This is a genomic window from Pannonibacter phragmitetus, from assembly GCF_050510895.1.
Classification (GTDB): Bacteria; Pseudomonadota; Alphaproteobacteria; order Rhizobiales; family Stappiaceae; genus Pannonibacter; species Pannonibacter phragmitetus_B.
The window spans coordinates 385,001-846,373 of sequence record NZ_JBNINT010000001.1 but is presented as its reverse complement, the minus strand read 5'-3'; the positions used below and the strand labels follow the sequence as shown (position 1 = coordinate 846,373).

The 461,373-nt window shown below is 62.3% G+C and carries 379 protein-coding genes, 2 tRNA genes, 2 rRNA genes and 54 pseudogenes (2 of these 437 only partly in view); 217 read left to right on the top strand and 220 right to left on the bottom strand.

The genetic code is table 11. From position 1 onward, the window contains the following. The 4 genes and pseudogenes from pgsA to ACQB61_RS03955 all read left to right on the top strand — a co-directional run. Positions 1-47 carry the 3' portion of a CDP-diacylglycerol--glycerol-3-phosphate 3-phosphatidyltransferase gene (pgsA, locus tag ACQB61_RS03970; protein ID WP_430511580.1) on the top strand. 526 nt of this gene lie to the left of the window's left edge, so only the last 47 of its 573 coding nucleotides appear in the window; its start codon lies off the left edge, out of view; its stop codon occupies positions 45-47. 56 nt (positions 48-103) lie between these two features. Beyond that, complete coding sequence (gene moaD / locus ACQB61_RS03965) at positions 104-355, top strand: molybdopterin converting factor subunit 1 (protein ID WP_430511579.1); 252 nt, start codon at positions 104-106, stop codon at positions 353-355. A gap of 2 nt (positions 356-357) precedes the next feature. Continuing rightward, positions 358-836, top strand: a pseudogene (locus ACQB61_RS03960) (molybdenum cofactor biosynthesis protein MoaE). A gap of 136 nt (positions 837-972) precedes the next feature. Further along, positions 973-2,235, top strand: coding sequence for a multidrug effflux MFS transporter (locus ACQB61_RS03955; RefSeq protein WP_430511578.1), 1,263 nt, complete (start codon positions 973-975; stop codon positions 2,233-2,235). 83 nt (positions 2,236-2,318) lie between these two features. On the opposite strand, the gene ACQB61_RS03950 is transcribed toward ACQB61_RS03955, so the two are convergent. Then, complete coding sequence (locus ACQB61_RS03950) at positions 2,319-3,218, bottom strand: branched-chain amino acid aminotransferase (protein ID WP_430511577.1); 900 nt, start codon at positions 3,216-3,218, stop codon at positions 2,319-2,321. A 313-nt stretch (positions 3,219-3,531) separates the two neighbouring features. Here ACQB61_RS03950 and ACQB61_RS03945 point away from each other — a divergent pair, with 313 nt between their 5' ends. The 3 genes and pseudogenes from ACQB61_RS03945 to ACQB61_RS03935 all read left to right on the top strand — a co-directional run bounded on the left by ACQB61_RS03945 (position 3,532) and on the right by ACQB61_RS03935 (position 6,223). Beyond that, positions 3,532-4,074, top strand: a complete 543-nt coding sequence (locus ACQB61_RS03945; RefSeq protein WP_430511576.1) for a MarR family winged helix-turn-helix transcriptional regulator — start codon at positions 3,532-3,534, stop codon at positions 4,072-4,074. Positions 4,075-4,078: 4 nt separating this feature from the next. Further along, positions 4,079-4,774, top strand: a complete 696-nt coding sequence (locus ACQB61_RS03940) for a response regulator (RefSeq protein WP_430511575.1) — start codon at positions 4,079-4,081, stop codon at positions 4,772-4,774. Positions 4,775-4,931: 157 nt separating this feature from the next. Beyond that, positions 4,932-6,223: pseudogene (locus tag ACQB61_RS03935) on the top strand (ATP-binding protein). Between the two features lie 3 nt (positions 6,224-6,226). Here ACQB61_RS03935 and ACQB61_RS03930 read toward each other — a convergent pair. From ACQB61_RS03930 to ACQB61_RS03910, 5 genes are all read right to left on the bottom strand, one after another. Beyond that, on the bottom strand, positions 6,227-6,583 hold the full coding sequence (locus ACQB61_RS03930) for a tRNA-binding protein (protein WP_430511574.1): 357 nt from the start codon (positions 6,581-6,583) through the stop codon (positions 6,227-6,229). A gap of 87 nt (positions 6,584-6,670) precedes the next feature. Beyond that, positions 6,671-7,426 (bottom strand): TetR/AcrR family transcriptional regulator, encoded by a 756-nt coding sequence (locus ACQB61_RS03925; RefSeq protein ID WP_430511573.1) that lies wholly within the window; start codon positions 7,424-7,426, stop codon positions 6,671-6,673. A 102-nt stretch (positions 7,427-7,528) separates the two neighbouring features. Next, a complete protein-coding gene (gene proC / locus ACQB61_RS03920) occupies positions 7,529-8,350 on the bottom strand; it encodes a pyrroline-5-carboxylate reductase (protein ID WP_430511572.1) in 822 nt (273 codons plus the stop codon). Continuing rightward, the gene (locus tag ACQB61_RS03915; RefSeq protein ID WP_019963954.1) at positions 8,347-8,847 is read right to left on the bottom strand and encodes a YbjN domain-containing protein; all 501 of its coding nucleotides are present in this window, start codon (positions 8,845-8,847) and stop codon (positions 8,347-8,349) included. Before ACQB61_RS03915 ends, proC begins: the two co-directional genes overlap by 4 nt. Before the next feature lie 314 nt (positions 8,848-9,161). Next, on the bottom strand, positions 9,162-9,452 hold the full coding sequence (locus ACQB61_RS03910; RefSeq protein WP_430511571.1) for an accessory factor UbiK family protein: 291 nt from the start codon (positions 9,450-9,452) through the stop codon (positions 9,162-9,164). 179 nt (positions 9,453-9,631) lie between these two features. On the opposite strand from ACQB61_RS03910, the gene lgt reads away from it, so the two are divergent. The 9 genes and pseudogenes from lgt to ACQB61_RS03865 all read left to right on the top strand — a co-directional run bounded on the left by lgt (position 9,632) and on the right by ACQB61_RS03865 (position 18,367). Beyond that, entirely contained in the window at positions 9,632-10,453 is an 822-nt protein-coding gene (gene lgt, locus ACQB61_RS03905; protein WP_430511570.1) for a prolipoprotein diacylglyceryl transferase, read from the top strand. Continuing rightward, positions 10,450-11,596, top strand: a pseudogene (locus ACQB61_RS03900) (class I SAM-dependent methyltransferase). The gene lgt and the pseudogene ACQB61_RS03900 overlap by 4 nt, the downstream one beginning before the upstream one ends. Continuing rightward, positions 11,593-12,366 carry a peptidoglycan editing factor PgeF gene (gene pgeF, locus ACQB61_RS03895; protein WP_430511569.1) on the top strand — a complete coding sequence of 258 codons (774 nt, stop codon included), beginning with the start codon at positions 11,593-11,595 and terminating at the stop codon, positions 12,364-12,366. The pseudogene ACQB61_RS03900 and the gene pgeF overlap by 4 nt, the downstream one beginning before the upstream one ends. 5 nt (positions 12,367-12,371) lie before the next feature. Next, positions 12,372-13,529: a M24 family metallopeptidase gene (locus ACQB61_RS03890; protein ID WP_430511568.1), complete on the top strand. Its 1,158-nt coding sequence runs from the start codon at positions 12,372-12,374 to the stop codon at positions 13,527-13,529. Between the two features lie 74 nt (positions 13,530-13,603). Continuing rightward, positions 13,604-14,122, top strand: coding sequence for a hypothetical protein (locus ACQB61_RS03885; RefSeq protein ID WP_430511567.1), 519 nt, complete (start codon positions 13,604-13,606; stop codon positions 14,120-14,122). A 245-nt stretch (positions 14,123-14,367) separates the two neighbouring features. Next, positions 14,368-15,299: pseudogene (locus ACQB61_RS03880) on the top strand (ribose-phosphate pyrophosphokinase). Between the two features lie 226 nt (positions 15,300-15,525). Then, on the top strand, positions 15,526-16,752 hold the full coding sequence (cml, locus tag ACQB61_RS03875) for a CmlA/FloR family chloramphenicol efflux MFS transporter (RefSeq protein WP_430511566.1): 1,227 nt from the start codon (positions 15,526-15,528) through the stop codon (positions 16,750-16,752). 153 nt (positions 16,753-16,905) lie between these two features. Continuing rightward, entirely contained in the window at positions 16,906-17,598 is a 693-nt protein-coding gene (locus ACQB61_RS03870; RefSeq protein ID WP_430511565.1) for an MOSC domain-containing protein, read from the top strand. A 163-nt stretch (positions 17,599-17,761) separates the two neighbouring features. Continuing rightward, positions 17,762-18,367 (top strand): 50S ribosomal protein L25/general stress protein Ctc, encoded by a 606-nt coding sequence (locus ACQB61_RS03865; protein ID WP_430511564.1) that lies wholly within the window; start codon positions 17,762-17,764, stop codon positions 18,365-18,367. A 56-nt stretch (positions 18,368-18,423) separates the two neighbouring features. On the opposite strand, the gene ACQB61_RS03860 is transcribed toward ACQB61_RS03865, so the two are convergent. Continuing rightward, positions 18,424-18,999 (bottom strand): LysR substrate-binding domain-containing protein, encoded by a 576-nt coding sequence (locus tag ACQB61_RS03860; RefSeq protein WP_430511563.1) that lies wholly within the window; start codon positions 18,997-18,999, stop codon positions 18,424-18,426. Continuing rightward, entirely contained in the window at positions 18,912-19,358 is a 447-nt protein-coding gene (locus tag ACQB61_RS03855) for a LysR family transcriptional regulator (protein WP_430514282.1), read from the bottom strand. Before ACQB61_RS03855 ends, ACQB61_RS03860 begins: the two co-directional genes overlap by 88 nt. A gap of 99 nt (positions 19,359-19,457) precedes the next feature. Here ACQB61_RS03855 and ACQB61_RS03850 point away from each other — a divergent pair, with 99 nt between their 5' ends. The 5 genes from ACQB61_RS03850 to ACQB61_RS03830 all read left to right on the top strand — a co-directional run bounded on the left by ACQB61_RS03850 (position 19,458) and on the right by ACQB61_RS03830 (position 22,718). Continuing rightward, complete coding sequence (locus ACQB61_RS03850) at positions 19,458-19,661, top strand: YdcH family protein (protein WP_430511562.1); 204 nt, start codon at positions 19,458-19,460, stop codon at positions 19,659-19,661. Beyond that, positions 19,658-19,870 (top strand): hypothetical protein, encoded by a 213-nt coding sequence (locus ACQB61_RS03845; RefSeq protein WP_430511561.1) that lies wholly within the window; start codon positions 19,658-19,660, stop codon positions 19,868-19,870. Before ACQB61_RS03850 ends, ACQB61_RS03845 begins: the two co-directional genes overlap by 4 nt. Positions 19,871-20,040: 170 nt before the next feature. Then, positions 20,041-20,814 (top strand): aminoacyl-tRNA hydrolase, encoded by a 774-nt coding sequence (pth, locus tag ACQB61_RS03840; RefSeq protein ID WP_430511560.1) that lies wholly within the window; start codon positions 20,041-20,043, stop codon positions 20,812-20,814. An 89-nt stretch (positions 20,815-20,903) separates the two neighbouring features. Then, positions 20,904-22,004 (top strand): redox-regulated ATPase YchF, encoded by a 1,101-nt coding sequence (gene ychF, locus ACQB61_RS03835; protein ID WP_430511559.1) that lies wholly within the window; start codon positions 20,904-20,906, stop codon positions 22,002-22,004. Positions 22,005-22,031: 27 nt separating this feature from the next. Next, entirely contained in the window at positions 22,032-22,718 is a 687-nt protein-coding gene (locus tag ACQB61_RS03830; RefSeq protein ID WP_430511558.1) for a fumarylacetoacetate hydrolase family protein, read from the top strand. 4 nt (positions 22,719-22,722) lie between these two features. Here the strand turns inward: ACQB61_RS03830 and ACQB61_RS03825 are convergent, their stop codons facing one another. Beyond that, positions 22,723-23,775, bottom strand: a complete 1,053-nt coding sequence (locus tag ACQB61_RS03825) for a methyl-accepting chemotaxis protein (protein ID WP_430511557.1) — start codon at positions 23,773-23,775, stop codon at positions 22,723-22,725. Between the two features lie 383 nt (positions 23,776-24,158). On the opposite strand from ACQB61_RS03825, the gene mbfA reads away from it, so the two are divergent. The 4 genes from mbfA (at position 24,159) to ACQB61_RS03805 (ending at position 26,771) form a co-directional block, all read left to right on the top strand. Beyond that, a complete protein-coding gene (gene mbfA, locus ACQB61_RS03820; protein WP_430511556.1) occupies positions 24,159-25,142 on the top strand; it encodes an iron exporter MbfA in 984 nt (327 codons plus the stop codon). 166 nt (positions 25,143-25,308) lie between these two features. After that, a complete protein-coding gene (locus ACQB61_RS03815; RefSeq protein ID WP_430511555.1) occupies positions 25,309-25,674 on the top strand; it encodes a hypothetical protein in 366 nt (121 codons plus the stop codon). 147 nt (positions 25,675-25,821) lie between these two features. Then, complete coding sequence (locus tag ACQB61_RS03810; RefSeq protein ID WP_430511554.1) at positions 25,822-26,289, top strand: MaoC family dehydratase; 468 nt, start codon at positions 25,822-25,824, stop codon at positions 26,287-26,289. Beyond that, complete coding sequence (locus tag ACQB61_RS03805; protein WP_430511553.1) at positions 26,286-26,771, top strand: MaoC family dehydratase; 486 nt, start codon at positions 26,286-26,288, stop codon at positions 26,769-26,771. The genes ACQB61_RS03810 and ACQB61_RS03805 overlap by 4 nt, the downstream gene beginning before the upstream one ends. Here ACQB61_RS03805 and ACQB61_RS03800 read toward each other — a convergent pair. From ACQB61_RS03800 to ACQB61_RS03745, 12 genes and pseudogenes are all read right to left on the bottom strand, one after another. Beyond that, positions 26,741-27,268 (bottom strand): N-acetyltransferase family protein, encoded by a 528-nt coding sequence (locus tag ACQB61_RS03800; RefSeq protein WP_430511552.1) that lies wholly within the window; start codon positions 27,266-27,268, stop codon positions 26,741-26,743. The genes ACQB61_RS03805 and ACQB61_RS03800 overlap by 31 nt on opposite strands. A 9-nt stretch (positions 27,269-27,277) precedes the next feature. Next, complete coding sequence (gene bluB / locus ACQB61_RS03795; protein ID WP_430511551.1) at positions 27,278-27,931, bottom strand: 5,6-dimethylbenzimidazole synthase; 654 nt, start codon at positions 27,929-27,931, stop codon at positions 27,278-27,280. 2 nt (positions 27,932-27,933) lie between these two features. After that, entirely contained in the window at positions 27,934-28,482 is a 549-nt protein-coding gene (locus tag ACQB61_RS03790; protein WP_334253168.1) for an adenine phosphoribosyltransferase, read from the bottom strand. Positions 28,483-28,631: 149 nt separating this feature from the next. After that, positions 28,632-29,513 carry an S-methyl-5'-thioadenosine phosphorylase gene (locus tag ACQB61_RS03785; RefSeq protein WP_430511550.1) on the bottom strand — a complete coding sequence of 294 codons (882 nt, stop codon included), beginning with the start codon at positions 29,511-29,513 and terminating at the stop codon, positions 28,632-28,634. A gap of 140 nt (positions 29,514-29,653) precedes the next feature. Beyond that, positions 29,654-30,508, bottom strand: a complete 855-nt coding sequence (locus ACQB61_RS03780; RefSeq protein ID WP_430511549.1) for a cytochrome c1 — start codon at positions 30,506-30,508, stop codon at positions 29,654-29,656. A gap of 24 nt (positions 30,509-30,532) precedes the next feature. Then, a complete protein-coding gene (locus ACQB61_RS03775) occupies positions 30,533-31,792 on the bottom strand; it encodes a cytochrome b (protein WP_430511548.1) in 1,260 nt (419 codons plus the stop codon). Positions 31,793-31,815: 23 nt separating this feature from the next. Further along, positions 31,816-32,376 (bottom strand): ubiquinol-cytochrome c reductase iron-sulfur subunit, encoded by a 561-nt coding sequence (gene petA, locus ACQB61_RS03770; RefSeq protein WP_430511547.1) that lies wholly within the window; start codon positions 32,374-32,376, stop codon positions 31,816-31,818. 283 nt (positions 32,377-32,659) lie between these two features. Beyond that, positions 32,660-34,499: pseudogene (locus ACQB61_RS03765) on the bottom strand (ABC transporter ATP-binding protein). Positions 34,500-34,502: 3 nt separating this feature from the next. Then, the gene (locus ACQB61_RS03760; RefSeq protein ID WP_430511546.1) at positions 34,503-34,937 is read right to left on the bottom strand and encodes a hypothetical protein; all 435 of its coding nucleotides are present in this window, start codon (positions 34,935-34,937) and stop codon (positions 34,503-34,505) included. Between the two features lie 494 nt (positions 34,938-35,431). After that, positions 35,432-36,775, bottom strand: a complete 1,344-nt coding sequence (locus tag ACQB61_RS03755; RefSeq protein ID WP_430511545.1) for a methyl-accepting chemotaxis protein — start codon at positions 36,773-36,775, stop codon at positions 35,432-35,434. A 104-nt stretch (positions 36,776-36,879) separates the two neighbouring features. Beyond that, positions 36,880-37,284 (bottom strand): DUF2177 family protein, encoded by a 405-nt coding sequence (locus tag ACQB61_RS03750; RefSeq protein WP_430511544.1) that lies wholly within the window; start codon positions 37,282-37,284, stop codon positions 36,880-36,882. 65 nt (positions 37,285-37,349) lie between these two features. Continuing rightward, positions 37,350-39,211, bottom strand: a pseudogene (locus ACQB61_RS03745) (ABC transporter ATP-binding protein). A gap of 162 nt (positions 39,212-39,373) precedes the next feature. On the opposite strand from ACQB61_RS03745, the gene ACQB61_RS03740 reads away from it, so the two are divergent. Both ACQB61_RS03740 and hemF read left to right on the top strand, forming a co-directional pair. Continuing rightward, the gene (locus ACQB61_RS03740) at positions 39,374-39,844 is read left to right on the top strand and encodes a tRNA (cytidine(34)-2'-O)-methyltransferase (protein ID WP_430514281.1); all 471 of its coding nucleotides are present in this window, start codon (positions 39,374-39,376) and stop codon (positions 39,842-39,844) included. A gap of 118 nt (positions 39,845-39,962) precedes the next feature. Next, positions 39,963-40,889, top strand: coding sequence for an oxygen-dependent coproporphyrinogen oxidase (gene hemF / locus ACQB61_RS03735; protein ID WP_430511543.1), 927 nt, complete (start codon positions 39,963-39,965; stop codon positions 40,887-40,889). 4 nt (positions 40,890-40,893) lie between these two features. On the opposite strand, the gene ACQB61_RS03730 is transcribed toward hemF, so the two are convergent. From ACQB61_RS03730 to ACQB61_RS03715, 4 genes are read right to left on the bottom strand one after another with little or no spacing between them, the layout of a single operon-like run. Continuing rightward, positions 40,894-42,135: a CCA tRNA nucleotidyltransferase gene (locus ACQB61_RS03730; RefSeq protein ID WP_430511542.1), complete on the bottom strand. Its 1,242-nt coding sequence runs from the start codon at positions 42,133-42,135 to the stop codon at positions 40,894-40,896. A gap of 38 nt (positions 42,136-42,173) precedes the next feature. Next, positions 42,174-42,434, bottom strand: a complete 261-nt coding sequence (locus tag ACQB61_RS03725; protein ID WP_430511541.1) for a DUF6111 family protein — start codon at positions 42,432-42,434, stop codon at positions 42,174-42,176. Further along, complete coding sequence (locus ACQB61_RS03720) at positions 42,434-43,120, bottom strand: CoA pyrophosphatase (RefSeq protein WP_430514280.1); 687 nt, start codon at positions 43,118-43,120, stop codon at positions 42,434-42,436. Before ACQB61_RS03720 ends, ACQB61_RS03725 begins: the two co-directional genes overlap by 1 nt. 5 nt (positions 43,121-43,125) lie before the next feature. Then, positions 43,126-43,755 (bottom strand): DUF1285 domain-containing protein, encoded by a 630-nt coding sequence (locus ACQB61_RS03715; RefSeq protein ID WP_430511540.1) that lies wholly within the window; start codon positions 43,753-43,755, stop codon positions 43,126-43,128. Between the two features lie 274 nt (positions 43,756-44,029). Here ACQB61_RS03715 and ACQB61_RS03710 point away from each other — a divergent pair, with 274 nt between their 5' ends. Genes ACQB61_RS03710 through ACQB61_RS03690 form a run of 5 tightly spaced genes read left to right on the top strand, consistent with a single transcriptional unit; the run spans position 44,030 to position 50,941 of the window. Further along, positions 44,030-45,040 (top strand): AAA family ATPase, encoded by a 1,011-nt coding sequence (locus ACQB61_RS03710; RefSeq protein WP_430514279.1) that lies wholly within the window; start codon positions 44,030-44,032, stop codon positions 45,038-45,040. A 15-nt stretch (positions 45,041-45,055) separates the two neighbouring features. After that, positions 45,056-45,997 carry a DUF58 domain-containing protein gene (locus tag ACQB61_RS03705; protein WP_430511539.1) on the top strand — a complete coding sequence of 314 codons (942 nt, stop codon included), beginning with the start codon at positions 45,056-45,058 and terminating at the stop codon, positions 45,995-45,997. Between the two features lie 3 nt (positions 45,998-46,000). After that, a complete protein-coding gene (locus tag ACQB61_RS03700; RefSeq protein ID WP_430511538.1) occupies positions 46,001-46,678 on the top strand; it encodes a BatA domain-containing protein in 678 nt (225 codons plus the stop codon). A gap of 32 nt (positions 46,679-46,710) precedes the next feature. Continuing rightward, positions 46,711-48,852 (top strand): DUF4159 domain-containing protein, encoded by a 2,142-nt coding sequence (locus tag ACQB61_RS03695; protein ID WP_430511537.1) that lies wholly within the window; start codon positions 46,711-46,713, stop codon positions 48,850-48,852. A gap of 13 nt (positions 48,853-48,865) precedes the next feature. Further along, positions 48,866-50,941, top strand: coding sequence for a hypothetical protein (locus ACQB61_RS03690; protein ID WP_430511536.1), 2,076 nt, complete (start codon positions 48,866-48,868; stop codon positions 50,939-50,941). A 107-nt stretch (positions 50,942-51,048) separates the two neighbouring features. Here the strand turns inward: ACQB61_RS03690 and ACQB61_RS03685 are convergent, their stop codons facing one another. The 3 genes from ACQB61_RS03685 to ACQB61_RS03675 all read right to left on the bottom strand — a co-directional run bounded on the left by ACQB61_RS03685 (position 51,049) and on the right by ACQB61_RS03675 (position 52,696). Beyond that, on the bottom strand, positions 51,049-51,354 hold the full coding sequence (locus ACQB61_RS03685) for a Fis family transcriptional regulator (RefSeq protein WP_430511535.1): 306 nt from the start codon (positions 51,352-51,354) through the stop codon (positions 51,049-51,051). 96 nt (positions 51,355-51,450) lie between these two features. Further along, positions 51,451-51,945, bottom strand: coding sequence for a GNAT family N-acetyltransferase (locus ACQB61_RS03680; RefSeq protein ID WP_430511534.1), 495 nt, complete (start codon positions 51,943-51,945; stop codon positions 51,451-51,453). A 268-nt stretch (positions 51,946-52,213) separates the two neighbouring features. Beyond that, on the bottom strand, positions 52,214-52,696 hold the full coding sequence (locus ACQB61_RS03675; RefSeq protein WP_430511533.1) for an NUDIX domain-containing protein: 483 nt from the start codon (positions 52,694-52,696) through the stop codon (positions 52,214-52,216). A 478-nt stretch (positions 52,697-53,174) separates the two neighbouring features. Between ACQB61_RS03675 and ACQB61_RS03670 the strand changes: the two are divergent. Beyond that, positions 53,175-54,100 (top strand): annotated as a pseudogene (locus tag ACQB61_RS03670) (metallophosphoesterase family protein). A gap of 21 nt (positions 54,101-54,121) precedes the next feature. On the opposite strand, the gene ACQB61_RS03665 reads toward ACQB61_RS03670, so the two are convergent. After that, entirely contained in the window at positions 54,122-54,715 is a 594-nt protein-coding gene (locus ACQB61_RS03665; RefSeq protein ID WP_430511532.1) for a hypothetical protein, read from the bottom strand. Between the two features lie 197 nt (positions 54,716-54,912). On the opposite strand from ACQB61_RS03665, the gene mtnA reads away from it, so the two are divergent. Then, the gene (mtnA, locus tag ACQB61_RS03660) at positions 54,913-56,013 is read left to right on the top strand and encodes an S-methyl-5-thioribose-1-phosphate isomerase (RefSeq protein ID WP_430511531.1); all 1,101 of its coding nucleotides are present in this window, start codon (positions 54,913-54,915) and stop codon (positions 56,011-56,013) included. Between the two features lie 8 nt (positions 56,014-56,021). Here mtnA and ACQB61_RS03655 read toward each other — a convergent pair whose 3' ends face one another. Further along, positions 56,022-56,645, bottom strand: a complete 624-nt coding sequence (locus tag ACQB61_RS03655; protein WP_430511530.1) for a GNAT family N-acetyltransferase — start codon at positions 56,643-56,645, stop codon at positions 56,022-56,024. Between the two features lie 187 nt (positions 56,646-56,832). Between ACQB61_RS03655 and ACQB61_RS03650 the strand changes: the two genes are divergently transcribed. Further along, positions 56,833-57,075, top strand: a complete 243-nt coding sequence (locus ACQB61_RS03650; protein ID WP_430511529.1) for a hypothetical protein — start codon at positions 56,833-56,835, stop codon at positions 57,073-57,075. 79 nt (positions 57,076-57,154) lie between these two features. On the opposite strand, the gene flhA is transcribed toward ACQB61_RS03650, so the two are convergent. The 10 genes from flhA to ACQB61_RS03600 all read right to left on the bottom strand — a co-directional run bounded on the left by flhA (position 57,155) and on the right by ACQB61_RS03600 (position 68,322). Then, positions 57,155-59,311 (bottom strand): flagellar biosynthesis protein FlhA, encoded by a 2,157-nt coding sequence (gene flhA / locus ACQB61_RS03645; RefSeq protein ID WP_430511528.1) that lies wholly within the window; start codon positions 59,309-59,311, stop codon positions 57,155-57,157. Positions 59,312-59,339: 28 nt separating this feature from the next. Next, on the bottom strand, positions 59,340-60,695 hold the full coding sequence (locus tag ACQB61_RS03640) for a sigma-54 interaction domain-containing protein (RefSeq protein ID WP_430511527.1): 1,356 nt from the start codon (positions 60,693-60,695) through the stop codon (positions 59,340-59,342). Between the two features lie 19 nt (positions 60,696-60,714). Continuing rightward, positions 60,715-61,053 (bottom strand): flagellar motor switch protein FliN, encoded by a 339-nt coding sequence (gene fliN / locus ACQB61_RS03635; RefSeq protein ID WP_430511526.1) that lies wholly within the window; start codon positions 61,051-61,053, stop codon positions 60,715-60,717. Then, on the bottom strand, positions 61,050-61,754 hold the full coding sequence (locus ACQB61_RS03630; RefSeq protein ID WP_430511525.1) for a FliH/SctL family protein: 705 nt from the start codon (positions 61,752-61,754) through the stop codon (positions 61,050-61,052). Before ACQB61_RS03630 ends, fliN begins: the two co-directional genes overlap by 4 nt. Positions 61,755-61,780: 26 nt before the next feature. Continuing rightward, a complete protein-coding gene (gene fliG / locus ACQB61_RS03625; protein ID WP_430514278.1) occupies positions 61,781-62,815 on the bottom strand; it encodes a flagellar motor switch protein FliG in 1,035 nt (344 codons plus the stop codon). A gap of 18 nt (positions 62,816-62,833) precedes the next feature. After that, positions 62,834-64,450, bottom strand: a complete 1,617-nt coding sequence (gene fliF, locus ACQB61_RS03620) for a flagellar basal-body MS-ring/collar protein FliF (RefSeq protein ID WP_430511524.1) — start codon at positions 64,448-64,450, stop codon at positions 62,834-62,836. 455 nt (positions 64,451-64,905) lie between these two features. Beyond that, positions 64,906-65,181, bottom strand: a complete 276-nt coding sequence (locus ACQB61_RS03615) for a DUF1153 domain-containing protein (protein WP_019963894.1) — start codon at positions 65,179-65,181, stop codon at positions 64,906-64,908. Between the two features lie 292 nt (positions 65,182-65,473). Beyond that, complete coding sequence (locus ACQB61_RS03610; protein ID WP_430511523.1) at positions 65,474-66,136, bottom strand: flagellar hook assembly protein FlgD; 663 nt, start codon at positions 66,134-66,136, stop codon at positions 65,474-65,476. Between the two features lie 54 nt (positions 66,137-66,190). Continuing rightward, complete coding sequence (locus tag ACQB61_RS03605) at positions 66,191-67,255, bottom strand: flagellar hook-length control protein FliK (protein WP_430511522.1); 1,065 nt, start codon at positions 67,253-67,255, stop codon at positions 66,191-66,193. Then, positions 67,222-68,322: a hypothetical protein gene (locus tag ACQB61_RS03600; protein ID WP_430511521.1), complete on the bottom strand. Its 1,101-nt coding sequence runs from the start codon at positions 68,320-68,322 to the stop codon at positions 67,222-67,224. The genes ACQB61_RS03605 and ACQB61_RS03600 overlap by 34 nt, the downstream gene beginning before the upstream one ends. A gap of 387 nt (positions 68,323-68,709) precedes the next feature. Here ACQB61_RS03600 and mnmA point away from each other — a divergent pair. Further along, positions 68,710-69,893 (top strand): annotated as a pseudogene (mnmA, locus tag ACQB61_RS03595) (tRNA 2-thiouridine(34) synthase MnmA). Between the two features lie 370 nt (positions 69,894-70,263). Then, positions 70,264-70,340: transfer RNA gene (locus ACQB61_RS03590), tRNA-Met, on the top strand. A 471-nt stretch (positions 70,341-70,811) separates the two neighbouring features. Here the strand turns inward: ACQB61_RS03590 and ACQB61_RS03585 are convergent. The 7 genes and pseudogenes from ACQB61_RS03585 to ACQB61_RS03555 form a co-directional block, all read right to left on the bottom strand. Next, on the bottom strand, positions 70,812-70,961 hold the full coding sequence (locus ACQB61_RS03585) for an integrase core domain-containing protein (RefSeq protein WP_430511520.1): 150 nt from the start codon (positions 70,959-70,961) through the stop codon (positions 70,812-70,814). A gap of 41 nt (positions 70,962-71,002) precedes the next feature. After that, positions 71,003-71,298: pseudogene (locus ACQB61_RS03580) on the bottom strand (transposase); the annotation flags it as partial. A gap of 275 nt (positions 71,299-71,573) precedes the next feature. Beyond that, positions 71,574-71,918 (bottom strand): ketopantoate reductase family protein, encoded by a 345-nt coding sequence (locus tag ACQB61_RS03575; protein WP_430511519.1) that lies wholly within the window; start codon positions 71,916-71,918, stop codon positions 71,574-71,576. After that, on the bottom strand, positions 71,915-72,475 hold the full coding sequence (locus ACQB61_RS03570; RefSeq protein WP_430511518.1) for a ketopantoate reductase family protein: 561 nt from the start codon (positions 72,473-72,475) through the stop codon (positions 71,915-71,917). Before ACQB61_RS03570 ends, ACQB61_RS03575 begins: the two co-directional genes overlap by 4 nt. Before the next feature lie 63 nt (positions 72,476-72,538). After that, a pseudogene (locus ACQB61_RS03565) lies at positions 72,539-73,892 on the bottom strand (TRAP transporter large permease). Continuing rightward, positions 73,885-74,406 (bottom strand): TRAP transporter small permease, encoded by a 522-nt coding sequence (locus ACQB61_RS03560; protein WP_430511517.1) that lies wholly within the window; start codon positions 74,404-74,406, stop codon positions 73,885-73,887. Before ACQB61_RS03560 ends, ACQB61_RS03565 begins: the two are co-directional and overlap by 8 nt. Next, positions 74,406-75,404 (bottom strand): TRAP transporter substrate-binding protein, encoded by a 999-nt coding sequence (locus ACQB61_RS03555; RefSeq protein ID WP_430511516.1) that lies wholly within the window; start codon positions 75,402-75,404, stop codon positions 74,406-74,408. The genes ACQB61_RS03560 and ACQB61_RS03555 overlap by 1 nt, the downstream gene beginning before the upstream one ends. 319 nt (positions 75,405-75,723) lie before the next feature. Between ACQB61_RS03555 and ACQB61_RS03550 the strand changes: the two genes are divergently transcribed. Further along, on the top strand, positions 75,724-76,437 hold the full coding sequence (locus ACQB61_RS03550) for an IclR family transcriptional regulator (protein WP_430511515.1): 714 nt from the start codon (positions 75,724-75,726) through the stop codon (positions 76,435-76,437). 41 nt (positions 76,438-76,478) lie between these two features. Here the strand turns inward: ACQB61_RS03550 and ACQB61_RS03545 are convergent, their stop codons facing one another. The 9 genes from ACQB61_RS03545 to ACQB61_RS03505 all read right to left on the bottom strand — a co-directional run bounded on the left by ACQB61_RS03545 (position 76,479) and on the right by ACQB61_RS03505 (position 85,688). Next, positions 76,479-77,204, bottom strand: a complete 726-nt coding sequence (locus tag ACQB61_RS03545; protein ID WP_430511514.1) for a LuxR C-terminal-related transcriptional regulator — start codon at positions 77,202-77,204, stop codon at positions 76,479-76,481. 185 nt (positions 77,205-77,389) lie between these two features. Further along, positions 77,390-78,811, bottom strand: coding sequence for an amidase family protein (locus ACQB61_RS03540; protein ID WP_430511513.1), 1,422 nt, complete (start codon positions 78,809-78,811; stop codon positions 77,390-77,392). 233 nt (positions 78,812-79,044) lie between these two features. Further along, a complete protein-coding gene (locus ACQB61_RS03535) occupies positions 79,045-80,052 on the bottom strand; it encodes a carbon-nitrogen hydrolase family protein (RefSeq protein WP_430511512.1) in 1,008 nt (335 codons plus the stop codon). Further along, positions 80,049-81,062: a branched-chain amino acid ABC transporter permease gene (locus ACQB61_RS03530; protein WP_430511511.1), complete on the bottom strand. Its 1,014-nt coding sequence runs from the start codon at positions 81,060-81,062 to the stop codon at positions 80,049-80,051. Before ACQB61_RS03530 ends, ACQB61_RS03535 begins: the two co-directional genes overlap by 4 nt. Further along, positions 81,059-81,919, bottom strand: a complete 861-nt coding sequence (locus tag ACQB61_RS03525; RefSeq protein ID WP_006938358.1) for a branched-chain amino acid ABC transporter permease — start codon at positions 81,917-81,919, stop codon at positions 81,059-81,061. The genes ACQB61_RS03530 and ACQB61_RS03525 overlap by 4 nt, the downstream gene beginning before the upstream one ends. Further along, positions 81,912-82,487, bottom strand: a complete 576-nt coding sequence (locus ACQB61_RS03520) for an ABC transporter ATP-binding protein (RefSeq protein WP_430514277.1) — start codon at positions 82,485-82,487, stop codon at positions 81,912-81,914. Before ACQB61_RS03520 ends, ACQB61_RS03525 begins: the two co-directional genes overlap by 8 nt. A gap of 117 nt (positions 82,488-82,604) precedes the next feature. Beyond that, a complete protein-coding gene (locus ACQB61_RS03515; RefSeq protein ID WP_430511510.1) occupies positions 82,605-83,351 on the bottom strand; it encodes an ABC transporter ATP-binding protein in 747 nt (248 codons plus the stop codon). A 23-nt stretch (positions 83,352-83,374) separates the two neighbouring features. Further along, positions 83,375-84,676 (bottom strand): ABC transporter substrate-binding protein, encoded by a 1,302-nt coding sequence (locus ACQB61_RS03510; RefSeq protein WP_430511509.1) that lies wholly within the window; start codon positions 84,674-84,676, stop codon positions 83,375-83,377. A 121-nt stretch (positions 84,677-84,797) separates the two neighbouring features. Beyond that, the gene (locus ACQB61_RS03505; RefSeq protein ID WP_430511508.1) at positions 84,798-85,688 is read right to left on the bottom strand and encodes a helix-turn-helix domain-containing protein; all 891 of its coding nucleotides are present in this window, start codon (positions 85,686-85,688) and stop codon (positions 84,798-84,800) included. A gap of 115 nt (positions 85,689-85,803) precedes the next feature. Between ACQB61_RS03505 and ACQB61_RS03500 the strand changes: the two genes are divergently transcribed. Together ACQB61_RS03500 and ACQB61_RS03495 are read left to right on the top strand one after the other, a co-directional pair. Continuing rightward, positions 85,804-87,306, top strand: a complete 1,503-nt coding sequence (locus tag ACQB61_RS03500; RefSeq protein ID WP_430511507.1) for an aldehyde dehydrogenase — start codon at positions 85,804-85,806, stop codon at positions 87,304-87,306. Between the two features lie 68 nt (positions 87,307-87,374). Then, positions 87,375-88,846, top strand: a pseudogene (locus ACQB61_RS03495) (aldehyde dehydrogenase). 137 nt (positions 88,847-88,983) lie between these two features. Here ACQB61_RS03495 and ACQB61_RS03490 read toward each other — a convergent pair. The 5 genes from ACQB61_RS03490 to ACQB61_RS03470 form a co-directional block, all read right to left on the bottom strand. Next, complete coding sequence (locus ACQB61_RS03490) at positions 88,984-89,670, bottom strand: DsbA family protein (RefSeq protein ID WP_430511506.1); 687 nt, start codon at positions 89,668-89,670, stop codon at positions 88,984-88,986. 32 nt (positions 89,671-89,702) lie between these two features. Beyond that, positions 89,703-91,424: a thiamine pyrophosphate-requiring protein gene (locus ACQB61_RS03485; protein ID WP_430511505.1), complete on the bottom strand. Its 1,722-nt coding sequence runs from the start codon at positions 91,422-91,424 to the stop codon at positions 89,703-89,705. Positions 91,425-92,070: 646 nt separating this feature from the next. Then, the gene (locus ACQB61_RS03480; protein WP_334250936.1) at positions 92,071-92,406 is read right to left on the bottom strand and encodes a zinc ribbon domain-containing protein YjdM; all 336 of its coding nucleotides are present in this window, start codon (positions 92,404-92,406) and stop codon (positions 92,071-92,073) included. A gap of 87 nt (positions 92,407-92,493) precedes the next feature. Then, positions 92,494-93,606 (bottom strand): hypothetical protein, encoded by a 1,113-nt coding sequence (locus tag ACQB61_RS03475; protein WP_430511504.1) that lies wholly within the window; start codon positions 93,604-93,606, stop codon positions 92,494-92,496. Continuing rightward, the gene (locus ACQB61_RS03470; RefSeq protein ID WP_430511503.1) at positions 93,534-94,097 is read right to left on the bottom strand and encodes a hypothetical protein; all 564 of its coding nucleotides are present in this window, start codon (positions 94,095-94,097) and stop codon (positions 93,534-93,536) included. The genes ACQB61_RS03475 and ACQB61_RS03470 overlap by 73 nt, the downstream gene beginning before the upstream one ends. Before the next feature lie 130 nt (positions 94,098-94,227). Here ACQB61_RS03470 and ACQB61_RS03465 point away from each other — a divergent pair, with 130 nt between their 5' ends. Beyond that, on the top strand, positions 94,228-95,169 hold the full coding sequence (locus ACQB61_RS03465) for a lysylphosphatidylglycerol synthase transmembrane domain-containing protein (RefSeq protein ID WP_430511502.1): 942 nt from the start codon (positions 94,228-94,230) through the stop codon (positions 95,167-95,169). Between the two features lie 14 nt (positions 95,170-95,183). On the opposite strand, the gene ACQB61_RS03460 is transcribed toward ACQB61_RS03465, so the two are convergent. The 10 genes and pseudogenes from ACQB61_RS03460 to ACQB61_RS03415 all read right to left on the bottom strand — a co-directional run bounded on the left by ACQB61_RS03460 (position 95,184) and on the right by ACQB61_RS03415 (position 108,040). Beyond that, positions 95,184-95,936 carry an FkbM family methyltransferase gene (locus ACQB61_RS03460; protein ID WP_430511501.1) on the bottom strand — a complete coding sequence of 251 codons (753 nt, stop codon included), beginning with the start codon at positions 95,934-95,936 and terminating at the stop codon, positions 95,184-95,186. Further along, positions 95,933-96,628 carry a CDP-alcohol phosphatidyltransferase family protein gene (locus ACQB61_RS03455; protein WP_430511500.1) on the bottom strand — a complete coding sequence of 232 codons (696 nt, stop codon included), beginning with the start codon at positions 96,626-96,628 and terminating at the stop codon, positions 95,933-95,935. Before ACQB61_RS03455 ends, ACQB61_RS03460 begins: the two co-directional genes overlap by 4 nt. A gap of 238 nt (positions 96,629-96,866) precedes the next feature. After that, positions 96,867-98,625: pseudogene (locus ACQB61_RS03450) on the bottom strand (M14 family metallopeptidase). A 4-nt stretch (positions 98,626-98,629) separates the two neighbouring features. Then, the gene (locus ACQB61_RS03445; RefSeq protein ID WP_019963881.1) at positions 98,630-99,478 is read right to left on the bottom strand and encodes an ABC transporter permease; all 849 of its coding nucleotides are present in this window, start codon (positions 99,476-99,478) and stop codon (positions 98,630-98,632) included. A gap of 5 nt (positions 99,479-99,483) precedes the next feature. Then, complete coding sequence (locus tag ACQB61_RS03440; RefSeq protein ID WP_430511499.1) at positions 99,484-100,407, bottom strand: ABC transporter permease; 924 nt, start codon at positions 100,405-100,407, stop codon at positions 99,484-99,486. A gap of 65 nt (positions 100,408-100,472) precedes the next feature. After that, a complete protein-coding gene (locus tag ACQB61_RS03435) occupies positions 100,473-102,008 on the bottom strand; it encodes an ABC transporter substrate-binding protein (protein WP_430511498.1) in 1,536 nt (511 codons plus the stop codon). A gap of 43 nt (positions 102,009-102,051) precedes the next feature. Beyond that, positions 102,052-103,893, bottom strand: a complete 1,842-nt coding sequence (locus ACQB61_RS03430) for a dipeptide ABC transporter ATP-binding protein (RefSeq protein ID WP_430511497.1) — start codon at positions 103,891-103,893, stop codon at positions 102,052-102,054. Further along, positions 103,890-105,637, bottom strand: a pseudogene (locus ACQB61_RS03425) (acetyl/propionyl/methylcrotonyl-CoA carboxylase subunit alpha). The gene ACQB61_RS03430 and the pseudogene ACQB61_RS03425 overlap by 4 nt, the downstream one beginning before the upstream one ends. Further along, a complete protein-coding gene (locus tag ACQB61_RS03420; RefSeq protein WP_430511496.1) occupies positions 105,634-107,247 on the bottom strand; it encodes a 5-oxoprolinase/urea amidolyase family protein in 1,614 nt (537 codons plus the stop codon). The pseudogene ACQB61_RS03425 and the gene ACQB61_RS03420 overlap by 4 nt, the downstream one beginning before the upstream one ends. A 19-nt stretch (positions 107,248-107,266) precedes the next feature. Then, a complete protein-coding gene (locus tag ACQB61_RS03415; protein WP_430511495.1) occupies positions 107,267-108,040 on the bottom strand; it encodes a LamB/YcsF family protein in 774 nt (257 codons plus the stop codon). Between the two features lie 331 nt (positions 108,041-108,371). Here ACQB61_RS03415 and ACQB61_RS03410 point away from each other — a divergent pair, with 331 nt between their 5' ends. The 6 genes and pseudogenes from ACQB61_RS03410 to ACQB61_RS03385 all read left to right on the top strand — a co-directional run bounded on the left by ACQB61_RS03410 (position 108,372) and on the right by ACQB61_RS03385 (position 119,866). Beyond that, positions 108,372-109,082: a GntR family transcriptional regulator gene (locus ACQB61_RS03410; RefSeq protein ID WP_430511494.1), complete on the top strand. Its 711-nt coding sequence runs from the start codon at positions 108,372-108,374 to the stop codon at positions 109,080-109,082. Between the two features lie 462 nt (positions 109,083-109,544). Beyond that, positions 109,545-115,163 carry a GLUG motif-containing protein gene (locus ACQB61_RS03405; RefSeq protein ID WP_430511493.1) on the top strand — a complete coding sequence of 1,873 codons (5,619 nt, stop codon included), beginning with the start codon at positions 109,545-109,547 and terminating at the stop codon, positions 115,161-115,163. Continuing rightward, positions 115,160-116,623 (top strand): MBG domain-containing protein, encoded by a 1,464-nt coding sequence (locus ACQB61_RS03400; RefSeq protein WP_430511492.1) that lies wholly within the window; start codon positions 115,160-115,162, stop codon positions 116,621-116,623. The genes ACQB61_RS03405 and ACQB61_RS03400 overlap by 4 nt, the downstream gene beginning before the upstream one ends. Then, a pseudogene (locus tag ACQB61_RS03395) lies at positions 116,623-118,355 on the top strand (ShlB/FhaC/HecB family hemolysin secretion/activation protein). The gene ACQB61_RS03400 and the pseudogene ACQB61_RS03395 overlap by 1 nt, the downstream one beginning before the upstream one ends. 88 nt (positions 118,356-118,443) lie before the next feature. After that, complete coding sequence (locus tag ACQB61_RS03390) at positions 118,444-118,866, top strand: LysR family transcriptional regulator (RefSeq protein ID WP_430511491.1); 423 nt, start codon at positions 118,444-118,446, stop codon at positions 118,864-118,866. A gap of 10 nt (positions 118,867-118,876) precedes the next feature. Continuing rightward, positions 118,877-119,866: a LysR family transcriptional regulator gene (locus ACQB61_RS03385; RefSeq protein WP_430511490.1), complete on the top strand. Its 990-nt coding sequence runs from the start codon at positions 118,877-118,879 to the stop codon at positions 119,864-119,866. A gap of 12 nt (positions 119,867-119,878) precedes the next feature. Here ACQB61_RS03385 and ACQB61_RS03380 read toward each other — a convergent pair whose 3' ends face one another. From ACQB61_RS03380 to ACQB61_RS03355, 6 genes are all read right to left on the bottom strand, one after another. After that, positions 119,879-121,135: a TRAP transporter large permease gene (locus tag ACQB61_RS03380; protein ID WP_430511489.1), complete on the bottom strand. Its 1,257-nt coding sequence runs from the start codon at positions 121,133-121,135 to the stop codon at positions 119,879-119,881. Between the two features lie 45 nt (positions 121,136-121,180). Beyond that, positions 121,181-121,669, bottom strand: a complete 489-nt coding sequence (locus ACQB61_RS03375) for a TRAP transporter small permease (protein ID WP_430511488.1) — start codon at positions 121,667-121,669, stop codon at positions 121,181-121,183. A gap of 97 nt (positions 121,670-121,766) precedes the next feature. Then, on the bottom strand, positions 121,767-122,732 hold the full coding sequence (locus ACQB61_RS03370) for a TRAP transporter substrate-binding protein (RefSeq protein WP_430511487.1): 966 nt from the start codon (positions 122,730-122,732) through the stop codon (positions 121,767-121,769). An 89-nt stretch (positions 122,733-122,821) separates the two neighbouring features. Further along, positions 122,822-123,574 carry an SDR family NAD(P)-dependent oxidoreductase gene (locus tag ACQB61_RS03365; RefSeq protein WP_430511486.1) on the bottom strand — a complete coding sequence of 251 codons (753 nt, stop codon included), beginning with the start codon at positions 123,572-123,574 and terminating at the stop codon, positions 122,822-122,824. Between the two features lie 35 nt (positions 123,575-123,609). Next, positions 123,610-124,653 carry a transketolase family protein gene (locus ACQB61_RS03360; protein WP_430511485.1) on the bottom strand — a complete coding sequence of 348 codons (1,044 nt, stop codon included), beginning with the start codon at positions 124,651-124,653 and terminating at the stop codon, positions 123,610-123,612. Beyond that, positions 124,650-125,504, bottom strand: a complete 855-nt coding sequence (locus ACQB61_RS03355; RefSeq protein WP_430511484.1) for a transketolase — start codon at positions 125,502-125,504, stop codon at positions 124,650-124,652. Before ACQB61_RS03355 ends, ACQB61_RS03360 begins: the two co-directional genes overlap by 4 nt. Positions 125,505-125,721: 217 nt before the next feature. Between ACQB61_RS03355 and ACQB61_RS03350 the strand changes: the two are divergent. The 4 genes and pseudogenes from ACQB61_RS03350 (at position 125,722) to ACQB61_RS03335 (ending at position 129,372) form a co-directional block, all read left to right on the top strand. Then, a pseudogene (locus ACQB61_RS03350) lies at positions 125,722-126,500 on the top strand (enoyl-CoA hydratase/isomerase family protein). Next, positions 126,449-127,071 (top strand): annotated as a pseudogene (locus tag ACQB61_RS03345) (3-hydroxyacyl-CoA dehydrogenase family protein); the annotation flags it as partial. The pseudogenes ACQB61_RS03350 and ACQB61_RS03345, both read left to right, overlap by 52 nt. 96 nt (positions 127,072-127,167) lie before the next feature. Then, positions 127,168-127,893: a 3-hydroxyacyl-CoA dehydrogenase family protein gene (locus ACQB61_RS03340; protein ID WP_430514276.1), complete on the top strand. Its 726-nt coding sequence runs from the start codon at positions 127,168-127,170 to the stop codon at positions 127,891-127,893. A gap of 267 nt (positions 127,894-128,160) precedes the next feature. Next, positions 128,161-129,372 (top strand): alanine racemase, encoded by a 1,212-nt coding sequence (locus ACQB61_RS03335; protein ID WP_430511483.1) that lies wholly within the window; start codon positions 128,161-128,163, stop codon positions 129,370-129,372. A 66-nt stretch (positions 129,373-129,438) separates the two neighbouring features. On the opposite strand, the gene ACQB61_RS03330 is transcribed toward ACQB61_RS03335, so the two are convergent. Beyond that, entirely contained in the window at positions 129,439-129,960 is a 522-nt protein-coding gene (locus ACQB61_RS03330) for a MarR family winged helix-turn-helix transcriptional regulator (RefSeq protein WP_430514275.1), read from the bottom strand. 186 nt (positions 129,961-130,146) lie between these two features. Here ACQB61_RS03330 and ACQB61_RS03325 point away from each other — a divergent pair, with 186 nt between their 5' ends. Continuing rightward, positions 130,147-131,706 carry an MDR family MFS transporter gene (locus ACQB61_RS03325; RefSeq protein WP_430511482.1) on the top strand — a complete coding sequence of 520 codons (1,560 nt, stop codon included), beginning with the start codon at positions 130,147-130,149 and terminating at the stop codon, positions 131,704-131,706. 75 nt (positions 131,707-131,781) lie between these two features. On the opposite strand, the gene ACQB61_RS03320 is transcribed toward ACQB61_RS03325, so the two are convergent. From ACQB61_RS03320 to ACQB61_RS03305, 4 genes are all read right to left on the bottom strand, one after another. Continuing rightward, positions 131,782-134,967, bottom strand: a complete 3,186-nt coding sequence (locus ACQB61_RS03320; protein WP_430511481.1) for an efflux RND transporter permease subunit — start codon at positions 134,965-134,967, stop codon at positions 131,782-131,784. A gap of 158 nt (positions 134,968-135,125) precedes the next feature. After that, entirely contained in the window at positions 135,126-136,313 is a 1,188-nt protein-coding gene (locus tag ACQB61_RS03315) for an efflux RND transporter periplasmic adaptor subunit (protein ID WP_430511480.1), read from the bottom strand. Between the two features lie 220 nt (positions 136,314-136,533). After that, entirely contained in the window at positions 136,534-137,100 is a 567-nt protein-coding gene (locus ACQB61_RS03310) for a LysR family transcriptional regulator substrate-binding protein (RefSeq protein ID WP_430511479.1), read from the bottom strand. A gap of 20 nt (positions 137,101-137,120) precedes the next feature. After that, the gene (locus tag ACQB61_RS03305) at positions 137,121-137,444 is read right to left on the bottom strand and encodes a LysR family transcriptional regulator (protein ID WP_430511478.1); all 324 of its coding nucleotides are present in this window, start codon (positions 137,442-137,444) and stop codon (positions 137,121-137,123) included. Between the two features lie 276 nt (positions 137,445-137,720). On the opposite strand from ACQB61_RS03305, the gene ACQB61_RS03300 reads away from it, so the two are divergent. From ACQB61_RS03300 to ACQB61_RS03275, 6 genes and pseudogenes are all read left to right on the top strand, one after another. Next, positions 137,721-139,004 (top strand): TRAP transporter large permease, encoded by a 1,284-nt coding sequence (locus ACQB61_RS03300; RefSeq protein WP_430511477.1) that lies wholly within the window; start codon positions 137,721-137,723, stop codon positions 139,002-139,004. Positions 139,005-139,030: 26 nt separating this feature from the next. Further along, complete coding sequence (locus ACQB61_RS03295; protein ID WP_430511476.1) at positions 139,031-140,002, top strand: TRAP transporter substrate-binding protein; 972 nt, start codon at positions 139,031-139,033, stop codon at positions 140,000-140,002. 28 nt (positions 140,003-140,030) lie between these two features. Further along, positions 140,031-140,570, top strand: coding sequence for a TRAP transporter small permease (locus ACQB61_RS03290; protein WP_430511475.1), 540 nt, complete (start codon positions 140,031-140,033; stop codon positions 140,568-140,570). After that, positions 140,567-141,766 carry a M20 aminoacylase family protein gene (locus ACQB61_RS03285; protein ID WP_430511474.1) on the top strand — a complete coding sequence of 400 codons (1,200 nt, stop codon included), beginning with the start codon at positions 140,567-140,569 and terminating at the stop codon, positions 141,764-141,766. Before ACQB61_RS03290 ends, ACQB61_RS03285 begins: the two co-directional genes overlap by 4 nt. Then, positions 141,753-142,481: pseudogene (locus ACQB61_RS03280) on the top strand (MmgE/PrpD family protein); the annotation flags it as partial. The gene ACQB61_RS03285 and the pseudogene ACQB61_RS03280, both read left to right, overlap by 14 nt. Next, the gene (locus ACQB61_RS03275) at positions 142,457-143,107 is read left to right on the top strand and encodes a hypothetical protein (RefSeq protein WP_430514274.1); all 651 of its coding nucleotides are present in this window, start codon (positions 142,457-142,459) and stop codon (positions 143,105-143,107) included. The pseudogene ACQB61_RS03280 and the gene ACQB61_RS03275, both read left to right, overlap by 25 nt. Positions 143,108-143,212: 105 nt before the next feature. On the opposite strand, the gene ACQB61_RS03270 is transcribed toward ACQB61_RS03275, so the two are convergent. Genes ACQB61_RS03270 through ACQB61_RS03260 form a run of 3 tightly spaced genes read right to left on the bottom strand, consistent with a single transcriptional unit; the run spans position 143,213 to position 145,974 of the window. Then, the gene (locus ACQB61_RS03270; RefSeq protein ID WP_430511473.1) at positions 143,213-144,406 is read right to left on the bottom strand and encodes an NAD(P)/FAD-dependent oxidoreductase; all 1,194 of its coding nucleotides are present in this window, start codon (positions 144,404-144,406) and stop codon (positions 143,213-143,215) included. Positions 144,407-144,426: 20 nt separating this feature from the next. After that, entirely contained in the window at positions 144,427-144,750 is a 324-nt protein-coding gene (locus tag ACQB61_RS03265) for a 2Fe-2S iron-sulfur cluster-binding protein (RefSeq protein ID WP_334250962.1), read from the bottom strand. A gap of 48 nt (positions 144,751-144,798) precedes the next feature. Then, a complete protein-coding gene (locus ACQB61_RS03260; RefSeq protein WP_430511472.1) occupies positions 144,799-145,974 on the bottom strand; it encodes a cytochrome P450 in 1,176 nt (391 codons plus the stop codon). 102 nt (positions 145,975-146,076) lie between these two features. Here ACQB61_RS03260 and ACQB61_RS03255 point away from each other — a divergent pair, with 102 nt between their 5' ends. Then, complete coding sequence (locus ACQB61_RS03255; protein WP_430511471.1) at positions 146,077-146,949, top strand: LysR family transcriptional regulator; 873 nt, start codon at positions 146,077-146,079, stop codon at positions 146,947-146,949. A 97-nt stretch (positions 146,950-147,046) separates the two neighbouring features. Here ACQB61_RS03255 and ACQB61_RS03250 read toward each other — a convergent pair whose 3' ends face one another. Together ACQB61_RS03250 and ACQB61_RS03245 are read right to left on the bottom strand one after the other, a co-directional pair. Further along, on the bottom strand, positions 147,047-149,161 hold the full coding sequence (locus ACQB61_RS03250) for an ATP-binding protein (RefSeq protein ID WP_430511470.1): 2,115 nt from the start codon (positions 149,159-149,161) through the stop codon (positions 147,047-147,049). Beyond that, positions 149,158-149,937, bottom strand: a complete 780-nt coding sequence (locus ACQB61_RS03245; protein WP_430511469.1) for a response regulator transcription factor — start codon at positions 149,935-149,937, stop codon at positions 149,158-149,160. Before ACQB61_RS03245 ends, ACQB61_RS03250 begins: the two co-directional genes overlap by 4 nt. Positions 149,938-150,153: 216 nt before the next feature. On the opposite strand from ACQB61_RS03245, the pseudogene ACQB61_RS03240 reads away from it, so the two are divergent. The 5 genes and pseudogenes from ACQB61_RS03240 (at position 150,154) to ACQB61_RS03220 (ending at position 156,599) form a co-directional block, all read left to right on the top strand. Next, positions 150,154-151,186 (top strand): annotated as a pseudogene (locus ACQB61_RS03240) (ABC transporter substrate-binding protein). Between the two features lie 163 nt (positions 151,187-151,349). Further along, entirely contained in the window at positions 151,350-152,381 is a 1,032-nt protein-coding gene (locus ACQB61_RS03235; RefSeq protein ID WP_430511468.1) for an ABC transporter substrate-binding protein, read from the top strand. An 89-nt stretch (positions 152,382-152,470) separates the two neighbouring features. After that, positions 152,471-154,701: pseudogene (locus tag ACQB61_RS03230) on the top strand (ABC transporter permease). Next, a pseudogene (locus tag ACQB61_RS03225) lies at positions 154,698-155,764 on the top strand (ABC transporter ATP-binding protein). The pseudogenes ACQB61_RS03230 and ACQB61_RS03225 overlap by 4 nt, the downstream one beginning before the upstream one ends. A gap of 31 nt (positions 155,765-155,795) precedes the next feature. Further along, on the top strand, positions 155,796-156,599 hold the full coding sequence (locus ACQB61_RS03220) for an inositol monophosphatase family protein (RefSeq protein WP_430511467.1): 804 nt from the start codon (positions 155,796-155,798) through the stop codon (positions 156,597-156,599). 255 nt (positions 156,600-156,854) lie between these two features. Here ACQB61_RS03220 and uxuA read toward each other — a convergent pair whose 3' ends face one another. The 3 genes from uxuA to ACQB61_RS03205 all read right to left on the bottom strand — a co-directional run bounded on the left by uxuA (position 156,855) and on the right by ACQB61_RS03205 (position 160,089). Next, the gene (uxuA, locus tag ACQB61_RS03215; protein WP_430511466.1) at positions 156,855-158,015 is read right to left on the bottom strand and encodes a mannonate dehydratase; all 1,161 of its coding nucleotides are present in this window, start codon (positions 158,013-158,015) and stop codon (positions 156,855-156,857) included. A 159-nt stretch (positions 158,016-158,174) separates the two neighbouring features. Then, positions 158,175-158,924 (bottom strand): FCD domain-containing protein, encoded by a 750-nt coding sequence (locus ACQB61_RS03210; RefSeq protein ID WP_430511465.1) that lies wholly within the window; start codon positions 158,922-158,924, stop codon positions 158,175-158,177. 184 nt (positions 158,925-159,108) lie between these two features. Next, complete coding sequence (locus ACQB61_RS03205) at positions 159,109-160,089, bottom strand: TRAP transporter substrate-binding protein (protein ID WP_430511464.1); 981 nt, start codon at positions 160,087-160,089, stop codon at positions 159,109-159,111. A gap of 471 nt (positions 160,090-160,560) precedes the next feature. Here ACQB61_RS03205 and ACQB61_RS03200 point away from each other — a divergent pair, with 471 nt between their 5' ends. The 4 genes from ACQB61_RS03200 (at position 160,561) to ACQB61_RS03185 (ending at position 166,284) form a co-directional block, all read left to right on the top strand. Beyond that, positions 160,561-161,094 (top strand): TRAP transporter small permease, encoded by a 534-nt coding sequence (locus ACQB61_RS03200; protein WP_430511463.1) that lies wholly within the window; start codon positions 160,561-160,563, stop codon positions 161,092-161,094. A gap of 6 nt (positions 161,095-161,100) precedes the next feature. Further along, positions 161,101-162,414 carry a TRAP transporter large permease gene (locus tag ACQB61_RS03195; RefSeq protein ID WP_430511462.1) on the top strand — a complete coding sequence of 438 codons (1,314 nt, stop codon included), beginning with the start codon at positions 161,101-161,103 and terminating at the stop codon, positions 162,412-162,414. A 15-nt stretch (positions 162,415-162,429) separates the two neighbouring features. Next, positions 162,430-164,838 carry a TIM-barrel domain-containing protein gene (locus ACQB61_RS03190; protein WP_430511461.1) on the top strand — a complete coding sequence of 803 codons (2,409 nt, stop codon included), beginning with the start codon at positions 162,430-162,432 and terminating at the stop codon, positions 164,836-164,838. 315 nt (positions 164,839-165,153) lie between these two features. Next, on the top strand, positions 165,154-166,284 hold the full coding sequence (locus ACQB61_RS03185) for a helix-turn-helix transcriptional regulator (RefSeq protein WP_430511460.1): 1,131 nt from the start codon (positions 165,154-165,156) through the stop codon (positions 166,282-166,284). A 142-nt stretch (positions 166,285-166,426) separates the two neighbouring features. Here the strand turns inward: ACQB61_RS03185 and ACQB61_RS03180 are convergent, their stop codons facing one another. The 5 genes and pseudogenes from ACQB61_RS03180 to ACQB61_RS03160 form a co-directional block, all read right to left on the bottom strand. After that, positions 166,427-169,909 (bottom strand): OmpA family protein, encoded by a 3,483-nt coding sequence (locus tag ACQB61_RS03180; protein ID WP_430511459.1) that lies wholly within the window; start codon positions 169,907-169,909, stop codon positions 166,427-166,429. Beyond that, complete coding sequence (locus ACQB61_RS03175; RefSeq protein ID WP_430511458.1) at positions 169,851-171,308, bottom strand: hypothetical protein; 1,458 nt, start codon at positions 171,306-171,308, stop codon at positions 169,851-169,853. Before ACQB61_RS03175 ends, ACQB61_RS03180 begins: the two co-directional genes overlap by 59 nt. Before the next feature lie 68 nt (positions 171,309-171,376). Next, positions 171,377-173,185 carry a C1 family peptidase gene (locus ACQB61_RS03170; RefSeq protein ID WP_430511457.1) on the bottom strand — a complete coding sequence of 603 codons (1,809 nt, stop codon included), beginning with the start codon at positions 173,183-173,185 and terminating at the stop codon, positions 171,377-171,379. Between the two features lie 368 nt (positions 173,186-173,553). Then, positions 173,554-174,719 (bottom strand): annotated as a pseudogene (locus ACQB61_RS03165) (DUF1501 domain-containing protein). Positions 174,720-174,723: 4 nt separating this feature from the next. Then, positions 174,724-176,250 (bottom strand): DUF1800 domain-containing protein, encoded by a 1,527-nt coding sequence (locus tag ACQB61_RS03160; protein WP_430511456.1) that lies wholly within the window; start codon positions 176,248-176,250, stop codon positions 174,724-174,726. Between the two features lie 301 nt (positions 176,251-176,551). Here ACQB61_RS03160 and ACQB61_RS03155 point away from each other — a divergent pair. From ACQB61_RS03155 to ACQB61_RS03145, 3 genes and pseudogenes are all read left to right on the top strand, one after another. Then, positions 176,552-177,572, top strand: a pseudogene (locus ACQB61_RS03155) (ABC transporter substrate-binding protein). A 35-nt stretch (positions 177,573-177,607) separates the two neighbouring features. Beyond that, on the top strand, positions 177,608-178,627 hold the full coding sequence (locus ACQB61_RS03150) for a FecCD family ABC transporter permease (protein ID WP_430514273.1): 1,020 nt from the start codon (positions 177,608-177,610) through the stop codon (positions 178,625-178,627). After that, positions 178,624-179,385 (top strand): ABC transporter ATP-binding protein, encoded by a 762-nt coding sequence (locus ACQB61_RS03145; protein WP_430511455.1) that lies wholly within the window; start codon positions 178,624-178,626, stop codon positions 179,383-179,385. The genes ACQB61_RS03150 and ACQB61_RS03145 overlap by 4 nt, the downstream gene beginning before the upstream one ends. 141 nt (positions 179,386-179,526) lie before the next feature. On the opposite strand, the gene ACQB61_RS03140 is transcribed toward ACQB61_RS03145, so the two are convergent. Then, positions 179,527-179,859 (bottom strand): hypothetical protein, encoded by a 333-nt coding sequence (locus tag ACQB61_RS03140; protein WP_430511454.1) that lies wholly within the window; start codon positions 179,857-179,859, stop codon positions 179,527-179,529. A gap of 336 nt (positions 179,860-180,195) precedes the next feature. Between ACQB61_RS03140 and ACQB61_RS03135 the strand changes: the two genes are divergently transcribed. Beyond that, positions 180,196-181,173, top strand: a complete 978-nt coding sequence (locus ACQB61_RS03135; protein WP_430511453.1) for a helix-turn-helix transcriptional regulator — start codon at positions 180,196-180,198, stop codon at positions 181,171-181,173. Between the two features lie 284 nt (positions 181,174-181,457). Here ACQB61_RS03135 and ACQB61_RS03130 read toward each other — a convergent pair whose 3' ends face one another. The 18 genes and pseudogenes from ACQB61_RS03130 to ACQB61_RS03045 form a co-directional block, all read right to left on the bottom strand. Beyond that, positions 181,458-181,886, bottom strand: a complete 429-nt coding sequence (locus ACQB61_RS03130) for an SMI1/KNR4 family protein (protein ID WP_430511452.1) — start codon at positions 181,884-181,886, stop codon at positions 181,458-181,460. Between the two features lie 102 nt (positions 181,887-181,988). After that, on the bottom strand, positions 181,989-182,384 hold the full coding sequence (locus ACQB61_RS03125) for a hypothetical protein (protein WP_430511451.1): 396 nt from the start codon (positions 182,382-182,384) through the stop codon (positions 181,989-181,991). Next, on the bottom strand, positions 182,384-182,902 hold the full coding sequence (locus tag ACQB61_RS03120) for an HNH endonuclease (RefSeq protein WP_430511450.1): 519 nt from the start codon (positions 182,900-182,902) through the stop codon (positions 182,384-182,386). Before ACQB61_RS03120 ends, ACQB61_RS03125 begins: the two co-directional genes overlap by 1 nt. Before the next feature lie 408 nt (positions 182,903-183,310). After that, entirely contained in the window at positions 183,311-183,712 is a 402-nt protein-coding gene (locus ACQB61_RS03115; RefSeq protein WP_430511449.1) for a hypothetical protein, read from the bottom strand. Positions 183,713-183,715: 3 nt separating this feature from the next. After that, entirely contained in the window at positions 183,716-185,596 is a 1,881-nt protein-coding gene (locus tag ACQB61_RS03110) for a DUF637 domain-containing protein (RefSeq protein ID WP_430511448.1), read from the bottom strand. Between the two features lie 356 nt (positions 185,597-185,952). After that, entirely contained in the window at positions 185,953-186,183 is a 231-nt protein-coding gene (locus tag ACQB61_RS03105; RefSeq protein ID WP_430511447.1) for a hypothetical protein, read from the bottom strand. A 52-nt stretch (positions 186,184-186,235) separates the two neighbouring features. Continuing rightward, positions 186,236-192,538, bottom strand: a complete 6,303-nt coding sequence (locus ACQB61_RS03100; RefSeq protein WP_430511446.1) for a DUF637 domain-containing protein — start codon at positions 192,536-192,538, stop codon at positions 186,236-186,238. A 61-nt stretch (positions 192,539-192,599) separates the two neighbouring features. Next, complete coding sequence (locus ACQB61_RS03095) at positions 192,600-194,111, bottom strand: ShlB/FhaC/HecB family hemolysin secretion/activation protein (protein WP_430511445.1); 1,512 nt, start codon at positions 194,109-194,111, stop codon at positions 192,600-192,602. Further along, on the bottom strand, positions 194,087-194,362 hold the full coding sequence (locus tag ACQB61_RS03090; protein ID WP_430511444.1) for a hypothetical protein: 276 nt from the start codon (positions 194,360-194,362) through the stop codon (positions 194,087-194,089). The genes ACQB61_RS03095 and ACQB61_RS03090 overlap by 25 nt, the downstream gene beginning before the upstream one ends. Further along, positions 194,362-195,048, bottom strand: a complete 687-nt coding sequence (locus ACQB61_RS03085; RefSeq protein WP_430511443.1) for an invasion associated locus B family protein — start codon at positions 195,046-195,048, stop codon at positions 194,362-194,364. The genes ACQB61_RS03090 and ACQB61_RS03085 overlap by 1 nt, the downstream gene beginning before the upstream one ends. A gap of 273 nt (positions 195,049-195,321) precedes the next feature. Beyond that, a complete protein-coding gene (locus ACQB61_RS03080; RefSeq protein ID WP_430511442.1) occupies positions 195,322-196,389 on the bottom strand; it encodes a Gfo/Idh/MocA family protein in 1,068 nt (355 codons plus the stop codon). A 10-nt stretch (positions 196,390-196,399) separates the two neighbouring features. After that, positions 196,400-197,418, bottom strand: a pseudogene (locus tag ACQB61_RS03075) (Gfo/Idh/MocA family protein); the annotation flags it as partial. Between the two features lie 27 nt (positions 197,419-197,445). Then, positions 197,446-198,735, bottom strand: a complete 1,290-nt coding sequence (locus ACQB61_RS03070) for a Gfo/Idh/MocA family protein (RefSeq protein WP_430511441.1) — start codon at positions 198,733-198,735, stop codon at positions 197,446-197,448. 103 nt (positions 198,736-198,838) lie between these two features. Beyond that, positions 198,839-199,927, bottom strand: coding sequence for an ABC transporter ATP-binding protein (locus ACQB61_RS03065; protein ID WP_430511440.1), 1,089 nt, complete (start codon positions 199,925-199,927; stop codon positions 198,839-198,841). A gap of 26 nt (positions 199,928-199,953) precedes the next feature. Continuing rightward, positions 199,954-200,742 carry a carbohydrate ABC transporter permease gene (locus tag ACQB61_RS03060; RefSeq protein ID WP_430514272.1) on the bottom strand — a complete coding sequence of 263 codons (789 nt, stop codon included), beginning with the start codon at positions 200,740-200,742 and terminating at the stop codon, positions 199,954-199,956. 109 nt (positions 200,743-200,851) lie between these two features. Continuing rightward, positions 200,852-201,745, bottom strand: a complete 894-nt coding sequence (locus ACQB61_RS03055) for a carbohydrate ABC transporter permease (protein ID WP_430511439.1) — start codon at positions 201,743-201,745, stop codon at positions 200,852-200,854. Positions 201,746-201,818: 73 nt separating this feature from the next. Next, positions 201,819-203,099 (bottom strand): ABC transporter substrate-binding protein, encoded by a 1,281-nt coding sequence (locus tag ACQB61_RS03050; RefSeq protein ID WP_430511438.1) that lies wholly within the window; start codon positions 203,097-203,099, stop codon positions 201,819-201,821. Positions 203,100-203,192: 93 nt separating this feature from the next. Further along, a complete protein-coding gene (locus tag ACQB61_RS03045) occupies positions 203,193-204,311 on the bottom strand; it encodes a glycoside hydrolase family 88/105 protein (protein WP_430511437.1) in 1,119 nt (372 codons plus the stop codon). A gap of 215 nt (positions 204,312-204,526) precedes the next feature. Between ACQB61_RS03045 and kdgR the strand changes: the two genes are divergently transcribed. Beyond that, on the top strand, positions 204,527-205,348 hold the full coding sequence (gene kdgR / locus ACQB61_RS03040) for a DNA-binding transcriptional regulator KdgR (protein ID WP_430511436.1): 822 nt from the start codon (positions 204,527-204,529) through the stop codon (positions 205,346-205,348). 7 nt (positions 205,349-205,355) lie between these two features. On the opposite strand, the gene ACQB61_RS03035 is transcribed toward kdgR, so the two are convergent. The 7 genes from ACQB61_RS03035 to ACQB61_RS03005 form a co-directional block, all read right to left on the bottom strand. Continuing rightward, the gene (locus ACQB61_RS03035) at positions 205,356-206,747 is read right to left on the bottom strand and encodes an FGGY-family carbohydrate kinase (protein WP_430511435.1); all 1,392 of its coding nucleotides are present in this window, start codon (positions 206,745-206,747) and stop codon (positions 205,356-205,358) included. Positions 206,748-206,753: 6 nt separating this feature from the next. Then, a complete protein-coding gene (rhaM, locus tag ACQB61_RS03030) occupies positions 206,754-207,068 on the bottom strand; it encodes an L-rhamnose mutarotase (protein WP_430511434.1) in 315 nt (104 codons plus the stop codon). 1 nt (position 207,069) lies between these two features. After that, on the bottom strand, positions 207,070-208,110 hold the full coding sequence (locus ACQB61_RS03025; protein WP_430511433.1) for an ABC transporter permease: 1,041 nt from the start codon (positions 208,108-208,110) through the stop codon (positions 207,070-207,072). Beyond that, complete coding sequence (locus tag ACQB61_RS03020; RefSeq protein WP_430511432.1) at positions 208,107-209,090, bottom strand: ABC transporter permease; 984 nt, start codon at positions 209,088-209,090, stop codon at positions 208,107-208,109. The genes ACQB61_RS03025 and ACQB61_RS03020 overlap by 4 nt, the downstream gene beginning before the upstream one ends. Beyond that, positions 209,087-210,643, bottom strand: a complete 1,557-nt coding sequence (locus ACQB61_RS03015; RefSeq protein WP_430511431.1) for a sugar ABC transporter ATP-binding protein — start codon at positions 210,641-210,643, stop codon at positions 209,087-209,089. The genes ACQB61_RS03020 and ACQB61_RS03015 overlap by 4 nt, the downstream gene beginning before the upstream one ends. 130 nt (positions 210,644-210,773) lie before the next feature. Then, on the bottom strand, positions 210,774-211,766 hold the full coding sequence (gene rhaS / locus ACQB61_RS03010; protein WP_430511430.1) for a rhamnose ABC transporter substrate-binding protein: 993 nt from the start codon (positions 211,764-211,766) through the stop codon (positions 210,774-210,776). Positions 211,767-211,826: 60 nt separating this feature from the next. Further along, on the bottom strand, positions 211,827-212,633 hold the full coding sequence (locus ACQB61_RS03005; protein ID WP_019965538.1) for a DeoR/GlpR family DNA-binding transcription regulator: 807 nt from the start codon (positions 212,631-212,633) through the stop codon (positions 211,827-211,829). Between the two features lie 188 nt (positions 212,634-212,821). Here ACQB61_RS03005 and ACQB61_RS03000 point away from each other — a divergent pair, with 188 nt between their 5' ends. The 9 genes and pseudogenes from ACQB61_RS03000 to ACQB61_RS02960 all read left to right on the top strand — a co-directional run bounded on the left by ACQB61_RS03000 (position 212,822) and on the right by ACQB61_RS02960 (position 224,028). After that, positions 212,822-214,924, top strand: coding sequence for a bifunctional rhamnulose-1-phosphate aldolase/short-chain dehydrogenase (locus ACQB61_RS03000; RefSeq protein ID WP_430511429.1), 2,103 nt, complete (start codon positions 212,822-212,824; stop codon positions 214,922-214,924). Positions 214,925-214,936: 12 nt separating this feature from the next. Beyond that, positions 214,937-216,225 (top strand): annotated as a pseudogene (gene rhaI, locus ACQB61_RS02995) (L-rhamnose catabolism isomerase). 233 nt (positions 216,226-216,458) lie between these two features. Next, entirely contained in the window at positions 216,459-217,238 is a 780-nt protein-coding gene (locus ACQB61_RS02990) for an ABC transporter ATP-binding protein (RefSeq protein ID WP_430511428.1), read from the top strand. Between the two features lie 32 nt (positions 217,239-217,270). Next, a pseudogene (locus ACQB61_RS02985) lies at positions 217,271-218,043 on the top strand (transporter substrate-binding domain-containing protein). Between the two features lie 153 nt (positions 218,044-218,196). Next, positions 218,197-218,922: an ABC transporter permease gene (locus ACQB61_RS02980; protein ID WP_334251003.1), complete on the top strand. Its 726-nt coding sequence runs from the start codon at positions 218,197-218,199 to the stop codon at positions 218,920-218,922. Between the two features lie 9 nt (positions 218,923-218,931). Then, positions 218,932-219,620: pseudogene (locus ACQB61_RS02975) on the top strand (ABC transporter permease). A 42-nt stretch (positions 219,621-219,662) separates the two neighbouring features. Then, the gene (locus ACQB61_RS02970; RefSeq protein WP_430511427.1) at positions 219,663-220,583 is read left to right on the top strand and encodes a homocysteine S-methyltransferase family protein; all 921 of its coding nucleotides are present in this window, start codon (positions 219,663-219,665) and stop codon (positions 220,581-220,583) included. Between the two features lie 233 nt (positions 220,584-220,816). After that, on the top strand, positions 220,817-221,821 hold the full coding sequence (locus ACQB61_RS02965; RefSeq protein ID WP_430511426.1) for a TAXI family TRAP transporter solute-binding subunit: 1,005 nt from the start codon (positions 220,817-220,819) through the stop codon (positions 221,819-221,821). Positions 221,822-221,991: 170 nt separating this feature from the next. Continuing rightward, a complete protein-coding gene (locus tag ACQB61_RS02960; protein WP_430511425.1) occupies positions 221,992-224,028 on the top strand; it encodes a TRAP transporter permease in 2,037 nt (678 codons plus the stop codon). Positions 224,029-224,098: 70 nt separating this feature from the next. Here the strand turns inward: ACQB61_RS02960 and ACQB61_RS02955 are convergent, their stop codons facing one another. Beyond that, positions 224,099-224,629 carry an invasion associated locus B family protein gene (locus ACQB61_RS02955; RefSeq protein WP_019965547.1) on the bottom strand — a complete coding sequence of 177 codons (531 nt, stop codon included), beginning with the start codon at positions 224,627-224,629 and terminating at the stop codon, positions 224,099-224,101. Between the two features lie 174 nt (positions 224,630-224,803). Then, a pseudogene (locus tag ACQB61_RS02950) lies at positions 224,804-227,090 on the bottom strand (heavy metal translocating P-type ATPase). 280 nt (positions 227,091-227,370) lie between these two features. Here ACQB61_RS02950 and ACQB61_RS02945 point away from each other — a divergent pair. From ACQB61_RS02945 to ACQB61_RS02920, 6 genes are read left to right on the top strand one after another with little or no spacing between them, the layout of a single operon-like run. Continuing rightward, the gene (locus ACQB61_RS02945; protein ID WP_430511424.1) at positions 227,371-228,390 is read left to right on the top strand and encodes a BMP family protein; all 1,020 of its coding nucleotides are present in this window, start codon (positions 227,371-227,373) and stop codon (positions 228,388-228,390) included. Beyond that, on the top strand, positions 228,387-229,235 hold the full coding sequence (locus ACQB61_RS02940) for an ATP-binding cassette domain-containing protein (RefSeq protein ID WP_430511423.1): 849 nt from the start codon (positions 228,387-228,389) through the stop codon (positions 229,233-229,235). The genes ACQB61_RS02945 and ACQB61_RS02940 overlap by 4 nt, the downstream gene beginning before the upstream one ends. Next, entirely contained in the window at positions 229,232-229,927 is a 696-nt protein-coding gene (locus ACQB61_RS02935) for an ATP-binding cassette domain-containing protein (RefSeq protein WP_430511422.1), read from the top strand. Before ACQB61_RS02940 ends, ACQB61_RS02935 begins: the two co-directional genes overlap by 4 nt. Further along, positions 229,917-230,966, top strand: a complete 1,050-nt coding sequence (locus tag ACQB61_RS02930) for an ABC transporter permease (RefSeq protein WP_430511421.1) — start codon at positions 229,917-229,919, stop codon at positions 230,964-230,966. Before ACQB61_RS02935 ends, ACQB61_RS02930 begins: the two co-directional genes overlap by 11 nt. Further along, positions 230,963-231,910: an ABC transporter permease gene (locus tag ACQB61_RS02925; protein WP_430511420.1), complete on the top strand. Its 948-nt coding sequence runs from the start codon at positions 230,963-230,965 to the stop codon at positions 231,908-231,910. The genes ACQB61_RS02930 and ACQB61_RS02925 overlap by 4 nt, the downstream gene beginning before the upstream one ends. Next, the gene (locus ACQB61_RS02920) at positions 231,907-233,196 is read left to right on the top strand and encodes an amidohydrolase family protein (protein WP_430514271.1); all 1,290 of its coding nucleotides are present in this window, start codon (positions 231,907-231,909) and stop codon (positions 233,194-233,196) included. Before ACQB61_RS02925 ends, ACQB61_RS02920 begins: the two co-directional genes overlap by 4 nt. Before the next feature lie 58 nt (positions 233,197-233,254). On the opposite strand, the gene ACQB61_RS02915 is transcribed toward ACQB61_RS02920, so the two are convergent. The 9 genes and pseudogenes from ACQB61_RS02915 to chvE form a co-directional block, all read right to left on the bottom strand. Next, the gene (locus ACQB61_RS02915; RefSeq protein WP_019965555.1) at positions 233,255-233,578 is read right to left on the bottom strand and encodes a type II toxin-antitoxin system PemK/MazF family toxin; all 324 of its coding nucleotides are present in this window, start codon (positions 233,576-233,578) and stop codon (positions 233,255-233,257) included. Continuing rightward, positions 233,575-233,787, bottom strand: a complete 213-nt coding sequence (locus tag ACQB61_RS02910; protein ID WP_430511419.1) for an antitoxin MazE family protein — start codon at positions 233,785-233,787, stop codon at positions 233,575-233,577. Before ACQB61_RS02910 ends, ACQB61_RS02915 begins: the two co-directional genes overlap by 4 nt. Positions 233,788-234,004: 217 nt before the next feature. After that, the gene (locus tag ACQB61_RS02905) at positions 234,005-235,510 is read right to left on the bottom strand and encodes an aldehyde dehydrogenase (NADP(+)) (protein WP_430511418.1); all 1,506 of its coding nucleotides are present in this window, start codon (positions 235,508-235,510) and stop codon (positions 234,005-234,007) included. Between the two features lie 13 nt (positions 235,511-235,523). Further along, complete coding sequence (locus ACQB61_RS02900) at positions 235,524-236,441, bottom strand: Gfo/Idh/MocA family protein (RefSeq protein ID WP_430511417.1); 918 nt, start codon at positions 236,439-236,441, stop codon at positions 235,524-235,526. Then, positions 236,441-238,183, bottom strand: a complete 1,743-nt coding sequence (gene araD, locus ACQB61_RS02895) for an L-arabinonate dehydratase (protein ID WP_430511416.1) — start codon at positions 238,181-238,183, stop codon at positions 236,441-236,443. Before araD ends, ACQB61_RS02900 begins: the two co-directional genes overlap by 1 nt. Positions 238,184-238,190: 7 nt before the next feature. After that, entirely contained in the window at positions 238,191-239,183 is a 993-nt protein-coding gene (araD1, locus tag ACQB61_RS02890; protein ID WP_430511415.1) for an AraD1 family protein, read from the bottom strand. Positions 239,184-239,190: 7 nt separating this feature from the next. Next, positions 239,191-240,386: pseudogene (gene mmsB, locus ACQB61_RS02885) on the bottom strand (multiple monosaccharide ABC transporter permease). Beyond that, complete coding sequence (gene mmsA, locus ACQB61_RS02880; RefSeq protein WP_430511414.1) at positions 240,386-241,921, bottom strand: multiple monosaccharide ABC transporter ATP-binding protein; 1,536 nt, start codon at positions 241,919-241,921, stop codon at positions 240,386-240,388. Before mmsA ends, mmsB begins: the two are co-directional and overlap by 1 nt. 96 nt (positions 241,922-242,017) lie before the next feature. Continuing rightward, positions 242,018-243,103 carry a multiple monosaccharide ABC transporter substrate-binding protein gene (chvE, locus tag ACQB61_RS02875; RefSeq protein WP_430511413.1) on the bottom strand — a complete coding sequence of 362 codons (1,086 nt, stop codon included), beginning with the start codon at positions 243,101-243,103 and terminating at the stop codon, positions 242,018-242,020. A gap of 155 nt (positions 243,104-243,258) precedes the next feature. Here chvE and ACQB61_RS02870 point away from each other — a divergent pair, with 155 nt between their 5' ends. The 16 genes and pseudogenes from ACQB61_RS02870 (at position 243,259) to ACQB61_RS02795 (ending at position 258,978) form a co-directional block, all read left to right on the top strand. Then, positions 243,259-244,209 carry a LysR family transcriptional regulator gene (locus ACQB61_RS02870; RefSeq protein WP_430511412.1) on the top strand — a complete coding sequence of 317 codons (951 nt, stop codon included), beginning with the start codon at positions 243,259-243,261 and terminating at the stop codon, positions 244,207-244,209. A 213-nt stretch (positions 244,210-244,422) separates the two neighbouring features. Continuing rightward, positions 244,423-244,971: a GntR family transcriptional regulator gene (locus tag ACQB61_RS02865; RefSeq protein WP_430511411.1), complete on the top strand. Its 549-nt coding sequence runs from the start codon at positions 244,423-244,425 to the stop codon at positions 244,969-244,971. Further along, positions 244,908-245,276, top strand: a complete 369-nt coding sequence (locus tag ACQB61_RS02860; RefSeq protein WP_430511410.1) for a GntR family transcriptional regulator — start codon at positions 244,908-244,910, stop codon at positions 245,274-245,276. Before ACQB61_RS02865 ends, ACQB61_RS02860 begins: the two co-directional genes overlap by 64 nt. A gap of 59 nt (positions 245,277-245,335) precedes the next feature. Then, a complete protein-coding gene (locus ACQB61_RS02855; protein WP_430511409.1) occupies positions 245,336-246,571 on the top strand; it encodes an ABC transporter substrate-binding protein in 1,236 nt (411 codons plus the stop codon). 74 nt (positions 246,572-246,645) lie between these two features. Beyond that, positions 246,646-247,518, top strand: a complete 873-nt coding sequence (locus ACQB61_RS02850; protein WP_430511408.1) for a branched-chain amino acid ABC transporter permease — start codon at positions 246,646-246,648, stop codon at positions 247,516-247,518. Between the two features lie 4 nt (positions 247,519-247,522). Further along, entirely contained in the window at positions 247,523-248,515 is a 993-nt protein-coding gene (locus ACQB61_RS02845; protein WP_430511407.1) for a branched-chain amino acid ABC transporter permease, read from the top strand. Further along, positions 248,508-249,272: an ABC transporter ATP-binding protein gene (locus ACQB61_RS02840; RefSeq protein ID WP_430511406.1), complete on the top strand. Its 765-nt coding sequence runs from the start codon at positions 248,508-248,510 to the stop codon at positions 249,270-249,272. Before ACQB61_RS02845 ends, ACQB61_RS02840 begins: the two co-directional genes overlap by 8 nt. Beyond that, entirely contained in the window at positions 249,265-249,969 is a 705-nt protein-coding gene (locus ACQB61_RS02835) for an ABC transporter ATP-binding protein (protein WP_430511405.1), read from the top strand. The genes ACQB61_RS02840 and ACQB61_RS02835 overlap by 8 nt, the downstream gene beginning before the upstream one ends. Then, the gene (locus ACQB61_RS02830; RefSeq protein ID WP_430514270.1) at positions 249,969-251,258 is read left to right on the top strand and encodes a 3-isopropylmalate dehydratase large subunit; all 1,290 of its coding nucleotides are present in this window, start codon (positions 249,969-249,971) and stop codon (positions 251,256-251,258) included. Before ACQB61_RS02835 ends, ACQB61_RS02830 begins: the two co-directional genes overlap by 1 nt. Next, the gene (locus tag ACQB61_RS02825; protein WP_430511404.1) at positions 251,255-251,782 is read left to right on the top strand and encodes a 3-isopropylmalate dehydratase; all 528 of its coding nucleotides are present in this window, start codon (positions 251,255-251,257) and stop codon (positions 251,780-251,782) included. The genes ACQB61_RS02830 and ACQB61_RS02825 overlap by 4 nt, the downstream gene beginning before the upstream one ends. Beyond that, positions 251,782-252,648, top strand: coding sequence for an isocitrate lyase/PEP mutase family protein (locus ACQB61_RS02820; protein WP_430514269.1), 867 nt, complete (start codon positions 251,782-251,784; stop codon positions 252,646-252,648). Before ACQB61_RS02825 ends, ACQB61_RS02820 begins: the two co-directional genes overlap by 1 nt. Beyond that, positions 252,649-254,168 (top strand): annotated as a pseudogene (locus ACQB61_RS02815) (hydantoinase B/oxoprolinase family protein); the annotation flags it as partial. Positions 254,169-254,380: 212 nt separating this feature from the next. Further along, complete coding sequence (locus tag ACQB61_RS02810) at positions 254,381-256,432, top strand: hydantoinase/oxoprolinase family protein (RefSeq protein ID WP_430511403.1); 2,052 nt, start codon at positions 254,381-254,383, stop codon at positions 256,430-256,432. A gap of 3 nt (positions 256,433-256,435) precedes the next feature. Then, positions 256,436-257,050, top strand: a complete 615-nt coding sequence (locus tag ACQB61_RS02805) for a cysteine hydrolase (RefSeq protein WP_430511402.1) — start codon at positions 256,436-256,438, stop codon at positions 257,048-257,050. Between the two features lie 10 nt (positions 257,051-257,060). Next, entirely contained in the window at positions 257,061-258,488 is a 1,428-nt protein-coding gene (locus ACQB61_RS02800) for an FAD-dependent oxidoreductase (RefSeq protein ID WP_430511401.1), read from the top strand. A 136-nt stretch (positions 258,489-258,624) separates the two neighbouring features. Continuing rightward, positions 258,625-258,978 carry a cupin domain-containing protein gene (locus ACQB61_RS02795; RefSeq protein WP_430511400.1) on the top strand — a complete coding sequence of 118 codons (354 nt, stop codon included), beginning with the start codon at positions 258,625-258,627 and terminating at the stop codon, positions 258,976-258,978. A gap of 119 nt (positions 258,979-259,097) precedes the next feature. Here ACQB61_RS02795 and argE read toward each other — a convergent pair whose 3' ends face one another. Then, positions 259,098-260,249, bottom strand: coding sequence for an acetylornithine deacetylase (argE, locus tag ACQB61_RS02790; RefSeq protein WP_430511399.1), 1,152 nt, complete (start codon positions 260,247-260,249; stop codon positions 259,098-259,100). 270 nt (positions 260,250-260,519) lie between these two features. Here argE and ACQB61_RS02785 point away from each other — a divergent pair, with 270 nt between their 5' ends. From ACQB61_RS02785 to ACQB61_RS02775, 3 genes and pseudogenes are all read left to right on the top strand, one after another. Next, positions 260,520-260,762, top strand: a complete 243-nt coding sequence (locus ACQB61_RS02785; RefSeq protein WP_430511398.1) for an aldehyde dehydrogenase family protein — start codon at positions 260,520-260,522, stop codon at positions 260,760-260,762. A gap of 6 nt (positions 260,763-260,768) precedes the next feature. Next, positions 260,769-261,803: a tartrate dehydrogenase gene (locus ACQB61_RS02780; protein ID WP_430511397.1), complete on the top strand. Its 1,035-nt coding sequence runs from the start codon at positions 260,769-260,771 to the stop codon at positions 261,801-261,803. Between the two features lie 9 nt (positions 261,804-261,812). Next, a pseudogene (locus tag ACQB61_RS02775) lies at positions 261,813-263,286 on the top strand (NAD-dependent succinate-semialdehyde dehydrogenase). Between the two features lie 211 nt (positions 263,287-263,497). Here the strand turns inward: ACQB61_RS02775 and ACQB61_RS02770 are convergent. After that, positions 263,498-264,774, bottom strand: a pseudogene (locus tag ACQB61_RS02770) (NAD(P)/FAD-dependent oxidoreductase). A gap of 39 nt (positions 264,775-264,813) precedes the next feature. Continuing rightward, positions 264,814-265,479 (bottom strand): haloacid dehalogenase type II, encoded by a 666-nt coding sequence (locus ACQB61_RS02765; RefSeq protein ID WP_430511396.1) that lies wholly within the window; start codon positions 265,477-265,479, stop codon positions 264,814-264,816. A gap of 348 nt (positions 265,480-265,827) precedes the next feature. On the opposite strand from ACQB61_RS02765, the gene ACQB61_RS02760 reads away from it, so the two are divergent. The 8 genes and pseudogenes from ACQB61_RS02760 to ACQB61_RS02725 all read left to right on the top strand — a co-directional run bounded on the left by ACQB61_RS02760 (position 265,828) and on the right by ACQB61_RS02725 (position 275,177). Then, positions 265,828-266,685 carry a GNAT family N-acetyltransferase gene (locus tag ACQB61_RS02760; protein ID WP_430511395.1) on the top strand — a complete coding sequence of 286 codons (858 nt, stop codon included), beginning with the start codon at positions 265,828-265,830 and terminating at the stop codon, positions 266,683-266,685. A gap of 49 nt (positions 266,686-266,734) precedes the next feature. Beyond that, positions 266,735-268,110: pseudogene (locus ACQB61_RS02755) on the top strand (aspartate aminotransferase family protein). 4 nt (positions 268,111-268,114) lie between these two features. Continuing rightward, positions 268,115-269,029, top strand: a complete 915-nt coding sequence (locus ACQB61_RS02750) for a 2-hydroxyacid dehydrogenase (RefSeq protein ID WP_430511394.1) — start codon at positions 268,115-268,117, stop codon at positions 269,027-269,029. Between the two features lie 228 nt (positions 269,030-269,257). Then, complete coding sequence (locus ACQB61_RS02745) at positions 269,258-269,974, top strand: HAD-IA family hydrolase (RefSeq protein ID WP_430511393.1); 717 nt, start codon at positions 269,258-269,260, stop codon at positions 269,972-269,974. Positions 269,975-270,043: 69 nt separating this feature from the next. Next, the gene (locus tag ACQB61_RS02740) at positions 270,044-271,657 is read left to right on the top strand and encodes an ABC transporter substrate-binding protein (protein ID WP_430511392.1); all 1,614 of its coding nucleotides are present in this window, start codon (positions 270,044-270,046) and stop codon (positions 271,655-271,657) included. 73 nt (positions 271,658-271,730) lie between these two features. Next, a pseudogene (locus ACQB61_RS02735) lies at positions 271,731-272,683 on the top strand (ABC transporter permease). Continuing rightward, positions 272,680-273,519: an ABC transporter permease gene (locus tag ACQB61_RS02730; RefSeq protein WP_430511391.1), complete on the top strand. Its 840-nt coding sequence runs from the start codon at positions 272,680-272,682 to the stop codon at positions 273,517-273,519. The pseudogene ACQB61_RS02735 and the gene ACQB61_RS02730 overlap by 4 nt, the downstream one beginning before the upstream one ends. Further along, entirely contained in the window at positions 273,519-275,177 is a 1,659-nt protein-coding gene (locus ACQB61_RS02725; protein ID WP_430511390.1) for an ABC transporter ATP-binding protein, read from the top strand. The genes ACQB61_RS02730 and ACQB61_RS02725 overlap by 1 nt, the downstream gene beginning before the upstream one ends. Before the next feature lie 230 nt (positions 275,178-275,407). On the opposite strand, the gene ACQB61_RS02720 is transcribed toward ACQB61_RS02725, so the two are convergent. Then, a complete protein-coding gene (locus ACQB61_RS02720) occupies positions 275,408-275,884 on the bottom strand; it encodes an Lrp/AsnC family transcriptional regulator (protein ID WP_430511389.1) in 477 nt (158 codons plus the stop codon). 209 nt (positions 275,885-276,093) lie between these two features. On the opposite strand from ACQB61_RS02720, the gene ACQB61_RS02715 reads away from it, so the two are divergent. Beyond that, positions 276,094-277,410, top strand: a complete 1,317-nt coding sequence (locus ACQB61_RS02715) for an NAD(P)/FAD-dependent oxidoreductase (protein ID WP_430511388.1) — start codon at positions 276,094-276,096, stop codon at positions 277,408-277,410. Between the two features lie 38 nt (positions 277,411-277,448). Here the strand turns inward: ACQB61_RS02715 and ACQB61_RS02710 are convergent, their stop codons facing one another. Beyond that, complete coding sequence (locus tag ACQB61_RS02710; RefSeq protein WP_430511387.1) at positions 277,449-278,312, bottom strand: GNAT family N-acetyltransferase; 864 nt, start codon at positions 278,310-278,312, stop codon at positions 277,449-277,451. Between the two features lie 73 nt (positions 278,313-278,385). After that, positions 278,386-279,429 carry a LacI family DNA-binding transcriptional regulator gene (locus tag ACQB61_RS02705; protein ID WP_430511386.1) on the bottom strand — a complete coding sequence of 348 codons (1,044 nt, stop codon included), beginning with the start codon at positions 279,427-279,429 and terminating at the stop codon, positions 278,386-278,388. Between the two features lie 125 nt (positions 279,430-279,554). Between ACQB61_RS02705 and ACQB61_RS02700 the strand changes: the two genes are divergently transcribed. From ACQB61_RS02700 to ACQB61_RS02690, 3 genes are read left to right on the top strand one after another with little or no spacing between them, the layout of a single operon-like run. After that, the gene (locus ACQB61_RS02700) at positions 279,555-280,046 is read left to right on the top strand and encodes a TRAP transporter small permease (RefSeq protein ID WP_430511385.1); all 492 of its coding nucleotides are present in this window, start codon (positions 279,555-279,557) and stop codon (positions 280,044-280,046) included. Next, positions 280,043-281,323 (top strand): TRAP transporter large permease subunit, encoded by a 1,281-nt coding sequence (locus tag ACQB61_RS02695; RefSeq protein WP_430511384.1) that lies wholly within the window; start codon positions 280,043-280,045, stop codon positions 281,321-281,323. The genes ACQB61_RS02700 and ACQB61_RS02695 overlap by 4 nt, the downstream gene beginning before the upstream one ends. Positions 281,324-281,367: 44 nt before the next feature. Beyond that, on the top strand, positions 281,368-282,345 hold the full coding sequence (locus ACQB61_RS02690) for a DctP family TRAP transporter solute-binding subunit (protein WP_430511383.1): 978 nt from the start codon (positions 281,368-281,370) through the stop codon (positions 282,343-282,345). A gap of 112 nt (positions 282,346-282,457) precedes the next feature. Here ACQB61_RS02690 and ACQB61_RS02685 read toward each other — a convergent pair. From ACQB61_RS02685 to ACQB61_RS02665, 5 genes and pseudogenes are all read right to left on the bottom strand, one after another. Next, positions 282,458-283,473, bottom strand: a pseudogene (locus tag ACQB61_RS02685) (LacI family DNA-binding transcriptional regulator). Between the two features lie 66 nt (positions 283,474-283,539). Further along, positions 283,540-283,878, bottom strand: a complete 339-nt coding sequence (locus ACQB61_RS02680; RefSeq protein ID WP_055454226.1) for a hypothetical protein — start codon at positions 283,876-283,878, stop codon at positions 283,540-283,542. Continuing rightward, entirely contained in the window at positions 283,875-284,762 is an 888-nt protein-coding gene (locus ACQB61_RS02675; RefSeq protein WP_430511382.1) for an NAD(P)-dependent oxidoreductase, read from the bottom strand. The genes ACQB61_RS02680 and ACQB61_RS02675 overlap by 4 nt, the downstream gene beginning before the upstream one ends. After that, positions 284,759-285,265 carry a gluconokinase gene (locus ACQB61_RS02670; protein WP_334251059.1) on the bottom strand — a complete coding sequence of 169 codons (507 nt, stop codon included), beginning with the start codon at positions 285,263-285,265 and terminating at the stop codon, positions 284,759-284,761. Before ACQB61_RS02670 ends, ACQB61_RS02675 begins: the two co-directional genes overlap by 4 nt. Further along, the gene (locus ACQB61_RS02665) at positions 285,265-286,020 is read right to left on the bottom strand and encodes an SDR family oxidoreductase (protein ID WP_019965592.1); all 756 of its coding nucleotides are present in this window, start codon (positions 286,018-286,020) and stop codon (positions 285,265-285,267) included. Before ACQB61_RS02665 ends, ACQB61_RS02670 begins: the two co-directional genes overlap by 1 nt. A 100-nt stretch (positions 286,021-286,120) precedes the next feature. Between ACQB61_RS02665 and ACQB61_RS02660 the strand changes: the two genes are divergently transcribed. The 4 genes and pseudogenes from ACQB61_RS02660 to gndA all read left to right on the top strand — a co-directional run bounded on the left by ACQB61_RS02660 (position 286,121) and on the right by gndA (position 290,583). Then, the gene (locus ACQB61_RS02660) at positions 286,121-287,068 is read left to right on the top strand and encodes a 2-hydroxyacid dehydrogenase (protein ID WP_430511381.1); all 948 of its coding nucleotides are present in this window, start codon (positions 286,121-286,123) and stop codon (positions 287,066-287,068) included. A gap of 11 nt (positions 287,069-287,079) precedes the next feature. Next, positions 287,080-288,111: an L-idonate 5-dehydrogenase gene (locus ACQB61_RS02655; protein ID WP_430511380.1), complete on the top strand. Its 1,032-nt coding sequence runs from the start codon at positions 287,080-287,082 to the stop codon at positions 288,109-288,111. 179 nt (positions 288,112-288,290) lie between these two features. Further along, positions 288,291-289,181: an SMP-30/gluconolactonase/LRE family protein gene (locus ACQB61_RS02650; RefSeq protein WP_430511379.1), complete on the top strand. Its 891-nt coding sequence runs from the start codon at positions 288,291-288,293 to the stop codon at positions 289,179-289,181. Beyond that, positions 289,178-290,583: pseudogene (gene gndA / locus ACQB61_RS02645) on the top strand (NADP-dependent phosphogluconate dehydrogenase). The gene ACQB61_RS02650 and the pseudogene gndA overlap by 4 nt, the downstream one beginning before the upstream one ends. A 272-nt stretch (positions 290,584-290,855) precedes the next feature. Here gndA and ACQB61_RS02640 read toward each other — a convergent pair. Together ACQB61_RS02640 and ACQB61_RS02635 are read right to left on the bottom strand one after the other, a co-directional pair. Beyond that, on the bottom strand, positions 290,856-291,218 hold the full coding sequence (locus tag ACQB61_RS02640; protein ID WP_430514268.1) for a substrate-binding domain-containing protein: 363 nt from the start codon (positions 291,216-291,218) through the stop codon (positions 290,856-290,858). A gap of 116 nt (positions 291,219-291,334) precedes the next feature. Next, positions 291,335-291,868: pseudogene (locus ACQB61_RS02635) on the bottom strand (LacI family DNA-binding transcriptional regulator); the annotation flags it as partial. 203 nt (positions 291,869-292,071) lie between these two features. On the opposite strand from ACQB61_RS02635, the gene ACQB61_RS02630 reads away from it, so the two are divergent. The 11 genes and pseudogenes from ACQB61_RS02630 (at position 292,072) to ACQB61_RS02580 (ending at position 303,686) form a co-directional block, all read left to right on the top strand. Beyond that, positions 292,072-293,565 carry a sugar ABC transporter ATP-binding protein gene (locus ACQB61_RS02630; RefSeq protein ID WP_430511378.1) on the top strand — a complete coding sequence of 498 codons (1,494 nt, stop codon included), beginning with the start codon at positions 292,072-292,074 and terminating at the stop codon, positions 293,563-293,565. 8 nt (positions 293,566-293,573) lie between these two features. Next, positions 293,574-294,596, top strand: a complete 1,023-nt coding sequence (locus tag ACQB61_RS02625) for an ABC transporter permease (protein WP_430511377.1) — start codon at positions 293,574-293,576, stop codon at positions 294,594-294,596. 39 nt (positions 294,597-294,635) lie between these two features. After that, positions 294,636-295,724, top strand: a complete 1,089-nt coding sequence (locus ACQB61_RS02620) for a substrate-binding domain-containing protein (RefSeq protein ID WP_430514267.1) — start codon at positions 294,636-294,638, stop codon at positions 295,722-295,724. A gap of 160 nt (positions 295,725-295,884) precedes the next feature. Next, entirely contained in the window at positions 295,885-296,070 is a 186-nt protein-coding gene (locus ACQB61_RS02615) for a hypothetical protein (RefSeq protein WP_430511376.1), read from the top strand. Beyond that, the gene (locus tag ACQB61_RS02610) at positions 296,046-297,404 is read left to right on the top strand and encodes an ABC transporter substrate-binding protein (protein ID WP_430511375.1); all 1,359 of its coding nucleotides are present in this window, start codon (positions 296,046-296,048) and stop codon (positions 297,402-297,404) included. Before ACQB61_RS02615 ends, ACQB61_RS02610 begins: the two co-directional genes overlap by 25 nt. Beyond that, positions 297,404-298,372 (top strand): ABC transporter permease, encoded by a 969-nt coding sequence (locus ACQB61_RS02605; protein WP_430511374.1) that lies wholly within the window; start codon positions 297,404-297,406, stop codon positions 298,370-298,372. The genes ACQB61_RS02610 and ACQB61_RS02605 overlap by 1 nt, the downstream gene beginning before the upstream one ends. 70 nt (positions 298,373-298,442) lie before the next feature. Beyond that, a complete protein-coding gene (locus ACQB61_RS02600) occupies positions 298,443-298,754 on the top strand; it encodes a hypothetical protein (RefSeq protein ID WP_430511373.1) in 312 nt (103 codons plus the stop codon). Then, on the top strand, positions 298,733-299,185 hold the full coding sequence (locus ACQB61_RS02595; protein ID WP_430511372.1) for an ABC transporter permease subunit: 453 nt from the start codon (positions 298,733-298,735) through the stop codon (positions 299,183-299,185). The genes ACQB61_RS02600 and ACQB61_RS02595 overlap by 22 nt, the downstream gene beginning before the upstream one ends. Further along, a complete protein-coding gene (locus ACQB61_RS02590; RefSeq protein WP_430511371.1) occupies positions 299,182-300,591 on the top strand; it encodes an ABC transporter ATP-binding protein in 1,410 nt (469 codons plus the stop codon). Before ACQB61_RS02595 ends, ACQB61_RS02590 begins: the two co-directional genes overlap by 4 nt. Before the next feature lie 217 nt (positions 300,592-300,808). Beyond that, positions 300,809-302,238: pseudogene (locus ACQB61_RS02585) on the top strand (alanine/glycine:cation symporter family protein). A 74-nt stretch (positions 302,239-302,312) separates the two neighbouring features. Further along, positions 302,313-303,686, top strand: coding sequence for an aspartate ammonia-lyase (locus tag ACQB61_RS02580; RefSeq protein WP_430511370.1), 1,374 nt, complete (start codon positions 302,313-302,315; stop codon positions 303,684-303,686). A 106-nt stretch (positions 303,687-303,792) separates the two neighbouring features. Here the strand turns inward: ACQB61_RS02580 and ACQB61_RS02575 are convergent, their stop codons facing one another. Genes ACQB61_RS02575 through ACQB61_RS02565 form a run of 3 tightly spaced genes read right to left on the bottom strand, consistent with a single transcriptional unit; the run spans position 303,793 to position 305,560 of the window. Then, a complete protein-coding gene (locus ACQB61_RS02575; RefSeq protein ID WP_430511369.1) occupies positions 303,793-304,857 on the bottom strand; it encodes a hypothetical protein in 1,065 nt (354 codons plus the stop codon). Positions 304,858-304,865: 8 nt separating this feature from the next. Further along, positions 304,866-305,207, bottom strand: a complete 342-nt coding sequence (locus ACQB61_RS02570) for a hypothetical protein (protein WP_430511368.1) — start codon at positions 305,205-305,207, stop codon at positions 304,866-304,868. After that, the gene (locus tag ACQB61_RS02565; RefSeq protein WP_430511367.1) at positions 305,204-305,560 is read right to left on the bottom strand and encodes a hypothetical protein; all 357 of its coding nucleotides are present in this window, start codon (positions 305,558-305,560) and stop codon (positions 305,204-305,206) included. The genes ACQB61_RS02570 and ACQB61_RS02565 overlap by 4 nt, the downstream gene beginning before the upstream one ends. Before the next feature lie 183 nt (positions 305,561-305,743). Between ACQB61_RS02565 and ACQB61_RS02560 the strand changes: the two genes are divergently transcribed. Next, a complete protein-coding gene (locus ACQB61_RS02560) occupies positions 305,744-306,616 on the top strand; it encodes a hypothetical protein (protein ID WP_430511366.1) in 873 nt (290 codons plus the stop codon). Between the two features lie 5 nt (positions 306,617-306,621). Here the strand turns inward: ACQB61_RS02560 and ACQB61_RS02555 are convergent, their stop codons facing one another. The 4 genes from ACQB61_RS02555 to ACQB61_RS02540 form a co-directional block, all read right to left on the bottom strand. Continuing rightward, a complete protein-coding gene (locus tag ACQB61_RS02555; protein ID WP_430511365.1) occupies positions 306,622-307,227 on the bottom strand; it encodes a hypothetical protein in 606 nt (201 codons plus the stop codon). 8 nt (positions 307,228-307,235) lie between these two features. After that, positions 307,236-307,865, bottom strand: coding sequence for a hypothetical protein (locus ACQB61_RS02550; RefSeq protein ID WP_430511364.1), 630 nt, complete (start codon positions 307,863-307,865; stop codon positions 307,236-307,238). Between the two features lie 125 nt (positions 307,866-307,990). Continuing rightward, positions 307,991-308,836, bottom strand: a complete 846-nt coding sequence (locus ACQB61_RS02545; RefSeq protein ID WP_430511363.1) for an asparaginase domain-containing protein — start codon at positions 308,834-308,836, stop codon at positions 307,991-307,993. After that, positions 308,836-309,564: an aspartate/glutamate racemase family protein gene (locus ACQB61_RS02540; protein WP_430511362.1), complete on the bottom strand. Its 729-nt coding sequence runs from the start codon at positions 309,562-309,564 to the stop codon at positions 308,836-308,838. Before ACQB61_RS02540 ends, ACQB61_RS02545 begins: the two co-directional genes overlap by 1 nt. A gap of 107 nt (positions 309,565-309,671) precedes the next feature. On the opposite strand from ACQB61_RS02540, the gene ACQB61_RS02535 reads away from it, so the two are divergent. Further along, entirely contained in the window at positions 309,672-310,478 is an 807-nt protein-coding gene (locus tag ACQB61_RS02535) for a helix-turn-helix domain-containing protein (RefSeq protein WP_430511361.1), read from the top strand. A 22-nt stretch (positions 310,479-310,500) separates the two neighbouring features. Here ACQB61_RS02535 and ACQB61_RS02530 read toward each other — a convergent pair. From ACQB61_RS02530 to ACQB61_RS02500, 7 genes and pseudogenes are all read right to left on the bottom strand, one after another. Next, a pseudogene (locus ACQB61_RS02530) lies at positions 310,501-311,264 on the bottom strand (hydroxypyruvate isomerase family protein). Then, positions 311,264-311,911: an aldolase gene (locus ACQB61_RS02525; RefSeq protein ID WP_430511360.1), complete on the bottom strand. Its 648-nt coding sequence runs from the start codon at positions 311,909-311,911 to the stop codon at positions 311,264-311,266. The pseudogene ACQB61_RS02530 and the gene ACQB61_RS02525 overlap by 1 nt, the downstream one beginning before the upstream one ends. After that, complete coding sequence (gene otnK / locus ACQB61_RS02520) at positions 311,908-313,161, bottom strand: 3-oxo-tetronate kinase (RefSeq protein WP_430511359.1); 1,254 nt, start codon at positions 313,159-313,161, stop codon at positions 311,908-311,910. Before otnK ends, ACQB61_RS02525 begins: the two co-directional genes overlap by 4 nt. Further along, positions 313,161-314,057 (bottom strand): L-threonate dehydrogenase, encoded by an 897-nt coding sequence (gene ltnD, locus ACQB61_RS02515; protein WP_430511358.1) that lies wholly within the window; start codon positions 314,055-314,057, stop codon positions 313,161-313,163. Before ltnD ends, otnK begins: the two co-directional genes overlap by 1 nt. A 2-nt stretch (positions 314,058-314,059) precedes the next feature. Beyond that, on the bottom strand, positions 314,060-315,340 hold the full coding sequence (locus ACQB61_RS02510; protein ID WP_430511357.1) for a TRAP transporter large permease: 1,281 nt from the start codon (positions 315,338-315,340) through the stop codon (positions 314,060-314,062). Next, complete coding sequence (locus ACQB61_RS02505; protein WP_430511356.1) at positions 315,337-315,846, bottom strand: TRAP transporter small permease; 510 nt, start codon at positions 315,844-315,846, stop codon at positions 315,337-315,339. The genes ACQB61_RS02510 and ACQB61_RS02505 overlap by 4 nt, the downstream gene beginning before the upstream one ends. A 110-nt stretch (positions 315,847-315,956) precedes the next feature. Continuing rightward, complete coding sequence (locus ACQB61_RS02500) at positions 315,957-316,931, bottom strand: TRAP transporter substrate-binding protein (RefSeq protein ID WP_430511355.1); 975 nt, start codon at positions 316,929-316,931, stop codon at positions 315,957-315,959. Positions 316,932-317,252: 321 nt separating this feature from the next. On the opposite strand from ACQB61_RS02500, the gene ACQB61_RS02495 reads away from it, so the two are divergent. Next, complete coding sequence (locus ACQB61_RS02495) at positions 317,253-318,251, top strand: LacI family DNA-binding transcriptional regulator (RefSeq protein WP_430511354.1); 999 nt, start codon at positions 317,253-317,255, stop codon at positions 318,249-318,251. A gap of 376 nt (positions 318,252-318,627) precedes the next feature. Here ACQB61_RS02495 and ACQB61_RS02490 read toward each other — a convergent pair whose 3' ends face one another. Further along, positions 318,628-320,061 carry an NAD(P)(+) transhydrogenase (Re/Si-specific) subunit beta gene (locus ACQB61_RS02490; RefSeq protein WP_430511353.1) on the bottom strand — a complete coding sequence of 478 codons (1,434 nt, stop codon included), beginning with the start codon at positions 320,059-320,061 and terminating at the stop codon, positions 318,628-318,630. 18 nt (positions 320,062-320,079) lie between these two features. Next, positions 320,080-321,654 carry a Re/Si-specific NAD(P)(+) transhydrogenase subunit alpha gene (locus ACQB61_RS02485; RefSeq protein ID WP_430511352.1) on the bottom strand — a complete coding sequence of 525 codons (1,575 nt, stop codon included), beginning with the start codon at positions 321,652-321,654 and terminating at the stop codon, positions 320,080-320,082. A gap of 548 nt (positions 321,655-322,202) precedes the next feature. Here ACQB61_RS02485 and ACQB61_RS02480 point away from each other — a divergent pair. After that, positions 322,203-323,378 (top strand): muconate/chloromuconate family cycloisomerase, encoded by a 1,176-nt coding sequence (locus tag ACQB61_RS02480; RefSeq protein WP_430511351.1) that lies wholly within the window; start codon positions 322,203-322,205, stop codon positions 323,376-323,378. Positions 323,379-323,484: 106 nt separating this feature from the next. Here ACQB61_RS02480 and ACQB61_RS02475 read toward each other — a convergent pair whose 3' ends face one another. From ACQB61_RS02475 to ACQB61_RS02460, 4 genes are all read right to left on the bottom strand, one after another. Further along, positions 323,485-323,652 carry a hypothetical protein gene (locus ACQB61_RS02475; protein ID WP_430511350.1) on the bottom strand — a complete coding sequence of 56 codons (168 nt, stop codon included), beginning with the start codon at positions 323,650-323,652 and terminating at the stop codon, positions 323,485-323,487. Positions 323,653-323,657: 5 nt separating this feature from the next. Beyond that, positions 323,658-324,056 carry a LysR family substrate-binding domain-containing protein gene (locus ACQB61_RS02470; RefSeq protein WP_430511349.1) on the bottom strand — a complete coding sequence of 133 codons (399 nt, stop codon included), beginning with the start codon at positions 324,054-324,056 and terminating at the stop codon, positions 323,658-323,660. Then, positions 323,990-324,370, bottom strand: coding sequence for a LysR family transcriptional regulator (locus ACQB61_RS02465; RefSeq protein ID WP_430511348.1), 381 nt, complete (start codon positions 324,368-324,370; stop codon positions 323,990-323,992). Before ACQB61_RS02465 ends, ACQB61_RS02470 begins: the two co-directional genes overlap by 67 nt. A 169-nt stretch (positions 324,371-324,539) precedes the next feature. Then, positions 324,540-325,415, bottom strand: coding sequence for a dioxygenase (locus tag ACQB61_RS02460; protein WP_430511347.1), 876 nt, complete (start codon positions 325,413-325,415; stop codon positions 324,540-324,542). A 251-nt stretch (positions 325,416-325,666) separates the two neighbouring features. Here ACQB61_RS02460 and ACQB61_RS02455 point away from each other — a divergent pair, with 251 nt between their 5' ends. Both ACQB61_RS02455 and ACQB61_RS02450 read left to right on the top strand, forming a co-directional pair. Continuing rightward, the gene (locus ACQB61_RS02455) at positions 325,667-326,053 is read left to right on the top strand and encodes a hypothetical protein (RefSeq protein WP_430511346.1); all 387 of its coding nucleotides are present in this window, start codon (positions 325,667-325,669) and stop codon (positions 326,051-326,053) included. Beyond that, a pseudogene (locus tag ACQB61_RS02450) lies at positions 326,043-326,881 on the top strand (alpha/beta fold hydrolase). Before ACQB61_RS02455 ends, ACQB61_RS02450 begins: the two are co-directional and overlap by 11 nt. 3 nt (positions 326,882-326,884) lie before the next feature. Here the strand turns inward: ACQB61_RS02450 and ACQB61_RS02445 are convergent. After that, positions 326,885-327,643: an IclR family transcriptional regulator domain-containing protein gene (locus ACQB61_RS02445; RefSeq protein WP_430511345.1), complete on the bottom strand. Its 759-nt coding sequence runs from the start codon at positions 327,641-327,643 to the stop codon at positions 326,885-326,887. A 112-nt stretch (positions 327,644-327,755) separates the two neighbouring features. Between ACQB61_RS02445 and ACQB61_RS02440 the strand changes: the two are divergent. The 8 genes and pseudogenes from ACQB61_RS02440 to ubiV all read left to right on the top strand — a co-directional run bounded on the left by ACQB61_RS02440 (position 327,756) and on the right by ubiV (position 334,263). Then, positions 327,756-328,477, top strand: a pseudogene (locus ACQB61_RS02440) (3-oxoacid CoA-transferase subunit A). Then, positions 328,474-329,145: a 3-oxoacid CoA-transferase subunit B gene (locus ACQB61_RS02435; RefSeq protein WP_430511344.1), complete on the top strand. Its 672-nt coding sequence runs from the start codon at positions 328,474-328,476 to the stop codon at positions 329,143-329,145. The pseudogene ACQB61_RS02440 and the gene ACQB61_RS02435 overlap by 4 nt, the downstream one beginning before the upstream one ends. Positions 329,146-329,147: 2 nt before the next feature. Then, entirely contained in the window at positions 329,148-330,350 is a 1,203-nt protein-coding gene (gene pcaF, locus ACQB61_RS02430) for a 3-oxoadipyl-CoA thiolase (protein WP_430511343.1), read from the top strand. A gap of 110 nt (positions 330,351-330,460) precedes the next feature. Then, on the top strand, positions 330,461-330,940 hold the full coding sequence (locus tag ACQB61_RS02425; RefSeq protein ID WP_430511342.1) for a hypothetical protein: 480 nt from the start codon (positions 330,461-330,463) through the stop codon (positions 330,938-330,940). 81 nt (positions 330,941-331,021) lie between these two features. After that, positions 331,022-331,672 (top strand): LysE family translocator, encoded by a 651-nt coding sequence (locus ACQB61_RS02420; protein WP_430511341.1) that lies wholly within the window; start codon positions 331,022-331,024, stop codon positions 331,670-331,672. A gap of 186 nt (positions 331,673-331,858) precedes the next feature. Next, positions 331,859-332,374 carry a ubiquinone anaerobic biosynthesis accessory factor UbiT gene (gene ubiT, locus ACQB61_RS02415; RefSeq protein WP_430511340.1) on the top strand — a complete coding sequence of 172 codons (516 nt, stop codon included), beginning with the start codon at positions 331,859-331,861 and terminating at the stop codon, positions 332,372-332,374. Beyond that, positions 332,374-333,350: pseudogene (gene ubiU / locus ACQB61_RS02410) on the top strand (ubiquinone anaerobic biosynthesis protein UbiU). The gene ubiT and the pseudogene ubiU overlap by 1 nt, the downstream one beginning before the upstream one ends. Before the next feature lie 4 nt (positions 333,351-333,354). After that, complete coding sequence (gene ubiV / locus ACQB61_RS02405) at positions 333,355-334,263, top strand: ubiquinone anaerobic biosynthesis protein UbiV (RefSeq protein ID WP_430511339.1); 909 nt, start codon at positions 333,355-333,357, stop codon at positions 334,261-334,263. 113 nt (positions 334,264-334,376) lie between these two features. Here ubiV and ACQB61_RS02400 read toward each other — a convergent pair whose 3' ends face one another. The 10 genes and pseudogenes from ACQB61_RS02400 to ACQB61_RS02355 all read right to left on the bottom strand — a co-directional run bounded on the left by ACQB61_RS02400 (position 334,377) and on the right by ACQB61_RS02355 (position 347,827). Continuing rightward, positions 334,377-335,300, bottom strand: coding sequence for a hypothetical protein (locus ACQB61_RS02400; RefSeq protein WP_430511338.1), 924 nt, complete (start codon positions 335,298-335,300; stop codon positions 334,377-334,379). A 164-nt stretch (positions 335,301-335,464) separates the two neighbouring features. After that, positions 335,465-336,996 (bottom strand): annotated as a pseudogene (gene cysG / locus ACQB61_RS02395) (siroheme synthase CysG). Further along, positions 336,971-339,679 carry a molybdopterin-dependent oxidoreductase gene (locus tag ACQB61_RS02390; protein ID WP_430511337.1) on the bottom strand — a complete coding sequence of 903 codons (2,709 nt, stop codon included), beginning with the start codon at positions 339,677-339,679 and terminating at the stop codon, positions 336,971-336,973. Before ACQB61_RS02390 ends, cysG begins: the two are co-directional and overlap by 26 nt. Continuing rightward, positions 339,672-340,034 carry a nitrite reductase small subunit NirD gene (gene nirD, locus ACQB61_RS02385; protein WP_430514266.1) on the bottom strand — a complete coding sequence of 121 codons (363 nt, stop codon included), beginning with the start codon at positions 340,032-340,034 and terminating at the stop codon, positions 339,672-339,674. Before nirD ends, ACQB61_RS02390 begins: the two co-directional genes overlap by 8 nt. Before the next feature lie 5 nt (positions 340,035-340,039). Further along, entirely contained in the window at positions 340,040-342,505 is a 2,466-nt protein-coding gene (gene nirB, locus ACQB61_RS02380) for a nitrite reductase large subunit NirB (RefSeq protein WP_430511336.1), read from the bottom strand. A 5-nt stretch (positions 342,506-342,510) separates the two neighbouring features. After that, on the bottom strand, positions 342,511-343,311 hold the full coding sequence (locus ACQB61_RS02375; protein WP_430511335.1) for an ABC transporter ATP-binding protein: 801 nt from the start codon (positions 343,309-343,311) through the stop codon (positions 342,511-342,513). Positions 343,312-343,325: 14 nt separating this feature from the next. Further along, positions 343,326-344,222: a nitrate ABC transporter permease gene (ntrB, locus tag ACQB61_RS02370; RefSeq protein ID WP_430511334.1), complete on the bottom strand. Its 897-nt coding sequence runs from the start codon at positions 344,220-344,222 to the stop codon at positions 343,326-343,328. Between the two features lie 70 nt (positions 344,223-344,292). Beyond that, positions 344,293-345,585 carry an ABC transporter substrate-binding protein gene (locus tag ACQB61_RS02365; RefSeq protein ID WP_430511333.1) on the bottom strand — a complete coding sequence of 431 codons (1,293 nt, stop codon included), beginning with the start codon at positions 345,583-345,585 and terminating at the stop codon, positions 344,293-344,295. A gap of 351 nt (positions 345,586-345,936) precedes the next feature. Continuing rightward, positions 345,937-347,208: a CmpA/NrtA family ABC transporter substrate-binding protein gene (locus tag ACQB61_RS02360; protein ID WP_430511332.1), complete on the bottom strand. Its 1,272-nt coding sequence runs from the start codon at positions 347,206-347,208 to the stop codon at positions 345,937-345,939. Between the two features lie 34 nt (positions 347,209-347,242). Then, positions 347,243-347,827, bottom strand: a complete 585-nt coding sequence (locus ACQB61_RS02355) for an ANTAR domain-containing response regulator (protein ID WP_430514265.1) — start codon at positions 347,825-347,827, stop codon at positions 347,243-347,245. Between the two features lie 247 nt (positions 347,828-348,074). Here ACQB61_RS02355 and mbhE point away from each other — a divergent pair, with 247 nt between their 5' ends. The 13 genes and pseudogenes from mbhE to ACQB61_RS02290 all read left to right on the top strand — a co-directional run bounded on the left by mbhE (position 348,075) and on the right by ACQB61_RS02290 (position 357,423). Beyond that, a complete protein-coding gene (mbhE, locus tag ACQB61_RS02350; protein ID WP_430511331.1) occupies positions 348,075-350,402 on the top strand; it encodes a hydrogen gas-evolving membrane-bound hydrogenase subunit E in 2,328 nt (775 codons plus the stop codon). 5 nt (positions 350,403-350,407) lie between these two features. Continuing rightward, entirely contained in the window at positions 350,408-350,812 is a 405-nt protein-coding gene (locus ACQB61_RS02345; protein ID WP_430511330.1) for an MnhB domain-containing protein, read from the top strand. After that, positions 350,809-351,195: an NADH-quinone oxidoreductase subunit K gene (locus tag ACQB61_RS02340; RefSeq protein WP_430511329.1), complete on the top strand. Its 387-nt coding sequence runs from the start codon at positions 350,809-350,811 to the stop codon at positions 351,193-351,195. Before ACQB61_RS02345 ends, ACQB61_RS02340 begins: the two co-directional genes overlap by 4 nt. After that, positions 351,188-352,692 (top strand): annotated as a pseudogene (locus ACQB61_RS02335) (proton-conducting transporter membrane subunit). The gene ACQB61_RS02340 and the pseudogene ACQB61_RS02335 overlap by 8 nt, the downstream one beginning before the upstream one ends. Then, on the top strand, positions 352,689-353,024 hold the full coding sequence (locus tag ACQB61_RS02330) for a Na+/H+ antiporter subunit E (RefSeq protein ID WP_430511328.1): 336 nt from the start codon (positions 352,689-352,691) through the stop codon (positions 353,022-353,024). Before ACQB61_RS02335 ends, ACQB61_RS02330 begins: the two are co-directional and overlap by 4 nt. Next, positions 353,021-353,311 carry a monovalent cation/H+ antiporter complex subunit F gene (locus ACQB61_RS02325; RefSeq protein ID WP_430511327.1) on the top strand — a complete coding sequence of 97 codons (291 nt, stop codon included), beginning with the start codon at positions 353,021-353,023 and terminating at the stop codon, positions 353,309-353,311. Before ACQB61_RS02330 ends, ACQB61_RS02325 begins: the two co-directional genes overlap by 4 nt. Then, positions 353,311-353,763 carry a monovalent cation/H(+) antiporter subunit G gene (mnhG, locus tag ACQB61_RS02320; RefSeq protein ID WP_430511326.1) on the top strand — a complete coding sequence of 151 codons (453 nt, stop codon included), beginning with the start codon at positions 353,311-353,313 and terminating at the stop codon, positions 353,761-353,763. The genes ACQB61_RS02325 and mnhG overlap by 1 nt, the downstream gene beginning before the upstream one ends. 116 nt (positions 353,764-353,879) lie before the next feature. Next, entirely contained in the window at positions 353,880-354,584 is a 705-nt protein-coding gene (locus tag ACQB61_RS02315) for a hypothetical protein (protein ID WP_430511325.1), read from the top strand. Positions 354,585-354,627: 43 nt separating this feature from the next. Further along, positions 354,628-355,470 (top strand): hypothetical protein, encoded by an 843-nt coding sequence (locus ACQB61_RS02310; protein ID WP_430511324.1) that lies wholly within the window; start codon positions 354,628-354,630, stop codon positions 355,468-355,470. Positions 355,471-355,514: 44 nt separating this feature from the next. Further along, entirely contained in the window at positions 355,515-356,075 is a 561-nt protein-coding gene (locus tag ACQB61_RS02305) for a sensor histidine kinase (protein WP_430511323.1), read from the top strand. Beyond that, positions 356,072-356,797, top strand: a complete 726-nt coding sequence (locus tag ACQB61_RS02300) for a sigma-54-dependent transcriptional regulator (protein ID WP_430511322.1) — start codon at positions 356,072-356,074, stop codon at positions 356,795-356,797. Before ACQB61_RS02305 ends, ACQB61_RS02300 begins: the two co-directional genes overlap by 4 nt. Next, positions 356,731-356,919, top strand: a pseudogene (locus tag ACQB61_RS02295) (sigma 54-interacting transcriptional regulator); the annotation flags it as partial. The gene ACQB61_RS02300 and the pseudogene ACQB61_RS02295, both read left to right, overlap by 67 nt. Then, positions 356,905-357,423, top strand: a complete 519-nt coding sequence (locus ACQB61_RS02290) for a helix-turn-helix domain-containing protein (protein WP_430514264.1) — start codon at positions 356,905-356,907, stop codon at positions 357,421-357,423. The pseudogene ACQB61_RS02295 and the gene ACQB61_RS02290, both read left to right, overlap by 15 nt. A 78-nt stretch (positions 357,424-357,501) precedes the next feature. Here ACQB61_RS02290 and ACQB61_RS02285 read toward each other — a convergent pair whose 3' ends face one another. The 11 genes and pseudogenes from ACQB61_RS02285 to ACQB61_RS02235 form a co-directional block, all read right to left on the bottom strand. Beyond that, positions 357,502-359,211: an extracellular solute-binding protein gene (locus ACQB61_RS02285; RefSeq protein WP_430511321.1), complete on the bottom strand. Its 1,710-nt coding sequence runs from the start codon at positions 359,209-359,211 to the stop codon at positions 357,502-357,504. A gap of 80 nt (positions 359,212-359,291) precedes the next feature. Continuing rightward, positions 359,292-359,576: a DUF2160 domain-containing protein gene (locus tag ACQB61_RS02280; RefSeq protein ID WP_430511320.1), complete on the bottom strand. Its 285-nt coding sequence runs from the start codon at positions 359,574-359,576 to the stop codon at positions 359,292-359,294. Positions 359,577-359,578: 2 nt separating this feature from the next. Then, complete coding sequence (locus ACQB61_RS02275) at positions 359,579-360,415, bottom strand: carbohydrate ABC transporter permease (RefSeq protein WP_430514263.1); 837 nt, start codon at positions 360,413-360,415, stop codon at positions 359,579-359,581. Between the two features lie 73 nt (positions 360,416-360,488). Then, the gene (locus tag ACQB61_RS02270) at positions 360,489-361,358 is read right to left on the bottom strand and encodes a carbohydrate ABC transporter permease (protein WP_430511319.1); all 870 of its coding nucleotides are present in this window, start codon (positions 361,356-361,358) and stop codon (positions 360,489-360,491) included. Between the two features lie 3 nt (positions 361,359-361,361). Further along, entirely contained in the window at positions 361,362-362,432 is a 1,071-nt protein-coding gene (locus ACQB61_RS02265; RefSeq protein WP_430511318.1) for an ABC transporter ATP-binding protein, read from the bottom strand. 13 nt (positions 362,433-362,445) lie between these two features. Next, a pseudogene (locus ACQB61_RS02260) lies at positions 362,446-363,527 on the bottom strand (ABC transporter ATP-binding protein). A 79-nt stretch (positions 363,528-363,606) separates the two neighbouring features. Further along, a complete protein-coding gene (locus tag ACQB61_RS02255) occupies positions 363,607-364,086 on the bottom strand; it encodes a thiamine pyrophosphate-dependent enzyme (protein ID WP_430511317.1) in 480 nt (159 codons plus the stop codon). Between the two features lie 344 nt (positions 364,087-364,430). Beyond that, a pseudogene (locus tag ACQB61_RS02250) lies at positions 364,431-364,784 on the bottom strand (thiamine pyrophosphate-binding protein); the annotation flags it as partial. 53 nt (positions 364,785-364,837) lie between these two features. After that, the gene (locus tag ACQB61_RS02245) at positions 364,838-365,371 is read right to left on the bottom strand and encodes a thiamine pyrophosphate-binding protein (RefSeq protein ID WP_430511316.1); all 534 of its coding nucleotides are present in this window, start codon (positions 365,369-365,371) and stop codon (positions 364,838-364,840) included. A gap of 44 nt (positions 365,372-365,415) precedes the next feature. After that, the gene (locus ACQB61_RS02240) at positions 365,416-366,135 is read right to left on the bottom strand and encodes an FGGY-family carbohydrate kinase (RefSeq protein ID WP_430514262.1); all 720 of its coding nucleotides are present in this window, start codon (positions 366,133-366,135) and stop codon (positions 365,416-365,418) included. A 96-nt stretch (positions 366,136-366,231) separates the two neighbouring features. Then, positions 366,232-366,861: pseudogene (locus ACQB61_RS02235) on the bottom strand (FGGY family carbohydrate kinase); the annotation flags it as partial. Between the two features lie 267 nt (positions 366,862-367,128). Between ACQB61_RS02235 and ACQB61_RS02230 the strand changes: the two are divergent. Then, positions 367,129-368,847 (top strand): glycerol-3-phosphate dehydrogenase/oxidase, encoded by a 1,719-nt coding sequence (locus tag ACQB61_RS02230; RefSeq protein ID WP_430511315.1) that lies wholly within the window; start codon positions 367,129-367,131, stop codon positions 368,845-368,847. A gap of 13 nt (positions 368,848-368,860) precedes the next feature. Next, the gene (locus ACQB61_RS02225; protein ID WP_430511314.1) at positions 368,861-369,631 is read left to right on the top strand and encodes a GntR family transcriptional regulator; all 771 of its coding nucleotides are present in this window, start codon (positions 368,861-368,863) and stop codon (positions 369,629-369,631) included. 12 nt (positions 369,632-369,643) lie between these two features. Here ACQB61_RS02225 and ACQB61_RS02220 read toward each other — a convergent pair. From ACQB61_RS02220 to ACQB61_RS02210, 3 genes and pseudogenes are all read right to left on the bottom strand, one after another. Then, positions 369,644-370,320, bottom strand: a pseudogene (locus ACQB61_RS02220) (DUF1028 domain-containing protein). A 36-nt stretch (positions 370,321-370,356) separates the two neighbouring features. Further along, positions 370,357-370,770 (bottom strand): RidA family protein, encoded by a 414-nt coding sequence (locus ACQB61_RS02215; RefSeq protein ID WP_430511313.1) that lies wholly within the window; start codon positions 370,768-370,770, stop codon positions 370,357-370,359. A 38-nt stretch (positions 370,771-370,808) separates the two neighbouring features. Then, complete coding sequence (locus tag ACQB61_RS02210) at positions 370,809-372,059, bottom strand: flavin-containing monooxygenase (protein ID WP_430511312.1); 1,251 nt, start codon at positions 372,057-372,059, stop codon at positions 370,809-370,811. A 151-nt stretch (positions 372,060-372,210) separates the two neighbouring features. Here ACQB61_RS02210 and ACQB61_RS02205 point away from each other — a divergent pair, with 151 nt between their 5' ends. Then, positions 372,211-373,167, top strand: coding sequence for a LysR family transcriptional regulator (locus ACQB61_RS02205; RefSeq protein WP_430511311.1), 957 nt, complete (start codon positions 372,211-372,213; stop codon positions 373,165-373,167). A 12-nt stretch (positions 373,168-373,179) separates the two neighbouring features. Here the strand turns inward: ACQB61_RS02205 and ACQB61_RS02200 are convergent, their stop codons facing one another. Then, positions 373,180-374,121 carry a LysR family transcriptional regulator gene (locus ACQB61_RS02200; protein ID WP_430511310.1) on the bottom strand — a complete coding sequence of 314 codons (942 nt, stop codon included), beginning with the start codon at positions 374,119-374,121 and terminating at the stop codon, positions 373,180-373,182. A 159-nt stretch (positions 374,122-374,280) separates the two neighbouring features. Between ACQB61_RS02200 and ACQB61_RS02195 the strand changes: the two genes are divergently transcribed. The 15 genes and pseudogenes from ACQB61_RS02195 (at position 374,281) to ACQB61_RS02125 (ending at position 391,708) form a co-directional block, all read left to right on the top strand. Next, a complete protein-coding gene (locus tag ACQB61_RS02195) occupies positions 374,281-375,417 on the top strand; it encodes an iron-containing alcohol dehydrogenase (RefSeq protein WP_430511309.1) in 1,137 nt (378 codons plus the stop codon). Between the two features lie 27 nt (positions 375,418-375,444). After that, positions 375,445-376,958 (top strand): annotated as a pseudogene (locus tag ACQB61_RS02190) (aldehyde dehydrogenase (NADP(+))). A 56-nt stretch (positions 376,959-377,014) separates the two neighbouring features. After that, entirely contained in the window at positions 377,015-377,995 is a 981-nt protein-coding gene (gene dctP / locus ACQB61_RS02185) for a TRAP transporter substrate-binding protein DctP (protein ID WP_430511308.1), read from the top strand. Between the two features lie 82 nt (positions 377,996-378,077). After that, positions 378,078-378,479 (top strand): TRAP transporter small permease, encoded by a 402-nt coding sequence (locus tag ACQB61_RS02180; protein ID WP_430511307.1) that lies wholly within the window; start codon positions 378,078-378,080, stop codon positions 378,477-378,479. Continuing rightward, the gene (locus tag ACQB61_RS02175; protein WP_430511306.1) at positions 378,476-379,753 is read left to right on the top strand and encodes a TRAP transporter large permease; all 1,278 of its coding nucleotides are present in this window, start codon (positions 378,476-378,478) and stop codon (positions 379,751-379,753) included. Before ACQB61_RS02180 ends, ACQB61_RS02175 begins: the two co-directional genes overlap by 4 nt. A 72-nt stretch (positions 379,754-379,825) precedes the next feature. Further along, a complete protein-coding gene (gene dld / locus ACQB61_RS02170; protein WP_430511305.1) occupies positions 379,826-381,511 on the top strand; it encodes a D-lactate dehydrogenase in 1,686 nt (561 codons plus the stop codon). 177 nt (positions 381,512-381,688) lie between these two features. Then, positions 381,689-382,681, top strand: coding sequence for an ornithine cyclodeaminase family protein (locus ACQB61_RS02165; RefSeq protein ID WP_430514261.1), 993 nt, complete (start codon positions 381,689-381,691; stop codon positions 382,679-382,681). Positions 382,682-382,725: 44 nt separating this feature from the next. Next, positions 382,726-383,693, top strand: a pseudogene (locus ACQB61_RS02160) (threonine ammonia-lyase). Positions 383,694-383,847: 154 nt separating this feature from the next. Beyond that, complete coding sequence (locus ACQB61_RS02155) at positions 383,848-385,362, top strand: dihydrolipoyl dehydrogenase family protein (RefSeq protein WP_430511304.1); 1,515 nt, start codon at positions 383,848-383,850, stop codon at positions 385,360-385,362. Then, the gene (locus ACQB61_RS02150; protein ID WP_430511303.1) at positions 385,359-385,886 is read left to right on the top strand and encodes a CDP-alcohol phosphatidyltransferase family protein; all 528 of its coding nucleotides are present in this window, start codon (positions 385,359-385,361) and stop codon (positions 385,884-385,886) included. The genes ACQB61_RS02155 and ACQB61_RS02150 overlap by 4 nt, the downstream gene beginning before the upstream one ends. Positions 385,887-386,090: 204 nt before the next feature. Next, positions 386,091-386,849: a TVP38/TMEM64 family protein gene (locus ACQB61_RS02145; protein WP_430511302.1), complete on the top strand. Its 759-nt coding sequence runs from the start codon at positions 386,091-386,093 to the stop codon at positions 386,847-386,849. A 91-nt stretch (positions 386,850-386,940) separates the two neighbouring features. Continuing rightward, positions 386,941-388,170 (top strand): ABC transporter substrate-binding protein, encoded by a 1,230-nt coding sequence (locus ACQB61_RS02140; protein ID WP_430511301.1) that lies wholly within the window; start codon positions 386,941-386,943, stop codon positions 388,168-388,170. 31 nt (positions 388,171-388,201) lie between these two features. Further along, positions 388,202-389,899, top strand: a complete 1,698-nt coding sequence (locus tag ACQB61_RS02135) for an ABC transporter permease (protein ID WP_430511300.1) — start codon at positions 388,202-388,204, stop codon at positions 389,897-389,899. A 2-nt stretch (positions 389,900-389,901) separates the two neighbouring features. Next, the gene (locus ACQB61_RS02130; protein ID WP_430511299.1) at positions 389,902-390,573 is read left to right on the top strand and encodes an ATP-binding cassette domain-containing protein; all 672 of its coding nucleotides are present in this window, start codon (positions 389,902-389,904) and stop codon (positions 390,571-390,573) included. Next, on the top strand, positions 390,566-391,708 hold the full coding sequence (locus tag ACQB61_RS02125) for an FAD-dependent oxidoreductase (RefSeq protein WP_430511298.1): 1,143 nt from the start codon (positions 390,566-390,568) through the stop codon (positions 391,706-391,708). Before ACQB61_RS02130 ends, ACQB61_RS02125 begins: the two co-directional genes overlap by 8 nt. A 67-nt stretch (positions 391,709-391,775) precedes the next feature. On the opposite strand, the gene ACQB61_RS02120 is transcribed toward ACQB61_RS02125, so the two are convergent. From ACQB61_RS02120 to mog, 3 genes are all read right to left on the bottom strand, one after another. After that, positions 391,776-392,387 carry a UbiX family flavin prenyltransferase gene (locus ACQB61_RS02120; protein WP_430511297.1) on the bottom strand — a complete coding sequence of 204 codons (612 nt, stop codon included), beginning with the start codon at positions 392,385-392,387 and terminating at the stop codon, positions 391,776-391,778. Next, the gene (locus tag ACQB61_RS02115; RefSeq protein WP_430511296.1) at positions 392,384-393,889 is read right to left on the bottom strand and encodes a UbiD family decarboxylase; all 1,506 of its coding nucleotides are present in this window, start codon (positions 393,887-393,889) and stop codon (positions 392,384-392,386) included. Before ACQB61_RS02115 ends, ACQB61_RS02120 begins: the two co-directional genes overlap by 4 nt. 94 nt (positions 393,890-393,983) lie before the next feature. Continuing rightward, positions 393,984-394,517, bottom strand: coding sequence for a molybdopterin adenylyltransferase (gene mog / locus ACQB61_RS02110; RefSeq protein ID WP_430511295.1), 534 nt, complete (start codon positions 394,515-394,517; stop codon positions 393,984-393,986). Between the two features lie 193 nt (positions 394,518-394,710). Here mog and ACQB61_RS02105 point away from each other — a divergent pair, with 193 nt between their 5' ends. From ACQB61_RS02105 to ACQB61_RS02080, 6 genes are all read left to right on the top strand, one after another. Then, positions 394,711-395,193, top strand: a complete 483-nt coding sequence (locus ACQB61_RS02105; protein ID WP_430511294.1) for a c-type cytochrome — start codon at positions 394,711-394,713, stop codon at positions 395,191-395,193. A 12-nt stretch (positions 395,194-395,205) separates the two neighbouring features. Further along, the gene (locus ACQB61_RS02100; RefSeq protein WP_430511293.1) at positions 395,206-396,564 is read left to right on the top strand and encodes a cbb3-type cytochrome c oxidase subunit I; all 1,359 of its coding nucleotides are present in this window, start codon (positions 395,206-395,208) and stop codon (positions 396,562-396,564) included. A 101-nt stretch (positions 396,565-396,665) separates the two neighbouring features. Further along, positions 396,666-397,472, top strand: coding sequence for a CbbQ/NirQ/NorQ/GpvN family protein (locus tag ACQB61_RS02095; RefSeq protein WP_430511292.1), 807 nt, complete (start codon positions 396,666-396,668; stop codon positions 397,470-397,472). Between the two features lie 3 nt (positions 397,473-397,475). Beyond that, positions 397,476-399,383 (top strand): nitric oxide reductase activation protein NorD, encoded by a 1,908-nt coding sequence (locus tag ACQB61_RS02090; RefSeq protein WP_430511291.1) that lies wholly within the window; start codon positions 397,476-397,478, stop codon positions 399,381-399,383. A gap of 117 nt (positions 399,384-399,500) precedes the next feature. Further along, a complete protein-coding gene (locus tag ACQB61_RS02085) occupies positions 399,501-399,734 on the top strand; it encodes a DUF1858 domain-containing protein (protein WP_430511290.1) in 234 nt (77 codons plus the stop codon). Next, positions 399,731-400,111, top strand: coding sequence for a DUF6522 family protein (locus tag ACQB61_RS02080; RefSeq protein WP_430511289.1), 381 nt, complete (start codon positions 399,731-399,733; stop codon positions 400,109-400,111). The genes ACQB61_RS02085 and ACQB61_RS02080 overlap by 4 nt, the downstream gene beginning before the upstream one ends. Here the strand turns inward: ACQB61_RS02080 and ACQB61_RS02075 are convergent. Then, positions 400,054-400,311 carry a DUF2249 domain-containing protein gene (locus ACQB61_RS02075; protein WP_430511288.1) on the bottom strand — a complete coding sequence of 86 codons (258 nt, stop codon included), beginning with the start codon at positions 400,309-400,311 and terminating at the stop codon, positions 400,054-400,056. The genes ACQB61_RS02080 and ACQB61_RS02075 overlap by 58 nt on opposite strands. A gap of 179 nt (positions 400,312-400,490) precedes the next feature. After that, positions 400,491-401,195: a Crp/Fnr family transcriptional regulator gene (locus ACQB61_RS02070; RefSeq protein WP_430511287.1), complete on the bottom strand. Its 705-nt coding sequence runs from the start codon at positions 401,193-401,195 to the stop codon at positions 400,491-400,493. Positions 401,196-401,370: 175 nt separating this feature from the next. On the opposite strand from ACQB61_RS02070, the gene nirK reads away from it, so the two are divergent. The 9 genes and pseudogenes from nirK (at position 401,371) to ACQB61_RS02025 (ending at position 408,182) form a co-directional block, all read left to right on the top strand. After that, complete coding sequence (gene nirK, locus ACQB61_RS02065; protein ID WP_430511286.1) at positions 401,371-402,501, top strand: copper-containing nitrite reductase; 1,131 nt, start codon at positions 401,371-401,373, stop codon at positions 402,499-402,501. A 79-nt stretch (positions 402,502-402,580) separates the two neighbouring features. Further along, entirely contained in the window at positions 402,581-403,414 is an 834-nt protein-coding gene (locus tag ACQB61_RS02060; RefSeq protein ID WP_430511285.1) for an SUMF1/EgtB/PvdO family nonheme iron enzyme, read from the top strand. Further along, positions 403,399-403,791, top strand: coding sequence for a hypothetical protein (locus ACQB61_RS02055; RefSeq protein ID WP_430511284.1), 393 nt, complete (start codon positions 403,399-403,401; stop codon positions 403,789-403,791). The genes ACQB61_RS02060 and ACQB61_RS02055 overlap by 16 nt, the downstream gene beginning before the upstream one ends. A 106-nt stretch (positions 403,792-403,897) precedes the next feature. Continuing rightward, the gene (locus ACQB61_RS02050; protein ID WP_430511283.1) at positions 403,898-404,272 is read left to right on the top strand and encodes a metal-sulfur cluster assembly factor; all 375 of its coding nucleotides are present in this window, start codon (positions 403,898-403,900) and stop codon (positions 404,270-404,272) included. After that, positions 404,239-405,372 carry a hypothetical protein gene (locus ACQB61_RS02045; protein ID WP_430511282.1) on the top strand — a complete coding sequence of 378 codons (1,134 nt, stop codon included), beginning with the start codon at positions 404,239-404,241 and terminating at the stop codon, positions 405,370-405,372. The genes ACQB61_RS02050 and ACQB61_RS02045 overlap by 34 nt, the downstream gene beginning before the upstream one ends. 79 nt (positions 405,373-405,451) lie before the next feature. Continuing rightward, positions 405,452-405,883, top strand: a complete 432-nt coding sequence (locus tag ACQB61_RS02040; RefSeq protein WP_430511281.1) for a pseudoazurin — start codon at positions 405,452-405,454, stop codon at positions 405,881-405,883. 62 nt (positions 405,884-405,945) lie between these two features. Next, on the top strand, positions 405,946-407,109 hold the full coding sequence (locus tag ACQB61_RS02035) for an NnrS family protein (RefSeq protein WP_430511280.1): 1,164 nt from the start codon (positions 405,946-405,948) through the stop codon (positions 407,107-407,109). A gap of 12 nt (positions 407,110-407,121) precedes the next feature. Further along, complete coding sequence (locus tag ACQB61_RS02030) at positions 407,122-407,532, top strand: hypothetical protein (protein WP_430511279.1); 411 nt, start codon at positions 407,122-407,124, stop codon at positions 407,530-407,532. 93 nt (positions 407,533-407,625) lie between these two features. Next, a pseudogene (locus ACQB61_RS02025) lies at positions 407,626-408,182 on the top strand (RBBP9/YdeN family alpha/beta hydrolase). Between the two features lie 9 nt (positions 408,183-408,191). On the opposite strand, the gene ACQB61_RS02020 reads toward ACQB61_RS02025, so the two are convergent. Then, on the bottom strand, positions 408,192-409,574 hold the full coding sequence (locus ACQB61_RS02020; RefSeq protein ID WP_430511278.1) for a PLP-dependent aminotransferase family protein: 1,383 nt from the start codon (positions 409,572-409,574) through the stop codon (positions 408,192-408,194). 111 nt (positions 409,575-409,685) lie between these two features. Here ACQB61_RS02020 and ACQB61_RS02015 point away from each other — a divergent pair, with 111 nt between their 5' ends. Next, on the top strand, positions 409,686-410,606 hold the full coding sequence (locus ACQB61_RS02015) for a LysR substrate-binding domain-containing protein (RefSeq protein WP_430511277.1): 921 nt from the start codon (positions 409,686-409,688) through the stop codon (positions 410,604-410,606). Between the two features lie 47 nt (positions 410,607-410,653). Here the strand turns inward: ACQB61_RS02015 and ACQB61_RS02010 are convergent, their stop codons facing one another. Beyond that, positions 410,654-411,148 (bottom strand): cupin domain-containing protein, encoded by a 495-nt coding sequence (locus tag ACQB61_RS02010; RefSeq protein ID WP_430511276.1) that lies wholly within the window; start codon positions 411,146-411,148, stop codon positions 410,654-410,656. Positions 411,149-411,386: 238 nt separating this feature from the next. Here ACQB61_RS02010 and ACQB61_RS02005 point away from each other — a divergent pair, with 238 nt between their 5' ends. Beyond that, positions 411,387-412,373 (top strand): alpha/beta hydrolase family protein, encoded by a 987-nt coding sequence (locus ACQB61_RS02005; RefSeq protein ID WP_430511275.1) that lies wholly within the window; start codon positions 411,387-411,389, stop codon positions 412,371-412,373. Here ACQB61_RS02005 and ACQB61_RS02000 read toward each other — a convergent pair. Beyond that, the gene (locus ACQB61_RS02000) at positions 412,278-413,360 is read right to left on the bottom strand and encodes an ABC transporter ATP-binding protein (RefSeq protein WP_430511274.1); all 1,083 of its coding nucleotides are present in this window, start codon (positions 413,358-413,360) and stop codon (positions 412,278-412,280) included. The genes ACQB61_RS02005 and ACQB61_RS02000 overlap by 96 nt on opposite strands. Positions 413,361-413,509: 149 nt before the next feature. Here ACQB61_RS02000 and ACQB61_RS01995 point away from each other — a divergent pair, with 149 nt between their 5' ends. The 16 genes from ACQB61_RS01995 to ACQB61_RS01920 all read left to right on the top strand — a co-directional run bounded on the left by ACQB61_RS01995 (position 413,510) and on the right by ACQB61_RS01920 (position 436,370). Further along, a complete protein-coding gene (locus ACQB61_RS01995; RefSeq protein ID WP_430511273.1) occupies positions 413,510-414,196 on the top strand; it encodes a GntR family transcriptional regulator in 687 nt (228 codons plus the stop codon). A 151-nt stretch (positions 414,197-414,347) separates the two neighbouring features. After that, positions 414,348-415,133 carry an alpha/beta hydrolase gene (locus ACQB61_RS01990; protein WP_430514260.1) on the top strand — a complete coding sequence of 262 codons (786 nt, stop codon included), beginning with the start codon at positions 414,348-414,350 and terminating at the stop codon, positions 415,131-415,133. A gap of 45 nt (positions 415,134-415,178) precedes the next feature. Next, positions 415,179-416,405, top strand: a complete 1,227-nt coding sequence (locus ACQB61_RS01985) for an ABC transporter substrate-binding protein (RefSeq protein WP_430511272.1) — start codon at positions 415,179-415,181, stop codon at positions 416,403-416,405. A gap of 135 nt (positions 416,406-416,540) precedes the next feature. Further along, positions 416,541-417,479 (top strand): carbohydrate ABC transporter permease, encoded by a 939-nt coding sequence (locus ACQB61_RS01980; RefSeq protein WP_430511271.1) that lies wholly within the window; start codon positions 416,541-416,543, stop codon positions 417,477-417,479. Beyond that, on the top strand, positions 417,479-418,312 hold the full coding sequence (locus ACQB61_RS01975) for a carbohydrate ABC transporter permease (RefSeq protein ID WP_430511270.1): 834 nt from the start codon (positions 417,479-417,481) through the stop codon (positions 418,310-418,312). The genes ACQB61_RS01980 and ACQB61_RS01975 overlap by 1 nt, the downstream gene beginning before the upstream one ends. Before the next feature lie 26 nt (positions 418,313-418,338). Beyond that, on the top strand, positions 418,339-419,226 hold the full coding sequence (locus tag ACQB61_RS01970) for a sugar phosphate isomerase/epimerase family protein (RefSeq protein WP_430511269.1): 888 nt from the start codon (positions 418,339-418,341) through the stop codon (positions 419,224-419,226). Continuing rightward, positions 419,226-420,185, top strand: a complete 960-nt coding sequence (locus ACQB61_RS01965) for a Gfo/Idh/MocA family protein (protein ID WP_430511268.1) — start codon at positions 419,226-419,228, stop codon at positions 420,183-420,185. The genes ACQB61_RS01970 and ACQB61_RS01965 overlap by 1 nt, the downstream gene beginning before the upstream one ends. 527 nt (positions 420,186-420,712) lie before the next feature. Beyond that, positions 420,713-421,765: a hypothetical protein gene (locus tag ACQB61_RS01960; RefSeq protein ID WP_430511267.1), complete on the top strand. Its 1,053-nt coding sequence runs from the start codon at positions 420,713-420,715 to the stop codon at positions 421,763-421,765. Between the two features lie 244 nt (positions 421,766-422,009). Then, positions 422,010-423,476, top strand: a complete 1,467-nt coding sequence (locus ACQB61_RS01955; protein ID WP_430511266.1) for a hypothetical protein — start codon at positions 422,010-422,012, stop codon at positions 423,474-423,476. A gap of 17 nt (positions 423,477-423,493) precedes the next feature. After that, positions 423,494-427,168, top strand: coding sequence for a DUF6603 domain-containing protein (locus ACQB61_RS01950; protein ID WP_430511265.1), 3,675 nt, complete (start codon positions 423,494-423,496; stop codon positions 427,166-427,168). Then, the gene (locus tag ACQB61_RS01945; protein ID WP_430511264.1) at positions 427,165-427,830 is read left to right on the top strand and encodes a hypothetical protein; all 666 of its coding nucleotides are present in this window, start codon (positions 427,165-427,167) and stop codon (positions 427,828-427,830) included. Before ACQB61_RS01950 ends, ACQB61_RS01945 begins: the two co-directional genes overlap by 4 nt. 37 nt (positions 427,831-427,867) lie before the next feature. After that, a complete protein-coding gene (locus ACQB61_RS01940) occupies positions 427,868-429,379 on the top strand; it encodes a hypothetical protein (protein WP_430511263.1) in 1,512 nt (503 codons plus the stop codon). 42 nt (positions 429,380-429,421) lie between these two features. Beyond that, entirely contained in the window at positions 429,422-430,249 is an 828-nt protein-coding gene (locus ACQB61_RS01935) for a hypothetical protein (RefSeq protein WP_430511262.1), read from the top strand. Between the two features lie 4 nt (positions 430,250-430,253). Further along, on the top strand, positions 430,254-432,350 hold the full coding sequence (locus tag ACQB61_RS01930) for a hypothetical protein (protein WP_430511261.1): 2,097 nt from the start codon (positions 430,254-430,256) through the stop codon (positions 432,348-432,350). Next, on the top strand, positions 432,304-432,708 hold the full coding sequence (locus ACQB61_RS01925) for a hypothetical protein (RefSeq protein ID WP_430511260.1): 405 nt from the start codon (positions 432,304-432,306) through the stop codon (positions 432,706-432,708). The genes ACQB61_RS01930 and ACQB61_RS01925 overlap by 47 nt, the downstream gene beginning before the upstream one ends. Next, positions 432,675-436,370, top strand: coding sequence for a kelch repeat-containing protein (locus ACQB61_RS01920; protein ID WP_430511259.1), 3,696 nt, complete (start codon positions 432,675-432,677; stop codon positions 436,368-436,370). The genes ACQB61_RS01925 and ACQB61_RS01920 overlap by 34 nt, the downstream gene beginning before the upstream one ends. Positions 436,371-436,582: 212 nt before the next feature. Here the strand turns inward: ACQB61_RS01920 and ACQB61_RS01915 are convergent, their stop codons facing one another. From ACQB61_RS01915 to ACQB61_RS01860, 12 genes and pseudogenes are all read right to left on the bottom strand, one after another. Further along, entirely contained in the window at positions 436,583-437,173 is a 591-nt protein-coding gene (locus tag ACQB61_RS01915) for an exopolysaccharide biosynthesis protein (RefSeq protein WP_430511258.1), read from the bottom strand. A gap of 246 nt (positions 437,174-437,419) precedes the next feature. Then, positions 437,420-438,385: an SMP-30/gluconolactonase/LRE family protein gene (locus ACQB61_RS01910; RefSeq protein WP_430511257.1), complete on the bottom strand. Its 966-nt coding sequence runs from the start codon at positions 438,383-438,385 to the stop codon at positions 437,420-437,422. 4 nt (positions 438,386-438,389) lie between these two features. Next, positions 438,390-439,682 carry a TRAP transporter large permease gene (locus ACQB61_RS01905; protein WP_430511256.1) on the bottom strand — a complete coding sequence of 431 codons (1,293 nt, stop codon included), beginning with the start codon at positions 439,680-439,682 and terminating at the stop codon, positions 438,390-438,392. After that, a complete protein-coding gene (locus ACQB61_RS01900; protein WP_430511255.1) occupies positions 439,682-440,200 on the bottom strand; it encodes a TRAP transporter small permease in 519 nt (172 codons plus the stop codon). The genes ACQB61_RS01905 and ACQB61_RS01900 overlap by 1 nt, the downstream gene beginning before the upstream one ends. Before the next feature lies 1 nt (position 440,201). After that, positions 440,202-441,176, bottom strand: a complete 975-nt coding sequence (gene dctP, locus ACQB61_RS01895) for a TRAP transporter substrate-binding protein DctP (protein WP_430511254.1) — start codon at positions 441,174-441,176, stop codon at positions 440,202-440,204. Between the two features lie 59 nt (positions 441,177-441,235). Further along, the gene (locus ACQB61_RS01890; protein WP_430511253.1) at positions 441,236-442,171 is read right to left on the bottom strand and encodes a tripartite tricarboxylate transporter substrate binding protein; all 936 of its coding nucleotides are present in this window, start codon (positions 442,169-442,171) and stop codon (positions 441,236-441,238) included. 130 nt (positions 442,172-442,301) lie between these two features. Then, positions 442,302-443,219 (bottom strand): annotated as a pseudogene (locus ACQB61_RS01885) (amidohydrolase family protein); the annotation flags it as partial. Next, positions 443,182-444,629, bottom strand: a pseudogene (locus ACQB61_RS01880) (tripartite tricarboxylate transporter permease). The pseudogenes ACQB61_RS01885 and ACQB61_RS01880, both read right to left, overlap by 38 nt. A gap of 105 nt (positions 444,630-444,734) precedes the next feature. Next, positions 444,735-445,196 carry a tripartite tricarboxylate transporter TctB family protein gene (locus ACQB61_RS01875; RefSeq protein WP_430511252.1) on the bottom strand — a complete coding sequence of 154 codons (462 nt, stop codon included), beginning with the start codon at positions 445,194-445,196 and terminating at the stop codon, positions 444,735-444,737. A 63-nt stretch (positions 445,197-445,259) separates the two neighbouring features. Beyond that, entirely contained in the window at positions 445,260-446,219 is a 960-nt protein-coding gene (locus ACQB61_RS01870; protein WP_430511251.1) for a Bug family tripartite tricarboxylate transporter substrate binding protein, read from the bottom strand. Between the two features lie 24 nt (positions 446,220-446,243). After that, a complete protein-coding gene (locus ACQB61_RS01865) occupies positions 446,244-446,924 on the bottom strand; it encodes an RraA family protein (protein ID WP_430511250.1) in 681 nt (226 codons plus the stop codon). A gap of 10 nt (positions 446,925-446,934) precedes the next feature. Next, positions 446,935-447,936, bottom strand: a complete 1,002-nt coding sequence (locus tag ACQB61_RS01860) for a hydroxyacid dehydrogenase (protein ID WP_430511249.1) — start codon at positions 447,934-447,936, stop codon at positions 446,935-446,937. A gap of 187 nt (positions 447,937-448,123) precedes the next feature. On the opposite strand from ACQB61_RS01860, the gene ACQB61_RS01855 reads away from it, so the two are divergent. The 3 genes from ACQB61_RS01855 (at position 448,124) to ACQB61_RS01845 (ending at position 453,518) form a co-directional block, all read left to right on the top strand. Then, on the top strand, positions 448,124-449,020 hold the full coding sequence (locus ACQB61_RS01855) for a LysR substrate-binding domain-containing protein (RefSeq protein ID WP_430511248.1): 897 nt from the start codon (positions 448,124-448,126) through the stop codon (positions 449,018-449,020). Positions 449,021-449,307: 287 nt separating this feature from the next. Further along, positions 449,308-450,447, top strand: a complete 1,140-nt coding sequence (locus ACQB61_RS01850) for an exonuclease SbcCD subunit D (RefSeq protein WP_430511247.1) — start codon at positions 449,308-449,310, stop codon at positions 450,445-450,447. After that, positions 450,444-453,518 carry an AAA family ATPase gene (locus ACQB61_RS01845; RefSeq protein WP_430511246.1) on the top strand — a complete coding sequence of 1,025 codons (3,075 nt, stop codon included), beginning with the start codon at positions 450,444-450,446 and terminating at the stop codon, positions 453,516-453,518. Before ACQB61_RS01850 ends, ACQB61_RS01845 begins: the two co-directional genes overlap by 4 nt. Positions 453,519-453,610: 92 nt before the next feature. Here the strand turns inward: ACQB61_RS01845 and ACQB61_RS01840 are convergent. From ACQB61_RS01840 to gstA, 5 genes and pseudogenes are all read right to left on the bottom strand, one after another. Continuing rightward, positions 453,611-455,597: pseudogene (locus ACQB61_RS01840) on the bottom strand (tyramine oxidase). A gap of 168 nt (positions 455,598-455,765) precedes the next feature. Beyond that, the gene (locus tag ACQB61_RS01835; protein WP_430511245.1) at positions 455,766-456,500 is read right to left on the bottom strand and encodes a helix-turn-helix domain-containing protein; all 735 of its coding nucleotides are present in this window, start codon (positions 456,498-456,500) and stop codon (positions 455,766-455,768) included. 315 nt (positions 456,501-456,815) lie between these two features. Further along, a complete protein-coding gene (locus ACQB61_RS01830) occupies positions 456,816-457,031 on the bottom strand; it encodes a tautomerase family protein (RefSeq protein WP_430511244.1) in 216 nt (71 codons plus the stop codon). Between the two features lie 45 nt (positions 457,032-457,076). Beyond that, complete coding sequence (locus ACQB61_RS01825; protein ID WP_430511243.1) at positions 457,077-457,454, bottom strand: nuclear transport factor 2 family protein; 378 nt, start codon at positions 457,452-457,454, stop codon at positions 457,077-457,079. Continuing rightward, positions 457,451-458,077: a glutathione transferase GstA gene (gene gstA / locus ACQB61_RS01820; protein WP_430511242.1), complete on the bottom strand. Its 627-nt coding sequence runs from the start codon at positions 458,075-458,077 to the stop codon at positions 457,451-457,453. The genes ACQB61_RS01825 and gstA overlap by 4 nt, the downstream gene beginning before the upstream one ends. Before the next feature lie 138 nt (positions 458,078-458,215). Between gstA and ACQB61_RS01815 the strand changes: the two genes are divergently transcribed. After that, on the top strand, positions 458,216-458,581 hold the full coding sequence (locus tag ACQB61_RS01815) for a winged helix-turn-helix transcriptional regulator (protein WP_430511241.1): 366 nt from the start codon (positions 458,216-458,218) through the stop codon (positions 458,579-458,581). A 64-nt stretch (positions 458,582-458,645) separates the two neighbouring features. Next, a complete protein-coding gene (locus ACQB61_RS01810; protein WP_430511240.1) occupies positions 458,646-459,308 on the top strand; it encodes a helix-turn-helix domain-containing protein in 663 nt (220 codons plus the stop codon). Here the strand turns inward: ACQB61_RS01810 and ACQB61_RS01805 are convergent. The 4 genes from ACQB61_RS01805 to ACQB61_RS01790 form a co-directional block, all read right to left on the bottom strand. Further along, on the bottom strand, positions 459,260-459,655 hold the full coding sequence (locus ACQB61_RS01805) for a VOC family protein (protein ID WP_430511239.1): 396 nt from the start codon (positions 459,653-459,655) through the stop codon (positions 459,260-459,262). The two genes, ACQB61_RS01810 and ACQB61_RS01805, sit on opposite strands and share 49 nt — an antisense overlap. A 330-nt stretch (positions 459,656-459,985) precedes the next feature. Continuing rightward, positions 459,986-460,062 (bottom strand) — tRNA-Met (locus tag ACQB61_RS01800). 67 nt (positions 460,063-460,129) lie between these two features. After that, positions 460,130-460,243, bottom strand: a 5S ribosomal RNA gene (gene rrf / locus ACQB61_RS01795). A gap of 212 nt (positions 460,244-460,455) precedes the next feature. Next, positions 460,456-461,373: ribosomal RNA gene (locus ACQB61_RS01790) — 23S ribosomal RNA — on the bottom strand; it runs 1,804 nt beyond the window's last position.

Sequence of the window (461,373 nt, the reverse complement as noted above, 5' to 3'; positions counted from 1 at the left end):
GCTACGACTATTTCCGGGCTGGCATCGGCCATCTGATCGAGGAGTAATCCTCCCCGCATTCAGACCACCGGCCATGTGCCGGTCAACGGACAAGGAGAGGCACATGATCATCCGTTACTTTGCCTGGGTGCGCGAGCGGACCGGCGTGGAGCAGGAAGAGATCACCCTGCCGGACAGCGTGACCACAGTGGGCGGCCTGATCAACTGGCTGCAGACCATCGACGATGCCCATGGCCATGCCTTTGCCGAGCCGGAACTGATCCGTGCTGCCATCGACCAGACTCACGCCGAACACGACGCTCCGATTTCTGGTGCGCGCGAGATTGCCTTCTTCCCGCCCATGACCGGTGGCTGAAAATGAGCCCGGTTCTGCGCGTCATCGTCCAGCCCGGTCCCTTCGATGCGGAGGCCGAAGCCCGGCAACTCTCCGAAGGCCGCGCCGATGTTGGCGCGATCGTCAGCTTCACAGGTCTTTGCCGTGATGAGGACGGGCGGCTGGAAGCGCTGGTACTGGAGCACTTTCCCGGCATGGCGGAGAAAGAGCTGGAGCGCATCGCCCGCGAGGCGCTGGCGCGCTGGCCGCTGACCGGTCTCACCGTCATTCACCGCCATGGCCGCATTGTGCCTGGCGAACAGATCGTGCTCGTCACCGCCGCCTCGCGCCACAGGCGGGCCGCGTTTGAAGCAGCTGATTTTCTGATGGATTTCCTCAAATCCAGAGCCCCTTCTGGAAGAAGGAAGTCCTGCGCGAAGGCGGATCAGGCGGCTGGGTTGCCGCCAAGGCCGAGGATGAAGCCGCCCTTAACCGCTGGCAAGACAGCCTCCCAGAAACGTGAAGCTTCCCGTTTCCCGAGGGGTTGACCGATCGGTCAATTTGGACCACTGATAGGCAACACTGATTATTTTTGCATGCCGGAACGCAGGCTGCTGGCCGCGCCTCTGGCTATTGCGCACAATACCTAAGGTTTGTCTATGTCCGATCTTGCCCGGAACACTGGCGCGAGCCAGACGCCCCATCCTGGGCTGTCCTTCGCTGAATTCGTCACCATGGTTGCCGCGCTGATGGCGCTGAATGCGCTGGCGATGGACATCATGCTGCCCGCCCTGCCCGACATCGGCAACGCGCTCGGCATTGCCAACGAGAATGACCGCCAGCAGATTCTGATCTTCTATCTGATCGGCTTCGGCGGCGCGCAGCTCGTCTTCGGGCCGCTGTCAGATTCCTTCGGCCGCAGGACCATTCTCATCGGTGGTCTCGCGCTCTACGCCGCAGCCAGCGTGTTTGCCCTGTTCAGCACCAATCTTGACCAGCTTCTGATCGCCCGCGTGCTGCAGGGCATAGGCTGCGCCGGAACCCGTGTCATCGCGGTCTCCATCGTCCGTGACTGCTACTCCGGCCGCCGCATGGGGCAGGTCATGTCGCTGGTGATGATGATCTTCATGGCCGTGCCTATCGTCGCGCCTTCCATCGGCCAGTTGATTCTTCTGGTTGCCGAGTGGCACTGGATCTTCAGCATGCTCATGGGCGCCGGTGTCCTGATGCTGGTCTGGACAGCTTTCCGCCTGCCGGAAACACTGCCCGAAGACGCCCGCCAAAGGTTTTCACCCGGCTCCATCTGCCTGGCCTATCTCAAGGTGGCAACGACACGCATCAGCGTCGGCTACACCATGGCGACAACCTTTGTCTTTGGCGGCCTTTTTGCCTTCATTTCCATGGCGCAGCAGATCTATGTCGATATCTTCGATCTCGGCGTGTGGTTTCCTGTCGTGTTTGCAGCCGTCGCCATCACCATGGCCGTGGCGTCGTTCCTGAACTCGCGGCTGGTGACGATCATCGGCATGCGCCGCCTGTCGCATGGTGCGGTGCTGGTTTTCACCGGCATGGGCCTGCTGCAGGTCACCCTGGCGCTGGCTGGTGTTGAGAACCTTGCTATCTTCACCGTGTGCATGGCCATCAACATGGCCAGCTTCGGCTTCATGGGCGCCAATTTCAACGCCATGTCCATGGAGCCGCTGGGCGCCATCGCCGGAACAGCCTCCTCCGCCATTGGCTTCACCACCACACTGGGCGGTGCCATCCTCGGCTTCATCATCGGCCAGAACTTCGATGGGACCCTGCTGCCGATGGCGCTGGCCTGTGCCGTTTATGGCGTCATTGCCATCGGCTGGGTGCTGATGGCCGAGAAGGGCAAGCTCTTCCACGCTCAGCACCAGCCGGGCGCCAAGCCGCACTGAAGCAAAGGCCTCGTGCCGGAATGAAAAAGGGCGGCTGCATCCGGTGCAGCCGCCCTTATCTTATTCGCGAACTGGAGCCAGCGTCACTCGGCAGCCTTGAGGCTGGCCGGGTCAGCACGCACCAGCGCGTCATAGTCGAGCATCAGCGTCTTTGTGATCTCGCCGACGGTGAAGCTGTGCGGCCCGATCTCCGAGACCGGCGTCACTTCAGCCGCGGTGCCGGTGAGGAAGCACTGCTCGAAGCCGTCCAGCTCTTCGGGCATGATCACCCGCTCGATCACCTCAAAGCCGCGTGCCTTGGCAAGATCAATCACCGTGCGGCGGGTGATGCCATTGAGGAAGCAGTCCGGCTTCGGCGTGTGGATCTTGCCATCCTTGACGAAGAAGACATTGGCACCGGTCGCCTCAGCCACCTGGCCACGCCAGTCGAGCATCAGCGCATCGGCGTACCCCTTGCGCTCGGCTTCGTGCTTGGACAGGGTGCAGATCATGTAAAGGCCGGCCGCCTTGGACTTGAAGGGCGCAGTGGCCGGATCCGGGCGGCGGTACTTCGCCATGTCGAGGCGGATGCCCTTCAGCCGCTCTTCCGGCTTGAAGTAGCTCGGCCATTCCCAGGCCGCGATGGCCAGATGAATGGTGTTGTGCTGGGCCGAAACGCCCATCATTTCGCTGCCGCGCCAGGCGATCGGGCGCAGATAGGCGTCAACCAGGTTCATGCGCTTCAGCAGCTCTTCCTTGGCTGCATTGATGACTTCGGCGGAATAGGGAATCTCGAAGCCAAGCACTTCAGCCGAGGCATGCAGGCGCTCGGTGTGCTCTGCGCTCTTGAAGATCCGGCCGTTATAGGCCCTCTCACCTTCGAATACAGCGCTGGCATAGTGCAGGCCGTGCGTCAGCACGTGCACCTTGGCATCGGCCCAGGGAATGAACTTCCCATCGAACCAGATTTCACCATCGCGTTGATCAAAGGGAATGCCAGCCATTGTTCTTGTCTCCCGCGCCTTGTCGCCCGGCGCAATCTGCTTCTGTTTGTCCGACTGAAGGGAACCCTGTTTCCGGCCTCTGGCCCAGCTCAGGGTTTTGCATGCACCCGTAACAATCGGTATCTTGTTTTGACGAGACGGCGGGCCCGGATTCTCTTAAGGGATTGAGGGCCATGTACGATCCGGACAAACACCCGGCACGGGGGCGCATGCGACCGAACATTTCGTCAAGGTGCCGCTACAGGTAACAATCGATCAGAAATAAGTCAATATGGCTGACATAAATTTCAAGACAGCACCTGCAGCGCCCCAGATGGCCCAAGACAGCACCTCCGTTTCAGGCAGCGGGACCAGCGGATCGACGCCCTATGACCTGATCGAACTGCTCTTCTTTGCCTACCGGGACTTCACCGCAGACCCGGATCAGCTGCTCTCCGGGCTCGAGTTTGGCCGTGCCCACCACCGGGTTCTGCACTTTGTCGACAGAAATCCGGGCATCCGCGTATCGGACCTGCTCGCCATTCTGCGGATCACGAAGCAAAGCCTTGGCCGCGTGCTGAAACAGCTGGTGGATGAAGGCTTCATCGACCAGCGTCCCGGCGAAACGGACCGGCGCCAGCGGCTTCTGCACACCACCGAAAAGGGGCACAAACTCTCCCGCAAACTGGATGCCCTGCAGTCCGTGCGGATCAATGCGGCTGTGGAAGCCCTTCCCGGACAGGATGCGGCTATCGTCCGCCAGTTCCTGTTCCAGATGATTGACCCGGAGCGGCGGCCCGAAGTGGCTCGCATGCTCTCCAACATTCCCCAGACCGGCAGCGGCCCAGCGCCCCAGCTTGCCGATACGGAGGCTTGACGCAATGACACGGGTGCCGGACGACAACGCCATCCATATCCTGCTTGTTGACGATGACAGCCGCATCCGCGATCTGCTGGGCCGGGTGCTGCAGGAGAACGGCTACCGGGTGACAACCGCCGCCAATGCGGCCGAGGCAAGGCGCTGCCTGTCTGGCCTTGCCTTTGACCTCTTGATCCTCGACATCATGATGCCAGGCGAGAACGGGCTGGAACTTGCCACGTCGCTGCGGGCGGACAGCCCGGTGCCTATCCTGATGCTGACGGCCCGTGCCGAGGCAGAAGACCGGATCGCAGGGCTTGAGGCCGGCGTGGACGACTATTTGCCCAAGCCCTTCGACCCGCGCGAACTGATGCTGCGCATTGCCGCGATCCTGCGGCGGGGCGCGACCCGCAGGACAGACCGCCAGCCGGAAATCCGCTTCGGCCCCTTCGTCTTCGTGACGGAACGTGGTGAGCTGCGCCGGGGCGACAGCCAGATCCGCCTGACCGACCGCGAGCGCCAGATCCTGACCATATTTGCCGAGCAGCCCGGCGCCACGGTGCCGCGCCACAAGATCGTCGGTGATGACAGCGGCCTTGGTGAGCGCACTGTGGATGTGCAGATCAACCGGCTGCGCCGCAAGATAGAGGATGATCCGGCAAACCCGATCTACCTCCAGACCGTGCGCGGCATCGGCTACAGGCTGGCCTGTGACTGAAGCGCCCGCCCGCCTCCGCAGCCGCCTGCGCAGCCTTTTCGCAGGCCTTGGTGTATTTCTGGCCCCGGCTGCGAGATTGGCGGGAAAGCTATTGCATCCGCTGCTAGTCCCCTTCGCCTTCATCTATGACAAGGTGGCCGGGCGGATCTACCGTCACATGCCCAAAGGGCTTTTCTCCCGTGCGCTGCTCATCATCGTCACGCCCATGGTGCTGCTGCAGTCCGTGCTTGCCTTCGTGATCATGGAACAGCACTACCAGCAGGTCACCTTCCGCCTGTCGCAGGCGGTGGTGCGTGAGATCGCGGCGCTGGTCTATACGCTGGAGAACTACCCCCAGGATCCGGATTACCGGCTGATCGAGGAAATGGGCAGCCGGACGCTGGATATGTCCGTCTCCATCCTGCCCCCGAGCCCTTGCCTCCTCGCCGGCCAAGGGCCTTCTTCGATCTGGTTGCCGAGAATCTCAGCCGTGAGATTTCCCAACGCATCGGCAAGCCCTACTGGATCGATACCATTGGCCGGTCCCGCTTTGTCGAGATCCGAATTCAGCTCAAGGACAAGGTGCTGCGCGTGGTGGCACGCCACAGCCAGACCTATGCATCCAATTCCCATATCTTTCTGGTCTGGATGGTTGGCAGTTCGCTGGTGCTGATCTCAATCGCGATGCTGTTCCTGCGCAATCAGATCCGGCCCATCGAGCGGCTGGCGAACGCGGCGGAAGGCTTCGGCAAGGGCCGGCCAGTGGATGACTTCCGCCCCAGCGGCGCACGCGAAGTGCGGCGGGCTGCTCAGGCTTTCATTGAAATGCGCCGGCGCATCGAACGGCAGATCGACCAGCGCACCACGATGCTGGCCGGCGTCAGCCATGATCTGCGCACGATCCTCACCCGCTTCCGGCTACAGCTCGCCCTTATCCCTGAAACACCAGAGACAGAAGGCCTCAAGCGCGACGTGGACGAGATGAGCAACATGCTGGAGGACTATCTCGCCTTCACGCGTGGCGACAATGGCGAGGCAGTGGAGACAGCAGATATCACCCTGATGCTGGAAGAACTGGAGGAAGCGGCAGAAATCTCGGGAGCGACGGTTTCGTCCAGCTTCACCGGCGAGCCGGAAGTGGAGATGCGGCGCAACGCGGTGAAACGCAGCCTTACCAACCTTGTGATGAATGCAGCAAGGCACGGCACGCGCGTGGACATTCAGGGCCGCCATCTGGACGGCTGGCTGACAGTCGTCATCGACGACGATGGCCCAGGCATTCCGGAAGAAGAGCGGGAAAACGTCTTCCGCCCCTTCTACCGGCTGGACGAAGCCCGCAATCAGGACGCTTCCGGCAGCGGGCTTGGTCTTGCCATCGCCCGCGACATAGCGCGCAGCCACGGCGGCGATATCCAGCTTGAGGAAAGCCCGCTCGGCGGCCTCAGAGCCCGCTTCCGCATTCCGGGATAAACCTCAGAACAGCCGCCCGCCCAGCGGGGTATCGTGATCGGGGGCAATCAGCACGACTTCCCCCTCTGCATCCGGCACGCCGAGCGTCAGGACCTCGGAACGGATGGGGCCGATCTGGCGCGCAGGGAAGTTGACGACTGCCAGCACCCGGCGGCCGACGAGGCCCTCAGGCGTATAGTGCTTCGTGATCTGGGCCGAGCTCTTCTTCACCCCGATGTCCGGGCCAAAGTCGATCATCAGCTTGATTGCAGGTTTGCGCGCTTCGGGAAAGGGCGCAGCCTCGATGATCTGCCCGACGCGGATATCCACCTTCAGGAAATCGTCAAAGCTGATCGGTTGCGCAGGTGCGCTCGGGGTCATGGCTGGTCTCCGGAAAATCCATGCGAAGGGATCTTCAAAGTGCCGCGACCGGCGCAACCGCGCAAGCATTTATGGTGACTGATAACGTCAGACAGGCTGAGTTGCAGCCTCTCCCGCATCGTCAGAGCCGACAGTGCTGCGCCGGTGTTTGCGGCGGGACATGGCCTTGCCTGCGAGCTTGATCAGACCACAGGCAACGGGTCGCGTCACCCGCTCCACGGCTCCAAGCCGACGCAACCAGTCCTCGCCCCGGTCCAATTCCCTGTCGAGGGCCGCCATGGTCCGCGGCAGACTTTCGTCCTCTTCCTCCAGGAAGGTTTCAAGCACACGGGCAAAAGAAACCGCCAGGCCCTGCTGCACCAGACGGCCCTTTATTCCGGAGATGGAAATCCCGGCAGCGGCGAGCATCCAGCCCTGCGAGCGAACGGCAATACCGTTCAGGCAAATGGCCAATGCAGGATCGCGCATGGCGTCCTTGCGAAGTTGGATGAGCGCCGGTTTGTGAGGGGCCAGCGCATCAAGCCGGGTCATGAGCACATCGAACAGCCGGTCGCGCGGCGGCTGGTCAAACATGCTGTCATCGCGGTCATCCAGAACGGCCGCATCCACCTGTCCGGCAAAAGCAGCCAGAAGCTCGCTCTTGCCGGAAACAGCTTGCCGCAGCGCGGACGGCTTCAGCCCGGCGGCGGCTGCGATATCGGTCAGGGAAATTTCAGCGTAAGAACGGGTGGCCAGCAGTCCCAGAAAAGCCTCGACGGCCATCGTGCGCTCGTCGGGGCGCGCGCTGGCTTTGCGGCCTGCCTTCCGGGTTTTGCCTGCGGTGCCTTCTGATTCCGGTGCCATGTCCGCCTCCTTCTTGGATGCCTTGGCAGGATGTGTTCCCCTTATAGGTAGGCACATCCTGTCCGCATGGAAGAGGCAAAGGCAAGCGATGCGGCAACCCAATCAGGAACCGGCGAGTTCCCGGGCACGGCGGGCAGCGGCTTCCACGGCTGCATCCATCAACGGCTGCAGGCCGTCTTCTGCCATCAGCACGGAGAGGGCAGCAGCGGTCGTGCCATTGGGGGAAGTGACGTTCTGCCGCAAGGTTGCGGGCGTATCGTCAGACTGGTGCATCAGTTCCCCTGCCCCGCTCACCGTTGCTTCGGCAAGGCGGGCGGCAAGATCAGCCGGGAGACCGGCGCGGCGTCCGGCTTCCGCCAGGCACTCGGCCAGCAGGAATACATAGGCAGGTCCCGAGCCGGAGACGGCGGTCACAAGATCAATCTGCTCTTCCGACGTCAGCCACTCGACGGCACCAATGGCCGACAGAAGCCGACCGGCTGTCTCGCGCTGTGCTGCCGTGACGCGGGCGTTGGGGTAGAGTGCGGTGATGCCCCGGCCCACCATCGCAGGCGTGTTCGGCATGGCGCGGATCACGGCGATATCGCCGAAGGCAGCCTCAAAGGTGCGCACCGGCGTGCCGGCAGCAACCGACAGCACCAGCGTATCGTCAGCCACCGCAGGCTTCAGCCCCGGCAGCACATCGCCCATGATCTGCGGCTTGACGGCCAACAGCACCATGCCTGCCTTGACGCCTTCCGGCACCTTTGGCGCGTGCGCAATACCGTGGCTGTCCAGCTGGGCCACGAGAGCAGCAGACGGCGCCGGATCAACGACCAGAAGGCTTGCGGCATCAACGCCGCGCGCCATCCAGCCACCGATCATGGCGCCGCCCATCTTGCCCGCGCCCACAACGGCAAACGGGCGTTCAGCTGAAAAACTCATGCTTCTCCTGCGGTTTCAAACAGGGCGCACTCCAGCGCTTCTTGCGCCGTCTTGCCAGCCCAGACAACAAACTGGAAGGACTGATAATAACGCTCGCAGGCTTCCAGCGCATTGGCCAGCAGCCCTTCAATCTGCGCGCCGGACGCTTCCGCACCGCCTGCCAGCAGCAGGGACTGGCGGAACATGATGACGTTCTCTTTGCTCCAGAGATCGAAGTGGCCCATCCACATCTGCTCATTGACGAGCGAGAGCAGGCGCATCACCTCGGTCTTGCGCGGCTCAGTCACCTTCAGATCGAAGGCGCAAGCCAGGTGCAGAGCCTCCAGCTCCTCCATCCAGGAGAAGGAGACGTGATAGTCGCACCAGTATCCGCCTATGGAAATGGTGATCTCGTCATCGTCCGAACGCTCGAAAGCCCACTCATTGAGCGCAGCCACGTGTTCGATCAGATCGACGGGATTGTCGGGGCGTTCAAAGTCGATTTCGATGAGGCTCATGGCGATCCTCCCCGTTTGCGGGAGCCGGATAAGGGGCGGATTTCCGCAAATCCAGCGTCTTCCCCTGAACAGAGGCCGCGTCAGAACCGCTACCAGCGGCAGGGCCATAAGAGAGCCCATTTCGAGACGCGTGCGAATCCCTGTTTGGAATCAGTATATAATTTTCCTTCGCAAATGCAGCAGGAAACCCGCCCGGCCTTTTAATCAATTCCTGTGGACGATTGTTTCCTGCGCTCAGGCGCATGCTGCATCACGGCATCGTGACGGTGGCTGCCTGACCGAGCCGCTCCTCGCACAGGCCTCCGCCGATGCGATCAGCCTTCGGATTTGCTCTTGCGCGCGGGCTTTGCCTCGGTCTCGGCCAGCTTTGCTTCAAGCGCAGCAATGCGGGCTTCCAGAATCTCGATCTGGTCCAGCGCACGGACAGCCATGTCACGGGCGACGTCAAAGTCCTCACGCTTCACCAGGTCCATATCGGCCAGGAAACGCTCGGCCTGAGCGCGGAAAGCGGTCTCAACCTCGCGGCGGGCCCCCTGCGCCACACCGGCGGCGTCAGTCATGAGCTTGGCGAAATCGTCGAAAATCCTGTTCGGGCCCTGGGTCATGACGCACTCCTGAAGATCTTGTCAGCCTGCCCTGCACAGATGCTGCAAGCCGTGTCACACAGGTATTGACCTTTTGCTCCAAGTTCAAGGCGGCAATGCAGCGCCTTGACGCATCGGGGGAATGCGCAAGGTCTGATGCCGCTGGCAAATCGCCCCGGATCAACAGCACTGGACCCTGCATGCCCGTTTTCGCCCTGCCCTTCCCGGCCGTTGACCCGGTCATCTTCGAGGTCGGCCCTTTCGCCCTGCGCTGGTATGCGCTGTCCTATATCGTGGGCATCCTGCTGGCCTGGCGCTACATGCGCCTGACGGTGCAGAAGGACAGGCTGTGGCAGTCCGTTCCCCGGCCCGGCCTTGTTGATATCGATGACTTTGTCACCTGGGGCACCATCGGCATCATCGTGGGCGGGCGGCTTGGTTATGTACTGGTCTATGATCCGAAGACCTATCTGGCCAACCCAATGGAAATCTTCGCTGTGTGGAACGGCGGCATGTCCTTCCATGGCGGCTTCGCTGGCACCGTGCTTGCCATGGTGCTCTTCGCCCGCTCCCGTGGCATTCCGCTGCTGACGCTGTTTGATCTCGCTGGCGTCGCCGCACCCATAGGGCTTTTCTTCGGGCGGCTCGCTAACTTCATCAATGACGAGTTGTGGGGCCGTCCCACGGATGTGCCCTGGGCGGTGGAGTTCCCCTCCGGCGGCTACGTTCCGCGCCATCCGAGCCAGCTTTACGAAGCCGCGCTTGAGGGCATCCTGCTGTTCCTCGTCCTGCGGCTCCTGTCCCACCGCTTCGGGCTGCTGCAGAAGCCGGGCTTCCTTGCTGGAGCCTTTGCTGCCGGATATGGCATAACCCGTTCCATCGCCGAGGAATTCCGCATGCCCGACGCTCAGATCGGTTTCCTGCCGGGCGGCTTTACCATGGGCATGATGCTCTCTGGACCGATGATCATCGCCGGCATTGCCCTGATGGTCTGGAGCTGGCGCAAGGCGAAGGCCGCATGAGCGCAGGTGCCGCGTCCGCATCGCCGCTGAAAGAAAAGCTCATCCGCCAGATTGCTGCGGAAGGGCCGATGACGGTGGCCGCCTACATGAGCGCCTGCCTGACCGATCCGCAGCATGGCTATTACACCACAGCCGCAGAGCCCTTTGGTGCGAAGGGCGACTTCATCACGGCGCCCGAAGTAAGCCAGATGTTCGGCGAACTTATCGGCGCTTTCGTTCTTTCAGCCTGGGAGGCGATGGGTGCGCCGCAGACCGTGCGGCTGGTGGAGACGGGGCCAGGACGTGGCACGTTGATGTCGGATCTGTTGCGCATGGCCAAGCTGCGCCCTGCCTTCCTGCGCGCAGCAAGCCTGCATCTTGTCGAAATCAGCCCCCGGCTGAAGGCGCGGCAGGCCGAAGCGCTGGCAGATGCGCCCCTTGCGCCCCAATGGCACGCCAGTCTGCGAGAGGTACCGGAAGGGCCGCAAATCCTCATCGCCAACGAGTTTTTCGACGCCCTGCCCATCCACCAGTATGTGAAGACCCCGGATGGCTGGCGCGAGCGGATGGTGGGTCTGAATGAAGCCGGAGACCTTGCCTTCGGCACCGGTCCCGGCCGCCTGCCTCTCGCCGCTGTTCCCCAGACCGCCGCAGATGCCCTGCTTGGCGCCATCCTCGAAACCTCACCGCTTTCTGCTGCCATTACGCAAGAAGCTGCTGCCAGAATCGCAGCGCATGGCGGGACAGCCCTGTTCATCGACTACGGATACCTGCGCTCCGCCCCCGGCGATACACTGCAAGCGCTGCGCCGCCACGCCTATCAGAACGTGCTGGCCGAACCCGGCCTCGCTGACTTGACGGCGCATGTGGATTTCGAGGTGCTGGCAGCCGCCGCCCGTCGCGGCGGGGCAGACGTTGCCTCCCCTGACACAAGGCGAATTCCTGCTGCGCCTGGGACTGCTGGAACGGGCCGGGCAACTGGGTGCGGGCAAGGATGCCGCCACGCAGGAACGCATCCGCAGCGAGGTGGAGCGGCTGGCTGCACCTCAGGAAATGGGTGACCTTTTCAAGGTGCTGTGCATTGCGCAACCAGGCCTTGTTCCTGCCCCGTTTGACAGTGAGGCTCTTCCGCCGCACGCTGATAGAAATTCCGGAGACGCTTGATGATTACCGCTGACCTTCTGACCCTTCCCGGCGTCATACGCCACGGGTTCTTTACCCGGCAGGGCGGCGTTTCAACCGGCATCTATGGCAGCCTCAACATTGGCCTTGGCTCCAGCGACGACCGCGCACATGTGCTGGAAAACCGGGCCCGCGTCGCCGCCATGCTGGACGTCGCGCCAGAACAGCTCACCTCGCCCTATCAGGTGCATTCGCCCGATGTCATCACCGTCAGCAAGCCATTTGGCGAAGGTGATGACCGCACGGCAGATGCACTGGTCACGGCCACGCCGGGCCTTGCCATTGGGGTATCCACCGCCGACTGTGGCCCGGTACTCTTTGCCGATCCTCAGGCCCGCGTCATCGGCGCGGCGCATGCTGGCTGGCGCGGCGCGCTGACGGGCGTGCTCGACAACACGCTGGCCGCCATGGAACGGCTGGGCGCGAAGCGGGAGAACATCACCGCCGTGCTCGGCCCCTGCATTTCGGCGGCAGCCTATGAAGTTGGGCCCGAGTTCCGCGAGCGCTTCGAGGCCGAGGCTCCCGGCTGTGGCCGCTTCTTCGGCACGTCGGGGCGCGAAAACCACTTCATGTTCGATCTTCAAGCCTTCATCATCGCCCGTCTGCAGGCGGCAGGCGCAGGCCGGGCGGAAAGCCTGGGGCTGTGCACCTATGCCGATGAGGCCCGCTTCTTTTCTTACCGGCGCACCACGCACCGTAAGGAGCCCGACTATGGCCGCCAGATTTCTGCACTGGTGCTGACAGGAGACTAACCCCGATGGCGCTGCATTTCACGGATGCGGAATTCGAGAGCCGGTTCGAGCGGCTCAAGATGCGAATGAGCGAGGAAAAGCTGGATGCGATGCTCCTGTTCGCGCAGGAAAGCTCCTACTGGCTGACGGGCTATGACACCTTCGGCTTCTGTTTCTTCCAGTGCCTCGTGGTCACGGCAGACGGGCGCAAGGTACTGCTGACGCGCTCTGCCGACGAACGGCAGGCGAAACACACGTCCAACATCACAGACATTCGCATCTGGGTGGACCGGGGCGGCGCCAGCCCGGTGGGGCAGCTGAAGGACATGCTGTTTGACATGGACCTTCTCGGCGCCCGGATCGGCATTGAATATGACACTCACGGACTGACTGCAAAGCTTGGCCGTGAACTGGACGAGGCCCTGCGCAGCTTTGCCGAACTTTCGGACGCGTCACACATCATTCCGCGCCTGAGAGCCATAAAAAGCGCCGAAGAACTGGTTTACGTGCGTGAGGCGGCCAGGCTGGCCGATGCCGCCTATCTGGCAGGTCTGGATGAAATCCGCCCCGGCGCGGATGAGGGGCGCATTCTGGCGGCGATGCACAACGCCATCTTCGAAGGCGGTGGTGACTATCCGGGAAATGAGTTCATCATCGGCTCTGGCCGCGATGCCTTGCTGTGCCGCTACAAATCCGGCCGCCGCCAGCTTTCGGCGCAGGACCAGATCACGCTGGAGCTGGCCGGCACCTACCGCCACTATCACGTGGCGCTGATGCGGACAGTCGCCGTCGGGGGCGCAACTCCCCGGCACAGGGCAATGCATGAGGCCTGTGCCCAGGCCCTCTCCGCCGTTGAAAACAAGCTGCAGACCGGCTGCACTTTTGGCGAGATCTTTGATGCTCATGCATCTGCCATGGATGCGCGCAACATGCTGCCGCACCGGCTCAATGCCTGTGGCTATTCGCTCGGCGCCCGTTTTACACCGAGCTGGATGGACTGGCCGATGGCCTTTAGCGGCAATGATGCTGTGGTCGAGCCAAACATGGTCATCTTCATGCACATGATTCTGGCCGATTCGGGCACGGAAACTGCCATGTCCCTGGGCCGGACCTATTTGACTGGCGTGGATGGACCTGTTTCTCTTTCGGAACTGCCTCTCGACCTTCCGGTCAAGGCAAGCTAAACCTGTCGGCACACAGGATTTCCGGCGCTCAGGCGACTGCGGCCGCCGCCACCAGAAACGGTATTCGGGAACAGATGACGATACTCATGTCCTCCACGGCCAAGAGGCTTTGCGCCGCGACTCTCCTTCTCGCCGTTGCAGCCTGCAACCAGACAGCCCCGACTCCAAGAACTGTCACCCCGTCCGTCCCGGGCAACCAGACGCTGACGCCGGCACCCAAGGTCCCGGCAGATCAGGCAACCTTTGCGTTTGAGCCCTTCACTGGCGCTCCGGGCAATACGGCAGACGAACTGGCGCAGGAGATCGGCACACGGGCGGGCATTGAACGGTTGAAGCTCGTGCGCCGCGTCGACGCCAAGCCGACCTACCGGGTAAAAGGATACCTGACCGCCACCGGCACGCCTGCTGGCGGTTCGGTCTTCTTCGTCTTTGACGTTTTCGATGCCAATGGCGTGCGGCTGACCCGGATCTCGGGCACAGAGGCGATTGGCGGCGTGAGCGGGGATCCCTGGATGTCGGTCAGCACCTCGTCGCTGCAGCAAATTGCGTCACGCGCAGTGCTGGAACTGAAGGCCTGGGTGAACACGTATTGAGCCCTTGCGGGGTCAATTGCACGTCTAAGTATTCACCTTAGGTGCAGCGCAGCAAAAAAGCGCTGCCACAGCCTTTTGTGGTGTTGTCGGAAGGCAGCGGGGTTGTTACAACGCCGCCGCCTGAGACAAGCAAAGCTCAGGGTGCTGCGCACCGGCGGTGCGTGACATGGACGCGTAACTGAAGACGTGAGGCAGGGGCCCTCCGGGTCCGGCGTTGCCGCGTCGCACAAAAGGACCAGTCGCCCATGAAAATTGTCGCGGGCAACTCCAATCGCGCGCTTGCCGAAGAAATTTCCAAATATCTGGATGTTCCTCTGGCTGCCTGCCAGGTGCGGCGTTTCGCTGACCAGGAGATTTTCGTCGAGCTTCAGGAAAACGTCCGTGGTGAGGATGTCTTCGTGGTTCAGTCCACAAGCTACCCCGCCAACGACCACCTGATGGAACTGCTGATCATCATTGATGCCCTGCGCCGTTCCTCGGCCCGCCGCATCACCGCAGTGATCCCCTACTTCGGCTATGCCCGCCAGGATCGCCGCGCTTCGGGCCGTACGCCGATTTCCGCCAAGCTGGTGGCCAACCTGATCACGGAAGCTGGCGCAGACCGCATCCTGACCCTCGACCTGCACGCCGGTCAGATTCAGGGCTTCTTCGACATCCCGACCGATAACCTGTTTGCAGCGCCGGTCATGACCCGCGACATCAAGGAGCGTTACGCCACGGATAACGTGATGGTCGTATCGCCGGACGTCGGCGGCGTGGTGCGCGCCCGTGCGCTGGCAAAGCGCATTGATGCGCCGCTCGCCATCGTCGACAAGCGCCGTGACCGTCCGGGTGAGTCGGAAGTCATGAATATCATCGGCACCGTCGATGGCATGGACTGCATCCTTGTGGACGACATCGTCGACAGCGGCGGCACCCTGTGCAACGCGGCCGAGGCCCTTCTGAACAAAGGCGCCAAGTCGGTGACGGCCTACATCACCCATGGCGTTCTGTCCGGCGGCGCAGTTGCCCGCGTCTCGGCTTCAAGCTCAAGGAACTGGTGATCACCAATTCCATCGAGCCGACCGCAGCCATCAAGGCCGCCGCCAACATCCGCGCCATCTCCATCGCCCCTCTGATGGGCGAAGCGATCAACCGCACTGCGCTGGAAGAATCGGTTTCGAGCCTGTTCAACTAAGCGCCCGCTAACCTTGCAGATCCGGGGCCCTCAGTGAGTGCTCCGGAATGCTACCGGGAAGATAGCAGTCCCGTTTTGCAGGAACCCTGGAATGAGAAGTGCCAAGTCGGCAACCTTCGAAGCCGCAATAGCCCTTGTCGTTATTGCGGCGTTCTGTAAGTCCAGCCAGATCTGATTGCCGAGCTGCAGACGCCGCGCGATTCCTCCAATCGAGCGGTAGCTTCTCATGTCTTCCAAACAGCCCAGATGGGCCTATTCACTGCCGGCAGCACTGCTGCTGATGGCGCCCTTTGACATGCTCTCCTCTCTGGCGATGGATATCTATCTTCCTGTCGTGCCAGCAATGCCCCGGATACTAGGCACATCGTCATCGGTCATTCAGCTCACTCTCACCCTTTACATGGTCCTGCTCGGTGCCGGGCAGGTCATCTTCGGGCCTGTCTCCGACAGAATCGGAAGACGCCCGGTTTTGCTCGCAGGTGCATCTGCCTTCTTCATCGCCTCCATCGGCGCGGCCTTTTCAACGGCGGCAGGCCCATTCCTGAGCTTTCGTCTTTTGCAGGCCGCCGGTGCATCGGCGATGCTGGTTGCAACCTTCGCCACTGTGCGGGACGTCTATGCCAACCGTCCCGAAGGCGCCGTCATCTACGGCTCCCTCAGTTCGATGCTTGCCTTCGTTCCGGCCCTTGGGCCGATCGCGGGCACATTGCTCAATGGCCTGTTTGGCTGGCAGGCCATCTTCCTGGCCTTGGCAGCTCTAACCATGCCTCCGTTTCTTCATGCCTGGCACAGATGGCATGAAACAGGCCCACAGGCACAGGCACAGGCACAGGCACAGGCACAGGCACAGGCAAGACCGAGCATCCTCTCTGTCCTTTCCAGCCTTAAATTCCGGGTCTACACGCTGGCTTTCTCGGCTGCGATGGGGACATTCTTCGTTTTCTTCTCAACGTCACCACGCATACTCATTGGCAGAGCGGGTTATTCAGAAGCCGAGTTCAGCGCCGCTTTCGCAAGCGTTGCCTTTGTGATGATCGCAACAACCCGATTCTCCAGAGTGATCACCGTCAGATGGGGAATTGCGGGTTGCACCGCCCGCGGTATGGGGCTCCTAGCCTTGAGTGCTTGCCTTCTGCTTCTGGGCGAAGTCACCGGGCCTCCCTCAGTCATCACCTTCATCCTGCCGATGTGGACCGCCGCCGCTGGAATCGTGTTTACGGTTTCGGTCACCGCCAACGGAGCGCTGGCAGAGTTCGATGACATGGCCGGGTCAGCTGTTGCGGTGTATTTTTGCGTCCAGAGCCTCATCGTCAGCATCATTGGAACGCTTGCGGTCCTGCTATTTGACGGACAAACGGCGTGGCCGCTGGTCTGCTACATGCTGGGTATGACAACTCTGGTGTTCTGCGGACTGAGGCAGCTCAGAGTGCATGAACAGGGCCGGGGTGCATGAAAGAGCGCTGACACTGCCACGCCACTCGGCCGGCAGCGGACAATTCACGCAAACAAAGGAAGGCATCCGGCTGCGGATGCCTTTTTTGTCTGGACAAACGCCGCAATCCGAAGAACGGTCACCCCTCAATAAATCACACGGAACAGTCTTCATATGACCCGGCATCTGGAAGCAACCATTCTTGGCGTTTTCACCGGCAAGGCCAGAGACCGCTGGGAGGGCAAGGCCCCCAGTGCCATCGCAAAGCAGGCAAGGCAGGAAAGCCTTTGGCTGTCGAAGACCGGCCTTTCCGGCGACGAACAGGCAGACACGGCCGTTCATGGCGGGCTTGAAAAGGCACTGCATCACTATGCCGCCGATCACATGCCCCATTGGGCCAGTGCATGGCCGGAGCAGGCGGAGTTCTTCCAGCCCGGCTGCTTTGGCGAGAACATCTCAAGCCAGGGACTGACAGAAGCAGATCTGTGCCTTGGTGACATCCTGAAGATGGACGGCGCCACGGTGCAGATCTGTCAGGGCCGCCAGCCCTGCTGGAAGCTGAACATGCACACCGGCCTGACCGGCATGGCGCCTGCTTTCCAGAAGACCGGCTTTACCGGCTGGTACTACCGGGTTCTGGAAGAGGGCAGCGTATCGGCAGGCGGCAGCATCCGCCTGATCGAGCGGCAGCATCCGGACTGGACGCTCAGCCGGCTGATCTCCGCCCGTTTCAATCCGCGCCTTGATCCGGCGGAAGCGGCAGAGCTTTCACGCATGGAGGTGCTGGCCGAAGGCTGGCGCAATGCCTTCGCCCGCAAGGTGGATCCGGCCTTCGTGGAAAACACGGACCGGCGTCTGAAAGGCTGAAAACGCCCGCAATCCGGGGCACATTGCTTGCGCTTTACCGGCCTTTCGGCTATAGACCCGCTCGCGTCCGCACCCCTGGAGGCGGCGCAGGGGCCGATCCCGTCACTCTGACCAATGGGTCAGGGAGGCGCCGGTCCATTTTTACATCCGAAGGAGTACTGTCATGGCTGCCAGCTACGAGCTGACTGCATCTGTGCGGAACCGGGTGGGCAAGGGGGCCGCTCGTGCATTGCGTCGCGAAGGTCTCATCCCCGCCGTCATCTATGGTGACAAGAAGGCCGCGCTGCCGATTTCCATTCCGCTCAAGGAAACCACTCTGGCCCTGCACAAGGGCGGCTTCCTGACGCACATCGCCATCATCGATGTGGACGGCGAGAAGCATCAGGTCATCGCCAAGGACTACCAGCGTCATCCGGTCCGCGACGAGCTGACCCACGTTGATTTCCTGCGCGTGTCCGGCAACACCACCCTCGTGGTCAACGTTCCGGTTCACTTCCTGAACCAGGAAACCTGCCCGGGCATCAAGCGCGGCGGCGTGCTGAACATCGTCCGTCACACGGTTGAAATGACCGTTCCGGCGAACGCCATTCCGGAGTTCCTGGAGCTGGACCTGGCGAACGCCAAGCTCGGCGAGTCGCTCCACATCTCCGCCATCAACGTTCCGGCCAACTGCCATCCGACGATCACCGACCGCGATTTCACCGTCGCAACGATCGCCGCTCCGGCTGGCCTGAAGGACGAAGAAGAAGAAGGTTCGGCTGAAGCCTGATTTCGGGCTCGCCGGATTTTTCCGCGAAAAGGGGCGCATCGCGTCCCTTTTTGCATTCAAGCCTGCGGCAGGCTGACGCCCTCAAAGCCGGACCGGGCAATACCTTCGCGCGCCAGCTTCGCCAGCCGCTGAAAATGAGCCTGGCGCGGCGAGCCTTCCCGCCATGCAAGTACGATCTGCCGCTGCATGGGCCAGCCAGACAACTCCTTCAACGCCACCTGCCGCTCACGGGCGAACTCGGAAGCCACATAGGCCGCAGGAAACAGCGACAGCCCCATGCCGATGGAGATCATCTGGCGCAAGGCATCGAGGCTGGTGCCCTCATAGTCCTCGCTCATCACTGCGCCCGAGGCGACACAAAGCGCCTGCACCTGATCATAGAGCCGGTGCCCGCGCCCGAGCGTCAGCATGCGCTCGCCTTGCAGGTCTGAAACTGACAAGACCGGCCGGGATGCCAGCGCATGGCGCTGGGGAAGACCCAGATAGATCCGTTCCAGACAAAGATCCTCGCTGACAAGGCGGCTTTCCCGGACAGGCTGCGGTGTCAGGATGCAATCCACCGTCCCCTCCCTTGCGGCGGTCTCCAGAAGCGAGGGCCGCTCCTCCCGGATGTAAAGCTGCAGACCTGGCACCTGTTCCTGGAGCAGCTCAATAACACCGGGCAGCAGATACGGCCCCGCCGTGGGGCGGCACCGAGCCGGATCAGACCTCCCAGCCCCTGGTCAGCAGCCTGTGCTTCCCGGACGAACTCGTCCAGCGTTTCCAGCACAGTCCTCGCGTAAGGAAGCAGCGCATGACCGGCAGGGGTTGGCTGGACCACAGCGCTGCCCCGGTCAATCAGCACCACACCCAGCCGGTCCTCCAGCAGCTTCAGCTGCGCCGACAAGGTGGGCTGTGAAACATGGCAGGCCCGTGCCGCACGGCCAAAGTGGCCATGCTCGGCAACGGCGACGAGATACTCAAGCTGACGGTGCGACGGGCGGTAAGGCATGCAATAGATAATATCTATCATACTCATACAGTCTATGTATTTTTATGATCGAGCGAAGCACTCCATATGACAGACGCTGGGTAATGAAAGGAGGAAAACATGCACCGGAAACTGGTTGCCTTGCGCGTTCGTCATGCCATTCTCGATGCCAAGATCGAGCGGGAGGCCCGCCGCCCTCATACCGATACGATCCGCCTCACAGCCCTCAAGAAACTGCGCCTGCGCCTCAAGGAGCAGATCACACAGGTGGAACGGGAATTCTTCCGCAAGGAAACGCGGGGGAACGGCATGGTGCGCGCATGAGCACCGGTTCACCAACCTTCTGGTTCGCCATGCGCGGCTTCGGGACAAAGAGCTCCGCGAACCGCCGCAGTGAGAGACTGACCGAACTGGACCGCCGCATGTCCGAGTTCCTGACGGAGAAGCAGGGCTCGGGCGGCAGCGAACTGCTGCCACATGTGGCCGCCGAACAGGCCCGCATCCGCACAGCCCTCACGGAAGAGAAGACCTGAGGCGGCAGCGGCCGTGCTTCCCCGGGCACGGACTGAAACCACAGCGGCATACGGACGCAGCAGTCGGATGGGCCGTCTCGACAGGGGCGGCCCATTGCTGTAAGCGGACGAAGACACCGCGCGGCCCAATGGCTGGCGCATTTTCCCGTTCGCGCAGCTACGGACATGCCATGCAGATCATCGCAGGCCTCGGCAACCCGGGCGGACAATATGCCCGCAACCGGCACAACATCGGCTTCATGGCTCTGGACGAGATCCACCGCCGCCATTCTGGCTTTTCCCCATGGCGTGCCCGCTTTCAGGGCGAGGTGAGCGAAGGCAGCATCGGCGGTGAGAAGATCATGCTGCTGAAGCCCATGACCTACATGAACGAATCCGGCCGTTCCGTCGGTGAGGCCATGCGCTTCTACAAGCTGGAGCCGGCGGATATTCTCGTCATCTATGACGAGCTGGACCTGCCGCCCGCCAAATTCCGCATGAAGACCGGCGGCGGCCATGGCGGCCACAACGGCTTGCGCTCCATCACTGCCCACATCGGCGATGCCTACCGCCGCCTCAGGCTCGGCATCGGCCATCCGGGCGACAAGAAGCTCGTCTCCAACTACGTGCTGGGTGACTTCGCCAAGGCTGACGGCGAGTGGCTGGAGCTTCTGTTTGAGGGCATTGCCGGTCATGCGGAACTGCTGGCCAAACGCCAGGACAGCACCTTTGCCAACAAGCTGACCTTGCAACTGGAGCCGGAAAAGGCGCAGCGCCCGGAAAAGCGCAAGGCAACGGAAGCCGGTGAGGACGCTGCCGCGGGCAAACCGGCGCCGCGCCCTGCGCCCAAAGGCCAGAGCCACATCCGCCAGGCCCGCCAGCCGAAGGCCCCTGCCCTGCCCACCTCCGGCCCCATGGCAGAGATGCTGAAGAAGCTTCTAGGCAAGAGTGGCGGGCAGGACTGACCTGCCTCCGTCTTCGCAATGCTTGACCTTGCCCGCCCCCTCGGGCAAGAAGCGGCTCAAATCTTCGATCAAACCGAAAGCGATCTCCCATGGGTTTCCAGTGCGGCATCGTCGGCCTGCCCAACGTCGGCAAGTCCACGCTCTTCAACGCGCTCACACGCACGGCTGCGGCTCAGGCCGCCAACTATCCGTTCTGCACCATCGAGCCGAACACCGGCGAAGTGGCCGTGCCGGACCCGCGCATGACGGCGATTGCCAAGGTCGCTGGCAGCAAGGAAATCATTCCGACGCGCATCACCTTCGTGGATATCGCTGGTCTCGTCCGCGGCGCATCGAAGGGCGAAGGCCTCGGCAACCAGTTCCTGGCCAACATCCGCGAGGTGGACGCCATCGTCCACGTGCTGCGCTGCTTCGTTGATGACGACATCACCCACGTGGAAGGCAAGATCGACCCGATCTCCGACGCCGAAACCGTCGAGACCGAGCTGATGGTCTCCGACATGGAAAGCCTTGAGCGCCGCCTTGCCCCCATGAAGAAGAAGGCGCAGGTTGGCGACAAGGAAGCCAAGGCCATCGCCCCGATCATGGAAGCTGCCCTCGCCCTGCTGCAGGACGGCAAGCCGGTGCGCACGCTGAAGCTGGCCGATGCCGAGGAAGAGAAGATCCTGCAAGGCCTCAACCTGCTCACCTCCAAGCCCGTTCTCTACGTGTGCAACGTTGAAGAAGGCTCGGCCGGCACCGGCAACGAGCTGTCCGCCAAGGTTGCCGAAATGGCGAAGGCACAAGGCGCCGGTTCCGTGGTCATCTCTGCGGCCATCGAGGCGGAAATCTCCCAGCTCGACAATGAAGAGCAGAAGGAATTCCTCGACACGCTTGGCCTTGAAGAGCCGGGCCTCGACCGCCTCATCCGCGCTGGTTATGACCTCCTGGGCCTGATCACCTATTTCACCGCAGGCCCGAAGGAAACCCGCGCCTGGACCATCACCCGCGGCACCAAGGCCCCGCAGGCGGCCGGCGTCATCCACTCGGACTTCGAACGCGGCTTCATCCGCGCCCAGACCATCGCCTTTGACGACTACGTCAATCTGGGTGGTGAAGTCGGCGCCAAGGAAGCGGGCAAGGCGCGTGACGAAGGCAAGGAGTACATCGTCAAGGACGGCGATGTGATGCTGTTCAAGTTCAACACCTGAGGCCAGCCGCAGAAAGAGCAGCGCATCATGACAAGCTTTGTGATCGACGTTCCGAAGATCCCCGCCCTGCCTGTGGCAGGCACTGATGCGCTGTTTCCGGTGCGCCGGGTCTATTGCATCGGCCGCAACTATGCGGCCCATGCTGTGGAGATGGGGCACGATCCCAACAAGGAGCCGCCGTTCTTCTTCCAGAAGAACCCGGACAATCTCGACGCCTCCGGCCGCTTCCCCTATCCGGGCAAGACGGCAGATGTCCATCATGAGGTGGAGCTGGCAGTGGTGCTGAAGTCCGGCGGCAGCGGCATTGCGGTGGCGGACGCGCTGTCTCATGTCTACGGCTATGCGGTAGCCCTCGACATGACCCGCCGCGACCTTCAGGCAGTGGCCAAGGACATGGGCCGCCCCTGGGACACGGCCAAGGCCTTCGAGCATTCTGCGCCCATCGCCCCCGTGATCCCGGCAAGCGTCTGCGGCCACCCGCAGGCTGGGGCGATCACGCTCACCGTCAACGGCACGCTTCGGCAAAGCGGCGATCTCAACCAGATGATCTGGAAGATCCCGGAAATGATCGCCTATCTGTCGGAGTATTTCACGCTGGCTGCTGGTGACGTGATCCTGACCGGCACGCCTTCCGGCGTTGGCCCCGTAGTGCGCGGAGACAGGCTGGAGGCCAGCGTCGAGGGATTTGCACCGTTCACTGTCGAAGTCGTGTGATCAATCACGGCCTTTGCCGGATGACGCCGTACCAGCCCAGCCCCGCATAGGTCTCGTAGCCCGGCGTCTTGTGGAAGGCGACGGTCGCACCATCCCGGTCCACATAGAAGCCCAGGTCACGGCCACCGGTCTGCAGCTGGATTTGCTCGCTCAGCACGCCCTTGCCATCAGATGAGGCCAGCACGCGGCCATTGCCGCTGACCAACATCACCCGCGAGCGCTCCCGCTCCTGCGGGGTCAGACGCACACCTTCAACGATTGCCTTTGCCTGCGGCTCCCAATCGAAGTGAATGGCAAGCATACCGAGTGGGCGGCCATTGCTGCGCCCGCCCTCCCGCACGCTGGCAAGATAGGTCGCCGTCTGGGCATTGCCGAGAAGCGGCTCGCGGGTGATCTCGTCCGCTACATAGTCATCGCCGGACCGCAGACCCTTGCCCTTGCTGAACCAGCCACGGGAGGAGATATCCGAGCCAATAACCCTGTAGCGGTCAGGGCGCCCATTGGCGATGACACGGCCATTCAGATCACACAGCCACAGATCCATATAGACAGTGTAAGCGCCGAGGATGACGCCCAGACGCTCGCAGGCATAGGCAACAGCCTCCGGCGCGGGCTTTTCCGCGCAACCAGCCACAGCGGAATCCGTCGCCCACCAGCGCACGTCGCAGGTGCGTTCATAAAGATTGCGGTCGATCAGCTCGATGGCATTCAGTGCAAGATCCGTCAGGCGCGAGCCCTGCGCCTGCAGCGCCATCTGCCGCGTCAGCGTTTCCAGCGCTTCGATTTCACCGGCCAACTCCTTGGCCAGCGCGCCGGAAATGCCCTCGACGGCGGTGGAAATCTCGCGCACTTCTTGCGCTACCACCAGAAAGCCGCGGCCCTGATCACCCGCGCGGGCGCTCTCGATCATGGCATTGAGCGCCAGCATCCGCAGCCTCCCCGTTACATCCCGGATCTGACCAACCTTCGTTGTGGTCAGCTCCCGCACCTCTGAGGTCCGCTCTACGATATCGGACAGCGCCGGAGCACGCTCCGTATCGGCAATCAACTGATCCATTTAAATATCTACCTGCCGCACAGCCCCAGAGAGCCTGAAGTCAGGAATACATTACTGTTAAAAATAACTAACAAATCGGAAACCGGGAGAAACTCTAGAATAATTCAATCAACGGAAGCGGATACTTGCAACTTTTTGCCGAACGTCAAGCCAGAAGCAAAACAAATAGGCATTTCAGGATCCGGTGTTTTTTACTGCGAACAGAAAGACAGGCCGCACGGATACTTCTGTTCAAAAAACAGGCAGCCATTTGGCCAGCACGCCCCTCCCGGCCCAAATGCCACGCCCGGACGGGGTTACCTCCGCGCTTTCCCTTATGGTCAGTGCGGGCGGAAGGCGGTTAGACTGCCGCCCTGATCCCCGTTCAGGAAAGCGAGAGCAACATGCTGTCCAGATTGATGAATTCCGGCCGGCGTGACTTTTCCAGCCTATCGGAAAAGGAAATCCTCGCTCTCGCAATCTCGTCTGAAGAGGACGACAGCCGGATCTATCAGGCTTATGCCGACGGGCTGCGGGATGATTTTCCCGCCTCTGCATCCGTGTTCGATGCCATGGCGGAAGAGGAAAATGGGCACAGGCAGCAATTGATTGCTCTGTTCCAGGACCGCTTTGGCGACAGCATACCGTTGATCCGGCGCGAGCATGTGCGCGGATATTACGCCCGCAAGCCGGACTGGCTGGTCCGCCCGCTTGGCCTTGAAAAGGTGCGGGCGATGGCGGAGCAGATGGAGGATCAGGCGGCCCGCTTCTATGAGGAGGCTGCAAAGCGCACCAGCGACGCGGCCACCCGCAAGCTCCTTGGCGACCTCGCCATGGCCGAACGCGGCCACGAAAGCCGAGCCGGGGCGCTCAGCGAGGCGCTGACCCCCGCAGATGTTCGGGCTGAGGAAGACAAGACAGCCCACAGGCAGTTCATTCTCACCTATGTTCAGCCGGGCCTCGCCGGGCTGATGGATGGTTCCGTTTCGACACTTGCCCCAATCTTTGCAGCCGCATTTGCGACGCAGGACACCTGGCAGACCTTTCTCGTTGGCCTGTCCGCCTCCGTGGGCGCAGGCATCTCCATGGGCTTCACAGAAGCTGCCCATGACGACGGAGTGCTGTCCGGCCGCGGGTCTCCACTGAAGCGCGGCCTTGCCTCTGGAATTATGACAACGGTTGGCGGACTTGGCCACGCCCTGCCCTATCTCATTCCGGATTTCTGGTCTGCGACCAGCCTGGCTGTTGCCGTCGTCTTCGTTGAACTGTGGGCTATCGCCTGGATTCAGAACCGCTACATGGACACGCCCTTCTGGCGCGCGGCCCTGCAGGTGGTTCTCGGGGGATCGCTCGTGTTTGCGGCTGGTGTACTTATCGGCAACGCCTGATTTCAGCAGGGACGCCAGCCCTTCAAGATTGCAATATTTCAATACACATTGATTATCGATTCCAAGACGCCACCTTTACACGCTGACACGGCGGTGTTCTTGCTTTCGGCTAGAACTGCTGGAGTGCGAAGAGTCGCAACTTGCCTGCTGTTCTGTGGGGAGCATGATGAAAAGCTTCAATTTTTTTGCAGCGGCCCTGGCCGCAACCCTGTCTGCAACCGCACCGCTGATGGCGGCAGGGACCGGGCAGGAAGGATATTTCCAGATCTACAACAACACGGACAGCAACACGGTCGTTGGTTTTTACACCAATGGCGGTGACGGCTGGAGTGACAACTGGCTGAGCAATCGTCTGGCACCAGGCGACAATGTGCGTGCCACTTTCCACTCCAACTCCGGCCCCTGCGATCAGACATTCCAGGTGGGCTGGCTTGGAACGGACGGCAGCGAAGTGCTGGATGACCCTGTCTCCATCGACATTTGCGAAGCCTCGAACGTCTATCTGGACGACAACGAGATGTATTACGACTGAGACCCTCGTGCCGGAGAGGACTGTGCCGGCATAATGCAGGATCTCAGCGCAGGCAAGCAGGCTCCGCCAAAAGGAGCGTTTGCCTGAAGTGGAATGAGCCCCATCAACCACTGGCGCGGGCGGTCATGGCGAGATAAAACAAACGCTATGACCGCCCACCGCTACTTCGAAGATTTCTCGCCCGGCGAGATCATTCCCCTCGGCACGAAGACCGTCACGAAGGACGAAATCATCGCCTTCGCGGCTGAGTTCGACCCTCAACCTTTCCATCTGGATGAGGAGGCAGGCAAGGCCTCGCTGCTTGGCGGCCTCGCGGCATCGGGCTGGCACACCGCATCCATGTTCATGCGCATGCTCGTCGACGGGCTGCTCGCTCATTCGGCAGGGCAAGGCGCACCGGGCGTCGATACGCTCACATGGCGCAGGCCAGTCTATCCGGGCGATATACTGACAGCACAGGCCAAGGTGCTGAACAGCCGCCCCCTGCGCTCACGCCCCGGCCTTGGGCTCGTTACCTTCGCATTTTCAGTCTCCAACCAGAACGGAGACACGGTGATGGTGCTTGAAAACCCCATTCTCTTCACCTGCCGTGAAACACCGGAGGCGGGCGCATGAGAACCTGGTTTGACGAGATGGAGCTTGGCGAGCGCGTCGAGCTTGGCTCCCACCACTTCACGGCAGAAGACATCGTCCGCTTTGCCGCCGCGTTCGACCCGCAGCCCTTCCATCTGACGGAAGAAGGCGCAGCGGCCACGCACTTCGGCCGCCTGTGCGCTTCCGGCTGGCATACCGCTTCCGCCTTCATGCGGCGGCTGATCCTGACCATGCAGGAACTGGACGCCGCCACGATCGCACGCGGGGAAACTCCGGTGGAGCGAGGCCCCTCGCCAGGCTTTGAGAACCTCAAATGGATCAAGCCCGTCTTCGCTGGCGACACCATCAGCTATGCCAGCGTCGTCATCGCCAAGGATGATATCCCGCAGCGTCCGGACTGGGGCGTTCTGCGCGGCCGCAATGAGGGCGTAAACCAGAACGGCGAATTGGTGTTCAGCTTTGAAAGTAAGGTCTATCTGCGCCGCAGGCCGCAGCAGGCCTGACCCTTACATTGCCGCAGCCTAAAGGCTGCGGCCCAGCACCACTTCGTCATGCAGCGGAATGCCGTACTCCCCGTCAGCGGGATTTCCGGCTTCAACTCGCGCTCGTCATCAATGACGCCCTGCACAATCCGCTCCAGCCGGAAGCCGCGCCGCTGGTAGAAGCGGAAAGCATCCAGATTGTCGTTTGACGTGCGGACCATGAGGCGGGAGATGCCATGACCTCTGGCATCCTTGACCACTGCGTCCAAAAGCTGCGTACCCGTCCCGGCCCAGCGGCTGAGAGAATCGAGCGTCAAGATTTCCCACTCCACCTCACGGCGGATGACCGTGACCGCCCCGGCAAGCTGGCCGTCATCATCAGCCAGAAAGCCCGGCAACGCCGAAGCATCAACCATGACGCCATCCAGCAGGATTTCGACACCCGCCCACCGCTCTTCCAGCAACTGGGCAAGGGCAGGACGGTCCTTATCCTCAATCGGCCTGATGATGACTGCCAATAGAACCTCCTAACGTGTCAGAATACGTGCCTGCAGCGGCGTGCGGGCCTGCCAGCCCTCCCGCTCCAGTTCCGGCACCAGATGCTCCTCCTCGGGAAATCCGAGGCAGAGATAGCCGATCAGTTCCCAGTCGGAAGGCACGTCCAGCGTTGTCTTCACGGCCTCCGGATCGATGATCGACACCCAGCCGAGCCCGACGCCATGCATGCGCGCTGCAAGCCACAGGCACTGGACCATGCCAACGGCGGAAAAGGCAAGTGTCTGCGGCATCGTTGCACGGCCGAGCCCATGGCCCTGCTCCGGGTCCAGATCGCAGAAGACTGCCAGCTGAACCGGCGCCTCCCGCAAGCCAGCCAGCTTGAGCCTTGCATAAAGCTCCGCCTTTTCCCCGTCATAGGCAGCAAGCGCGCGGTTGTTTTCCTGCTCGAACAGCCTCGTGACCGCATCCCGCCGGGCCTGGCTCTCCACTCTGACGATCCGCCAGGGCTGGCTGTTGCCAACGGACGGCGCAAGATCGGCCAGCGCCAGAACTTCATCCAGCAGGCCCTCCGGCAGACTGTCCTTACGGAAGCGGCGCACATCGCGCCGCCAGCGCAGGAGATCGGCAAAGGCAGCCCTGAAGGCAGGGGAAAAATCCGGTCCGTGCCCGTGCTGCCCCGCCATAGTCAGTGCCCCGGGAAAGACAGCAGCGTGCGCACCGGCACGCCCATGGCTTCCAGCCGCTGACGCCCGCCCAGATCCGGCAGGTCAACGATGAAACAGGCAGCGACAATCTCAGCCCCCTGCCCGCGGAGCAGCTTGCAGGCAGCTTCTGCCGTGCCTCCCGTGGCGATCAGGTCATCGACCACGATCACCTTGTCACCGGGGTTGATGGCATCGCTGTGCATTTCGATCTCGTCGAGGCCATATTCCAGCGAATAGGCCACGCTTACCGTCTGCCAGGGCAGCTTGCCCTTCTTGCGGATCGGCACAAAGCCGGCAGACAGCTGATGCGCCACGGCGCCGCCCAGAATGAAGCCGCGCGCCTCAATGCCGGCAATCTGCTCAACCTTGGAACCAGCCCAGGGCTGAACCAGCGCATCCACCGCCCGGCGGAAGGCGCGGGCATTGCCCAAAAGCGTGGTGATGTCGCGGAACAGAATACCGGGCTTGGGATAATCCGGGATCGTGCGGATGGCCTGCAGCAGCTCGTCGGAAACGCTGGGAATGTCCATATCGTCCTCTTGGGGCGTCATAACTGGAGAGGCCATGAAGGCCGAAGGCAGAGCCCCGGCAGCAGGGCCTTTGCCAGATCTTATATCAAGGTGAATTGGCCTCGGGCAAAGGCATAACCAGCTTGCCCACGGCCAATCCGCCGCAGCCGTCAGCCCCTGTCGAAAAGCACCCGGCCCGCAACGGCATCCAGTTTGGCCAGCAAGGCCGGGTCGCGCCGGTCTGGTGCTGTCATGATCGCATAATCAAGTGCTGTGTCCGAGCCGACGGGGCAAGGTTCGTGCTCACGCGGGAGGTCACGGGCAAGGCGTGCCACAAGTTGCTGGGCGTGGTGGGCATTGTCATGCAGCACCTTGATGATCTGCTGGATATCAACCTCGCCATGCTCCGGGTGCCAGCTGTCATAGTCGGTCACCATGGCCACCGTCGCGTAGCAGATCTCTGCCTCGCGGGCGAGTTTGGCTTCCGGCATGTTGGTCATGCCGATCACATCGCAGCCCCAGGATCTGTAGAGGTGGCTCTCGGCGAGCGACGAGAACTGAGGCCCCTCCATGGCCAGATAGGTACCACCACGCCGGTACAGCAGGTTCTCAGCCCGAGCTGCCGCTTCAACATGATCAACCAGACGGGGGCTGACGGGATAGGCCATGGACACATGTGCCACGCAGCCCGTGCCGAAGAAGCTCTTTTCCCGCGCAAAGGTGCGGTCGATGAACTGCTCCACCAGCACGAACGTGCCCGGCGCAAACTCCTCCTTCAGCGACCCGCAAGCGGAAACAGAGACGAGGTCAGTCACCCCGCAGCGCTTCATGACATCAACATTGGCGCGGTAGTTGATCTGGGAAGGAGAATGCAGATGGCCGCGGCCGTGACGTGGCAGAAACACCACCTTGAGGCCATTGATCTGGCCAATGCGCACTGCATCGGAGGGCTCGCCCCAAGGGCTGCCGACGCCGACCCACTCTGCCCCCTCGAGGCCCGGCAGATCATAGATCCCCGACCCGCCAATCACGCCCAGAACCGCCTCAGCCATCACCACCCCCAAAATCAGACCCGTGTGATTAGGTCCGGTTTGCCGGTGCTTGTCAAACCGCGAAAGGTCGCCGGAAAATGCAAAGGGCCACCCCATCGGGCGGCCCTTCAGAACTCAGACCAAACGGCTGAGTACTTCTCTTAGTGCTCGACGTTCCGCCACAGCTTCTTCTTGGTGAAGTAGAGCAGCGAGGCGAAGACGATCAGGAAGATGATGACCCGGAAGCCCATCTTCTTGCGGTCTTCCAGATGCGGCTCGGCAGCCCACATCAGGAACGCAGAAACGTCACGGGCATACTGATCAACCGTCATCGGCGTGCCGTCGGTGTATTCCACCTGCTCGTCAGAGATCGGCTGAGCCATGCCGATGGCAGTGCCGCTCAGGAACGCCGGGTTGTAGTGCTTGCCTTCGGGGACCACCACACCTTCCGGGACTTCTTCACCATAGCTGACGAGAAGCGCATGGATATAGTCCGGGCCCTGCTCGTTGTACTGGGTGAAGGCGTCAAAGATGAACCAGGGGAAGCCCCGGTGCGCCGCACGGGCCTTGGCGATCAGCGAGAAGTCCGGCGGATAAGCACCGCCGTTCGACGCACGGGCAGCCTGCTCGTTCGGGAACGGAGAGGGGAACTTGTCAGCCAGAATGGCGGGACGCTCGAACATGTCGCCGTCGTCATTCGGGCCGTCCTGAACCGTATACTCAGACGCGATTGCCTTGGCCTGGTCTTCGGTGAAGCCCGGGCCGCCCGGCTGTGCAAGGTTGCGGAAGGACACGAGCTTCAGGCCGTGGCACGAGGAGCAAACCTCGCGGTAGACCTTGAAGCCGCGCTGCAGCTGTGCCTTGTCAAAGGTGCCGAAAGGACCTGCAAAGGACCACTGCTCACGCGGGATGTGCGGTGCCTCACCCGCTGCGAAAGCGGGAGAAGCAAGGGCCACTGCGACGGTCGCAGCCAGTGATACGCCAAGGGCGCGGACGGTCTTGATCATGGTGCTCATTTCAAAAACTCCTGACCCTTTCCGTCACTTCGTCTGGGGCGCTGCAGCAGCAGCGGCCGGCTTGCCGGCACCAAGAACTGCTTCGGAGATCGAGGCAGGCAGCGGCAGCGGCTTTTCCAGGAAGCCAAGCAGCGGCAGGATCACCAGGAAGTGGGCGAAGTAGTAGACGGTGCAGATGCGCGACAGGATCACGTACACACCTTCAGCCGGCATCGCACCGAGGTAGCCAAGAGCCACCGCGTTGATCGCGAAGATCCAGAAGAACTGCTTGAACAGCGGGCGGTAGACACCCGAGCGGACCTTGGACGTGTCGAGCCAGGGCAGGACGAAGAGAACTGCAATGGCGCCGAACATGGCCACAACGCCGCCGAGCTTGTCCGGCACGGCGCGCAGGATCGCGTAGAACGGCAGGAAGTACCATTCCGGAACGATGTGCGCAGGCGTCACCAGCGGATTCGCCTCGATGTAGTTGTCGGGGTGACCCATGTAGTTCGGCACATAGAACACGAACCACGAGAAGAGGATCATGAACACGACAATCGCGAAGGCGTCCTTGACCGTGTAGTACGGATGGAACGGAACCGTGTCCTGACCGGACTTCGGCTGCACACCAGTCGGGTTGTTGTTGCCCGTGGTGTGGAAGGCCCACACGTGAAGGATGACAACACCGAAGATCATGAACGGCAGCAGGTAGTGCAGCGAGAAGAAGCGGTTCAGCGTCGGGTTATCGACGGCAAATCCACCCCACAGCCAGGTGCGGATCGCTTCACCCACCAGCGGGATCGCCGAGAACAGGTTGGTGATCACGGTCGCGCCCCAGAAGGACATCTGCCCCCACGGCAGCACGTAGCCCATGAAGGCGGTGCCCATCATGATGAGGAAGATGATCACACCCAGGATCCACGAGATTTCGCGCGGGGCCTTGTAGGAGCCGTAATAGAGTCCGCGGAAGATGTGGATGTAGACGGCGATGAAGAACATCGACGCGCCATTGGAATGCAGGTAGCGGATCAGCCAGCCGAAGTTCACATCACGCATGATGTGCTCAACGCTGAAGAAGGCTGCCGTGGTGCTGGGGGTGTAGTGCATCACCAGCACGATGCCGGTGATGATCTGCGAGATCAGCATGAAGAAGAGAATACCGCCGAAGGTCCACCAGTAATTGAGGTTCTTCGGGGTCGGGAAATCGACGAAAGAGCCGCGAACGAGCGAGATGACCGGCAGACGGCTCTCAAGCCACTTCGCCGCCGCGCTCTGCGGAACGTAATTGGAATGTCCAGCCATGGCTGTCTCCTGGGGTCTACCGGTCAACCGATCTTGATCTTGGCGTCTTCAACAAACGCAAAAGGCGGTACGAGGAGGTTCTCCGGAGCAGGCCCCCGGCGGATACGCCCTGCGGTGTCATAGTGCGAACCATGGCACGGGCAGAACCAGCCATCGAAGTCGCCTGCATTGCCCAGCGGCACGCAACCCAGATGGGTGCAGATGCCGACCATGACGAGCCAGGCTTCCTTGCCCTCGGCGGCGCGGTTCGCGTCGGAGGCATCGGCGGAATCGGACAGGTTGAGGTTACGCGCCAGTTTATCCGGCAGTTCGGACAGCGGCACAGCCTTGGCCTCTTCGATCTCCTTTTCCGTACGCTGACGGATGAAGACCGGCTTGCCGCGCCACTTAACAGTGATGGACTGCCCCACCTCGACGGCGGAGACATCCACCTCGATAGATGCCAGAGCAAGAGCCGAAGCGTCCGGGTTCATCTGGTCGATGAAGGGCCAGGCGACAGCGCCCGCGCCCACAACGCCCATGGCGCCGGTCGCAATGTAGAGGAAATCACGGCGGGTCGGTTCCGCCGAATCCGTATGAGCCAAGGTCGCGTCCTCTCGAAACCTGTTTAACGTATACCGAATGCCCACAGGCAGACAGCCTCGCCCTCCCCTCCGGAACGGTCGGCTGCCCGGCGCGGGCATTAACGGCAAACGGGTGCGGCAATCGCCCGCACCACACCAAGCGGTGGTCTTTTTGCACCGTTCTGCCGCATTGTCCAGATGACCTTGGGCCAGAACGCTAAATGTCGCACCGCTTGGGATGCCGTCATCACCTTTTTGATGCCCTGAAAAGGCCCCAATTGAAAGCCGGATCGCTTGATCTGGATCAAACTTCTGCAGCTGACTGCAAGAATCCGCCAGACTGATGCGACCACAGCTGTGCATAGAGGCCGCCCTGGGTCAGCAGTTCTTCATGACGCCCCTCTTCGATGATTCGGCCCTTGTCCATGACAATGAGTCTGTCCATGGCCGCGATGGTCGACAGGCGGTGGGCGATGGCAATCACCGTCTTGCCTTCCATCAAGTCGAAGAGGCTGTCCTGAATGGCTGCCTCCACCTCGCTGTCGAGCGCCGATGTGGCCTCGTCCAGCAGCAGGATGGGAGCATTTTTCAGCAGAACCCGCGCGATGGCAATCCGCTGGCGCTGTCCACCGGACAGTTTCACGCCGCGTTCACCCACCTGGGCCTGAAGACCGCTGCGCCCGTCCCTGTCCTCAAGTCCCTGAACGAACTCAAGTGCATGAGCCTTGCGCAAGGCCTCGATCACCTCTGCTTCCGGAGCCTCCGGCTTGCCGTAGGCGACGTTCTCATAGATGGACCGGTGCAGCAGCGATGTATCCTGCGTAACAACACCGATATGAGCGCGCAGATCATCCTGCCGGACACGGGCGATATCCTGCCCGTCGATGCGGATCGAACCGCTCTCAAGGTCATAGAACCGCAGCAGAAGGTTCACGAGAGTGGATTTTCCCGCGCCGGAACGGCCGATGAGTCCGATCTTTTCGCCCGGACGGATCGTCAGATCCAGCGAATCGATGACACCCTTGACCTTGCCATAGTGGAAAGAGGCCTTGTCGAAGACGATCTCGCCTTTGGTGACAGTCAGTGGCGCAGCATCCGGCGCGTCCTGCACCTCACGCTCACGCGCAATGGTGCCGATGCCATCCTGCACCGTGCCGACGTTTTCGAACAGACCCGCAACCTCCCACAGAATCCACTGGGACATGCCCTGGATGCGCAGGACAAGCGACACCGCCACCGCCACATCACCGGTGGTGACCACCTCATGCTGCCACAGGAAGATGGACAGGCCAGCCGTTGAGAACAGCAGTAGAGTATTCAGCGTGTTCAGCGAAATGTTGAGCAGGGTTACATATCGCATCTGCCCAAAGACGGTCTTCATAAAGCCCATCATCGAGTTTCGGGCATACTCTTCCTCACGCTTTGCATGGGAGAAGAGTTTGACCGTTGCGATGTTGGTATAGGCATCCACAACATGGCCGGTCATCACAGAGCGGGCATCCGCCTGCTTCTGTGAAATTGCCTTGAGGCGGGGGATGAAGACCCGCAGCACGGCGATATAGGCAAATGTCCAGACCACCAGCGGAATGGCCAGATAGAGGTTGGCGTCACCAATGACGATCAACGCGCTGGTCAGATAGACAAGCACATAGACCATCATGTCGACGATTCTGTGTCACGACTTCGCGCACCGCCAGTGCCGTCTGCATCATCTTGTTGGCGATGCGGCCGGCAAAGTCGTTGTGATAGAAAGTCATGCTCTGGCGCAGCAGGTAGCGGTGCACGCGCCAGCGCACGGACATGGGATAGGTGCCGATCACGCCCTGATGGAACAGCAGCTCCCACATGGCCTGCGTCAACGGCAGGCACAGCAGGACCACGCCGGCCATAAGCGAGAGCTTCACCCAGTTGTCGGTCCAGAACGTCGCCCGGTCGGCCTCTCCCAGCCAGTTGACCAGATCGCCTAGGAAAGCGAAGACCGTGACCTGGAAGATCGCGATCATCGCACCCAGAACGCCGACACCGGCCAGCAACGGCCAAAGGGGCTTGGTATAGTACCAGCAGAAGGCCGCAAATCCCTTTGGCGGCACATCGAGCTTAAAGTCCGCAAAGGGATCTATCAGACGTTCAAATCTGGAAAACATTGTTCAACTCCAGAGATTTACACCCTCACCCGCAGAGCGGGCCGCATTGCGCGGCTGCCTGATTTTCAGGCGCTGCCAATAGGGACGGCGGCCACCAAAGGCCAGCGAAAAGACAAAGCTGACCAGCGCACCTGCAAGCACCAGCGTGCCGAGGAACAGCTCGATCAGATGCGTGCGGTACTGAGCCGCGCTCTGAACCACGTTGCCAATCCGCACAGCCTCCAGCGACCACAGGTCGGCAAGGAGCACCGGCAGGAAAATAAGCACAGAGGCACCTGCCGTTGCAGCAGCAAAGATGGCCAAAGCGGCCCCGCCAAGGGCAAGGCGCTGGCGCCAGGACAGCGTCATACGCGGCAAGGACGAGGCAAAGTCATCCGGACGCGGCAGGTCCGGCGGATAAGGCAGATCGAAAGGATCCAAAGGATAACGAACAGACATGGTTCTGCTCCAGACGGAATCGGACTGATGAGGCACGGCTGGCGGAACGCGCAAATGAAAGACGCGCAGCACCGGAAGGTTCCGGTTACGCTTGGAGCCAGTCGCTATTCAGCTGGAATGTTTGAAACGCCGTCTCAGGCTGCCGGGCGGCAGGAGAGGGAAAACGGGCCCACGAGAGCAAGGGCTACGGTCATATGGACACGTGACGTATTGGTCATGAATACCCCTCCTCTGTTAGCTCGGTTGACGGCAAAGACAGCGCGGCAGAACGCGCCTGACTTTCCTAAACTGTTTGCTTGAAATCGCAAGACCTCAAGCGCAATCCGGTCACGCATTACATTCTAACTGTTGCTATGAGGCAACAATGCAACCAGACCTTGATGGACGTCAGACCAGCCGCCCAAACCGGTCTTCAGGCATGCACCATGTGCCTGAAGACAAAAAACGCGGCGGAATCGATCCGCCGCGTGTCATCGTCCCACAGATTGCGTGTCTCAGGCAGCGCGGATGCTGGTGAGGAACTGGCTCACCTGCGTCTGCAGGCTGCTGGAAAGCTTGGTCAGTTCACCTGCAGCGCGGTGCATCTCGTCCGTGGCCGAGGTGCTCGCCTGCATTGCTTCAGCAAGCCGGTTCATGTTGCCCCCCACGCGCTCGGTGCTGGCATTGGCCACATGGACCGAGCGGGAAATCTCGCCGGTTGCCTGCATCTGGCTCTGAACCGAACCATGCACGGCCTCAGAGATCTGACTGATCTGCTCGATAGTCGCCGTGATGGAACGGATCGCCCCGACCGCCTGCTCTGCCACAAACTGCACGGAGGCAACCTGCGCGGTGATTTCTTCCGTCGCCTTGGTGGTCTGCCCGGCCAGCGCCTTCACTTCATTTGCCACCACGGCAAAGCCGCGGCCCGCTTCGCCCGCACGCGCCGCCTCGATGGTGGCGTTCAGGGCGAGAAGATTGGTCTGGTTGGCGATCTGGCTGATGAGCTCGACGACTTCGCCGATCTGGCGCCCCGTCTCGGACAGACGGCCGACGATTTCATCGGTCTGGCGCGCTTCGAGCACGGCTGCGCTCGCGATCTGTGATGCATTTTCCACATCGGTGCCGATGGTGGAGATGGAGACAGCGAGTTCTTCTGCCGACTGGGACATGACACGCACCGACTGTCCGGCCTCTGCCGTTGCGGTGGAGACTTCATCCACGGCGCGGGACGAGTTGCCCACGGCCTGCCGCAGGTCCATGGCATTGCCGCCAACTGCGTTTGCCGTGCTTGTCAGGACCTCGACCACGCTGATGACCGAGCGTTCGAAATCGGTCGCAACATCGCGCATTAGTTCCCGGCGTTCCTGTTCAATCTGCGCCTGCTGGGCCGCCTGGAGTTCGACTTCCTCCTTGGCGCGGGCTGCCAGCTTTTCGCGAAACTGAACAACGGAGCGTGCGATAGCACCGATTTCATCGGACCTGTGGGCGCCTGCAATGCTGACATCCAGCTGGCCTTCCGACAAGAGATCAAGGCCATCCTGCAGCCGGTTGAGCGGCCGAGCAACCCCGAGTGCCAGCACCACGGCAAGCGCCAGGAAGGCAATGCCGATGGGCGAGCAGACCAGAACGATCTGCAGCATCTGATCAATGATCAGACCATCAAGAAGACTGGAGGCCTGCGGGCCAAGAAAAGCCTGCGCCTGCGACGGGTCACCCAGAGCCGAAGTCAACGCCTGGCGGAAGACGTAGAACGCATAGCCCGTTCCGGCCACCATGATCAGGGCCGACGATACAACCAGGACAAGAAAGCGGCCAAGGATCGAAAGGCGGATGCCCGTACCTACATTATCGTGCATGTCCATTCCCGATGGTCAGAAGAAACGTTCTTCGGTCCGATACCATGGGGAATAGTACTAGGGAGCGAGCGTAAAGATTTTCTTCACGCAATCAGATAAATCGCTCAGGACAACAGCTTATACGTGATGGCATATCCTCCTGCGGCCGACACGGCACTCAGGAGTGTACCCCAGGCAATGTCTACCAGAACCACCTCGAGCGGCCAGTTTCTAAGGGTCGCATAGTTAGTCATGTCATAGGTTGCATACGCAATAAAACCTAGCACCGCCCCACAGATCACTGCGCTCCAGATGCTTTCAGATTTCAATGCAGGCAATACAGCGAAGAAAACAAGACCACCGACGTAAAGAAGATAGAAAACCGCTGCAGCGCCAAGATTGGGCTTGTCCATCATCAGATGCCCGATGCGGTCGAAATAGAAGCGCGTTGCCACTTTTCCAAGCCACACCGCATCGATCGCAAGAAACACAGCAGCAGTGGCAAGGTAGGCGGTGATAATCTGACCCATTGGGAAGTCCCCTTTCTGGGATATCCTACGTGGCTTGCCGTCTGCCGGATCACGCAAGGAGGCGGTCACTCCCCTTCAACAGCCATCACATCTCCAGCAGGCAAAAACCCGCCGGACTGGCGCTCCCAGAGATCCGCATAGAGCCCGCCGCGCGCCAGAAGCGCCTCATGAGTGCCCTCCTCGACGATCTTTCCCCCGTCCATGACCATCAGCCGGTCCATGGCAGCAATCGTGGAAAGCCGGTGGGCAATGGCCAGAACCGTCTTGCCCTGCATCAGCGGTATCAGATTGTCCTGAATGGCAGCCTCGATCTCTGAATCCAGAGCAGAAGTCGCCTCATCCAGAACCAGAATGGGCGCGTTCTTCAAAAGCACGCGCGCGATGGCGATACGCTGGCGCTGGCCGCCCGACAGTTTCACGCCCCGCTCACCCACCTGCGCCTCGAAGCCGGAGCGGCCCTTGCTGTCTTTCAGGTTCTGGATGAACTCCAGCGCATGGGCCTGCCGCGCAGCCTCCTCAAGCATGGCCATGGTGGCATCCGGCCGGCCATAGGCAATGTTCTCGCGGATGGAACGATGCAGCAGCGAGGTGTCCTGCGCCACCATGCCGATCTGCGCCCTGAGCGAAGCCTGCGATATCTGACGGATATCCTGACCATCCACCAGAATGCGGCCACTCTCCACATCATGGAAGCGCAGCAGCAGGCTGGCCAGTGTCGACTTGCCCGCTCCCGAGGGGCCAACGATGCCGATCTTCTCTCCACCCTTCACCGCAAAGTTCAAATCATCGATCACGCCACCGCGCTTGCCATAGTGGAAGGTGACCTTGTCAAAAACGATAGCGCCCGAGCTGACCATAAGCGCCGGAGCGCCTGGCAGGTCCGTGACGGCAACGGGCCGTGTCAGCATCTCCACGCTATCCTGAAGCGTTCCGAAAGAGCGGAACAGGGAGTTGAGCTGACCAAGCATCCGGCCCAGCAGAAGATTGAGCCGCAAGGCAAGGCCCAGTGACACGGCCACATCACCCGCCGTCAGTATGCCATCCTGCCACAGCACCAGCGAAAACCAGCCGATGCTGACCATCATGACACTGCTCAGCAATGACATCAGCGAACGCACTTCGGTCAGATGGCGTGTGAAGTGCTTCAGAACCGTGAGGTAGCTCTCGAAAATTGCGCGCGCGCCCGCCTGCTCACTCTCCAGCGAGCTGAAGAGCTTTACTGTCTGTATGTTGCTGTAGGTATCGACCAGCCGTCCCGTCGCACCGGAGGCAGCATGTGCCGATGCCTTGGAGCTGTTGCGGATACGCGGCACGTAGTAGCGGGCAATCAGCGAAAAGACCGCCAGCCAGACCAGAATGGCGGCCCCAAGGCGCCAGTTCAGTTCCCCCAGCAGCAGCAAGGTGGCCAGCGCATAGACCGCGATGTACCAGACCACTTGCAGCAGCGTGACCATGAACTCGCCAGCCGCCTGCCCCGCCTGCCAGACCTTGGACGAAATGCGGCCCGCGAACTCGTCGTGGAAGAACGCGATGCTCTGGTCCATGATCTGCTGGTGCGCCTGCCAGCGCGCACGGGCATAGAAACCGGGCACAACGGTCTGCTCTTCAACACCGGCAGTGAAGAAGGTCAGCAGTGTGCGCAGCACAAGAACAACGGCAACCATACCTGCGAAAAGCGGCCAGTTCTGTGTGAACAGCTCGTCCTTGGGGGTGGTTTGCAGCAGATCGACGATAATACCGATGAAACTGTAGAGCCCCGCTTCCACCAGAGCTGTCGCTCCCCCAGCACCAGCATGGCCACGAAGGGCCAGGGCGACTGACGCACGAGAAACCACAGATAAGCCCCCGCGGTGGCCGGTAGTTTTCCGGCAGGCGCAGAAACGAAGGGATCGATCCAGCCTTCAAGGCAGCGTAAAATTCTGTTCAAGGACTTCGTCCGGTTTGGAGGGGCACCCTGGCAGGGTTTTAGCAGCCACACCGGGAATGGCCAGCCGCAAGGGGCTTAAATTGCTGTAACGGCTTGCCGCAGGCTTCAATGGATGCGCTCCAAGCGCTGGACAAACGGCAGAAAACCGGGCACTGCGTGGCCATGCCAGATCTTGCCCTCTACCAGCCGGATATCCCGCAAAACACCGGAACGATGATCCGCATGGCCGCCTGCCTGGATGTGCGCGTGCATCTGATCGAGCCGGCCGGCTTTCCGCTATCCGACAGTGCCCTCAAGCGCGCCGGAATGGACTATCTGGAGCGGGCCGCCCTCATCCGCCACCTCGACTGGAGCGCCTTCGAGGCCGCACGCAAGGCTGCCGGGCGGCGGCTTGTTCTGCTGACAACGAAAAGCACCCTGCCCTACACGGACTTTGCCTTCCGGCCGGACGACATGCTTCTGCTTGGCCGCGAAAGCGCGGGCGTGCCTGACGCCGTGCACGACGGTGCCGATGCGCGGATCACCATCCCCATGGCGGCAGGCATGCGCTCTTTGAATGTGGCGGTCTCGGCCTCCATGGTGCTGGGCGAGGCCCTGCGCCAGACCGGAACCTTTCCAACCTCATCCCGTTGACCTCCGGCAGAACAGATCACCGCTTTGCAAATTGCGGCTGGGGCTTGATAAGAAGAACCCAAACAAGCTGCCCCCCGAACGGCGGAGCGGCGGCACAAGAGATGACGAAGGAGCGCCCATGACCAAGGCAGCCGAGCCCACACGCGGCGGACCCGTGCCCGCGGATATCGAAACCAAGAAGACGGTTGCCCCGGAATGGTTCGCCAGCCTGCGCGACCGGATCTGTCAGGCTTTTGAGGATCTGGAGGACGAGATCGGTGCCAAGGGCGGACCGCTGGCCGACCAGCCGGCAGGCCGGTTTGTCCGCACTCCCTGGGAGCGCACCGACAGCAGCGGCGCCAGGGGTGGCGGCGGCGTCATGTCGATGATGCATGGCCGGGTGTTCGAGAAGGTGGGCGTGCATGTTTCCACTGTCCACGGTGAGTTTTCGCCCGAATTCCGGGGGCAGATCCCCGGAGCTTCTGAAGACCCGCGTTTCTGGGCATCGGGCATCAGCCTGATTGCCCACCCGCAGAACCCGCATGTTCCGGCGGTTCACATGAACACGCGCATGGTGGTGACGACGCGCCAGTGGTTCGGCGGCGGCGCCGACCTGACGCCAGTGCTGGATGCCCGCCGCACGCAGACGGACGCTGATTCCATCGCCTTCCACAAGGCCATGGAAGAGGCCTGCGCCCCGCACAAGAACGCGGACTACCCGCGCTACAAGGATTGGTGCGACGAGTATTTCTTCCTCAAGCACCGCAACGAGCCGCGCGGCATCGGTGGCATCTTCTACGACTATCTGCATTCCGGAGACTGGGACGCAGACTTTGCCTTCACCAAGGATGTGGGCCTTGCCTTCCTTGGCATTTATCCGGAACTGGTGCGTGCCAATTTCGAAAAGCCCTGGTCAGAGGCAGAACGCGAGGAGCAGCTGATCCGGCGCGGACGGTATGTGGAGTATAATCTGCTCTACGACCGCGGCACGATTTTCGGCCTCAAGACCGGCGGCAACGTCGCCTCCATTCTCTCTTCCATGCCGCCCGTGGTGAAGTGGCCCTGAGGCTTCACTCGCCCGAAAGAGAAGCAAGAAGCTCCTCGCGGGCTGCCCGGTAGTCCGAGGCGGCCCAGAGGCTGCGGAGGCGTTCCATGGCAGCGCCCAGCGCCGGGCCTTTCGCAACGCCTGCGGTGATGAGGTCATGACCTGTCACTGGAAAGGCCGGGATTTTCCAGCTTCGGCACAACCCGTGCAAGCCCATGAAATCCGCTTCATTTCGCGCAGCAGAGCGAGTGCGGGCATGGGCAAGGATGAGGGCATCGAGCGCGGTCTCCCTTCCCCAGGCAAGCATTTTCTCTTTCAGCACGGCGGCAGGTTCGGCAGCACGCAGTAGCGCTGCCGAACCCTCCAGAGCGCGGAAAATCGCGTCGCGCTCCTGGTTGGACAGCCGCCAGCGGCGGGCAATGCGGCCGGCATCTTCGGGCACAAACCCGGCAAGACAGGCGAGTGCAAGAATGGGCGAACCTGCTTCCGGCACCTCTTCTGTGAGCGACTTAAGCGCGGCAAGGCTGGCAAGGCGGCCCACACCGCCCGTCAAAAGCGGCAGGATGCCCGTCCCCTCCATGACGGCGATCACTGGCGGGCAGGTTCTGACGGCGAGGATTTTCTTCATCTCCGCACCGATCCGCTCCGCCGAAAGCTGCAAGAGCCCATCCCGCAAGCGCACCGAAGCGGACAGCCCCTCGTCATCTGTGGGCCCTGCGCCATAGGTGGCATGGAAGCGGAAGAAGCGCAGGATGCGCAGATAGTCCTCGCGAATGCGGTCTTCCGCCCGGCCGATGAACCGCACGCGGCGTGCAAGACAATCCTCCAGCCCGCCGAGCGGGTCATGGATCGTGCCGTCAGCGCCGCAATAAAGCGCATTCATGGTGAAGTCGCGCCGGGCCGCGTCATGTGCCCAGTCCCGTCCAAAACGCACCACCGCGTGGCGGCCGAAGGTCTCCACATCCTCACGCAGTGTGGTCACCTCAAAGGGCTCGCCGGAACTGATCACCGTCACTGTGCCATGATCAATGCCGGTTGGAACAGCCTTCAGTCCGGAAGCCTCCGCACGCTCCATCACCTGCTGCGGCAAGGCTGTGGTGCACATGTCCACGTCATGGATCGGCTCGCCCAGCAAGGCATTGCGCACCGCTCCGCCCACGGCCCGCACCTCGTCGCCGTCCTTTTGCAAGGCCGCGAAGACGCGCTGGATTGCAGCACCGCGCAGCCAGGGCACGGCAGTTTCGGGCAGCTTGCGTGGCAAGGTCATGATGTCAGTCGCTTTCGGCGTCCGCGTTTGAAGCCCTACTACTCATAGCGCCCTGGCGTCAGTACACCATTGTGGAATTCCGCAGGCCGGTAGGTCTGCCCCTCGTGCTTGTCATCATAGCTGGCCATCACGACGAAGCTCACGATCACCAGCCCGCCGCCCGTGATGAACAGCCAGAAGATGTGCCCCCGATTCCAGGCTTCGGACTTTTCAGCCTTCTTCGAGAACCACAGCCACAAGGCATAGGCCAGGAAAGGCAGCAGGAAAATTCCAACTTGTGTGAGTGTCACGCGCAGCATCAGGCATAGACCGTTTCATAAAGCGAGCGCACGATTCCGGCCGTAACACCCCAGATATACCGGCTCTCATAAGGCATGGCATAGAAATAGCGCGGGCGGCCCTGCCATTCCCGGCTTTGACGCTGATGGTTTTCAGGCCGCATCAAAAATCCGAGCGGCACATCGAAGATATCCGCCACTTCGCCCGGATTGGCCGTCAGCGGCGGCAGTTCATGCACAAGACCCACAACCGGCGTAATCCGGTAGCCCGATCCTGTGAGATAGGGTGACAGCCGGGCAAAGGGCTCAACAGCCGATGGATCCAGCCCGATTTCCTCCTGCGCCTCGCGAAGGGCTGCAGCTTCCGGGCTTCCGTCTTCCGGATCGATCTTCCCGCCGGGAAAGGCGATCTGCCCGCCATGCGCTGTGAGATGCGGCGTGCGCAGCGTGAAAAGCACCGAGGCTTCGCCCGGCTCCAGCCCTTGAAGCAGCGGCTTGGCAAGAACAGGAATCAGCACAGCTGCTTCGCGCGGGTCTCCTTCCCACTTGGCATAGGGACCCAAATCGGGGTTGAGAACGTGGTCGCCCGTATCACGCTCACCGGCGAAGGGCAAGCGCCGCAGCGCGCGGGAGCGGAATCCTTCGAATGAAAACAGATCATCTGCTGCGCCTGGCGTCCGTCCGGTCCGGGACCCGATTGCGTCCATCACGCTCATGATTGGTCTGCGCCTCCCCGTTCAGTCCCGCCCAGTGCCCCCTCCGGCAGATGGAAGAACGCGCCGCCGCTCCACACACCCGGCGTCCCGTCTTTTTCCTCGATCAGCTCCGCAAGATCATAGAGCAGCGGACGTGTTAGCCGCGCTTCCAGACGCCCTCGCACCAGAACATAGGGCACAAGACCATCATTTTCTTCATCCAGGCGGAACCGCAGCGGATTTTCCGGCCCCGCAGCCACCACATCGCCAACATTTGTCCGGAACGTGAGCGTCCGTGAGTCGCCTTGCCCCAGGCTGTGCATCTCGACAGCAAGGAACGGGGCATCTGCGACGCGGATGCGAACCTTTTCCACAGGGGTCACAAGATAGTGACACCCGTCATCATCCCGGCGCAGCACTGAGGCAAACAGTTTGACCAGCGCCTCACGGCCGATTGGAGAGCCCATGTAGGACCAGGAGCCATCTTCGTGGATAGCCATGTCGATGTCACCGCAGAATGGCGGATTCCAGCGCTCTACCGGCGGCTTTTTTCCATCTCCCCCGCCGGCACGGGCAATAAGAGCTGCCAGAGCATCAGTGGGCCGGGCAGCGCCTGAAGAAGTGGAAAGCCGGGTTTCGTCTGTCATCAGTCGGGCCGCTGCATCCGCCTTGCTGTTTCTGCCATGGTTCCGCCACCGGGACACTGTGTGATCCACATTGATCTGGAGCATCGTAGGCCTGTGCACAACCCGGCGCACGGAAAAAGGCTTATACCAACCCGGATAAACTGTCAGAGTGCACGAATGCAGCAGAGATCTGCCTGCCGCATCAGGCCACCGCAAGGATGGCCAGCGTATGAAAGACGGAACGCCGCCCTTTGCCATCGGGCAAGGACACGGACAACGGCTTGAAGAGGTTTCCATGAGCGCAATCACCAGCACGCCCGCCAGCCCCGCCAACATTGTCGAGCAGGCCGAAAAGGCCGTCGCCCGGATTGGTGCGGCACGTGCCGATGTGGCCCGGGTGATCTTCGGGCAGGAAGCCGTGGTCGACCGGGCTCTGGTTACGATCCTCGCTGGCGGTCATGGGTTGCTGGTCGGTGTGCCCGGCCTTGCCAAGACCAAGCTGGTGGAAACGCTGGGAACGGTGCTGGGTCTCAACGCCCGGCGTATCCAGTTTACGCCCGACCTGATGCCCTCCGACATTCTCGGTGCGGAAGTGATGGAGCAGGCTGCCGATGGCACACGCGGCTTCCGCTTCATCCCCGGTCCAGTGTTTGCTCAGCTGTTGATGGCCGACGAAATCAACCGCGCCAGCCCGCGCACCCAGTCGGCGCTGCTGCAAGCGATGCAGGAATATCATGTCACTGTCGCCGGGCAGCCGCATGACCTGCCCCGGCCCTTCCACGTGCTCGCCACCCAGAACCCGCTGGAGCAGGAAGGCACCTATCCGCTTCCGGAAGCCCAGCTTGACCGCTTCCTGATGCAGATTGACGTGCATTATCCGACGCTGGAAGCCGAGCGCCGCATCCTGCTGGAGACGACCGGCTCCGCCGAGGCCAAGCCCACCGCCGTGCTGAACGGGGAAGAGCTGATCGCCCTGCAGGCGCTGGTGCGCCAGATGCCGGTGGGCGAAAGCGTTGTCGATGCCATCCTGCAGCTGGTCCGCTCGGCCCGCCCGGCAGAACAGGGCGAAGGCGACGAGCTGTCCCGGCTGATCGCCTGGGGTCCCGGCCCGCGCGCCAGCCAGGCGCTGATGCTGACCGTGCGCGCCCGCGCCCTAATCGAGGGCCGTCTTGCGCCTTCCATTGACGATGTACTGGCACTGGCCGAACCGGTGCTGCAGCACCGCATGGCACTGACCTTTGCCGCCCGCGCCGATGGTCACACGGTGCGTGAGGTGATTTCCCGCCTCAAGACTCGTATCGGCTGAGCCGGGAGGACCTGAATGGCAGGCACCAGCACGGCACCGGCAGCAGACACAACGCAGACAAGCGGCCTTGGTCCGGGCATGCTCGCTTCTGCCCGAACGGTGGCCGAAGCCTTGCCCGAACTGCTGGTGGAAGCACGTCAGGTGGGCAATACGGTCGCGACCGGCTGGCATGGACGCCGCCGGGCCGGGCCGGGAGAAACCTTCTGGCAGTTCCGCCCCTTTTCCATGGGCGAGCCTGCGCGCCGCATCGACTGGCGCCGCTCTGCCCGTGACGAGCATCTTTATGTACGCGAGCGCGAATGGGAGGCCGCCCACACGATCTGGCTCTGGGCCGACCTGTCGCCTTCCATGAATTTCGGCTCGAAGCTTGCACCGGTGGTCAAGCGTGACCGGGCGCTGGTGCTGCTTCTGGCGCTGGCCAGCATGCTCTCCGGCAGCGGTGAACGTGTCGGCCTGCCGGGCCTGACCCGCCCCCTCACCAGCCGCGATGCGCCGGAACGGCTTGCCGCAGCCCTTGCCCACGCTCCCCGAACCGAGGCCCTGCCGGATACAACATCTGTCCGCCGGTTTTCGGATGTGGTGCTGATCGCCGATTTCCTTGATCCCATCGCCACGATTACCGAATGGGTGGGGCGTGTGGCTTCAACCGGCGCACGCGGCCATCTGGTGCAGATCCTCGATCCCATCGAGGAGAGTTTTCCCTTTGACGGGCGGGTCGAATTCCGCGACCCAGAAGGCGGTTTGCGGTTGACGACGGGCCGGGCAGAAGGCTGGCGCGAGGCCTATCAGGCACGGCTCACCGCCCGCAAGGCGCAGCTGCGCGAGATCGCCGGGCGCGCCGGGTGGAGCCATATTCTTCATCACACCGACAGGCCCGCCACCGAGCCGCTGCTGGCGCTGCATGGCCGCCTGTCCGGCCAACCCGGCGCCTTGGCCTCCGGCATGGGAGGGCTATGATCCATGTTCGGCCTGCCTATCGGCTTTGCCTCACCGCTGATCCTTTCCGCCCTTGCCTTGCTGCCGGTGATCTGGTGGCTGCTGCGGCTCACTCCGCCACGCCCGCGTGAGGTCACTTTCCCGCCCACCCGGCTGTTGCTGGAAATCGAAAAGCATGAGGAAACCCCGCAGAAAAGCCCGTGGTGGCTGACCGCACTGCGCCTGCTGCTTGCTGCCCTGCTGATCTTCGCCCTGGCCGGTCCCGTCTGGCGTCCGGCGGAACGGCTGACGCTTGAGGGCGGGCCGCTGCTGCTGGTCATCGACAATGGCTGGACCTCGGCTTCAGACTGGGACCGGCAGGTCGCGACGGCACAACAAATCCTGGAAACAGCCACGGACACGGGCACGCCGGTCATGCTGCTGGCCACCGCCGAAGGCCCCAACCAGCCGCTTATCCCCTCGACAGCTGCTGCCGCTGGTGAGCGGCTGCGGGCGCTGGAACCCCGCGCCTACAGCCACCAGCGCGCCGAACTGATTACAGTCCTGCGCAAGGCATTGCAGGAAACGCCTGTGGAGCAGGCCGTCTGGATCTCCGACGGGCTTGAAGATGATGTACCGGGTTCCTTCCAGCGCGATCTCGGGTCGATGCTGGGCAACAAGCCCCTTACGGTCTACACCGGCCTTGAGCCCCCCTGGGCCTAGCAGGCCTCACCAGCAACGCCGATGCGCTGACCGTGACCGTAATCCGCAAACCCGGTGAAGGGCCGGCAACCTTGCGCGTGCGCGCCGCCGACATGCGGGGCCTGACGATTGGCGAGACGGATGCCGTCTTTGCGGATGGCGCCACGGAGACAACGGCTTCCTTCTCCCTGCCGAGCGAGCTGCGCAACGATATTGCCCGGCTGGAAATCAGCGGCGAACGCGCCTCGGGCGCGGTCAAGCTGCTGGATGACAGCTGGCGGCGGCGCACAGTTGCGCTGATTTCCGGCGCGGGCGCAGACCAGTCGCAGCCGCTGCTCTCACCACTCTACTACCTCCAGCGCGCCCTCGCGCCCTTTGCCGACCTGAAGACGCCACGCACGGCAGACCTCAGCGAAGCCGTTCCGGAGCTGCTGGCAGAAGGCGTGTCGGTGGTGATGCTGGCCGATGTGGGCCGCCTGCCGGACAATGCCACCGCCGAGCTCGGCCGCTGGGTGGAAGGTGGCGGGCTGCTGGTGCGCTTTGCAGGCCCACGCACCGCAGGCGGCACTGATGATCTGATGCCCGTGCGCCTGCGAGCCGGAGACAGGACGCTGGGCGGCAGCCTTTCCTGGGAAGAACCGCAAAAGCTCGCGCCCTTCCCGCAACAGTCGCCCTTTGCCGGACTGACCATTCCGCAAGAGGTGGAAGTGACACGGCAGGTGCTTGCCGAGCCCACGGCCGATCTGCCGGACCACAGCTGGGCCATCCTCAGCGACGGCACGCCTCTCGTCACAGCTCAATCGCGGGGAACCGGTGCCATCGTCCTGTTCCACGTCACCGCTGACACAGCCTGGTCAAATCTGCCGCTGTCCGGCGTCTATGTCGAGATGCTGCGGCGGATCGTAGCCCTGTCCAATCCGGCAGCCGCCGCCCCATCTGCGGAGGCAGAAGACACCGTTGCCGCACTTGAAGCCGACACGTCCGTGCGCAACGTCCTGCCGCCTCTGCGCCTCCTGGATGGCTATGGGGTTCTCTCCAGCCCACGTGCCGATGTGGCCCCGATTGCCGTGGCAGACTTTGCCCGCACAAAAGCCAGCCGCGCCACGCCTCCGGGCCTCTATGGCGCGGATGATGGTTTCCGGGCACTCAATCTTCTGGATCAAGGGGCCAAGCTCGTGCCGCTCGACATGTCGCTCTCTGGCTCAAACGCAGAACTCCGCCCCTATGCGGAGAGCGAGCCCGCAGACATCCGGGCGCCGCTGTTCCTCGCCGCCTTTAGCCTGATGGCATTGGATGCGCTGATTGTATTGCTGCTCGCCGGACTGATCAGCCGCCTACGGTTGCGCCGGATGGTACGCACGGCAGGCGCACTGCTGCTGGCCTCAGGTCTTGTTCTCGCGCTCACCGGCCTCGCCTCGCCTCTCAAGGCGCAGGAAAGCGCTGATGACGTAAAGGCGCTGGAAGCGACGCTGGAAACACGGCTCGCATATGTGGTGACCGGCAATGCCGAAATTGATGCTGCGTCTGCTGCGGGACTGGAAGGTCTGTCGCGCTATCTTGCCGACCGTACCGCGCTGGAGCCCGGCACGCCGATGGCCGTTGATATCGCAAGGGATGAGCTTTCCTTCTACGCCCTGCTCTACTGGCCGATTGATCCCTCAGCCGCCAAGCCTGATGAGCGCACGATGGCGCGGATCGACAGTTTCATGCGCAATGGCGGCAGCATTCTGTTTGACACGCGCGACAATCTGGTGAGTTCCGCCAATGGCTTCGGCACGACACCAGCAACAGCCAAGCTCCGCGAGATCCTTGATGGCCTCGACGTGCCGCCGCTGGAGCCCGTGCCCTTCGACCACGTGCTGACCAAGACTTTCTTCCTGCTGGAGAGCTTCCCCGGCCGCTATGCCACTAGCCCGCTGTGGGTGGAGGCAAGCGAAGACGGCCCGGCAGATGACGGGCGACCGGTGCGTGCAGGTGACGGCGTGTCGCCCATCCTCATCACCGGCAATGACATGGCTGCTGCCTGGGCCGTTGATACCAACGGCACATATCTCTACCCAACAGTGCCCGATGATCCGATGCAGCGCGAGTATGCCTTCCGCGCGGGGGTCAACATCGTGATGTACAGCCTCACCGGCAACTACAAAGCCGATCAGGTGCATGTTCCGGCATTGCTGGAACGGCTGGGACAGTGAGGGGAACGCGGCGATGAACTGGTCCCTTTCCTTCGCTCCCTTCCTGCCCTGGGCGGTGCTGGCTGCGGCTGCCGTTCTGGTACTTGTCTTCCTTGCTGCCGGGCTCCTCATGCGCGTGCGCGGCACATGGCTGCGGGCGCTGGCGCTGGCGCTGGCCCTTGCCGCCCTCACCAATCCGGCGCTGGACCGGGAAGACCGCGAACCGCTCTCAAGCGTAGTCGCTCTTGTCGTGGACAAGAGCCAAAGCCAGTCTCTGGAAGACCGTGCAACTGTCACTGATGACGCAGCAAAAGCCCTGGAAGACCGTCTTGCCGCCCTGCGCGGCTTCGAGGTGCGCCGCATCGAAGTGAACCCCAGCACGCAGGATGATGGCACAGCGCTGTTCAGTGCGCTTTCCGGCGGGCTTTCCGATGTGCCGCCGGACCGGGTGGCCGGGGCGATCATGCTCACCGACGGTCAGGTTCATGACATTCCCGCCAGCGCCGATGCGCTCGGCTTCAAGGCGCCGCTGCATGCGCTGGTAACCGGACGCCCGGACGAGGGCGACCGGCGGCTGGCGCTGGTCCGCGCCCCGCGTTTCGGCCTTGTCGGATCGGAACAGACCGTCCGCGTCGAAGTGCGCGATGCTGGTACATTGGAAGGCGCCGGGCAACCGGTGACCATCCGCGTCCGCCGGGACGGCCAGCCGATCACGGAGCAGCGGGTGCAGCCTGGCCAGCCTGCGGATATCGCCGTGCAGATCGCTCATGGCGGGCAGAACATCTTTGAATTCGAGACGGACACGCTTCCCGGAGAGCTGACGCCCATAAACAACCGCCTGGTGGTGACGGTGGATGGCATCCGCGAGAACCTGCGCGTGCTTCTGGTCTCCGGCTCCCCGCATGCAGGAGAGCGCACCTGGCGCAATCTCCTGAAATCCGACGCCTCTGTGGATCTCGTCCATTTCACCATCCTGCGCCCGCCGGAAAAGCAGGACGGCACGCCGGTAAATGAGCTGTCGCTGATCGCCTTCCCGGTGCGTGAGCTGTTTTCCGAGAAGATCGACGAGTTCGACCTGATCATCTTCGACCGCTATGTGAACCGCGGCGTTCTGCCGATGCTTTATTTCGACAACATCGCCCGCTATGTGCAGGCGGGCGGTGCCCTGCTGATTGCAGGCGGCCCGGATTATGCGGAAGCGGCAACCATCTACCGCACGCCCATGGCCCCGGTTCTGCCGGCCAGGCCCACGGGCAATGTCATTGAAGGCCCGTTCTATCCGGAGGTTTCAGAGCTCGGCAGCCGTCACCCGGTCACCCGCGGCCTGCCCGGCGCAAACGCCGAGCCGCCTCAATGGAGCCGCTGGTTCCGTGCCGTCGAGACGGAAGTCGATGCGGGCGAGCAGCTCATGACCGGCCCCAGCGACCTGCCGCTGCTGGTCCTCAGCCGCCAGGGCGAGGGCCGCGTGGCAACGCTGCTGTCGGATCACGTCTGGCTCTGGGCGCGCGGCTATGAAGGTGGCGGCCCCTATGTGCCGCTGCTGCGCCGCCTCGGCCACTGGCTGATGAAGGAGCCGGATCTTGAGGAAGAGGCGCTGCGTCTCTCCCTGCGCGGCCCGATGCTGCGGATCGAGCGGCAGACGCTGGGTGACAGTGCTGCCCCTGCCACCCTGACAGACCCATCCGGTGTCCAGCGCCAGCTCGAGCTCTCCGAGGAGGAGCCGGGCTTGTGGACAGCAGGCCTGCGCGTGACAGAGCTTGGCCTCTATACTGTTACGGACGGCGAACGCACGGCGCTGATCCATGTCGGCCCGCAGAACCCGCGCGAGTTTGCCGATGTCATCTCCACCACAGCAAAGCTCGCCCCGATTGCCTCCCAGACAGGCGGCGCAGCGGTGCGGCTGGCGGATGCGGGCGGCGAAGTGAACCTGCCCCGCATCGTGCCGATGAACCGGGCAGACGGCTTTTCCGGCAGCGGCTGGATGGGACTGAAGACATCTGAGGCGAGCGTGCTGAAGGGCATCGACCGCTACCCGGTCTTCAACGGCCTCCTCGGCCTCGCCCTTCTCCTCGGCGCCCTGTCCCTCGCGTGGTACCGCGAGGGAAGGTAAGGGCTTGATACCAAGGCTTCAGATGCTGACGCATCACGCCTTGAAATTGCTCAGGCGCCGCACAGGCTTGCCCAACTCTCGATGAGCTTCACTCATCGAGAGTTGGCTTAAGTCAGGCTGAAGCTCAGCTTGCGGCCGACGGCAGTTGCGGCCTTCAGCAGCGTGTCGAGCTGCACCCTGTCATTCGACGGATCAAGGATACGCTCCAGCTGCGAGGCACTGGTGCGCATCCGGCGCGCCATCTCGGACTTGGTAATCTTCTGCGTCTTCATGGCGTGCAGAAGCTGGAGTGCCAGCGAGCGCTTGATCGCAACCGCCGTCACCTCTTCTGGCTGGCCATTGTCCTCAAGCAGGCTGTCGAGGCTTGCCTCTGTCTGCAATTCATAAGCTGCAACACCGTCAGATACCGTCATGATCTGAACTTTCCGGTTCAGCCAGCCGCAGCGGCAAAGGCGCGCGCGCTGTCTGTCTATCAAGATGAAATGACAAGCCCTACGCCGGGCCAGCGCTTACCGGCCGCCGCGAACCGCGCCGGAGGGCATGGGTGCGTCTGTCAGGCAGGCGACCAGCACGCGTGCCGGATCGACCGGTCCGGGCAAGGTGATCTGTCCGAAGGGCACCGGGACAAAACCAAGCGGGCCGTAATAGGGAGGATCGCCCACCAGAAGAACAGCCGTTTCACCCAGACGCCGGGCTTCCTCCAGCGCCGTGCGCAACAGCAGCTTGCCAAGACCCCGGTTCTTGTATTCGGGAGCCACAGTGAGCGGACCAAGCAGCATGGCGGGTGTCTCGCCAATGCGGATCGGCGTCAGCCGCACGGACCCTGCAATGGACCCATCAGCGGTGCCAACATAGCTGAGCCCGGCGGCATGGGGCACGCCCTCGCGAATGCGGAACGCCGTACGGGCGAAACGCCCCGGACCAAAGGCTTCAGCTTGCAGGGCTTCAACAGCGGCCTCGTCGGAGGGCGCTTCAAGACGGACGAACCAGTTCTCAGTCTTCATGGCAGATGACATCTCAGCAGTATGGTCTGGCGTTCTTGCGCCCTGCCCTGAAGATGCCAATGGACGAACCGGTCAGCAGCCAGAAACAAGACGCGCGCGTGCGATCGGGAGAAAGTCCCGTGCGCTCCGTCGTCGTCGCTGTTCGTGGCTCGAAATCATCGTGAGTCGTCCTGTGTCCGGCGCAACTATCGCCGGAGTGAATCGCGAGTATCATGAAGCTGGCGCAATGGTCCAGCAGTTTTTGCGCGGTCTGCCGGAAGCAGCGGGCTCACCAGTAGGCGCTGGGATGCAGCCGCCCGGAAATCTCGTCCACCCGCCGCTGTGTCGCGCCGGTTATGTCCACCGGAAGCGCATCGGGCGAAAAGAACCGGGCTTCCTGAATTTCCTTGTTGGGAACCGGAGACGACATGCCCGGCTGCCATTCGGGAATCTCGAACAGGGCTACATGATCACGGCTGGAGCCCTCGCGGTTGTGATAGATCCCAAGCAGGTGCGGCTCAGCCTGGGCCACGATCCCGGTCTCCTCGAAGACCTCACGAACAGCTGCCTGCTGCAGCGTTTCGCCAACATCCACACTTCCGCCCGGCAGATACCAGCCGGACATGTAGGTGTGCTTGACCAGCAGCACATAGCCATTGGCATCGCGGATGACCACGCGGACGCCGAGCGTATGAGCACTGCGCAGAAGATTGGCGGAATGAATGACGCGGCGCAGCAGAGCTGGCGGTAAAATACGCAGAACCTTGTACATGCGCGGCAGTATGCTGAACATTGTGGTCAGGGCAAGCCCTTCCCCAAAAACGCGGTAAAAACCTGTTCACCTGTCATGCAGCAAACGCAGGGCAGCCCGCCACTTCCATGAGTTGTGCACCTGCGAAGACTGGCTATATTCACATCATTCCGATGAAGAAATAAGCAGCAACTTGCGCAATGTCTGTGCGAGGCTCCCTTCGGAAAACCAGACGAGACACCCATGTTTACCGCCCTGTTCGCGCGCCGCACTCGCAACCGCCGCTTCGCATGGAAGCCTGCCGTTGACATGAGCAACCCGCGCATCCGCGCAGCTCTGACCACTTTCGCTGCCAACTGATCCTGGCACTTTGGACACTGCGCGGCCAGTCCTCTCTCAGCGGCACGGACACAGCGCAGACCAAAAGCGAAACCGCCTAAAGCGCCCTTCTGGGGCGCTTTTTGCTTGACGGGTCAAGGCGCACGAGGGAAGGAAAGGCATGTTCCGCCTTGCCCATCTTTCCGATCCGCATCTCGGCCCGCTGCCGGCGCCCGAACTGCTGCAGCTCCTGTCCAAGCGTATCCTTGGCTATGTGAACTGGCGGCGGAACCGGAAAAAAGCCATGGGCGGCGACTATCTGGCAGGCCTTGTCGATGACATGCTGGCAGGAGCACCGGATCACATTGCCCTGACGGGTGATCTCGTCAACATTGCCCTTCCCCTGGAAATCGAAGCTGCAAAAGTCTGGCTGGATGCGGTCGCGCCGCCAGAACTGATGTCTCTGGTCCCGGGCAATCACGATGCCTATGTGCCGGGCGCACTGAAGTCCGCCTTCAAGGCCTGGCGCCCTTATATGACCGGCGATCGTCCTGCTGCACCAGACGACAGCAGCAGCATCAAGGCCCATTTCCCTATCTGCGCCGCCGCGGGCAATTGGCCCTCATTGGAGTGTCAACCGCACGCGCCAGCGCTCCCGGCCTCGCAACCGGCCGCATCGGCGTGCCACAGTCACGCCGTCTTCAGAACATGCTGGAGGAAACGGGCAAGGAAGGCCTCTTCCGGGTGGTGATGATCCACCATCCGCCTTTCAAGGGGGCAACCCGCTGGCACAAACGGCTGGAGGATGCCTCGCGCCTGCGCGCCGCCGTCAAACGCAGCGGGGCAGAACTCGTGCTGCATGGACACACCCATATCGACAGCCTGACTGCCATTGAAGGTCCGAACGGTCCGGTGCCGGTCATCGGCGTTCCTTCGGCCAGCCACGCTCCCGGCGGCCGCCATCCTGGTGCCCGCTACAATCTCTTCAATATCACCCAGGAAAGCGGCAGCTGGCGCTGCCTCATGCAGGAACGCGGTTTTCTGCGCGCTGGAGAAGAAATCAGCACCATTGCAGAGCGGGAAATCGCGATTCCGTCAGGAAGCTAGAACGAGACTGTTTCTGCAGCCTCACAGCATCGGATAGGCAAACCAGGCAAAGGCTATAAGGCCTGCGGCTCCAGCCAGAGATCCGACGAGGAAAGACAGGGCAACTGGCGCCCAGACGGATGCACCGGCAGGGCGGGATGAGTTGCCCGAGATTGCCGCCTTCATGCGCTTGTCGAGCCAGTCACCTTCCAGCGCCCGTTCCCGCTCAATGATGCGCTCGGCGATATACTCCGTCACGCAATCCGCCATGTCATCAATGTCGGCAGTCTCCAGAATGACAAGACGTCCGAGACGGGTGTCTTTCAGGAAGCGGTAGGTCTTCAGGTCACCGGCAACAACGATGTGGCTGGTCACATCGATCCAGAGGCGCGGTGTAGAGCCGGGAATGATCTGGAAGGAAAACTGGTCGTCATCCTCCGGCACTTCCTTGAAGACATCCTGCAGCTCCTCGGCCAGCATCTTCAGCCGGACACGCTCGGTGTCCTGCAGATCAATGACCACATCGGCCCGCTCGGCTTCACCCAGACGCACCTTGCGCAGGGTTTCCCGCAGGCTGCGAACCTTGGAATGGGGCACCACGGTCGCGGCCGGTCTTGTGGTCTTCTGATCTGCCATGTGTTGTCCCGAGTCGTTTGCTGCTTTTGCCTTAAGCGGACTTTTACGGATCAGCGTCCTACTGGAAACCGGGGCAACCGGCTGGAAACCGCTCTTCCACTGGCAATGTCGCAGCTGTGGTTAACAAGTATTAATATATTCAGGTCCGCACGGCCAGACGCCGCGCTGCAAAAAACCGGAACAGCAGGATTTCACCCATGAAAGTCAATGGCATCCCCTACCGGACCATCTGGCGGAGCGAATCCGGCAAGAGTGTAACCATTCTGGACCAGACCCTGTTTCCGCACGCGTTTGAAACGCGGGAACTCACCACCGTGACCGAGGCCGCAGAAGCGATTCGCACCATGCGCGTGCGCGGTGCTCCCCTCATCGGTGCAACGGCGGCCTATGGCATGTGGCTGGCAATGCTGGCTGACCCCGGCGATGCATCACTCGACAGCGCGGCTTCCATGCTGGTTGATACGCGGCCAACCGCAATCAACCTCGCCTGGGCGATTGATATCGTGCGCAGGGCCCTCATCCATCTTGCACCGGAACTACGGGCAGAGAAGGCTTTGCAGCTGGCCGGACGGATCTGCGACGAGGATGTCGCCACGAACATGGCCATCGGCCTGCATGGGCTGGATCTCATCAAGGCAGTGCTCGCCCAAAAGAGCTTCGGCGAACCGGTGAACATCCTCACCCATTGCAATGCCGGCTGGCTGGCGACGGTGGACTGGGGCACAGCAACCGCCCCGATCTATATGGCCCATGATGCGGGCATTCCCGTCCATGTCTGGGTGGACGAAACCCGTCCGCGCAATCAGGGGGCCTTTCTCACCGCCTGGGAGCTGGGCAAGCATGGCGTCCCGCACACCGTCATCTGCGACAATGCGGGCGGGCATCTGATGCAGCACGGCGCCGTAGACATGGTCATCGTCGGCAGCGACCGGACCACCGCAAACGGGGATGTCTGCAACAAGATCGGCACTTATCTGAAGGCGCTGGCAGCAAAGGACTGCAACGTGCCCTTCTACGTCGCCCTGCCCTCCTCGACGCTGGACTTTTCCATCAGCAACGGCCTGACGGGCATTCCGATCGAAGAACGGGACGGAAGAGAAGTGTCGACCATTGCCGGGCGCGCGCTTGACGGCACAATCCGCCGCGTTTCCATCGTGGCGGAAGGCTCCGAAGTCGCAAATCCAGCCTTTGATGTCACGCCTGCGCGCCTTGTGACGGGGCTGATCACCGAGCGCGGTGTAATCGAAGCCTCACGCCCGGCCCTCGCCGCCACGTTCTCCGACAAGATCAGGCACTGACGCCGGGATCAGCCCGCAGGCCGCCCCAGCATCGGCACGTGCGGCGCTGCCGTTTCCGGGAGATGGCCAGAGAGGCGCGGATCATCAATCACCTCCACCGCCCGCTTATAGGGCCGGAAGCCGCTCGCCTGATAAAAGCCAAGTGCCACCGGGCTATCACCGGTGCAGGTGTGTACGAAGAAGCGCTTCGTTTGCGGACGCGACCAGACGCGCCAGAGCGCTTGCTGCATCAGCCAGCGGCCAAGCCCGTGCCCCGTAGCCTCCCGCACGAGCCCGAAGTAGACCAGTTCCACGTTCAGAGGATCAGCAAAATCCAGCTCCAGCAGTCCGGCATCGACGCCATCCTTGCGGACAATGTAGATCTCGCTCGAGGATTTCGAGAGCGTTGCAGCCAGCTCATCGCGTGGCATCAGCAGCCGGGAGAACCACAGCCACTCTTCGCCCACCTTTCGGAAAAGCTCGAGGAAGCGGTCGGTATCCGCTCCCTGAAAACGCTCGAGACTCACACCATCCGGAGACTTTCGAGGCGCTTCGAGCGCGTCAGGGGCGGCGGTCATTTCAAGATAGGTGGTGACCACTGCAACCTTTGTCTCGGGCAGGTCCGTATAGCCATTCATATTCAGTAGTGTCATCGCGCATTCCTTCCAGCTGGCCCGACCATAATAGATTCGCAAAGGGATCTGCGTTGGGCTGTGGGAAGAGTTTTCATCGCTGGGTCTGCAGCTGCTTTAATTGAGAAAGCCGGCAATCGGAACCGGTCCGAAGTGCATTCTGCAGCATGTTAACCAATCATTAACCCTATGCGCCAAAACTGGTCATATGGCGAAGATTGGAAACAACCCAAACCGCAATGCGGATAAGCCTTCCCTGAAGGATTACAATGACGCGTGGAGTGCTGTGCGCAGACGCAGTGTTCAGAAAACGATCGAACTGAACAATCAGCTGTCAAATGCCGTTTTCTCGACCAGTGCCAATCTGGTTCAACAGCAAACATCCAACGCCTTGCAAGGCAACAACGTCAGCTTTGCATCAGCCATGTCACGGCTGAACATTCTCGTCTGACAAAAGAAGCGGGAAGAAGGTCAAGCAGGCCGGGCTTGCTGGCCCTGCCTGCCGTTCCTCTGCAGGCACGACGGCCTGGTCATATTGATCCGACTGTTTTCAGTTTCGCCCGGGGGTGAACCTCGTTCTGGCTCATTACAGTCGTATGGGCCCGGAAGCGTTCAACGATGGAACGGACAAAGGGCCTTGTCTGCGGCGATGTCAACAGAACTGGCACCTCTCCCTGGGTCGCTGCGTGCTCAAAGGCGTCACGGACAAGGGTCACGAACTCCTGCAGCTTCGAGGGCTGCATGGCGAGCTGGCGGTCATCACCTTCTCCGACAATTGCCTCCAGGAACGACTGTTCCCAACGCGGGGTGAGCGCAATCAGGGGCAGATAGCCGCCGGGCGCAACATTGGCCGCACAGAGCTGACGTGCCAGGCGGCTGCGCACATGTTCGGCAATCGTATTGGTGTTGCGGGTGAAGCCAACCGCCTCCGCAATACCTTCCAGGATGGTGCCAAGATCGCGCACGGAAACGCGCTCGCCAAGCAGGGTCTGCAATACGCGCTGCACACCCGACACGTTGATCTGCGAGGGGATGAGATCGTCCACCAGCTTGGCCTGATCGCCCTTGAGCTCCTTCAGAAGCTTCTGCACGTCTGCATATGTCAGCAACTCGGCGACATTGCCCTTGATTGTCTCTGTCAGATGGGTGGAAAGCACGGTCGCCGGATCCACAACGGTGTAGCCGCGCAGCGAAGCATCCTCGCGGTAGGCAGCCTCAACCCAGGTAGCAGGCAGGCCGAAGGTCGGCTCGATCGTGTGCGTGCCGGGCAGCTTCACCTGACCGCCGGCTGGATCCATGACCATGTAGCGGTTCGGATAGAGCGAGCCTTTGCCCGCATCCACTTCCTTGACCTTGATGACATAGTCATTAGCCCCGAGCTGAATGTTGTCGAGGATGCGCACGGGCGGCATGATGATGCCCATGTCCGACGCAATCTGACGTCGCAGGGCCTTGATCTGCTCCGTCAGCTGATCCGCGCCGCCACTTTCCCGGCCATTGATCAGGGGCAGCAGGGCGTAGCCCAGCTCGATACGCAGCTCATCCATCTTGAGGGCATCGGTGATCGGCGGCTCAGGAGCGGGCTTGGGCGCTTCCTCGATCACCTTCTTGGCAATCTCCTCGGCTGCCTTCTGCTGCTTCGTATTTCCGGTCTTGAAGGCCAGCCAGCCAGCCAGCCCGGCCAGCGCGACGAACGGAATCATCGGCATACCCGGCAGGAAGGCCAGTGTCAGCATGACAGCCGACGACATGCCCAGTGCCTTCGGATAGCCAGTAAACTGGGCGACCATGGCCTTGTCGGCCGATCCGGCCACACCTGCCTTGGAGACCAGAATACCGGCAGCAGTCGACACGATCAGCGCCGGAATCTGCGAAACCAGGCCGTCACCCACGGTCAGCAGGGTGTAGTTCTGCGCGGCCTCTGCAAAGGTCAGCCCCATCTGCGCCACGCCGATGATGATCCCGGCAAGAACGTTGATGAAAGTGATCAGCAGACCGGCAATCGCGTCACCACGCACGAACTTGGACGCACCGTCCATGGCACCGAAGAACGTGGACTCTTCTTCGAGCGTCTTGCGGCGGCGGCGAGCCTCGCCTTCATCGATCAGGCCAGCCGACAGGTCGGCGTCAATCGCCATCTGCTTGCCGGGCATGGCATCCAGAGTGAAACGGGCAGCCACTTCCGCGATACGTCCAGAACCCTTGGTGATGACGATGAAGTTCACGATCACCAGAATGGCAAAGACGATGATACCGATGACGAAATTGCCACCCATCACGAAGTTGCCGAAGGACTGAATCACATGTCCAGCCGCAGCGGTTCCCTCATGGCCGTTGGCAAGGATCAGGCGCGTCGAGGCAAGGTTCAGCGCCAGACGCAGCATTGTGGCGATGAGCAGAACCGTCGGAAAGGACGAGAACTCAAGCGGCTGCTGGATAAACAGGCCAGTCATCAGGATCATCACCGAGAAGATGATCGAGATGGCCAGGAACATGTCCAGCAGCATCGAGGGCATCGGCACGATGAGCAGGACGAGGATGACCATCACGCCAATGGCGAGGCCCAGATCCCCCTGCCTCAGCGCGCGCCAGATATCGCCTATGCTTGGCATCGGGACGCCAGTCCCCGGTCCGCGCCCTCCGGGCGGCGGCGGAGCGCCGGTGCCATTTGCTGATGCTTCACTCATGCAGCGTCCTCAAAAATCAGCAAGCGCTTCAGACCCGCGCCTCGCCCGGACCAGGCACATGGATGCCCTCGTCCGTGTACTGGTTCAGCTTGTTGCGCAGGGTACGGATCGAAATGCCGAGGATCTTGGCCGCGTGGGTGCGGTTCCCAAGGCAGTGATCCAGCGTATCCAGAATGAGATCACGCTCCACGTCCGCGACTGTCCGCCCGACGAGAGAGCGGTTGACGGCTTCAGCCGCCTGAGTTGCCCGCTCCACCGGCCCGCGCCCAGCGGAAGCCAGCGGTGTCCCGTCTGGCATACGGATCGCATCAACCCCGATCTCCGGCCCGATGGCGAGCAGCACGGCGCGGTGGATGGTGTTCTCCAGCTCGCGCACATTGCCCGGCCAGGGGCTGGTTGTCAGTGCACGGCGTGCATCCGGGCTGATGGGCCGCACAGGCGCACCATTCACCTGCGCATAATGGCGGGCAAAATAGTCGGCGAGCTCCAGAATATCGGCCGGACGCTGGCGCAGGGGCGGCAGCTTCAGGTTCACCACATTGAGACGGAAGAGCAGATCCTCACGGAAAGTCCCCTGCCGCACGCTTTCTGCCAGATCCCGGTTCGACGTGGCAATGATACGGATATCCACCGGCACCGGCCGTGTGCCGCCCACCCGGTCGATCACCCGCTCCTGAATGGCGCGCAGAAGCTTGGCCTGCAAGCGCACATCCATTTCGGAAATCTCGTCCAGCAGCAGCGTGCCGCCATCAGCTTCCTCGAACTTGCCGACCCGGCGTGCCACCGCACCGGTGAAGGCGCCTTTCTCGTGACCGAAGAGCTCGGATTCCAGCAAGTGCTCGGGGATTGCCGCACAGTTGATGGAGATGAAGGGCTTGCCTGAGCGCGAGGAACTGCGGTGCACGTGGCGGGCGATGACTTCCTTGCCCGTGCCGGATTCACCGGTGATCAGGATCGAGGCGTCAGACGGCGCCACCTGTTCAGCCAGCTTCACCACCGCGGCCATGGCCTCGTCGCGGTAGATCAGGTCGCCGCGCTCTTCCGAAACGGCGGACAGAACCGCCGCGATCATATCCGGATCAGGCGGCAGCGGGATGTATTCCTTGGCACCGGCCCGGATGGCCGCCACAGCCGCGCGGGCATCCGTATCTGTGCCGCAGGCAACGATCGGCACGTGAATGCGCTCGTCCGTCAGCCGCGCAATCAGCGAGCCGATGTCCAGCTTCACCTCGACCATCAGAAGATCGGCGCCACGGCCAGAGCGCAACACCTTCAGCGCCCCCTCGATGTCATCCGCATGGGTGACCTGAGCGCCGCGCTGCATCGCGATTTTCGAGGCTGTCGTAAGCTGGCCGCCAAGCGTTCCAACAATCAGCAAGCGCATCTTCGTCTCCTGCCCGCTCTCAGCGGTCGGTCTTAATAATCTCGGTCATGGTCACGCCCAGCTTGTTCTCGACCACCACGACTTCCCCGCGGGCGACCAGCCGGTCATTTACATAGATATCGATGGCCTCACCGACCTTGCGGTCCAGCTCCAGCACCGTTCCCGATGCCAGCTTCAACAATTCAGCCACGTGCATCTTGGAATGACCAAGCACGGCCGAGATACGCACTGGCACATCGAAAACAGCTTCCAGGTCGGCGGCCGAGGAAGCGTGGCCGATATCGCCCCGGTCTTCCCGGCGCCGGCCAGGGCTCTCAAGTTCGTCCAGCGGAATGCCGCCATCACCTGTGTCGCTCATGCCTCAGTCTCCCCGGTTGCAGCCGTCTCACGGGCCTGAGGCCGCGCGCGGGCAGCAGCCTTGGCCTGGAAATAGGCGCGAATGATCTCGTCAATCTGTTTCTCAATGGCCTTCCGGTCCCGCAGGATACCGCCATCAGCCCACTCAATCCGGCAGTCGCCACGTTCAACCTCGGGCTCTCCGAGAATGACAAGGCGTCCCACAAAGCCCTTTTCCTCGATCAGTGGAGCCAGGCGCTTCTTCAGCGTCTCAACGTCCTTGGCTGCCACGCGGATGACCAGATGCGGCGCCTTGCGCAAAGGACCAAGGCATTCGGACACCAGCGCCACAATTTCTCCCAGCGGACTGCGTGCGATCAGATGCGCGCAAAGCCGCCGCGCGACCAGAAAGGCGAGTGAAATCGCGTCCCGCTCGACCTCTTCGCGGAAGCCGTCGATCTCATCGAAAACCTGTTGAGCCACACTCACAAGACGGGCCGCTTCATCGGCGAGACGGCGCTCCTCGCTGGCGCGCGCTTCTTCCATGCCTTCCGCCCGGCCCTTGCTCCGCGCATCCGCAACGGCGGCCGCCAGCAGGGCTTCGTGCTGGGCAACCGGCATCATCGGCACAACCGGTTCCTGCGGGACCTCCTCTGCCGGAGCGTCAGGAGCCGCAAAGTCCGTGCTGAACAGGAATTTCGACGGTGTCGTGAAGCGTGACATGCTTCCGCTCTAGACCTCGCTTGTCATCAGTAGATGATCTCGTCGTCGCTCTTCGACTTCGCGATCATGATTTCGCCGCGCGCAGCCAGATCCTTGGCTGTAGCAACCATGGCGGACTGGGCTTCGTCCACATCGCGCAGGCGCACCGGACCAAGGGCTTCCATATCGTCCCTGAGCATTTTTGCCGCACGCGAGGACATATTGCCGAAGAAGAAGTCGCGCACCTGATCCGTCGAGCCCTTCAGCGCGATGGTCAGGCGGTCCTTCTCCACGTTGCGCAGCAGGGTCTGGCAGCTGGCCGCATCGAGCTTCATCAGGTCGTCGAAGGTGAACATCAGGTTCTTGATGCGCTCCGCCGATTCACGGTTCTCTTCTTCAAGTGCCGCCAGGAAACGGGCTTCCGTCTGCCGGTCAAAATTGTTGAAGATATCGGCCATCATCTCATGGCTGTCGCGGCGGCTGGTGTTGGTCAGGTTCGACATGAACTCCTTGCGAAGCGTCAGCTCGACCTTTTCCAGAACCTCTTTCTGAACTGCCTCCATGCGCAGCATGCGATTGATCACTTCAAGCGCCAGATCTTCCGGCAGGATTGCCAGCACCCGTGCAGCATGGTCCGAATTGATCTTGGACAGCACCACGGCAACAGTCTGCGGATATTCGTTCTTCAGGTAGTTGGCGAGAACGTTCTCCTGCACGTTGGAGAGCTTCTCCCACATGTTGCGGCCTGCAGGACCACGGATTTCCTCCATGATCACGGAAACCTTGTCCTGCGGCAGGAAGGCTGCAAGCAGGCGCTCCGTTGCATCCACGTTGCCCATCAGCGAGCCGCGCGAACTGAGGCGGCGCACGAAATCGGCGAAAAGATCCTGCAACATGTTCGGCGTGACAGGGCCCAGCTTGGCCATGGCAGAAGAGATCTGGCGCACCTCGATCTCATCAAGGCGGGCCCAGATCTGCCGCCCATGGACTTCGCCGAGGGCCAGCATCAGAACTGCAGCACGCTCGGCCCCCTTGAGCTCGCGCTCGACGCCATCGTCACTGACTGTCAGCTGGTTCTGCATTTGACTCTGCGCCATGGGTTACGCTGCCTCTTCCAGCCAGCCGCGCACGATCGTGACGGCCTCCGACGGATAATCCTCGATCATTGCGCCCACCTTGGCGATGGACGAGGCCTGCATGGCGCCTTCGCGCTTTGCCTCCTCAAGCCATTCGATGACCACACCGTCGTCTTCTTCTTCCTGCTGCTGAGGCAGCTCGCTCTCGGCAACCAGTGTACCATCCGGCGCGATCACCAGCTCCTGCGGCTGCTTTTCATCCGGCGTCACGATGCGGCGCAGAAGCGGACGCACCACAAAGAGCAGCAGCAGCAGCGCGATCAGCATCAGCACACCAAGCTCGGCAAAGCGCATGATGTCATCGCGGGTGAAGTCGAACAGACCCGGCTCGGTTGCCTCAAAGTCGTTTTCCGGCGCCTGGGCAAAGCGCAGATTGACAACCTCGACCACATCACCGCGAGCGGCATCAAAACCAACAGCCGACCGCACCAGAACGGCGATCCGGTCGAGCACTTCCTGGGTGCGAGGCTCATACTGGAGCACCCCATCCGCATTCGGCGTGTAGACGCCATCCACCAGCACAGCCACAGACAGACGCTTCACGCTGCCCGCCTCGACCACTTCGGTCCGGGTTGCCTTGGAAATCTCGTAATTGACGATTTCCTCATTGAGGTTGGAGGCTTCGACGTCGCCCGTGCCGGCTGCGCCCTGATCCGCATTCGGCAGCTGATTGCCAACGGTGACCTGGTCCTGCCCTGCACCACGGGTGCTGGCCTCTTCCTTGGTCTGGGTTGAGCGGACGACCTGCCCTTCCGGATCAAAGCGCTCTTGTGTCTCGGTCACCCGGTTATGGTCGATCTGAGCTGCGACCCGCACCCGGGCGCGCCCAGGCCCAACCACGCTGTTGAGGATTTCCTCGACCTGGTTGCGCAGTCGCGTCTCAACTTCCGCCGTCCGTTCCTGCAACTGCGTGGACAACATGGCTTCAGCATTGTCATCCGAACTGGAAGCAAGCAGACGCCCCGCGTCATCCACGATCGACACGCGTTCCGGAGTGAGACCATCAACCGCTGCTGCCACGAGGTGCTGGATGGCGCGGATTTCGCCAGCACCGAGCGAGCCGCGGACCTTGACCGCAATAGAGGCTGAGGGCGGCCGGGAATCACGCTGGAACAACTGGCGTTCGGGAATCACAAGATGAACGCGGGCAGAGACGATCCGGTCGATGGAGCGGATCGTGCGGGCCAGTTCGCCCTCCATCGCACGCAGATGATTGATGTTCTGCACGAAGCTGGTGGCGCCCAGGGTGTCGGTCCGGTCAAAGATCTCGTAGCCGATGGAGCCACCGGTCGGAAGGCCATCTTCGGCAAGGCGCATACGCACACGGGCGATCTGCTCTTGCGGAATGAGAATGGTCGAGCCTTCACGCCTCAGCTCATAAGGGATCGCCTGCTGCTCCAGTGACGTGACGATTGCAGAGGAATCCTCCAGCGACAGGTCCGAGTAGAGCTGTGCCATCTGCGGGGCAGTAACCCGCAGAATGATGAAGGCGAACACACCAATGAGGATCGCCGCAACCGCCCCCATTGCGGCCACGCGCGCTGCGCCCAGTGTTCTGATGAATTCGATCAATCCGTTCACGTTTGCCCGCTCGCGTTCGTTGGCCCTACCCGGCAGTCGAGGGAATCACGGCCCACTCCGACCTGCACCCCATTGTCCGATAGGCAAAATTTGCCCGCTAGAAGGTAAACAAGTTATTAACGAGTATTGACGCCAGCCGGAAAACCGGCAGATTTCAGCCATCAATCCTTACCAGCGCCGCTTGCAAATAGCGAAATTCTGCCGGTTTTCGTTAATCAGTGGGTAACTTTTGACGAGACAAGCGCGTCTGGCATGCCCCGGCCGACTCCGCTTCTAGCGGCGAGGCGCTGCATTGCGCCACCGGGAATCAGCACCTGAGCGGGTTGACCACAGATGGTTGCAACATCACCTCCCCCTGCCTGAGCAAGCGCAAAAGCAGAAAGGCCGGCCTCTTTCGAGGCCGGCCGGTTTTTGGAGGTACAGACCCTGCGTGCGGCAAGCCGCGCGCCGAACCGTCAGTTTCGATACTGCTGGATACGGGTCGCTCTCAGACCCGCCAGCCCATGGCGCTCAATCGAGCTCTGCCATGACAGAAACTCTTCGACCGTCAGCGTGTAACGCTGGCAAGCCTCTTCCAGAGAAAGGAGACCGCCGCGGACTGCTGCCACGACTTCCGCCTTACGCCGGATGACCCACCGCTTTGTACTAGGCGGCGGCAGATCGGCGATGGTGAGTGGGCTTCCATCAGGCCCAATCACATATTTCACACGCGAACGAATTTGCTCGGTCATTTTACTCTCACACAAACCATGACCAGGTCTTGAAGAGAGAATAGACAGCGGAGTTTAAAATTTACCTAAGCGCCTAGTTACATTGTATTAACTATGAAATTGCGATTTCCTGTGACCGTTCTTAAGAAAGCATTTCAAAATAGATCGCCTTTGTTTAGCCAAATTGAGAAATTGTTTACCTTACAGAAACCTCCGGCTGCCAACCAGGCCAGGAGGCGGCAAGCTGGCCATATAAAAAAGAGGCGCGGAAGTGACCTCCCGCGCCTTCTGGCGATTTGATTCTCTGACGGACTCAGCTTGCCCGCGAAACGGAAGTCACCGAACTCACCGGAATGGACACACCGCCGATCTCCAGGTAGGGCGTCCCGCTCGACAGGTCGACACGGTCAACCTTACCGGAGATCTGTGTAACTGGTGTCACCTTGTTGCCTGCAGCATTGCTCAGCTGGAAAGAGATAGAATAGGCCCCGTCAGGGACAGCTATCCCGTTCGATGACTTTCCGTCCCAGACAAACGTGTTGTCACCTCTCGAGAAGTCCACCTTGCCCTCGTAAACCTTGGCACCGGCAGAGTTCCGAATCTCGACAAGACCCGTGGCCGCCTCGGAAACATTGGCCTTCCAAGTGGCTTCGCCATTTTCCAGAACCGTGCTGGCGCCGGAAGCAGTAACCTGCGAGCCAAGGTAGTTCACATAGGACGAGGCCTGGCCAGCCTGCATCATGGCAATCAGATTCTCGAGATACTCATTGCTTTTGATTGCCTGCTCAACGCTGGAATACTGCACCAGCTGCTGAGTGTATTGCGAGGCATCCAGAGGCTCAAGCGGATCCTGATTCTGGATCTGCGTGGTCAGCAGCGTCAGGAACAGGTCATAGCTGCCGAGCAAGGTCTGCTTGCTGGCAGCGCTCGAGCTCTGGGCTGTGTTCGCTGCGGTGTTCGCGGAAACTGTTGCCATTCTCTTCACTCCTGACACCGGCGGCCTGCAGCCAAGCCGGAGTTTGCACGCATACTAAATTCGGATATCGACGCCGCTGCGTCCGCTTTGGCGGTAAAGCTGCACGACGCGCTCACTGATGCCGCGCTCTGCGGCTTGCCCATCCTGTCCCTGCGGCTGGCCCTGATGGCCGGACTGTCCGGAACCGTTGCCCTGCCCGTCACCAGAGAAGGCAAACTGGCGGCTGCTGCCCTCATCACGCAGCGAAAACTGCAGCCCGCCCTGCTCGGCCTTCAGGCCGATCTGCTCCAGCGCACGCTCAAGCCCCTTGTGGTCGCGCATGAACATGTCGAGCGTCTCGGACTTGTCGACGATCAGATGAGCCTCGACTTCACCGCCAGCCTTGACCTTCATATGGACCTCAATCCGGCCCAGCTCGGGCGGGTCAAGCCGCATCTGGAAGCGGCTCTGTCCGGCGCGGGATTGCAGCTGGATCTGTCCGGCAATCTGGCTGGCTGCCGCCTGGGCCTGCGCCTGGGTGGGCACCTGCCCGGACACAGACGCCTGCGCCGTGCCGATGCTTGTGGCCGATTGGCCGTCAGCCCGGCCAAAGCCGGTAAAGTCCATCCGTCCGGCACGGGCGTCCAGCGCCACGACCGGATCTGATCCCTTGTCAGCCTCAGCCCCGTCCGGCGCAGCCGCGTTTGCAGCAGACTGGCCAGTATTGACGGTGGCAGAGGCGCCAGCCAGATCAGCCGCCTGCGTACCCTTCGCGGCCACAGACTGTGCCACCGGCTTTTCAGACGAGGCCTCACCTGCAAAGGCATAGCGGCTGCCGGTTCCATCCTTCTCGTCGGCACGCTTCAGAGCCGCGAGCTGCACGGCCTCGTCAGCCTGAGCCGTCTGCCCTGCCGTTTCAGCGATAGCTGCCTTGGTCATGCCGGCCGCGACCGAACCGGAAACGGCTGTGGCAACAGCCTGCTGTGCCACAACCTCGGGCCGGGCAGCGGGAACACCGGCAACATCATCCGCACCGGAAGAAATGGCAAAGCGCAGCGTCTCTACAGCATCCGGCCCCGCCTCAACCGCAGAAGCGGGCGATGCGGCTACCGGCTGCGAGGATGCGCTATCTGCTGCCACAGGTGCCGAAACCGGCTGGGGACGCACGTCAGCCTGAGGCCCGGCAGTCTGTGGCTGCACCTGAGAAACAGCAGCCTGTGTCTGAACATCAACAGAACCGTTTGCAGCTGCCTTGGCGGCCACAACGTCAGCCTGGGCAGCGCCTGCAGTTGCAGAGCGTGCAAGTGCGGCAAGAACGTCTGGCTCCAGAGTTTCAGTGCCGCTGGCGGCGAGGCCTGCTGCAGCAAGCGCGGTTTCAAGACCGGCACCCGCCTGCGGCTGCGCATTTTCCAATTGCTGAAGCACCTGCGGCGCAACGCCCAAAGCGGGGGCAGATGCGGCATTGGCGGCAGGCATTGCAGGAACACCCGGCTGCGCGGCCGCGGGAGCCTTTCCAGCCTCGGTGGACGGCAGATCCCCGCCGGCAGGCGCAAGGGAGCGGACACGGACGCGTCAACCTGCGGCTGGGCCGTGCCGGGCGCAGAAGGCTGCGGCTGACCACCCGGCTGCGGCAGATCCGGCAATGCCGGGGTAATGCTGCCGCGCAGGCCGTCCACACCATTCAGCGCCCCATCCTGAAAGCCATTTTGCGCCGGGGCAGCCACAATGGGCTGCGGCGCAGGCAGAGGCGCAGGCATGACAAATGCCACCACCATCGCTGTTGCATCAGCACCTGACTCGCCATCCAGCACCGGGGCATCCGCAACCGGCAGACCATCAACCACAGCCTCGCCAGCCGCCGTGCCGGGAAGCGGAGATGGCAGCTCGGCGGGAGAGGAACCAGGCACCTGCGGCAGGGGCAAAGGCAGCGCAGCTTCCGCATCAATGGCCTGCGGCTCCACCACGGCGCCCGGCTGCAGCACCTGCAGACCCTGCGCATCGATGGCCTTCTGCGCCGGAATGCCGCCGGAAGCAGAGGCATTCACCGGCGCAGCGGCAACCGCCGCCCCGGCCCCTTCAAGGCCAGCACTTGCCAGAACACCGGCGAAAACACCCTCAGCCGCCTGTCCGCCAGCCGAAGGCCCCGCGCCTGCACCGGCAGGCCCGCTCATGCCACCAAGATCGATCCGAAGCTGAAACGCCTGCACGGCAACCCTCGACACTTGCCCACAAGGGGCGGATTTATCCTTGCCACTCAAAAGCAAGGACGGGGCCAGTTTCAGCGGCCGCAAATTGTTGTTTTGAATCAAGAAAATGCAAGACAAGCGTCATTTCCGCCGCACGCCCGGCCCGGCAAATCCTGCCCGGCACGGCAAGGCTTGCCCGGTCACTTGCACCTTTTGCCGGGCCGATTGGCAGCAACGCGCCTTGCCTGTATACTGCCCCTCATCTTCCGGACGGCCTGACAGCAGTTCCGCCGGGCTGCCTGCGGAAAAGCGGAACAGCCTGACCTGCGGCATTCCAGCTGTCATACCCCTCCGGCCAACGCCCATCCCGCCCCCGGACCTTGACCCCGGCGGAACGAGAGGACGAAAATGCTGAATTCCCTTCATCTGCCGAAGTCCCCGGCAGAAACCCGTGTCGTTGTCGCCATGTCCGGCGGCGTCGATTCATCCGTTGTTGCCGGCCTGATGAAGCGCGAGGGCTACGATGTCATCGGCATCACCCTGCAGCTTTATGACCATGGCGCCGCCGTGCACCGGGCGGGCTCCTGCTGCGCCGGGCAGGACATTCACGATGCCCGCCGCGTGGCCGAGCGCCTCGGCATTCCCCACTATGTGCTGGACTATGAGCGCCGCTTCAAGGAGCAGGTGATCGACCGTTTCGCCGACAGCTATCTCAACGGCGAAACGCCGGTGCCTTGCGTGGCCTGCAACCAGACGGTCAAGTTCTCCGACCTTCTGACCACCGCCCGCACGCTGGGCGCCGATGTGCTGGCCACGGGCCATTACGTGCGCACCGCGCCGGGTGCCGACGGCCACCACCAGATGTTCCGCCCCGCTGACCTTGATCGCGACCAGAGCTACTTCCTCTTTGCGACAACGCAGGAGCAGCTGGACTTCCTGCGCTTCCCGCTCGGCGGCATGCCGAAGGCGGACGTGCGCGAGCTGGCCCGCGAATTCGGCCTGTCCGTTGCCGACAAGCAGGACAGCCAGGACATCTGCTTCGTGCCCAAGGGCAAGTATTCCGATGTGATCCAGAAGCTGCGTCCCGACGCGCTGGAGCCGGGCGACATCGTGCATCTGGACGGGCGCGTGCTGGGCCGCCACGAGGGCATCATCCACTACACCATCGGCCAGCGGCGCGGCATTGGCGTGGCCACCGGCGAACCGCTTTACGTGGTGCATCTGGACGCGGCGCAGAAGCGCGTGCTCGTCGGCCCCAAGGAAGCGCTCGCCACCCGCACGCTGGAGCTGCGCGACCTCAACTGGCTGGGCACGGAACCCGCCACGGAAGGCATGCGCGCCGAAGTCTTCGCCAAGGTCCGCTCCACCCGCCCCCAACCCCGGCAGTGCTGACCATTACAGATGGCGTCACAAAGGTGGAACTGACTGATGGGGAAACCGGTGTCGCGCCGGGGCAGGCCTGCGTCTTCTATGATAGCGACGACAGCAGCGCGCAGGTTCTGGGCGGCGGCTGGATCGCCCGCGCCAGACCCCTCGGCCTCACCAGCCCTGCCTTCACCCGCGAAGAAAACCGGACGCTGCCAGCGGCGTGATCCAATCTCCCGGTGGGCAGGCCTGCCGGGAGGTTTCATCAGGGAACTTACAAAATTTGCGGAATGGCGCGCGCCCTCTGGCCTGCCGGGCTCTGCAACCTGCGCCATTCCCATCGCCGGAAGTCAGCTGCGCCCCAAGGCATCAGAAATCCGCCAGTTTCCCCGCATTTGCCGGACAGCTTCACCGCCGTCATCCACAGGGCGGACAGCCACTTGTGCCGCCTGTCAAAATCCCGTCAAACCCCGCTTGACAGGAGCCCCCGCCCCTTCCTATAAGCTCCCCACACCGGCGCCACCGCGCCGCGCTCAAGCCTCTGCCCGCCGGACAGCACCAACCGCTCCGGCCCCAAGAAACGGCAGACGGACGGATGGCGGAGTAGCTCAGTTGGTTAGAGCAGCGGAATCATAATCCGCGTGTCGGGGGTTCGAGTCCCTCCTCCGCTACCATCAATTAGTCATCGATAAAATCAATAGATTACACAAGATGAAATACTCTTGTTTTGTGACAGGTCTCACGCTCTTGTACGCGGCGAGACCATGGCAATTGTATCTTATATCCAGCGCCATGACGGTCGGCATCACCTGCCAATCCGGCTTTCAAAGAATCTTGCTCGGATGCTCGGCAAACCCACCTATAGAAAGTCTTTGGGGACCAGCCTGTACGTTGTCGCGAAACATCGACTTCGTGAGTGCCTTGGCTGAATCTACAGGATGAACGAGAGCATCGACTATCCTGACCTCATCGAGATGAACCTGCGGACACTCCGGGAACATGTCACCGACACCTGGCCAATTTCCGACGACCGGCTGTTCCCGCGCAGGACGTAAGAGGAAATGTTCAAGAACTTCAAACATCGCGCTATCGCCGCGGGATTTGATCCGGTTTGACCTGTTCCCCCGGTTGTCTGCATTCATAAGTTAGCGCTGTTGACGGTGTGACGTGCACCCCGAATTTGGGCCAGCGGGAACTGGAATTTCCCGGGCGTGGTGATAGCTGCGGAACAAGTGCTCGTTGAGACACTCGTCTCTCAGGCACCCATTGAAGCTTTCGACGAAGCCGTTCAGCATCGGTTTGCCTGGAGCGATGTAGTGCCATTCGATGCCCAGTTCACGGCATTCCTCCTTGAACCCGGCATCAGAAGGTTTTTTCCGAGCATCTCGCGAAGTGTCGACACATCAATCATCGACTCCCGCGAGCAGCTTCTTCAGTTTTGCGTTCTCTTCTTCCAGGGCCTTCAGCCGTTTGGCCTCAGACACCTCCATGCCGCCGTACTTTGAGCGCCACTTGTAAAAGGTCGCATCGCTGACGCCATACTTGCGGCATAGCTCAGCGGCCGAAATACCAGCCTGATGTTCTTTCAAAAATGCCAATGATCTGTTCTTCGGAGAACCTAGACCGCTGCATCGTCTGTTTCTTTCAATTGAGAACAGACTATCCTCAAAACGAGAACTTTTCAGGAGAGCAGGCCACACAGTTCGTCGAGGATCCGGAAATCGGGGTAGGAGATCAAATCAGCGGTCCGGTCTTGCCGGTCGGCGCTCGCCTCGGCATCTAGCTTGTTGATCAGATCAACGACGTTGAAGAACCGTCCCTGGGCTCCTTTGCGAGATCTGAGAGGTTCATTTTTCCTGAACTCTGCACGAAACGGTATCGCCCGTTTCCGAACTTCGAAAGTGTCATCAGGCCAGTCTTTGCTGTTCTTTCATACGCACCAAAGAGGCTAGAAGGGTGTTCAGTGGAACCGGAACACCAAGGGCGGCTCCCCTTTCGGCGGCATACCCGTTCAGGGATTCTATTTCCGTTCTCCGGCCTCCCTCGATATCCTGAAGCATAGAGGGCTTATGCGCGACATGGTGTTCGAGAGCGAAGTCGATCTGCTCGGCGACCGCAGTCCGGTTCGTAGCAATGCCTTCTGCAGCAGCGACCTCGAGGACCTCGAACGCGATCTTGCGGGCAAGGTCACCGCCGACGAAATCGGCGATCTGGCCGACCGTTCCCTCGCCGAGAACCGCCGTGGCGTTCATTGCGCAGTTGAACGAAGCTTTCTCCCATATCTTTGCGGCCGCATTGCTTGTCTTCTCAAAGCCGGCAGCAATGAGTTTTTCTGAAATACGTCCTGCAATTGGGTTTTCAGTGAGCGGCGAGAAGGGGTGTAAGCAATTCCGTGACTGACCACATGGCCGGGGCCACGCAGGTCTCCCGGGGTCATCGTGCAGCCATACAGGATTTGAGTTTCTGGAACCAGGCCGCAAATTCTCTCCACGTTGCCAAGGCCGTTCTGAAGCGTCAGGACGCAAGCCCCGGCGGCAATCCTGGGAGCAATAGATGACAGTGCAGCCTGAGAATGCATCGTCTTTGTCAACAGGATTACAAGCTCGAGTTCGGGTGCGTTTTCCGGACGCATGGCCCGGATCGGCAGGTGATCGGTCCTATCGTCCCAATCAACACGAAGCCCCTCAGACTGAATAGCTTTCAAATGGGCCTCATTCGTATCGAGAAGAACGATATCTGCCCCATTGTTGAAAAGCTCTGCTCCGATGACCGAGCCAAGTGCTCCCGCCCCCAGTATTGCCCATGTCATTATGATTTTCCTGTTGTAGCGCCGCCCGGTGCAAGCCGAGCGGCCTGATTGTCTTGTTTGTCGCTAACGCAGAACGGCTGGCAGCCAAAGCGTGAGAATTGGAAAGCTCAGAAGGATCAACACACGAAACACTTCAGCACAGAAGAAAGGCATGACGCCCTTGAAGGTCTCGATCATCGGTACGTCACGCGCAATCGCGGAAATGACAAAAACATTCATGCCGACCGGTGGGGTTATAAGCCCAAGCTCAACCACGATCAGAGAGAGAATCCCGAACCAGACCTTGAGGTCCTCCGTGCTCATTCCGAAGCCTGAGCCGTCAGCCATCTGATAGATTCCGCCATTGACCTCCACGAGGGCCGGCCAGAAAAACGGGATGACAAGCAAGATCATCGAAAGAGAATCCATGAGGCAGCCCAGCAGGATCAACGCGATCAGCATTACTACCATAATAGTCATGGGTGGCATGCCTGATTGGGCGACCCAAAGCGCGGCTTCCTGGGGCAGCCCCGACCGGGACATGAAGATCTTCAGCATCTCGGCGCCGAGCAGGATCAGATAGATCATGCCCGTCGTCGAAGCGGTTTCAAGCAGGCAGGTTCTCAGGTCATCCCGCGAGAGCCGTCGGCGAACCAGCCCGAGCGCCAGTATCAGAAAAACCCCACGGCTGCTGCCGGCGTCGGATTGAACAGGCCGAAATAGATACCTCCGATCACCATGCCGAAGATGACCAGAACTGGCGTCATCCCGAGGGTGGCCTCCCAGAATTCCGTTCTGGAAAGTTTCCCGCCCTTCGGCGCGGCTTCGGGGCGGATCGCGACATAGATGGCGATGGTGGCAATGAACAGGATGACAGCGAGCATTCCGGGAATAAACGCCGCCATGAACATCGTGACGATATTGGTCTCCACGATGATGGCGTAGATGATAAGCACCACGGAAGGCGGTATCAGGATGCCGAGAACGCCGCCCGCCGCCAGCGTACCGGTCGAAAGTGCGGGGAGTAATTGTATCGCCGCAGCTCCGGAAGAGCGACCTTGCCCATGGTCGAGGCTGTGGCCAGCGAAGATCCGCAGACGGCACCAAAGCCTGCGCAACCGGCGATCGCCGCCATTGCAGTGCCTCCAGGGAGCCAGCCTAGCCAGGCATTGGCAGCCCGGAAGAGCGCCTGCGAAAGTCCGATTCTTGAAGCGATTGCCCCCATCAGGACAAACATCGGCACCACGGACAAATCGTAAATCGAGAACTGGCCGTAGGCGAGCGTGTTGAGCTGATTGAGAACCAGAGCAGGGCCGTTTATCAGCATGGTGCCCAGACCGCCAACCAGGATCATGGCGTAGGCGATAGGCATTCGCAAACCAATCAGAAGGATCAGAGCAACAAGGCCTCCCAGGCCCAAGAGTAGAGCCTCAGACATGTTTTGCTCCCTGTTTCGCCTTCTTGCATTCCTCCATCGCGCTAACGAGTGAAGTTAGCATCAGAAGACCAAGCGATAGGAGAATGGGAACGAACGCAAGCCACTGCGGAATCTGAAGGATCGTGGTGGCATAGCCGTAAGTCTTCTGCTCCTGCATGCCGAGAAACATGCGCCAGAGAAGAATAATGCTGAATGCGAGCGCCACGAACGCTCCTGCGAAGTTGAGGAAGGCCATCATCCTGGGCGATACGCCAGAGGTAAAGATATCAGCAGTAACGTTCGCTCTTGTGATCTGGCAGTAGGGAAGGAAGGCGAAGGCTGCCACCGCCACGCCCATCTCAGTCAGTTCGAAATCTCCGGCAAAAGAGATGCCTAGGGGCTTGCCGATGACAGAGAGGATGTTGGCGCCGACCACCGCAAGCAGGATGAGACCGCCAAGCAGCGCCCATCCTTCAGCGCCCCGGTGGACAGCACCGGCAAAGCCGGTGCTGCGAAGTGGTTGGTTTGCAACCATCAGCGCGTCGCATTCTCAGCAGTGACCGAGCGCGCGTTCTCAACGAGTGCAGAGCCGTCAAACCCCTTTGTGCCCGTTTCCTCGATCCAGCGGTCGACAACCGGACGAACAGCCTCGTCAAAAGCGGCGGTTTCTTCAGGTGTCAGCACGATATGTTCGTTGCCACTCTTGACGGCTAGATCTATGCCGAAGTCATCGGATTTGCGCCAGATTTCGCCGACCTGGCGAAGCCAGTCCTCGTCGGATGCCTTTCGGAAGCCTTCCTGAATCTCGGCGGGCAGGCTATCCCAGCGGCCCTTGTTCATCGAGACCTGGAAGACTGTATTGCCGAAGCGGCCCTCGTCGGCACCTTCGATCTGGTATTCCGTCTGCTCCTGGATCTTCAGCGGTGCGATGATTTCCCAGGGAATGAAGGCCCCGTCCACAACGCCTTTCTGTAGCGCGGGCGGCAGTTCGGGAACCGGCATTGCCACAGGTGTTGCACCAAGCGCCTCAATCACCCAAGCGCCTGTCCTTGTCGGGACACGCATCCTCTTTCCGGCAAGGTCTGCCGGTGTGCGGACTTCCGTGTCTCCCATGTGGATCCCCTGACCCGCATGGACATGGAGAAACATCACTTCCACACCAGCGTAATCGTCCTTCAGGTCGCTCTCGAAGAGTTCGCGCATCGCCAGGTTCGTTGCGGCCGGGTCGTTCTTGAACACGGTCGGAAGCTCAAAGACCTCGCTGCGTGGGAAAAGCCCAGGCGTGTAACCGTTGACAGTCCAAACCAGATCCACCACGCCACTGCGAACCTGAGAGATCAACTCCGGCGGGCGACCGCCAAGCGTCATGCTCGGGAAGATTTCGATATGGACCTTGCCGTTAGTGGCTTTCTCGACCGCCTTTGCCCAAGGCTCCAGCATCTGGGTATGGGCAGGCGCGTTGGCGCTTAGAAAGTGATGCAGCTTGAATTCATACTCGGCCGCGTGCGCGCTTTGCCAGCCAGCCATCAGCATGCTGCATGTCATGGCGGCCATCATGGTTCTTCTTGTCAGCATTTACGGTTCCTCCTCCTGCTTTACTCTTCGGGGCTTCCGGCTTGTATGACCTCACCTACTCGAAACCGGCCGGGTTGGGCTGTGGATCGGATGTCCGCTCCCTGTGCTGCGACATCCGGCCCGAAGACGACAGCTTGGCTGTCATTCAACTTTTTATTCTTACTATATGAAATTATTTTCTCATATAGTGATGTTCCCTGAGGGGGATGTCAATATCTTTTGTTGTTTCACAAAGGATGTGCGCCTAAAGAGACTTTGGAAGATTTGGAGACAGGCTATGGCCACACCGATCAATGGATCGATTGTCAAAGCATTCGCAATCCTTCAGCTTTTCAGTGATGAGCGGCCTGAGATATCCGCCACGACCGTCGCGGCTGAACTGGACACAAATGTGCCGACAGCTCACCGGTTTCTCGTTACTCTGGAAGAAGTTGGCGCTCTGGTGAGCTACCGCAGAGGATACTTCTGCCTTGGTCCGGCGATTGAAGGTCTGGGCAGACTTGCGGAGAAGAACGACCAATTTGCAACGCGGACCATTTCGCATGTCCGGCGGCTTGCCGACGCTCTCAATGAATCTGTGATGGTCTGCCGCCTTAGCCGAAGAGGCCCCGCCTGCATATCAGTGGCCATGTCAAAAAGACCGATATCAGTCAACATCCGCATCGGCACGGTGCTTCCCATCGAGACCACGGCACAGGGCAAGATCTGGCTTGCTGACATGGGAATTCAGGATCGGCTGAAATGGGCTAAACAACACGAGTTGCCACCAGAGTCCGAATTGGCCGAGATCGCAGCTAGCGGATTTGCGCGTAACAGGGGCGAGAACGAACCTGAAATCGGGGCCTTGTCCGTCCCGATCCGCGACGGCTCAGGTAAGATTGCAGCCACCTTGAGCACTTTCGGAATGCTCAACCGTTTTGACGATGCGATGGTCGAAGCAGCCTTGCCAAAACTGAAGGCGGTGGCTGAGGAGCTTTCTGCAGAGTTGTGAGGACTAGTTCCAGAGCTTGGCACAGCTCACGGCTAAGCAGCTCAGTGTGAGAGTTTGGAGACCAAGGCTGCAAGTTCGGTTCGGTTGGCGCAGCCCAGTTTTGTCATGCAATTGCCGAGATGCGTTCTGACGGTCGCGAACCCAATACCGAGAACGCGGGCGATATCCTTGTCGAAACAACCTCGCGCGATGAGAAGTGCGACGTCCCTTTCCCGTTCTGTCAGCATGTCCAGACTGACTTCCGGCGCCAGGGAGAGCGCCTTGCGCATGAAGGGGCCGATGATCGTCAGCAGATCGATTTCACGCTCACCGAAATCGGGACGGTTGCGATGCCTCCAGATGCGAAGGTCGGCGAGTTCGCGAGTGCTGGAAAGCATGAACAGGTTCACGCCGTGATGCATTCCGTCCCGCGCCAGAAAGTCGTTGTAGAATTCAGTCTTCTGCAGGTCGGGTTTGGAAATGACTTCTTCCACGTGCGCAGCCCGGCGCAGTCCGCGCAGTTTTTCTGTCATGGGATCCCGGAATTGATACCAGTTGCGGTATCGCTCGATATTGTCAGGGTCCTGATTGATCGTGAAGGGGTTGCCATAGGATCCCGCGCGAGGGTCCCATTCGAAGGAAGCCAGAACATCCGCTCTCAGGAGCATCAGAATATCCGGGAAAACCTCCGTGCGCACATCCTGACTCCCGCCAACGGAAAGCGTCGATATGATTCCGGCCAAAAGCCGGGTTTCCTGGGAGGACATGTCGTAGATGTGACTGCTCATGCGCGCAATCTCCGTCAACAGCACATATGAAAATCCTACGCAAATACCGTGCCACTATGCAAGCGCACAGAATTTGTTGTTGCCGTCTATTATGTCCGTTGGCTCATAAAGTCTGTGTGTCCTACACCCTGCCGGTTGCTGCCCCTTCCTGAGCCCGTTCTGGTTTTGGTACTCTGAATTGTTTTTTACTTATTCTTGTGCCAAATTTTAGGACTAAGTGACGGAAAGCTTTCCCCGAGACAGAGTGCGATATCAAGCAGAAGCCTGTCGGCCCCGGCGGCCGCATCGAAGGAAAGTCCCACCGGTATGCGTCCAGCTATAAGCCCTGCGGGAAGCGTTATCCCGGGCAGGCCTGCATTGCTGCCCACATCCGTGTTGTGGATCGATGCCGTAAATAGAGGCACATCTTCGCCATTTAGGTTGACGGTTTCATCATCGCCAATATGTGGTGGCGGAATGAGCGAGGTCGGGAACGCAAGCACGTCGATAGAGTTGTCCCGGAAAATGCGCCTGTAACTATTCTGCAGCTCTGGCCGATGAACCCTGACAGCTTCGGCATAGATTTCCGCCGCGACCATAGTTTCAGCGCTGAGCTGATCCATGAGAATCGACCGGACGCCGTCCGAGGCTACGGACCTGGCGACTGCCTCGAAAGAGCGGCCGACATTGTAGATTTCAAGAAACTCCTCAAGCGTTACCCTGCCTTCATAGTGGGCGATGTTGCTCGTAGACGCGAAGTGGGGAGCCACAAGACTACGGTCGTCCACGACCTTTACCACAGCACCCATGGTCTGAAGTTGCTTCAGCACTTCCTCGCAGGTCTTCACCACGTCCGCATCCGCCGTGTCCCAAAAGAACTTCGCAATGCCTATCCGCAAATCTCTGATCATGTCAGGCTTGGGGACTTCACAGAAACCGACGACGAGACTGTCGAGAAGGTTGAGGTCCTCCGGCGTCCGTGCAATCGGTCCGGGAGTGTCCCGTGTTTGCGAAATCGGAACGATCCCCGCCGTGGGCCAGCGGCCGGAACTGGGACGGTATCCCCATAGGCCGCAGAAGGCTGCCGGTATCCGGACCGACCCGCCCGTGTCCGTTCCGATACTCGCGGGAACCATGCGGTGTGCCACGGCACAGGCGCTGCCGCCACTTGATCCGCCGCACACCAGGTCTGGATCGAACGGATTGCGCGCCGGTCCGAACAGGGCATTGTTTGTGGTCGTGCCATAGGCCAGTTCATGCATGTTGTTTTTGCCGAAGGCCACCGCACCAGCTTGCCTCAAACGCCGGGCCACCGGAGCGTCTGATGCGGGCCTGAAGTCGCGCATGCCAGGCGTGCCGGCTGTCGTTCGATAGCCGAGAACGTTGATGTTGTCCTTGAACGAAACCGGCACACCGTGAAGCGGGCCTCTTGTGTGTCCTTTGGCACGCAGGCTGTCGCATTCCCGGGCCTCTTGCCTGACTGCTTCTGCATCCAGCTCCGTGAACGCATTGGCGTCCGAGTATTCCTGAACGCGCTCAATCAGGGCATCGCATACTTCCGTGGCAAGCAGGTCGCCCTGCGAAATAAGGGATGCAAGCTCGGAGCAACTCAATTCGGGAATATACATTGGTGTCTTCTCACTTGACGCCCTTCCTGCCGGAGATGGTCAGCCTTGCGGATACACGACCCAGGGCGCACAGGATCGTTCCTTGCGGGCGTTGATCTCCGCCGGAGGTTCAATGGTGGTTCCAGATTTCGTAGTGGCCTACTGTTTCTGGGTATGTGTCTGAGCGAATTACCGGATGTACGTCCCGGCTTGTCCCCCAGTCGCAGCTTTCACGGACCGGGGGACGATGTTTCCTACTCCTCGACCTCAAAAGGCCGTACGATGGAAGCCTTCTCGGCAGAGTTCAATTCGGACATGACGCTACGTTTTTCCTTGTTGAGGACCAGTCGCAGGACGTCCGGACGCGCGTAATGCCCGCGCGGATCTGCGGCAACCTTCGCCATGTCGATCAGAGCCGGGTCGAGATCCGCATAAAGAATGCCTTCTTCGTCGTCGGCGAGAGGCTCGCACATCTCCCTGCCGTCTGGAGCGTAGATCATTGCATAGCCGCCGCCAGGCTTGCTCGTGCGCGGATTGAGCAAATGCGCCTTCTCCGGTGTCTGTGCCATGATGTCGAACATTTCCTGGCTCACCGTTGCGCAAGGCGCGAGGACATAACAACTGCCTTCCACTGCGTAGGTTCTGGAGAAGGAGTTGTTTACCTCCGGACCGAGCGCGTAGGCCATGTCGCGGTACAGGCAGAAGCTGGGCCAAGCTGCCACATGGATATCCTCACCCTGCGCATGCATGGCCATCCGTACGAGCGGTTGCGCGTGTTCCCAGCAATTCAAGGCTCCAATGCGGCCGATGGACGTGTTTACCACCTCCAGATCCGAACCGTCGCCCTCCCCGAACACCATGCGTTCAGCAAAGGTTGGTTTGAGTTTCCTGCGAACCTGCAGGAGATCGCCCTCGTTGGAGATCATCGCCTGGGACATGTAGCGCGTCCCGTTTTCCCGCTCGGAGAACCCCATGTTGATGAAGATGTCATTGCGCTGCGCAATTGCCTGCAGGCGGTTCATCTGCTCGGAGTTCACGTTCATGCTGTTGTGATGGTAGGGGGCAAAGAATTGCATGGCTTCGGCAGGTGAAGACAACCACACGAACCAAGGATAGCCCGGCAGCCAGGTCTCCGGGAATGCGATGATCTTCGCGCCGTTGCGGGCAGCTTCCGTGATCAGTTGTTCGGCTTTGTCGATGGAGCGGTTCAGGTCCAGAAAAACCGGAGCGGCCTGAACGGCGGCAACTTTGATAGCTTTCATGCAAGTTTCCCCTTCTTGTTTGTAATTGTCGGATGGGTTCCATGAACCCGGCGCGCTTCGTGGTGAGCGATCGGAAGCAAATCGATACGAATAAGCCTCTTGATGAGACCCCAGACACCTTCCGGCAGAAAGATGGTGACGGTGATGGCGAGCAAGCCGCTGATGACGAAATAGCCGGGGCCCAGATCCGAGAGGGTTTCACGCAGCAGATAGTAAACGATAGCACCAAATATTGGCCCTTCCACCGAACCGATACCGCCCAGGATGACGATGAATATCGTTATGGCGATCCAGTTTTGCGAAAAGGCGCTGCTAGGGGTGATCTGAATGCTGGTGATGTAATAGCACGCCCCTGCCGCCCCCGAGAGCGCCGTGGCTGTGATGAGGGTGAAAAGCTTTACCCTGGAAGTGTTGACACCCATTGCCTCGGCGGCCGCGTCGCTGTCACGCATGGCTCTCAGGCCAAGCCCGAAACGGCTCTTGAGCAAAATCACGATTGCCGAAAGCGTGATGAAGAGCACTATTGCCGCAAATGCGAAGTTGAGCGGTAGCCGCAAGCTTCTTGGTACAAGCCGTAATACTTCCAGGTTCAGGCCACCGCCGGCTCCGACTGCAGGAGTGATCAGGCAGAGAAGCCGCGCGACCTCGGCCATGACCCATGACCCGATGGCGAGCTGAGCACCTTCAAGCCTGAACAGAAGCGGTGACAGGGCATAGGCGATGACTGCGGGTACGACTGCCCCGGCAAGGATCGCGGGATATGGTGGAATCCCGAGCGCATTTGCCACCAGATAGAGCGTGTAACCGCCTGCACCGATGAACAAAGGCATACCGATCAAAACGATGCCGGAGAACCCGGCAAGAAGGTTCCAGGCAAGTGCAATTGCCAGCACCACACAAAATTCCGTTGCCAGCACTAGTCCTGCCTTCGACAGAACGAGAGGCAGCAAGCACAGCACCACGGCTACCGCGAAAAGCGTCACATAGGCGTTGTCGATCCGCTTGATCATAGACCGTTCCTCCTCGCGAACATGCCTGCAGGCCGGAAAAGCAGCACGGCGAGAAAGACCAGATGCCCCGCGAGAGGGCCGAAAGTCGGGGCGATAGCGAGACCAATAGCTTGGGCGAGCCCAAGCGCGAGACCGCCAAAGAACGTTCCCCAGATCGAGCCGAGCCCGCCCAGGATGACAGCCTCAAAAGCGAACAACATCCGTTCCGGCCCTGCCGCAGGCGCAAACGTGGAGCGCATGCCAAGGAAAATCGCGGCAATTGCCGATACCGACAGCGAAATGGCCAGAGCCAGCGAGAAGATATGGCCTGTTTCGATGCCCATCAGCCTCGCTGTTCTGTGATCGTCCGAAGTTGCACGCACGGCGCGCCCGAAGCTGGTCTTGGCAAAGACAAGCCAGGTGCAGGCGAAGGCCAGGCAGGCAAACAGGAAGAAGAAGAGCGGCATCACCCCGATGGAGAAAGAGCCGAGCGGGAGGGCGGCCGAACCGATGCTGCCCGGCTGCAGGCTGCGGGTATCCGCGCTAAACCCTATTTGCATCATGTTTTGCAGCACGATGGACAAGCCGAAAGTCACGAGCAGGGTTGGCATTGGCCCTCTGCCGATGGTCCTGTTCAGCACAACCCGCTGCAGGGCGTAACCGAAGGCAAACATCAAGAGAGCGACGAACGGCAGAGAAAAGAGCGGGTTTATTCCGAGCGCCTGGGTGGCAAGCCATGCCAGATAGGCCGACAAGACAATCATGTCACCGTGCGCCAGATTAATTTGCTGCATCAGGCCGAAGGTCACAGCCAGGCCGAGGCCGAAGAGGGAATAGAGGGCGCCGACGAACAGGCCGTTCAGCAAGAGCTCAATCATGAGAGCCTCCAAAATAGGCGTCCGAGATCTGATTTCGGCTGGCTGTCGCCGACGCCCCTTCGAGCACGATGCGGCCATGCCGCATGCAGGCGAAGTGATCGCTTTCCTTCAACGCCCGGGCGATATCCTGCTCGACGAGAATGATGGAGACGTCTGCTCCCCTGATTTTCTCCAGACCACCGTAGACCATGTCGACGGCGGAGGGAGACAGGCCGAGCGAGAGCTCGTCGCAGAGAAGAACCTTCGGGTTGGCCATCAGGGCGCGACCGACAGCAACGAGCTGTTGCTGCCCTCCCGACAGTGCCTGAGAGGGTCTGCGGCGCAATTCCTTCAGGATCGGGAACGTGTCCAGCACGCGGCCGATTGTCCAGTCGCCCGGCCGCTTCCGGTAGGCGCCCAAAAGAAGGTTTTCCTCTACCGTGAGGCTCGGAAACAGCTTGCGGCCCTCGGGGACCATAACGATGCCATGATCGACAATCGCCGAGGTAGATTTGCGGGTCAGGCTGGCGCCGTCGAGTTCAATTTCCCCGGAGGCAGGAGGCAGCAGCCCGGTAATGACGGAAAACAGTGTGGATTTGCCCGCACCGTTGGATCCGATGAGCGAAAGTGTTTCCCCTCGGCGATATCAAGGCTGACACCAAAGAGAACCGACATGCTGCCGTAGCCCGCTTTCACATCACGCACACTAAGCATCGAGGTCTGGCTCCATCCCAAGATAGATTTGCCGAACAGCGGGGGTGGCCATCGTCTCTTGTGGTGCACCGTCGGCAATGATCTTGCCCTCGCCCAAGACGACGATCCTGGAGACTGCGGAAGTCAGGACGTGCACGAGGTGTTCAATCCAGATGACCGCAATTCCCTGCGTGTTGACTTCCTTGATCAGTCTGGCGATCTCCATGGCTTCATCGTCGGTAAGGCCACCGGCGATCTCATCGAGCAGCAGCAAGGAAGGCCTGGTCGCAAGGGCACGGGCGAGTTCCAGCCGCTTTCGATCAAGCAGCGGCAAATCTCCCGCACGCATCTCGGCCCGGCCGTCGAACCCGGTCTTGTCAAGGATCGAGTAGACTGCTTCGACGGCTTCGTTCTTGCCCAGTCCGCCGGCATAGCGTGCGCCGACAAGCAGGTTCTCGTAAACGGACATGTCCGAGAAAGACTGCGGCACCTGGAAAGTCCGGCCGATACCGCCTTTGGCTCTCTCGGACGCACCGAGAGCGGTAACGTCCTGGCCGTTGACGAGAATTCTCCCGGAGTTGGGAGGAAGCTGTCCGGCGATGACGCCGAATAGCGTTGTCTTGCCCGAGCCGTTTGGCCCGATCACGCCAAGCAATTCCCCGGGGTGGACTTCCAGTGTCAGGTTCTTGAGAACTGGAGGGCCACCGCCATAGGATTTGCTGACGCTGTCCACGAGGAGAGACGGGGTCAGCGAGTGCATCCTGATTGTCCGAAGTGTGCCGGTCAGGCGCCGATTTTCATTTGGAACGGTGCTGTCACGGGAACGTCCGGCATCTCTTTGTTGTAGACGACATCAAGATCAAAGTTGCCGTTCGGGTCGACGTGCCATTGGCCCCCTGCGATCGCCATCTTCGCCACGCTCTTGATCGGGCTGTTGGCCCAGTCCAGGGTGCCGACAACGGTGTCGAGAGTCATGTTCTTAATGGCGTCCGCGACGGAATCTGGATCGGTCGGATCATCGGCAGTGCGCAGAGCGTTTATGCCGGCTTCGAGCAGTGCGTGCACAACACCGATCGGCTGGGTCCAGCGCTTGCCCGTTTCGGCCTCATAGGAGCTGGCGAGTTCGGCACAGGATTGGCCCGTGATGGACGAGCGGAAAGGATAGCTCGGTGTCCACCAGACTTCGGTGGACATACCATTGGCTTCAATGCCGAGCGACTGGACGCCAGCGGGGAACAGCAGTGCCTTTGCGACGGTGACGACCTTGGGCTTGAACCCGGCCTGCATGGCCTGACGCCAGAACACGACCCAGTCCGGCGGATCGAAAAGGCCGGTCATGATATCGCAACCGGCCTCGCGGAAGGCAGCGATTTGCCGCGAGAAGTCGTTCGAGCCCGGCTCAAAGAGACCGACGTCGACCATTTCGAAACCGGCGGCCTTCAGGGCTGGCGGGAAACCGATGGTGTCGCTGAAGAAAGTCTGGCCCGGAGGATCGTTGGTGAAGCAGGAACCGATCTTCTTGTTGGTCTCCAGCGAAGACCACATGCCGACATAGGTCGAGATGATATCCTCAATGCCCCAGAAGAAGTGATTGGCGTATTGGAAGCCAGTTTCGGGCGTGCCGCCTTGCGGGAAAAGCCAGCCTTGCCAGGGGTCCATAGTGGTGATCGACGGCACGCCGGCGAACTCGCACTGAGCGCTCACGTTCTTGATGCCGAGCGCGCCCTGGGCAAGCACGATATTGACTTCATCGGAATTGATGAGCTGTTGGGTGGCGCTGGTCGACCGGTCAGGATTGGTCTGGTCGTCGACGTCAATGATTTCGACTTCGTAGCGCTTGCCGTTGTTGACGAGGCCGTCCTTCAAGGCTGTGCGGATCTGCTTGAGCAGGAAGGGATCAGCCTCGGCAAAGGTTGCAAACAGCCCGGTGACAGGACTGATGTATCCAACCTTCAGCTTCGCGCTTTGTGCGAGTGCAGGCGTGGGAAAACTGCTGGATGCGGCAACGCCGGCAGCTCCTATTACAGCGCCTCCCAGCAATGTACGCCGGGATATCAGGCTTGAGCCTGGTAATCTGTTGGTCATGGAAGTTCCCCTTTATTTATTAATCGGGGACCATTCATGTGCCGGCCCGTGCCGACCATCCACAATATTGTGGATGCATGCGGCCCACAGCAGCCCTGCCCTGAATTTCAGGGCTAATTCGCTATGGCCAGTCGGAAAATGTCTGGAGCACCGTACTGGCCTGCCGGTCTTCCTGCTTGCGCATCGTCTGTCTGTACTGGCGTGGTGACAAGCCGGTAGTCCGCTTGAAGAAATGCGAGAATTTTGTCGGATCGCTGAAACCGAGATGATTTGCGATCGACTGGATGCTTTCGTCCGTCTTGAGCAAGCGGGTTGAAGCGTCCATCAAGATCCGCTGCTGGATCAGCGAGAGCGGAGTGCGCTTCAGGATTCTCTGGCAGATATCGTTCAGGCGGTCGTATGTGAGGTTCAGATCTTGGCAATATCCGGTGACCGTTTTGCGGCTCCTGTAGCCCAGCTCAACAAGTTGCCGGAACCTGTGCAGGATATGCGTATCGTTGCGGCCGTCGGCGAGACCGCTGCTCGTCAGCATGCGGCTGATCGCAATCAGCAACAGTCGCACAAGTGATGCCACCGCCGTCGTGGATCGCTTGTTTTGATCGTTCACTTCATCTGTAAGCAGCGGCAGCAAGGGGGCGATTGAAGCCGCCAAAATGTCCGGATTTCCGGGAGTAAGGGTCAGCCTGCTCAAAATCGTGTCGAGTATCAGACTCTCCGGGCCAGTGCCGGTGACGAGCGATTGCAGCGGCCGGGCAAATCCGATGATCCAGGCGCCTGTACCCGCTGGAACGCTCAGTCGCGCCCGCACTCCGTGCGGAAGAACTGCGATTGAGCTCTCGACGACCTCCATGGCTTCCTCGTTCACGTGCAGGGTCGCGTTTCCCCTCAGCATAATGGCGATCAGATTGAATTGCGCGGAGGTCCCCTGTCCGGCGGCGTAGGTCCGCGACCGGAAGCCGGGTTCCACCACCTCCAGGCGAAGCATGGATAAAAGTGCACTGCTTTCCGGCATAGTTTGCGCCCAAATTCCCAGAAAACTTCATTATTTACCTATAATAGGGCATTTATTGATCCCTGCAAAACATGTGAACTGGTGATGGTCTGCCGGAAAGGCAGGGGAGGACCAGATGAACGGGACGGAAACAGCGGGTAAAACGCCGCACAAGCGCGCGTCACACGCTCCAGAACGAGTGCTGAGAACAGGGCTGTTCGTCAAAGGCGCCCATCAGGGTGCTACGGCAGGGGCGGTCTTCGAACGTCTTGATCCATCGTCTGGCCAGGTTTCTTCGGTGGCTGCAGATGGCCGCGCAGCCGATGCCACGAAGATGGTTTCCGTGGCTGCGGCCAGTTTCAACATCTGGTCCCGACTGAGCGGTACGGAGCGAGCGGCCGTTCTCCGGCGTGCCGGCACCCTGATACCGCATTACGCGGCAAGATTTCACGACAGCATGCTTCGGGAGACCGGCGCTACCGCGGAGTGGGTGGAGTTCAACTTCCGCGTTGCCGCGAAGGTGTTCGAGGCGACCGCGCAACTGGCCGAACAGTTTAACAGCGAAGTGGGGCAGCAGGCTGGGGGCTCTTCACGGACGGTTCGTGTACCTGCGGGCATCTGCCTTGCGATCGCCCCCTGGAATGCGCCGCTCGCGCTTGGCGTCCGCGCCATTGCCTTTCCCCTCGCATTTGGCAACACAGTGATCTTCAAGGCCTCGGAACTCTGCCCCGTAACCCATGTTCTGCTGGGAGAGCTCTTGCATGAAGCCGGCCTTCCGGAGGGAGGGCTGAGCATCCTCACCAATGCCCCGGAAAATTCCCGCGAGGTGGTGGAGACCTTGATTGCCTGCGCCCCCGTGCGTCGCGTCAATTTCACGGGATCGACCCGCGTCGGCCGGATCGTGGCAGGTATTGCAGCCTCCCATCTCAAGCGCTGTTTGTTGGAGCTTGGCGGTAAATCTCCGCTTATTGTGCTGGCCGACGCGGACATCGAAGAGGCGGTGGAGGCGGCTGTTTTCGGCGCTTTTCTGAACTCTGGCCAGATCTGTATGGCAACTGACCGGATCATTGTCGATCATGCAATCGCCGATAAGTTCGTGGATGCGCTTGCTGAGCGGTCAGCGCAGCTTACTGCAGGAGATCCGCGCAATCCGGGTGTTCGCATCGGCCCTCTTGCGACCTCTTCCATTGCTGTCCGGCTTTCCGCTCTGATTGAGGACGCGCTCTCCAAGGGGGCTGTGTTGCGATCGGGTGGTCCGGCACGCGGGCAATTCATGGATGCGACCATCATTGACCATGTCTCGCCCATGATGCGTGTCTACTCGGAAGAGTGCTTCGGTCCTCTGGTCGGCATCCATCGGGTCGGATCGGTCGAGGAAGCCATTACTGTCGCAAACGACTGCGAATACGGACTGTCGTCCGCGGTCTTCGGCGCGGACCAATCTGTTGCCGCCGCCGTAGGTGACCAGCTCGAAACCGGCATCTGTCACATCAATTCCGCGACGGTTGCCGACGATCCCTTCATGCCGTTCGGAGGCGTGAAATCGAGCGGATACGGCCGCTTCGGCGGCGATAGCTGTCTGGATGAATTCACGGAATTGCGCTGGATCACCACGAAACCGTCCCGGCGGGAGATGTGACAACAGCCAAATCCGGAAAAAGCGGGCCCGGCTATCTGCCGGGCTGCGGGACACTTTCAACAATAACAATGTCAATCAGTTCCAAGGAGAGAAACGTGACCGTACAACTTGTCATCAATAACAAGGATACAGCCGCAGCCGGGGAGAAACCTTCGATCGTCTTGATCCGGTGACCGGCGAAGTGGCATCGACAGCAGCGGCCGCACGCGCGGCAGATGCAGCTATCGTTGCGAAGGCTGCTGCGGCAGCCTTTCCGGCCTGGGCCGAGGTGGCTCCCGGGCAGCGGCGAGCACTCCTGAACAAGGCCGCGGATATCATGGAATCCAAGTCTGCCGATTTCGTCGCGACCATGATCGCCGAGACCGGCTCGACCGGCCCATGGGCAGGCTTCAACGTGATGCTGGCCGCAGGCGTGATCCGGGAAGCTGCTGCAATGATCACCCAGATCGGTGGCGAAGTCATCCCCTCCAACAAGCCCGGTACGCTGGCGATGTCTGTTGCACGTCCAAAAGGTGTCTGCCTGGGCATCGCACCGTGGAACGCACCTGTCATTCTCGGGACGCGCGCGCTCGCGATGCCGCTGGCTTGCGGGAACACGGTTATTTTCAAGGGCTCGGAATCCTGCCCCAAGACACATCGCATGATCGTCGACTGCTTTGTCGAGGCAGGGCTGCCCGAAGGCGTTGTCAATTATGTCTCGAACGCCCCCAAGGATGCAGCAGAAGTCGTGAAGGCATTGATTGAGGCCCCGGAAGTCCGGCACGTAAATTTCACGGGATCTTCCGCAGTCGGCCGTATCATCGGCCGCCTTGCCGGTGAAAATCTGAAGCCCTCACTTCTGGAACTTGGCGGCAAGGCGCCTCTGGTGGTGCTTTCCGATGCCGATTTGGACGGGGCCGTGAATGCGGCGATCTTCGGTGCCTTCATGAACCAGGGTCAGATCTGCATGTCCACCGAACGCATTATCGTTGATGAGAGCATCGCCGATGAATTCGTGGAGAAGCTGGCCGCCCGTGCATCGAAGCTGCCGTTCGGCAACCCGCGCGATCACGTTGTTCTGGGGTCCTTGGTGAATGCGGAAGCAGGCACCAAGATGGACGCGCTGATCTCTGACGCCACCGCCAAGGGCGCAAAACTTGTTGCTGGCGGCGAACGGGACGGAGCAATCCATTCGGCGACCCTGCTGGACGGTGTCACAGCGGAAATGCGCATCTACAGCGAGGAGAGCTTCGGACCGGTAAAGTCGATCATTCGCGTGAAGGGTGACGCAGAGGCAATTGCAACGGCCAATGACACCGAATACGGCCTCTCGGCTGCCGTTTTCAGTCAGGATATCCAGCGTGCGATATCCGCAGCCAACCAGATCAAAAGCGGAATTTGTCATATCAACGGACCGACGGTTTCCGACGAGCCGCAAATGCCGTTTGGCGGTGTCGGAGACTCCGGCTATGGCAGGTTCGGCGGGAAGGCGGCGATCGCTGAATTTACCGATCTGCGCTGGATCACCATTGAGGATCCGAACCAGCACTATCCGTTCTGATAGGCAGGCGGCGAAACACGAACGATGAAAGGCACGGCCTTGTACACCGTGCCTTTTGCCAAGATTTCTGAAGAATTCTCGACCTGTTTCCGACGAGCAAAGACCCGGGCACGCCCGGGTCTTTCAGCTTCCGGCGGTCAATTCAGCTCTCGGTCCGTGGTCGTTTTCAAGAGGTCATCGAGCGCCTCGAAAAGAGCGGCAGCGCCCCGGTAGAGTTTCTCGCCACTGAAAGGAGTGGGCCGGCCGTCCAAGGTCACGACCAGCAGCGGAACGCCCCTGGGAAGACTTGCCTGCCGGGCTTGCGTGTCTGATATCCGGGCCTGGGTTTCTCTTTCCAGCTCAGCGCAATTGGTCAGTTTGTCTTCGAATTCGGCAACGTTCAGTTCGATGCCCGCCTTTGCCGCGGTCCGGCAGGCGACGAGCGCCACTTCTCTGGCCCGGGACGTGTCTTTGCCTTGAACATATCGGGCAATCTGGGCATCGTGCAGGAAGTTTGGTTCGAGCGCGGCCTCATATTGACCAAGGGCCACCATCGCGCGCGTGAGAAAGTTGGAGCCGAACACGCCTCCCTTTGCACGCATGACGCCTTGATGATAGGCCTCCGTGAAAAGCTGCCCTGTCATTTTCTGAATATTCCGATCGTTCCGCTCGGCATGATCGGCAATGCTGGACACCGGGCGCGGATCGAAGAATAGGCCGGACGGGCGCATTACCAGTTGATCCGGATATTTTTCTGCAAGGCCGGCAAGCGCGGGAGCGCTCGCGTAACACCAGCCGCACAAGGGATCGAGATAGTAGTCGAATTTCAGATCGAACAATGTCATGTGCACCTCTTCCGATGTGACTTGAATGGCGTTCAGCCTCTGCCGATGGCCGCCTCAATAAGAGCTAGACCTTTCTTTGCGTCGACATGAGCAAGTGCTTCGCAAAGCGCCTGCTCGAACGCATCCGGAGCGGACACGCGCCGAGCCCAGGCGCGGCTCGCTTCGGCGACTTTCGTGAAGTCCGGGCTTGGCGAAAGATCTGTAAGCGGGACGGCATTGGCCTTGGAGGCGTGGCCATCGGGATAGATGTCGAGAACGGACTGCCGCACCGCGCCCCATTCGGTGTTGTTCAGCACTATGACGACCATTGAAAGGCCAAGCGCTTCGGCGATTTGGTGGCAGGCCACCGGATTGGAAAACATATAGGAGCCGTCGCCCATAGTCGCGACCACAGTCTTTTCCGGACGTGCGAGCGCAAATCCCGCGGCGGCTGGGAAGCCCCAGCCCAGTCCGCCTGAATGAGGACCATCGAACCAGGACTGATGCCGGGTCAGCCGCAGATAGGGGAGCTGGCAGCCCAGTTCAGAAAAGACGGCTGCGTCGCGGCCGGCTAGTTTTTCCGAGAGGGTCAGGCTGATCCAGCGTTTTGTCAGGGCTGGTCCGTCCCGTTCTCCGGCGGCAGCATCGAAACGTCTGGACTGATCGGCGGCATTGGCCTTCGCAATGTTCCTTGCGCGCGCGGCCACTCTGGCGTCGTGGCCGGGCAGCAGTTTCGCCATGGCCGCCTCAAGGGCCACGATCGCCGGGGCAATTTCCGTCGTCACGCCCAGGTCGCAGCGGAAGTTGCGCACACCAGAACGCTCCTGCAGGGGACGCGGTCCAATCTGTATGACTGTCGCCTCTTCGCGCGGTTCGATCTGGGCAGGTGACCATGGTGCCAAAGCGTCTATGCAAAGCACGACATCGGCCTTCTTCAGAAGCGGTGCCGGGTCGGGACCCGCGGCCATCGGATGGGTGGTCGGCAAGGCCAGTTCCACGGCCCAATACTGGCAAAGAGGAATGCCCCAGTCGCCGGTCAGCCGCGACAGGGCTGCAAAGGCGTCAGCGCTACCCGCGCCATGCTGGGCAAAGATGACGGGATGCTCAGCCTCAGCAAGGAGGCTCGCAATCCGGGTAATCTGATCGGTCCCTGCCTCGACGACAGCAGCAGTCATTTGAGGCCGGCGCTCCGCACCCGCAGCGGGGATCGTTTCACTCAGGACTTCACGCGGGAGGCTTACATAGACGGGTCCCTTGGGCGTTGACGCGGCGATGCCATGCGCCCGGTCGGTCACGTCGAAGATCTGTTCCGGGAAACGGAGCTCGTAATCCCATTTGCAGGCTTCCCGGATCAGGCCACTCTGATCCAGCATTTCCTGCCCCCAGCCGATAGGGACCGTTCGTGCCCCCACGCGGCCGCTCTCGAGCGTGGGCGTGCGCCCGGACATCAAGAGCATTGGGATGTTGTCGCAGGCGGCATTGATCGCACCCATGGCGGCGTTGGCGAGGCCGACGTTGGTGTGCACCAGCACAGCCTGAGGCCGGCCTGTCGCCAGCGTGTAACCGTGGGCCATCGCTACGGCAGCGCTTTCAAATGGGACGGTTACAGTGCGCGGGAGTGGGATATTCTTTGCTTCCGCCTCCGAAAGCCCTTCGATGACGGGCGGAAAATCTGTCCCGGAGTTGGCAAAGATGTAATCCACGCCAAGAGTTGCCATCCGCGACAGAAGCGCGGCCCCACAGGTCATTTGCGGTGCAGGATAGGTCATGTTCATCCGTCTTCCGTTCGCTCTGGAGCCTCTTCATGGCAAGAGACGCGACCGGCTCCAGCCTGAATTAGACGATCATTTATCTTCTATATTGAGAAATATATCTCACATTTGGATATGAATGAAAAGGCTGGAAAGCGAAGGCCGATACAGGAAGCATTACGTTGATGCTCGCATCCGAACGCACTCAACTCAATCGAGCCACTTGGTCCTGTAAACCGGTCCAATTGCCGGATCTCACGCACTCCTCGCAGTGCGCTTTCCGCAGTCGCTCATAGAACCCTCATGGCAGGCAGGACGCCGCCCGACGGCGCGCCTACCGCATCAGTTCACTGCCCGAAAGGGGCTGGGAGGGGGATGGCGGAATAGCTCAGTTGGTTAGAGCAGAAGATCGAAAACAAATTACAAGCTAACGATATGTCGAAATATGATTACAGCCTCAAGATTGGAAAACAATCACCACCGCCGAAAATCGCTCATGCATGAATATGATCGCCTACAATAACACATGCTGCCCTCTTACCATTGAGGCTCAGTAGCGCAGATCTGTCAGAGTGGAGCAAAACAAAAAAGCCGCCCTGCGCCAGCCGGAGCCAGCACAAAGGCAGCTTTAAAACGCCCAGAAAACCGAAAGACGGAAGACCTCAGCCCCTCACGTCGCCTTCTTCACGAACTCCGACTTCAACCCAATCGGCCCGATGCCGGGGATCTTGCAGTCGATGTTGTGGTCGCTGTCGACGAGGCGGATGCCGCGGACCTTGGTACCGATCTTGAGGACGCTGGAGGAGCCCTTGAGCTTCAGGTCCTTGATCAGGGTCACCGTGTCGCCATCGGCGAGCAGGTTTCCAACGCTGTCGCGCACTTCAAGGCCTGCCTCGGGGGCGGCGGCCAGCGGCCATTCATGCCCGCATTCGGGGCATGTCAGGGTGCCTTCCACTTCATAGGTGAAGGTGGAGCGGCATTCGGGGCAAGGGGGCAAAGTGTCCATGGCCGGGGTATAGGCCCCGGTCCGGCAGATGGCAACATGAGGGTTTTCCCGTATGCCGCCTGCCGTCAGCGCGGGCAGCATTCAGCCCTAGTCTCCGCTCATGGCCTTGATCAGCACATCACGCAAGCCGTCCATGCCCTGTTCCGGGGCGCCAGCGGCGGGCATCATGCCGGGGGTGAAGCCCTGACCAAGGAAGCGGGCGATGAGTTCGCGGTCGCGGCTGACGATATGCACCGGCACGTCCCGGGACACCCCTTCGCCGGTGATGATGGACGCAGGCTGATGGTCGCCGAGAAACACATAGAGCGCTTCGCCCTCCGAGCGGGCGATATAGCTGCCGAGGGTTTCCAGCGCATAGTCAATGGTGCGGATATATTGCCCGCGCACCCGCTCCGGATCAGCCCAGACCACGGCGGGGCTGTCACCGTTTTCGGCCTGAGCGTTGAAGTTGCTGCCGTCGGCGGCATCCTCCCAGTCAATGAGGCTTGGCACCGGCGTCCATGGGGCGTGGCTGGAGATGAGGGCGATTTCCGCCATCACCGGCTTGCCAGCGGCAGCCGCTGGCCTCATCGCCAGCCTGTCAAAGGCGGAGAGCGTATACTGGTCGGGCATCGTCACCCAGTTAAAGGGCTTTCCGGTGTAGCCGAGGTCCTTTGCCGCCAGCACCTTGTCATAGCCGTAATAGGCAGATTCCGGCCAGTCCATGGTGATGGCAGGCATCACCGCCACGCTCTGCCATCCGGCATCGCGGAACAGGCGGTTGAGGCTCGGCCTTTCGCTGCGCATCAGCAGGTCATAGCGCGCCTGACTGTCCACCCACAGGCCGGAAAGCAGTGTGCCATGGGCGAGCCAGCTGAGGCCGCCAACTGTGGGCGAGCGCGCCCAGCCGCTGGCCATGGCATAACCGGCCCCTTCCAGCTCTGCCTGCACGGCGGCAAGGCGCGGGCCGGTGAGCGGCGCATAGCGCGGATCTTCGATGGCGCTACGGCCATAGGATTCGATGAAGACGAGCACCACATCCCGCCCCCGGACGCGGGCAAAAAGCTGTTCCAGCGGCGGCAGGTCCGCAGCCTGCACAAGTTCGGCCTCAAAGGCACTGAGATCGGCAATGGAACGGGCCACCACCCTCAGCCGTTCACTGAGGCTGGCGCTTTGCAACCCGGCATTGCTGCCAGCGGCCAGCATCCCGAGGCCCAGCACCAGAAGGATGGCAAAGCCCCCATTGCAGGCGAACGCAAGGGGGCACGAAGGCGGGCGATGGTGGCAGCCGACCAGAAGAAGGCCGCCATCACCCCCGCCAGAAGGGCAAGGGCCAGCGCTACAGCCAGCGCAGCGGTGAAGGTGCCGATGCTGCCGGACAGAAGATTCCAGCCATCGCCCAGCATCTTGATGTCGAGATAGGGGTTGAACGGGCGCTGAAACGCCATCTGCACGCCGGTGTCGGCGAGTTTCAGGACCAGCAGGATGAAGACCAGCAAAGTGGTCAAGACAGCGGCAGCATAGCCAAGCCGCCTTGGCAAAAGCATGAGCGCCAGCCCCGCCAGAGGCACATCCAGCGGCAGATGGGCGAGGCCAGCCAGCGTCAGGCCACCGGGCCTACCCGGCAGATTGCAGGCCGCCCAGAAGACGAAAAGGAACACAGCCAGCGCCAGAACAGGTCCCAGAATGCCGCCATCAGCCCGCTTATCCATCCCGCCTCTCGCCTTTAAGGCCTTGCCGCGCCATCTATTGCCTGTCATTCAGTCTGCCTTCTCAAGTCCCGGAGCCCAGCTTGCACTCAGCCCCCTTCAACCGCCATTCCGGGGCAACGCCTTGCGCAGGATGAGGCTGCTGGCATCTCTTGCGGGGCTGGCGCTGCTTGCATGCCTCATCGCCCTGCTGGACCCGGCCAGCATCGCAGCGGCACTCGCCAGAACGCCGCCTGGGCATATGCTGGCTGCGCTGCTGCTTGTCCAGTTTCAGACCATTCTGTCTGCGGTGCGCTGGCGCTTCACGGCGGCACGCCTTGGCCACAAGCTCCCGCTTGGTGCAGCCATCCGGGAATATTACCTCGGCGGCACGCTCAACCTGCTGCTGCCCGGCGGCATGGCAGGGGATGCGGCACGGGTCTACCGGGTAAAGGACAGTGCGGACGGCGGCTGGAAACAGGCCGCCACGGCCGTGGTGCTGGAGCGTCTGTCGGGACAAATCGGTTTTGTCATTCTCATCGTGAGCGGCCTGATCGCCTGGGCATTCTTTCTGCCGCAGGCCGGTGCAGCCGCCTTGCCGGAGTTTCCAACCGCCCTCCCCCACTCTCCCGTCTGGCTGGCGGCGGCGTGCGGCATTGCGGCTGTGCTTGCTGTGCCTCTGCTTTTTCCCGCCTTGCGTGCACGCCTGCGCCGCTTCCTGCCTGTTGCCGGTCAGGCGCTGCATTTGGCCTTCTGGGCCAGAGGCGCCCTTGCCGTGCAGGTGGGCCTCAGCCTGCTCATTACCGGCAGCTATCTGCTGACATTCACCGTCGCGTCCGATGCTGTCGGGGCCAGCCTGCCGGTGCTGGCAGTGGTGACCATCATTCCCTTGTGTCTTCTGAGCATGATGATACCGGTGGGGATCGGCGGCTGGGGCACGCGGGAGGCCGCTGCGGCGGCTCTCTGGCCCCTCTTCGGCTTCACGGCGGCACAAGGGCTGGCGGCAAGCCTCTTGTATGGGCTGCTGTCGCTGGCCGGGTCGGCATTGCCGGGGCTCATTCTCCTGGCGCTGGAACTGCTGCGCCGCAGACACTGACCCGGCCCTGTGCATCAGGTGATCAGCCTTGCATAGATATCGCCCGAGGAGCTTTCCGGCGTCAGCCCGGCAATTTCCGCCAGCACCTCGCTCCCCGTTACCCAGTTCTCACTGACAAAACGGTGCTGTTCTCCGACAACGCGGTTGAAATGGTAGGGGCCGAGCTTCTCAAGCAGCGTCACAGCTTCCTGCGCCACCTCGGGCAGCGCCGGGATATATTCAAAGGCAACAAGGGGAATGGGCTGCGACAGGCCGCGCAGAATATCGCTTTCCGCGCCTTCCACGTCGATCTTGCAGAAAGCCGGACAGCCATAGCGCTCGATCAGCCGGTCCAGTGTCGTCACGGGCAAGCGGATTTCGCTGTCCCAGACCACATCGCGGAAGCCTTCGGACGCCTGCACGCCGTCGATGAACCGGTCCGAAATCGTGGTCACGGTCGGGTGCCGGCTGGAAATGTGAAGCGTTGCCTCCCCTTCCTCCGCGCCGACGGCCACAGTCTCGAAGCCGCGCAGACGGTGGGCGAGATGGCGCCCGATCATGCGGGCAAAGACGGGCTGGGGTTCCACCGCAACGACTTCGGCCCCAAGGCTCAGAAGCGTGGCGCTGCGGCTGCCCACATGGGCGCCTATGTCAAAAACGAGATCACCTGGGGCGACGAGTTGCCGGTAGAAGCGTTTCAGCTGCCAGCGGCGCCAGGGCTGGCCGTAATAGATCACGAGCGACCGGGCGAGACCGAGAGCCGAACGGGCAGAGAGCTTTCCGGTCAATGGCCAGTCTCCGGCTTACCCAGTAGATACAGCGTATCCACGGCAAAGGACCATGCAAGCGCGGCCAGCGCCAGCGCAGCAATCCAGACGGAAAGCGGCGCCGTGATGACAGGCAGCATCAGCACGCAAAGTGCCACCACCTGCACGACACAAACCAGCTTGCGGCGGAAAGACGGCGGCAACGGCGCGGCTAGGCGCGGCTCAACATATTGCGCGGCCACAAAGCCGTAGCGCATCAGCCCGATCAGCAGCACCCAGGGCCCGGCCTTGCCAAGCTGCCATGCCGCAGCCGAGAGGCACAGGATCAGGAAGGCGTCCACTTCCATGTCAAAACGGGCGCCAAGCTCGGATTCCTGACGGAAGCGCCGCGCCAGATAGCCATCAACCCCGTCCAGAGCCAGTGCCAGCGCAGCCAGACCTGCCAGCGCCCAGTGCACAGCGGCATCCGCCCGGTGCATTTCCGCAAACAGCACCGCCGCAGCAACAAGGCTGACCATCGCCGCGCGGATCGCCGTTACTGTGTTGGCTGGGCCGAATTTGTGGAACTTGTGATAGGCCAGCCCGCGCAGAACAAGGCCAAATGTCAGCACCAGAACGGCGGATGCGACAATGGGCACGCCCGGCCCGAACGAAAGCAAAACCGAAGCCGTTGCATAGGCAGCAAGGGAGACGGCAAGAACCGCCGCCAGCACGCGACACGCGTCCTGCCTCAACATAGCCAGATGCGTTACGGCGTTGTGAGCACGCTCCACAAGCGGCCTTGACGCACCATGTCCTCGAGAGGTTTCATCTGACAGCATGAACAGCCACTCCGGCGAAAGGCTTTGCAGTGGGAGCTCCACGGCGTTGAGGGGCTCTCACATGCAAACTTTACGCAGGAACCTTGCTGTCAGATTGCTCCTCCGGGCAAGCCCATTCAGCCCGGCAGCTTCACCCCGCAGCCATGATCTGCTGCCAGGCATCATAGGCGGAAAGGACGGTTTCCATCTGGGCGGTATGACCGGTGATGAAATCAGGGCCATAGATGGTTTCATCGGGGTATTCAGTGATCAGCGTCACCGGCACCGTATGGCGCGCGTCCACCGAGCACAGGCACGGGAAGCCGTTGACCATGCGGAAACCGGTCTCGCCAGCGTGAGCTTCATAAAGCGCGATCTGGCGGGCGTTCTCTTCCAGAAGGCCGGGAATGGCGGCGAGATGGCGCGTCACCCGGTCCATAAGGTCTTCGGCCTGCCGTTCCCAGCCATCCAGATAGCGCAGGATCAGGAAGAAGCCTTTCGGCAGCGTCCACATGGCAAAATGCCGGGGCACATAGCCGGAAAGCGGCCGCGTCCACTCGTGCGAGGGATAGCCATGCAGGTTGACGTGCAGTTGCGCGCCCGTGCGCGCTTCGGCCTCAATGCGGATGGCCTTCTCCAGCAGAAGGTCTCCGGCGGTTTCGGGCCTGCGGTACTCAAGGTCATCCCCCAGCGCCGTGTAGCGGGCGGCGTGATGCATGTGCAGGGGATTGTCCGCAATCAGCCGCTGATGCAGGGCATAGCCATCCGGATTTTCCTGCGGCGACAGGGTGAAATGCGCGCCGTCGCGGGCGGCCAGAACCTGACCGGCACGCAAGGCCCCCACAACCCCGGTTGTCTCGTTGGCATGCTGGCCGGCGCTGATCATCACCGGCACATGCGTGCCCTTCCGGTAACGGGCCTCGACCTTGCGGCCCGCGCGTGAAGACGCAGAGAAAGCCTCGCCCCCGGCCCGCGCCAGCTCTGCGGAGATCTGCGCGGGAGACAGGGCGCGGCCGCCTGCGCCAGATCCTGCTCTGCCGGGCTGTACGCTGTCGCAGGCGGGGTCTGGGTGGCAAGCGGACGCAACTCGATGCGCAGGTGATAGCCCTCCTGCCCGCCCAGCACTTCCGGCACGATCTGCCCCGGCTTCAGCCCCCGGTCGCCCTGCGGGCGGCCGGACTTCATCTGGAAGAATTCGAGCAGCGAGAAATAGAGATCCTCGTGCATCGCCTCGGCAAGGCTCATCACCTCATGCGCATGGGCAAGCGGCAGATCAGCAGCAGGCAGGCGGACGGCGAGGTTCAGCTCCTCGAACCAGGGCTCGGCCACGCCCCAGTCATGGCCGCTGACGGCATCGAGCGCTTGCGCAAACAGCGCCTCGTAGGGCGTCTCAAAGGGCGCACCTGCCGCATCGCCATTCAGCTTCACCCAGCCGCAGGGGAGAGGTTCATCTGTCCGGCAAGATCCTGATGCTCCCGGTTGGGGGCAAGGATGGTGACGGTCTGTGTGCTGCCATCTTGATGGGTCAGCACCAGCTCATACTGCAGGCTGCCATCCGTCCGCGCCGCGAAGGTCAGCGGGCGCGGCGCAATCAGGGCGGCGAGCGGATAGGCCTCCAGCCGGAAGCGGTTTTCCGGTGCCAGCGGATGCACCGGATAGCGCAGCTCTGCAGCGGCAACACCGTCCAGATCCACCTCTTCCAGCACCGCATGGACCAGCGGCTTGTAGGCACTGCGGATGATCGCCGTGACGCCCTTATCCGCCAGCGCCGCTTCAATGGCACGGCGGGTCTTCAGATCATCGAAGGTCCAGGCCTCCAGCGCCGTGATGCCGGGGCGCAGCAGCGCCGACAGGCGGTCGAGCGTGGAGGAAAAGCCCGCGTCTTTCAGGCAGATGGTCGTGCTGGTCATCGGCTTACCTCGTGCTGCGTCCGGTGGGGTCGAGGCTGTCGCGCAGCCAGTCGCCGAGAAGATTGAGGCCCAGCACCGTCAGCAGGATGGCAAGGCCGGGGAATACGCTGATCCACCAGGCCGTCTGCAGATAGGTGCGGCCGTCGGCCAGCATGCCGCCCCAGCTCGGCACCGTGCGGTCAACGCCGAGGCCGAGGAAGGTGAGGCTGCTCTCCAGCAGGATGTTGTTGGCCACGTTCAGCGTCATCAGCACGATCACCGGTCCCAGCAGGTTGGGCAGGAGATGCTGCAGGATGATGCGCCAGTCGCGCACGCCGATGGCCTTGGCGGACTGGATGAACTCCCGCTCGCGCAGGGTCAGCACCGAACCGCGCACGAGGCGGGCATATTGCACCCATTGCGAAACGATCAGCAGAATGATGGTGTTGGTCAGGCTGCCGCCAACGATGGCGATGAAGGTGATCGCCAGCAGGATGAAGGGCATGGCGAGCTGCAGATCGGCAAAGCGCATCACCACCATGTCCCAGAAGCCACGGTAGTAACCGGCGATCAGCCCCATGATGACGCCGAAGACAACGGCACCGGCCACCGACACGAAGCCGACCAGCAGCGAGATCTTGCCGCCGGCCACCACCCGCGCCAGCACGTCGCGGCCCAGCGCATCGGTGCCGAAGGGATGCGCCCAGGAGGTGAAGGGCGCCAGATTGCGGGCCATGAAGTCGATCTTGTCCACGCCGCCGGGAAACAGCAGGCCGGAGAAGATGACAGCGAGGCAGATCACCGTGGTCAGGCTGGCGCCCAGCACGAATTCAAGGTTGGAGAAGCGCCACAGGCGCGAGGTTGCGGAAGCCATGGCGCTTACTCCGTCCGGATGCGGGGATCGACCAGCCCGTAGGCGATATCGACCAGAAGGTTGATGCCGACGATCATCAGCGAAAGAACCGTGATGACGCCCTGCAGCAGCGGATAGTCTCTGGCGCCCACTGCATCGAAGGCGAGAGAGCCGAGGCCCGGCCAGTTGAACACCCGCTCGATGACGACGATGCCGCCGAGCAACCCGCCGAACTGCAGGCCGAAATAGGTGATCAGCGGAATGGCACAGTTCCGGAGCGCATGCTTGTAGAGCACCTTGCTCTCGCTCAGGCCCTTGGCACGGGCGACCATCACATATTGCGACTGCAGCGTTTCCAGCATGGCGGTGCGCACCAGCCGCACGTTGGTGGCGGTCAGGATGACGCCCATGGTCAGCGCCGGCATGATGTAGCTCTCGATGCCGGTCATGCCGCTGGGCGGAAGGATGCGCAGGGTGATGGCGAAGAGCAGAACCAGCATGGTGGCCAGCCAGAAATTCGGAAAGGACAGGCCGATCAGCGAGAAGATGCGGATCGCCTGATCCACGCCTTTGCCCCGCGAGGTGGCGGCCTTGATGCCGAGCGGGATCGAGATGGCGATGGACACCGCCATGGAGACGAAGGCAAGCAGCAGGGTTGCCGGCAGTGCCGCGCCAATCAGCTGCGACACGGGCGTGCCGCCCACGAAGCTGCGGCCGAAATCAAGGGTAAGCAGCCCTTTCAGGAAACTGAAATACTGCACGAAGAACGGCTGATCCGTGCCCAGTGCGGCGCGGATGCGCGCAAGGTCTTCCTCCGTCATGCTGCCGCCACCCTGGAACATCATCACGGCAGGGTCGCCGGTGAGGCGGATGGCAAACGAGACGACAAGCGTCAGCGCTATGACGACGAAAATGGCCTGCAGCAGGCGCTTGATGAGGAAACTGGCCACGTTCTTCTCCTTCAGGGCAGGAAAGCTGCCGCCCGCACGGGCAGGCGGCAGCCGCTGTCATGAGGTCACTCGACGGTGACTTCGTTGAGCTTCAGGCGCGTGTCCGGCGCCGGCACGAAGCCCTTCACCCGCTTGTTGATCGCGTAGATGGCGTTGGTGTTGTAGAGCGGCAGCTCCAGCGCCTTGCCGGCCACATAGGCGCCGATTTCCTTCAGAACCTTCTCGCGCTCTGCGCGGTCAGTCATCGGGCGCTGGGATTCCAGCAGCTTGTCCAGCGTCTCGTCCTTGTCATACGGGTTCCACTTCTGGCCCGTGTGGTACATGGCGTAGGCGGTGTTGTCGTAATCAAAGGTCCAGCCGCCCCACTTCTGCTGGAACATCGCGCCGGTCTTGCCCTGCGGGATGATGTCGTTGATCAGCGTGCTGGTCTCATGCGGGGTCACAGAAACGTTGAGGCCGACGGACTGCAGGTAGAAGGAAATGGCCTGGGCCACTTCGTTCATGGTCGCGTCATTGCCGCGCACGTCGATCTGCAGGGTAGCACCGTCCTGGACACCGGCTTCCTGCAGCAGCTTGCGCGCGCCTTCCGGATCAAACGGCAGAGGCTTCAGCTCAGCGTCATAACCGAAGGACAGGGCGCTCTGGAAGCTGGCGATCTCTGCGCCCTGACCGGCGAGGATCGACTGAACGATGGCCTGACGGTCCACAGCCATGATGATCGCCTTGCGCACGCGCGGATCGGCGGTGATGCCGTCGCGGGTGTTGAAGCGCAGGGCATCCACGGTCGGTCCGGGAACGCTGACGATCTCCAGATTGGTGTCGCTCTCGATGGTCGGGATCATGCCGATCGGAATGGTGGGCGGGATCACCAGATCAACGCGGCCGAACTGCAGTTCGGCAACGGCCGTCGCAGGCTCGGAGATGAAGCGGAACTCCAGCTCGGACAGCTTCGGTGCACCGCCCCAGTAATCCGGGTTTGCCGCCAGCGAGATGGAGGCCTTGGGTGCGTAGGAGACGAACTTGAACGGGCCGGTGCCGACCGGATTGGTGTTGAAGAACTCCTCGCCCTTCTCGGCGATGTACTGCGGCGGCACGATCATCGCGCCATAGCCGGCCAGCTTGGTCAGCAGCACCGGATCCGGGTTCTTCAGCTTCAGGTCCACCGTGTAGTCGTCGATGACTTCGACGCTGTCGATGACGATGTAGTTGGAGCGCTGCGGGCCCTTGGCACCCTCTTCGCCCAGCAGGCGGTCGAAGGTGAACTTCACGGCAGCGGCGTTGAAGGGCTCGCCATTGTGGAACTTCACGTCCTTGCGCAGGGTGAAGCGGATACGCTTGCCCTCGTCCAGCTCTTCCCAGCTCTCGGCAAGGCCCGGCACCAGCTTCAGGTCCGGACCGCGATAGGTCAGGCCTTCAAAGATGTTGGTCGAGACAGCGGCCCAGGCGACGAGGAAGGTGTCGATCGGGTCCCAGCTGCCCGGATCCTGCGGGGAGGAAACCGTCAGCTTGCCAGCCGCAAACGCGGGCTGTGCAGTAAAGGATGCGCCGGAGATTGCCAGCGCAAGGGCGGCAACGCCCATGCCCCATGTCTTCAGTTTCATTTCCAAGTCCTCTGCTGATTGGCGTTGGGTCTGCGGGTCACGGTCAGGCGCCGCGCGCGGCAAAATGGCCGGGACTGATTTCCTCGTGAGTGAGAATGGCGGGCTCATCCCCCACCCGGCGGACCGGGCTCGGAATTTCCCCTTCGATCAGCACACCGCCACGCGGGCGCGACGGATCGGCGACCGGGACAGCGGCGAGCAATTTGCGGGTATAGGGATGCGCCGGCGTCTCGAAGACCTGACGGCGGCTGCCCATTTCCATGATCTGGCCAAGAAAGAGAACCGCGACCCGGTGGCTCATCTTCTCCACCACCGCCATGTCGTGGCTGATGAAGAGATAGGCGAGACCACGCTCGGCCTGGAGGTCCATGAAGAGGTTGATGATCTGCGCCTGGATCGACACATCCAGTGCAGACAGGGCCTCATCGGCAATAATCAGCTCCGGGTTGGAGGCAAGGGCGCGGGCGATGCACACGCGCTGGCGCTGGCCGCCGGAGAACTCGTGCGGATAGCGCGCTGCATGTTCGGATCCCAGCCCGACGCGCTCCAGAAGCTCATCCACCCGCCGGCGCACCGCCTTCGGATCGGCAATCAGTCCGTGGGTATGGATCGGCTCGGCAATGGAGAAGCCCACCGTTTTGCGCGGATCCAGCGAGGCGAAGGGGTCCTGGAAGATATACTGCACCTTCTGACGCATGGCATGGCGCTCGGCCCGGCTCATCTGCGCAAAGCTGCGTCCGCCGAACAGGACATCGCCCGACTGGGCTTCCTGAAGCTGCTGGATGGTGCGGCCGATGGTGGACTTGCCGGACCCGGATTCGCCCACAAGTGCCAGCGTCTCGCCCGGATAAATCTCGAGTGACACGTTGGAGACCGCGCTCAGCCGGTGCGTCGTACGGCCCAGCAGATTGCGCCGCACATCGAAGCGCACAAACAGGTCCTTGACCGACAGGAGCGGCGCGCTGTCATAGCGGGCGGTGTCCTGCACCCGCTCCTCCTGCTTGCCCTCCATGCTGCCGTCAGCACCGGCAAGATCAGCAAGGCGCCTGGGGAAGTCCTGCCCGGTCATGCTGCCAAGACGCGGCACGGCGGCCAGAAGAGCCTGGGTGTAAGGATGCTGCGGGCTGTTGAAGATCTGCCCCACCGGGCCCTCTTCCACTTTGCGCCCCTTCCACATCACCACGACGTCATCAGCCATTTCCGCCACAACGCCCATGTCATGGGTGATGAAGATCATCCCCATGCCGAGTTCCTTCTGCAGCTCACGCAGGATGTTGAGGATCTGCGCCTGAATGGTCACGTCCAGCGCGGTGGTCGGCTCGTCCGCAATCAGCAGCTTGGGGCGGCAGGCTAGCGCCATAGCGATCATCACCCGCTGGCGCATGCCGCCGGAAAGCTGGTGCGGATAGCGCTTCAACTGCGCGGCGGCATCGGGCAGGCGCACCATTTCCAAAAGGCGCTGCGCTTCCGCAAGGGCTGCCGTCTTGCTGGTTTTTTCATGCAGCATCAGCACTTCGCTGATCTGGTCACCGATGGTAAAGACCGGATTGAGCGAGGTCATCGGCTCCTGGAAGATCATGGCGATCTCCTTGCCGCGAATGCTGCGCATGTCCTTCTGAGACGTCTCCAGCAGATTGCGGCCGCCAAAAAGAATGCGTCCCGCATCGAAGCGCGCACCCATCATGTCCGCAAGGCGCATGACGGAGAGTGAGGTGACCGATTTGCCTGAGCCGGATTCACCCACCACAGCAACGGTGCGGCCCGGCTGAACCGAAAAGGAAAGATCCTCAATGACCTTTGTGCTGCCGAACCGTACGGTCAGGCCTTCAATGCTCAAAAGCGGCGCTGCGGTCTGCGGGGTTTCCGGGTTGGTTGAAAGCGTCATGCCTTGGCCTCCGGCTGTGCCCCTTCGGGCGAAATACGGGCAAGAATTGCATTGGCGGCCTGCGTGGAGCCTGCGGCAGCAAGTCCGGTGATACGCCCGGAACAGGGCGCGGTGACGGCGGTTTCCATCTTCATCGCGTCCATCATGGCAAGGACGGCCCCCTCCTCGACGAGAGCGCCTTCCTCGACGGCCCAATGGGCAAGTGTGCCGGCAACCGGCGCCCGCACCGCGCCAGCATCTTCAGTCTCACCGGGTGCTTCACCGGCAACAGGCGCCACCGCTCCCAGCAGGCGTAGGAAACCATCGGGAACGCCTACCTCGACCAGACGGCCATCAATCTCGATCCGGCCCCGCAGCAGCGGGCGGCTGGCGGGCGCATCAGGGCGGGCCGCCTCCTCCAGAGTTCCGGCGAAATCTGTCTCGATCCAACGGGTGTGAACCTCGAAGTCGGCACCGGTGAAATCCGGATGCTCCAGAACCGCACGGTGGAACGGCAGCACCGATGGCACGCCCTCGATGACGAATTCTGCCAGGGCACGGCGGGCGCGGGCGATGGCCTTGTCGCGGGTCGGACCACGGACGATCAGCTTGGCGCAAAGGGATCGAACATTGGCGGAATGAGCGAACCGGTTTCGACGCCACTGTCCACCCGCACGCCAGGGCCCGACGGCTCCCGCCAGCGGCTGATTTCACCGGCGGACGGCAGGAAACCCCGGCCCGGATCTTCGATGTTGATGCGGAACTCCAGCGCATGGCCGCGCGGCTCCGGCGTGGTCGTGAAGCCGAGCCGCTGTCCCTCGGCAATGCGGAACTGCTCGATCACAAGATCAAGCCCGGTGGTCTCTTCCGTGACAGGATGCTCGACCTGAAGGCGGGTGTTCACTTCCAGGAAGGAGATCAGCCCGTCAGCACTCAGCAGAAATTCCACCGTACCGGCGCCGGAATAGCCGGCCTCAGCGCAGATATCGCGCGCCGCCCGGTGGATCGTCTCGCGCTGCGCCGCGCTGAGAAAAGGCGCAGGGGCCTCCTCCACAAGCTTCTGGTTCCGGCGCTGCAGGGAGCAATCACGGGTGCCCACCACCACCACATTGCCGTGCTTGTCGGCCAGAACCTGCGCCTCGATATGGCGCGGACGGTCCAGGAACTGCTCCACATAGCATTCGCCCCGGCCAAAGGCCGCGACAGCCTCGCGGGTGGCGGACTCGAACAGCTCCTCCACCTCGTCCAGATGCCGGGCAATCTTCATCCCGCGCCCGCCGCCGCCATGGGCAGCCTTGATGGCCAGCGGCAATCCAAACTGACGGGCAAAGGCCAGCGCTTCGGCTGCGCTCGACAGTGCGCCCTCGCTGCCCGCCACCAGCGGTGCCCCCACCTTCTGGGCGATGCGCCGGGCCTGCAGCTTGTCGCCCAGCACCTCGATCACCTCCGGGGCAGGCCCGATCCAGATGAGCCCTGCGTCTATCACCGCACGGGCGAATTCGGCGCGCTCGGACAGGAACCCGTAGCCCGGATGCACAGCGTCGGCTCCGGACTTATGGGCAATGTCGATCAGCTTGCTGATGTCGAGATAAGTGTCCTTCGGCGAAGCGCCATTGAGGGCATAGGCCTCGTCCGCAAATTCCGTAAACAGCGCCCCGGCATCGGCGTCCGCGTAAACGGCCACCGAAGCGAGGCCATAGTCCCGGCAGGCCCGGATGATGCGCACGGCAATCTCGCCGCGATTGGCAATCAGCACTTTTTTCATGGAGTGTCACCTGCGCAAAGGGAATAGGCCGTAAAGGGACGGACGGCCCGGAAACGGATGAAGGTGCCGGGAGGAATCTGCCCGGCCAGATCAAGATGATGCGCCGCCACCGTCGCCATGACCGGATAGCCACCGGTCAGCGGATGATCGGCAAGAAACAGCACCGGCTGGCCGTTGGCAGGCACCTGAATGGCCCCGCGCAGCGTACCTTCGCTCGGCAACTCGCCTGTGACAGCCCGCTCCAGCACAGGTCCAGACAGACGCAGGCCGGTGCGGCTCGCCTGGGAGGTCGCGGCCCATGAGACTTTCAGGAACTGTTCGGCAGAGGCAGGCGTGAACCAGTCCGTGCGCGGCCCCGGAACCACGTCCAGCACAATGGTTTCCCCACTGCGAGGCATAGCGAATGCGGCGAGCGCCTCGGGCTCGACAGAGGAGAGCTTCATGCCAGTTGCAGCCCACAGCCGCGCTCCGGACACAACAGCAGCAGGGCCGATCTGTGCCAGCGTATCTGCCGAGGCACTGCCAAGCACCGGCTCAACCGCAAATCCCCCGCGCAGAGCGAGATAGCCGCGCAAGCCCGCCGTGGGAGCCTCCAGCGTCACCTTGTCCCCAGGCTCCAGCGCCAGAGGCCTGTTCATGGCTGCGGAAATACGCGGGCCGCGCTCCGGCTGCACGGTGACAGCCCGTTCCGCGCCAGTTACAGCGATGACGGCACGGCCGCTCGCACGGAAGGAGAAGACGGCTGGTGCGATTTCGAGAGCTGCGGCATCAGCGGGATTGCCTGTGATGCGGTTTGCCAGCGACAGGCTGGCCCGGTCCGCTGCGCCTGAGCGGCTGATGCCCTGGCCGACCAGTCCAGGACGGCCATGATCCTGAAACAGCGCCGGAAGCCCGGCGCTCAGCACGTCCAGATGCAGCCGTTCCACCCCGCCTTCCGGCGCGGCAGACGTACCTTTTGCAGCACCAGACGGAACCTTCGCCACAGGGTGAACACTGGCTTCCGCGATATCGCGGAACCGCACATGCTGCCCCGGCTGCAGCAGCGCGGCAGGCTGGCGGTTCAGATCAAACATGGTGAGCGGCGTCCTGCCGATCAGCTGCCATCCGCCGGGGCTGACTTTCGGATAGATGCCGCTGAACTCGCCCGCCAGACCCACGGCGCCCGCAGGCACATGGGTGCGCGGCGAGGCACGGCGCGGCACGTGCAGCTGCACCTGCGGCGCGCTGAGATAGGCAAAGCCCGGCGCAAAACCGGTAAAAGCGACAAGGTAGTCCGCCTCCACATGGCGGCGGATCACTTCCCGCGTGGAAACACCCAGGAGCTCCGCCACTTCCGCCAGATCCTCCCCGTCATAGCGGACAGGGATCTCCACCACGTCGGCGGCCCCTGCCTTGCGGGGCATGCCAAGCCGCACAATGGCCTCGGCAGCCACCTGTTCGGCAGAAATGGTCAGCTGATCATGGGTGATCAGCAGCGTCCGGGCCGCTGGAACGATCTCTTGCACACCGGCCACAGGATCGGCCTCCAGTGCATCGAACAGGGCAAGCGTCACATCAAGGCTGGCGAGTTCGAGCAACACTGCGCCCTCGCGCAGCATCAGAACCCGCATGGACCGGCGCGCCGGCATCTCAGGCCTTGCCCGCCGCAGCAAAGGGGGCAATGCGGTGGCCCGCTGCCTCCAGTACCTCGCGCACCCGGCGGGCCATGGCAACGGCATCCGGGCTATCCCCGTGCACACAGATGGACCCGGCCTCAATATGGGCGAGGCTGCCATCAATGGCGTCCACGGTTCCTTCGGTAACGAATTGCAGCATCCGCCGGGCAACCAGTTCCGGATCATGCAGCACGGCCCCAGCCTCGCGGCGCGACACCAGCTTGCCTTCCGGCGTGTAGGCCCTGTCAGCGAAAGCCTCACCAACGACTTCAAGGCCAGATGCGCGGGCCTGCGCGATCAGCGGCGAGCCTGCGAGGGCCACGAGCACAAGGGATGGATCGACGGCCTTGACGGCATGGATGACATCAGCGGCCTGCCGGGCATCAAAGGCGATGGTGTTGTAGAGTGCCCCATGCGGCTTCACATAGGTGACTTGCGTACCCGCCGCAGCCGCCAGCCCCTTGAGGGCGCCGATCTGGTAGATCACGTCACCGGTCAGCTCTTCGCTGGACGGGTCCATATTGCGGCGGCCGAAACCGGCAAGATCACGGTAGCCCACATGGGCGCCAACCGTGACACCGCGTGCGGCAGCTGCCTTCAAGGTGCGCAGGATGCCGGCAGGATCACCGGCATGAAAGCCGCAAGCCACATTGGCACTGCTGACGATGTCCAGCATGGCGCTGTCATCGCCCATGGTCCATGCACCGAAGCTCTCGCCCAGATCGCTGTTGAGGTCGATCACCCGCATCTGCCCTGCCTTGCCACGCAACCCTGACAGGAGGACAGCACGGCCCTCCCCTTGCTTCAAGGCGTAGCAAAGGCGAAGAGGCTTGTCTATATTGTTGAACAATTTTATTGTATTGCACTGCAATGTGGCATGTTGACGCCTACAAATTTAGCAAATACTGCAAGTTTGCACATACAGGCGGCAGGATAACAGAGTGGCCCGCGCATGCTGCTTGTAGCAGTGGGCTGCGCCTCATAATTTGCGCGAATATCCGATTCTCCTGCCCCCGGAGCGGGCACCAGGCGAACGGATGGGAGAGGATGGCGGGGCAGCCATTCCGCAGGGAGCACACATGAAGAAAAACGCTCCGGCAGGCCTTGCGGCTCCGGCAGACGAACAGGCGCAACCTCTGGCTGACGTAGTTGCCGGACGCATGCGGCAAAAGATCATCGACGGCGTTCTCACACCGGGCAGCCATCTGTCGGAAGTGCAGCTCTGCGAAGCCATGCAGGTTTCACGCAACACCCTGCGCGAAGTGTTCCGCCTGCTCACCAAAGAAGGCCTGCTGCGGCACGAGGCGAACCGGGGCGTTTTTGTCGTCACGCCGGACATGTCCACGATTGTCGATATCTACCGCATCCGCCGCCTGATCGAGTGCCCTGCCCTTGCTCATGCCCACCCGCTCCATCCGGCAGTCGCCAGGATGCAGGCTGCCATTGACGCCGCCCGCGCCCATCGGGCAGCCGGGGAATGGCTCAGCGTGGGCAGCGCCGACATTGCCTTCCATTCCGCGATTGTGGAACTCGCAGACAGCCCGCGTCTTTCCGCTTTCTATGCGCAGGTCTCAGCCGAGCTGCGTCTCGTCTTCGGGCTTCTGCATGATCCGGAGTATCTGCATGGGCCTTATGTGGATCAAAACCAGATCATTCTCGACCTTCTGAAATCCGGTGATGCGGCTGGCGCCTCGGCGAAACTGGAGGCCTATCTGCAACAGGCGGAGCGCTTCATCCTGGGCGCCTACGAAAGGCTGGAGCGGAAGCCGGCAGAACGCAAACCGCGCTGAGTAAAAGGCACATCTCACCGAAGCGATTGCCCTTTGCAGCCCGTCCGGTCGTAACGGCGCCCAAACTCCCTCCGCGCGCATTCCAGCCCTGCTTTCAGGCACTCCTCAATCATGCCTGCCGCATATGCCGTGTGGCGAGATATTCAGAAAACCAATACAACCTATTTCAACAAAGGAGATTTTTGCACCAGAAACTCTGGGATAAGCCCTAGGAAAGATTGCCCACGCAGAGTAAGAAGTCCCTGGCATGAGCTGCGATCTTTTTGGGAGGATGAGACTAGATCGAGACATCTGACGGCATAGTATTGCGCCCTCAAGAAAGATCGCACCTTCGTAGCCCTGCACATTGGGACCCAAACCCGAGATCAGAACATCCAAAATAATAATAATTTAATAGAAGTAACAAGAATTTTTCACCCGAACATAACAAGATAAACAAAAAATAACACAGAGGAAAAGCAAATGAAGTCTCCATACACGCATCAAACAGAGACCTCATTTCGCAAAAATTCGTCCATCGGCCGCATTGCCATTACACTTATGACTTCAACGGCACTCTTTTTGCCGCACATATCCTTGGCAGGAGAGCTTCCAACCGGAGCAAATATTCAGGCCGGGGATGTCTCTGTCGGCGTTTCCGGAAACGTCATGACCGTGACTCAAGGCTCCGACCGGTCCATCGTTAACTGGAATGCGTTCTCTATTGGCGCTGGCAACACCGTGAATTTCGTTCAGCCTGGCGCCTCGTCAGCGATTCTCAATCGCGTCACTGGTGCAACGCCTTCCACAATCGCCGGCGCGGTTACCGGCAATGGGCAGGTGGTGCTCGTCAATCCGAACGGTATCGCCATCACGCCGACTGGCACTGTCAACATTGGCGGCGGCTTTATCGCCTCGACGCTGGACATTACCAACGAAGACTTTCTGAAAGGCAGCCTGAACTTTGCGGGCGATGGCGCCTCAAAGTCCGTATCGAATGAAGGTGTCATCACCATTGGCAGAGGGGGCTATGCTGCCCTTCTGGGTGGCACTGTGCGCAATGACGGATTGATTGCAGCGCCTATGGGCAGGATTGGCCTCGGTTCAGGCGAGCGGGTAACGCTGGACCTGTCGGGCGACGGCTTCATGCAGGTGTCCCTGCCGACTGAGGAAGATCAGGAAGGTGATGGCGCGCTGATCGAGAACGGCGGCACGCTCTCCGCTGACGGCGGCACAGTTGTCATGAAGGCGGCAACCGCCCGCGAAGCTGCCCGCAAGGCAGTCAACATGTCAGGCGTCGCCGAGGCCCGCACGGTTTCCGGCAAGAGCGGAGCCATCGTCATCGGCGGCGGCGATGGCGGCAGCGTCGAGGTCTCGGGCAAAGTCAACGTCAGCGCAGCGTCTGGAAAGGGCGGCAAGGTTGCTGTCTCCGGCAAGAACGTTTCGCTGAAAGGAGCCAAGGTCAACGCCTCCGGCACCACCGGCGGGGGCTCGGTCAAGGTTACAGCAGCGACGGGCGATGACGGCGGCACTGCGTTGATCGGAACGGGCACAACGGTAGATGCGACCTCCGCCAGCGGCACGGGCGGCACCGTCATCGTCACCGGCCAGCTCGTGTGGGCCGAAAGCGGCTCCCTGATTAACGCCAGCGGCGCAACCGGCGGCACGGTGCTTTTGGGTGGCGATTATCAGGGTGGCAAGACGGCTGCCAACAACTTCGTGTCTGAAACAGTTGCCAACGCCACGCGCACCTATCTGGCAGAAGGTGCGGTTATCCAGGCAGATGGCACGGCAGGAGCTGGCGGCAAGGTTGTGCTCTGGTCTGATGACACCACGATCTTTGCAGGAGCGATCAGCGCGAGGGCAGCTGGAACCGCTACAGGTGGCCTGATCGAAACATCTGGTCACAATCTCCTGTTTGGCGGCAATTTCGGCGTTTCAACGGCTTCGGAAAGTGGCGCTGCAGGCATGTGGCTCCTCGATCCCTACAATATGACCATTTCCTCTGCAGCCAGCAACAATGCCTCTGTCAATGTAGGCAGCAATCCGTGGGCTATATCGCCCGTCGGCTCTGGAGCAAACATTAACAATTCGACCTTGGCCTCATATCTTGGGTCGACAAACATAACGATATTGACCGCAGGCGCGGGCTCCGAAGCAGGTAACATCACCGTTTCGAGCGCCGTTTCCTGGTCTTCGAACACAACACTCACGCTGAATGCCGATGCGACGACCGGCGGCATCTTCATCAATGCCGACATCACATCATCCGGCAGCAATGGCGGACTCTCGCTGATCGCCGGTTCAGGCGGGATCAATCAGGCAGGCGGCACCGCGGTTACCGCCAACACGCTGAGGGCGACGGCCTCAAACGGCGGATCAGTCAGTCTGACGAATGCCGGCAACTCGATTGCAGTTCTTGGCACATCTTTCGCTGACGGGTCATTTGCCGTGGCCAGCAACCGTGCCCTGACGGTGACAGGACCGGTGACTTTCGGCACTTCAATGTCGCTCACGACGACATCGGGCAGTCTTACAGTCAATGGCGCGCTTTCCAGCAGCGGCACCAGTGCAGATCTGAACCTGACGGCAGCCACTCAACTGGTTTTGTCTAAAGATATCACGCTGACCGGCGCAAATGCGCAACTGTCCCTTGCGCACGGGGCCGGTTACACCCTTGTCAATGGCGCCCGCATATCCCTGCCCGGAGCATCGTCCACTCTCACCATTGGCGGTGAGAATTACACGCTGATCCGCAATATGACAGACCTTCAAAATGTCAGCGGCTCTAGCAACTACGCACTTGCCACGGACCTGGACGCAAGCTCCACCGCAAGCTGGAACAGCGGCGCAGGCTTTGCCGCAATCGCTGGCTTCAGCGGCACATTCACGGGCCTCGGGCATTTTATTGACAGCCTCATGATCAACAGGCCCAGCGAGTCGGTACTAGGCTTGTTCGGCCTCACGTCCGGCACCATCCGTGACCTGACCCTGTCCAATGTATCGATCATCGGCAACGGCACTGTAGGCAGTGCCGCCGCCCGGCTTTCAAGCGGAACGCTGTTAAATGTTCATGCGACAGGCAGCGTCACCGGACAGGACAGCCTGGTTGGCGGACTTGTTGGCTGGAGCGACCAGGGGACGATCAGTCTCTCCTCCTCTCATGTCACCGTCTCGGGAGCGGGCGAAGTTGGCGGTCTGGTCGGACGAAACCGTGCGGCCACGATCACAAACTCTTATGCTACAGGTTCTGTCACTGGTACTGGCAGCGGGATAGGTGGACTGCTGGGAACGACGGTTCAGGGCAGCACTCTAGTCAATGTCTATGCCAGTGGACTGGTGACAGGTGGCACGAATGCTGGTGGCTTGATCGGCAGCGTAGATGCGACAGCAATAACCGTCACGAATGGCTACTGGGACACCGGCACGACAGGGCAAGCCAACAGCGCAGGCGGCACAGGCATCAGCACCGCGAATGCCTTCACACAATCCACCTACAGCGGCTTTGACTTAACCAACGACTGGGTGATGTTCGACGGCGACACCCGCCCGATGCTGCGCAACGAGTATTCCAGCGTCATCACCACACCTGCTGCGCTGCAGCTTATGGCGCTGGATCTTTCCGCCAGCTACAGCCTTGGTGCAAATATCAGCATGGCCAGTGCCCTGCTCTCTGGCGGCATCTGGGGTTCGTCCGGCTTCAAGCCCGTAGGCTCGAACAGCTCGGCCTTTACCGGCAGTTTCAATGGCAACGGCCATACGATTTCCGGCCTGGTAATCAACCGCGCCGGCCTGAACTATGTTGGCCTGTTTGGCTACACGAATGGAGCCACCATCAGCAACGTCACTCTGTCCGGCGGCAGCATTACGGCGAACAGCAACGTGGGTGCGCTCATCGGCTACATGAATGGCGGCTCGGTCACGTCAGCAAGTGCCAGCACAAGCGTGAGCGGTGAAAGCTCTGGTGAGGTCAATTCGGGCGGACTGATTGGCACGATCGATGGCGGCGCGGTAAGCAGTTCGTCCGCGAGCGGTAATGTAACTGGCGCTGGATATCAAGTCGGCGGCCTTGCCGGTTACCTCATCAGCGGCGGCACTATCACGCAGTCCTACGCCACGGGTAATGTCACCGGCACGAATACTGCGGGCAACGGCTATATCGGCGGCCTTGTTGGCGCCAACGGCTACTCCGGCAATGGCGGAACAATTTCACAGTCTTATGCCACAGGAACCGTCACTGGCAGCTCTGGACCCATCGGCGGCTTCGTCGGCCACAATGAGGGTACGATTACGGATTCCTACGCCACCGGCCGTGTGATCGGCCTGGGATCAGCGGCGAACATCGGCGGCTTTGTTGGGGTCAACTTCAACAACGGCATCATCACAAACGCTTATTCAACAGGCTATGTGAGTGGCAGCTCGCAGGTTGGCGGCTTCGCCGGCTATAACAACAACAGCGCCTCGGCAATCACCAACGCCTACTGGAACACCCAGACCAGTGGACAGTCGACCGGCATTTCTGGTGGCTCTGGGGGCATTACTGCCCGCACCACGGCCGAGCTTCAGGGCAGCCTGCCCACTGGCTTCTCATCCTCCATCTGGGGCACCGGCACAAACCTTTATCCCTATCTCAGCTGGGCCTACAGCACCACGCCAATCGCCATTTCCGGCATCGCCTACAGCGATGCAGGCCACACGGCCCTGGCCGGAAGCCTGATCACCGCCGTGTCCGGCGGCGCCAGCATTGGCAGTGCGGTCACCGGGGCCAATGGCTACTACTACATCCTTGCAAATGCATCTGCGCTCAACGCAGCTGGCGTCCTCACCTATGTGGAGACCGGGAACAGCACGCTCAACGCAGCCTTCTCGGACGCTATTGGCACCAACGGGGTGCAAAATGTCTCGACGTATGGCAACGCTATCCACCTGATCACCAACGAGACAGGCCTGCTGGCAACCCAGCTGAAACTCGCAAGCACACGTGGCAGCTACACGGACACGGAGTTGTCCCGCCTGTCGAACGTGACCCTGACGCCACTGACAACGTCTGGAAGCGGCGTTTATCTGAACGCAAGCGCCGCCTCCTACGCCCTCGACGCCAACCTGACGGCCGACGGCATTCTGTCCCTGAACAGCGGCGGCGCCTTTACGATCAACGGCGACAGAAGCCTGAGCGCAGGCGGAAATATGACCATTTTGGACAATCTGTCCTGGTCGTCCGCTGCTCATACCCTGACGTTGAATGCAAGCGGGAACATATCGCTTGCGGGCATTTCTGACGGCGGCACAAATGGATCGCTTGTGCTGAACTCGGGCGGCGCGATGACCGCATCCGGTGCCATCAGCCTGGGCACTTTTGACCTGCAGGCTGGTTCATGGATCCAGGTTGCAGCTTCTCTGCCCGGATTCTCGGCGACGAATTTCCGGATGGCAAACGGCAGCACCTTCCTGCGTGCCACGGGTGGCAATGGCTCGTCCGGAACTCCGTATCAGATCGCGGATATCTACGGCTTGCAGGGCATGGCATCCACCAGCCTCCGGTCCCTTGATTTTGTCCTGACAACAGATCTCGACGCCAGTGGCACGTCCCTCTGGAACTCAGGCGCAGGCTTCCTCTCCATCGGAACGCAGACCAACAGCTTCGCCGGCTCGTTCGACGGACAAGGACACACGATTTCCGGGTTCACAATCGACAGTTCCGGCGCCGACGCAGGCCTATTCGGTTACATTGGCGCTGCCGGCGGTGTCTCTAATCTGACGATAGCCAATGCCAGCATCTCGGGCACCGATTACGTCGGCGGCATTGCTGGCCAGAATTTCGGTACGATCTCGAACGTCAGTGTCTCCGGAACGGTCACTGCCACCAACACGGCCGCAGGCGGACTCGCAGGATACAACGCGGGAACGATCACCGGCTCCTTTGCCACGGCAAACGTGACGGCAAATGAAATGGCGGGCGGGCTGACAGGCCAGATGGCCGGGGAAGTCTCAGTGCTTCCTATTATGCCGCCGGAACCGTTTCGGCCGGGCGCAACGCCGGCGGTATCGCGGGTTCGGTATCAAGCGGTGCCATCTCCAACGTCTTTTCAACTGGAAGCGTGACGGCCAGCGTTGATGGCGCAGGCGGCCTCGTTGGCCGGATGTCGGGCGGCTCGCTAACCAACACCTACGCCACCGGCTCCGTGACCGCCCACAACAGGGCCGGTGGCCTGGTGGGTTATGGCAGCGACAGCACGATCACCAACAGCTATGCCACCGGTGTGGTAACCGGCACAGGTAGCAACGGCGGGCTGGTTGGCGCGCGTGGCAGCGACCTGATCATCAACGCTTCTTTCTTTGATACACAGCGCACCGGCCAGAACATTGGCGTGGGTGCAGGCGGGTCATCAGATGTTACGGGCCTGACCACCGCACAGCTGAACAGCCTGTCCACCTTCACGGGAGCGGGCTGGAGCATCGATGACGAAGGCGGCACCTCCTCCGTCTGGCGTATCTACGACGGCTTCACAGGCCCGCTGCTGCGCAGCTTTATGACCGGCCTGACGGTGACCGGCGGCAGCGGCAGCAAGACCTATGACGGTTCGGCCTCGAGCGGCAGCACCGGCACCCTGGTTTTCGGAACGCCGGGTTACAACACGTCGCTTGTGTCCGGAACAGCGGCCTACACGGCCAACAGCGCAAATGCTGGCGCATATAGTGGCAGCAGCCTGAAGCTTTCCGGCCTCCATTCTAGCCAGCTTGGCTATGATATTACCTTCGTCTCCGGGAACCTCACCATCAACAAGGCTGCCCTGACCGTGACGGCTGCCAATGACAGCAAGACCTACGACGGCCTTGCCTATAGCGGCGGCAACGGCGCCAGCTACGCAGGCTTCGTCAATGGCGAAACGGCGGCAGTCCTCACCGGCACGCTCGCCTACAGCGGCACCGCAATCGGCGCAGTCAATGCCGGAACCTATGGCATCGGCGTCTCGGGCCTGAGCTCGAGCAACTATGACATCACTTTCGACGCAGGCACTCTCAGCGTGAACAGAGCGAACCTGATCGTGACCGCAAAGGACGATGTGATGACGGCAAATGGATCCGCCTATGCCGGTGGCGCTGGCGTCACATTCTCGGGCTTCGTCAATGGTGAGACAGCCTCCGCGCTCAGTGGCAGCCTGAGCTATGGCGGGTCTGCCATCGGCGCAGTCCAGGCAGGCACGTATGTCATTGCAGTATCGGGACTGACCGCAACGAACTACACACTGCAGTTCCGCGATGGCACGCTGACAATCAATCCCGGCATGACGCCCGGTCCCGTACCGGCTGGGTCCGATACCAGCCTGCCCTCGCGGCAGAGCATCAACCTTGTCACCTGGCGGGGAGGTGAAATTCAGGCTCCCAGCATGTCCAAGCCAGTCTGGCGGCTGGTAACTGTTGGCACAACTGGCGAAAACAGCACACAGGACGGCCAAAGTGATCAGGATAGTCAGTTGATATTGCGGGACATCTGGCTTTCAGGCATCAACTGTGCAGCTGCAGGTGAAGGTACTTCTGGCTGCGCGGGTGGTGCAAACTGATGGCATATGGCATGACGACCTTCCTCAATCCCCGGCGTCTTGGCCTGCTGGCAGCTGTCAGTCTGCTGCCGCTGTGCGCGCAGGCTCAAACGGCGAGCCAGCTGGTGCGCCCCGACTATGCGCCTGCGACCATTTCACCAGTACGCCAGGGGCTTACGATTCCGGCCACAACCGGACTTGATGCACCGGCAGGTGCAGAGAAGCTGGAGGTCACTCCAGCCGGCCTCATCGTCGAAGGCGGGCTTGCAGAACTTTCGTCCGAGACGGCCAGTATCGAAGGAAAGCTCAAGAACCGGCGGGTTACGGCGGCAGATCTCTTTTCTGCGGCCCGTGATCTGGAGGCCGCCTATGTGCGGGCGGGATATGTCCTGGTCCGCGTGAGCCTGCCGCCGCAAACCATTCTCGATGGTAAGCCGCTGCGCTTGACCGTCACCGAGGGCTATGTGGAGGCCATTGATGTCTCTGCCCTGCCTTCGCGGGTCCAGAGCATTGTCCAGCGCACGCTGGCGCCTCTCACAGGCCGCAAGAATGTGACGCTTCAAGAACTGGAGCGGCGGCTGCTGCTGGCGGGCGACACGGCCGGCCTGCTGCTCAGATCCGCCCTTCAGGCAGGCAGCAAGACTGGCGCGACGGTGATCGTGGTGGATGGCCGGCATGATCCGGTCGCGGCCACACTCTCCATGGACAACAGCCTCGACCGCAACCTCGGGCGCTACTCGGTCAGCGCAGGCGTTGATCTCAACAGCCTTCTGGGGATGGGTGAAGTCTTCTATCTGCGGCTGGCTGGCTATCCCGGCCTTGACGGCGGCTTCTTCAGCAGTGATCCGCGCAACCGGCAGATCGCCGGCGGTGTTTCCATGCCGCTTGGCACCAATGGCCTCTGGCTTGGTCTGGAAGGCGTCGACAGCCGCACCCACCCGCTCAGCCAGACAGGCTTCACCCTGATGGATCATTATCAGCGCGGATCTGTCCGCCTGGGCTACAAGTGGGTGCGCAGCCGGACATTCAACACCAGCAGCCAGATCAGCCTGGATCTGGCTGCCGAAAAGCAGAAGCTCAACATTGGGACATCCCGTTTCGACTGGGCGCAAGATCAGACAAGGGTGCTGCGCTTCAACCAGTCGGCTGATTTCTATGCCCCGTGGGGCGCGGTGATTTCGGGAGACATGACCGCCTCCTTCGGTCTGGATGCCCTGGGTGCGCGTTCTGGTACGACGAGCCTCCCGCTCACCCGTTCCGGCGCAAAGCCGGACTTCAGCAAGCTCGACATGTCGGCCCGGTACAACCAGTCCTTTTTGCGCAGCGCCTGAATTTTCAGGCGAGCGGCAAGGCTCAGACTTCCTTCGGCGATGCTCTGGTAGCTTCCGAGCAGACGGGTCTTGGCGGCAGCGAATGGGTTTCTGCCTTCGGGTCGGGCAAGCTTGAAGGCGATTCAGGTGCGGCGATCCGTGCAGAACTCTCGGTGCCTGTCGCCCTTCCCCTGCCCGGCGGCTTCGATGCAGCTGCCGCGCCATACGTCTTCGGTGCGGCCGGTATTTCAAAGCTCGAAGCTGCCACAGCACTGGAAACAAAACTCACCCGCGCCCACGCCTTCGGCGTCGGCATTCGCGCTGGCCTTTCGGAGGCCGCAAGCCCCCGTTCGGCGACCGTCTCGCTTGAATATGCCCATGGGTCAGCAACTGGCATAAAGGATGCCAACCGCTTCAACCTGCGTGTCATGACTAGATTCTGAACGGCAGGCTCCCGCCACTTCGCGGTGACAGTTCAGGAACGGGCGGACAGCCGCCCGGCTGCTTCTGCTTGCGATGATGGTGCCGAAAATGAGTGACGAGAAAGGCTTCCGGAAGATCGACCTGAATCTGCTGCTGGTTTTCGAAGCCATTTACAAGACCGGGAACATCAGCCTTGCCGCCAAACAGCTGGGCGTGAGCCAACCAACCGTAAGCAACGCCATCGCCAGGCTGCGCACACAGCTGGGAGGCCAGTTGTTTACCCGGCAGGATCGCGGCGTTGCACCAACCACTTTTGCAGATACCATCACCCCCCGTGCGGCAGGCATTGTCTATGCTGCGCGTAGGCCTGCAGCAACAGACACGCCTTTGCTGCCCCTCACCCTGCGTGGGTCAGCGAAGCGGACTCCAAAGTGCGCATCAGGACGCCTTCAACCTGAAAGACTTCAGTCAGCCGGAATGACTGCAAAAGAAACTCCAGCATGCTTTCCCTCAGCCCGGTCACTGATCTAGTCTGCCACCCATGCGGGACATCAATCTCAAATCGACTGAATATTTCGAGGCCGTGGCGCGGCTTGGTGGCGTCACCCGGGCCGCTGAGGAGCTGGGCGTCTCGCCGTCTGCCGTCAGCCAGCAGATCCGGTTGCTCGAAAGCCAGTTTGGCGTACGCCTGTTCCGGCGGGAGAAGCGGCGGCTGGTGCTGACGCTGGATGGCGACCGCCTGTTCCAGACGACCACTCAGGCCTTCGCCGCCATCCGCAACGCCCGCTCAGCGATCGTCCGTCAACGTGACCTGCGCAACCTGACGATCCGCGTCAGCCCCAGCTTCGGCGTGCGCTGGCTTGGCCCGCGCATTGCCGCCTTTGCAAGCACCAGTCCGGAATGGAACATCCGCATCGACGCAACACCGGACTTCACCGTGTTCGAGACAGAAGCGGTGGATCTTGATTTGCGCTATGGTCTCGGCGGCTGGACGGGCCTCACCGTCAATCCGGTGATGAATGATCTGGTGCTGCCCTTCTGCAGCCCGGACTACCTGCGCTCACTTCAGGCCATATCTCCAGACCCGGTAGAGCAATTGGCCCATGCAAGGCTCATCGACAGCGTGAAGATGCTTTACCGCTGGGACCTGTGGCTGGCGGCGAACCGCATCGACCTGCCCGGCCTCAGCTATCAGTTCCGCTTTGACCGCTCGTCCATGTCGATCGAGCTGGCACGCCAGGGCGGCGGGCTGGCGCTGGACAGTCTGACGCTATGCCTGCCGGAACTGGAGCGCGGGGAGCTTGTCCCCTTCTGCCCGGATTTCCCCGTCATCGACTTTGCGGCCTATTGGTTGGTCTGCCCGCCGAAGCACTTCAACCGGCGGATCGTCTCGCGGTTTTCAAGCTGGCTTGAGGGGGCCGCTCAAGAACATGAGACACGGGCCCGCGCCTTGCTGACCAATCTCGGCTGTCATTACCGGGAAGGGCTCGGGCCGGAACTGATCGGTCCCGGCCCGGATACGCTTCCATAAGCCGCTCCGCCATCAATAGATGGTCAGGAACGGCAGGTACGAGATCATCAGCAGCACGGTAATGGCGACCAGATAGAACGGTAGAAGTGCTCTGATTGCCTCGCCGATGCCCGCTCTCGCTATGGCCGCAGAGATGAACAGCGTCGTCCCCACGGGTGGCGTGTAGAGCCCGATGGACAGGTTCACGACCATAATCAGGCCAAGCTGCACCAGATCAAGACCGATGGCCTGACCAATGGTGACGAAGAGCGGCCCCAGCAGCAGAACGGCCGCCGGAAGATCGATCAGCGCCCCAACGATCAGCATGACGATGTTGAGTGCCAGGATCACCATCCAGGGCTGGGAGAAGGTTGCCGTCACCCAGAGAGCCAGATCCTGCGGCACGCGCTCTGCCGTCAGCAGCCATTGGATCGTCGAAGAGGCCATGATGATGAACATCACCGCACCGGTCATCACCGCCGTCTCGATGCAGGCGCGCCAGACGATCACCAGGGAAAGGTCACGATAGATCAGACCGCTGATGACAAAGGCATAAGCCACCGCCAGCACGCTGACTTCCGTCGGCGTGGCGATACCGAAGCGCAAGGTACCGATGACGAAGACGGGCATCAGCATGGCCGGAATGGCGGCTGCTATATCCTTGCGGAAGGCGGCAAACCCGCCCTCCAGCGGCGCGCGCGGCAGGTTCTTGCGGCCAGCAACCACCCAGACGGCGCCAAACATGCCCACAGCCAGCATCACCCCTGGCAGAATGCCGGCCACGAAGAGATCAATGATCGAAACGTTGGCGACGAGCCCGTAGAGGATCAACGGGATAGACGGAGGAATGAGCACGGAAACAGTGGACGAAGCCGAGTTGATGGCGGCTGCAAAACCTGCCGGATAGCCCTGCTTCTTCTGCACCGGGATCAACGCATTACCCAGCGCGGTCGCATCGGCCACGGCTGAGCCGGACACCCCGCCAAAAATGACGGATCCGATAATGGACACCTGCCCGAGGCCGCCTTTCATGTTTCCTACCAGCAGCCGTGCGATGTTGACGAGGTAGACCCCGAAACGCCCCGACATCATCAAGCTGCCAGCCAATATGAAGAACGGGATGGCGAGCATCGGGAAACTCTGCATCGGCGTGTAGAGCCGCTGCATGATCACCGCCATCGGCTTGCCTTCCAGCCACAGCGCGGCAGCGACGCCGCCCAGCATGGCATGGGCAACGGGAACGGCGATGGCCATCAGGACGATGAAAATCCACAAAAGCGGAGCGGTCATGGCCGGTTCCTTTCAGAATCAGAATTTCGGAAAAGCACGACCCGGTCAGGAGAAGCTGGCCCGGCCCGCATCCTCCTGCGCAGCGTCTGTGGTGAAGAGAGCCGTTGTTGCTTCAATCACGGCAATGATCGCCATACCGCCGAAGGCATAGACCATGCTTGAATAGCCCCAGATCTGCTTGATCCCCAGCGTGGACAGGGACTGGAACTTTGACGCCCTCAGGATCGGCTGACCGGACCACAGGACGCTGACCGCGATCACCGCAATCACCGCGTTGATGATGAACCGAAGCGTCCGCCGCTGGCTTGCGCTCAGCATTTCCGGCAGCAGCGTGATCGCAATGTTGCTGCCCCGCGCCGAGGCGATCACCATGCCCCCTGCCACCATCCACGGCAGCAGCAGTGCATGGATTTCGTAGGCCCAGGCGATACCGGACCCAAAGAAGTAGCGCAGGATCACGTTCACCAGCAGCGCCGCGAAAAGCATGGCAAGGCACGCCACGGCAATCAGGCAGCCGCTCCAGTCCAGCAGCACCACCAGCTTGCGCAGATGGCTAATGACGGGCGGGCTGGAGAAGGGCGCTGCCGCCCCTCCCCGCTGGTCCGCTCACTGCCGGATGAAGCCGCATTCATCACAGACCCGCCGCTTTCTTGAGGGCCGCCACCAGATCCGGATACTGAGCTGCATACTTGTCATACACAGACGCAGTTGCCGCTTGATAGGCTTTCTTGTCCGCCTCGAAGAACTTGGCACCTTCTGCCTCCATCTTCGGCCGCAGGGTCTGGTCACCTTCCTGCGACAGGCTACGCTGCAGCTTGCCTGCCTCTGCCGTTGCATCAAGAGCGCATTTCTTCGTGGCGTCGTCGATGCTTTCCCACCATGCAAGCCCGGCCACAACGGGGGTGGATTCGTACTTGTGCCCGGTCAGCGTCACATAGGGCGTGATCTCGTGCAGCTTGGCCGAATAGATGTTTGTCAGCGGGTTTTCCTGCCCGTCAAACACACCGGCCTGCAGCGCACTCGGAAGCTCCGAGAAGGCGAGCGGCGCCGGTGAGGCACCCAGCGCCTCGAAGATGGAGACCGTCATCTGATCCGGCGGTGTGCGGATCTTCATGCCCTTGATGTCAGCGGGATTGGCAACGCTCTTCGTCAGGTGGGTGACATTGCGGATGCCGTTATCCCAGAAGCCAAGGATCTTCAGCCCGGAGTCCTGCGCTCGCTTGTCGAGCATGTCTCCCACTTCGCCGTCCAGTACCGCCCATGCAGCCGGAAGATCGTTGAAGAGGAACGGCAGGCCGAGAAGGCCGATTTCCGGCACCATCTGCGACATTGCGCCCTGGCTGTTGGCCGTCACTTGAATGACGCCGCCAACGGCAGAGGTCAGCAGTTCCACATCATCGCCCATGGTGGCGGAAGGAGCGAGGTTGACGGTATGAGCCCCCTTGCTGCAGGCGGCAAAGAGCTCGCTCCACTTTTCGGCAGCCACATAGCGCGGGTTGCCGGGATTGGCACCGTGGGCAAAGATCACCTCATCAGCCTGCGCCGCGCTGCTGAGCACGGTTGCAGCGGCCAGCACTGCGTAGATCATTCCTTTCATCGGATTTCCTCCCGTTTGCATGTCAGTTTGCGGCTTTCGGCAGATGCAACGGTTCTCCTCCCAGTTTCATCTGCCACCGCGCAGGGTTTTCAGTGAATCAACGAGCCCCCGTTTACATCCACCTCTGTTCCCGTGCAGTAGGCGGCTAAGTCAGAGGCCAAAAACAGCGCACATCCCGCCACATCAGAGGCCGTCCCGGCCCGGCCCATTGGAATGCCTGCAAGAATCATCTCCTTCATTTCCGGTGTCAGCTTTCCAGCCGTGATGTCCGTGGCGATGAAACCGGGGCAGATTGCGTTGACACGAACCGTGTCGGGGGCGAGTTCGCGGGCCATGGCCTTGGTCAGGCCGAGAATCCCTGCTTTGGCAGCAGAGTAATGCGGTCCGCCGAAGATGCCACCACCACGCTGCGCCGAAACCGAACTCAGGTTAACGATGCTGCCACTCTTGCGCGCCCGCATGCCGGGTATGACAGCCTGGCTCATGTAGAGCGTGCCGCGAAGGTTCACATCCAGCACCGCGTCGTAGTTCTGCGGGGCAATGTCCATGATCTTCAGCGGCTGGGTGATGCCAGCATTGTTGACGAGAATGTCCACCCGGCCCCAGCGGCTTTCCAGTTCGCGCACGGCGGCTTCGCAGGCCGCCTTGTCGGTGACGTTGCAGGCAAGCCCCACATGCCCGGCCCCCAGATCCGCGGCAGCAGCTTCCGCAGCCGCTGCGTCAAGATCCAGAATGGCAACGGTCGCACCATGTTCGGCAAAAAGCTGTGCCGTGGCCTTGCCCAGACCACGCGGCGAGGCCGCCCCGGTGATGACGGCAAAACGGCCCTTCAACAGACCCATGAAATTTCTCCTCCTGTTCGGCTATTCCGGTTGGTTCAGAGCCAGGACCTGATCCGGGCGGTCAGCTTGTCCACGGACAGGCCATACATTTCGTGCAGCGTTGGCAGGGCGCCAGCTTCCAGGAACTCGTCCGGCAGGCCCACCATGCGGAAGGACGGGGTGACGCCATTGGTCAGCAGCAGTCCTGCCACGGCTTCCCCAAGACCACCGACAACCGTGTGATTTTCAGCCGTCACCACGAGCCGCCCGCCCTTGCGTGCCTCCTCAAGGATCTTGGCCGTGTCCAAAGGCTTGATGGTCGGCACATGCAGCACCGCCACATCCACATTGTCCTTCTCAAGAGCAACAGCAGCATCAAGCGCCCGCATGGTCATGAAGCCGGTGGAGATCACCAGCACATCCTTGCCCTCGCGGATTGTCTGGGCCTTGCCGAGCTCGAACCTGTAGTCCGGCTTGTGGCGGGTCAGAACGCTGGGCACCTTGCCGCGCAGCAGGCGGGAATAGACAGGGCCATTGTGAGCGGCGATCTGCGGCACCATTCCGGCAATGTCATCCGCATCGCAGGGATCGATTAGCGTCATGTTCGGCAGGCCGCGGAAAATCGCCAGATCCTCGGTCGCCTGATGGCTTGGGCCATAGCCGGTGGTCAGGCCCGGAAGGGCGCAGACGATCTTGACCGGCAGGTTTTCCTCGGCAATCGCCATTGCGATGAAGTCATAGGCCCGGCGCGAGGCGAAAACGGCATAGGTGGTGGCAAAGGGAATGAAATCCTCCCGCGCCAGACCAGCGGCTGCCGACATCAGCAACTGCTCTGCCATGCCCATCTGATAGAACCGCTCGGGCATGGCCTGCGAGAACACGTGCATGTCCGTGTATTTCGCCAGATCCGCCGAGAGGCCGACGACACGCTCGTTCTGTCTTGCAAGATCCAGCAGGGCGTGGCCGAAGGGAGCCATCACCGTGTCATAGCCTTCAGCGGCGAGCGAGGCGATCATGGCGCTGGTTGCCATGCGCGAGCCGTCCGGCGCCAGCTGCACCTTGCGCGGCTCATGTTTGCGGGCCATCGAGGCGAGGGTCATTGGGGCTTTCCTTCTTCCAGAACGGCGAGTGCCTTGGACCATTCATCAGCTTCCACACGCACGAAATGGGTGATTTCGCGGCTCTCCAGGAAGGGCACGCCCTTGCACATGGTGGTGTCGAAGATGATGACGCGGGGCCGTGGCTCCTTCAGCGCCCGGGCGGCATCGAAGGCGGCAACAACAGCCTCCAGATCGTTGCCATTCACCCGCTGGCAATGCCAGCCGAAGGCTTCCCACTTGGCATCCAGCGGCTCGGAGCACAGCATCTCCGTGGACTTGCCGTCCGCCTGCTGGTTGTTGAAGTCGATGAGGCAGATGAGATTGTCGAGCTTGTGATGGCTGCCGGACATGGCTGCCTCCCAGGTCGATCCTTCGCCCAGCTCTCCGTCTGACATCATGTTGTAGACGAAGGCAGGGTTCTTCTTGCGTTTCAGGCCGAGCGCCATGCCAACAGCAATGCCGAGGCCCTGCCCCAGCGAGCCGCCGGTGATTTCCATGCCCGGCGTGTAGGAGGCCATGCCGGACATGGGCATGCGGCTGTCATCCATGCCGTAGGTTTCCAGCTCGTCTTCCGGCAGGATGCCCGCTTCCATCAGCACTGCGTAGAGCGCGATAGCATAGTGCCCGATGGAGAGCAGAAAACGGTCACGCTCTTCCCACTCCGGCTCTTCCGGCTTGTAGTTCAGCGCGTGGAAATAGCTCGCGGCCAGCACATCGGCGATACCAAGCGCCTGGCCGATATAGCCCTGCCCCTGCACTTCGCCCATCATCAGCGCCTTTCGGCGGATGTTCCAGGCACGCAATTCAAGCGAAACATTCGCACCCGCCCGATGGCGGTAACCGGCATTCATGCTTTTCCTCCCAGTGGCACTTGTCAGCCCTTGCAATAGGCGTAGCACCGGGGGCGGCAGAATCTGTCTTGAAAAATTCAAGACTTGTGTAGCTGAACTTCACAAGTACCCTGTCAGCACAGGGCGTTTCCTGCGCCATCCACCCTCTGTCCGGTTGAACTTGAGGCGCCGGTCATGCAAGTTGCGCCAGCATGCGGAGAGATAACAGAGGGGCGCAATGACCACTCCCGTTTCATATGAGGTTCAGGACGGCATTGCCGTGATCACCATCGCCAACCCGCCAGTCAACGCACTGTCGCAGGCTGTGCGGGCCGGGTTGCTGGAGGCAGTGACACGGATGGCGGCCGATGACAGCGCGATTGCCGGCGTCATCACTGGCGCGGGCCGCATTTTCGTTGGCGGTGCCGACATCACCGAATTCGGCAAGACGCCGCAGCCCCCTATCTGCCGGACGTGATCAACGCCATTGAGGACAGCGCCAAGCCCATTGCAGCCGCCCTCAATGGCGCGGCCATCGGGGGCGGCTGCGAAGTGGGCCTGGGCGCGCATCTGCGCATTGCGGCGGAAACGGCCAGGGTCAGCCTGCCGGAAGTGACGCTGGGCCTGATGCCCGGCGCAGGCGGCACCCAGCGCCTACCACGCCTTGCGGGCGTAGAGGCAGCCCTCGACATCATCACCACCGCCCGTCAGGTGAGTGCCGCCGAAGCGCTGTCCCTCGGCATTGTGGATGCCGTGGTGCCAGCTGCGGACCTGCTTTCAGCCGCAAAGGACAAGATCCGCGCAGTGGCAGAAGGCTCCGCCAGCCGCCCCGTGGCGTCCGGCCTGCGCCCCTCCCCATTGCCGAAGCTTCCGTCTTCGAGGCAGCCCGCAAGAAGGTGCGTGCCCGCAATCGCGGTGAGGTCTCGCATCTGGCTGCCATCGACGCGGTGGAAGATGCCACCCGCATGGACCGGACGGAGGGACTGGCTGCTGAGCGCAAACGCTTCCTCGACCTGATGCAGACACCCCAGCGCTCTGCCCTCATTCACGCCTTCTTTGCCGAGCGCAAGGCTGCGCAGGTGAAGGAAATCTCCGGACTGACGCCTCCGCCCTATGCCTCCACAGGCGTCATCGGCGGCGGCACCATGGGCGCAGGCATTGCCACGGCAGCGCTGCTTGCCGGCCTGCCCGTCACGCTGATCGAACGTGAAGAGGCCTTTGCCGAAAAGGCGCGTGCGACTATCGCCCGCAATCTTGATGGCGCCGTCGCACGCGGCAAGCTGAGCGCGGAACAGCGCGATGAAATTCTCGACAGTAAACTGAAGACAGCAATCACCTATGAGGCGCTGGCGGAGGCCGACATCATCATCGAGGCGGTGTTTGAAAGCCTTGAGGTGAAGACGGACGTGTTCCGCAAGCTGGACGCCATCGCCAAACCTGGCGCCACGCTGGCCACCAACACCTCCTATCTGGATGTGAACGCCATCGCCGCCGTTACCTCACGCCCGGAAGACGTGATCGGCCTGCACTTCTTCTCCCCGCCCATGTGATGCGGCTGCTGGAGATCGTGGTGGCAGAAAAGACGGTGCCTGCCCATGTCGCCCGCGCCTTCGATCTGGCCCGCAAGCTCGGCAAGACCGGCGTCTACTCCGGCATCTGCGACGGCTTCATCGGCAACCGGCTGATGATGCAGTACCGCCTTGCCTCCGATTACACGATGATGGACGGAGCCAGCCCTTACGAGATCGATGCCGCGCTGACGGACTTCGGCTTCGCCATGGGGCCGTTCCAGGTGTCGGATCTGGCGGGCATCGACATCGGCTATGCCTCCCGCCAGCGCCGCGCGCCCACACGCCCGCCGGAAGAGCGGGCAGTGACCTTTGCCGACGGGCTCTATCACCGGGGCTGGCTCGGCCAGAAGACAGGCCGCGGCTTCTACATCTATGACGAACAGAGCCCCAAGGGCCGCCCGGACCCGGAAATCCTCGCCCTCCTGGAGGAGGCCCGCAAGGACGCCGGCATCACCCCGCGCAGCTTCACGGCAGACGAGATCCAGCGGCGCTACATGGCCGCGATGATCAACGAGGCCGCCCGCGTGCTGGAGGAAGGCATCGCCCGCCGGGCATCTGACATCGACACGGTGCTGCTCACCGGCTACGGCTTCCCCGCTGGCGCGGCGGCCCTCTGCATTATGCCGATACGGTGGGCATTGCCTCGGTGCTGGAGGACATCAGGCGGCTTTCGGCAGACGACGCCTACTTCTGGCGCCCCGCCCCCTGCTCGTCCGCCTTGCCAGCGAAGGCAAGACCTTCGCGGATCTGGATGCCGAACAAGCGGCATAGAGGCAAAGCGCTTCCATATGACCGCAGCGCCCCTCTCCCCCTCAAGGGGGAGAGGAGTTGGAGCCTGACTGGCCGTCCGGATCAAACACCGCTCTTGCAGAAGAAATGCTTCTGCAAATTCCCGTAAAAATGGCTGGCATCGGAAGGGCAAGGCAGTCTATCACAGGCTGAAATCAACCGGTGGCCCCTCAAGCCCCTACCCCGCGCCTGCAGCCCATCAAGGCCTTCCGCCCTCGCCCCAAGTGACGGGCAGGACTGACCTGCCAGCGGTGACAGATGCGGTGCCAGCCAGAGGAAAGCCACAGAACGGCACACAACCCCGAGGGGCCTCATCCATGTTTCTTCCTGCCCATGTCCGCCAGTCCATCGCAAAGCTTGGCGCGGACAAGACCAATGGACGCAGTTTCTTCGTCTATGACCTCACGGTCATGAAGGCCAAGATTGCCGCCCTCAAGGCTGCGCTGCCGCAGGAAGTCGGCATCTTCTACGCGATGAAGGCCAATCCGAATGCCTCCTTCCTCAAGGCGGCTCTGGCGGCTGATGTGGCAGGCGTTGAAATCGCCAGCATCGGCGAAGGCCGCAAGGCGCTGGAGGCGGGCTTTGCGCCGAAGCAGATCGTCTTCACCGGCCCCGGCAAGTCGCCGGAAGAGCTGGAATGGGCGGTCTCGACCGGCATCAAGCTGGTGCATGTGGAATCGCTGACCGAGGCGCACCGCCTGGAGCAGATCTGCGCCCGCCATGGCGTGACGCAGGAGATCCTTGTCCGCGTCAACCCCAACTTCCATGTGCATGATGCACAGGCCAGCTTCTCGGGTGACAGCTCCAAGTTCGGCATCGATCAGGAACTGTATTTCGACCAGCTTCCGCAGATCGCCGCCCTGCCCCATCTCGCCTTCCGTGGCCTGCATGTCTATTCCGCGTCAGGCGTGCTGCAACTGGATGATCTTCTGGAAAACTGCCGCCGCGTGTTCGAACTGGCCAAGGAAACGGAAGCCCGTGTGCCCGGCCTTAAGTGCAGCACCATCGACTTTGGCGGGGGTTTCGGCATCGACTATCTGGAAACCGGACGGGGCTTTCAGCCGGAAGCCTATGCTGCGCGCCTGACCGCACTGATCGAAGAGTATGGCTTCGGCGGCCGCCATTTCGTGCTGGAACTGGGACGTTACCTGACCGCCGACAGCGGCTGGTATTGCACAGAGATCGTGGACATCAAGACCAGCGTCGGCATGAAACAGGTCGTCTGTCAGGGCGGCTCACACCATTTCCGCCGCCCCATCGCACTGAAGATCAATCATCCGGTGGACGTGGTGCGCATGAATGCCCCGGCCATTTTTGACGGCCAGCAGTCGGTGCGCAACGAGACCGCCTTCATCGGCGGCGCCCTGTGCAACTCAGCCGACAAGCTGACGGCAACTCCGGTCCATCTGGAAGCCGCAGATATCGGAGACCTCTTCGTCGTCGGACTCGCGGGCGCCTATGGCTATTCGATGAGCCATCTCGACTTCCTGTCTCACCCGCGTCCGCTTGAGATTGTCATCGCGGAATAAGACATCCCTCCGCGCCGCCCCGGACATGTCCCGGGGCCGGCCAGAGGATGCGGCCTGCGAGCCAGCTCAGCCGGTGTCCCCCGGCAGGCGGGAGCGCTCTTCCAATCCCGAGACGAAACGGTCGAGCAGGATGGCAAAGCGGTCGACATCCTCCCCGCTCCAGTCTGCGGTGATATCGCGGATGAAGCCCTGCTTCACCTGGTCAGCCACACGGAAATACTCGTGGGAGCGCTCCGTCAGTTCAACGACGCTGCGCCTTGCATCTTCCTGCGAGACAGTCCGGCGCAAAAGGCCGCGCTGAACCAGATCTGCCACCAGCCGGCTGCTGCGCGACGGATCAACGCGGATGAATTCGGCAATCGCCCCAACCGTGACTTCGCCCTCAGGCGCCCGGCGGCGCACAGCATCGATCACGTCCAGATGCGTCAGCTCAAGCCCCGGCTCTGTCTGCTGCAGGGCAATGCGGCCAATGATGCGCCGGCCGATCATCATGCGCATGCGGCCAAGGCTTGAGGAAATCAGCGCGAAATCCTCTTCCTGCCGTTCCCGGTTATGAGCTGACACCCGATCCTCCATTTCCTGCCCCATTGCCAGCCTTGCGCTTGTGCTGCCGGGCAATGCCAGAGCCAGCCCGCGCACCATATTTACAAAAGATGCCCTTGTCACTTACTTGACATTGACACATATATGCCAAAAGCACATATTTTCAATCATCCGTTCGAGGGATCACGGGCCTTTCCGTGGAGGACGGATTTTCTGGACGGCCTTTTTGCCATGAATAAGCATGTTTTGGACCCGGTGGAGCCTGAAGCCGGTGCCGCCGCAGCTGCGGCTCTTCCCCACACCACTCCGCCTGAACGACCGCCCCACCCGCGCCGGATCATCATTTTCCTGTTCCTGCTGATGGGCGTCTTCATGGCGACGCTGGACAACCAGATCGTCGCTACGGCCCTTCCAACCATCGTAGGCGAATTTGGACAGATCGAGCGGTTCGGCTGGGTGGCGTCCGCCTATCTTCTCGCCTCCAGCGCCGTGATGCCGGTCTATGGCAAGCTGGGTGATCTTTTCGGGCGCAAATATGTGATGCTGGCCGCCATCAGCATCTTCACCGTTGGCTCGCTCACCTGTGCTCTTGCGGTTTCCATGAACACCCTGATCGCCGCCCGAGTGCTGCAGGCCCTTGGCGGCGGAGGCATCATGGTGACAATCTTCTCGATCAACGCCGACCTCTTTGCCCCGCGCGAGCGTGCCCGCTACCAGAGCTATTCCAGCCTTGTGCTGATGCTCTCCGGTGCCATTGGCCCGGTGCTGGGCGGCACCATGAGCGACCTGTTCGGCTGGCGGTCGATCTTCTTCATCAACCTGCCGGTTGGGATCATCGTTCTCACCGCTCTCGCGATCATGCTGCCCTACAAGCGGCCCGACAGGAAGCCTAAGATTGACTATCCTGGCGCCATACTCGCCGCCATGGTGACGGGCAGTATCGTACTATGGGCCGATGGCTCGGAACTGTTCGGCGGGCTTCTGTCACCAACGGCCCTTGCCGTACTCGGCACCGGCATACTGGCTCTCATTGCGCTCATCCTGGTGGAAAAGCACGCACCGGAGCCTGTCTTGCCGCTCTCGCTCTTCCGCAACCGCCAGATCTGCCTGCTTTTGACCATCTCGGCAGCAAGCGGCGCCATTGGCATCGGCCTTGTCACCTATTACGCGCTTTACCTGCAGTCGGGCCTTGGCCTCAGTCCCTCGGCAGCCGGAGTGTTCTTCATTCCACTGACGGCCGGCATTGCCATTGGCTCGCTTTCTGCCGGCCGGCTCATGTCAGTCTCGGGCAATTACAAGATCTTCTCCCTGCTCTCGACGCTGACAGGGGTCACCATGCTCTTGGCCTACAGCTTCACGGGCAGCGGAACCCCGGCCATCCTGCTGGGGCTGATCATGCTGGCACAGGGCGTCGGCGTTGGCATAGGCCAGCAGGTGCCGGTTCTGGGCGTGCAGAATGCGGCAAACAGACGGGACGTTGGCGCAGCCACCGGCAGCGTCACCCTCACCCGCATCGGCGGCGCCTCCATAGGCATCTCGATCTATGGCGCGATCCTCTCATCGGGCCTTGCACGCCACATGGGCGAGGTGCCAGGCGTGGAGCATATCGAGAAGCTCTCACCCGCCCAGACAGCGGCCCTGCCGGACACGGCAAGGCACCTGCTCGGCGGGATATACCAGTCTGCCTTCCACCCGCTGTTCATGACCGCCGCCCTCATTGCTGCCATTGGCCTCGTTGCCGCTCTTTCCTTGCGCAACATCCGCCTGCCCGTGGGGGATGCAAAGGGCTGAACCAGTCTGAGCGAACAAGCCAAAGCCCCGCCAGAGGATCTCCGGCGGGGGCTTTTCTGTGTTTAAGCAGTGGTCTTACTCGCCGGGTGTCATCCGCGGCGCACCTTCGCGGGCCTCACTCATTTCCCGCTCCAGACGGCTTTCCTCTTCCGCCTGCGGCTTGATGAAGCGGCCGAGGAGCAGATAGGCAACTGGCGTCAGATAGAGAGTGGAGAAGGTCGCAAGGCCAAGGCCGCCGACGATGATCCAGCCCAGGGCGATACGCGCTTCCGCACCGGCGCCGGAGGCCAGGATCAGCGGCACGCCGCCGACGATCGTGCAGAGCATGGTCATCATCACCGGCCGCAGGCGGATGTTCGCCGCATTTTCCACCGCCTCGCGCACACCAAAGCCCTTGTCCCGCAGCTGATTGGCGAATTCCACCACCAGAATGCCATTCTTGGCCATGATGCCCACAAGCAGCACAAGGCCGATCTGGCTGTAGACATTGAGCGAAGTACCGCTGAAGGCCATCGCATAGACCGCGCAGGCAAGGCCAAGGGGCACGGTGAACATGATGATCAGGGCGCTGATGAAGCTTTCAAACTGCGCCGCCAGCACCAGAAGGATGATCAGCAAGGCAAAGCCGAAGGTGCGGGCCATGCTGGCCGACTGCTCGCCCAGTGTCGCCGCCTCCGCCAGAGGCACAATACGGGCGCCCGGCGGCAGCAGCGGCGCTGCGATTTCCTGTGCAACCGCATAGGCATCGCCCAATGCAAAATCCGGCGCGAGGCTGGAGGTAATGGCGACTGACCTCAGTTGCTGTTCGCGGTCAAGCTGCGGCGGCACAGCCTTTTCCGTCAGCGTGGCAATCGTGGACACAGGCACGAAACGGCCATCACCCGTGCGCAGGAACACGTTTTCAAGGTCCGTTGGATCATTGATCGGGTTGGTGGTGGAGACGAACTTCACATCGAAGCTGCGGTCCTCAATGAAGACCTGCCCGACGCGGCGCCCATCCAGCATCGCCTGCATGGCATTGCCAAGACCATTGATGTCGATCCCGAGATCAGACGCCCGCTCCCGGTCGATGGAGACGGAAAGCTGCGGCTGGGTCGCCTCGGTGGACAGGCGCGGCTGCGTGAAGCGCGGGTCTTTTTCCAGTTCCGCGACGATCTTCGCGGCGCTCTCTCCAAGTGCCGCATAGTTGCTGCCAGCGACCGCAAACTGAAGGCCTGAACCAGCCCCGCGTATGCCCAGGCTGTTTGGCTGAAACACGAAAGCCCGCACGCCCGGCACATCCCGCACGAGCCGGGACACGTCGGCAACGATCTCCTGCTGCGATCGCGTGCGCGCCTCCCAGGGCGCAAGGCGCATCACCATGAAGCCGCTGTTGGATCGTCCGCCCTGGCCGGCGACAGAGAAAGTGCTGGTGATTTCGCCGCTATCGCGCAGCGGCTGGATCAGCTCCTCGATGCGGGTCACCTGCGCAGTCAGATAGTCGAGGCTCACGCCTTGAGGAGCCGAGATCCGCATGAAGGCGATGGACCGGTCTTCCGCAGGCGTCAGCTCGGATTTGATCGTGCCAAACAGCGCCACGGCAGACATGGCGAAAAGCAGCGAGACGGCAAGCACCACCATCGGCGCATCAAGGCAGGCTTTCAGGGTCCGCCGGTAGAGACTTGCCAGACCGCTATCCGCCTGTCTGGCCGGGACAGCTGTCTGCGCATTGCCGGATTCGTCCTGCGCCTCTGCTTCGCGGATAACCGTTTCATCCGCTCCCATATTGGCGACCTTGCCTTTGAGAAGGCGGGACGCCAGCATCGGGCACAGGGACAGTGCCACAACCGACGACAGCAGAACTGCAATCGCCAGCACGAAGCCGAACTCCCGGAACAGACCTCCAGTCTGACCGGGCAGGAATGACAGCGGTACGAAGACGGCGGCCAGTGTCGCGGTCGTTGCGATCACCGCGAAAAACACCTCGTCCGTACCGAGAACGGCAGCTGCCCTTGGACCCATTCCCTCGTTACGGCGGCGCACGATGTTTTCCAGAACCACGATCGCATCATCCACCACAAGACCAGTTGCCAGAACCAGCGCGAGAAGAGTGAGGATATTGATGGAAAAGCCTGCCAGATAGATCGCAGCCAGCGTGCCGATCAAGGCCACTGGCATTGTCACGCCAGGGATGAGGGTTGCGCGCCAGTCCCGCAGGAACAGGAAGATGATCAACAGCACGACGCTGACGGAAATGACGAGTGCGATTTCCACTTCATGGATCGAGCCGGTGATGAAGGTCGCATCATCGCTGGTGACCTCGATCGTCGTGCCTTCAGGCAGTGTCTGCTGAATGCGCGCCGCGGCCGCAGCCACGCCTTCGGAAATCTCCAGCGTGTTGGACTGGGCAGCACGGATGATGCCGAGGCCAATGCCAGTCTTGCCGTTGGCCCGCAGTTGCGACTGGCCAATATCCGGCCCCAGCGTGACCGTGGCAAAGTCTCCCAGCCGCGCACGGCGGTTGAGGATAATGCTCTCAAAGGCCTCCGGTGTGTCGATGGCAGCGCTTGCCCGCACGATCAGATCCTGCGTCTGGCTCGTCAGCGAACCGGCAGGCGTATCAAAGGCCATCGTGGAAAGGGCTGAAGCGACGTCACCGACAGTCAGGTTGAGGCTCGCCATCTTTGCCTGATCAATGTCGATCCGGAAGATTTTCTGCCGGTCTCCGAAAACCTGCACATCGGCGACGCCAGGTACGGCGGACAGAACGTCTGCGACCTCGTCTTCCACCAGAACCGTCATGTCTTCCACGGACATGGTGTCAGAGGTCAGCGCCAGACGCACCACCGGCTGCGCATTGGAATCGGCCTTGATGATGCGCGCTGCGTCTGCGTCCTCAGGCAGATCATTGGTGATGCGGCCCAGCGCGTCACGCATGTCGGCAGCCGCAGCGTCGAGGCTCACGTCGTCATAGAATTCCACCGTGACCCGGCTCTCCCCATAGGAGGATGAGGAGGAGATAGACTTCACCCCGGACACCCGCGACACCGCACCTTCGATGACACCCGTCACCTCCCGGTCGATGGTTTCGGCAGAGGCTGAATTGTAGGAGGTCCGGATGGAAATCACCGGCTGATCCACATCCGGCAGCTCGCGGATTTCAACGCCGAAGAACGCGGCAAGACCCGCCACGACGATCAGCATGTTCATCACGAAGGCAAGCACGGGGCGCCGGACGAAAAGGGCAGTAAAGCTGCGGTCAGATGCTGGGCTGGAGCTCATCTTGGCCTCGTTCCGTTTCACCGGCTGCGCGCCTTCACAAGGCTGCGGTCAGTCCGGGAATGATTGTCCTCGGCAAACAGAACCACCTGCATCACGAACAGAGTCAGGAAGGCACTGCGGCATTCAAGGGCAGCCGGACACACCAGCCGCCCGGGCTCTCAGGAACCGCTGGGGGCAGCTGCGGGCTTGGAAGCCGTGTCTGTAGCCGGTTTGGACGCCTGACGTCCGGCGATGTTCAACTGCGCGCCCTCACGGGCCAGATGCAGCCCCTCGGAGATGACCTCATCACCTGGCTTCAGATTGGCCTCAACGAGCACGCTGGTGGTGTTTCGCTGAATGATCCGGACGAGCTCACGCTTCGCCTTGCCGTCACGAACAGCCCAGACGAAAGCTCCGTCTGGCCCCCACTGCACCGCAAGCGGGTTCACCGCAGCATATTTGTCGCCGGGGAAACGCATTTCCACCTGGAAGGACATGCCGGGGCGCAGCCGGTCCCCCACGTTGCGAATGCTCGCCTGCACCTGAAGGGTACGGCTTTCGGTTTCGACCCGGTTATCCACGGCACTCACCTCACCGCTATAGACTTCACCGGGGCGGGCAACCGACTCTGCCGTCAGCGGCGCGCCGACGGAAATTCCGGCAAAGCGCTCGGGGATCCAGAAATCGACAAGGATTTCGGACCGGTCCTCTACCGTCGCAATCACAGAGGATGACGTGACATAGTTTCCGGCTGTAATCGGCAGAATTCCGACGATTCCGTCAATCGGGCTTTCAACCGAACGGCGAGACAGGGCAAGGCGTGCTTCGCGCAGGGCAAGGCGCGCATTGTCGGCCGCAAGCTCCGCGTCGGTCACCTGGACTTCGCTGGCAGCATTGGACTGGCGCAACTGACGCGTCCGATTGAGGCGCGCTTCCGCATCCTTGACGGCGATTTCGGCACGCTCGGCCGCGATTTCCTCGGCTTCGGAGTCGAGCTTGGCGATGATCTCGCCTCGCTTCACGGAAGCTCCGGACTCGACCAGAATGTCAGTCATCCGGCCAGAGTCAAAAGGCCGGACCTCGACAGAGCGCGCAGCGCGGCCTGAACCGATGGCTGAAAGACGGTCATTGATCGTCTGCTCGATCACGGGAGAGACGACAACCACACCCTGAGGGCCCCGCCCTCCGCCATTGCCTTGACCACGGTTCTGACCATCACCTGCACCAGGTGCGGTCGAGGCGGCGGCGAGCCAGCCCAGTCCGGCAGGCGCCAGAATCTCGCCCGCGCCCGGATAGAACCTTGCCCACAGGCCAAAACCAGCGACGATGATGACAAGACTTAAAAGCGATTGTCTCCAGAGCGACACATGAAACTCCAGTTCAAAATTTTCCGTTCAGCCGCCAAGCCCAAAACCGGTATCGCCCTGCTGTCACGAGAACATGTAGAGTGAACACTACGCAGGGAAACATCAAAATTTTTTGACCGGTTGCCAGCCGAAATTAGCAGCAACTCAGGTCAAACTGACGGCACAGGAAAAAAGCCCCGGAAAATTTGTACCCAATTGTATCCGCTGAACTCACCCCGTTTCAGTGCCCTGCGCGCTGACCATAGGCCTTGAAAGCCCGCCCCAGTGCGTCCTTAAACACACCAGCACTCCTGCGCGAAGGACTTCGGGAGAGTTCGAGCGTCACGAGTTCGATCTCGATGCGCTTTTCCAAAGGAATGACCGCCAGCCGTCCGCGACCAAAGTCATGGGCTGTGATTTCGTCCGTCACACTGCACCAGCCGGTGCTGGCCACAAGCCCGATGGCGAAGGACGGCGACATCGCCGACAAAACCCGGGACGGCACGGCACCAGCGGCCTCGAAAGCCTTGTGAACGAGCCCGCCGATAGGTGCCTTGGGGTTGGGCATGACACAGGGAAACCCGTCGAACGCGCGCAGATCAACCATCTTGCGGTCAGCAAGCGGGTGGGACTTCGGCATGACCGCCACCAGCGCAGTCCGGCCAACATGATCCTGCCGCAAATCCGGACTGCCAGCGACAGGCGCGCCAACCGTGATATCAGCCATTCCGCCGCGCAAGGCCATGAGCTGGGCAGCCGCCCCGCCGCCATCAACAGAAATGGCCAGATCCGGCATCTTTTGCTGCAAGGTGCCGACAGCATCCGGTATCAGCGAGATACACAGCGTGTTGGCGCCGATGATACGCAGGAATCGGATGAACCGCGCTGCAGCGCTTCAACGCTGCGCTCCAGCATCGCAACCCGCTCAAAAAGCCCGTTGGTTTCCGCATAAAGCCGCTGCGCCTCCCAGGTGGGCTCGATGCGGCCCGCCACGTTCGAAAACAGGGAAACCTTCAACTCATCCTCGAAAACAGCAAGATGCCGGCTGACCGTTGGCTGCGACAGGTTCAGTTTTCGAGCGGCAGCGCCAATGCCCGCAAGCTCATAGACCGTACGGAAGATCTGCAGTCTGTGAAGATTGATCGCTTTCATGACCTCCTCTCAGCTTTTCCGATAAAACAGCGCACAGATGCACTGACTTATTCTTAGGCAGTCCGCCCAGAAATTTCGCACATGCGAAGTGCAACCAGGCAGCTGGCACGGAATGCATCCGTTCACCGCAGCCGCAACTGCATCTTTCTCACTTCAGTAGCTCTAGTATTCATTATAATTCAATGCAAGCCATAGCCCATAGCTATGGATCAAGAATAAATTTCGTATTGAAACGATGGGGCCGCAATGATCCCTTGGAACGACAAGGAGTCCCCGATGCCGCTAGTCCCCGTTCTCTTCCTGATCATCTCGCTCATGGCGGGCAGTGCCATTGCCTATTTCGTCGGAAGCGCGACGATCATCGGATTCTTCGCCCTGGGAGAAACGCGCTACCTCGCAGCCCTTCCACAGCGGGTTATGGGACAGCTTGACGTCTTCGCGTTCCTGGCCATGCCGCTTTTCATTCTGACGGGCGAATTGATGAACCGGGGCGGCGTCACCGAAGCACTGATCCGTTTCTCCATGTCCATGCTCGGCCGTTTCAAGGGCGGACTTGGCCATGTGAACATTCTCACCTCCGTGTTCTTTGCAGGCGTATCCGGCTCGGCGACGGCAGATGCGGCAGCGCTTGGCAACACGCTGGTGCCGGAGATGGAGAAGGCAGGCTACACCCGAGACTACGCCGCTGCGGTAACGGCAGCTTCCTCGATCATCGGCCCGATCATTCCGCCATCGATCATCCTGATCTTCTACGGCGCGCTCATGGGCACGTCCGTTGTGGCCCTGTTCGCAGCCGGCGTGGTGCCGGGCCTGCTGCTGGCTGCGGTACTCATGCTGGTCAACGCCTATCTGGCCCACAAGCATGACCATCCGGGCGGCCGGGGCGCCGCTATTCCGGCCTTCTTCCCTTCGCTGTTTGCCGCCCTTCCCGCGCTGACGCTGCCCGTCATCATCCTCAGCGGCATCCTGTTCGGCATTATGACTCCAGCCGAAGCCGCAGGCGTTGCCGTGGTTGCCGCCTTTATCGTCGGCCTCATCTACCGGCGCCTGACGCCGAAGGATGTGATCGAGTCGCTGGTGCGGACCATCACGCTTTCCGGGGCGGTGTTCATCATCCTCGTGGCCATCGCCACCTTCGGTTATCTGACCTCCATCGAACAGATGCCGCAAAAGCTGGGCGCGGCCATCGGCAACATGGGCCTCACTGCAACGGGCTATCTCGTGGTGCTCAACATCATCTTCCTGCTCGCCGGGATGGTGATGGATGTGAAGGCAGCCGTCGCTCTGCTCGGGCCGCTGCTCATTCCGCCGGCCATCGCTATGGGCGTTGACCCTGTGCACATGGGCATCATCGTTGGCTTCAACCTGACGGTTGGATTGCTAACACCGCCGCTCGGCGGCGTGCTGCTGATCCTCTCGACCGTGGTGAACATAGGCTACTGGCGCCTCGTGCGCGCCGTGATGCCCTTCCTCCTGGTCGAGCTGCTCCTGCTTGCCGTGCTGATCTACGTTCCGTCGATCAGCCTCGCCCTTCCCCGTTACCTCGGGCTCATCAACTGACAAGAAATCCAGACAGAGGAACAGACATGCTGAAAAGACTGATCGCCAGCACCCTTGCAGGCGCCTTCATGGCCGGCACCGCCCTTGCCGCAGATCCGGTTGTCATTGCCTTCGCCGGCCAGGAAGACCTGAAGAACGACGCAGAATACGTCTTCATCCACGCGTTCAGTGAAAGCCTCAAGGAGCACGGCATCGAAACCGTCGTGCACCCGGCCAACACCATGGGCAAGGAAGAAGACCGGCTCGATCAGGTGTCGCAAGGCCTCATCAACGTCAACGTCGGCAATGTCAGCATGCTGTTCAAGGCATCCGACTTCTCCCGCACCCTGTTCCTGCTCTTCATCATGGCTGATGATGACCAGTTTGACGCGGTGATGGAAAAGTCCGGTGCCATGGACCGGGTGAACGAGGAAGCGGCAAGCATTGGTATCCGTATTCCCGGCTACGCCATGCGCGGTGGCACCCTGGGCCTCTTCAACACCCAGAAGCCGGTGACGAAGCTGGAAGACGTGAAGGACATGCGCCTGCGTGCCCAGAATGGCGACCAGATCAAGTTCTTTGAATCCTGGGGCGCCAAGGGCACCGTTGTCAGCTGGGCAGAAACCCCGCAGGCGCTTCAGACGGGTGTTGCCGTTGGCCACATCAACCCGCCATCCACGGTGGTGGCTTCCGGCCAGGTGGATCTGCTGAAGTACTACACCCCGCTTGAGGCAGGCCCTGTGCCGAAGGTGATCATGTTCTCCGACGACTGGTACCAGTCCCTTGATGACGAAACGCGCGGCTATGTGGACGAAGCGGCACGCAAGGGCATTGCTGCAAACCGCGCCTGGGCGAAGGAACAGGCCGCCTACTTCGAGAAGGTGATCGCCGACGGCGGAATCCAGATCACCCCGCTGGAGCCGGGCGAACGTGAGAAGTTCATCGCAGCCACCAAGGGCGTCTGGGCCCAGACCGTACCGCAGGACTACATCGACGTCCTCACCCCTTACTTGCAGTAACCCGCAGCCCCCGCATGGAGCATGAGGCATGAAGCACATTGCGAACATCCTTGGCCGGATCAGCCATGGGCTGGACCGGATCATGCGGGGGACAGCGGTACTGTTCCTGCTGATCATGGTGGCGGCCATTTGCCTGCAGGTGGTCGCCCGTTACGGCTTTTCTTCTCCGCCTGCATGGACTGAAGAAGCTGCGCGCTACGCCATGGTCTGGGTCGGCCTTCTGGGGGCGACCGTCGCCTTCAAGGCAAAGTTCGATCCCACGTTGATGAAGGTCCCTGCACATTTTCCGCAGGCTCTGCAGCTGGCGGCAGGTGCCGTGCGGGCGCTGAGCGTGTTCATCTTTCTTGCCCCCGTATTGTGGTTCAGCTTCTTCGGGCCAGGCATGTCGACCACACGTTCCTTCCTGTCCCGCAGCTTGCAGACAACGGCAGAAACCTTCCCGCTTCCCTCCATTTTCATCACCGTTTCGGTGCCGCTCTTCATCGTCGTCATCTTCATCCATGGCCTTGCCCGCATGGCAGAAGAATTGACCCGGCCGCACCCCGCAGACCATCAGGCACAGTCATGAAATTCATCACCGCTGGGGCGCTTGCCGCCGACACACGCCTTATCGACAAGCTCACCGGCATCCGCCGCGATATCCATCAGCATCCGGAAACGGCTTTCGAGGAAGTGCGCACCAGCAATCTCGTCGCCGAAGCGCTGACAGCGCTTGGCCTGACCATTCACCGGGGTCTTGGCAAAACGGGCGTCGTTGGCACCTTGCAGGGCAAGCGCCCCGGCCAGCGGCGCATCGGCCTCAGGGCCGACATGGACGCGCTGTTCATCCACGAGACGACCGGCCTGCCATATGCCTCGAAGATTGACGGCAAGATGCATGCCTGCGGCCATGATGGGCACACAACCATGCTTCTGGGTGCTGCCGAGAAACTGGCCGCTGATCCGGACTTTGCCGGCACGGTGCATTTCATCTTCCAACCCGCTGAGGAAGGCCTTGGCGGAGGCAGGGTGATGATCGAGGATGGCCTGTTCGACCTGTTCCCCTGCGATGCCGTCTACGGCGTTCACAATGCCCCCAAGTCTCCACTGGGCAAGGTGGAAACCCGTCCGGGAACCCTGATGGCAGCTGGCGACACCTGGGAAGTGATCTTCAAGGGCACGGGCGGCCATGGCGCGATGCCGCACATGGCAACCGATGCCACAGTTGCCGCCGGTCATTTCATCTCCGGTCTTTCCAGCATCATCTCGCGCAATGTTCCCTCCAACGAGCGGGCAGTCATCAGCGTCGGGCATATCCATGCGGGCGACTACAACAGCCCCAACATCATCCCGTCGCGCGTCATCGTCCGGGGAACCGCGCGCAGCTATATCCCTGAAGTCCGCGACACACTGGAGCGCCGTCTGGGAGAACTGGCCTCGGGCTGCGCAGCGGCACAGGGCGTCGAAGCGCATCTGATCTACACCCGCCGCTATCCGCCGCTGGTCAATGCTCCCGCCCAGACGGAGCTTGCCGTACGCGCCGCAGCGGCCACCTCCGGCGCAGAGAATGTGGACGCAGACTGTGCACCGCTTGGCGGCAGCGAGGACTTTTCCTTCATGCTGGAGAAGGTGCCGGGCGCCTATGTCATGATCGGCAATGGCGAAGGGGAAAACTCCCATTTCGTCCACACGCCGGGCTATGATTTCAACGACGCGCTGATCCCCTACGGGGTCGCCTACTGGATGAACATCGTGGCGCTGGAACTGGGTGATGCAGCAGACTGAAAACGAACCGGTAATGGTGCTCAGCCGCTGGGCCGCAGGTGTCACGCCTGCGGATATGAGCGGCCTGATGCCTCAGGCAGCAGGGTCCTTCGCCGATACGCTCGCCTGTATTCACGCAGGATGCGATGATGCCGCCGTTGTGGCGGTCCTTTCAGCCGCCCGCGCCGCCGAAGGACCTGGCCCGGCGCCCGTTTACGGGCATCAAATGACACTGAGCCCGGCAGGCGCTGCACTGGTCAATGCCACCGCCGCCCATGCGCTGGACTATGACGACAACTTCGCCCCCGGCATCACCCATGCCAGCGCCGTATTGGTCCCTGCCCTTTCTGCCCTTTGCGCCACCCGGGCAATCAGTGGGGCAAGGCTGCTGGGTGCCTATGCTATAGGGCTGGAACTCCACGCCCGCATTTCCTCTGCCGTCAACCCGGACCACTACGGCAAAGGCTGGCACGCCACCTCAACCGTTGGCACCATTGGCACGGCAGGCGCGGCCGCATGGTTGCTGGGACTGGATGCGGACGGCATCGCCCGCGCCATGAGCCTCGGCTTCAGTCAGGCCGCAGGCTCCAAACTGCAATTCGGCAGCGATGCCAAGCCGCTGCACGCGGGTCTTGCCGCCAGAGCCGCAGTGCTTTCCGCGCTGCTGGCGGAAGCCGGGCTTGGCGCGCAGCCGGAGTTCATGACCGGCCCCTGGGGCTTCGTCAGCCTCTACGGCGGCACTGCGTCCATGAACCTCGGCAATCTGGGCAGCCGCTGGGCGCTCGCCGCCGATGGCCTGATGGTCAAGCGCTTCCCTGCTGCGCAGCCTCCCACAAGGCGCTTGATGCGGCGGAGATCCTCCATCAGCAAGGGATCGCACCCGATCATATTGCGCAGATTGACGTGCACTTGCCGGAGCTTCTTGCCCGCAATCTGCGCTTTGATGCCCCCGTTACCGGTGCCGAGGGCCGCTTCAGCCTCAGCTATCCCATGGCCGCCCTGCTGACAGACGGAGAGCTGACCCTGCGCCATTTTTCCGGCAAAGGCTTTACCACCGCTCCCTATTCGGCCCTGATGCAGAAGGTCCGCCGCATGCCGTTTGATCCGGGCAATGCAGGCGTGCATGCCCCCTACCGGATCGAGGTCAGCCTCACCTCCGGCAAGACCATCAGCATGATCCGCGACCAGCTCTGCGGTGCAGGAGACTTGCCCCTGTCTTCCGTGCAGATGGATGCCAAAGTCCGCGACTGCCTCGCTTACAGCGGCAGACAGGATGCAGCAGGCCTGTTCACCCGGATCGCAGGGCTTGCCGGTTCGGACGACGCAGGAGCCCTGCTTTCTCCGGAAGCATCAGGCTCATAATACCAGGGCTTTCGATACTGACGCATCACGCCTTGAAATTGCTGAATCGCTGCAAAGACTTAACCAGCTCTCGATGAGCCAGGCTCATCGAGAGCTGGTATAAGGTCAGGCGGCTGTCCGCTCCTTCGCCAGGGCAGCCAGATCGAAGCCACAGGCTTCCAGTTCTGCCCGGGAGGGCGGGTTCGCCCCTGCCAGCAGCTTGCGGGCCTGCATGTGGGTTTTGGCATCATTGACCGTCTCGACCGCCGAAAGCACCCCGCCGCGCAGGCGCAGAACGGCATCAGGCCCGAGAGCCAGACTTTCATCACCCGGCCCGGCAAGGCCTGCGATCTGCAGCTTCCAGTCTGCCTGATCCGACCAGAACCACGGCACGGCAGTATAGGCTGGCCCTGCGCCCTTCACGAGACGCCGGGCAATGTGGCGGGCGTGATCGGTGGCCGCCTGCACGCTCTCAAGGCGAATACGCGCCCCCGTCACCGGATCAGGGAAGGACGCACAATCCCCCAGCGCGGAGATGGAAGGATCGGAAGTCAGAAGCTGGCCATCCACCGCGATGCCGTTCGCTATCTCAAGCCCCGCCTCTGCCGCAAGCTCAGTATTCGGCACGACACCTGCCGCCAGCAGCATAAGATCCGCCGCGATGCGCGAGCCATCCGCAAGCGTAACGCCTTCATCCGTCACCGCACTCACCGGCTGGCCCAGCAGAATGCGGGTGCCCATGCCTTCGTGCAGGGAGAGAAACCGGGCCGAAAGCTCCGGCGACAACACACGCGCCATAAGACGCGGGGCGGCTTCCGCCACAGTCACGTCATGCCCGGCAGCGCGTGCAACAGCAGCAAACTCCAGCCCGATGAAGCCTCCGCCAATGATGGCAATGCGACGGGGCCGTTCCAGCTCGCCGCGCAGCCTTGCCGCATCTTCCAGCGTGCGCAGATCCAGCGCACGCTCAAGTCCGGGAATGGGCGGGCGCAGGTTGCGGGTGCCGGTGGCGAGGATCAGATGGTCGTAAGAATAGATCGTGCCGCCCGCATGCACCTCACGGCCTTCTCGGTCGATCCGTTCCGCCCGGACGCCGGAAACGAGCGTAACCTCATTCTTTTCGAAGAATGCTTCCGGGCGCAGTTCCAGCCGCGAGCCGTCACCATCCTTCAGATAGGCCTTGGACAGAGGCGGGCGCTGGTAGGGCAAGCCCGGCTCGGCGCCGATCAGCGTGATCGCGCCGGCAAACCCTTCCTGCCGAAGGCTCATGGCCGCCTGCAGGCCGCCCTGTCCGGCCCCGATGATGACGATCCGCTGCATGGTCTGCCCCCTTATCCAGCTCACATCTGCTCTTCAGGCAGATGCACGACGAGGCCATCCAGCGCCGGACTGAGCCGGATCTGGCAAGACAGGCGCGAGCTCGGCTTCACCTCGGCGGCGCCGCAGTCCAGCATGTCTTCCTCGCCGTCGCGCCGCTCTCCGGCGGCGTCCAGCCACTCATCGTCCACGTAGCAATGGCAGGTGGCGCACATCATGGCACCGCCGCATTCGCCGACAATGCCCTCCACATCATGGGCCACCGCCGTGTGCATCACGGTGTCGCCCTCCTTGCCGTCCACCTCGGTGCGCGTGCCATCGTGGTGCACGTAGGTCACCTTCACCATGTCTCTCCCTCCTCCATTCGAGACCTTGCGAAACTTGAAACCGCCAGCCTAGTTCAGCGTCACCGGCAGATTGATGGGCCCGCGGAAGCCGAAGCCTTTCCACTTCACCGCAGACGGGTCCGGCAATTCCATGTTCGGGAACCGGTCAAACAGCAGCGGCAGCATGATCTGACCGACCGTGCGGCGGGCGATATGGGCACCGGCGCAATGGTGCGGGCCGCTGCCGAAAGCCTGATGCGGGTTCTTGTCCCGGAAGACGAAGAACTCTTCGCCGTTCTCATAGATCTCCTCATCCCGGTTGGCGGAGGCCTGAATGGTCATCACCGTGTCGCCCTTGGGAATCTCGAAGCCACCGATCTCCGTGTCCTCAAGCACCCGGCGGGACGAGGCCTGGATCGGTGCCACCCAGCGCACGCCTTCCTCAAAGGCCTGCTCCCAGGCTTCCTGGCGGCGCACTTCCGCCAGCTGATCCGGGTTGGTCAGCAGGCCATAGATGATGGTCGCCAGCGCATCACGCGGCTCGTTGATGCCACCGCCAATGGCAATCTTGATGTTGGCGTAGATCTGGCTGAGGGGGATCGGGTCCGCTGCATTCAGCATGATCGAAAAGGCCGAGGCGTTGGGCTCGGCCTTGTGGCGGGCCTGAAGCCTGTCGAACAGGGCGTTCATCTCCGCATTGGCCTTGTCGCTGGCCTCGAAGGGCTCCGGCCGCCAGCCAAAATTGCCCGCCCCGTCAATGAGGAGTTGCGACCAGCGCTGCATTTCCTCGTCGGTCGCTTCCTCAACACCGAGGATATGCGCCAGAATACGGGCAGCAACCGGGCCGCAGAGGTCTGTAAACAGATCCACCGTCTGACCGCGCGGCAGGCGGGAGACATAGTCCTCTGCGATGGACTGATAGAGCTCCGCCCAGTTGCTGCGGATCACCTTTGGCGTAAAGGCCGGCTGCATGGCCATGCGCTCCCGCCGGTGCTCCTCGCCGTCCTTGCGCATCAGGGTATGGGCCTGAAAGGCCGGCTTCATCGGCGTGTTGGGATCATCGGAGCTGAACAGATCCGGATTGTCCTTCACCGCCTTGGTGTGAACAGCCTTGGTCAGGAACGTGCGCTTGACCGAAGCAACGCGGATGACAGGCGTTTCAGCTCGCATCCGGCGATAGACCGGATACGGGTCGTCCGTCAGCTGGGCAATCGTGGTGGTCTCGTCGAGTGGCGCGAGCGGCATGTGCAGTCCTCCTCCCTTGATCTGCAATCCGTGCTCCCACGAAAGCGCATGCGCCTTGACGCGGCAATGCGGTTTCCCTGATACCTGAAATCGGGAAATTTGATGGAGCGATTGGGAGAGCGCGCCATGCAGGAGGAGAAGCCGGATAACAAACCGGGCACAGGCCGGGCGGGGCCGCTGGGGGTGGATTTTGCCGCGCTCAACACCCTGCATGTGGTGCATGCGCAAGGCTCCTTCAGCCGGGCGGCGGAAGTGCTGGGGCTGAACCAGTCCGCCGTCAGCTACACGATCGACAAGCTGCGCAAGGTCTTTGCCGATCCGCTGTTTCTGAGGGTCGAAGGACAGCAGATGCCGACCGCACGCTGCGAGCAGATCCTCACCAGCACCCGCACCATGCTGGATGACTTCCTGCGCCTTGCCGAGCCGGACCCACTGGATCTTGCCCGCATCGAAGGGCGCTATGTCATCGCCTGCAACTACTATGAGCGGATGATCATCATTCCCGAGATCGTGCGGGACCTGCGCAAGGCCGCCCCCGGTTTCAGCATCGAGATCATCCCCTCCGCCGACATTGGTCCGGACCAGCTCGTGCGCTCACACGCAGACCTGCTGCTTGGCCCCTTCCGCCGCAACGATGCTGCCTTCTACAGCCGCAAACTGTTCGACGAACATTATGTCTGCGCCATGGACAAGGAGCACCCGCTGGCGGGCAAGGCGCTGACGCTGGAGGACTATCTGGCGCTGGACCATGTCGCAGCCACCTATGGCGGTCTTTGGAAGTCCGGCTATCTGAGGGCTCTGGAGGCCATGGGTCACAGGCTGAAGCCCAGTCTTGAGGTGCCAAGCCCTGCCGGCCTGCCCCGCCTTATCCGCACCACAGGCTATGTGGCCACCATGCCCGGCCTTCTGGCGCAGTATTTCTCGGACGAGCTGCACATCACTCCCTGCCCGGTTCCAGCCCCTTCGACGTGCTGATGGTCTGGACCGAGAGAGTGCACAAGTCCCCCTCCACCGCCAGATCCGGGAGGTCATCGCCCAATCCGTCAGCCGGACAGTGGGGCGTCCATGAGCGTCAGAGCCCGGCAGGCACAGGGAACACCAGCGTCACCACCGTTCCCTCACCGGGCGCGGAGAGAATGCGGGCGTCGCCGCCCGACTGGCGCATGAAGCCGTAGACGAGCGCAAGGCCCAGCCCGGCACCGCCGCTGCCGGGGCGTGTGGTGAAATAGGGCTCGAAGGCCTTGTCAGCCACATCGGGCGTCATGCCCGTGCCGCTGTCCTTCACCTCTAGCACCAGCATGCCTGCCTCTTCCCGGCAGGCCAGAACAATGCTTCCGCCTTGCGGCATGGCCGCAGCCGCGTTGAGGCAGAGGTTCAGCACCGACTGCTCGAAGAGGGCGGCATCGGTCTCAATCCTTGGCAAGGGCTCGTCGCAACGGATCTCCACCTTGCAGCTCTCACCAACCGCGATTTCCAGCACATCAGCCATGCTGCGCAGCAGCGCCCCGACATCAACACTCGCCGGGGTAATTGGCTGCTGACTTCCGACCGACAGCATGCTGGAGGCGAGCGCCCGCCCCCGGTCAGCCGCTTTACGGATGCGGGCGAGATGGCGGCGCTGGCGCTCGGTGAACCCGTCATCACGCTCCAGCAGGCCAAGGCTGCCGGTGATGATGCCGATCATGTTGCCCACCTCATGGCTGACCTGATGGGTCATGCGCATGATGCCGTCGAGACGCTGCGCCCGTGCCGCTTCCGCCTCCTGCCTGTCCGTCTGCGTCACATCCCGTGCCAGCAGCACAATGCCGCCATCGGCCTGCCGGGAGAGGGAGATTTCCGTCACACGGCCTGCACCTCCCCGGTGGCGCAAGGAAACAGGCCCCGCCAGCAGCCCCGGCTCGCCATCGCCCGGCAGAAGGCGCGGATCAAGGCCCGCAACCGGTCCGACGAAGCGCCGCGCCGCCAGTTTGCGCGCGGCGCCCTTGTGGCCCAGCAGTTCGATCACGCGGCGGTTCATGGTGATGGGCAGACCTTGCGGATCAAACAGGGCGATCCCTTCATTCATGCTGCGGAAGGTGGAGCGGATTGTGCGCGCCGCCGCTTCCGCGGTCTTGCGCAGCCGCGTCACCCGTTCCACGCTGTCGCGGAAGGCGCGGAAGGCATCGAGAAGCTGCAACAGCTCGCTTTCCCCGCCTGCATAGGAGGGAGGCCCCACATCCTTCTGCCCCTTGGCCAGCGCCTGCATGCCCTGCGACAAGTCCACGATCCCGCGTGACACCCGCATGGCGGAACGGATGGACAGGATGGCAAGCCCCAGCACCAGCACGGCCGCCAGCGCCACCATGACAAGCAGCCGCGTCAGCGCCCCGGAAGCCGCCAGAATGTTCTCGTTGAGACTTCGTGTCACCGCGTCCGACTGGGTTTCGGATGCCAGCGACAGCTCCCGCGCCACCGCATGCAGCCGGGAAACTGACGAGCGGATCGCATACATCTCGAGGAGATACCGCGTCTGCGCCTCAAACACGAGGTCATAGGGCGCCAGAAGCGCAGGCGAAACAGGCGGCGGGCCGGGCACTTCGGCAGAGCCAGCCGTCTCCTGCACATAACGGCGCTTCAGTTCGCCAAGCTGGAACAAGCTGTCAGACCCTGCCGCCAATTGAACGATGGCATTGAGCCGCCGCCGCACCCCCGCATTGGCCACGTCACCGGCTACGGCAATTTCGCCCAGCGCAGCGGCGGCCCTTTCCTTGTGCTGTTGCGCCGCATCAGCATTGGCCGCCAGAACCAGCGTCTGCTCGCGGATGGCTTGCAGCAAATCCACGATCCGCTGCTCTTCCGGCCCTGTCACCGGACCACCGGACGGCTGGCTGGCCATGGCAGCCAGCAGTGTATCCACCTGCTCCACCAGCGCCCGGCTCTTGCTGGAAACCCGGTAGGGCGACGTGGCATTCATCAGGAGAGGTGCGCTGGAGACAAGATCCGACACCTGCCGCGACACCAGCGACGCCTTGGCAAGGCTCGTATAGGCATCCAGCCGGTAGGCCGCCATTTCATCACGTGCCCGCACCAGCCCGAAAATCGCAACACCCGACAGGCCGAAGACCAGTGCGCAGATAAAGACGATGGCAAAGGGCAGCCGGAAGGCGATGGAAGAGAGGTATGGACGGCTCAGAACGCGGGCAATCACGTGTGTGGCCCGCCCGCGCCAAGTTGCAGGATGTACCCCTTGCCGCGCCGGGTCAGCACATGGCGCGGCAGGTCGGGATTGGGCTCGATCTTGCGCCGAAGGCGCAGCACCAGCACATCCACGTTCCGGTCGATATGCCGGTCCGTTTCTGCACCAAGTTGATCCAGTATACGGGCGCGGCTGACGGGCGCCCCTGGGGTCGAAGCCAGAATTTCCAGCAGGGCGAACTCCGCCGCCGTCAGCGTCCGGCCCGGATCGCTGCGGCAGACGGCACGGCGGTTTTGCAGGTCAATGGACCAGTCGCCCAGAATGAGGGCCGAGCCATCCATGGAGGATGCCCTGCCCGTTTCCCTGTTGCTTCCACCCGGGCGCTCCGCAGCCTCCCCGCTGCGCTGGGAAGGGTTCATGCGCCGCAGCAATGCCTTGATGCGGGCTGTCAGTTCAATGGGCTCGAACGGCTTCACCACATAGTCGTCAGCCGCCGTTTCAAGCCCCAGAACCCGCTCCGCCGCACTGCCCGCCGCTGTCACCATGATGATGCCGAGATCCGCAGTGCCGGCCCTGAGCCGTTGCGCAAAGGCCCGGCCCGAGGTGCCAGGCAGATTGTGATCCACAAGCACCACATGCACCGGCCCCCGCCCCAGCACCTCCGCCGCCTCCTCGGCAGAAGCCGCATGAGCGGGCTCCCAACCTTCCGCTTCGAGCAGATCGCAGATCAGCTCGGCCATGTCCGGATCGTCTTCGACGACCAGAATCCTCACCTTCTGTGCCAGCAATTTGCAGTCCTCCCGCCTGCACTATAGGAGCTGCAGTCCGGTATTCAAAGCATCTGTTGAAGTGGTGATTTGTAATATTTGTAATCTTTGCAGCAACTGAAACAACTTTACCGGGACACTGCAACAACTGAAACCATTCTTCGATTGCACGCCCCTGGTTTCCTGCGCATGCTTCTCCTGTCCGGACATGGAGGATGTCTGGCGGGGAGGAACAAGGTGAAGGCAGCAACCGCTCTGGCGGCTGCGCTCGGCCTATGGCTGTGCGGCACCGCATTGGCAGAAGAGACCGGCCCTGCGCCCGGCACGCTCAACGTGCTGTGCGGTGTGGATGAGGACTGGTGCACCGCCATGGAAGCGGCGTTCGAGCGCCACTCCGGCCTTGAGATCAGCATGACCCGGCTCAGCACGGGCGAAATCCTTGATGCCATCCGCAAGGACCGCGCGGCGCCCACTGTCGATGTGTGGTGGGGCGGTACGGGCGACACTCATCTTCAAGCCGCCGCCGAAGACCTGCTGGAGGCCTATACCTCTCCCCATGAAAAAGACCTGCTGCCGTGGGCGCAGAATTTTCATGCCATGTCGGGCAATCTCAGTTCGGGCGTTTATGCGGGCGCTCTTGGCTTTGCCTACAACAAGGATCTTCTGGCGCAGCGCCGCCTGCCTGCCCCTTCCTGCTGGAATGATCTGACCGACCCGGCCTACCGGGGGACATCCTGGCAGGCAATCCGGAAACCTCCGGCACTGCCTATACCGCGCTGGCAACGCTGGTGCAGCTTTTCGGCGAGGACGAGGCCTTTGCCTATCTCGCCCGGCTTGGCGCCAATGTCTCCAGCTACACGAAATCCGGCGCGGCACCTGTCAAGGCCGCTGCGCGGGGGATACGCTGATCGGCATCTCCTTCATCCATGATGCCGTCACCCAGAAGCTGGCGGGCTCCCCGCTGGTCATCGTGGTTCCCTGCGAAGGCACGGGCTACGAGATCGGCGCTGTCAGCCTCATCAAGGGCTCCCGCAATCCTGAGCTGGCCCGCGCCTTCGCCGATTTCACCCTCAGCCCCGAGGGGCAGGCGACCGGCGCACAGGCGGGCCAGAACCAGATCCCCGCAAACGCAAAGGCCGCTCTCCCGGCAGCCGCGCCGGATATCTCGCTCATGCGTATGGTCGATTACGACTTTGCCACCTTCGGTTCACCGGCAGAGCGAAGCCGCCTGCTCAAACGCTTCGCGCGCGAAGTGCCGCCAACACAGTAGGCCTTCGTCGCACAAAACCGGTCCCGCACCGGCCAGTCTCAAGGATCTGACAACTGACTGGCGGGCCGCCAACAGGCGGGCCGCACAGGACAGCCATGTCCTGCGCCGCCCGCACCATCACAACCGCCTCATCACGGCGGACCATAACGGAGGAGAACGACCCATGAAGACTGCATCCGCATTCACGCTGCTTGCCCTTGCCGCCGGCACCGCCCTTGGCACTGGCGCCGCGCAGGCCGCTGGCGACCTCAACCTCATCTGCTCCGCCGACGTGGTGATCTGCGAGCAGATGAAGGGCGATTTCGAAAAGGACCACGACATCAAGGTCAATATGGTGCGCCTCTCGTCGGGCGAGACCTATGCCAAGATCCGCGCAGAAGCCCGCAATCCCAAGACGGACATCTGGTGGGCAGGCACCGGCGACCCGCATCTTCAGGCCGCCGCTGACGGGCTTACGGAGGAATACAAGTCGCCAATGCTGGATCAGCTTCACACCTGGGCGCAAAACCAGGCGCAAAGCTCCGGCTACCGCACGGTGGGCGTTTATGCCGGTGCGCTTGGCTGGGGCTACAACACCGAGATCTTCGCCAAGAAGGGCCTTGCCGAACCCACCTGCTGGTCGTCGCTGCTTGCTCCCGAGCTGAAGGGCGAGATCCAGATGGCCAACCCGAACTCCTCCGGCACAGCCTATACCGCGCTGGCGACGCTGGTGCAGATCATGGGCGAGGACCGGGCTTTCGACTACCTGAAGAGCCTCAATGCCAACATCTCCCAATACACCAAATCCGGGTCGGCCCCGGTGAAGGCGGCTGCACGCGGCGAAACAGGCCTCGGCATCGTCTTCATGCATGACGCCGTGTCGATGGTCGCGGAAGGTTTCCCCGTCAAGGTCGTCGCCCCCTGCGAAGGCACCGGTTACGAGATCGGCTCCATGTCCATCGTCAAGGGCGCGAAGAACATGGAGAACGCGAAGATCTGGTACGACTGGGCCCTGAAGCCGGAAGTCCAGTCGCGCATGAAGGACGCAAAGTCCTTCCAGCTGCCGTCCAACAAGAGCGCCGAGATCCCCGAGGAAGCTCCCCGCTTCGAGCAGATCAAGCTGATCGACTACGACTTCGGCAAGTTCGGCAGCAGCGAAACCCGCAAGGCCCTGCTGGAGCGCTGGGACCAGGAAGTCGGCGCCATCGCGCAGTGACATCCGGCCTTTAAGCCTGCAGCACCCGGGTTTTACGTCCCGGGTGCTGCATACGGCATTCCTTCCCGCTTAAACAACAGGCAGTTTCCATGCAGACGAGCAACCGGCGACTGGACTTGCTTCTGGCCCTCGGCGTAGCCGCCCTCATTCTTGTGCCGTGGTACAGGGTCGAAGGTGGCTTCTTCGGCCTGGGCTGGATATCCAGCTTTCTCTCCACCCCTGATCTGGAACCGGGCCTTCTGCAGGCAGCCGCCAACGGCCGCCCCTGGCTTTTCTTGGCCATTGCCTTGCTCGCCGCAGGAGGGTGCGCAAGGCTGATGAGTGCCCAGCCTGCCCGTGGCCGCCTTCTGGTGGCAGCAGGTGCGGCCGGTGTTCTTTTCATGTGTCTGCAAGGGCTGGCCGTCGGCTTCACAGGCTGGAACTGGACCCTCAGCGAAACACTCTTTGGCGCGCTGTCCGAGGGCCAGCCAGCCATGGGCGCGGGGGGCATTACGCTAACAACCGTCTTCGTGCTGATGTTTGCCTTTGGCTGCGCGGAGCTCGGCGCCATGAAAGGCGATGCCTTCATTGCCGGCGCCATTTCACTGCTGGTGTTTCTGGTCGCGGTGTTCGTCTTCTATCCCATCGGCAGCATGTTCGCCGGTTCGGTGCAGGATTTCGACGGCTCGTTCAAGCCGGACGGTTTTCTGCGCAATCTGGTGGACCCGGGCATCTGGAGCCTTTCCTGCCTGACTGGTGATGGCCGCTGCGGCGTTGCCTGGCGCACCTTCTGGCTCGCTATCATGACCGGCCTTGGCTCCACCCTGCTCGGCCTTGCCTTTGCCCTGATGGCCACGCGCACCCGCTTTCCACTGAAGAAGGGCCTGCGCCTCATCACCGTTCTGCCGATCATCACGCCGCCCTTCGTCATCGGCCTTGCGCTGGTGCTGCTGTTCGGCCGCTCCGGCGTGGTCACGCAAGGCCTGTCGGACCTCTTCGGCATTGAGCCGGGCCGCTGGCTCTATGGCCTCACCGGCATCTGGATCGCGCAGGTGCTGTCATTCACGCCCATCGCCTTCCTCGTGCTCATTGGCGTGGTCGAGGGGTCAGCCCCTCGCTGGAAGAGGCATCGCAAACCCTGAAAGCCGATCGCTGGCGCACCTTCTGGCACGTGTCCCTGCCCCTCATGAAGCCGGGGCTCGCCAATGCCTTCCTCATCGGATTCATCGAAAGCATGGCCGATTTCGGCAATCCGCTGGTGCTTGGCGGCAGCCACGGCGTGCTCTCGACCGAAATCTTCTTCGCTGTCGTCGGCTCGCAGAATGATCCCTCACGCGCAGCCGTGCTGGCCATGGTCCTGCTTTCCTTCACGCTCACCGCTTTCCTCGCCCAGCGGTTCTGGCTGAAGGGCAAGAACTTCGCCACCGTTACCGGCAAGGGGGACAGTGGCGCGCATATCCCTCTGCCCAAGGGTGTCTCCCGCGTGGTCCATGCCATCGTGCTGCCGTGGATGGCCTTCACGCTGCTGATCTATGGCATGATCCTCTTCGGCGGCTTCGTGAAGACGTGGGGCCTCGACCACACGCTGACACTGGATCACTACATCAAGGCCTTCTCCGTCAGCTTCGATGGCGGCAGCCTTGCCTGGACCGGCGTTGCGTGGAACTCCTTCTGGACCACCATGGAGATCGCCCTTCTGGCAGCTCCCCTGACGGCGGCCGTGGGCCTGCTGACGGCCTATATCATCGTCCGGCAGAAATTCGCGGGCCAGAACGCCTTCGAGTTCGCCCTGATGATGAGCTTCGCCATCCCCGGCACGGTCATCGGCATCAGCTACATCATGGCCTTCAACCTGCCGCCGCTGGAAATGACCGGATCGGCGCTGATCCTCATTGCCTGCTTCGTCTTCCGCAACATGCCCGTGGGCGTGCGCGGCGGCATTGCAGCCATGAGCCAGCTGGACAAGAGCCTTGACGAGGCGTCCCTCACGTTGCGGGCCACCAGCGCCCGGACCCTGCGCAAGGTGATCCTGCCGCTGCTGCGCCCGGCCATCACCGCAGCGCTGGTCTATTCCTTCGTGCGGGCCATCACCTCCATCAGCGCGGTGATCTTCCTCGTCAGCGCGGAATACAACATGGCCACATCCTACATCGTCGGCCTTGTCGAAAACGGCGAGTATGGCGTCGCCATTGCCTATTCCTCGATGCTCATCGCCGTGATGATCACGGTCATCGCCGGCTTCCAGTTCCTCGTCGGCGAACGGCGCCTGCGCCGCGAGAACCGGGTTTCCGGCCTCGCAGCATCTTCCGAACTCAAGTCCGCTCAGGAGAAAACCGCATGACATCCCACAAGCCCGGCTCCGTGGTCTTCGAGCATGTGCGCAAGGACTTCGGCACTTTCACCGCCGTTCCCGATCTGTCGCTGACAATCGAACCAGGAACCCTCGTTACCCTGCTCGGCCCCTCAGGCTGCGGCAAGACCACCACCTTGCGCATGCTGGCGGGGCTGGAGCACCCGACATCGGGCCGCATCCTGATTGGCGGCAAGGACGTGACCATGCTGCCCGCCCACGCCCGCGACGTATCAATGGTATTCCAGTCCTACGCCCTTTTCCCGCACATGAGCGCGCTGGAGAACGTGGCCTACGGCCTTGAATCCTCCGGCCTCAAGGGCAAGGAAGCCCGCGAGCGCGCCGAAGAAGGGCTGAAGCAGGTCGGCCTCGCCGGCATGGGCCACCGGCTTCCGGCAGAACTCTCCGGCGGCCAGCAGCAGCGTGTTGCTGTTGCCCGTGCGCTGGTGCTGGAGCCACAGGTTCTGCTTCTCGACGAGCCCCTCTCCAACCTCGACGCCCGCCTGCGCCGCCGGGTGCGCACCGAGATCCGCGAATTGCAGCAGCGCCTTGGCTTCACCGCCGTCTATGTGACGCATGATCAGGACGAGGCGCTGGCTGTCTCGGACACGATCATCGTCATGAAGGATGGCCGCATTGCCCAGTCTGGTGCGCCGCGTGAGCTCTACGAAGCCCCGGCCTCCAGCTTCATCGCCGACTTCATGGGCGAAGCCAACGTGCTGCCGTGCGAAGTGATCGAGACCGATGGCACTAGCGCCCGCGTCCGCCTTGGTCCACTGGAGCATCAGCTTGCCGCGACAGGCGCCAGAACCGGCAGCGCGCAGCTTGCCATCCGCCCTGGTGCTGTCAGCCTTGCTGCAGGAGAAGCCGCACCGGGCAGCCTCGCCGGGCGTATTCTCACCTCCGCCTACCTCGGCGACCATGCCGAATATGAGGTGGAAACCGTTGCCGGGACGCTGTTCGTGGTAGACCATGAAACTCCCTCCCCCTGCCCGCCCGCACGGATGTGGCCATCCGCCTGCGCCAGCGCGGCATCGCCCTCATCGCAGCCTGATCCTGCCCAGCATAAGGATGGTTTCCCTGAAATGACCGCCGACACGCATTCCGCCGCCGTCACCGCCCGCTTCGAACTGGCCAAAGTGATTGCAACCGAAGCCGCCGCCCTTGCGCTCGACTATTTCAACCGGCGAGGGACGCTGGTGATCGAGACCAAGGCGAACCTTCAGGACGTGGTCTCCATCGCCGACCGCAATGTCGAAAAGCTCATCCGCGAAAGGGTCGCAGCCAGCTTCCCGGAAGATGGTTTCCTCGGCGAAGAGTATGGCCAGACGGAGGGCACTTCGCCCTATACGTGGGTAGTGGACCCGATCGACGGCACAGCGCCCTTCGTCAACGGCATGCCGACCTGGTGCGTCTCCATTGCCGTTGCCCGCGATGGTGCGCCCGTGGTGGGCGTCATCCTGGCACCTGTCCTGCAGGAGACTTATGCCGCCGCCGAAGGCCATGGCACGACGCTCAACGGCAAGCCCCTGAAGCTTGACCCGTCCCGCACCATGCAGAACGGCCTCACCGGCATCAGCAGCAACAGCCATGTGACGCCGGAGCGCACCGGGGCAATCGTCACGGCGCTGACCGCAAGGGGCGGCAACATGATCCGCAACGGCTCGGGTGCGCTGATGCTGGCCTATGTTTCGGCAGGCCGGCTCGTCGGCTTCTACGAGCCCTACATGCACGCCTGGGACTGCATGGCTGGCTTCTGCCTCGTCAAGGAAGCCGGAGGCTTCCACGAGCCCTTCCCCGCCACCGCCTTCGGCCTCGGCAAGGGCGCCCCGGTCATCGCGGCAGGACCCGGGGCAAAGGACGATATCTGGGCGTTGGCGCAGGTGTGACGTAAGCTTTCGCAGAACTTCCGCATACATCCGTCATGCCATGACTTGATCATGGCATCCATTCCATCGCAGAAAACCAGAAATAACCCTATCAGACTGCGAATTTAATCTCACTTATCAAGTCTTGATGAAACGGGGTAGATGCCATGATCAAGTCATGGCATGATGAAATATTATATACCTACATCAACCTTTCAAACACAAAGGCCGGGCATCACTGCCCGGCCTTTGGCGTTCATGCTCCGGCGCAACAGGTCAGATAAAGGCGCGGATGGCGTGCTCCACGCCGCGCAACTCGGCCAGGCCGCGCAGGCGGCCAATGGCCGGATAGCCGGGATTGGAGGTCTTGCGCAGGTCATCCAGCAGCTGATGCCCATGGTCAGGACGCATCGGCAATTCGACACCACGGCGGCGCTCCGCCAGAAGCACGGCCTTGATCACTGCCACCATGTCCACGTCACCGTCGAGGTGAGCGGCTTCATGGAAGCTGCGCGGATCAGCCTCCCGCTTGGTGGTGCGCAGATGCAGGAAATGCACCCGGTCTGCATGGGTTTCGAACATTTCGACCAGATTGTTGTCCGGCCGCACACCGTAAGAGCCGGTGCAGAAGGTGAAACCGTTGGAGGGGCTGTCCACCATCTCCGCAATCGCCTTCATGTCGGCGGCGGTGGAGACCACACGCGGCAGACCGAACAGCGGACGCGGCGGATCGTCAGGATGGATGGCGAGCACGACGCCTTCCTTCTCGGCCACCGGCACCACGATCTTCAGGAAGGCAGCAAGGTTGGCACGCAGGCGGTCCGCATCGACTTCAGCGTAAGTAGCAAGGCGGGCGCGGAAGCTGTCGAGCGAATAGCTCTCTTCGGCGCCCGGCAGGCCGGCGATGATGTTGGCCATCAGCTTGGCCACATCAGCTTCGCTCATGGCGGCATGGGCGGCGCGGGCCTGTTCGATTTCCTGCGCGCTGTATTCAGCCTCTGCGCCTTCGCGCTTCAGGATGAACAGATCAAAGGCCGCGAAGGCATCAGCATCAAAGCGAAGGCAGCGCGCACCATCCGGCAGCTCGAAGGCCAGATCTGTACGGGTCCAGTCGATCACCGGCATGAAGTTGTAGCAAATGGTCCGGATGCCGCAGCGGGCAAGGTTCACCATGCTCGCCACCCAGGCTTCGGCATAACGCTCCCAGCCCGGCGCAGCAGTCTTGATGTCCTCATGGATCGGAATGCTCTCGACCACCGACCAGGTGAGCCCGGCTGCTTCGATCATGGCCTTGCGCTCAAGAATGCGCTCCACCGGCCAGACCGTGCCATTCGGCTGGTCATGCAGGGCGGAGACGATGCCAGTGGCACCTGCCTGACGGATATCTGCGAGCGAGACGGGATCGGCCGGGCCGAACCAGCGCCATGTCTGTTCCATGATGGGTTTCCTCAATTGGAGGCGGTTGGGGTCTTTTGGGGCGGGAGCCGGACTGCCAGCCTTGCGTGGCCGCAAGCAAATGGAACTCCGGCTGGAAACTTGGGTTGCCGGGCAAATGCCCTTCGTCAGTACTTCACTCCTGCCCCGGCCATACCGCCCTCAGGAAACGGCGGCTGCGGCGGGGCGGCTGTCAAACAGATAGCCATCGAACTGCGGGTCATCCACATCGGACAGTTCCATCAGGGTTTGGCGCACGTTTTCAAGGTGCTGCCACATCGCCTGGCGGGCCGCACGCGGGTCGCGGCACTGCAGGGCGGTGAGGATCGCCTGATGATCTTCCAGCCAGCGGTGCCGGTAGGTCCGGTCGAAAATGCGCGCATGCAGGCGGGCCCACATGGGGCTTTGTTCGCGCTTGCGCCACAACTCGTCGATCATGTCGACCAGCACGCTGTTCTGGGTGGCTTCGGCAATGAGATGATGGAACAGCTCGTCGCCGGAATAGTCGCCCGTGTCTTCTGCGATGGCCCGGCGTTCCATTTCCATCGCCTCGCGCAGGCGCAGAATGTCGGCCTTGGTCACCGTTGTGGCTGCGAAGGCAGCGATGGAGCTTTCCAGCACCTGCCGCGCCTGCAGCAACTCGAAAGGTCCGATGTCTCCGCGCGTGCCGGTGTCGTCACCGGCGGGAACCTTCACCACATAGGTGCCGGAGCCCTTGCGCACATCGACAAGGCCTTCGATTTCGAGCCTCAGGATTGCCTCACGCACGATTGAGCGCGAAACACCCAGCTCGTCTGAAATCTGCCGCTCGGGCTTCATGCGGTCGCCGGGCTGATAGTTTCCCTCGGCCAGCTCCCGCCGCAAGGCCTCCGCCACCTCCTCGTAGCGCCGCCTGCCGGATGCCTCGATCATCTTATTCCTCCATCCGGCGTCAAGGACCCATACCTATGGCCCTGCTCCTCCTGCCGGTCTGCTTCATCGCTCAAGTGTCTTGCAAACCGCTACCTTACGTCAACTGCAGGATGTAGCACCGCAACACACCTTCCCCTGAAACATAAGAAGAATCCGGGTGCAGGGCACCCGGATTCCGGTTGTGTCACTCGCCAGCGGCCTGAATGCGCTTGATGAGGTCAGCAACGCGCGGAGACTTGGCAGAAGCCTCTTCGATCATCGGCTTCACAGCTTCGGCGAACGGAGCCTTCTCGACAGCCACGAACTTCACGCCCATTTCCTTTTCAGCCTGCGCCTTGCCAGCGGCAACCTGCTCGTTCCAGCTGGTGCGGTGCAGGTCCATGGACTCATGCGCAGCCTGCTTCAGAGCAGCCTTTTCGGCGTCAGACAGGCTGTCCCAGGTCTGGGTGGAGACCAGCACGACGGACGGAACCATGGTGTGCTCGTCTTCGGAGAAGATCTTGGCGATTTCACCGTGACGGGCGGTGGTCAGTGCCAGCGGATTGTTCTCGGCACCGTCAACCACGCCCTGCTGCAGAGCGCTGTACAGCTCGCCATAGGCAATCGGGGTCGGGCTTGCACCCAGCAGCTCGACCATGCGGATCGCGGTCGGGCTCGGCTGAACGCGGATCTTCATGCCCTTCAGGTCGGCCGGAGTCTTGATTTCTTTGTTCGCATAGAAGGAACGTGCGCCTTCGACGTAATAGGCGATGCCGATGAAGCCCTTGTCCTTCGAGGACTCGAGGATGTCGGTACCGATCTCGCCCGAGAACACCTTGTAGGCGTGCTCTTCATCCTTGAACAGGAACGGCAGGTTCAACGGGGTGTAGGATTCGTCGAAGGCTTCCAGCTCGCTGGCGTTGGAGCGGGCCATGTCGAGCGAACCGTTCTGCAGCATTTCCATGGATTCGCGCTGGTTGCCCAGCTGCGCATTCGCATAGACGCGGATCTTGAGATCGCCGTTGGTCAGTTCATCCACGCGCTTGGCCATGAATTCCATCGACTTGTGCAGCGGATGGTCTTCCGGGTTGTTGTGGTTGAGCTTCAGGGTGCGGGCGTCGGCAGTTGCGGAAAAAGCCAGCAGGGCTGCACCAGCCAGCGCGCCGAGACGATAGGTCATACGCATGTCAAATTACCTCCCGATGATACTTGAAGGATGCGCGCGGCGAGGAACCTCCCCTGCCGGCCACATCGGAAACCGGCGGCACCCTCCGACCAGATTGGTTGATCAAAAAGGCCCGGCGCGCGACCAGAAATTTCGTCAAAGCACAGCCAATGTCAACCGATTTTGAAAATTGGTTGACCAATTACCGGAAATAGGCTTTCTCTGGCCAGCCGGATAAAGGGGCAAAACGCCTCTTTTCCGGGCATTGTCTGTGGTTTTCGACACTCGGACAGTTGTCAGCAGAAGCGGTATGAACCACCGCATCAAAGCGCCGCAGGTCCAGTTTGCTCATCAGGGCAAGGACAAAATGCCGGCAAGCGGACAACCGGTGAGGCAAACCGGCAGACCAAGATTGAAAGGCAGGCCGGGACACAAAAGGTCCCGGGAGGAAACCGGGGCAGGCTGCCTGCCCCACGAGGAGGACATGCAGCCATGCATGCACTGAAAGCCCGCGTAGACCACGCTCTGGGCCTGTTCATCGCCGCAGTTTTTGCGGTTCTGGTCGCCTGCGTCGTCTGGCAGGTGGTGTCGCGCTACATTCTTGGCACGCCCAGCACCCTGACGGACGAGACCGCAAGATTCCTGTTCATGTGGATTGGCCTGATCGGCGCCGCCTACACCCTTGGCCAGCGCAAGCACCTGGCCATCGACGTGCTGATGCAGATGTCCTCCCCGAAGGTCGCGCGCATTCTCGCCCTGCTCGTGACGGCACTGATAGCGGCCTTTGCCGCCATCGTGATGGTCAAGGGCGGCCTTGCCCTTGTGCAGAAGACCCTCGCCTCCGGTCAGGTCACCCCGTCGCTGCGCCTGCCCATGGGCTATGTCTACGCTGCCGTACCTCTGTCCGGCGGCATGATGCTGCTCTACTGCGCCGAATTTGCAGCAGGCCTCATCACCGGCCGCTATGACCCCGTTGAAGATCTTGAGGCCGATGCAACTGCCGGCACTGACCAGGGCCAAGGATAATCCATCATGGAAAGCGAACTGATCAGCGCCCTCACCCTGTTTGGCGCCTTTTTTCTGCTGATGTTCATTGGCGTGCCTGTCGCCTTCGCCATCGGCATTGCAACGGTCGTCACCTTCACCCTCTTCCTGACCTACGACCAGTCGATCTTCAACACGGCGCAGCAGCTGGCCTCGGGCCTCGACAGCTTCACCCTGCTGGCGGTGCCCTTCTTCATTCTGGCTGGCAACATCATGAACCGCGGCGGCATCGCCCTGCGCCTCATCGAGTTCGCCAAGGTGCTTGGTGGCCGCCTGCCGGGCTCGCTCGCCCACTGCAACGTGCTGGCCAACATGATGTTCGGCGCCATCTCCGGCTCTGCCGTGGCGGCTGCCGCTGCCGTTGGCGGCGTGATGTCTCCGCTGCAAAAGAAGGAAGGCTATGATCCGGCCTTCTCGGCAGCCGTCAACATCGCCTCATGCCCCACCGGCCTGCTGATTCCGCCGTCCACCACCTTCATCGTCTACTCGCTGATTTCTGGCGGCACCTCGATCGCGGCGCTGTTCGTTGCAGGCTACGTGCCCGGCATTCTCATGGGCCTTGGCATCATGATCATCGCCGGCATCGTGGCAAAGAAGCGCGGCTACCCTGTCGCGCCGCGTCCGAGCTGGAAAGAAGTGGCCGGCAAGACCGGTGACGCAATTCTGCCGCTGGGCCTCATCGTCGTCATCATGGGCGGCATCATCGGCGGCGCCTTCACCGCCACGGAAGCCTCCGCTGTTGCCGTAGTCTACACGCTGATCCTCGCGCTCTTCTGGTACCGCGAAATCGGCCTCAAGGATCTGCCGGGCATCTTCCTGGAGTCGGCCGTCACAACGTCCATCGTGCTGCTGATGATCGGCTGCTCCATCGCCATGTCCCGTGTGATGGCCTTTGCCGATATTCCCTTCACGGTGTCCGACCTGCTGCTGTCGCTCTCCGACAATCCGCTGGTGCTGCTGCTGATCATCAACATTGCGCTGCTGATCGTCGGCATGTTCATGGACATGACGCCTGCACTGCTGATCTTCACGCCGATTTTCCTGCCGGTGGTGAAGGACCTCGGCATGGACCCGGTGCATTTCGGCGTGATGATGACCTTCAACCTGTGCATCGGCATCTGCACTCCGCCAGTGGGCTCGGCGCTGTTCGTCGGCTGTTCGGTCGCAAAGGTGTCCATCGCCCGCGTCATCCGCCCGCTGCTGCCGATGATGGCCATGCAGCTCGCCGTGCTGCTGCTGATCACCTACGTTCCAGACCTGAGCCTTGCGCTGCCGCGCCTGCTGCTGGGTTATGCTGGCTGACGCTGGAGACATCTCATGAAAACGCTTGAGACATTTACTCTCACCCGCTCCATCGAGGCTGGCATCGAGCTGTCGATTGAAGGCCGCCACGTCATGACCGTGGAAGTGCTGGAAGACGCCCTGTTCCGCGTGCAGCTGCGCAAGAACGGCGGCTTCCGCCTCGGCCGCAGCTGGACCGTGGCTCCCAAGCCGGAAGGCACGGCCGCGCCTTGCGAAACCCCGTGGGAAGGCCGCTCGCGACGTGACCTTTCCGGCTTCACCTGTCCGGCCTTCAAGCTGACGGACAATGGCGATGCAGGCATCGTCCTCACCACGGACAAGCTTCGCCTCACCATCACGAAGCCGCTTACCTTCGTGTGGGAAGCGAAGCAGGCCGATGGCAGTTTCCTCGTCTTTGCCGAAGACCGCCCGACCGGCGCCTATCTGCTGGACGTGAAGTCCCACGCCCATGCCCATTTCCTGCTGCGCAAGACCGGCGAGCGGGTCTACGGCCTTGGTGAGAAGTCAGGCGATGTGGAGCGTTCCGGCCGCCGCTTCGAAATGCGCAACCTCGATGCCATGGGCTATGACGCCCGCTCGACGGACCCGCTCTACAAGCACTGGCCCTTCAGCATCACCCGCACACCCTCGGCCGGCGCCTTCGGCATTTTCTACGACAACCTGGCAGGCAGCTGGTTCGATCTCGGCAACGAGCTGGACAACTACCACAAGCCCTACCGCGCCTACCGCGCCGAAGACGGCGACCTCGACTATTACATGAGCTGGGGCCCCTCGGTTCTGGATGTGGTCAAGGCCAACGTCCGCCTCACCGGCGGCACCGCCTTCCCGCCTCTGTGGACCATCGGCTATTCCGGCTCGACGATGCACTACACCGATGCTCCGAACGCGCAGGAGCAGCTGGAGGGCTTTGTCCGGCTGGTGGAAGAGCATGACATCCCCTGCGACAGCTTCCAGCTGTCCTCGGGCTACACCTCCATCGGGCTGAAGCGCTACGTCTTCAACTGGAACACGGACAAGGTGCCGGACCCGGCCGGCATGTCGGCGAAGTTCGCCGCCGCCGGTCTGCATCTTGCGGCCAACATCAAGCCCTGCCTGCTGCAGGACCACCCGATGTTCGCGGATGTAACGGCGAAGAAGCTCTTCGTTCTCGACAGCGAGAGCGACACGCCCGCCCGTTCGGTGTTCTGGGATGACGAGGGCGCGCACCTCGACTTCACCAACCCGGAAACCATTGCCTGGTGGCAGCAGAACGTAACCGAGAAACTGCTCGGCTACGGCATCAACTCCACCTGGAACGACAACAACGAATACGAGATCTGGGACAGCCACGCCCGCTGCAACGGCTTTGGCGAGACCATCGACATTGGCCTGATCCGTCCGCTGATGCCGGTGCTGATGACCCGCGCCAGCTACGAGGCACAAGTCCGCCACCAGCCGGATGTGCGCCCCTATCTCATCTCCCGTTCCGGTGCACCGGGGCTGCAGCGTTATGCCCAGACCTGGTCTGGTGACAACCGTACCGCCTGGGAGACCGTGCGCTACAACACCCGCATGGGCCTCGGCATGTCGCTCTCCGGCCTCTACAACATCGGCCACGACGTGGGCGGCTTTGCCGGTCCGCGTCCCGAGCCGGAGCTGTTCGTGCGCTGGGTGCAGAACGGCATCTTCCATCCGCGCTTCACCATCCATTCCTGGAACGACGACCGCACGGTCAACGAGCCCTGGATGTTCCCGGAGGTGACGGACCACATCCGTGATGCGATCAAGTTCCGCTACCGCATGCTGCCGTACCTCTACACGGTGCTGCATGCGGCAGTGACGGCTGACGAGCCGATGCTTCGCCCCACCTTCCTCGACCACGAGGGTGACGCACGCACCTTCGCCGAAAGCGACGAATTCCTGATCGGCCGGGACCTGCTGGTGGCGAGCGTCATGGACAAGGGCGCCGCATCACGCACGCTCTATCTGCCGGAGAATGGCGCCGGCTGGTGGAACTTCTGGACTGGCGAGTGGCATGCAGGCGGTCGGGAACTCACCATGCCCGTTACGCTTGGCTCCATGCCGCTGTTCGTGCGCGCCGGCAGCGTGCTGCCACTGGCCGAAGGCCTCACCCGCGCCGACAGCCGCAAGGACACGGCGCGTACCTTCGCCATTTTCCCGGCACAGGGCGCCGCGTCGAGCGTCAGTCATGAATATGCAGACGACGGCTTTGCCGCCAACGCGCTGGACGGCAACCATGCCCTGATCCGCATGGAACTGAGCAGCGATGCAGACAGCATCAACCTCACCCTCTCCCGCACGGGCGCCTATGCCCCGGCTTGGACAGAGGCAAAGGTGATCCTTCCGGCCGGTGAGAAGCGCAGGCTGATCATCAATGGCGTTGCAGCGGCAAACGGCGCCACGGTCACCGTTCCGGCTGCCTGACGATTGAGGCGGGTGGCAACACCCGCCAGAAACCCCGGCGGTCCGAGGACCGCCACAACAAGAAGAGCACGGGCACCGGCCTCGCCGGCAAGTCCGGGCCTTTTTCAAAGTCCTCCCAAGACGCACCTCGGCGCGGATGACCCCGGTCATTCGCGCTTTCTTTGAGTTCTCTGAAGCAGAGCCAATTCAGGGCGTTAAGAACAGTCCATCAAGTCTCGGATAAATGCTGGACATCGCTTTTCGTAGCGGCAAAAGTCCTCTCTGATCTGTGATCAGATCATTCTGCGCATCAGCCAGCAAGACGGGGGACCTTGCATGGACGATCAAGACACGGAATTCATCAAGGTTCGGGACAGCTTCTTCGATGCAGCCATGAATCCTGACCTTTGGGCTACGGCTCTCGCGGGATTTTCAGACTTCACAGGAGGATCTTCTGTGAACCTTGTCGTGCTGGACAAGCCCGGAGCCCCACCCGTCATTGAGCATTTCGTCCGGGGTGATGATACGGCCTACGCCCGCTATCTCGGTGACTATTTCGCCATTGACCGCAGGGTACCGCGCGTTGCGGCTGCCCAGGTCGGCAAGATCCTTCTGGAGCAGGATGTGCTCAGCGAAGAAGAGAAGCGGCAGGATACGGTCTACAATGAAATCCTGGCCGGAAACGGCATGCGCAATCTCGCGCTAGCCAACCTGTCCAGCGGTCCGCTGCTCATGGGTGTCGGCATAGCGCCGCAGAATGATGCGGACCCGTTCGAGACCGATCAGTTGACGAAACTGGCCCGGTTGCTCCCGCATCTGCGCAATGCCCTCAGCTTCTATACGATCAACATTCAGCTGCAGCTGCAACGGCAGATGCTGGCTGATCTGTTTGCCCATGATGGCAAGGGTGTCGCGGTGCTGGACCTGAACCGGCGGGTGCTGTTCGCCAATGCACTTGCCGAGAAGCAGTTTTCAAATGGTCTCATCTCGGTGCGCCAGGGCACTGTCGCCTTCCGGCACCGGAACAGTGAAATGGCCTGGCAGCGCGCCTTGCAGGAGCTGCAGGACGGAGGCGGCGCGGGATCCGCAAGCTTTCTCGCCGAAAACCCCGAGACACTCGGCATGGCGGCCGTACGCCTGCTCTCGGCGGCGCCAATTCTCGAACAGTTTCCAATGTTCACGGCCCCGGCCCTGCTGATGCTGCTCACGCCCATCAATCCGGGTCTGGCAATCAGCGCCGCAGAAATCGGCCGCTTTGGCGCGCTTTTCGGGCTGACGCCCGCCGAATGCCGGGTGATTGAGGCAATTTCCGCAGGCACAGGGCTGGATGATCACGCAAGCAGGCAAGGAATCCAGCTCGATACGGCACGCAAACAGCTAAAGTCTGCCATGGCAAAGTGCGGCGTCAGCAGCCAGAAAGCACTCATCTCGCGGCTGGAACGCTTCTGCCTGGTTGCCTTGCGGTAACAAAAAGGAAGGACGGCAAGAGCCGCCCTTCCGATCAACTGAAAAGTACTTCCAAGTATGAATGTGCCTCCCGCCACTGCGGCGTTCGGCAAAATTCCGGGGCCTTGCGGCACAGGCTGTGACGCCTGCGCCGCAAAGCAGTTCAGTTGGCCTGAGCCACGGGGAAATCGAGCACATTTTCCGATCTCGGAATGGTCGGATGCTGTGCCCCATCCGTCAGTTGCGGCACACGGCGGGAGGTGTAACTGATGAGTTCCTGAATGCTGGTGAAGCCGTTGGCATCACCGGCATTGCGGTCTGCTTCCCCGTCGAGCCCTTCCAGAAGAGCAGCCGTGAAGGCACCATGGCCGCCCCGGTAGCTTTCATCCTCCAGCGAGGACTGCGCGCCGGTTGATGAAGCAACCACAATGGTGCCAGTGCCTTCCGTCAGCGCTTTCACCGCATCTTCAGCCGTCACGCGCCCGCGCTTGCGCGGTCCAACCGTACCCGCATGACAGATATCCATCAGGAACACGGCCTTCTGGTTGACCGGGCGGCCCTCCAGGAAATCGCGGAACTTGTCCACCTGCATGCCCGTGTAAGGCCGCTGCATGTCGCCGTCATGGGTGATCAGATAGAGCTGCTGCTCGTTGTCCTGCACACCATGCCCGGCGATGAAGAGCACGATCACATCCTCGGCAGAGGCCTGCCGCAGGAAGTCGTTCATCTCCACCCGGATGTTGCGCTCGGTTGCCTGATCATTGACCAGAACCCGCGTGTTGACCTTGCCGTAAAGCACGCCTTCCTGCGCCTTGAAGGCCTTTTCCAGTTCCAGCGCATCCTTGTGGGCATATTCCAGGTTCTGAGTGGCAATCTCATAGTCCGAGATACCGACACCAAAGAACCAAAGCTGCACGTTGGAGGCCCGCTTCTGCGGCTTCGCTTCGACTTTGCGGGTGATTTCCAGCCGCTGGGTCAGGATCTTTGCATCCCTGTAGGCGATGCTGGCCTCGATGACGTTGACGCCCTCCTGCAGCTTGAACTGACGCGACGTGCCGATCACCTCGCCGCCCTCATAGACCGGCTCTTCATCGAATCCACGCCCGCGCGGAATCGGCCGGCCGTTGAGCGTATACACAAGCTCCGGATCAGGCAGGCTGGCATCCGTCTTCTCGATGCGCAGTTTCAGGATGAAGCTGTCTTCGCCGGTGGCTGCTTTCAGCGGCCCATCCACGGACATCTTGTAAGGTGCCTCGAAAAGTTCTGGCTCCACCTGCGGCGTCTCGGGCACGGAGGGCGAACCTCCCTCCCCGGTCAGCCGGCTCAGACGTTCCTGAATGACACGCGGCCGCTCAAAACGCTGCTTCAGGGCGTCAAAGGGCAGGTAGTTGTCCCCCAGAGACCAGAAGACGCCGTCTGTTCCGCCGAGTGAGGACGTGAACTCACCGCTGGGCGCATAAGCAATCCACTCATTGCCGTTCTTGATCACCACGGTCAGCTGGCGATCCAGCGTCCTGAGATCGAAGTAGACAAGTTCGTTGCCCGAGGTCATGGCGACGAGAAGATTGCGCGGCTCCAGAACCTCAATGTCACGCAGGGTGCCCCGGAAGAAGGCTGTCCGGTCTCCCAGTTTCAGAAGATCACGCGACCATTCGATCGTCCGGCCATCATCCAGCTTGCGCGTCCAGAGGCCGTTGTCTGCCTCCCATTTCTCATACCGCCCGCTCGCTACATCGTAGATCCGCCAGCCGCCTGCGACCTCCAGAACACGCAGCTTTCCGGGTTCCTCATCCCGGAACGAAAGGTCCCGCACTTCCTTGTTCAGGTTGATGACCTTGGTTTCGCGTCCGGAGGCAATGTCATAGACACGGACGGTCTTGCCATTGGTCCAGCCGTGGCCGTAACCGTCCTGCCAGATAGTCGCAAGTGCGATCAAACCATCCACATCACTGATGGAAATGTCATTCACCAACGTCTCGTAGCTCTTGTCATAGCGCAAGCGGCTGGTGACGAAGTCGAACTCGATGCGCGACAGCTTCCGCAAGGAAGGACGCTCCCGTACTTCCAGAACGCCCGTCCGGGAATCCGTCTTGCCTGTCGGCTGACCGGCGAAGACCACATACTTGTCGCTGGTCCTGACGAACTGGACATTGAACCCCAGTTCCTCCACCACGTCTTCCCGGAAGTCCTGCGTGCTGAAGGTGACGACCCGGTTGTCTGCATCCACCATGAACTGGCGCGATCCATCCTTCTCCAGCGCCCTCCAGCCAAGTTTGGAGGCTGCCTGCAAGGTATGCACGCGCTGGCCTGTCGTCAGGTCCCAGACGTGGCTGGCAGAGCTGTCGCGCGAGACAAGCAGTGCATTCGTCTTGTCTGTTGAGATACCCCGTCCCTCAGGGGCAAGGCCGGTCATTTCCGCCACGGGCTCGAGAGAGGCTGCATCAAGCCATTCCACGGAGCTGCCGCTGCCTGCGACAATGCGCTTTCCATCGGGCGTAAAAGACAGGAAAATGTCTTGCGCACCCTTGCGCTTTGCAAGGATCTGTCCGTCAGACAGGTCCACCAGCATCAAGCCCGTTTCACTGTTGAAGGTATCGTTCATGACAGCCAATGGCCGGGAGGGATGCACAGCAATATTGTTGGGAATGACCGGCACCCGGCTGGAGGCAACCACACTCCAGTCAAGCGCATCCCAGATCACCATCTGGCGCCGGTTGTCGATAGCCACCACATAGCGGCCGTCACGGCTCGCCGCCATGGCGTGAGGCCAGTCCACTCCGGGGAGATGACGCTCCATCTGAAGCGTCTGCCCGTCAAAGATCCTGATGCCTTCCCGCTGTGCCTGCCCCGCCACGATCTTGCCGCTGCCGGCCAGCCAGACCAGTGGCCCACTGATCCGCGTGCTGCTCAGGCGGGTGAATGCGCGCTGGCTGCGGGACTGCACATTGTAGACCCTGAGGAAACCCTCACCATCCGTGTAGGCCAGTTCATCGCTGTAAGGGCTCCAGGCAAACTTGGCAATTTCAACCTCGCCATGAACCTGCGCCACCGCATGCCCGGTCTTTGTGTCGTAGACATAAAGCACAAAGGACTTGCTGCCGCTGACCTCTGTATAGGTCGAGATCGTGGCAAAGTACCGGCCGTTGGGCGAGAAGGCTCGATGATATCCGCCCCGGTAGAAGTCCCGCAGTTTCACCTTCTGCTGCAGATCCCAGAGCTGCACAGGCTCAAAGCCTGTTGCCGCGAGACGCCCGCCTGGCGCAAGTTGCAGCCCTCCGGCGTCAAGCCTGCCTGTGACTGCGATTTCCGGCTCGCTGACATTGCCATAGGGCCGGACCTCGACACGCCGGTTGCGCTGACGCCCTGCTTCGCTGTCATTGCCCGCAATAGGCTGGCCCGCGCCGTGGCCAGCAGTCCGCAAACGGCTTGCCGGGATGCCGTGACGTGTCTCCAGATAGGCAGCAACGGCCTGGGCGCGGCGGGCAGACAGCGGCAGATTGATTTCGTCAGACCCGCGGCTGTCCGTATGCCCTTCGATGAGGAAGACATATTTCTCTCCGCCCGGTGCATTGAGTGCTGCAGCCGCCTTATCGAGTGCCGGATAGGTGTCCGCCCGGATCACGTCCGAGTTCGTCTCGAACTCCACAGCCAGCGTCAGGCTGGCTCCGATACGGGTTTCCCAGTCCTTCAGGAACGGATCTCGCCTTCAGGAAGGCCTGCCGCTCGTTTTCCAGCGCCTCCGCAATACCGAGACGCTGCTGCCAAAGCGCCAGCCAAGTGCCGCTGAGACCCTTGGCGCCTGACACCTCGTCCAGATAGGCTCGAGCCTTCGCATAGTCCTGAGCCCAGATCCGGTTCTTCACCAGCTCTGCCAGAATCGAGTACTTCCGGCTTGACGGGGTGTCATCCAGAGCCGCCTTCAGGGCAGATTCCGCTTCATCCATGCGCCCCGCTGTCTCCAGCAGGTCGGCAGTCTGGCGCACAGCCTTGTGCCTGTACTCAACGAGCACAGCCTTGGCTTCACCTTCGCGGCAATAAGCCAGAGCCTGCTCCGGCTTGAGCGCAAAGGCGAAATTGGCCCAGCACATGGACGTGGCCACCTGGCTGACTTGCGGCAGATCCTGATAGGCCTTCTGCAACAGGGTATAGCTGCGGTCAAAGTCGTAGCTGGCCATCATCTCGAAGCCATCCAGCGCAGCTTCCGCCACATTGGACATGGCATAGGCCTGCTCATAAAACTCCATGGCCTGCTGGCGGGCGTTGAAGCGGTCCTTGAGTTCACCTGCCGCAAAAAGCAGTGCTTCGGCGCTGCGCTCTGCCACGGCATAGTCCAGCACAGGCTTAAGTGCGGCAGCGCGGGTCTCAGCCTTGGCACCACTGCGCTCCAGCCGTGTCATCCGGAGCTCTGTTAGCCGTTTCAGGGCCTCGAACGGCGCTCCTTCCTTCAAAGCGGCTTCAAACAGTTCTTCGGCTTTTTCCGCTTCGCCATCTGACTGGGCGGCGATGGCACGGATGAAGGTCACCGCGCCATCGCGCTTGCCGAAGTCGCGCTCAATACCTTGCAGGAAAGCCTCGGCCTCGGCCGGCTGTTTCAGCTCACCCTTCAGAAGAAAATAGAGATTACGGATGAGATCGATGTCGAAGCCAGCAGCCTTCAGACCCTTTTCATACACCTCCCGGGTACGGCCGAAATCATCGACCTCTTCATAGGTGAGACCAAGGTAGAGATAGGCTGTGGAAAGATCAGGCCGCTGATCGATGACCTTCAGATAATCGGCGATCACCTCCTGCCGGTCAGCGTAGTTGCGGTCCTTGATCCAGGTCCGGGCAAACAGCCCCTCCGGAGTGTCCGGGAAGGCATCGGCCAGGTGCTTGCGCATGGCCGAGCGCTCAAACCGGCCCGGGATTTCAAGGCTCAGGTCCAGCAGCTGCTCCGGCTCCAGCCCCTGATAGGGAGAGACGCCTTGCGCAACAGCGGCACCACCAGCAAAGGGCATGGCGAGAAGGAGGCTCGCACCGGCAAGCGCGGAAAGAAGACGGGTCATGCAGTTCTGGCTCCGGCTGGGCTGGAAGAGCTTGGAAAAAGAAACGGTCCGGGGTGCTTTGGTCTGAATCATGGGGCCACCTGCACCTCTATTGTTGTCTCGGACCGGTTGCCGGCAGCGTCGACAGCAACAATCGTCACGGGATGGGCATTGCCATCCGCAGGCACTTCAACGCTGGCCTCAAATGGCCCGCGTGAGGAGAATTTCGATGAAAGGGCGCCTGCAATGGTGACAGACTGGATCAGCCCCTCATCCTGCGCAGTTCCTTTCAGCAAGAAGGAAGGTTCAGAGATACGGCGGACCGCCGCCTGACCGGCAATGACCTCCAGTTCATCAGCGGCAGGTTCCGACACCACCAGCCTTGGCGCGGTGCGATCCTGCATGTTCTGCTCGGGCGCCACATGCTCGATATCGACGATCAGCGGCACCACCGTGGCCTCTCCACTCGCAGCGTCAAAGGAGAGCGGCCCCTCGCGTTTGATGTCTTTTTCCGGAACGAGAGCTGACCCCAGCGCCGCCTCCAGACGCGGCAACGGACCCGCCCGGCCAGAGTTCATCCGCCCGGCAATGGCGCTGGCGTCCAGCGGCTCACGCGAGAACAGCACGATGTAGTGATCCCGTCCGGTGTCATCATTCAGCCGGGTGAAGAAATCCTCCGTTGGCCCCGGCACAAGCAGCGCATTACCCGCCTCTGCCCTGGGATTGAGGCCACGGTTTCTCGGGAAAAGCTCCACGTAGCGCCCGGCACTATCACCGCCCAGAACGTAGATATAGCCGCCGGTTCTGCTGGAAATTTCCGCCCGGAAGCGCGTGCCCGACGGCATGGGATCAGTCAGCTGCGAGGTCTCGCCGCGCCGTGAAACCTGCAACTCCTTGCCCGAGATATGGATGAGCCGCAGGCTGCCGCCCATATCCACCACCTTTTCAGGCTCCGGCGGCTGCGGCGGGATCATCTCGAAGCCCTCCATCACAAAGGCATTGAAGTCGTCATAGGAGACCCAGACGAAGCCTCCGTTGCCCCAGTCGGTGCCCCAGCTGTTGATCAGCTCAAAAGCCCCGCCGAACTTCGCATCGTCGTAGCCGATCACCGCCATGGCATGCCCGCCAAGTTCGCGGCGGTCCCGCAGGGCGATGTCCTCGCTGCCGCGCATATAGCGCTCGCCCGAGCCCATGAAGGCATCTGAAACAAGCATGCCGATAACGACCGGATTGCCATTGGCCAGCGCCCGGCGCACCGCCACATGCTTTGCGTTGGAGCGCCGGTCGAACAGGCGCTTGTAACCGCCGATACGGTAGGAGGCTGCAAGGTTCAGATGCTCCGGCCCCGGACGGGCGCTGCAACTTTTGTCCGTGTAGGGAAAATCGCGCAGCAGCGGCACCCCGTCCTCTGCCATCAGTTCCAGCGCATCAGCGGGCAGCGAACCATCATCGCAGCCGCCCTGGCGGATCTGGTTATAGATAAAGGCCGGCGAGAAAACGCTGCGGTTGATGTCGTTCCGGGACGTCATCTCCAGACGCCTGGCCTCACTCAGGGTGCGTGCGGCATAGGCAGAGGCCCATCCGACACAGCTGCCCTGCCGGCCCTGATCGCCCGGCGTGGGAGCAAAAGCCTTCAGCGACACGCGAGGCGGCAGGGACGCGTAGTTGCCCCGTGCCATGGGCGCTCCCTTGGGCACGGCCCCATAAACCTGCTCGTCAAACACGGCACCTGTCGCGAACTGCGCAAGGGAGGGAGCGGCGGGGAATACTGCTGCCCCCGCAATCACTGCCACCACAACGCACCGCCGGATGGCTCTGGCAATATTACTCGAAAGGAACGCGCCTTCTGTATCCGGCGTCATATCCGCGCCGGAGCCGCTCTGTTGCCTTGCCGTCATGCTTTCCGTCCCGCTCCGTGCCGGATGTGCCCAAGCTCCAGCCCGGAGAAACCACACTCACCCGGTTCTTTTCACGAACCGGACTGCCCGGAAGGCATCTCAACAGGGAGAGGCGTCATGTTCATCCCCCAAATGGGGAATACGTTGCGGAAAGAGCTTCAAACGGAAGCACTCGGCACGAGATGCAAGAAAAAGGGCGGCCCGGAGACCGCCCTTTCGAAGGATTGAAAAAGACAAGCTGAAAATTGATTTTCCGTTTGCCCACAAGGCACCCAGCCACACGCGAGATCTAGACCGTTTCGGGAATGAGGGCTGAAAATCACCCGAAAAAATCATTTCAGCAGGCGCCGGTACTGACTGGTGCAGGGTCAGATGAAGCCGGGCCGATCACCCAACTCAAGGCCGGGGAACACTGTGTTCGTCAGCACGGAGGCGTTGATGCCGAACTGCTGGCCGAGAAGAGCTGCAGCCACGGCACGGACATCCCCGGTGGGGTTGAGGTCGCGATCGTCCAGCAGGTTCCCTTCACCAAGTCCCGGCCAGCGGCCATAGACCTTGCCACCCCGGATGGCACCGCCTGCAATGACACAGCAGCCGCCGGTACCGTGATCCGTGCCATTGTTGGCGTTCTGGCGCGCGGTGCGGCCGAATTCGGTCATGGCAACCACCGCCGTCTTGCCCCACACCTTCGGCCCCATCGCCTCACGAAGAGACAGAATGGCCGCCGAAAGATCCTGCACGGCGCTCGCGAAATCCTGCGCCTGCTGGACATGGGTATCCCATCCGGTGATGGAGAAGCTGGCGATACGGTACTCATCCTTCAGCAGCGCTCCCGCCATCCTGGCGACCTGGACAACACTGCCGTTGCGCTTTTCCTCCGCGTAGAGGGCATCGGTGAAGCTGTCGATGCCGACTGCTTGTTTCAGCGCCTCCGAAAACGCCGGGTCACGCTCGTAGAGTTTGACCAGAAAAGCCAGCTCATCCTGCGCCAGAGACACATCAGAACGCGGCGACCACACGTCTGCCGGATTGGCTCCGGACAGGATCATTTCCTGCGCACTGCTGACACTGATTGCCTTCAAGGGTTCGCCGGTGAGCGACAGCGTCCGGTTGAGCCATCCGCCGGTTCGCGCTGCACCTTCCGTCCCGCCCGCTTCCAGAATGTCCTGACCGTCGAAGTGGCTGCGGATGTTGCGGTATGGAGTTGAAACAGCATGAACGAAGGCCAGCTCTTCCGCCTTCCACAAGGGCATCAATGACGCTGCCGCGGGATGCAGGCCAAAAAGTCGTCCAGCGGGATCAGCTCCGGCGCCGAGGCTTCCACCAATTTGGGCCGCAGACCCGCGAAGGCCTTGTCGCCAACCGGCTGCACCAGATCCAGCCCATCCATCGCCCCGCGCAGGATGATGGCAACGAAGCGGTTTTCTCCCGGCATTGCAGCGAGCGCCAGAGGCGTGAGAAGCGGCGCTGCCGCCGCGCAACAGGCAGAGCCCAGGAACCCGCGCCGGGTCAATCCAGTCAGCTTGCCAGCCATCAGCTCATCTCCTGTTGAATTCGGGTGAAGCCAGCACCAGCATCAATCCGGCCTGACGGCTTGGGGCGCGGGAGACAAGTTGCAGCGTGCTGTCTCGCGCCAGATCCCCAAGGGCCTCATTGGCGAAGCCGCGCGGGTCCGGTTTGCCGGGGATGCGCCGTGCGAGGCGCCTCGCCCACTCGATGCGCATGGAAAGCTGGGCCGGGTTGAACCAGTAAGCGCTCTGGTCCTTGAAACCTGCCGCATCGCTTGGCCGCCATACCGGCTCACCAAGGGCAGCAGTCATCTGCGCTGCCTGCCGGGCGAGCGAATGTTTCATCTGCGGCGGGGAAGGCCGGTCGCGCCCATCCTCCTTCCTGCCCTCCATGCCGCGCCGGTTCTGGTCGTCGTCATCCTGCCCGGCCATGGCAAGTTGCTGCGGCGCTCCATCCGGCAGATCAAAGGCTCCGCGCGGCCTGTCCTCATCGTTGAGCAGATCATCTGGCCGCGTCAGCCCCGCCGCCCGCAGGCTGGAGACGATGTAATCGAACGGTTTCTTGAACTTCTGACCAGGCTCTTCCCAGGCAGCCTTGCTCTGCAGCATGGCCCGGTAAACAGCCGTCAACTCGCCGTCCTTTGCCTTCCACGCCTTCACCATGGCGGCAATGGTGTGCTCATCCGGTGTCTCGCTGATGAAATGCGTGAAAAGCTGCGTGCTGACGTGGCGCATGGTGCGTTCATCCGATGCCAGGTCCTCCAGCACGGTTTCTGAGATGTCGAAGACGCCCTCACCGCGCTTGTAGGTCTTGCCCATAACATCGAACTGGCCCGGCTCCGCCCTGCTGGGGTCAAATCCGGCCTGCACCTCGTCGCGATCAAAGACAAGGCCGGTCAGCAACAGCGCAAGCTGGCGCACATCCGTCTGGCTGTAGCCAGAGTTGACGCCCAGAGTGTGCAGTTCCATCACCTCGCGGGCAAAATTCTCGTTTATCCCGCCTCCCCGTTTCTGTGCCCGCCGCGAATTCGGCCCCAGAGAGTGCGCCTGGTCCAGAAACATAAGCATGGCCGGGTGCAACGACGCCGCCTTGAGCAGATCTGCAAAACGCCCGGACAGATTGGGACGGATCGCCTCTGCCTCATAGAGCGGCACGATCAGGCGCATCTCCGTCGACTTGCTGGCGCTGACGGTGAAATGATTGAGCCAGAAGCTTGCCAACCGTTCCTGAAAGCCGGAAGAAGAGCCGGCTGCCTGGGCAATCCTGCCAGAAGCGTCAGCGTCGAAGCTGGCTGTCACGTCGCGGTTCAGCGCCTTTTCCTGCTCTCCCAGCGCTTCACCATTCTTCATACGCTGTGTCAGATCCTGGCGCACGCTCCGGTATTGCCGGATCCTCTTCTTGCGCATCTCAAGGCCTTCACGGGGAAACAGCAGCTTCTCGTCCTGTGCCCGGCGCAACTGTTCCAGCAGCGCGTCCGGATCACCATCCGGCCTGTCGCCCGGCGCAAGACCGAACCCGAACCGCACTCCAGCCATCACTGCCGGTGAAACCGTCATGCCTGCTCCTCGCTCCTGCTTCAAGGTTCCTGCTTGCGGGGCTCATGCTTTCCGCCCTGCGCCGCGTGTTCGCGGCCGGCCTCAATCAGACGCCGCCAATGCGGTGAAACCAAGATCAGGTTAAACCATAGGTTTCACAGGGCTTTTTCCGCTGCGAGACAGCCTCTTGGCAAAACCGTGGCAATGGAGAAACAACGAAGGGGCAGCATGGCTGCACCAAAATATGAGTTCCAGAGTCTTGTTTGAGCTGATGCGTGCGGCTATAAGGCGCCAGCTTCAACATCCCGTTCCGGAACAGCCTATGAAATCCCTTCTGATCGCATCATGCGTCATCACTTCCCTTGCCGCCACGGTAACGGCAGCCTCTGCCGCACAGACCCAGTATCCGCTCACCATTGAAAACTGCGGCGTGCAGGTCACCTTCACCAAGGCGCCGGAGCGGGCCGTTGGCCTTGGCCAGAACAGCGCGGAAATCCTGCTGCTGCTCGGCCTTGAGGACAAGATGGTTGGCACCGCCTTCTGGCCGAACAAGGTCCTGCCTCAGCTTGAGGAAGCAAATGCCAAGGTGAAGGTGCTGACAGTCGAGTTTCCAACTTTCGAGATCTATTCTGGCAGAAAACCCGGACTTTGTGACCGCCGCCCTGCCGAGCCTGATCGGCGCCTCAAGCAAGGTTGCAAAGCGCGAAGACTTTGAAAAGCTGGAGATACCGGTCTACCTGTCGCCCAGCACCTGCGTCGCGGAAGGCGCTGCCAAGGACAAGTTCGGCTATGGCGACCGCTCTGAACTCTGGCAGATGGACACGCTCTTCAAGGAGATCGAGGAGCTCGCCCAGATCTTTGACGTGCAGGAGAAGGGCCAGGCCCTGATCGCCGATCTGAAGAAGCGTGAAGCCGATCTGCGCGCCGGTTCCCCCAAGGATGGCAAGAAGCTGTCCTACGTGTTCTGGTTCTCCAGCCCGTCGCCGTCCGCAGATGCCTATCTGGGTGGAAAGTACAGCGCTTCCGGCTTCATCGCCGACGTCCTAGGTGGCACCAACGCCATTCAGTCGGAAGCCGAGTCTCCGGCGCTTGGCTGGGAGAGCATCATCGCTTCCAACCCGGATGTGATCGTGGTCGCGCGCGTTGACCGCAACCGCTGGGAACTCGACAAGGCCGAGGCCAAGATCAAGTTCCTGACCACAGACCCGGCGACGAGCCAGATGCCCGCTGTCAAGAACAAGGCGATGGTGATCATGGACGGACAGGCCATGAACCCGACCGTTCGCACAATCTTCGGCGCCGAACAGGTGGCTGAGCAGCTCAAGGCGCTCGGCCTGCGGTGAGCGTCGTGCTTGAGACCAGCCAGTCTGGCTATGCAATGCGGCGGGCCCTGATCACTCTGGGCCTGCTGCTTGCCAGCCTTGCAGCCATTATTCTGGTGGTTGGCATCAGTGTCGGGATCGGTGATATGCCGATCCCGCTTGCCACCACATACATCGCAATCACCAACAAGCTCGGCTGGACTGCAGTCGAGCTTAACCGCATCCATGAGTCCGTCATCTGGGACTACCGCCTCAGCCGGGCTCTTGTTGCGGCATTCTGCGGGGCAGGCCTCGCCATCTCTGGCGCGATCATGCAGTCGCTGCTGCGCAATCCGCTGGCCGAACCCTATGTGCTCGGCATCTCGGCAGGCGCATCAACCGGCGCTGTCTGCATCGTCATCCTTGGGATCGGGGCTGGCACGGTCTCCCTGTCAGCAGGTGCTTTTGCAGGTGCCTTTGCAGCCTTTCTCTTTGTCGCCCTGCTCTCCAACGGCACAAGAGGCGGTGCGGACCGCACCATTCTCGCCGGTGTTGCAGCGTCCCAGCTTTTCAATGCCGCAACGTCTTATGTGGTGACGACGGCCGGCAATGCCCAGCAGGCGCGTGATGTGATGTTCTGGCTGCTTGGCAGCTTCGGCGGCGTGCGCTGGCCGGAATTCACGCTCGTTTCCATTGTCGTCGGCCTCGGCCTCATCGCCTGCCTTGCCTATTCGCGCATTCTTGATGCCTTTGCATTTGGCGATGAATCGGCGGCAGCGCTCGGCGTCAATGTCAGCCGCGCCCGCCTCACCCTGTTCTGCCTGACCGCGCTTCTCACCGCGACCATCGTCAGCATGGTGGGCTCCATCGGCTTCGTCGGCCTGGTCATCCCTCATGCGGCCCGCTTCCTCGTGGGGCCGCTGCATATCCGATTGCTCCCGGCCTGCGCGATTGGCGGGGCAATCTTCATGGTCCTGGCAGACATTGCCTCGCGCATCCTCGTCCCGCAGCAGGTTCTGCCTATCGGCGTTGTGACGGCCCTTGTCGGGGTGCCTGTGTTCTCTGTCATCCTCTACCGGTTTCAGCGTGCATCATGAGTATCAGGTCTGAAAACATCACCTGGAAAATCGGCACCAAAACCGTGCTCGAAGACATATCCTTCGAGGCAAGGCCCGGCGAAATGCTGGGGCTTCTGGGGCCGAACGGTTCCGGCAAGACCTCGCTGCTGCGTCTGCTGGCCGGCCTCAAGCAGCCCCATTCCGGCCGCGTGCTTCTGGAAGACCGGGACATCCAGAAGATCTCCCGCAAGACGGTGGCCCAGCGTGTGGCTTTCGTCGAGCAGCACGCCACCACGAACGCCAATCTCAAGGTCGAGGATGTGGTCAAGCTTGGCCGCTTCCCGCACCGCTCCATGTTCTCCGGCTGGACAAAGGCCGATGAACACGCGGTGGAAGAAGCGCTGGAGCGCGCAGGCATGGCCGCCAAGCGGCACGACCGCTGGCAGCACCTGTCGGGCGGCGAAAAGCAACGCGCGCATATCGCCCGCGCACTGGCCCAGAGCCCGCGTGAACTGATCCTTGACGAGCCAACCAACCATCTGGACATCCAGCACCAGATCAGCCTGCTGAAGCTTATTGCAGGCCTGCCCGTCACCAGCATCATCGCCCTGCATGATCTCAACCATGCCGCCATGTTCTGCGACCGGATCATCGTGCTGGAACAGGGCCGCATCGTCGCCAATGGCACACCGGCAGAGATCCTGACCGAAGATCTGCTCCGCTGCGTCTTCTGCGTCAGAGCCCACGTCTGCCCATCAGACCATCACAAAGGCCCGCATATCCAGTTCCTGAAGTAAGGCGGGGACGGGAGGAGCGGCCGTCCGGTCTATACCGTCTTTGTACATGAGGACGAATACCCTCATGTCGAAGGCACAGAACTTCCGGTCCGTTTTGCCGCGCGAAGGCACGGGACAAGTGCATGCCTTGGTACCGTTGATTTAGCGTGGCAGTGGAATGGGGGCCGTCCGCATTTCGCACCAGGTGGCGATATTGCCCGGATCAAACCGCTCGCACCCGTTCTCCTTCTCAATATGGAAATACTCCCACGTCTTTTCGGAAAGTGCGTAATAACGGGTACGATCGCTCCCCCGGAGCCAGAAACTCCCCGAGCCTGCATTGTCACCATCGGCCCGAAAGGTCCAAATGCTGCTTTCTTCAGGGATGAAATAGCTCCCGCGCCCTTCAAGCAGGCCCCATGCATTCTGCGGAAGCCGGGTGGTCAGCGTCAGAACAATCATCACCCCAACAACAACCAGGATTACACGTTTCACGTTGGACCATATCCGCGCTTGGACGATTTTCTGAAAAACCTTAGCTTATCCAGACGGATCTCATCAAGCTGAAGGCGGCGGCGATTGCGGCGACAGGCTGGAAGCACAGAGCAAGAATTTGAGGCACCCGGGCATTTTCCGGGGCATAATGCATCAACGTCCCGGATGCCTTGAACATCATCCAGCGACCCACGAACGTCCCGCAACCGAAAGGTCTGAGCCATAGAACCCGGAGCCAGAATCCTTCACCAGATCTATGAAGCAGCGCTGGAGCCGGAGGGCTGGCAGCCGGTCGCCGAAAGCCTTGCAGGACTGGTGGATGGGGCGACAGTTCATATGTTTCTGGTGTCGGGATCGTCCGGCCACGCCCATGTGAACCTCTATGTGGGCGGCGACCCAGACTTTGCACCCGTCTATCTGGATGACTACGCAAGAGACGATTTCCGCGTTCCGCGTGTCATGGCACGTGAAGCGGGCAGCTTCTGCTCCGAGCGTGTCTATGTATCAGCCGCAGAGGCACTCAGAAGCAGGATCCATCAGGAACTTTTGCCCCGCTTCGACATCCATGACATCCATGGCAGCAATCTGAGCTTCGATGGAAACATCGGCTGGTTCGGCATTGCCTCATCGCGCCGGGATCGTGGTATCGAGCCATCGGCCATCAAACTGTTAACGGCACTGTCGCCGCATTTGCTGCGCGCCTTCAGGCTGGGCGTGGCACGGCTTGGACTTGACGACACCCCAGACACCCGCACGGACGTAGCCGATCTGATCGCGTCAGCCGTCTTCGTATTTGACGGGAAGCGGCTAGCAGAAATGAACCGCTTCGCCGGGCAGCTTCTGAATGAAGGCTGGTTCCGGCTTTCGCCCACCGGGACGCTTTCCTGTGCCGATACGCTCGAAAATGCGCGTCTTGCAGCCTTCCAGCAGGCTGTGGATGCGTCTCCCGGCCCGGTCACTCTGCATCTGCGGCACCCTGACAGTAACACCCTTTATGCCCTGCGGCGCTGGACCACCGGCGCGGCACGGATTGGACCAACCCGCCAGATCCTGACGGTCACACCTCTGACCATTGCCGCGCCCAGTCTTGAGCAGGTTGCAGACTTCTGCCGGCCCTTCGGCGTCACACCAGCGGAATGCAGGGTCGTGCACGCCGTCCTGTCGAGCCTGCCGCTCTCCGCCTTCGCAAGCCAAACAGGTTCCAGCCTCTATACGGTTCAGGACCAGTTGAAGTCGGCCATGCTCAAGATGACCATGCCATCCCAGAAAGTGATCTTCGCAGCCTTCGAACGATACCAGGCCTTGCAACGCTGATCCCCTGAACGGGGGATGCTGCAGCATGACAGCCCCAAACAGGCTTCAATGCAGCCAGAAATCCGGGCCGCCTGAACCCGATTCAAAACGCGGGACTGTCAGAGGAGTACCGTCTTTGTACAATAAACAGGAACGAGAGCCAGCCGGTAAGCACCGGCCTGATCCGATCCAATTCAGCCCCTAGACTCATGGCACCGGCACCGAGCTCCTCACTTTTCAAGGCCAGCCTCGACTGCCGACTGGCCCACTTTACCTGCCCCGCCGAACGTTAAAGCCCGGCGCAATCACCCGCCCGCCAACCAGACGTTATGCGCCCAGGACGCCAGATCGGGCCAAACCTCATCCGAAGCACCATCATGCCCCCAGAATCGAACGGAACCTTCCGGCGTGATGCAGTAATAGTCCCCGTTGTCTTCGCAGACCGGCAGCCAATCTTCGGGCACCCCCACGCTTCTGGCATCGTGCACGCCGGCAATGAGGTCACCATAGCCACCCGGCATGCCTGCACTCAGCGTAAAGGGTGACATGAAGCCAACAAAGGCATTGCTGACAGTCTTCAGGAACACCTTGTAGTCATCCGGAAACTTTCGGCCCAAGGCCTCTTCATACGCCTCGATAAGCGCATCATCGGGCAGAGGACGTTTTCGTCCAGAGGGATCATCAGCCTGATTGATCAAGTCAATCACTTCTTGCAACGTCACAAGCCCCTCCATTTTTAAAAATCATTCGCTCGGTTTTTCCAATAATTCCTGCGCCATACATTAAACTCAGCTCGATTAATAACTATAATATGTAGTGACAAAATCTACACAGATCTACCACTCAATGAAAGGAAAAGTCTCTCTGAAACGCCGTTCAACGGAAGGATGAGACTCAAGTGCAGCAAGGGCATCTGCTTTCGAAACCGTATCTTCATAGTGGTCAGGGAACCTTCTGAAAGAAATGCCAATCAGTGCATTAAACTCGCTTCGCGGCGGGTCCCACGACGGCCAAAACCCCATATAATCCGCAATCTTTAATGTGAAATCATGCTTCTCTTTCACGTCGATGACATCCCAGAAAAAGGAAGGGACATCATCTTCAGAATGCTCAACAACATAGAACATCCAATTCTTGTACTCTGAAAAAGTTACAGCCCCCACAACTAAACAAGTTGTCGCAAACTGAATATCAGCACCATCATTCTTTGTAATATGGAATTTCTTAGTCATCACTTCCCCTGAGACATTGATTCACTTCCGATATGACCAGTTCTAGAGTGCAAATCACTCGGAACCAATTGCATCCGGGCCGAATCCTGATGATGATGCCATGTATAACCAGGTATCTTTGAGCTTCCAGATTTAATCGCATCTATTTGATCGGCATTAAATTGCGCCCGAAGCTGAGGATTTGCGTCTATCTGATCACGGAGATCACGCGTTGCCATTCTCATTTGCGACTGATAGCTCGCAGCTTTAAATTCAACAGAAGGTAACCGCGTATCATATTTGGCAACATCATCAAATATCGGAAAGCCCCGCTGATCGAAAACAATGCCTGTTACTGGATGACGGCTTCCAGCAAGATGAACATTAGGGGCACTATAGGGAGGAACCGTTGTTGAAGTCACCTTTCCTTCGTAAAACTCTTCATAATGCTTGCGCCACGCCCGTGGATCATAGAAGCCCCCACTTAACACCTCCTCAACCCGGCCAGTCTCCTTTGCCAGCTTGAGACGCTTGAGCATGTTGATGGAGCCAGAGGGAAGGAAGATGGAGACGACAGCCGTGCCACCCTTCAGCTGGTTCTGAAGGTGCGGGTCAAGCTCGTTCCAGCGCTTCGAAATCCTCTGACCGGTGGCTTCACCGGTATAGACGGCCGGGCAAGGTCAAGACAGCAAGCCCCAAACAGGCTTCAACGCAGCCAGAAATCCGGGCCGCCTGAACCCGCTTCAAAACGCGGGACTGTCAGATGAATACCGTCTTTGTACAGCCAATCTCGTCAGCATTCTGCAACACTGGTGGTTCAAGAAAAAATGCAAACCCTATCTATGTCAGCCCCTTAATTATTTCATTGACGTCCAAATAACCGAAAACAGAACAATAACTAAATTATCTACATTTAAATTATTATGTATCTGCGGATTTTTTACAGACTATATCAGACCGGAATCCTGAAGCGCACGATGCAACCAAACATCAAAGTTTGAAAGCTTATAAGAATTCATTTTATTACCCAGATCAACAACAACGACCTTTGGGTCGCCGTTGCGGTCATTTCCATCAAAGAATGCCGCCCAATCGCCATTTCGTGCGAAAGGTATTGGATCAATCTCATCCATGTATCGCCACCCCTCGGATTGCCAATGCAGGCGAAGATCCCAGTCTGGATCAATACCATTGCTGCAATCATTGAACCACCATATGAAATTCATTGGATAGCTAAGAGATTTTGCATGCTCCAGATAGTGGGCGGGATATACAAAACCTTCCGGCAGATGGTCCGATGGGAAGGGAGTAAAGGCCCTCTGTGGTTGATATTCATATTTTATTGCCATGTTTCAATTCCTCGTTATGTCTGGATCATAAATACTGCCATTGGGGAACTTCTCTGGCCAAGTGGTATCCACTCCTTTCATGCCGCCCTGACGCAAAACACGTAGCTCAATAGCTTCGCCCCATGTTTTTGGCGTGATGTTCCCTACCCTGAATCTCGTAGCTTCAGCAGGAGACAAAGGATCACTTGCATTTCGCACCACAGCTTCAATCGGTACGCCAGCCTGCCTTGCTGCGAGGAGGCGGCGATTATCCATGCTGGTGGGCGCGCCATCAGGCATGTTCACAATATCAATCGCCTCACCTTTCCAACCGTCTTTCCGCATTGAGGCCACAAGATCAGCCAAAGACATTCCATCTGAAATGCCGCCACTGACCGTTGCCTGCGAGAACGAAACCTCTGCGGGATCGAGCGTTAGGCGCCCAGTAGGCAAAGGCCCTTCACCTACTCTGGTGACTCTCGACCATGCTGACTGAACTGCCCCACTCAACACCTCCTCAACCCGGCCAGTCTCCTTTGCCAGCTTGAGGCGCTTGAGCATGTTGATGGAGCCAGAAGGAAGGAAGATTGAGACGACAGCCGTGCCGCCCTTCAGCTGGTTCTGAAGGTGCGGGTCGAGCTCGTTCCAGCGCTTCGAAATCCTCTGACCGGTGGCTTCGTCGATATAGACAACGGTGGCATCAACCGCTCCGCCAACGACTTCCAGAACCCCCAGCACAGCCACCGTCTGGTCTGGATAGTTCTCCATCGCAAGGCTGACGCCCTGCTCCACTCCGTAAGCCATCGCCTGGCTTAGCGGATCCTCACCTGCACCGATCCGGGCAAGCCCTTCCAGCGGGTCCCCTTCACCGACGCCGGCGACATAAGCTCCGGCAGCAATCATTCCCCAGACAATGAGGGGAATTGCGTTGTTTTCAGCAGCGTTGCCGCCTGTGTTGGCGCCGGTATCCACATCGCCGCCCGCAAGGGCTGCTGCAAGGCCGCCAGCCAGCCGGGCAACATCAACACCCTTGGCCCGGAAGCGCTCGAAGTCGCTTTCCAGAAGCGCCCTGATCGCCATAGCTTCCTGGGCTGTCAGCGTCTGACCGCGAAGGCTCTCGGCCTGCTCCAGCTTGTCCCGAACCCAAGCCTGAAGCTGAATCTGCGCAACGAGTTCCCCTGCCACGCCGCCTGCGGCACCTCCAGCGCAGTCACCTGACTGGATCGCGCCCGTCGCACAGCCAAGCGCGGCATGGGCGATGAGCTGGGCCGAAGTGCCGATGTCACCGTTGAACTTCGCCTGGCCAATCTCTTCGGCTGCGACCTTGCCGACCATGTCCGCCGCCGCAAGGCGCAGGGCCGACATGAGGTTGTCACCAAAGCCGCCGCCCTGAATGACAGTTTCGACGCTGGCGTTGACCGTTGCCTTGATGAGATTGCGCTGTGCTTCCCTCAGTATGCGGTCAGCCATCGGAGCTGTTCTGGGCAGAGACTGCCCAATCCCCGACACATCCATCAGATGCGCGGTGAGGCCTGCGGTGACCATGGAGGTGACGAGGCTGCGCAGGGTGGCGGAGGAGCCGAGTTCTTCGAGCGCGCCGCCGAGATTGCCGCGGTTGTTGACGAGGGCGACGGCGGTCTTGTTGATGAGGGCCTGGACACCCGCCTGAAGCGCGGCTTCCAGCGCCACGTTGCCCGCAACGCCGAGGCTGGTGGCCAGCGAGGAGGAGAGCGAGGCGGTGAGGCCGCCGCTGCCTGCGGTGAGCGCGGTGGCAACCAGTGTCACCAGCGCCGCGCCTGCCTCTGTCAGCCCCTGTTCCTTGTAGTCCCACTGTTCGAAGCGGGTCTCGACCGCCTGCCAGTCCACCTTGCCGGCCAGCGCCGGATCGTTGCGCAGTTCACCCACCCAGGCAAGCCCGGGCTGGGCGGCGAGCTGTTCGATGGAGGCAGACTTTTACAGCGCTTCGAAATCCTCTGCCTGGTGGCTTCGCCGGTATAGACGGCGGAGCAAGATCAAGACGGCCAGACCCAAACAGGCGTCAATGCAACCAGAAACCCGGGCCGCCTGAACCCGCTTCAAAATGCGGCACTCTCAGGTGAATACTCTCTCTTTAAATTGTGAATATTACAGCACTGCACAAACGCCAAGCGAGAGGCGAATGCTACTTCCGACATAAAACTACTCATAATAAAATTTATCCACCAATATTGGCCCAACAACGTTAACGGACATAAATTCGAATGAGCTAATATTTTCAGTTTTTACGTAAAAAATGAAATAACATCGAAAAAATCAATTGATCTTATAATACTCACGTCAAATCTAAACGGCAGAAGCTTTTCAATAAAATCACCATCAAAAACATAGTCTGCATACTCCAATCTGTCATAGACCTCGAAATTACCCGGCTCGACATAATCACATCCAGAAAATTGCTCAAACTTCGACAACCCATCTGGGTGCTCAGGGTCAATATCGAAAAGCTTTCTCATTTCAACTCCTGTCAAAGACCGGGAGTACCCAAGAAAAATCGTATGCATCTCGTCACCTACCAATTATGTCTGGAAGATTAGGAATATTCCATCGATGGCTAAGGGAAATGAGACCAGATCTAAGTTCGCCGACATTATTGCTACTATCGATCAGCTGACTTAGCTCATGATGAAATGCTCCTGAACCATGGCCTCCATGTCTGCCCGGCAAGCCTGTTTGGGGGTTAATCCAAGTAAGGTTTTGCGTACTGGTTCTGAATGACCAGATATCACGCGCAGAAAAGCCCCAATTGTGGAACTTGTCTGCCCGTGACACCATAGCCCACTCATGGAATCCACCCGGTTCGCGAAGCATACGTTGCATCTTGGTTCTTGTCGCAGGATTCGACCAATACGCGGCGAAGTCGTCAGCACTGAGGCTGTCAAACCAATCAGAAAAGCCACCACGACCGGGCGTCGGGCCAACGCCAGGAATATCATCAACACTGACTACCCTCCCCGGCGAAACCGCCGTCCCACCCGCCGCATCCGCGGCCCGGTCGATCGTGCGCAGCGTGTCGGCGTCGGCATTCTTGCGGACCCAGCGGATCAGGTCGGCGCCGGCCTTGGAGCCGGGCACGATGGAGCCGATGCTCAGCTCAATGCCGGCATCAAGCGCTGCCTGCTTGGCCATTTCCTCGGCCTGGCTGCAGGCGGCTGTGTCGCCGCCGTTGCAGGCATAGACCGCCATGGAGATGTCCACGGCGTCCTTCGCCAGAAGCACCTTGTCCGTGACTTCTAGCGCGAGCACGATCACCGCGATCACGGGGATCCAGAAGGCGTTGTTCTCAGCCGCGTTGCCGCCAGCGTCGGCGCCCGTATCCACGTCTCCGCCGGCAAGCGCTGCGGCAAGGCCGCCCGCCAGCCGGGCAACGTTCACACCGCTCTCCCGCCATTCCAGCACCATGTGCTCGGCCTCGGCCTCGCTCAGCGTGCCCCTGGCAAAGGCCTCGCGCAGGTCGTCCTCGATCATGGCCGAGATGGCATCTGCCGTCAGTTCACCGGCAAAAGCGCCTGCCGCCCCGCCCTTGCAGTCGCCTGTGGCGACGGATCCGGTCAGGCACCCCACGGCCGCATGGGCGATAAGCTGCGGTAGCCGCTGCATGCCGCCTTCATGCACGGCAGCGCCAATCTCCTCGGCAAGGGTTTCGCCCAGAACAAGGGCCGCCTGCTGCCGCAGGGCCGAAATCAGGGCATCGCCCAGCGGCTGGCCATTGATCGTAGCTTCCACCCCGGCCGTCACCGAGGCGCGGATCAGGCCGCGCTGCAGGTCCTGCACGATACGGTCCGCCAGCGGCGCCTGCGGATCAAGGTTTGCCCCAATCCCCGACACATCCATCAGATGCGCGGTGAGGCCTGCGGTGACCATGGAGGTGACGAGGCTGCGCAGGGTGGCCGAGGAGCCGAGTTCTTCGAGCGCGCCGCCGAGGTTGCCGCGGTTGTTGACGAGGGCGACGGCGGTCTTGTTGATGAGGGCCTGGACACCCGCCTGAAGCGCGGCTTCCAGCGCCACGTTGCCCGCAACGCCGAGGCTGGTGGCCAATGAGGAGGAGAGCGAGGCGGTGAGGCCGCCGCTGCCTGCGGTGAGCGCGGTGGCAACCAGCGTCACCAGCGCCGCGCCTGCCTCCGTCAGCCCCTGTTCCTTGTAGTCCCACTGTTCGAAGCGGGTCTCGACCGCCTGCCAGTCCACCTTGCCGGCCAGCGCCGGATCGTTGCGAAGCTCACCCACCCAGGAAAGCCCGGGCTGCGCGGCCAGCTGCTCGATGGAGGCTTCAAAGCTGCCGGTCTTGTGGTATTCGACGATGATGCCGTTGCCCGCGTCGATCTTCACGCCGCCGCCGGCCTCGATCTCCACATGGGCGATGGTCTCGCTCAGCTGGCCCTGATCGCGCGAGTTCCACCACAGCAGGTCTTCTTCACGCTTGCTGTCGTGCCGATAGCTCTGGTCCGTCGTGGTCAGCAGCGCCACCTGGCCGTTCTCGGCCTCGATGCGGGTTTCCCCGCCGCTCTGCAGCCGGGCCGCTCCCAGCGCGATGTTGCCATCACGGCTGATGATGGCAATGTCTTCGCCAGCCAGAAGGGTGGTACGCCGGGTTTCTGTGCCGGAGGCCTGACGGCGGATGTTGGTTTCCGTGCCCAGAAGGCCGCTGGTCTTGATGTCCAGCTTCAGGTCGCGGGAGAACTGGTCCTGTACGGAGATGATGGCGAGATTGCCGCCCGCATCCAGCGTCACCGTGCGGCGGGCTTCCAGCTCTGCGCCTGCAAGGGTCAGGTTGCCGCCTGCATCCACCAGTATGGAGCCGCCTGCGCTCAGCTCTGCCAGCGTGTGGGTCAGGCTGCTGGCCCGGTCATAGCCGCCCTTGATGGTGTCGTCGCGGCTGCGCTCCAGCTGCAGGGCGGAGATTTCCACCGCATCACCGGCGGTGAGGACGAGATCCTCCCCGCCGGCAAAACGCCCGCCTTCGGACAGGATGGAGCCCGAGGCGTTGATCAGCAGATCGTTGCGCGCCTCGATGCGGCCCACCTGCTGAATGCGGTCGGCATAGCCGTTGAAATAGGTGTCGCGCTGCTTCAGCGTGTCATTGGCCACTATGTCCGCGTTGATGACCACGGTGCCGCCGGAAACGGTGCCCGAGCGGTTGGCGAAAAGGCTGCCGGCATCGATGATGATATCGGCCCCGGCAAAGAGGCTGCCGCCTTCGTTGACGGTGCTGAAGTCCGTATCGATGCGCAGATCGCCCGCCGTGGCGATGAGGCCCGAGTTGGCAACGCCGCCCGCGGCCAGCGTGGTGTCGCCGCCTGCACGGATCTGGGCCGAGGCCACCTGCGTGCTGCTGCGCACGGCGGCCAGATACAGCCGGGGCACGAGCACTTCCTGCCCGTTGACGCGGCGCTTCTCCAGCCAGACGATGTCTTGCGTCAGCGCAGCCGCCTGCTCCTTCGTCAGCGCCACGCCCGGCGTCAGCTGCAGATCCCCCTGCACAGCAAGGGCATTGTCATAGAGCTGGCGCATCAGCGCCATCGGGTCGAGCCCAAGCCCCAGATCCAGCGTACCGGTCTGGTTGAAGATCTGCTCGCGGATCAGGCGGAACTCGGCATAAGCATCGCCAAAACGCCTTTCGATGGCAGCAGGGTCATAATCGGGGGTACGGGAGAGGAAATAGTCCGAGCTGAGATATTTGCTGAGATCGACAAACTCGGAGCGCGTTTCGATCAGGAACGGTGCGTCCGGGCTCTGCGCAGTCTCAAAGGTCGCCTCGCGGCCGATCAGGCCGTCGATGCTGATGTCGAGCGAACCGGTCTCGGCAAAGTCGCGCGCAGCGGTGCTTGCCTCAACAAGCGCCGGGTCCAGCGCCCGGTCGCCCGAGGCAAGGCCGATCTGGCCCGCAGCTTCACGCACAGCGCTGTTTGTCAGGAAGCCGGTGACATCCGCGTTCAGATCCCCGCCTGCTACGATGGTGCCGAAGACCTGATCATAGGTGGAGGATGCGGTGTCCGTATCGGTGGTGGTCCAGTAGCGCGTCTTGCGGCTGATGCAGATGCCCAGAATGCGGCGGGCGCAATAGCGCTGGGAATGCTGGGTGACATTTTCCGTCACCACGGTCTCGATGAGGTCGCGCCCCTCGTTCACCACGGTTGTGGCCGCCAGCGTCATATCCCCGCCCGAGGCGATCTGACTGTAGCTGTTGGTCAGCGTGTCAGCACTCACGGTCAGCGTGCCGCCGGTGAGAATCTGGCCGGCCGGACCATTGGCGGTGGCCTTCTCGCGGGACGTCTCCACAGTGGTGGTAGTATTGCCGGAAGTGCTGGTTGTGCGGGTGGTTTCTGTGGTCACCACCAGCCCGTCCCGGCGGTTGGTGATGGTGCCTGCCGCCAGTGCCATATTACCGGAGACAGCTTCAATGGTGGCAGAGCGGTTGTCGATGGCCGCCGCACGCGTGGCGCTGCGCCCCGCAATGGTCAGGTTGCGCTCGGCCAGAATGTCGGCGTTGACATTGGTCAGCGTGCCGTCGAGCAGGATGGCGAGATCCGTGCCGCCGTAGAGCAGGCCTGTGTTGTCGAGATTGCCCGACAGCGCGAGGTTCAACGCACCGCCGGAGGAGCCAAGCGCCCCTTCGTTGACAAGCGATGCGGCCTTGAGGCTGACGCCCGCGCCGCCGTTGACCGAGGCGCTGGAGGCAACACGGACGGCGCCAGCCAGCTCACCGCTGATGCCCTCAAGCGTGAGAAGCCCAGCAGATACCAGACGACCGCCGAAAAGCGTTGCGCCATCGGTGGCGAGCGTCACCGGCCCCTGCGCCAGGGTTTCGCCGCGAAGCTCCAGCGCGCCAGCACTTGTCAGATTGAGTGCACCGGCATAGGCAACAAGGCTGCCACGGCTGAGGAAGCTGCCTGCATCCACCGTCACCGTGCCGCCGTTGATGGTGCCGGTGGAGGTGAGCGTGCTGCCGGAAGCACTCAGCGCCAGCGCGCCGGTTGCAGCCATTGTGCCGCTGTTTGACAGGGCCCCGCCTGCGGTGACGAGGGCATCCGACCGGCTGGAGAGGGTGCCGGTATTTTCCAGTGCACCAAGGCTCGTCACCTCAAGGCCATTTCCAGCCGCCGTGGACTGCCCGCCGATGATACCGTCATTGCGGATGCTGGCAGCGGAAATGGTCACTTTCCCATCGGCTGCGATAACCGCGCCGCTGCCGGTGGTCAGTGCCCCGGCAGAGAGGAGACTCAGGGTGGAGGCAGAGACCGTGCGGCCATTGACGGCCATGTCTGCTGCGGAGGTGAGGCTGACACCGCCATTGGCTGAGATTTCACCATTCTGTTTCAGTGCGCCGCTGGTGCTGGCCAGCGTGGCACTGCCGAGGGCAGCAAGGCTGGCCGTGGAGGTCAGGCTTGCCGCCTGCGCCAGCAGATCGCCGCCGGAGGCATAGCGGCCCTTTTCCAGCGCCAGCGCCGCATCGGAGCGCAGGGTGATATCCCCGGCGGCGGTCACATTGGCGTTGAGTGCAGCGATCCGCTCTGCCGAAAGGATCATGTCCCCGCGTGAGCGCAGGGCCGTCACCCCATCATCCGAGGCGCGATTGATCAGAAGCTCTTTGGCTGTAACCGACAGGCGGCCTGCCCCGGCCAGCTGACCGGCACGGACATCCACCGTGTCCGCTTCGACACTGAGCGTGCCACTGGTGCCCTGCGTGCCATCGGCAGCGGTGCCGGAGGCGGCAAGCGCGCCCTCGCCGAGCGTGACAGCACTGCCCCTCAGCGACACATCGCCGGTCGCGGCAACAAGCGCGCCATCGCGCAGCGTCACGCCCTTCATCCCTTCAAGGGCGATGGCTTCATCGGAGAAGAGCGTGCTTGTCACCTCCACCACGTCGCGGGTGGAACGGGCGGTGATCGTCTGCGTCGCCCGCGCCTTGCCTAGGGTCAGCTTGCCATCGGCGGACAGCGACATGGCCCCGGCATTCGCCGCCATCTGCCCCGACATGCGCACGCCTGCGCCCCGGTCAGTCGAGATGACCTTGATCTTGCCCGCATACATGCCGCCCAGCAGGGAGGAGTCGATGGCAATGCCCGGTTCTTCGCCATCACTGCCCAGCGGCGTCACCAGCCCGGAGGCATAGTCATAGGCATTCCGGCCTGCGATGAGATTCAGCTCGCCGCCCGACAGCACCGGCCCGTTGACGGAGATGCGGCGCGACACGATGTCAAACACCGAAACGCTGCCGAGATTGGCCCCCTTTTCGCCAATCAGCACATCGCCGCGCTCGACGCGGAAGCCCGTCAGCCGGCCATCGGCGCCAATTTCTGGCAGGCCTGTGGTCAGCGTGGTGCGGGGCGTGTTGAGGAAGCCGCAACCGTTGCAGGTGACGCCATTGGGGTTGGCGATGATCACATCGGCCTGCGCACCATAAACCTCTACCATGCCTTCCAGCAGGGAGCGGTTTGTACCGGTGACCTCGTTGAGGATGACGCTGGCCGGGCCGGAGGTGGCAAGGTTCGGGTTGCCGGGGACCACGCCGCCAAGCTGCGAAAGGCCAACATCCTGATTGTTGTTGTTGAGGATCAGGCCCGGCGTACCGACGTTGAAACTGTCGTATTTGTTATGCGACAGCCCGGCATCGTTGGGCGTGACGATGTTGACCATCGGCACGCCATTAGGGGCAGCGCCTGCCTCCTGTGCCCGCAAGGCAATGGGCTGGATGACGATCAGCGCACTCAGCGTGCTGGCCAGCAGCCTGCGGCCAAGACCCGGCAGGACGGAAACGGTTTTCGAGCCCAGACCTGTTACGGTCCGGCGGAAACGGCTTGAGCGTTCGGCCATATTTGTCATCCGTTCAAATGTTCGGCCATGGCCCTCTCAAGGGTCATGGGAGATCCAGTCGTCAGAAGGAAATCGCCACCCGCCCCAGAAAGAGACCCGAGGAGGGTTTCTGGGCGGCCGGCAAGTCCGGCTCGATCAGCAAGTCACTGTAGGAAATATCGAAACTCACACGGCCGCTGCGGTTGCGCAGGCCAATGGCACCGCCCAGCATGCTGCCGGAAACGCCATTGCCCTTTGCAGCGGCAAGTGTGCGGCCAAAATCAAGTGCCGCATAAGGTTCAACCCGCCCCAGAACCTTGGCGAGCTGCGCATTTCCAGGCGCTGGCAGAAGCAGGGACACTTCATTGCGCCAAGTGTAACCCCGGTCGCCATAAAGCACGCTGTCCCGCACACCGCGCACGGTATAGAAACCGCCGGAAGCGATCTGCTCAGAGCCGAACAGCCGGTCATTCGACCATTGGCCATTGAGGCTCGTGTTGAACAGCAGGTTCGCATCGCCCACAGGAAAGGCCCGGAAATAGCCGAGTGAGGCGGTGAACTTGTTGAACTGGGCAAGGGGACTGCCGGACACCGCCTGCTTGTCCCGGACGGCGCCCAGAGCGTCAAGGCCGCGGTGATAGCCAACCGACGCGCTGGCCTGCCCTCCGAAAAGCTGGCGCGAATGGCCCAGCTCAAACGTTCCGATCGCCAGCACTCGGCTGGACACATCAATGCGGTTACCGAGGATGAAGTTCTCGGTTTCCTTCCAGGTCAGCCGGCTTGTCGCCCAGGTCTTGGATGTCTGATCCCGGTGCAAGACCCGCGAAACATAAGGCGACAGTGAGCGCGATCCGCCCGACGTGTCGATCTGGGAGAACTGCCCCTCGATGTTCGAGCGGTAATTGCTCCAGCTGCCGTTGAGGCCGAAGGTCCAGTAGCCATAGGGCACGGAGACAGCGCCGTTCAGCGTGTTGCTGTCCGGGCGCTTGGGCGAGATGAACAGAGGGTGCCGGTCCATGGACCGCTGGTACCCAAAGCTCCACTGGTCATTGATGCCGAACACATTGTCGAGGCCAAGGTCCACCCGGCTCTGATAGATACCAGTGGCCTTCGAGCCCAGATTGTCCGCGCCATAGCTCAGCGCCCAGAACTTTCCGCGTTCGATGGCGACGGCCAGCACGCTGTCACCGAGCTGCCCGCCGGGCTCCAGCGTGATTGTGGCTGTGCTGGAGTTCACCCGGTTGATCTGGTCCAGCCCCTGCTCCACATCCCGCAGGTTCAGCGGCTTTCCGGCCATGCCTGGAAAGGCGGTGACGAGACGGCCAGTGCCGACCTGCTCGCCCTTGAGCACGACGTCCTCGAGCTGTCCTTCCACAATCTCGACCCGGAGAGCACCGGTCGAGAGGTCCTGCTCCGGCAGATAGGCGCGCGAGGCGATATAGCCGCGCTTGAGATAAAGCTGCGTCAGGTCTTCCAGCACGCCGTTCAGCTCGGCAAGGCCAAGGCAGCGCCCCTGCCATTTGGCCGCCACCGCATTGATGCGACCCTGCGGCACGAGAGTGGCGCCGGTCACGCTGATGGTCTGGACATCCACACAGGTGCCGCCCGGCGGCGGTCCGGCTTCGCGAGGCGTCCCGATGGCAGCACCCGAGGGGCGCGGCGCTGGTTCTCAAGGCTCTCCGCCTCGAACAACCGCTGTTGCTCGGAGAACCGGCGCTGGATCTCCTCCGCCTGACGTGCTGCCTGATCGGCTGCGCTCTGGGCAAGGGCGTACCCTGTGAAGCCAAGGCCTGCGACAGAGGCCAACAGCAAAGGGCGCAGAAGGTTGCGGGCAAGAGCCGTCATCAGCCCCCTCCTGCCGCGCTCTCAGGCGCCTTGCCCGAGGCAAGCGCCTCAAACCCCTTCGTAAAGCCGGCAAGCGAGAAGGACACTTTCACCGCCTGGCCATTCAGCAGGCGGAAATAGGCCGTGCCATCTGCCGCCTTCTGCATCTGGCCGATCATGCGCTTGTCCAGCGGCACCACAGCAAAGCAGCCCAGATGATTGCAGTTGCGGTAACGGAAGAGCGCAGGCTTGCCCTGCCCGGCCTGCAGGCCGAAATCGGACGGCAGGTCCACATCCAGCGGCGTCAGCACCACCAGCGCCCAATCCGCCTTGCTTGATTTGTCCGCTGCCTTTGAGACGGCAAGGGTCAACAGCTCGACCGGCTGCCCCTCATGTTCCACCATCAACGGTTGAACCAGCTCGCAGGCAGAGCCGCTCTCCGCCCTGATGCATTTCAGCAGCCAATCGCCGAACTGCTCGGACACAGGCTGCCCTGCGGCAGCGCGCTCCTGAGCGTAAGAGGCAAAATATCCTCCAGACACTTGAAGAACTAAGACAGCAAAAATAATCGACTGAGCGTATTTAAAGAATCTTGAAAATAAAAAAGTCCGAAAACTGATCGAACTTGCGAAGCTCTGGCGCCGGAAAATACGAGCACCAGAGCTTACAACCTCAACTCCATTCAAAGTATAAATTGCGCCCGCCAAACCGCTGCTCCATACAACCTGCCATATCAGGACTTATACGAAGCACACTTGGGTCTAAATGTGACATTGATCACATTCTTTTCACCATGGATCACATTGATAGAAATGCCTAAAATTCAGCAACATATGGCCCCGGAGCATCACCCACCCGACGCCAGGCAACATGCTGCGCAGTTGAATTAAGGCAGAAATGGGGCAAATCAGCTGCCGCAGGTTGAGCCGCAGCCAGCTCCGCCCAATGGCCGCACCACAACTGTCCGCTCGCAGCCCCCCTCAAGGCGCCCAGCCACCATAAAGCGGATGGTCCGGCCCGAGCGGCAGTTTGACGAGGCCTTCTCCACGCGCAGAAGCGTAGAGCGCCGTCATCAGTTCCACGGAATGACGCGCCTCGGCGAGGCTGGGCAGGTAGAGATCCGGCTGGCCATTGAGCCTTGCGTGAATGTCGACAAGTTGCCCTGCATAACGGAGAGGTGGCTCAGGGGCCGCGGCCACCACCGCGTCAATTTCCCCTTGCCGGTCCGGGTCGGTAGCCTCGAAAGTCCAGGGGCCGGCGCCGATCTGATAGGGCAAGGTCCCCGAGGTGACCGTCACATGCTCGAAACAGGCACGGAAGCGGGACATGTTGCCCGCTGCCCCCACCGTCACCGAGGACGTGGCCAGCGCACCACTTTCAAGCCGCAGGATGATGGCGGCGCAGTCTTCCGTTTCAATCGGGTTCACCCGGGTTTCAAGGAAGGCCGCTGCCTCCTGCACATCACCCATCAGGAAGGTGGCAAGGTTGTGGGCATGGCATGCGTGGCTGACGATGACACCGCCCATTTCGCCTGCCCAGGTGCCACGCCATGCCGGGGCATAATAGGCCGCCCCGCGCTGCCAGTGGGTCTCGATGGACAGCGTATAGGCCTTGCCCAGAAGTCCCGCCTCTTTCAGGGCGTGCACGCCCCGGTACCCGGCGCCATAGCGGTACTGGAACACCGGAAACACCTGACGGCCAGTCTCTTCTGCGGCAGCGATGATTTCATCCACTTCGCGCAGGGAACCGGCCAGCGGCTTTTCGCAGATGACATGCTTGCCCGCAGCCAGAACCTTGAGTGTCACCGCATGATGCAGGCGCGGCGGGAGGCAGATATCGGCAATCTCCACCTCTGGATCAGCCAGCACTTCGTCCATGTCAGTCACCGCCTTGCAGCCCGGCACGGCACTGGCCGCCTCTTCCGCCCGTGCCCTGTCCAGATCGCAAACGTAGACCAGGCGGTAATGATCCGGCAGAGCGGCGATGGCCAGCGCATGCGCCTTGCCGATGCCTGCTCCCAGAACGGCAATACCTACCGGACGGCTCATTCTGCTGCCTCCCCTGCCCTGCCGCTTCCGCCATCTGCTGTGCGGTCAGAGCCAGTTCCGTTGCCAGAAATGCATGCGCCTGCGGCATCGCACTTTCGCCTCGCGCCAGAATGTCTGCGCAAAGAGCCGCGAAATAGGGTTTCCCGGCCCCTTCGGCGTTGAGATATTGCGTGCCGCTGCGGTCTGACAGGAACACGTGATCCTTGCCCGGGCGGCCCGCGATATCGATGTATTTGCGCAGCTCGATGAAGCCTTCGGTGCCCAGAATGGTGATACGTCCATCGCCCCAGACCGGCAGGCCATCCGGCGTCAGCCAGTCCACCCGCGCATAGCCGCGCCCGCCGTTCCCTTCCAGCAGCACTTCGCCGAAGTCCTGAAAGCCGGGCCGCTCGGCATTGGCCACATTGCCCGCATGGGCACTAACCACCCTTGCGCTGGTAGAGCCGGTGAAGAACAGGAACTGGTCGAACTGATGCGCGCAGATGTCCGTAAGGATGCCCCCGAACGCTCCCGGGCCCAGAACCAGTCCGGGCGCGTTGGCGCATTCAGCCGGTGAGGCCCAAGGCCAACGGTCTGCACCACCTTGCCGATCCGCCCTTCGGTGATCAATTGCCCGGCCAGCGTCGCGCTTTCCACCTGCAGCCGCTCGGAAAAGCAGACAGACCAGATACGCCCGGTTTCCGCCTGAACTGCGCGGATCTGCGCCAGCTGCTCCAGCGAGGTGCAGCCCGGCTTGTCCACCATCACATCCTTGCCGTGGCGCATGGCAGCGATGGCGATCCGCGCCCGGTCCGCATTCACCGCCGCGCTTAGGATGATATCGAGGCTGCCATCCTCCAGAACGGCAGCCTCCTCGCGCTGCGGCACGTCAGGAAACAGGCTGCGGAAGGCGGCGCGCTCTGCGTCGCCTGTTTCCACTCCCGTGCTCCAGGCAACGATCTGCGCGCCAGCAGCGCGCATGGATGCGGCCATGCCGAGAATATGGCCATGGTCAACGCCAATGACGCCAACCCGGATCACCCGTTCCATGACGGCCTCCCTGTTTCTCTTCCGGACTTAAAGCTTGATGCCACGGGCCCGCAGCATGGTGGGAATGTTCACGGCAGAGCCGGTCTCGATGGACATGTTGGCGGCAATGCCGGTCAGGATCGACCAGCCGCCCGCCACATGATCCGAAGCACGTCCAAAGCGGTCGGGCTCCATGCCTTCGGGGTCGAAGATGTAGCCCAGCATCACTGGATCAGCACCGCCATGGTGGCCTTCGCCGTGCGGCACGTCGAGCATGCGCGGATGCTCACCAGCCAGATGCAGCTCGGTCGTCACCGCATCCCCGCCCGCATGGGCACGCTCGCCGCCAAACACGCCATGCACCTCCACGTGCCGGTGGGTGATGTCCCCCTTCGTGCCCTGGAACTTGATCTCCAGCCCCTCCCATGGGGAATAAGCGGTCAGGGTGTAGTTGGCCGTCACGCCCGAGGCATAGCGGATGTGGGCCTGCATCGTGTCCTCGATGCCGATATCGGCGTCAAAGACGCAGCGGTCGCGGAAGTAGCCGTCCTCGTCCTCCGCCTCGCGGTAGAGGCTGCGCAGGTTTTCGTCCCCGTCCATGTCCAGCTCAAAATCGCAAGAGGAGGCAACGGCGCAGTCCGCGCAGCGGGCACCGCGCCCGCCAAGGCCCAGTTCCTGCGCCATTTCTGGCCGGTAGAAAGCCCTGCGGCCGGAGGCAAACACATCCACCGGAACAGAGCCGAGCCACCAGTTCAGCAGATCAAAATGATGGGTGGACTTGTGCACCAGCAGCCCGCCGGAGTTTTCCTTCTGGCGGTGCCAGCGGCGGAAATAGTCAGCCCCGTGCACCCGGTCGAGATGCCAGCGGAAATCGACAGCCGTCACCGTGCCGATGGCGCCCGACATGATCAGCTCCTTGATCTGCGTGCGGGCCGGCGAATAGCGGTAGTTGAAGGTGACCATCACCTTGCGGCCTGTACGGGCCTGCGCGTCGAGGATCATCTTCAGCCGCGTCAGATCAATGGTCAGCGGCTTCTCGCAGATCACGTCGCAGCCAGCCTCAAAAGCGCGGACGATGTAGTCGCTGTGCAGGAAGTCCGGCGTTGCCACCACCACCGTGTCCGGCTTCTGCTCGGAGATCAGCCGGTCGAAATCACCCGCCAGATAGGTCGCAACTCCGTTGGTGCCAGGCTGCGAGGCCGCTTCCGCCGCCAGCCGCAGCCGGTGGCCGTTGCTGTCGCACAGGGCGACGATCTCATGCTTGTCCGAATAATCCTCGACAACGGAATCGCGGAACATCTTGTGCCGCGAACCGCATCCAACGATGGCTATCTTCACTTGCTCTGGCTCTCGTTACACCAAGGCTCTGAATTGCTGACGCATCACGCCTTGAAATTGCTCATGCGCCGCACGGGCTTGACCGACACTCAATGAGGCGAGCTCATTGAGTGTTGGAATTTGCAGCCCCGGTGCGCTGGCCCGAGGCATCGAAATAATGAAGGTCTGACGGATCGAAGCCGACCGGCACCGTGTCCCCGGCGCGGAAGAGGCGGCGGCTGGAGTCGCTGACCAGCAGCACCTGGCCATCCGCCAGCGCCACATGCAGTAGCGTCTCGCTGCCGAGATACTCGACAAGGCGAAGAGTGCCCTGTCCCTGCACTTCCCCTTCGCCGATGCGCATGGCCTCCGGGCGGATGCCGAGCGTCAGCTTTGCGTCTCTGGTCGCCAGCTGCGGAATGGTGAAGCGGCCAAAGCCCTCGATATCTGCCGAAGACGCACCATCAACGGCAGCATGGCTCGCCGTCATCAGGTTGATCTTGGGCGACCCGATGAAGCCGGCGACGAAGAGGTTGCGGGGCTTCGTGTAAAGCTCCTGCGGTGTGCCCACCTGCTCGATCTTGCCCCCGCGCAGCACGACGATCCGGCTGGCCATGGTCATGGCTTCCACCTGGTCGTGGGTCACGTAAATCATCGTGGTGCCGAGGCGGTTGTAAAGTGCGGCGAGTTCGGCGCGCATCTGCACGCGCAGTTCCGCATCAAGGTTGGACAGCGGCTCATCGAAGAGGAACAGCTTCGGTTCGCGCACAATGGCACGGCCGATGGCCACGCGCTGCTTCTGCCCACCAGAAAGCTGGCGCGGCTTGCGCTCCATCAGCGCCTCGATCTGAAGAATGCGGGCAGCTTCCGCAACGCGCCGCTCCACCTCTGCTTTTGGCACCTTGAAGTTCTGCAAGCCGAAGGCAAGGTTCTTGGCCACGCTCATATGCGGATAGAGAGCGTAGCTCTGGAACACCATCGAAAGCTCGCGCTTTGAGGCGGGCAGATCGTTGACGATGGTGCTGCCGATGGAAATCGTGCCCTCGGAAATATCCTCCAGTCCTGCAATCATGCGCAGCAATGTGGACTTGCCGCAGCCCGAGGGACCGACGAGCACAAGGAACTCACCGTCCACAACGTCGAGGTTCAAGTCCTTGATGATGCTGAGTTTGCCGTAGGTCTTGCCGACGTTGCGAAGTGTCAATCCAGCCATAGTTCTTTTTCCTTGGGTCTCTGATTTCACTTCATTCCGGAGGTCGCGATGCCGCGCACGATCAGCTTCTGGAAAGCCACGAAGAAGATCAGGACCGGTACGAGCGAGAGCACCGACATGGCAAACATCTGTCCGTAGAGGGACTGCCCCTCCTGATCGAGGAACAGACGAAGCGCCAGCGGCACCGTGTAGCTCTTGATGTCGTTGAGGTAGATGAGCGGGGCGAGGAAATCCTCCCACACCCAGATCAGCGAAAAGATCGCAGCCGTCGCCATGGCTGGCAGCGACAGGGGCAGGATGATGGCCCAATAGATCTTGAAGGGCGAGCAGCCGTCGATCATCGCCGCCTCGTCCAGCTCCCGCGGAAGCTGGCGGAAGAACTGCACCATCAGGAAGATGAAGAAGCCATCCGCCGCCAGGAAGCGCGGCACCACCAGCGGCAGGTAGGTGTCTACCCAGCCGAGCTCAAGGAACAGCACATACTGCGGGATCAGTACGACGTGATAGGGGATCATCAGCGTCATCATCATCAGTGCAAAGAAGAAGCTGCGCCCCGTGAATTGCAGCCGCGCAAAGGCATAGGCTGCAAAGGAGCAGGAGATGAGATTGCCGATAACCGACAGCACCGTGACAATGGTGGAGTTGATGTAGAAGGTGGTGAAGGAGAGCGGCAGCGCGAACCAGCCCTTGGTGTAGTTGTCGAACTGGAAGCTCGACGGCCACAGTGACAGGCTGCCGAAAATCTCGTTCTCCGGTTTCAGCGAGGATGCCGTCAGCCACAGCAGCGGATAGAGCATCACCACCGAAAACAGCATCAGGAACAGGTGTTTCAGGCGGCGGCCATTGCGCTCCCGTCGGTCCCGCTTGAGGCGCAGCTCATGGGCGGCACGCGCCGCTTCATCGGCCTCGATGGCCTTGTCCAGGTCAGTCGCGGTCGTTGTCATAGTGCACCCAGTATTTCGAGGTGAGGAAGGCGAGCGCCGTGAAGGCCGCGATGATCAACAGCAGCACCCAGGCAAGCGCCGATGCATAGCCCATGCGGAAGAACTTGAAGGCCTCGTTGAACAGATAGACCGTGAAGAACAGCAGGCTGTCCGCCGGAGCACCCAGGCCATTGGAGATGATGAAGGCGCTGGAGAAGGTCTTGAAGGCATCAATTGTCTGGAGGACCAGATTGAAGAAGATCACCGGAGCCAGCAGGGGCAGCGTGATGCGGGTGAATTGGCGCCACTTCGGCGTGCCATCAATCTCGGCAGCCTCGTAGAGGTCCCGTGGAATACCCCTCAGGCCAGCCAGAAAAATCAGCATTGGCGACCCGAACTGCCAGACAGCCAGCGCCACAAGCGTATACAGCGAAGTCTTGGGGTTGGTGATCCAGTCCGTGCCGGAAATGCCGAAGAATGCCAGCACCTCGTTGACGACACCGGAGGCCGCGAAGAGTTCGCGCCAGAGGATGGCGATGGCGACGGAGGCCCCCAGCAGCGATGGCAGATAGAAGATCGCCCGGTAGAGCCCGATCGTCCGCAGCCCCTTGTCCAGCAGCATCGCGACCGCCAGAGCAAAGGCCAGGCGGGCAGGAACAGCCAGAACCACATAGTTGAACGTGACCTCGAGCGCCTTCCAGAACCGGCGGTCACGGCTGAACATGTAGTCATAGTTGGCAAGCCCCACCCAGCGCGGATCACTCACCATGTCGTATTTGGTGAAGGACAGGTAGAGCGAGACCAGGATCGGCCCAAGAGCCAGAAGAAAGAAGCCGAGCAGCCACGGGGAGAGGAACAGATATCCGGGCGCGTTGCGGGCAAGGAACCGTTTCATGAAGGGAAGGCCTTGTCTTGCAGGCTCCCGCCCTGCCGGATGGCAGGGCGGGCAGTTTCAGGCAATGAGAGCGTCAGCGTGCCCGCTCGATGATGGCCGCAGCATCTTCCACGAAGATCTGCCCGGCATCCTGCGGCGTCTGGTTGCCGAGAATGACTTCGGACGCCGTGCGCATGAAGGCATCGCGCACTTCGCCCGCGCCCTTGGGCTGCGGCTTGGGCAGCGGGCCAACCTTGTCCTGAATGGCCGTGAAGTATTCGACCGTGCGCTTCTCGATGGAGCTGAAGGACGGGGCGAGAGCCTCACGCACCTTCGGCGAGCAGGGAATGCCGCGTTCAAGACCGAGGATGCCGGTGATCTCCGGATCGTTCACCCAATCATTCATGTAAGCCATGGCTGCATCCACATCCTTCGCATCGCGCGAAAGGGACAGGAACATGGACGGCTTGATGAACTGGCCCGGCTTGCCACCCGGCAGATGCGGCAGCATGGCAGGGCCAGCCTCATCCTGCATCAGATCCTGCACACCGACGATCTGGTTCGACCAGATCAGCGACATGGCCGTATCGCCCTTGACGACACCGCGCTCCGCCAGCGCAGGATCGAGCATCAATGCCCGGTCCTTGGACGCAACGGCATCAGCCTTGCGCATGTCATCCCAGAACTGGAAGAAAGTGGCCACATCTTCCGGCGTGGCAGCGACGTTGCCCTCATCGTCATAGAACTCGCGGCCACGCTGGCGCACCCAGGCTTCCAGATATTCGATATAGGTCGAGAAATCATCCGTGCCCTTGACCCTACCGCCGGACGCCTTGGTGATGGCAGCAGCAATCTTGGCAAAGTCCTCGTGGGTCCAGCTCAGAGGATCAAACTCAATACGCGCATCCTTGAAGACCTGAGCATTGTAGACGACCATCTGCGAGTTGGAGCCGATGTTCAGCGCATAGAGCTTGCCATCAACCTTGCCGCCTTCCAGCGGCCCCTGATCGAAGCCGTCCAGCATCAGTGTCTTGCCGATATGGTCATCCAGCGGCTGAAGTGCGCCGCGGCCGACATATTCAAACAGGAAGCGGTGATCCATCTGCACCAGATCGGCCATGTTCCGGCCAGCTGTCTGGGTCGCCATCTTGGTCCAGTAATCGCCCCAGCCGATGGTTTCGCCCGACACGGTTATGCCCGGATGCTTCTTCTGGAAGGCCTCGATCACCGCGAAGGTGCGCTTGTCGCGCTCCGGATTGCCCCACCAGTAATGGCGGATGGTGCGATCCTGCGCGAGTGCCTTGCCGCCTGGCATGGCAGCGGCCAGCGCCGCAAGCCCCATTCCCCCAAGGACGGTTCTGCGTGTAACAGTCATTCTGGTCTCCTCCCGATTTGGCCCGGAACCTCCATTCCGCGGCCTCAGTGCTCCGGCAGGGCTCCTCTCCCTGCCGCATTCCCCTGCAGCTGGTCAGATGTAGCTGCGCAAAAGCTCTGTGAGGCACAGCATCGCCATCGCCTGCCCATAGGGCATCGAAGTCAGCTTGATCTCACGATAGAAATCGAGGTCGCTTCCCATGGCCGTGCCGAAGGACACCTGCTGCAACTCTCCGTCTTCGCTGATGTTGGCGACAACGCCGCGCATGGCACGTTCGGCCACCTCAAGATATTCGCCCGGCAGGTAACGCTTGCGCACGCCCTTCATCAGACCATAGGCAAATCCGGCTGTGGCCGAGGCTTCCACATAGCTTGATGGATCATCCAGCAGCGTGTGCCACAGGCCGCTTTCGTGCTGGTACTGCTTCAGCGCCGCCGCCTGACGGCCCAGCACCGACAGAAGATGACGGCGCAGCGCATCGCCTTCCTTCAGGTCCAGCATCTCGATGAACTCGGGGATCGCAATGGTGATCCAGCTGTTGCCGCGCGCCCAGAGAGCACGGGCAAAGTTGTGGTTGCCATCAAAGCTCCAGCCGTGGAACCAGAGGCCGCTCTGCGTATCCATCAGATACTGGATGTGCAGCAGGAACTGGTACTTTGCCTCTTCCACATACTCCGGACGGCCCAGAACAAGCCCGATCTTGGCCAGCGGCAGCACGCTCATCATCAGCGTGTCGTCCCACATCTGCTGATCATTGACGCTGTTGTAGACGATGTGCTGCAACCCGCCCTCGCGGGTGCGTGGCATCTCATGCATCACCCATTCGGCCCAGGTTTCCAGATAGGGCACCCACTGCGGATTGGGCTCAAGCTCATGCAGCCATGCAAGGGTGAGGAACGGGGCAACCGTGTTGATATTCTTGGTCGGCGTGCCTTCCGCCAGCCTCGCCGAGAACCAGTCCCGGATGATGCGCATGGCTTCCGCGCTGCCGGTCAGCTGCCAGTAACGGAACAGACCGTAGAGCCCGATGCCGTGAGTCCATTCCCAACCGGCCCAACCCTTGGTATCAATAACGCGGCCATCTTCGAGGCGGAGCAGGAATTCACCCGTCTTGTCCTCGATGTTGATGAGATTTCCGGTTAGCCGGTCGATGAGGCCGCAGACCTCGTCCCGGGTGACAAACCTCTCCTTCTGCCGCAACAGCGGATGCATACGCGATCTCCTCCCAGATACCGCTTGAAATTTTTCGGAACGCAGTTCCGTAATTATTAGGCAATCACAATCCCGCAACCTTGGCAATCACTTAAACCGATTTAATCGCCATTTTTGCACGCTTGCATAATCTTTATTCATGCCCTGCACACGCCAGCTTGACAGGCAGGTGTTCAAATTTCAGAATGGCGTTTCAAAAAGATTGAACGAGAAAAATGCCCGACAGCAAGTCCAAGGCTTCTTCCAAAGCCGAGCCCAAAACCGAAAACGCCGCTGCGGTCCTCAAGGTTTTCGCCGTGCTGGAGGCATTGGTCGACGAGCGGCAGGCGAGCCTTGCCGTCATCGCCCAGCGGGCCATGACCTCCAAGACCACGGCCCACCGGCTTTTGCAGACAATGGTTGACCTTGGTTATGCCGAGCAGGACGGGGACACGGAGAAATACCGCCTCACCCTCAAGCTCTTCAGCCTTGGGGCCCGTTCCCTGAACGAGGAATCGGACCTGATCCGCATCGCCGACAAGGTGATGGGCCGGCTGTCCCGGGCGACTGGCGAATGCATCAATCTCGGCGTCATGGACGACCGGGAGCAGCGTGTCGCCTACATCCACAAGTACGACTCCTTCTACAACCTCTCCACCCAGTCCACCCTCGGCCGCCGCAATCCGCTGCACAGCACCTCACTGGGAAAGGCCTTGCTGGCATGGCGCAGTGACGAGGAAATCCACGAGCGGCTCAACGGCCTGGACATGCCCAAGCTGGCGCCGCGCACCATCACCGATGCGGAAAGCCTTTTCGCCGCGATCCTTCAGGTCCGGGCGCAGGGCTTTGCCGAAGAGATCGAAGAAAGCGAGGCCGGCGTGCGCTGCATGGCCATTCCGGTGCTGGACCATCTGGGCCGCTCCATCGCCGCCATCAGCATTTCCTTCCCGCTCTTCCGCTTCGATGAAACCCGCAAGGCTGAATACGCAAGCCTGCTGAAAACCGCCTCCCGCGAGGCCTCCACCGCGTTGGGCTGCCCGCCGGGCAAACTGGTGTGAGGGAACTTCACCCCTCAGCCACCGCCTGCCGCCACGCAGCGGCATAGGCGGCAAAGGCTGCGTCCGGAATGACAGACGCGTCATCCTGCGCCGCGCCCTCGCCGCCCCGCCCGTCGAAACCTGCCAGCAGCAGCGCCGCGCCGATGCTGGTGCCGGTGACGGAGCCGTCGCCCACCTGAATCTTCCGGGCAGAGGCCGCTTCCAGCATGGAGAGATAGAGCCGGTTGGCCGCGAAAGGCCCTTCCACAATCACCGGCCCCTGCCCACCGGTCATGGCAAGGCATTCCGCCGTCACGAGCGCCAGATAGAACGACACCGCCGCGTAGTGCTGGCCATCAGACAGACCGGCCTCGTCCTCCACGCTCCAGCGGTGCGTCCTGCCCTGAAACGGGCCGGAGCGCGGTTCGACAGCGGGCAGCAGAAGGATGGAACGATCCAGAACCTGCCGCACGTCAGCATCCGTGCTGGTTCTGTCATGCCCCTCCAGCATCAAATCAAACTCGCGCCCGCCCATGAACCGGGCAGATGGCACGGCCCCGCCAAGCGCGTTGACATTGACCAGCGTGTCGCGGGCCGGATCAAGGTTTCTCGCAGCCGCGCCAACACTCAGCGAAATCACCCAGGTGCCGGTCGAAACAACAGAAAAAGCTCCTTGCCGGGCCAGGAGATGCGGATAGAGCGAGGCGTTGCTGTCATGGATGCCGCAGGCAACCGGAATGCCCTCCGGCAGCCCCGCCCGATCCGCCACATCCAGCAGCAGCGGGCCCAGCACGTCACCAGCCTTGCGCACCGGCGCCATGCGGCCCTCAAGGCCAAGCCGTGACACCAGCGGCGAAAACACACCCTCGAACGGGTTCCAAAGATCCGTATGGCACCCCAGTGACGTGACCTCACAGGCGGCAACGCCCGTCAGGCGATAGGTCCAGTATTGCGGATAGGTGAGAACCTGCGCGGTGCGCTCCCGCAGGCCCTCTTGCGTTTCCAGCAGCCAGTGAAGCTGCGCCCCGAGATTGAGCCCCATGGACAGGCGCGGCGAGCCGGTCTGCGCAAAGCCGGGCCGCAGGGCATCGTACTGGCTGGCGAGATCATCCGGGCCGGTAAACTCATAGTCGAGCACAGGTGTGGCCAGCTTGCCGGAGGCATCCAGCAGCACGGCAGAAGCGCCATGGGTGGTGACGCTGATGCCGTCGATCCGGTGCTCCGCCGCCAGCTCCTTCAGGCTTTCCAGAAAGAAGCTCCAGAGCCCCTCCACATCGAAATGCGGATAGGGTCCATCCGTCCGCACGCGGTTCGGCTGCCGCCGGACGCCCAGTTCCTGACGGCGCGCGATGTCCACCACCGCCACCTTGGCGTTGGTCTTGCCGATGTCGATCACCGCGATGTTGCGCAAGCTGGCCATACCGGGTCAATCCATGTGGAAGACGGTTTCAAGGGCAATGGCTACCGGCTCGTTGTCCGGCTTCGTTTCCATGATATCGGCCATATGCGCCCACCAGCGCTGCATCACCGGCGATGCCGGAAGGCTTGCCACCTTCTTCTCGCTCTCGCGCCACATCACGGCGAAGAGGATATTCGTCTCCTGGTCGAGATGGATGGAATAGTCGCGGATACCAGCTTCCTTCAGCAGGGCGGAAAGCTCCGGCCAGATCTCGTCATGGCGGCGGCGGTATTCGGCCTCCATGCCGGGATTGAGCTTCATCTTGAAGGCATATTTCTCCATCTCACGCTCCCTTGCGGCGCAGCAGGATCTGGCGGGCAATACGCGGCAGGGCGATGACGCCGATCAGCAGCAGGCCGGTGAAGATCGACATGACGATGCCAGGCACGTTGAGAAGACCAAGGCCAAAGGTCACCAGCCCCATCACCAGCGCGGCGATGACGACACCGGCAATGCTGCCCGCCCCGCCCAGAATGCTGACCCCGCCCAGCACCACCATGGTCACCACCTCAAGTTCCATGCCCGAGGCAATGGACGGGCGCGTCGCGCCAAGCCGCGAGGTAAGACAGATGGCGGCCACGCCGGACATGAGCCCGGTGAGCAGGAACAGGGCAAACTTCACCCGCGCCACCCGGATGCCGGAGAAGAGCGCCGCCACCGGATTGTTGCCGATGGCATAGACCGCCCGGCCAAAGGTGGTGGCATGCAGCAGCAGGCCGAAGAGCACGGCCAGAATGGCAAAAAGCACAAGCTCGAAGGAAATCACCCAGAAGACGTAGCCCTGGCCGAACCAGGCAAAGGAGGCCGGATAGCCGGTGTAGGCCTTGTCGCCGAGCACGATGTAGGAGATGCCGCGGAATAGGCTCATGGTCCCGATGGTAACAACAATCGACGGCAGGCCCAGCCCGGTGATCAGCGCGCCATTGACCACCCCGCACAGCAGCCCGGCCCCAAGGCCAATGGCCACCAGCGCGGGCGTGTCGGCGCCCATCTGCACCGCATAGCCCATGGCCGTGGAAGCCAGCGCGATGATGGCGGCGACCGAAAGGTCAATCTCGCCGGAGATGATCAGCAGCGCCATGGCAAAGGCGATCATCGCCTTTTCCGTGAAGTTGAACGTGGCGTCCGACAGGTTCCACGGATCAAGGAAATAGGGAGAGGCCAGCGCATTCAGGATGAAGATGGCCACCGCCACACCGAAGAGCATCAGTTCCCAGCTTGTAGCAATCCGCTGAACCGGACTGCGCAGCCGGTCGGGAATCTGCCGCCCGCCGCCGGGCGCTCCGGAACCAGAGCCGGGCGTTTGAAGGGAAACGGATGTCATGCCGTGTGCTCCGCCTGCTTCAGGATGACCCGGCCCTTTGGCCGGTTCTGGGTAACATTGACCGCCACCGCAATCAGGATGGCAGAGCCCGAGATGGCGAGCTGCCAGAAGGGCGAGACATTGACCACCGGCAGTGCGTTCTTGATGATGCCGAGAAACAGCGCCCCCAGCACCGCGCCCGCCACGCTGCCCGCACCGCCTGCAATGGAAATGCCGCCGATCACGCAGGCCGCCACAACGTCCAGCTCAAAGCCAGCGGCAATATCCACATAAGCGACCGCATAGCGCGCCACCCAGAGATAACCGGTAAGCCCCGCCAGCGCGCCGGACAGCACGAAGGCAGCGCATTGGGTGCGGCCCGTATCAATGCCCGCATATTGCGCCGCATGCGGGTTTCCTCCCACCGCATGGAAGGCCCGGCCCAGCGCCGTGCGGGTGACCAGAACGGCAAATCCGGTGACGACCGCAATCGCGATCCAGGACAGCACCGGCAGACCCAGAACCACCGTACGCGGAAAGGCCTTGAAGGCATCGCTCATCTGATGGGCGTTGATCCAGCGCCCTTCGGAAATGAGGAAGATGATGCCCCGGTAGATGGTCATCGTGCCCAGCGTCACCACGATTGGCGGGATCGACAGGCGCCAGACCAGCAGCCCATTGATCAGCCCGAGCCCTGCCCCCAGCGCGATGGACAGGAGGATGATCAGAGGCACCGGCAGATCCGGCATCATGGTGTTGACCAGCGCCGCCACCATGCCCGTGAGCGCCAGGTTGGCCGCCACCGACAGGTCGATGCAACGGGTCAGTATCACCACCATCTGCCCCAGCGCCAGAATGATCAGCGGCGCTGTGTCATTGAACACGCTGGCAAGATTGCCGGGCGCTACGAAACCGGGAAAGCGCGAGGCGATCAGCCCCGTAAGCGCCACCATGGCGCCTGCCAGCACCAGCTCGCGGCCATGGGAAAGACGGATGCTCATGCGTGCCCCTCCTCGATCCCGGCAGCCGCCCGGACCAGATTCTCCGGCGTCATCGCCTCTCCCTCGAATTCGGCGGCAATCCGCCCTTCGCGCATCACGATCACCCGGTCAGACATGCCCAGCACCTCGGGGATTTCCGAAGAAACGAGAATGACCGCGAGTCCCTCCCCCGCCAGTTCCGCCATGAACTCATGCACCGCCGCCTTGGAGCCAATGTCGATGCCCTTGGTCGGCTCGTCCAGAATGATGACACGGGGCCGGGTCGCCAGCCATTTGGCAATGATCACCTTCTGCTGGTTGCCGCCCGAGAGAAGGCCGATATCCTGATCCAGCGCGGCAGCCCTCAGGTCCAGCCGGCGTGTGTAGTCCCGCGCCAGCGCAAACTCTTCCGCCATCTTCAGAAAACCCTTGCGGGAAACGGCCTGCAAAGAAGGCAAGGTCACGTTCTGATAGATCGGCAGGCCCTTCACCGCGCCCTGCTTGCCCCGGTCCTCCGGCACATAAACGATGCCCTGCCGGATGGCTGCATTGGGAGAGCGGATCACCGCCACCTCGCCGTCAATGCGGATCGCGCCCTTGGAAGGTTTCGTGATGCCGAACAGCGCCTGCATGAACTCGCTGCGCCCGGCACCGACAAGGCCATAAAAGCCAAGGATTTCACCGGCGCGCAGGGTGAAATTGATGTCCTCGAACTCGGTCGGATGGGCATAGCCCACCACCTTCAGCAGTTCATCACCCAGCTTCGGGGTGCGCTTGGGAAACACCTGATCCACCGGGCGGCCGACCATCATGCGCACAAGATCGCCCTCGCGCACATCGCGGATATGCCCTGCGCCCACCAGTTCCCCGTCGCGGAATACGGTGTAACGGTCAGCCACGCGGAAGATTTCATCGAACTTGTGGCTGATGAAGAGGATGGCCTTTCCTTCGGCCTTCAGCCGGTCCACCAGCTCATAGGTTTCCTCGATTTCCTTGTGCGACAGTGCCGCCGTCGGCTCGTCCATGATGACGACGCGGGCGTCAATTGACAGCGCCCGGGCAATGGCCACCAGATGGCGGCTGGCGATGCCGAGATCCTTCAGTTGCACGTTCGGGTCAATCTGTGCGCCGATCCGCTCCAGCAGGCGCCGCGCCTCCTGGCGCATCTTGCGCCAGTCGATAAGGCCGAAGCGGCTGCGCGGGGCATGGCCGATGAAGATGTTTTCTGCCACCGTCAGCTCGTCAAAGAGCACGGTTTCCTGATGGATCGCCGTCACTCCGGCCTTTGCGGCCGCCTCAGCTGCGGGAAAGGCCACCGGCTGGCCGTCAACGCGGATCTCGCCCGCATCCGGCTGGTAGATGCCGGTCAGAACCTTGACGATGGTGGACTTGCCCGCACCATTTTCCCCGATCAGCGCCGTCACCTGCCCCGGATAAAGGTCCAGCGACACGCCTGACAGCGCCTTGACGCCCGGAAAGGACTTGGAAATGCCGGTCAGCGAGAGAACCGGATGGTCCTTCGCGCTGGCCGGATGCAAGGCGGCACCCGGCTGATCCGGGAAGTTGGCAAGCATGGCAATGCCCCGGTTATGCCGGGACGTGCAATCCCGGCGTCATGTGTGATGTTTCATCAGGGTCGCGGACGGTGCCCGGCCAATCACACAGCGTGTCACGGGCCGGGCACATGTTGAGGCCTGGGAGGTCTCAGAAAATGTCCTTGAAGGCATCGATGTTGGAGCTGTCATAGACAAACGGATCTGCCATTGCGCCCGTGTTGCTGTCATCCAGCTTCAGCGTACCCATGCGGCCCATCGGAATTTCCGCGCCGGGCTTGGCTTCGGCCTTGCCCGTGGCAAGGTTGTAGGACAGCACCGTGGCGGCATAGCCAAGATCGATCGGGTTCCAGATGGCGAAGGACTTGGACGCACCCGACTTGATGTGCCCGGCCATCTCTGACGGCAGGCCAAGGCCTGTCACATTGACCTGGCCAACCTTGCCCGCATCGGTGACTGCCTGTGCCGCCGCAACAATGCCGACGGAGGTCGGGGCAATGATCGCCTTCAGGTTCGGATAGGTCTGCATCAGGCCCTGTGCCTCACGATAGGACTTGTCGGCAAGGTCATCGCCATAGACGGTGGCCACCACATTGATGCCCTTGTAGTTGCCCTTGACCTTGTTCATCTCCTCGATCCAGATGTTCTGGTTCGTCGCCGTGGCAGAAGCCGACAACACCGCCACATCACCACCCTCCGGCAGATGATCTGCCGCCAGCTTGATGATCATGTTGCCGATCAGCGGATTGGACGAGGGATTGAGATGCAGCTGGCGGCCTTCCGGCGCCACGCCCGAGTCCCACGAAATCACGGTGATGCCGCGGTCCATCGCCTTTTTCAGGGCCGGAACAAGCGCGTCCTGATCATTGGCGGAGATGGCAATCGCATCCACCTTCTGGGCGATCAGCGCATTGATCACCTCGATCTGGCCTTCCGCCGTCGTATCGGTGGGGCCGGTGTAGATGATCTCGACATCGCCCAGCTCCTTGGCAGCTTCCTGCGCGCCCTTGTTGGCAGCCTCAAAGAAGCCGATGCCCAGCGCCTTCACCACCAGCGCAATGCGCTTGGTCTCGGCATGGGCGGGCGCGGAGAATGCGAGCGCGGCAACAGCTGTCGCCGCTAGAAGCGTCTTCATGAATGTCATTGTCTTCCTCCCAGTCATTCCACCGGCCGTTCCTCCCGCCGGTCAGAAATCTTCGTTCCGTCAGCCCCCGCCGGCGGCGCTTGCCTGCGCTGCCTCGACGGGCGCTGCAATCACCTGCACTCCTGCCTGCTCCAGCATCTGGGCGGCGCTGTCGGGAATACCCTCGTCGGTGATCACCGTGGTGATGCGGTCCAGCGGGCACAGGATGAGGCTGGAGCGGCTGCGGAATTTGGACGAGTCCGCCAGCACCACCAGTTCATCCGCCTGCCCGATCAGCTTCTGCTCCGCCTGGATGAGAAGCGGATCCGCCTCCATCAACCCCAGCGGCCCCAGCCCTTGCGCCCCCATGAACATGCGCCGCGCATAAAAATTGCGCGTCACGTCATTGTCGAAGGGGCTCAGGATGATGTTCTGCTCCCGGTAGATCACCCCGCCGGACAGGATGATCGTGTTCTTCGAATGCTTGAGCAGGTGCTCGGCAATCGGGAACGAATTGGTGAAGATCTGCATGCGCTTGCTCGCCAGCGGATGCACCATCTGGAAAGTGGTCGTGCCGCCATTGATGATGATTGCATCACCATCCGTGCAAAGCTCCACCGCCGCACGGGCAATCGCCCGCTTCTGCTGCGCGTTGATCGCCTCGTTGACGCTGAAGGGCCGGCCCGCCAGCCCGACGAACTGCGGCGGCGTGATCGATTCCGCCCCGCCACGGACCCGGCGCAGCTTCTTCTGCACATGCAGCGCCGCGATATCCCGGCGGATGGTCGCTTCCGAGGAATCCGTCAGCGCCACCAGTTCCGCAACGGTCACGACCGGACGGTCCTGAACGGCGGACAAGATGATCCTGTGGCGCTCTTTCTCGTGCATGCATTCCTCCCGATGTCCCGCTCAGGCTTCCATCAAATTCGAGCAGTGTCAATCACAATTCGTCATATTGCTGCAATGCAACGTCATTTTTGATCGATCGTGATTGAAACTGATTGACAACAAGACATATCACGGCAAGTCTCCGGTCAAAAGCTGGCCTGGCTCCGGCTCACTTTCGGGAGGACTACATGACTGATTCCGCCGCCGGTTCCCGGCTCGCAAACCTGTGGGATGAGGCCAAGGCTTCGGCCATGACCGAATCCGGCCGCCTTCTCTACCGCTCGAACCTGCTCGGGTCCGACAAGCGCATCACCAACTACGGTGGCGGCAACACCTCCGCCAAGGTCATGGAAAAGGATCCGCTGACCGGCGAAATCGCGGAAGTGCTGTGGGTCAAGGGTTCCGGCGGCGATGTGGGCACCATCAAGCTCGACGGTTTCGCCACGCTCTACATGGACAAGCTGCGGGCGCTGAAGGGCATTTACCGGGGCGTCGCCTTCGAGGACGAGATGGTGGGCCTGCTGCCCCACTGCACCTTCAACCTCAACCCGCGTGCTGCCTCCATCGACACGCCGCTGCATGCCTATGTGCCGAAGAAGCACGTGGACCACATGCACCCGGACGCCATCATCGCCATTGCCGCCTCGAAGGACAGCAAAGCGCTGACGGAAGAGATCTTCGGCAAGGACATCGGCTGGCTGCCGTGGAAGCGCCCCGGCTATGAGTTGGGCCTGTGGCTGGAAAAGTTCTGCCTCGAAAACCCGGAAGCACGCGGCGTCGTGCTGGAAAGCCACGGCCTCTTTACCTGGGCCGATGATGCACGCACCTGCTACGAGACGACCATCGAGATCATCAACAAGGCGATGGCCTGGTTCGAGGGCAAGCTGGCTGGCAAGGCCGCTTTCGGCGGGCAGAAACACGCCATCCTGCCGCGTGATCAGCGCCGCGCCATTGCCGCCCGCCTGATGCCAGCCATTCGCGGCATGGTCAGCGGCCAGCAGCACATGGCCGGGCACTTTGACGACAGCGATGCGGTGCTGGAATTCGTCTGCGCGAAGGACATGGAAGCCCTCGCAGCGCTGGGCACGAGCTGCCCGGATCACTTCCTGCGCACCAAGATCCGCCCGCTGGTGGTGAAGCTTGATCCGGCAAATCCGGATGTGGACGCGGTGCTCAAGGGTCTGCCCGATGCGGTTGCGGCCTACCGGCAGGACTACACGGCCTATTACGAGCGCTGCAAGCATGCGGACAGCCCGGCCCTGCGTGATCCCAATGCCGTTGTCTATCTGGTGCCGGGCGTTGGCATGATCACCTTTGCCAAGGACAAGGCCACGGCCCGCATCTCGGGCGAGTTCTATGTGAACGCCATCAACGTGATGCGTGGTGCGTCCGGCGTTTCCACCTACTGCGGCCTGCCGGAGCAGGAAGCCTTCGACATCGAATACTGGCTGCTTGAGGAAGCCAAGCTCCAGCGCATGCCCAAGCCGAAAAGCCTTGCTGGCCGTGTCGCCTTCGTCACCGGCGGGGCTGGCGGTATCGGCTCGGCAACGGCGGAGCGGCTCATGAGCGAAGGCGCCTGCGTGGTTCTGGCTGATATCGACGCCAGTTCCCTCGCCCAGACGGCAGAGCGCCTGGCAGCCCGCCACTCACGCGACGTGGTGCGCACTGTTGTCATGGATGTGACCAGCGAGGACGCCGTGGAGCAGGCCTATGCGGAAGCCTGCACCGAATTCGGCGGCATCGACATTCTGGTGTCGAACGCCGGTATCGCCTCCTCGGCCCCCATCGAGGAAACCAGCCTCGAGCTGTGGAACAGGAACATGTCGATCCTTTCGACCGGCTATTTCCTTGTTTCCCGCAGCGCCTTCAAGGTGATGAAGACGCAAGGGATTGGCGGCTCGATCATCTTCATCGCCTCCAAGAACGGCCTTGCCGCCTCCCCCGGCGCCAGCGCCTATTGCACGGCCAAGGCCTCGGAAATCCACCTCGCCCGCTGCCTTGCGCTGGAAGGCGCACCGGATGGCATCCGCGTCAACGTGGTCAACCCGGATGCAGTGCTGCGCGGCTCCAAGATCTGGTCGGGCGACTGGCTGAAGGAACGGGCACAGGCCTATGGCAAGGATACGGCGGATCTGGAAGAGCATTACCGCCAGCGCTCGCTGCTGAAGCGCTCCGTGCTGCCCGAGGATATTGCAGAGGCCACCTATTTCTTCGCAAGCGAAGCCTCGGCCAAGTCCACCGGCAACATCATCAACGTGGACGCAGGCAACGTCCAGTCCTTCACCCGCTGACGGAGGCCATCCATGACCCTGATGATCGGTTCTGATGTCCTTGAGAAGGACAATGCCGCCCGCAAAGCGGACCTCGCGCGCGACTATGACAGCCTTGGCGAGCGGCTCGCCCGCCGGGGCATCGACATCAACGCGGTGAAGGCGAAGGTTGCCGCCTATGGCGTTGCCGTGCCGTCCTGGGGCGTCGGCACTGGCGGCACCCGCTTTGCCCGTTTCCCCGGCGCAGGCGAGCCGCGCCACATCTTCGACAAGCTGGAAGACTGCGGCGTCATCCAGCAGCTGACTCGGGCAACGCCCTCCGTCTCCCTGCATATTCCCTGGGACAAGGCCGATCCGGCAGACCTGAAGGCCAAGGCGGACAGCCTCGGCCTCGGCTTTGACGCCATGAACTCCAACACCTTCCAGGATCAGGCCGGACAGGCCCATTCCTACAAGTTCGGCTCCCTCTCCCACACGGATGCTGCCACCCGTGCGCAGGCGGTGGAGCACAACATCGAATGTATCGAGCTTGGCCGCGCCATCGGCTCGAAGGCCCTTACTGTGTGGATCGGCGACGGCTCCAACTTCCCCGGACAGGCGCATTTTACCCGCCAGTTCGAGCGCTATCTGGATGCAGCCCGCCAGATCTACGCTGCCCTGCCGGAGGACTGGCGGCTCTTCACCGAGCACAAGATGTATGAGCCCGCCTTCTACTCCACCGTGGTGCAGGACTGGGGCACAAACTATCTCATCGCACAGGAGCTCGGCCCCAAGGCCTTCTGTCTGGTGGACCTCGGCCACCATGCGCCCAACGTGAACATCGAAATGATCGTCGCCCGCCTCATCCAGTTCGGCAAGCTGGGCGGCTTCCATTTCAATGACAGCAAATATGGCGATGACGATCTCGACACAGGATCGATTGATCCCTACCGGCTGTTCCTCGTCTTCAACGAGCTGGTGGACGCTGAAACCCGCAAGGCGCCGGGCTTTGACCCTCGCACATGCTCGATCAGTCGCACAATGTCACCGATCCGATCGAAAGCCTGATGGTCAGCGCCATGGAGGTGCAGCGCGCCTATGCGCAGGCCCTGCTGGTGGACCGCAAGGCGCTCGATGGTTTCCAGGACAGCAACGACGCGCTGATGGCCACCACCACGCTGAAGACCGCCTTCCGCACCGATGTGGAACCAATCCTCGCCATGGCGCGTCTGGAGTCCGGCGGCGCCATCGACCCCGTCTCCACCTACCGCGCCTCCGGCTACCGCGCCCGCGCCGCAGAGGTCCGCCCAGCGGTTTCCGGCGCTGGCGGGGGCATTGTGTGAGAGCGGGCAACGGACTGACCTGATGCCTCTCCCTCACCCCGGACATGCTTGCATGATCCGGGGTGAACCGTTCTTGACGCTGCGTGTCTCTCCCTCTGCGTCAAGCCTCAGCAAAACAGCAGCTCTGCCTCCCGCCTTCCAAAGGAAATATCTTTCCCAAACATCCTGATGCCAATTGGCAAGCTCGCAAAACCGGGCTAACAGGCGGTTGAAACAACGCGGAACGGCTGCCCATGACGCATGAGCCCGCCTTTGCCCTTGAGGTGGAGGACGTCCACAAGAGCTACGGCCCCAACGAAGTGCTGAAAGGCATTTCGATGACCGCCCGCAAGGGCGACGTGATCTCGCTCATTGGCTCATCGGGAGCGGGCAAGAGCACCTTCCTGCGCTGCCTCAACTTTCTGGAACAACCTGACCGGGGCCGCTTCGTCGTCAATGGCGAGGAAGTGGCGCTGAAGCCGGACCGGCACGGACGCCTGAATCCGGCCAACTGGCGCCAGATCGAGCGCCTGCGCACCGGGCTTTCCATGGTGTTTCAGAGCTTCAATCTTTGGGCGCATATGACCGTGCTGGAAAACGTCATCGAAGCCCCTGTCCATGTGCTGGGCCAGAACCGGCGCGAGGCGACGGAGCGGGCAGAAGCGCTGCTGGCCAAGGTCGGCCTTCATGACAAGCGCGATGCCTATCCGGCGTTTCTTTCGGGCGGCCAGCAGCAGCGCGCCGCCATTGCCCGCGCCCTGTGCATGGAACCTTCGGTGATGCTCTTCGACGAGCCGACCTCCGCGCTTGATCCGGAACTTGTTGGCGAGGTGCTGAAGGTCATCCGCGATCTGGCCGCCGAAGGGCGTACCATGGTGCTCGTCACCCACGAGATGAGCTTTGCCCGCGATGTCTCCAGCCACGTCATGTTCCTGCATCAAGGACGCGTGGAAGAGGAAGGCACGCCGGAGAAGGTGTTCGGCGCACCGGAAAGCGCCCGCTGCCGCGACTTTACCGCCTCGCTAAGACACTGAACAACAATCACCAGCATGACCGGGGAAACACCATGAAGAAGCTTCTGTCCATTCTCCTCACCGGCGCCGCGCTTGCGGCAACCTCCGTCTCCGCCTCCGCCGAGCTGCGCTTCGGCGTGATGAACGAGCCCTATCCGCCGTTCTTCACCAAGGATGCCTCCGGCAAGTGGGTGGGCTGGGAAATCGACCTGATGGATGCTGTCTGCGCCGAGATGAAGGAGCAGTGCTCCATCGTCGATATCGCATGGGACGGCCTGATCCCCGGTCTTGAGGCCAAGAAGATCGACGTGATCTGGTCCTCCATGTCCATCACCGAGGACCGCAAGAAGACCATTGCCTTCACGGACAAGTACTACAACACGCCGAGCAAGCTGATCGGCGCCAAGGACGGCAGCACCGGCACCACGGCGGATGACGTAGCAGGCAAGATCATCGGCATTCAGGTATCGACCGTCCAGTCCGATTATTACGCCAAGTACTTCAAGGACAAGGCCGAAGAAAAACCTACGCCACCCTCGACGAGGCTTTCCAGGATCTTTCCGCCGGGCGCATCGACTACGTGTTCGGCGATGCCATGCCGCTGGATGCATTCCTGAAGTCCAGCTATGGCGCGGACTGCTGCGAGGACAAGGGCAACGTGGCCGATGACCCGGCCATCCTCGGCTCTGGCATTGGCGGCGGCCTGCGTCAGGAAGATACAGAGCTTCAGGCCAAGCTGAACGCCGCCATCGCCGCCGTACGCGCCAGCGGCAAGTACAAGGAAATCTCGGACAAGTACTTCTCGTTCGATCCTTACGGCGAGTGATCTGCAGGAAATGAAGTTGCCGGGATTGGCGTAAGCGCCTCTTCCGGCCTTTTCTGAGTAGCTGGGTATGTGCAAACAAGCCGCAGCACCGCTCTCCCCGCTTGGGGCAAAGGCCGCAGGCCAGAGAGTTTATTGGATCGTCCCAGAGGCAGCATGGCGAACCTGACCTATCTTGAGCTTCTGGCGCCCTCGCCTCCCGGCTGGGGCGGTGTGCTGCTGGCCGGGGCTGCGTCGACGATCGCCATCTCCCTTGGCGCCTACCTCACCGGCATGGTGCTGGGTCTCTTGGGGGCATGGGGCAAGCTCAAGGGCGGCCGCGCGACATCTGCCTTGCTTGATGGCTACACCACCGCCATCCGCGCCATTCCAGAACTCATCCTGATCATCGGCCTCTATTATGCAGGCACCGATGGCCTGAACCGGCTGCTCACCGCCATAGGCCTGCCCACAGTCGAGGTGAACGGCTTTGTAGCAGCCGTGGCCGTGCTTGGCATCGTTCAGGGAGCCTACATGACGGAGGTATTCCGCGGCGCCATTCAGGCGGTGCCCACCGGCCAGATCGAGGCGGCAGCGGCCTTCGGCATGCGGCCTTCCCTGCGCTTCCGCCGCATCATCCTGCCGGCGATGATCCCCAATGCCATGCCGGGCCTAGCCAATCTGTGGATGTCCGTCACCAAGGACAGCGCGCTCATTGCCGTTGTCGGCTATCAGGAGCTGGCGCTGGCCACACGCATCGCGGCGGGCAACACCAAGCAGTATTTCCTGTTTTTTGCGGCGGCGGCAGTGCTATATCTGATCATCAGCCTCGTCTCCACTCGTGTGTTCAACCTGCTGGAGCGGCGCGCACGCCGGGGCCAGCCGGCACCCGGTCAGGCATAGGAGAGGCAGATGGATTTCTCCTGGCTTGGCAAATACGCCCCCTGCTTCTGTCCGGTGCCTGGCAAACGGTTGCCCTGCTCGGCATTTCCGTCAGCATCGGCTTCGTCCTCGCCATCGGGCTTGCGCTCGCGCAGGTGTCCGGGCCGCGCTGGCTGAAGCTGCTGGCCCGCGGCTATTGCGGCTTCTTCCGGGGCACACCACTGCTGATCCAGCTCTGGCTGCTTTATTATGGCGTCGGCTCGCTGCTGCCGATGGTGCCGGGCCTGCGCGGCAGCTTCCTCTGGCCCATCCTGCGTGAAGGCTTCTTCTTCGCTGCTGTCAGCTTCACGCTCAACCACGCCGCTTATCAGGCAGAGATCCTGCGCGGTGCGCTGCTGAGCGTGCCCAAGGGAGAGCTGGAAGCCGGACGCGCCTTCGGAATGACGCCCTTCCTGCTGCTGCGGCGCATCTGGCTGCCGCGTGCCATCCGCACCGCCCTGCCCAGCATCACCGGCGAAATCGTGCTGCAACTGAAGTCAACGCCGCTCGCCTTCACCGTCACGGTGATGGATCTTTACGCGGTTGCCTACAAGGTGCGGCAGGATACGCTGCTTGTCTATGAACCGCTGATCGTGGTCACGCTCTTCTATGTAGGCCTGACCATCATCCTCACCCGCATTTTCAAGCATGTGGAGGCACAGGTGCCGGTGCGCCGCTGACGGCGCAGCCCTGTTGCCCCCGAACCCGCGAAGGAGCATTCCATGGCCATCAACATCCGCATTCTCGATGGCGGCATGAGCCGTGAACTGGTGCGGCTCGGCGCCGAGCTGAAGCAGCCGGAATGGTCGGCCCTTGCCCTCATCGACACGCCCGATATCGTGCGGCAGGTGCATGAGGAATTTATCGCCGCCGGGGCCGATGTCATCACCACCAACAGCTACGCGCTGGTGCCCTACCACATCGGCGAAGAACGTTTTGCCAAGGAAGGCAGGGCTCTGATTGCCCTCTCCGGCCGCCTTGCACGGGAGGCGGCGGATGCGGAGACCTCACGCAGCGTGCTGGTTGCAGGCGGCCTGCCGCCCATCTTCGGCTCCTACGAGCCGCAGAATTTCGACCCCGCCCGCGTGCAGGACTACCTCTCCGTTCTCGTCGGGGAACTAGAGCCCTATGCAGATGTCTGGCTTGGTGAAACGCTGAGCCTCATCGCCGAGGGAGAGGCCGTGCGCATCGCAACCGCAGGCACCAACCGCCCGTTCTGGGTTTCTTTCACGCTGGAAGATGCAGACACGGAAGCAGCCATCGCCAATCCGAAGCTGCGCGGCGGCGAGACAGTAACACAGGCTGCCGAATGGGCCGCGGGCTCCGGCGCGGCAGCGCTGCTGTTCAATTGCGCCAAGCCGGAAATCATGGCCAGCGCCATCAAGACAGCCACAGCCGTCTTCGCCGCAAAGGGCGCGAAGCTGGATCTCGGTGTCTATGCCAACGCCTTTGAAAGCAACACCGATGACGGCGCGGCGAACGAGGCCCTGCACGGCACCCGCGCCGATCTCACCGGCGACCGCTACACCGGCTTTGCCTGTGACTGGGTGGGCGCCGGAGCCACCCTCGTCGGCGGCTGCTGCGGAATCGGCGCCAGCCACATCCACAGCCTTGCGGCACGCCTCAAGGGAAAATCCGCCTGAAGCAGGCGCGCAGGTTCCTGAAGGATAAAGAAGCACCGGCAGATTTGCCGGTGCAGTTCTGCTCAAACCTGATACAGTTTTTTTCATGATGCGATTCCGGGCAGCCGCCCGGCTCTTCCGCGTCAGCCCGCTATCACGCCCTGATTCTTTTCGATGGCACGCCGGCATGAGCAGCCAGGAAACAGGGACCGGAAAGAAAACAAGCTGAGAACAGCAGAGAGGAACGGGACTACATGTTCGCCTATTTCAAAAGCGCCCTCACCGCAGCGGCCCTGACGGCCAGCCTCATGGCGCCTGCCGCTGCGCAGGACCTCAAGTTCTTTACCATCGGCACGGGCGGCACGGCAGCCACCTACTATCCGGTGGGCGGCGTCATCGCCAATGCCATCTCCAATCCTCCGGGCTCGCGTCCCTGCGCCGAAGGCGGCAGCTGCGGCGTACCGGGCCTGATTGCTTCGGCCGTGTCCTCGCGCGGTTCGGTTGACAACCTCAACGCCATTTCCTCGGGTCTGCGCAATTCTGGCTTTGCTCAGTCCGACGTTGCCTACTGGGCCTACACCGGCACCGGCACCATGGAAGGCCAGGCTCCGGCTGAAAAGCTGCGCGCCATCGCAGCCCTCTTCCCCGAGCATATCCATCTGGTCGCTCTGGCTGACAGCGGCATCAACTCGGTTGCTGACCTCAAGGGCAAGCGCGTATCGCTGGATGAGCCGGGCTCCGGCACCTATGTGGATGCCAAACTGATCCTCGAATCCGCCGGTCTCGGCGTTACAGACGTGACGGCCGAAGCCCTCAAGCCCGATGCTGCCAGTGACGCCCTGCGCAACGGCCAGATCGACGCCTTCTTCTTCGTCGGCGGCTACCCGACCGGCGCCATCGTGGAACTGGCCTCTGCCGCCAAGATCAAGCTTGTGCCGATTGACGGCGAGACGGCAGCCAACCTGACCGGCAAGCACGCGTTCTTCGCCAGCTCGGACGTGCCGGAAGGCGTCTATGAAGGTGTTCCGGCAACCACCACCGTTGCCGTTGGCGCCCAGTGGATCACGAGCTCCGACGAAAGCGAAGAGCTCGTCTACGAGATCACCAAGGCCCTTTGGAACGACAACACCCGCAAGCTGCTGGACACCGGCCACGCCAAGGGCAAGTCCATCACCAAGGAAACCGCTCTTGACGGTATCGGCATCCCGCTGCATCCGGGCGCCGAGAAGTTCTACCGCGAAGCCGGCCTCCTGAAGTAAGTCCACCTTGAGACGGCACGGCCCGGAACAGCAGTTTCCGGGCCGCTTGCTTTTGTGGCAGGGAATGCGGTGCCTTCCGCGCTCTGCCTTGCAAAAATTCAATCACCGCAGAGGCTTGACCTGATATCGCCAGGACAGCCCCGCAGCGGGTTTGTAGCACAGGATCCAAGATGACAACGTCCCCGGCTCCCGCGCTAACGGCCGAGCAACTGGCCGAAATCGAGCGCAAGTACGACCCCGAGACGGCCTTCCGTACCACCGGCCCGCGCATCGGACATGTGATCACCGCCATTCTTGTGGCCATGTCCGTCTATCATTTCTATGCGGCAGGCTTTGCCCTCATCCCGGAGCTGATGCACCGGGCAATCCATCTGTCCTTCGTCCTGTCGCTTGTCTTCCTCATGTTCGCCTGGCGCCGCAGCATGAACGACGAGCTGCCGCAAAAAGCCTGGTACAGGGTTGAAGGCATCGCCATTCTCGACATTTTGCTCGCGATCCTGGGCGTTGCCGCGGCCATGTATCTGCCGCTTCAATCGGCGGAAACGCTGGCCATGCGCGTGGGCAATCCGTCCACGCAGGACATCTTCTTCGGCTCGGCACTGGTCGTGCTGACCCTGGAAGCCTGCCGCCGCTCCGTTGGCCCGACGCTGCCCATCATCGCACTGATCTTCATGGGCTTTGCCCTGTTCGGCCCGTGGATGCCCGGAGCACTGAAACATGGCGGCACCTCCTGGCTGGGTCTCATCAACCACCTCTACATGACCAATCAGGGCATTTACGGCATCGCCATCGGCGTGATGGCGAAATACGTGTTCCTGTTCATCGTCTTCGGCGTGCTGGCCACCCGGATCGGCCTTGGCCAGCTCTTCATCGACGTGGCCATGGTGATTGCCGGGCGTTATTCCGGCGGACCGGCGAAGGTCGCCATCTTCTCTTCCGCCTTCATGGGCACCATTTCCGGTTCTTCCATCGCCAACACGGTAACGACCGGCGCCCTGACAATCCCGGCCATGAAACGTGTCGGCTATCCGGCCCGGTTCGCCGCTGCCGTTGAAGCCACAGCCTCCACCGGCGGACAGATCACCCCGCCCATTCTGGGCGCTGCCGCCTTCATCATGGTGGAATATCTTCAGATCCCCCTGCGCGATGTGCTTGCCGCAGCCCTGTTCCCGGCGCTGCTGCATTATTTCGGCATTTTCATCATGGTGCATCTGGAGGCCAAGCGCCTCGGCCTGCGCGGCCTCACGAAGGAAGAACTGCCGAAGCTCGGTATCGTGCTGAAGCAGCACTGGCTTTCGATCATCCCGCTGGTCATTCTGGTCTATCTGATCCTGTCCGGCCGCACCCCGGACTATGCCGCCGTCTATGGCATCATCGCCTGTGTCGTTGTCGGCGTGCTCAACCCGACCGACCGGCTCACTCTGAAGGATCTCTACAATTCGCTGGCAGCAGGTGCCCGCAACACTCTGGCAGTGGGCGCAGCGGCGGCAACCGTCGGCATTGTTGTGGGCGTGGTGACGCTGACCGGCGTCGGCTTCCGCATCGGGTATGTCATCGTCCAGACCGCTGGCGACATTGGAGCCACCCTGGGCTCTCTGTGGCCCTTGTCACTCTTCACAGCCGGCCAGTGGACGCTGTTTGTATCGTTGATCCTGATTGCCGTCGCCTGCATCATCATGGGCGCCGGCATTCCGACCACCGCCACCTACATCATTCTGGTTGCCGTGGCCGCCCCTGCCCTTGCCGTGCAGCAGGTGGAACCGCTGGTCGCCCATTTCTTCGTGTTCTACTACGGGGTTCTGGCCGACATCACGCCGCCGGTGGCGCTTGCGGCCTATGCGGCGGCGGGCATAGCCGGGTCCAATCCGTTCCAGACGGGCAACACCGCCTTCCGCCTCGGCATTGCCAAGGCGCTTGTGCCGTTTGTCTTCGTCTATTCACCGTCACTGCTGCTGGTCAATGCAGACTTCTCCTGGTCCGCCTTTGCCATCACGCTCACGGGGGCGGCTCTTGGCATTGCCTGCCTTGGCGTAGCCTTCTCCGGCTACTTCATCGCGCCGATGCGCAAGCTGGAACGCTGGTGGACGGGCATTGTCTCGCTGCTGTTCATCGCCCCGGGCCTCGACACCATGGCCGCAGGGATTGTTCTGCTTCTGCCGGTGGTGCTGCTGCAGATCCGGGCCAGGCAGAAGCTGGCCGCATCCTGATAGCAAGGCACAAGACACAAAAAGCCGGGCTGCGAAACATCGCAGCCCGGCTTTTCATTGAGAGGAGATCTTACTTCAGCAGCGCGGCCGAACGGTCCAGCGCGGCAGAGAAGCCCTTCAGCGAGACCTGCAGGTTCAGCGGATTGCCTGCAACAGCCTGAACGCCAAGCTTCAGCACATTGCCCTTGCGGATCGCGGCAACCGTGTCCTTGCTGAGGGTCAGCGGCACCACGCAGCCAACGGGCATGCAGGTCTGGAAACGGGCGTCCGTGCCCTTTTCCTGGTCGTCGACGGTGAGCTTGACGCCACCATCCAGGTTAAGGCCAAAAGGCAGAACCAGCGTGCCGTTGACGGCACCATCAGCTGCCGGAGCGAACTCGGCCAGAAGCACCATCTGGCGGGTCTGCTGATCCTGCTGCTGCTGCGAAACCGCACAGCGCTTGCCGCCCTCACCCGAAAGGCAGGTCACAGTCCAGTCGTCGAAGGTTTCCTTGATGGAGGAAGCGCCGGAAGGCAGGCTGCCTGCCGTCTGAGCCATTGCCAGGCCTGCAGAAACCAACAGTGCCGCACCCGCGAGAGTGGAAGCCAGCTTGAAGTTCATTCGTCTTATCCCGATGACCGGAAAGCAGCACAGCCGCTGCCCTCAACTTGAATGGGCCTAACTAACCGGCCTTTGCCCATACATGCAAGCTACGCCTGCATTTTTGAAACAGACAGCCGCCTGCTTCATCACCGGAGGTTGGCTTTCCGGTTGATGAAGCAGGAAAGTCTGCGCTCAGCCCTCCTTTGCCGGATCGTAGGCCAGAAGCCGGAGCGCATTGATCGTCACCAGCACCGTTGCTCCCGTATCCGCCATGATCGCCAGCCACAGGCCGGTAATCCCCAGAATGCTGGTGACGAGGAAGACCGCCTTCAGCCCCAGAGCGATGGTAATGTTCTGATGAATGTTCCCCATGGCCTTGCGGGCAAGGCGGATCAGTGCCGCCACATCGCTCACCCTGTCACGGAGCACGGCAGCATGCGCCGTTTCCAGCGCCACATCCGTGCCCGAGCCCATGGCGACGCCAACCGAAGCCTGAGCAAGTGCGGGCGCATCATTGATGCCATCTCCCACCATCATCACCCCGCCGGAGGCAGCAAGCGCACGCACTTCACGGACCTTGTCCTCCGGCATCAGCTCCGCACGCTGCTCAAGCCCAAGGCCAGAGGCGATCGCAGCCGCAGTGCGCACATTATCCCCCGTCAGCATGACGGCACCGACGCCAAGCGCCTCCAACTGACGGATCGCCTCGCGGGCGTCCTCCCTTGGCTCGTCACGCAAGGCAATCAACCCGGCAAGTTTTCCAGCCCGGATGACGCAGACCACCGTCTTGCCCTCGCCCTCCAGCCGTGCCGCCTGCGCAGCGGTGTTCTCCGGCAGCAGGCCGGTTTCGCTCGCATGGCGCGGGGATATGACCTGCATCAGCTCTCCTGCCACGCTGGCCTCGACGCCGCGCCCGGCCATGGCCCGCGCACCGGACGCACGAAGAACAGCCGCGCCGGCTTCCTGCGCATGGGCCAGGATGGCTTTCGCCAGCGGGTGGGAAGATCCGGCCTCAACGGAGGCTGCGGCAGAGATCACCTCCAGCATGCCAAACCCGCCGCAGGGAACCACATCCACCACCTGCGGATGGCCAGCTGTCAACGTGCCGGTCTTGTCGAAGGTGACCGTCTTCACGGCGGCGATGGCCTCGATCACGGCGCCCCCTTCATGAGGAGGCCCCGGCGCGCGCCTGCCGACAGAGAAGAGGCAATGGAGGCCGGCACCGAAATGACCAGCGCGCATGGGCAGCCAATCAGCAGCAGCGACAGGGCCCGGTAGACCCATGTGTTCCAGTCCGCCCCAAATCCAAGCGGCGGCACAACGGCAACAGCCGCCGCAAGCAGCACGATGAAGGGCATGTAGTAGCGGCTGAACCGGTCGATGAAACGTTCGGTCGGGGCGCGGGCGGTTTCAGCTTCTTCCACAAGCCGGATAATCCGGGCGATGGTGTTGTCTGCCGCCGCACGCGTCACCTCGATGCGCAAAGCCGCTTCCGTGTTGATGGAGCCAGCAAAGACCTCATCCCCTTCCCCTTGGTCACGGGTACACTTTCCCCTGTCACCGGGCTTTCATCGATGCCGGAAATACCAGAGCGGATCGCCCCGTCAGCGGGAATGCGGTCACCGGGCCGTACGAGCACGATCTGCCCCGGAACAAGACTTTCTGCCGCCACCTGCTGTGTTCCATTTTCCGTTTCCAGCAAGGCCGTTTTGGGCACCAGCCGCGCCAGCGCACGAATGCCTTCGCGCGCCCTGTTGGCGGCAACGCCTTCCAGCACTTCACCAACGGCAAAGAGGAACACCACCAGCGCCGCCTCTTCCGCCGCCCCAATCGCCAGCGCACCGGCAGCTGCGATGGTCATCAGCATCTCGATTGTGAAAGGCATTCCGGCCGCCAGTGCGGCAAAGGCACGCCGGGCAACGGGCGCAACTCCAATGATGCAGGCAACAGTGAAGACCCAGCCACCGACCTGTGGCGGCAGCACGAAATGCGCAGCCCAGGCCAGCGCAAGCAGTGCGCCGGTCAGAAGGACCAGCCGCCCCTTGCCCGTCTGATGCCAGGCACGGCGGCTGCCATCGGCCAGCGGCTCTTCATCGTCGTGACTGTGGCCGTGGCTGTGCGGATCTTTATGGGTGTGAGCGTGGTGAGACCCATGGACATCGTCATCGTGGTCATGACCGTGGCCGTGGTGTTCATGCCCGCAGCAGGCACCGGCCTTGCCAGTTTGGCCTTGCTCCTCCCGGCTACGAGGGCTGATACCAAAGCCAAGAGCACTGACGGCCTTCTCCACCGACCGCCGCCCGGTCTGGCTTTCGTCCAGCTGCAAGCGCAGCCGCTCGCTCATTAGCGCCACTTCGACGGCACTCACGCCCGGCAGACGCTCTACTGCGCCCTTGATCTTGCCTGCGCAGGACCCGCAGTCCATGCCCGTCACGGTCCATTCAAGGACTGTCGCCGTTTCATGCTTGCTCATGATCATCTCCTTGCCCAATGAACGGGCATTTCAGGTCATGACCCATGGGCTAACACCTATAGCGGCTAGAGGTTCAAGAGGTTTTTTATATAGAACGGAGTCCATTTTTCGAGGCGGAAAAGGCATTGCCGGTGATGGACTCAAAAGCCGACTCGTGAAACATGACAGGATTGAGACACCTGAATGACGTTCAAAATGGCATGCCTCGATATTCATCTTGCAGGCACAGTTTTGAACGCCTTACCATCCGGTCAAAAAGCAGGGACAGCGACAGAAGGAACTCCAGATGAAGAGCAGATCCAGTTTTGACGTCAGCCGCCGCGGCCTTCTTCTTGGTGCAGGCGCAGCCTTTGCAGGCAGCGCATTGCTGCCCCGGATTGCATTTGCGCAGACACCTCTCAAGGTTGCAGGAATCTACACGGTTCCGGTGGAGCAGCAGTGGGTGAGCCGCATTCATATCGCTGCGGAAGCGGCGAAGAAGGCGGGGCTCATCGAATACACATTCTCGGAAAACACCAGCAACACCGACTACCCGCGTGTGATGCGCGAATATGCCGAGGGCGGCGCACAGCTGATCGTCGGCGAAATCTTCGGCGTGGAGCAGGAAGCCCGTGAAGTGGCGGCCGACTATCCGGAAACCGCGTTCCTCATGGGCTCCTCCTTCAAGCCGGAAGAGAGCCTTGCCAACCTTTCCGTCTTCGACAACTACATCCAGGACGCATCCTACCTCTCCGGCATCATTGCCGGTGCCATGACCAAGTCCGGCAAGATCGGCATGGTCGGCGGCTTCCCCATTCCGGAAGTGAACCGCCTGATGAATGCCTTCATGGCTGGCGTCAAGGAAACCCGCCCGGATGCTACCTTCCAGGTCAGCTTCATTGGCTCCTGGTTTGATCCGCCGAAGGCCAAGGAGACTGCCTTCGCCATGATCGACGGCGGCGCGGACCTTCTCTATGCGGAGCGTTTCGGCGTTTCGGATGCCGCCAAGGAGCGTGGCGTTCTGGCCATCGGCAATGTCATCGACACCCAGTCCGACTATCCGGAAACCGTGGTGGCCTCTGCCCTGTGGCACTTCGAACCGACGCTGAACAAGGCCATTGAGGCCGTTGCCGCAGGCAGCTTCAAGGCAGAGGACTACGGCGTCTATTCCTTCATGAAGGAAGGCGGCTGCTCGCTCGCCCCGCTCGGCACCTTCGAGGGCAAGGTTCCTGCCGCTGCCATGGATCTGGTCAAGGCTCGCGAGGCTGCGATCAAGGATGGCAGCTTCACCGTCACCATCAATGACGACGAGCCCAAGTCCTCGTGAGCACCTCTGACAAGGAGGCGCAGGATCCCGTCCTGCGCCTCAACGGCATCACCAAGCGCTTTGGGGCCCTCACCGCCAATGACAGCATCAGCCTGACCCTGAACCGGGGCGAAATCGTCGCTCTGCTCGGGGAAAATGGTGCTGGCAAGACGACCTTGATGAACATCCTCTTCGGCCATTACACCGCCGATGCGGGCACCGTCGAGGTCTTCGGCAAGGAGCTGCCGCCGGGCCGCCCGCGTGCTGCGCTTGCGGCAGGCGTTGGCATGGTGCATCAGCATTTCACGCTGGCCGAGCACCTGAGCGTTGCGGAAAACATCGTGCTGGGCACGGCGCCGCTGTTCCGCCTGTCACTCGGCCTTGGCGCTGCCCGCCAGCGCATCCGCACCCTTTCGGAGGACTTCGGCCTCAAGGTCGATCCGGATGCCCGCGTCTCCACCCTGTCCGTTGGTGAAAAGCAGCGCGTGGAGATCCTGAAGGCGCTCTACCGCAATGCCCGCATTCTCATTCTGGATGAGCCCACCGCCGTCCTGACGCCGCAGGAAACCGATGCCCTCTTTGCGACGCTGAAGCGCGCCGTAGCGATCGGCCTTTCCATCGTCTTCATCAGCCACAAGCTGCATGAGGTGACGGCCGTGGCGGACCGCTGCGTCGTGCTGCGCCATGGCAAGGTGGTTGCCGAACGCCAGACCTCCGCAACCTCCGCCCGCGAGCTTGCCTCGCTGATGGTTGGCGGCGATGTGCCGGAGCTTGCCCCTCCACCGCAAAGCCGGGCCGCACCATCTTTGCCCTGCGCAATGTGTCAACGCCGGATCAGGAGGGCGCACCTGGCCTCAAACGTGTGACACTGGAGCTGAAGGCAGGCCAGATCACCGGGCTTGCCGGAGTTTCCGGAAACGGCCAGACGGACATATCCGATCTGGTGGCAGGACTAGCCAGCCCGGATCAGGGCAGCATTCACGTGGAAGGTACCGTGCCGCTGCGCTGGACGCCCGAAGCTGCCGTCAGCGCCGGTATAGCCCGCATTCCCGAAGACCGGCACAAGACCGGCACCATTGCCGACTTCAGCCTGACCGAGAACGCCATTCTGGAAACCTACCACCAGCGCCCCTTCTCCCGCGCCGGATGGATGAACAGGGCGGCAGCGGAGTACTTCACGCAGCACATCATCGACACCTACGATGTGCGCTGCCCAGGGCCAGATACCCGCATCCGCCTGCTGTCGGGCGGCAACATGCAAAAGCTGATTCTGGGCCGTGTGCTGGAGCCGGGACCGCATGTGATCCTCGCCAACCAGCCGGTGCGCGGGCTCGATATCGGAGCCATCACCTTCGTGCATTCCCGCCTGATTGCGGCGCGCGATGCAGGCGCGGCCGTGCTGCTGATCTCGGAAGATCTGGACGAGGTACAGCGGCTGTCGGATGTGATTCACGTGGTCTATGAAGGACGCCTTTCACCTGGCTTTGCCCGGGGCAGTCTCACCACGGAACAGCTTGGTCTTTGGATGACCGGACAAGGATTTGATCATGCGGCTTGAGCCGGTCGCCAACCCCAGCCTCTTGCGCCGTGCGGGCCTTCCGGCCCTGGCGCTGGCGCTCACCGTCGTGGCGGGATCGCTGCTGGCGCTCATTGCCGGGGCAGACCCGTTCCAGACGCTGGGGCTCATCGTCAAGGGCGCTGCGGGCAGCAAGTTTGCCCTGCTGGAAACCCTCAACCGGGCAACGCCGCTCATCTTCACCGGCCTTGCCGTTGCGGTCGCCTTCCGGGCGCGGCTGTGGAACATCGGTGCGGAAGCCCAGCTTTATGCAGGTGCCATTGTTGCGGCGCTGATTGGCGCTCATGTCACCGGCCTGCCGCAACTGCCGCTGCTGGCGCTCATGGCCTTTGCTGCCATGCTGGCGGGCGCTGTCATGCTGCTGCCGCCAGTGCTGCTGAAAACCCGCTTTGGCGTGGATGAAGTGGTGACGACCCTGCTCGTCAACTTCATCATGCTGCTTTTCGTCTCCTACCTGCTGGAAGGCCCGATGAAGGATCCGGCGGGCATGGGCTGGCCGAAGTCTGCCGCCCTTGCCAAGGATGCCCGCCTGCCGCGCATCATGGAAGGCCTGCGCCTGCATTGGGGCTTTGCGCTGGCGCTGATTTCAGCCGTTGCCGTCTGGGTCATCCAGACCCGCACCACGCTTGGCTACGAGATCCGCGCCACCGGCCTCAACCAGAAGGCCGCACGCTTTGCCGGCATTCCGGTCAACATGGTGCTGGTAAAGACCGCGCTGCTCTCCGGCGGCCTTGCTGCCATGGCCGGCTTCAGCGAGGTTTCCGGCCTCAAGGGCCACCTCAGCCTCGATCTGTCGGCCAACTTTGGCTACACGGGCATCGTCGTTGCCATGCTGGCGCTGCTGCACCCGCTTGCCGTCGTACCCTCGGCCATCTTCGTGGCGGGCATATTCGTTGGTGCCAACAGCATGAGCCGTGCCGCCGCCGTGCCATCCTACATTGCCGACATGCTGCTGGCCATCGCGCTGCTCTTCATGGTGCTGGCCATTCTTCTGACACGCTACCGGGTGAGGCGCGGATGAACGAGCTTCTGGACATCCTGCTCTCCGCCAGCCTCTGGGCAGCGGCCATCCGCATCGCTTCGCCGCTGATCTTTGCCACCATGGGCGAACTCATCTGCGAGCGGGCGGGCGTTCTGAACCTCGGCATCGAGGGCATCATGGTCATCGGCGCCTTCACCGGCTGGGTGGCCGTCTACATGGGCGCACCGCTGTGGTGGGGCGTCGCCGCAGCGCTGCTCGCCGGCATGGCCTTCGGCCTTATCCATGCGGTGCTTACCGTGCCCTTCGGCCTGTCGCAGCATGTGGTGGGCCTTGGCGTCACCATGCTGGCCACGTCCTCCAGCTATTTCGCTTACCGCCTGCTGCTGCCGGAAGTCACAAGCCCGCCGAAAATCGAGCCTTTCCAGCCGCTGCCCATTCCGGGCCTCTCCAGCTTGCCGCTGGTGGGCGAGGCGCTGTTCAGCCAGACCGCCCTCACCTATGCCGCCTTCCTGACGGCGCTGGTCATCGCGCTGGTGCTGTACCGCACGCCGCTCGGCCTTGCGGTGCGCGCTGCGGGTGAGAACCCGGCAGCGGTGGAGGCTCAGGGGCTTTCGGTCACGGCCCTGCGCATGGGCGCGGTCATCTTCGGCTCGGGCCTGATGGCAGTCGGCGGCTCGTTCCTGACGCTCTCGGCCTTCTCGTCCTTCTTCTTCGAAATGATCAACGGGCGCGGCTGGATCTGCATCGCCCTCGTCGTCTTCGGCGCCTGGAAGCCGGGCAAGGCGGTGCTGGGCGCCATCCTCTTTGCCGCCTTCGATGCGCTGCAGGTGCGCCTGCAACAAACGGGCTTTGGCGCCATCGTGCCCTATCAGGTGTTCCTGATGCTGCCCTTCATCCTGTCCATTCTGGCGCTCATCCTCATGTCCCGGCGGGCCGAAGTGCCTGCTGCGCTGATGCAGCCCTTCAACAAGGGGGAACGCTGATGTTCGACCTCATCATAAAGGGCGGCACGCTGCCCGATGGCACCACCGCCGACATCGCCATCACGGGCGAGCGCATCGCCGAAGTAGGCCATCTCGATGACGCCGCCTTTGCCAATGCGGCCCGCGTGATCGACGCCACGGGCGATCTCGTCTCCCCGCCCTTCGTTGATCCGCATTTCCACATGGATGCAACCCTATCCTACGGCCTGCCCCGGGTGAATGCTTCCGGCACGCTGCTGGAGGGCATCTCGCTGTGGGGCGAACTGCGCGAAATCGCCAGCGTCGAGGACATGGTCTCCCGTGCCCTCACCTATTGCGACTGGGCCGTTTCCACGGGCCTTCTTGCCATCCGCACCCATGTGGACACGACACCGGACCACCTGCGCGGCGTGGAAGCCATGCTGGAGGTCAAGCGCATCGTCTCGCCTTATCTCGACCTGCAACTCGTTGCCTTCCCGCAGGACGGGCTCTACCGCACGAAGACGGGCCGCGAGAATGTGCTGCGGGCACTCGATATGGGCGTCGATGTGGTCGGCGGCATCCCGCATTTCGAGCGCACCATGGAAGACGGGATGGCGTCCGTGAAGGATCTCGCCCGCATCGCCGCCGAACGCGGCCTGATGCTGGACCTGCACTGCGACGAAACCGACGATCCGATGAGCCGCCACGTGGAAACGCTGGCCGCCGAAGTGACGCGCCATGGCCTTGGCGGGCGGGCGGCGGGAAGCCACCTCACCTCCATGCATTCCATGGATAATTACTACGTCTCCAAGCTGCTGCCGCTGATCGCGGAAAGCGGCATGGCGGCCATTCCCAATCCGCTGATCAACATCACCCTGCAGGGCCGCCACGACACTTACCCCAAGCGGCGCGGCCTGACGCGGGTGAAGGAGATGCAGGCCCACGGCATCACCGTTGGCTGGGGCCAGGATTGCGTGCTCGATCCGTGGTACTCGCTTGGCACCGCCGACATGCTGGACGTGGCCTTCATGGGCCTGCACGTGGCGCAAATGACCCATCCGGCAGAGATGGCCCGCTGCTTCCGCATGGTGACGGAAGACAATGCAAAGATCCTCAATCTGGAAGGCTATGGCCTTGCGCCTGGCTGCAAGGCGTCGCTGGTGGTGCTGGATGCAGGCAACCCGGTGGAAGCCCTGCGCCTGCGGCCTGACCGGCTGGCAGTTGTCTCCAAAGGCAAGATCGTGGCCGAGCGCCCCCGCAACAACACCCGCCTCACCCTCCCCGGCCGCCCGGCCACCATCCGCCGCCGGCATGAGGGAAAATGAGGGGCTAAGGGACCAACGCGCGCTCCGCTCGCCTCAACGTCAGCCTAGATCCGCATCCTCAGGCGATGCCCAGAAACAGTGCCAGCGAGCGGGTCACTGCAATCATGGAAGCCTCATCCAGCCTTCCAATGACCTGACCTATCCGGTCGCTGCGCACAGTGTGGATTTTGTCCACCATGATCTCTGAGCGTTTGCGCAGACCGTTTGTTTCTGATGGCTCGACAGAGAGGCGGAAGATCGGCAGATCGCGCAGATCGCTCGTCACCGGCAGCACGGTGACAGATGGCAGCGCCTCAAAGAAATCAGACTGAACGACAACAGCGGGGCGCGGCTTACCATAGTCTCCCTGCAGCGCGACGAGAACGATATCCCCGCGCTTCATTCCCAGCCCTGCGTCTCTGCGGCCTCTTCGATCCAGTCGAGGATTTCCGTTTCAACCGGATCCTCGCGCAACGACAGACACTGCCGCCGGATTTCCACGGCAAAGCCCGGCCTGCTGGTATCTGGCACCCAGACCTGCACTGGCCGCAGCCCGGCAGCGCGCAACGCTTCCCGGTGCTTGGCAACACGCGCCTTGACGGATGCACCCACGTCCTATGCTCCCATTCGTTACATGTAACAATTGTGCCAGAAGGGAGAACACCGATCAAGGGAGTCGCGCCGCAGCCTATCCCCGTCCTCCTTCGTCATGCCATGGTCAAGCCATGGCATGACGGAAATCGAAAGGCTACGGGAAGAAACCGCTCAAACAGAGGCCCCCGGCGATTGCTCGCCGGGGGCTTGGTGATTCAGAAAGCCACTTGCCGGATCAGCGCAGGTCTGCGGGCAACAGGGCTTCGGGGAGGTTCTGGTAGCTGACGGGGCGGAGCCAGCGGCGGATGGCCATGGTGCCGACCGAGGTGGCGCCGAAGTTGGTCGAGGCCGGATAGGGGCCGCCGTGCACCATGGCGTCGCACACTTCCACACCGGTCGGGAAACCGTTGGCCAAAATGCGGCCTGCCTTGCGCTCCAGCACAGGCATCAGGCTGGCGGCGAGTTCCACATCGCCATCATCCATCTGCAGGGTCACGGTCAGCTGGCCCTCGAAGCTTTCCGCGATGCGGGCCAGCTCTTCCTTGTCCTTGACGCGCACGACGATGCCGAGCGGGCCAAAGACTTCATGCGTCAGCGCCGGATTGGCGAGGAGCTGCGCGCCTGTCGTCTCGAACAGGTGCGGTGCGGCCTGACGGGCCGGGCAGGTTCCGGTGAGGCGAGCCTTGGCAGCGCCCGTGGCGGCGATCTTTTCAGCGCCAGCAGCAAAGGCGGACGCGATGCCGTCCGTCAGCATGGTCTGCGGCGCGACTTCCTTCAGGGCAGCTTCCGCCGTGGCGATGAAGGCATCTGCCCCTGCTCCGTCCATGACCAGCACGAGGCCGGGGTTGGTGCAAAACTGGCCAACACCCATGGTCAGGCTTCCGGCCCAGCCCTTGGCAATCGACTCGCCGCGTGCCGCATGGGCTGCGGGCAGAACGAAGACCGGGTTGACGCTGCCCAGCTCGCCGAAGAAGGGGATCGGCTCGGGCCGCGAGGCACACAGGTCAAACAGCGCACGCCCGCCACCGAGCGAACCGGTGAAGCCGACAGCCTTGATCAGCGGATGGCGCACCAGCGCCTCGCCCAGTTCCCGCGAAGGGCCCTGAATCAGCGAGAACACGCCAGCCGGCATGCCGCAAGCCTTGATGGCTGCATCGATGGCCTGCGCCACCAGCTCGCCCGTGCCGGGATGGGCCGGATGGCCTTTGACCACCACCGGGCAGCCTGCGGCCAGCGCACTGGCGGTGTCGCCACCGGCCGTGGAGAAGGCCAGCGGGAAGTTGGATGCGCCGAACACGGCCACCGGGCCAATCGGGCGCTGGATCAGGCGGATTTCCGGGCGCGGCAGCGGAGCGCGGTCCGGCAGGGCCGCGTCCTTGCGTACATCCAGATATGCGCCCTTGCGGATCTCGGCAGCAAACAGGCGCAGCTGGCCGGTGGTGCGGCCACGCTCGCCTTCCAGGCGGGCAGTGGGCAGCGCACTTTCGGCGGCAGCGACTTCGGTGATTTCCGCGCCGCGTGCCTCGATCTCCGTGGCGATGCGCTCCAGGAATACGGCGCGCTCCTCGCGGGAGGTGGCAGCATAAGCGGCAAAAGCTGCTTCGGCGGCCTTCACCGCCGCGTCCACCTCCGCCGGGCCGCCAGCGGCGAACTGGCGGGGCCCGCCCGTGACGGGCGAAGAGGAAAAGACTTCAGAACCTGCAACCCAGGCTCCGGCGATCAGGTGCTTTCCGGTCAGCATGATCTCTCTTTGATTAGAAGTGGAACGGCTCGGTCACAAGCCGCCGTCCAAGGGTCATGGCATCGGACACATGGACCATCGGCGTCAAGTCCACATCCCGTTTTCCGCCACGCACCAGGTCTGCCATATGGGCATAAAGGCGCGGATATTCACGGTCGGGACCGTCAATTTTCTGCCCGTCCGAGGTTTCCATCTCCGCCCCGCCCTTGCGCAGCACCAGCGATCCGGCGTCCGTCTCGACCTCGATATCCCAGGTCTGCGGGCCTTCCTGCCGCCAGTCGAAATCCGCAGAGACATTGCCAGAGAACTTCAGATCCGCCGCAATCGGTGTCTGGCGGTTTTCCGGGAAGGTCAGTTCGGCGCTGACGAGATGCACCGGCACCGGCAGGATGGCGGTCAGGATCGACAGGGCATTGATGCCCGGATCAAACACACCCATGCCGCCCGGCTCGAACACCCAGTCCTGACCGGGGTGCCACTTGCGCACATCCTCGCGCCAGGTGATGTGGGCGCGCGTGACCTTACGGGTGGAGAGCCACTGGCGTGCAGGCTCCACGGCATTGGCCATGCGGCTGTGCCAGGTGGCAAACAGCGTCAACCCGCGTTCTGTGGCCAGCGCCTCCAGCGCATGCACTTCGGCAAGCGTTGCTCCCGGCGGCTTTTCCAGCATCACGTGGCGGCCAGCCTTCAGCGCCGCTTGCGCATAGGTGAAACGCGGCACCGGCGGCAGGCACAGGGAAATCACGGAAATGTCTGGCCGCTCTGCCAGCATTTGCGCGAAATCGCGGTAGGACGGCACGCCGTCCACCTGCCCCTGACGGGAAACGGTTGCCTCAAGCCGCCAGTCGGAACTGGCGGCCAGAGCTGGCACATGCTGGTCAACGGCGATCTTGCCGATGCCCACCAGTGCAACGGGAAGGGCTTGCGGCATCAATGCGAGTCCTTGCCCACCGGGGCACCACGGCAGCCCTTGAGGAAGTCAAGGTCCGCGCCGGTGTCGGCACCCATCACATGCTTGTGGTGCAGCATGGCATAACCGCTGTCCGGCGGGGTGATGCGCGGTGTCCAGGCGGCAAGGCGCCGGTCCAGCTCTTCCTGCGGAATGTCGAGGTGGAGGCGGCGAGCCTCAACGTCCAGCTCGATGTAGTCGCCATCCTGCACCACGGCCAGAGGACCGCCAACGGCAGCTTCCGGGGAGGTGTGCAGCAGCACGGTGCCAAAGGCGGTACCGGACATGCGAGCGTCGGAGATGCGCACCATATCGGTGATGCCCTTGCGCAGCACCTTCGGCGGCAGGCCCATGTTGCCCACTTCGGCCATGCCGGGATAGCCGCGCGGGCCGCAGTTCTTCAGAACCATCACGCAGGTCTCGTCAATGTCGAGTGCCTCGTCGTTGATCTTGGCCTTGTAGTCGTCGATGTCCTCGAAGACCACGGCCCGGCCACGGTGCTTCATCAGCGACGGCGTGGCGGCGGACGGCTTCAGCACCGCACCCTTCGGCGCCAGATTGCCGCGCAGCACGACGATGCCGCCCGACTGGGTGAGCGCCTTGTCTGCGGGCAGGATCACGTCCTCGTTGTGGTTCACAACGTCCTTGACCTGATCCCACATGCTCTCGCCCGAAACGGTCAGCGCATCCTTGTGCAGCAGGCCCGCTTCGCCCAGGCGCTTGATCACCACCGGCAGGCCGCCTGCGTAGAAGAACTCTTCCATCAGGTACTTGCCGGAGGGCATCAGGTTGACGATCGTCGGAATATCGCGGCCGCAGCGGTCCCAGTCGTCCAGCGACAGGTCGATGCCGACACGCCCTGCAATCGCTAGCAGGTGGATCACCGCATTGGTCGAGCCGCCGATGGCCGCATTGGTGCGGATGGCGTTCTCGAAGGCCTCCTTGGTCATCACGTCAGAAGGCTTCAGGTCGTCCTTCACCATCTGCACGATGCGGCGGCCGGTCATCTGCGCCATCACGCGGCGGCGGCTGTCCACCGCCGGAATGGCGGCGTTGCCGGACAGGGCCATGCCGAGCGCTTCGGCCATGCTGGCCATGGTGGAAGCCGTGCCCATGGTGTTGCACGAGCCGGGGCTGCGCGACATGGAGGCTTCGGCCTCGGCGAATTCGGCAGCGGTCATCTCGCCAGCCTTCACGGCTTCGGAAAACTTCCACAGATGTGTGCCGGAACCAACGCGCTCATTGCGGTAATAGCCATTGAGCATCGGCCCGCCGGTGACGACGATGGACGGCAGGTTCGTCGAAGCGGCGGCCATCAGCAGGCTGGGCGTGGTCTTGTCACAGCCCACCATCAGCACACAGCCATCCATCGGCTGGCCGCGCATCGCCTCTTCCACCGCCATGGCCGCAAGGTTGCGGAACATCATCGCGGTCGGGCGGAAGGCGCTCTCGCTGGCGGAGAACACCGGCACTTCCACCGGAAAGCCGCCAGCCTCATAGATGCCGTTCTTCACCCGCTGCGCCAGATCATTGAGATGGGCGTTGCAGGGCGTCAGTTCGGACCAGGTGTTGAGAATGCCGATGACCGGGCGGCCATCGAACAAGTCATGCGGGAAGCCCTGGTTCTTCATCCAGCCGCGGTGATAGATCGCATCGCGCGACGTGCCGCCGAACCATTCCTGCGAACGGAGCTTGCGGGGCCAGGGAGCGGGTTTGAAGGTCATCTCGGTCTCACAGTGCTTTGACGGTCAGGGCGCCGGTTTCTTTGGACGCGAAGACGAGGGGATTGACGAGCGGCAGACCGAAGCCTTCTGCCTCGATCTCGAAAATATCGCCAGCCTCGGTACGGATGCCATCGGCAAAGGACAGGGTCGCCGTGCCGAACATGTGCACATGCACGTCGCCCGGCTGGCGGAACAGGCCGTACTTGAAGTGGTGATGCTCAAGATTGGCGAGCGTATGCGACATGTTCGCTTCACCCGACAGGAACGGCTTTTCCCACAGCACCTTGCCATTGCGGCGGATGCGGGACGTGCCGCGCACATCGGCAGGCATATCCCCCACGAGGATCTCGGGACCGAAGGACGCATGGCGCAGCTTGGAATGGGCCAGCCACAGATAGTTCACCCGTTCGGTCACATGGTCGGAGAACTCGTTGGCCACTGCCCAGCCCACACGGCAAGGCGTGCCATCGGGGGCAATCACATAGATGCCAGCGAGTTCCGGCTCCTCGCCGCCATCCTCGGCAAAGCCGGGGGCTTCCAGCGACTCACCGCTGGCAACGGCGGCAAAGCCATTGCCTTTGTAGAACCATTCCGGCTGCGCGCCGACGGCGCCGCTTTCCGGGCGCCCGCCTTCCAGGCCCATGCGGAACATCTTCATGGAGTCGGTCAGCGTCTCGGCGCCTTCGAGCTTCGCATGCATGGCGTCGCGGGCAGACGCGGACCCCAGATGGGTCAGGCCCGTGCCGGTCAGGTGAAGATGCGCCGGATCCGGATGGGTGATCGGAAGCATCAGCCGGCCTTCAGCGGCGGCCTGCTCCAGATCGACGGTCTCGCCAAGGCCGCGTTCTTCGATCACGGCCTTCAGGCTGCGCCCGCTGGAAGCAGCCGCCATGGCCAGTTCATAGGTGCTGGCCGTATCACGCAGGATTGCGGCCTTGCCGCCATCACGAACCGCGACGGAGATGGAGCCATCCGGGTTACGAAGCTGGGAAATCAGCATGAAAGCCTCACTTGTTCTTGCTGTAGACGTCGAAGATGACGGCGGCGAGGAGGACGAGGCCGATGATCATCTGCTGATAGTCGATGCCGATGCTCATGATCGACATGCCCATGTTCATCACGCCCATGAAGAGCGCGCCGATGACGACGCCCATGATCTTGCCGGAACCGCCCGTCATGGAGGCGCCACCGATGAAGACCGAGGCGATGGCCACCAGCTCGAAACCCGTGCCTGCCTTCGGCGTTGCCGAGTTGAGGCGGGCCGTCACCATCATGCCGGCAAGAGCGGAAAGCACACCCATGTTGACGAAACAGAAGAACACCAGCCGCTCTGTCTTGATGCCGGAGAGCTTCGCAGCCTTCTCGTTGCCGCCCACCGCATAAATGCGGCGGCCGAGCGATGTATTTTCCGTCAGGAAGGCGTAGAGCACCGTCAGCAATGTCACGACCACCAGCACATTCGGCAGCCCCGGAACGAGGAAAGCTGATACCCGACGAAAGCCAGCGCCAGTGCGATCAGGACATTGCGGCCCACAAAGAAGCCCATCGGCTCCTGCACCACGCTGAACTGCTGTTCACGCGCCCTGCCCCTCAGGCCGAAGAGAAACACCGCAAGAATGGCAACGGCGATGATCAGCAGTGTCAGGCCGTGTGGGCGGCCGATGCCCAGAAGATCCGGAATGAAGCCGTTGGACATCGCCTGGAATTCCCGCGGGAACGGGCCGATGTTCTGCCCGCCCAGCATCCACATGGTCGCACCACGGAACACCATCATGCCCGCCAGCGTCACGATGAAGGAGGGGATGCGCCAGAAGGCGATCCAGTAGCCCTGCATGGCACCGATGATGCCGCCGACGATCAGCGTCAGCGGAATGACGACATAGTAGGGCAGTCCCTGCTGCACCGTCAGCCAGGCCGCGATGGCACCGGTGAAGGCTGCGACCGAGCCGACCGACAGGTCAATATGCCCGGCGACGATAACCAGCAGCATACCCAGCGCCAGAACGATGATGTGACCGTTCTGCAGGAACACGTTTGTGATGATCTGCGGCTGCAGGAAGTTGACCGGTTGATCCCGGAGCTGCAGCACGATGGTGAAGAAGGCAACGATGGCAACCAGCGCCATCAGCATGCCGTTTTCCCTGAGATGCCCGCCCAGAAGCGTGCTCAGGTCCTTGCGTTCAGATGCCGTTTGCCCCGCCATCACGCCACCTTTTCCTTGTCCACTGTCTTGAGGATCATGGCCATGATCCGCTCCTGGCTGGCTTCCGCCTTGCCGAGCTCGCCGACGATCCGTCCCTCGTTCATCACATAAATGCGGTCACACATGCCCAGAAGCTCAGGCATTTCCGAAGAGATCATGACGACGCCGCGTCCCTGCGCGACCAGCTCGTTCATGATCGTGTAGATTTCGAACTTCGCCCCCACGTCGATACCGCGCGTCGGCTCGTCCAGAATGAGCACCTGCGGATCGGTGAAGAGCCACTTGGACAGCACCACCTTCTGCTGGTTTCCGCCCGAAAGGTTCACTGCCTTCTGATGCACACCCGGCGTGCGGATGGACATTGCGCGGCGGTAGTCTTCCGCGATCTTCTTCTCGCGGTGCTTGTCGAGAACACCCTTCGTGGCAATGCCGGCCAGATTGGCGAGGCTGATGTTGCGCACGATCGGCTCATCCAGGATCAAGCCCAGCGCCTTGCGGTCTTCCGTGACATAGGCAAGCCCGGCATCGACGGCTTTCGAGACGGTGGAGGTATCCACGTCCTTGCCGCCCATGCGGACAGCACCGGAAATGTTGCGGCCATAGGCCTTGCCGAAGATGCTCATGGCAAGTTCCGTGCGGCCCGAGCCCATCAGGCCGGCGATGCCGACGATCTCACCCTTGCGCACAGTAAAGGCAGCATCGGCGATGACCTGCCGCTCACGCACTTCCGGGTGCCAGACGTTCCAGCCAGACACTTCCATCAGCACTTCGCCAGGCTTGTGCTCCCGGTCCGGATAGCGATGCGCCATGTCGCGGCCCACCATGTCACGGATGATCCGCTCTTCCGTGATATCCGCCCGGTCAATCGTGGACACGGTCGTGCCGTCGCGCAGGATGGTGATCCGGTCGGCAACGCGGGAAATCTCGTTGAGCTTGTGCGAGATGAGGATGGAAGTCACCCCTTGCGCCTTCAGCTCCAGCATCAGGTCGAGCAGCTTCTGGCTGTCGTTTTCCTGCAATGCCGCCGTCGGCTCATCCAGAATGAGAAGCCGGACATCCTTGGCCAAAGCCTTGGCAATCTCGACGAGCTGCTGCTTGCCGACGCCCAGCTTCTCCACCTTGGTGGCCGGGGCTTCGTTGAGGCCCACCTTCTTCAGATAGTCGGCGGTGCGCGCAAAGGTCTGCGGCCAGTTGATCACGCCGTTGGTGGCAACCTCGTTGCCGAGAAACAGGTTCTCCGCGATGGACAGGAGCGGCACCAGCGCCAGCTCCTGGTGAATGATGATGATGCCCTTGGCTTCGCTGTCCTTGATGGAGCGCATCTGCAGCGTTTCGCCGGCATAGATGATGTCGCCCTCGTAGGAGCCGTAGCCATAGACGCCGGACAGCACCTTCATCAGAGTGCTCTTGCCCGCGCCGTTTTCGCCGCAAATGGCGTGAATTTCGCCCTCTTCCACGGTCAGATTCACCCGGTCGAGCGCCTTGACGCCGGGGAAGACCTTGGAGATGCCGCGCATTTCCAGAAGGGTTGCCATCGAACCTCTCAGGGTAACCTCTTAGGAGGAACCTTGCAGGATGCAGGAGGCCCGCCCCGGTCTGAACCAGAGCGGGCCTTGCATGCATGTGTCAGATCACTTCAGCTGATCGGCGGTGTAGTAGCCGGAGCCCACGAGGATCTTCTCATAGTTGGTCACGTCGACCGAGACCGGCTCGAGCAGGTAGGACGGAACCACCTTGACGCCGTTGTCGTAGGTCTTGGTGTCGTTGATTTCCGGCTCCTTGCCGCCCAGCAGGGCTTCGGCCATGCCGACGGTGACGCGGGCCAGCTCACGGGTGTCCTTGAACACCGTCGAGTACTGCTCACCGGCGATCATCGACTTGACGGACGGCACTTCGGCGTCCTGACCGGTAACAATCGGCATCTTCATGTCGCCGGAGCCGTAGCCCACGCCCTTGAGCGAGGACAGGATGCCGATGGACAGGCCGTCATAGGGAGACAGAACGCCGTTGACCTGCTTGCTGCCGTAGTTGGCGGAGAGCAGGTTATCCATGCGGGACTGAGCCACCGCACCATCCCAGCGCAGGGTGCCGACAACATCCATGCCCATCTGGCCGGACGGGATGGCAACCTGACCGGAATCGATCAGCGGCTGCAGGACGGACATAGCGCCGTTGTAGAAGAAGTAGGCGTTGTTGTCGTCGGGCGAACCGCCGAACAGCTCCACGTTCCAGGGCTTGGTGTCCGGGAAGCGCTCCTTCAGGCCCTTCACCAGGCTTTCGGCCTGCTGCACGCCAACCTTGAAGTTGTCAAAGGTGGCATAGTAATCGACGTTGCCGCTGTCACGGATCAGGCGGTCATAAGCGATCACCTTGATACCGGCCGCATTGGCGTTTTCCAGCGCGTTCGACAGGGTGGTCCCGTCGATGGCAGCAATCACGAGCACATCCACCCCTTTGGTGATCATGTTCTCGATCTGCGCCAGCTGGTTCGGGATGTCATCCTCGGCATACTGAAGATCGGTCTGGAAACCAGCCTTCTGGAACTGCTCGACCATCGAGTTGCCGTCGGAAATCCAGCGGGCAGACGACTTGGTCGGCATGGAGATGCCAATTGAACCCTTGTCCTGTGCGAAGACGCTGGACGTCATCATGGCAGGAGCAGCAAGCAGGGTGCCAGCAAGGGTCACCGCCATAAAGGCGCGTTTGGTCAGTTTCATATCAATTTCCTCCCCCGCCCTAAGCGCATAGGGCGTCAAATGGCCGTTGGTCCCGCCTTTTGTCAGGCCTTGGAACCATTCACCGGGGGAAGGCTTGCACCGGCAAAACATAACTGTCAAATTCGATTATATCCATCAAACATAGCAATTAAGATATGAATGATCCTTACAGCACCGGCACTCTGCACAAACGCGGCCTGAAACTCTCGCATCTGCGGCTGATGGCTACCCTCGGCGAGCGTCCGCAGATTGGTGTGGCCGCAACACTTCTGGGGATGACGCAACCCGCAGCCTCCCGCCTGCTGGCCGAAGTGGAACGGATCATCGGCCAACCGGTGCATCAGCGCGAGGGGCGCGGCCTCTCCCTGACTGGCAGCGGACAAGCGCTGGCCCGCCGTGCAGCCCGCATCCTGCAGGAACTGGACGACGCAGGCCGGGAGATCGAGGAACTTGCCGAGGGCAGCAAGGGCGAGGTGCGCATCGGCTCGGTGACGGCCCCGTCCATCGAGCACGTGCTGCCCGCCGTCCAGGAGGCGCGGGAGCTCAATCCCGGCCTGCTGATCGAGGTCATCGTCGACACATCTGACAATCTGTGCAAGGCGCTTATGGCCGGGCGGATCGACTTTGCCGTCGGCCGTCTCGTCGGCATCAGCGATCCCTCACTGGTGGAAATGGAAGTGATGGAACCGGAACCAGTGAGCCTGATGGTGCGCCACGACCATCCGCTGCTCAAATCCGGCAGCATGGCGCTGGAAGACATCATCCGCCATGACTGGGTCATGCCCAGCCCCGACAGCGTATTGGGACGTGCCGTCATCCGCCGCCTGAGCAGCCTCGGACTATCCCCGCCGCGCCAGCAGCTGTCCACCGCCTCCTTCCTGCTGACGCTCGCCATCATCCGCGACAGTGATTCCATTGCCCCCGTCGCCAAAGCCGTTGCCGACACGTTTGCGCAGGACGAAAGCACGATTTACGGGGTGCTGCCTGTGGAACTGGGCATCGAGGTTGAGCCCTACGGCCTCATCCGCCGCAGCGGCAGCACGCTCACGCCCGCCGCCAGCAAGATTGCCGGCCTCATCCTCGAAGGCAGCCGGGCCAAGCGCTAGCCGCTCAAATTGCAGGCATCTCAGATGCCTGCCGCGCCACCATTTCCCATGCAATAGTCTCGCTCATCCAGGCGGTTTCCGGTCCGCGCCGGGGGCTTTGCCGCTTTGCGGTGTGGGCGGAAATCAGCCGTGGCAAAAATATATGCAACAGCCTCAGTTGACATAATGGTATATTCTCATATCAACTTGAGGCGTTCGGGAGAGGACAGCCTGATGCAAGACGCAACGAACACGCCAGATACCGGAGCAGAAACCGGAGAGCCCAGGGCAACGGCCCGGCTCAACACGGCTGGCCGCGTCCCGCTCTACCACCAGATCTTCATGATCCTGCGGAACCGGATCTACACGGGCGAGCTGGCCGAGGGGCAGCTTGTGCCTTCCGAGCAGGATCTCACCAACGAATTCGGCGTCTCCCGCATCACGGCCAAGCGTGCCCTGAACGAGCTGGCGGATGCCGGACTGGTGGTGCGTGAACGCGGACGCGGCACCCGCGTGCTGCAGCGCCCGCCTTCACCCGCCGTCACCTCGTCCATCGAAGGCTGGCTTGAGAACATCTCCCTTATGGGCCTTTCCACCGAGGCGACGGTGCTGGAGTTCAGCTATCTGCCCGCCAGCGAGGACATTGCCCATGCCCTGGAAATGGAGCCGGGGAGGAAGTGCAGCGCGCAGTGCGTGTGCGCCGCCTCAATGGCGAGCCCATGTCCTATCTCGTCACCTATGTGCCCGGCGATATCGGGCGCAATTACGAGCATGAAGAGCTGAACCGCATTCCGCTGCTGCACCTTCTGGAGCGCGCGGGCGTGGCCGTGGCTTCTGCCCGGCAGACCATTTCCGCAACGCTGGCCGAAGCTGATGTGGCCGGCGCGCTCGATATCCATGCAGGCGCGCCGCTGATCGAGGTGCGCCGCGTGGTGCGCGACAGCACCGAGCGGCCAGTGGAATACATCCGGGTTCTCTACAGGCCCGATCTCTACCGTTTCGAAATGTCCATGCGGCGGGTCACCGGTGACGGCAGCCCGCGGTGGACCACAACAAGCTCCGCGCCGGTCCCGGCCGGCGGGGGATAAAAGCTAGGGGATTCCGGGGATCTGACAGCTGCGGGATGCAGCGTGTCCGGGAGACAGACATGACTGAGAAGGTTGGAACTGGTGGACTGAGACGGCGTGATTTTCTGGCAGCAACCGGCGCAGCGGCACTCACCGCAGGCGTCAGCGGCTTTCCGGCCGTGCTGCGGGCCCAGCCCGCATCCGTAAAGATCGGCCTCATTCATCCCGTATCGGGATTTGTTGCCTTCTCCGGCACCCAGTGCCGCGAAGGCGCCATGATGGCGATCGAGGACATCAACGCGGCAGGCGGCATCAAGTCGCTGGGCGGTGCCAAGCTGGAAGCGTTGCTGTCCGACAGCCAGGGCAAGCCGGAGATCGGCGCGGCAGAAGTGACCAAGCTGGCAGAAGCGGGCGTTGACGGTATCGTTGCGGGCTACTCTTCCGCCATCTCGCTGGCGACCTCGCAGGAAGCGGCCAAGACGAACATCCCCCACGTGGTAGACGTTGGCGTTGCCGACAACATCATGTCCCGCGGCCTGACCAACACGTTCCGGTTCAGCCCCGGCTACGGCGCATGTGCAGACTTTGCCATCAGCAACCTTGCCGCCCTCAACAGCCTGACCTCTTCTCCGTCCAAGACGGCGATGATCATCCACGAGGAATCCCTCTTCGGCACTGGTACGGCGGAACTGCTGTCCAAGCGCCTGCCGGAAATCGGCATCGAGGTCATTGAGGTCATCAAGCACGCCAATCCGACCCGCGACTTCACCAACATCGTGCTGCAGCTGAAGTCGAAGAAGCCGGACCTGATCATTCCGGCGAACTACTACAACGAATATGTCCTTCTGGCCCGCTCCATGCGCCAGCAGAAGGTCGAGGCCAAGGGCATCTATTCAGTGCTGGGCGGCGCTGCATCGAACTACAAGTTCGTCAGGGAATTCCCGGAAGCAGCTGACCTGATCATGGATTGCAATCACTGGTTCAATCCAAAGTCCGAAGTGGCACTGAAGCGCAAGGCCGCAGCCGAGGCCAAGGGCCTTATCTACACCTACGAAGTGTTCCTGACCTACAACGCGGTGCTGGCCCTGGCCGATGCCTATGAGCGCGCCGGCACGACGGACAAGGCTGCTGTCAACGCAGCTCTCGCCGCCTCCACGCTGGACATGTCCTTCATGCCCTACAAGGAGACGCAGATGATCAACGGCCAGAACGTTGGCGCTCTCCCGGTGAACACGCAGATCCAGAAGGGTGAGATCGAGGTGATCTTCCCGCAGAACTTCGCCTCCGCCATGCCCGTCTATCCGATGAACGGATAAGCAAGGCGCTCCTGCATCCGGCTGCCGGGCGGTTTGTCTGCCCGGCACCCTCCTCATCAGCAGAGCGGTTCGTCATGCCAGATCTTGCGATCATCATCCCGTCCGTCTTGAACGGGCTCACGACAGGTGCGCTTTACGCCCTTGTTGCCCTTGGACTCACGCTCATCTACGGCGTCCTGCACATCATCAACTTCGCTCATGGCGCGCTGCTCATGCTGGCGCTCTATGGCGTGTTCTTCCTGAATGTCAGCCTCGGCGTGGACCCTTATGTGGCGCTGGCCATCGTGCCGCCGGTCATGTTCGCGCTCGGCTATGGCCTGCAGCGCTTTGTCATCACCCGCGCAAGTCACGGACGGGACGAGAACATCCTGCTCGTCACCCTCGGCCTGTCGATCGTGATCGAGAACCTTGCGCTGATGCTGTTCAAGTCCGACACGCGCATCATCGACACGCCTTACAGTTTCGAGGTCTTCGAGATCTTCGGCGCCTTCATTCCGCAGCCGAAGGTCTTTGCCCTCATCGGCGCGCTGGTCACGGCGGCGCTGCTGTGGGTGATCATGGCCCGCACCGACCTTGGCCGCGCCATCCGGGCCCTTGCCAAGGAGCCGAAAGGCGCAAGGCTGGTGGGCATCAACACGGGCCATGTCTTCGCCATGAGCTTCGGCATCGGCATTGCCTGCCTGGGCGTCGCCGCCTGCCTGCTGCTGCCGAGCTACTACGTCAGCCCAACCGTGGGTCAGGGCTTCGTGCTGATCGCCTTCACCATCGTGGTGCTGGGCGGCATGGGCTCCTTTGCCGGAGCGCTGATCAGCGGTCTCATCATCGGCGTTGTGGAGGCGTTGGGGGGCCTGTTCCTTGGCGAGAGCCTCGGCCAGCTCGGCATCTTCGTGATCTTCATCCTGGTTCTGGTCTTCCGCCCGGCCGGCCTGCTCGGACACAAGGTGTAGGACCATGCGCAACCTCGTCATTCTCCTCGTACTGTTCGGGCTCCTGTCGCTGGCCCCTCTGGTCATCGCGTCCGATTTCTGGCTGAACCTGATCATCATGACGCTCTATGCCGCCCTGCTCGGGCAGGCATGGAACATTCTCGGCGGCTATGGCGGCCAGTTCTCCTTCGGCCATGCCGCCTTCTTCGGCACAGGGGCCTATACGGTCGCGGTGCTGCAGGTCGGCGCCGGTCTCAGCCCGTGGGCAGGCCTTGTGGCAGGTGCGGTGCTGGCGATGGCCGTTGCGGCCTTCATCGGCTTCACCACCTTCCGTTATGGCCTGCGCGGCTCCTACTTTGCGCTCGTCACCCTCGCCTTTGCCGAGGTGCTGCGCATTCTCGCCAATTCCGTGCCCTTCACCGGGGCAGGTGTCGGCATCCTCATTCCACTGAAGCCCGGCGTGGCCAACCTGCAGTTTGCCAGCAAGGACGGCTTCTTCTGGCTGCTGCTCGCCATCACCTTCGCGGCCTTCCTCACCGTCTGGTGGATCGGCAACTCCCGCTTTGGTGCAAGGCTGATGGCCGTGCGTGACAACGAGGATGCAGCGCGGGCACTTGGTGTGGACCCGTTCCGTATCAAGATGAGCGCCATCATCCTGTCCGGGCTTTTCTCCGGCCTCGCCGGGGTCTTCTACGCCCAGTATTTCCTCTATCTCGATCCGTCCATCGCCTATGGCCCGGCCGTATCCGTGGAAAGCCTGCTGGTGCCGATCATCGGCGGCATGGGCACGCTCTTCGGCCCGCTGGCGGGCGCTGCCGCCCTGCATGGCCTGTCGGAAATCACCCGCGAGCTGACCGGCGGCCTGCCGGGGGCGAGCCTTGTGCTCTATGGCGTGCTGCTGGTCATCGTCGTCCTGTTCGCCCCGCGCGGACTGGCCGGACTGCTGAGCGGCAAGACCCGCAAGTCTGCCAAGCCGTCCGCCAAAGCCGCCGCAAACGGAGGACAGAGCCATGACTGACACCACGCTGCTTGAAGTCCACGGCGTCACCAAGCGCTTTGGCGGGCTGGTTGCCTCCAACAACATCTCCATGAAGGTGCCGGAAGGCCGCATCACCTCGCTGATCGGACCGAACGGCGCAGGCAAGACAACGCTCTTTGCGGTCATCACCGGCTTCTATCAGCCGGATGCCGGTCAGGTATCCTTCGACGGTCAGGTCATCACCGGCCGCCAGCCGCAGGATATCGCCGCCATGGGCATGATCCGCACTTTCCAGATCGTACAGCCCTTCCGGGGCCAGACGGTGCGGGAGAACATCGCCGTTGGCGCGCATCTGAAAATCCGCTCCCGCCGCGAGGCGCTGGCCCATGCAGAGGCCGTTGCCCGCAAGGTGGGGCTGGGAGACAGGCTGGATCAGTATGCGGCAAGCCTCACCGTCGCAGGCCGCAAGCGGCTGGAGGTGGCCCGCGCCCTTGCCACGAACCCGCGTATGATCCTGTTTGATGAGGTTCTGGCCGGTCTCAATCCGTCCGAAATCCGCGACATCATCCCCGTCATCCGCTCTCTCAAGGACGAAGGCATCACCATCCTGCTGATCGAGCATGTGATGCAGGCGGTGATGAGCCTTTCGGAGCACACCTGGGTGCTGAACCAGGGCGCGCTGATTGCCGAAGGAGCGCCGAAGGATGTGGTCGCCGACCCGGTGGTGATCGAGGCCTATCTCGGCAAGGGCATGGCCGCCCGGATGAATGCAAAGGCGGAGGCAAGCCATGCTTGAGGTGAAGAACCTGCGCGGCGGCTATGGCCCGGTGGAAGTGCTGCGCGGCGTCAGCTTCGACATCCGCCCCGGCGAGATCGTCGCGCTTCTGGGCTCCAACGGTGCAGGCAAGACAACGGCAAGCGCCCTGCTCTCCGGCCTCATCAGGCCATGGGGCGGCGAGATCCTGTTCAAGGGTGAGAAACTCACCGGTCTGCCTTCCGAAAAGATCGTGGAACGCGGCCTGATCCATGTGCCTGAAGGGCGCCACATCTTCCCGAACCTTTCCGTGCGAGAGAACCTTGAGCTGGGAGCCTACCGGCGCGGCAAGGCAAACAGGGCGCGCAACATGGAGAAGATCACCGGCATCTTCCCGCGCCTGAGGGAGCGCTTCGCCCAGAAGGCAGGCACCCTTTCCGGCGGCGAGCAGCAGATGCTGGCCATTGGCCGGGGCATGATGGCTGAGCCGGAACTGCTGATCCTTGACGAGCCCTCCATCGGCCTGTCGCCGCTGCTGGTGGAGGAAATGTTCACCCTCATCAGCCGTCTCAATGCCGATGGACTGCCGATCCTGCTGGTGGAGCAGAACGTGCTGCAATCCATGGAAATCGCCGGGCGCGCCTTCGTCATGGAGAACGGGGAGATCACCCTCTCCGGCCCGGCTGCCGAACTCATGGACAATCCGGAGCTGAAGCGCTCCTACCTGGGGCTTTCGTGATGCAGACCACGCTGGCACAGAAGATCATCGCCCGCGCCTGCGGACAGGAGACGGTGGAGCCGGGCAGCATCGTCACCGCGAAGGTGGATCTCGCCATGATCCACGACAGCGGCGGCCCGCGCCGGGTGGCGCCGATCCTGAAAGAGCTGGGCACCGGCCTGTTCGATCCCTCCCGCGTGGTGCTGATCTCGGACCATTTCGTCCCCGGCGACACGGAGGAAGGGACAAAGATCCTCGAACTCACCCGCGCATTCGCCCGGGAAACCGGTGTCGCCTTCCATGACGGGGAAGGCATCTGCCACGTCATCCTGCCCGAACGTGGGCACCTGAAGCCGGGCATGCTGGCCGTGGGCGGTGACAGCCACTCCCCTACGGGCGGCGCCTTCGGGGCCTACATGTTCGGCGTTGGCGCCACGGAAATGGCCGGGGTGCTGGCCACGGGCGAAATCTGGCTGCAGGTGCCGCAGACCATCCTCATCGAATGGCAGGGCCGCCTTGGTGACGGGGTAACGGCCAAGGACATCATGCTCGCCCTTTGCGGCCGCCTCGGCATGGATGGCGGCAAATATCAGGCGGTGGAATACACTGGAGAGGCCATCCGCGCCCTGTCCATGCAGGAGCGGATGACCCTCTCCAACATGGCTGCGGAACTGGGCGGCCAGACCGGTCTCATCGCCCCGGACGAGACAACCGTGGCCTATTTGGCCGCAGGCGGCGCAGACCTTACCGCGACGGACTGGCAGCGCCTGCGCACCGATGAAGGCGCGCCATTGCTGGAGCATCACGTCTTCGATGCCGCCGCTCTCGCGCCGCAGGTGGCCGCCCCGCATTCGCCCGCGAACTCCGGGCCGGTGGGCGATGCCGCCGGAACAGCGGTGCAGGTGGCCTATCTCGGGGCCTGCACCGGTGCCAAATACGAGGACATGAAAAACGCCGCCCGCGTGCTGAAGGGCCGCAAGGTGGCCTCCGGCGTCGAGCTGCTACTGGCCCCCTCCTCCCGCCGCGATCAGGAACGGGCAGCGCGTGAGGGCATTCTTGGCACGCTGGAAGAGGCGGGCGCCAAGCTGCTGCCCAATGCTTGCGGCATCTGCGCGGGCTATGGCACGCACCGGCTGGGCGAGGACGTGACCTGCATCTCCTCCACGGCACGCAACTTCAAGGGCCGCATGGGCGCGGCCAGTTCCAGGGTCTGGCTCGGCTCGCCCTTCACGGTCGCCGCTTCTGCCATCACCGGGCACATCACCGACCCGCGCGAGTTTCTGACCGCCAATGGGGAGGCAAGCGCATGAGCACGCCAGACAGGAACGCCACTGCGGCAGCGCGTATCTTCCTCGCCGGGGATGATATCGACACCGACCAGCTCGCCCCCGGCCAGTACATGAAGGGCGGCATCAGCGAGCTGGCAGCCCATTGCCTTGAAGGCGTGCTGCCCGGCTTTGCCGCCAGCGTGCGCCCCGGCGACATTCTGGTGGCGGGCAAAAACTTCGGCATGGGTTCTTCCCGCGAACAGGCGGCTGAGGCGCTGAAGCATCTGGGACTTGCTGCCGTTATCGCCCGGTCCTTTGCCGGGATCTTCTACCGCAACGCCATAAACCTCGGCCTTCCGGTGCTGACGGCCAGTGACCTTGGCCCGGTGACGGACGGTGCAAGGGCGGTGCTCGACATGGAGGCGGATGCACTGCGGCTCGAAAACGGGCCGGTGGTGCAGCTCAACCCGCTTCCGGAAAACCTCAAGGCCCTGCTCGCCGATGGCGGGCTGGTGCCTCACCTCAAGAAAAGATTCGCGAACCAGCGCGGCAAGGAGCAGGTATGATGCACCTGAAGCAAAGACTGGGGCAGAAGCAGATCCTGCTCGCCCCCGGCATCTACGATCCGCTCACGGGGCTTATGGCCGAACAGGCCGGGGCGGAGGCCGTCTATCTCTCGGGCGCGTCGATTGCCTACACCCGTCTCGGGCGGCCGGACATCGGGCTCGTCTCCATGACGGAAGTGGCTGAAACCATCGCCGCCGTGCGTGACCGTATCACCCTGCCCATCATTGTGGATGCGGACAACGGCTTCGGCAATGCGCTGAACGTGCAGCGCACGGTGCGCTGTTTCGAGCGCATGGGCGCCAACGGGCTTCAGCTTGAAGACCAGACCATGCCCAAACGCTGCGGCCATCTGGATGGCAAGACGCTGATTTCCACCCGCGAGATGGCGGGCAAGATCCGCGCCGCCTGCGATGCCCGCGCCAGCAGCGAAACCCTCATCATTGGCCGCACCGATGCCATCGCCGTGGAGGGCTTTGATGCCGCCATGGACCGGGCCGAGGCCTATGTGGATGCAGGAGCGGACATGCTGTTCATCGAGGCGCCGCAATCGCTTGCCCAGATGCAGGAGATCGTCCGCCGCTTTGCCGGGCGCGTGCCGCTGATGGCCAACATGGTGGAAGGCGGCAAGACACCCATCGTCGATGCCGCCGGTCTGGAGGAGCTGGGCTTCAGCTTCGTCATCTTCCCGGGCGGCATTGTCCGCGCCATCGCAGCCACCGCCCGCGACTATTACGCCAATCTCATCGCCAATGGCTCCAATGAAGCCTTCCGCAACCGCATGCTCGACCTAGCCGGGATCAACGGCGTGATCGGGACACCGCAGATGCTGGCCGCCGGCAGCCGTTATGACGAAGGAAGTGCCTGAATGAGTATCGATGCCGTAACGCTGGCCATCCTCAAGGGCCGGCTGGAGCAGATCGCCGACGAAATGGACGCGACCCTGTTCCGCTCCGCCTTCAACCCGATCATCGCTGAAGCACATGATGCCTCGCACGGCATCTATGATGCGGTAACCGGAGAAACCCTGGTGCAGGGCAAATCCGGCCTGCCGATTTTCGTCGGCGTCATGGCCTTTGCGGTCAAGGCCGTCATCGACAAGGCCGCCGCACAGGGCGGGCACCATGAGGGCGATGTATGGATCTTCAACGATCCTTACGCCGGTGGTACCCACCTGTCCGACTTCCGGCTCGTCACGCCGGTGTTCCGGGATGGCAAGGTGTTCTGTTTCCTAGCCTCTGTCGGCCACTGGCATGATGTGGGTGGCAATGTTCCGGGCAACTACAACCCGGCAGCCACCGAATGCTTCCAGGAAGGCATGCTGATCCCGCCGGTGAAGCTGTTCGACAAGGGGAGTTCCGGCAGGACGTGGTGGACATTCTCTCCGCCAATTCCCGTCTGCCTCTGTCGCTTTACGGCGACCTCAACGGCCAGATCAACGCGCTGGACCTTGGCCGCAAGCGCGTTGCCAGCCTGTTGGACGAATATGGCTCCGGCACCGTTGCTCAGTGTCTGGGCGAGTTGAAGGCCCGCGCCGCAGAGATGATGCGGGCGCAGATCCGCGAGCTGCCCGAGGGCACCGTTTCGGCGGAGGATTTCCTCGACAATGACGGCATCCGCGACGAGCCGTTGAAGATCGCTCTGGATCTAACGATCCGCGAGGGGCGGATGGTCATGGATTTCTCCCGCTCCTCCCCCGCCTGCCTCGGCCCGGTCAACATCTCCCGCGCAACGGCGATTGCCGCTTGCTATGTGGCGCTGAAGCACATCTTCGGCGACGTGCCGGCCAATGCGGGCGTGCTGGAGCCGGTGGATTTCATCATCCCCGAGGACAGCCTTCTGTCCGTCAAGGCGCCCAAGCCGGTCGGCGGCTACACCGAAACGATCCTGCGTCTCATCGACGTGGTGTTTCAGGCTGTAGCGAAGATTGCGCCGGAGCCGGCGATGGCCTGCGCCTATGGCACCATCAACGCGCTGTCGCTGGCCGGGCACCGGCAGGATGGCAAGCGCTGGGTCATGTTCTCCTTCTTCGGCGGCGGCCATGGCGCCCATGCAGGCGGTGATGGCCTGAACCACGGCAACGCCCCGATTTCGACGGCGACCATTCCGCCGCTGGAAATTCTGGAAAGCGCCTACCCCGTCCGCTTCACCCAATGGAGCCTCCGGCAGGACAGCGGCGGCCCCGGCCAGACTCGCGGCGGCCTTGGCGCTGTTTACGAGATCGAGCTGCTGGAACAGCAGGCAGATGTGTTCCTCTTCGGCGAGCGCGGCAAATATGCCCCTCCCGGCATTGCTGGCGGCGGATCTGCCCTTACCAACCGTTTCACCTACGAGCAGGCCGATGGCGAGCACAGCCCGCCGATGGTCTCCAAGATGCTCGGCATCCACATCGAGCGCGGCCAGAAGCTGCGGCTGGAGACACCTGGCGGCGGCGGCTATGGCGACCCGCGCCTGCGTGATCCGCAGGCCGTCGCCCGCGACGTGCGCCTTGGCTATGTCACGCCGGAAGCTGCCGAAGCAGCCTATGGCGTCAGGCTCAATGCCGATGGCTCCGTTGACATGACCCGCACCAATGACTTGCGCCGTCAGGAGGCTGCAGAATGAACAAACCGGCTTATGTGATCGGCGTCGATGTCGGCGGCACCTTCACCGATGTCTTCGTGCTCGATGAGGCCAATGGCACCATCGTCACCGCAAAGGTGCCCTCCACCCGGGGCGATCAGTCGAAGGGCTTCATTGAGGGCATCGCCTCCCGCGTGGCCGATTTCGGCGACATCAGCACAGTGGTGCACGGCACCACGGTGGGCACCAACGCCCTGCTGGAGCGCAAGGGCGCCCGCACCGGCATCATCACCACGGAAGGCTTCCGCGACGTGCTGGAAATGCGCCGCCGCGACCGGCCCACGACCTGGGGGCTGAAGGGCGCCTTCACCCCCGTGGTGGAGCGTCCGGACCGGGTGGAGGTGCAGGAGCGCGTGCTCGCCGATGGTTCGGTGCTGCAGGTGGTGGATGAGGAAGAAGTCCGCGCCCAGGCGAAAGCCCTCGCCGAAAGCGGCTGCGATGCGGTCTGCGTCTTTTTCATCAACGGCTACGCCAACAATGACAACGAGCGCCGCGCCGTCGAGGCCGTGCGTTCCGTCTGGCCGAACTCCTACGTCACCGCGGCTACGGAAATCCTGCCCGAGATCCGCGAGTTCGAGCGCCTGTCCACGGCAACGCTCAACGCCTATCTCCAGCCCGCCGTCGCCTCCTATCTGGACCGTCTGGAAACGGGCCTGAAGGCGCAGGGCTTCACCGGCGACATTCTCATCGTCCAGTCGAATGGCGGCGTCATGTCCATCGGCACGGCGAAGAAGTACCCGGTGCGCACCGCCCTCTCCGGCCCCGCAGCCGGGGTGATCGCGGCAACAGCCATCGCGGAAGCAGCGGGCTTCCCCAACATCATCACCTGCGACATGGGCGGCACCTCCTTTGACGTGTCCCTCGTCGCAGACGGCAAGGCAGCGCTGGCTGCACAGACGGCCATCGACTTCGGCATGGTCGTGCGCACGCCGATGATCGAGATCACCACCATCGGCGCAGGCGGCGGCTCCATCGCAGGCGTGGACAAGAGCGGCCTGCTTCAGGTCGGTCCGGAATCGGCTGGTTCCGACCCCGGCCCGGTGTGCTACGGCCTCGGCAACACCCGCCCGACCGTGACCGACGCCAACCTCGTGCTGGGCCGTATCAACCCGGACCGGCCCATCGGCGGCAAGCTGTCAAAGCTCGACATCAACGCCTCCCGCGAGGCAATCCGCAGCCATATCGCTGAACCGCTCGGCCTCTCCATCGAGGACGCAGCCGAAGCAATCCTGCGGCTTGCCAATGCCAAGATGGCCGGCGCCATCCGCCTCGTCTCCATCGAGAAAGGGCACGATCCGGCCCAGTTCGCCGCCATGCCCTTCGGCGGCGGCGGCTCGCTGCACACAGGCGCGCTGATCAAGGAAGTGGGCCTCGGCTCCGCCCTCGTCCCGCGCTTTCCCGGCGTCACCTCGGCGCTTGGCTGCGTCGTCGCCGACATGCGGCATGACCGGGTGCAGACCGTCAACCGGGTGCTGGACACGATCGACGCAGGTCAGCTTGGCGCCGGCATGCTGGCCGCTGCGGCGGAAACGGAAGAGCTGCTGGCCACTGCCGGTGTCGCCTTTGCCGCCGTTGACCGGGTGTTCGAGCTGGACATGCTCTATCTCGGCCAGACCCACACGGTGAGTGTGCCGCTGACCATTCCGGCAGACGGCCTGACGCGCGAGGCCATCCGCGACGCATTCGAGGCCGCCTACAAGGCCCAGTTCGGCCGTCTGCTCGATGGCATCCCCATGCGCGTGATGAACTACCGCATCGCCGTCATCGGCCGCCGTCCGGGGCTGGACATGCGCCTCTTCGCCCCCGTGGATGGAAAGTCTGCTGCCGAATGCAGGATCGGCACCCGCCGCGTTTATGCTGACGGCACCTGGCATGAGGCAGGCATCTATGAGCGCCTGCAGCTGATGACGGGCGCACGCATCGAAGGCCCTGCCATTCTGGAACAGCCGGACACGACGATCTTCGTGGACCCCGGCCTTGCCGGAACCGTCGATGCCTTCGGCAACCTGATCATCCGTCCGGAGGCGTGAGCGATGAAGCTGAACACCCTCGACCCCGCTCGCACCGGCCTGCTGATCGTCGATCTGCAGAACGACTTCCTTGACCCAAAGGGCGCCTATGGCCGTGCCGGGCAGACCAGCCCGGACATCGCCGCCCTGCCGCAGCGCATTCTTCCTCTGGCAGAGGCACTGCGGAAGAAGGGCGGCTGGATCATCTCCACCCAGTTCACGCTGGTGCCCGGCAAGGGCGGTGAGCCTTTCATCTCGCCGCATCTGAAGTCCCTGCGGCCCTTCCTTGCCAGGGGTGACTTCTGCCCCGGCGCATGGGGTCACCAGCTTGTGGACCTGCTGCAGCCTGCGGATCTGACGGTGGAGAAGATCGCCTATTCGGCCTTCTACATGACGCGCCTTGAATGGGTATTGAAGAAGGCGGGCATCGACACGCTGATGGTCTGCGGCATCGTCACCAATGGCGGCGTCGCCTCCACCTTGCGGGATGCGCATGTGCGGGATTTCCGCACCATTGCCCTGTCAGACGGCTGCGCCGCCTTCTCCCCGGCCACCCACGCACAGGCGATGGGCGACATCTCGACCATCTCGAAGGTGATGACCACCGCCGAGGCCACCGCCCTCGTGAACGCCCTCTGAGAGCAAGGCCATGAAAAACGCAGGCACCCCGAAGACCGTCTTTGGAGAACCGCCCCGGATCGACATCGAAACCGGCGTGCTGATCATTGGCGCAGGTGCCTGCGGCCTCACCGCTGCGCTTCATGCCGCCGATACGGGGGCCGAGGTGATCGTGGTGGAGCGCGATGCCTCGCCCTCCGGCTCCACGTCCATGTCCTCCGGCTTTGTTCCTGCGCCCGCCACCCGCTACCAGCAGGCCATCGGCGTCAGCGATGACACGCCGGAGCGGTTCGAGGCCGATATTCAGGTCAAGACGAAGCATCGCGCCCTGCCGCATCTGGCAAGCCTCGCCAGCCGCAACATTGGCCCTGCGGTGGAGTGGCTGGGCAAGCATGCGGGCATCGAGTGGATCGTGCTGGAGGGCTTCCTCTATCCCGGCCACAGCCGCCACCGGATGCATGCGGTGAAGGAAAAGACGGGTGCCGCCCTCATCGCCGGGCTCCTGTCTGCCACGCAAGCGCGGGACATTCCGCTTGTCACGGGAGCGTGGTGCAGCACACTTTATGCCGGAACGGAGGGCCGCATCCTCGCCGCCGCCATCCAGCGCCCGGACGGCGCAGAAGAGATCATCGCCGCAAAGTCCATCGTGCTGGCCTGCAACGGCTATGGCGGCAGCCGCGAGGCCATCGCCCGGCACATTCCGGAGATGGCGGGCGGGCTTTACTATGGACACGAGGGCAACACGGGCGATGCCATCGCCTGGGGTGAGCAGCTGGGCGCGCAGCTTGCCCATCTTGGCGCCTATCAGGGCCACGGCTCCCTCGCCCATCCACACGGCATCCTGATTTCATGGGCGCTGATGATGGAAGGCGGGCTGCAGGTGAACCTGGAGGGACGCCGTTTCTCCAACGAGAACGAGGGCTATTCCGAACAGGCGGTGCATGTTCTGGCCCAGCCTCAGGGCGTTGCCTGGAACATCTACGACGAACGTATCCACCAGTTCGCCCTTGGCTTTCCCGACTACTGCGAAGCCGTGGCCGCCAAGGCCATCCGCTCTGCCCCCGATGCTGCCAGCCTGGCCGCAGCCACCGGCCTGCCGGAAACGCAGCTGGCGGAAACATTGGCGCAAGCTGCCCGTCTGGCGGCAGGCGGGGCGGGCATGACCGATGAATTTGGCCGCGATTTCACCACCAAGCCTGCCCTCACCCCGCCCTTTCATGCAGTGAAAGTGACCGGCGCCCTGTTCCACACCCAAGGCGGCCTCGTCATCGGCGGGGACGCCCGCGTGCTGCGCGCCGATGGCACAGCGCTGCCGAACCTCTTTGCCGGCGGCGGCGCGGCCTGCGGCGTTTCTGGGCCAGAAGTCTCGGGCTATCTGTCCGGCAACGGCCTTCTCACGGCCATCGCCTTCGGCTGGATCGCCGGGCGCGAAGCGGCGCGGCAAGCCCTGCAAGGCTGATCCCCGCCGCCGCAGGATCTTGGGCGCAGAGGGGGCAATACGGCAGAATTTCCTGCCGTGCGGCAGCGGACGGCAGCACCCGCGTGCGGCGCACGGCTCTAATGGCGCCGATCCTTCCCCCGCTCAGGAGCCTGTCATGAGCCTCATCAAGACCATCGACCACACCCCCACCTTCGAGCCCACCCACGCCCTGCCCGCCCCCGAGCGGCTGATTTCCGGCAATCCGGAGTTCTCCACCTGGGCCATGGACGAGTCGCGCGATGGCAAAATCAAGTCCGGCATCTGGCAGGCCACTCCCGGCCTCACCCATTCGATCAAGGGCGAAACCTTCGAATTCTGCCACATCCTTGAAGGCGTCGTCGAAATCACCGAAAACGGCAAGGAGCCCATCACCTATCGTGCCGGTGACAGCTTCGTCATGAAGCCCGGCTTCGTCGGCACCTGGCGCACCATCGAGACCGTGCGCAAGATCTACGTGGTTTGCTACTGAATGATATCGCGGCTGGCGGTTCGGAAGCCGTCAGCCGCGTTCTACGGGCTAGTTGCTCTCTGCGCGAGTGGGGCGCGACACCTTCAAGTTTGCGCCCTGATGGTGGGCTTCCAACGCCCCTACGCCGCCAGTTCTCCCGCCAGCCGTTCCAGCATGGCCATGCAGGCGGCGAGTTCCTCGCGCAGGATGTATTCATCGGGCCGGTGGGCGCGGGTGATGGAGCCGGGGCCGCAGATGATTGAGGGCACGCCTGCAGCCTGAAACAGCCCCGCCTCCGTGCCATAGCTTACCGACTGAATCGCCTCACCGCCCGACAGCCGCTCCATCAGCGCGATGAAGCCGGCATCCGGCGTGGGTGCCAGCGCGGGATAGCTGGCGAGTTCCTGCCAGCTTGCCGACAGTGCCCGCCCTTCTGCCTTTGCCGCAGCCACCAGCGCATCAAGCTTTGCCAGCACCTTTGCACTCACATCCTGCGGCGCGGCTCCGGGCACGGAGCGCACCTCGAAAGCGAGACGGCAGAGATCCGGGATGATGTTGACGGCACTGCCGCCCGATACGATCCCCGCCACCACCGTTGAGGAGGGCGGCGAGAAACGCGCATCAAACGGCCCTTCCACTTCCATCTTCGACGAGAGATCGCGGATGAACAGCAGCAGTTCGGCTGCCGGATAAAGCGCATTCTCGCCGAGCGCGGGTTGGGAGCTGTGCGCAGCCTTGCCGGTGAAGGTGATTTCCACCGCCTGCTTGCCCTTGTGGGAGAGCACGGGGCGCATGTCCGAGGGCTCGCCGACGATGCAGCCCGCCGGCAGGGCGCACAGATCCGGCAGCCTCGCAATCATGTGCGGCACGCCCCGGCAGCCAATTTCCTCATCATAAGAAAAGGCGATATGCACCGGACGCTTCAGGTTTGCCGCCTTGAACAGAGGCACCGCCGCCAGCACGCAGGCGAGAAAGCCCTTCATGTCCGTGGCCCCGCGCCCGGTCAGCCGCCCGGCCTGGTCCGTCAGGCGGAAGGGATCAGACGTCCACACCTGCCCCTCCACCGGCACCACATCCATATGGCCGGAGAGCACATAGCCCGGCACATCCTTCGGCCCGATGATGGCAAAGAGGTTCACCCGGTCGCCTTCCGGCCCCGGCAGCACGGCACAGTCCACGCCATGGCCCGCCAGATAGCTGCGCACATAGTCCGCAATCGTGCCATTGGCCGCGCCGGGCAGCACGTTGAAGCCAACCAGATCCGCCAGCAGTGCTTCCGCCGAATGCGCCATTCCCAAGTCTCCAGTCATTCCGTAAATTCCCTGCCAGCCATCATCCGCGCTTTGCCGCGCAGTTCCTGCCGAAGAGACATGCCACAGCAGGATATCCTGCCGGGAGCATGTCTCCAATCTGCCCAAGGACCCTACCACCCCCGACCCCTGCCGCACAGAATTGCGCGAAAGAGCCCCCGAACAGCGCAATTGGCTGCCTGCCCCAAACATATGGCGCATGGTTGTGCCGCCACAGACCTAGGATCGCTCAAGATTTACCGGAGCCTTGCAGTGCCCTTGTCCTTTCAGCCCACTTATGACCTTGCAGCCAAGGTCTATACCCGCAATGTTTCGCGGGCGCTGAAAAGCCTCAAGCACATTGAGGCCGGCACCATCTGGATCAACCGCTACGGCCGGTCGCGTGATCACATCCTGCTGGCGGGAGACTGCAAGTCCTGCAGCTCCGGCAAGGATCTGAGACGCGGCGCCTATCCTGCCAACCGCCGCTCCAAGAGCGTGCTCATCGACCAGTGAGAGAACATGGCCCCCTATCGCATTGCAGTCATCCCCGGCGACGGCATCGGCATTCCGGTCACGGAAGCCGCTCTCGCCGTTGCGGCCAAGGCCCTGCCGGGCAAGCTGGAAACCGTCACCTTCCCCTGGTCTTGCGACTATTATCTGCAGACCGGCCGAATGATGCCAGAAGACGGTATCGAGACCCTGCGCGGCTTTGACGCCATCTACCTCGGCGCCGTCGGCTGGCCGCAGAAGGTGCCGGATTCTGTGTCACTGCATGGGCTTCTGCTGCCGATCCGCAAGGCCTTCGTGCAATATGCCAACATCCGCCCGCACCGCATTCTGGCTGGCGTCGAAGGCCCGCTGCGCAAGGGCGGCTTTGACATCCTGTGCATCCGCGAGAACACCGAGGGCGAATATTCCGGCGCTGGCGGGCGCGTGCATCAGGGCACGGCCAATGAAGTGGCCGTTGAAACCGCCGTCTTCACCCGTGCCGGCGTCGAGCGCATCCTGCGCTTCGGCTTCGAGCAGGCCCGCAAGCGCAGCAAGCGCCTTGCCTCGGTCACCAAGTCCAACGCGCAGAAATACTCCATGGTGTTCTGGGATGAGGTGACGAAGGAACTGGCCGCCGAATATCCGGACGTTACCGTTAGCCACTACCATATCGATGCCATCGCCGCCCGCATGGTGATGGCGCCCGAAAGCCTCGACGTGGTGGTCGCCTCCAACCTCTTCGGCGACATTCTCACGGATCTGGGCGCGGCCATTCAGGGCGGCCTCGGCTTTGCCGCTTCGGCCAACATCAACCCGGACCGTTCTGCCCCGTCCATGTTCGAGCCGGTGCATGGGTCTGCGCCTGATATCGCGCATCTGGGCATCGCCAACCCGCTGGCCGCCATCTGGTCCGCCGCCATGATGCTGGAGCATCTGGGCGAGGCAGCAGCTGCTGCCTGCATCATGACCGCCATGGAGCAGGCCACCGCGCGCGGCATCGGTACCGTGCCGGGGCAGAACAAGACGGATGAAATCACCCAGGCCGTGATGGCCGCGCTGGATTGAGGATAAGCCATGACGATTGCAATCTCTGACCTTCTGCCCGGCCTCAAGGACGCAGACCTGTTCCGCCAGCAGAGCGTGATCGGCGGCGTCTGGTGTGATGCCTCGACGGGCAAAACCATTGAGGTCAGCAACCCGGCCACCGGCAAGGCTATCGGCACCGTGCCGGACATGTCCGCCGAAGACACCCGCCGCGCCATCGAGGCAGCGGACACCGCCTTCCGCGCCTGGCGCAAGGTGCCCAACGCCGAGCGCGCCGCAAAGCTGGAGCGCTGGTTCACGCTGATGGAAGAGCATGCGGACGACCTCGCACTCATCCTGACGCTTGAACAGGGCAAGCCCCTCGCAGAGGCACGCGGCGAAATCACCTATGGCGCCTCCTTCGTGAAATGGTTCGCCGAGGAAGCCCGGCGCATCGAGGGCGGCATCATCCCCTCGCCCTCGAATGACCGGAAGATCCTCGCACTGAAGGAGCCCGTGGGCGTTTCGGCCATCATCACGCCGTGGAACTTCCCCAATGCCATGATCACCCGCAAGGTCGGCCCGGCACTGGCCGCTGGCTGCACCGTGGTGATCAAGCCCTCCGACTTCACGCCCTATTCGGCGCTGGCATTGGCCGTTCTGGCAGAGCGGGCCGGCATTCCGGCAGGTGTCATCAACATCATCACCGGCCTGCCAACAGAAATCGGTGCGGAGCTGACCTCCAATCCGGTGGTGCGCAAGCTGTCCTTCACCGGCTCCACCCGCGTCGGCTCCCTGCTGATGGCCCAGTGCGCCCCGACGGTGAAGCGCCTCAGCCTTGAACTTGGCGGCAACGCGCCCTTCCTCATCTTTGACGACGCAGATCTCGATGCAGCCGTGGAAGGCGCCATCGCCTCCAAGTTCCGCAACGGCGGACAGACCTGCGTCTGCTCCAACCGCATCCTCGTCCAGACCGGCATCTATGATGCCTTTGCATCAAAGCTCGCCGAGCGGGTGGCTGCAATGAAGGTGGGTGCAGGTCTTGAGGCAGGCGTTGCCATCGGCCCGATGATCAACCGCGCTGCGGTGGAGAAGATCGAACGGCACGTGTCCGACGCCGTCGCCAAGGGCGCCAAGGTCGCCGCCAAAGCCGCAACGCCGGAAGGCAGCCAGTTCGCCGCCCCGGTGGTGCTGACCGGCTGCACCACCGAGATGCAACTCGCCAGCGAGGAAACCTTCGGCCCCGTCGCCCCGCTCTTCCGCTTCGAAACGGAAGAAGAGGCCGTGCGGATCGCCAATGACACCCCTTCGGCCTTGCCGCCTATTTCTACACCCGCGACATGGCCCGCGCCTGGCGGGTTGGCGAAGCACTGGAATCGGGCATGGTCGGCCTCAACACCGGCGCCATCTCCATGGCCGTCTCCCCTTCGGCGGTGTCAAGCAATCCGGCCTCGGCCGCGAAGGCGCCCGCGACGGCATCGAGGAATATCTGGAAACCAAAGCCTTCCACATGTGCGGGCTTTGACGGAAACCGGAGCGGGCCAAACGGCCCGCTCCTTTGGTTTTCAGGAAGGAGAAGGCCGCAAACCCTCTCCGCCGTCGTCCCGCACACACGCCCCCTCCTTCGTCATGCCATGGCGGAGAGAGATGGAGAGCCGCGAGCGTGAAGGCCGCTCACAACAAAAAAGGCAGGCCCGGCGCCTGCCCTTTTCAGCTTCATGACACAGATCTGGCCTTCACCCGATCCTGTCCTTGAACTTGTAGTATGCCCCCACAAGCGGCAGGAACCAGGGTTGGCCGAGGTGGCCGGGGATGGCGGGCCAGGGGAGGCTGGACCAGGGGTTGGTGCGGGTGCGGCCAAGGACCTGGTCCGCGATGATCTCGCCCATGTGGGTGGCGATCTGCGCGCCGTGGCCGGAGTAGCCCATGGCGAAATGCACGCCGTCTGCTTCGCCTGCGCGCGGGAAGCGGTCCTTGGTCATGTCGACGAGGCCACCCCAGCAATAATCCACCTCGATATCGCCGAGCTGCGGAAAGATGCCGCGCAGCGCGTCATTGAGGATGCGGCCGCTCTTTTCGTCCGAGGTCTGGTTGGAGGTGGCGGAAAAGCGGGCGCGTCCACCGAAGATCAGGCGGTTGTCCGGCGCCAGGCGGAAGTAGTTGCCCACATTCAGCGAGGTGACGCAGGTGCGGTTGCCCGGCATCACAGAGTGTACTTCCGTGTCCGTCAGCGGGCGGGTGGCCAGCAGGAAACTGCCGACGGGCACGATGCGGCGGCGGAAGAAGCTGAAGGTCCTGGGCGTATAGGCACCGGTCGCCAGCACTACCTTTGCCGCCCTCACAATGCCCTTTGGCGTTTCCAGCTCGTGGCCGGAGGCCGTCTGGCGGCGGCCGGTGACGGGCGTGTTCTCGTGGATTTCCGCCCCATGCCGGGCAGCAGCTTCCGCAAGGCCCACGACAAAACGGCCCATGTGCATCATGGCACTCTTCTTCTGCAGCATGCCGCCGTGGAAGATGTCCGAGCCGATTTCCCCGCGAGCTCGGCTTTGCTCAGCATTGCCGTTGCAGGATCGACCGTGCGGTTGATGGCTTCAAGGTTGCGGGCCAGCACCTCATAATGCTGCGGCTTGGACGCAAGCTTCAGCTTGCCGGAGCGGCGGAAATTGCAGTTGATGCCCTCTTCCGCGATAATGCGCTCGATGGTTTCAATGCCATCATCAAAGGCCTTGTACATGGCCTTGGCTGTTTCGACGCCATAGGTGGAAATGGCGCCGGTGAAGCTGTGGGCCACCCCATTGTTGAGGTGGCCGCCATTGCGGCCCGAAGCTCCGAAGCCGACCGTTGCCGCCTCCAGCACGATGACCCGGCGGCCTTCCATGGCCAGACGCCGCGCCGCGCCAAGACCGGTGAACCCGGCCCCAATCACCGCAACATCATAGAGCCCGGAAGGGGCCGCTGTGGCGCCACCGGTAAAGGCGGGCGCCGTATCCTGCCAGTAGGATGCGAATTTCATGAGTCAGCTCCCGGAGCTTGCGCGGATCACAACCGGATTTCAGATGCCGAAGACGCCCGGCAGGTCATAAACACCTTTGATTTCGGTGTACTCGTAGAAAGGATTGGCCGGCTCATGCTTGCGGTTGACCCAGACTTTGGACTTGATGCCGAGGTCGTAGGCGGTCATCAGGTCATAACGGAACGAGGACGACACATGGGTGACGTCTTCCGGACCGCAGCCGAGCACGTCGAACATATATTCAAAGCCGTTCATCTGCGGCTTGTAGGATCCAGTTTGTTCAGCCGTGATCACCTTGTGGAAGGGCGCACCGAGCTTTTCCACATTCGACATGATCTGGCTGTTCATGGCGTTGGAGAGGATGACGAGCGGAATTTCCTTGGCCAGTTTTGCAAGGCCTTCCGGCACATCCGGATGCGGGCCCCAGGTTGGCACTTCATTGTAGATGCGCAGTGCATCTTCCTCGCGGAAGGTCACGCCATTGCGCTTGCAGGTGCGCTTGAGGGAGTTGTGCACCACATCCGCATAAGGCTTCCAGGCGCCCAGCACCTCATCAAGCCGGTAGGCGGAGAAGTCGCGAATGAAGACGTCCATCTTCGCTTCATCGAGCATTTCGCCATAGATGCGGCGCGCGGCGCCTGCCATGTCGAAGTTAATCAGTGTGCCGTAGCAGTCGAAGGTCACGTATTTCGGGCGGAAGGTCATTTTAATCCCCGTGCTGCAAGTGCCGGAAGGAAGAAGGATCAGGCAGGTCATTGCTCGCCTGCTGATCTATCCTAGACAGCCCGCAAAAAGCCCCCGCCGCTTTCACGCCATCCCAAAGCACATTCCGCCGTATCAAGAGGGCCCCACAGCACCTTATTGCGCGGCGGCCTTGCCATGCCCGGCCGCAGCGCCAGCCATCGCCCTCCCTCTCACCTGTCCGTGGCAGATCATGCTTAGAAAGCCCCAGCGAACAGCGGAAGATACTGTCAGCACAGAGACCAAGGGCGGGAAGTTCGCCCGGACGGGGCATAGGCTCACATTATCACCCGTCTTCCAGCGCAGGTTCACATGCTGACCGATGACACACTGACCATCCAGCCGATGGAACCGGAACACCTCCCCGGGGCGCTGCGCCTGTCGCAGGCCGAAAAGTGGCCCCACCGGGCGGAGGACTGGAGCCTCTTCCACAGCCTGTCAAAAGGCACCGTCGCCATTGAGAATGGCGAAGTCGTCGCCACCGCGCTGACGACCCCCTTCGGTGATGCGGCGACCATCAACATGATCATCGTTGACGGGCGCATGCGCGGGCGCGGACTTGGCCGCAAGATGATGGCCAGCGTCATGAGCCTGATCCAGCCGCAGCAATGGCGTCTGGTGGCAACGAAGGACGGCTTGCCGCTTTACGAAAAGCTTGGCTTCCGTGCAGTGGGCGAAATCCTCCAGCATCAGGGCATCGCCCAAGCACCGGAACAGGTGCCTGCCCTGGCCGAAGAAGGCGTTGACGGGCTGCATCTGGCAGCCCCTGAGGATACACCCGTTCTGGCGCAGCTCGACAAGGCCGCCACCGGCATGGACCGGACGGCGCTGATCGGCGCGCTGTTCCGGCTCGGCAAGATCCTCACCATCCGCGAGAACGGCCGGATCACCGCCTATACCGCCCTGCGTCCCTTCGGGCGCGGCGAGGTGGCAGGCCCCGTCATCGCCCGCGATGCGGATCAGGCCCGCCTGCTGCTATCCCATATCCTGAAGGAATGCGAAGGCCGCTTCCTGCGGATGGATACAGGCGCGGAGACCGGCCTTGCTCCCTGGCTGGCAGAGCACGGCCTTGCCCATGCGGGCGGCGGCATCCCCATGCGGCTTGGAGCCACCAGTGATGCTTCCGGCCCGGTTCACACCTTTGCCCTCGCCGCACAGGCGCTCGGCTGAATGATTGGTCCGGCAGCCGCAGCGCCCGCCGGAGAGAAAGGACGTCCCCATGCTTGCAAACTCGCTGGTCGAACTCGACCGTGCCCATCTCATCCATCCGGTTGCCAGCTGGCGCGGCCACGAGGCCGCCGGTGTGCGCGTGCTGAAGTCCGCCAAGGGAGCAACGGTGACGGACGCCAGCGGCCACACCCTGCTGGATGGCTTTGCCGGCCTGTGGTGCGTCAATGCCGGCTACGGGCATGAAAGCATCATCGAGGCCGCCACAAAGCAGCTGCGCGAGCTGCCCTATGCCACCGGCTATTTCGGCCTCGGCTCGGAACCAGCCATCCGCCTTGCCTCCCGCCTTGCCGAACATGCACCGGGCGATCTCAGCCACGTCTACTTCACGCTCGGCGGCTCGGATGCGGTAGACACCACGGTCCGCTTCGCGCGCTATTACTGGCAGGCCAAGGGCCAGCCGCAGAAGGAGCATTTCATCTCCGTCGAGCAGGGCTACCACGGCTCCACCACCGTGGGCTCCGGCCTCACCGCCCTGCCCGCCTTCCATGCCGGTTTCGGCGTTCCCTACACCTGGCAGCACAAGATTCCTCGCACTACAGCTACCGCAACCCGGTGGGTGACAGCGCGGAGGCGATCATTGCAGCCTCGCTTGCTGCGCTGAAGGCCAAGGTCTCGGAACTGGGCGGCGCAGATAAGGTCGCGGCCTTCTATCTGGAGCCGATTCAGGGCTCGGGCGGCGTCATCGTGCCGCCGAAGGGTTGGGTCAAGGCCATGCGCGATGCCTGCAAGGACATGGGCATCCTGTTCATCGCCGACGAGGTGATCACCGGCTTTGGCCGCACCGGGCCGATCTTCGCCTGCCTTGAGGAAGGCATCGTGCCAGACATGATGACCACCGCCAAGGGCCTCACCTCTGGCTATGTGCCGATGGGCGCAGTGTTCCTCTCCGACCACATGTATCAGGTGATGGCGGATGCGGCAGGCGCTGCCGCCATCGGCCACGGCTTCACCTATTCCGCCCATCCGGTGAGCGCGGCTGTCGGCCTTGCGGTGCTGGATCTTTATGAAAACGGCCTCTTCGACAACGGCGTGAAGATGGGCAACCTGCTGCAGCAAGGCCTTGCCTCGCTGGCAGACCACCCGCTTGTCGGTGAGGTGCGCGGGCGCGGCATGCTGGCAGCGGTGGAGCTTGTTACCGACAAGGCGAAGAAGACGCCGCTTCCAGCCGCGGCCAAGCCAGCGACCCGCATCTTCGACCGGGCCTGGGAAAACGGCCTCGTCATCCGCTCCTTTGCGCAGGGTGTGCTCGGCTATGCCCCGCCGCTGTGCTGCACGGAAGATGAAATTGCCCAGATCGTCGAGCGCACAAAGCTGACGCTGGACCAGACCCTTGCGGACCCGGATGTCCGCGCGGCAATGGCCTGACCCGGTGGCGGTCCTCTACACTTCAGAGGCAAAGCGCGGCGAAGTGTTCGCCGCGCATTTCGCCGCCGAACTGCCCAATCTGCCCTTCCACAGCAATGAAGCACCAGACCCGGCAGCGGTGGAATATCTTGTCGCCTGGACGGCGCCGCAGGATGTTGGCGCCTTGTATCCCAATCTCAAGCTGCTGTTCTCGGTCGGCGCTGGCGTCGACCAGTTGAACCTTGCCGCCTTGCCGCCACACGTGGGCGTGGTGCGCATGCTGGAGCCCGGCCTTGCCGAGCAGATGAAGGAATATGTGACGCTCGCCGTCCTTGGCCTGCACCGGGATCTGCCGCGCTACATCAGCCAGAAATCCGCCAGCCTCTGGCAATCAGGCCGCAACGTCCCGGCGCGGGAGCGGCGGGTGGGCGTCATGGGCCTTGGTCAACTAGGCAAGGCAGTGCTGGAAGCCCTCGCCCCCTTTGGCTTCCCGCTTGCCGGATGGAGCCGCAGCCCGCAGGACATTCCGGGCGTCGAGACCTTTACGGATCTTTTCGCCTTCCTCGCCAGCACCGACATTCTTATCTGCCTGCTGCCGCTGACGGCAGAGACAACAGGTCTTCTGAATGCGCAGCTTTTCGCCCAGATGCCGCACGGTGCCGCGCTGGTCCATGCCGGACGTGGACGCCAGCTGGATCACGAAGCTCTGCTGCATGCACTTGAGAGTGGCCAGCTCGCCAGCGCCTGGCTGGACGTAACGGACCCGGAGCCGCTGCCATCGGATCATCCCTTCTGGCAGCATCAGCAGATTGTGCTGACGCCGCACATCGCGTGCCAGACGCGGGCAGATGACGGTGCAAGGCATGTCATTGCCGGAATACGCGCGCATCAGGCGGGATTGCCGGTGCCGGGGCTGATCGACCGCGCCAGAGGTTACTGAAGCGGCAAGCGCGGCAAAGCACCGCAAAACAGCATATTGTGCCGAAGCCGGATAGGATTCTGGAGCATATGCCGCGCAAAAGAACCGCAAACTGATCTGCAGAAATCAAGGCAACGCATACAAAATGCGAGCCAAGCCCGGAAATCAGGCCGGGCCAATAAACTGGCAGAAAATGCCGGAATCCAACCAGAGGACGCCGCAACTTCTGCGGCAGACACGGGGCTCAGTATGACGGCACAGCCTCTCGCTTCGTTCCGCTACATGACATTTGATGTCGTCGGAACGCTCATTGACTTTGAAGGCGGGTTAATATCCGCCCTGTCTCAGATCGCGGCAGATCAGGGCGTCAGCCTCGACGGAGAGGAAGCTCTCGCCCATTACCGCGCTGCCCGCTACATGCCGGAGGCGCAACTCTTCCCGGATGATCTCGCCCGCGTCTACACGGTCATTGCTCCGAAATTGGGCCTTGACCCGGATCCGGCACATGGCGAGCGCCTGCGGCAGGCAGTGGCGGACTGGCAGCCCTTTGAAGACAGCGTCGAGGCACTGGCGGAACTGAAGAAGACTTACCGCCTGATCGCCATGACCAATGCGCAGCGGTGGGCTTTCGAGCATTTCAACGAAAAGCTCGGCCACCCCTTCCATGCGGCTTTCACCACCGATGACACAGGCACGGAAAAGCCCGACCCGGCTTTCTTCGAGCAGGTGTTCCGCTTTGTGGAGCAGGAAGGCGCAGACAAGGGCGCGATCCTTCATGTAGCGCAAAGCCAGTATCACGACATCGGCGTCTCCCGCAGCCTTGGCATGACCAACTGCTGGATCGAGCGCAGGCACGCTCAGCCGGGCTACGGCGGCACCATCGAGCCCGCGCAGTTCACGAAGCCGGATTACCACTTCACCTCCATGGCCGGGCTTGCCGCGGCTGCGGAGGCCGGGTCCGCCTGACAGCCGGCAGGCAGGCTCGCGGCGATAAAAAACAAAAAGCCGGGCATATCTACGACAAGGGGAACACTGATGAGCAAATTCGAAATCAACAACTGGACTCGCAACGACGATGCGATGGTCGAGGATGCAATCCGCCGCGGTGCGAGCCGCCGCGACATCATGCGCATGTTCCTTGCGGGCGGTATCGGCCTTGCGGCTGGCGGCTCGCTGTTTGCCCGCGCCACCTCGGCCCTCGCTGCCACTCCGGTGAAGGGTGGCCATTTCAAGGCTGCTGGCTGGTCCTCGTCCACCTCGGACACGCTGGACCCGGCCAAGGCCTCGCTCTCGACCGATTATGTGCGCTGCTGCTCGCTCTACAACCGCCTCACATTCCTCAGCGACGGCGGCAAGCTGAACATGGAACTGGCCGACAGCATCGAAAGTTCGGACGCCAAGGTCTGGACCGTGAAGCTGAAGTCCGGCGTCACCTTCCATGACGGCAAGTCCCTCACCTCTGCCGACGTGGTGTTCTCGCTGAAGCGCCACCTCGACAAGGAAACCGGCTCCAAGGTCAACGCCATCGCCAAGCAGATGCAGGAGATCAAGGCCGTTGACCCTCTGACGGTCGAAATCACACTGGAAGCTCCCAACGCCGACCTTCCGACCATCCTGGCCATGCACCATTTCATGATCGTGCAGGATGGCACCACCGACTTCAGCAAGGGCATCGGCACCGGCGCCTTCAAGCTGGAGAGCTTCGAACCGGGCGTCCGCTCGCTGATGAGCCGCAACGAGAACTACTTCAAGGCGGGCGGCCCGAATGTCGACAGCTTCGAATATTTCGCCATCCCCGATGAAATGGCCCGCGTCAGCGCCGTCATCTCGGGCGACATCCACGTTGGCGCATCGATCAAACCGCAATCCATGCGCCTTCTGGAAAGTGCGAACGGCGTTGACCTCGTGAAGTCCACCTCTGGAACCTACACGAACCTGAACTTCCGCATGGACATGGAGCCGGGCAGCAAGTTCGACCTCATCGAAGGCGTAAAGTATCTCATCGACCGCGAATTGATCCAGATGTCGGTGATGCGAGGACTGGCAGAGATCGCCAATGATCAGCCGATTTCCCCGATGAACCCTTACCACAACGCGGACCTGAAACCGCGGGCCCATGACCCGGAGAAGGCCAAGTTCCACTTTGAAAAGGCAGGCGTTCTGGGACAGGCAATCCCGATCGTGGCTTCTGAAGCCGCAAACTCCGCCATTGAAATGGCAACCGTGCTGCAACAGGCTGGCAGCAAGATCGGCATGAACTTCGACATCCAGCGCGTACCATCCGACGGTTACTGGTCCAACTACTGGCTGAAGGCGCCAGTCCACTTCGGCAACATCAACTCCCGCCCGACGCCGGATATCCTGTTCTCGCTGCTCTATGCTTCGAGCGCACCGTGGAACGAAAGCCAGTATAAGTCCGCGAAATTCGACTCGATGCTGCTCGAGGCAAGGGGTGAACAGGACACTGCGAAGCGCAAGGAAATCTATGGCGAGATGCAGGTAATGGTCGCCAACGAGGCAGGCACCGTTATCCCGGCATACCTCTCGAATGTGGATGCAAAGCAGAGCAAGGTGAAAGGTCTGGAGCCGAACCCGCTGGGCGGCCAGATGGGCTATGCCATGGCGGAATATATCTGGCTCGAAGCCTGACAGTCAGCCAGCATCGAACCGGAGGCGCTTGCCGCCTCCGGTCTCTTTATCCCAATCTGCAGAGGCTGCCTGAATGTCAGGGCAAATCACTTTCTTGATCCTGGGACGGCTTGGCGTGACATTGCTCACGTTGCTGATCGTGTCCTTCGTCGTCTTTGGCGCAACTCTCCTGCTGCCGGGCGATGTGGCGGAAATCCTGCTGGGTCAGGCCGCCACGCCCGAAGCCGTTGCCGGCCTGCGTGAGGCCATGCATCTCGATTCCCCGCACTCATCCGCTACGGTCAGTGGCTTCTGGGCATTGTTCAGGGTGACTTTGGCATCTCCTATGTCAACAACATGTCCATTGGCGACCTGATCGGAGGACGCCTTGCCAACACCCTGCGCCTTGCAGCAGTGACAACCGCCATCGCGGTTCCTCTGGCCTTGTTTCTCGGCATCACCATGGCTGTCTACAAGGGGTCGCTCTATGACCGTGCGGTAACGACCACCGTGGTTTCGGTCATCTCCGTTCCCGAATTCATGATCGCCACCTTTGCGGTGCTGGTCTTTGCCGTCTGGCTGCGCTGGCTGCCCGCCCTTTCGCTGGCCAATGATGTGAGCAGCATTGGCCAGCTGCTGAAGGTTTTCGCCATGCCGGTGATCACGCTGACCTGCGTCATCTCGGCCCAGATGATCCGAATGACCCGCGCTGCCGTGATTGAATCCCTGAAGATGCCCTATGTGGAAATGGCACTTCTCAAGGGAGCCTCGCGCAGCCGCATGGTTCTGCGCCATGCACTGCCGAATGCCATCGGCCCGATTGCAAATGCTGTCGCCCTGTCCGTCTCCTATCTGCTGGGCGGCGTGATTATCGTCGAGACGATCTTTAACTATCCGGGCATCGCCAAGCTGATGGTGGATGCGGTTGCCACCCGCGACCTGCCGCTCATCCAGAGCTGCGCCATGATCTTCTGCTTCGGCTTCCTGCTGCTGATCACAATCGCCGACATCATCGCCATTCTCTCCAACCCGAGGCTGCGCAAATGAGCCAGACGCCCGTTTCCCCGGCCCGCTTCGGGTTCCGGATGAACACCACCGGCATCGTGGCCGGGCTGATCATCCTGTTCTGGGCGCTTGTCGCCATCGCCGGACCTTCGGTTGCCCCCTATGCGCCCGGTGATATCGTCGATTTCGATTTCTACGGCCCGATCTCGGAAAAGCTGTGGCTGGGTTCTGATTATCTTGGCCGCGACATCTTCTCCCGTATCCTGCTGGGTACGCGCTATACCGTCGGCATTTCATTTGCCGCCGTCTGTATTGCCTGTCTCTCCGGTGTGGTTTTGGGCATGACGGCGGCCGTTACTGGAGGCTGGTTCGACACGGTGTTGAGCCGCGTGCTGGATGCCTTGAACTCAATCCCATCCAAGCTCTTCGGCCTCGTCATGGTTGCTGCCATCGGCTCATCCATTCCGGTGCTGATCGGCTTGCTGGCGGTCATCTACACCCCTGGCTCCTACCGCTTTGCACGGGCACTGGCGGTCAATTGCAACACCATGGATTACGTCACAGTGGCGCGGGCACGCGGCGAGCGGACGCTGTATCTCATTTTCCAGGAAATCCTGCCCAACATCACCGGCCCGGTGCTGGCCGACCTTGGCCTGCGCTTCGTCTTCATCGTGCTGCTGTTGTCGGGCCTGTCTTTCCTTGGCCTTGGCGTGCAGCCGCCCAATGCAGACTGGGGTTCCCTCGTGAAGGAAAACATCGGCGGCCTGCCCTTTGGCGCCCCCGCAGTGATTGCCCCCTGCATCGCCATCGCCAGCCTGACGATCAGCGTCAACCTTCTGATCGACAACCTGCCAGTCAAGATCCGGGACCGCGCCTGATGACGAAACCTCTTGCCGAAATCCAGGATCTGCACGTCGAAGCCCGCACGGACTCGGGCCGCCGCGTGGAGATCATCAAGGGCGTCAGCCTGACCATCAACCCGGGCGAGATTGTCGCGCTCATCGGTGAAAGCGGATCGGGCAAAACCACGATCGCGCTCACTCTGATGGGCTACACCCGCACCGGCTGCAAGATCAGTGGTGGCAAGGTTCTGCTCGGCGGGCAGGATCTGGTGACCATGAACGAGGCCTCGCGCCAGAAGCTGCGCGGCACGGATGTGGCCTACGTGCCCCAGAGCGCCGCCGCCGCCTTCAACCCCTCCCACCGGCTGATTGATCAGGTGGTAGAGGTAGCCAGCATCCACAAGCTGATGAGCCGGACGGAAGCCCGTGCCAAGGCTGTAGAGCTTTTCCGCGCACTCGCCCTGCCGGAACCGGAAACCATCGGCGAGCGCTATCCGCATCAGGTCTCCGGCGGCCAGCTGCAGCGCCTTGCCGCCGCCATGGCCCTGATCGGCGGCCCGCAGCTCGTCATCTTTGATGAGCCCACCACGGCGCTGGACGTGACAACCCAGATCGAGGTGCTGCGCGCCTTCAAGTCCGTCATGCGCAAGGGTGGCATGGCTGGCGTCTATGTCTCTCATGACCTTGCCGTCGTCGCGCAGATTGCCGACCGGATCATCGTGCTCAAGGGCGGTGAGGTCCAGGAGGAAGGCTCGACGGAACAAATCCTGCATGCAGCCACCCACCCTTATACCAAAGAGCTTCTGGCCGCCTTCCAGCCGGTACCGTTCACAGCCCCTGCCGAGGCAGGGGCGGACATGCCTGTCAGCCGGCCGATCCTTGAGGTCAGCGGCGTTTACGCAGGTTATGGCCCGATCGAGCCGACCGGCCTGCCTTTCAAGACGGTGCTGAAAAACGTCAGCTGCAAGCTGGAGCGCGGGCATAATCTCGGCGTCATCGGCGAAAGCGGCTCGGGCAAGTCAACACTTGCCCGTGTCATCGCCGGTCTGCTTCCTCCCGTGCGCGGTCATGTCCAGCTCGACGGCAGAGAGCTGGACCCGAAAGCCAGATTGCGCAGCAAGGAAGAGCTGCGGCGCATGCAGATCGTCTTCCAGCTCGCCGATACGGCACTGAACCCCTCCCGTTCCGTCGCCGATATTCTTGGCCGTCCGCTGGCCTTCTACCATGGCCAGAAGGGCGCGGAGCAGGAGGCGCGTGTCAACGAGCTGCTGGATATGGTGCGGCTGCCGCGTGCCCTGCGCCACCGTATGCCGGGCGAACTTTCCGGCGGCCAGAAGCAGCGCGTCAACTTCGCCAGAGCCCTTGCCGCCAAGCCCGACATCATCTTGTGCGATGAGATCACCTCGGCCCTCGATACAGTGGTGGCGGCAGCAGTGATCGAGCTTCTGAAAGAGTTGCAGCGGGAGCTGGGGCTTTCCTACGTCTTCATCAGCCACGACCTCTCCACCGTCCAGTCGATCTGCGATCAGGTGATGGTGATGCAGCATGGCGAGATGGTGGAGCTCCTGGCCAATGACCAGCTGCCGGGCGGCGCAACGCACCCCTATTCCAAGCTGCTCTTCTCCTCCGTCCCCAAACTCGACACCGGCTGGCTCGACAGCCTGCCCGAGAATTTCGCCAGCACGGGGGCTTGAGAGGTAGAGGCTGCCAGTTTGGTCTCTGCGACAAGGTGTTTCAGGCACCTACCATCAAGGATGGCTTCGCTCATTGCGGACTGAATAGTGCTGGGCTGCGGTGTTGGGAAAGCTCTTTCAGATTGCCGCAGCTCCCCTCTCCCCCTCGAGGGGGAGAGGAACGGGTGCCTGACTGTCCGTCCGAAAGCAACACTGCCCGTTGAAGCACAACCAGCAATCTGGACGCCCCTTCACATCGGGAAAATCGTCTTCAGCGGCAGATGGGATTTTACGAAAGGGGACTTCATCACCACGAAGCTGAAGTACTTGTCGATGCCGATGTCCATGTCGATCATGCGCTCCATGATCGCCTGATAATCGCCAATGCTGCCGGTGACGAATTTCAGGAGGTAATCATAGCCGCCGGAGATCAGGTGGCATTCGATGATCTCCTCCACCTTTTCCGCAGCCTGCTGAAAGCGGTCGAAATCCATCTTGCGGTGGTTCTTCAAGGTGATTTCGGTGAAGACGGTCAGTGTCGGGCCGAGCCTTGCAAGGTCGATCTGCGCCGCATAACCGGTGATATAGCCCGCCTGCTGCAGCTTCTTCACCCGCATCAGGCAGGGGCTGGGCGACAGGTGAACCAGTTCGGCCAGCTCCACATTGGTGATGCGGCCATTTTTCTGCAGCTCGTACAGAATACGGATATCGATCCGGTCCAGCTTCATGATGCCCTCTTATAATACGCAGAGAGTAAGCAGAAAATGCCGGATAGGCAATCAGCCAAATTTCCCTGAATATAAAAACTTTTCTCCAGGTACAGGTTCTCCCCCGCCTCAAGCGGCAACAGATTCAGCAGAAAATGCCGTAATTTGACCTCCCTGCGGTAGCCACGCCTGACAGGCAGCCGCTAGGGTGCAAATCAAAGGAGTTTTCCATGCGCGCACCCCTGTTGACGATCGAAACCGCCGGTGACATGCCAGCCGAGGCCGATGTGGTGATCATCGGCGCTGGCATTGTGGGAACATGCGCGGCCTATTACCTCGCAAGGCGCGGTGTGAAGGTGGCGCTGGTGGAAAAAGGCCGCCCTGGCGCCGAGCAGTCCAGCCGCAACTGGGGCTGGTGCCGTCAGCAGAACCGCGATGCGCGAGAGCTTCCGATGGCGACCCGCAGCCTGGCGCTGTGGGATGAACTGGCGGCCGAAATCGGCCCCGGTCTCGGCTTCCGCCGCTCTGGCCTGCTGTATCTGTCCAACAACGAGGCCGAGATCGAGGGCTGGGCGCGCTGGCGTGATTTCGCCCTTACGCAGAATGTCATCACCCACATGCTTACCGCCGAAGAGGCCGCCGAACGCGGGCGGGTGACAGGCAAGAGCTGGAAGGGCGGCGTCTTCTCCCCAACCGACGGCATCGCCGATCCGTCCAGTGCCGTGCCACTGATTGCAAAAGCCATTGAGGCCCATGGCGGGCGCGTGCTGCAAAACTGCGCCGTGCGCGGACTGGAGCTTTCCGGCGGGCGCGTCAGCGGTGTTGTCACCGAACGGGGCACCATCCGCACAAAGACTGCCGTCATGGCAGGCGGCGCCTGGGCCTCCAGCTTCTGCCGCCAGCTCGGCATCCGCTTTCCGCAAGCCTCCGTCCGTGCATCGATCCTCTCGGTCAGCGAAGCCGCAGGCATTCCCGATGCGCTGCACACGGCGCGCGTATCCCTGACGGCGCGCAAGGGCGGCCATACGCTGGCCATTTCCGGCCGCGCCCGCGTGGACCCGACCGCGCAGATGCTGCGCTTCGGCACCACCTTCATTCCGATGTTTCTGAAGCGGCACAAGTCCCTCGCAGTCGGCGGACTTGAGGGCCTGCGCAGCGGCCACGAGAGCCTCTCGCGCTGGCGGCTGGACCGGGAAACGCCGATGGAGCGCATGCGCATTCTCGATCCCAAGCCCGACCCGTCGCAGATCCGCGAGACGCTGGCCCGTGCCCGGGAACTGATCCCTGCGCTCAATCAGAGTGAGGTTACCGCGGCATGGGCTGGCTATATCGACAGCACGCCGGACGGTGTGCCGGCCATTGGAGAAACGCAGATCCCCGGCTTCGTCCTCGCCGCCGGCTTCAGCGGCCATGGCTTCGGCATCGGCACGGGGGCAGGCGAGATGATCGCCGATATCGTCATGGGGAAAGAACCGGCGCTCAATGCCAAGCCCTATCACCCCTCCCGCTTCAGCGAGAGCTCCTGGGGCAAGGTCGCCGATTTCTGAGAGAAAACTGCGGCCACGCCCCAGCCTTCCGCCTCCCCTCACCCCAGCGCGTGATTGACAAGGCCGAAGGTGATCGCGGGACCACCCTCAGGCACATCTCCGAGGGTCATTGTCGTCACAGTGTCGAAGAGCCCGAGCCCGGCCTCGTGTAGGAAACGGCGCAACGGGCCGTCCTCCGCCCGCGTGTCCATGCGCAGGAACACACCCTGATGCGCCGACACATGCGGGCGGATGAGGGCAATCGCATCCTCTTCCGTCTCTGCAACGACAGGCCCGATCACCCGTCCACGCCCGAATTCACGGCAGAGCGCAAAACCAGTCACGCGCCCCTCGCGCAGAAGGACAGTGCCTTCAGACAAATCGAACAGCAGCTCGAACACCGGCGACCGGTCCGCGCCATAGGCCTGGGCGTCCAGCGCGATGATTTCCGGTGCATGTTCGGGCAGCATCGGGACAGCCCTTTCAGGCCCATCGGGAACCTTGACTGCCATGCCCTGATGCTGGTGAACAGCAGCGCGGGGAATGAAGCCAAGAGACAAATACAGCCTGTAGGCCGCCTTGGTGGCGTTGAGCACCTTGCCCCGGTCTGCCGTATCCGCCAGCACGTGCTGCATCAGCCATGCCCCGGCCCCATGTTCCTGCAGACGCGGCGACGTGATGACCATACCAACTGTCGCGAGCTTCGGCCCCATGGGAAACCACATGGCAGAGCCCAGCACGCGGCCGATCTCGTCGCGGGCGACATAGCCATGACCGAGGCCGATGGCGAGTTCCCAGTCCTTTGGGCGGTGGGGCCAATTGACACCAATCGACAGCTCATGCAACCGGGGAATGTCATCCGGCAGCATGTCTGTGCGGGTCACCTCATAGGTGTCGAGCGTCATGGTCAGACCGGCCTGCACGCGCTTGCTCCCTCAAGTTGCGGTAAGCCTGAGTCTAGCAGCTGACGGCGGAATTTCGTGCTATTTCCGGGTGTTACGAAGCAGATTCTGCCACGGCCCGTTGCTTGCCCCATTCCGGCGGAAGGGGACGCGCCGTATTTCCCTCAACAATACGCAACCCGATCTCCTGCCCGGGACCGGGATAGCTCTTGCGGCAAAGCTGCAGCAGGCAGTTGGCCGCATCGCGCCCAAGCTGCAGGCGCGGCAGGTCGAGCGTGGTCAGCCGCGTGCGGATGGAAAAGGCATGCGAGGTGCCGTTGAAGCCGATAACGGACACCTGCCCTGGCACATCAACCCCTGCCTCGAAAAGATAACGCAGACCACCTGCCGCCATGGCATCGTTGAGGAAGTGTATCCCTTCCACATCCGGCACACTTCCCAGCAGCTGCCGGACCAGCAGGTTGCCGCTTTCCACCTGCCGCGGCAAAGTGCCGCCATCCAGAACAGTCAGGCGCGCACCGGCAGCCGACACCTCCGCCGCAAATCCCTTGAAGCGCTCGCGGGCACACAGGTCGGCCTCCAGCTGCGAACCGACATAGGCAAGGCGCCTGAGACCTGCGTCCAGCAGCCGCCGTGCCGCCATGCGTCCTGCCTCTGTGTGATCAACACCCACAGCCGCATCAAGGCCAGCATTGCGCTGATCCCACATCTGCACTGCCGGCACCTGCCGCCGCTCCAGCAGCACCTGCGCCTTTTCCGTGCGCAGGATTCCGCCTGACACCAGCAATCCTGCCGGTTTCAGCGATAGCATGGTCCGCAGCAAGCTCTCTTCCAGCACCGGGTCGAAGAAGGTCTCGCCGATGAAGGTCTGCATTCCCTCCGGCCGCAGCACACCATGAATGCCGCCCAGAACTTCCGCATAGACATGGTCACTGATCGAGGGAATAAGAACGGCCACCAGATTGCTCGTGCGCGAACTGAGAGCACCGGCGAGCGAGTTCGGAACATACCCAAGTTCGTCAGCCAGCTGCTTGATCCGTGCCCGCGTCTCTGCACCCAGGCGCCCGGTATCCCGGAGCGCCTTGGACACGGTCATGGGGCTAACACCCGCACGCGCAGCCAGATCGGCAATGGTCACGGGACGCTTTTCGGGAAGAGCTTGACGCCCAAATTTGTTATCGATATCATCCATGATGGGTTAACGATAACCCAAACGCACGCCCCGTGCAATTTGAAGCATTCCAACTTCTGGGAGGAGGACGGATGCACAGCATAATCCGCCTCATCTGGCGCTCTATCGATCTCATCATCGCAGTGCTTCTGACCGCGATGATTGCCATCGTCTTTGCCAATGTCGTCCTGCGCTACGGTTTCTCGTCCGGCATCCGCGTTTCAGTGGAGCTGTCACGCCTCTGGTTCGTCTGGGTGGTGATGCTGGGTGCGGCCGTCACCCTGCGCCGGGGCGAGCATCTTGCGCTGGCCGAGTTCGCGGAAGCCGCATTCCCGAAGTATATCGGCCTCCTGCGCCGTGCTTGCTGGCTGGTGATCCTTGGCACTGTGCTGCTGCTGTTCTGGGGCTGCATGAAGCAGACCATGATGAACATGGCCAACATCTCGCCGCTCACGGGCCTGCCCTCCGGGCTGTTCTATCTGTCCGGTGTCGTGTCCTCTGTGCTCATGGCAGCTATCGCGGTGGTGCGCATCTTCAACCCCGACAGTGTGAAGCAAGTCCTTGCGGAGGATGGCACGGAATGACCCTCGTTCTCTTTCTGGCCGTCCTGATAGGCTCGATCCTGCTTGGTCTGCCGGTTGCCTTTGCCCTTCTGCTCGCTTCCATGGCTCTGATGCTGCAGATGGATCTGCTCAGCACCGACATTCTGGCGCAGAACCTCATCAACGGCGTCGATAATTTTCCGCTGCTGGCCATTCCGTTCTTCCTGGTCGCCGGTGAAGTGATGTCGCGCGGCGGGTTGTCGACGCGGATCGTGCGCCTCGCCTCTTCGCTCGTCGGCCACCGCAAGGGCGGCCTCGGCTATGTAGCAATCATGACCTCCATCGTGCTGGCGGGCCTGTCCGGTTCGGCCGTGGCCGATGCAGCCGCCCTGGTCTCGATCCTTTATCCGATGATGCGTGACGGAAACTATCCGGAAGGGCGCAGCCTTGGCCTGCTGGCAGCAGGCGGCATCATCGCACCGATCATCCCGCCGTCCCTGCCGCTGATCCTGATCGGCGTTGCCGGCAACATCTCCATCGCCAAGCTCTTCCTGGCCGGCATTGCACCGGGCCTGATGATGGGCCTGACGCTTGTCCTCGTGTGGAGCTTCATGATCCGCAGGGAAAACCTGGAGGTGCTGCCGAAGGCTTCGGGGGCCGAGCGCTGGAAGGCGTTGAAGGAAGGCATCTGGGCGCTGCTGCTTCCCATCATCATCATTGGCGGCATCCGCACCGGCGCCTTCACGGCAACGGAAGCCGCCGTCGTGGCAGCCGTCTATGCGATCCTCATTTCCACGCTGGTTTACCGTGAACTGACCTTCCGCGACTTCGTGCATGTGCTGATCGGCGCGGGCCGCTCCACCGCGATGGTGATGTTCCTCGTTGGTGCTGCCATGGTCGCTGCCTGGCTCATCACGGTTGCCCAGCTGCCGCAGCAGCTTGCTGCCCTGCTCCAGCCGCTGATCGACAGCCCGCGCCTGCTTATGCTGGTGATCATGCTGATAGTGCTGGCTGTGGGTATGGTCATGGATCTTTCACCAACAGTGCTGATCCTCGTGCCGCTGTTCATGCCCGTAATCAAGATGGCAGGGATCGACCCCGTCTATTTCGGGCTCATGTTCATCATGAACTGCTCCATCGGGCTCATCACGCCGCCGGTTGGCACAGTTCTCAACGTCATCTGCGGCGTAGGCCGTGTTCAGATGAGCCGTGCCGTCAAAGGCGTGTGGCCTTTCGTGATCGCCTACGCCCTTCTGCTCGGTCTCTTCATTCTTGTGCCCGAGCTGATCACCGTTCCTGCCCGCTTCATGGGCGGATAATCGTTTACCTGGGCTCAAAGCCATCATTCTGGGAGGAGCATAATATGAAGAAAGTCCTGAAAGCCCTTGGCCTCGCCACGGCCCTGACCCTTGCTGCCGTCAGTGCACAGGCGCAGACCACGCTGAAGTTCGCACATGCCGCACCGGAAACGGATCTGCAGCAGAACCTTGCTGTTTTCTTCAAGGAGCAGGTCGAGGCCCGCACCAATGGCTCTGTCACGGTCAACATTTTCCCGCAGGGCCAGCTTGGCAATGACGCGGCCATGATCGATGGCACCCGCTCGGGCATCATCGACATTGCCATGTCGGGCCTCAACAACTTCACCGGTCTCGTCAAGGAAGCCGGTGTTGTCGAACTGCCGTTCATGTTCCCGAACCGTGAAGTCGCTTACAAGGTACTGGACGGTGAAATCGGCCAGGGCATTGCCGCGAAGTTCGAACCCTTCGGCATGAAGGTTCTGGGCTTCCCGGAAAACGGCTACCGCAACATGACCAACAGCCGCGGCCCGATCAAAACCCCGGCCGACCTTGCTGGCCTGCGCATGCGCGTGAACAACTCCAAGGCTCTGAACGACATGTTCACCCTGCTGGATGCAAACCCGCAGCAGCTGCCGGTGGCCGAGCTTTACACCGCGCTGGAGACCGGCGTCGTGGACGCGCAGGACCATCCGATTGGCATCGTTCTGTCCTTCAAGTTCTACGAAGTGCAGAAGTACCTGTCGCTCACCCAGCACGCCTACTCCAACCTGGCGCTCGTCATGAACAATGACAAGTTCAAGGGCCTCACCGCTGACGAGCAGAAGGTCATCACCGAAGTGGCCGCCGAAGCCGTCGCCATGCAGCGCAAGCTGGCACAGGATAAGGAAGCGACCATGATCGCCGAACTGACTTCTGCCGGCATGACCGTCAACAGCGACGTTGACGCAGCCGCCTTCCAGGAAGTCGTCCGCCCGGTGTGGGACAACTTCATTGCCGAGAACGGCGACACCCTCGTCAATGCCATCGTTGCGATGCAGAAGTAATCCGCAGCGCACGAATGTTCAGAAGGGCGGTCCGGCAACGGGCCGCCCTTTGTATTTGAAGGAGCGGTAGGTTTTCGTCATCCCATGACGGATCGCGGGGCAGCCAAGTGCCTTACACGCTGCTGCCGCGGATCTGCAGGACGGGAGCGATGGCGATGGTCTGGGGGAGAGGGGCTTGCCGCCAAGAGCCTCGACGATGATGCCCGCTGCCTGCTCGCCGATCTGGCGCGGATGCGGGTTGATCGTGGTCAGCGAGGGCACGGAAATGCCGGCAATTTCGTAGTCACCGAAGCCCGCAATGGAAATGCGCTCTGGCACCAGCACGCCCCGGCGCTGGCATTCGGTCAGCGCGCCGAAGGCCGAAAGGTCGGACACGCAGATGACGGCTTCCGTGTCCGGCATTTCCTCCAGCAGGCGGCCCATGGCATTGGCCCCTTCCCGCATGGAGATGGGCGGCACACCGGCGGCAATCAGCCGGTTTGTCTCCAGACCATGAGCCTTCATCGCTGCGATAAAGCCGTTACGGCGGTCGGTGCCACGGGTATCCCTGTCAGCATCGCCGCCGATGAAGGCAATCTTGCGCAGGCCGCGTGCGACAAGGTGATCGACCATCGCCCGTACAGCCGCCTCATTGGAGAAGCCGACGACATGGCCAATGGGCGCGCGCGGCAGATCCCAGGTTTCGACAACGGGAATGGCTGCGTTTTCCAGCAGTTTGCGGGCGCGGGGCGTGTGCTGGCCGCCGGTGACGACGATGGCCTCTGGCCGGCGCCGCAACAGCTGTTCGATCAGCTGCTCTTCAGTGTGAATGTCGTAATTGGTATAGCCCAGCAGGATCTGCAGGCCATGATCCTTCAGCGCATCGGAGAGCCCGCCGACCGTTTCCGCAAAGTTGGCATTGTTCAGCGAAGGGATGCTGACGGCAACAAAGCCGGTGCGCTGGGAGCGCAGGTTTGAGGCGGTGCTGTCAAAAACATATCCCAGCTCCTCGGCCGCCTGAAGGATCGCCGTTCGCGTTGCCTCCGAGACCGAACTGCCGTCCTTGAAGGCCCGGCTGACGGTCATGGGTGAGACGCCCGCGACGCGGGCGACATCAGCCATGGTGGGCGGTTTGCGGGTCTGGTGCATCAGGGGCCGTGGAGCTGGGGTTATCGTGACCCTCCAGCATTGCCGGAAGGCTCGCCGGTTGGCAAATCAGCCAGCCAGCACGTGGTCGTGTGCCGTGGTGATGTGGTGATGGATGCGGCCCGTGAAGAAACGCTCCAGCACGGACTCGGTCGCCGCACGCGCTTCGGCCCGTATCGGGCTGGCGAGAGCGGCATCAACGGTTGCGAGATCCGGGTAGCTGATGGCGAGGATCATCGGATATTCCGGAGCGCCCTCGTCACGGCTTTCGGCGAAGGTGACACGCACGGCCAGCGCACCGGGGAAACCCTTCCACTTCGGCAGGATTTCAGACAGAACGGCCTCACGGAAGGCTGCGTCCTGGCCTTCGTGAACCTTGCCCTCGAACAGGGCGTAGCGGGTGATCATTCAAAGTTCTCCTGGTTGGGCCCCTTGAAGAACTCCATCAAGGCGGCCTGATCTTCTCCGCCAAGGCCCGCAGCGGTCAGCATGCGGTGCACCTCGGCGCAAATGGCGGTCAGCGGCATGGCGGTATGGGTCAGGCGTGCGAGATCCTGCGCGCCATTGAGGTCCTTCACCATGTTGTCGATACGCCCCGTGCGGCGGTAGTCGCGCACGGCAAAGCGGGGCATGTATTCCTGCAGGATGGCGCTGTCGGCGCGCCCGCCCTTGAGCGCCTGCGGAATGCGGGTCACCTCCACACCGGCAGCCTCCGCCAGCGCGGTTGCTTCGGCCACGGCCAGAAAGCCAAGGCCGCAGAGCACCTGGTTGATCAGCTTGGTGGTCTGGCCTGCGCCCGCCGGGCCCATGTGGGTCTGGTTGCTGGCAACGCCGGAGAGCACCTGCTGGGCTTCCTTGACGTCTGCCTCTGCACCGCCCTGCATCAGGGTGAGCTGGCCGATGGCTGCCTTCGGAATGCCGCCGGACAGCGGGCTGTCCACCCAGCGCAGGCCCTTTTCAGCCGCATCCGCAGCAAGCTGGCGCGTGGCTTCCGGATCAATCGACGACATGTCGACGATCAGCGTGCCCGATGCCGCCCCTTCTGCAACGCCGCCAGCGCCGAAAACGGCGGCACGGACGATGCGAGGAGCATTTAGGCTGAGGATTACGGCCTTGGCGCCAGATGCAGCTTCCGCAGCACTGGCCGCAGCCACAGCGCCCTTGGCCACGAGCACATCCACCTTGGCGGTGTCCAGATCGAACACCTTCAGCGCTGTGCCGGTTTCAACGAGGCGGGCGCCAATGGCACCGCCCATGGCGCCTGCGCCAATCAGCGCAACATGTCCAGTCATGCCTTGATCTCCTCCAGATTCAGCCCCTTGACGATGCCATCCACAAGCGCATCGAGCGGCTGGCTGATATCGGCAGTGAGCGCGCCTTCGTCCGGCTGCGGCAGTTCCAGCGCCGCGAACTGGCTGTCGAGCAGCGACAGCGGCATGTAGTGCCCCGTGCGCTGCGCCATGCGCCCGGCGATGAGATCGCGCGAGCCGGCCAGATGCACAAAGGTCACCGGCCCGCCTGCCAGCGCCCGGATGCGGTCGCGGTAGACCCGCTTCAGCGCCGAGCAGCCGATGATGAGCGGCGCCTTGTCCGCAAGCTCCCGGCCCACCTGATCGAGCCAAGGCCAGCGGTCCTCGTCGGTCAGGGGAATGCCGGAGCGCATCTTCTCGACGTTGGCAGCCGGATGCAGATCGTCACCGTCCCGGTAGGCAATACCGGTGCGGGCGCTGATGGCCTCGCCCACGCTCGACTTGCCGCAACCGGCAACGCCCATGAGAATGATGCGGGTGCTCATCACAGCGAGGCCGTGATGCCGCCGTCAACGAACAGCACGTGGCCGTTGACGAAAGAAGCCGCTTCTGAGGACAGGAACACGCAGGCGCCAACCAGCTCCTCGACCTTGCCCCAGCGGCCTGCGGGCGTGCGCTTTTCCAGCCATGCGGAGAAGGCCGGATCGGCCACCAGTGCGGCGTTGAGCGGCGTATCGAAATAGCCCGGCGCGATGGCGTTGCAGTTGATGCCATACTTGGCCCAGTCGGTGGCCATGCCCTTGGTCAGGTTGCCGACAGCGCCCTTGGTGGCGGTGTAGGGGGCGATGGACGGGCGGGCGAGCGCGGTCTGCACGCTGGCGATATTGATGATCTTGCCTTTGCCGCGCTTGATCATGTGGCGGGCAACGGCCTGGCCCACATGGAAGATGCTGGCAATGTTGGTCTGCAGCAGGCGCTCGAAGGCATCCGCCGGGAAGTCCTCCAGCGGGGCGCGGTGCTGCATGCCGGCGTTGTTCACAAGAATGTCGATGGCGCCATTCTTCGCCTCGAAGGCATCAACGGCAGCGCGGACACCTTCGTGATCCGTCACGTCAAATGCGAGGGTTTCCGCACCCGGAATCTGGGCCGCAGCTTCGGCCAGACGTGCCGCATCCCGGCCATTCAGGACCACCTGCGCACCGGCCGCAGCAAGCCCCTTGGCAAGCGCAAGACCGATACCCTGCGAGGAACCGGTTACCAGTGCACGGCGTCCGGTCAGGTCAAATAGCTGAAGGCTCACTCTCTTCCCCTTTGTCAGAAAACCACTCGACAAGTTCGTCTGACCCTGTTTATGTTATCGATAACATTTGATGTCAAGCACGAAGCTTACGGAGACAAGAATGAGCAAGCCCCACCTCCTCCAGGTCGGACCGTACCCGGAGTGGGACCAGATCCCCCTTGATGAAGCCTTCACCGTGCACCGCTATTTCGAGGCGGCGGACAAGGCGGCTTTCCTTGCTGAAGTGGGCCCGCAGATCCGCGGCATCGCCACACGCGGCGAGCTTGGGGCCAATGCTGACATGATCGCAGCCTGCCCTAACCTGGAAGTCATCAGCGTTTATGGCGTCGGCTATGATGCAGTGGATCTGAACGCTGCCAAGGCCCGCGGCATCCGCGTGACCAACACGCCGGACGTGCTGACCAATGACGTTGCCGACCTTGGCGTCGCCATGATGCTGGTGCAGTCGCGCGGCATGATCGGCGCGGAAACCTGGGTCAAGGACGGCTCGTGGGCTGCCAAGGGGCTTTATCCGCTGAAGCGCCGCGTCTGGGGCCGCAAGGCTGGCGTGCTGGGCCTTGGCCGCATCGGCTACGAAGTGGCCAAGCGCCTCGCTGGTTTTGACATGGAGATCGCTTACTCGGACGTGTCCGCCAAGGATTACGCCTCGCAGTGGGAGTTCATTCAGGACCCGGTTGCACTGGCTGCCCGTTCCGACTTCCTGTTTGTCACCCTCGCCGCATCGGCTGCCACGCGGCACATCGTCGGCCCGAAGGTGATCGAGGCTCTGGGGCCGGAAGGCATGCTGATCAATATCAGCCGCGCCTCCAACATTGACGAAGAGGCGCTTCTGGATGCACTGGAGAGCGGCAAGCTCGGTTCGGCCGCGCTTGACGTGTTCGAAGGCGAGCCGAAGCTCAACCCGCGCTTCCTCAAGCTCGAAAACGTGCTGCTTCAGCCGCACCATGCCTCGGGCACTATCGAGACCCGCAAGGCCATGGGTCAGCTCGTGCGCGACAACCTGACCGCCCATTTCGCCGGCAAGCCCCTGCCGACACCGGTTCTGTAAGGATCACACCCATGCGTGCCATCGTCATTCATGCCGCCAAGGATCTTCGCGTCGAAGAGCGCCCGGAGGAAACCCCGGGCGAAGGCCAGCTGCGCCTGCGCCTTGCCACCGGCGGCGTCTGCGGCTCGGACCTGCACTACTACAACCACGGCGGCTTCGGCACCGTGCGCCTGCGCGAGCCGATGATTCTCGGCCACGAAGTCTCCGCCTATGTGGAGAGCGTTGGCCCCGGCGTCACCGGATACACCGAAGGCCAGCTTGTGGCCGTGTCCCCGTCCCGCCCCTGCCGCAGCTGCAAGTACTGCCTTGAGGGCCTGCCGAACCAGTGCCTCAACATGCGTTTCTACGGCTCGGCCATGCCCTTCCCCCACATCCAGGGCGCCTTCCGCGAGGTGCTGGTGGCTGACCAGTTCCAGTGCGTCGATGCAACCGGCCTGACTTCGGGCGAAGCCGCCATGGCAGAACCCCTGGCCGTGACCCTGCATGCCACCCGCCGTGCAGGCGACATGCTGGGCAAGCGCGTGCTGGTGACCGGCTGCGGCCCCATCGGCATCCTGTCGATCCTCGCCGCCCGCCGCGCCGGTGCGCAGGAAATCGTGGCGACCGACCTGTCCGACTTCACGCTGGCGCTGGCCCGCAAGGTAGGCGCAGACCGCACCATCAACATGGCGAGCGAACCGGATGCGCTGGCCGCCTACAACGCCGACAAGGGCTATTTCGACGTGCTCTACGAGTGCTCGGGCGCTGCCCCTGCACTGGCTGGCGGCATCGCAGCCCTGCGCCCGCGTGGCATCATCCTGCAGCTTGGCCTTGGCGGTGACATGAGCGTACCGATGATGGCCATAACGGCAAAGGAACTGGACCTGCGCGGCTCGTTCCGCTTCCATCCGGAATTCGCCGTGGGCGTCAGCCTGATGCAGAAGGGCCTCATCGACGTGAAGCCGCTGATCACCCACACGGTCGGCCTCGACAAGGCAGAGGAAGCCTTCCTGCTGGCCTCAGACCGCAGCCAGGCCATGAAGGCCCAGATCTCCTTCTCCTGACGTTGTCCGCAATCAACTGCCGCGCCCGGCAACTCTACTGGCCCGCAAAGGCCACCGGGCGCGGCCTTTCTCAAACTCAGACCGCCTCGTCGCGTAAACGCCTTTCTCGTCCACGCCTCAGGTGGTAACGCTACCTGCAATCAGGCCGGACCAGCGGCCCGCAGGGACAGGGAGGTTTCATGTCGTTCTTCGAGGTTGTTGACCCCGCATTCCAGACCTACGTGCTCGGCAATGCGCCGGTGAAGCGGATCGCCACCGGCTTTGACTGGGTGGAAGGCCCGGTCTGGTTCGGCGACGCCGGGCATCTGCTGTTCTCCGACATCCCCAACAACCGCATCATGCGCTGGACCCCGGACGGGGTGACCACCTACCGAGCGCCTTCCAACTATGCCAATGGCCACACCCGTGACCGGCAGGGGCGGCTGATCTCCTGCGAGCACGGCACGCGCCACGTCACCCGCACCGAATGGGACGGCTCGATCACCGTGATCGCCGACCGGTTCGAGGGCAAGCGGCTGAATTCTCCCAATGATGTCATCGTCTCGCGTGATGGCGCCATCTGGTTCTCCGATCCCCATTACGGGATCATGACCAATTACGAGGGCTTCAAGTCCGAGCAGGAGCTGCCCTGCGCGGTCTACCGGGTTGACCCCGACGGCACCATTGACAAAGTGATCGATGATATGGCCTGTCCCAATGGACTGGCATTCAGCCCGGATGAGAGTCTGCTCTATGTTGCCGATACCGGCCGCATGTTCGGCAGCGATCCCCAGCACATCCGGGTCTATGCCATGAAGAACGGCAGACCCAGCGAGGGGCGTGTGTTCCACACGATCCAGCCAGGCTGTGCCGATGGATTCCGGGTGGACGAGGACGGCAATCTGTGGTCCTCGGCTGCCGACGGCGTCCACTGCATCGCCCCGGAGGGCCACCTCATGGGCAAGATCCTTGTGCCGGAACTGGTGTCCAACCTCTGTTTCGGCGGCAGGGCGAAACATCAGCTCTTCATCACGGCGACGACAAGCGTCTACTCCGTGATCCTGAACCGGAAAGGACTACAATGGCCATGACTTCGGCAGAGATCGGGCTCATCGGACTTGGCACGATGGGTGCCGCACTGGCGCTGAACATCGCCGAAAAAGGCTTTCGCATTGCCGTGTGGAACCGCACCACGGACGTGACCCGCCGCTTCCATGCGGAAGCCGGCGATCTGGCCGCAAACGTGGTTCCCACCGAGAGCCTGAAGGAGCTGGTCGCGGCCATCAAGCCGCCGCGTGCCATCATCCTCATGGTCCCGGCCGGCAAGGCTGTGGATGACCAGATCGAGGCCCTGGCTCCGCTGCTCGACAAGGACGACCTGATCATTGACGCAGGCAACGCCAACTTCCACGACACCAACCGCCGTGCTGCCGCAGACCTTGGCGTCCGCTTCATGGGCATCGGCGTGTCGGGCGGCGAGGAAGGCGCGCGTCATGGCCCGTCGATCATGGCTGGCGGCAACCCTGCTGATTTCGAGCGGGTGAAGCCGGTTCTTACCGCCATTGCCGCCCGCCACGGCGACACGCCTTGCGCCACCTGGATGGGCGAAGCAGGCGCCGGCCACTTCGTCAAGGCCGTGCACAACGGCATCGAATATGCCGACATGCAGATGATCGCCGAAGTCTACGGCATCATGCGCGATGGCATGGGCCTTGGTGCAGCTGATGCAGCCGCCATTTTCCAGAAGTGGAACGAAGGCACCTTACGCTCCTATCTGGTGGAGATCTCCGGCGCAGTGGCTGCCGCCACCGATCCGCTGACCGGCCAGCCGATGCTGGACGTCATTCTGGATGCTGCCGGGCAGAAGGGCACGGGCCGCTGGACCGTCATCGAAGCCCAGCATCTGGGGGCTCCGGTGCCGGTGATCGAGGCTGCCGTGATGGCGCGCAACGTTTCGTCCCGCGTGGACGAGCGCAAGGCCGGTGAAGCGCTCTATGGCGCAGCCCCCAGAAGCTGGCGGATGCACCTTCCGCTGACGAGCTGGAACAGGCCCTCATCGCGGGCAAGATCCTGTGCTATGCGCAGGGCTTCACCATGATGACCGCAGCCTCCGCCACTTTCGGCTGGAACTTGCCGCTGCCGGAAATCGCCCGCGTGTGGCGTGCTGGCTGCATCATCCGCTCGGACATGCTGAACGACATGGCCAGCGCCCTGACGGAAGATGCCACGCGCAACCTGATCATGGCCCCGGACTTTGCCAGCCGCATCGAGGCAGCGCTTCCGGCGCTGCGCAAGATCGTCGCCCTCGGCGCGCTCAACGGCCTGCCGGTTCCGGCTCTGGCCTCGGGCCTTGCCTGGTTCGACCTGATGCGCACGGCACGTGGCACCGCCAACATGATCCAGGCCCAGCGCGACTTCTTCGGCGCCCACGGCTTCGACCGCCTCGACGGCAAAGACGCCCACCACGGCCCCTGGGGCCTCTCGGCTTCCTGAAGACAAAACTGAACACTGCCCCTCCTCTAAGGGATGGGGCAGTGTTTGACGTGGACTGCGGCCGAGGCAGACCGCAGTGCCCCGCCCCACATTCCGCGTCATCCCGGACGAAGCGCAGCGGAGATCCGGGAACCACTCGCTTCCAGAGCGGCGAGACTGAAACGCGGCAAAGAGGCATGCATCGGACCGGCAATTGCCGCCCCGAATGAGACAAAATCCTCTCTCTCTGCAAACGAGTGCCCCCGGCTCGCGCTGCGCTTGACCGGGGTGACTCAGTGCCTCTTAGCAACGCAGGGCCCAGCGGCTGCAGCCTTCACAAGGCTGAAGCAGACGCGCCCCCTACGCCGTCTCCCCGGCACCAGCCGCGTTGGTATAACTGTGATATCCTGCCCCGGCTCGCCGCGCAGGCGGGCGACGAGGGCTTCGGCGGCGGATTTGCCGATGGCGGTGGCGGGAACAACCGTGGTCGTCAGGCGGCGCGGCAGAACGGAGGCTGCTTCCATGCCGCCCCAACCCGCGATGCCCAGATCCTCCGGCACACGGATGCCACGCGCCTCGCAATAGGCGAGGCCACCGATGGCCATTTCGTCGTTGTGAAAATAAACCGCATCAAGGTCCGGCTGGCGGGCGAGCAGTGTCTCAAGCCCGTAAAAACCCCGATAGAAGCCCGGATTGTCGATGAGGACTTCCTTCGCTGCAAGCGGATACCCCCGGCAGAAAGCGCCGCCTCGAAGCCATCGAGCCGGGCTGAACTGATCACATCCGACAAGCCCAGCGCCCCGACATAACCAACCTTGCGGCGCCCGCGGCGCAGCAGGAACTGGCCCATTTCCATGCCGCAGTCGAAATGGGAAAAGCCAACCGCCATGTCGACGGGGCTTGTCGTCAGCTCCCACACTTCCACCACTGGCATGGCTGACTGGCGCAGCAGCTCGACGGTCGCGGGCGTGTGCAGGCGGCCGGAGAGGATGACCCCGGCCGGGCGCCAGCTGACCACCTGCCGCACCCAGTCCTCTTCCTGTTCCACCGCGTGATTGCTGGCACCGATCATCAGCTGATAGCCGAGCCGCGTCAGCGCCCGGTCCACACCGTCCAGCACCTGACCGAAGAGGCTTGAACTCAGACGCGGAACGCACATGCCCACCAGCGTCGAGGCCTGATCCGAACCGAAAGCAGCGGCCAGCCGGTTGGGCACATAGCCAAGCGTCTCCGCCGCGGCGAGCACTTTCCCGCGCGTTTCCTCGGAGAATCCGTTGCCACCACGCAGCACGCGGCTCACCGTCATCTTCGACACGCCCGCCACGCGGGCAATGTCATCCATATTGGCCTTGTTCCGCCGGTCCATCATGCTTTCAGCCTGCTGCATACGCAGAACATGTTATCGATAACTTTGCGCTTGACAACCCATCTGGGCCGATACACGCTACATAACGTTACCGGTAACTCAGCCGCAAGAGCAGAGACGGAGACATGGGAGGAGATACCGGTATGCAACCGGCTAATGATGGTCTGTTTTTTGACCGTATCGTCAAGTCATTTGGCGGCACGCAGGCCCTGCGCGGAGTTTCGCTGAAGGTCGAGCGGGGAGAGATCCTCGCACTTCTGGGCGAAAACGGCGCGGGCAAGTCAACCCTTATCAAGGTTCTGTCCGGCACCCACAAGGCCGACACCGGAACGGTGTCGATTGATGGCGTGCCTTATCATCACGAAGCGGGCAAGGGCGGCCGTCAGAAGGTTGCCTTCATCCACCAGGACCTCGGCCTCATCGAATGGATGAGCGTGGCCGAAAACATCGCGCTGTCGCTCGGCTATGTGCGCAAGCGCGGCCGGATCGACTGGAGCGCCACGGAAGCCATGGCTGCCGAAGCGCTGAAGCTGGTCGACGCGGATTTTTCCGCCACCGCCCGCGTCGCCAATCTGACGCGCACGCAAAAGTCCCTCGTCGCCATCGCCCGTGCACTGGCAGCTGATTGCGACTTTCTGGTTCTGGATGAGCCCACGGCAAGCCTTCCGGCTGACGAAGTGGAGCGGCTGTTCAACGCGCTGCGCCCGCTTAAGTCCCGCGGCGTCGGCATGATCTATGTCAGCCACCGGCTGGACGAGATTTTCCGCATCGCCGACCGGGTGGCTGTGCTGCGTGACGGACAGATGGCGGGCTTGCGCGCCATCGGCCACACCACGCCGGAAGAGCTGGTGAGCCTGATCGTTGGCCGCAAGACCCGCGAGATCAGCCGCCCCGAAGTTCAGGAAGGCCCGGCCATCCTGACGGTCCGCGCCTTGCTCACGCGGCAGGTGGGGCCAGTCGATTTCGAGCTCAAGCGCGGCGAACTGCTGGGACTTGCGGGCCTGCGCGGAGCCGGCCATGAGGATATCGGCCGTGCGCTCTTCGGCGTCATGCCACATTCCGGCGCCGTGGTGCTGGATGGGCGCACGCCGGATCTGGCCTCGCCAATCACCGCCATGGCTTCGGGCATCGGCCTTGTCGCCCGTGACCGGGTAACGGAAAGCGTTGCCACCGGTCTTTCCATCCGCGAGAACGCCTATGTCAATCCGGCAGCGACCGGACGGGGCATGCTGTCGCTGATGAGCCCGCGCAAGGAAGAGGACATGGCCGCGGAGATTGGCCGCCGGGTCGGTCTTTCGCCCAATGATCCAACGCTGCCCATCGAGGCGCTGTCGGGCGGCAACCAGCAAAAGGTCATCGTGGGCCGGTGGCTGGACAGCGGCCGGCGGCTGCTGATCACCGAAGATCCGACGGCCGGCGTCGATGTCGGCGCCAAGGCCGAGATCTATCACCTGCTTTACGAAGCTCTCGCCAGCGGCATGGGCGTGCTCGTGGTCTCCACCGACTTCGAGGAAATCGCCAACATATGCCACCGCGCCATCGTCTTCTCCCGCGGCCAGGCGGTTGCGGAGCTGAGCGGCGTCGAACTGTCCACTGAATCCCTCATCCAGGCCGCATCGGCCGGTGAAGCTGCCTGAGGCCCTTCATGCCCTCCATCGAATCCAACGCCATCGAACCGACCAAGGATGAACTCCAGGGACTTTCCCTGATGGGCCGCGCCCTGCGCCTTGCGCCCACATATGGGCTCGTCATCCTCATGTTCGGCCTCATCATCCTGTTCTCGATCCTCTTGCCGAACACCTTCCCGACCATGCTGAACCTTCGGGCGATCCTGTCGGACAAGGCGATCATTGCGCTTCTGTCGCTTGCGGCCATGATCCCCATGGTGGCCGGGCGCATTGACCTGACCGTCGGCTACGGCATCGTGCTGTGGCATATCCTCGCCATCTCGCTGCAGACGGTCTATGGCCTGCCCTGGCCGGTGGCCATCGGCATCGTGCTGGTGCTGGGCATTGCCACGGGCATTCTCAACGGCATCCTCGTTGAAGTTGCCCGCATTGACAGCTTCATTGCCACCCTCGGCACGGGCACCATCCTTTATGCGCTGGCTCTGTGGCACACGGGCGGGCGTCAGATGGTGGGCCAGTTGCCGGATGCCTTCTATGCCATCAACGGCACCTTCATCTTCGGCCTGCCCATCACAGCCTTCTATGTGCTGGCCATCACCCTGGTGATGTGGGTGGTGCTCGAATACACGCCCGTTGGCCGCTACCTCTATGCCATCGGCGCCAACCAGCGCTCGGCAGAACTCAACGGCATTCCGACGCGCAAGTTCGTGATCGGCGCATTCCTCACTTCCGGCCTGATGACGGCACTGGCGGGCATCCTGCTCGCCTCCAAGCTGCGCATCGGTCAGGCGTCGGTGGGTCTTGAATTCCTGCTGCCCGCCCTCGTCGGCGCCTTCCTGGGCTCAACGACGATCAAGCCGGGCCGCGTCAATGTCTGGGGCACAATTGTCGGCGTGATGATCCTCGCCGCGGGCATCTCAGGCATTCAGCAGTTTGGCGGAAGCTTCTGGGTCGAGCCGCTGTTCAACGGCACCACCCTGCTCATCGCCATCGGCATCGCGGGCTATGCCCAGCGCAAGAAAGGCGCAAAGTCCCGCTGACATGTGATGACACTCAGCAACCGGGAGGAAAACGACATGCTGAAACGTCTCTTGACTGCAACCTTACTGCTGGCCGGCACCACGCTGGCAGCCCATGCCGACGCCGTATCCGACGCGATGGCGGACGTGCAGAAATACGCTGGCCAGAAGACCACATGGGACGGCCCCACATCCGGCCCCACAGCCGCTGAAGGTAAGAACATCGTGGTTCTGGCAGCCGACATGAAGAACGGCGGCGTCCTTGGCGTCACCAACGGCATCCAGGAAGCAGCCTTCATGATCGGCTGGAACGTGAACGTTCTGGACGGTGCAGGCTCCATCCAGAGCCGCGCCGCAGCCTTCGGCCAGGCCCTTGCCCTCAAGCCGGATGGCATCATCATCAATGGCTTTGACGCCGTGGAACAGAAGGCAGCCCTCGATCAGGCCAAGGCTGCGGGCATTCCGATGGTCAGCTGGCATGCCAGCCCGGTCATTGGTCCGGATCCGGAAAACGGCATTTTCGCCAACGTCTCGACCGATGCCATGGAAGTGTCGGCGGCTGCGGCCAAGTGGGCTTTTGCCGATGCAGGCGGCAAGCCGGGCGTGGTGATCTTCACCGACTCCACCTATGCCATCGCCATCGCCAAGGCCGACAAGATCAAGGAAACGATCGAAGGCCTCGGCGGAACGGTACTGGAATATGTCGACACCCCGATTGCCGACACCTCCACCCGCATGCCGACGCTGACCACCGCCCTGCTGCAGAAATACGGCGCAAGCTGGACCCACGCACTGGCGATCAACGACATCTATTTCGACTTCATGGGCCCGAGCCTTGCCGCAGCCGGCATCCCCGGCGATGGCGCCCCGAAGGCCGTTGCAGCCGGTGATGGTTCGGAAAGCGCCTATCAGCGCATCCGTTCCAGCCAGTATCAGGCCGTCACCGTTGCAGAGCCGCTGAACCTGCAGGGCTGGCAGCTGGTGGACGAGTTGAACCGCGCCATGAACGGCGCCGAGTGGTCCGGCTACACCTCGCCGCTGCATGTTGTGACGAAGGAGAACATCTCCTTCGATGGTGGTGACAAGAACATCTTCGATCCGGGCAACGGTTACCGCGAACAGTACGGCAAGATCTGGGGCAAGAAGTAAGCCTCAGGAGGCGCCTCGCCTCTGACATGAAAGGCGCCGGTGGAGTCCCCTCCACCGGCGCCTTTGTTTTTGCCGCGCACAATTTTTCCCGAAGGACGCCTTGCGCTCTAAATTTGTTATGTTATGTCGTAACAAATTTCAAAGCCAGATGAGGTCTGCGATGCGTCACCGTTCCAATCTGAAGGCCTTCGCGCTGGCGATGGCCCTTTCCAGCACCTTGCTTTCAGGCTCTGCCTTTGCTGCCGATGACAGCATCGACGTGGCTGGCCCTTTCGAGATCAAGGGGCTGACCCTTCTCTTTCCGGCAACATCTTTCTCGCCATGGACGTGGCCGAAACTCTGGTGAACACGGATCAGGACGGGCGGCTGACACCGGGACTTGCGACAAGCTGGGCCGTGGAAAGCGACGGCCTTGTCTGGCGGTTCAAGATCCGTGCGGGCGCGCAGTTCCATGACGGCACCCCGGTGAATGCGGCAGCAGCGGCCAATGCGCTCAACATCGCCCGCGCCAAGCCGGGCCTCTTGCAGCGTGCGCCGGTTGCAGCCATCGAAGCGGACGGCGAAGACCTGGTGGTAAAGCTGAAGGAACCCTTCGCCGCCCTGCCCGCCTTCCTCGCTGAATACCGCTCACAGATCCTTGCCCCGGCCTCCTATGGTGCCGATGGCATGGCCACCTCCGTTATTGGATCGGGTGCCTACAAGGTCACGCTGCTGCAAGCTCCGGGCAAAATGGAAGCGGACCGTTTCGACCAGTATTGGGGCAGCCCGGCCAAGATCGGCAAGGCCACCTACAGCGCCGTCAGCCGCGCGGAGACCCGGGCGCTGATGGCCGAGAGCGGCGATGCCGACTATGCGCTGAACCTTGATCCGGCCTCCGTTGCCCGGCTGAAGGGAACGGAGGGGCTGGACGTGCGCTCCGTGCCAATCCCCCGCTCGCTTCTGGTCAAGGTCAACGCGGCCAACCCGAAGCTGAACACGGTGGAAGCCCGCAAGGCGCTGAGCCTGGCCATCGACCGGGAAGGCCTTGCCATCGCCGTGCTGCGCTATCAGGCCGGAGCCACCCAGCTATTCCCGCCATCCGTGGGCGACTGGCACAATGCGGCCCTTGAACCGCTGACCTATGACCCCGAAGCTGCGGCAGCCTTGCTCACAGAGCTTGGCTGGACGCCAGGCGCCGATGGCATTCTCGAAAAGGATGGCGAACGCTTCACGCTGGAACTGCTGACCTATCCGGACCGGCCCGAGCTGCCGCTGGTAGCCGCCGTATTGCAGCAGCAGTTACAGGACGTGGGTATCGAGCTGACCATCAACGCCACCAATTCCTCGGAAATCCCGGCCCGTCACAATGACGGTTCGCTGGAGCTTGCACTGCTGGCCCGCAACTTTGCGCTGGTGCCAAACCCGATCGGCACCCTGTTGCAGGACTATGCTCCCAATGGCGAATGGGGCGCGATGAACTGGCAGAACACCGAAATCGCGGATCTGCTGAAGTCCATCGGCCGCAACGGTGGCAGTGCTGAGCAGTTCGCCACTGCAACGGCCATCCTGCAGGAAGAGCTGCCGGTGCTGCCCATCGCCTGGTACCAGCAGAATGCCGCCATCTCCGGCAAGCTGCAGGGCGCGATCCTTGATCCTTATGAGCGCAAGCTCGGCCTGAAGGATGCGAGCTGGAAGAACTGATGTCCTACCCTTCACTTGCAACGCGTGCGGGCCGCCTCTCTGGCGGCCTTGCCATGCGGGCTGCGCAGGCGGTGCTGGTGGCACTGCTTGTCGGCATTCTCACCTTCCTGATGATGCAGAGCCTTCCCGGCGACATGGCTTACCGCATTGCCGCAGGGCGCTATGGCTATGACATGGTGAGCGCCGCCGCCGCCGATGCCGTGCGCCAGGAACTGGGGCTTGACCGCGGCCCTGTTGCCGCGTTCCTCATCTGGATGCGGGATCTGGCCAGCTTTGACCTCGGCAAGTCGCTCATCTCCGGCGAGCCGGTGTGGCAGGAAATCCGACACCAGCTGGGCGCCAGCGTGCAGCTGGCGGGTGCTGCCATCGTGCTGTCCCTGTTCATGGGCCCGCCGCTTGGCATTCTCGCGGGACTGAAGCCGGGCGGGATGCTGGACCGGGTGCTGCTGACGATGTCAGCCGGCATCCGCGCCCTGCCGCAGTTCCTGCTGGCTCTGGTGCTGATCCTGCTCTTTGCCGTGCAGCTGGGCTGGCTGCCTGCCGCCGGCTACGGCAAGCCGGTGCATTTCATCCTGCCTGCGCTCACCCTCGCCCTCGGTCTTGCCGCCTTTTCCGCCCGTGTGACGCGGGACGTGATGGCTGGCGTTGCCAAGGCTCCCTTCTACCAGTTCGCCAGAACCAAGGGCCTCAGCGACAGTCAGATCCTGCTGCGCCACGGACTGCGCAACATAGGCGCGCCAGTGCTTGCCTTCCTCGGCATGCAGTTCGTGACGCTGGTCGAAGGCGTCGTCATCGTGGAAAGCATCTTCGGCTGGCCCGGCATCGGCCATGCGCTGGTCCATGCCATCTTCGGCCGCGACATTCCCATGGTGCAGGGCACGGCGCTCGTTCTGGGCCTTGGCTTCGTGCTGCTCAACACGCTGCTGGATCTGATCATCCAGCGGATTGATCCCCGGAGGGCTGCCTGATGGATATCTCCGCAGTGCCGCTGCAGAGGCGAGGCTTCCGCCCCTGCCCTTCTGGGCCGGGATCGTGCTCGTGGGCGTGCCCGTGTTTCTTGCCATCATCGCGCCGATGATCTCGCCCCTGAGCCCGGTGCGCCAGAGCCTGAGACTGGCGCTCGCAGCCCCCGACCTTGCCGCACCTTTCGGCTACGACCATCTGGGCCGGTCTCTGATGGCCCGCCTTGCCGAAGCATTGCGCCTGTCGCTGATGGTTTCGGCAGCAAGCGCCCTGAGTGCAGCGGCAATAGGACTCGCGCTCGGCGTCACCGCCAGCCGCATGGGAGGCATGACCGAACGTCTCCTCACCCTGCTGGCAGACTCCTCATGGCCATTCCCGGCCTGCTGATCGTGCTGATGATCGGCGTCATCGTGCCGTGGAAGCCGCTGGCCTTCTGGCTGGGCCTGACGCTGGTGCTGTGGATCGAGTTCTTCCGCCTAGCCCGCACAGCCTCGCGGCCCATTTTTGCCTCTCCTGCGGTTCAGGCATCCGGCCTCCTCGGTTTCGGCAAGGCCTATATCTTCCGCCGTCATGTCTGGCCGGAACTGGCTCCGGTGATGCTGACCTCCACCGCCTTCGGCATGGCCACCTGCATCATGACCATTGCCGCACTTGGCTTCGTCAGCGCAGGCGTCCGCCCGCCCACGCCCGAACTCGGCCAGATGATGGTGGAGCTGATGCCTTACTGGCGCGAAGCGCCCTGGGCGCTGCTCCAGCCCGTTGCCGCCATCTTCAGCCTCATCCTTGGCCTCAACCTCATCGCAGGCTCGCGCGCATGACACATTCTGTTTCCATCCGAAATCTGAGTGTCCATGCGGGTAATGATGTGCTCGTTCGGCCGGTTTCTCTGGAACTTGCCTCCGGCCGTCCCCTGACGATCCTAGGCGAAACCGGCTCGGGCAAGAGCCTGCTGCTCCAGGCCGTGCTCGGTACCCTGCCGGAAGGCCTCACCGCCATGGGCGAAGTGGCGTTCGAGGGCCAGCGCTTTGCCGCCGGAGATGCAGATGCCATCCGCCCGCTGTGGGGCCGGCTTCTCGCCATCCTGCCGCAGGAGCCCTGGCTTGCGCTCGACCCGCTGATGCGCGGAGCTGAACAGATCCGCGAAACCCATGCGCTTGTGGGAAGGGCCGCCGATGCGGGCGCAGTGACAGCAGAAGACTTGAAAAGCCTCGGCCTTGCCGGGTCCGGCACCAAACGCCCTTATGAGCTGTCAGGCGGCATGGCGCAGCGGCTGGCCTTTGCCGTGGCGCGGGCTGGCGGCGGGCGGCTGATCTTTGCCGACGAGCCGACAAAGGGGCTGGATTCCGCCCGGCGCGATGACGTGGCACGCATGCTGCTGGAAGGGATGGGTACCGATGGGGCGCTGCTGACCATCACCCACGATCTGGAGCTTGCCCGCCAGCTGGGCGGTGACTTCATGATCATGAAGGAAGGCCAGATCACGGATCAGGGCAGGACGGAAGACCTGCTCTCGCCCACGAGACCAGCCTATACCCGCAAACTGGCGCAGAGCGACCCGCTGTACTGGCCAAAGCGGACCAGCACCCGCAAGGACGGAGCACCTGTGCTGACTGCCGAAGGCGTTGCGGCCTCGCGCGGCGGGCGGCGGCTGTTCTCCGGCATTAGTCTCGCCGTTCACCCGGGCGAGATCACCGGCATCACCGGCCCCTCCGGCTGCGGCAAGTCCACGCTGGGAGATATTCTCATCGGCCTGATGAAGCCAGATGAAGGGCGGATAGAGCGCAAGACAGCATCAGCTTCAGGATCAGGCCGCCCGCTCTTCCAGAAGCTCTATCAGGACCCGCCCGCCAGCTTCCCGCGCCATGCGACGATGCAGACGCTGCTTGAGGATCTTGTCCGCCTGCACAAGCTCGACCCCGCCCGTGTTGCTCCACTCATGAAAAAGCTGGGCCTCGCAGACCTGCTGCTGACCCGGCGGGCGGATGAGATTTCCGGCGGCGAGTTGCAGCGCTTTTCCATGCTGCGGGCTCTGCTGCTGGACCCGGTCCTGCTCTTCGCCGACGAGCCCACCTCCCGCCTCGATCCGATCACGCAGAAGGACACCTTCACCCTGCTGACGGATATCGTGGCCGAACAGGGGCTGGCGCTGATCGTCGTCAGTCACGATGCAAGTCTGGTGAAAGCCATCGCGGATAACACCCTGCAGCTGTCCGCAGAGGTGTGAAAGCAAGTTCAATGAAAACGGGAAGGGCGCTCATCCGGGCGCCCTTTTTTACTGTCAAAACTACGGAAAAGAAGAGCTGCTTGCTCCGCTTTGCGCGCAAATAGCGCAAAACTGCACCACTCCGCAGCGAAAAGCGGAATCCTTAAATTACCGCACTCTCCTTAAGATAGTGGGGATGAATAGCGGCCAATTCAAGGCCGGTGGTTAGGAGGAAACCATGGGGTATATTCAGTCGTTCTTCGGCTTGATTGACAATTTGACCTGGGGATGGGCGCTGATCCCCATCCTCGTCGTCTTTGGTGTGTTTATCACCATCATGTCCGGTTTCGTGCAGTTCGAATTCTTCGGCCGCATGTTCCGCGTGCTCAGCTCAAAGGCCAACAATTCCGATCCGAACGCCATCTCGGCGCGTGAGGCGCTTCTCGTCTCTGTCGGCGGGCGTGTCGGCGGCGGCAACATTGCCGGCGTGGCTGTCGCCATCACCGCAGGCGGACCGGGCGCGGTTTTCTGGATGTGGGCGATTGCCCTCTGCGGCATGGCAACCAGCCTCATCGAGTGTACGCTTGCCCAGCTCTACAAGAGCAAGGACGGTGACGGCAGCTTCCGGGGCGGCCCGGCTGACTACATCCGCCGCGGCCTTGGCCAGCGCTACAACTGGCTTGCTATCGTCTATGGCATCTGCCTTCTGGCTTCCTTCGGCTTTGGTTTCAACGCGTTCCAGGGCAACACGATGGCCGGTGCCGTTCAGGACTCCTCGGCATCGACCGCATGTACTCCGCCTTTGCGATTGCAGCCGTCACCGGCCTTGTGATCTTCGGCGGCATCAAGCGCATTGCCAAGGCAGCCGATGTTGTCGTGCCGATCATGGCGCTTGGCTACATCGCCCTGGCCCTGATCGTCATTGTTCTCAACATCACGGAAGTGCCGTCGATGCTGATTCACATCGTCCGTTCTGCCTTCGGCTTTGAAGAAGTCGTGGCTGGCGGCATGGGCGCGGCCATCGCACAGGGCCTGCGCCGTGGTCTGTTCTCCAACGAAGCCGGTCTCGGCTCGGCTCCGAACGTTGCCGCCACGGCTCTTGTCCGCCACCCGGTCAGCCAGGGCATCACCCAGTCCCTGTCGGTGTTCATCGACACCATCCTGATTTGCACCTGCACGGCGCTGATCATCCTGTTGGGCAATGTCTATGTACCGGGCGCTCAGGGCATCGACGGCGTGGTTCTGACGCAGCAATCGCTGGTCAGCCATGTGGGTGATTGGTCGAAGTATGCGCTGACGCTGGCGATCCTGCTCTTTGCCTTCTCGTCGATCATCTACAACTACTACCTCGGCGAAAACGCACTGGCTGTCGTCACCCGCTCCAAGCCGGCTGTCTTCGTGCTGCGTGTGCTCATCCTCGGCGTGGTGTTCCTCGGCGCCATCGCTCCGAAGGCAACCTCGGTGTTCTTCTTCTCCGACCCGATGATGGGCCTGCTGGCGCTGGTCAACCTGATCGCCATCATCATGCTCTTCCCGATCGCCATGCGCGTTGTCGATGACTACCGGAAGCAGCTGAAGGCAGGCGTTGCCCGCCCGATCCTCGATCCGGCCAACTTCAACGACCTCGATATCGACCGCAAGGCCTGGGACCCGAACGTCTGGAAGTAAGACGGATTGCAAGCCTCATGGGCCGCCAACTGGCGGCCCATTTTACATCCCCGACATTATTGTGAGAAAGAACGATGCAACAGCAGATGCGCATCGAAGAGGACAGCCTTGGCCGCATGTCTCTGCCGGCAGACTGTGTCTGGGGCATTCACACAGCCCGCGCTATCGAGAACTTCCCGATTTCCGGCATTCCGCTCAGTGCCTTCCCGGAGTTTGTCCGGGCACTGGCCTGGGTGAAGAAGGCTGCCGCGGCCGCCAACCTTGCCCTCGGCGTACTGCCACAGGTGAAGCATGACGTGATCGCGTCCGTCTGCGACGAGATCATCGCCGGGCAGCATCACGAGCATTTCCGGGTGGACATGATCCAGGGTGGGGCGGGCACCTCGACCAACATGAACACCAACGAGGTGATCGCCAATCTTGGCCTGATCCGCATGGGTTACCGGCCGGGAGACTATGCCCAGCTGCACCCCAATGATGATGTCAACAAGTCTCAGTCCACCAACGACGTCTATCCGACGGCGCTGAGGCTGGCCATTGTCAGCCAGTGCGATGCCTTCCGTCAGGCGCAGACGCGCCTTGCCGGAGCATTTGCAGAACGGGCTGCAGCCTTTGCCAATGTGCGCAAGATTGGCCGGACCCAGCTGCAGGATGCGGTGCCAATGACCCTCGGCATGGAATTCGCAGGCTTTGCCGCGACCATCCGCGAGGACATCGACATCATTGGCCGCCTGTCGGAGCTGCTGCTGGAAGTGAACCTTGGCGGCACCGCCATCGGCACCCGCGTCAACACGCCGGATGGCTATGCCGAACGGGCGGTTGAAGAGCTGTCGAACGTCTGCAGCATGAAGGTGAAGCTTGCGACCGACCTCGTGGAAGCTTCCTCGGATACCGGCGCCTATGTCACCTTCTCCGGCGTGCTGAAGCGCATTGCGGTGAAGCTGTCGAAGATCTGCAACGACCTGCGGCTTCTCTCCTCCGGTCCGCGCTCCGGCTTCAACGAGATCCGACTGCCGCCGATGCAGGCCGGCAGCTCGATCATGCCGGGCAAGATCAACCCCGTGATCCCGGAAGTGGTCAATCAGGTGGCCTTCCAGGTGATCGGCAACGACCTGACCGTCACCATGGCGGCCGAGGCCGGGCAGTTGCAGCTCAACGCCTTCGAGCCGGTGATCATTCTCAACGTGCTCCAGTCCATGCGCATCCTCATGCAGGCCATGGACACGCTGAACGAGCGCTGCGTCAGCGGCATCGAAGCCAACGTGGCACAGTGCGAAGGCATGCTGGAAAACTCGCTGGTTCTGGCCACCATGCTGGTGCCGCATATCGGCTACGCAAAGGCTGCGAAAGTCGCCAAGACCGCGCTTGCCGAAAACGCCAGCGTCACGGAAACCGCCGTCAAGCTTGGCTTTGGCACGGCGGAGGAAATCACTGCCATGCTGCAGTGATGATCCGGCAAGGGGCAAGCCCAAGCCCACCCAGCAACGCCCCCTTGCCACCTTCTGGATAAATTCCAAAACCCGCCGCCTCATCTGGAGCGGCGGGTGTTTTTTATCAGCGAGCGAGGCTCTGAGATCCGGGCGTCTCATCTTGCAATGCAGATGAAGGGGCGGCATTCGCCATGGTGACAGGGGCCCCTTCTGCCACAACCGCGTCACTCTCAGCTGCGGCGGTGTCTTGCGACTGAGACGGATCCGGAGCGTCAGCTTCAGCCCCCTCATCCTGGCCACGCAGCGACAACAGGGACGAAACAGCGTTCCCCGCCAGCTGCCCAACACTCAAGACGACAGACAGAATGACAGCCAGAGCGAGAATGAGCGGGCTCGTCAACGCCCTATCCATCCACGTTGGCGCCACCTGAACCGGCTCCTGAGCCCCGAAAAATCCAAGTTGCAGCAGAACATCACCAGGCGAGGACACAACCCCGACAGCAAAGCCGGGTTTACCCGTGTCGAGCGGAGTTATATGGCCGAAGACTTCCACACTCCCGGCGGCACCGTCTGCCAAAGAGACAATGGAAACGCTTTCTCCACGCCAAATCGAACCGCGCTTGAGGACTTCCGTGTTCTGTGACCAGAATGGTTGTTCCCGGATATCAAAACTGCCGTTCAGAATCATCTTGGTCTCGCCCGAGGCAAGCTGATCGCCGATTTGAACTATGCCGCTAAACGTCAGAGCACCGGCTGCCAGCCAGCTTTCGCGGTTCACGATCACACGCGTGCGGTCAAGCATGCGGGCCTGCCCGGTGATATCCAGCACGAGCACACCGGGTGAGGGTGATGTAACTTGTGCAGATGACCCCGCACTCCAGTTTATACGGAAGTCTTCCTCATTGCTTTCCACGTAACGCCGGGCATCACATTGGCCGGTGCCCCGTTCCGCAGCACGCTCGATTTTTGCGCGTGGTACGCAGACCACTACATCACTGAACGCCCAGTCATTTGACTGCCCGGAGAACCGGACCACCATACCGGTGGCCTGGGCTTCCAGCACGATTGAGCGGACGGATCCGATGCCGGAGGAAATGGCCAATAGCAACAGGAGGGCAGAAAAGCCGAGCAATCCAGCCGATGAAGAGATGAGCAGCAGAACTGCGGGCCTCCTCAACACTGAGGGCATGCCTCTGCTCAAAGTCCAAGCCCCGGCCGGAGAATGACCTGCTCTTCCCTGCCCATTTCTCCATTCTTGAACGAGAGAAACACAGCCTTCAAACTGTCTTTGCTGGCCAGGGCCTCAGGCAGGCTGCACATCACATCAAACGCCGTTCTTGAGGCAGTATCCACGGGCTGACACACAATCTCTTGCTGATCCGGATAGTCCGAGAATGTCAAATAGGTTTCATCGGCCCGCGATGTATTCAGCAAGATCTTCAGTTCGCCATGAGGCCCCTCACCCCAGAACACCGGAGCCACCTCAGTCGCATCGGCGTTACAACTGCCCTTCAGCAGAACGCCCGAGATGAGGTTCACCGGGATATCGAGAACATCACCCGGAACTTTGCTGGGATACGGCAGGACAACCTCGCCCCCTCCCAATCCGGTGCGACCGTGTAGGAATTGTAGGACTCGTACAGTCCATCGGCGGAAACAACCTTGAGGCAAACCTGTTCGTTCTTCCAGTCGGCGGGAATATTTGCAGCAACACTCAGCTTGTCACTTTTGGGAGCAGCTGCAATCAACCCGACAAGCCGGGCACCCGAAATCTTTGCTGCCTCACGGATAACTTCGTTAAAAGGATCCGAGGTCAAAAGAACTTTACTTCCATCTCCTGCAAACGCAAAATTTGGAATCAGAGCCAGCGCAATCGCAAAAGCACGGATCATTTGATGCATCTCCCCGCCACAATCGCATTTATATTAGCCTGTCTTACTCTAGGCTGCACCTCTACATTTGCACAGACTGTGGCAGTACATAGCGGCGAGAATCAAGGTCACGGCCTCATATTCCGGGAAGGCACGACCTGCTACGTCATTCTGCCCGGGCATGTCGCGGCAGGAAGGCGGAATGTGACGCTGTTTTCTGCAGTTCCGGCCGTACACGCGAACGCGATGGTCGAGACGCCCTTCTGGGAAGACATGGATCTCGCCATTGGCATCGTCCGGGGCGAGATCGAGAAACGCTGTACCCTACGGTTGACTGATCTCGATTCCTCTGCACAGCCAGAAAATGGAAGCAAACTTCAATTGCAGCGCCTGCGCCAGTCGGGAGAACTGGAGCGCATCGGCATGATCATAACGCACAGCCGCTACCGTGAATTCGATGCCGAAATCGTCAATGGCACCAGTGAGCTTTTCAAAGGCACCAGCGGCGCCCTCCTGTTCTCCGGAGAGACGCCAGCCGGCATGATTATTGAGGCTCTCTCGGCTACATCAGGACGCTTTATCCGGATCGAAGAGATCTTTTTGAACGTCAACCGGTGGGTGAAGCGCCGTTCCGGATTTGCAGTGTCTGAAGCGCGCCCGGCAGGCCCGAGCTCTCAGCCAAGCAAGGAGAGCCCATTTGAGCTTGCAAGCGCCTCTCTGCCGCCCATCGACCCCAAATATTCGGAATACAACCTGAGCGGATCCGGAAATTATGTGTTTAAGCTATCCGCTCCAAACCGCATCGCCTTCAAGGCGAAGGGGAACACGGCGGTTACCTTGTCAAAAATTGAAATGCGCGCAACACCAGAGCCAGAGGTGAGCATTCCCCGCAATGTCGTGATCGAACTCTCCAACACCGAAGATGGAATGCGGACACGCGTTGGCGCAGCCGCAGAGATGGGGCCTGACGGTATTCTCGACATCACGCTTAATCAGAAGGCGCGCTGGGTCTTCATCACCATCAGGTCCGCATGGGACAGCACGACAGTCGGCCTCGACACCATCCGGTTCGAGTAGCAAAGCTATCGCAACTGTATTCGGACAGGAACCTGCTCAGCCCAGCCCAAGTCTACATTTCCGGCCAGAGCCGCATCGTCGTTGAATGTGACCTGGTTCCAGTTATCGTCGAACCTGACCTGAATGACTTCCGGACGAACCATAAGCCAGCATCTGCCGCCATTGCCCTTATCGATGTAGCAGTCCCCGGACGGATCATATTCACCAACAGTCATGCTGACGGCGGCAACGCCGGATCCATTGGGCTGGACCTTGAACCTGTTCTCCATCGCCCGGCTGAAGTCCCCTTTCGATCCCTTTTCGGAAAAGAACATGTCGATACGGGGATTGGTCGCCAGAAAGCCCTTGAGCGCCTCAGCGCGCACAGCCGGATTTGAGCTGTACAGGCCATGGTCAGCAGCAAGCTTGATCAACTCCGGATCTCCGGAAGCCAGCATGACCTTCAGCGCAGCCAGCGCCCGCTTTGGGTCGGAATGATCTAGCAGCGCGATATACTCGCTGCCCTTCGACATCTCCTGATCAATCTGCTTCTGCAGATCCTCGACGGACAGAGATTGCGCAGGGCAAAGCACCGGCCAAAGACAAGCTGCAATGGCGATGAGAAGACGCATGAGTTCTCTCAGTTGCTGATGGGGATACGAAGTGCGACGGGATTCTCAACATCGGGAAGTTTGATTTCTCCGACCAGCTCCCCCTTGTCGTTCATTTTCAGCGCAGCCTTTCGGTCAAGCACCTCGATTGAGGCCCCAAGATCTGACACATTGAAAAAACAAGCTGTGTTACGAAGTTTACTCGGATAGCATCTTGTTTCCGGATTAAACTTACCAATTGGCGCAAGAAAATATCCTTGCCCAGCCGCATCAACAGATCCACGCAGATAGTCTTGGATTACGTTTTTATAGCGAGCGTCCTTCGCCCCACCCTCAACATTGGTGTAGATGCCCATATTGGGCGAACCGCCAAGATACCCCTCAAGTGCCAGCCTCTGCACCACGGGATTAGGGCTGTAGATCCCATAGTCCAGCGCCATACGGACTAACTTAGGGTCCCCGGATTCAAGCATGACCTCCATCGCGGCGATGGAGCGGTTTGGATCTTGATCGTTCAACAGCGCCTGATATTCGGAGACTGCTGAGACCTTGGCGTCAATTTTACCCTTGATGTCTGAAGGTTTTAGCGATTGAGCCCCAGCATGACCGCTGATGAAAAGAGCCAGTACAAGAACACCCAGACCAGAAACAGAGCGCAACTTCAATTCTCCCCCGCACAATAGATCCAGTTCAGGATTGTATGTGCCGGAGCCTAAATCAAGCGATAATCCTGCCAGATCTGCATTCCGTCTCCGGCTTCTGGGGCTGCGGGGTATATTTCCACTCAATTCAGCCAAAGACGTACCAGCGCCGCTTCCGGCGTTTCGAGGCCGCCGTTTTCGACGCCGCAGGACCACAGGCCCGCACCGGCAGCATAACTGCCGGGGATGAGGCCGCCTTGCTCGCATTGGCTGACGGCGCGGATGCGCTTGCCCGCAGCCACTGCGTCACGAAGGGCGCCAAGCACGTCCTCGCAGGACATGGCCGTGCCGGAGCCAAAGACGCGCAGGACTGCCCCGTCCAGTTCGGCGAGCGCCGCCCGCAGCATCGAAGCGGGCATACCCGGAGACAGGGACAGCACGGCGATACGCCGGTCATCAAAGCGGCGGCGGGCGGGCAGGCCCGGCTTCAGCTGCGGCGTGGCGCGGAAGGCATCAGCATCCTGGCTTTCATGCTTCACCAGCCCTTCAGCCGGCATCAGCTTTCCGTCAAAGGCCAGCCACACGCCCTCACCCGGCTGGAAGGCCGCCCGGATGGCGAGATCGAGATTACCCTCTGCGTCGCCATGATGATGCAGCGGCACCATGGAGCCGCAGAGAACCACATGCCGTCCAAGCCCCGCCAGCGCCTGAGACAGGGCCGCGCCCGTGAAGGCCATCGTATCCGTGCCGTGGGTGATGATCACCGGCGCACCGGGATGGGCCTCGATGGTCTCCAGCATTTCATTCCAATGCGAGGGGCCAACGTTGGAGCTGTCGAGAAGCGGGTTGAAGACATGCGCCGCCAGCACAGCGCCCTGCGGCAGCCGGGCAGCCAGTGCCTCTTCCACGATCCCTGCCATGGGCGCAAGACCGTGCTCGGTGTCACCCATGCCGATGGTGCCACCTGTGTGTATAAGCAGCAGCTCCATCACGCAGCCGCCCTGTGATGCTCAAGTGCAAGGCCTGCCAGCGCAGCCGCGACCGCGTCCGTTACGTCGATCAGAGTCTTGCCCTGAACAGGGCGCGCGATCAGCGGAAGCTCGGTACAGGCCAGCAGCACCGTCTGTGCTTCCATGGCGAGGATGATCTCCTCCAGCCGCGGCGCAAGCGAGGCATCCGTGCTGCCAAGGCGCTTCACATCGTGGATAAGCCCCTGCAACGCCTGAGGCTCGGCCGGGGTCTCCAGATCAAAGACCGGGGTCAGCGTTGCATAGGCGGAATACTCATCCAGAGCGACAACGGGCGCCGCGCCCAAAAGCCCGACACGCGCAGAGCCGGAGCGCCGGATTTCGGAAGCCACGACGGACTGGAACGACACCAGCCGCGCACTCGCGCCCATCTTGGCCAGCAGCACCTCGATCTTCGGCGCGAACCAGTTCAGCGTGTTGCAGGCAATGGCGAAAGCATCCACCTGCGGCGCAATCTGCCGCACGGCCCGCTCCATCGCGGCCCAGACGGCATCTTCGTTTTCGCGCAGGTCCATCGACAGGCCGAGTTCCGGCTCGGAGACGGCAACAAGGCGCGGCGCATCAAGATCGCCACGGAAACTGCAGCCCATCATGTCCTGTGTGTGGCGCAGGATCTTGGCCCACATGTCCAGACCCGCCTCAGGGCCCGATCCGGTGATGATGCCAAGGGTGTAAGCTCTCTGGTTCATGGTGTTCCCCCTTTGCCAGATGGTGCAACCCCGCAGTTTCCTTGACAATTCGGCATTCTTCCACTAAGTGACGCATTCTTGTGCATTTTTAGCATCAAAGAGCGCAAATGGACGAAATCGCCGGGAACCTTCGCCTGCTTTGCTCCTACCGCCCCTCCATTTCCCATGTGGGGCGGGACCTCGGCATCAACCGCAGCCAGTTGAACCGGTATCTGGCGGGCACGTCCACGCCGCGCACGGCCTTGATGCGCAAGATCTGCGATTACTTCGGCGTCGAGCCCTACGAGATGATGCTGCCGCACAAGGAGTTTGCGGAGATTGTCCGCATTCGCGGCCTTGGCAATGACACGGTGACCCGGCGCCTTCGGCAGCATTTCGATCAAGTGATGACGCTAAGCGACGCCCGCGTCCAGAACCTGACAGGCATGTTCTATGAGTACTACTACTCCATGTCGCAGAAGGGCAAGATCATCCGTGGCCTCGTCGTTTTCACGATGGAAGACGGGCATATGTTCTACCGGCGCCTGGAGCGGATGGGCCAGCACGACCGCCCTTGCCTGCGCCACTACCGCTATCAGGGCGCAGCACTTCTGACTGGCGACCGGGTATTCATGTCCGACTATGAATACAGTGCCGGCATCGAGTTGACGCAGACCATCCTCTATCCGGACTATTCCCTGCGCTGGACGCGCCTGCACGGTGTGAAGCTCGGCGTCTCAGCCGACCAGATCCACATGCCGTGCTGCGTGCGCGTCTATCTGGAGCGCACGCCTGCAAGGCTCAACATCACCGGCGCCCTGCGCAACTGCGGACTGTTCACCCCCGAAGACGCGCAAATCCCCCGGCACGTGCTGGAAATGATCGACAACACCCAATCCGGCCCCTTCACCTTCGACGCCTACAGCAGGCGGTGAACTCACCAGAGCCCAGCAATCCTCACACCTTGCGCCAGCCAAGCCCCTCTTCCACGGAACCACCGCGCGGGCGGTATTCGGCGCCAATGGGGGAGGACCAGCCGAGGGCATCGATGCGGGGGAGGAGCCAGCGGTAGTCGAGTTCGCCCCGGTCAGGCTCCCCCGGTCCGGCACGGCGGCGATCTGGATGTGGCCCACATGAGGGAGCGCAGCTTCGAGCCGGCGCAGCACATCGCCCTGCTGGATCTGGATGTGATAGCAGTCGAACATCAGCTTGAGGTTCGGCACGCCAACGGCAGCAATGATGGCCAGAGCCTGATCGGCGCTGCTGAGGAAGTAGCCCGGCGCATCATGGCGGTTCAGCGGCTCGATCAGGATGGTGAGCCCGTGCGGTGCGGCCAGTTCCGCGGCATAGGTGAGATTGGCGCGGAAGGTGGCTTCGGAGGCATCTGTCACCGGGGCCTTGCCCGCCATCACATGCACCGCGCCGCAGCCAATCGCGGCCGCATAGGTGATGGCCTCACTGATGGCGGCGCGGGCTTCTGCCTCTCGGCCCGGAAGGGCGGCAAGGCCGTTGTCACCGGTGGCCACATCACCCCGGCGGGTATTGAGGCCCAGCATCTTCAGGCCGGTCTCGTGCAGCGCCGCCTTCACCTCATCAGCGGGCGTCTCATAGGGCCAGTGGCATTCCACCGCGTGGAAGCCTGCTGCCTTTGCGGCGCGGATCGCCTGCGGCAGCGGCAGGGCGGACCACAGGAAGCCGAGATTGGCGGAATAACGCGGCATCAGTCCCACTCCACATTGAATTTCGTCACCAGACCGCGGATCTGCGCGTCCGTAAGCAGCTTTGGATTGAGCCCGCGCGTCAGCAGCGCAAGCTTTGCCGTCTCTTCCAGCTCCTCGATGGCATAGACAGCGGATTCCAGATCCTTGCCCGCCACAACGGGGCCGTGATGCGCCAGCATGACGGCGGAACGCTTGCCCGCAAGGCCACGAATGGCATCGCCCATGGCCGGATCGCCGGGCATGAAATACGGCAGCATCACCACCTTGCCCAGCTTCATAACGCCATAGGCCGTCAGCGGCGGCAGCATGTTGTCCGGGTCCGTGTCCGGCAGCAGCGACAGGGCCACCGAATGGCAGGAGTGGAGATGCACCACCGCCCCCGCCGTGCTGCGGGTTTCATAAAAGGCAGAATGCAGCGGCATTTCCTTGGTGGGCTCGTCCCCGCCAATGAGGCGCCCGGTGGCGTCAAAACGGCTGAGGCGGGCGGGGTCAAGACTGCCCATGGAGCTGCCGGTGGGTGTCACCAGCAAGCCGCCATCTTGCGTGCGCACCGATATGTTGCCCGAGGACCCGCCGGTGAGACCCCGCTCGAAAATGGAGCGGGCCATGGCGCAGATCTGTTCCCTCAGGCGCGCCTCGCTGCTCATGCCTGCCCCTCCAGCCGCCTTGCGGCCTTGGCGAAAAAGTCTTCCGCACCGAAGTTGCCGGATTTCAGCGCAATGACAAGCCCAGGGCCCGCCCGCATGGCGGGCACACCGGGATCAATCTCCGGCCCGATTTCCAGCGTGCCGGGCTTCAACCCCTCGACCACGGCGCCGGAGGTTTCCCCGCCTGCGCTGATCAGCCGGGTAACGCCGCCTGCCACAAGGCAGCGCGCCAGTTCCGCGAAGAAGCCTTCGAGCGCGGCGGCTGCCTTTTCCTTGCCGTGCCGCTCCTGCACGGCGCGCACACGGGCGGGATCTGCGGAGGAATAGGCAAGCGGCAGCCCCTCCTGCGCAAGGCACCAGTCCGCCACCGCCTGCGCGGTCAGTTCCCCGGCGATCACCTTGTCTGTATCAATCTCGAAGGCCGGGCTCGTCTGCCTGTGGGCAGCAACCTGCTTCTGCGTCATCACAGAGCAGGAACCGCAAACGGCTGCCGCCCTGCCTTCGCCCTGCCCCTGCCAGCCGGAAGAAGCCCCGCTGATAAGGCCCGCCTTGCGGAAGTTGGCCGGGAGTCCCATGGCAATGCCGGAACCGCCGGTCACCAGCTTGCGGCTGGCTGCGGCTTCGCCGATGGTCATCAGGTCCTCGTCCGACAGCGCATCGGTCACGATCAGCCCGCGCCCTGCCCCGCTCTCACGCTGAAGCGCCGCCTCGACGGCAGCCGCACCTTTGGCCACCTCTGCGTAGGACACGTGACCGACGCTGCCCTTCACCTGACGGGCGAGCACGCGGCGGATATCCGGGTCGGTCATGGGGGTGAGCGGATGGTGCTGCATGCCGCTTTCGCTGAGCAGCCGGTCTCCGACAAAGAGATGCCCATGCACCAGCGTGCGGCCCGTGGCCGGGAACACCGGGCAGAAGATCACCGCATCTTCACCCAGCGCCGCTGCCAGCGCCTCGGCCACCGGGCCGATGTTGCCTTCATCCGTGCTGTCGAAGGTGGAGCAATATTTGAACAGGAACTGACGGCAGCCCTGCGCCTTCAGCCAGTCCAGTGCCTTCAGCGACAGGGCTACAGCCTCGGCGGCAGGGATGGAGCGGGACTTGAGTGCCACAACACCGGCTTCCACATCCGGCGCGGCAGGCGCATCCGGCACGCCGGTATATTGCACCGTGCGCATGCCTTGCTTTGCCAGCGTGTTGGCCAGATCGCTGGAGCCGGTGAAATCGTCGCCAATACAGCCAAGCAGCATCATGCGCCTCCCGGCAGGGTGAGCCCGGCGTTGCGGGCATAGACCTTGGCCACCGCTGCATCATCCTCACCGCCAAGTCCGGAGCCTGCAGCGGCCATGAACTGTTGCAGGGCAGCAGCCGTCAGCGGCGCACCAAAACGCGCTTCCGCGGCAATGCCCAGCACAATGCCCAGATCCTTCGGCCAGATGTTGATGGCCGAGCGGGGCGCATAATCACCATCGACCACATGCGGAGCCCGGTTCTCGAACATCCAGGAGGTGCCTGCGCATTTGGAGATGACCTCGACGATGTGGCCCGGCTCCAGCCCTTGCGTCATGCCGAAGGTCAGCGCCTCGCCCATGGCGGCAATATGCACCCCGGCGAGAAGCTGGTTGACCGCCTTCATGGCAGAGCCTGCGCCCGGCTCGCTGCCAAGTTCAAAGACGGTTTCGGCCATGGCATCGAGCGCAGGCCCTGCACCGTTGAAAGCGTCCTGCGAGCCCGAAGCCATGATCGACAACTTGCCCGCTGCCGCCTTGGCTGCACCGCCCGAGATCGGAGCATCCAGATAATGCAGCCCCAGGCCCGCACAACGGGCCGCCATGTCCTTGGCAAAGGACGGGGCAACGGTGGCGCAGGAGATGATGGTGGCGCCTTTGCGCATACGCGGCGCCCAGCCATCGGCGCCGAAGAGCACCGTTTCCGTCTGCACCGCATTCAACACCACAACCACCAGAACATCGGCCTGCGGCGCGGTGTCTGCGGCGCTGGCCGCCTGGCCGCCTTCAGCCACCAGCCGGGCCATGGCGGCAGCATTCACATCCGCCCCATGCACCTTGTGGCCGGCCCGCAGCAGCGACTGCGCCATGCCGTAGCCCATTGACCCAAGCCCTACGACCGCAACATTCAGAACCATGATCAGGACCCCATGAAGATTTCGACCGGCCACAGCGTGATCGCCGGAATGTAGGTGATCAGCATCAGGCAGAAGAACACCACCAGCACGAACCAGATGAGCTGCGGGATGATCTTCTCCAGCGGGATTTTCGCCACGGCGCAGGCAGCAAAGAGATTGACCCCGAGTGGCGGCGTGATCATGCCGAGCGCCAGATTGACGACGATGATGAGGCCGAAATGCACCGGACTGATGCCGAAGCTGACCGCAACCGGCGTCAGGATCGGAGCCAGAACCAGAATGGCCGCCGACGTTTCAATGAACATGCCGACAATCAGCAGCAGCACGTTCACTGCCAGCAGGAAGGACCAGGGCTCCGAGAAGACCGTCTTGATCCAGTTGGCCACCTCGCCCGGAAGGCCGGAGCGGGCAATGAGGAAGGAGAACAGCGCCGCAGCCGAGATGATGAGCATGATGGTGGTGGTGGAAATCACCGTCTGGCGCAGGATGCCGGGCAGCGCCTTCAGCGGCAGTTCCCGGTAGAAAACCATGCCAATGACAAGCGCACAGGCCACAGCGGCGACGGAGGCCTCCGTCGGCGTGAACACGCCCGCATAGATGCCGCCGATGATGACAAAGGGCACCAGCAGCGCCGGAACCGCATTGACAAAGGCGGGCCACAGCGCCTGCCGGTCCTCACCATCATGGATGCCGATACCGCGCAGGCGGCAGATGATCATGACCGTCACCATCAGCGCACTGGCCACCAGAAGGCCGGGGCCGAAGCCCGCGATGAAGAGCTGCCCCACCGAAGTTTCCGTCGAAACACCATAGAGGATGAGCGGGATCGACGGGGGAATGAGCACGCCGAGTTCGGCGGAGCTTGCCTGAATGGAAGCGGCCAGCGGCTTGCCATAACCGTGCTTCACCATCGCCGGAATAAGGATGGAGCCGATGGCAAAGGTGGTGGCAACGGAGGAGCCGGAAACGGAGGCGAACATCATGCAGGTAAGCACGCAGGAACACGCAAGCCCGCCCTGGATGCCGCCGACCAGCGCCTTGGCCAGTTCCACCAGCCGCCGCGAAATGCCGCCTGCGGACATCAGATTGCCAGCCAGGATGAAGAGCGGGATGGCCATCAGCGGGAAGCTGTCCAGCCCGACGAACATGCGCTGCGCCACGAGCAGCAGCGGCAGATTGCTGCCGAAATGAATGCCGGCAATGGAGGCAAGGCCGATGGCAATGGCAATCGGCACGCCCATGAAGAAAAAGACCAGAAGCGATACAGCAATGACGGCGTTCATCCCTGCGCTCCTTCCACCGGCGCGTCACCCGGCATGCCATCGCGTGCGGCGCGCAGCATGGCGCCAAGTATGGCAATGCAGGCAAACACAGCCCCCACCGGCAGCGCGGCATAGACCCAGGCGATGGAAATCTCGAGGGCTGCAAGCGTCTGGCGCACCACCCGCCCGGTCATGTTCCAGCCCTGCCAGAACAGGATGACAAAGAAGATGAAGGAGAGCAGCATCGCCAGTTGATAGAGGGCAAGGCCGAGGCGGCGGGGCAGCGAGCGCTGGACAATCTCCATCGAGATCATCGAGCCGCTGCGGATGGCACCGGCCGCGCCAAGGAAAACACACCAGATGATCGCGGAACGGGCCGCAACTTCCGACCAGGTGGAGGGCGTGCCGAAGACGAAGCGGGTCGTCACCTGATAAAGCGCCATGACCGTGGCGATGACCAGAAACGCCATCGCCAGCCGCAAGGCCGTTTCCGACAGGATTTCATCGATTTTGAGAAGGAAGGACATGATGACGCCTCACCCGAGCGGAAGGGAACGGGCTGCCGGCGCATAACGGCCGGCAGCCCGCCGGGGTGTCTTGAGGTCGGCCCGGCTATACCCGGACCGCTGGAAAAGCCTTACTGAACGGCGCGGATGCGCTCGATCATCTCCGGGCCATACTGGCTGGTGTAGATCTCGTAGGACGGCTCAGCGATCTTGGCGAAGGCTTCCTTGTCCACGGTCATGGTCACTTCCATGCCGTTGTCCTTCATCAGCTTCACGCCTTCGGCTTCCTGCTTGTCCACTTCGGCGCGGGTGGCCGCGACAGAGGCCTTGGCCGCTTCCATGAACCAGCCACGCTCTTCCTCGCTCAGGGCATCCATGCGGATGGGCGAGGCCAGCACGACGGCCGGAGAGTAAACGTGGCCCGTGAGCGAGATGTACTTCTGCACTTCCCAGAACTTGGAAGCGGTGATCACCGGGATCGGGTTCTCCTGCCCGTCCACGACACCCTGCTGCAGGGCGGCGAAGACTTCCGGGAAGGCCATCGGCGTCGGTGCGGCACCCATGTCCGTGAAGGCCTTCATGTGCACCTTGTTTTCCATGGTGCGCACCTTGAGGCCCTTCAGATCATCGGGCGCTGCGATGGCGTTCTTGGAGTTGGTGATGTGGCGGAAGCCATTCTCCGACCAGGCAAGGCCAACGAGATTGTTCTCGCTGATCTTGGCCAGCAGCTCCTGTCCAACTTCACCATCCAGTGTCTTGCGGGCATGGGCATAGTCACGGAAGAGGAACGGCAGGTCGAGGGCATAGACTTCCGGCACGAAATTGCCAAGCGGACCACTGGACGTGATCACCACGTCGATGGAGCCGATCTGCAGGCCTTCGATCATGTCACGCTCGCCGCCGAGGGTGCTGGCCGGGGCTTCCTTGCCGGTGTACTTGCCGCCAGACAGCTCTTCCAGCTTGGCGATGAAGGCGCGCGCGCCAGCACCGTAATGCGACTGGGCGGAAATGGCGTGGGCGACGGTAATGACTTCCTGAGCCTGTGCAGCACCTGCGGTGAGCGCCAGCGCACTGGCAGCAAGCATCAGATTTCTGAAATGAAACACGGCGGTTTTCCTCCTGATTGCCTGCCCGGACCACCGGACAGACGCGCCCCGCCTCTCCCGGCCGGGCAGACCCGATCTGGCAAGTTCCGGACGCCACGCTTTTCATGCGGCAGCATCCCGGCCCTTGCGCGCCGGTCCTCCCAGACCAGCATGCGGAAACGGTAATGCACTCATGACAGCGCTGTCAATCCATCAAATCCGATCATAATGGAACTACATTTTCAGCGAGAATCCGCTCGTTTCCGCAAATTCTGCAAATGACAGCGCTGATCATTTCTGACATTCTCCAACCATCAGCCAAGTCCTTGCGGATGATGCAGCATGAAGCGTGTGAAGCTCAGTCAGGTGGCGGAACTTGCCGGTGTCAGCGAGATCACCGCCTCGCGGGCGCTGCGCAATGGCGCCAATGTGGCCCCGCAAACGCAAAAGAAGGTGGCAGAGGCGGCCCAGCAGCTCGGTTATCTGCCCAACCGGATTGCCGGATCACTGGCGGGATCTGCCTCCAACCAGATCGGCGTCATCGTCCCTTCCCTCACCAACAACGTGTTTCCGCAGGTTCTGCAGGGGCTGGAAGGCAAGCTGACCGCTGCCGGATACCACACGATTCTCGGCGTCTCCGATTACCTGCCGGAGCGCGAGGAGGTGATGATCCGCACCATCCTTGCCTGGCGCCCGGCTGCGCTCGTCATCGGCACGGCGGGCCTGACGGATATCAGCCGCAAGATGCTGGAGCAGGCGGATGTGCCCATTGTCGAGATCATGGATTGCGACATCGAGCCCATCGACATGGCCGCCGGAATTTCACAGGTGCAGGCAGGCAAAGCCATCGGCTACTACCTGACTGGCCGGGGCTATGAACGCCTCGCCTATATCGGCCACGATCTTGAGGCCGACCGGCGCGCCGGAAAGCGGCGGGAGGGCTTCCTCGCTGCCGCAAGAGAGACCGGCGCCAGCATCACCGCTGAACTCACCGCCCCTGCTCCCTCTTCCGTGGCGCTTGGCCGGGAACTAACCGCCCGGCTTCTGGCAGAGGCCCCGGAACGGCCGCAAGCCATATGCTATTCCAACGACGACATGGCCGTCGGCGGCATCTTCCACTGCATGGCAGCAGGCCTTGATGTGCCGGAAGACATTGCCATCTGCGGCTTCAACGGCCTCGACATCGGCCAGCAGCTGCCCTGCCCGCTCACCACCATCGAATCCGGCCGTACAGGCATCGGCGAACAAGCCGCCGCCATGATCCTCTCCCGCTTCCACGGCACCCCCACCCCCACCCGCCTCGACACAGGCTTCCGGTTGCTGCGAGGGGCTTCGGCGTAAGAGGGACGGGTCTGAAGCGCTACGCAACAGACTGCAACTGTTAGCGCCAGCGTCCCCCTCACGTGTGAGCGGCGCACTGCCTGCAATCCAGCTCAGGCGGTCGCCCCGGGCGAAGCGACGCGCAGACCTGGGGACCACTCGCTTGCTGAGAGGCCTGTGTGCTGAGCCTTCCGGCCAACGCCTACCATCCCTATGCAAGACAGTCTCACCGCTCTGGAAACGAGTGGTTCCCGGATCTCCGCTTCGCTTCGTCCGGGACGAATCCCTGCCTTGAACTGGAGCGGTGGCAAGACCCAGGCTGGTCAGATCGCCCCCAACCAAAAACAAAGGGCGGAGAGGTTGCCCGCTCCGCCCTGGGTGATCCGGTTTAGGGATCTTACTTGATCATCGGCAGCAGTTCGCTGACGGACTTCTTCGCGTCGCCGTAGAACATGCGCGTGTTCTCCTTGTAGAACAGCGGGTTCTCGATGCCGGAATAGCCCGTGCCCTGACCGCGCTTGGAGACGAAGACCTGCTTGGCCTTCCACACTTCCAGAACGGGCATACCGGCGATTGGCGAGTTCGGGTCTTCCTGAGCTGCCGGGTTGACGATGTCATTGGAGCCAATGACGATCACCACGTCGGTGTTCGGGAAGTCATCGTTGATCTCGTCCATTTCCAGCACGATGTCGTAGGGCACCTTGGCTTCGGCGAGGAGCACGTTCATGTGGCCCGGCAGACGGCCTGCCACCGGGTGAATGGCGAAGCGCACTTCCTTGCCGGCGGCCCGCAGCTTGCGGGTCAGTTCCGACACGGCCTGCTGCGCCTGCGCCACGGCCATGCCGTAGCCCGGAACGATGATGACGCTGTCCGCATCGTTGAGGGCCGAAGCCACGCCTTCCGCATCGATGGCGATCTGCTCGCCCGCGATTTCCATGGCCGGACCCGTGGTGCCGCCGAAGCCGCCCAGGATGACCGACACGAAGGAGCGGTTCATGGCCTTGCACATGATGTAGGACAGGATCGCGCCCGAGGAGCCCACCAGCGCGCCGACGACGATCAGCAGATCGTTCGACAGCGAGAAGCCGATGGCAGCCGCTGCCCAGCCCGAGTAGCTGTTCAGCATCGACACGACCACCGGCATGTCGGCGCCGCCGATGCCCATGATCAAGTGGTAGCCGATGAAGAAGGCCAGCAGCGTCATCAGGATCAGCGTCCACACGCCCGCGCCATTCACATACATGAACAGGAAGATGAGCGAGAGGATCGCCGCGCTGGCGTTCAGCACATGGCCGCCCGGCAGCTTTTTCGCCTTGCCATCCACCTTGCCGGCCAGCTTGCCGAAGGCGATGACGGAGCCGGTGAAGGTGACTGCACCGATGAAGACGCCGAGGAACACCTCGACCTTGAGGATGACCTGCTCGACGCCATTCTTGTGGGCCAGCACGGCGGCAAAGCCTTCGAGCGAGGCACGGGCGGCCTCGTCCATGGCCAGAACGCGCACCAGTTCGATGTGGGCGTTGTAACCGATGAAGACCGCCGCAAGGCCGACCAGCGAGTGCATGGCCGCCACAAGCTGCGGCATCTCGGTCATCTGGACGCGCTGAGCCACGATCCAGCCGATGACGCCGCCAGCGGCGATCAGCAGCACGGACAGGACCCAGAGACCGGAGCCCGGCCCGATGAGCGTTGCAGCAACAGCAAGGCCCATGCCGGCGATGCCGTACCAGACGGCGCGCTTGGCGCTTTCCTGCCCCGAGAGGCCACCCAGCGAGAGAATGAAAAGTACTGCCGCAACAACGTAAGCGGCTGTGGTGAAACCATATTCCATCGTGTTTCTCCCGCCCTCTTACGACTTCTGGAACATGGCAAGCATGCGCCGGGTCACCATGAACCCGCCGAAGATGTTGATGCCGGCCATGAACACTGACAGCGCGCCCAGCAGGATCACCAGGAAGCTGCCAGAGCCGATCTGCATCAGAGCACCCAGAATGATGATCGAGGAGATGGCATTGGTGATGGCCATCAGCGGCGTGTGCAGCGAGTGCGAGACATTCCAGATGACCTGGAAGCCGACGAAGCAGGACAGCACGAAGACGATGAAGTGGCTCATGAAGCTTGCCGGAGCGAAAAGGCCGGCCAGCAGGATGAGGGCACCGCTGCCAGCGAGCAGCGCCACCTGATTGCGCGTCTGCGCCTTGAAGGCAGCCACTTCCTGCGCCCGCTTTTCTTCCGGCGTCAGTTCCTTGGCCTTTTCCTTCGGCTTCTGTGCGGCGATGGCCTGCACTTTCGGCGGCGGAGGCGGGAAGGTGATATCGCCCTTGAAAGCGACGGTCGCACCGCGGATCACGTCATCTTCCATGTTGTGCACAACCTGACCGTCCTTGGCGGGGGTCAGGTCGGTCATCATGTGACGGATGTTGGTGGCATAAAGCGTCGAGGACTGGGCGGCCATGCGGCTCGGGAAATCCGTGTAGCCGATGACGATGACGCCATTGTCCGAGACGACGCGCTGGTCGGCGACGGTCAGATCGCAGTTGCCGCCACGCTCGGCTGCAAGGTCGATGATGACCGAACCCGGCTTCATGGCCGCAACCATGTCGGCGAGCCACAGCTTGGGCGCATCGCGGCCCGGGATGAGCGCCGTCGTGATGACGATGTCCATGTCCGGCGCCAGCTCGCGGAATTTCTCCAGCTGCTTTTCGCGGAACTCCGGCGAGGAGGGAGCTGCATAGCCACCGGTGGCCGCGCCGTCCTGCACCTGATCGGCGAAGTCGAGATAGACGAACTCGGCGCCCATGGATTCGATCTGTTCAGCCACTTCCGGGCGAACGTCGAAGGCATAGGTGACTGCACCCAGCGAGGTGGCGGTGCCGATGGCGGCAAGACCGGCAACACCTGCGCCGATGATCAGCACCTTGGCGGGCGGGATCTTGCCTGCAGCCGTCACCTGGCCGGTGAAGAAGCGGCCGAAGTTGTTGCCAGCCTCGATCACGGCGCGGTAGCCGGCGATGTTGGCCATGGAGGACAGGGCGTCCATCTTCTGGGCGCGCGAGATGCGCGGCACCATGTCCATGGCGATCACATTGGCGCCGGTGGCCTTCGCCTTTTCCAGCAGCTCCTTGTTCTGCGCCGGATAGAAGAAGGAAATCAGCGTTTTGCCTTCGCCAAGCAGCGCAACTTCGCTGTCCAGCGGCGGGCGCACCTTGGCGATGATGTCCGCAGCGGCGAAAAGGTCTGCAGCCGAAGCTGCAACTTCCACACCGGCTTTGCGGTAGGCCTCATCAGAAAAACCGGCGGCTTTGCCTGCCCCGCTTTCGATGACACAGCTGTAGCCGAGCTTCTGCAGTTGCGCGGCACTGTCGGGGGTCATCGCGACGCGCGCTTCCCCGTCAATGACCTCGCGCGGTGATCCAATCTTCATCCCGTACCTCGATATAGAAAATGGCTTTTCCGTCCCCCAGCCCCAAGGCCATTTCACCCTTCTGCTGCAGACGGATTGCATGAACCACAAGGAGCTTGATGAGACACACTAGCGCACTGCGCAAGAAAATACGCGCCCTCTTTATCAAGATTTTTCTCAACAATCGCTTCTACGCAACAATCTTGCGCAACCTTGCCCGAATAGCCTGGCAAGGTTGGAAAGTTTGGCGTTTCTCGCAGCAAATCGAGACCGCCGGAACCGCACTTCAGCCGCCATTCGGTAATAAAATTACTTCGGAAGCTAAATTAAATTGCAGGAATCTCAACAATAGGCCTGGACGGCCTCTCCGTTGCGGGGCCTCGGGCGGCCAAACTGCCGAATCTCATATGCTAGTATGCTGGTTTTCTGCCGCAGTGCGATGACAGAACTAGCGGCAGTAGAGGCAGTGGAGCCTGCCAGGCCGGTATCGCGTCAAACCCGTGAGGTATTGGACAGGGCCCGACCAGAGGCTGATGCTCTGGCCGATGCACAACGATAACAGGCCCATCATGACCGTGACTGCCCTTTCCCATCCCGCCAGGATCGAGATGATCGAGACCATCATCGTCGACGTGCCGACGATCCGCGGGCATGTGCTGTCGATGACGACCATGCAGTCGCAGTCAGTGGTGCTGGTGCGCATCCGCTTTTCCGATGGTTCGGAAGGCCTTGGCGAAGGGGCTTCCATCGGCGGGCTTTCCTACGGGCCGGAGAGCGTGGAGAGCATCAAGCTGGCTATCGACAGCTATATTACGCCAGCCCTCAAGGGAGAAGACGGCAACCGCATCACGACTCTGCGGGCGCTCATGGACAAGACCGTGCGCGGCAATCCGATTGCCCGTGCGGGCGTCGAGACGGCGCTGTGGGATGGCCTTGCCCGTAGGCTTGGCGTGCCTGTTTCAGCGTTGTTTGGCGGCGCCATCCACGAGCGGCTGCCTGTCGCCTGGACGCTGGCTTCCGGCAACAGCGCCACAGACATTGCCGAGGCGGAGCGGATGCTGGACGAGCGGCGGCACCGGGATTTCAAGCTTAAAATCGGCAAGCGCGCGGTCCGCGACGACATTGCCCATGTAGCCGCCATTGCCAAGGCAGTTGGCGGGCGCGGTACGGTGCGGGTCGATGTCAATCAGGCCTGGAGCCTGCAGGATGCCCGCTGGGGCCTGAAGGGATTGCAGGACGCAGGCTGCATTCTTGTGGAGCAGCCGGTGGGCCGGGATGAACTTTCCGCCCTGCGCAAGCTGACGGATGGCTACGAGATCGCCGTCATGGCCGATGAGGCGCTGCAAGGGCCGGGGGATGCCATGCGGGTCGCCATGGCTGGTCCGGCGGCGGATGTCTATGCGGTGAAGGTCTGTCAGTCCGGCGGGCTGGCACCGGCGCGGGACGTCATCTCCATCGCCAGCGCGGCCGGGATCGAGCTCTACGGCGGCACCATGCTGGAAAGCGGGCTGGGCACCGCTGCCGCCTTGCAGCTTTTCGCCACTGTTCCCGTGCTGCAATGGGGCACCGAGTTCTTCGGCCCGCTGCTTCTGACCGAGGATATTCTCGCAGAACCCCTTCACTATCAGGATTTCACCGTTGCCATTCCGCAAGGTCCTGGCATCGGCGTTGCGCTGGACGCGGACAAGGTTGCCTTCTACCGCCGTGACCGCACACGGCATCAGACGGCCATCGCTGGTCAGTGACGCTCATACCAAGGCTTTCGATGCTGACGCATCACGCCTTGAAATTGCTCAAGCGCCGCACGGGCTTAACCCATGCTCGACAAGCCAAGCTCATCGAGCATTGGTATCAGATCAGCTTGCGCGCCACTTTCTGGGCGGTAACGACGAAGTTGTGCACGTGGATGCCCTGCTCATCCAGGCGGTGATTGACCGAAATGGCAGTGCGCGCCGCAAAGCCCTCCAGTGCGTGAAAGCGGATGCCGTTGCGCTGCACCGCGCCGACGGATTTCGGCACGATGGTCACCCCTCCCCCACGGAGACAAGCGCCAGCGCAGTTTGCAGATCCATGGTGAAGACGCGGCGCGTTACCTCTGTTCCTGCATCGCTGCAGGCTTTCAAAACAAAGTCAGCAAAGGAAGGGCGCGGGGTTTCCGGATAGAGAATGAAGGTCTCATCCTGCAATTGTGGAAGGCGGATGGGCCGCGTGGGCAGATCCAGCGCTTCGGGCACGGCCACCACAAGTTCCTCATCCACAAGCTTGCGGCTGATAACCTCGGCATCCTCGATGGCCGGGCGGGCGATGGCAATGTCGATCTCCCGGCGCACCAAGGCCCGGTGCAGGTCGCCGTTGTTCATCGGATAGAGGCTGAGGCTGACCTGCGGACAGGCTGCGCGGAAACTCTTGAGAACCGCAGGCAACAGGCCGTAGGTAGCTGAGCCGACAAAGCCGATGCGCAGCCGCCCTTCCGCCCCTGGCCAATGCGGCGGATCTCCAGCTTGATGTCGGCAAACTCGGAGAGCAGCGCCGTACCACGCGCATAAAGCCGCTCTCCGGCCTGCGTCAGCGTGATGGCATTGCGCCCCCGGTTGAACAGCAGCGCGCCAAGGTCTTCCTCGATCTGCTTGATCTGGCGCGACAGTGGCGGCTGTGCCATGCCAAGCCGCTCCGCCGCCCGGCCAAAATGCAGCTCCTCCGCCAGCGCGATGAAATACTCCAATTGCTTGATATTCATGTCCGGCAGTCTCCCCTCTGCACGCGGGAGAGCATGATGCAGAAAACGTGAATTGTGAAGTAATTCATATGTTGCGATGCACAGAATGGCTATCCAGGCGGCAGCACAAACATAAAGGGCCGCCCCGCAGATGCCGGGGCGGCCCTTGTTTTCGCTCAGCTTCTGCCCGTTATTCGGCAGCAATCTGCTGTTCAGCGGCAGCGTCCTTCAGCACGAAGTCGAAGCGCAGGTATAGGTCGGTGCCGTGTTCGGCGCGGCCCGGCTCGAAGGTGCCGATCAGGCTGTCCTTGACGGCAAAGACGGAGTCTTCGTCCAGCCAGCGGGACTCGGAATCGTAGATCTGCGTGACGAGCGTACGGTAGCCATCCTTGGCCAGCAGCATGTGCAAGTGGCCCGGCCGGTTCGGGTGGTGCCCCATCATGCGCAGCAATTCTCCGGCCGTCTCGTTGTCCGGGATCGGATAGGGAACCGGGCGCAGGGCGCGCATGGCATAGTGGCCGTTCTCGTCGGTCTCGAAGCGGCCACGCAGGTTGAAGTCCGGCTGGGCCGGATCATGGTTCTCATAAAGACCGTTGGGCGCATCTTCCCAAATATCAATGGTGACACCAGCCACCGGCGTGCCTTCCGCGTCACGCACATAACCCTCCACATAGACGGTCTCCTCGCCGTCAAAGTGGGTCTGCGCGGTGGTCGCGCCCTTGGGCAGAACCGGCGGATGCTCCCGGTAGAAGGGCCCAAGCACGGTGGACTCGCTTTCTGCGCCATCTACCGTGTTGGTCAGCATGTCGCACAGCACCTCGACACCGAGAATATCGCCCAGCAGAATGAACTCCTGACGCTTGTCGTCGCAGACCTGACCGGCGCGGGCCAAATACTGGCAAGCGGCGATGAACTCGTGGTGCTGCAGCTTCACGTCCCGGCAAAAATCATGCAGATGACGGATGAGGGAGGTCATGATCTCCCTGTTGCGCTCTGTAATCGGGCCATGCTTGCCCAGGGACTCGATCACCACTCCGGTGACATTCTCAATCGTGACACTGCTCATGCGAACCTCCCTCGCGGCGGCGGGTGCAGGAACTGCGCCGCGCCTCCCGTGGCAGAACTATCCGCCCCGGTCCGGGCTGCGCCAATGACGGCGCGGGTATGGGCCGATACTCAGGACTGAGGTGGCGCCAGGCAAGCCCGAAACCTGTGCAGGCCTTGCCCGGTATCAGCACATACCGGCAGCATCATTGCAGCAGTGCCCCGCAGCGGCGAGCCTTTGCCCTGAGCTATGCGGGAGGACGGAACGCAGACATGAGCATGATCACGGTATTTGAAGGGCTGACGCAGGCGATTGCCGCAAGGCCGGATCTTTTGCGGCTGGGGCAGCTGTTTTGCGAGACGGTTCTCATCGAGATTGACGGCGAAGAGATCTATCTGACGTTCCGCGATGGACAGTTGGTGAAAGTGGTGCCCGGCCCCAGCCGCAAGACGCCCTGGCGCTTTGCCTTCCGCACGGACCGGGAGGCGCTGAACGAGTTCTGGCAGATGCATCCCAAGCCCGGCTTTCACGACATCTTCGCGCTGGTGAAGACAGGCCGCGGCCGCATCGACGGCGACATGCTGAGCCTCGTCAAGAACCTGCGTTTCATCAAGGAAGTCCTCGCCCTGCCGCGCAAGGGAGTGCAGCATGAGCTTTGAACCCATCACGGGCCGCTACCTCAACCTCACCATCGAAGGCCGGGCCCAGCGCATCTATGTGGAAACGGCTGGCGAGGGACGCCCCGTTCTGTGCCTGCATACGGCTGGCGCCGACACCCGCCAGTGGCGGCACGTTCTCAATGATGCCGGGCTGACGGCGGAGAACTGCTTCCACGCTTTCGATATGCCCTGGCACGGCAAGTCCCTGCCACCGGAAGGCTTCGAGCGGGAAGAGTACCTGCTGACGACGGAAGCCTATATCGAGACGGTTCTGGCCGTCTGTGCTGCGCTGAAGCTAAAGCGGCCCGTTCTGGCGGGCTGCTCCATGGGCGGGCGCATTGCCCTGCAGATCGCGGCAAGGCATCCGGGGTTTTTTGCAGGCTTCATTGCCATCGAGGCGTCGGACTTCCAGCCCGCGTGGTATGATATTGACTGGTTCGACAGGCCCGACGCCCACGGCGGCGAGATGGGGGCGGCCCTCGTCTCCACCAACATTTCCCCTTACGCGCCTGCGAAGGAGCGCAACTGGACGCTCTGGATGTTCCGGCAGTCGGGACCGGGCGTGTTCCGGGGGATCTGTCCTTCTACACCCGCGATGACAGCCTGATCCCGCTTCTGGGCAAGATCGACACCGCCAAAGCCCCCGTGCATGTGATGGCCGGCGCATATGACATGACCTGTACGCCGGAAGACGCAAAGCGTACCGCCGATGCCATTCCCGGCGCAACGCTCACCATCATGCCGGAGTTGGGCCACTTTCCCATGTCTGAGCATCCGGAAGGCTTCCGGCCCTATTTCGCCGATGCGCTGGCGCGGATGCCCAAATAAACGTCAGCGGATGACGCGGCGCAGCCCCTCCTGAACCTTCAGCAGGGGCTGCAAGTAAAGGCCTGGAAGTTCCTCTGCGCTGGCCTGCACGGCCGCGAGCCCCACGTTGAGGGCCGCCACCACTTGACCGCGTGAAGAATAGACCGGCACGGCGATGGAGCGCAGGCCCAGTTCCACCTCCTGATCGATGATGGCATAGCCCAGCGCCCGCGCCTCGGCGACACGGGCCATGATCTCCTGCGGCGTCGTCAGGCTGCGCGGGGTGCGCGGGGTCAGGTCACAGCGCTCGATCAGGGCAGCAGCCTCCGCCTCGGGCATCGCCGCCAGCAGCACACGGCCCATGGAGGTGCAATGCACCGGCAGGCGCGAACCTGGCATCAAGCCGATGGACATCACCCGGCGCTGCGCAGCGCGGGCCAGATAAACAATTTCCAACTCATCACGGATCGCAACCGAGGCCGACTGGCCGATCTGTTCGGAAAGCTGATCCAGCCAGGGCTGCACGACCTGAGCCAGAGGCAGGGCAGCCAGCGCACCCATGCCAAGGCGCAGCACCTTCGGCGTCAGCGTGAAGAACTTGCCGTCATAATCGGCATAGCCCGTCTCATGCAGGGTGAGCAGACAGCGGCGGGCGGTGGCCCGGTCCAGCCCCGTTGCCTCGGCCACATCTGTGATGGACAAGCGCGAACGGTCCGCCCGGAAGGCTTCCAGCACGCTGAGCCCCTTGGCGAGGGAGGCGATGAAATCCGTCTTGTTCAACATGCGCACAAGAAGTTACGCAAATTGAACAAAAGTCAACATCCGCACAAAGCCGTTTCCTGCCGTCACAAGGCAGCGTAGCTTCCTGCCCGGAAGTCTCCCAGGGAGGATATTCATGGACAAGAGAATTGCCACGCTTGCGGAGGCCGTCGCCGGCATTCCCGATGGCGCCTCGGTGATGATCGGCGGCTTCGGCGGCTCTGGCGCGCCGATTGAGCTCATTCACGCCCTCATCGACCGCTACCTTGCAACGGGCAGCCCGAAGAACCTGACGGTCATCAACAACAACGCCGGAAACGGCCATGTTGGCATTGCCGCGCTCATCGAGCAGGGCATGGTCGCCAAGATGGTCTGCTCCTTCCCCGCTCTGCCGATCCGCGCGTCTTCACCGAGCTGTATCTGTCCGGCAAGATCGAGCTGGAGCTGGTGCCGCAGGGCACGCTGGCCGAGCGCATCCGCGCCGGCGGCGCAGGCATTCCCGCCTTCTACACCCCCACCGCCTATGGCACGGATCTGGCCAAGGGCAAGCCGGTGGCCGAGTTTGATGGCCGCCACTATGTGCAGGAGCGTTGGCTGAAGGCTGACTTTGCGCTGATCAAGGCAGAGGCTGGCGATCCTTACGGCAACCTCACGTACCGGATGGCCGCACGCAACTTCGGCCCGATCATGGCCATGGCCGCGGCCTGCACCATTGCGCAGGTGAGCCACGCCGTCGAGGCTGGCAGCATCGATCCGGAGGCGGTCATCACCCCCGGCATTTTCGTCGACATGATCGTGGAGGTGCCCTCCCCGCAGCAGGAGGAAGCCCTCAACCGCGCAGGAGCCCATCACCCATGACCAGCAAGCTCTCCAACGCCCAGATTGCCTGGCGCGCCGCGCAGGACATCACCGATGGCGCCTATGTGAACCTTGGCATCGGCTTTCCCGAGATGGTGGCCAAGTTCCAGCCGCCGGGCCGCGAGGCCATCTTCCACACAGAGAACGGCCTCCTCGGCTTCGGCGAAGCGCCCGCGGAAGGAGAAGAGGACTGGGACCTGATCAACGCGGGCAAGAAAGCGGTGACGCTGAAGCCAGGCGCTGCCTTCTTCCACCATGCCGACAGCTTCGCCATGGTGCGCGGCGGCCATCTGGATGTAGCCATCCTTGGCGCCTATGAAGTGGCGGAGAACGGCGACCTTGCCAACTGGTCCACGGGCCCGAAGGGCGTGCCAGCCGTTGGCGGGGCGATGGATCTGGTGCACGGAGCCAAGCGCGTTGCCGTCATCACCGATCATGTCACCAAGGACGGCAAGCCGAAGCTGGTGGAGCGTTGCTCCCTGCCGCTCACCGGCGTCGGCTGCGTCACCCGTGTCTATACGTCGCTTGCCGTCATAGACATCGAAAAGGGGCATTTCATCCTGCGTGAAAAACTGCCAGCCTTGACGCTCGAAGCGCTGCAGGCCCAGACCGGTGCAAAGCTGCATCTGGATGGCCCCGTGGCAGACCTGATCGTTCCGGAGCTTTGATGATGACCGACGCATATATCTGTGACTACATCCGCACGCCCATCGGCCGCTATGCCGGTGCTTTGGCAAGCGTGCGTGCCGACGATCTGGGCGCCATTCCTCTGAAAGCGCTGATGGACCGCAACCGCAGTGTCGACTGGGGTGCGGTAGATGAGGTGATCTTCGGCTGTGCAAACCAGGCAGGCGAGGACAACCGCAACGTGGCACGCATGAGCCTGCTGCTGGCAGGCCTGCCAGTCGAAGTGCCGGGCACCACCATGAACCGGCTTTGCGGCTCGGGCATGGATGCGGTGATCGCCGCTGCCCGCGCCATCAAGGCCGGGGAAGCAGAACTGATCATCGCAGGCGGCGTAGAAAGCATGTCGCGTGCGCCTTTTGTCATGCCCAAGGCCGATGCCGCCTTTGCCCGTGAGAATGCCGTCTATGACACCACCATCGGCTGGCGCTTCGTCAACCCGCTGATGAAGGCGCAGTATGGCATCGATTCCATGCCGGAGACGGCAGAGAACGTGGCCGAAGACTATGGCATCTCCCGTGCCGATCAGGACGCCTTCGCTCTGCGCAGCCAGCAGAAGGCCGCAGCCGCACAGGCCAATGGCCGCCTTGCCGAGGAAATCACCCCGGTGATGATCCCGCAGCGCAAGGGCGAGCCGAAGGTGGTGGACAAGGACGAGCATCCCCGCGAGACGACGATCGAGGCGCTGTCCGCACTCAGGGCGCCGTTCCGCGCCGGCGGCTCGGTGACGGCGGGCAACGCGTCGGGCGTGAATGATGGTGCAGCCGCGCTCATCATCGCCTCGGCGGAAGCTGCCAAGCGCTATGGCCTGACCCCGATCGCCCGCATTCTGGGCGGTGCTACTGCCGGCGTGCCGCCGCGCATCATGGGCATCGGACCGGCCCCGGCTTCCAAGAAGCTGCTGGCCCGCCTCGGCCTTACCCAGGACAAGCTGTCGGTGATCGAACTGAACGAGGCCTTCGCCTCGCAGGGCCTTGCCACGCTGCGCGACCTCGGCATCGCCGATGATGATGCCCGCGTTAATCCGAACGGCGGCGCCATCGCGCTCGGCCATCCGCTGGGCATGTCCGGCGCCCGCATTGCCGGCACAGCGGCGCTGCAGCTCGCCAAGACCGGCGGCTCGCTGGCGCTCGCCACCATGTGCATCGGCGTCGGCCAGGGCATCGCCGTGGCAATCGAACGCGTCTGATCTGATAACGCTGGCCGCAGGCAGATTTGTCCTGCGGCCGGTTTTTAAGGTTGCTTGTAGCGCTTCAAGCACCCGCCATCGCGCCGTCTGCCCGGTGAAAGGACCGCCGCATGGAACTTGCCCTCTTCATCGCGCTGTTCGTCACGTGCTTTGCGATGTTCTTCGGCGTCTTCTACCTCGTGGTCAAAAGCCGTCTAGACAGGGCCAAGGCAGCAAGGATCACGCAGGACAACGGCAGCTACATCATTCCGCTGGTGGCAGGGTTCTCGGGGCGCAAATACGTGCCATGGCTGGCGCGCTCGACCAATTCGATCAATCCCAGGCTGGTGTTTCACCCTGACCACGTGGAATGCAAGGTCATCCGCACCCGTACTGAGCCCTACGGCAACATCTCGCGGGTGGACTACCGGCACACGATCGGCACGCAGAACATCTGCATCGAGTTTGCAAACTCCTCCACCACCTTTACCGGCAACACCGCCAACAAGGCGCTGACGCGGGAAGCCATTGCCCTTTTGAAGGCGCGCGGCTGCCCGCTTTCCCCGCGCGCCGAAGCGCTGCTGACAGAACCTCTAGATCGTGCGGGTTGAGAAAACTGAAGTTTTCTCACTTGGACGCCTCCGCCAAAGCTGCAATATGACCACCTGCCCTGCCGGCATACGGAGACAGCTATGGACCCGGTTTCAGCCATCATTGCCTTTTCGATTGCAGCTGCACTCATGACGCTGACGCCGGGGCTGGACACGGCTCTGGTCCTGCGCACCGCAACGGTGGAAGGCCCGAAACAAGCCTTTGCCGCCGGGCTTGGCATCTCCGCCGGTGTCGTGACCTGGGGCTTTGCCGCCTCCGTAGGACTGGGCGCGCTGCTGGCGGTCTCGGAAGCGGCATACCGGGTGATGCAGTTTGCCGGTGCAGCCTATCTCATCTGGCTGGGTCTGAAGATGGTGCGCGCCGCCCTGCGTCCAGCCGACCCGGCGCAGCTGGAAAAGGCGGCTGCGGAAGCGGCCGCAAGCCAGAGCGCCAGCGCGGGCTGGTTCTGGCGCGGGCTCATGACCAATCTTCTCAACCCCAAGATCGGCGTCTTCTACGTCAGTTTCCTGCCGCAGTTCATTCCGGCGGACGTGCCCGTCACGGCCTTCAGTACGGGACTTGCCGCCATCCACGGGTTGATGGGCACGCTCTGGTTTGCCGTCATCATTTTGGCGACCCGCCCCATCGCCGGACTGCTGCGCCGCCCGTCCTTCACACGCGGCATCGACGGGCTGACCGGCTCCGTCCTGATCGCCTTCGGCCTCAGACTGGCTCTGGAACGGCACGGCTGAGGCCTTTGATCTGAAATCGGAACAGGCGGGATAGGCCGCTATAGTTGATGCGCATCAACTACAGCACCTGCGGTGATGCCTATGGTGCCGGGCAACGCGACAGACGGAGCCCCCGCATGATCCCTTCAGGCCCAGACACCAGCCCTGACAGCCCCCTGGCGCTGGCCACCCCCGTCCATTCCCGGAATGCCACCGTTTCTAGCCCTTGGACTGCGCCTTGCACCAACTGCGCCTGCGGCCTTTGTGCTGACCGGTGCAGCGCGGCAGATCGTGGCGCGCCATCCCGGCCTGATGACGCGGCTTGGCACCTACCGCCACTGCCGCTTTGCACTGACGGCAAGCGATGTGCCGCTGACTTTCCTGATGGACCTCTCGCAGGAGCCGCTGACCATCACCCTGCACACCACTCCGCCTGCCGCCGATGCCCGCATCACCGGAAAGCTGGCGGCGCTCGTCGGGCTGGTGCATGGGGTGTGGGATGGAGATGCGCTGTTCTTCTCCCGCGATCTCACCATCGAGGGCGACACCTCGGCTGCCCTTGCCCTGCGCAATGCCATTGATGACGCGGAGCTGGATCTGGGCGCGGAAATCGCCCGCCTGACCGGCCCGCTCGCAGGTGCTGCCAATCGTGTGATTGCCCTGCTGCAATCCATGACTGGCGTGCCGTTGAGCCGCCCGGCCCCCATGGAGGCTTTCCGATGATGGAACTCGTCTGCCCCGCCGGAACGCCTGCGGCGCTCCGGGCTGCCACCGATGCCGGCGCGCATACCATCTATTGCGGCTTTGCCGATGACACGAACGCCCGCAATTTCCCCGGCCTCAACTTCTCCCGCGAGGAACTCGCCGCAGGCGTGGCCTATGCCCATGCACGCGGAGCGAAGGTTCTGGTGGCAATCAACACCTTCCCCCGCGCCGGAAACGAAGACCTGTGGCACCGCGCCGTTGCCGATGCGGAACAGGCGGGCGCCGATGCCGCGATCCTCGCGGATCTAGGCCTTATTGCCTACGCGGCAGAACGGCATCCCAATCTGCGGCGGCATCTGTCGGTGCAGGCAGCAGCCGCAAACCCCGATGTCATCAATTTCTATGCAGACACATTCGATGTGAAACGGGTCGTTCTGCCGCGTGTGCTGAGTGTGCAGGAAATCGCCGCCATCAACCGCGAGATCAGCGTTGAGACGGAAGTGTTCATCTTCGGCGGGCTCTGCGTGATGGCGGAGGGGCGCTGCTCCCTGTCATCCTACATCACCGGCCGCTCACCCAACATGAACGGCGTCTGCTCGCCCGCAAGCCACGTGGAATATGCCGAGGAGGGCAAGGATCTGGCGGCACGGCTTGGCGGCTACACCATTCACCGCGCCGCCAAGGGCGAAGCGGCCCCTACCCCACCCTGTGCAAGGGCTGCTTCAAGGTGGGTGAACGCACGGGCTACGTCTTCGAGGACCCGGCGAGCCTTGATGCCTCCGAGCTGCTGCCCGCGCTGGCAAAGGCCGGGGTTTCGGCGCTGAAAATCGAGGGCCGTCAGCGGTCGCGGGCCTATGTGTCCCAGGTGGTGCGCAACTTCCGCGCCGCCGTCGAGGCGCTGGAAGCAGGCCGCCCTGTGCCCGCCGGAATGCTGGCGCAGCTGACCGAGGGCCAGAGCTCCACCGCCGGGGCCTATAACAAGATCTGGAGATGACAGGATGGAGCTGACAGTTGGCCCGGTGATGGGCTTCTGGGACGCTGCGGCGTGGAGTGATTTCTATGCAAGGCTGGCTGAAACACCGGGCGTAAAGCGCGTCATCATCGGTGAACTGGTTTGTTCCAAGCGCCTGCCCTTCTATCAGACGCGCCTGCCGGATGCGATCGAACAGCTGCAGGCAGGCGGCAAGGAGGTGGCGGTGACAAGCCTTGCGCTGGTCACCCTGAAGCGCGAGCGCAAACAGACCGCCGAGGTGGCAGACATGGGCCTTGAGGTTGAGGTGAATGACATCACCGCCCTCGCCCATTTACCACAGGGCGCTGCCTTTTCGGCAGGTCCCCTGATCAACGTGTACAACGAAGGAACCATATCCTTCCTGAAGGCGCGCGGCGCCGTCCGATTCTGCCTGCCACCGGAACTGACCATTGCATCGGTGGAACGTCTGGCTGCGGCAGCGGACCCCGTGCCGGTGGAAGTTTGGGGCTGGGGCCGCCTGCCGCTGGCCATCTCCGGCCGCTGCTATCATGCGCGCTACCACGACCGGGCCAAGGATCAGTGCCAGTTCGTCTGCGCCGATGATCCGGACGGACTGGCGGTGGATACTCTGGACGGGCAGGAGTTTCTGGCCATCAACGGCGTACAGACGCTTTCTGCCCAATGTGCCAACATGGCCCACACCCTGCCGCGCCTGAAGGGCGCAGGCGTGCGCGGCCTCAGGCTCTCGCCCCAGACGCAAGGCTTCTTCGAGGTGATCAGCCTGTTCGATGATCTGGTGCAGGGACGCATCAGCGCAGAGGAAATGAGCGCCAAAGCCCTTCCTCATGCGCCCGGCGGCGCTTTCTGCGACGGCTTTCTGGAAGGGGCTGCCGGTGTCTCATGGTCCGGCAATCCGCAGCATGCGCAGGTTTGACATCACCTCTCGATGAGCTCGGCTCATCGAGAGGTTGTCAAGCCCATGCGGCACTTGAGCATCCTCAAGGCGTGATGCATCAGCATCGAAGGCTTTGGCATGAGTCAAAAAACTCAGGCCCGGCGGAAAAGTTGCAGCAGGCTGAACATGACAGCCACACAGACCGTCATCATGTAGCCTTCGACCATCACCGGAAGCGAACCAAACACATTCAGGAGCTTGGAACCGGCGAAGACGAAGACCTGCACCGCGAACACCGGAACAGCAAGCATGGCAATGGGGAGCGCAGGATTGCCGTCTGAGCCCGCCCCCTTGCCGTAGATTCGGCAGTAACCTGAGACGAAGCCCGCCATGAGCGGAACCAGCAGCACGACCTCGGCAATGGTCCAAAGCACCGGATCATGCTGGTTTGCCGCAGGCATAAACACCATCACCAGCGGCGCCAGATACATCACCAGCATGTTTGCCAGCATGGGCGGCCAAAGCAGCATCCTTAAGAAATCTGGCCGCTCGGAGCCGGTACGCAGCAAAATGCAGGCACCTGCCACGAGCACGATGACCGCCAGAACATAGGCCGAGAGCAACAGATAATCCTTGAGAGGCATGCCATAGCGGAGCATCTCGAATACCTGCGGCAGCCAGGTGAACAAGCTAGCGAAAGCCGGAATGGCGAGAAGCACCCAGACGCCGCTATTGTGTCCCGGCAGCCGGATCCTCCCTTCAAACCAGAACAGGAGCAGCGAGACCCCGGCAAAACAGGCAAGAGCGGCAAAGACCACCGCCGGCCTGTCTTCCAGATAGCCCATGGCCACGAGCGCCTGAAGGATGCCTTGCCCTTGCGTCAGCGTAACAGCGGCCACCAGCAGGCCGATGACTGGGCCATAGATCCGCGTCTTCTCCCATCTGGCCATCAGGGACGGAGCGAGAATTTTCAAGATCTCGGCAAAGCCAAGCACTGTCAAAAGCGGTATGGCGCCAAGGGCCATCAAAGACAGCCGTTCAAGGCCTTCGCGCCCGGAAAGCACGCCTTCAGCCATGGTCTCCGGCAGGCCGGGGATCGGGGCGTGGGAAAAAGCAGGTAAAACAGGCAGGCGAGCAGGACAGGAAACAGTACCGGCCACCGCTGGGCGGAGGCCGGTCCGGAGATCAATTCATTCATTCACACATTCCAGACTATCAGCAGAACAAAAGTGCAGATGGACTACAATCGATGGAAAGTGGCGAAAGTTCCACCACTGAGTGAATGATGCTGGATATCCGGCAACCCGGCCTCCTCTTCTCCCGCCTTCGCCGCCGCAAAGACTTGCCCTATTCCGATCAGCACAGGAGCGTCGCCGAAGGCAGCCATGGCGGCGCTGGAAAGGTCTGCAAGGCGGCCGGTCCAGATCTTTTCCTCCGGGCGGCTGACGGAGCCGTGGGCCACAACGGGCAAGTCAGGGGAGACGCCTTCCAACAGGAGACGCTGGCGCAGGCTGTCTGCCATGCGGCGGCCCATATAGAACACCGTGGTGGAGGCAGAGGTGGCGCGCTCAGTCAGGTCCAGCGTGTCCGGCAGGCCGCCGTGACGGGAATGGGCGGTCATCAGGCGCAGGCCCTGAGCATGGTCGCGGTGGGTGAGTGACACCTTCAGACGCGCAGCCATGGCCGAGGCCGCCGTAATGCCCGGCACCACGGAAACGGGGATGCCTTCGACTTCGAGGCGGGCGATTTCCTCCCCGCGCGGCCAAACACCATCGGATCGCCGGACTTCAGCCGCACCACCTTGCGTCCCTGCCGGGCGAGCGAAACCATCATGTCATTGATGTCTTCCTGCGCGCAGCTTTCCCGCCCGCCGCGCTTGCCGACAAGCATGCGCTTTGCCTCCCGGCGGGCTAGCTCAAGCACTTCGGCGCTGACAAGATCGTCAAACAGGATCACATCCGCCGACTGCAGCGCCCGCATGGCACCAAGCGTCAGATGAGCGGCATCGCCGGGGCCTGCCCCCACCAGAACCACTTCGCCGGTGGCGGGGGCTTCCTCAGCCAGATGATCGATAAGGGCGCCGAAATCCTCCTCAAGGCCCAGTTCCCCGCGCGCAAAGGCGGCTTCGCTGAACTGCCGCCAGAAGCGCCGCCGCAAGGCCACGCTTTCCAGCCGCTCACTCACCGCTGCGCGAATGCGGGCTGCAAGCTGCGCCCAGCGCGACAGGCCGGGCGGCAACAGGGTTTCGATTTTCTGACGCACCGTCTGACCCAGCACGGGGGCCGCGCCATCGGTGGAGATGCCGACGACCAGCGGCGAGCGGTTGACGATGCCGCCGAACTGGAACTGGCAGAAGGCCGGCCGGTCGATGACATTCACCGGCACTCCCGCCGCACGGGCCGCCGCGAAGAAGGCTGCGGCCTCCTCGTCATCTTCGGCATCGGCAATGGCGAGGGCTGCGCCAGTGAGATCTTCCGGCTGCCACCGCCGCAAGGCATGATGGATGCGCGGGCTCAGCACCGTGTCGGCCAGCAGCGCCGCAAGATCCTCGCAAGGGTTGTCCGTGAAGAGATGCAATTCCACCCCTGCGGCCAGCAGCAGCTCGGCTTTCCAGGCGGCAGGCTCCCCGCCCCCGGCCAGCACCGCCTTGCGCCCCGTGAGCGGCAGGAACACCGGCAGCACGGCCAGAGGCTCCATCCGGGCGGGACGCTGCGGGCGGGCGGAACGAGGCGAAAGGCCAGAAGTTTCAGGCTGAACGTGCAGCATGGTCATGCGCCTCCTCATGGGGTTTGCACTCCGCCAGCAGGCGGGCGATTTCCGGGCGGCAGGAGCCGCAGTTGCTGCCTGCGCCAAGGCAGGCGCCAATTGCAGCCACTGTGTCAGAGCCTTCAGCAGCAGCGCGGCGGATTTCGTTGGCGCCAATCTGGAAGCAGGTGCAGATCACCGGCCCCTTGTCCGGCACATCCGCCGCCGGACGCCCGGCCAGCAGCCGCCAGCGGGTGGCGGGGCCATCGTCCCGCGTGCCCGGCAGGCTGCTGGCCCAGCTGCGGGAAACGGCAACCGGCGTGCGGGCGAGGAATACGGCACCAGCCAGCACACCGTCCTGCCAGACCATGCAACGGTAAAGCCCGTCAGACGCCGCATGGAACGACATCTGCTCCGGCTTGCCAGCCCCGCCAATCGTGCAGCGGCGCAGGAGGCTTGCCGCAATCTCTTCCGGCGCGTCCTCGTCCAGCGTGGCAAATTCGATCTTCACCGCCGCGCTGGTTCCGGTGTCAGCCAGCGGCGCAAGAGCCCAATAGGCGAAGGGCAAATGCTCCGGTGCGCGGGAGAGCACGGCAAAGCCATGCCAGCGGGCTGCAACGGGCGAGATACGCACAGGATTGCGCTTGAGCCCCGGCTGGCCGGAGAACGGATCGCGCTGCCGCCCGGCCAGAACATCAATGCGGGCGCGGGCGGAAAATTGTCCCGTCCAGTGCATCGGTACGAAAACCTCGCCCCGGCGCACCCGCTCCGTCACCACGGCGCGCACGAGAACGCTGCCTCGTGCATTGGAAACCTCCAGCAGATCCGCCGCCGCAATGCCATGAACAGCGGCGTCATCGGGGTGAATTTCGGCGAAGGGCTCGGCGATATGGGTCAGCAGCCTCGCTGCCCGGCCAGTGCGCGTCATGGTGTGCCATTGATCGCGGATGCGGCCGGTGTTGAGCGTCAGCAGCCCCTCCTCTTCCGGTCCGGTTGCGGCGGGCATCACCGGCACCATCCGCGCCTTGCGATCCGGGGTGAAGTAACCGCCTTGCGCAAAGAAGCGGCCATCTTCCGGGCCTTTTCCTTCAGCGGGCGCAGGCCAGAGGAAGGGCTCAAGCGCGTCATAGTCCGGCTGGCTTATCCCGGCATGGGCGCTGATATCGAAATCGCGGCTGCCGTTATTTCCAGCCCCGGAAAGGGCAGCATGTTCAGCAAAAATATCTGCCGCACTCGTATAGGCAAAGGCCTCACCATGCCCCATGCGCCGCGCCACGGCAGAGATGATGGCCCAATCAGGCAAGGCTTCGCCGGGGAGCGGCAGAAAGGCGCGCTGGCGGGAAATGCGCCGCTCGGAACTGGTCACCGTGCCATCCTTTTCGCCCCAGGCGGCGGCGGGCAGCAGCACATGGGCGTGGCGGGTGGTGTCCGTGTCGCGCAACACATCGGAGACAACCACGAAGGGGCAGCGGCCCAAGGCCTCGCGCACCCTGTCCGCATCCGGCAGGCTGTCCACCGGGTTGGTGGCCATGATCCAGACCGCCTTGATGCGGCCCTCGTGCATGGCGTCGAACAGTTCCACCGCCTTCAGGCCGGGCTTGGCTGCCAGCTTTGGCGCGTTCCAGAAGCCCTGCACGATGTCCCGATGCGCCAGATTGTCGAGGTCCATATGGGCGGCGAGCATGTTGGCAAGGCCGCCCACCTCGCGCCCGCCCATGGCATTGGGCTGGCCGGTGACGGAAAACGGCCCCATGCCGGGCTTGCCAATGCGGCCTGTGGCAAGATGCACATTGAGAATGGCATTCACCTTGTCCGTGCCGGAGACGGACTGGTTGACGCCCTGGCTGTAGACCGTCACCACCTTCTGCGTGCGGGCAAAAAGCTCGAAGAAGGCGCCGGTTTCAGCCGCAGAAAGCCCCGTTGCCGCAGCAACGGCAATCACCGTCCACTGGCGGGCAATGGCCAGCGCGTCCTCAAGGCCGTTCACATGCTCGCGCACGTAAGCCCGGTCGATGCGCCCGCCCTCGTCGAGATAGGCGAGCAGCCCGATAAACAACGCCGTATCCCCATCCGGGCGGATGGAGAGATGCAGCTCCGCCAGCTCGCTGGTGGCCGTGCGGCGCGGGTCGATGGTGACAACCCGCATGGAAGGCCGCGCCGCCTTGGCTGCCTCCAGCCGCTGAAACAGAACCGGATGGCACCAGGCAAGGTTGGAGCCCACCAGCACCACAAGGTCCGCCTCTTCCAGATCCTCATAGCTGCCAGGCACAGTATCCGAGCCGAAGGCCCGCCGGTGGCCAGCCACGGAAGAGGCCATGCAGAGGCGGGAGTTGGTGTCGATGTTGGCCGAACCGATGAAGCCCTTCATCAGCTTGTTGGCGGCGTAATAATCCTCCGTAAGAAGCTGGCCGGAACCGTAGATGGCAACGCTGTCCGGCCCATGCTCGCGGATGGCCTCGCTGAACCGGCGGGCGACGAGATCCAGCGCCATATCCCAGGAGGCCCGGCGCCCGCCGATTTCCGGATGGAGCAGCCTGCCCTCCAGCGCCAGCGTGTCCGCCAGTGCCGACCCTTTGGAGCAAAGCCGCCCGAAGTTGGAGGGATGCTCCGGGTCGCCCTTCACGGTGACGGAGCCATCGTCATGCCGGGTGGCCAGCACGCCGCAGCCAACACCGCAATAGGGGCAGGCGGTGCGGGTGGTTTCAGCCATCCAGCCTCTCCCCTTGCGCGGTCCGGCCATGCAGGGTCAGCGCGGCGCGGGTGAGGAACACCCGCCCGCCCTCGACACGGGCAGGCGTCGTGGCCACAGCCCCCTCATCCGCCCCTTGAGCCAGACCCGTCGCAAGGTCAAACACCCAGTTGTGCAGCGGGCAGGTGACATACCGGCCATGCACGATGCCCTCGCTCAACGGGCCGCCCTTGTGGGGGCAGCGGTCGTCCAGCGCATAGACCTCGTCGCTCTCGGTACGGAACAGGGCGATACAGCCGGCCGGTGTCTTGACGACACGGGCACCCGAGCGGGGAATGTCGGACAGGCTGCCGATCTCGATCCAGTCTGGTGTCATCGCGTTCATTCCGCCGCCTCCAGTCCCAGCACGGCCATGGGCCGGAATTCATGCTTGTCCTTGCCCGAGACACGCTCGGACCAGGGATCGGTCTGCGCGAATTTCTGCGAGTAAACGAAGCGCTCGAAATAGGCGCGGCGGCGGTCGCCATCTTCCATGATCTGGCGGCGCACCTCGTCGTGGCCGATGCGTTTGGCCCACTTGTAGATGCGCTCCAGATAGTGGCCCTGCTCACGGTACATCTGGATCAGCGCCGTGATGTGCTCCAGCGCCTCATCCTCGGTATGGACAAGACCCAGAACATCCGTGCCCTTGATGTCGAGCCCGGCAGCGCCCGCGAAATGGATCTCGTAGCCGCTGTCCACACAGATCACGCCCACGTCCTTGCAGGTGGCTTCGGCGCAGTTGCGCGGGCAGCCGGAGACGGCCAGCTTCACCTTGGCTGGCGTCCAGGAGCCCCAGAGGAACTTCTCCAGCCGCACACCCAGACCGGTGGAATCCTGCGTGCCGAAGCGGCACCAGTCCGAGCCGACACAGGTCTTCACCGTGCGCAGGCCCTTGGCATAGGCGTGGCCGGAGACGAAGCCGGCCTTTCCGAGGTCTTCCCAGACGCTGGGCAAGTCTTCCTTCTTCACCCCCAGCATGTCGATGCGCTGGCCGCCGGTGACCTTGACGGCGGGAATGGCGAACTTGTCCACCACATCGGCGATGGCCCTCAGTTCTGCCGCCGAGGTCATGCCGCCCCACATGCGCGGGACGACGGAATAGGTACCGTCCTTCTGGATGTTGGCGTGAACGCGCTCGTTGATGAAGCGCGACTGGCTGTCATCCTCATATTCGCCCGGCCAGTCGGCCATCAGATAGTAGTTGAGCGCGGGCCGGCACTTGGCGCAGCCGCCGGAGGTTGACCAGTTCAGCTCCTGCATCACCGCCGGAATGGACTTCAGCTTGCTGGCCTTGATCAGGCGGCGCACTTCGTCATGGCTATGCGTGGTGCAGCCGCACATGGGCTTGACCGCCTGCGCCTGGAACTTGTCGCCAAGCGTGAGCTGCATCACCTTTTCCACCAGCCCCGTACAATTGCCGCAGGAGGCCGAGGCCTTGGTGTGGGCGCGGACCTCCTCAAGGCTGGTCAGGCCTTTGGCCGAGATGGCCGAGACGATGGTTCCCTTGCACACGCCGTTGCAGCCGCAGATTTCCGCATCATCCGCCAACGCCGCAACGGCCGCCGTAGGGTCCAGTGCGCCCCCTCCCTGGAAGGCCTGCCCGAAGATCAGCGTCTCGCGCAGATCCGAGATATCCGTGCCCTTTTTCTTCAGATCCGCAAACCATGCGGCATCGCCGGTCTCGCCGAAGAGAACCGAACCGATGATACGGTTGTCCTTGAGGATCAGCCGCTTGTAGACGCCTGCGCTCGCATCGCGCAGGACGATTTCCTCCCGGTCCTCGCTTTCGGCAAAATCGCCCAGCGAGAAGAGATCAATGCCCGTCACCTTCAGCTTGGTGGGCGTGTCCTGATGGACGAAGCCCTTCACGTCTTCGCCCGTCACCGGCTTTGCCAGTTCGCCCGCCAGCACCCGCGCCATTTCATAAAGCGGCGCGACAAGGCCATAGACCTGCCCGCCCACTTCCGCGCATTCGCCGAGGGAGAAGATGTCCGGATCGCTGGTGCGCATGCGGTCATCCACGAGGATGCCCCGGTTCACATCCAGCCCTGCCTCGCGGGCAAGGCCGGCGTTGGGGCGGATGCCCGCAGCCATGACGACGAGTGTTGCGGGAACTTCCGTGCCGTCCTGCAGTGCCACGGCGCGGACCTTGCCGGCATCATCGGAAAGAAGCGCCTGCGTGTTGGCGCGGGTCATCACCTTGATGCCGCGCTCTTCCAGCGAGCGCTGCAACAGATAGCCAGCCGCCGGATCAAGCTGACGCTCCATGAGCGTTGGCATCACATGCAGCACGGTGACATCCATGCCCCGTGCCTTCAGCCCGGCAGCCGCTTCCAGCCCCAGCAGACCGCCGCCGATGACCACCGCCGTCTCCCGGGCCTGCGCGGCCAGCAGCATGGCATCCACGTCATCAAGATCGCGGTAGGTGATGACACCTCTCAGCTCCTTGCCCGGCACGGGCAGAATGAAAGGCACCGAGCCGGTGGCGATCACCAGTTTGTCATAGGCTTCCGTTTCGCCCTGATCGGAGGTGACCGTCTTCGCCTCACGGTCGATGGTACTGATGCGATGGCCCTTGTAGAGGGTGATGCCATGGCTGACGTACCAGCCATCCCCGTGGATGATGATATCCTCGAAGGCCTTTTCGCCCGAGAGAACCGGCGACAGCATGATGCGGTCGTAGTTCACGCGCGGTTCGGCATTGAAAATGGTGATGTCGTAGAGGTCCGGCGCCTGCTCCAGCAGATGCTCCAGCATCCGCCCCGGAGCCATGCCATTGCCGACGATAACGAGTTTCTGGCGCATGGGTGTCACTCCGCCGCTTCCACGAAGCGGTGACGCTCGTAGAGGAATTTCAGAACAGCTTCGCGGCACTTCAGATAGGTGCGGTCGGAAGCCAGCTCGATGCGGTTGCGCGGGCGCGCGATCGGCACCTCCAGCACCTCGCCGATGCAGGCTGCCGGGCCGTTGGTCATCATCACGATGCGGTCTGACAGGAGCACGGCTTCGTCCACGTCATGGGTGATCATGATCATGGTGTTGCCGAGCCGGGCGTGGATCTCCATCACCGCATCCTGCAGATGGGCGCGGGTCAGCGCATCCAATGCGCCGAAGGGCTCGTCCAGCAGCAGCACCTTGGGTTCCATGGAGAGCGCCCGGGCGATGCCGACGCGCTGCTTCATGCCTCCGGAAATTTCCGCCGGGCGCTTGCTGCCGGCATGGGCCATCTGCACCAGATCGAGATTGTGCATCACCCAGTCATGCCGCTCGGCCTTGCTCTTGCGGCCACGGAACACCTTGGAGACCGCCAGATCGACATTCTCGTAGACGGTCAGCCAGGGCAGCAGGCTGTGGTTCTGGAAGACGACCGCCCGCTCCGGGCCGGGGGCATCCACCACCTGCCCTTCCAGAAAAACAACGCCCGTCGTTGCCGGGGTGAGCCCGGCGATGATGTTGAGCACCGTGGACTTGCCGCAGCCGGAGTGGCCGATGATGGAGATGAACTCGCCCTTGTCCGCATTGAGGGAAACCTCACGCAGCACTTCGGACTTGAGGCCCGCCCGCTCGTAGGCCTTGGAGACAAGCTGCAGGGAAAGATAGGACTGTGCCATGCCGGTTCTCCTGTTCAGGCGTTCGCAGTGCCGCGGGTGACGAGGCGGCCAGCAAAGGCGATGAGACGGTCAAGGAAGAAGCCGACGACCCCGACATAGACGAGGGCGACGATGATGTCGCTGATCAGCGACGAGTTCCACGCGTCCCAGATGAAGAAGCCAATGCCGACGCCGCCGATGAGCATTTCCGCTGCCACGATGGCGAGCCAGGAAAGGCCGATGCCGATGCGCAGGCCCGTGAAGATGTAGGGCGCCGCAGCGGGCAGCATGATCTTGGCGAAATACTCGAAGCCGTTCAGCCGCAGCACCTTGGCAACGTTCTGATAGTCCTGCGGAATGTTGCGGATGCCGACTGCCGTGTTGATGATGATCGGCCAGACGGCGGTGATGAAGATGACGAAGATGGCTGACGGGCTGCCATCCTGAAAGGCGGCCAGCGACAGGGGCAGCCAGGCCAGCGGCGGCACGGTGCGCAGCACCTGAAAGATCGGATCAAGACCCCGCATGGCCCACTGGCTGGAGCCGACGAGGACGCCAAGCCCAATGCCCACAACGACCGAAAAGGCATAGCCCACGGCCACGCGCTGCAGGCTGGCCAAGATCTGCCAGAACATGCCCTGATCAATGCCCTGCCCGGTGTAGAAGGGATGGACGATGATCTCCCAGCTCTCCGACAGCACCTTCGAGGGCGATGGCAGGCTGGCGGTGGGTGAGGAGCACAGCACTTCCCACAAGGCCAGAAGCACGGCGAGGGTGAGAAGCGGAGGCAGAACCATCTCTGCGGCGCTGCGGACAAGCGCCTGGGCGCGGGCAAAATGGCTGCTGGACTTCATGGGGCGGGTAAAAGCGATGACGCTGGCGGTTGCCTTGCGCATCGCGGCATCCTTCATCTTCAACTGGGTCTGTTGCATCTGGGTCTCCCTCGGGTCTTCGTCCGTCCCGGAGCGGTGCGTCCGCGCTCCGGAACATCTCATGCCGCCTTCAGGCGATCCGCGTAATCGCAAGGCTCTGCAGGTAGGCTTCGGGGTTTTCCGGGTCGAAGACCTTGCCGTCGAAGAAGGTCTCCACACCGCGCGAGGTGGAGGCAGGAATATCGGAGACGCCCAAGGCCTTGGCCGCCTCGCGCCACAGGTCTTCACGGTTGACCTTGGCGATCATGGCCTTGATGTCGGTGCCATGCTCGAACTTGCCCCAGCGGATATCCTCGGTCAGGAACCAGGCATCGTGGCTCTGGAACGGATAGGAGGCGTGGTCGCGCCAGAATTTCATGAAATGCGGGCTGTCTTCGACAAGCTTGCCGTTGCCGTAGTCATATTCGCCCTTCAGACGGTCAACGATGTCCTTGGCCGGAACGTTGAACCAGGCGCGCTTGCCGACGATTTCCGACAACTCATTCTTGTTGGCCATGTCATCGCACCACTGCGCTGCCTCCATGACAGCCATCAACAGGGCCTGCGCTGCACGCGGGTTCTTCTCAACCCAGTCAGCGCGCATGCCCAGCGACTTTTCGGGGTGCTTGTTCCAGATCTCGCCTGTGGTCAGGGCCGAGTAACCGATGCCCTGATTGACCAGCTGCTCGTTCCAGGGCTCACCCACGCAGAAGCAGTCCATGGTGCCAACCTTCATGTTGGCCACCATCTGCGGGGGCGGCACGACGATGGTTTCCACGTCCTTGTCCGGATCAATGCCACCGGCTGCCAGCCAGTAACGGATCCACAGGTCATGGGTGCCACCGGGGAAGGTCATCGCTGCCTTGGCCGGGTTTCCGGCCGCCTTGCGGGCGGCGAAGGCATCGCGCAACACGCTGGCATCAAGCCCGACTTTCATGTCGGCATAGGCAGAGCCGACCGAAATGCCCTGGGAGTCCAGATTGAGGCGGGCGAGGATGACCATCGGCAGCGGCACGTTGTTCTGCGTCACCTTGCCGGCGGAGATGAGATAGGGCATCGGCGTCAGAATATGCGCGCCATCAATGCCATTTCCTTCCGAGCCCAGCACCAGATTGTCACGGGTGGTGCCCCAGGAGGCCTGCTTCACCACTTCCACATCCGGCATGCCATACTTGGCGAAAAGCCCCTTCTCCTTGGCAACGATCAGCGGCGCAGCGTCGGTCAGCGCAATGAAGCCGAGAACGGCGCGGGTGGTCTCCGGCCCCGCGCCTTGCGCAAAGGCGCCTGAGGGAAAGGCTGACTTAACCACTCCGGCAAGAGCGGCGGCGGCGGTGGACTTCAACAGCGTACGGCGGCTCAGGCCGGATGCGGTGGTGATGCTCATCGTGTCTGTCCCCTTTTCTGCCCGGGCCCTTCTGCTTTTCCTGAGGCCCAAAACAAAAAACGCCGCCCGGTGACTGCGCGCGGGAAGGGAGGTTCCCGGCAGCAAACCAAGCGACGTCGATGTCTCTCGTGAACGCGGTTATGTGCGTTCGATGGTTCCGGTCGCCGTTGACCGGACTGAGATATTAAAAGCAAATGCTGTGCCAGATGGCTGAAGCAGCGTTACAGATTTGAATACAAAGGGATTTTCAAGAAGATGATCAGTTTCCACCTGACGGCATCAGAAAAGAAGAGCCGCCTTTTTGTGCATCATCATGCAGCGCAGCAACTTATCTGCACAAATTGAATCCACTCACACGTCGGGGAGCAGAACCGGCTCACCGGGCCTACGTCGCACCGGGAAGCCCTCCACATGGGCCATGATGTCCTGAGGATCAAAGCAGGCGCCATCCATGAAAGCAGCCGCTGCCAGCGCTGCCTCATCAAGGTCTGCATCCGCATCTGCGCCCAGTGCCTCGCGGTAGAGATCCGGACGGCAGGAGCTGGCAGCCTTTTCCGTCAGTGCCTGCGAAAACTCCGCCTGCCCCCAGCGGATCATCTGGCTGTAGATCCACAGTGCCAGCGTCTGGCTGGGCACATTCGCCCCTTGCCCGGAAAACCGGAAATAGCTGTCGATCCGGCGCGTGCGGCCATGGGCATCTAGGCTGAATTCCCCGGCCAGCACGCGGCGCAGGATGTCCTTCGGCGCGCCAAGATAGCGCGGATCGGCAAGGATCGCGGCCAGGTCATCATGGTTTTCAGGCGCCTGACACCAGCGCGCCGCCCGGTCAAGCGCCACGATCAACCGCATGACCGTATCCTGATTGGCGTCCGCCCACTCCGGCCGCATGGCCAGCACTTTTTCCGGCGCCAGCGGCCAAATGTCCTGCTTGGCGGCAACGATCCGCCCCACGCCGCGCTCCGAGGCAATCATGTTCCACGGCGCACCGACGCAGAAGCCGTCAATAGCGCCCGCTTCCAGCGCGTCGGATGTCATCGGCGGCGGCACGACCACCAGCCGCACATCCGAATCCGGATCAATGCCCCCTGCCGCCAGCCAGTAGCGGAACTCGTAGTTATGCGAGGAGAAGGGATAGGTGACCCCCAGCGTCAGCGGCGCCAGGCCGCCTTCCCGCCGCGACCGCACCACCAGCGCCAAAGCCCTGGCGCAGCCCAGCGCATCTGCCAATTCCACCCCTTCGGAAAGCGCTGCCATTTCCTCGAACAGCCGCAACGCCAGCGTGATGGCATTGCCGCCCTGCCCCAGGAAAAAGGGCGTTACCGCAGGCGACGGATTGGAGCCAAGCCCAAGCTGGGCTGCCACCGGCATCGGCGAGAGCATATGGGCAATGTCGAACTGGCGGAAGGCGAGCCTGTCGCGCACATTGGCCCAGGAAACATCACGCACCAGCTCCAGCCGAAGGCCCTCACGCTCTGCAAAGCCAGCCTCGGCAGCGGCCAGCAGGATCGAGGCATCAACGAGCGGAATAAAGCCTGCCCTGAGCACGCGCGGCTCCCGTCCCGGCCCCTTGCCGGGCAGGGGAAGATCGGGGGCATGTGCCGGGTGTGCATTCATCCTGTCCAACTCCTTCTGCGCGCTCCCCGTTCCGGCCGGCCGTTCACAGCAGCAGGCCGGCTGCGGTCACCACACTCTGGGCGATATCCGCGATCTTCTTCTTTTCGTTCATCGCCGTCTGCCGCAGCAGTGTGAAAGCCTCTTCCTCGCTGAGACTGCGGGACTTCATCAGGATGCCCTTGGCCCGCTCCACCACCTTGCGCTCTTCCAGCGCGTTGCGTGCCTCTGCCAGTTCCTGCTGCAGGCGGGTGAAGGCGTTGAACCGGGCAATGGCCATATCGAGGATCGGCTTCACCCGCTCCTGCCGCAATCCATCAACCACATAGGCCGAAACCCCGGCCTCCACTGCCGCCGCGACCATGCCGCTTTCCGAGCGGTCCACAAACATGGCAATTGGCCGCTGGGCAGCACGGGACACCTGAAACAGATGCTCCAGCTGGTCACGATTGGGGTTTTCCAGATCGATCACGATCACATCCGGGTCGATCTCGACAATGCGGCGCACCAGTCCGTCCATGCTGGACAGGAGAATGACCCGCTCATGCCCGGCTTCCCGCAATCCACGCTCGATGATCGAGGCGCGAATGTCGTTCTCATCGATCACGAGTACGGTCAGGGCAGCGTCCATCACGCGATTATGGCGGGGCTTTTCCGCAACGCAATATCACCTTCTGCTCCTTTTATAGGCATGCCGAAAATAAGGCTCACAAAGGCCTGATGCCCTTCCCTCCGCGTGTCCGGATTTCCGGACAGGGGCACAGGGGTCTTGTTCGGAAAACCAGACAGGGAAGCAGAGCAGAGCGTCAAATTCATTGAAAATAAATAGGAAAAAGGCTGGCACAGCTCTTGCCAATACAGGGCAAACAGCAAGAGGGATGCAAGCCGTGAGCTTTGAGTGGAGCATACTTGCCGCACTGGCGGGCGCAATGATTGCGCGGCCAGCTGCATCATTTCTGGGGCGGAACACCGGCTGGGTGATGTGCCTCATCCCGCTTTCCATCTTTGTCTCGCTGCTGATGCAGGCTGGACAGGTCGCATCCGGCGGAGCGCTGACCGCGCAGCTGGCCTGGGTGCCGTCGCTGGGCGTCGAGCTGGCGTTCCGTCTGGACGGCTTCTCGCTGCTCTTCGGCCTGCTGATCAGCGGCATCGGCACGCTGGTGGTGATATATGCCGGAGCCTATTTCGCCGAAAAGCCCAACCCGGAGATTGGCCGTTTTCTGAGCCTCATCATGCTGTTCATGACAGCGATGCTCGGCACGGTGCTGTCCGACAATCTCATCGTCATGTTCGTCTTCTGGGAGCTGACGAGCCTCGCCTCGTTCCTTCTCATTGGCTTTGACGGCCACAAGGAAGCCTCCCGCAAGGCGGCTCTTCAGTCGCTCATCGTCACCGGCGGCGGCGGGCTGGTGCTGTTTGCAGGCGTTCTCGTCATCGGCATGACCATGGGCACCTTCTCCTTCACGGAGGTTCTGGCCCGTTCCGGTGAACTCGTTGCCAGCCCCTGGGCCGGAACGATCGCAGTCCTGATCATGATTGGCGCCTTCACCAAGAGCGCGCAGTTCCCGTTCCACTTCTGGCTGCCCAATGCCATGACCGCGCCGACCCCGGCCTCTGCCTATCTGCATTCCGCCACCATGGTGAAGCTGGGCGTGTTTCTGCTGGCGCGGTTTGACGGGGTTTTCGCCGGAATGCCTGCCTTCGGGCATACGCTGGTCATCATCGGTTCGCTGACGATGGTCATCGCGGCCATGCAGGCCCTGCGCGCCGAAGGCTTCAAGGCCGTTCTGGCCCAGTCCACCGTCGCCTCGCTTGGCATTCTCGTGATGCTGATCGGCCTGACCGGCGAAGTGGCTGCCGTGGCGACCGTAGGCTTCATCCTGACCCACGCGCTCTATAAGGCCGCCCTCTTCTTCTGCGCGGGCACGGCGATCCATGCGACCGGCGAGACCAGCCTGCACCGGATGGGCGGACTGGCCCGTTTCCTGCCGGTGACGGCTGTTGCTGCCGTGCTGGCCAGCCTTTCGATGGCAGGACTTCCGCCTTTCGCAGGGTTCATCTCGAAGGAATATCTGTTCGAGGCACAGCTCGCCAGTGACTGGAATGTCCTGCCCGTTGCCGCTGCCGTGCTTGTCAATGCCGTGATGGTGGGCGTTGCCGGTGTGGTGTCCCTGCGCCCGTTCTACTTCAAGACCGAACATGTCAGCGAAGCGCATCACGGAGAAACACCGGGCCTGCTGGCAGGACCGCTGCTGCTGGCCGCTGGCGGCATTCTCATCGGACTTATCCCTGCCCCGGCAGGCAACTGGCTGATTGGCCCGGCCGCGTCTGCCCTTTACGGCCAACCGCTCGACGTCTCGTTCAAGCTGTGGCACGGGCTGACGCCGATGCTGCTCCTCTCCGCGCTCGTCATCGCCATCGGTGCGGTGATCCTGCTGCAGTGGACCCGCATTCACAGCATGCTGCGCCACTATGACCGGTTCTATGCCTGGCTGGGTGACCGGTTCTACCACAAGGCGCTCAACGGGATCCTGGGGGCTGCGCGCCTGTCGACCCGTGTGCTGCAGAACGGCGACCAGCACCGCTACACCTCCATCGTGCTGCTGACGGTGATCGCGGGTCTTGCCTTTGCCTTCTTCGCCGCACCGTCCTGGGACTTCCTCGCCAGTGAGGGCCGCTTCCGCATCTCCGTGGTGCTGGTGCTGCTGGTGACGGCCGCTGGCGCAATCGCAACGGTCTTCGTGCGCTCTCTGATCGCCGGGCTGGTGGCAGCCGGCGTCACCGGCTTCGGTTCTGCCGTGGTGTTCATGTTGAACGGCGCGCCGGACCTCGCCCTGACGCAGACCGCCGTTGAAACGCTGATCGTCATTCTGATGACGGCAGTGCTGCTGCGCCTGCCCTCGCGGCGCCGTCATTCGCGCACCGTCAATGAGCGCCGCCGCGACGGCCTGATCGCCACCGGGTTTGCTGTGATCATGTTTGTCGCGCTTGCCTCCACCGGTGCGACCCCCGTCGACATGCGCCTGTCCGAGTATTTCGGCCAGACCAGCTACCTGGAGGCCTTTGGCCGCAACGTCGTCAACGTGATCCTCGTGGATTACCGCGCCATCGACACGCTGGGTGAAATCGCGGTCGTTGCCCTCGCCACCATCGCCGCCTGGGGCCTGCTGCGAGGCACCCGCAAGCCTGCCAGCACGAAGGAGTGACACTCATGTCCATCATCTTCTCAACCATGTCCCGCCTCGTCTTCGTGCTGCTGCTTGTGGCGTCCATCTACATGCTGTTCCGAGGCCACAACGAGCCTGGCGGCGGCTTTATCGGTGGGCTGTTTGCCGCCCTCGGCTTCGCGCTGCTGGCGCTGGCCGGAAATGTGGAGACAGCCCGCCGGGCGCTGATGGTCCATCCGGTCGTGCTCATGGGCTGCGGGCTGTTCCTGTCCTTCGCCAGCGGCCTGCCGGGGCTCTTCTCCGACAGCTCGTTCCTGACCCACTGGTGGACGAGCCTTGGCTCCACCCACGTGGGCACCGCCACGATCTTCGACATCGGCGTCTTCCTGGTCGTCATCGGCGGCGTGCTGTCGCTGGTCTTCCGATTTTATGAAGGAGTGGAACAGTGAGCCTCATCTACGCTTTCGCCATTTCGGCCCAGATGGGCGCAGGCATCTATCTGCTGCTGTCGCGGCATGTGATGCGCATCCTCTTCGGTGTCGTTCTGCTGTCGGCTGCCGTGAACCTGCTGATCTTCGTCGCCGGAGGGCTTCAGTTCACAGCACCGCCGATCATCGAGAAGGGCGCACAGGTTCTGGCCTCAGACGCAGCCAACCCGCTGCCGCAGGCACTCATCCTCACCGCCATCGTCATCGGCTTTGCGCTGGTGTCCTTTGCCGCCGCACTCGTGCTCAAGGCCCATTCGGCCCTCGGCTCCGTCTTCACCGACGAGCAGAACGCCGCCGAAGAACTCGGCTCGCCCTTTGACAAGGAGGCCACCCGCAATGGCTGACACACTTCTTCTCTGGCCCGTCATCCTGCCGCTGGCCGCCGCCGCGCTGGCTGCCGCCTTCCATGTCTGGCCAGCCGTACAGCGCGCCGTGGCCCTTGCCGGCATCACCCTCACGCTGGCGGCCTCCGTGCTGGCGCTGCGCGCGACCATGACCGGCGCCGTTCTGACCAAAACCTTTGGCGGCTGGACCCCTCCTTTCGGGATCGTCTTTGCCGCGGACCGCTTCAGCGCGGCCATGGTGGTGATCTCCAGCCTGCTCGCCCTGTGCGCGCTGGTCTTTGCCCTCGCGGACCTGCGTCAGCGTCAGATCCGCTCGGGCTTCTACCCGCTGTTCCTCGGCCTGATGACCGGCGTCAACGGCGCGTTCCTGACCGGCGACATCTTCAACCTCTATGTCTGGTTTGAAGTGATGCTGATCGCAACGCTCGGCCTCATCACGCTGGACCGCACCCGCGCCCAGATCGACGGAGCAGTCAAATACGCAGTGCTGAACCTGTTCTCGACCATCCTGTTCCTGATGGCGATCGGGCTTCTCTATGGCGCCACTGGCACCTTGAACATGGCAGACCTCGCCACCGTTCTGCCACGCACAGAGGCCTCGGCTGCGCTCAGCCTGTCGGCGATGATGTTCCTGCTGGCCTTTGGCATCAAAGCGGGCTTCTTCCCCATGTTCTTCTGGCTGCCCGCCTCCTATCACACGGCCTCGATCATCGTTTCGGCGGTGTTTGCGGGCCTGCTGACAAAGGTGGGCGTCTATGCACTGTTCCGCGTCTTTACCCTGCTCTTCGAGGTGGACAACGGTGGACTGAAGCCACTGATGGCCATGTTTGCGGCCGGAACCATGCTGTTCGGCGTCTTTGGCGCTGCGGTACAGTGGGACGTGAGGCGCATCCTGTCGTTCCACATCATCAGCCAGATCGGCTACATCATGCTTGGCCTGGCCATCGCAACGCCGTTGGCTCTCGCAGGCGCGGTCTTCTACATCATCCACCACATCGTGGTGAAGGCGAACCTGTTCTTCATCGCAGGTGCCATCCACCGGGCGACCGGATCCTTCGACCTGCGCAAGTCCGGCGGGCTGATGAAGTCCTCTCCCTGTTGGCGGTGCTGTTTGCCATCCCCGCACTATCTCTGGCCGGCATTCCGCCGCTGTCGGGCTTCTGGGCCAAGTTCATGGTGGTGGATGCGTCCTTCCAGAATGATGCCGCCTGGCTTGCCGCCGTTGCCCTTTTTGTCGGTCTGCTGACGATCTTCTCCATGAGCAAGATCTGGATTGAAGCTTTCTGGAAGGAGCCGGTGCGCAAGCTGAAGGCGCGGCCATTGCCGGTCGCCATGCTTGCCCCCATTGCCGTGCTGGGCATCATTACACTTGCCATCGGCTTCAATCCCGAACCGCTGATTGCCTTCTCCAGTCTCGCCGGAGACAGCCTGGGCAATCCGTCAGAGTTCATCAGCGCTTTCGAAACTGAACCCAAGACCGCAGGAGTGATGCCATGACCCTCGCCATTCGCATCGGCCAGTCCGCCGTTCTCGGAGTTGTCTTCCTGAAGGAGCTGGTTGTCTCGTCCTTTACTGTGGCCCGGCAGGTGCTGGGCAGCCGCTCGGCCTTGCAGCCAGCCATCCTCGCCATTCCGGTGAACCTGCGCAGCCGCGCCGGGGTTACCACTCTGGCCAATTGCGTCAGCCTGACACCGGGAACCACCTCGCTGCACGTCAGCGAGGACCTGAGCACCCTCTATGTACACGTCCTCGATGCGCCAGACCCGGAAGCGGTGAAGGACAGCATCAAGGACACATTCGAGAAGCGCATCAAGGAGATAGAAGGATGATCGAGTTCCTGGACAGCTACCTGACCCTCTTCGCCACCGTCCTGATCGCAATCCTGATGGTGCCCCTGACCCTCGCCGCCATCCGCATGATCACGGGCCCCGGCTATGCCGACCGTTTTGTCGCGCTGGACATGCTGACCGGCATCGCCGTTGCCATTGCGGCCCTGACCATGATTGGCACCGGGCGACGCGAATTTCTGGATATAGCCTTCGGCATCGCGCTGGTCGGCTTCCTGGCCACCTGCTCGCTGTCGGCTCTGCTTGAAAAGAAGAAGGAGGACAAGTGATGCTTATGCTGCTTTCCGTCCTGTTGAAGCTGGCCGGTGTCGGCTTCCTTTGCATCGCAGCTCTCGGCGTCATGAAGCTGCCCGATCCGTTCCAGCGCATGCATGCCGCCACCAAGGCCGGCACGCTGGGCGCTGGCCTCGTGCTTCTCGGCAGCATCATCGCCCATGGTGAAATGGACGCCGTAGTGCTGGGTCTGTTCACCTTGCTGTTCCTGCTGCTGACGGTACCCGTCGCCGGTCATCTTCTGGGCCGGGCAGCCTATGTGTCCGGCGCCCGTCTGGCACTTGCCGGAGGGGATGCGCTGGATGGCGTGCTGCGCCGGGCGCCCCAGCCCCTGGATGAGCGCACCAAATGGCCAACCGGCTGGTCTGCCGGTGAGCCAGAGCCCGGTCCCAGCAAGCATCGGGAGCAAGCTCCGTTCCGCCATCTCGTGGAGCCGCGCGGCCCCTGAAGCCGCTTCCCGCGCTGGAGGCAGTCCGCTTTGCGGTGATCCATGGTGAAGTACAACCGCCAGCTGGCAGGGCCTGCGCCATAGCCAAAGGCACTGGTGCCAGCCTGAGCGCATACGTGCTCATCGACACCAACGCCGTTGCCGCCTCCAGCGATCACGCACTGATGCGGCGGCAGATACGGGATAAGGCGAGCGGCGCGCTTCGGGCGCTCAAGGCCTGCACATCCCAAGCCTCCTCCGAGCCGGTCCTCGTCTACGACGAAGGGGATCCGGAGCAGCTTCTCAACTGCGCCGACGACCCAGGCCGGACGCTGCTGGTTCTGCCTTGCAAGGGCTGGTTCCATCACCAGGCACAGGGCCGGCGGAACCTGACCACCTGGGAGCCGGATGGGCTTTTGCGGCTGCCATCGTGCCATCGCGGTCCGGTTCTTTTCACCTCCGGCAAGACGCTGCCGGAAAGCGCCCGCACGCTCGTGGTGCGTGATTGCGGCGAAAGCCATCTGCCCGCCCTGACGGAATGGGCCCTGCTCAGCGGCCTTTGGGACGTGACGAAACTTGTCCACGTCACCAACCGGCCAGACAGCCCGTCGCATCTTGCAGATGTTGCCCGCCGCTTTGGCTGTGACTATGTGCAGCTCGCTGCAGAGGGTGACGATTGCTCTATCCCCGCAGGGGCAAAAGACGTGCGCGCCGTTATCCTTGGCCACACGCCCCGGCCGCTGCGCACCAGCTGGTACGGCACGCCCTGGCGTGAACGCATAGCACCGGGACTGGAAAGCGATGTGCTGATCATGGAGCCGCAGACCGGCATCCCGGTATAAAGCTCTGGTACGCCAGCTTGTGGTTGGGTTATTGCAATTGGGCATGACGACAACTTTGCGATCAAAGCTGCCTCTGTCCGTAGCGCTGCCCCTGTTTGTAGCCATCGCCATGTTCGTCGTGGCGGTGGGCACAACCCAGATCGGCGTCATGGTGCTGCGCTCCAGCAACGAAACCGGCCTCAGGGATCAGGCGCTGGTGTTTCTGGATGCTGTGGCTGGTCATATTGCTGCTGAGATCAAGGGGAAGGATACCGAGGAGGCTGTGGCAGCCCAACTCGCGGCTTCCCTCACCTTCCGAACGGCATTGCTTGAGCAGAGCATGGCAGCCCGTTGGACAGACAGGGCCGGAACCATCCGCACGGCTGTGCTGGCGGAAACGGACGCCGACCTTCTAAACCAGGCGCTCAGCGAGGCGCAAACACTGGGACCGGAAGGTGTGAGCCTCACCAGCGTGCCGGACCGGCCGGTGCTGCTGATTGCCCGCAGCTATCCTCTTGAGGACCGGCGCCTCTATCTTGCTGCCACCTTTGACACGACGCCTCTTGAAGACGCAGCCAGCATGGCGGCAAGCGTCGCTCTGGGGATCGACATTCTCGTTGCCATCATTGCGGCGCTCGCCACTTATGCAGTGACGCGCCGCGCTCTCATGCCCCTCGACCGGTTCATCGACCGCCTGGCCGATCGGGAAACCGATGCTGCCGGGAATGCCAGATGGCGGCACGGAGATGAACTGCGCCAGCTGGAATCTGCCCTTGCCCTGCGGGAGCAATCAGAGGCCCAGCGGGTGAGCATGCTGGAACAGATGGCGCAGCAGGAACGGGACGGACTTCTGGCACGCATGGCTGCCAGCATCGCCCATGAGGTGCGCAACCCCTCGCCGGGCTGAAGAACGGCATTTCCACTTTGCGCCGGTTTGGCGAGCGGGAAGAAGTGCGCAAGGAAACCCTCGATTTTCTGGAGAACGGGCTCGACAGCATTGGCCGCGTCGTGGATGTCACCCTGTCCACCTACCGCAGGCGCTCGGGTGCAAAACTTCTGAGCATGAGAGATATTCGGGACCTCGAGTTGCTGATTGCACCGGAGGCCCGGCGCGCTGGAGTTATTCTCGCGTGGGAGCTGGATGAGACGGCACAGGTGATGACTGATGCCGACGCCCTGCGCCAGATCCTCATCAACCTGATGCTCAACGCGGTGCGCGCCTCCCCGCCTGGTGGCACTGTGACCGTGGGCCTGTCCCAGGACGAAGCCATGCGTACGGTTGTGCTGAAGGTCAGCGATGAAGGCCCCGGCATGCCGCCGGAACTGGTGGCGGCCATCATTTCCGGTCAGGTCGATGATGTGCCGGTGGAACGCAGCATCGGCATCTGGGTGGTGTCCAATCTGGTGGCGCGGATCGGGGCGGACCTGTCGATCCGCAGCAAGGAAGGCGAAGGGACCACGGTGCAGTTGACCCTCGGTAGCGAGCCGGAAAACGGGAGCGCAGCCAGATGACCGCAAACCGCATCCTCGTGGTCGAGGACGACGTGACCCTTGGCGCCTCCCTGCGCCAGCGGCTGGAGCTGGAAGGCTTCAAGGTCCGCTGGGCCCGCTCGGCCAGCGAAGCCCGCGCTGCTTTGGACACGGACGCTCCGGACATCATCCTGTCCGACATCCGCCTGCCGGACGGGGATGGCGAAAGCGTCATGCGGCAGCATTTCGAGCGCTGTGGCATGGTGCCGGTGATCTTCATGACCGCCTATGGCGACATTGACCAGGCCGTGCGGCTGGTGCGCGACGGGGCGCTCGATTACGTCAGCAAGCCCTTCGATCTCGATACCCTTGTCGACACGCTCCAGACGATCGCGAGCCGCCGCCGCAATGCGGCAGGCAGCACCGCAGATCCTTTTTCCGGCAGCCCTGCCATGGAAAAGGCAGGCAGCACCTTGCGCCGCGCAGCAGCCATCGATCTGCCTGTGCTGCTGCTTGGGGAAACGGGCTCAGGCAAGGAGGTGGCAGCCCGCTATGTGCATGAGGCAGGGCCGCGCAAGGGCAAGCCCTTCGTGCCGGTCAACTGCGGCGCACTGCCTGCGGAGCTCGCCGATTCCTGCTCTTTGGCCACGAGCGCGGCGCTTTCACCGGTGCGGGCGCAGCTCATCGGGGCTTCTTCGAGGAAGCGGAAGACGGCACACTTTTTCTCGACGAGATCGGCGATCTGCCGCCCGCCTTGCAGGTGAAGCTGCTGCGGGTGCTGGAGACGCGGGAGTTCCGGCGCCTGGGTGCCAGCCAGAGCCGGCGCTTCGAGGCACGGGTGGTCTGCGCAACCAACAAGGATCTGGAAGCCATGGCCACGAGCGGCTCATTCCGCGAAGACCTGTGGTTCCGCATCAATGTCATCACCTGCAAGCTGCCGCCCTTGCGCGCGCGGCGGGATGAAATCCCGGCCCTGCTGGAGCGCCTTGCGGGTGAAGCAGCGGCCCGCATGGGCCTTGGCGCACCTTCGTTGAGCGGCGCAGCCAAGGCGGCCGCACAACAGCATGCCTGGCCAGGCAACTTCCGTGAGCTGATCAACCGCGTAGAGCGCGCCGTTGCACTCGGCAGCGGCAGCACATTGACGGAAGCGGATCTCTTTCCCGAAGGCGCCATCAGGGCGCAAGATACGGCAGCACCGCAAGCCTCTGCCGCAGATCCGGGGACACCCCTTGCCGATGTGCGCGATGCCGCCGAAAAGGCCCATATCATCGCGGCACTCGCTCAGGCGGAGGGGTCCGCCAGCGCCGCCGCTGCCAGCCTCGGCATCTCCCGCAGCACCCTTTGGGAAAAAATGCGCCGCCTCGGCATCAGCCGGGATGAGGAAGGCTGAGGACGGCCAGACAAGCGAAACGGCCAGAATGCTGGAAACATCCTGGCCGTCAGAGACATCAGACCGGAATGGTCCCGGTTACTTGAGCCAGCTCTTCACCAGCTCATCGTAGTTGACGGTGACCGGCTGTTCCTTCTCGTTTTCGATGGGCAGCTGCGGGGCGAGATTGCCCTTCTTCACCGCATCGTCATGCCAGTACTGAAGGTCATGCTCTTCGGCCAGCTTCGGGCCGAGATCACCCTGCACTCCGGCGCGCTCCAGACGAGAGAGGACCTTTTCCTGTTCGGCGCAGAGGGAATCCATCGCCTCCTGCGGGGTCTTGGTTCCCGCCGCTGCATCACCGATGGCCTGCCACCAGAGCTGGGCAAGCTTCGGATAATCCGGCACGTTGGTTCCCGTCGGTGACCACTGCAGGCGGGCTGGCGAGCGGTAGAACTCGACAAGGCCACCCAGTTCCGGCGCACGTTCGGTGAAGCTCGGATGGTCAAGCGTTGACTGGCGCACGAAGCTGATTGCCACGTGGCTCTTCTTCAGATCGACCGTCTTCGACGTAACGAACTGCGCATAGAGCCAGGCCGCCTTGGCGCGGTCATCCGGGGTGGACTTCAGGATCGTCCAGGACCCCACATCCTGATAGCCGAGCTTCATGCCGTCCTTCCAATAGACGCCATGCGGGGACGGCGCCATGCGCCACTTCGGCGTACCGTCCTCGTTCACCACCGCAAGGCCGGGCTTGACCATGTCGGCGGTGAAAACCGTGTACCAGAAGATCTGCTGAGCCACGTCTCCTTGCGCGGGGACGGGGCCGGCTTCCGAGAAGGTCATGGACTGAGCCTGCGGCGGAGCGTATTTCTTCAGCCATTCCAGATATTTGGCGACAGAATAGACAGACGCCGGGCCATTGGTATCGCCGCCACGGGCAACACAGGAGCCGACCGGGCGGGAGTTCTCGTCAACCTTGATGCCCCACTCATCCACCGGCTTGCCGTTAGGGATGCCCTTGTCGCCGTTTCCGGCCATGGAGAGCCAGGCATCGGTGAAGCGCCAGCCGAGTGACGGGTCCTTCTTGCCATAGTCCATATGGCCGAAGACCTTCCTGCCGTTGATCTCGCGTCCGGTGAAGAACTCGGCGATATCCTCATAGGCGGACCAGTTCACCGGGACGCCGAGGTCATAGCCATACTTGGCCCTGAAGTCGGCCTTGTTCTTCTCGTCACTGAACCAGTCGTACCGGAACCAGTAAAGGTTCGCGAACTGCTGGTCCGGCAGCTGGTAGAGGTCGCCATCCGGAGCGGTGGTGAAGGATGTACCGATGAAGTCCGCGAGATCCAGTCCGGGGTTCGTCACGTCCTTGGCATCGCCCGCCATCCACTTGGTCAGGTTGCGGGCCTGCTGGTAGCGCCAATGTGTACCGATCAGGTCGGAGTCATTGACATAGGCATCGTAGATGTTGTCACCCGACTGCATCTGCGTCTGCAGCTTCTCGATCACGTCGCCTTCGCCGATCAGATCATGGCTGACCTTGATCCCCGTGATCCGCTCAAACGCCGGTGCAAGAACCTTGGATTCATAGTCGTGGGCGGTGATCGTTTCGGAGACGACGCGCAGCGACAGGCCCTGGAACGGCTTGGCGGCATCCACGAACCACTGCATTTCCGCTTCCTGCGCTGCCCGGTCGAGAACGGACATGTCCTTGATTTCACTGTCAAGGAATGCCTTCGCCTCGTCCATGCCCGCCTGGGCCTGACCTGCCCCCAGCACGAGCGCAAGCAGACTTGCCGATGTCATTATGTGCTTCCGCATGTTTTCCTCCCATAGCGTATGCACCATCACTCCCCCGGCAGAGTGCTCCGCCGGGTCCCTACTCGCTAAACGAAGCGGAATACGCCTATGGCGTAGACAACCGAGAGTGCGAGAGCCCACCACAGATCCGGGCCGCCGAAGCCAAGCCAGGCTATGTTGATGAAAGCGCTGCCAAGCAGCGATATGAACAACCGGTCTCCGCGCGTCGTCGTCATGCGCAGGATGCCGTAGCGCGGGCTGCCGCCGGGCGAGACATATTCCCAGATGCCCATGCCAGCGAGCAGCAGCCCGATCAGGATGAAGAACGCGGCCGTCTGCCAGGTCCAGGCCATCCAGCTGAGATCGATCATGATTACACCCTCCCCAGTGCAAAGCCCTTGGCGATATGCTTGCGGACGAACCAGATCACCAGCGCCCCCGGAATGATTGTCAGCACGCCGGCAGCCGCCAGCACCCCGTAGTCGAAGCCCGTGGCCGAGCTGGTGCGGGTCATGGCTGCGGCAATCGGCTTGGCGTCAGTTGTCGTGAGGGTGCGGGCGATCAGAAGCTCGACCCAGGAGAACATGAAGCAGAAGAAGGCTGCGACACCGATGCCGGATGCGATGAGCGGCATGAAGATCTTTCCGAAGAAGCGCGGAAACGAATAGCCGTCGACATAGGCCGTCTCATCAATCTCCTTTGGCACGCCGGACATGAAGCCCTCGAGGATCCAGACGGCCAGCGGCACGTTGAACAGGCAGTGGGCCAGCGCCACGGAGATGTGCGTGTCGATCAGACCGAAGGCCGAATAGAGCTGGAAGAAGGGCAGGATGAACACCGCTGGCGGCGCCATGCGGTTGGTCAGCAGCCAGAAGAACAGGTGCTTGTCGCCCAGAAACCGGTAACGCGAGAAGGCGTATGCGGCAGGCAGGGCGACGGCGATGCAGATCACCGTGTTCATGACCACATAGGTCATCGAGTTGAAGTAGGTTTCGTACCAGGCCGGGTCCGTGAAAATGACCGCGTAGTTGCGCAGCGTTGGCTGCTGCGGCCACAGCGAGAGCCCGCTCAGAATCTCGTTGGTCGTCTTGAAGGACAGGTTGACCAGCCAGTAAATCGGGATGATCAGGAACAATATGTAAAAGGCCGGGATCAGCCAGCGCAGCGAGCGCTGACGGCGGCTTGCACCGATGCTGTGCGCCTTGATCATGGCATCGACCGGATAGTCCGGCGCGCTCCGGCTTTCCTGCGTCATCTGGATGTCCTGTGTCATGGGGAGCTCCTCAGGTCCGGTCTTCATCGGGCTGGGTGGTGACGGTGTAGAACACCCAGGACACCAGCAGCACGATCAGGAAGTAGATGATCGACATGGCCGAGGCCGGCCCCAGGTCGAACTGGCCGACAGCCATCTTCACAAGGTCGATGGACAGGAATGTCGTGACGCTGCCCGGTCCGCCGCCGGTGATGACGAAGGGCTCGGTGTAGATCATGAAGGAGTCCATGAAGCGCAGCAGGATGGCGATCTGAAGCACCCGGTTGAGCTTGGGCAGCTGGATGAAGCGGAACACGCTCCAGCGCGAGGCGCCGTCGATCTTGGCCGCCTGATAATAGGCATCGGGGATTGACATGAGCCCGGCGTAGCACAGCAGCACCACAAGACTGGTCCAGTGCCACACATCCATGAGGACGATGGTGAACCAGGCATCCAGCGTGTCACGGCCATAGTTGTAGTCGAAGCCGAGCGAGGTCATCACAGAACCGAACAGGCCAACATCCGTGCGGGCAAACAGCTGCCAGATCGTCCCCACCACATTCCACGGGATGAGCAGCGGCAAGGACATGAACACCAGGCAGAAGGGCACACCCAGGCCGCGTTTAGGCATGTTGAGGGCAATGATGATGCCGAGCGGGATCTCGACCAGAAGAACAATGGCCGAGAACAGAAGGTTGCGGGCCATGGATTCCCAGAAGCGGTTCGAGGCCAGCACCTCCCTGAACCATTCCGTCCCGGCCCAGAAAAACTCGTTGTTTCCGAACGTGTCCTGAACCGAATAGTTGACCACCGTCATCAGCGGAATGACCGCTGAGAAGGCGACGAGGAGAAGCACTGGCAGCACGAGGAACCAGGCCTTGTTGTTCCAGGTTTTTTCCATGGGTCAGGCTCCCAGCTCGACACGCCAGGAATTGGCGTAGAGATTGATACCGCCCGGTGCGAACTGCACATGGGGCGATGCAGGCAGGGGTTCGTGCTCATGGGCAACGGCTGCGATCTCGCGGCCATCCAGAACCGCGCGCACGATGCGGCGGCGGCCCACGTCTTCCACTTTGCGGATTTGCACCGGAATGCCCTGATCCGAAATACGGGTGTATTCCGGCCGTACGCCGAGATCGGTCCTGCCCGGAGGCAGGCCTTGCACGCCATGCGGAAGCTCGATCTGATGCGCGCCGATGCGGGCGGTGCGCCCGTCCACGGCCACGGGCAGCAGGTTCATGCCCGGCGAGCCGATGAAATAGCCGACGAAGGTGTGCATGGGCCGCTCGAACAGCTCTGCCGGCGTGCCGATCTGCACCACCTGCCCTTCGTACATGACCACCACTTCATCGGCGAAAGTCAGGGCCTCGGTCTGGTCATGGGTGACATAGACCATGGTGTAGCCAAAGCGGCGGTGAAGCTTCTTCAGCTGCGAGCGCAGCTCCCACTTCATATGCGGGTCGATGACCGTCAGCGGCTCATCGAAGAGAATCGCATTCACATCCGCCCGCACCAACCCGCGCCCGAGCGAGATCTTCTGCTTTTCGTCCGCCGTCAGCCGCTGCGCCTTGCGGTCCGCCCGGCCGGACAGTCCGACCATTTCCAGCGTCTCGCGCACCTTGGCATCGATCAGCCCCGGCTCGACCTTGCGGTTGCGCAAGGGGAAGGCGAGATTGTCGTAAACGCTCATGGTGTCGTAGACGACGGGAAACTGGAACACCTGCGCAATGTTGCGCTCCTGGGTGGACAGATCCGTGACGTCACGCCCGCCGAACCTGAGCCGCCCATGCGAGGGGTGCAGCAGTCCGGAGATGATGTTGAGCAATGTGGTTTTGCCACAGCCGGACGGCCCCAGCAGGGCATAGGCCCCGCCATCGCGGAAGGCGTGATTGATTTCGCGCAGGGCGAAGTCCTCAGGCTTTTCCGGGTTCGGGCGGTAGGCGTGGCGGATACGGTCGAAGCTGATTTCTGCCATGTCCTGTCCTCCCTTATGCGGCCTTTGCCGCCCTGTGCTCGACGGCAAGGCCATCCGCATCGAAGATCATCAGATCAGATGCCTCGAAGCCGACCTGGATGACTTCCTCCGGATCGTGTTCCTGAACCCCTCCGTCAGGATCACCCAGTCCTGACCGGCAAAGGCCACATGGATGAAACTTTCCGAGCCGGTGATCTCCGTCACCAGAACCTGCGCCTCGATGAGATGGGAGGCAGGCGTCTTGCGCCCTAGGCTCAGGTGATGCGGCTGCAGGCCTGCGGTGTAGGTGCCATCAGCGATGTGCGAGAGGGAGACCGGCAACGGCACCGACAGCCCGCAGGGGTGGGTCAGATGACCACCGCGCTTCTCCATCACCAGCGTGTTGAGCGGCGGGTCCGCGAAGGTTCGCGCCGAGCGGAGGTTTACTGGGGAGCGGAAGACATCAATCGTCCGGCCAAACTGGGCCACACGGCCTTCATGCAGCACTGCCGTGTTGCCGCCCAGCAGCAGCGCCTCCTGCGGCTCAGTGGTCGCATAGACAAAGATTGCCCCCGTCTCGGCAAAAATGCGGGGCAGTTCCTCGCGCAACTCTTCGCGCAGCTTGTAGTCGAGGTTGGCCAGCGGCTCGTCCAGCAGCACGAGGCTCGCGTTCTTGACGATAGCCCGGGCCAGTGCCGTGCGCTGCTGCTGGCCGCCGGACAGGTTCAGCGGCGTTCGGTCAAGATAAGGCGTCAGCCGCATCAGCTCAGCCGCCCAGCGCACGGATCGGTCAATCTCTGCCTTGTCTCTCTTCTGCACCCTCAGGGGTGAAGCGATGTTCTCGTAAACCGTCAGCGACGGGTAATTGATGAATTGCTGATAGACCATCGCCACATTGCGGCGCTGCACCGGCATGCCGGTCACATCCTTCCCGCCCATGTGAATGGTGCCGGATGTGGGCACATCCAGCCCGGCCATCAGCCGCATCAGGGATGTTTTCCCGGCCAGCGTCGGGCCAAGCAGCACATTCAGCGAGCCGCTTTCGAGTGTCATCGAGACATCGGTGATATATTCGGTCGCACCGGCGCTCCTGCAGACATTGCGCAGTTCAAGCATGCCATCCTCCTCCCAAAGGTGCTGGTGATGCCAGCGGCAGGCATAGGGACCCTCCCCTCCAGAGAGGGTCCCGCATCCATCAAAGCTCCGGTGAAATCTTCCAGTCTCTCAGCTTGTAGACGGTGCCCGGACGCGGGCGGATCTGGCCGCCTTCTTTCAGCCGCCGTTTGAAGCTGTGTATCGGTGTGGCCAGATCGTTGATGCGGAACTCCACGACGGAGGGGCCGTCATGAGCAAAGGCCTGATCCAGGGCCGCCTCGATCTGATCGGGCGTCTCGACATAGATCCCGAGCAGGCCGAGCCCGGCACTGGCTGCCGCAAACCCCGGCCGTGCACTCTGCGTTTCCAGCAAAGCCGACTGGACATTGCCGAAGTAAAGCTGCTGCCAGAGCTGGATCCAGCCGAGGCGCCCGTTGTTGAGAACGATGTTGACCACGCGCTGGTTCTGCTGAAGCTGCGTCGCAAGCTCGCCGATGGTGTAAGAGAAAGCGCCGTCGCCCGACACCGTGACCACCCGGGCCTCGGGCCTTGTCGCCGCCGCACCAATGGCTCCGGGCACAGAATAGCCAAGCCCGCCCTGGCCGCGGGCATAAAGGAAGTTGCGCCCGGCTTGCGCGCCGGAATGTAACCGCCGATCCAGCCGGCGGAGAAGCTGGCATCGGACACGACGATATCATCCTCGCAGAGACGCCGGCCGACAGCCTCCATGATGCGCGGCGGCGACAGCGGGATCTCCTCGGAGGCGATTTCCAGCTGCTTGGCGGCCTCGCCCTCGGCCTTCACGGCCGCAATCCGCGCCTTCCACTCCACGTTCTCACCCGGCTGCTGGCCGGCTGCGAGAAGCTTGATGGTTTCACGCACGTCGCCATAGAGCGAAACGGTCGGGCGGAAAGTGCGGCCATGCTCCAGCGGATCGGCATCGATGACGATCGTGGCCTGTTCCGGCAGGGGCAGCGTCCAGTTCATCGCCGTGTTCTGGCTGGCCTTGGAGCCGCACCAGATGACGAGATCCGCTTCCTTGATCAATTCGATTGCCGCCCAGGAGCCGAGCGGATTGAGGATACCGGCCGCGTAATCCTTTGTCTCAGGCACCGAACCCTTGCCAGACAGAGATGTCACGACAAGCCCGTTGAACCGGTCGGCAAAGGCAGTCACCTCCTGCGCTGCATCAGACCCATGCACGCCGCCGCCGCAGACCAGAGCCGGACGTTTCGCCTTGGCAATCAGATCCAGCGCCTTGTCAATTTCGGAGGCCACCGGCACTGAGCGCAGGTAGGGAATATGGATCGAGCGCTCATCCACCACGGGCTTCAGAACATCCTCGTCCCATTCAGCATCGAAAATGTCATGCGGAATGATGATGGCGACCGGCCCCGGACGGGGGCGACGGCGGTGCGGAAGGCCGTGCGGATGATTTCCGGCAGGGCTGAGACTGACGGCACCAGCCAGGCATTCTTGGAGATGGACTGGAAGAACTTGAGCTGATCAAAGCCCTGGCTGGCAATGCCCTTTTCCTTCAGTGTCAGCCAGTCGAGCGGCAGTTCGCCGATGATGCCGACCATGGGGATCGACGCATTCAACGCCTCCAGGAATCCAGCCGAGAGCAGGTTGGCGCCGGGGCCAACCGTCACGTCACAGACGCCGGGCTTGCCGGTCAGCCGGGCATAGGCGTCCGCCGCATAGGCAGCGTTACGCTCGTCGCGCATCAGCACGTGGCGGATACGGTCCGTCCTGCGGGAGATGCCGTCATGCAAGGCCGTGGTCTGGCCGCCGGGCATGCCGAACACCAGTTCGACCCCGTATTGTGCCAGCATTTCAGATATCAAGTCGCCAATATGCGCCATTGTCCGGTCCATTCATCAGAGAAGACGGGTGGGGTGAAGCGGCATCAGTGAAGTGCCGCGAGGCTTTCGACGACGGCTTTGTAGGCCGTCAGTTTACGGGCCAGAGCCTGGTTGCGGTCTGGCTGGGGATCGTAGCTGCGCGAGACACGCACCATCCTTTGCGCTGCTGTGCCGAGATCCGCATGGTGCCCAAGGGCGACAGCTGCGCAGATGGCACCTGCCTTGGCCCCGAACTCGGAGCCGTCGGCTACCTCGACCCGCGTGTTCAGCGCGTCGGCGAACATCTGGCACCACTGCCCCGACTTGGACGCCCCGCCAGCCATGCGGGCGACCTTCGGCCGCATGGCTGCGTCCTGCGGCAGCAGGCGGTCGATATCCGTCTTGTGGGCAAAAACCACGCCCTCGAAAGCCGCACGCAGCACGTCGCCAAGGGTGTGGCGGGCGCAAAGCCCGATGATGCCGCCGGGCACATGTGAAGGCCCGCCATAGAGGAAAGGCAGGAACAGGATATCGTTGTCCCGCTCCATCGCCTCGGCCACGAGCTTGTTGCCGACTTCATAGATGGATGAGCCCATGGCCTTGGCCCGCGCGCCTTCGGCTTCCAGCAGGGTGGAGAAGATCCACTCCACATTGCTGGCAGACGTCGCCGCCCCTTCCGTGGCAATGAAGCGGTTCCCGACAGGGAAGGACGACTGAATGAACGGCGGCGGCGTCAACAGTGGCTGATCGAGAATGATGGAATTGATGCTGAATGTACCCGCCACCACGGAGATAAGGTCCGGGCTGGTGACACCGGAAGCGAGGGCAGAACCAGTCACATCAACCACACCACGGATCACCGGTGTGCCTTCCCGGAGGCCCGTCTGGCGTGCAGCTTCCGCTGTGACATGCCCCGCAACATCAATGGAAGGGCCAACGTCCGGCAGCTTGTCCAGCCAGCGCGACACGCCGCCAGCGGCAAGGGCATCAGCAGCATACCGGTTGGCAGCCAGATCGAAGATCCCGGCAATGCCGCCATCGGTGGGGTCCGTCGAGACCTGCCCCGTCAGCCGGGCACGGATGAAGTCCTTGCAGAAGACCAGCTTGCAGGTGCGGTCGAAAAGATCCGGTTCATACCGGTCGAACCAGCGCAGCAGCGGAATGGCGTGGGTGGCAAACATCCTTGCGCCCACCAGCCGGTCCACCTCTGCCATCTCGCCGGTGCCGCGCATCTCCTCGATTAGGGAAGCGTGCGCGTGTCCGTCGAGACAAGTCCCGGACGGACCGGCTTCAGGTCACGGTCGATGAAGTAAGCTCCCGCGCCATAGCCTGACGGCGTCACGCCAACCACATCCTCAGGGGGTGCCGGTGATTTCCAGCAGATCACGAATGGCGGAGCAGGCAGCCTGCCACATGGCATCGGGGTCCCGTTCTGTCCAGCCCGGCTTGGGAAACTGCATCCTGTTGGGGCTGCTGCGACAGGCAATCTCGTTTCCGTCGAGATCGAACATGGCCGCTTTGGTCATAGTTCCACCGGCGTCGATGCCGATCAGGCGCTCGCGCATGATAGTCTCCTCCCGTGCGCCGGGAGGCTCCTCTTCCGCCCCCGGCAATCCCTCCGAACGGCCATCTGAGGCCGTTTGCGCCCTTGCTTGAAGCAAGGTTGTTATAATAAGTTGAGGCTAGGCGAGTTGATCAGACCTGTCAATACGCCTTGCGTCACTTGTTCCGGGAGGACGGGCAAGGGGCAGCGTAGCGGCAAACCGGGAGGACAGAGCATGAGACATAGGGAAGAGGCGCTGCAGGCGCTGGAAGGCGGGGAGAGCGGCGATATCCTTATCATCGGTGGGGGCATCAACGGCGTTGGCGTGTTCCGCGATCTCGCCGCACAGGGCATCGGCGCAACGCTTGTCGACATGGGCGATTTCTGCAGCGGCACATCCGCTGCGCCTTCGCGGCTGATCCATGGCGGATTGCGCTATCTGGAGCAGGGCGAGTTCAAACTGGTGCGCGAGTCCGTGGAAGAGCGCGACAGCCTGCTGCTGAATGCCCCGCATCAGGTCAGCCCGATCCGTGTCTGGGTGCCTGCCCTGTCCTGGGCAGGAGGAACCGTGCAGGCGGGCTTGCGTTTCCTGCGCCTTATGAAGGATCCAGGCCCCAAGGGCGCGCTGATCCTGAAGCTCGGCCTCACCATCTTCGACAGTTTCAGCAACCGCAACCGTTCCATGCCCCGGCACAGACTGGTCAACCGGAAGAACGCGCTGGATACGGTTCCGGGTCTTGCGGGCAACATCAAGATCGTCGCCGAGTATTTTGACGCTAGGATCACCAGCCCGGAGCGGCTGACGCTGGAGTTGGCGGCGGATGCGGAGAAAGACTGCGCGGGAAGCCTTGCGCTTCCCTATGTCCGGCTTGCGGGAATCGAAGGGGATACAGCCCTGCTGGAGGATGTGCTCACGGGCCGGATCTTCCGAAAGACCTGCCGCTTCATCATCAACTGCGCCGGGGCCTGGATCGACGAGGTGGATGCAAACCTTGGCGTTACCGAACGGCTGACCGGCGGCACGCGCGGCTCGCATCTGGTGCTGAAACGCCCTGACCTTGCAGCAGGTCTTGGTGACGTCATGCTCTACTTTGAAACGCCGGATCACCGGGCCTGCCTGATCTACCGGCTGGACAACGAGCACGTGCTTCTGGGCACCACGGACATCCGCACCGAAGACCCGGGCGACAAGGAGACCTCGGAGGCAGAGATCGACTACCTGTTCGAGGTGCTTGCCACCGTTCTGCCAAGAGCACGCGCCCGGCGGCAGGATATCGCCTTTGCCTATTCCGGCGTGCGCCCCCTGCCCCGGCAGACCGGCGGTGCGGCAGGCTCGATCAGCCGCGACCACACATTCCGCATCTTTGAGCCCGCCGGCACACGCAAGGTACCGCTGCTGACCCTGATCGGCGGCAAATGGACAACCTACCGGGCCTGCGCCGAACAGATCGCCGATCTGGTTATGCCCCGCATTGGCGGAACGCGCCGTGTCTCGACCGCGGCCTTGCCGATTGGCGGCGGCAAGGAGTTTCCCAGGACCGCGCAGGACCTGAAGGCACTGGCCACGCAGATTTCAGCATCCTCAGGCCTCAGCCAGGCGCGGGCGGAGCTGCTGATCAAGCGTTACGGCACGGCGGCAAAGCAGATTGCGCAGGAACTACAGCCGGATACGCGGCTTGAGAGTGCACCTTGCTATTCAAGGGAAGAAATTCTATGGATCACTCGTAATGAGCGCGTTACGCGTCTGGAAGACATGATCCTCCGGCGCACGCTGATGGCATTCGAAGGAGTGGCCAGCGACGCCTGTATTGGCGAAGTTGCCAGCATCATGGCCTCCGCCCTGTCATGGACAGGAGAGCGGATGAACCAGGAAGCGGAAGCCACACTCCGGCTGCTGAAAACCAGGCACCGGGTGCAACTGCAGCAGGGAACAGCGGCGGGCCCGGCAGGATGAAGGAAATGCGCCCGTGTCCGATCAGCCCCTGGATATGCCGGCTCTTCAGGGCCGCTCTTCCAGAATTCCGCTCTGGCTGCAGCTGAAAACTGCCATTGCGGACATGATCGTGCAGCGGGGTATGCAGCCCGACGACAAGCTGCCCAGCGAGACCGACCTGTGCAACCAGTTTGGCGTGTCGCGCATCGTCGTGCGCCAGGCCATGAGCCAGCTGGTGTCAGAAGGGCTCGTCTACCGTCAGCAGGGCCGCGGTGCATTCGTGGCCCAGCAGACGGAAGACAGCGATTTCGTGGGCCGGATCATCGGCTTTTCGGGAGATATCCGCAGCCGCAACCATCAAGTCTCACGCACCATTCTTGCCGCCGACATCCGCGAGCCGGACGCGAAGGCTGCCAAGGCATTGGGCCTGGGGCCCGACGACAAGGTAGTATACTTGCGGCGCATCATGAGCGTCGACGGCGTGCCACGTATTCTGGTGCACAGCGTCCTGCCCGAGGCGCTGGTACCGGGCCTGCTGGATCATCCGCTGGAAGACCGTTCCCTCTATGCCTTGCTGCTGGAGCTTTATGGCATCGCCTTCGAAGGCGCGGAACGCTGGGTCGAGGCGGTGAATGCCAGCGCCGAGGAAGCGACGCATCTGCAGATCCGCAAGGGCACGGCGCTGATCAAGATCGAATCCCGCTCAACGATCCGAAGCGGCAGATATGCCGAGTATTTCTCCGCCCTCTACCGGACGGACGCGGCCCGCCTGCACTTCACCATCCGGCCAGACCACACCGCCTGAACGGGCCCCGGCCTATTCGTCGCCCGGCACACCATAAGACGGGGCCGCAACGGGATTGAGCGCCCGCGTAACATAATCTGCCGCCTGCGGCTTGTAGACCTCCCAGGCCTTCGCAACAGCCGCCACAGGGCAGGCTTCGTCCAGCCAGTCGATCCGCAGTTCGGCAAATGGCCAGGACTGTCTGTCCACGATCAGCAGCCCGGCAGAGTGCACGGGACCAGCTTCACCGCCCGCCGCAACCGCAGCCGCCAGAGCCGCAATCAGCCGGTCGCCGAGTTCCCCTGGCGCGGCCTCAAAAGCCGCGACCATCGCTGCCGGCACACCATCATTGGCCAACAGATTGCCCGCCGCCACGCACTGATGCCCTTCTGCTGAAGTCCAGATACCGAGCGCCTTGGGACCGGAATGAATGGCCGTCTGCCCCTCCCCATCCACCGCCAGAAGCTGGCGGTAGTCCGGGAAGCCGTCGCTGTCCCGCGCTGCCGCAACAGCCCCGCTGCGCTGGCGCCTTTCGCCAGCTCCTCCAGCATCTTCGCGCCCAGCGCAGGATTGGTGACATTCTGCGTCGCCACCGCACCGGTTCCCGCCTGTGCCCAGGCGCAGCGGGCGGCAACGGCAGGCGACGACGAGGAGATGGCGACGCCAAACTGGCCAGTCTTTTCGCAGCGGGCGACGATGGAGAAGGTCATGAATGTTCCTTTCCGGAGGTTTTCAGGCACTCTGGCTCAATCTGGAATGACGGCAGTGGCGTCGATCTCGACCAGCCATTCAGGCCGGGCCAGTGCCGCGACGACAAGGCCGGTGCAGACCGGGAACACGCCCTTGATGTACTCGCCCATCGTCCGGTAGACCGCCTCGCGGTGGCGCACGTCGGTCAGATAGACCACCAGCTTGGTGACATGCTCCATCCGGCCACCAGCTTCCTCGAGGAGCTGACGGATGTTCTGCATCACCTTGTGGGTCTGCTCCACCGGGTCGTGGCTCTCGATATTCTTTGCAGTGTCGAGATCCTGCGGGCATTGGCCGCGCAGAAAGATCATCGTGCCGCGTGCCACCACGGCCTGACAAAGATCATTGTCCAGCTTCTGCTCCGGATAGGTGTCCCGCGTGTTGAACTTGCGGATGCGCGTATGTGCCATTGCCGTTTCCCCTCGATGCACCAGATGCCGCATACCGCTCAGGGCTGCGGCCTGTAGGCAAGGTAATTGTCCTGAATGCGGATGTGATCCGCCACATACCCCGCGTCATGCCAAACGCCCCAGATGAAACTGGAGCCGCGCCCGCTCAGCCAGGGCAGCCCGAGAAAATAGATGCCCTTTTCGGCTGACACGCCGCGCTGATGCTTCGGCCGTCCGGCCTCATCAAAGGCATCAACTTCAAGCCAGCTGTAGTCAGACACGAAACCCGTGGCCCAGATGATGGTGGAAACGCCCGCCGCCTCCAGATCAAGCTCACGCAAGGGATTGCTGACGCACTCCACCTGCGGCCCGAGGATACGCGCCTCCGGCTCTTCCGGCAGATCGAGGCCGTTGCGGGCGACGAAGGCATCTGCCTCGTCCAGCACGGCCAGATAGTTCCGGTCACCCCGCTCAAGATTGCGGGCAAGGTCATCCGCGAAGGCCAGGGTACCATCGCGGTAGGCGCCGGTCATGCCGGTCAGCACCATGCCCTGAGCCGCAAGACGGCGGAAATCGATGGTCTTGCCGCCATGAGCGCCACTCACGGCGATGGTGACATGCTCCGCACCGGGGGCCTGCGCCTGCGCATCCCATTTGCCCAGCACGCCCAGCCACCAGACGAAATCACGCCCCCGGTAGGAGCGGGGCGGACGGTCATGCGGGCCAACGGAAAGATAGACCTTGCGGCCAGACAGCATCAGCTCTTCGGCGATCTGCACGCCGGAAGACCCGGCGCCGACCACGAGCACGGCGCCTTCCGCCAGCTGGCCGGGATTGCGGTATTCACTCGAATGGATCTGCGCCACATCTGCTTCTGCGGGCACGATCGGCGGAATGCTGGGCTTCTGGAACGGCCCGGTGGCGGCCACAACGTTCAGCGCCTCAATGACGCCATCGGACGTTTCAACCCGGAAGCCGGGACGGCCCTCCAGCCGGGCGACCCGGTTGACCTCAACGCCGCAGCGGATGGGGGCTTTCACCATATCCGCGTAATCCACGAAGTAATCTGCCACCCCTTCCTTGCCCACGAAGGCATCCGGGCTGCCGGAAAACTCCAGTCCGGGGAAACGGTCGTGCCAGGCGGGGCCGTTGGCAACAAGGGAATCCCAGCGCATAGACCGCCAACGTTCGGCAATGCGGCCGCGCTCCAGCACGATATGGTCGATGCCGTTGCGGCTGAGGTGCTCGCTCATGGCAACACCCGCCTGGCCGGCACCAACAACCAGCGTGTGGATCGTCTCGACTGCCATGCGCCCGTCCTTCCGCAATTTACCCGGGCCACCTGTTTGCGCCGGTTCCTTCAGGTCTAGCGGGTGGATTGCATCTGGAAAAATATGAATTCTTGCAGCATTGATTAGGAAAATCCGAAGCAAGCGGCCAGAGCATCACAAGGAGACACGAATGCGGATCACGCTGCGCCAGCTGGAGTATTTCATCGCAGCAGCGGAGGCAGGCAGCATCGCGCTGGCGTCTGCCCGCATACGCGTCTCGCCGCCGTCGATCTCCACCGCCATCTCGCAGCTGGAGACAGAACTTGGCGCCCAGCTTTTCCTGCGCCGCCATGCGCAGGGGCTGTCGCTGACGCCGGCGGGGCAAAAGCTGCTGGTTGAGGCCAAGGCCGTGATCGGACAGGCGCAAAGCCTCTATACCGCCGCCTCGGAAGCCTGCGAACAGGTCACCGGCGCGCTTTCCCTCGGTTGCCTGCTCACCTTCGCGCCCATGGTTCTGCCGGAAGTCAGCCAGAGCTTTCAGGCCGCTTATCCGGGCGTCGCCATCCGCCCCACGGTCAGCGATCATCAGACGCTGTTGACACGGCTGGAGCGGGCGGAGCTGGACGTTGCCTTGTCCTATGACCTGCTGGTGCCGGAAGGGTTTCAGTTCACCCCTCTCGCCGAACTGCCGCCGCATGTGCAGGTGGCAGAAACCGATCCACTGGCGCAACTCACAGCCATCTCACTGGCGGAACTGGCGGACCAGCCGTTCATCCTGCTCGATCTGCCACTGTCGCGGGACTATTTCCTCGGCTTGTTTGCGGCCGCTGGTGTCACCCCGAACATCATTACCCAGATCCAGCATCTCGATGTCATCCGCACCATGGTCGCCAGCCACTATGGCTATACGCTGGCCAACGTGCGCCCGCGCAACAAGGCCGCACTCGACGGGCGCCGCCTTGTCAGCCTGCGCCTTGCCGGAGATCACAGGCCGATGCGGCTCGGTCTTCTGAGCGCCGGACAGCGTTTGCCCACCCGGCTTGTTCAGGCTTTCGAGACCCATTGCCGCCAACTGATTTCCAGCAGCTACGTGCCCGGCATGGATGCACCGGTGCTCATGCCAAGGCGGGCGGACATAAAAGACTGAGAATGGCCGCCCTCACAGCCGGGCAGCACTCGGCACGCCAGCCACCAGATCCTCGATGAACTGGAGGGTCGGCGGGCTGAGATCTGCGGATTTGCGGGTGATCACTTCGTAGGGCTCGCTCTTGGAGCGCAGATGCATCGGCAAAACACTGGCCATGCCAAAATTGACGAAAAACGCCGCAACATCGCTGGAAAGCAACGCCACCGTGTTGGGCTCGGCCTGCATCAACGACATGGTGGTCAGTGCCGAACGGGTTTCCAGCAAGGCGCGTGGCATCTCCAGCCCCGCGTGCCGGAACTCCTGCTCCAGCGACAGCCGCATGGGCATGGAGGCTGTGTAGACAATCCAGCGCGCATCCACGAGGTCCTTCAGCAACACCTTCTTGCGGCCGACAAGCGGATGAGCCGGATTGGCCACGACGGCCAGCAGCTCATCATGGAAGGCCGTGACGTTGTAAAGCTGCGGCGTGGTGCTCATCGAACTGCGGCCGATGACGAGATCCAGCAGCCCCCTGTCCAGCTGGCGCAGCAGTTCCACGCTGGTATCCTCCAGAATTTCCACCGAAGTGCGCGGAAAGCGCCGCAGGAAGGCGCTGATGGTTTCCGTCACATAAGGCACCGCGCCCATAATGGTGCCGATGCGCAACCGGCCCCACTCTCCGTCAGAGGCGCTGTGAATCTCCTGCGCCATGGCCGTCAGCTGCGACAGCATGGTCTTCGCGTGGCGGATCATGCATTCCCCCGCAGGCGTTGCGATGAGCCCCCGGTTGGTGCGGTTAAAGAGCTTCGTCCCTGTCAGGTCCTCAGCCTCTTGCAGCGCCTTGGTGGCGCGTGGCTGGCTCATGCCAATCAGTTCCGACGCCCGTTTCAGGGAGCCGTTGTCGTCGATGGCGGAAATCAGCAGCATCTGCCGCATCGAAAGACGGATCAGCGGCATGGAGTGGGTGCGCGGCATCGGCTTTTGAATTTCTATTTCGTTATATCAGTATCCAAGAATAGCGTATTTACAGCTTCAGCGCTGCTATTATCCTGCCCGCTCAATAGGAATACCCACGGGAGGGACAATGCTCTGCCCCTTGGGTTACCAAATGGGAATAGCCAAGCAGGGGGACATATGAGCCTGATCAATTACGTGACGCGGGTCCAGTTCGGATACGGCGAAATCGCAACGCTGAAGGCGGAGCTGGCGCTGGCCGGCATCACCCGTCCGGTCATCGTCACCGACAAGGGCGTGCGCGCTCTGGGCATGCTGGAGCGCATCGAAGCAGCAACCGGCGTCACACCTGCCGCCGTCTTTGACGAGACCCCCGGCAACCCGACTGAAGCCGCTGCTGTCAAGGCCACTGCCCTTTTCCGTGAAGCTGGCGGCAACGGCATCATTGCCATTGGTGGCGGTTCGGCACTGGATCTGGCCAAGGCCGTTGCAATCATGGCCGCGCATGAAGGCCCGCTGAAGACCTATGCCGTGGTCGAAGGCGGACTGGAAAAGATCACCTCCCGCACCTTCCCGACCATTGCCGTTCCCACCACCGCCGGAACGGGCAGTGAAGTTGGCCGCGCCGCCATCATCATTCTGGAAGATGGCCGCAAGGTCGGGCTGCTGTCGCCCTATCTCATCCCGAAAGCCGCCATTGTCGATCCGGAGCTGACGCTCAGCCTGCCGCCCATGCTGACCGCTGCCACGGGCATGGACGCCATTTCCCACTGCATCGAGACCTATCTCGCCCCGTCCTTCAACCCGCCTGCCGACGGCATCGCGCTGGAAGGCCTGCGCCGGGGCTGGGCCAACATCCGCCTTGCCGTGGAAGAGCCGAACAACCGCGACGCCCGCGCCAACATGGCCATCGTGGCGACCATGGGCGCAATGGCGTTCCAGAAGGGTCTCGGCTGCGTGCACAGCCTCAGCCACTCGCTGGGCGGCATCAATCCGAAGCTGCATCACGGCACTCTGAATGCCATCTTCATGCCGCCGGTGCTGGCCTTCAACCGCAGCGCCAAGACCTCCGTGGACGAAAACAAATACGCCCGTCTTGCCGATGCCATGGGCCTTGCTGCGGATGCAGACATTGGTGCCGCCATTGAAGAGATGACCCGCGCCATTGGCCTGCCCACCCGCCTCTCGGAACTGGGCGTGACCGCAGACCTGTTCGACAAGGTGGTCAAGGGTGCGCTGGCCGACCACAGCCACCGCACCAACCCGCGTGACGCCACAGCCGAAGATTACCACGCCATGCTGCAGGCTGCGCTTTAAGCGCAAGCCTCCCCGGGGAGTGACAAGATGACTTACACGCCGCACGGCAATCATCTGATTGCCGGCGAATGGGTGGCGACGCCCGATCGCTTTTACAACGAGCCCGTTTCCGGTGAGCCTGCCGCCTTCTCTGTGGGCACCGTGGATCTGGTGAACCGCGCTGCGGAAGCCGCCGAAAACGCCTTCTGGTCCTACGGCTATTCGTCCGCCGCCGAGCGCGCTGCCCTGCTGCGCGCCATTGCGGACGAAATCGAGGCACGCGGGGCCGCCATTACCGAGGTTGGCTGCCAGGAAACCGGCCTTCCAGCTGCCCGCCTTGAAGGCGAACGAGGCCGTACCACCGGCCAGCTGCGGCTCTTCGCCAGCCACATCGAGAAGGGTGACTATCTCGACCGCCGCTTCGATCCGGCCCTGCCGGACCGCCAGCCCGCACCGCGCCCGGAAATCCGTCTGATGCAGCGCCCGGTGGGACCGGTTGCCGTGTTCGGCGCCTCCAACTTCCCCTCGCCTTCTCCACGGCAGGTGGTGACACGGCAGCAGCTCTTGCCGCTGGCTGCCCCGTGGTGGTGAAGGGCCATTCCGCCCATCCCGGCACCAGCGAAATCGTCGCAGAAGCCATCCATGCCGCCATTGGCAAGCTCGGCATTGATCCCGGCGTCTTCAGCCTCGTGCAGGGCGGCAACCGGGACGTGGGCAGCGCCCTCGTCACCCACCCGCTGATCAAGGCCGTTGGCTTCACCGGTTCGCTCGCCGGTGGACGTGCCCTGTTTGACCTTTGCGCCAGCCGCCCGGAACCGATCCCCTTCTTCGGGGAACTGGGCAGCGTCAACCCGATGTTCGTTCTGCCGGATGCCGTGAAGGCCCGCGCAGCCGCCCTTGGCGCAGGCTGGGCCGCCTCGCTGGCGATGGGTGCAGGCCAGTTCTGCACCAATCCGGGCATTGCCGTTGTGGTGGCAGGAAGCGATGCAGACAGCTTCGTGGCTGCCGCGAAAGAAGCCCTCGCCAAGACCGGTCCGCAGGTGATGCTGACCGCAGGCATTGCCCGCGCCTATCAGTCTGGTCAGGCCCGCCTGCAGAACCGCGAAACGGTGCAGCCGGTGCATGAAACCGCCTCGGAAGGGCGCAGCGCCAATCCGAACCTCTATGAGACGACGGCAAGCCAGTTCCTTGCGGACCACGCACTGTCGGAAGAAGTGTTCGGGCCGCTGGGCCTCGTCGTCCGGGTGAAAACACCGGAAGAAATGCGCCGCATTGCGCTGAGCTTCCAGGGCCAGCTTACGGCCACCTTGCACATGGATGACGGCGACCTGCCGCTTGCAAAGACGCTGCTGCCCGTGCTGGAGCGCAAGGCCGGGCGCGTGCTCGTCAACGGCTTCCCGACCGGTGTTGAGGTGGTCGATGCCATGGTACATGGCGGCCCCTACCCGGCTTCGACCAACTTTGGCGCCACGAGCGTCGGCACGATGGCGATCCGGCGCTTCCTGCGGCCGGTCAGCTATCAGAATTTCCCGGCAGGCCTGCTGCCGGAAGGCGTGCTCTGAAACCCGCCCATCGCGTGCCCCGCCGGGGCACGCTTTCTACCTGGAGGAGGAAACACATGAAACTTTCGCAGTCCAAGAAAACAGCGGTTCTCGCCGGCATGGTCCTGGCTGGGGGCATTATGACCGCTTCGGCTCAGACCACGCTGACCGTTACCCATTCCTCTCCCGCAGACAGCCATTTTGGCCTTGCGGCTGCTGCCTTCAAGAAGGTTGTCGAAGAGAAGTCCGGCGGCACGATCAATGTGGTGATCCAGCGTATGGACAACGAGCGCGAAGCACTGGAAAGCGTGCAGTTCGGCTCGCAGGAATGCGCTATGGGTTCGGCTGGCCCGCTCGGCAACTTCGTGCCCGAAACCCGCGTCCTCGACGTGCCGTTCCTGTTCGACAGCTACGAGCATGCCCGCGGCGTGCTGGACTCGGATGTTGGACAGGAGCTTCTGGCGCTCTTCCCGGCGCGTGGCCTTTATGGCGTTGCCTGGCTGGAAAACGGTTTCCGCAACCTCACGACAGGCGCCAAGGCCGTCAACTCGCCGGAAGATCTGCGCGGCATGAAGATCCGCACCATGGAAAACCAGGTGCACATGCAGGCTTGGCAGGCTGCTGGTGTTCTGCCGACCCCGATGGCCTTCTCCGAACTGCCTTCGGCCCTGCAGCAGGGCACGGTTGATGGCCAGGAAAACCCGATCCCGGTGATCCTGTCGAACAACCTCGACATGATGCAGAAGCACCTCTACCTGACCCGCCACGTCTATTCGCCGGGCATTTTCGCCTGCAATCCGGACTTCATCGCAGGCCTGACGGAAGAGCAGAAGGCAGCCGTGGAAGAAGGCGGTCAGGCTGCATCGGCGGCCAACCGCGCAAGGGTGGAGCAGGACGAGACTGCCGGTATCGAGACCCTGCGCAAGCGTGGCATCGAGGTGGTCGAAGTCAAGGATCGTGACGCCTATCGTCAGGCCATGGCTTCCGCCAATGCCGAGTTTGAAAACCAGTTCGGCGCAGACCTGATCAAGCGCATCCGGGACTGGAAAGCTCAATGAGCTCAGTGGCGGCATTGATCCGTCGCGCTGACGGACTTGTTGCAGGGGTGGCGGCTGCCGCCTCCTTGCACTGGCCATCGCCGTGGCCTCCAGCTTCTGGCAGGTGATGGGACGCTTCCTGTTCCACACCCCTTCCAGCTGGTCGGAAGCGCTCACACGGCTTGCTCTCGTCTGGATGGTGCTGCTCGGCATTTCCGTCGCCCTGCGCAAAGGCGCACTGGTTGCCATTGATCTGGCGCGCGAGGCCACAACGGGCGGGCTCCGGCGCAGCATCGAGGCCATCACCCTCATCTCCTGCCTGATCATGTTCGCCACCCTTTTCTGGTTCGGGATCTCCACCGCCCAGCGCGTCCAGATGCAGGAAATGGCCGGTCTGGAAATCTCAATGGCCTGGGGCTATGCCGCCATTCCGGTTGGATCGCTTTTTGCAGCCCTTGGCGCGATCGTGCATTTCATCCAGTCTGGCAAGGAGAGAGCGCAATGACCGGTGCAATCGTCTCCGCGATGCTGGTGCTCTTTGCCATTTCGGTGCCCATCGCCATCTCCATCGGCCTTGCCTCGATGATCGGGCTCTTCGGCTTCACGACGCTACCCGCCATCGTCGTCCCGCAACAGATCTACATCGCCCTCGACAAGTTTCCGCTGGCAGCCATCCCGTTCTTCATCCTCGCCGGAAATCTCATGGAAGTCGGCGGCCTGTCGCGCCGCCTCGTCGAATTTGCCCGCGCCTTCGTTGGTCAGATCCAGGGCGGCCTCGCCGCCACCTGTGTTCTGACCTGCATGCTGTTCTCCGCCATTTCCGGCTCCAGTGTTGCCACCACATTCGCCGTCGGTGTCGTCCTCATTCCGGCCATGCGCCAATATGGCTATCCGGTCGGCTTCGTCGCGGCCCTCATGGCTACATCCGCCGAATTGGGCGTCATCATTCCGCCGTCGATCCCGATGATCCTCTACGGCGTCGCAACGCAAACCTCGATCCCGCAGCTTTTCCTCGCCGGCATCGTGCCAGGCCTGTTGATCGCGGGCGCATTGCTGATGACGGCTCTCGTCTGGTGCCGGATCAGGGGTTGGGGCAAACGCGACGGAGAAGGCAGCCTGCCAAGGCTGACAGCCACCCGCCGCGCCTTCTGGGCCCTCCTTATGCCTGTGCTGATCATGGGCGGGATCTATGGCGGCGTCACCACCCCGACCGAGGCCAGCGTCATCGCCGTCATCTATGCCATGGTGGTGGGCCTGTTCCTGCACCGGGAGATGACATGGACGGATCTGATCAACGCCTTCCGCAAGTCGGTCGTCACCTCCGCCGTCATCATGTTCATCATCGGCACCGCCAGCCTGATGGGTTACCTGCTCAACCGGCAGGGCGTGCCTGATGCTGCTGCATTGTGGCTGACGAACACCTTTGACGGCCCGGTGTCGCTGATGATGGCCATCAACGCCATGCTCTTCATGATCGGCATGTTCATCGAGACGGGCGCGAGCATCATCGTTCTCGCTCCCATCCTGCAGGACGCCGCGGCTCGCGTGGGGATCGCGCCGGTCCACTTCGGCACCGTGATGGTCGTGAACCTCGCTCTCGGCATGATCACGCCGCCACTTGGGGTAAATCTCTTCGCCGCCGCACAGATCGCCGGTTGTTCGGTCACGCAGATGCTGAAGCCGCTGATGGTCTTCGTCGGTGTCATCGTGCTTTGCCTGCTGGTGATCTCCTTCGTCCCGGCGGTCAGCATGACGCTGCCCTCATTGATCGGGCGCTGAAGACCCGCCAAACACGCCTGCCCCGCTCACGGGGCAGGCCGGATTGCTCACATCTGGAAGAGTTCACACCTCATGACCGGCTCCCTGATCCAACAGCTGCAGGATATCGTTGGCCGCCGCTATGTTCACACCGGCGCCCGGGGCACCCGGCGCTTCCGCCGGGGCTACCGCTATGGCGACGGCGAGGTTCTGGCTGCTGTCGAGCCCGGCACACTGGTGGAACAGTGGCGTGTGCTGGAAGCCTGCGTTGCAGCGGATGTTGCCATCATCTTCCAGGCGGCAAACACGGGATTGACCGGCGGTTCGACGCCTTTCGGGGACGGCTATGACCGCCCCATCGTCATCGTCTCTACACTGCGCAACAGGCGCATTGACCTTCTCGACCACGGGCGGCAGGTGCTGTGCATGCCGGGCGCAACACTCGACCAGCTGGAACGCCAGCTAAAGCCGCTGGGCCGCGAGCCGCATTCCGTCATCGGGTCCAGTTGCATCGGCGCATCGGTGACGGGAGGCATCTGCAACAATTCCGGCGGCTCGCTGGTACAGCGCGGCCCCGCCTACACCCAACTGTCGCTGTTTGCGCAGGTGGATGCGGAAGGCCAGCTGCATCTTGTCAATCACCTCGGCATCCGCCTTGGGAGCCAGCCGTTGGATATTCTCACCCGGCTGGATGCGGGCAATTACACCGAAGCAGACGTGGACTTCCCGCAAGGAGCACAGGCGTCCGACATCGAATACAAGGACCATGTGCGAGACATCAGCGCCCACACCCCTGCCCGTTTCAATGCCGATCCGCGCCGCCACTATGAGGCGTCAGGTTCGGCCGGCAAGATCGGCGTCTTTGCCGTGCGGCTCGATACCTTCGCCGTGGCTGAGGAGGAAAAGGTCTTCTACATCGGCACCAGCGATCCGGCTGAGCTGCAGGCCATCCGGCGGCATATTCTGGCGAACTTCAAGAACCTGCCCATTGCCGGGGAATACATGCATGCCGACGCCTTCCGTGCGGCACAGGTCTGGGGCAAGGATCTTTATCTCTTCATCCGCACCTTTGGCACCGTCAACGTGCCCCGCGCCTTTGCGGCCAAGAGCTGGTTCGACGGCATGACGGAGCGCTTCGGCCTCGGCAAGGCTGTGTCCGATCACCTGCTTCAATTCGCCAGCCGCTTCCTGCCCGAACAGATGCCAAAACGGCTGATCGACTGCCGTGACACCTATCCGCATCATCTGATGATCCGGGCAGGCGATGCCTGCATCTCCGAGACGCGAGATTACCTCGCTTCCCTCTTTCCCAGCAAGGCAGGCAACTTCATCGAATGCACGGAAGCCGAAGGCAAGGCCGCCTTCCTCAACCGCTTTACTGTCGGCAGCGCCGTGGTGCGCTACCGGGCGGTGCATGGCCGCACGGTCGAGGATATCGTCGCCCTCGACGTTGCCCTACCGCGTGACACCATCGACTGGTTCGAGACCCTGCCGGATGAGATTTCGGACAAGATGGCTCTGAAGATCTATGTCGGGCACTTCCTCTGCCACGTCATGCATCAGGAATATCTGGTGAAGAAGGGCGTGGACTGCGAAGCGCTGGAGCACGAAATCTGCGCCCTGCTGGACGCACGCGGTGCGGAATATCCGGCCGAGCACAATGTCGGCCATCTCTATGAGGCAAAGCCCGCGCTACAGGACTTCTACCGCCGCCTCGACCCCACCAACACCTTCAACCCCGGAATCGGCAAAACCTCGAAGTGCCGCCACTGGCATTAGGCCCCGCTTGAGTGCGGCGTGGCAGCCTGCTGCCCACCGGAAATGTGGCTGAACGGCCCAAATCAGCATTTTCTGCCTCCTCTGCGATGCAACACTGCGCCGCGACAGGCCAGACCGTGTTCTGCTACAGGAGCGCGGTCTTCAGGCAAGGCTGGTTGCACCGGGCAGGACCGCATGATGAAGACACTGCTGCTTACGAAGGAAGACGTCAAAAGCCTCATCTCCATGGCCGAGGTCATCGGCACGGTGGAAGAGGCCTACAAGGCCTTCAGCAGCGGACTGGTGCAGCAGCCCGGTTACATGGGCCTGCATCTGCCTGCCCCGCGCGGAGAGATCGACTTCAAGGCAGGATACAATCAGGCCAATGAAACCATCACGCTGAAGGCCTCATCTGGCGGCTTCCCGCACAATCTGGCGGAGCATGGGGTACCCAGCGGGATGGGGACCGTTCTCCTGTTCGATGCCAGAAGCTGCGCGCTGGCCTGCGTCATGGATGGAAGCCTTCTCACGGGCCTCAGGACGGGCGCATCAGGCGCCGTCTCCGTGAAGGCGCTGGCGCGCAAGGATGCCCGGACACTGACGACGATTGGCACCGGCTATCAGGCCAGGATGCAGATCCGCGCCATCCGCGAAGTGATGACGATTGGTGAGATCCACGCCTGGAGCAGGACACCGGAGAAGCTCGCCGCCTTCAAGGAAGAGATCGAGCGGGAGTTTGGCATCCCCGTCACCGCCGCATCCTCCGCCAGAGAGGCCGTACAAGCGGCCGACATCCTGATCACGGCGACCCGGGGAACGGGGCCGGTGGTGGAAGCGGACTGGGTGAAGCCCGGAACCCACATCATCGCCATCGGCACGGACCAGCGTGGCAAGCAGGAATTCGACCCTGAGATCTTCCGAGGCGCAAAAATCGCCGTAGACTCCCTCTCCCAGTGCATCAGCAAGGGCGAAACCTGGCATCCGTTGAATGCGGGCATCATCACGCAAGAGCAGATCCACGGCGAGATCGGTGAAATCCTGCTGGCACAAAAGCCGGGCCGCGAGAGGGATGACGAGATCACCATCTTTGATTCCACCGGCATGGCCATTCAGGACAATACGGCGGCGCGAAAGATCTATGACAACGCCCTCGCTCGCAACGCCGGCTCATGGTTCAGCTTCTTCCAGTAATCTCCAATTCCCCGCCAGCGGACTGTCAGAAAGCCAATACCAGCATGCGCAACTATCCGACGCTTCAAGATATTCACGACGCAAGAGAGCGGGTGATGCCGCATATCCGCCACACCCGCTGCTGCGGGCGGACAAGATCGAGAAAAGGCTGGGCTGCGAGCTTTACCTCAAGCCGGAGACCCTGCAGGTGACAGGCGCCTTCAAGATCCGGGGCGCTCTGAACAAGGTTCTGTCACTGCCGCGGGAGGAAACCGCCAAAGGCCTCATCTCCAGCTCATCGGGCAATCACGCTCAGGCACTGGCCTATGTGGCGAAAATGCTGGGCGTGAAGGTTGTGCTGGTTCTGCCGGTGACCACTCCCAAGCTGAAGATCGCCAACACTGAGGCTCTGGGCGCTGAAGTCATCCTGTTTGACGGAGACAACGCCACCCGCTGGAAACAGGTCTACGAGATCGCGGAGAACAACAATTACACCGTCGTTCACGGCTTCGAGGATCCGCTGGTGATGGCCGGCCAGGGGACGATGGCATGCGAGATTCTTGAAGATCTGCCTGATGTCAGCACGGTGATCGTGCCGGTGGGCGGCGGCGGTCTCATTTCTGGCGTGGCGACCGCATTCAAGGAACTCAGGCCCTCAGTGCGCGTCATCGGCGCCGAGCCCGCCCTGACACCGAAATATTACCACAGCCGCCTGAACGGAGAGCCCACGTCCCTTCCGCTTCTGGACACCATAGCAGACGGCCTTCGGATCAGCGTTCCCGGCCGCAATCCCTATCCCATCATCGAAAAATATGTGGACGAGATCGTTCTCGTCGAAGACGCTCACATCGTCGAGGGCATGCAGGTGCTGGCAAGGGATGCAAAACTGATTGCAGAACCAGCCGCCTCTATCGGCATCGGCGCCTTGCTCGCCGGGTCCCTCAGCATAGCCCCGGGCGAAAAGGTCTGCGCCATCCTCACCGGCGGCAACTTGGATCTGAGCAGCCTCGCGGAAGTCTACAACAGGCTCTGATCCTCGAAAAAATGCACGGCTGGCTGGACTGTGGACGCGGCAGCACAAGCGTCTGCTGCCGCTGAAAACCAAGACGTGATGCAGCGCCCCCGGAAATCCTGATAGCATTGCGGCTGACCCGAATTTCGAGCGCCGCATTTTTTGAAGGATCTTCATGGCATTGGCTGGCAAAGAGGCGGTGGCAGCCGGGAGTGGCTGGACGAAGCCGAAACGGTTCGACCGCAACCTGATCGTTATTGGCGCAGGGGCAGCCGGGCTGGTGTCCTCCTATATTGCGGCAGCGGCCAAGGCGAAGGTTACGCTTGTCGAGGCGCACAAGATGGGAGGCGATTGCCTCAATTTCGGCTGCGTGCCCTCGAAGGCACTGATCCGGAGTGCAAAGGCCGCCCATCAGATGCGCCACGCAGACCGCTACGGCCTTGAGGCGGTTGAACCCAGGGTGCCCTTTGCCAGCGTGATGGAACGTGTGCATCAGGTGATTGCCGCGATTGAGCCTCACGACAGCATCGCGCGCTACACCGGCCTCGGCGTCGAGGTGCTTCAGGGTTATGCAAGGCTTGTTGATCCCTGGACGGTTGAGATCGCACTCAACGGCGGCGGAACACAGCGGCTGACCACCCGCGCCATTATCCTCGCGACCGGCGCGCAGCCCTTCGTGCCGCCCATCCCCGGCCTCGAAAAGACCGGCTATCTCACGTCCGACACCTTGTGGGAGAAACTGCGTGGCAGGGCTGAGGCACCAAAGCGCCTTGCCGTGCTTGGCGGTGGACCAATTGGCTGTGAGCTGGCCCAGAGCTTTGCCCGGCTCGGCTCGGCCGTGACACAAATCGAAATGGCCCCCCGCCTGATGATGCGCGAGGACGAGGATGCAAACGCCCTCGTTACGGCCTCGCTGCAAGCCGATGGCGTTACCGTTCTGACCGGCCACAAGGCAACCGCTTGCGGCGTGGCGGACAACGGGGAGAAATGGATCGAGGCGGAGCACGAAGGTGGCACGAGGCGCGTCTTCTTTGATGAAGTGATCGCCGCCGTGGGCCGCGCCCCGCGCCTCAAGGGCTTCGGGCTGGAAGAACTCGGCATCAAAGTGGACCGGGTCGTGGAGACCAATGAGTATCTCCAGACACTCCACCCGAACATTCTGGCGGCAGGAGACGTGGCGGGCCCTTATCAGTTTACACACGTGGCCGGGCATCAAGCCTGGTTTGCGGCCATCAACGCCCTGTTTGGTGACTTCAAGCGCTTCAAGGCCGATTACAGCATCATCCCGTGGGCGACCTTCACCGACCCGGAAGTGGCCCGGGTGGGGCTTTCGGAAGCCGAGGCGAAGGCCCGGAACATCTCCTACGAGGTGACACGTTACGGTCTCGATGACCTCGACCGTGCCATTGCTGACGGCTCGGCCCATGGCTTCGTCAAGGTGCTGACGGTGCCCGGCAAGGACAGAATCCTTGGCGTCACCATCGCCGGTGAACATGCCGGCGACCTCTTGGCGGAATACGTCTTTGCGATGAAGCACGGACATGGCCTCGGCAAGATCCTCGGCACGATCCATATCTATCCAACGCTGGCAGAGGCCGGAAAGCTGACGGCGGGCCAATGGCGGCGCAACCATGTCAACGGCTTCCTGCTGTCTCTTCTGGAACGCTTTCACCGCTGGAGGCGCGGATGATCGACGCCCGGATACTGCCCCTGCAACGCGCTGCCCTGCAGCCTCTGGCCGGGTTTCTTGCCCGCCGGGGTATCCCTGCAGACCTGCTCAGCCTGACCGGCTTTGGGGCCGGAGTGGCTGCCTTTGCTGCGCTCTGCTTCGGCCAGTGGCTGCCGGCACTGGTGCTCATCCTGCTGAACCGGCTGCTCGACGGGCTGGACGGGGCAGTGGCCCGCATTCACGGCCCCACGGACCGGGGCGCCTACCTCGATATTGCGCTGGATATGGCCTTCTATGCGCTGATCCCGCTCGGATTTGCCATTCAGGCGCCTCAGGATCACGCCTTGCCCGCCGCCGTGCTGATTGTCTCCTTCGTCGGGACTGGCTCGTCTTTTCTGGCTTTTTCGGCGGTCGCAGCAAAGCTCGGGCGCAACGCGCCGGAGTTCCCAACCAAGGGCATCTATTATGCGGGGGCCTTGCCGAGGGCTTCGAAACAATCCTGGTGTTTGCCGCCATGTGCCTGTTTCCCGGTCAGTTTGCCGTGATCGCCTATGGCTTTGCCGCGCTCTGCGGCCTGACCACCCTCATCCGCTGGCGTCAGGGCTGGGTTGCCTTTTCCCGGCCCGGGCAGTGAAACAATCTGTGCCCCTCTGAGGCTCACCACCGGTTCTGATCAAGCCATAGTGACCACACGAACAAACGGCTTTGCGCAATATGGCTGGCCAAAGATACCCGCGCAGACAGGAACCATGAGCGAACCCCTCAGAGACACACAGCCGCCACGCACGCAGCGCAGCCTATGGCGCTTCGCACCAGCTGTGCTGATTGTGGCGGGTCTCGTGAGCGGCTATGCGCTCGGGCTGCAAGACTATCTGAGCCTTGACTATCTCGCCGGGCAACGGACAGCCCTCAGGGCCTATGTGGAGGCCCATGTGCTTTGGTCTGCCGCCCTTTTTCTGGTGGTCTATATTCTCGCCGTCGCCTTTTCCTTTCCCGCAGCATCCATCCTGACCGTGTTCGGCGGTTTTCTTTTTGGCTGGCTCTTGGGCGGCGCACTCGTCGCCGCCGGCGCAACGATTGGGGCTTCGCTGCTTTTCCTTGCAACACGTTCGGCCTTCGGCGGCTTCCTGCACCACCGGGTCAAAGGGGTCATGAAGACGCTTGCAGACGGCTTCCGGGAGAATGCCTTCGGCTATCTCTTCGCCATCCGCCTGGCCCCCGTTTTCCCGTTCTTCGTGGTCAACATAGCCGCAGCCCTTTTTGACATCAGCCTGGGCCGGTTCGTCGCGGCGACGTTCTTGGGGATTCTGCCCGGCACCTTTGCTTATGCCTATCTCGGCCAAGGTGTAGACAGCGTGCTTTTGGCGTCTCAGGCATCGGGCCATGAGGCGCAACTCTCTGATCTGGTGACACCCGAGATTACACTCGCCTTTTTTGTGCTCGCCGCGTTTGCCGTTCTTCCCACACTGGTGAAGCTGATCCGCAAACGCAGGACGGCGCAAGGCTGAGCCTTAACAAAATGGCCGGACCGCCCGGGCCATGCTTTGATACGACGGTCCGCCGGGGGTATGCCGGGCCGCAGACGGAGTGCGACGGAACATGCGCTTGCGCAACAGCCTTCTGGCAGCCGGTTTGGCCGCCACCATCAGCTCCCTGCCCGCCGCTGCGGCCAGTCCGGAAGTGACCAACTGGGCCGAAGTCGAGAAAGCTGCGTCCGGTCAGACCGTCTATTTCAACGCCTGGGGCGGCTCTGAAACCATCAACGCCTATCTGGAATGGGTGGGCGCAGAAATGCTGAGGCGCCATGGCGTCACCGTGGTGCAGGTGAAGCTGGATGACACGGCAAATGCGGTTGCGAAAGTGGTCGCAGAAAAGGCGGCCGGCAAAAACGCAGGCGGCTCGGTTGACCTCATCTGGATCAATGGCGAGAACTTCGTGTCCATGAAAAAGCAGGGGCTGCTGCTGTCTCCTGGCTGGGCAGACTCCCTGCCCAATTGGCATTATGTCGATACGCAGAACCAGCCCACAATTCTCACGGATTTCACCGAGCCGGTGGAAGGACTGGAGAGCCCGTGGGGCGGGGCCAAGATGGTCTTCTTCTACGACAGCGCCCGGACGGATGCGCAAACCCTTCCGGACAGCGCCAGAGAGCTGCTGGATTGGGCGCAGAAGAACCCAGGCCGTTTTTCCTATCCTGCACCGCCGGATTTCATCGGCTCCTCCTTTCTGAAACAACTGCTGAGCGAAGTCGTCGCAGAGCCTGCCAAACTGATGGAGCCGGTGGATGAGGCCAGTTTCGAGCACGATACAGAGCCGCTTTTTGCCTATCTTGATGAGCTTCACAAGGTTGCCTGGAGGTCTGGAAAAGCCTTTGTGCAGAACTATCCGGACATGAAACAGAAGCTGGCCGATGGTGAGCTGGATATCGTCTTTGCCTTCAATCCGGCAGAGGCTTCGGCCGGTATCAAGGCAGGCGAGCTGCCCGATACCGTGCGGTCTTTCACCTTCTCCGGCGGGACGCTCGGCAACACTCATTTTGTTGCTATTCCCTATAATGCCAATGCCCGCGAAGGGGCGCTGCTGACGGCCAACTTCCTGCTTTCGCCGGAAGCGCAGTTGCGCAAGCAGGACCCTGCCTACTGGGGAGACCCGACCGTTCTGTCCATGGACAAGCTGGATGAAGCAGACCGCGCGGCTTTCCAGTCCCTTGATCTGGGCATTGCCACTCTTGCGCCGGAACAGCTGGGGCCTGTGATCGCCGAACCGCACGCAAGCTGGATGGAGCGCATCGAAACGGAATGGCGCCGCCGCTACGCCAGCGGCAACTGACACCGTGGCAACCGGGGGCAGAACGGCACCAGTGACGGACAGGGCGCCTGCGCTCCTTGCAAGGGGCGCGGTGCTGCTGACGCTTGCCCTGCTGCTTCTGCCCATCGCCTTCGGTCTGCTCGGCACCCTGCTGCCCGCCTTCGGCTATCTGCCGGTTCTTGGCGGCGAGAGCTTCGACCTTCATGCCTTCCGCAGTCTTGCGGCAACGCCGGGCCTCCTGCCAGCCGCTGTTCTCAGTCTGGCGGCAGGACTGGCAGCCTCTGCGCTTTCGCTGCTGCTCACGCTGCTGTTCATTGCCGGTTTTGCCGGAACACCGGTTCTGTCGCGGCTTCAGCATCTTCTGTCACCGCTGCTTGCCGTGCCCCATGCGGCGGCTGCCTTCGGGCTTGCCTTTCTCATTGCCCCCTCTGGCTATCTCATCCGCCTTGCCGCGCCGCTGACCGGCATCACCCGGCCACCGGACATCCTGATCCCGCATGATCCCTGGGGACTGGCGATGGTGGCAGGACTGGTGATCAAGGAAACGCCGTTTCTGTTTCTCGTTACACTGGCCGCCCTGCCGCAGGTGGATCTGGCTGGCGCAAGGCGGCTTTCTGCCTCTTTCGGCTACGGCCGGGTTGCAGGCTTTGTCTATCTGCTCTGGCCTGCGCTGTACCGGCAGATCCGCTTTGCGGTCTATGCCGTCATCGCCTATTCCACCTCGGTGGTGGACGTGGCGCTCATCCTTGGGCCCAACCTGCCCGGCACACTTGCGACCCGGCTGGTGGACTGGATGAATGATCCTGACCTCTCCGTCCGCTTTCTTGCCTCTGCCGGGGCACTGGCTCAACTGGCGGTAACGCTCCTTGCTCTTCTCGTCTGGCTTGGCCTGGAGCGGCTGTGCGGGACGATCGCATCCCGTTTGCGGGATCGCGGGATACGGTTCAGGCGCGATGCCCTGTTGCGCCGCCTGGCCGCCCTGACCCTTGCCCTCACCGGCTGCGCCGTCTTTGCGGGGCTTGCCGTTCTGGCGCTTTGGTCCGTTGCTGGCCTCTGGCAGTTTCCCGCATTGCTGCCCCAAGGCTTCACCTTGCGCAGCTGGGCAAGCGCCCTGCCGCAGATTTCCGGACCGCTTCTGACCACTCTCACCATTGGAATTGCATCAACGCTGATCGCGCTGATCCTTGCCGCCGGCTGTCTGGAACGCGAAAGCCAGACCGGGAAAGGAGCCGGAGAACGCGGACTGCTGATCCTCTATCTGCCGCTGATCGTGCCGCAGGTGACATTCGTGTTCGGCCTGCAGATGCTCTTCATTGGCAGCGGCAGCCAGAACAGACTGGCTGCGCTCATTCTCGTGCATCTGGTTTTCGTTCTGCCCTATGTCTATCTGTCTCTTGCCGGTCCCTGGCGAGCCCTTGACCCGCGATACGAGATCATTGCGGCAGCGCTCGGCAAACCGCGCCTGACGGTGCTCTTCACCATCCGGCTGCCGATGCTGCTGCGTCCGCTGCTGACGGCAGCAGCTGTCGGCTTTGCCGTTTCAGCGGGGCAATATCTGCCAACCCTGCTGATCGGCGAAGGACGTTTCGCAACGATCACCACCGAAGCCGTCGCCCTAGCGTCCGGCAGCAACCGGCGGGTCATCGGCGTTTATGCGCTGCTGCAGGCCATCCTGCCCTTCCTTGCCTTTGTGCTGGCCGCGCTGGTGCCCGCGCTTGTCCACCGCAACCGCCGCGCCATGAGGATTTGATCATGCGGAACCGCGAAGGCGCATCCGGGCTCACGCTCAGCAACGTCACCATCCGCCATGAAAACCATGTGTTGATTGACCTTTCGGCGCATGTCGCACAGGGCGATGTGCTCACGATCATGGGGCCATCCGGAGCCGGCAAGTCCACGCTTCTGGCCTATATCGGCGGCTTCCTGGATCCCGCGTTCCGCGCCAGCGGCGATGTTATCGCAGATGCCGTCAACCTGTCCGGCCTGCCGCCAGAACAGCGGCGTGCCGGCATCCTGTTTCAGGATCCCCTGCTCTTTCCGCACATGAGCGTCGGGGAAAACGTCGCCTTTGCGCTTCCTGCCGAAGTGCGCAGCGCGGCAGAACGGCAGAGAATGGCTGCTGAAATGCTGGCGGAAATGGAGCTTGACGGCTTCGCCGGGCGCGATCCGGCCACTCTGTCAGGTGGGCAGAAGGCACGGGTGGCGCTTGCCAGGGTGCTCGTGTCGCGGCCACGGCTGCTGTTGCTGGATGAGCCCTTCTCCAAGCTTGATGCGGATTTGCGGGCTCAGATGCGCAGCCTTGTGTTCGCAAGAGCGCGCTGCGCAGGCCTGCCCGTGCTACTGGTCACCCATGACGAGGCCGATGCCGAGGCAGCAGGCGGCACAGTGCACCGCCTTGGCCGGAGGGGAGACCCAAATGCCTGATGCAGCAAACGAACCTGCCCCGATCGTGCTTCTTGGCGGCGGCCATGCCCATATGGAAGTGATCCGCCATCTGGGCAGCCTTCGCCTGTCCCGCCCGGTCACTCTGGTATCTCCGGCCCGTCACACACCCTATTCCGGCATGCTACCGGGCTATGCTGCCGGAGATTACCGCTTCGAGGATTTCCATATTGATCTGGCGGCCCTTTGCGGGCGCTGCGGTGTCACATTCCTCGAAACCGCTGCCACCGGCATAGACCCCACAGCAAGAACGGTGACGCTCGCGGATGGCAGTACTCTTGGCTACAGCCTCCTGTCCATCGACACAGGCTCAACGCCCCAGCTCCCACAAGGCCTGTCCGGCGGCATCCCGGTAAAGCCGATTTCCGGTTTCACGCAAGCGCTGGCGCAGCTGGACGCATTGGCAGCCAGCACTGAAACGCCGCTGCGGATTGCCGTGGTTGGCCAGGGTGTAGCCGGTGTTGAGCTGGCCTTTTCCCTGAGGCAGCGTTTCGGGCATCGTGGGGTGCAGATTGCGCTGGCCGGACGCTCGCAGCGCCCGCTGCCAGAGCGAAGCAAACTGGCACAGTGCATGGTGGCGAGGGAACTCGCAAAGGCCGGGATCAGCCATCATCCGGAGTTTGATGCGATTGCCTTTTCAGATGGCCGGCTCACGACGCGCGACGGCAGGCAGCTCGCGACCGATGAAGTGGTCTGGGCGACCTCAAGCGGAGCGCCGGGCTGGCTGCAGGGCAGCGGCCTGGCTCTGGATGCGGCGGGCTTTATTCGTGTGGACAGCATGCTGCGCACTGTCTCGCATCCGGATGTCTTCGCTGCCGGAGATGTAGCCTGCCTGCCCGAGCCGAGGCCAAAGGCCGGAGTCTTTGCCGTGCGGCAAGGACCTGTTCTGGCGCAGAACATCCACCGCAGCCTCACAGGCGCACCGCTGAAGCCCTACCGCCCCCAGCGCGCCTGGCTCACGCTTATTTCCCTGCCGGGCGGACGCGCGATTGCCGACAAATGGGGCCTTGCCGTCTCCGGCCGCTGGGTGCGGCTCTGGAAACACCACGCCGACACGCGCTTTCTCCGGCGTTATCAAGCGCCTGAAAACGTAAGCCCTCTTCCACGCCAGCCATAAGGCCGGCGTGTCCGTCAGCCGGCGCTGGCACCGGATCTTCATCTCGTTGACCGCAGCCTGCCGGGCATCACCCGGATGGTGGAACTCGGCCATCTGAGAGGGTGTCTGCTGACGTGACGTCGCCCGTCCAGGCCGCTGCACGTGGCGGACCAAGACGCAGGAAGTCGATGGCGCGGGCGGCGATCTGGGCGCTCACCTCATCAAGGCTCGCCGGGCGCAGGTAGAAGGCGGGAACCGGCGGCAGAATGATGCCGCCCATTTCTGTGACCAGCGTCATGTTGCGCAGATGAGCGAGCGTGAGCGGGGCTTCACGCGCCAGCAGCACCAGCGGGCGGCGCTCCTTCAGCTGCACGGAGGCCGCACGCACCAGCAGATTGTCATCAAGTCCATGGGCAATAGCCGCAAGGCTGCGCATGGAACAGGGAGCCACGATCATGCCATCCACGGAAAAGGAACCGGAAGCAATGCGTGCGCCCACATCACCCGCAGGATGGTGGCAGGCAGCAAGCGCGGAGAGGCTTTCCAATGCCCCTTCCCCGCATTCCAGCATCAGCGTGCGCTCTGCTGCCGGGCTCGTCACCAGATCGAACTTAATGGAGCGGGCCGCAAGTTCCCGCGCTGCCGGCAAAGCCAGCGCCGCGCCCGATGCCCCCGAGACACCCAGAACAACATGGCTCATAACAGCCCCTCCGCCGTGAGAATGCGCTGCGCGGCGGCCTCTGCGGCAGCACTCAGCTTCATGACCTTGCCAAAGGGGCGCTGGGTTTCTGAGCCAATCTTCACCGTTGCATCAAGGCCGATCTTGCCCGCCAGCCCATCAAGGGGCGAGGCGAAGTCAAGATAGTCCATCGGCGTCCGGTCGAGGATCATGCTGTCTCGGGCGGGGTCATAGCGGGTGGCGAGCGCCCAGGCGATGTCATCCCAATTGCGCGGGTCGATATCCTCGTCCACCACCACGACCATCTTGGTGTAGCTGAACTGCGGCAGCATGCCCCACAGGGCCATCATCACCCGCCGCGCCTGCCCCGGATAGCGTTTGGCGATGCTGACCACGGCCATACGGTAGGAGCAGGCAGCCGGCGGCAGCCAAAGATCACGCACCTCCGGGATCTGCTGGCGGATGACCGGCAGAGCCAGATCATTGAAGACCTCGCCAATGATCGAGGGTTCATCCGGCGGACGGCCGGTCCAGGTGGAGAGGTAGAGCGGGTCGCGCCTGTGGGTGATGGCGCTGACTGTCAGGACGGGAAAGGGCTCGACCGAATTGTAATAGCCCGTGTGATCGCCGAAGGGGCCTTCAGGTGCGCTATCGCCCGGCTGCACCCAGCCTTCTATGACGATTTCCGCATCGGCCGGAACCAGCATGGGAATGGTGCGAGCGGGCACAAGACGGGTGCGCGCGCCGCGCAAAACGCCGGAGAACGCAAGTTCCGACACGGTTTCCGGCAGGGGCAAGGCCGCCCCCAGCAAAAGCGCCGGATCAGCGCCAAGCACGACCGCCACTGGCATGGGCGCGCCGCGCCCGTCATTCGCCTGCATATAGCTGCGGTGATGGGCTGCGCCGCCCCGATGGGCGAGCCAGCGCAGGATCATCCTGCGGCTGTCCAGCACCTGCGCCCGGTAGATCCCCGCATTGTAAGAGGCAGTATCCGTCAGCGCCGAGCCCTCCGGCCGGGTCAGAACCACTGGCCACGTGACCAGCGGCCCGCCGTCTTCCGGCCAGCAGGTCTGAACGGGAAGAAGCGAGAGATCAGGCTCTTTCATCATCTCTTCCTGCACGGGCGCACGGCTGGTCAGCCTCGGCCGGTTGCGCAGGGCAGCGGCCAGGTGCGGCCAGCGCGCGAGCGCGTCCCGCACCCCGTCTGGCGGCACGGGATTGCGCAGGGCCGCCAGGAACTGGCCCAGCGCCGGAATATCCGCAAGCCCCACGCCCAGCCCCGCCGCCACCCGCTCCCGCGTGCCGAAGAGATTGGCGACGGCTGGTACCGGGCTGATCCGCCCGTCTGCCTGCACCGGCGCATCGAATTGCAACACCGGCCCACCGCTCAGGAGCACCTGCCGGTGCACCGCTGTCATTTCCTCTACAAGTGCAACAGGTGAGGCAATGCGCCGGAATGTTCCTTCCCCGGCACACCAGCCAAGGAAGGAGCGGAGATCTGGAAAAGGAGGAAGCGTGCGCATGGGGGCCCGGGCAAGAGACTGGCAAAAGACCGGAAAGGCTTAACAGCCCCCCGCCCCCAAAGATTGACGCGCATCAACAAGGTGGCAGGGAAATTCACGCCCCTTTGGGACGGAAGGCGGCAATGACATCCGGATTGGTGTCGATCCGGGCCGCGCCGATGAGATCGAGGCAATAAGGAACGGCGGCAAAAATGGCGTTGAGCGAGGTGGCAATGGCCGCAGGCTTGCCCGGCAGGGTGATGATGAGGCTGGTGCCGCGTGTTACGGCTTCCTGCCGGGAGAGAATCGCGGTCGGCACCTCAGCAAGATTGGCCCGGCGCATGGTCTCGCCAAAACCGGGCAAGTGCCGCTCGGCAATGAGGCTGACACCTTCCGGCGTCTGATCGCGCGGCGCAGGACCTGTGCCGCCGGTGACGAGAATGAGATCGCAGCGCTCCACATCACACAGTTGCTGCAGCGTTCCGGCAACGCTGTCCGCACCGTCCGGGATAAGCCGGCAGACCATTTCAAACGGCGGCAGCACCACTTCCTTCAGCCAGTCGAAAATGGCAGGGCCGCTGAGGTCCTGATAGGTGCCCGCACTCGCCCGGTCGGAGACGGTGACAATGGCAATCTTGGGCAGGGGCATCGGGTCTGTCCCTTTTGAAATTCATCTGCGGGAGAAGGCTTGGCATTGCGGGCGAGTGACCAGTTTGCGTCCACGCAAAGGGATATGCAACCTGCAAGGACTCCAGAGTTTGTTCCGCAACAACGTTCCCGGCCTGCAAAGACCTTAGCTGTGAGCCCACCGCTGGCAATTGCCAACAACGGGAGACCACAGCATGTCATCACCTCATGAACCGCACCGGCCACCTGCCGGGCGTTTCACGAAATCGGCCGCACGCAACATTTTCTACGGCGGATCGATCTTCTTCTTCATTGTCTTTGTCGGCCTAACCGCCCAAAGCCATTGGCACATCGTCACCAAATCCACGGACGAGGCAACGATGACGGCCGGCGTCATCCGCGGCAAGCACGTGTGGGAAAAGCACGCCTGCGTCAACTGCCACTCGATTCTGGGCGAGGGCGCCTATTTCGCGCCGGAACTTGGCAACGTCTGGGTACGCTATGGCGGCAAGGACGATCCGCAGGCCGCCCGCGAGGGGCTGATTGCCTGGATGCAGGCCCAGCCTTCCGGCATCGAGGGCCGCCGCCAGATGCCGCAGTTTCATCTGACCGACCAGGAACTGAACGACCTCGCCGATTTCCTCGAATGGACCAGCCGCATCGACACCCAGGGCTGGCCGCCCAATGACGCGGGCTGAGGAGGGACAACCATGAAATACGCTTCCCAAAGAGTGGCCTACTGGTACTTCGTCTGCGCCATGATCCTGTTCGGCGTGCAGATCGCCGCAGGCGCCCTCGCCGGCACGGTCTACGTGCTGCCGAACACGCTGTCCGAGATCCTGCCCTTCAACATCATCCGAATGATTCACACCAACGCGCTGATCGTGTGGCTGCTGATGGGCTTCTTCGGCTGCACCTATTATCTGGTTCCGGAAGAGGCGGAGCGGGACATCGAAAGCCCGCTGCTGGCCTATATCCAGCTTGGCCTGCTGATGTTCGGTGCGCTTGCCGCCGTCATCGGCTACACACAAGGCATCCACGAGGGGCGCGAGTTTCTGGAGCAACCACTCTGGATCAAGATCGCCATCGTCGTGGTCGCGCTGATCTTCCTCTACAACATCTCCATGACCGTGCTGAAGGGCCGGCGCACCGCCGTCACCAGCGTGCTGCTCCTGGGCCTTTGGGGCATCGCCGTCTTCTGGCTCTTTGCCTTCTACGCGCCGGACAACCTGTCACTGGACAAGATCTACTGGTGGTACATCGTCCATCTGTGGGTGGAAGGCGTATGGGAACTGGTGATGGCTTCGGTTCTTGCCTTCCTGATGATCAAGATGACCGGTGTCGACCGGGAAGTGATCGAGAAGTGGCTCTATTCCATCGTTGGCCTTGCGCTCTTTTCGGGGCTGCTGGGCACCGGCCACCACTATTACTGGATCGGCGCGCCGGGCTACTGGCAGTGGGTTGGATCGATCTTCTCCGCCCTTGAGATTGCCCCCTTCTTCGCCATGGTCATCTTCGCCTTCTCCATGGTGTTCAAGGGCCGCAAGGACCATCCGAACCGGGCGGCCATGCTATGGTCGCTGGGCTGCACGGTGGGCGCCTTCTTCGGGGCGGGCGTCTGGGGCTTCCTGCACACGCTGTCTTTCGTGAATTATTACACCCACGGCACGCAGGTGACAGCCGCACACGGGCACCTCGCCTTCTATGGCGCCTATGTGATGCTGAATCTCGCCCTCATCAGCTATGCCATGCCCTATCTGCGCGGCAAGGCGCCCTACCACCAGACGCTGAACATCATCTCCTTCTGGATCATGAGCGGCGCGATGACGGTGATGACCTTTGCCCTCACCTTTGCCGGTGCGGTGCAGGTGCATCTGCAGCGGGTGATGGGCATGGCTTACATGGACGTGCAGGACGAAATCGCCCCGTTCTACTGGGTGCGCCTTGGCTCCGGCGTGCTGGTGCTGCTTGCAGCGCTCATGTTCCTCTGGTCCGTGTTCGGCCCCGTTCGCGACCGGCGGGTATCCGCTCAGCGAAAGGCTCAGGCAGCGCCCCAACCTGCCGAATAGGCCTGCTGAATGAGCCCTGCTCCGGGCGCGGTGGTGGGCCGCGCCCGGAGCCCTCTTCACGCCAGAGACGTGATCCCAGAGACGTGAGCAAGGAGACCTTCATGACCGTCCCGCACTCCGCACATGCTTCCCCGGACGCCCCCTTCTACGCCCCTTCGGGCAACGAGTGCCTGCTGTTCGAACAGGCCTACCGCAACCGCCTGCCGGTGCTGCTGAAAGGACCGACGGGCTGCGGCAAGACCCGCTTCGTCGCCCATATGGCCGAGCGCCTTGGCCGCCCGCTCTATACGGTTGCCTGTCACGACGACCTGACGGCAGCGGACCTGACCGGCCGCTATCTGCTGAAAGGCGGGGAGACTGTCTGGGCGGATGGCCCGCTGACCCGTGCCATCCGCGAGGGCGCGATCCTCTATCTCGACGAGGTGGTGGAGGCCCGCAAGGATGTGACCGTGGTCCTGCATCCCGTCACCGACGACCGGCGCATTCTGCCGCTGGAGCGCACCGGCGAAATGCTGAGCGCCCCGCCGGAGTTCATGCTCGTGATCTCCTACAATCCCGGCTACCAGAATGTGCTGAAGGCCCTGAAGCCTTCCACCCGCCAGCGCTTCATCGCGCTGGAGTTCGGCTATCCCGATCCGGAGACGGAAGCGGCCATCGTTTCGGCCGAAAGCGGCCTGCCGAAAGACCGCTGCGTGCCGCTGGTGCGCGTCGCAAATGCCCTGCGTGATCTCAAGGGTCAGGATGTGGAGGAAGGCGCCTCCACCCGGCTGCTCATCTATGCCGCAACGCTGATCCGCGCAGGCGTGAAACCCGCCGCCGCACTGGAAGCAGCCCTGTTGCAGCCGCTCAGCGATGATGCCGACGTGCAGGCGGCGCTCGCTCGGGTGGCGGAACTCGCACTGGGGTGAAACATGTCGATCTTCGAACCGGAAGAATTCGTCGGCTCCCATTGGCACGCGCTGGTGGGCAGCCTCACCACCCTGCCCCGCTATCCGGAGGCGGGCGTGCCGCTCGCAGACATGCGCCTGCGGCTCGGCGTGCTGTTCCGGGCGCTTGGCGGCAGCGGTGCCATCCGCATTGCAGAAGCTGCCCCTGCCGTGTCCGGTCACCGGCTCAGCCTGCTGCGCCGCATGGGACTGGGGCAGGAAAGGCTGGAACGTGCCGTTCTGGACACCGCCGCCCTGCGCCTGCCACCGGTGATCGATTGTTTTCCGCAGAAAGAAGACAATGCCGCCCTCTACGAATGGCTGGCCGCCTGGTTTGCCCATGCAAGGCCCGTGGCCGTGCATGATGATCTTCTTGTCAGCGACCTTCTCTCCTTGCGCGCCGCCATTGCCGCCACGCGGGAAGCGCTGAACACATGGCCGGGCCTCAGGGCGCTGTTTCACAGGCTGCGTGGAGCTGCACTTTCCGTCCGGCCCGAACGCCGTCTGCCCCCCGTGGAGGCCCGGCTGGAAGAGGCCATCTGCGCCCTTCTCGGTGGCCGCCGCCCACCGGACACCCGCCTTCTTGCCGCCATCGAAGAGCCGGAGGCAGACCTTCGCCAGTTCAACGCCCCGCGCGGCTACCGGCCTTTCCTGCCGGTGCCTTTGTTCGGCGAGATCCGCCTGACCGCAGGCGCGGCCCAGCCGGACGAGCGGGACGAAGCAAGCGGGCGCTCCGTATCCGCCGATACACGCCGGCGCCAAGCTGAACGGCGGCAGACCGATCAGAGCGACCGGGGCGATCCACTCTGTTTCCACCGGTTCGAGACGATCTTCTCGCTGGCCGAGATGGTGAATGTGAACCGCCGTGTCGATGAAGACGATGAGGATGGCGCCAGACAAGCCGCAGATGACATCAGCGATCTCACCATCGGCGCCAACCGTCAGCGCACGGCGGCAAGGCTGAAGCTGGACCTCGACCTTGCCCCGGCAGAGGCCGAAGAAACCAGCCTCACATCAGGCCTGACCTATCCCGAATGGGACTGGAAAAAGCAGATGCTCCGCCCGGATCACTGCCGGGTCATCGCCGGACGCGCCAGGGAAAACAGCGAAGGCTGGCAGCCAACAGCAGACATGCAGCGCCAGATCCGGGCCGTACGGCGCCACTTCGAGGCCCTGCGCCCGCGCCGCGTGGTGCTGCATGGCCAGCCGGACGGCGAGGACCTTGACCTGTCGGCCCTGGTGCGCGCCGCCGCTGACCGCAAGGCAGGTGGCGCGGGTTCGGAAAACCTCTTTCTGGCCGGCCGCGCCATCGAACGGGACCTGTCCATGGCGGTACTGATGGACGTGTCGCTCTCGACGGATGCCTCCCTCGGCACCCACCGGGTGATCGACGTGGAAAAGGCCGCCCTCCTGGCGCTGACGCAAGGACTGGATGCCTGCGGTGACGAGCATGCCATCTTCACCTTCACCTCCCGCCGCCGCAGCGCCGTGCAGGTGGACACGGTGAAGGACTTCGGCGATGCCGTGGACGGCCGGGTTCTGCGGCGGATCGAGAGCCTGAAGCCCGGGCAATATACCCGTATGGGCGCAGCCATACGCCACGTGAGCGCACAGCTGGCCCAGCGCCCGCAGCGCCACCGGCTGCTCCTGCTGCTGACGGACGGCAAGCCCAATGACATCGACTATTACGAAGGCCGCTATGGCATCGAGGATACGCGGGCGGCCATCCGGGAAGCACGCAAGCAAGGTCTCAAGGTCTTCGGCGTGACGGTGGACGAGGAAGCGCGGGATTATTTCCCGTGGCTCTTCGGCCGGGGTGCCTATGCCATCATCACCCATCCGGACCGTCTGCCTTCGGCGCTTCCAGCGATTTACCGGCAGCTGGTGGGATAGCTTGCAACAAGCTGAAACTTTGCGCCCGCGCAACGTTGCCCGCAGCCTGCAGGCGCAACATGAAAGCTGAAGGCATCCACCCGAAGGAAGCCTGGCATCAGCCAAGGAGGCAGAAACATGGTCACGATCCTGAGGGGCCCGGTCTGCGCGGAAACCATTCTTGAGGGCATGATGGACACCTACAAGGAGACCATCCCCATCTTCATCCGCCGCAAGATGCGCTGCATCGGCTGCCCCATCGCCCATCTGCATGATGTGCGGGAGGCTTGCGAAGAACATCATGTGCCGCTGGAGGAGTTTCTGGGCGACGTGAACCGGACTATCCTGGGCGCTAGAGGAAAGGCGCCATGACACGCGAAGCACCGGAAATCGACCTTAAAGATATCGCTGCCGGCTTTCAGATGCCGCCAGAGGAGGCCTTGCGCCTGATGCGGGCAGGCAGCATCACCTGCCGTCTGCATGAGGGGCGGGACGAAGACGAAGGCCGGTTTGCCTGCCTGTTCTTCCACGGTAACAAGCGCCTGACACTGATTGCGGATGCCGCCGGAACCATTCTGCGGCGCAGTCTGGTTGACTTCGGCCAGCATCCCCTGCCCCTGCCATGCGCCAGGGCCCGCAGCTGCGTTGACCCCGGCCCGCAACTGCGGACCGGGCAACCGGTATTGCCGCATCAGCCACAGCCGCCACGGCCGGAAGAACCGCAGCCGCAGCTGTCGGAATGGCTGTGATCAACCTGCGCAACTTCGCCCTCATGCGGGCGGCCGACGATGACGTGCCAGTCGGCAGGCCCTTCCACACGATAGGTCCAGGTGAACTGGCCGGGCAGGTAATGCTCGAACTGATGCAGCAGACCCAGCGGATTGTGGTCGTTGATCAGTTCGAAGCTTTCGCCCGGCATCAACGCCTCGTACTGGCGAAAGACCAGCATATGGCGCTGCGGACGCGGCAAAGGCCGCAGGTCAACGGTGACGGGGGAACTTCGGGCTGGACAGCGGAAAGAGTCATCAGAGGCTCCAAGACAGAGGTTGAGGCCCCAACAGCTAGAAGCTTAGCCGCCACCCTTCCTTGTCGGGGAACAAACTCCGGAGCGCCTATGCCCGGCCGGCGTCAATCGCCGCTGCTTTCTGCCAGCAGGTAAAGCCGGTGCGGATCGACCACAACAACACGCTTGCGGCTGGACTGGACAAGCCCCTTTGCCTCCCAGGCGGTCATCACCCGGCTGACGGTGTGTAGCGTTGTGCCGGTCATTTCCGCTATGTCCTGACGGGTCACCGGGAAGTCGATGAGAATGCCCTCTTCCGTCTTCTTGCCCGCCTGGCGCACCAGCCGCAGCACCGCATGGGCGACGCGCCGCTCCACCTCTTCCGTCGAAAGCTCCAGAATGCGCGTGTGCGCGTCCTGCAGGCGCTGGCCAACGGTCTGCAGGGCATTGAGTGCCAGCGTGGGACTGCGGGCAATGAAGGCTTCCCACTGGTTCGAGGGCCAGGCCAGCGCCAGACTGTCGACGATGGCCGTGGCCGTGGCCGGATAGTCCGGGCGCCGCATCGCGCGGGCAATGCCGAAGATGTCACCCGGATTGACGTGCCGTACCACCACCTGCTGGCCATCCGGCGTGGTCTGGATCACCTTCAAACGGCCGCTGAGCAGGCAGAAGAACTCTGTCGCCTCAATGCCCTGCATGAAAGCCGTCGCCCCATCCGGCAACTGACGCACGCTTGCTGTAGACAGGACGTTATCAAGATCCGTATCTCCCATGTACTGAAAAATACTTAGATTACGAATGAGCGAGCGATCCAGTCGATGCACGGCCATTGAATTTCTCCAGATCACTTTTCAAAGGCGCAGCAATGACTTGCCTCATCAACTGCGACAAAACGGCATATCCGGCAACCACCTTGGCTCTGTTTGCCTTTTCGCAAACACCTCTACTGCACTTTGTTCTGTAATCGCGTCAACACCCAAGGCAACCTGAACGAAAGGAAATGCCATGTTGACCCGCCGTGAAGCCCTGTATGGTGCAGCCGCCATCGCTCTTTTGGCCGCAGCACCGCTCCATGCAGAAGAAGGAGCCAACCCCACACTGAAGGCCGCCGCCGCGCAAACTGACCTGACCGAAGGTCTGGAACGCGTAAAGGCCAAGCTCGTCGCCCCGCCCTTTATCATGGAGCATGATCAGGTGGCCAAGGGTGGGCCAAAGGTCGTCCAGTTCACCATGACTATCGAGGAAAAGAAGATCGTCATCGACGGTGAAGGCACCACCTTTCAGGCCATGACTTTCGATGGCTCGATGCCTGGCCCGACCATGGTGGTGCATGAAGGGGATTACGTCGAGCTGACGCTGATCAACCCCGAAACCAACACGATGCCGCACAATATCGACTTCCACGCGGCAACGGGCGCTCTCGGCGGCGCACAGCTGACTTTCGTCAACCCTGGCGAACAGGCCACCTTGCGCTTCAAGGCCACGAAGAATGGCGCTTTTGTCTATCACTGTGCGCCCACAGGCATGGTTGCCTGGCATGTGGTCAGCGGCATGTCGGGCACCATTCTGGTGCTGCCTCGTGAGGGGCTGAAAGACGAGGCAGGCAAACCGATCCACTATGACAGGGCCTACACCATCGGCGAATTCGACCTCTACGTGCCGAAGGACGAGACCGGGAAGTATGTGGAGTATGACAGCCCCGGCGAGGCCTATGCTGATACGGTCGAGGTGATGAAGGGGCTGGTGCCCACCCATGTCGTGTTCAACGGCGCCGTCGGCGCGCTGACAGGCGAGAAGGCCCTGAAAGCCAATGTCGGCGAAACCGTTCTGGTGATCCACAGTTCGGCCAACAGGGACACCCGGCCGCACCTCATCGGCGGCCACGGCGACCATGTCTGGGAGCGCGGCAAGTTTGACAATCCGCCGCAAAAGGGACTGGAAACCTGGTTCGTGGCAGGCGGCAGCGCCGCCGTGGCGACCTACAAGTTCCTTCAGCCGGGCATCTACGCCTATGTGAACCACAACCTCATCGAGGCGATGGAACTGGGGGCTGCGGCTCACTTCAAGGTGGAAGGTGAGTGGAACAATGACCTGATGATGCAGGTCTCGGCCCCCGGCCCGATCTCCAGCAACTGACAGCCTGCTGCGGCAGCCCGCCCTCCCCGGGCTGCCGCAACCCACTTTTCTCCCCTTCCCGGCGATCAGGAGGTCCTCCATGACCTTGATCAGATACACCAGCGCCGCTGTTGCAGGCCTTGCCCTCCTCACTCTGCTGCAGGGCTTTGCAGATGCACCAAGCGCCCCGCATCCAGCGCCAGAGACGGTGCGGTTGGAGGAAGCTGCCATTGTCTACAGAGAGCCCGGGGAATTTCTGGACAGAGGTACCCCCGTCAACGGACCTCATGTTCCTCTGACGCTGGAACGCCCGCTGATCATCATGCGGGCGCAGGTCACACGTGGCGCCTATGATGCCTGTGTCGCTGATGGTGGATGCAATGCGCTCGACACACCAAGCGCTCCGGAGCTGCCAGTCACCGGCGTGAACTTCATCGATGCCGAGGCCTATGCCGCCTGGCTGTCGGAGCAAACCGGCCAGACATGGCGCCTGCCGACCGACAGGGAATGGGCGCTCGCTGCCGGATCGCGGTTCAAGGATGATGGCTATACGGAAATCAGCGACCCGGCCAATCCTTCGAAACGCTGGATCGCGGTCTACGATATTGAATCGAAACTGCAGGAAGAGATCGACCCCAAGCCCATGCCCACCGGACATTTCGGCACCAACGAGCATGGCCTGCAGGATCTTTCCGGCAATGTCTGGGAGTGGACATCCACCTGCTACCACCGCCACCATGTGCTGCCGGGCGGAGAAGTGCGGGAGACGGAAAACTGCGGCATCCGCGTCGCTGAAGGCCGTCACCGGGCACTGATGACAACCTTCTTCCGCGACCCCAAGGCCGGGGCCTGCTCGGTGGGGGTGCCACCCGCCAATCTCGGCATCCGGCTTGTGCGCGAAGAAAAGGGATTGCGGCAATGGCTGGGGCTTTAGAGCCGGACCGCAAACCCCTGGCCGCTGCAGCAGACACCGCATTGCTGCAGCGGCTTGCGCATGTGTTGCAGGACATGGGCCTGCCCTGCGCCTGTCAGGAGGAAGTGGAGCGTACAGTCGCCATCTTCACCGAGTTCGAAATCCGCCGCACCCGCCGCCGCCTTCTGGAAAGCGCAAGGGAGCGCACCCGCCAGCTGGCCAGTTTCCTTCCCTATCTGCAGGATCTTGAATCCCCCGGTGCCGCCGAAATGGATGCCGCCGACCTGGCCGTTCTCGCCGATACCTTCCGCCAGATTGCCGCTGCCGCCGCGCAAGGGGTGGCAAGCCTTGAGCTTCTGGCCGGGGTTCAAACCAGCACGCCACGGCAGGAAGACTGAAAAGCTGCACCAAAGCTTGTGCCTGCTCAAAGAGGCCGGGCGGCGATGGCCGCACTCTTCCTGCAACATATCCACCCGCAGGAGCCCCCGAAGGAGTCATTGTCCCATGACCAGTGAAGCCTCCATCCTTGCCGCCCTCGCCACTGTCGATGATCCGGAACTGGGCGTCAGCATCGTGGATCTCGGCCTTGTCCGGAACATTGCCTGCGCGCCCGGACACATCCGCATCACCCTTGGCATGACAACGCCAACCTGCCCACTGGGCGGGCTGATCGCCGAGACCGCATCCATCGCGGTGGAAGAGATTGCCGCGCCGCAGACCGAGGTGGAAGTCACACTCGACCGTGCCTTCCGCTGGGCGCCGGAGCTCGCGGCGCCCCATGTGCGCCAGCGCTTCGGCGGCGAAAACCCGGCCCCGGCGAAGGTCTCAGACGCGGAGCCCGGCCTGTGGCAGCGTCTGAGCGCAAGGCTGTGGAGCTGATCATGCCCCGCTCCATGGTGCGTGCCGCCCGTCTTCTCACCGCCCTTCTGGCACTTGCCAGTCTGATCACTGGCCTTGGCGCAGGGCTGGCACGGCTTGGACTTCTCGATCTTGCTCTTGCCGTGTCAGACCGGCATTCGGTCTTCATGCTTTGCGGTTTCTTCGGCACCCTGATTTCGCTGGAGCGCGCGGTGGCGCAGGGATCGAACGCTGCCCTTGCCGTGCCTGCTGTCTCGGGGCTTGGTGCCGTTCTGATCTGGTTCGACCCGCAATCAGCCGCCCTCGCCTTCCTTGCTGCCGGGGCAGGCCTTGGTCTTCTGAGCGCGCAGGCCGCGCTGGCACTGCGCACCCTCTTCAGCGTCATTCTCCTGGTGGCCGCAGTGCTTTGGCCCATCGGCACAGCCGTGTGGCTTGGCACCGGCGATCCGGCGGCAGCCGCCTATATCTGGCTCGGCTTTCTCATCCTCACCATCACAGCGGAACGGATCGAGCTGTCCCGCTTGCGCCGGCGCGGGCCCGTGCAGGCGGGATTACTGATCCTGCTGGTGGCCTTCTTCTGTCTCGGGCTGCTGACCGGCGAACCGTTTTCCGGGACGCCCTGGCTTGCAGGAACGGCGCTCGCCGGGCTTGCCCTGTGGCTGGCGGTCAATGACGTGGCGCTGATCACCATTAGGGGCGAAGGCCTTGCCCGTTACTCAGCCGCCGCCCTTCTGTGCGGCTACGGCTGGCTGCTTGTGGCAGCAACGGCGCTGCTGATGCTGCCGCCGGGTACCTCCGCTGCGGGGCATGACATTGCGCTTCATGCCATAGGCCTCGGCTTCGTGCTGTCCATGGTCTTTGCCCATGCACCCATCATCCTGCCAGCCGTCGCAGGCCTGCGTATCCGCTACTCCGCCGCGCTCTATCTGCCTCTTGTGCTTCTGCAAGTCGCAACTGCGCTGCGCGTGGCAGGCAATCTGCTGGAACGGGACAGCCTGCGCAATGCGTCCGGCTGGATCACCTTGGGCGCCCTTGGCTTCTACGCGGCGGCACTTGCTCTCTCCAGCCGCCCCAGACCCCGCAAGGCCTGTGCAGCGCACAACAACCGTCATCCAGTTTGACCTGGCTCAACGTCGGCTGACCATGCGCACGCTATTTCTCCCTCATACCTGAACTCGAAGTTCAACTTTGGAGAAAAACATGTCCATGAAGTCCCTCATCCTCGCCACGGTCACGGTCCTCAGCCTCACTGGCATGGCCGCCGCTGCAGACCATGAAGTCAAGATGCTGAACAAGGGCGCAACCGGCGCCATGGTCTTTGAACCGGAACTGATCACCATCGCCCCCGGCGACACGGTCACCTTCAAGGCCAGTGACCCCGGCCACAACGCCGAAACGGTTCCCGGCATGCTGCCGGAAGGCGCTGAACCCTTTGCGGGCAAGATGGGTAAGGATGTCACCGTCACCTTCACCCAGGAAGGCGTCTACGGCGTCAAGTGCAAGCCGCACGTGGGCATGGGCATGGTCGCCGCCGTCGTCGTCGGTTCCCCGGTCAATCTGGAAGCTGCTAAGGCCGTAAAGACACCCGGCAAAGGTGGCAAGAAGTTCGAAGCCCTGCTCGGCGGGCTTTGAGGCAATCCAATGTTTCCGCTCCCCGTCCGGGGAGCGGAACGCCCCGCCAGGGAGACCCTCACATGACCAGCCCGCACTGGCTTTCTGGCGGCTTCAGGCCGTTCTTCTTCCTTGGCGCACTGGCCATGGCGGCATCCGTGCTGATGTGGGTGCCGGTCTATACAGGCCTTTTCACCCTTCCCACCCTGTTCATTCCCAGAGACTGGCATGTGCACACGCTGCTGTTTGGCGGCGTGATGGCGATCATCGCAGGCTTTGGCCTGACGGCTATGGCCAACTGGACAGGCCGTCCGGCCGTGTCGGGCGCGCTGCTGCTGGTGCTGGTGGTGCTGTGGCTGGCCGGGCGCGCAGCCGTCACGTTCGGCGCCAGGCTTGGCGCCCTTCCGGTGGCCGGGCTGGACGTACTATTTCCCGTCGCCCTCGCTGCCGTGATGGCGCGGGAGGTCATCGCCGCCCGCAACATGCGCAATCTGAAGATCGTGGCCGTGATCGGGCTGCTGGCCCTTGCCGATCTCGGCTTCCATCTGGAGGCTGCACGAGACGGTTTGGCGGATGTCTCGCTTAGAGCCAGCGTGTCGCTGGTGATCCTGCTCATTCTCATTGTCGGCGGGCGCATCATTCCAGCTTTCACCCGCAACTGGCTTAACGCCCGCAAGGCAGCGAAGCTGCCTGTCACCTTCAACAAGGCCGATGCCTCCATCATGGTGCTGAGCGGCGGCGCGCTCGCACTCTGGACGCTGTTGCCGGATGCTCTGGCAACAGCCGCCGTGATGCTTCTGGCCGGAGCAGGGCAAATCTGGCGGCTGACACGCTGGTGCGGGCTTGCTGCAAGGCGTGAGCCTCTGCTTCTCATCCTGCATGTCGGCCACCTCATCCTTGCCCTCGGCTTTCTGGCGGTGCCTTGCGCCCTGCTGCTGCCGCAAATTGGCGATGCCACCGCAGCCGTGCATCTGTGGACGGCGGGCGCCATCGGCATCATGACACTGGCCGTCATGACACGGGCCAGCCGGGGCCACTCGGGCCATGCGCTGACGGCGGACCGGCTGGACCTGGCCATCTTTGCGCTGGTGATCCTGGGCACAATCGCCCGCGTTGCCTCGCCTCATGCCGGGGAGGCAGCACGGCCCCTGCTGGATACGGCGGCTCTCGCCTGGGCCGGAGCTTATCTCGCCTTTGCCGCCGGTTATGCCCGCCGGCTGCTGCTGCCTCCGGCAAAACTCAAATAAGGGAGCACCCGGATGGAGCGGCAGAGCCTGAAAGCGCCAGGCAGCAGCCTTCAGGCTGCCGTGGCCTATGGCCTGCCGCTTTGCATCGCCTATATCGTCACCGGCCTTGTCCGCAGCCTTTGGCTGGACGCCCATGCGGGCGCACTGCCAGGCGCCTTGCTGGAGGCAGCAGTCTTTCTTGCCACCGCCCTTGCAACGCTCGCCAGTGGCTGGCAGGACCTGGCGATCCGGAGCAACCCTGCAGCCGCCGGAGCCGGACTGCTGCTTCTGTTCCTGCTGCTGGACGCAAGTATCGCCGCCGGCCTGTGCGGCGTGCCACTCACCCGCCATTTCGGCCGGTTTGCGCAAGCACATGGGCTGGTCCAGCTGACTGCCCTCATCCTCTGCGCCCTGCTGCCCCGCTTCTGGCACAGCGAGACGTGAAAAATGCTGGAGGCAGGCTGAAGAGCCGTCACTTTGCCGCTGCCTCTGCAACTCTATGCTCCTGCCATTCCCCCGTACAGAGGGCACCGCACCATGGCAGCATTGAGCACTGTTCCCAAACTCATCCTTCCCGGCATCGGCGGATCCGGCCAAGTCCATTGGCAAAGCCACTGGGAAGCTGCGGACACATCCTTCCACCGGTTCCTGCCCTCAAGCTGGGACGAGCCGGAGCTGGAGGATTGGACAATAGCACTGGATGCAGCCATCTCGCGGGCTCCGGCAAAACCCGTTCTCGTCGCCCACAGCCTCGCCTGCCTGCTTGTGGCTCATGCGGCATCGAAGCTGGGGGACAGGGTGCGCGGCGCCTTTCTCGTGGCCGTACCGGATCCCGAGGGTCATTCTTTTCCGGCCAAGGAAGCGGCAAGCTTTGCCAATCCGCCAGGCCTCCCCTGCCCTTTCCTGCGCTGATCATCGCAAGCGCCAATGATCCCTATGGCACACCGGACCATGCCTGGCGCCGGACGAAGGAATGGGGAGCCGTTCTGATCGAGGCGGGTGCCCTTGGCCACATCAATGCAGCCAGCGGCCTTGAAGACTGGCCGCAGGGGAGGATGCTGCTGGAGGCGTTCTGCGCAGGGCTGCCGGATTAGGTCCGGGCCTCAGGCCTGAAAGGCCAGCGGCTCGGCAACGCGCCCGCGCAGGTTTGCAAGAAGTCCGGCAATGGCCTTGAGCGCGCTCTCAAGTTCGGCCTGCGCCGGAGCACCGATGCACAGCCGCACGCCTGCGGCCCCGTTTTCCGGTGCGGCGGCGGTTGCCAGCGGATCGGTGACGAGAATGCCCAGCGCCCGCGCCGCAGCGGCCAGCCCCTGCGCTTCCTGATCCATCATCGGCAGCCAAACGTGATAGCCAAGATTGGGATGCGGCGGCATCGCCTCACCCAGAATGCTGGCGGCCAGCGCCCGGCGGCGTGCAGCTTCCTCGCCAATGGCATCGCAGATGGTTTGCGCTGTGCCGTCCATGATCCAATGCTCCATCACCAGACAGCTCAATGGCGAAATCATCAGCCCGTTGGCATAGAGGCAGGCTTCGGCCCGCTCCTGCCAAACGGCAGGCACCACCAGCCCGCCAATGCGCAGCGCGGGGTTGAGCGTCTTCGACAGGCTGTTGATGTAGAACACCCGTTCCGGATCAAGGCTTGCGAGCGACGGCAGCGCCGGATCGGCGCCCAGCGCATAGACATCATCCTCAATGATCAAGGCATCATGCCTGCGGCAGACAGCGAGAATATCCTCCCGCCGTGCGCGGCTCATGCAGGTGGCGACCGGGTTCTGCATCGTGGGCATCAGATAGACAGATGCCGTCACATCCGGTCCTGCCGCCTGCAAGGCCCTGTCCAGCGCCTCCGGCATCATGCCCTCCCCGTCCATGGCCACAGCGGCCATCCGCACGCCTGTGTGCCGGGCAAGCGTTAGCAGACAAGGATAGGTTTGCGCCTCCACCAGCAGAAGGCTGCCGGGCCCGCACAGCAGGGACAGGCACACGGTCAGTGCATGCTGCGCACCGCCGGTCAGCAGCAGGCGGCCGGGATCGGTCTCCGTGCCCAAGCGTCCGAACCACCGGGCAAGACCGGTGCGGAACCGCACGTGCCCCGGCACCGGCGGATAGCTGTTAAACAAGACCGGCTCGGCCTGCCGGGCAAGAGCAGTCAGCGTTCGGGCCAGAAGCCTTTCGCTCATGACAGCTGGCGGGGCGTTCTGCGACAGGTCGATCACCGCACCCTTGCGCCCTCCGGTAGCCGCCACAAAAGTGCCGCTGCCCTTGACCGCCTGAACAAGCCCCCGCCGCTCCAGAATGCCATAGGCCTTGGTCACAGAGCCAAGCCCGATGCCAAGCTGCCAGGCAAGTTCACGATGCGGCGGTAGACGCTCGCCTTCGGCAAGCTTTCCATCCAGAATGTCCTCTGCCAATGCCGCCGCCAGCCGGTCACAAGGCAATTGCGCTTCAGCAGACAGGCGCGGCGTCCAGGGCGACTTGAGGCGCATCGGAGATCTCCAATAGCGTCACGTGACGCTTTTGCATTTTACCATGAGTGTCACGCACTCTACGATCCTGATCCGGCGACAGCAAACGGAACCTGATACGGGAGCAAAGCCATGCTGCAGGATAATCGTGCCTTGCGGGACGCTCCGGCGCGGCTCGCGGTTCCCCTGAATGCCCTTCGGGCCTTCGAGGCCGCAGCGCGGCATCTTTCGATCAAGGGCGCAGCGTCCGAGATCGGCGTCACCCCGTCAGCCGTCAGCCACCAGATCCGCTTGCTGGAGGACAGCCTTGGCGTGGAGCTGCTGCGCCGGGCTGGTGCAAGACTGGAACTGACGCCTGCCGGGCGCACGCTCGCACCGGGCCTTTCTGCCGGCTTCCGGCAGCTCGGTGAAAGTGTCAGCGCGCTGCAACAGGAGCGCAAGCTCGGCCCCTTGCGCCTGTCGCTGCCACCCGGCTTTGCCGCCCACTGGCTGCTGCCCCGGCTTGCCGCCTATCCGGCGGCCCGGCCAGGCTTTGAACTGGAGCTGCAGACCACGCAGGAAGTTGCCGATCTGGCTGCGGGCAGCGCCGATGCCGCCGTACGCCACGGCAAAGGCCACTGGGCAGGCACGGTCAGCGAACACTTGTTCGACGAGACGCTGACACTGCTGAGCCGGGGACCTTGCGAAGAAGATCCACGTACGCTTGTCAGCCGCAGCACGCTTTTCATCTCCGGCCACCGGCATGAAGGCTTTGCCCGCTGGAATGCCTCCTTGCCCGGAGGCCCAGTGCGGCCCGCAGCCATCATCACCGTCGATTCCACCAGCCTCAGCCTGAAGGCAGCACTGGATGGCGCTGGCATCACCTTCGCAGGGCCGGAGCTGGCAGCTCAGGACATTGCCGCTGGCCGTCTGAGCACCCTCTTCAAACATCGCGTGGACGCGGAAGCCGCCTATTACCTGTGTTATCCGCCCGCGCTGGAGCGGGACCGGCGTATCCGCAATCTCAAGACCTGGCTGCTGGAAGAGACCGGAGACTTCCGCCGCGCGGGCTGACGCTGGTTCCCGGTGAGATTGACCCGCCGGGAACAAGACCAACCCGGTCAGTCCTCGCCATCCCAGTAGCCGGCAGAGGCAGGGCGCTGGAACACCATGTCCATCTTGCGCGACTTCGCATCGCCGCCCGGCGCTGCCCCGGCATAGACCGCCATCTTGCCGCTGTCGGGATATTCGACAATATCCGGATCATGCATGCTGCTGACCGCCAGATAGCGCAAGGGCTCACGGGTGTCCGCAAGCAGCTGGTGCGCGGTCTCCTGGCCGCCTGCCGGGCAGACCACAACATCCCCGGCCGCAACCGGAAACTCCTCGCCGCCAAAGCGCAAGGTGCCGCTTCCGGAGAGGATGACGAACATTTCGTCATTGGCCAGATGGGAATGATAGGGCCAGCCCTTCTTACCGGGCGGGATCTCGACATACCGCGCCCCCAGCCGCGTCGCGCCAAGCGGGGCCGCGACCGCCGCCTTGCGCGCCTCAAAGCTCTCCCCATGGGCCTGCGTTTTCATCGGTAAGGCGGCAAGTGTCACAACCGGTTTCATGTTGCATTGTCCTGCAAGGTTTCCTCGCCTTGCAGAGGAACCCGCACTGAAATTCCATGCAAGTGAATGCTGCTCATGCCCCTTGCAGCTTTGGTCAATCGACAGGCAAAAACATCAGGCGGAGACTTGCGGTTGAATGCAGCTTCGAACCGGAGGGCCAGCATTGCACGGTTGCCAAGCGCAATATCATCAGACCCATCACCTCGCACCTGTGGCCAGGGAAGGCGCACGTATTCGCTTGCATGCGCCCGATGGCCTGCCGCTCGGCGGATTGCTCTGGCGCCATCCGGACCCGGATTCACGCCGTCCCGTTGCCATCATCGCCCCTGCCACTTCCGTGCGCTGCAGTTACTACGGGCGTTTTGCCAGCTATCTTCATGAACATGGCTTCGAAGTCCTGACGCTCGACTATCGCGGCATCGGCTTTTCCCGGCCCGCAAGGCTGCGCGGTTTTCAGGCAGACTGGGCCGATTGGGGAGACCTTGATGTGGAAGCGGGGCTTCAGCTGGCAGATGAGATGTGGCCGGGCCAGCCGCTGCATCTCATCGGCCATTCCATCGGAGGGCTGGCCATTGGCCTTGCCCCTTCCGCCCGCAAGGCCGTGCGCCTGCTGACCGTCGGTGCACAGCATGCCTACTGGCGGGATTACGATCCGCAGCAGCGCCGCCGCATGTATCTGAAATGGCACGTGTTCATGCCGCTGGTAACAAGGGTCTTCGGCTATTTTCCGGGCAAGCGCCTTGGCTGGCTGGAGGACACGCCTGCGGGCGTGGTACGCGACTGGAGCAGCATGGGGCCGCAGCTTTCAGAGCACCTGCGCCCGGACATGTTCATCGGCGGCGAACGGGAAGGCGAGATCCTGACCCGCCGCCTTGCCCGCATCACCGCGCCGCTGCTCGCCATCGGCCTTGATGACGACCCCTTCGGCACACCGGAGGCACTGGAGCGGCTGCTTGCCTGCTATAGCGCCAGCCCCCGGCACCATCTGCGGCTCGGCCCGCAGCACAGCGGCGGCGAGCCGATCGGCCATTTCAACTTCTTCCACGCCCGCTTCCGCCCCACCCTCTGGCCCATTGCCTTGAAGTGGCTGCAGGAGGAACGGATTGGTTCAAACAGCAGCGAGCCTCTCTCACAACCGCACACCAGTCTGAGCGTCGAACACATGCAGGCAGTCGCGGCGGAAGCGCAGGGGAAGGCGGGTGCGGGCAGCAAGACCCGGACCTGAACCGGGACCGGCGGGAAGGCGGACGGTGAGTTCGCGCCCCGCCCACAGGCAGATGGCCAGCGTGTCGGAGCCAAGCTCCTCCAGCACATCCACATCGACAATGAGATCCGCCTCGGCTTCGGCGCAGGCCTCGATATGCTCGGGCCGGATGCCTGCATCCACCTTGCGTCCGGGCTCGGCCGCAAGACCGGGCATCTGGACCGCCGCGCCACCATCCAGTTCAACGGCCGGGCTGCCATCGGAACTGATGACCGTGCCGGGCAGGATGTTCATCTGTGGTGAGCCGATGAATTCGGCAACGAAGCGGCAGTTGGGGCGCTCGTAAAGCTCCAGCGGACGGCCATGCTGAATGAGGTTGCCGCCGCGCAGCACCACAACACGGTCCGCCAGCGTCATGGCCTCCACCTGATCATGGGTAACATAGATGGTGGTCGTGCGCAGCATGCGGTGCAGGCGCTTGATCTGGGTGCGCATTTCCACCCGGAGCTTGGCATCAAGGTTCGACAGGGGCTCGTCAAACAGGAAGACCTTGGGCTTGCGCACGATGGCGCGGCCCATGGCAACGCGCTGGCGCTGGCCGCCGGACAGCTGGCCGGGCTTGCGCTCCAGATAGTCCTCAAGCTGCAGGATGCGGGCGGCGTCCTCCACCTTCTGGCGGATCACTTCGGGTGCCTCACCGCGCATCTTCAGGCCAAAGCCGATGTTCTGCGCCACGCTCATGTGCGGATAAAGGGCGTAGTCCTGAAACACCATGGCAACATCGCGGCCCTTGGGCTCCACATCATTGACCACGGCTTCGCCGATGCGCAGCGTGCCGCCGCTGATCTCCTCAAGCCCTGCGATCATGCGCAGCATGGTGGACTTGCCACAGCCCGACGGACCAACGAACGCAACGAATTCTCCGTCTTCGATCTCCAGATCGACGCCATGAATGGCTTCCACCGCACCATAGCGTTTGACGACCTTCGCCAGTTCAATCCGCGCCATCGCTTCCTCCTCCAGCTCGTTTCCATTCGTCCCTTGCCCGGCCTCCCAGCCGGAAATTTCAAAACCATATTATCAATACGGTTGACATTATCAATAAGAATGCGATTATCAATACGACTGAAATACCCGTGGCGAACGGATGATCCTGCATGAGCGCCGTTGAAAACCTCAGATCCCGAACACAGCCCAGCCGCAGCGAACTGGTTGAAGAGGCTTTGCGCCGCGAGATCGTTCTCGGCAAGCTGGCTGCCGGCGAGGTGCTGCGTGAACTGGAGCTTGCCCAGCGTTTCGAGGTTGCTCAGGGCACCATCCGCGAAGCCCTGATGCGCCTGTCCGAGGAAGGGCTGATCATCCGCCGCGCCCGCCGCGACACCCATGTTTCTCCGGCAAGTTCGGAAGACGTGCGCGAGTTGCTGCACATCCGCCATGACATCGAATGCCGGGCCGCCATCCGTGTTGCGGAAGCCATGGACGGCGCGCTGATGAAGACGCTGGAAAGCCACCTGCAGATGATGCGCCTTGCCGCATTGCAGGAGGACGAATACTCCCTTTTGCAGCACGATTGCCACTTCCACCTGAGCCTTTTCGCCGCCGCGCATATGCCCGTGGTCGAGCCGGTTCTGGCCCGCTGCCTCGTGCACAGCCAGCGTTTCAAGATCCTCAACAGCCGTGCCGAGGACCGGGACCTGATGGCTACCGCCAACCGGCATGTGGTCATCATAGAGGCCGTCGAGGCACGCGACGCCAAGGCACTGCATCAGGCACTGTCCCACCATATCTCCACCATCGTCGATCTGGGACCGGCGGTAATGACCGTGGGAGGCATGCCATCATGACGGCGGAGCGCGATACCCTGCCCCTGCTGCCGCTTGCGCCGGAAATGCAGGCCGTGATGGACCGGCTGATGGCGGAAGACGGCGTGCAGCCGGACCCTACGCTTCTGCCACCAGCCGAAGGCCGTGCAAGGGCCGAAGCTGCCAACCGGCGCTGGAACGGCCCTGCCCCGGCGATGGCACGGGAACTGATCGTGGAGACACCCGGCGGACGGCGGGCATTCGTCTTCATCCCCCGTCCGATACGGGCCGCGAGGCCATCCTCTACATTCACGGCGGCGGCTGGGCCTTCTGCTCAGCGGCGACCCATGAGGGCGCAGCCCGGCGGCTGGCTCTGGCAACGGGGGCGCCTGTCATCACCTTCGATTACCGGCTGGCGCCCGAGCATCCCTATCCGGCAGGACTGGAGGATTGCCTGTCCTTCTGGGCCGAGCGCGAGCATGTCCTTTCCGGCCGGCGCTGGTCTGTGTCCGGCGACAGCGCCGGGGCAAATCTGGCGCTGGCGCTGATGATCCGGCTCAAGGGCCGCGGTCTGCCGCACTGCGGGCTTCTGTTTTACGGCGTGTTTGACGCCGACTTTAAAAGTCCCAGCTACCGGCAGGTGGCTGATGGCCCTGGCCTGACACGGGGCAAGATGCAGCGCTACTGGGATTTCTATGCACCAGAGGACAAACGCCTGTCCGATCCGTGCCTGACCCCGGCGCGCGCATCTGATGAGGTCCTTGCCGCCCTGCCACCGCTTTATCTCAATGCCGCAGAGGTGGACCCGCTGCGCTCAGACAGCGAAGCACTGGCTGCAAGGCTGCGCGCGCTTGGCCGTAAAGACCCTTTCGACACCGTGCCCGGTGTGGTGCACGGCTTCATGCAGATGAGCATCTGGCTGCCTCAGGCGGAGGCTGCCTTTGAACGTGCGGGCGAGGCGTTCCGCACGATGACCTGAACCCGCCCTTACAAATCCGCGAGTTCTTTGGGAGGAGAATAGCACATGAAGAACATGATCAGCACGCTGGCCCTCGTGGCCGGCCTTGGCACCGCTTTGCTTGCAGGACAGGCGAATGCCGCCAGCACCGTACGTTTCTGGTACCACTTCGACAATCCGGAAAACCCGATGTCGGATCTGGTGAAGAAGTTCGAGGAAGCAAATCCGGACATCAAGATCGATGCCCGTAACATTCCCTGGAACAGCTATTACGACAATCTCTACACCGCAATTGCCGGCGGCAATGCCCCGGACGCGGCAATGCTGAAGATGTTCGCCCTGCCCCGTCTTCTGGAAATGGAAGCGCTGGAGCCGCTGGATGAGCGCATCAACAGCTGGGATGGCAAGGACAACATTCTCGACAATCTGTTCGACCTGACCAAGGCGCAGGACGGCAAACACTATTATCTGCCGGTGCAATATGTGGCGCTCTATCTCTACTACCGTGCCGACATGTTCACCGAGCTGGGCCTGACCCCACCGAAGACCTGTGAGGAACTGCGCGACGCCGCAATCAAGCTGACCCGCGACACCAACGGCGACGGCAAGATCGACACTTACGGCTTCGGCTTCCGGGGCGGCAAGTCCGGGCATGAACATTGGGGCGCCTTCACCCTTGGCCGCACCGGTGTGGCGCTGGATGCAAGCCTCAACTCCGAGGCAGGCGTGGCCGGAACCCAGTTCGTCGTGGACCTGTTCCAAAAGGACAAGGTGTTCCCGCCCTCAGCTCCGAATGACGGCTTCCAGGAAATCATCGGTGCCTTCAAGACCGGCGTGACCGCCATGACCATCCACCACGTGGGCTCTTCCCGCGATCTGGTGGCAGCCCTTGGTGACAAGGTCAGCGCCGTTCCGGTGCCCGAATGCGGCGGCGGCCGCTGGACCACCTTCGGCGATGAATCGACCGGCGTTCTCTCATCGGCCACCGACAAGGATGCCGCCTGGAAGTGGGTGTCGTTCCTCTCCACCGAAGGCAACAACGCCCTCTTCAACACTGCGACAGGCCAGTTGCCGGTGACCAAGACCGATACCGCCAGCTGGAATGGCCATGAGGCGCGCTTCGTTGAGGCAACCAAGGATTCACTGCCCTTCGCCCACCTGCTGCCAGCCTCGTCCAACACGCCGGAATTCGTCAACACGGTCTGGCCAGCCAACATGCAGCGCGCGCTGCTTGGCCAGATCACCGCTGCCGAAATGAACGCAGCTATCGCCAAGCTGTTCGAGCAGAAGTGACGGGATGAGAGGCGGAGCAGCCCTCCGCACCTGGTATCCGGTCTCTCCGCCCCCCTCTTGGGAAGGGGAGCGGAGAGACCGAGGATAGATCTGCCGTCACTTGACCTTTGCCCCAAGCCCACCCCGGAAACCCTGATGAGTCAGACCATGTCCAGCACGACACTGCCCCGAGGCGGGGACATTCAGACATCCCGGCGGGCGGCCCTGTCGCGGCAGGTGCTGCCGCTGGCCCTGCTGTCCCCGGCCGTTCTGGTCACCCTGGCCATCGTCTTCTTTCCGATGGTGCAGACGGCCTGGATGAGCCTTCACAACTACGTTCTGTTCCGGCCCAAGAGTTTCGAATGGGCGGGCCTCACGCATTATCTGGCGATCCTGCAGGACGAAGTGTTCTGGATTTCGCTGCGCCATACGGTGCTGTGGATCGCGCTCACCGTTCCCGCACAGGCGCTGCTGGGGCTGGCCACGGCGCTGCTGCTGAACCAGAGCTTTCCCTGGCGGCCGCTTGCCCGCGCGCTCATCATCATTCCCTGGGCGCTGCCATCGGTGGTCATCGCGCTGATGTGGTCGTGGATCTATGATTCCAACTACGGCATCCTCAATGACCTTCTGCTGCGCATCGGCATTCTGGAAACCTCGATCCCCTGGCTCGCCAATCCGGATACGGCGCTCTATGCGATCATCCTGACTCTCACCTGGCAGGGCTTTCCCTTCTTTGCGGTGATGATCCTCGCGGGCCTACAGTCGATCCCCAAAAGCTACTATGAAGCCGCTGCCATCGACGGCGCGTCCACCTTGCGCCAGTTCTGGCACATCACGCTGCCGGGCATCTCGGGCGTTCTGTTCACCGCCATTCTGCTGCGTACCATCTGGGTGGCGAACTCGATGGACGTGATCTTCGTCATGACCGGCGGCGGACCGGGCTATTCCACCTATACCCTGCCGCTCTACGCCTTCCTTGAAGCGCGGACAAACCTCGACTTCGGCTACGGCTCGGCCCTCGCCATGACATTCACCCTGCTGCTTCTGGGCATTGTGGTGCTTTATCTGAAACGTTCGGCAAAGGCGGTGCAGTAATGGCCCTCGGACGCAAGACAACCCTCGCCCGTATCCTGACGGTAGACCTGCCGATGCTGGCAATCCTCGCCTTCACGCTCGGCCCCTATCTCTGGATGGCACTGACTTCACTGACAGCGGAAGACCAGCTCTTCACCCGCGGGCCTTCGCTCGCAGATCTCGTACTGAACAATTACGAGCGGCTCTTTGCCAATGTGGGCTTTGCCCGCAACATGCTGGACAGTTTCATCATCGCTTCGGGCACGGTGGTTGTGGGCCTCGCCCTGTCGGTCTCTGCAGCCTACAGCTTTTCGCGCTTCGACTTCCGCTTCAAACGGGTGCTGTTGTTGCAGTTCCTGCTGATCAACATGTTCCCGCTGGTGCTGCTGATCCTGCCGCTCTTCGTGCTGATGCGTCAGCTCGGGCTGCTCGACACCCACTTTGCCCTGATCATCGCCAATTCGACCATCGCCATCCCCTTCTCGGTCTGGATGATGACGAGCTACATCAACGGCATTCCCCGCTCGCTGGATGAAGCGGCGATGACCGATGGCTGCTCTCGTCTTCAGGCCATGACAAGGGTGGTGCTGCCCCTATGCACCCCGGGCATCATCGCCACGGGCATCTACATCTTCATCACCGCGTGGAACGAATATCTCTACGCCCTCACCCTCGGCGGCCAGAGCGTGCGTCCCATCACCGTCGCCGTGCAGACCATGATCGGCGAATACCAGGTGCAATGGGGGCTTCTGACTGCTGGCGGCATCATTGGCGCCATGCCCGCAACTCTCCTTTTCCTGATCGTGCAGCGGCGGCTGGTGGGCGGCCTGACGCAAGGCGCCGTGAAGGGCTGATCCCATCAAAGACGAGGACCTATTCCGTGAAAAACCCCATCGGCATCATCTCGATGCAATTTACGCGGCCCTTCACCAACGCCGCCCTGCCGTTCCTGAAGAAGACCCGCGCACTCGGCTTCGACTTCATCGAGCTGCTGGTGCCAGAGCCGGAGGATGATCTTGATCCTGCCGAAGTGCGCCGCATCTGCGAGGGCGAAGGCCTCGGCATCGTGCTCGCCGCCCGCGTCAACCTGCAGCGCTCCATTGCCAGCGAGGATGCAGTTGCACGCAAGGGCGGACAGGACTATCTCTCCTATTGCATCACGGCAGCGGAGCAGATCGGCGCCACCATCATCGGCGGGCCACTCTATGGCGAGCCGCTGGTCTTTGCCGGACGCCCACCCTTTTCCTGGAATGCGGACCAGATCGCCGCACGCGCAGCCCGCACCATCGAGGGCCTGTCCATTGCGGCAAGGCAGGCCGCAGAAGCTGGCAAGGTCTTTGGCCTTGAGCCGCTGAACCGCTTCGAAACCGACATCATCTGTACCACGGCGCAGGCCATCGAGGTTTGCGATGCAGTTGCCAGTCCCGGTCTCGGCGTAATGCTGGACACGTTCCACATGAACATGGAAGAGCGCTCCATTCCGGACGCCATTCGCGCTGCCGGAAACCGGCTGGTGCATTTCCAGGCCAACGAGAACCACCGCGGCTTTCCCGGCACCGGCAACATGGATTGGACGGCCATTGCCCGCGCGCTTCATGCGGTCAGCTACGAGGGGCCGGTGTCGCTGGAGCCTTTCCGCCGCGAGGATGAGCGGGTGGCCCTGCCCATCGCCCACTGGCGCGCGCCGCATGAGGACGAAGATGAAAAGCTGCGGGCGGGCCTTGGCCTGATCCGCTCTGCCCTGACATTTGCTGAGGTCAACCACTGATGACGATCAAGATCGGCTGGATCGGCTGCGGCCGCCACGCAACCTGGATGCTGCTGCCGCAACTTGCCCGCAGCGGCTTCGAAATCACCGCCGTGTGCGACCGGGACGAGGCAGCGGCCCGCAATGCCGCACGCCAGTTCGGTGCGACGTCCGTCCATACAGACTTTGAAGAAATGATCGCAGCAGGCGGCATTGATGCCGTCGGCATGGCGGTGGGACCGGACATTCATTTCCGGGCAACACTCGCCGCCCTGAAGCGCGGGCTGCCTGTCTTCATGGAAAAGCCGCCTGCGGCAACGGCAGCGCAGGCGCTGGAACTGGTCAAGGCATCGGAAGCAGCCCGCGTACCCGTCACTGTCGGCTTCATGAAGCGCTATTCCGCCGGCAACAAGGTTGCAAAGAACATCCTCGACGGCGGCGCATTCGGCCAAGTGCTCGGCATTCACGGCAGCTACATGACGGCGCCGACCTATTTCGCCGGAGAGGTGGATTACACCGGCTTCTACCTGCATCACTGCGTCCACTACATGGACCTGATCACCTGGTTTGCCGGTTCCGAGTTTGCAGACGTGCGCCTGCGCAAGAATGTGCCGGACAAAGGCAAGATGCTGCTGCACATGAACTTTGAGTGCGAAAACGGCGTCATCGGCAACATCATCATGGGCACGGTCCAGTCACGCGGCACGCCCATGGAATTCGTCCAGATCATGGGCGATCACAACCGGATCGAGGTGGAGAACGTCATCAACGTCTCCTGGCACCGCAATCCGCCCTTCAAGGTGGACGACCCGCAGGCGAGCCTTGACCCGGGTTGCGACAGCCTCACCTGGTCACCCAACTTCACCGCCGCCGCCAACGAGGACTACAAGGGTTACCACGCCCTTCTGCTTGATGTGGCTGCCACCATGCGCGGCGAAAGCAGCAATGCCCCCAGATCCATGACGGCTGGCTGGCAATGAAGCGCCTGGAGAAGATGATTGCGCTGATCGAGGGGTAAGGAAAGGCGGGGAACTGGCAGCAGTACAATGAACGGTCATCAAGATGATGGTGCCCGCAATAACGCAACCCAGCCTGCCTGCCCCGCCATCGATCAGAAACAAAGCATACAACGCAGATCCTGCCCGTGCTGATACCAAAGACACGGGCACTGCTGCGACTGTCAGTGGCGGCAACACCCAGCAGAATTCCAGCGAAAGACAGGCTCCGGCACCGCTTGCCCGCAAGAAAAATCTACAGCTGGGCGCACCCTGGCCAGACTTTAGAGCACCCCGGCTTACTCCCAAAATGCTGCAGGCGGCATGACTTGGGCGCAACACTTTAAAATCAATCATAAGTTGATATATTTTTACTAAAAAACTATTACGTGCGATTCCGATTGCCAGATGCATACCCCTGCGGTAGCTTAACTTGTGGTTGCGAAATTGGCAGCCACTCCGGAAAGTTCAATCTATCCAGGCACAGCTCTAAAGAGCTCGGGAGGCAGTCGATGACCCAATACGACGGCATTCTCTTGCGCCAGAATCTTCAGGACCAGGGCCTCATGCCCCGGACTGGCGGCTGGACGGCAAGCCCAGACATCATCATGGCCGGCACTCAGCCGACCCAGGATCCGCAGGCAGTGTTCAGCACCACCGCAAGTTACGGGACCGATCCGACGCAGCCGGTCGTTCAGAACGCGACCAATTACGTCTATCTGCGCGGCAAGAACCTCAATGCGGCGGCCCAGACTGGCACAGCCCGCGTTTTCTATGCGCCGCAGTCCCTGTTTCTTTACCCCGTGCAGTGGCTCAACAATTCGATCCTGACGTCGCGTGGCTCCGCCACAAGCGATCTGGGCTCCGTTGCGCCAAACACGATTGGCGTCACGACCGACCCATTCGTCTGGGTGCCCACCAACATCAGCGAGCACACCTGCCTCGTCGGCTTCATCTCGACGCCGGAATATCCGTTCGAGAGCCAGAAGCCGCCCAACGCCGTCACGTCGATGAATGACCTTGCCGCGTGGATCGGCAAGACAGGCGGCACCGGATGGCACAACGTGCAGTTTACGTCCGCCGGAGCACCGACCTTCACCAATTCGACGGTTTATCCGGCATCCACCACAGCAGCGACCGTCCAGTTCGCAGTCACTTGCGTCAGCTGCCCTGTGGGATCCCAGGTCTCGTTCTCTTGCGGCACCCCGCTGCCGGACGGCACCTACATCAACCTGCCGCCAACCACCATCACAAAGCCGACCCAGATCGGCTTCACCGTGACATATCAGGTACCGGCTGGCTGGACGTCGCCGATCAGCTACTCCTACTACGCCAATGGCAACGCCCCCGTTGACGGGAACTTCTCGGTCTCGATGAGCGCGTCCATTCTGACGAGCACCCCGGGAAGCCAGGTCTTTGCCGCCTATGCCCGCCCTGCAGCTGACGTGTACCCGAACCATGTCCACGTCGCAGACCACGGGCGGATGCTGACGGCACTGGGCGACATGCCGGTTAATTATCTGATCCCCGTTGGAAGCGACATGACGAAGCTGTCGCACGGCTGACAAGGTCCTCATGATCTGCGGCCGGAAGGCCTCCGGCCGCAGATCGAGAACTGAACTTTGCCGGCAGGAAAGCCAGCCAGTCCAGCCCCGTCTATCCGGGAGCTGCAGGCGCTGCGCCTGCCGTGGCAGCCCCCAGGCACTTTCAACCGGAACCGGAATGGCCCTAGCGGCAAGGCAGCACTGAACAGAGCATCCTCCTTCTGCAATCCCCGGCCCTCCGGGCCCGAACCCAAGGGAGAGAGAGTTGGCAGTATCAGCGATCCCGACACCGCTTCTGGCAACGATGGATGAGGTGCGCAAGCAGGGCGCCGAGTTCAACGAGGACGATTCCCCGAGCGACACCTATTACGGCTATCTCTCAGAGATCGAAGAGGTCCAGTACAAGGAGGGTGGGCCCGTCCTCCAGTCGGTTCAGCTTGAACTCGTGCCATACGAGTGGATCGAAGCTGCCGTGATGAACCTTGGAGACAGCGTGCGAGACCTGCCGCCGCCTGCGCCGGTCACCCTGCTCGTCTTCGATGACGCTCCCCTTGACGAGGTGGCCGAAGCACTTGGCACCACGGCTGATGATATCGCCGAAGGTGACTGGTACATCTTGACGGTGCCTAGCCATGGCGGCGCGTCGGCCAAACGGGCCCGCCCGGTGTTCGGCACGACCGTGATCCCGCTGAAGGCAACTGGGCGCAAGGTATCTGGCACGAAGCTCACCCGGCTGTGGCGGCGCTACCAGCCTATAGCCCGGATCGACCTTGCAAAAATCATCAAGATGCTCATGGCCATGCAGCCGCGTGAAGTCGGCGTGATGGACACCGGGCAGGCATCCTGCAACCTGATCTACGATGCCAATGGCACGCCACAGATCTATGTGGATGCAGGCCTGCCGATGTTTCCGAACTTCGCCAGCATGCCGCCAGCCAATGCACTCGGCAATGTGGAGATCATCAATCCCGGTCCGTGCCTTGCCAACAATCCTCCCGGGATCCTGACGCACTTCCATTGGGATCACTATTCAATGCTCAGCATGTCGGCCAATGCCGCCGCCTTGCGCAACCGGGACTGGATCTTCCCGCCGCAGGTGGCCAGCCCCGCTCTTGCGGCCATCATCTTGGGGATCAACGGCTCGCCGAATGGCCAGGTTCACATATTCCCAGCCGGTCTCGGCGTGCTCCCCGGCGGCTATGTCAACATCATCCAGTGTGTGCCGGGTGCGGGCGTTGCCCCTGGTGACCTGAACAACACCGGGCTTGCCGTGATCGTGCATCTCGATACGCCCAACAATCGCGACATGCTGCTGCCGGGCGATGCCGCGTTTCAGTCGATACCGGGACTCGGTGGCTTTGGCGGGCTGCGCTGGATGACCGCAACCCACCACGGCTCCGCAACAAATCTGGTCCCACCGCCCGCGCCGCTGGCCGCCCCACCGATTCCGCCTCCCTATGCTGCAAACCAGGGCCGCCTTGCCTACTCATATGGTGTCAATGGCGGTGTTCCGGGCGGCGTGCATTGCTACGGCCATCCAAATCCCGGTGCTGTTGCAGCCTATCCGGTCGCCGGCTGGGGCAACTTCCTCAATGTCGCCTCGACAGCGGAAACGGGACCAAACTCGGGCGTTGCGGGGCGTGGCAACATCATGATGGCGAACAACGTGGTGCCACCGGCCTGCGGCGTCCCGAATTGTCCCTTCCACGTCTTTCCAAAGACACTCCAATAGACGGAGGCGCGCAGGCCATGGCAGCGATCACCACCTATGACGCTCTTGCCGCCTTGGCACAGGGCCTCAAACCCGGCGACAGTTTGACCATCGGCCCGTCCGATGTGTCGCCATCCATGATCGCAAGCTACGAAACTCTGGCTCTTGCCACCACCGTCACGGTGCAGACGAGCACGGTGGGCTCCCAGTCCGTAACGGTGGCCGGTACCGCGTCCCTTTTCGGCCTGACCGATCTGGTGACGGAACTAGTGTTCCAGCCCGTGGACGCGAACGCGCCGGATGGCCCCTTCTCGCTCGCCATCACATCCACCACCGCTGCCGGCACACAGTGGGAGATGCTGACAGGCTTCGTTCTGTCCGAGCCTTCCATGTCCTTCCAGCCGGCCGAGGACGTGACAGTTCTGACTGCAGGATTTGCCTGCGACATCGTGATTGGCACGGGCAACACGCTGACACTGCCGATTGCCGTCGCAGTGCCAACCTATCCAGACCTCGACTGGGTTGTGAGCGGAACCTTCACGGCGCAGCCTCTTTCCGTTGACGCCTTTTCTGCCCTGGCAGGCGGCCTCGTCCTGTCCGACTACCTGCCCAGCCCGCTCGACACGCTTGCGAAGTTCGGGATGACCGAGCTGGAGATCTCCTTCAACCCCACGGGCGCGAAACTGTCCTATGTGTATATGGACATCGCCTATACGGATGCCTGGTCGGCACTCGGCATCATTGATGTGCCTGCAGGCGGGGTCACCCTCAAGTTCATGGTCAATTTCCTCGACAGTGCCCGCAGCTATGTCGAGCTTCAGGCCAAATTTGACCTTGCGGGTGTGCCGTTCGACATCGGCGCGCATTTCGCGCCGAGCAATTTCTTTGTCTGGGGACGCCTGCAGCAGGACAGAACGGTCTCGATCTCGGATGTTTTCGCCCATTTCAACGTCACGCTTCCGGCGGGATTCCCGGAGGTTGAAATCGACAAGCTGTCGCTGCTCGCCAACCTTTCTCAAGGTCAGTACTCGTTCGACTTCGTCGCACAGATCGACGCCGGCAGCGATCTCAAGCTGCAGGACCTCACCGCAAGTGTTGGCGTATCGACCACGCCTGCAACAACGGTGTCGGGAGATTTCCATGGCACAATCGTCATCGACGAAGCCACCGCACTCTTCCTGGGTGCTTCCTATGATGGCAAGGGCGGAGGACTGACGCTCTCCGGCAGCGCCACCGAAGTCCCGATCGGAAAGATCATCACCTATTGGGGCCGCGAGTTCGGCCTGTCACCCGACCAGATCCCCGAGCCTATCCGTACTCTGGTGCTGAAGACACTTTCCACCAGCTACAACACGCAGACTGGTGACTTCCACTTTCTCTGCATTGGCGATTTCACGGTTTACGACACGCCTGTCGAAGTCACCTTCAGTGTCGATATCGTGCATCCCAATTCTCCCGAAGCGCTTCGTGCGGGACCGGAAGCCGTGGCGACAGCGCGCGGATACAGCGCCACCTTCGGCGGCTCCGTTGTCTTTGCCGGCAACACATTCGAGATCCGCTTCAACACCACCGACACCGGCCAGAGCATTTTCATCGCCGACTATCAGCGCAGCAGCGGCTCCGTGCGCCTGCATGACCTCGTGGCTGACGTATCGGAGGAGCTTGCCGATCTTGTCCCGGAAGACATCGAGATCACCCTGGATGCGGTCAAATTCGCTTATCTCAAGGCAAAGGATGCAGGCCAGTCCCAGTTCACCAACCACTTCCTCTTCGGGCTGGAGCTGGGTGCGAGCATCAGCCTTACAGACATCCCGCTCATCGGTGACAAGCTTCCAGCCGATCTGACCGTCGAGTTTGACCAGCTCCAGTTCGCCTATGCCAAGCCTGGCTTCGACAAGACCCAGGCGGCTGCGGTTAATGCGCTTCTCCCGCAAGGCATTATACCGCTTCCCGGAGACGGTCTCTCAGAAGGAATTCTTGTCTCCTCGAACCTGCAGCTCGGTGACACGGTGAAAAGCCTTGAGCTGCAAATCCCGACCGGAGGCTCCAGCAAAGAGAGCCTTGCGGATCATCAGGCCTACCGGGTCGAAGAAGCACCTGCAGATGCCGCGACCCCGCCCGCCAGCCTGTCGGTCAACATCCAGAAGCAGTTCGGCCCAATCGGCATCCGCAAGCTCGGATTGAGCTATCAGAACCAGCGTCTGTTCGTGACGGGTGACATCTCGCTCAATGCGGAGGTTCTCAGCATCGGCCTGCTCGGCCTTGGGATTGGTTCAAAGGTCGATTCCTTCGATCCGGCCGTGACGCTCTCCGGCCTCACCATCACCGTGGCACAGGGGCCGGTCAATGTCAGCGGCGGCCTCTACGGCACAATCGATCCGCTCAATTTCAACGGTGCCCTGCAGGTGTCAGTGCCGTCACTGACACTCGGCGCACTTGGCGGCTATGCGCAGCTTGGCTCTGATCCCTCGTTCTTCATGTATGTCTCGGTTAACCGGCCGCTGTTCGGTTACCCGTTCTTCTTCCTGGACGGGATTGCCGGCGGGCTGGGCTTCAACCGCGACCTTCTGCTGCCGGACATTGACGGCGTTGCAGGATTTCCGCTGGTTGCCTGGGCCACCGGGAAGAACCCGCCAGGCGCCAATCCGGCCGGAGACATCGGATCCCAGGTTCAACAAGTCATCGGCGCCCTCGCCAGTGACATCCCGCCAAGGGTCGGGCAGTACTGGATTGCCGCCGGCATCAAGTTCTCCTCGTTCAAGATCCTGGATTCCTTCGCACTGGTCACGGTCGCGTTCGGCACCGACTTCAAGTTCGCCCTGCTCGGCCTGACGACCGCAAGCCTGCCCCCAAAGGCCGGGACGGGTATCCAGCCGATTGGCTATGTGGAGATGGCATTACGTGCCAGTTTCTCCCCGGCAACCGGTATTCTGGAAATCGAGGCGAAGCTGACACCTGCCTCGTTCATCCTCGACAAAAGCTGCGTGCTGACGGGCGGGTTCGCCTACTACATGTGGTTCAAGGACAACCCCGCCGGAGATCCGAACGGATACCACGCAGGAGACTTTGTGGTCACGCTGGGCGGATACAATCCGGCCTTCACCCGGCCTGCCTATTTTCCGCAAGTCCCGCGCCTCGGGTTCAACTGGAAGGTCGATGGCAACACGACAATCCAGGGCGGCATCTATTTTGCGCTCACGCCCTCCGCACTCATGGCTGGCGGTTCACTGGAAGCAGTCTGGCAGAGCGGCGACCTCAAGGCCTGGTTCACAGCCCATGCGGATTTTCTGCTGTCCTGGAAGCCGTTCCACTATGAGGCCAGCATCGGCCTCAGCATCGGCGCCTCCTACAAGCTGGATCTCCTGTTTACCTCGGTCACGATCTCCGTACACATCGGCGTGGAACTCAACCTTTGGGGCCCTCCCTTTGGCGGCTCGATCTATGTCGACCTTTCGGTGATTACCTTCACCGTCTCGATCGGCAACCGGAACAAGCCGGTACCACAGCCGATCAGCTGGACCGACTTCAAGACCTCTTTCCTGCCGAAAAGCGAAGCTCCCCATGCACAAGGCCTGGCGCTGCGCAGCACTGTGGCAACAGACGCCTATTGCCTCGCCTCTGTGGCTTCAGGGCTCATCAAGGATCTGACGGACCACAAGTCAGACCCTCCGCTCCCGACTGGATCGTCTCGGGCGAAGCGCTTGAAATCGTGACCATGACGGCCCTGCCCAGCAAATCGGCAAGCCTGACCACCGCTGCCACGAAAACAGTGCCGCTGCCCGTGGGACAATCCGGCTTCGGCGTCGGCCCGGTTGGCGTCGCGATTGATGATTTCAGTTCGTCCCACGCGATCACAGTCAACCGGATTGTCAATGGAACAGCAGATTCGGACTTCGACGTCGAAACGACGGCGGTGGTGACGCTTTCAACGTCCAATCTTCCATCCGCCACCTGGGGCGGCAAGACCATTGTCAATCCGTCGATCAGCCAGATCAACTCGACACCGGCGAACATCTCCGGCCTCAGCGTTGGCTACAGCATCAAGGCCAATCCGGCTGTCCCAGACCACACGCCACTGCCGATCGATATCACCATCCTGCAGCAGGACAACGAGGGCACGGTCACCTTCGCCTGGCTGACGCCGGACATTCCGCAGACGGATCCGTTCGACCAGAGCCAGGCCATGGAGACCTTCCAGACCACACTGCTGTCCTCCGCAGCGAAGCGCACCGCGATCCTCTCGGTTCTGAACGGGCCGGGGCTCGATCTGGGCGTCTACGATCAGGTCGATGTCAGCGTGCTGGCGGCAGAGGCAGACATTGTGCTGCTGAGCCCGCCGGTTCTCTCATACCTCGGCGAGGAGCGTGCGGCATGACCACGGCAGAGCCAGCTTACAGGGACGGGCACCACACATGAGCACGAAACCAAAGGCCGCCAAGGATCCAGAACCGGTCACGGGCACAATCACATTCATCCAGAGCCACCGGCCCGCACTGGAGGATGGACTTTATGAAATCACCGTCGCCCAGAGCGTGCGGAACACGGATGCCAATGCGCGGCCTGATGCACAGTTCGACGAGACATATACATCCACGCGGCGGTTCCAGGTTGCGGGCCCGCGTTTCTCCCTGGACAGCACGGCAATCGACAGCTCGTTTCCTCCCGCTGGCAGCCAAGGGGAATATGCGACAGTGCTGCCGCATGCCGTCTTCAACCTGCAAAGCCTGCCCTGGCAGCGCTCCCTCGGAGACGCTCAGGATTCCAGCTGGCTCGCCCTGCTTGTCTTCGACGAGAATGATCCCCCGCCAAGGGTCAGCGAGGTCATGACGGGAGACCTCACGCCTGCGCCTTTCCCGCATGCGCAGGGCGCGGCTCCGGCGGCAAGCGCGCTTCCTGCTGACGCCGTATCCTATCCGGGACTGACGCTGGAATACGGCCAGTTTCCCTGGGACCCGTGCCGGGTGATCGACGTGCCGGTGGAGCTGTTCAACGCCGTTGTACCGGGGCTTGTTGACATGCCCTGGCTTGCCCACAGCCGCACGGTGAGCAGCACGGCACCGCTGCGGGCGGCAGGCCTTGCCAGCGGACAAACCAGCATCGAGACCTCTGTTGTCACCGGCAACCGGCTGCCCGATCCCAACAGCCGCGTCACCGTGCATCTGGTTTCGCTTGAAGGCATGGCGAGCCTGCTTCCGCAGGGTGACAGCTATACACCTGCAAGCATTCTGCTGCCGGATGGCACGCCGGCAAGCACGATCCGCCTCGTGAGCCTTTTCAGCTGGAGCTACCGCTCGGTCGATCCGCAGCAGACCTTCACCGGCCTGCTGATGAACCTCGATGCCGAGGACGGGCTGCGCGTCTTTGCCATCAAGAACAGCGCCGAGGACACCTCAGAAGCCGGCCGCTATGCCGCAAACGCTCTCAATCTCGGCTACACGCCAGCCAACCATCACACCCGTCAGGGCAGCCGGACCGTGTCGTGGTACCGCGGCCCGTTCGTCCCCTTCGAGGTCTCCGGAACGATCACTGTCCCGGTTCCGGGCGGCGCTGACAGTGCCGCTCCAATCCGCACGGCGGACGAGGCCGTGCGGTACGATCCGGACACAGGGATGATGGATGTGAGCTACGCAGCCGCCTGGGAGATCGGCCGTCTTCTGGCTCTGCAGGACAAGGGCTTCTCTGATGCTCTCGTCCGGTGGAAGACCGCCAACACCCGCAAGGTGTTCGAGACTTTCGAGCGTCAGATGCTGGAGGAGGCTTTCGGCGAAACCCTTGCCCTCATGCAGGCGCGGGGAACCCGGGCTGATGGCAACGAGCTCCACCATGCCACTGCCGATTTCATCCGCACCCGGCTCAAACAGTTTCTCGCCCCGGGCCTCGGCAGTGGTGGCGGCCGCCGCGAACCTGCTGACAGGGAGGATTAAGCCATGGTTCGACTGAGCGCACGTGGCGGTGGACGCCTGCGAATGACATCCTTTCTCCAGGACCAGCGAAGCCTGAAGGCGGCCCTCGACGGCAATGATCCAGCCGCAACCGTGACGGACTGGCTCGGGCGCTTGAAGAAATTGCAGGGGGTTCCGTTCCGCTATCTCGTTGCAAACGGGAGGATGCTTCCCAACGAGTCCATCCGCTTCTTCAATGTCGATTTCAACTGGCTCTTCGCGCTGGTCGAGGGCGCTTGCAGCATCGGGCAATCGAGTGCTCTGGATGATACGCTGCACACAGTTGCCATGCCCAGGCTTCACGCAGCCGCAGACAAGGCCGCCACAGCAGGTGAAACGGCGCCGGACACAGCATCGGGCTTCCTCCTGCGCAGCCAGGTTGTCGCCGGGTGGCCGAAGCTCGAGATCCTGGCCTTTGATGCCAGCAATCAGGAGCTGACAAACGTGATCCGCATGGAGCGGATCACGGACTCGATCCTGCTTTATGTCGTTGAAGGCCGCCTGGACAAGGTGATCCTGCGTGAGCCCGCAATTGGCCTGCACTTCGGGATCGGCATTCAGGGCGGCAAGCCCTTGCGCTACGTCACTGTTCCAGAGACAGCACCGGAAGGCACGCGTCCTGGTGACCAGATTGACGGTGCCAGCGTGACGCCCCTCTACAGGGACGCAACCCATCGCACCATCCAGATCGCCCGGCTCGCGTCGGATCTTTCGGCCGCTCTTTACGCCCGCAATGCAGACAACTCCGCCGACGGCAGCGAGCTTCCCTTCACCTCCGCCGAGTTCGCACTGCAACTCGTGGAGGGCACCCAGGAAGTCACGTTCCAGACGGCACCGAAGGAGGACGAGTGAGCCAATGGCAGCCCTTTCAGACACGCTCGTTGTCCCGATTGATCTTGCCGCGCTGTGCGTCGGAGAGACGGATGTCAACGGATCAGCAACACAGCCCTATGGCACAAAAGACTTCTCGCGGCTCGCCCCGGATTTCTCGCTGCTGCCATATGCTGCGGATGGCACCGCCCGCAACTCCGGCCCCTATCTCAGCACCCAGGTCCTGCCCGGCGCGTTCCAGAAGGCCTCCGATCCGCTCGATACAGGCATCCACCTGCACTGGGCTCTGCCGGAGACCCTCACTCACGGAACACAGAACACCGCTGGATCGATCAGTTTTCAGAGCGCCCCGAACCGCTGGCTCGTGCTTCGCATCGCAACAAACACGGCTGTGCCGCAGTCTTCCGAGACCAGCCTGAAGGCCTGGATCCTCGAAAGCGACCGGCTGTGGGACGGCGAAACTCCCCTTCAGCCTACTGATCCCGTACAAAACGCCGTCAGCCTGGCTGTTCCGATTGAGCCCAATCCGAATGTGCAGCCCAACAAATCCTGGAAGACACTTGGCCGGGTGTTTGCTCTCGATGGCTGGGCAGAAGACCCATCCGCCCAGCGCGCGGATCTGACGGCGCTCGGCTACGGCGAGGCGACCTATGCCGCCACCTACCAGCTTTGTCCGAATGTCTTCGGCTTCTGGGACACGCTGGCGGATCTTGACCCTGCCTCTTACCCGCCTGCGAGCACGCGCGTATCCTATCTGCTGGCAGGCTGGCATGCGGATGCCAAGGACGATCCTCTCGCCCGCATTACCTATCCTGCCGGAACCTCTGTGGCCGAAAAAATCGCAGCAATCGCAGCAGCTTATGGCTGGACTTTCCCGGCAGATGGCCTTGCCGCGGTGCCAGGGCGGACCGTTTACACCTCTCTGCTGACCAACATCGCATGGGACAAGACCACCCACTACATCACGCCGCGCCAGCCCGGACCAGCAGGTATCGAGGTTGCGATCGGTAACACCACGCCGGAAGCCCTGTCGGCGCTTGTTGCGGCACAGCCGGACTTCGAAGGGCTCCAGAACGTCGAGCTGATCCTCAACGCACTTCAACTTGGCCTTCTGACGCGTATGGAACTGCCGGGAGGGCTGCGCGATATCGAGGACGCCCTGCACAAGAACGGCTTCTCCTCAGCCAGTCAGGGCGCTGTCTGGACTATCGAAGCCGCGACGGGAGCAGATCCAGGCTCAGCGACGGGCGCTCCCAGCCTGGCCGAACTGCCGCCGGAAACGGGCGATGCACTCAACGCTCTCAATCTTGCACAGGCACAGGCAGATGAGATTGAGCGAAACTGCGACAGTCTGCGGGCGCGCATCTTCGCCGACTGGGTACGCTACATGCAGATCCAGTATTCGCCGCCCCCGCCCGGCGGATATCCCATCACGGCAGATCAGGCACGCCAGTTCATCACTGCCGAAACCGGCAGCCTCAACACCTTGTTGCAGGATCTCCAGACCACGAAACAGTCTGTAGAGAGCGCCAAGTCCGCCCTTTTGGAAACCCTCGACCCGCGTTACAGCCTGACAACAACGGATGGTGCAAGGTTCTACGCGCCGACGGAGCCGGCCCTGCTCTTTTCGGGCGAAGAAGTCCGGCCGGCATACAGGGCAGCGCCCGCCGAAGCCCGCGACCCGGATGGCAACATGATCTGCCGTGTGGCCACCACGGTCCTGAGTTCCCTCACGGCCACCAGCGACAAGGCCCAGTTCACAATCAACGCCGCATCACTGCCCGCCCTTGCGCTTCCGGCAGACCTCCCGGTTGCCGAGACCATGACAGCCCTCACCGGCGAGGCCTTCCTCGCAGATCCGGTGCAGGCACCCGTTGCCGCAGCTGCATTCGCCAGATTGGGAGGGAGGACAATCCGGCGCTTGCCGACTTCGACGGTTTTACCGCGCAGATTCAGGTTGCGCAGTCCGCACTTTACGGAACGCCTCCGGAGCCCTCGCTGCATTTCACCGGCACCCCGCCGAGCCCGCTCGCCTTCAAACCCTGGTCACGGCCATGGCTGCCAATCATCCTGCAATGGGAAGTGGAGCACTTTCCAAATACGCTTCCCCTTACCCGCCTGACTTTCTGACCGCGAACTACACCTTCGGACCGGACGAACTTGATCTTCAGTTCGACAGGAGCATTCCGGCCGACACGAGCAACAGCCGGACCTATGAGGGCACAATCGTTCTGACTGGCAACACGGAGATCAACATTCGCCAGCAGATCGAGGCCTATCTCACCAATTTCCCCGATTCTGATATCGACGCCGAGCTGCGTGAGATCCTGGACAACCTGGATCCGGCGATGCAGGCACAGGCGCTCAGCGGTTTCAACCAGTCCTTCCTGATGCTGGCCCGCATCCTGCAGATGGGCGTCTCCGATCCGCTGGGGATTCTCAAGGGGTGTTCTTTGCCAACTTCACCAATGTCACGGTGAAAGAGGCTGTCGCTGGTTTCAACACCGACAGCCCGCTTGGCAACAACACATTCTCGCCATTGCGTAATGGCGGGTTCCGTGTGACCCGGGTGCGCATCATCGACACATTCGGACAGCCACTGGACCTTCCCGCCCCAGCCATTGTGCGGGCTGAAAACCTGATCGCTCCCACCGAAAGCGAAAAACTGATCAACCTGCCGCTCCGGATCACGCAGCCCTCGCGGCTCCTCTTCAACTGGTTGTCGGCAGACAATGATGCGGTGGAGATGAACAGCCATCCGGCGACGACGCCCGTCTTTGGCTGGGTGCTGTTCAACAGGCTGGACCAGGCCCTGATGATCTACGATGAGAGCGGCACCGCCCTCGGCTCGTTCAACCTGCTCGGCCCCTTCTGGCAGGGAGCGCCCGGCAATCAGGCGACATTCGCAAAGCCCATCGAGGAAGTCTTCGCCGAAGCAAATCCGCATCTGCGCGCCTTTGCCCTGGGCATGTCCTCCGCAGCCAATCCGGTTGCCTATCTTGGAGAAATGCTGAAGGCGATCGACAAGAGCCTGGGCTTCATCGCGCCGGGCCAGAGCCAGCCCTTCGACAGCCTCTCGATCCTGATCGGCCGGCCTCTCGCTTTGACGCGTGCCGCTCTGGACCTTCAGCTGCTCGGCCTGCCAGCCATGAACCAGAGCCTTTCAAGCTTCGCCGCAGCAACCGGGGCATCTGATCCGCTGCAGCGGGACGATGGCGGTGCAACGGCCGTGAAGATCCCTGTGGTGCTCGGTGCATTCGACGACATCGACGACGGGCTGACCGGTTACTTCATCGATGACGGCACCGAGACGGCATATCAGACCTTCTATACGGAGGCTGCGGCTTCCGGGGACAGCCACGGCGTCAAGCCTCCGGCACCGGACCAGATCACCCTTGTCACGTCTGCTTCGAGCACTCCAGTAACCGTCACGATGCTGATTGATCCGAATGCACCGGTTCACGCACGCACTGGACTGCTGCCCCTCACCGAACTGGCCATTCCGTCCTCGATGATTTCCAACGATCTGGCCCGGATCGCTGTGACTTTCCTCACCACACCCGTGCTTCTGGCCGACGAGCCGCAAATCCCGGTGCCGCCCGAAAGCGGATACGTGTGGAGCTGGGTCACGCAGATTGCAGGCGCAGGCCAGTGGAGCGTGACGCCGGTCGCCGGGGGGACGACGTGTCATTGCTGCCGCAGCAAATCCAGGAAGGCTGGCTCAAACTCGAACACGCGCCGGACACGCGCAGCGGCGCAAGCCCGCGGCGCTTGCGCAAGAAGTGAGGACCGCATGAGCGCACAGGCATCAATCGGACTGGCCATCGCCAATGCCACCACCGGTGAGGCAGTCATCTACGTGACCCAAGACACGTCGATGAACGATCTCGTCTTCACCATTACCTATTCCGGCAGTTCACCGGCCACCTTCAAGGGAGGAACTCCGGTCCCGGAAGGCCAGATCACACCGCAGAGCCCAACGTCCTTTTACTTCACCATAACCCCATTCCTGACGCCGGCAGAATTTCAGGCAATCAAAGTGGCTCCGCCCGCTGGCTGGCAGACGGCTCAGCTGACAAGTTTTGCGCTCACGCCGGTCTCCGACATAACGGTTCAGCCGGGCGACAGTTTCGTCTTCCGCCTGACCAATCTTGCAGCCGATGGCCAAACGGGCCCCGGTTCATTCAACGTCACGAATTACAATGTGCCCGGCGTCGCCGACAACGGAACGCAGCTCGCCCTCGCCCTTGAACAGCCCCCATCGACCCACAAGCGTCTTGCGGACGTACTCACAATCTCCTTCGCCGAGGGCAACACGGTCTTCATCGACGTGAATGACAGCGGTTCAATTCCGCCAAATGCATTGATCCTGCGGCTCGACAACACGGCACTGCAGCCAATCGTCCCGCCCGATACGCCGTGGCCTACCACTCCGGTTTTCTATCTCAGCTTCGTGACCGCAACCAGCGGACCTGGCTATGGCGCGCTGACCACAATCGACAGGCTGAAGAATGTCACCGTCTCACTCGCCGGCGACTACGGGACAACCTGGACCATCCAGGATCACACCCAGGAAACACCTCCCCACTGGGCCGTCTATCCGAAAAGCCAGGAGATCCTCGGGATCGGTGCTGGCGCGATTGTCGAATTCAGGATTGACGGCATCGTCACCAGTTTCGAACCGTCGGGCACCAATCTCTATCTTCAATCCTCCGGCATTCCCGGTTTCGATGACGGGGTACAGGCACTTGTCATCGACAAGCGGCCGCCTCAGCTTGCGATCCAGGATTTCAGTTCCGGCAAAAACAATGTCTCTTCCGGAACGCAGGTTCCGCTGAACTGGCGGACCTTCGATGCAAACCGCTGCGAGTTGAGCCCTGTGAACGGCCAGAGCGTGCCGGTCCCTGTGCAATCGCCGGGTACCTATTCGGTCACGCCCGCGATGACGACAACCTATACGCTGACGGCCTTCAACGACAAGCAAGGGACCCGCACGAGCCTTCCCTTGACCATCGACGTCCTGCCGGTCCGCTTCACGCAGCAACTGAGCGCGTCCCCCTCCACCGGGATCCATTACGGTGATCCGGTCACCCTGTCCTGGGCAACGTCTTCCGCCACAGCCTGCACGATCAGTCCGCCGGTCAATGGCTCAAGCACGGTGCCGCTCTCAGCCTCAGGCCTCGTCATCAACCCCGCAGCGACGGTTCAGTACACAGTCACGGCGCAGGGGCAGAACGGCCCGGTGCAGAGCAGCCTGACCATCGTCCCCATTCCCAACGGCTGGCGCAGCGCCGCAAATGCAGGACTTTGGACCACGTTTTCCCGGCCGGTTCTCATCCCTGACTTTGCAGGGCGGCTGTGGTTTCTGGCTGGAGGCTCCGAAGAGCTGAAAAGTTCTATTTTCCGCAGCATTGATGGCTTCAGCTGGGACTACGCGACCGACAATGCAGCCTATTCCCCGCGTGGCGATGCCGCAGGCTGTGTCTTCAATGGGCGCATGTGGCTGACGGGGGGCAAGACCCGTGCCGGCAGTGTGAACGAGATTTGGAGTTCAGCAGACGGCGTCACCTGGACACAGGCTGCCGTCAATGGCCACTGGTCTCCACGCAGCCGCCATGGTTGCCTCGCCTTTGCCGGCAAGCTCTGGATCTTCGGCGGAGCAGATGCAAACGGACAGCCGCTGGGCGACGTCTGGAACTCGCTGGATGGAGTGAACTGGACGCAGATCACGGCCAAGGCGGTCTGGCCAGCCCGGTCAGCACTTGGTGCGGTGGTCTTCGGAGGGGCCATGTGCATCATAGCCGGCAACGGGTCCAGCGGACCGCTCGCCGATGCCTGGCAAAGCACGGACGGGCTCTACTGGGATGGCCTCGCAAGCACACCCAACTGGCTGGCCCGTTCAAGCCCCAACGTCAACGTCGTCAACGGTTCGCTCTACGTGATCGGCGGCACAGGACGCGATGGCAAGGCGATCTCGGACAACAACATCCTTGTCCCCGGAAAGCCCTGGAGCTTCGGGGCAGGGCCAGGCTGGAGCGGAGACACGCTCAACATTGCGTCAGCCGCATTTCTTGGCGCGCAGTGGTTCGCCGGTGGCATGGCTGGCGCTCAGGCAAACCGCACTGTGTGGGGACTTGGATAACGCCACCTCTCAACGAACCCGGCATGGTGAGAAGAGATCAAGCCCGTCCGGCGCGGACCTTCCCAAGCGGGCGCTTGAAGTTCCGCCGGAGACTTGGCAAGCGCGAGATGCAGCTCTGAAAAGTGGCCAAGGATGCGGCAACATATCCGGCTGTTCGATGTTGCCAGTTTCTGTCACTGACAGCTCAGCGAGGGTTCCAATGGCCGGGGCTGTCAGAGCACGGCTTCACCAACATGGTGGAGCAGCCAGCACAGCGCTGTGAGGCACATAACTGCGAAGAGCAGCAGCAGCCCGTCACGAGTGAGGATTGCGGCGGCAACCAGGGCAATGAAGCTGGAGGCAATCGTGGCGCTGCCGGGCACCAGCTCCATGAAGGGCATGAAGACGGTCAGTGCCATGATCATCATCAACCAGACATAGAGACAGGGCTTCTCCGTCAATACGCTGAAGCGTGGCTGAAGTATGTGATCAATGAACGCAACCGGTTTGCGCAGCCAGGATACCGCCCCGCGCAGCCCACCGCCGGAGATTTCCCTCCGCTCCAGAATACCAGGAAGCCATATGTGCCTCCGCCCGACGATCACCTGTGCCACCAGAATGAACTCAATAAGGGCAACAAGGGTCGTCGTGCCCGGCAAGATGCTGGCCGGAGATACGGTGATCAGGGCAAAGATAAGCATGAGCGCCGCGAAAGAACGGGCGCCGACGGCTTCGACCATCGCGCCGATACTGACCGCTTCTGCCTTGCCGGCCTCCTCAAGATGGTCCAGCACTCCCCCGAGCACGAGGTTGTTGTCCTGCATCTCCAGCACCGTCCTTTTCACTTGCTGCTGACAGGAAACCCGGCTGAGGCAGGACTGTTCCACCAAGGCAGGAACATTTCCGCCTGTTGCTGGCTGAACTGGCAAGCCGCGCATGCTAAGCCTGACCTCGCCTCGCGCTGGGGGAGATGGAAGGGAGGGAACCCGAATTCGTCTTGCGCGATCCCAATCTGAGTTCCGGGGAGACCGCAGGACAAGACCGGGATACTTCTGCTCCGTTCCCTGCGTTTATGCAGGAGAGGTCTTTTGGCGATGCGAAAACATTGGCGCACCCGAGATCTGCAGCTCTTCGGGAAACTCAGCCCGCAGGATGCTGCCGCTGTCCGACTCTGTAATGTAGAGCGTACGTCCGGAAGGGCCGCCAAAGGCACAATTTGTCGTCCCAAGACCGCGCGGCGACCGCACCACGGCAACAGGGCGGCCAAGTGCGTCGTGCACCCATACAAGGCCCATGCCTGTCTGGCAGACGACGACGCCGTTTTGCGCCGTCAATGCCAGGCCGTCCGGTCCGGCCCGGCCACCGGAAAACTGGATGAAAAGCCCCGCCTTGTTGACCCGGCCGCTCGCCGATAACGGCAAACGCCAGACGGCGTTTGCCCGCGTGACGGCGAGATAGAGCACGTGTTCGTTGATGTCGAGCACCAGGCCGTTTGGGCTAGGGACCTTGTCCATCAAGCATGCGAGCGCGCCGGTCTCCGGCTGCCAGCGGTAAACCCTGCCCGTGGGGTCCTGCAGACCAGTCTGGCCCTGATCCGTGAAGTAAAGAGCACCATCGCTGCCGAAATGCAGATCATTGCAGCCCTTGAACCCCTCCGTATCGCAATCGCGGAGCGCATGGGAAATTGCCCCGGTCACCGGATCAAGCTGCATGATCCCGTTTTGAAAGTCGGCGATGAAGATCCGCCCGTCACGATGGATCTTCAGCCCGTTCGGTTGCCCCTCATACTCCGCGATCTGGCGAATATTTCCGGACGGATCGCTGCGGAGTATCCGCCCGAAGGGAATATCCACGAACCAGAGGTTGCCTTCGAGATCAAAGGACGGGCCCTCAAGGAAACTGTCGACCGCCTGCCCGCGGCGGTTGCGCTCTGCCCAATAGGACGAAACTCCGCTTCGCCGAAGGTCCGCCGGCAGTTCGGCGAACACTTCCGCGTCGATGATCACCGGCTCGGGGAAAGGATAGGTATGGTGCATGGCTTTATCCGATTGTGATCGATGGCAGGAAAAGCGCAATTTGCGGGAAGGCGATCATCAACAGCATGAACACCAGAATGATGGCGAAGAACGGCGCCGTTCCCATGATGACATCTTCCACTTTTACCTCGTTCGAGGAACTGGCGACGACAAACAAAATGACGCCGAGTGGTGGGGTCAGTTGTCCAAGCTCGACCAGAATCACGACAAAGACGCCAAACCAGACCGGATCGACCCCGAGCGCGAGCAGCGCCGGAAAGATCACCGGCACGATGATCGCAATCATGCCGAGGCCTTCCATGAAGCAACCAAGGACTGCGAAAGTGACCATGATGATCAAAAGGAAGGTCAGACGCGACACGTTTGCATCGTTCAGCATTGCGACCAGGTCCTCTCCGACACCGGAGAGCGCTGTCGCATAGGCAAAGATCATCGAGGTGAACACCACGAACAGGATATTACCGCTCATCGTGGCCGTGCGGCGCAAAGCATCCGCAAGAAGCTGCAAACTCAGGCGCCGGTAAAGCGCCGCGATGGCGATTGCGCCGAGGACACCGACGGCGCCAGCTTCGGTCGGCGTGGCAAAACCGCCATAAATGCTGCCGAGCACGACCGCAATCAGGATCAGAAACGGCACAATGTCGAGCAATGCTGTACCAAGCTCCGGCCAGGAGCTTCGCATGCCGGTCTTCGGCGCGAGTTTAGGGTTCAGCAGGACCCGGACCGCAATGAACGCCATATAGAAGAGGGCAAGCAGGATGCCAGGCACGAGACCGGCCGCGAACAGCCGCGCGATCGAGGTCTCCGTGAATGTGGCGTAGATGATCATCGTGATCGAAGGCGGGATCAAAATGCCGAGCGTGCCGCCCGCGGCAAGCGACCCTGCAACCAGACGCTTGTCGTAACCGCGTGCCGCAAGCTCCGGCAGGGCAACCGTGGACATAGCCGCAGCAGTAGGCGCACTCCCGCCAGAAATCGCCGCAAAGATTCCGCTGCCCGCAATATTGGTATGCAAGAGACCACCCGGCAGGCGGCGGACAAAGGGGGCGACACCGTTGTAGAGCCGGCTCGAAAGACCGGATCCGAGCAGCACCTCTGCCATCAACACAAAAAGAGGAATGGCTGCCAGCGTGAAGCTGTTTGCCGAACCCCAGCTGACGATGCCGAGGGCCTTCCAGCCCGCGAACCCCTTCATCAGCCATATATAGAAAAGGCCTGCGCCAGCTACAGCGAACTGGACCCACATGCCCCCCAGGATGAGGCCAATCAGGAGCCCAAAAGCAAGGATCGCGTCCATCAGGAATTACCCTTGAACCTGCCAATGGTCAGCAGGAATTGTTCGATAAGGAAGATGCCGATCACACCGAAGCCCGCCGGCAGCAGCAATTGCGGAATCCAAAGCGGTGTCCGCAGTACGGTTGGCGCGAACTTGCCGCGGCTGAATGAGCTCAGCATCAGATCGTTGGTTTTCCAGAGCAGCACACCACAGATGATCAGCGCCACAAGAACGAAGATCCGCGTGCCCCAGACACGTCCGGCCTCTGGCAGCGTGTCGTAGAGAAAATGCACCTGAAACAGGTTGCCACTGCGCATGGCAATCGCGGCGCCGAAGAAAGTCAGCATGACGACACAATAGCCGGTTATCTCTTCCGCAAATCCCAGGGAATAATTGAAAAGACTGCGGGACACAGCTTCGCCTGCAACGAGCAAGACAAGTGCAATCAGCACCGCTGCAGTGGCGAATTTCGCCACCGCAGCAATAATGTCGAAGAACAGACCAGCCGACGCTTGCCCTTTGGGAAAATCGCCGTTCATCTTACTTTCCAATGGCCGCGCGGATGGTCTTCAGGGCTTCTTCATATTCAGGGCCGTTCTCCTTCGCCCACGCCTCCCAGTAGGGGGCAAGCTTTTCGCGGGCCGTTGCAAGATCACCATCCGCAAGCTCAACGATCTTCATGCCGCCATTGGCCTGTGCAGTCTTTTGCACGGTCTCGTCCTCGATGAATTCCCTGGTGGTGGCAGCTCCCTCCTCGGCAACGATCTTGCGGAGAATCTGCTGGTCTTTCTCGCTCAGAGCGTCGAAGGAGTCGGCGTTGGCGATGATCATGGAGTTCCCGTAGTTGACGGGAAAGCGATAGTTGAAGGGCAGAAACTCGTGCCAGTTCTTCGCACCACCGGCGCTGGCAGTCAGCACGCCCTCAATGACGCCACGTTCAAGGGCGGTCGGCACCTCTGTCCCGGCAAGCGTGATCGGCGCACCGCCGAATGCTTCAACGAACTTTCCCTGCTCGGGCGAGGTCACACGGATCTTGTGACCCTTCATATCGGCAAGGCTTTTCATCTCGAACGTCGTGAAAATGGTTTGCTCCGGATAACGGTAGCCGCCGAGCAGGGTGACGTCCTGTTGAGCGAAGGCCTTGACCAGGATCGGTTCCATAGCTGCGGCCGCCTTGGCCCACTCATCGTCATTCTCGATCAGCATCGGCAGATTGAGGACACGGGCGATCGGCACGCTGCCGGAAAAGAAGAAGTCGGCGGCAAAGTTGACGATGTTGTCGCCGACCGCCTGCGTGATGTCGGAAGACGCAATTTGTAGCGTCTTGCCGAGATGCAGCGTCATGGTCAGCTCGCCACCGGTCTCCTTGCCAACGCGTTCGGCGATGCGGTTCATGCCCTTGACCGCAGCAGTCGTGGAAACGGCGGAATAAGTATAGGCGGTCCAGTCTTCAGCCTTGGCCATTGTTGCCGATGCCACGACGGCAATCACTGCGCCCATTGTCGACAGTTTCATTCGTTTCTCCTCCTGTTCAAGTCCGTCTTTTCAGTGTCCGGATCATCCAAGCTGTGACGTCATTTCCACGGGTTCTTGTCCCATATGGACTGAGCAACGCCATCTTGTTTCCGGGCCAGGTCCGCAAAAGCGTCACCCGCGGCAAAGGCCATCGGATTGCCTTGGTCAGCCATCGCTTTCAGGAAGTCCGGGTTCGCATTGACTGCATTCAGTGCATCGCGAAGCTTGCCAGTGATCTCTGCATCCATTCCGGCTGGACCGACGATGCCGCGAAGAGACGACATCTCCACGTCAAGTCCGAGTTCCCTGGCCGTAGGCACGTCAGGGCGGAAGGCGGAACGCTTGTCAGAGAGTACGGCGAGCACTCTGATATCGTCCTTGAAGCTCGTGGTCTGGCTCAGCGCCATGGTGCCAGCGGCGACATGCCCGCCCAGAAGCGCGGTGCGCGCCAAGGCAGCTCCCTTGAAGGGAACGAGCGTGAACTCTGCCTGCGCAGCATCGGCCAGCATATTCGCCGCGAAATGATCATTGCCCCCAAGTGAGGCGAGACCGAAGGTGAGCGCGCCAGCATTCTCCTTTGCCGCAGCCATGAGCTCCTCAAGGCCTTCAAACTCCGACGAGGCGCTGACGACGACGGTATTCGGATCATCCACAAAATTCGCAAGATAGGTGAAGCTGTCGACACCGTAGCCTGCCGGCCTGTCCTTTGTGAGGGCGAAGGCCGCCGGCAGGTTGAAAGTGCCGAGCGTGTAGCCATCGGGTGCCGCCTTTGCGACCTCGGTAAAGCCGATCAGACCGCCCGCACCGGGCATGTTCTTCACGATCACGGACGCCCCCTCGCCCAACTCCTTTTCCAGATATTGCGCAACCGTGCGCGCCATCACGTCGGTGCCACCGCCTGCGGAGTAGCCCACGACGATTTCGATCGGCTTTTCGGGAAACCCGGCGAAGGCGGGCGCACAGGTGAGCGCGCTTACCGCCAGCGTTAGAAGCATTCTCTTCAAGACACAGTCCTCCCTCTGTCTTTGGTAAAAATCTGCTCATCCAGTCCGTAGGAGCGCGACGCGGTCCGCCAAAAAGGTCGTCACGCTCCCCGGCAGAGAGGTCTTTCGAAAGCCGTTTGAACGCATTCCACAAGGCGCCGTAGCTGAACTGCCCCTTGTCGACAGGAAAATTGCTTTCGAACATGGCGCGTTGCGGCCCGAAGGTCTCAAGGCAATGAAAGAAGCAAGGCGCCCAGTCACTTGCGAGCTGACTGGAATGCGGCGGCTGCGCTGCATCGGCATAGCGGTAGCCGAGAACCGTCAACCCGAACCCGCCGATCTTGATGCGGGTATTCGGCAATTGTGCCAAGGCAGCTATGGACTTTCGCCAGTCCGCCAGCACCTCTTGACCCGAAAGCCGGTAAGGCCCGACACCCAGAGGACCACCGCAATGGTCAATCACGACCGTGAGATCCGGCACGGCAGAAGCCAGATCAAACACCTCGCCAAGCTGCGTGTGATAGGCCCAGATATCCAGTGCGAGGCCATTCCCGGCAAGCACCTTCGCCCCCTCGAGAAATGCATCGCTGCGCAACAACCCATCAGGCGGCGGGTTCGGATTAGAGCGCACGGCAGGATGGGGATGGTAGGCAGTGGTGTTGCGGATGCCGCGCACCTTGCCATCACCGGCTTCCATTAACGGATCCAGAACACGGCGAACCTCGCTGCCCAGCTGCAGATCTGCAAAGGCAACCAGGGCGGCGGGATAATCAGGCTGTGCCCGGCACCACTTCAGGATTGTTTCCACTTCCCCCACAGGCTGCAGGGCAGGTTCTGCATCCATGTTGTAGCCCGTGCGGCATTGGACATAGATGCTCGCACGGACATCATGCCCGCGCGAAACATCGTCCAGGAACTCGGCGGCAGCATACCGGCCGCCGGACCTCACCCACAGATGATGATGCGCATCGAGGATCGGCTGTTCCGGCGCAAGGATTTCTTCCCGCGCCTGTGCCAGCCAGTCATCCCTCACCACAAAATGCGGATTGGCCTGTGCCATGATCAGGACCCGGGCTTGCAGCTTTTCTCGTGCCGAGGCGCCGCTTGATCATGGGACCAACCACGACAGCCACCGTAAGCGCGACGATGACAAGGCTCGTCGTATTGGCAAACAGGACCGACCAGTCACCACGGCCGATGCGCAATGCAAGCCGCAGGTTCTCCTCTGCAAAGGCGCCAAGGATCAGCCCCAGGACGACCGGCGGAAGCGGGAACTTCAGCTTGTCCATGACATAGCCGATCGCCCCGAAGCCGAGCATGAGATAGACGTCGAACATGCGGCCATGGATCGAATAGACGCCGATCAGCATCAAGACGATGATGACAGACCCGAGCAGTGGGCGCGGCAGGTTCAAAAGCCGTGCGAAGCTGTTGGTGGCAAGCGAACCTCCGAGCAGTACCAGAAGCACAGCGCCGAACAGGAACTGCCACATGAAGCCGAAGACGATGTCCGGATTGTCGCGGAACAGCATCGGCCCCGGTTGCAGACCATGGATCAGCAGCCCACCCAGCATGACAGCGGCAACGGCCGTGCCGGGTATGCCCAGCGTCAGGGCCGGAATGAGCGCAGATGCGGTATCGGCATTGTTGGCGGTCTCGGCAGCCGCCACCCCTCCGGCTCGCCCTTCTCCCATGTTTCGGGGGTTTTGCTGGCGCGGCGCGCTTCATTGTAGGACATGAAAGCCGCCATCGAGCCACCGGCACCGGGCAGGATGCCGATCCAGATGCCGATGATTGAAGAGCGTATCCAGGTTTTCCAGAAGCGCCCCATGCGCGGAAGCGCGCGCCAAAGCGGTTCTGTTCCCAGTTTGCTGCTGCTCACGCCATCGGTCTTGAGTGGCACTTCGAGCAAATCGATCACAGGCGGAAGCGCATAGAGCCCGACGAGCAGAATGACGATATTGATCCCGTCCAGCAGCTCAAGCTGGCCGAAGGTGAAGCGGTCCGTCCCGAAGATCGGATCCGATCCGACGACCGATACAAACACCCCGAAACAGGCGCTGAGCAGTCCTTTGACCGGACTTCCGCCGAGCAGGAAAATGATGCTGGCAAGACCAAAAATCGCCACCCAGAAGACTTCCGACGGACCGAACAGCAAGGTGACATTCGACAAGGGAGGCGCAAGCAGCATGAGAGCAAAGGCGCTTGCAATACCGCCAATCGACGACGACACGACCGCGACCTGCAGTGCAAATCCACCCTCGCCTTTCTGGGCCATCGGGTAGCCGTCGAACGTGGTCGCGACTGCCGCCGGAGTGCCGGGAATGCGCAGGAGGATGGCCGGAATGGCTCCGCCATACATGGCGCCATTGTAGATGCCAGCCATGAGACCGAGGGCCACGAGTGGCTCCAGGCCAAAGGTAAAAGGCACAAGGACCGAGATGGCCATGGTGGCACTCAAGCCGGGCATGGCTCCGACGATGATACCGGCGACGACTCCGATGACCACGGCAAGGAAGTTCGAGAACCTCAGGACCTCGGGAAGCGCGTGCAACAGTTCGTAGTACATGTCTGCCTACCTTGCCCACACAATGCCGACGGGAAATTGCTGTGCCATCGCGAAATCGAAGATCGCGTAGATGGCACCGACAACGATGAAAGTAGCAGCCAGCAGGCCAGGCACGCTCCGGTATCCGAAAGCATAGGCGACCAGCGGGACGGTAATGGCGGTCGAGAGATAGAAGCCGATCAGACCGGTTGCGACCACATAACCTGCGATCAAAAGGAAGGCGCCAGCGACACGTGGCGGCGCTTCCATCATAGGCTTCGCCACATGGCCTTTTGCGGCGTTTCTCTGGTCCTTGATGAGAAGGACAAGCGACAGCACGATCATGCCGGCCAGCATGGAGACCGGAAGAAGGGCTGAGATCGGCCTGAATTCAAGTGCCGGAACGAGAAGTGCACCTGCAACGATGATGATGCCGATTGCAGTCAAGGTCTCCGGGCGCGTCAGGCGAGAGGGACGGGTTGCGGACATGATCCAGCTCCATTCGATGATGTGGGAAGGGCACGCAGCTTGAAGCTGCGTGCCTGAGACGGATCAGTTCCAGGGTGTGGTCTCCCACACGCCCTTCGCCAGATCGTGAATATCCTTGGTCATCGTCTTGAAGTCGTCGCCCGTGACAACCTCCACCGGATTGGCGGTAGCTTGCATGGCCTTCAGGAACTCAGGATCGTCCTTGAGCTTGGAGAACGCATCCATAAGCTTGGCCCGGGCGTCGTCCGGCAATCCGGCCGGTGCGACGAACCCGCGCATTGCGCCATTGACGAGGTCAAGCCCCTGTTCCTTGAATGTCGGCAGGTCAGGCGCAAACTGGGAGCGCTGGTCGAGAGCAACACCAAGCACATTAAGCTGTTCCCGGAACTCGGCAACTTCAGAGATGTTGAGAATACCCATAGCGACATGGCCGCCAAGCAGCGCGGTGCGCGCAGGCGCAGATCCTTTGAACGGAACAATCGTAAAGTCCGTGTTCAAAAGGTTCTGAAGCTTGATCAAGGCGAAGTGGTCGTCACCGCCAAGGCTCGACATGCCCACAGTGATCGCACCCGGATTCGCCTTTGCCTCACTGATGAGCTTGTCGAGCGTATCGAGACCGCTTGCCTTGGACGTCACGATCACGTTGGGATCGTTCACCACATTGCCAAGGTATGTGAAGCTGTCGACTTCGTATTCGGCTTTGCGGTCAATCGTGCGGGCCATCATTCCCGGAAGATTGAACGTGCCAAGCGTGTAGCCGTCAGGAGACGCGTGAGCCACCTCGGTCACGCCGATCTGCCCGCTGGCACCGGGTACGTTCTTGATGACGACGCTTGCGCCCTGACCAAGATATTTCTCGATGAACGGGGCAGCCGTTCGAGCCATGACGTCCGTGCCGCCACCGGCCTCAAAGCCTACGATCACCTCAATTGGCTTGTTTGGGTAATCAGCGGCCATCACAGTGCCCGCAGACAGAAAGACAACTTGCGCCAGAAGCGCCGTCTTCTTCATCAGCCTCAACATGGTATTTCCTCCTCCACTTTTATTTCAGTTTTCTGGAAATGCGCACCCCAGTTTCTTCAATGTGGCGTCAACCCAAGTCCGGTCATTCGTGCCGGCAGCGATCGCCTGCATTTGCCTGGCCTCGGCATCTTGCTTGGCCTGTGTCCTGCTGAGGATGGCTTGGGCATCAGCGAGCGGAACGCAGAGAACCCCGTCGGAATCGCCGAGCATGATGTCGCCCGGCTCGATCACCATGCCGCCGATGCTGATTGGAACGTTGATTTCGCCCGGGCCGTCTTTGTAGGGACCGCGATGTGTAACACCGGCTGCGAAGGTCGGCAGGTTGGTCGATACGAAGGCATCGGCATCGCGAATGGCTGCATTCAGAACGAAGCCGACGACACCTTTCTTCACGGCATAGGCAAGCATCAGCTCACCCATCAGCGCGTTCGTCAGATCACCGCCCCCATCAACGACAATGACGTCGCCGGGCACCGCCATATCGATGGCTTTGTGCAGCATGAGATTGTCGCCAGGACGCGATTTGACCGTCAAGGCGACCCCGGCCATTGCGCCCGACGCATGCATGGGACGAAGTGTTGGCCCGGCAGCTGTCATGCGGGCCATGGCATCCGAGACATTGGCGACCGGAAGCACGGCAAAGGCGTCGACCAGTTCTTTCGAGGCGACTTTCCCGCGATTGTTGATACGGAAACCAGCAGACATTTCTAACCCTCTATTCGGCAAGTGAGCGATTGGCGGCGTCAAGGAGCTTGCGGTTCGCAATTCGCGATGGCGGAACAGGCTCACCGGCCAGCACCTGAAAAATGCCGCTGACAGCCTCGACCCCCACCCGCGCGCCCGCTTCGCGCGTCACGCCGCCAATATGGGGGGTCAGCACAATCCGGGGCTCTGCGAAGAAGGGGTGGTCCGCGCTGGGAGGTTCGACTGCAAAGGTGTCGAGCCCCGCGCCTGCCAGATGTCCGCTCTGAATGGCTTCAAGAAGCGCCGTCTCGTCGATCAGTCCACCGCGTGCGGTGTTGATCACATAGCTGCCTTCCGGCATGCGTGCGATGGCACTGGCATCAAGGATGTTGCGGGTCTGCTCCGTCAACGGGCTATGCAGGCTCAGAATATCCGAGCGCGAGAGCATGTCCTCAAAGCTGGTGCAGCGCTCGGCGCCCAGGGCCTCGAATGCGCCGTCGTCAGCATAGGGATCGTAGCCGATGACCTTCATGCCGAGCCCCTGCGCCATGCGGCCCGTCGCCTGGGCAATCGCGCCCATTGCAAAGAGCCCCATCGTGGCACCAGCGATTTCTCGGCCCGCAAAGCCTGGCTTTTCCCAGCGGCCTGCGCGCAGCCCTGCGTCAAGCGGCAGGATCCGCTTCACGACGGCCAGAAGCAGAGCGATCGCATGTTCGGCGACAGAGACCGCGTTGGCGCCAGCGGCAACCAGCACCGGAATGCCGCGCCGCGCCGCAGCCTCAAGATCAATGTTATCGACGCCCACGCCATGCTTGGAAATAACACGCAGATGCGGCGCGTCGGCCATAACGCTTTCATCGATCCGGCCCATGCGCGAAACAATTCCCACGGCGCCCGAGGATTTCAGGTATTCGGAAATGACGCAGCTGTCGGCATAGGGCGGGGTGTGTACGGCCTCATAACCAAATTCGGCCAAGAGCTTCTTCGCACTCGGATCAAGGTCCGGTCCGGTTACGAGAATGGTTCGTTTCATCGCACACTTCTCCAAACGCATGCCCTGCGCAGGCATTCGTCAATCCGTCTGATTTTTGTCGATTGGTTCGGCGGCCGGCTCCCGGCGGCACACCTGCAATCCTCCCGTCGGAGAACGTTAATGGAGAGAATAACTTCACAAAAGCGAATATTTTTGCTTATTAGATGTAGAAAAACTGGATTTAAAGATGGACACGCGTCAGCTGAAGACACTCGTGGCAATTGTCACGCAAGGCACGTTTGCAAAGGCCGGAGACGTGGTCGGGCTCACGCCTTCGGCTGTGAGCCAGCAAGTTCACGCCCTTGAGATGGAGCTGGGAGCGCAGCTTTTTGACCGCACATCCAGGCCGCCGACGCTGACACCTCAGGGCATGCAGGTTCTGGAGATGGCCAGAAACATTCTGAGGGAAGAGGAGGATGTAAAAGCCAGCCTGAAAGGTGAAAAGATCGCGGGCACACTGATCATCGGCTCGGTGCGCTCAAGTGCGCTCAATCTCCTGCCCAGGGCGATCGTGCAGATGCGTACGCAATACCCTCAGCTCAAAATCAGCCTTCGAATATCCCTTTCGGCCACCCTGATTGCCGATGTGGCCGGTGGACGGCTTGATGCAGCCATCGTGGCTGATCACATGGGCATACCGCCAGCATTGCGGTGGAGCCCGTTTCTGCGCGAACCCCTTTGGCTGATTGCACCGAAGGGAACAAAGGAAACGAATGCTGTAAAGCTGCTGAAGGAGACGCCCTACATTCGCTTTAGAAGCGCTGTTCCGCTGGCGAACGTCATAGATGCCGAAATTTCCCGGCTTGGAATCGTGACACAGGACATCGCCGAAATCGACACAATCGGCTCGATCGTTACCTGCGTCAGGCAAGGGCTCGGCGTATCGATAGTCCCGCATGTGGCTCTTCAGGAACCTGAAGATCTGGAGCTCGTCAAACTGGCCTTTGGCGACCCTCAGCTGACACGGCAGATCGGAATAGTGGAGCGGACAGTCTCGCCCCGCACGGAAATTATCGGGGATCTGCACGAAATGCTCGCCAGCCTTTGCGGTGAGCATGGCTTGCCACGTAATGTCAGGCGGTAGCGGACCTGGCGGTCACGGGCAAGGCGGCTCAGTTCACCACTGCCGGCCTTGTCCGGGAATCGAGCCGGAAGATCTCTGGCCTTCCGACGACGCATGCGCCGCCTTGGTGCACAGAGTCAGATTTGCCAGAAGCCTCTGAGGGGAGCCGCAAGACTTTTCCAGCGGGCAATCCGGCTGCGAATGACTGAAAGGCGGTGGCTGACCGGCCGGACTGAGCATACGGCAGGTAGACGAAACAGCCGGTCTGCCTTTAAACCTCATGCGTTCAAAACCTGACAGGTACGCGCATGAGGATTCTCCATACGGCAGATCTGCATCTCGGGCGGCAGTTCAACGGCCTTTCGCTTGAAGCAGATCATGATGCCATCCTTGGGCAGATCCTTGATGCACTTGTGTCCAGAGACGCCGAAGTTCTCATTATCGCCGGGGATATTTTCGACCGGGCCGCACCGCCTGCCCCTGCCGTCCGCCAGTTCAATACCTTCCTGACGCAGGTCGCCTCGCAGACCAGCGCGGCTGTGGTGATGATCGCCGGAAATCACGATTCCGGTGACCGCATTGCCGCAATGTCCCTCATGACCGACACACGCCGCGCTCTGATCCGGGGTGTCATCAGCGCCAGCGAGATGCCGCTTGTTCTGCAGGATGCAGCGGGACCGGTGGCCTTCACCGGCCTGCCTTTCGCCTACGAGCACGCTGCCCGCGAGTGTTTCGGCGACGAGACCTTGCAAAGTCCGGAAGATGTGCTGCGCGCCCAGACCGCCAGCGCCCGCGGCAACGTGCCCGAAGGGGCACGCTGGGTTGCTGTCGCCCATGCCTTTGTCGCCGGAGCCTCCAACAGCGAAAGCGAACGCCCCCTGACACGGGTCGGGGGCATCGAGACCGTCAGCACGGAGGTGTTCAAGGGCGCCCATTATGTCGCGCTCGGGCATCTGCACCGGCCACAGGAAGTGGGTGCAGCGCATATCCGCTATTCCGGATCGCCGCTGGCCTTCGGTTTCGATGAGGCAGACTGCGCGAAATCCATGAGCCTGGTGGAGCTGGACGCGGCAGGTCAGGCCACGATCGAGGAAATTCCCTTCACGCCGCTGCGCCGGGTGCGCGTGCTGAAGGGAACACATGCAGAGCTGCTTCAGGCACCGCCCTCGAGCGATTTCATCAAGGCAGTCCTCACAGATGAGGCACCGGTCATTGATGGCATGAAGCGGCTGCGGGAGGTGTTTCCCAATGCCTGCGAACTCGTCTACGAACGCCACCAGCGCGCACCGGAGATGAAATCCGCCAGCTACACTGTGGCAGCGGCAGATCCCGTGACGGTGATGGGCGACTTTCTTGAGCAAGTGCGGGGCAACCGCCTCTCTGAGACAGAACTGAAGGTTCTCGGCACCGCGCTGGAGCGCCTGCGCGTGAAGGAGGACGGGCAATGAGGCCGGTCAGGCTCACACTTCAGGCCTTCGGCCCCTACCCCGGACGGGTCACCATTGACTTCCGCAAGGCAGTCGATGGCGGCCTTTTCGGCATCTATGGCCAGACAGGCTCGGGCAAGTCGACGATCTTCAGCGCGATGACCTTCGCCCTTTTCGGCGAGGCCGCCAAGGCGGAGCAGGACACTTCCTCGCTGCGCTCGGACCATGCCGATGCGGACATGCTGACAGAAGTCGAATTTGTCTTCGACATCGCAGAGCGCCGCTATGCCGCCCTGCGCCGCCCGGAACAGATGCGCCTCAAGACCCGGGGCGGCGGCGAAACCCGAAGCGCGCATGAAGCCTATCTCTTCGATGCCACAGGCCTGGAGCCGAAGGAGATTTCACCGGCGCAGCGCGGCCGCATCATCGCCGAGAAGAAGGTGCGGGATGTGGATGCGGCCATCGAGGATCTGCTCGGCTATGGCGCGCGGCAGTTCCGCCAGATCGTGCTGCTGCCGCAGGGCCGCTTCGAGGCGTTTCTGGCCGCCAAGACAAAGGAGCGGCTGGAGATCCTGCGCGAGCTCTTCGATGTCTCCCGCTATGAGGCGCTCATGGCGGATCTGAAATCGGAAGCCGAAGCTGCCGAGCGGCATGTGCGCGAGGAGCTGGCGCTTTCCGCACGGCAGTTGAATGCGGAAGGCTTCGAAAGCTTCGATGCACTGGATGAAGGCATCGAAGCGGCGCAGGCGCATATTGCCTGGCTTGAGCTTGCCCTTACGGCAGCAAAAGCCGAAACGGAAGCCGCCGAAAAACGCCTGCGGCTCGCAGAGACCCTTGAGGAGAAATTCACCGCCGCAGATCAGGCGCAGGTACGGCTGACAGAACTGGAAGCATCACGCCAGCAGATTGAGGCTCTGGCCGGGCAGGTCCGGCAGGCTGATCTTGCACGCAGCCTCCTTGACCCGGAAGAGCGGGTGAAAGACGCAAAGACGGAGACCGCGAAGGCCGCTGGAGCTCTGCAGAGCGCGGCAGAGAGCGCCGGGAAAACCGCAAAAGCGGCGGCAGAGGCGGAGTTGGCCGTGCAGCGCGAGGAGGCGCGGTCTGACGAAGTGGAGACACTGCGCCGCCAGAAGGACGACCTCGTCCGCTATGGCCGTGTTCTGGAAGCGGCTGCCGGAAGCGGCGAAACAGCCACCGCCGCGCTGAAGGCACAGGAAGAGGCAGCAGCCAAGCTGGAGACGGCGCAAGGCAGGCTTGCCAGCCTGCGGCAGGAGCGCGACCGGGCGCAGGAAACCTTGAGGGTCCAGCGCGAGACGGAAAAGCAGCGCGCCGCTCTCAACGACCAGCACCGGGACCTCGACGCAAGACATGCGGCTGCATCCGCCTATGCCAAGGCTGTTGAGGAGGTGGCCGGAGCCCGTAACGCGGAAGAGCGGCAGCGGCTTGCTCATGCAGCAGCGCTGGAGCAGGCCGGACAGGCCCAGCGGGATCTCGAGGCAGCCGAACACAGCCTCTCAGGTGCGCAGGCGCTGCATCTGGCCGCCCGGCTGGAACCCGGCTCGCCCTGCCCTGTCTGCGGTGCAACCGAGCATCCGGCTCCTGCCACTGGCGAAGCCGGAAACGCAGGCCTGGACGCGGCCTTCCGGAAGGCAAAGGCAGCATGGGAGGCAGCAAGCCGCGAGGTGGGCCAAGCCGCGGAAGTACTGGCAGGCCTTCGGGCAAGACTGGCGGAGCGGGAGGCGCGCCTTGCAGCTCTGTCACAGCCCGAAGAGCCCGCGCCGCTTTTGGCCGGTCAACTGAAACAACTGGCTGATGCGCTTGCCTCGCTTGGGCCGGAAGCTGATGCAGCATCAGCCGAAGACGGTCTTGCCGCACTCGACCGGCAGCTTGCTGCCCTTGAGCTGGAGCGTGACGGGCTGCGGGACCAGTTCGAAGAGAGCCGCAACCGGGCAACGGCAGCAATCAGTGCGAGAGACAGTCAGCTAGCAAGCGTGCCTGCAGACCTCAGGAGCCCGCAGGCCCTTGCTGCAGCCCTTAACAAGGCCTCGCAGGCGCTGGACAAGCTCGTGGCCGGGCAGATGGCCGCCGCAGCAGCTGCCCGGGCGGCGCGGGAGACGGCGCTGACGGCTGCACGCGACCTCGAAAACGCGAGGGCGCAGCATCTGATCTGTCAGGAGCGGCAGCAGAAAGCAGAAGAGGCTTTTTCCGCAAGGCTTGCCGCTGCGGGCCTGAGCCTTGATGGCTTCCAGTCTCTCAAACCGGCGATCGCAACGCTTGAAGCCGACAGACAAGCTGTCGAAGCATTCTGGCGCGAACACCGGAGCGCGGAAGACGCGGCCAAGGCAGCGGTGCTGGCGATTGGTGATGCCAGCCGCCCGGAGACTGCCCGCCTGCGCGCGGAGCATGCAGCCTTTGCCGCGAAGCTGACGCTCGCAGCAGAAGAGCGTGCTGCGGCAGCCAGCCGGTCGGCACATCTTGAGCGCGTCAAGACCTCCCTGTCCGGGATGATCGAGAAGGCGAAGGCTGCCGAGGCAGAATCGGCCCCCTTGCGGGCGTTGGCCGCACTTGTAAATGGCGCCAACCCGCAAAAGCTGACACTGGAGACCTTTGCCATTGGCGCCATGTTCGATCAGGTGCTCGAGGCGGCGAACCTGCGGCTGGCGCCGATGACAGCCAGCCGCTACCGGCTGGAGCGTGACATGGACGGCACAGGGGGCGGCAAGCGCGGCCTTGGCATTCAGGTGTTCGACATGCACACTGGCAAGGCACGGAGCACAGGAACGCTCTCGGGCGGCGAGAGCTTCATTGCCGCCCTCGCCCTTGCACTTGGTCTTGCAGATGTGGTGGAAGGCGCCAGTGGCAAGGTGCGGCTTGACACAATCTTCATCGACGAGGGCTTTGGCAGTCTCGATACGGAAAATGGCTCCGGCACACTCGATCAGGTGCTGCAGGTGCTGGGAGCCCTGGTCAGCCAGAACCGCGCCGTCGGCCTGATTTCCCATGTGCCGCAGGTGCAGGAGGCCATCCCCAACGGCTTCCACATCCGCAAATCCGCGGCTGGCAGCAGCATCGAGGAACGCGGCCTGCCGTGATGATATCCTGATGCGCTTGGCTGGCCGGCCCCCGGAGGGATTGCCTCTGCGGGGCCCGGCCATTCGTTCCAGCGCCCGGAGCGGGCCTTAACTCAGTCCTTTCTGAGTGTCAGGGCCGGATTATGGGCGAAGAAGTTATGCGGCATGATATGGACGGTCTTCCACTCCGTCGACATGACCGGCCAGTCCTCCATGCGGGGAATGTGATGGAACCCTGCCGAGAACCAGGTCACGATGTCCTGCCCCATCAGGCTCCGGTCCTTCTTCACCCATTCGGCCAGCGTATCGGAACCGTCGCTCTGCATGGCGAACTTGCCGCCTGCGTAGCGCTGCTCCGGATCATAGACCGTATTCCAGACCGAATATTCGATATAGGCATTGCGCTTCATCGGCGGATCGTTGGCAAAGTCGAACGGCCCATAGGCAACATTGCCGTGATGGATCATCCAGCCCGGCTCGTGACCGAGATAGCCCTCCCGTGCGGGGTTCGAGATATGGAAATAGCGCGGCTGCATGGCCGAGATTTTGTAGCGCGCTTCCAGCTCTGTGGCGGGCATGTTGTGTTCGACCGTCCACATCGACTTGCGCGGTGAGGACGGGTCGAGCTTTGCAGGCACGATGTCCATGGTGGAGAAGTGGTTCACCGGCTGATCGACGTCAAAGTCGATGCGGAAGTTGAAGTAATGGTCGTGATTGGCCGCAACGAGATTGGGCGCGATCAACGTGCCGTAAGCCGTGTCCTCCTTTGCCGTTGCATCCTTCATCGAGGCGGAAACAACGCCCTTCACGGCATCAAGCCCGGTGGCCCCGACATAGATGTTGATCTGCCCGTTCTGCTGCAGGCGGTAATCGATGAGATAGTCGTAGTTGCCAACCTCGGAGGCGGTGCGCACCACGAGCTCGGTCGCAGGCCGCCCTTCTGCCGGAACAGGCGCCTCCGGCGTCTGGGCAAAGACCTCGAAATGCCGCCAGGCCGGATCACCGGTATTGCGCTCGAAGACGCAGATGGCATCGGGAATGACAAGCGGCGCGCCTTTGTCATCAGCAATGGTCGCCGGAAGGAAGGTGGCATGCTTCGGGCAGTCGATCCCGGCCCGCAGCGGGCTCAGGAACAGGCCGAAGCCATATTCACCACTGTCCATGTAGGTGCGCCAGTACCAGCCCTCGGTCGGATCCATATAGGGCACGAAGACCTCGGACAGATGCGCCTGATAGATGACGGACCGCCATGTTCCCTGATCATTCACATCCAGATTGGAGATCACAAGGCCCGGGCGCTTGTCGACACGGAAGTTGAAGCGCCAGATGTCCCATTCAAGATGGCTGCCCTTGATCGTAAAATTGGGCCCCCTCCTGCGACAGCGTGGCGGGTCTGGACTGCGGGCGCAACGGCAGGCGCGCGGCCACCTCCTCCTCCGTATAGCCCCATCCATCCTGAGGCAGCGCAACGATGCCGGTGTCGATGACACGCTGCACCTCCTTCTTGCCGATATCGTAGATGGCAAACAGCCCCTCGATAGGTTTGGCATAGAAGTTGGAGCCGTCCGGCACCTTGTAGCAGGGCACCTTCATCAGCCGGGAGTTCGTGTATTCCTCAGTAAAGAAGTTTCCTCCCGTGAGAGGCAGGCAGAAGGCCTCTTCCGGCTTCACTCCGCGCCGGGCAAGGCCCGCCACCATCTCCGGATGGCTGAGAGCGCCCTCCAGCGCGTCGATAAACTCCGTGAAAAGCACCATAGGCTGGCCTGCGGCCTGCCCGTTGCTCTCAACCGTGCCTTGCGTGATGTTGACGACCGCCTCGCCAAAGCCGCCGGAATTGGTGAAGTACACGGTCGCCTTGCGGTCGAGGCTGGAGCCTTCGCTCCAGGCCAGAACGTCCGCCTTCGGCGGCTCTTTCAGCTCGATCAGAGGATAAAGCGTATCATCGTCCGCGACCTTCTGATCGCGCAGGATCTGGTTGATCTTCTGATATTCCTCCGCCGTCAGTCCGTCGAGCGGATGGGCTGCTGCCCCAGAGGCCAAAAGCCCCGCACCCAGTCCGAGAGCCAATGCTCCGGACGCAAGATGTCTTGTCAGTTTCATCCGTGTTCCCTCTTGTTTTTTGCTGTTGTCCCAAGGCCGCTGATGCTGACGCATCGCACCTTGAAAGGCTCAAGCTTCCGGAACCCCGGAAGGCTTCAGGGACCAGATTGTGCAAGCGGGCTGGCCGTCAAACTTGGACGAAGCCGACAGGGCCATTGCAAAAAACCGTCAGCTGCCGTTGGCGGCAGTCTTTGGAGTTGCGCCGTATTTCTTGCGGAACTCACGGTGGAAATACGACAGATCATTGAAGCCGCAATCAAGCGCAATCGAGGTGACTGTCTCGCCTGGACGGCGGCGCGCACCGGTCAGCCTTGCGTGGGCAAGAGCAAGACGCCGTTCGAGCAGGCGCCGTCCTGGCGTTTCGCCAAGCGGCTGAAAATGGCGCTGGAGCGTGCGCTCGGACACATTGAGCTGCATCGCAAGTTCCCGTGGCCCGAAGGCCGGATCGGATCTGTGGCGGTCGATCAACTGCAGGGCACGGGACAAAAGCCCGGTGCCGCGTTCCGGCAGGCCGCCCGCCCGCATGGAACTGACATAGGCGCCCAGCAGGCTGAACATGGCCTCCCCCAGCTCCGTCTGCGCACCTGAACCCTCCGACATCTTGGAAAGAACCGCCCGCATCGCCAGCCAGAGCGGATCACTGCGGGAGATCGGCAGGCCGCCATCGCAGGCCTGGCCGAAACGGCCGGCAATCTCCTCCTTCGGCAGATGCAGGGAAATCTGCCGGGACTGGATGGTTCCGTATGAGAACTCGGAAGGCCTTGCCGCATCGGCCAGGAACATGTCCCCGGCCGACAGCAAGGTGCAGTGGCTTTCCTGCGCTATCCGGCAGCAACCGGCCTCCTGCACGATCAGGAAGAAATGCTCGCCCGGTGCCTGCCGGATAGCCCGTGCATCCCGCACGACGGACGATGTATCAAGAACAACGGAGGCCGTGTCGAAAGGGCCGGTGCGGCGGTCAGAGACCTCACCATGGATGACGCCGCCCGGCCGCCTGGTTTGCAGGAAAAGGCACCGCAGACCCTATTCAGGTCTGCCTGCAATTCCTCGACAGGCACCTGCCGGTGCTGCGGCGTCGTCTGCGGCTCCATGGCGTCCTCCCCGTTTCCGCAAAGCCCTTCAACCTGCCTATCTCAGCACAGTTTGGGGGCTTTGCATATCACCAGCCCCAACGCCGGGGCTGGGAGACAAGGGCATGAGAACGCCGGAGGGAAAGGCTCAGGCAGGTCCGCTGGCGAGCGTTCTTCGGTATTCGTCAACCGGAAGACCGCCAATGCCCCAATCTTCCATTGCCACTTCGTCAATGACGACAAAGGTCGTTGCCGGGTTCTTGTTCAGCACATCGGTCAGAAGGCGGGTCACCCCTTCGATAAGGCGGGCCTTCTGGTTGGCAGTCGCCCCTTCGCGGGTGATCTTGATGTTCACGTAAGGCATGGCTGCTCCTTTGAGTTTTCCCGGAATGAAAACCGGAATCAGAGACTAAGGCTGGCGTTCGATGATCTGAAAGACCTTGGCGATGATCCGCCACTGCCCCTCGCTGCGCACAAGGGTGAGAAAATCCACGAAGTCCCTCTGCCCGATCGAGCAGCGCACCCGCGCAACGGCCGTGTTGTCTCCGGCCAGATCGATGGCATCGATGTAATCGCGGCGCGGCTCATCCCGCGACGCCGGAGACTGGCGGGCGGCGACAACCGGGACATATTCCTCCATGGTGCGGTAAAGCAGCGGCGTCTCATCGGCGGTGGCATAGATTGCCCTGGGATGAAAGACGCGCTGCAGGAGGCCTGTATCGCAGAAATACAGCGCGTCGAAGTAATCCTGCAGGACCGCGGCAATCTCAGAGAAAGCCTGAGTCATGCAGCCTCTCCCTCCAGCAGCCCTTCTTCACGCATCGCCTGTTGCACCGATGCACGCTCCATAACCCGGGAGAGATAGGCAGCAGCATGCGGCCAGCGTGCCAGTTCCACACCGATGAAACGGGTCCAGTTCAGCACCACGGCAAGATAGGCGTCAGCCACGCTGAACTCGTTCCCCAGGACGAAGCTCCGCCCATCAGCAAGTCCATGCTCGACATCACCTATGCGCCGTTCGAGCTGCGCGGAAGCTGCCGCCTTCTCCTCGTCGGCATGCGCCTTGCCGCGGAAGTAGGGGCTGAATGCCTTGTGCAGTTCCGACGCGGTGAAGTTCAGCCATTCCTGCAGGCGCGCGCGCTCCACCGTGCCAGGCGCAGGTGCAAGCCCAGCCTCCGGATGGCTGTCGGCCAGAAACTGCAAGATCGCCGGATTTTCCGTCAGGACGGCGCCGCCCTCGATCTCCAGTGCGGGCACATAGCCCTTCGGATTGATCTTGCGGTAGTCGGCACCTGATCCGGTCAGACCGGCGCCGGTATCGACCTTCTCAGCCGTGAAAGGCAGTCCGAGTTCATGCAGTACGATCCGCGCTGACATGGAACAGGCGCCGGGCTTGTAATAGAGCTTCATGTGAAGGGTCCTTGCTGTTGATGGCTGGAGGTTAGGCACTTCGGTTTCCCTTGCCAACCTGGTTTCCATCAGTTACCTGATTATCAGGTTTCTCCGCAGTAACCTCGCGAGCACCCAAGGCAAGGACCGGTTCCAGACATGAGCCTGAAACTTCGCAAGAACCAGAGCGCACGGCCGCCCACACCCTGTGCCCTGACCGAGTGCATGGCGATTATCTCCGGGGCCTGGGCGCCGAATGTGATCTGGCACTTGCGTGCCGGGCCGCGCCGTTTCAGCGAGTTGCGTCTGGATATTCCGCCAGTCTCAGCCAAGGTTCTGTCGCAGCGCCTGCGTGAGCTGGAGAGCAAGGGCGTGCTGACCCGCAGTATTCAGCCCACCTCGCCCCCTTCGGTCGAATATGCGCTGACGCCCCTTGGCGAGGAATTGGTCCCGGCGCTGGACGCCATCGTCGCAGTCGGCCACAAGCTGAAGGCAGCCGCACAGGACGGGCCGGATCCAGCCTGAACAGCTCAGCCCTTTGCTGCATTCCCTGCTTACGTGCAGGGCAGACAGTTGCTATTGGTTTGAGATGCAGAATGAAATCCGCTTCATCAAGTGGCAGCATCATGCCGAAGCGCCTGAAAAAGCGCCCATATTTCCGGATGGGTGCCGCGATCTGCTGATCATCCGGAAGACGGATGGGCCTGCAGACATCCTTTTGACAGAACTGGATTTCCGGCCCCGCATTGCCGATCTGCGCCCCGGCGTCCGGATCACGGGCTACCGCCTGCGCCCGGGTCTTGATATGCCGCCCAAGGCACTTGAGGCGGTTGCCGCAGATACCAGCCGCGCACAAGCCATTGTTGAAGAGGAATGCGGCAGGCACACCGGTCTGGATGATGCCATTGCCGCACTTGCCGCCCCGTGTGCCACTGCAGGGTCTTCAGCACGGGACCTGGGCGTTTCCATCCGGACCATGCAGAGGCTCTTTCTGAAGAAGCGCCTGCCGCCGCCTGATTTCTGGCGCCTGCTGGCACGGGCGCGCCAAGCAGCCGCGCTGCTCGCCACCAGTGCGCCGCTTGCGGAAATCGCTTTTAAATGCGGCTTCAGCGATCAGGCCCACATGACCCGGGAGCTCGTAAGGTGGTTCGGGCTAAGCCCGGGTCATCTGCGCCGCAATACGGCAGTCATTGATCTGTTGCGTCAGCCTGCGCTCGGCAACTGGACTGGCGAGCAGATCTCTACAAGGTAACCGTTCAAGTCGCCAGCGTAGGCGGTTGTCTGCCCCCACGGCTCGTCGCGAACCTGTTGCACCGGCTTTGCGCCTGCTGCAACTGCGCGGTCGAATGCCGCCTGGACGTCGTCGGTCTCAAAGGCGATTTCGAACACCGGGGATTGCAACACGGGCCTTCCGGGCTCCTTGCCGAGCTGCCTCATCAGTTCAACCGACGAAAAGGCGAGTTTCGTGCCGCCTGTCGCCAGTTCCCCGTAGTCCCCCGATGCGTGCAGGAAGATCCGCTTCAGACCGAATGCGCGCTCGTAGAAATCGAGCGTTGCCGCGACATCTTCGACATAAAGGATCGTGTATCTCAGGATCATCCAGTTCCTCCAAGGCATGTGCTTCCAGATCGGCATCTGAACATGAACGGCATATTTGTCTTGAAGGATCGCGCCACCCAGGTCCCGCGTCGGATCAAGGCCCGGAAGACGTCCGTGCACCTGCAATTCAGCTAGGGTCTGTTCTCGATTATTCCGGAGCCGTGATTTTCATTGATTATGTTGTGTAGGTGCCTTCGGAGTATTTTGGCCTGCTGCGCAGTGTTTTGGCTTGTTTTTGTTTCTGTTTTGTTCTTATTGTTATGTGTTTATGTATCATACGCGAATATCCCCGCCGTGTTTTGGCGAGGTTTTTTTGTGTTTTTTTTGATTTGGTTGCGGGGGCAGGATTTGAACCTGCGGCCTTCAGGTTATGAGCCTGACGAGCTACCGGGCTGCTCCACCCCGCGTTGAGGTGTCTTGGCGGTTTTTGCCGCGGTTTGTTGAAGAGATTGATTATTTATCTGCGTTTTGCAGGCCTGGCAGCGACCTACTCTCCCGTGTCTTAAGACAAAGTACCATTGGCGCTGGGGGGTTTCACGGCCGAGTTCGGGATGGGATCGGGTGTTGGCCCCCGCTGGGGCCACCAGGCCGGCGAAACGCAGATATGAGGAACTGGTCTTGTTTCAGCGAGTGCTGATCGATGTGTTTTGGCGTGTTTCCCTGAGTAGTTAGGGACGTTACGAACCTATGGTTCGCAAGCGCGACGCGCGCCGGCCGGTCAGGCCGCCCTTCCGGAGGGGCAGGCGTAAGCCGTGCGCCCCGTGAGGGATTTAGAATGGAATGGACATTGATTAATGAGAGTGATCAAGCCGAACGAGCTATTAGTAAGGCTCAGCTTCACACGTTGCCGTGCTTCCACATGCCTCCTATCGACGTGGTGGTCTACCACGGCTCTTCAGGGAGAACTTGTTTTGAGGTTAGTTTCCCGCTTAGATGCCTTCAGCGGTTATCTATTCCGAACATAGCTACCCTGCACTGCGGCTGGCGCCACAACAGGTCCACCAGAGGTTCGTCCATCCCGGTCCTCTCGTACTAGGGACAGATCCTCTCAATTCTCCTACACCCACGGCAGATAGGGACCGAACTGTCTCGCGACGTTCTGAACCCAACTCACGTACCGCTTTAAATGGCGAACAGCCATACCCTTGGGACCTGCTCCAGCCCCAGGATGCGATGAGTCGACATCGAGGTGCCAAACAACCCCGTCGATATGGACTCTTGGGGGTCATCAGCCTGTTATCCCCGGCGTACCTTTTATCCGTTGAGCGATGGCCCTTCCACGAGGGACCACCGGATCACTATGGCCGACTTTCGTCTCTGCTCGACTTGTCAGTCTCGCAGTCAGGCAGGCTTATGCCATTGCACTCGACGAGCGATTTCCGACCGCTCTGAGCCCACCTTCGCGCGCCTCCGTTACCATTTGGGAGGCGACCGCCCCAGTCAAACTACCCGCCACACACGGTCCCGGATGCTGTTACATCGCGGTTAGATATCCATGACGACAAGGGTGGTATTTCAAGGATGACTCCACGAGAGCTGGCGCCCTCGCTTCGACGTCTACCACCTATCCTACACATGTCGACACGAATACCAGTGTGAAGCTGTAGTAAAGGTGCACGGGGTCTTTCCGTCTGACCGCAGGAACCCCGCATCTTCACGGGGAATTCAATTTCACTGAGCCTATGCTGGAGACAGCGGGGAAGTCGTTACGCCATTCG

Excerpts from the sequence above, each read along its gene's own strand:
- ACQB61_RS02835 (WP_430511405.1), top strand. The coding sequence starts at position 249,265 with ATGCTTGAGGTGAAGAACCTGCGCGGCGGCTATGGCCCGGTGGAAGTG.
- ACQB61_RS02605 (WP_430511374.1), top strand. The coding sequence starts at position 297,404 with ATGTCCTACCCTTCACTTGCAACGCGTGCGGGCCGCCTCTCTGGCGGC.
- ACQB61_RS02610 (WP_430511375.1), top strand. The coding sequence starts at position 296,046 with ATGGACGTGGCCGAAACTCTGGTGAACACGGATCAGGACGGGCGGCTG.
- ubiT (WP_430511340.1), top strand. The coding sequence starts at position 331,859 with ATGCCACCGTTTCTAGCCCTTGGACTGCGCCTTGCACCAACTGCGCCT.
- ACQB61_RS03025 (WP_430511433.1), bottom strand. The coding sequence starts at position 208,110 with ATGACATCCGTTTCCCTTCAAACGCCCGGCTCTGGTTCCGGAGCGCCC.
- ACQB61_RS03005 (WP_019965538.1), bottom strand. The coding sequence starts at position 212,633 with ATGCACGAGAAAGAGCGCCACAGGATCATCTTGTCCGCCGTTCAGGAC.
- ACQB61_RS02105 (WP_430511294.1), top strand. The coding sequence starts at position 394,711 with ATGTCATCACCTCATGAACCGCACCGGCCACCTGCCGGGCGTTTCACG.
- ACQB61_RS03815 (WP_430511555.1), top strand. The coding sequence starts at position 25,309 with ATGAAAAGCTTCAATTTTTTTGCAGCGGCCCTGGCCGCAACCCTGTCT.
- ACQB61_RS01870 (WP_430511251.1), bottom strand. The coding sequence starts at position 446,219 with ATGTTGAGGCTGATGAAGAAGACGGCGCTTCTGGCGCAAGTTGTCTTT.
- ACQB61_RS03360 (WP_430511485.1), bottom strand. The coding sequence starts at position 124,653 with ATGACCCTCGCCTCGATGGCCCGCAAACATGAGCCGCGCAAGGTGCAG.
- ACQB61_RS02215 (WP_430511313.1), bottom strand. The coding sequence starts at position 370,770 with ATGGCACATACGCGCATCCGCAAGTTCAACACGCGGGACACCTATCCG.
- dctP (WP_430511254.1), bottom strand. The coding sequence starts at position 441,176 with ATGAAACTGTCGACAATGGGCGCAGTGATTGCCGTCGTGGCATCGGCA.
- ACQB61_RS03090 (WP_430511444.1), bottom strand. The coding sequence starts at position 194,362 with ATGACGGCTCTTGCCCGCAACCTTCTGCGCCCTTTGCTGTTGGCCTCT.
- ACQB61_RS01950 (WP_430511265.1), top strand. The coding sequence starts at position 423,494 with ATGGCAGCGATCACCACCTATGACGCTCTTGCCGCCTTGGCACAGGGC.
- ACQB61_RS03145 (WP_430511455.1), top strand. The coding sequence starts at position 178,624 with ATGAGTATCAGGTCTGAAAACATCACCTGGAAAATCGGCACCAAAACC.
- ACQB61_RS03750 (WP_430511544.1), bottom strand. The coding sequence starts at position 37,284 with ATGGGTCAGATTATCACCGCCTACCTTGCCACTGCTGCTGTGTTTCTT.
- ACQB61_RS03630 (WP_430511525.1), bottom strand. The coding sequence starts at position 61,754 with ATGTCACGCTTCACGACACCGTCGAAATTCCTGTTCAGCACGGACTTT.
- ACQB61_RS02805 (WP_430511402.1), top strand. The coding sequence starts at position 256,436 with ATGAAGCTGAACACCCTCGACCCCGCTCGCACCGGCCTGCTGATCGTC.
- ACQB61_RS02325 (WP_430511327.1), top strand. The coding sequence starts at position 353,021 with ATGATCGAGTTCCTGGACAGCTACCTGACCCTCTTCGCCACCGTCCTG.
- ACQB61_RS02000 (WP_430511274.1), bottom strand. The coding sequence starts at position 413,360 with ATGGCGCGGATTGAACTGGCGAAGGTCGTCAAACGCTATGGTGCGGTG.
- ACQB61_RS02660 (WP_430511381.1), top strand. The coding sequence starts at position 286,121 with ATGAGCAAGCCCCACCTCCTCCAGGTCGGACCGTACCCGGAGTGGGAC.
- ACQB61_RS03265 (WP_334250962.1), bottom strand. The coding sequence starts at position 144,750 with ATGGTGAAGGTGACCTACGTGCACCACGATGGCACGCGCACCGAGGTG.
- ACQB61_RS02860 (WP_430511410.1), top strand. The coding sequence starts at position 244,908 with ATGTCCTATCTCGTCACCTATGTGCCCGGCGATATCGGGCGCAATTAC.
- ACQB61_RS03545 (WP_430511514.1), bottom strand. The coding sequence starts at position 77,204 with ATGAGCAGTCACATCTACGACATGTCCTCCCAGGAAACCCGGCTTTTG.
- ACQB61_RS03175 (WP_430511458.1), bottom strand. The coding sequence starts at position 171,308 with ATGACCCGTCTTCTTTCCGCGCTTGCCGGTGCGAGCCTCCTTCTCGCC.
- ACQB61_RS02020 (WP_430511278.1), bottom strand. The coding sequence starts at position 409,574 with ATGCGCCTCAAGTCGCCCTGGACGCCGCGCCTGTCTGCTGAAGCGCAA.
- ACQB61_RS03915 (WP_019963954.1), bottom strand. The coding sequence starts at position 8,847 with ATGAGCCTCATCGAAATCGACTTTGAACGCCCCGACAATCCCGTCGAT.
- ubiV (WP_430511339.1), top strand. The coding sequence starts at position 333,355 with ATGGAGCTGACAGTTGGCCCGGTGATGGGCTTCTGGGACGCTGCGGCG.
- ACQB61_RS02205 (WP_430511311.1), top strand. The coding sequence starts at position 372,211 with ATGCGGATCACGCTGCGCCAGCTGGAGTATTTCATCGCAGCAGCGGAG.
- ACQB61_RS02830 (WP_430514270.1), top strand. The coding sequence starts at position 249,969 with ATGCAGACCACGCTGGCACAGAAGATCATCGCCCGCGCCTGCGGACAG.
- ACQB61_RS03120 (WP_430511450.1), bottom strand. The coding sequence starts at position 182,902 with ATGCTCAAGCGTCTCAAGCTGGCAAAGGAGACTGGCCGGGTTGAGGAG.
- ACQB61_RS02085 (WP_430511290.1), top strand. The coding sequence starts at position 399,501 with ATGGTCACGATCCTGAGGGGCCCGGTCTGCGCGGAAACCATTCTTGAG.
- ACQB61_RS03420 (WP_430511496.1), bottom strand. The coding sequence starts at position 107,247 with ATGCGGGTTCTGATGCTGCGCGAGGGCGCAGTGTTGCTCGAACTCGCC.
- ACQB61_RS03610 (WP_430511523.1), bottom strand. The coding sequence starts at position 66,136 with ATGGCAACAGTTTCCGCGAACACCGCAGCGAACACAGCCCAGAGCTCG.
- ACQB61_RS03205 (WP_430511464.1), bottom strand. The coding sequence starts at position 160,089 with ATGCGTATGACCTATCGTCTCGGCGCGCTGGCTGGTGCAGCCCTGCTG.
- ACQB61_RS02925 (WP_430511420.1), top strand. The coding sequence starts at position 230,963 with ATGAACGAGCTTCTGGACATCCTGCTCTCCGCCAGCCTCTGGGCAGCG.
- ACQB61_RS02195 (WP_430511309.1), top strand. The coding sequence starts at position 374,281 with ATGAGCCTGATCAATTACGTGACGCGGGTCCAGTTCGGATACGGCGAA.
- ACQB61_RS03760 (WP_430511546.1), bottom strand. The coding sequence starts at position 34,937 with ATGTCTGTTCGTTATCCTTTGGATCCTTTCGATCTGCCTTATCCGCCG.
- otnK (WP_430511359.1), bottom strand. The coding sequence starts at position 313,161 with ATGCTGCTTGGCTGTATTGGCGACGATTTCACCGGCTCCAGCGATCTG.
- kdgR (WP_430511436.1), top strand. The coding sequence starts at position 204,527 with ATGCCCGACAGCAAGTCCAAGGCTTCTTCCAAAGCCGAGCCCAAAACC.
- ACQB61_RS02080 (WP_430511289.1), top strand. The coding sequence starts at position 399,731 with ATGACACGCGAAGCACCGGAAATCGACCTTAAAGATATCGCTGCCGGC.
- dctP (WP_430511308.1), top strand. The coding sequence starts at position 377,015 with ATGAAACTTTCGCAGTCCAAGAAAACAGCGGTTCTCGCCGGCATGGTC.
- ACQB61_RS02955 (WP_019965547.1), bottom strand. The coding sequence starts at position 224,629 with ATGAACTTCAAGCTGGCTTCCACTCTCGCGGGTGCGGCACTGTTGGTT.
- ACQB61_RS02590 (WP_430511371.1), top strand. The coding sequence starts at position 299,182 with ATGACACATTCTGTTTCCATCCGAAATCTGAGTGTCCATGCGGGTAAT.
- ACQB61_RS02165 (WP_430514261.1), top strand. The coding sequence starts at position 381,689 with ATGAAGACACTGCTGCTTACGAAGGAAGACGTCAAAAGCCTCATCTCC.
- ACQB61_RS02700 (WP_430511385.1), top strand. The coding sequence starts at position 279,555 with ATGCACAGCATAATCCGCCTCATCTGGCGCTCTATCGATCTCATCATC.
- ACQB61_RS03445 (WP_019963881.1), bottom strand. The coding sequence starts at position 99,478 with ATGGCTTCCGCAACCTCGCGCCTGTGGCGCTTCTCCAACCTTGAATTC.
- ACQB61_RS03150 (WP_430514273.1), top strand. The coding sequence starts at position 177,608 with ATGCGGCGGGCCCTGATCACTCTGGGCCTGCTGCTTGCCAGCCTTGCA.
- ACQB61_RS02070 (WP_430511287.1), bottom strand. The coding sequence starts at position 401,195 with ATGGCCGTGCATCGACTGGATCGCTCGCTCATTCGTAATCTAAGTATT.
- ACQB61_RS03755 (WP_430511545.1), bottom strand. The coding sequence starts at position 36,775 with ATGCACGATAATGTAGGTACGGGCATCCGCCTTTCGATCCTTGGCCGC.
- ACQB61_RS01915 (WP_430511258.1), bottom strand. The coding sequence starts at position 437,173 with ATGCAGGACAACAACCTCGTGCTCGGGGGAGTGCTGGACCATCTTGAG.
- ACQB61_RS03500 (WP_430511507.1), top strand. The coding sequence starts at position 85,804 with ATGAACGGGACGGAAACAGCGGGTAAAACGCCGCACAAGCGCGCGTCA.
- ACQB61_RS02905 (WP_430511418.1), bottom strand. The coding sequence starts at position 235,510 with ATGCTGACCGGAAAGCACCTGATCGCCGGAGCCTGGGTTGCAGGTTCT.
- ACQB61_RS02670 (WP_334251059.1), bottom strand. The coding sequence starts at position 285,265 with ATGAGCACCCGCATCATTCTCATGGGCGTTGCCGGTTGCGGCAAGTCG.
- mbhE (WP_430511331.1), top strand. The coding sequence starts at position 348,075 with ATGCAAGCCGTGAGCTTTGAGTGGAGCATACTTGCCGCACTGGCGGGC.
- ACQB61_RS03945 (WP_430511576.1), top strand. The coding sequence starts at position 3,532 with ATGGCCCAAGACAGCACCTCCGTTTCAGGCAGCGGGACCAGCGGATCG.
- ACQB61_RS02270 (WP_430511319.1), bottom strand. The coding sequence starts at position 361,358 with ATGGAAAAAACCTGGAACAACAAGGCCTGGTTCCTCGTGCTGCCAGTG.
- ACQB61_RS03185 (WP_430511460.1), top strand. The coding sequence starts at position 165,154 with ATGGACGATCAAGACACGGAATTCATCAAGGTTCGGGACAGCTTCTTC.
- ACQB61_RS03740 (WP_430514281.1), top strand. The coding sequence starts at position 39,374 with ATGCCAGATCTTGCCCTCTACCAGCCGGATATCCCGCAAAACACCGGA.
- ACQB61_RS02915 (WP_019965555.1), bottom strand. The coding sequence starts at position 233,578 with ATGAAGCGCGGGGATATCGTTCTCGTCGCGCTGCAGGGAGACTATGGT.
- ACQB61_RS02615 (WP_430511376.1), top strand. The coding sequence starts at position 295,885 with ATGCGTCACCGTTCCAATCTGAAGGCCTTCGCGCTGGCGATGGCCCTT.
- ACQB61_RS02060 (WP_430511285.1), top strand. The coding sequence starts at position 402,581 with ATGACCTTGATCAGATACACCAGCGCCGCTGTTGCAGGCCTTGCCCTC.
- ACQB61_RS02800 (WP_430511401.1), top strand. The coding sequence starts at position 257,061 with ATGAAAAACGCAGGCACCCCGAAGACCGTCTTTGGAGAACCGCCCCGG.
- ACQB61_RS03285 (WP_430511474.1), top strand. The coding sequence starts at position 140,567 with ATGAAATTCATCACCGCTGGGGCGCTTGCCGCCGACACACGCCTTATC.
- ACQB61_RS02820 (WP_430514269.1), top strand. The coding sequence starts at position 251,782 with ATGCACCTGAAGCAAAGACTGGGGCAGAAGCAGATCCTGCTCGCCCCC.
- ACQB61_RS01815 (WP_430511241.1), top strand. The coding sequence starts at position 458,216 with ATGAGCCTGAAACTTCGCAAGAACCAGAGCGCACGGCCGCCCACACCC.
- ACQB61_RS03365 (WP_430511486.1), bottom strand. The coding sequence starts at position 123,574 with ATGGGTCTGTTGAAGGGCCGTTTTGCCGTCATCACCGGGGCGGCCTCG.
- ACQB61_RS03130 (WP_430511452.1), bottom strand. The coding sequence starts at position 181,886 with ATGGAGGGGCTTGTGACGTTGCAAGAAGTGATTGACTTGATCAATCAG.
- ACQB61_RS02115 (WP_430511296.1), bottom strand. The coding sequence starts at position 393,889 with ATGCGCACGCTTCCTCCTTTTCCAGATCTCCGCTCCTTCCTTGGCTGG.
- ACQB61_RS02945 (WP_430511424.1), top strand. The coding sequence starts at position 227,371 with ATGAAGAGCAGATCCAGTTTTGACGTCAGCCGCCGCGGCCTTCTTCTT.
- ACQB61_RS03480 (WP_334250936.1), bottom strand. The coding sequence starts at position 92,406 with ATGGACACTTTGCCCCCTTGCCCCGAATGCCGCTCCACCTTCACCTAT.
- proC (WP_430511572.1), bottom strand. The coding sequence starts at position 8,350 with ATGAGTTTTTCAGCTGAACGCCCGTTTGCCGTTGTGGGCGCGGGCAAG.
- ACQB61_RS01900 (WP_430511255.1), bottom strand. The coding sequence starts at position 440,200 with ATGAACGGCGATTTTCCCAAAGGGCAAGCGTCGGCTGGTCTGTTCTTC.
- ACQB61_RS03955 (WP_430511578.1), top strand. The coding sequence starts at position 973 with ATGTCCGATCTTGCCCGGAACACTGGCGCGAGCCAGACGCCCCATCCT.
- ACQB61_RS03080 (WP_430511442.1), bottom strand. The coding sequence starts at position 196,389 with ATGAGCCGTCCGGTAGGTATTGCCGTTCTGGGAGCAGGCATCGGCAAG.
- ACQB61_RS03515 (WP_430511510.1), bottom strand. The coding sequence starts at position 83,351 with ATGCACTCGCTGACCCCGTCTCTCCTCGTGGACAGCGTCAGCAAATCC.
- ACQB61_RS03335 (WP_430511483.1), top strand. The coding sequence starts at position 128,161 with ATGTTTCTTCCTGCCCATGTCCGCCAGTCCATCGCAAAGCTTGGCGCG.
- ACQB61_RS02495 (WP_430511354.1), top strand. The coding sequence starts at position 317,253 with ATGAAGCGTGTGAAGCTCAGTCAGGTGGCGGAACTTGCCGGTGTCAGC.
- ntrB (WP_430511334.1), bottom strand. The coding sequence starts at position 344,222 with ATGCAACAGACCCAGTTGAAGATGAAGGATGCCGCGATGCGCAAGGCA.
- ACQB61_RS02420 (WP_430511341.1), top strand. The coding sequence starts at position 331,022 with ATGGACCCGGTTTCAGCCATCATTGCCTTTTCGATTGCAGCTGCACTC.
- ACQB61_RS03060 (WP_430514272.1), bottom strand. The coding sequence starts at position 200,742 with ATGCTGTTTTCGGTGGTGATGCTCTATCCGCTGCTGTGGCTGACGGCA.
- ACQB61_RS03550 (WP_430511515.1), top strand. The coding sequence starts at position 75,724 with ATGGCCACACCGATCAATGGATCGATTGTCAAAGCATTCGCAATCCTT.
- ACQB61_RS03305 (WP_430511478.1), bottom strand. The coding sequence starts at position 137,444 with ATGAAAGCGATCAATCTTCACAGACTGCAGATCTTCCGTACGGTCTAT.
- ACQB61_RS03390 (WP_430511491.1), top strand. The coding sequence starts at position 118,444 with ATGAGTGACGAGAAAGGCTTCCGGAAGATCGACCTGAATCTGCTGCTG.
- araD1 (WP_430511415.1), bottom strand. The coding sequence starts at position 239,183 with ATGCTGATTTCCCAGCTTCGTAACCCGGATGGCTCCATCTCCGTCGCG.
- ACQB61_RS03340 (WP_430514276.1), top strand. The coding sequence starts at position 127,168 with ATGATGCAGTACCGCCTTGCCTCCGATTACACGATGATGGACGGAGCC.
- ACQB61_RS02400 (WP_430511338.1), bottom strand. The coding sequence starts at position 335,300 with ATGGCTGAAGGCGTGCTTTCCGGGCGCGAAGGCCTTGAACGGCTGTCT.
- ACQB61_RS03540 (WP_430511513.1), bottom strand. The coding sequence starts at position 78,811 with ATGTATATTCCCGAATTGAGTTGCTCCGAGCTTGCATCCCTTATTTCG.
- ACQB61_RS03220 (WP_430511467.1), top strand. The coding sequence starts at position 155,796 with ATGACCGCCGACACGCATTCCGCCGCCGTCACCGCCCGCTTCGAACTG.
- ACQB61_RS03705 (WP_430511539.1), top strand. The coding sequence starts at position 45,056 with ATGGCAGGCACCAGCACGGCACCGGCAGCAGACACAACGCAGACAAGC.
- ACQB61_RS02280 (WP_430511320.1), bottom strand. The coding sequence starts at position 359,576 with ATGATCGATCTCAGCTGGATGGCCTGGACCTGGCAGACGGCCGCGTTC.
- ACQB61_RS03065 (WP_430511440.1), bottom strand. The coding sequence starts at position 199,927 with ATGGCTGGATTGACACTTCGCAACGTCGGCAAGACCTACGGCAAACTC.
- ACQB61_RS03855 (WP_430514282.1), bottom strand. The coding sequence starts at position 19,358 with ATGCCTTACCGCCCGTCGCACCGTCAGCTTGAGTATCTCGTCGCCGTT.
- ACQB61_RS01810 (WP_430511240.1), top strand. The coding sequence starts at position 458,646 with ATGCAGAATGAAATCCGCTTCATCAAGTGGCAGCATCATGCCGAAGCG.
- ACQB61_RS02465 (WP_430511348.1), bottom strand. The coding sequence starts at position 324,370 with ATGAATATCAAGCAATTGGAGTATTTCATCGCGCTGGCGGAGGAGCTG.
- ACQB61_RS02810 (WP_430511403.1), top strand. The coding sequence starts at position 254,381 with ATGAACAAACCGGCTTATGTGATCGGCGTCGATGTCGGCGGCACCTTC.
- ACQB61_RS03260 (WP_430511472.1), bottom strand. The coding sequence starts at position 145,974 with ATGCCGCTCGCGCCACTCGACGAGACCACCACGATTGCCCAGCTGACG.
- ACQB61_RS03690 (WP_430511536.1), top strand. The coding sequence starts at position 48,866 with ATGAACTGGTCCCTTTCCTTCGCTCCCTTCCTGCCCTGGGCGGTGCTG.
- ACQB61_RS03830 (WP_430511558.1), top strand. The coding sequence starts at position 22,032 with ATGACAAGCTTTGTGATCGACGTTCCGAAGATCCCCGCCCTGCCTGTG.
- ACQB61_RS02030 (WP_430511279.1), top strand. The coding sequence starts at position 407,122 with ATGGAGCGGCAGAGCCTGAAAGCGCCAGGCAGCAGCCTTCAGGCTGCC.
- nirB (WP_430511336.1), bottom strand. The coding sequence starts at position 342,505 with ATGCGCCAGAAACTCGTTATCGTCGGCAATGGCATGGCTCCGGGGCGG.
- mbfA (WP_430511556.1), top strand. The coding sequence starts at position 24,159 with ATGCTGTCCAGATTGATGAATTCCGGCCGGCGTGACTTTTCCAGCCTA.
- ACQB61_RS02210 (WP_430511312.1), bottom strand. The coding sequence starts at position 372,059 with ATGGCAGTCGAGACGATCCACACGCTGGTTGTTGGTGCCGGCCAGGCG.
- ACQB61_RS03255 (WP_430511471.1), top strand. The coding sequence starts at position 146,077 with ATGGAGCGATTGGGAGAGCGCGCCATGCAGGAGGAGAAGCCGGATAAC.
- ACQB61_RS01825 (WP_430511243.1), bottom strand. The coding sequence starts at position 457,454 with ATGACTCAGGCTTTCTCTGAGATTGCCGCGGTCCTGCAGGATTACTTC.
- ACQB61_RS02090 (WP_430511291.1), top strand. The coding sequence starts at position 397,476 with ATGTCGATCTTCGAACCGGAAGAATTCGTCGGCTCCCATTGGCACGCG.
- ACQB61_RS01965 (WP_430511268.1), top strand. The coding sequence starts at position 419,226 with ATGACGATCAAGATCGGCTGGATCGGCTGCGGCCGCCACGCAACCTGG.
- ACQB61_RS02055 (WP_430511284.1), top strand. The coding sequence starts at position 403,399 with ATGGCTGGGGCTTTAGAGCCGGACCGCAAACCCCTGGCCGCTGCAGCA.
- ACQB61_RS02525 (WP_430511360.1), bottom strand. The coding sequence starts at position 311,911 with ATGAGCAGCGAGGCGCGCCTGAGGGAACAGATCTGCGCCATGGCCCGC.
- dld (WP_430511305.1), top strand. The coding sequence starts at position 379,826 with ATGACCGGCTCCCTGATCCAACAGCTGCAGGATATCGTTGGCCGCCGC.
- ACQB61_RS03825 (WP_430511557.1), bottom strand. The coding sequence starts at position 23,775 with ATGGATCAGTTGATTGCCGATACGGAGCGTGCTCCGGCGCTGTCCGAT.
- ACQB61_RS02845 (WP_430511407.1), top strand. The coding sequence starts at position 247,523 with ATGCGCAACCTCGTCATTCTCCTCGTACTGTTCGGGCTCCTGTCGCTG.
- ACQB61_RS02300 (WP_430511322.1), top strand. The coding sequence starts at position 356,072 with ATGACCGCAAACCGCATCCTCGTGGTCGAGGACGACGTGACCCTTGGC.
- ACQB61_RS02130 (WP_430511299.1), top strand. The coding sequence starts at position 389,902 with ATGCGGAACCGCGAAGGCGCATCCGGGCTCACGCTCAGCAACGTCACC.
- ACQB61_RS03535 (WP_430511512.1), bottom strand. The coding sequence starts at position 80,052 with ATGAAAGCTATCAAAGTTGCCGCCGTTCAGGCCGCTCCGGTTTTTCTG.
- ACQB61_RS02565 (WP_430511367.1), bottom strand. The coding sequence starts at position 305,560 with ATGATCCGTGCTTTTGCGATTGCGCTGGCTCTGATTCCAAATTTTGCG.
- ACQB61_RS01960 (WP_430511267.1), top strand. The coding sequence starts at position 420,713 with ATGACCCAATACGACGGCATTCTCTTGCGCCAGAATCTTCAGGACCAG.
- ACQB61_RS03890 (WP_430511568.1), top strand. The coding sequence starts at position 12,372 with ATGGCGCTGCATTTCACGGATGCGGAATTCGAGAGCCGGTTCGAGCGG.
- ACQB61_RS03430 (WP_430511497.1), bottom strand. The coding sequence starts at position 103,893 with ATGACGCTTTCAACCAACCCGGAAACCCCGCAGACCGCAGCGCCGCTT.
- ACQB61_RS01995 (WP_430511273.1), top strand. The coding sequence starts at position 413,510 with ATGAGCGCCGTTGAAAACCTCAGATCCCGAACACAGCCCAGCCGCAGC.
- nirK (WP_430511286.1), top strand. The coding sequence starts at position 401,371 with ATGTTGACCCGCCGTGAAGCCCTGTATGGTGCAGCCGCCATCGCTCTT.
- ACQB61_RS01865 (WP_430511250.1), bottom strand. The coding sequence starts at position 446,924 with ATGTCTGCTGGTTTCCGTATCAACAATCGCGGGAAAGTCGCCTCGAAA.
- pcaF (WP_430511343.1), top strand. The coding sequence starts at position 329,148 with ATGACCGACGCATATATCTGTGACTACATCCGCACGCCCATCGGCCGC.
- ACQB61_RS03470 (WP_430511503.1), bottom strand. The coding sequence starts at position 94,097 with ATGGATAAGCGGGCTGATGGCGGCATTCTGGGACCTGTTCTGGCGCTG.
- ACQB61_RS02715 (WP_430511388.1), top strand. The coding sequence starts at position 276,094 with ATGCGCGCACCCCTGTTGACGATCGAAACCGCCGGTGACATGCCAGCC.
- ACQB61_RS03295 (WP_430511476.1), top strand. The coding sequence starts at position 139,031 with ATGCTGAAAAGACTGATCGCCAGCACCCTTGCAGGCGCCTTCATGGCC.
- ACQB61_RS03270 (WP_430511473.1), bottom strand. The coding sequence starts at position 144,406 with ATGCAGCGGATCGTCATCATCGGGGCCGGACAGGGCGGCCTGCAGGCG.
- ACQB61_RS03575 (WP_430511519.1), bottom strand. The coding sequence starts at position 71,918 with ATGAACGCCACGGCGGTTCTCGGCGAGGGAACGGTCGGCCAGATCGCC.
- ACQB61_RS03845 (WP_430511561.1), top strand. The coding sequence starts at position 19,658 with ATGAGCACCGGTTCACCAACCTTCTGGTTCGCCATGCGCGGCTTCGGG.
- ACQB61_RS03300 (WP_430511477.1), top strand. The coding sequence starts at position 137,721 with ATGCCGCTAGTCCCCGTTCTCTTCCTGATCATCTCGCTCATGGCGGGC.
- ACQB61_RS02125 (WP_430511298.1), top strand. The coding sequence starts at position 390,566 with ATGCCTGATGCAGCAAACGAACCTGCCCCGATCGTGCTTCTTGGCGGC.
- ACQB61_RS03665 (WP_430511532.1), bottom strand. The coding sequence starts at position 54,715 with ATGGCAGATCAGAAGACCACAAGACCGGCCGCGACCGTGGTGCCCCAT.
- ACQB61_RS03790 (WP_334253168.1), bottom strand. The coding sequence starts at position 28,482 with ATGGACATTCCCAGCGTTTCCGACGAGCTGCTGCAGGCCATCCGCACG.
- ACQB61_RS01855 (WP_430511248.1), top strand. The coding sequence starts at position 448,124 with ATGGACACGCGTCAGCTGAAGACACTCGTGGCAATTGTCACGCAAGGC.
- bluB (WP_430511551.1), bottom strand. The coding sequence starts at position 27,931 with ATGGCGGGGCAGCACGGGCACGGACCGGATTTTTCCCCTGCCTTCAGG.
- ACQB61_RS03385 (WP_430511490.1), top strand. The coding sequence starts at position 118,877 with ATGCGGGACATCAATCTCAAATCGACTGAATATTTCGAGGCCGTGGCG.
- ACQB61_RS03210 (WP_430511465.1), bottom strand. The coding sequence starts at position 158,924 with ATGATCGAGGCATCCGGCAGGCGGCGCTACGAGGAGGTGGCGGAGGCC.
- ACQB61_RS03290 (WP_430511475.1), top strand. The coding sequence starts at position 140,031 with ATGAAGCACATTGCGAACATCCTTGGCCGGATCAGCCATGGGCTGGAC.
- ACQB61_RS03115 (WP_430511449.1), bottom strand. The coding sequence starts at position 183,712 with ATGGCAATAAAATATGAATATCAACCACAGAGGGCCTTTACTCCCTTC.
- gstA (WP_430511242.1), bottom strand. The coding sequence starts at position 458,077 with ATGAAGCTCTATTACAAGCCCGGCGCCTGTTCCATGTCAGCGCGGATC.
- ACQB61_RS02765 (WP_430511396.1), bottom strand. The coding sequence starts at position 265,479 with ATGACCTTCCGCCCGAAATACGTGACCTTCGACTGCTACGGCACACTG.
- ACQB61_RS02435 (WP_430511344.1), top strand. The coding sequence starts at position 328,474 with ATGACCAGCAAGCTCTCCAACGCCCAGATTGCCTGGCGCGCCGCGCAG.
- ACQB61_RS03715 (WP_430511540.1), bottom strand. The coding sequence starts at position 43,755 with ATGACAGACGAAACCCGGCTTTCCACTTCTTCAGGCGCTGCCCGGCCC.
- ACQB61_RS02870 (WP_430511412.1), top strand. The coding sequence starts at position 243,259 with ATGAATGATCCTTACAGCACCGGCACTCTGCACAAACGCGGCCTGAAA.
- ACQB61_RS02690 (WP_430511383.1), top strand. The coding sequence starts at position 281,368 with ATGAAGAAAGTCCTGAAAGCCCTTGGCCTCGCCACGGCCCTGACCCTT.
- ACQB61_RS02075 (WP_430511288.1), bottom strand. The coding sequence starts at position 400,311 with ATGCTGGTCTTTCGCCAGTACGAGGCGTTGATGCCGGGCGAAAGCTTC.
- ACQB61_RS03805 (WP_430511553.1), top strand. The coding sequence starts at position 26,286 with ATGAGAACCTGGTTTGACGAGATGGAGCTTGGCGAGCGCGTCGAGCTT.
- ACQB61_RS02050 (WP_430511283.1), top strand. The coding sequence starts at position 403,898 with ATGACCAGTGAAGCCTCCATCCTTGCCGCCCTCGCCACTGTCGATGAT.
- ACQB61_RS02980 (WP_334251003.1), top strand. The coding sequence starts at position 218,197 with ATGGCGAACCTGACCTATCTTGAGCTTCTGGCGCCCTCGCCTCCCGGC.
- ACQB61_RS03725 (WP_430511541.1), bottom strand. The coding sequence starts at position 42,434 with ATGCTGCGCGTGACACTCACACAAGTTGGAATTTTCCTGCTGCCTTTC.
- ACQB61_RS01875 (WP_430511252.1), bottom strand. The coding sequence starts at position 445,196 with ATGTCCGCAACCCGTCCCTCTCGCCTGACGCGCCCGGAGACCTTGACT.
- ACQB61_RS03355 (WP_430511484.1), bottom strand. The coding sequence starts at position 125,504 with ATGAATGCCGGTTACCGCCATCGGGCGGGTGCGAATGTTTCGCTTGAA.
- ACQB61_RS03570 (WP_430511518.1), bottom strand. The coding sequence starts at position 72,475 with ATGACATGGGCAATACTGGGGGCGGGAGCACTTGGCTCGGTCATCGGA.
- ACQB61_RS03235 (WP_430511468.1), top strand. The coding sequence starts at position 151,350 with ATGAAGACTGCATCCGCATTCACGCTGCTTGCCCTTGCCGCCGGCACC.
- ACQB61_RS02040 (WP_430511281.1), top strand. The coding sequence starts at position 405,452 with ATGTCCATGAAGTCCCTCATCCTCGCCACGGTCACGGTCCTCAGCCTC.
- ACQB61_RS02855 (WP_430511409.1), top strand. The coding sequence starts at position 245,336 with ATGACTGAGAAGGTTGGAACTGGTGGACTGAGACGGCGTGATTTTCTG.
- ACQB61_RS03560 (WP_430511517.1), bottom strand. The coding sequence starts at position 74,406 with ATGGTTGCAAACCAACCACTTCGCAGCACCGGCTTTGCCGGTGCTGTC.
- ACQB61_RS02990 (WP_430511428.1), top strand. The coding sequence starts at position 216,459 with ATGACGCATGAGCCCGCCTTTGCCCTTGAGGTGGAGGACGTCCACAAG.
- ACQB61_RS02390 (WP_430511337.1), bottom strand. The coding sequence starts at position 339,679 with ATGGCTGAAACCACCCGCACCGCCTGCCCCTATTGCGGTGTTGGCTGC.
- ACQB61_RS02580 (WP_430511370.1), top strand. The coding sequence starts at position 302,313 with ATGCAACAGCAGATGCGCATCGAAGAGGACAGCCTTGGCCGCATGTCT.
- ACQB61_RS02155 (WP_430511304.1), top strand. The coding sequence starts at position 383,848 with ATGGCATTGGCTGGCAAAGAGGCGGTGGCAGCCGGGAGTGGCTGGACG.
- ACQB61_RS02095 (WP_430511292.1), top strand. The coding sequence starts at position 396,666 with ATGACCGTCCCGCACTCCGCACATGCTTCCCCGGACGCCCCCTTCTAC.
- ACQB61_RS03700 (WP_430511538.1), top strand. The coding sequence starts at position 46,001 with ATGTTCGGCCTGCCTATCGGCTTTGCCTCACCGCTGATCCTTTCCGCC.
- ACQB61_RS02795 (WP_430511400.1), top strand. The coding sequence starts at position 258,625 with ATGAGCCTCATCAAGACCATCGACCACACCCCCACCTTCGAGCCCACC.
- ACQB61_RS02825 (WP_430511404.1), top strand. The coding sequence starts at position 251,255 with ATGAGCACGCCAGACAGGAACGCCACTGCGGCAGCGCGTATCTTCCTC.
- ACQB61_RS02865 (WP_430511411.1), top strand. The coding sequence starts at position 244,423 with ATGCAAGACGCAACGAACACGCCAGATACCGGAGCAGAAACCGGAGAG.
- ACQB61_RS02455 (WP_430511346.1), top strand. The coding sequence starts at position 325,667 with ATGAGCATGATCACGGTATTTGAAGGGCTGACGCAGGCGATTGCCGCA.
- ACQB61_RS03190 (WP_430511461.1), top strand. The coding sequence starts at position 162,430 with ATGAAAACGCTTGAGACATTTACTCTCACCCGCTCCATCGAGGCTGGC.
- ACQB61_RS03000 (WP_430511429.1), top strand. The coding sequence starts at position 212,822 with ATGACTGATTCCGCCGCCGGTTCCCGGCTCGCAAACCTGTGGGATGAG.
- ACQB61_RS03530 (WP_430511511.1), bottom strand. The coding sequence starts at position 81,062 with ATGATCAAGCGGATCGACAACGCCTATGTGACGCTTTTCGCGGTAGCC.
- ACQB61_RS02540 (WP_430511362.1), bottom strand. The coding sequence starts at position 309,564 with ATGAACCAGAGAGCTTACACCCTTGGCATCATCACCGGATCGGGCCCT.
- ACQB61_RS02140 (WP_430511301.1), top strand. The coding sequence starts at position 386,941 with ATGCGCTTGCGCAACAGCCTTCTGGCAGCCGGTTTGGCCGCCACCATC.
- ACQB61_RS03585 (WP_430511520.1), bottom strand. The coding sequence starts at position 70,961 with ATGCTGAACGGCTTCGTCGAAAGCTTCAATGGGTGCCTGAGAGACGAG.
- ACQB61_RS02730 (WP_430511391.1), top strand. The coding sequence starts at position 272,680 with ATGAGCCAGACGCCCGTTTCCCCGGCCCGCTTCGGGTTCCGGATGAAC.
- ACQB61_RS03650 (WP_430511529.1), top strand. The coding sequence starts at position 56,833 with ATGGCGAAGATTGGAAACAACCCAAACCGCAATGCGGATAAGCCTTCC.
- ACQB61_RS02015 (WP_430511277.1), top strand. The coding sequence starts at position 409,686 with ATGCTGCAGGATAATCGTGCCTTGCGGGACGCTCCGGCGCGGCTCGCG.
- ACQB61_RS02375 (WP_430511335.1), bottom strand. The coding sequence starts at position 343,311 with ATGGCACAGTCCTATCTTTCCCTGCAGCTTGTCTCCAAGGCCTACGAG.
- ACQB61_RS01845 (WP_430511246.1), top strand. The coding sequence starts at position 450,444 with ATGAGGCCGGTCAGGCTCACACTTCAGGCCTTCGGCCCCTACCCCGGA.
- ACQB61_RS02330 (WP_430511328.1), top strand. The coding sequence starts at position 352,689 with ATGACCCTCGCCATTCGCATCGGCCAGTCCGCCGTTCTCGGAGTTGTC.
- ACQB61_RS02310 (WP_430511324.1), top strand. The coding sequence starts at position 354,628 with ATGACGACAACTTTGCGATCAAAGCTGCCTCTGTCCGTAGCGCTGCCC.
- ACQB61_RS03685 (WP_430511535.1), bottom strand. The coding sequence starts at position 51,354 with ATGACGGTATCTGACGGTGTTGCAGCTTATGAATTGCAGACAGAGGCA.
- ACQB61_RS03640 (WP_430511527.1), bottom strand. The coding sequence starts at position 60,695 with ATGCGCTTGCTGATTGTTGGAACGCTTGGCGGCCAGCTTACGACAGCC.
- mnhG (WP_430511326.1), top strand. The coding sequence starts at position 353,311 with ATGCTTATGCTGCTTTCCGTCCTGTTGAAGCTGGCCGGTGTCGGCTTC.
- ACQB61_RS02460 (WP_430511347.1), bottom strand. The coding sequence starts at position 325,415 with ATGAGCAGTGTCACGATTGAGAATGTCACCGGAGTGGTGATCGAGTCC.
- ACQB61_RS01805 (WP_430511239.1), bottom strand. The coding sequence starts at position 459,655 with ATGATCCTGAGATACACGATCCTTTATGTCGAAGATGTCGCGGCAACG.
- ACQB61_RS03925 (WP_430511573.1), bottom strand. The coding sequence starts at position 7,426 with ATGGCACCGGAATCAGAAGGCACCGCAGGCAAAACCCGGAAGGCAGGC.
- ACQB61_RS02285 (WP_430511321.1), bottom strand. The coding sequence starts at position 359,211 with ATGACATCGGCAAGTCTGCTTGCGCTCGTGCTGGGGGCAGGTCAGGCC.
- ACQB61_RS03435 (WP_430511498.1), bottom strand. The coding sequence starts at position 102,008 with ATGAAACTGAAGACATGGGGCATGGGCGTTGCCGCCCTTGCGCTGGCA.
- ACQB61_RS02345 (WP_430511330.1), top strand. The coding sequence starts at position 350,408 with ATGTCCATCATCTTCTCAACCATGTCCCGCCTCGTCTTCGTGCTGCTG.
- ACQB61_RS02930 (WP_430511421.1), top strand. The coding sequence starts at position 229,917 with ATGCGGCTTGAGCCGGTCGCCAACCCCAGCCTCTTGCGCCGTGCGGGC.
- ACQB61_RS03885 (WP_430511567.1), top strand. The coding sequence starts at position 13,604 with ATGACGATACTCATGTCCTCCACGGCCAAGAGGCTTTGCGCCGCGACT.
- ACQB61_RS02575 (WP_430511369.1), bottom strand. The coding sequence starts at position 304,857 with ATGCCCTCAGTGTTGAGGAGGCCCGCAGTTCTGCTGCTCATCTCTTCA.
- ACQB61_RS03810 (WP_430511554.1), top strand. The coding sequence starts at position 25,822 with ATGACCGCCCACCGCTACTTCGAAGATTTCTCGCCCGGCGAGATCATT.
- chvE (WP_430511413.1), bottom strand. The coding sequence starts at position 243,103 with ATGAAACTGACCAAACGCGCCTTTATGGCGGTGACCCTTGCTGGCACC.
- ACQB61_RS03555 (WP_430511516.1), bottom strand. The coding sequence starts at position 75,404 with ATGCTGATGGCTGGCTGGCAAAGCGCGCACGCGGCCGAGTATGAATTC.
- ACQB61_RS03330 (WP_430514275.1), bottom strand. The coding sequence starts at position 129,960 with ATGGGGCAGGAAATGGAGGATCGGGTGTCAGCTCATAACCGGGAACGG.
- ACQB61_RS02275 (WP_430514263.1), bottom strand. The coding sequence starts at position 360,415 with ATGATCAAGGCGCACAGCATCGGTGCAAGCCGCCGTCAGCGCTCGCTG.
- ACQB61_RS02145 (WP_430511302.1), top strand. The coding sequence starts at position 386,091 with ATGAGCGAACCCCTCAGAGACACACAGCCGCCACGCACGCAGCGCAGC.
- ACQB61_RS03485 (WP_430511505.1), bottom strand. The coding sequence starts at position 91,424 with ATGAACATGACCTATCCTGCACCGCAAATGACCTGTGGGGCCGCGCTT.
- mog (WP_430511295.1), bottom strand. The coding sequence starts at position 394,517 with ATGCCCCTGCCCAAGATTGCCATTGTCACCGTCTCCGACCGGGCGAGT.
- argE (WP_430511399.1), bottom strand. The coding sequence starts at position 260,249 with ATGGCGCATTCGGCGGAAGCACTGCTGGCGGATCTGGTTGGCTTCAAC.
- ACQB61_RS02245 (WP_430511316.1), bottom strand. The coding sequence starts at position 365,371 with ATGGCGCATATTGGCGACTTGATATCTGAAATGCTGGCACAATACGGG.
- ACQB61_RS03170 (WP_430511457.1), bottom strand. The coding sequence starts at position 173,185 with ATGACGGCAAGGCAACAGAGCGGCTCCGGCGCGGATATGACGCCGGAT.
- mmsA (WP_430511414.1), bottom strand. The coding sequence starts at position 241,921 with ATGGCAACCCTTCTGGAAATGCGCGGCATCTCCAAGGTCTTCCCCGGC.
- ACQB61_RS03045 (WP_430511437.1), bottom strand. The coding sequence starts at position 204,311 with ATGCATCCGCTGTTGCGGCAGAAGGAGAGGTTTGTCACCCGGGACGAG.
- ACQB61_RS02650 (WP_430511379.1), top strand. The coding sequence starts at position 288,291 with ATGTCGTTCTTCGAGGTTGTTGACCCCGCATTCCAGACCTACGTGCTC.
- flhA (WP_430511528.1), bottom strand. The coding sequence starts at position 59,311 with ATGAGTGAAGCATCAGCAAATGGCACCGGCGCTCCGCCGCCGCCCGGA.
- ACQB61_RS03370 (WP_430511487.1), bottom strand. The coding sequence starts at position 122,732 with ATGAAAGGAATGATCTACGCAGTGCTGGCCGCTGCAACCGTGCTCAGC.
- ACQB61_RS02760 (WP_430511395.1), top strand. The coding sequence starts at position 265,828 with ATGCTGACCGATGACACACTGACCATCCAGCCGATGGAACCGGAACAC.
- ACQB61_RS03160 (WP_430511456.1), bottom strand. The coding sequence starts at position 176,250 with ATGACGGTTTCACCGGCAGTGATGGCTGGAGTGCGGTTCGGGTTCGGT.
- fliN (WP_430511526.1), bottom strand. The coding sequence starts at position 61,053 with ATGAGCGACACAGGTGATGGCGGCATTCCGCTGGACGAACTTGAGAGC.
- ACQB61_RS01850 (WP_430511247.1), top strand. The coding sequence starts at position 449,308 with ATGAGGATTCTCCATACGGCAGATCTGCATCTCGGGCGGCAGTTCAAC.
- mtnA (WP_430511531.1), top strand. The coding sequence starts at position 54,913 with ATGAAAGTCAATGGCATCCCCTACCGGACCATCTGGCGGAGCGAATCC.
- ACQB61_RS03020 (WP_430511432.1), bottom strand. The coding sequence starts at position 209,090 with ATGAGCATCCGTCTTTCCCATGGCCGCGAGCTGGTGCTGGCAGGCGCC.
- ACQB61_RS03380 (WP_430511489.1), bottom strand. The coding sequence starts at position 121,135 with ATGACCGCTCCGCTTTTGTGGATTTTCATCGTCCTGATGGCCATCGCC.
- pth (WP_430511560.1), top strand. The coding sequence starts at position 20,041 with ATGCAGATCATCGCAGGCCTCGGCAACCCGGGCGGACAATATGCCCGC.
- ACQB61_RS03780 (WP_430511549.1), bottom strand. The coding sequence starts at position 30,508 with ATGAGCACCATGATCAAGACCGTCCGCGCCCTTGGCGTATCACTGGCT.
- uxuA (WP_430511466.1), bottom strand. The coding sequence starts at position 158,015 with ATGGAACAGACATGGCGCTGGTTCGGCCCGGCCGATCCCGTCTCGCTC.
- ACQB61_RS03135 (WP_430511453.1), top strand. The coding sequence starts at position 180,196 with ATGTTTCTGGTGTCGGGATCGTCCGGCCACGCCCATGTGAACCTCTAT.
- ACQB61_RS02900 (WP_430511417.1), bottom strand. The coding sequence starts at position 236,441 with ATGCCGCAAGCCCTTCCCGTTGCACTGGTGGGCATCGGCAAGATCGCC.
- ACQB61_RS02850 (WP_430511408.1), top strand. The coding sequence starts at position 246,646 with ATGCCAGATCTTGCGATCATCATCCCGTCCGTCTTGAACGGGCTCACG.
- ACQB61_RS03675 (WP_430511533.1), bottom strand. The coding sequence starts at position 52,696 with ATGTACAAGGTTCTGCGTATTTTACCGCCAGCTCTGCTGCGCCGCGTC.
- ACQB61_RS03850 (WP_430511562.1), top strand. The coding sequence starts at position 19,458 with ATGCACCGGAAACTGGTTGCCTTGCGCGTTCGTCATGCCATTCTCGAT.
- ACQB61_RS02490 (WP_430511353.1), bottom strand. The coding sequence starts at position 320,061 with ATGGAATATGGTTTCACCACAGCCGCTTACGTTGTTGCGGCAGTACTT.
- ACQB61_RS02740 (WP_430511392.1), top strand. The coding sequence starts at position 270,044 with ATGAGCAAATTCGAAATCAACAACTGGACTCGCAACGACGATGCGATG.
- ACQB61_RS02175 (WP_430511306.1), top strand. The coding sequence starts at position 378,476 with ATGACCGGTGCAATCGTCTCCGCGATGCTGGTGCTCTTTGCCATTTCG.
- ACQB61_RS02555 (WP_430511365.1), bottom strand. The coding sequence starts at position 307,227 with ATGCGTCTTCTCATCGCCATTGCAGCTTGTCTTTGGCCGGTGCTTTGC.
- ACQB61_RS02035 (WP_430511280.1), top strand. The coding sequence starts at position 405,946 with ATGACCAGCCCGCACTGGCTTTCTGGCGGCTTCAGGCCGTTCTTCTTC.
- ACQB61_RS02780 (WP_430511397.1), top strand. The coding sequence starts at position 260,769 with ATGGCCCCCTATCGCATTGCAGTCATCCCCGGCGACGGCATCGGCATT.
- ACQB61_RS01890 (WP_430511253.1), bottom strand. The coding sequence starts at position 442,171 with ATGCTTCTAACGCTGGCGGTAAGCGCGCTCACCTGTGCGCCCGCCTTC.
- ACQB61_RS02510 (WP_430511357.1), bottom strand. The coding sequence starts at position 315,340 with ATGAACGCCGTCATTGCTGTATCGCTTCTGGTCTTTTTCTTCATGGGC.
- ACQB61_RS03950 (WP_430511577.1), bottom strand. The coding sequence starts at position 3,218 with ATGGCTGGCATTCCCTTTGATCAACGCGATGGTGAAATCTGGTTCGAT.
- ACQB61_RS03195 (WP_430511462.1), top strand. The coding sequence starts at position 161,101 with ATGGAAAGCGAACTGATCAGCGCCCTCACCCTGTTTGGCGCCTTTTTT.
- ACQB61_RS03100 (WP_430511446.1), bottom strand. The coding sequence starts at position 192,538 with ATGGCCGAACGCTCAAGCCGTTTCCGCCGGACCGTAACAGGTCTGGGC.
- araD (WP_430511416.1), bottom strand. The coding sequence starts at position 238,183 with ATGACCTTCAAACCCGCTCCCTGGCCCCGCAAGCTCCGTTCGCAGGAA.
- rhaM (WP_430511434.1), bottom strand. The coding sequence starts at position 207,068 with ATGGAGAAATATGCCTTCAAGATGAAGCTCAATCCCGGCATGGAGGCC.
- ACQB61_RS03510 (WP_430511509.1), bottom strand. The coding sequence starts at position 84,676 with ATGACCAACAGATTACCAGGCTCAAGCCTGATATCCCGGCGTACATTG.
- ACQB61_RS01980 (WP_430511271.1), top strand. The coding sequence starts at position 416,541 with ATGAGTCAGACCATGTCCAGCACGACACTGCCCCGAGGCGGGGACATT.
- ACQB61_RS03125 (WP_430511451.1), bottom strand. The coding sequence starts at position 182,384 with ATGACTAAGAAATTCCATATTACAAAGAATGATGGTGCTGATATTCAG.
- ACQB61_RS03710 (WP_430514279.1), top strand. The coding sequence starts at position 44,030 with ATGAGCGCAATCACCAGCACGCCCGCCAGCCCCGCCAACATTGTCGAG.
- ACQB61_RS01930 (WP_430511261.1), top strand. The coding sequence starts at position 430,254 with ATGGCAGCCCTTTCAGACACGCTCGTTGTCCCGATTGATCTTGCCGCG.
- ACQB61_RS03940 (WP_430511575.1), top strand. The coding sequence starts at position 4,079 with ATGACACGGGTGCCGGACGACAACGCCATCCATATCCTGCTTGTTGAC.
- ACQB61_RS02625 (WP_430511377.1), top strand. The coding sequence starts at position 293,574 with ATGCCCTCCATCGAATCCAACGCCATCGAACCGACCAAGGATGAACTC.
- ACQB61_RS02480 (WP_430511351.1), top strand. The coding sequence starts at position 322,203 with ATGACCGTGACTGCCCTTTCCCATCCCGCCAGGATCGAGATGATCGAG.
- ACQB61_RS03930 (WP_430511574.1), bottom strand. The coding sequence starts at position 6,583 with ATGACCCCGAGCGCACCTGCGCAACCGATCAGCTTTGACGATTTCCTG.
- ACQB61_RS02100 (WP_430511293.1), top strand. The coding sequence starts at position 395,206 with ATGAAATACGCTTCCCAAAGAGTGGCCTACTGGTACTTCGTCTGCGCC.
- ACQB61_RS03465 (WP_430511502.1), top strand. The coding sequence starts at position 94,228 with ATGAGGCTGCTGGCATCTCTTGCGGGGCTGGCGCTGCTTGCATGCCTC.
- ACQB61_RS01940 (WP_430511263.1), top strand. The coding sequence starts at position 427,868 with ATGAGCACGAAACCAAAGGCCGCCAAGGATCCAGAACCGGTCACGGGC.
- ACQB61_RS02290 (WP_430514264.1), top strand. The coding sequence starts at position 356,905 with ATGGCCACGAGCGGCTCATTCCGCGAAGACCTGTGGTTCCGCATCAAT.
- ACQB61_RS02960 (WP_430511425.1), top strand. The coding sequence starts at position 221,992 with ATGACAACGTCCCCGGCTCCCGCGCTAACGGCCGAGCAACTGGCCGAA.
- ACQB61_RS01985 (WP_430511272.1), top strand. The coding sequence starts at position 415,179 with ATGAAGAACATGATCAGCACGCTGGCCCTCGTGGCCGGCCTTGGCACC.
- ACQB61_RS03415 (WP_430511495.1), bottom strand. The coding sequence starts at position 108,040 with ATGCGGGTGATCGACCTCAACAGCGATCTGGGCGAGAGCTTCGGTGCA.
- ACQB61_RS02630 (WP_430511378.1), top strand. The coding sequence starts at position 292,072 with ATGCAACCGGCTAATGATGGTCTGTTTTTTGACCGTATCGTCAAGTCA.
- ACQB61_RS02725 (WP_430511390.1), top strand. The coding sequence starts at position 273,519 with ATGACGAAACCTCTTGCCGAAATCCAGGATCTGCACGTCGAAGCCCGC.
- ACQB61_RS02655 (WP_430511380.1), top strand. The coding sequence starts at position 287,080 with ATGCGTGCCATCGTCATTCATGCCGCCAAGGATCTTCGCGTCGAAGAG.
- ACQB61_RS03680 (WP_430511534.1), bottom strand. The coding sequence starts at position 51,945 with ATGAAGACTGAGAACTGGTTCGTCCGTCTTGAAGCGCCCTCCGACGAG.
- ACQB61_RS01860 (WP_430511249.1), bottom strand. The coding sequence starts at position 447,936 with ATGAAACGAACCATTCTCGTAACCGGACCGGACCTTGATCCGAGTGCG.
- ACQB61_RS03870 (WP_430511565.1), top strand. The coding sequence starts at position 16,906 with ATGACCCGGCATCTGGAAGCAACCATTCTTGGCGTTTTCACCGGCAAG.
- ACQB61_RS01910 (WP_430511257.1), bottom strand. The coding sequence starts at position 438,385 with ATGCACCATACCTATCCTTTCCCCGAGCCGGTGATCATCGACGCGGAA.
- ACQB61_RS02265 (WP_430511318.1), bottom strand. The coding sequence starts at position 362,432 with ATGGCAGAAATCAGCTTCGACCGTATCCGCCACGCCTACCGCCCGAAC.
- ltnD (WP_430511358.1), bottom strand. The coding sequence starts at position 314,057 with ATGGTTCTGAATGTTGCGGTCGTAGGGCTTGGGTCAATGGGCTACGGC.
- ACQB61_RS03720 (WP_430514280.1), bottom strand. The coding sequence starts at position 43,120 with ATGGACGCAATCGGGTCCCGGACCGGACGGACGCCAGGCGCAGCAGAT.
- lgt (WP_430511570.1), top strand. The coding sequence starts at position 9,632 with ATGCCCGTTTTCGCCCTGCCCTTCCCGGCCGTTGACCCGGTCATCTTC.
- ACQB61_RS02680 (WP_055454226.1), bottom strand. The coding sequence starts at position 283,878 with ATGATCACCCGCTACGCCCTGTTCGAGGGCAAGGTTCACGAAGGCCAG.
- ACQB61_RS02150 (WP_430511303.1), top strand. The coding sequence starts at position 385,359 with ATGATCGACGCCCGGATACTGCCCCTGCAACGCGCTGCCCTGCAGCCT.
- ACQB61_RS03035 (WP_430511435.1), bottom strand. The coding sequence starts at position 206,747 with ATGGCCAGCTTGCGCAACATCGCGGTGATCGACATCGGCAAGACCAAC.
- ychF (WP_430511559.1), top strand. The coding sequence starts at position 20,904 with ATGGGTTTCCAGTGCGGCATCGTCGGCCTGCCCAACGTCGGCAAGTCC.
- ACQB61_RS01830 (WP_430511244.1), bottom strand. The coding sequence starts at position 457,031 with ATGCCTTACGTGAACATCAAGATCACCCGCGAAGGGGCGACTGCCAAC.
- ACQB61_RS01935 (WP_430511262.1), top strand. The coding sequence starts at position 429,422 with ATGACATCCTTTCTCCAGGACCAGCGAAGCCTGAAGGCGGCCCTCGAC.
- ACQB61_RS03320 (WP_430511481.1), bottom strand. The coding sequence starts at position 134,967 with ATGAGCTCCAGCCCAGCATCTGACCGCAGCTTTACTGCCCTTTTCGTC.
- ACQB61_RS01975 (WP_430511270.1), top strand. The coding sequence starts at position 417,479 with ATGGCCCTCGGACGCAAGACAACCCTCGCCCGTATCCTGACGGTAGAC.
- ACQB61_RS02535 (WP_430511361.1), top strand. The coding sequence starts at position 309,672 with ATGGACGAAATCGCCGGGAACCTTCGCCTGCTTTGCTCCTACCGCCCC.
- hemF (WP_430511543.1), top strand. The coding sequence starts at position 39,963 with ATGACCAAGGCAGCCGAGCCCACACGCGGCGGACCCGTGCCCGCGGAT.
- ACQB61_RS01925 (WP_430511260.1), top strand. The coding sequence starts at position 432,304 with ATGGGAAGTGGAGCACTTTCCAAATACGCTTCCCCTTACCCGCCTGAC.
- ACQB61_RS03865 (WP_430511564.1), top strand. The coding sequence starts at position 17,762 with ATGGCTGCCAGCTACGAGCTGACTGCATCTGTGCGGAACCGGGTGGGC.
- ACQB61_RS02970 (WP_430511427.1), top strand. The coding sequence starts at position 219,663 with ATGGCCATCAACATCCGCATTCTCGATGGCGGCATGAGCCGTGAACTG.
- ACQB61_RS02695 (WP_430511384.1), top strand. The coding sequence starts at position 280,043 with ATGACCCTCGTTCTCTTTCTGGCCGTCCTGATAGGCTCGATCCTGCTT.
- ACQB61_RS03655 (WP_430511530.1), bottom strand. The coding sequence starts at position 56,645 with ATGACACTACTGAATATGAATGGCTATACGGACCTGCCCGAGACAAAG.
- ACQB61_RS03200 (WP_430511463.1), top strand. The coding sequence starts at position 160,561 with ATGCATGCACTGAAAGCCCGCGTAGACCACGCTCTGGGCCTGTTCATC.
- ACQB61_RS03050 (WP_430511438.1), bottom strand. The coding sequence starts at position 203,099 with ATGACTGTTACACGCAGAACCGTCCTTGGGGGAATGGGGCTTGCGGCG.
- ACQB61_RS03410 (WP_430511494.1), top strand. The coding sequence starts at position 108,372 with ATGAAGAAAAACGCTCCGGCAGGCCTTGCGGCTCCGGCAGACGAACAG.
- ACQB61_RS02425 (WP_430511342.1), top strand. The coding sequence starts at position 330,461 with ATGGAACTTGCCCTCTTCATCGCGCTGTTCGTCACGTGCTTTGCGATG.
- ACQB61_RS02965 (WP_430511426.1), top strand. The coding sequence starts at position 220,817 with ATGTTCGCCTATTTCAAAAGCGCCCTCACCGCAGCGGCCCTGACGGCC.
- fliG (WP_430514278.1), bottom strand. The coding sequence starts at position 62,815 with ATGCAGAACCAGCTGACAGTCAGTGACGATGGCGTCGAGCGCGAGCTC.
- ACQB61_RS02485 (WP_430511352.1), bottom strand. The coding sequence starts at position 321,654 with ATGAAGATTGGATCACCGCGCGAGGTCATTGACGGGGAAGCGCGCGTC.
- ACQB61_RS03730 (WP_430511542.1), bottom strand. The coding sequence starts at position 42,135 with ATGACCTTGCCACGCAAGCTGCCCGAAACTGCCGTGCCCTGGCTGCGC.
- ACQB61_RS03525 (WP_006938358.1), bottom strand. The coding sequence starts at position 81,919 with ATGATTGAGCTCTTGCTGAACGGCCTGTTCGTCGGCGCCCTCTATTCC.
- ACQB61_RS02445 (WP_430511345.1), bottom strand. The coding sequence starts at position 327,643 with ATGTTGAACAAGACGGATTTCATCGCCTCCCTCGCCAAGGGGCTCAGC.
- ACQB61_RS02720 (WP_430511389.1), bottom strand. The coding sequence starts at position 275,884 with ATGAAGCTGGACCGGATCGATATCCGTATTCTGTACGAGCTGCAGAAA.
- ACQB61_RS03015 (WP_430511431.1), bottom strand. The coding sequence starts at position 210,643 with ATGCTTGCCAACTTCCCGGATCAGCCGGGTGCCGCCTTGCATCCGGCC.
- ACQB61_RS02745 (WP_430511393.1), top strand. The coding sequence starts at position 269,258 with ATGACGGCACAGCCTCTCGCTTCGTTCCGCTACATGACATTTGATGTC.
- ACQB61_RS02545 (WP_430511363.1), bottom strand. The coding sequence starts at position 308,836 with ATGGAGCTGCTGCTTATACACACAGGTGGCACCATCGGCATGGGTGAC.
- ACQB61_RS02365 (WP_430511333.1), bottom strand. The coding sequence starts at position 345,585 with ATGAGCATCACCACCGCATCCGGCCTGAGCCGCCGTACGCTGTTGAAG.
- ACQB61_RS03325 (WP_430511482.1), top strand. The coding sequence starts at position 130,147 with ATGAATAAGCATGTTTTGGACCCGGTGGAGCCTGAAGCCGGTGCCGCC.
- ACQB61_RS03910 (WP_430511571.1), bottom strand. The coding sequence starts at position 9,452 with ATGACCCAGGGCCCGAACAGGATTTTCGACGATTTCGCCAAGCTCATG.
- ACQB61_RS02010 (WP_430511276.1), bottom strand. The coding sequence starts at position 411,148 with ATGAAACCGGTTGTGACACTTGCCGCCTTACCGATGAAAACGCAGGCC.
- ACQB61_RS03490 (WP_430511506.1), bottom strand. The coding sequence starts at position 89,670 with ATGACATTGTTCGATCTGAAATTCGACTACTATCTCGATCCCTTGTGC.
- ACQB61_RS03775 (WP_430511548.1), bottom strand. The coding sequence starts at position 31,792 with ATGGCTGGACATTCCAATTACGTTCCGCAGAGCGCGGCGGCGAAGTGG.
- moaD (WP_430511579.1), top strand. The coding sequence starts at position 104 with ATGATCATCCGTTACTTTGCCTGGGTGCGCGAGCGGACCGGCGTGGAG.
- cml (WP_430511566.1), top strand. The coding sequence starts at position 15,526 with ATGTCTTCCAAACAGCCCAGATGGGCCTATTCACTGCCGGCAGCACTG.
- ACQB61_RS02230 (WP_430511315.1), top strand. The coding sequence starts at position 367,129 with ATGAGACATAGGGAAGAGGCGCTGCAGGCGCTGGAAGGCGGGGAGAGC.
- ACQB61_RS02200 (WP_430511310.1), bottom strand. The coding sequence starts at position 374,121 with ATGCCGCGCACCCACTCCATGCCGCTGATCCGTCTTTCGATGCGGCAG.
- ACQB61_RS03505 (WP_430511508.1), bottom strand. The coding sequence starts at position 85,688 with ATGCCGGAAAGCAGTGCACTTTTATCCATGCTTCGCCTGGAGGTGGTG.
- ACQB61_RS02355 (WP_430514265.1), bottom strand. The coding sequence starts at position 347,827 with ATGGACGCTGCCCTGACCGTACTCGTGATCGATGAGAACGACATTCGC.
- ACQB61_RS02840 (WP_430511406.1), top strand. The coding sequence starts at position 248,508 with ATGACTGACACCACGCTGCTTGAAGTCCACGGCGTCACCAAGCGCTTT.
- ACQB61_RS02505 (WP_430511356.1), bottom strand. The coding sequence starts at position 315,846 with ATGTCCTTCCTTCTCAAAATCGATGAAATCCTGTCGGAAACGGCCTTG.
- ACQB61_RS03105 (WP_430511447.1), bottom strand. The coding sequence starts at position 186,183 with ATGAGAAAGCTTTTCGATATTGACCCTGAGCACCCAGATGGGTTGTCG.
- ACQB61_RS02120 (WP_430511297.1), bottom strand. The coding sequence starts at position 392,387 with ATGAGCCATGTTGTTCTGGGTGTCTCGGGGGCATCGGGCGCGGCGCTG.
- ACQB61_RS02675 (WP_430511382.1), bottom strand. The coding sequence starts at position 284,762 with ATGACTGGACATGTTGCGCTGATTGGCGCAGGCGCCATGGGCGGTGCC.
- ACQB61_RS03785 (WP_430511550.1), bottom strand. The coding sequence starts at position 29,513 with ATGGCTGAGGCGGTTCTGGGCGTGATTGGCGGGTCGGGGATCTATGAT.
- ACQB61_RS03615 (WP_019963894.1), bottom strand. The coding sequence starts at position 65,181 with ATGACCGAGCAAATTCGTTCGCGTGTGAAATATGTGATTGGGCCTGAT.
- ACQB61_RS01905 (WP_430511256.1), bottom strand. The coding sequence starts at position 439,682 with ATGGACGCGATCCTTGCTTTTGGGCTCCTGATTGGCCTCATCCTGGGG.
- ACQB61_RS03405 (WP_430511493.1), top strand. The coding sequence starts at position 109,545 with ATGAAGTCTCCATACACGCATCAAACAGAGACCTCATTTCGCAAAAAT.
- ACQB61_RS02595 (WP_430511372.1), top strand. The coding sequence starts at position 298,733 with ATGGCCATTCCCGGCCTGCTGATCGTGCTGATGATCGGCGTCATCGTG.
- rhaS (WP_430511430.1), bottom strand. The coding sequence starts at position 211,766 with ATGACATTCATGAAGACGCTTCTAGCGGCGACAGCTGTTGCCGCGCTC.
- nirD (WP_430514266.1), bottom strand. The coding sequence starts at position 340,034 with ATGACACCAGACTGGATCGAGATCGGCAGCCTGTCCGACATTCCCCGC.
- ACQB61_RS03055 (WP_430511439.1), bottom strand. The coding sequence starts at position 201,745 with ATGAAACGGTTCCTTGCCCGCAACGCGCCCGGATATCTGTTCCTCTCC.